This window comes from Stieleria magnilauensis (genome assembly GCA_007753675.1).
Classification (GTDB): domain Bacteria; phylum Planctomycetota; class Planctomycetia; order Pirellulales; family Pirellulaceae; genus Stieleria; species Stieleria magnilauensis.
Window position 1 is genome coordinate 9,683,738 of record CP036432.1, and the last position, 461,373, is coordinate 10,145,110.

Here is a 461,373-nt window from a genome sequence, read left to right on the forward strand (position 1 = left end):
AAAGATTTTTTCCAGTACCAGCGACCCCGTCAGCACCCGAGCGACGGCCGGGCCGAGATACGACACGACAGGCAACAAGGCACCGGGCAAAACGTGTCGCAGGATCACCGTGCGGTGCGGCAAGCCCTTGGCGATCGCCGTTCGAACGTGGTCCTTCGTCAGCATCTCCAACATCCCCGTGCGACTGAGCCGAGCGATGTAGGCCGCGACCGGCAAGCCCAAACAGAACGCCGGCAACGCGATCTGCTGCAGCGTTCCCCAACCGCCGGCGGGGAAAATCTGGATCATGAACACGAACAACAGAATCGCCAGACTGGCCAACACGAAATTCGGAATCGCGATCCCCAAGACCGCGGCAAACATCAACGCCACGTCCGCTTTGGTGCGGCGATAGACCGCCGAGATGACGCCGGCGGTGACGCCCAGGATGATCGCAAACGCGAGCGCGAAGATCGCCAGGGTTGCCGACACCGGAAACCCTTCGGCCAACACCTGATTGACGCTGTAATCTTCCAGCCCCATGCACCATCCCAAATCAAATCGCGTGACGATGCCGACCAGGTAATCCCAATACTGCTCCAGCGGCGGCGCGTCCAAGTTGTAGCGCGCTTTCAACTGGCGTTCGATCGCCGGTGGGATGCTCCGCTCGCCGCTGAACGGATTGCCGGGCACGCTGCGCATCAAGATGAATGAAACCGTGTAGACGGCCCACAGCGTCAGTAGCATCCAGACCGCTCGCTTGAGCAGATAGCCAATCAGATTTCGCATGCTGGAAAGTCAGTCCTTCGAGGGCGCCGTTGCGGGGTCGTCGGATCGATAGCGCAGAATCGACAGTGGGTGCAAATCCTGGGCGGACGGCGCGAACCCTACGATGTTCGTTTTGGCCATCTCGGCAGACGTGTAAAAGAAGATCGGAATGATCGGAAGGTCGGTCGCAAGGATCGTTTCCGCTTCTCGCAGTAATTCCATCCTGCGCTTCGGGTCCAACTCGCTGCTGGCGGCTTTGATCAAACGATCGTATTCCGGATTGCTCCAATTGGTGTTGCTCTGAGGATTGCCGGTGACCCAGAGGTCCAGAAACGTATTGGGGTCGGGATAGTCACCGACCCAACCATAGCGAGCGATCTCGTACTTCTCCTGTTGGATCGTCTCAATGAAACTGCCCCATTCCATGTTCTTCAGTTCCAACTTGATGTTCAAGTTGTTCTGCAGTTGTTGTTGGATCACTTCGGCGATCGGCCGATGACGTTCGCTGGTGTTGTACATCAGCGACATCTTGGGGAAACCACGTCCGCCAGGAAAACCGGCTTCGGCGAGCAATGCTTGAGCCTTTGCGACGTTCTCTTTCAGCCCTTCGGGTCCCTTGTAGCCGGCGATCCCCGGAGGCACGACGGTGTAGGCCGGTTGCTCACCCGCCTTGGTCACCTGCTCGACAATCTGACGCCGATCAATCGCCATGCTGATCGCTTGTCTGACACGGACGTCATCCAACGGCGGGACGTCGTTGTTGAGTTTGTAGAAATAGATCGACAGCTTGGGCGCACTGTGGAAATCATCGCGGTCCCTCAGTTCTTCCAAAACCGAGGCGGGCAGATCATAGACCCATTGCAGTTGCCCGGTCTCGTACATGTTCATCGCCGTGTTCTGGCTCTCCAGCGACACGAAGTCGATGGTTTCGAAAGAGACTTCATCGGCACGCCAATAGTCCGAGAATTTTTCCGCCCGGATGCGGTCACGCAATCGACGAAATTTCAATTTGTACGGACCATTGGTGACGATGTTCTCCGCCTTCGTCCAGAGCGGACTGCCGTGTGTTTCCACACAATTCCGGTTGACGGGAAACAACGGGTACCAAGCGACGAGGTTCAGGAAATAGGGCACCGAATGGTTCAAGTGAACGACAAAGGTCTGGTCATCGATGGCTTGGGCGCCGCCAAAGTGCTTGAAGTCGACCAGCACCGCGTGCATCCGCTGGATGGTTTCATCACCTGCGGCCACCTCCGCCGAGACGGCGAAACGCTGTAACGTCGTCTCGCCCTCGTCATCGCCAGCTGTGCCCGGATCGGTCACTTCGACTTCGTAAATCCAGCGGTCTTCCCAATCGAGCTGTGCCTGTTCGCGCTGTTCTTCCGTCGCGTTGTCACCCAACTCCGGGGCGTCGGGTTTGACGATGCCGCGCAGTGTTCCGTACTTCATCGTCCCGCGTGGAAAATGCTGGACGTTGGCTTCGCTGGTCGGCGTCTCACCGGGGCGATCCCAAAGTTCAACTTCGACGCGGTCACCGATCTCGACGACCGAGCTGTTGTACTCCGTCGCCAAGCGGACTTCGCTGATCAGATAGGCGTATTCGCAAGCCGTCGCCGGGTGCAACATCCGCTGCCAAGACCAGGCGAAATCATGAGCGGTGATCGGAGTGCCGTCGGTCCAACGGATCCCGTCGCGAAGCGTGAACGTGTAGGTCTTGCCGTCTTCGGAAACCTCATAACGCTCCGCCATCGCCGGCTGGGGGGTCAGCGACTGCAATCCCGTCTCCGGGTCAGGGTCGCCCTCGGGCAGCATCCGCAACAAACCTTCAAACAGCTCGAAAATAATTCGGCCTTCCGGCTGACCGGTCGCACGGTGGGGGTCCAGCGTACTCGGATCGGTGCCGTTTTGAAATGCGAAGTCGGCCGGCGGAATATGGTCCATTCGCGCGGCCCAGATCACTGCGGCGATAGCGAACAGGCCCGCAACGATCACGAATCCGCGGCGAACTTCCGGGGGCACGAGCGTGTCTCTTGTAGGTAAAGGACTGGCGAGTGAAGTGGACCTCGGCAGTTTAGCGGGTTTGGTAAGTTTGATGCGAGGGCGAAACTCCTGGTGTTCAAACTCGCCGCGCACGAGGCGACCTAGCGACGCGATGAGCGCCCCTGTGAAGCGTCTACTCCCTGCGTTTACGAGGTGTTAGCGGCAGGGCGCAAGCCCTCCGGTCCCTCATCGTTCCCGAAACACCGGAGGGCTCACGCCCTGCCGCTAAAGAATGCTTCACAGCGTTGCCCTGTGGGGCAACGCCTCTTGATGGATGTCTTCAGTGGGAGTGCACTGGCAAGCTGGAAGCTTGGAGATTCGCAAGCTGGAAGCTTACGCCACTTCAGCTGGATGACATCAGGAGCTGCAGGACAGCATCGAGCATCCCGCTCGGTGCCGCGCCCACTCGGGACGTTTTTCGGCGTAGGCTTCTCGACCGGGCTGTTCGTCGTAGGGGTGACGAAGCACCTCCAGCAATTCGGCGATCCCGGAATGGTCTCCCTGCTCGCTGCGATCGATGGCCAATTGAGCCAAATAGTTGCGGAGCACATACAGCGGGTTGATGCGATTCATTCGCTCGCGACGTTTTTCATCCGACACGCCGGCGGCGGCGAGCCGGGCTTGGTAACGGGCGAACCAGTCCGCCGTCGCGGTGCGGACGTCGGCGTTGATTTCTTCAGGCTTGTAGTACGCTTCGTGCAACAGGTCGCACACCGATTCGGCATCCACGTCGTTCGGCACGTCGGCCAGCCGTCGGTAGAACAACGTCATGTCGGTCTCGGCCAGTTGCAGGACGTCAAACAGTTCCGAGAACAGACGCTGATCTTGTTCGCCGCGAAACTTGTCCAGGCCAAGCTTGGCCGACATCATCGAATTCCATCCGTCGTCAAACGTTTCGACATATAGATGCAATCCTTTCTGCAGCACGTCGACATCCTGATCGACCAGCGGCAACAACGATCCGGCGAACTGTGCCAAGTTCCATTGGGCGACCTGGGGTTGATGCCCATAGCGATAACGTCGCCCCTGGGCATCGGTCGTGTTCGGCGTCCATCCCGGGTCGTAATCTTCCAGCCAACCGTAGGGGCCATAGTCGATCGTCAGCCCTAGGATCGAAAGGTTGTCGGTATTCATGACGCCGTGGACAAAACCGACACGCATCCAGTGCACCATCAACTCGGCCGTCCGCTGACAGACTTCGGCGAAGAATTCCGCGTAAACCTCCGGTGAAGGCTTGCCCAGGTGGGGGAAGTCGTGCCGGATCGTGAAGTCAGCCAGTTGGCGCAACGTGTCGACGTCGTCGTGGCTGGCGAAGATCTGAAAACTGCCCAGTCGCACGAACGACGGCGCGACGCGACAAACGATCGCCCCGGGCTCCTGCTTGGGATTGCCGTCGTAAAACATATCGCGGGTCACCGCGTCACCGGTCAGCACCAAACTGAGCGCTCGCGTCGTCGGCACGCCCAAGTGGTGCATCGCTTCGCTGCAAAGAAACTCGCGGACACTGCTGCGCAAGACCGCCAGACCATCGGCGAATCGGGAATACGGCGTCGGCCCGGCACCCTTGAGCTGCAGCGTTTGGTGTCGCCCGTGCACGTCGACGACTTCGCCAAGATTGATCGCACGACCGTCCCCGAGTTGACCGGCCCAATTTCCGAATTGATGACCGCCGTAACACATCGCAAACGGGTCCATCGCCGGATGAACCGCATTGCCACTCATGACATCGGCGAACTGCTGTGACTGCAACAGCTCGGGCGTGATCCCCAACTGCTCGGCGACCTCGCGTGAATGCGCGATCAATCGCGGCGCCGCCACGGTTTTCGGGACGACCCGGGAATAACATGCCCCGCGGACCTGCCGGATCTGATTGGTCTCATCCGGATCGGCCGGCAAGTGCCGCGTGAAGCGGTTGTCGAACGTGAGCGTTTCCCAGGCATCGATCCATTCTTGTTGTGACATACCCGTATTTTAGGGACACGGGCAAGTTTCGGGAGTGGAGGGGTGGGAGGGCAGAAAAATGATGGGCAAAAAAGGGCGCCGGACAGGCAGCTCAAAATCCGAGGATTTTTTCGAGCCCCGAATTGATTTGCTCCATTCCCGAACCGAGTTGTTTCTGGAGCAAGCTATCGAGTCGGTTTTGAATCACTTCGGCGCCGGCCTTGGTGCCCAATTCGGCCATCACGTTGCGAACGGCAGAATCGTCCAGCTTGGGGCGATCAAGCGTTCCGGTGATGGGAAAGGTCAACGTTTGACCGGCCAGGCCCTTGAGATCGCTGCCGAGCCAACGGGCGTCCAGCGGGACTTGGGCCACCAGGTTGATGCTGGAATCGGTAGCGACCCGTCCGCTGGTCATCAGATTCGCGCGATCGATCTTGAAATACATTCGCTGGTGGGTGGCGACCCCATGTTCGAAACTGAACTCGACGCTTTGGGGCGGCATCTCGATCAGCGTCTTGGCACTGGCCGGTTCGACTTGTCCGCCGGCCATCCGCGCGAGTGATTTGATTTGCTCGACGCCTTGGATCAATTGGTTCGCCAGCGGCCCGGATGACAGTCGCATGTCTTGCACGTCGAGCCGGCCGCGAACCACGCTGGCGTAGGGGTCATCGACGTTCAACGCCACTTCGTCGAACTCGGCCGCGATGTTACCATCAATCGTTGTCGCATTGGCCGCCAGCGGAGCGAGGTATTTGAGCCAACCGGCGGCCGTCGACGGCGTGATCTTCAACGTCTTGATTTTGGCCCCTGGCGACAATCGCACCATCATCGGGCTGGCCATGTAATCGACCTGTGCCGCCAGATCGACTTGACCAACCTCTGCCGCAGTCGCGCCCGAGGTCGGACCGAGCGATAGAACCGGGAACGAAGTGCGAGCGATCTTGAGGGATTGATCGGTCATCTGGAATGGCAACTTGGTTCGTCCGATGCGAAGGTTGGCGACCTCGCACTGGTCCCATCCGAGTTCTCCCTTGACGACCAGCGTCACATGGTTGCCGGTCGACGATTGCCCCGTTGCCGAGGTCCACTTGAATTCAAACGGTGCTTCGTGGATCCCGCTCGCTTGGATCGGCGTCCCCAACAGATTGGAGAGCCGCGCGGCGACGACATCCATTTTCCATCGCGAAGGGCCGGACAACCGTACCGCCAACGATTCGCCCGCGGTTTGCACTTCGCCGACCATGGTGCCGGCGAACCCGTCGCTGGCCAGTTGCAATCCGGGCAGAGTGACGATGCCGCTGTCGGTGTTGTATTGCATCCGCCCCTCGACCTTCACGCGTGGTTCCTGCCAAATCAGGTCGCCCGTCGTAGTCTGTTGGGCATTTCCGAAACCTTGCCCGAACGTCGGTCGTGGGCTTGGGCCATACGCTCCCGCGGGAGTCCCCGGCGGATAGTTGCGTTGATCCGACGGAGCGTGAAGGGCGACATTGGATGCCGAGGCCGACGCGTCGATGTTCCACTTCACCGGTCCGCCGGTGATGTTCAGTTTGCCGCTGGACAGTCCGCTGATCTGATAGGCATGCTCTTGCACCGGCCGGTAACTGATCGGTCGAACGACATTGGTCGACGCCGCGCGTGCAATCGTCGAACCGACGCTCTCTTGCAACCGTTTTAAGTCTGCGTTCCAAGCGACGTCCAAGTTCGTTTTCTCACGACTGGCAACACCGCGGACCGCCAGCGACAGCGCTTCGCCACGGACCGTCAACTCTTGCGACGAAAAGTTCCCACTGGGCCAATCGAGCACGCCGTCGAAATTGACCGTCACACTTTGCTGGACGTACCATTGGCTGTCGTAATTGATGCGTGGCTGGCTGACGACAAATTCGGCTTTTGAAAGCGAGCCACCCGATCGACTGACGTTGGCGATCGCCGATCCGGTCAACCGACCTTCGGCGCTGCGGAGCGACTCGGGCAACCAAGGTCGCAACGATTCACTGAGGTTCTCCAACCGGCCATCGCACTCCAACCGAACCGGATAGATCGAATCCGGCGTCGGTCGCGACACGGGTTTCATCAGTTCGGCTCGTAAGGAAACACCGCCGCTGCGAATCCCCACGTCGGCGGACATCAGTTGCTGGAGCGTTCGCCCGTCCCATTGGCCCTTGGCCGCGACGTCACCCTGCACGATGGCGCGTTTGAAACGGTGCCCGCTGGGCAAGGTGACCAGTAAGTTTTTCGCCTCGCCGTTGCCCAACAGATCCCACTGATCGGTTCGACCACCTTCAGATCGATTGACTGTCCATCGCACCTGGCCTCCGGCGGTCCCGCCCAGCGAAAGGTCCGACAGATCGATCACCGGTCGCAGCATAGTGTAAAGACGGCCGAAATCGATCTGCAATTCTGCGGTACCGTCTTGAAGCGTGCCGGCACCGGATGCTTCGGCAAACGAACTCTTCACGTCGAATCGTTCGGCGCGCAGCACGCCTTCATCATCGGTCACCGTGGCCGTTAATTCGATCGGGTCGATCATGACAATCCGTCCATCGGCCCGGGCCCGCAAGGATTCGCTCGAAAGCGTCAAATGGCTGCGTTGACTCGCCGATTGTCCCGGCGCTGACGAACTGGCGGGCCGGTTTTCGATGATGCCGTGCGCCCGCCCCGACACCAACGTGACGTTGTCGCGTAACGGGATTAGCCCCGGTAACGCTCGATCGAGAGACGCCAGATCCACGTCGACGCGTGCCTTGCCATCCAACGCCTGCAGCCAACTGAGCGGATTGTCGTCCGAGCCGACCAATGAGATCGTGGTCGGGAACGAACCGTTCAGTGTGGCCGATGCGAAATCAGTCGTCAGCTCAAGCCCGCGGCCCCGCAGCCAGCCGCCGGCGAGCGCGACGTTTCCGTCCAGGGTCGCGAGTTCATTGTTCCATTGTCGGACTTGGCCGGTTTGTGTTCGAACCGCCTGGGGCTGACCATCAGATGCTTGCCCACCGCCGGACGACACGATGGTCTGCAGATTGCGAATCCGCACGTCACCCAAGCTGGCCTGGATCGCCCCGTCGGCAGCACCGACCAGTTGCAACCGGCCGGTCGTGTCGCCGGAAAATTTTTGCGGCAATCCGTCGATCGCCCCCGCAAAGCGAAGCGCAACGAGGTTGGCGACCGACAGCGGAAACGACTCGGTCTCAAACGACACCTTCCACAACTCGGCCGACTCGGCTTGCCAGACAAACTGGCTTTGGATCGCTCCGCCGCTGCCGCCGGGTTCGTTGACCACCCCGGCGATCTCACCGGTGATCCGCACTCCCTCAATGCTTACACTGACATTCGATTGGCTCAGCGACCAAGACTCGCCCGACGTCGAATCGGTGGCGGTCGCGCCAAAATCTTGGATCTGGATCGATGCAGAGACCAGGGATTCCGGCTGGTCGCTCGGTTCCAACAAGGGGGCCAAATCCGATTCGATCGACGAACCGCCTTCGGCCACGCTACACGCCAACCCCACGCCTCGCAGCGACACTTCACCGACCGCCGCCGGATCCAATCCCAGCAGTTCCATCACCGTCAACGCGGTGTCGGCGCGGTCGATTTGGATCACCGTTTCGCCCGATGGGCCGACCAGCTTGAGCCCACGGATCGATAGCGGAGTGATCCAGCCGACGTCGATCGAGTCGGCCGAGGCGGTCCAGCCGTAGGCCTGTGCCTTCGAGGCAAGCATGGACCGGGCGACGCCGGTGTGGCTGACCAAACTGGGAGCCGCGAGCGCCAACAGGGCGAGAAATCCGAGTGCCAGCAGCAGCATTCGGTAGTAGCGTCGGGAGCGATTGGAACGTCGTCGCCGCGTGGCATCGAGCTGAGAACGCTCGAGATCATCTAGCAAATAGTCGTCTCTCACCACGATCACATCCTTGTGCCTGCGCACAGAAATCCCTTCACCTGAAAAGCGCTGCGGACGAGAGTACGCCAAAACGCCCCCGCGGCGCAAGATCAATCTGGACCGCCCGGCGAATCAGCGACAGGAGAACTGGAGCATTGGGTCAAAACATTGGGTGGTCAAAAAATGAAAACCCGAGCCGGCGCCATCCCTTTGACCACCCCATTTTTTGACCACCCCATTTTTTGACCAATCAATTTTTTGACCACGTCCTTTCTAGGCTGCATCCCTTGCCGCTAGTTTTGCTCCGACTTGGGGTTCTCGGCCTGCGGCTTTTCATCCTTAGAAGGCGTCGCGTCCGCTGCCTCCTTCACCTCCGGCTTCGCTGCCTCCTTTACCTCCGGTTTCGCTGCCTCCTTCACCTCCGGTTTTGCCGAAGGCTTCGCGTCGGCCTTTTCCGCTGGCTTTGGACCCGGCTTGGCGGCGTCTTTTTTCTCAGCCTTCTCAGCGGGCGCCGCCTCCTCAGCCGGTTCAGCGGCCGGTTCCTCAGGCTTCGGCTTTTCGTTCCACTCCAGCTTGGCCGCTTCTTGACGTTCCTTTTTGGAGGCGATGACGGGGAAATCGACCGTGGTGATGCCGCGGTCGACGATCCAAATGTTCCGGAAACGGACGGGGTCGCCGTGATCTTGGATGTTGATCGGTGACAACGTCGGTTCTTCGGGTTTGCCGGCACCGGTCTTAGTAGCCAGTTCGACGTCATCTTGCACCTTGACGCCGTTGACCCAACTGGTCACGCGTGCGTTGCGGATCTTGCTGCCGTCGGCGGCCCAGCGTGGTGCGGTGAAATGGACGTCATAGGTTTGCCAGACCAACGGCGGCAGTGCCATGTTCACGTCGGGGGCTTTCATGCGGTACAGAGCCCCGAGGCCGTTGTACATCTTTTCGGTTCCGAACGAATCGAGTACCTGGCACTCGTAGCGGCTCTGCAGGTACAGGCCACTATTGCCGCGCTGTTGGCCTTCGGCTTGTGGCATGTAGGGCAAACGAAATTCGACGTGCAGGTCAAAATCTTGGAACATCGGCGAGATCATCGCGCCTTGCTTGAGCAATCCGTCGTCGGTCATCTCGGCTTTGACGAAGTGGTCGACGCTGGTGCCATCGAACAAGACAGTGGCACCCTCGGGAGCTTTGGCACCGAGCGTGGGGCTGACACGGTGAACGCGTTTGAGTCGTCCGAGCAACTTGCCGCTGGAACTGACCAGATTGCAGCCCTTGGGGTCGACGAAGATTGCCCAGGGTCCACCGGAAAGCACCAGGCTGTCGTTACCCCGAAGCCCGATCAGCCGCATCTCTTCGCTTTGGTGGTTAGGCTCACCGGGCAGCCCGCCGTAAAACGCGATCGCATGGAATTGGTCTCCCGCGACCGGGCGGATTTGCAACGCCACGCTTTGTTTCTTTTTCTTTTCGCCTTTGACCCCGATCTGGCCGACGAACTCACCCATCAACGGATAATTCGGTTCCTTTTCCGGCGGCACTGTGTAGGCCGGCCCTTTGCCAGGGATGACGGTCGGTTTCTGGGCGAAACTGGCGGCGGGAATCAGCAACATCGCAGCGGCGAGCAACGCCGCTGCGGAATGGAATCCGAACTTGTTCAGGTGCAGTGACATGGGGGGCAATAGGCCAAAAGCGTGGAACCGAGGCGGGGAGATCTGCAGCGAGTCGCGTGAGCCATCCGAATCCGATTCGATCTCGAACGGCCGGCTCGCAGCACAAGAGTCTAATTCGCGCGGTACGCAGGCACCACGTTGAGCCCAAAAATTCGTCGCAGGGGGGGCACGCCGAGCGGGTGAACGCGTGTGCCGGGCGTCGCACCGCAGGGTAAATGGAGATGGAGACGGATTCGATGTGATCCGGCAATACACGGCCCCGCCCGGCTCATGTTAAACTGTCGCGTGTCACGTTCGTTTCCTAACCGCCCAGTTGTCCCTCGAGTTGTGACGGATGAGTGAAGCTGCCCGATATCTCCCGCACTACACCGTCTTGGATTACCGTCTTTGGGAGGGCGACTGGGAATTATGGCACGGAACCGCCGTCGCGATGACGCCCAGCCCGTTCGGCCGGCACGGTGGACTGCTCGTCAAACTTTGTACGGCGCTGACGATCGCAATCGATCAAGCCCAGTGCAATGCCTGCGTGCTCGCTGAGATCGACTGGATCATCTCGGACGATACGATTGTCCGCCCCGATGCGAGCGTCCTTTGCGGAGAACCTCCCGACGGACACATTGAATCGACGCCGGCGATGATCGTTGAAGTGTTGTCCGACTCCACGCGAGACCGCGACACCAATCAGAAGCGATCGCTGTATCAACAGAATGACGTTCCCTGGTATCTGATCGCCGACCCAAACGATTCCTCGGTCCAACTGCTTCGGCTCAGCGACCGGGGCGAATACGAATCCGTTCCCGTCGCTCAACACGTCCAACTCTCGATCTGCGACCACTGTCAACTGGTCGTGGACTTCGGCTGGCTGTCGCGCTGAGAACGGTGTTCGGTTCAAATCAGGGACCCAACACTCTTTTTCACGCAGATTTGTCTGCGATGATCTGAGCGGCTACCATCAGGGACATCCTCGTACGATTTCCCCTGCCTTCGCACCTCTCCGGATCCGCCGATGCTCGCGTCCCCACCGAATCGATTTCCTCGCTGGCGTTCCTCTCTGGCATTGATTTTGTCGCTCTGCGCTGTCATCGGCGTGACCGCCGTCGCCTCCGCGGCCGAGTCTCAGCGGCCCAACATCGTGTTCATCTTTACCGATGACCACTGCACCCAAGCCCTCAGCGCCTACGACCCGACGCGGATCACGACACCCAACATGGATCGTATCGCCCGCGAGGGCATGCGGTTTGACCGCTGCTATGTGACCAACGGAATCTGTGGCCCCAGCCGAGCCGTCATTCAGACCGGCAAGTACAGCCACTTGAACGGCTTCATCCGCAACGGAAATAAATTCAACGGCGACCAGCAAACGTTCCCCAAACTGCTGCGGGAGGCGGGCTACCAGACCGCCGTGATCGGCAAGTGGCACCTGGCGACCACGCCCCAAGGGTATGACTACTACGACGTCTTGAAAGGCCAAGGCCCGTACTACAACCCGCCGATGATCACCGAAGGTCCCGACGGACAACCGGTCACGCGACCGCATACCGGATACACCACCGAAATCATCACCGACAAAACGCTCGCCTGGCTGAAGCAGGATCGCGATCCCGACAAGCCGTTCATGGTGATGTACCAACACAAGGCGCCTCACCGAAATTGGAGACCGGCGCCCAAGTACTTGACCTGGCTGGACGACGTGACGATTCCCGAACCGGAAACCTTGTGGGACGACTACCAGGGCCGCACCCAATCGGCCAGCCGTCAGACGATGACGATCAAGACCCACTTGAACGCCAACGACCTGAAGTTGTCCGGATACGGCAACATGAACGACCAACAGAAGATCGCATGGGACGCCGCCTACGGCCCCAAGAACAAGGCGTTCGAAGCCGCCAAAGACTCGATGACCGAAGAAGAGATCATCAAGTGGAAGTACCAGCGTTACGTGAAAGATTACCTGCGCTGCGTCAAAAGCGTCGACGACGGCATCGGCCAAGTGCTCGATTACCTGGACGAAAGCGGACTGGCCGAAAACACCGTCGTGATCTATTCCTCCGACCAAGGCTGGTATCTGGGAGAACACGGTTGGTTTGACAAACGTTGGATGTACGAAGAATCGCTTCGCACACCACTCTTGGCACGCTGGCCCGGCAAGATCGCGCCGGGATCGACCAACAACGACATCACTTCGAATTTGGACTTCGCCGAAACATTCTTGGACCTGGCCGGTGTGGACGTGCCCAGCGACATGCAAGGCCGATCACTCGTGCCGCTGTTCCAAGGCAACACGCCGGATGATTGGCGCAAGGTTTTCTACTATCACTATTACGAGAACCCCGGAGCCCACAACGTCGCGCGTCATTACGGCGTCACGGACGGACGGCACAAATTGATTCACTACTATGCACTCGAAGGCAAGAAGATCGACGATTGGGAATTGTTCGATCTGAAAGCCGATCCGAACGAACTGCAAAGCGTGTACGGAAGCACCGACTACGCCGATGTCCAAAAGCGGCTGATGAAACAGCTGGCCGCGGCCAGGGAACAGTTCGGCGTTCCCGAAGATTCGGATCCAGGCACAGCCCGCAACCGCCAACCGAGGAACCAGGCGAAAAAGAAGAAGTAGTGATCTGCGCCGGTTCGCTCTGTCGGCAAAGTCTTTGAGCAAAAAAGCCTATCATCGTCGCGACGACGGCGATGATTTGGCGCCGCAGCGAGTCCCTAAGTGTGACAACAAACGTCACCGCTTCTTAACGCCGAGAATCCAATCCACGATCTCAGCAAAAAAGATGAATGGAGACAGCAGCAAGAACAGGAGTGCAGTCGAGCCGAGATGACCCCATGATCTCCAGACGATGTAGATCAATACCGCAGAGTAGCTGGTGAATTTCAAAAGCCCGCGGATCGAGAACTGCGGCTTGGATGACGATGGATGCTCCGTCGGTGATTCTTCGCTCATACACATTGAACCCATCGCCCCCGGACGGCGTCGTAGCGAGTGAACATCCACTTCATCAACCACGCCCCATCGACTCGTTGTCCATCCTCAAATCACTCGCGGTGTGATTGCGTACGACCCAATCCAAACACGCTGTTGCGACCGATGACGAGAAAAGCATCGAGTTGTGTGTATCAAACGTAACCAGCGATTCTTCAAGATCGCCGTGACGGGTGCAAGACAGTGGCACTGAAAAGTCGAAACGCCCAGCGACAGTCATCATAGGGCACGCAGTCAGGTTTGGTAGTTGAAATCCCGACGCAGCAGTGAGCGCCCGATGATCTAGCAAGGGGGCGAATGGCCAACGCAGGAATCGAGGAAGGAGACGCGTAGAGGGGATCGTGGAGAAGGGCGGAGCCAGCATGACGATTGGCCCGTTCCATTTGGCCTCGTGGACCGCGAGCCAGGTCGCAACACATCCGAGGCTATGAGCGACGATCGCATCAGGTGGTTGTTCTCGCAGATTTAACGACAGTTTCGCAACGATGTCCTCGAGCGACAGCCCAACACTTGGATAGCGAAACAACGTTGCGTGAGATGAATCACTGGAAAGACGACTGATAAGCGGTCGAAAAAAAAACGACGCCACGGCAAAACCATGGACAACTCGAAGCGATATTTTGGACAAGGTTTCTGATCGGCGAACATCCACCGCTCAACGCAGCTCAGCGAACGAAATTGTGTATTCGATGGACGCCGACCCCGTGCCTGCGAGTGCAACGGATGGTCCGCACGTCCGGCCGCGACGACAGCCCGTGCCATCGCCGCTGATGGTCAATGTAACCGATCGACAGGCGTCAGTCTGTCTTCGCAGGCCGAATCCACCACGCACCGACCCCACTCTACGACCCCGGACGGGCAACGCTGTGAATCATTTACTTCCTGCGTTTGACGAGGTGTTAGCGGCAGGGCGCAAGCCTGGGCTGCTAAAAGTTCGGGGTTGACGACCTTATTCCTTTGCGCGGATTTCATTCCTGAAATGCCTGGCACCCGTTTCCCCGTTGTAGGACACGGAGCAAGAGATTGAAAATTGAAAAATGAAAACTTCCAATTGCAAATTTGCATTTTTCAATTTTCAATTTTCAATTTGCAATCTTCCGTCCGTCCAGGTTCCTCACGCCCCATCCTGCCTCAGCTGAAGCGAGGCCGAGCGGTGACGAAATCAAAAGGAAGCCGTCTGTTGAACCCCGCTGGGGTTCCCCTGTCCTCTGCGCCCTCACCCCGGGGTGCGCTTCGCGACCCCGGGCTTTGTTGTGGCACCGCTCTGCGATGTGCACCACAGTGCGGTGCTTAGCCCAAAAGGCGCTCCGTAATACAATCGACGTCCCCCGGGCATCACCCATCCTCCGCGCCCGCTGCACTCGCTCGCCACCGCCCCACCGTGACCGCACTTCAAACGTCGACACGGTCAACAATTCGATGAAGCCCAACGACAGACACAACCGAGTGCCGGCGAAAGACTCGCCACTTCAAAATCCTGAATCCGTCACTTCGGTTCATTTCATGGTTCGTCATCGCCTCGCCTTGCAACCATGAAGGCAAGTGGCTGATTGCTCGGGATCAACACGAGCGTATCCCGTTTGGTTTTCGCTGCGATGTACGGCTTCCCTGAAACCACCACCGACCCAGCTGCAACAAAGTACCACACCGACGTCGTTTTGTTCGCATCCTCCGGTGCAGGGACCTCGACAGTATCGGCATCAATGAAGTTCCATTGTGAGGATTCAACCGATCCGTCTGAAAGATTCCGTTGAACGTCCCAAATACCGAGAAGATCAAAGTCAGCGTCAATGGGCACCAAGTCTTCCCCCAGCTTCTCCGATACCGGCTGCAACATACTGTTGACCCACTCCTCTTGTCGGCGTCGCATGTCTCGCCGTTCGGCTTGCGCTTCGGCAACCGCAAGTCTCACCGATGATAGATCATCGAGGAAGGTCCCGATTCCGTCGTGAACACCAGAAGTCGCGTTGACGTAGATCGCTTCAAGCTGGGGAAACACACCGATGCAACAGTCGCCGCCAAGGGCTTCCCATTCGCCGGGGAACACCGATGTCTCAATGGCCGCCATCAAGGAATCGTATTCGAGCTGATCTGTGGTGGCGTCGGCATCTTTGCCAGTGGATCGAAGGAGATCACCAACTTCGTAAACCTTTGGATAGGGATCCTCTGCTTGACGTTTCGCCTGACCAGACGCATAGCCTTCTCGGAAACCGACTCGGTTGCCGGCAAGGAAGCCCGCGACGCAAAGGCAAGCGAACAGCATGAAAGCGATCGAGAAACGAAGGTTGCTGCGGTTCAAGATGACACTGGCGTGGTTAACGAGATTGTGTTTTCGATGGACTCCGACCCCGTGCCTGCGAGTGCAACGGATGGTCCGCACGTCCGGCCGCGACGACAGCACGAGCCATCGCCGCTGATGGTCAATGTAACCGATCGACAGACGCCAGTCCGTCTTCGCAGACCGAATCCACCGCCCACTGCCCCGTCACGATCAAGGCGTCCCTTCTGCGCCGAAGACGCGTTCTTATCCCGGAGGGCCGTCGATTTAATTCCTGACGGATATGGCACCCTTCTCCCCCACAAATCGTTAACAAGCTTGCTTGTCGAATTGTGGGGGAGAAGGGGTGGGGATGAGGGGGCTGGCGATCGATGTGGCAGCCATCTCACTGGTCGCAGAGCACGCGGTTGGGCGGTTATCCTCGATGCCATTGCGGGCCAGATGCGTTGCCCCTCACCCCCTGCCCCTCTCCCCAAAAAACGCTGGACGCTTCGCGTCTTTGGCGTTTTTTGGGGAGAGGGGAGCCAGTGTATTTATTTGAGATCCGGCAGTCATACAATTGACGTCCCAACGAGGGCGCAGCCAGATCCGAAAGCCCGGCGGGCTGACAGAGTGCTTGCCGGTCCCGTCAGGGCCCGGACGTCAACCGCACCTTCCGCGCAGGCCTGGAAGGCCGACACAGGACGTACTGTGTCGCCGCCGCATGGACGGTGTCGCCCTTCCTGGGCTGCTGCGAGAAAACGATCTCCCAACCGGCGGCTCACACCGCCGGCATTCACTCTGCCTGCCCTCCGGGCGTGAAAAGTATTGCTGATGCATTTTGCTCCCCACGTCGCCATGGGAACACTCACCGACGCCAATCACGTCGCGGTTTCACGCCAGCGGCGTGCCCCATCAAAGCTTGGGGTCGCGTCAGCGCACCCCAAGGTCCGGTCACCATCAGGCCGCCAACCCCAACGGGGTTGAACAGAGCAACACGGTTCGCCCAATTCACGCCGCCGTTTGCGCACCCCGGATTGTGCCGCGCCGTTTGTTGAACCCCGCTGGGGTTCCCCTGTCCTCTGCGCCCCCACCCCGGGGTGCGCTTCGCGACCCCGGGCTTTGTTGTGGCACCGCTCTGCGGTGTGCACCACAGAGCGGTGCTTAGCCCAAATGTCGCTCAGTAATACAATCGACGTCTCCCGGGCATCACCTGTCCTCCGCGCCCGCTGCACTCGTTTGCCACGATCATCGCTGCCGTCTCCAGACCGTCTGCTTCCCGAATCTCTTGGCCGCAGGTCATCAACGCTGTGCTGCCAACGGCGTGTTGATCTCATGGGTGCACTTCCAATGTCCGAAGTCGCTCGACTCCCAAGCAGCGGCGCGACCTGCGTTCGCTCGGATTCGTCTTCGAGTCGAAGAAAAACACCCTCGGACCACACGACGCGAGTGACGGGGGAGCCATGCGTCTGCGGATCACTCAACGGGCCACAAGAGATCAAGACGCCGACCGCAACAAAACGCTGATGACCTGCGGCCGGAGGATTCAAGAAGCTGGCGTCAGCCTGCCGCCCCGGACCACCTGTCCTCCGTTGCAGCCAATGGTGATGCCACATCGGACTCGGTGACCGCATCATGGAACGCGTCGGTACCGGGACCAATGCCGCGCCCCGAACACTTGGCAGCGGAGGATTAGCGAACGATTCGCCAGCAGCGGTGGATGCGGCGGTTGCGGAAATCTTCCGGCACGGTCTGTTTGGAAATCTCGTGACACTCGGACACATCCAAATCCGCCGGATCGAACTTGAAGCGGCGAAAGTTGGTCGAAAAGAAAATCACGCCGCCCTTGCGCACCAACGGCAACAGCGTTTGCAACATCGGCACCGCATCGGTCTGCACGTTCCAATCACGCTCGGTCTTCTTGCTGCGTGAATATGTCGGCGGATCGAAGACGACCAAGTCGTAGCGTTCACCGGGAGGATGCTCGGCAATGAACTGGGCGACATCGCTGGCGATGAATGTATGTCCGTCTTGGCGTTTTTCGTCGATCAGTCCGTTGATCCGCAGATTCTCTTTCGTCCAGGAAAGGTACGTGTTGGAGAGATCAACACTGGTCGTTTTGCGGGCGCCACCGGCCGCCGCGTAGACGGTGAAGGATCCGGTGTAAGAGAACAGATTGAGCAACCATTTTCCTTCGGCGAGGTCGCGGACCATCGAACGCGCGATGCGGTGATCGAGAAACAACCCGGTGTCGACATAGTCGTCCAAGTTGACGAGAAACTTCAATCCGCCTTCCTGAACGACGATCCGGTTCCCGGTGTGGTCGACTTTCTCGTGTTGCGTGTTGTCTTTTTGCCGGCCACGGCGTTTGAAGTGAACGTTGGCCGGCGGCACGTCCAGCGTCTCGGCGGCGGTCCGCGCCATCAGATCCAACCAGTTGGCGTGCTGGGCGGGATCGCGATCATGGGGGCGTTCGTACTCGGTGATGTGCAAGTGGTCTTCGTAACGATCGACGATCAAGGGGATCTCGGGAATGTCGCGTTCGTACAACCGAAAACAAGTGATGTTGCGTTTGGTCGGCCAGCGCCGCAAATGTTTTGCGCGTTTGCGCAGCCGCGTCGCAAACAGGTCAGCCTGATGAATGGCCTTGTCATCCAGGTGACCAAACGCGGCCGGCCCGGCGGCGTGCGTGTACGGCTTGGCAGGCGCTTTGGTGGCAGGCGTTTTGGTGGCGGCGCTGCCAGTGGATTTCTCCGAACTCGGTTCCAGTTCGGGTGCGGCCGCCGTGTCCGTTGCCGTGTCCGCTGCCGCCGGGTCGGATTCCGCAACCTGCTGGCCGACGACGCGTTTGGGGCCATGGAACTGATAGTAAGTGCATTCGATCCGGCCGTTGTAGAGTTTCCTGCGCCGGTCGGCCTGTCGCCCCACCGCGGCCTCGAAATTCGGATAGGCGGTCAGAAAGTAGTGCGACCACGTTGGCAACCCACGCAGCACTTCGGGAAGCGATCGGTACAGCGTGTCGAGTTCTCGGTCTTCGCCAAGACGTTGGCCATAGGGCGGGTTGGTGATCAGGCAGCCGAAGCGACGTCGGTTGGTCAGTTTCAGTGCATCGCCGGGTTGAAAGTGAATCGAATCGGCGACGCCGGCGCGGGCGGCGTTGTCACGGGCCGCGCGGAGGACGCGTCCGTCGATGTCGCTGCCCAGAATCCGTTCCTCGATCGAATCGACTTGTGCGGCCCGCGCTTCGCTGCGCAGATCCGGCAACAGCGTCGGCGGGACGGTGGGCCAGGATTCGAAGATGAATTCGCGATCGATGCCGGGCGCGATGTTGTGCCCGATGCGTGCCGCTTCGATCGGAATGGTGCCGCTGCCACAAAACGGGTCCAACAACGGACGGTCAGGTTTCCAAAAGCTGAGCAGCACCATTGCCGCGGCCAGCGTTTCTTTCAGGGGGGCCTGTGAGATATCGGTGCGATACCCCCGACGATGCAGACTGCGGCCGGTCGTGTCGATGGTCACCGTCGCGACGTCTTTCAGCAGCGCGATGTCGATTTTGAACGGGGGGCCCGTTTCATCCAACGTCGTGGTCGCATGATCGCGCATCATGGCATCGACGACGGCGCGCTTGACGGTCCGCTGACACGCCGGGACGCTGGAAAGTTGTGATTTGATGGACCGCCCGGTAACGGGAAATGCGGCGTCGATCGGCAGCAGATCCCCCCACGGGATCGCGCGAACGGTTTCGAATAGGGCGTCGAAATCCGCGGCAGGAAACTCGGCGACGCGAAGCAACACGCGGTCGGCGCAGCGCAACTGCAGGTTCGCCCGGGCGACGGTTTCCAGGTCGCCGCGAAAGTGCACCCGCCCAGATTCGCCGATCGAAGCCTCCATGCCGAGGGTTTCCAACTCTCGGCGGACGATCGCTTCGAGTCCGAAGGCGCAGGTGGCGATGAGATCGTGGGTCGATTGCACGGAGTCGTTCGTGGGGTACAGGGTCTGTCGTGGGGTGTTGTTCGTTCGGTTGCAGGATTATCCGAGAATAACAGACCTGTCCCGGCGGGATAGGTGCGGGGATTGGCGGAGCGGCCGACTGGAAGCCTATCCCACTGGTGGATGGATGACAGGCTAGAAGCCTCTCTCGCGGGTGGCTGCGGGCCGGATGCAGGCCGAATCGGCGATTTCGCCCCGACTACCAGCGACCCTGGCAGACGGAGTACACTCTTGGGCTCGCCCACCCCGTTTCCCGCCTCAGAAAACGACTTTCGATCGGATATTCAATGACGAGTTCCACGACTCAGAAATCCAACGGCATGTGGATCATTGCCGCGTTGGTGGTGTTGTTGCTGATACTGCACCAGGACAACTGGTTTTGGACCGATGACACGCTGGTGTTCGGTTTCATGCCGATCGGCTTGTTTTGGCACGCCTGTATCTCGATCGGAGCCAGTTTGACCTGGGCGTTGGCGACGGTGATCGCTTGGCCGCTTCCCGACGAAGTGGATGAAAACGGCGACGTCTCTTCAACCGAGGAGGCGGCATCGTGAACCATCCAGGACTCCCCCAATTAATCATCATCCTGATCTACCTGGGTTTGTTGCTGCTGCTCGGGCTGTCGTCGAGTCGACTGTTCAAGGGCACCAAAGAAGACTACCAGGTCGCCAGCCATTCGATCGGCCCGTTCCTGTTGTTGATGAGTCTGTTCGGGACGACGATGACGGCGTTCGCGTTGGTCGGCAGCAGCGGTGAAGCTTTCAAGGAAGGCATCGGCGTCTACGGGATGCTGGCCAGTAGCAGCGGCATCATCCACTCGCTGTGTTTTTTCTTGATCGGCGTCAAGGTTTGGAAATTCGCACGGCGACACAAATACACGACGCAAATCGAATTCTTTCGCGATCGGCTCGAAAGCGACTTCATCGGTTTGCTGCTGTTTCCGATCCTGGTCGGACTGGTGGTGCCCTACCTGTTGATCGGTGTGATCAGCAGCGGAACGGTGATCCAATCGTTGACCGCAGGCCTGGCACCGAACCTGGAGATGTTTCAGGCCTACACGCCGGACGGCAATCCGATCATCGCACTCAACGGTGGAGTTCCGCCGTGGCTGGGATCGCTGGTGATTTGCGTGGTGGTGCTGGTCTACGTGTTCTTTGGCGGCATGCGTGGGACCACCTGGGCCAACACGCTGCAGACGATCGTGTTCATGATCCTGGGCGTGGTCACGTTTTATGTCATCGCGACACGTTTGGGCGGGCAAGACGGTTTGATGGCGAACCTGAACGCGTTGGCCGAATCGGTCCCGGAAGAAAAGATCACGCGGATGGAGATGAGCAAGACGAAGTTTTTCACGTACCTGCTGATTCCGCTCTCGGTGGGCATGTTCCCCCACCTGTTCCAACACTGGATGACCGCCAAGAGCGCCAACACGTTTAAGGTTCCGGTGATCTGTCACCCGATCTTTATCATGATCGTTTGGGTGCCCTGCGTGCTGGTCGGCATTTGGGCGACGGGCGATTTGATTCCGGCGAAACCACCGCTACCGAGCAATCCGAACACGATTTTGCCGTTCCTGGTCAAGACGCAAACGGGCAAAGTGCTCGGCGGCTTGTTGGCCGCGGGGATCTTGGCGGCGATCATGAGCAGCCTGGACAGCCAGTTCCTCTGCATCGGCACGATCTTCACCAACGACGTACTGACGCATTACAAGGGCAAAGAAAACGTCACCGATGCTCAACAGGTGCTCTACACCCGATTGTTCATCATCGGAATCGTCGCGATCACCTATCTGCTCAGCCTGGGCAACGTGAAGAGCGTGTTTGCGATGGGAGTCTGGTGCTTTAGCGGATTCAGTGCACTGTTCCCGATCGTCTTTGCCGCGCTCTATTGGCGTGGCCTGTCGGCAGCCGGTGCGATCAGCGGAATCTGTGCGGCGATCGTCAGCTGGAGCGTATTGTTCTATCAAGCACTGGAGCAAGACGCGCTGCGAACGTTCGTGTTGAAGTTGCCGCTGGGTGGTGAAGAGTACGAGATCATGCCGGTCGTCGTGATGTTGGCCAGTTCGCTGGTGACGATGATCGTGGTGTCTTTGGTCACCCCGAAACCGAGCGAAAAGACGCTGGCGCGGTTCTTTTGATCGCCGGCTCACTGTCGCTGCTCTTTATCGCAGCTCTCATCCAACGGAGTCGCTTCACCGACTTGATCGACGGGGTGCGTGTAGAGATAACGCCAGACGGCTTCGTGCATGAACGAACCGTCGGCCGGGTTCTTGTAGGCCCGGCTGCCCGGCTGGACGCTGCTGTGAGCACGGCCCGCGTCGCCGCCGACATCGAAATCCGTGATCAACCGACGGGTGTTGGAATACGGTGGAGACGCCTGATCGACGTTCACGATAGGGCCGAACTTGTGCATCCCCAACAATTCCCAACTGCGGCAGTAGTGGTCGCCGGTCCAACCCCCGTCCAAGACGTGCGAAAACCCGAAGTAGCGGTTTTCGGGTGTCGCTGAGGGCAGGGCTTGCCAAACCTGATGCTGATCCCGCGGACCACACAACGCCACGACTCGACTGACCTTCACATGCTTTGCGAAGCGGGCCGCGGTGGTCGATCCGTGTGAGCTGCCCGACATGATCACGTTTTCCCACCGAAGCTGCGAACGGTCCTCCGTCAAGAACTGATCCCAGTTGCCCTCGGGATGTTTCTCGCTGAGCCAGCGGACGAACTGAAGCGAACGTTCCATCATGCCATCGGGCTTCGGGATGTCGACTTCGTCGCTAAAGTCTTCGCCCGTCGCTGCTTCCAAGCGTATGTTGCCACGACAATGTTCCCCGACCGGCGTTTCGCGACAACAGAGGGAGAACCAGCGGTTGGCGTAGTGCGGCCGGATCACGTGTAACCCGTAGCTGTTGAGACGATCAAACAGCGCGGTGTTATTGCCCATCAACCAGATCACCAATTTGCCCTTGGCAGGGACGTTCGTGTCGACCGACGCATGTTGCACGTCAGCCGGTCGGCCCTTGGCGTCTTCGATCAAGAATCCGATTTCAGGATGGGCTTGGCAGCGGGGATCGATTTCACTGGCCCTGGCTTCGAGGCGGGTGGGTGAACCAGCGGGTTCGGCGGCATGAGTGAAAGTCGCAAGTGCGAACGCGACGAATGCAATTGCAGTAAGTGGAAACGCAACGGCAATCGTGCTCGCGAATCGGTGGTGTGTCATCAAGTTGTCAGTCGGATACTGGGAAAGTTCAGGGAAAAAGGTTGCCGCAATCCAGGGTCAGCTCACAGTCCTCGCAAATCTCATGTGCAACAAATCCACTCGCCGTCGAGCTCGCGGTGTTGGATTCGCAAGCTGGAAGCTTACGCCACTTTTTAAGACCATCGGCATGCACAGCATGCACTACGGCTCGTTCGACATCAGGGACTGATGGGCTTGCCCAACGACGTCGTTCCAGTGGCCCATTTCACGTTGTCGCACCAACCGCATGTTGGGGTACCATTCGGTGCGGTCTCCGTCGCACAACCAACGCCAATCGGGGACCCGCCCCAACATCACCGTGGTCGGGACACCCAGGGCGCCGGCCAAGTGCGCGACCGAGGTGTCGGTGGTGATGACATGATCCAGGTTTTTCATGACGGCTGCGGTGTCGGTAAAGGCGCCGCCACTGGTGTCGGTGTCAGCGGGCAATCGGTCGATGGCGTCGCCGAAATCAACTTGATCGAGTTGCTCGCTGCCGAAACCAAATTGCAAACTGATCAGGTTCAGATTCTTATCTTCGGCGAGCGGTCGAAATGTTTCCAGCGGGATGCTTCGGTAGACATCGGCATGGTGTTTCGGGTTGCCTTGCCAAGCGATCCCAATGCGTTTTCGATGGTCCTTGCCCATCGCGGTTTTTTCCATCCAGCGATCCCAGTAGCTGACCAACGGGTCGGAGACATTCAGGTAACCGCTGAGGTCGTCCCGTTCGGCAAACTTTTTGGCGGCATACGGCAAGCTGCCTGTCGCCTGGTACCAGCCATCGACGGCATCAATAAACGACGCCTGAAAATCCACCGGCGGCAATTGGCTTCCCACCGGCAGCAGCGTCTGCACGCCTCGGACGGACGTAAACAGTGGGATCATTTGCGGATCGGTCTGCACGACGACGCGAGCCCCGTCGGCCGCCAACACGCTGGCCATCCGAATGAAATGCATCTCGTCCCCGCGACCTTGTTCGGGATACAGCAAGATCGAACGCCCTGAGATCGGCTCCCCTTTCCACAGCGGGGCGCGCGATTGGGGACGGCGCAATCCGCCCATCTTCCATCGCCAACGGTATTCCGGCCAGCCACGATCGAAGTCGCCCAACAACAGATAGATCACGCCCAGGTTGCGATGCAACTCGGGATCATCGGGTGCGATTTGCAGCCCCTTTTCATACCACCGCAGCCCGCGTTCGATTTCGCCGGACCAGATCCAAAGCGTGCCGCGATTCTTGTACACCGACAGGTACTTGGGATCCTGCGACAACGCCTTTTCGAAACAGGCATCACTCTCCTGGACGTCGCCGGTCATGCGAAGGGAGTTGCCAAGGTTGTTCCATGCGATCGGGAATTCGTCTTTGAGTGCCAGCGCGGTGCGATAGGCGCGGATCGATTTTCCGTACTGCCGCTGGTCAAACAGCGCGATACCGAGATAGACATGCGCTTCGGGGTTGCGGGGGGCCTGCTTGATGACGTGCTGATACAAACGCAGCGCATCATCGATCTTGCCGGCTTGATGAACTTTCCAGCCCTGCGAGAGGACCTCGGCGACGGTCGGCATTGAAATCAGCTGTCGGAGAGAGAAGAGCGTGAGAGGCAGGAGGAGTCTAATCCAAACCTGGGCACGAGCGAACGCGGCGGGGCAGCCATTTGCGTGGTGACGACCGAATGTCGTTCCCCTGTGCCGTTGAACTGCCGCGTGTGGCGAAAAAAAAGGGCGGCGATTTTTCAATCGTCGCCCTGATTTTCGGGATGGCTAAGTGGCGTACGCTTCCAGCTTGCTCAACGGGTAACGCGATGAAGCTTTTATTTTCTGCGTCTGACGAGGTTTTAGCGGAAGGGCGCGAGCCCTCCGGTTCGTCATCGTTACCGGAACACCGGAGGGCTCGCGCCCTACCGCTAAAAAATGCTTCACAGCGTTGTTCCACGGCGTACGCCGGATGCGGCTAATCGAGGAACCCGACCAGGTCTTGGCTGCGACTGGGTTGCTGCAGCTTGCGAACCGCCTTGGCTTCGATCTGACGAATCCGCTCGCGGGTCACCTTGAAAATGTGCCCGACCTCTTCCAGCGTGTAGCTGTATCCGTCACCGAGCCCATAGCGGAGCTTGATGATTTCGCGTTCGCGGTAGGAGAGCGATTTGAGCACGTTGGTGATTCGGTCGCGGAGCATTTCCTGCGTGGCGCCGATCTGGGGGCTTTCCGCGGTTCCGTCGGGCAGCAGGTCGCCGAACTGGCTGTCTTCGCTGTTGCCGACCGGACGGTCCAGCGAAATCGGGAAGCGGCTCATGGTGAGCACTCGGCGTGCTTCTTCGACGGTCACATCGGCCCGGCGTGCGGTTTCTTCGATCGTGGGTTCACGACCGAGTTCTTGCAGCAATTGCCGAGCGACGTTGCGAACGCGGCTCATCGTTTCGACCATGTGAACCGGAATCCGGATGGTTCGGCTCTGGTCGGCGACGGCACGGGTGATCGCTTGTCGAATCCACCAAGTCGCGTAGGTACAGAACTTGAACCCACGGCGGTATTCGAATTTGTCGACCGCTCGCATCAAGCCGGCGTTGCCTTCTTGGATCAGATCCAAAAACGACAGACCGCGGTTGCGATACTTCTTGGCGATCGAGACGACCAGCCGCAGGTTTCCTTCGCTCAACTCCCGCTTGGCCTGCTGGTACTCGGCGTAGACCATTTTCAGCATGCGAACTCGATTGCGAAGCGAGGTCGGCGTTTCCTGACACGCGGTCAGGATTTGGCGACGTTCGTGCAGCAATGCATCGCGGGTTTCGCGGCCGTGCTTGGTCCGCCGTTGATCGCGGATCAGCGAATCGATTTCGGAAATCCGGCGACTAAATTTGTCGAGCAAGTCGATCCGAGTCTCGATCCGCTGGGTTCGCAGCCCCAGTTCTTCGATCAACCGGACGGCTCGACGTCGACGACGTGCCAGGGCACGCCACGCTTCGGCGCGACGGCGCTTGGAAGCACTCTTGCTGAGCGCGACTTTCCAGTCGTGCTTGTTCCGTTTGAGCAACGTTTGCAGCGTCAGCAGGTTGTGCGGCAGCCGTCCGATGATCTGCTCCTTCTCGAGCCGATCGGTCACCGAAACCTGGACGGTTCGGTCGAAGGGCAATTGGCCGCGATACACCTTCTTGAGCGTCTTGTAGGCTTCGACCAGCACGTAGTGGTTTTCGAGCAACTTGGTGCGGAAGCGGCGCCGGGTCTCTTCGATCCGCTTGGCCAACTCAATTTCTTGACGGCGGGTCAGCAAGGGAATTTCACCCATCTGGGTCAAGTACATCCGCACCGGGTCGTCGGACCAGGTTTCCGCCTCTTCAACGGCTAACAACTCATCGGGACTGTCCAATTGGACTTCGCCTTCGGCCACTTGCGAAGGCGAGCCCACGCCACCATCCTCCTCGTTCTCATCAACAGGAAGTTTGCGAAAGCCACCGGTGACCGCCTCGGCGGAATGTGCGGCGACGTCTTCAAATTCGTCCAAAAGGGTGTCGAACAAAACTAAAACTCCAAGAGGAACAGTGCAGGATATCTGTAATGAATAATGATCGGTGTGTCGGTTCGGCGTAGGGGGTTTTGGTGAAAATCACCAAACCATTTACTCCAGTTCAGCTGGCGGGTTGATCGTGACCAACCCACATCGCCGGGAACCATGGCGAGCTATCCAACGGTGTCTGATTCAAATTCGCTGGTGAAACTCTACCACCCCCCTTACGTTTCCCTGGTGGCCTCGGCTAATTGGAAAAACTTTCCAGTTGTCCCAGTTGGCCGTGATTGGTTGACTTTGCCGGGAGCGAGAAGGCGCGCTCGCGCTGCTCCCATTTCTCCTCTTCCCGTGCAAATTTTCCCCAAGTATGCCCCCTGTCTTTACTCCGCGACGGTTAACGACGCTTCCCAGCGTCCCGAAATCGAACCATCAGATTTGTGCTCACGTACAGTTACTGACTTGTACCGATACTTTAGTTACTTGTACCGATACCTACTTGTACCGACTGATGGAGATTCGTTTCTGGAATGCGTCAACCGTTGCTCGTAATGGACTTCGACCCTCGCCTTCCTGGCCGTTCCCGACGTGTTCACGCCACAAAGGTGAATCGCAAATCCGAATCCATCGGATTGCTGGTACGAACAAAGTAGTTCGTTATTAAACCGCGGGTCATCGGGGATGTCCGACAGGCGTCGTGATTGCAATCTTGGGCGAGTGACGAATCATTTCGCACTGCGACGTGCAACCAGTTCGGTGTGGGAGCGGCGTGTAATGTGGTGTGATCGAGGACGTCTAAGATTTTAGTCTGGTCGCCAGTCGGGTCCACCCGCAACAACTTCAAAACTTCTTCATATTTTCGCCGATGCACTTGCTATCTTGCCCAAATTGCCACGCTGAACTGACGGTCACCCCTGCACAGGCGGGGGACAGCATGCAATGCCCCCACTGTCACGCCGATGTGGCGATTCCAAAACTGGGTGAGTTGCGGGAATTGCCGCAAGTCGAGGACGCCCCAGACCGGTCGACCGCGACAGCACCCTCGGGCGGCAGCACTATCGCGTTTCTGCTGCTCGGCCTGATTGCCGTCGCGCTGCTATTGGGGGCGGGATACAACGCGGTTCGCTGGGCAATGATCGAGACGACCACCACCACGGAATCGCATCTGGCCGAGATCGAAGAAAGCTACGCCCGCGTCGAACCCGCTTCGGTGGTCCTGGATTTCGAAGACATGGAAGTCCGCTCACTCGATATGGTGTCACCGTATACCTACCACGCGGTTGTCACCGAAAAGTCCAGATGGGGGTGGAACGCGGTGATCACGGCCGGCCTGGCCGTCGTTTGCGGGATCGGCGCGTTCGGCGCTGCGTCGCGTGGTCGCAAGGGCTGATTCCGTCCGTCCGCTCCATGCGGACACTTGGGCGAGTCCTCTGTATTCGGCATCTTGGCAAGGACTCGTCGCCTCGTCCACTACCGCCTACCCGAAAACCAAGGTGCGGCGGATCCCTAACTGCAGAGCTTGATCAATTCGCGGCAGAAATCCGGCAGATCATCCGGTCGGCGGCTGGTCACGTGGTTTTGATCGACCACCACCGCGGTGTCTTGGTAGTTTGCGCCGGCGTTGATCAGGTCGTCTTTGATCCCAGGGGATCCGGTCACGTTGATGCCACGGTAGACACCGGCCGAAATCGGAATCCAGCCGCCGTGACAGATCGCGGCGATCGGTTTCTTGGCGTCGTTGAAGGCCCGGACCAAATCGAGCACGACGCAATCACGCCGCAATTTGTCGGGCATGAATCCGCCAGGCACGACCAGCGCGTCGAAGGTCGCTTCGTCCATCTCGTCGATCCGGGCGTCGGAGACACAGGGGTAGCCATTCTTGCCGGCGTAACAACGCCCCGCCTCCGGGCCGGCGACGGTGACCGACGCACCGGCTTCGATCAACCGCAGTTTGGGATACCACAGTTCCAGATCCTCGTAGATGTCTCCGACCAGGATCAGCACGGTCTTGTCCGTCAACGGAGTGTCGCTCATCAGAAGCACCTACTTTTTGACCAGATAGCGTTGATACGCGGCGACGGCCAACTGGTCACAGCGTTCGTTTTCCAGATGGCCGGAATGGCCTTTGACGTGTTCGAACTTGATCTGATGTTTTTGCATCAACCGATCCAGTTCCTGCCACTGCTCGACGTTCTTGACGGGGACGAGTTTCGAGCCGTCTTTTCGTTTCCAGCCGCGACTCTTCCAGCCCTTCATCCAGCTTTGCATCCCCTGCAGCACGTAACTGCTGTCGGCATACAAGGTGACTTCGCACGGTTCCTTCAAGGCCTTGAGCCCTTCGATCACCGCCTGCAGTTCCATCTTGTTGTTGGTCGTCTGGGGATCGCCGGCGGCGCGTTCGAGTTCCTTGTCGGTTTTGCCGCACCGCAAGATAAACGCCCAGCCACCCGGTCCGGGGTTTCCGCTGCACGCGCCGTCGGTAAAGAGTTGAACTGGTTTCATCGCGAGAGAGTCTTTCGGTGATCGCCGGTGCTGTCAACGGGGAACGCAGTCGCCGCGACCGGTCGGATGCATCGGGCGATTGCCGATCTTCGCCTGGGAAAGAAAGGGCCAAGATCGCTTAAAGGCTACACGTCAACGGTTGCGGAATGAATGGGAGGCATGGGTTGCAGGTCGATCGGACGCGCGGGTAATTCATCTTTGCCAACGGCGTTGCTACTTGGCAACCAGCTACTTGGCAACCATGTCGCCGGTCACGTCACCGACGGTGCCCTTGGTCGGTGCGGGCAATCCGCGTGGCTGCGAGAGTTCAGCGGCCAGTTGAATCGTCTCGTCGCTCAATCGCCACGGCAACTCGACCCAAAAGGTGCTGCCGCGTCCGAGTTCACTTTCAAAACCGACTTCGCCGCCGAGCAGTTTTGCCAGTTCTTTGACGATCGAGAGCCCCAAGCCGGTGCCGGCGAATTCGCGGGTCAGCCCTTCGCCGTCGAGCACTTTCCGGCTCTGTCGGAACTTCTGGAAAATCACCGATTGATCCTCTTCGGCGATCCCCACGCCGGTGTCGATGATCAACAGACGGAACCGTCCGGTCGAGATGCCGCCGGACAGATCGACCACGCGGACGGTCACCATTCCGCCTTCGGGCGTGAACTTGATCGCATTGGAAAGCAGGTTGTTGACGATTTGACCGAGCTTGTTGGGATCCTGAAACGCGGTCGGCAGATCGTCGGGGACGTCGACGGTCAACGAGATGTCTTTTTCCTCCGACAGCGATCCGATCATGTCGCACTGGGCGGTGACCAGGCGGCCGAGGTCGAATTCGTTCCGCCGGACCTCCATTTTCCCCGCTTCGACCTTGGCCAGATCCAGAATGTCGTTGATCATTTCCAGCAGCAGGCGTCCGCTCTTTTGAATGTTCTGCGCGTAACGCCGCTGTTTGTCGGTCAGCGAGTCGATCCCTTGTAAGACATCGGAGAAACCGATGATGCTGTTGAGCGGTGTGCGCAGCTCGTGACTCATGTTCGCCATGAAGTCGCTTTTGACGCGATTGGCTTCATAGAGTTGCCAGTTCAGCTGGGCGAGCTGATCGACGCGGCCATCGAGTTCCGCGTTGATGATCCTTTCTTTTTCCTGGCTTTCCAACATCCCCCGCAGCATTCGATTGAAGGCGTCCGCGAGCTCGCGAAACTCATCCTCCGATTCGATCACCGCACGCTGCGTCACATCACCATGGGTGATCGAATCGCTGACGTCGCGCAAGTGGTACAGCGGTTCAAGAACCAGGTAGCGGATCAGCGCATGCAGCATGTACAGCGTCGCCGCGACGATGAACAAGGCCAAGGCGACGACGATCGAGCTGATCCAGGTGGTTTGGTTTTCGGTGTCCTTGTAAGGCATGCTGACGCGGATCACCCGAAACGGCGCCAAACTGGCTTGTTCGGTGGGAGTGCCCGACGTGGCCAACGCCGCCTTTTCGCCTTCGGGGGCATGGCAGGTGATGCAGGTCAGTTTCGGAAAGACGGGGCGATAGTAAATGTAGCGGCCGTCGACCGGTCCGAGCTGCTGGTGCACCGGCAACGTGCCGAGCCCGATCATGCTCATCGATTCGTTTTCGCCCAAGTCGATCGACTCGGAGATGTCGGGTTGCTGCTGGGCGATGCGACGGGCCAGCTGGCTACGAAATTGAGGCTCCAGCGTCCGCAGGCGTTTCAGTTCGGCGGGGTCCTCCGGCGGCGAGATCGGGGGCAGGTTGGTGTACGCCACCTGGTCTTCGAGCCCCAGAATTTCGAATTCGATGTCTTTGGCGAGCATCTCTGCCCGCAGACCGGCGAGAATCGGTTGGTTGGCCGCGATCGCTTCGGGGCTGCTGGTCTGGGCCCATTTGGCGTCGCTGTGCAGCAGCATCAGCTCGGCATCGGCCAAGTCTTGGGCCCGCTGCTGTGTCGTCCGCTGGACCAAGCGGTTACCGAGCGTCTGGACGACCAAGAACGCGCCGCACATCAGCAACGTGAAGGCCGACCCGAAGAAGAGCAGGCACTTTCGCTCCAGGCTCATCGACGAAAACAGTCCTTGAACCAGGCGAAACATGATACAGTTGGAATCGTTTGGAGAGGGCGAATCGGGTGAGATTGGAAAGACACGTCGCTGGAAGTATTACAGCACGCGCCCCGACCTTTGTTCTACAGAGCTTGGTTTTATCGCCTATGCTGAGGCTGCCGACAGACTGATTGCGACGTTCTCGTGGATGGAGAACAAGAGCAATTTGCCCAGTTTATCTGCTTGTGACGCGATTTTGGGCGAATTAGCATGGTCGGTTCTCACATTCGCCGTTTTCGGCGACGCTTTGACCGCTTTCCGAATCTTCCCACAACATCCGCGTGTCTCGTGCGGCACACCGGCCGCTCAGGAGCCCAAAACCATGAATCGAAAGGTCCGAAACGTATTTCAGTGGACCCTGGTCGTCTGCTTGACCGTGATGCTCGGCGTCGGCCCTGCATCGGCCGGCGGCTTACTCAAACGCCTCCGCGGAAACTCGTCTGATTCATGTGCAGAGGTTTGCTGCCCGGAACCGGCTTGTGTTTCCCAGCCGATCTGCCCCGCTCCCGTGGTCACCTGCTGCGATCCCGCTCCGGTGATCTGCTGCGATCCGGCTCCGGTCGTTTGCTGCGATCCCGTCCCGGCATGCGAAACGATTCCCTGCTCGCCAGTCGTGTCCGCCGATTGCTGTGGAAGTGCCGCGCCCGCGGCCCACGAAACCGCACCGATGAGCACCACCCCCGGCGACTCAGCCACCTTCGAGGCTCCGCCGACTCCCCAGCCGCCCGCAGAACCCGAGCCGGAACCGGCTGCTGAACCCGAGCCCGAACCAGAACCGGCGACCCAACCCGAGCCCGAGCCCGCGACGGAACCCGAGCCCGAACCAGAACCGGCGACGGAACCCGAGCCCGAGCCGGCTGCCACTGAGCCAGAACCGCCGGCCGCCGAAGCGGAAACCAGCGAAGCGGCAACCATGCCCGCCGAAAGCGAACCCTCCGTCGCCGAACCCAATCCGTTTGATCAAGCCCCGGCAACCGAGCCTGAGTCACCGGCAACCGAGCCCGAGTCACCGGCAACCGAGCCCGAGCCACCGGCAACCGAGCCCGAGCCACCGGCGACCGAGCCTGAGCCACCGGCGACCGAGCCGGCAGCCGAAGAACCCGCGCCGGCCGACGGCGGACTCGATGATCTGTTCGGTGACGCGCCCGCGACGGAAGCGCCCGCCGACGCCGCACCGCCAGCCGAAGAACCGATGGACGACCTGTTCGGCGATCCTGCACCGGCCGATGCTGCACCGGCAACCGAAGATCCGGCACCGGCAGACGGCGGACTCGATGACCTGTTCGGTGACGCGCCCGCGACGGAAGCGCCCGCCGACGCCGCACCGCCAGCCGAAGAACCGATGGACGACCTGTTCGGCGATCCTGCCCCGGCCGATCCTGCACCGGCAACCGAAGATCCGGCACCGGCAGACGGCGGACTCGATGACCTGTTCGGCGACGCACCCGCTGCGGAAGCGCCCGCCGACGCCGCACCACCAGCCGAAGAACCGATGGACGACCTGTTCGGTGATCCCGCACCGGCTGACGCTGCACCGGCAACCGAAGAACCGGCACCGGCCGACGGCGGACTCGATGACCTGTTCGGCGACGCGCCCGCTGCGGAAGCTCCCGCCGACGCTGCACCAGCCGCCGAAGACGCGATGGACGACCTGTTCGGCGACCCTGCACCACCGGCCGACGCTGCCCCGGCAGCCGAAGAGCCCGCACCGGCCGACGGCGGACTGGACGACCTGTTCGGCGACACGCCCGAACCAGCAGCCGACGCTTCCGACGCGTCGTCGGCGACCGAGTCCCTGGATGACCTGTTCGGCGATCCGGACGCCGCCGAGGACGCACCGGCAAGTGAAGCGAAGCCCGCCGACGATGCAGCGGACAATCTGGACGACCTGTTCGGAAAAGCGCCCGCGGCCGAGGGTTCACTGAGCGTTCAAGTCGTCTCCGTCGCTCCCGCCGTCGCGATCAGCCCGCTGGACGAGACCCATGTGCGAACGTGGATCGACAACACGGGCAAGTATCAGGTCGAAGGCCGCTTGATCGAAATCAACACCGACAACGTGCGATTGCTCAAGTCCAACGGCCGGACCTGCACGGTCCCCGCCGGACGACTGTGCCCGGCCGATGAGTCGTACGTCGATTCGATCCGCGATGAGATCAAGCAGTCGCGATTGCCTTTGCTGAGCAGCAAATAGCGTCCAAACTTGACATCGGCAAACGATACAGCGAGCCTATCGCATCCGCGATGGGCTCGCTTTTTTTGTTGACCGCCGTTTCGGCCTGTTGTTTGAAGCCGCCATGACTGACACCGTCCGATTGATGCATTACGACCCGCGTTGGCGGCAGGAGTTCGAGCAAACGCGGAGCGGGATTTTGCACAGTTGTCTCGGTTGGGTGATCGACGTTCAACACATCGGCAGCACCGCGATCGGCGGTATGATCGCCCGCCCGGTCCTGGATGTGATCGCGGCGGTCCGCGATGACGATGATTCCCAGCAAGCGATCGCCGAGTCATCGGACATGATCGAGGGGCTGAATTTTCGACGCGTCACCACACCGATGTGGGCCGCCGAAGCGATCGTGTTCTGCAAACCGCGTAGCGGAGAAGAAACCCATCGCGTGTTCTTGACCTATTTAGACAGCCCGTTTTATCGCAGTTCGATCGCCGTCCGTGATGCGCTGCGTTCCGATCGCGAACTCTCGCTGCGGTTCGAGGAAACCAAAGTCACCCGCTGGCGACAGGGGGCCGGCGAGCCGCAGAAATACGCCGATGACAAGTCGGTTTTCTTTGCGCATTTGATCGAGCACCACGGGGGCTGAGGTTCGTCCGCACTACCCCCGCAAAAACACCGGTGCCGCGTCGGTCGACGATTCGGCGTCGTAGCGATATCCGTCTTCGGCAAACTTCACCAGCTTGGCCGGCGTTTTGACTTTGTTTCGAATCACCCACGACGCCATCGTCCCGCGCGCCTTTTTGGCAAAGTAGCTGATCACACGATACTTGCCGTTGCTCTGATCTTTGAACACCGGCGCAATGATCTCGGCCTGGACGCTCTTCTTTTGAATGCTGCGAAAGTATTCGTTCGATGCCAGATTCAACAGGTACCGCGAGTCGGTCGCGTCGAGTTGCTCGTTGATCGATTGCGTGATTCGCGTTCCCCAAAACGCATACAGGTCCTTGCCACGACGGGTTTTCAGTGCCGTGCCCATCTCCAACCGATACGCCAGCATCGAATCGAGTGGCCGCAACACGCCGTAGAGTCCGGAAAGAATTCGCAGATGATCCTGCGCGTAGAGCAATTGTTTTTCCGTCATCTGGTCGGCCTGAAGCCCCAGATAGACGTCGCCCCTGAACGCCAAAACGGCCGGCCGAGACGCCTCGTCGGGCATCGGCAGCTGCCAGTCTTGATAGCGCCCGTGATTCAGTTCTGCCAGATTCTCGCTCACGCCCATCAGCGTCTGGATCTGCTTGGGGGTCTTTTTTTTCAGCAAGTCGACCAGCTTTTCGCTCTCGGCGAGCCATTCGGGAGTGGTCCGTGCCGGGACCTTCGGTCGGGATTCATAGTCCAGTGTTTTGGCCGGCGAGAGAACGATCAGCATGATATCGATGGGAAGCGGAGTGGACGGGGGGATTGCAATGGGGTGTGAAACGGTGCGATCGACTGCAGTGGTCGACTGCAGTGGTCGACTGCAGTGGTCGACTGCAGTGGTCGACCGCACTGGTAGACAGCACTGGTAGACGGGGGATTGTAGAACGAGTAAAAGCCTTGCCAATCACCGAAGCGTTTTCGTCCTCCTCCGTCAAGTGACACGCCGTGCAAGAACTGAACGAATCCATCTACGACCACCCGAAGTATTACGATCTGGTCTTCGGGGCCGATTGTGCCGCGGAGACCAAATTCATTCTGGGTTGTGCGGAGCAGTATTCGAGCCGACCGGCGAAACGATTTTTCGAACCGGCGTGCGGGACCGGGCGGTTGCTGTACTCCCTCGCCCGCCGCGGTCACGACGTCGATGGACTGGACTTGAACCCCAAAGCGATCGAGTTCTGCAACGCCAGGTTTGAGCGTCACGAGATGCCCCATCGCGCCTTCGTGGCGGACATGTCGGACTTTCGGCTGCGAAAAAAGACGGACGTGGCGTTCAACACCATCAACAGCTTTCGCCACCTGCCTACCGAAGCGGCAGCGCGCGGGCACTTCGAGTCGATGGCCGATGCCGTCCGCGTCGGAGGACTCTACCTCTTGGGCGTGCACCTGACGCCGACCAAAGCGATCCCCAGTGAAGGAGAATCCTGGTCGGCTCGGCGAGGTCACCTGACGGTCAACACACACATGTGGACCAATTCACGCGACCCCAAACGACGCGTCGAACGGTTCGGCATCCGGTTTGATATCCATCGTCCCTCGGGCTCGGTGCGGATCGTCGATGAACTGGTGCTGCGCAGTTACACGATGCGCCAGATGAAGGCGTTGATCGATCACAGCGGTTTGTGGGAGATCGTCGAAACGTTTGACTTTGGGTACGACCTGTCAGATCCGATCACCGTCGATGCGGCGAGCGAAGATGTCGTCTATGTGCTCCGCCGCCGGCGTTGAGCGACCCGCAGATGACAGCGACGAGTCCTATGGCGATAGGGAACCGACGTCGAAGACGACTTTGAACGAATTCGGATTGACGGCCGCCGCGAACGCGGGTTTGACCTGATCCAGCGAGTATCGATCGGTGATCAAACCGTCCACGTCGACTTCGCCGCTCGCCAGCGCATCGAGCGCCTTGGCGAACGGACCGCAGCGTGATCCGACGACGCAAATTTCATCGATCACGATCGAGGCAAGTGAGAGTTGATGCGGATCGGCGACGGTCGTCTTGAGCACCACCGTCCCGCGTGGCCGTACCAGATGAATGGCCATCGGCAATCCGGTCGTCGATCCGCTGCAATCGACCACCACGTCGAATTTGTGCCGGGGAAGCTCCGCGGGATCGGTCGACGGGATCTGAACCACTTCGTATCCGCGATGCCCGAAACGCAGCAGTTTGACGCCGTGTTTGCCGAACACGGTGATTCGGTCGGCAACGGATGAAAGCACCTGGGCCGCCAGATAGCCCAATCGACCGTCGCCCAAGATCGCGATCTGGTCGGCGGACGTGATCGCAACCTGTTCCAAGATTTCAAAGGCGGCGGCGAGCGGTTCGGTAAAGAGCGCCTGGTCGTCGGTCACGTTTTCAGGAACCGCATGTAAATTGTGCTCCGGAATCGCAACGGTTTGGGCGAACACCCCGTCGTGACGATCGATTCCGATCACCGTCCGCCGGGGACAGTGCGTCGGTCGACCGGCCCGGCAAGTCGGGCAGACCCGACAATTGCAATTGATCTCGCCGACCACACGGCGCCCCGCATGGGTTCCCGTTTGCGCAATGCCGACAAACTCATGCCCCAAAACTCCGCGAAACCCCATGTAACCCTGAGCGAGTTGCAGATCGGTTTCGCAAATCCCCGCCTGCAGAACCCGCACCAGCACTTCTCCCTCGGCCGGCGTCGGTTCGGGGTGCGAACTCTGGTAGTGAAGACCGCCGGGGTCCAGGAGGATCGCTTCCATGGGGCTCTTTCCGAATCTCAGCTTTGGATATCGAATTCAATCGGCGCACGACATGCCCCCAAGTTTACCCGCGACCACCTTCGCAACAGGTTTCACAGATCGAATGGCAGCGGGAACACTGCAATTTACCGCGAATTTCAATCAACGTCTTGCCGCGGCAGACCGGGCAGACGCCGTGTCCACCGGCGCCGCAGGTGGCGTCGGCTGAACTTGTCGACGGCGCGTTCCTCGCGGCCAACGGAGTGGTGTTCTGTGAATCCATCAATCCAACATCCATTACGCGTTTGATCAGTCGAACGAAACCAAAACCGCAGTCTATCCGCAAGGCTGGAAAAGGTTCAACGGTGACAGCCGCGATGTGGTGCTTTAGCCAAGCATCGAGTCCAAACCTTCGTCGACGCCCGTTCGCGAACTGCGATAAGCCGAAAGCATCGCAATCGGGTCGATAAACCGCCACGCAGGTAAACTGGAGGCGAACACCGTCATCAACGCCCCACCGCGCAATGCCCAGAACACGTATCCGATCGAAAACACACTCATCCCCGCACCCGCGGCCCCGACCATGACCATCATCGGTGAGTCGTCTTCGTTCTGCTCGGGGTCGTCCCACTGCGTCCAAACGATCGCTTGTTGCAGGTCTTGACGCAGCAAACGTTCGAGTTGCTGCAGTTCGGGGGAGTGGCTGAGAGTCACACTGGAAGCATCGCTTGAAACCGCATAGACGCCGTAAAGCTGTCGTTCGGCTCGTATCACTTCCTCCGGCAACCCGTCGTTGCCCGGCAGGTCACCCCCATCGGACGGTCCCCCGACGCCACCGTCCGACTTGGCACCTGGACCATGCAGGACCGAAGCCAAGGCGATGCCGGAGTCTTCGCCGGACGTTACGGTCGCCTCGGAGGTGTCCGTTGATTCGTCGGATTCCGATTCGACCTCCGATGAAGTGTCGGCATCCGATTCGGTCGCGTTCTCGATCTCGGGTTCTTCGAAATCTGGATCGCTCGGTGGTGTCGGTCCCGATCCACTGACCACCGGCGCGACAACCGGAACTTCAAGGACCACCTCGGCAACATTGCTCGACAGCGTCCCGTCGGTGACTCGGTAAAAGAACGAGTCTTGGCCGAAGAAGCCCGCGTTCGGCGTGTAGGTAAAATTGCCGCCCGGATCCAAACTGAAGGTGCCGTTGGTCGGCGCGGCGACCAACACGATCGCGAGCGCATCACCGTCGATGTCGGTGTCATTGAAAATCACGCCCGCCACTCCGACGGACAATGTTTCACCGATCGTCACCGTGAACGCTTCCCCGGTCGCCGCGGGAGCTTCATTGACATCCGTGACGGCGATCGAGTTCGTCAGCGTTGTCGTCGAACCGTCACTGCTCGTCGCGCGAACCGTAATCGTTTCACTCGCCGATGTTTCGTGATCGAGCGCTCCGGCAACTCGGACGATCCCCGTCGCGGTATCGATCGAGAATCGACCGCCGGCATCGTCGTCGAGTGAATACGTGACAGTGGCGCCGGCGTCCGCATCGCTGGCCAGTGCGGTGATGCCGACGGTGGTTCCGATCACCGCGTCCTCGGCAACTGAATTGGCCGACGAATCAACATCCGCAATCGCGCTGATCGCATTGTCGTTGACGGGCGTCACCGTGATGGTGAAGGTCCCGGCGATCGCCGACGCGCCGTCTTCTCCGCCATCGGCGAGCGTAAACCCAAAGCCATCGCCGATTGTCTCGCTGTCGTCGTGACTGTACGTGACGTCTCCATTGTCCAGATCCGCCTGCGTGAACGTATCACCCAGCGTGAGGGTCCCGAATCCTGCCAACGTCAACGTCCCGTTGTCGACGGCGTCCGTGACGGTGTACGTCAAACCCGTCGAAGCGTCGTCGACATCACTGCCGCTGAGCATGCCCGGCGTGATCGCGGTTCCCGTCGCCCCTTCGGCAACCGTCATCCCCAAGTTGGTTGCCAGGTTCGGTGAATCATTGACCGCCGTGATATCAACGTTGACGGCGCCGATCGTTTGATCCGTTCCGCCCCCGCTGCCGGTGTTGCCGCCGTCGTTGACGACGACTTGGATCGTGTCGGCGTCGTTACCGAAGGTGTGTGGCGTTCCGTGCAGGTACTGGATGTTGGCCGGAGTGTCCAAGAACGTGTTCAAGTCGGCCAGTGAACCGGTCAACGTCAATGTCCCCGTTCCCGATCCGCCCACGGTGACTCCGCCGCCGGTCGATGCCGAGAGATCCCCACCGGTCGAGGTCGAAAGCGTGACCGTCAGGTTGCCGCCGTTGTCATCCAGGTCACTCAGGTTGATCGCCGACAGGTCGACGTTGCTGCTGACGTCTTCGGTCACCGTGATGTCGCTCGGCAGGCCGGCGCCGGTCGGGTCATCGTTGATCGAGGCGACCGAGATGTCACGCGTTTGCGTGTTCGAATCCACATCGCCATCGTTGACAGTAAACGAGACCGTGCGGGTCGCGGTCGAGGGGTTGTCGCTGCTGTTGGTGTAGGTGATGCTCCGCAGCGCCGCTTCGTACTGGGCGACCGTTGCGGTGCCGGTCAGGGTCATCGTTCCGCTGCCCGCGTTCCAAACCCCGCTGATCCCGTTCTGGTCGACGAAGATCAATACGTCTTCGCCGTTGGTGTAGTTCGCGGTGATCTGGACGACGGCTGATTCCAGATTCGTGTCGTCGCTGTCACTCAAGGCCAGCGTGGACGTGATCGCCACGGCACCGTCATTTTCGGTGTAGGCCAGCGTGCTGCCTTCAATCGACGCTTCCACCGGAGCGTCGTTGCCGGCGGTCACCGTCCAGTTAAACGTACTGCTGGTCGTCGTCCCGGCGCCGTCGTCGACGGTGAAGTCGAACGAATCGCTCGTCGTTTCCGAGCCGTCGTGATCGTAAGTGATCAGACCCGCATCGATGTCCGCTTGGGTGAACGTGTCACTGACGTTCAACGCAACGCCGAGACGGTACAGCGTTCCATTGGTCGGCACCGCATCGACGGTGTAAACCAATTGACTGTCCGTGTTGTCCACGTCGGTCGTTTCCAGCATCGCCGTGGTCACGGTGTTACCGACGGAGCCTTCCGGGACCGTGTCGCCGGTATTGGTCGCCAGCACCTGTTCGTCGTTGACCGCGGTGATATCAACGTTGACGGTGCCGATCGTTTGATCCGTTCCACCGCCGGATCCGGTGTTGCCGCCATCGTTGACGACGACTTGAATCGTGTCGGCGTCGTTGCCGAAGGTGTGGGGCGTGCCGTGCAGATACTGGATGTTCGCCGGAGTGTCCAAGAACGTGTTCAAGTCGGCCAGTGAACCGGTCAGGGTCAATGTGCCGGTGCCGCTACCGCCCACGGTGACTCCGCCACCGGTCGACGCCGAAAGATCCCCACCGGTCGAGGTCGAAAGCGTGACCGTCAGGTTGCCGCCATTGTCATCCAGGTCCGCCAAGTTCAGCGCCGACAGATCGACGTTGCTGCTGACGTCTTCGGTCACCGTGATGTCGCTCGGCAGGCCGGCACCGGTCGGATCATCGTTGATCGAGGCGACCGAGATGTCACGCGTTTGCGTGTTCGAATCCACATCGCCATCGTTGACGGTGAACGAGACCGTGCGGGTCGCGGTCGAGGGGTTTTCGCTGCCGTTGGTGTAGGTGATGCTCCGCAGGGCCGCTTCGTACTGGGCGACCGTTGCGGTGCCGGTCAGGGTCATCGTTCCGCTGCCGGCGTTCCAGACGCCGCTGATCCCGTTCTGGTCGACGAAGGTCAATACGTCTTCGCCGTTGGTGTAGTTCGCGGTGATCTGGACGACGGCTGATTCCAGATTCGTGTCGTCGCTGTCACTCAAGGCCAGCGTGGACGTGATCGCCACGGCGCCGTCGTTTTCAGTGTAGGCCAGCGTGCTGCCTTCAATCGACGCTTCCACCGGAGCGTCGTTGCCGGCGGTCACCGTCCAGTTAAACGTACTGCTGGTCGTCGTCCCGGCGCCGTCGTCGACGGTGAAGTCGAACGAATCGCTCGTCGTTTCCGAGCCGTCGTGATCGTAAGTGATCAGGCCTGCATCGATATCCGCTTGAGTAAACGTGTCGCTGACGCTCAAGACGACCGCGCTGCGGTACAGCGTTCCATTGGTCGGCACCGCATCGACGGTGTAAACCAATTGACTGTCGGTGTTGTCCACGTCGGTCGTTTCCAGCATCGCCGTCGTCACGGTGTTACCGACGGAGCCTTCCGGGACCGTGTCACCGGTGTTGGTCGCCAGCACCTGTTCGTCGTTGACCGCCGTGATGTCAACATTGACGGTGCCGATGGTTTGATCGGTTCCGCCGCCGGATCCGGTGTTGCCGTTGTCGTTGACGACGACTTGGATCGTGTCGGCGTCGTTACCGAAGGTGTGGGGCGTGCCGTGCAGATACTGGATGTTCGCCGGAGTGTCCAAGAACGTGTTCAAGTCGGCCAGTGAACCGGTCAACGTCAATGTGCCGGTGCCGCTACCGCCCACGGTGACTCCGCCGCCGGTCGATGCCGAAAGATCCCCACCGGTCGAGGTCGAAAGCGTGACCGTCAGGCTGCCGCCGTTGTCATCCAGGTCCGCCAAGTTCAGCGCCGACAGGTCGACGTTGCTGCTGACGTCTTCGGTCACCGTGATGTCACTCGGCAGGCCGCCTGCATTCGTCGGATCATCGTTGATCGAGGCGACCGAGATGTCACGCGTTTGCGTGTTCGAATCCACGTCGCCATCGTTGACAATGAACGAGACCGTGCGGGTCGCGGTCGAGGGGTTTTCGCTGCCGTTGGTGTAGGTGATGCTCCGCAGGGCCGCTTCGTACTGGGCGACCGTTGCGGTGCCGGTCAGGGTCATCGTTCCGCTGCCGGCGTTCCAGACGCCGCTGATCCCGTTCTGGTCGACGAAGGTCAATACGTCTTCGCCGTTGGTGTAGTTCGCGGTGATCTGGACGACGGCTGATTCCAGATTCGTGTCGTCGCTGTCACTCAAGGCCAGCGTGGACGTGATCGCCACGGCGCCATCATTTTCGGTGTAGGCCAGCGTGCTGCCTTCGATCGACGCTTCCACCGGAGCGTCGTTACCGGCAGTGACCGTCCAGTTGAACGTACTGCTGGTCGTCGTCCCGGCGCCGTCATCGACGGTGAAGTCGAACGAATCGCTGGTCGTTTCCGATCCGTCATGATCGTACGTGATCAGGCCCGCATCGATATCCGCTTGAGTGAACGTGTCGCTGACGCTCAAGGCGACGCCGAGACGGTACAGCGTTCCATTGGTCGGAACTGCGTCGACCGTATAAACCAATTGGCTGTCGGTGTTATCGACGTCGGTCGTTTCCAGCATCGCCGTGGTCACGGTGTTACCGACGGAGCCTTCCGGGACCGTGTCGCCGGTGTTGGTCGCCAGCACCTGTTCGTCGTTGACCGCGGTGATGTCAACGTTGACGGCGCCGATCGTTTGATCCGTTCCGCCCCCGCTGCCGGTGTTGCCGCCGTCGTTGACGACGACTTGAATCGTGTCGGCGTCGTTGCCGAAGGTGTGGGGCGTGCCGTGCAGATACTGGATGTTCGCCGGAGTGTCCAAGAACGTGTTCAAGTCGGCCAGTGAACCGGTCAGGGTCAATGTGCCGGTGCCGCTACCGCCCACGGTGACTCCGCCGCCGGTCGATGCCGAAAGATCCCCACCGGTCGAGGTCGAAAGCGTGACCGTCAGGCTGCCGCCGTTGTCATCCAGGTCCGCCAAGTTCAGCGCCGACAGGTCGACGTTGCTGCTGACGTCTTCGGTCACCGTGATGTCGCTCGGCAGGCCGGCGCCGGTCGGGTCATCGTTGATCGAGGCGACCGAGATGTCACGCGTTTGCGTGTTCGAATCCACATCGCCATCGTTGACGGTGAACGAGACCGTGCGGGTCGCGGTCGAGGGGTTTTCGCTGCCGTTGGTGTAGGTGATGCTGCGCAGTGCGGCTTCGTACTGGGCAACCGTGGCGGTGCCGGTCAGTGTTAGCGTTCCGCTGCCCGCGTTCCAGACGCCGCTGATCCCATTCTGATCGACGAAGGTCAACACGTCTTCGCCGTTGGTGTAGTTCGCGGTGATCTGAACCACCGCCGATTCCAGATTCGTGTCGTCGCTGTCACTCAGCGCCAGCGTGGACGTGATCGCCACGGCGCCGTCGTTTTCGGTGTAGGCCAGCGTGCTGCCTTCAATCGACGCTTCCACCGGAGCGTCATTGACGGTCGTGACGGTGAAGTTAAACGTTCCCGTTGCCGGTGTCGCGCCGTCTTCCCCACCGTCGGCCAGCGAGAAACTGAACGCATCGCTGGTCGTTTCGCTGCCGTCGTGGTCGTAGGTCACGTCTCCGGCATCAATGTCGGCTTGGGTGAAGGTGTCATTGAGTCCCAAGGCGCCGAATCCGGCCAGGTACAGCGTGCCGTTGTCGGTCACGTCGGTGACGGTGTAGGTCAGCCCGGCGCCGCTATCATCGACGTCACCTTCGTTGAGCATCGCTGTCGTGATCGCGGTTCCGGTGGAACCTTCCAAAACCGTCGTGCCGGTGTTGGTCGCGACCGTCGGCGCATCGTTCAGGTCATTGACGTTGACGGTCAGCGTTTCGTCGTAGTAGTTCGATGCGGAGTCCGTCACGCGCACGATCACGCTGTAGGACGACTTGGTCTCGTAGTCCAGGATTCCATCGGTCAGCACCAGTTCGTCACTGGAAACGCCGCCGATGGAGAAGTTCGCTGCATCGGCCCCGCCGAGGATCGAATAGGTGAATGTCTCGCCCGCATCGACATCCGTAGTGGTCAGGGTGGCGACGCTGACGCCGCCGGTGGTATCGGTGAATTCGTTGACCGAAGGGGTGTCGGGGGCGATGTCGGTCGGCGTTTGATTGTTGGGGAACGCCGCGATGGCGGTCAGTTTCTCCGATCCGGACGTCAATCCGATGTCCGAACCGTCCATCAGCAGCGATGCCGTGGCGGCACCATTGCCTGCGCCGGCAACCAACGTCGTCTGCGTGACCGACAACGCGATGATGTCGTGCTTTTTGACCGCCAACGCGTTGCTGCCGACGCCCGAATCGCGATCGACCGAGAGTACGATGGTCCCGGCCAGGATGGTGTGGCCGCCGATGACGGCGTCGGTTTCATAGAGTTCGACGCCGTTGATCTTTTCGGAGAAACCGAGGTTGGTATCGGAGCCATCCAGCAGCGTCTGCAGCGTGCCGCTGGTCGTTCCCGCACCCACATCGGTCGTTTCAAACAACAACAAGGAGGTATCCAGTCCAGTCGCATCGGTGGTCAGCAAGAAATCGCCGGCCTGAAGCACGGTGTCCCCAACGGTCGTGTTTTGTTCGACCAGCGAGATCCCGCGCACATCGGCGCCGACCGGATCGTCCAGCAGCAGATAGAAACTGCCCGACGAATAGTCGCCAGGTGTATCAGCACGGAACACGATCACATCGTTCTTCGAAATCGCCAGCGTGTTGGTGCTAACCAGCGTTTCATTGTCGGCGGTCGAAAACAGCACGTCGCCTTCGAGCAGATTGAAGTTGGAGCTGCCGACCTGGAGATCGGCCGTGACATAGTGCAGGGCGTCGATCTTGGTGTCACCGCCGAAGGTGTCCAGATTGAACACCGACGTCGCGGTGCCGGACGTCGTCCCGCTGACCGGTTCCAGCAAAAGGTCCGGATCACCCAGGCGGAGTACTTCTCCGGCGGTCCAGGAATTGAGCCCGGCGGCGCCTTTGGAATTCACATCACCGTCGGTACTGAACCAAAACGCGGTGTCATTGGCGGCGGCCACGAATTCAGGCGGGTTTTGGTCCCACAGGAACAAGAATGGCTGGACGGTCGTTTCGCCGGTGTTGTTTTCGACTTCATTGCGTTCGCTCCAACTCGATCCGTCCCACAGCGGATTGTTCAGGTCTCCACCCGCATCGAGCGCGGTCAGCATGATCTGATTCGTTTCGGGACGACTGGTCAGCGTGATCGTGCGTACCTGGTCCTTGAGATCGACGCCTTGCGTCTCGGCCGACCAGCCGCCGCCGCTGTCCCAGGTGCGATAACTAAAACGGTTGTCGTTCTCCGAATACACGGCCAGCAGATCACCCGACTGGGATTCAAACGCGACGGCCACACTCAGGAAGGTGTTGTTGGTCTCCGACGTGGAGGCCAGCAGTTTGTCACCCCAGCTGTTTCCGTCCCAGACGGCCAGCCAAGTCTCGTTGTTGGAGGTGTGGGCGGCAAAGGCGATGCGGTCGGTGTTCGGGTCCGAGGCAACGCTGGTCCAGGTCACTTGTCCGGTCACACCACCGGGCGGAGTGATCGATTGCTGGGCCGACCAGGAGCCGCCGTCCCAAACGCGATACAACGCGCTGGCGGTGTTGTCGCCGTAGACCACCATGGCGTCACCGCTTTGCGATTCGTAGCTCACGAAGACCTCGGTGTTGCCCGCGCCGGCGGTGGTGGTCAGGGTTTGGGCATTCCCCCAGGCGTTCCCGTCCCAGACCAGCGCGTAATCCTGGTGGGCGGCGTTGCTGACGACCAGCACCATTTCGTCCGAGGCCGGGTCGGAAGCGAAACGCATCTGCTCGGCTTCGCCGGCGATCGGGGTGGTGATCGTGTTGGTCGCCGACCACGCCGTTCCGTTCCAAACCCGATAGGACAGTCCGTCGGTTCCCGTCGCTGCGTTGTTCCAGACCAGCACGGCGTCACCGCTGACCGATTCGTATTCGATCGCAAATCCCCACTTGGTGGAATCCGTAACGGTGGCGAAATCGTTGAACGTAAAGGCCGTCCAGGCCGACCCGTCCCACATCTGGCCGCTCAGATTGCCGGCCGCGTCGACGCCAATGACGATCTTTTCGTCTCGGTCGGGCGACTCCGCTCCGTCGATGACGCGCCATGGACCGCCGATGTCGGCGGTGTTGACTTCGATACTGAAGTCGTTGCCGTTGAAATCGGCCGCCTGCGGGGTGGACAGGCCGTTTTGAGACCAAATCACGGTAGAGGGGCCGTCGAAAGAGGTATCGGTCACGTTCAGGACGGTGACGCTGATCGCCTGCACGGCGCTGCCGGTCGTTCCGTCACTGGCGGTGACTTGGACTTCGTAGACGTTGTCGCCTTCGACATCCAACGGATTTTCGTAGTCGGGCGGGCTGATGAACGTCAAGACGCCGGAGTTGGTGTCGATCGAGAAGAACGCCTGGTCGGCGCCGCCGGTGATCGAATACGTCGGCGTGGCGGCTTCGGCGTCCGTGGACGTGACCGTCAACACCGCGGTCTGGTTCTCGTCCACCGCGACGGTGTTGGACGACGTGAAGACCGGATCATCGTTGACCGCAGTGATCGTCAGGTTGAACGTTCCGGTGGCCGGCGTCGATCCGTTTTCTCCGCCATCAGCCAGCGAGAAATTGAAGGCGTCGCTGGTCGTTTCGCTGCCGTCGTGGTCGTAGGTGACGTCACCGGCGTCGATGTCAGCCTGGGTGAAGGTGTCGTTCAATCCCAAGGCGCCGAACCCGGCCAGATACAGCGTGCCGTTGTCGGTGACGTCGGTGATCGTGTAGGTCAATCCGGCGCCGCTATCGTCGACGTCGCCTTCGTTGAGCATCGCGGTCGTGATCGCGTTCCCGGTGGAGCCTTCCAGCACGGTTGCACCGGTGTTGGTTGCAACGGTGGGGGATTCATTGACATCCGTGACCGTCACGGCGATGGCTTGGGTGTCGGTTGAAATTCCGTCAGAGACCTGCACCGTGACGTCGTACACGTTGTTGCCACCGTTGTCGGTCGGCGATTCGAAGTTGGGTGCCGACACGAACGTCAGCACACCGGAATTGGAATCGATCGCGAACTTGGTCGAATCAAGTCCGCCGATGATGCTATAGGTCAGTGTTTGTGCGGGCACGTCGCCGTCGACGGCCGTCACGGTGGTCACCGCTGTTCCATTCTCTGCTGCATTGAGGGCGGCAGTCGCGCCGGCGCCGTTGCTGGTGATCGTCGGTGCCGAGTTGGGGGTGTAGCTGACTTGAATGTTGTCAAATTGCACATTGCCGCCCGGGCCCCCGCCGCCGATCGCAGAGACATAGAAACGAATGCGAGTGTCTGCTGCGGTGTAACCGCTGATGTCAAACGAAAGCGTTCCTATGCCGGTATTTGTGGTCGCGTCGATTGTCGCCAGAGTGCTATAGCTGGAACCGCCATTGCCGGAGACTTCGACCAGGACCGTCCGGTCACCGGTCAAGGTATTGTTGTAGGTGAAATCAAAGGTTGCTGCTGAGGCTGAACTCAGATCGACGGTGCGATAAACGTTGGTGCCGACGTTCGTGGCGTCAACCCGAAGTCCTCCGTCCTTTGCTTTGATGGTTCCACTCAACGGATCGCCATCCTCGGAATCCACCCAACTGGTACTCCAGACTTCGGTGCCGTTGCTGTTGCTGTACGCATCGGCGTTGAACAGATCGAGAAACTGTCCGTCATCGGCGACGTCGGATACCGTCACTGCAATGGCTTGGGTATCGACGAGTGTGCCGTCGCTGACCTGGACGATGACGTCATAGACGTTGTTGCCGCCGTTGTCGGTCGGCGATTCGAAATCGGGTGCGGAGACAAACGTCAACACCCCGGTGCTGCCGTCGATCGCAAATTTCGCCGAATCCAATCCTCCGCTGATCGAATAGGTCAGCGTTGCGGCGGGCAAATCGGCATCGGTGGCGGTCACCGTTGAAACATACAGTCCGTTTTCGAACGTGTTGACTGCGGCGGTCGCGCCGCCACCGTCGGAGGTGATGACCGGATTATTGTCGTTCACCGGGGTGACGGTGAAGTTGAAGGTTCCCGTCGCGGGGGTGGCTCCGTCTTCACCGCCGTCGGCCAGCGAGAAACTGAACGCGTCGCTGGTCGTTTCGCTGCCGTCGTGGTCGTAGGTCACGTCGCCGGCATCGATGTCGGCTTGGGTGAAGGTGTCATTGAGTCCCAAGGCGCCGAACCCGGCCAGGTACATCGTCCCGTTGTCGGTGACGTCGGTGATGGTGTACGTCAACCCGGCGCCGCTGTCGTCGACGTCGCCTTCGTTGAGCATTGCCGTGGTAATCGCCGTCCCGGTCGAGCCTTCCAGGACCGTCGTACCGGTGTTGGTCGCGATCGTGGGAGATTCATTCACGTCATTGACATTGATCGTGAACACTTCACTGTACGTATTACTCGCGGAGTCGGTGACTTCGACGGTGATGTTGTGCGAGGTCGACGACTCGAAATCGATCAAGGAGGCATTGGCCACGGAAATTTCACCAGCGGCGCTGATGGCAAATCGACCGCCGGCACTATCGGTCAGAGCGTAAGTGAACGTGTCACCGGCGTCAGGGTCCACGGCAGAGACGCTTCCGACGACCGTCGTGTTTGTCGCGTCTTCACGCACGGACATCGAGAGTGCTGGAGTGCTGGCGGTGAATCCGCCACCGGAAATGTGCTGTTCGGTGAGGTTGTTACCGCTCACCGAATCGGTGACGATGCCGCCGGTGGAAAGATCATTGAAGGTCCAATTGGCGATCATCCCTGATTCGGTATTGGGTAACGTTTGGTCGTAGTTCGTGGAAATCTCGCCGACGGTGCGGACGTCGTTGAAGATGCGGACGTCGTACAGCGTGCCGGAAAAGACGTCGATCGTATTGAAGCCACCCAGCACCGAATCTTGGTCCTGCCCGAAGACAAGCTCACCCGTGCCGGTTATCGTTTGACCGGTTTGATACCCCGTAAACGATTCGACCAAGGCGCCATCGACATAGAAATCCACGGCTCCGTTGGTTGCATCCCAGCTAACGGCCACATGATGTTTGTTGCCGTCAAACAGCTGGGTGTAGGTTCCCGTGGTGCTTTGCAAGGGCGACCCGTTGGAGTTTGCCGCAAACCAGATGCGGCCGTCGCTCTTGAGCAGTAAGGCGAGTTCTTCGTCATTGGCCCCATCGGCATACGACAGCAGCGGAGACAGATCTGCGCCGGGAGTGTCGATCGCGAACGAGGATTCGATGGTTAGTGTCGTCAGTCCACCGAGCAGTCCACCGCCATCGTCGGCGACGAAATAGGTGTCATTGCCCCCGTCATTGTTCAGCCCAAGGCCACCGGTTGCCGTACTTGTTGTCGTCAGATCGGTGGGGGCATCGTTGACGTCGGTCTCAAAGGCACCCAGATCCGGTGCAGCATCGTAGTAGAGCCCCGGATCACTGCCGTTCATGTCCGGCTGGCTGCCGCCCAGATCGACCCCCGCATCAATCGCCGGACTGGTCGGGTTGGTGAGCGAAAAATCGCCAGCTGCCGAGTTGACGTACAGCGGATCCGCATTGACGTCGGATGCGTCAGCGGTGAATCCAAAGGTTTGCCCCGCCAAGTTTGCCGGTCCGGTCACCGCGTCGGTGACCAGGTTGTAAGACTCGGTTGTGATCGATCCGCCGTTAAGGTGAATGCCGTATCCGGCGCTTCCCGTGACGATATTGTTTTGCAAGATCGCGCCGGCGCCTTCAACCGAAATGCCGTCGGCAGTCGATCCGTGAATGGTGTTGTGGTACAATGTGTGGTTGACACCGATGGCGACCTCGTCATTGGCACCGCGTGTTCCGCTCGTGTAAACCGTGTTGCCAATCACGTCCATGCCGCCAGTCCGCAGGCTCAGAATGCCATGATAGCCGTTCTGGGTGATCGTATTGCCGACGATGCTGTCTCCGCCACCGGCACCCGAAGTGGAGATTCCGTTCTCGAAGTTGTAGGCGATGAAGTTGCCTTGACCTGCGGCAAGACCGCCGACGGTGATGTTGGAAGTGACCTGAGTGCTGGCGATGTTGATGCCGCTGAGCTCGTTGCGTAATCCGCCCGATTTGGCGGTGTTGGCTCCAATCGTGTTGGCGTGGATCGTTACATTGGATCCGTCCAACAGGTTGATGCCGTAGCCGTCGTTGCCGGAGATCAGGTTTCCGAATCCGGCGGCGCCGATCACGGTGTTGGTCGCCGCCGATGCGATGGTGATGCCGTCGCCGGTGTTGCCCTTGTCGAGCGTGCCGAGATTGTTTGTCCCGATCAAGTTGCCTTTGATGGTGGTTCCGTCGGCGACGTCCAAGTAGACTCCCGATCCGGTGTTACCGGAAACGACATTCGCTTCGGCCGCATCGTTTGTCCCGTTGCCATCGGTTCCGATCAGGGTGTTGGTCGCCGTTTCGGCAACGCGAATTCCGTGTCCGGAATTGGCGACAATGGTCGACCCGTCGTCGAGCAGACCGACAAAGTTGCCTTGGATGATGTTGGCGTCGACACTCGCGCCGCGAACCTCGATCCCAACGCCTGTGTTGCCGGCGACCACATTGTTACGAACGATGTTTCCCGAGGCTCCGTTGACGACCAGGATACCGACGTCAGCGTTCGCAGCCGCGGTACCGGTCGAATCGATCCCAACCCAGTTGTTCTCGATGATGTTATTGTCAGCCGCGCCATGACCGCTGCTACCGGCGATCTCGATGCCCTCGTCGGTCGAGCCGTTGACGATGAAACCGCGGACCGTGCTGTCGCTGGTCCAGACCGTGATCGCGGCCGTCGCGAAGTTGGCCGTAGCGCTCGCGTCGATCTCGATCAGCGGATTACCGCTATAAGCAACTCCACCCTGACTCATCGCATCGAGAACCACCGAGTCGGTCAGCGCCGGCAGGGCTTCGGCCAAGACGATCGTTTGTTGGCTGCCGACCGCACCGATGGCGAAGTTGATCACGTCGGGTGTGGAAGCATCAAGATTGGTGGTATTGTTGGTCGCCCAAATGGCTTCACGCAACGAAATCAATCCGTCGGCACCCTTGTTGGCCAACAGGGCATCGATCGACGTGGTGTCCCCGTCAGAGACGTCGTTTGCCGTGTCGACGGTCAGGGTGTGCACCGCGGATGCTTGTGATCCGGGATCGATGTAGGTCACCGAAAGCGTCGGAGCGGTGACGCCTTCGGACGAGTTGAAGTCCCAACCGTCGGTGGAATTGATCAGAATCCCCCAGCCATAGTTCGCATAGCCGTCGACCCAGCGTTGGACCGTGGCTTCCAATCCGGTGAAGGTTTGTGAGCCTGCGGTACCGGCGATACTCGCGTCCGGCGTCAACGCCAATTCGCCTCCCACGGTTAGCCCGGCAAAATCATTCCAGTTCGAAGTCTCGTCCCAGTTGTTGAGCATCTCATAGAGACTGACGGTGCCTGCGGATGATCCGCTGACCTCAACGGTTAGCGACGCCGACGTGATTTGGACTCCCTTGGGAATGTCACCAACATCAGTGCCGACGATCCCGTCAAAGCGGATCAGCCCTTGTTCTTCACCACCACCGTTTTCCAGGTCGACCGCGATCGACGTCGCCGCGCCGTGATCAGCATTCGGACTGGATTCTTCAAGCTCGGTATCTAATGTCCCGCTGTAGCCGTTGACATCACCCTGCTGGAAGGTCACGGTCGCGAGGATCTGAACCCAGTCACGCTGGGCTTGCGCGTTGACGAAAATTTGTGTCTCGATCGTGCCCGTCGCGTACTCCAGATCCCAATCGCCACCGAGCGATTCGTGTCCCGTGGCGTCATCGCTGGCGGCGACGTCGGCATCGCTCAGCGTCGCGATCGACTCGATCAAGGCACGTCCTTGGTCGGTACTGGCGAGGTCGCAACCATAAATCAACACGTCGGCATCGGAGTCGAGCGAGTTGGCCCAGGCGGCGATGTCACCGGCGTATCCTTCGGCTGTATCCACGTCCAGACGGACACCGCCGAGTTGGATGCCTTCGCCATCGCCGTGACTGACAATGTGGATCGCATCGACTCCGGATAACTCAGCCAGCGTTTGTGTGATTTGTGTGATCCCGTCTCCATCGGACGATAACCGAACGATTGACCACTGCGTGCCGTCCGCCGAACCGTCGCGCAGTCCCGCCAACAGCGTCTCAGAGTCTTCGACACCGGCGTCAACGAAGACGACCTCCAGACGTCGCGTGGGATCGAATGAAGGCGTCTCGGCCAAATCACTCGATTGGGCTTGATCCGGTTCTGAGTCGGCAGAATCGACGTGAGGGGTGCCGAACAATTGGTCGGTCGTACCGGCGGGTCCCGATTGGAGCATCTCGGCCATCAACGCGTCGAGAATTTCGACGTCGGCGTTGGGAACCGATTCGCCGGCATCAAATCCGTCCGCGCTCAACAGAATCCTGTCTTCCAGCGGGTAGAAGTCAAAAACGCGTTGGCAGTTCTGAGCGGACAAGGTGGTGGATCCAATTTGGTGGGGTGTGCCCGGTGAATTCGACATTCCTCACCCCCGCGGCCGCCGTCTTTCACCGTCCAACTCTAAGTCAGAATCAAACCAAAGGGCGTGAGAGCGGAGGTGGCAGAGCCCATTGCGGGACAACCGCCGTGAGCGATGGTAGGGCGCATGACGGTCAACCCGATCATACGGGTGGTACGACGTCGCGTGCGTCTTCGCCGCCCGTTGTCTGGGCACGCACTCACTGGCCACGTTTCAGCAACGACTCCAGTCCCTCGTCGGCCGTCCCCAGGGAACTGCGATAGGCTGAGAGCATCGCGATCGGGTCGATGAACCGCCAGGCGGGCAAACTGGAGGCAAACACTGTCATCAACGCCCCGCCGCGGAGTGCCCAGAACACGTATCCGATCGAAAACACGCTCATCCCGGCGCCCGCAGCCCCGACGTAGACCAGCATCGGAGATTCTTCGTGCTGCTCGAGATCATCCCACTGAGTCCAGAGGATGGCTTGTCGAATGTCCTGCTGAAGCAAACGTTCCAGTTGCGTCGATTCAGACGAGGCTGAACGTGCGGCAGATACTTGGTTCTCAGAGACGCCGTAAACACTGAACAGCCGCCCCGACGAATCGCCGCTGAAGTCGCCTAGTGTCCCGGAATTTCCATCCGCCTCGGGTCCATTCTTGGCATTTGCCAACCGCTCGGCTTGTGCGGCTGCGTCCAGCGCCGCTTGAACCGCGCCGGCGGCATTGCTGGCGGATTCGTCCCGTTGTGACTCATCGGCCGAATCGCTTTGCGTCAAAGGATCCTCGCCACTTCCCGGTTCATCTCCGCTGTCCGTCGTCAATTCTGCTGGAGCGTTCGAAGAAGAACTCGAGGACGTGTTTGAAAACGATGTTGGCGCCGGTGCAAGCAGAACCTCAATCGTCACCTCGACCGCACCGCTGACCAGCGAACCGTCGGTCACTGAATAGAAAAAAGAATCTCGTCCAAAGAAACCGATGTTGGGCGTGTAAGTGAACGCGCCGCCGGGCTGTAGCGAAAACGTCCCATGGTTCGGTCCGGTCACAAGAATCGTCGACATCGTGTGCCCATCGACATCCGTGTCATTGAAAATCACACCCGGGTCGGCGACCGACAACGTCGCTTGGGGGTTGACCGTGTAGGCATCGGCGGTGGCAACCGGAGCATCGTTGACGGCGGTGATGTTCAATTGAATCGACTGGACGAGGGTGTCGGTTCCGCCACCGTCATCGATCACCTGGTAAGAAAAGAACGACGGTCCGCCGTTGGCATCGTCGGTGGGTCGGAACTGCATGCCTTGGAGCTCTGCCAACGTGTAGGTCGACGTCGTCACGGTTGTGACGCCATCGGCCAAGTAGATTGCTCCGAGTGATCCCGATGGCACAACAGTGACTTGGTAGGAGAGGGTTTGGGATAACTCATCGCCTCCGCCGCCCGGGCCGTAGTGGACCGCCCCCAGACCCAGCGAGGTGAATCCGGAATCCTCCAGCACCGTCAGGTCATTCACCGAGCCGGCCGACAGCACGGGTGCGTCGTTGATGGGCGTGGCGGTCATCGTTTTGATCCCCGTCACCGGTGCTGCCAATCCATCGTCGACGCTGGTCGCGATCGTGAAGTCGTTCGCGTAATCCGCAGTCGGCGAGAACGTCACACCGGCCAGCAACGCATTGACATCCGCCACCGCACCGCTGGCGGTCCAAACACCGGCGGCAAAAGACGACGTCACCGCACCCGACGTGCCGGTGCTTAACGAACCCGCGGCAACATCCGACAGCGTTAATGTCACCGTCAGATTGGCGTCATCGATATCGCTGACCACAATGTCCGTCAGATCCAGCGAAGCGTCCTCGGTGTAGGTTTCGGCCGCGCTCAGGTTTGTGCCCAAGGGAGCGTCGTTGATCGCGGTGATGGTTACCTTCACCGTCGCCGTGTCGGTTCCGCCGTTGCCATCATCGACTTGATAGGTGAACGAATCGATCGCCGTCTGCCCGGGCGCGAGATAATCAAACATGCCGTTGGGATCATACTGGTAGTCCCCTCCCGCGGCGGCGGTCAACAGCGCTCCCGATGGCAAGGTGAACGTCGAACCGACATTCGCCCCGCTGCCGTTGACCTGCGTGACGGTCAGCGGGTCTCCCTCGCCATCGAGGTCATTGCCGAGAACTCCGTCGGCCAGATTAATGGTCAGCGGTGTGTCCTGGTTGGTCGAATAGCCGGTCCACTGCGGCCCGACCGTTCCCGAACCGCCGTCGACGAGTGATCCCGTGTTGGCATTGGCCGTCAAGTCAGCGGTGCTCGTCCCCGTCCCTTCATCAAAGCTCCAGTAACCGATCAGGCCCGTTTCGGTTCCGGTCAGGGATTGGTCGAGGCTGGTGCGGATTTCGTTCTGAGTCCGGGAGACGTTCCACAGTCGAACTTCGTCGATCTCTCCGGAAAAATACTGACCGACCGGGTTGTTTTGTCGCCCGCCGACGATGAAGTCATCCTTCGTTGCGTGCGCATCCCCGATGCTGCCCGATCCATAGTACGTTTCGACCAGATTGCCGTTGACGTACGTGCTCATCGTGCCGTTGTCATAGACCACCGAAACGTGAGTCCATTCATTGAGCGGGACGATAGCCCCGGTGTCATGCCAGGCCCAACCGGGCGTGGTGTTCGCGACGGCCCACCGCAGGTTGCCCGTCGACGTGATGCCGATTTCGTACTCGCCTTCCTTGTTCAGAATGATGCTGGATGAGGTGGGATAAGCATCGGGGCGAATGCGGGCCTCCATCGTCAGCTGGTTGCTGACTTCCAGAACCGCGCTAACGCCCATGTTCACCCGATCGTCGATGCCGTCAAATTTCAGCCCATGGTGGTCGTCGACGGCAATCGGGTCATCATCGACGGCTGTCACAGACAACGACCTTTGTGAGGTGTTGCTCGTGCCGCCGTCGCCATCGGTCACCACAAAGTCGATCGTGCGCAACGATGACGAGGGATCGTCCGAGACGTTGAAATAGCTGACCTGTCGTCCGATTTCCTGAGCGATCGCGGGTGTGCCGTTGCCATTGAACGTGATCACCAGCGGTGCTGTCCCCGTGCCACCGGTCAGCGTCCCGACTTGTGTCCCGCTGTGATACACCCCCGTCCCCAGCAACGTGATCGCACCGCCGGGCGAGATCATCAATCGATCGTCTGCGGTGGCGTTGGCGGAAATCGTGACCGTCAACTGGCCGCCGTTGAGATCAACGGGATCCACATCCGCGATCGTCAGCAGTGAATCCACGACCGTCGCGACGGCATTTTCCGAATAGGCCGCGACGCCTGCGGAGGTGCCGGTGACCGGCGCATCGTTCACGTCGGTCACGGTCACGTTGGCGGTTTCTGCCGCACTGCTGAATGCCGTGACGCCGCCGCGAACCGACGCGTCGACTTGGGTTCCTGCCGTCCCGCTGGTTTGATCCCAGCCATAGAAATCAAAACTCGCCGTCGTGCCTGATTCGCCGTTGGGAACAAAACGAACCAGGTCGACCGCTCGCAACAACAACGCGGACGTGCTGGAAACACTGCCGACTGCGGTCCACGACGATCCGCCGTCGGTGGAATACTCCCACGTTCCGTTGCCGCTTGACAGTGAGGTGATCGCGACGCCTTCGCTGGCCCCGCTGTCAACGTCGGTGATCCGGTCACCGCCGGCGCTGGCAATGATCGCACTGATCGTGTCGCCGGCGTTGCTGGTTTGGTCTTCATTGATCGACGTCAGTGTCATGCTGCCGGTGTTGTCGACCACGGGAGCATCGTTCACGCTGGTGACAACAATGTCGGCCGATTCGATCGCTGTAGAGAACGCAGACGTGCCACCGTTGGTTGCGGTGCTGACTTTCGTACCGGCGGTCCCCGCCGTTTGGTCCCAACCGCGATAGTTAAAGCTGGCGGTAGTTCCGTTTTCCGCGTCGGGTATGAATCGAACCAGATCGCTGTCCCTCAACAGCAGAGCGGAAGCGTTGGAAACCGAGCCGATGTCGGCCCAACTCGCGCCGGCGTCGACGGAGTACTGCCAGGTGCCGCCGCCGCTGACGAGCGACGTGATCGCGATCCCTTCCAATGCCCCGCCGTCCACGTCGGTCATCCGGTCACCACCGGCACTGGCGATGATCGATGCGACGGTGTCTCCGCCGTTTGCCGTTTCGTCTTCGGTAAGAGTCGAAAGCGTCGTCGCGCCCGCGGGATCATAGACCGGGGCATCATTGACATCCGTGACCGTGATCGCAGCCGTTTCGGTGGCCGAGCTGAACTCGGTGATTCCGCCGTTGGAGGACGTGTCGACTTTGGTTCCGAACGCCCCGACGGATTGGTCCCAGGCGCGGAAGGTCACATCGGCCGACGTGCCGCCGACGCCGTTCGGCACCAGTCGAATCAGATCGTTCGAACGCAGCAACAGCGCCGATGTGTTCGATACCGCTCCGATGTCAGTCCAGGTTCCTCCGGCATCGGTCGAATATTGCCAGGTGCCGTTGCCGTTGTTCCAGGATGTAATCGCAATCCCTTCGACCGCCCCGATGTCAACGTCGGTGACGCGGTCGCCGCCGGCGCTCAGCAGGACGCTGGCGACCGTATTGCCCGAGTTGGTCAGATCATCTTCGGTGATGGATGTCAGCGTCATCGTGCCGCTATTGTCCAGCACCGGTGCGTCATTGACATCCGTTACCGTGATCGCGGCGACTTCGGTGGCGACACTGTAGGGCGTCGTCGCACCGTTGACGGAAGTGTCAGCGGTGGTGCCTGCCGTTCCGGTCGCCTGATCCCAGGCCCGGAACGTGACCGTGGGCGGAGTTCCGTTCTTGGCGTCGGGAACAAAACGCAGTAGATCGTTTTCGCGCAACAACAGCGCCGAGGTGTCCGACACGGTTCCGACATTCGACCACGACGAGCCGCCGTCGATCGAGTACTGCCAAGCACCGTTTCCGTTGTCGGTTGCGGTGACCGCAATGCCTTCGACCGGTCCAAAGTTGACGTCGGTGATGCGATCCCCACCGGCGCTGGCGATGATCGCAGCCACCGTATCACCGGCGTTGGTGACCTGGTCTTCGGTGATGGTCGTCAGGGTCATCGCCCCCGAATTGTCCAGGATCGGAGCATCGTTGACCAACAGCGACGCCGTGTCGCTGGCGACGGAAAACGCGGTCGTCGTTCCGTTGACCGAAGCATCGGCAAGCGTTCCGTTAGCGCCGGACGTTTGATCCCAACCTCGGAAGGTGATGGCCGAGGCGATCTGGCCGTTGTAGTCGGGGTCCGGCTGGAAATAGAGTCGTGTGTTCGCGTCGGCGGCGAGCAGTCGTGCCGAGCTATCGCTGACCGCTCCGAGCGGATTCCAGTTGGCCCCATTGTCGACCGAATAGAACCACGAGCCGTCGGTCGTGTCGGCAGCCGTCACGGCAATCCCCAGCAACGCCCCGATGTCAACGTCAGTGATGTTGTCGACTTGACCGGAGGGAGAAGCGAAATCAACGAGCGAGGTAATCAACGTACCGACTGCCCCGACCGGCGCCGGGGCGTCTTCGTATTGGCCGTCCAGGATCGGGCTTTCACTTGCATCCAGAACCGGTGCGTCGTTGACATCGGTCACCGTGATGGATGCGACTTCGGTTGCGGTACTGAACGGCGTCGCTGCGCCATTGCTGGAAGCATCGACGACGGTCCCGGCCACTCCGGACGCCTGATCCCAAGCCCGAAACGTCACCGTCGGCGCGGTACCGTTCTCCGCGTCGGGCACAAAACGCAGGAAATCACTGTCGCGCAGCAGCAGTGCCGCAGTATCGGAAACGCTCGGGACACTCGACCAGTTGGTGCCCCCGTCGAGCGAATATTGCCAGCTTCCGTTGCCGTTGTTGGTCGCGACCAAGGCGATCCCTTCGACCGCACCGGGATTCACATCGGTGATCCGGTCCCCGCCCGCGCTGGCGATGATCGACGCCACACTGTCACCTGCGTTGGTGACCTCGTCTTCGTTGATCGTTGTCAGTGTCATCGACCCGGTGTTGTCCAACACCGGAGCGTCGTTGACCAACTGAGATGCCGTATCGGTCGCAGCGGAAAACGCAGACGTCGTCCCGTTGATCGACGCATCGGCCAGAGAACCGTTGCCGCCCGTTGTTTGATCCCAGGCGCGGAACGTCAGCGCACTGGCGACCTCGCCGGTGTACCCGGGATTGGGCTGAAAATAGACACGTGTGTTTGCATCGGCCGCCAGCAATCGGGCCGAGCTGTCGCTGACCGCTCCCATCGCGATCCAATTTGATCCGTCGTCGATCGAATAGAACCAGGTTCCGTTACTCGCATCGACACCGGTCACCGCGATTCCCAGCATCGAACCGCCATCCACATCGGTGACGTTATCGAGTTCCCCAGACGGCGTCGCGTCGTCGACCAACGCGGTGATCAACGTGCCCACCGCACCGACCGGCGCAGGTGCATTCTCCGCCACGCCTTCCAATTCCGGGCTGGCGGCGGAATTCAGGACGGGAGAGTCATTGACGCTCGTGACGCTGATGTCGGCGGTTTCAATCGACGTGCTGAATGCCGTACTGCCGCCATTGCTGGACGCATCCTCCTTCGTGCCGAACGTACCGCTGGTCTGGTCCCAAGCCCGAAAATCAAAACTCGCCGACGTGGCGTTGCGGCCGTTGGGGACAAACCGAACCAGATCCGTGTCGCGCAGCAGCAACGCAGAGTTGTCCGAGACGGGGCCGACGGCCAGCCAGGTGCTACTGCCGTCGGTCGAATATTCCCAGTCACCGTTGCCATCGGCGGTCGCCGTGATCGCGATCCCTTCGGGTGATCCCGAGTCGATGTCGGTCACCCGATCACCGCCGGCGCTGGCGATGATCCAAGCCACGGAGTGTCCGGCGTTGGACGATTCGTCTTCGTTGATCGTGCTCAACGTCATCGTGCCGGTGTTGTCCAGCACCGGAGCGTTATTGTTGCTCGCGGTCAGGTTCGACGAAAACTCGGACGTCGCGTTGGTGGTCAAGTCGGTCGCCGTTGCCGAGATGACTTCACCGACTGCAACCGCGGATCCCAGCGTCGGACTGAACGATGCATCGCCCGTTCCATCGGCCGTGACGTTTACAAAGCCCAGAAAACGCTGGCCTTCGCCGTAGCCGCTGGCGTCACCGGTCGCATTGGCAAAAAACTCGATCCGGAACGAGCGACCGGGCGTCGAAGCCAGCGTGCCGACGATCGTCGTCGAAGGTCCCGATGCGACCGCCGTGAGCACGGGGAAGTTTTGCAGATCGTTGGCACCCGAATCCAGGTCCGGGGTGGGAGTCAATTCGCCGTCATTGGCCGTGACACCGTCGCCACCCAAATCGATCGCCAAACCGCCGTTGGAATGAATCGAATTGCCGAGAATGGAATTTCCGGTTCCCGACGATTCGACCTGAACACCGTCGCCGACGTTGTAGCCGATCACGTTGGCTTGACCAGCTGTCGTGCCGCCGATCGTGTTGCCGGATCCGGCGATCACGATCCCTTCGCCTTGGTTGGCCAAGGCACTCAAGCCGGTCGCATCTGTGCCGACATAATTGCCCTCCACCACGATACCACTGACCCCCGCGCCGATTGCGATCCCGGCGCCATCGTTTCCGCCGATCAGGTTGCGATCTGCGACGGCCGCGCTGCCGATCGTATTGTTGTTGGCAACGATCGTGATCCCGTCCTGCAGATTACCCAGATCGGAACCACCACTGCTGTCGGTGCCGATGAAGTTGCCGAGAATCGAGTTGCCGGTACTGCCGATTTGGATTCCGCCGAGATCAAATCGGTTGATCACCAGTCCCCTGATCGTGCTTCCGTCGCTCCCTGCGCCAAGGTCCAGGCCAAATGTCGTTCCGGCGGCCGATCCGTCGAGCTGGATATTGAGTACCGCATCGTCACCGATCGACAACGTGTTCACCGATGAACCGGATTGGGTGTAGCCGTCGATCAAAACCGCGTCCGTGATCGTCGGAAGCGCAGTCGACAGATTTATCGAATGCAGCCCTGGCCCGCTGATATTGAATTCAATGGTGTCCAACCCCGACAATGCGTTGGCATCCAAGATGGCTTGGTGCAGCGATCCGGCACCCGTGTCGTTTACATTCGTGACCGTAAACGTCGCCAACGCGCCGCTCCAGGTCTGCTGCGCCTGGACATCAAACGCGACAGACGTCTCGATCGAACCAAACGTGTACTCCAAGTCCCAATCGCCGCCGAGTGCCTGGTGCCCCGTCACATCCTCGCTGGCCGCGACATCGCAGTCACACAGTGCCGCGATCGAATCCACCAAGGCACGTCCGTCGTCGGATCCGGCCAAGTCACATCCATACAACAACAAGTCGGCATCGGGATCCATCGCGCCGCCCCACGAAGCGATGTCGCCGGAATACGCCGAAATCGTCTCGGCGTCCAGACGCGCGTTGCCAAGTTGCAGCCCCTGCCGATCGCCATGGCTGACCAGATGGACCGCATCGACACCGGAGAGTTCGCCGAGCGTTTGCGTGATCTGGCGGATCCCATCTTCATCCGATGACAGACGGACGACCCACCACTGCGTTCCACCGACGGACTGGTCGCGAAGTCCGTCCAACAGCACGTCGGCGTCCTCCACCGATTCATCAATGAAAACGACTTCGAGCGGACGTGACGGATCAAAGCGAGAAGGCGCAGCTGACTGGCCATTGAAAAATTGCTCGGATTCGGCGACAGCAATCTCGCCGAACGCAGCGTCGCCCCACTCGCTCGCTTCGCCTGACGGACCCGAATCGAGCATCTGAACCAACATCGAATCGAGGAGCTCGACGTCCGCCGGAGTGTCCGACACACCCTCTACAGAACCCTCTGCGCTAAGCAGTATTCGGTCTTCCAGCAAGTAGAAGTCGAAGACGCGTCTGGTTTTTTTTACAGGCAAGGATTCGTTCCGGACGTTCACAGAAGGGTCGACAAATGCACATCGACTCCACATCTATCGGCGGGTCTGTTCCAAAGGTAGGACGCGAACCAGCAGAATCGGGAGAGATCTATGCCGAGTCTCGCCAAAGCGGGGCAACCTCAACGAAGGATCGTGCCGATCGCAGTGATCAGCCGGAAGTGAACGATTACAACCGGAGTGCTCCGTCAACTTTTCCACTGGGCCCTTCCTTATTCGCGTCTGCTCAACAGCGATTCCAACCCCTCGTCGGATGTCAATTGTGAACTGCGATAGGCCGACAGCATCGCGATCGGGTCGATGAATCGCCATGCCGGAAGGCTCGATGCGAACACCGACATCAAGGCGCCGCCACGCAATGCCCAGAACACATAGCCGATCGAAAACACACTCATCCCTGCTCCGGCGGCGCCCACCACCACCGTCACGGGAGACTGCTCCTGCTCCTGGTAATCGTCCCACTGGGTCCAAACGATCGCTTGCTGCAAGTCTTGTTGAAGCAAGCGTTCGAGCTGCTCGAGTTCCGGCGAATAAGAGAGAACAAAATTTGCCGAGTTCCGAACCGTTGTGTAGGAGGCCAAGAACCGCTGCTCTGACTCCGCCAACTCGTCTGCGGTGCGTTCCGCCGCAGCACGCTCGGCCGCTTCGTTTGACGGTCGTTCGCCCACACCCGCTTGCATCGGTGAAGCGAGCGGAACCGCAACGGCGGATGAACTGCCCCCGTCGTCGGTCGACTCACTCGTTTCGCTCTCATCGGCCGCGTTCTCGGTTTCCGTTTCGTATTCCGACTCCGATTCAGACTCCGTCAGCGTTTCCGAATCCGGTGTGTCGTCCTCCACGACTTCGTTGCTCGGGAGCGGATTGGACGGGCCGGTCGCGGGGGCGGCGACGGGCACTTCAAGCACGACTTGAGCGATGTTGCTCGATAACGCGCCATCGGTGACTCGATAGAAAAAGGAATCTTGACCGAAGAAGCCCGCGTTCGGCGTGTAGGTGAAACTGCCGCCAGGGGCCAGACTGAAGGTGCCGTTGGTCGGCGCGGTGACCAACACGATCGCGAGCGCATCACCGTCGATGTCGGTGTCATTGAAAATCACGCCCGCCACTCCCACGGAAAGCGTTTCACCGATCGTCACCGTGAACGCTTCCCCGGTCGCCGCGGGAGCTTCATTGACATCCGTCACGGCGATCGAGTTCGTCAGCGTTGTCGTCGAACCGTCACTGCTCGTTGCGCGAATGGTAATCGTTTCGCTCGCCGACGTTTCGTGATCGAGCGCTCCGGCAACCCGAACAATCCCCGTCGTCGTATCGATCGAGAATCGACCGCCGGCATCGTCGTCGAGTGAATACGTGACGCTGGCCCCGGCGTCCGCATCGCTTGCCAGTGCGGTGATGCCGACGGTGGTTCCGATCACCGCGTCCTCGGCAACTGAATTGGCCGACGAATCAACATCCGCAATCGCGCTGATCGCATTGTCGTTGACGGGCGTCACCGTGATGGTGAAGGTCCCGGCGATCGCCGACGCGCCGTCTTCTCCGCCATCGGCGAGCGTAAACCCAAAGCTATCGCCGATTGTCTCGCTGTCGTCGTGACTGTATGTGACGTCTCCATTGTCCAGATCCGCCTGCGTGAACGTATCACCCAGCGTGAGGGTCCCGAATCCTGCCAACGTCAACGTCCCGTTGTCGACGGCGTCCGTGACGGTGTACGTCAAACCCGTCGAAGCGTCGTCGACATCACTGCCGCTGAGCATGCCCGGCGTGATCGCGGTTCCCGTCGCCCCTTCGGCAACCGTCATCCCCAAGTTGGTTGCCAGGTTCGGTGAATCATTGACCGCGGTGATATCGACGTTGACGGTGCCAATGGTTTGATCCGTTCCGCCGCCGCTGCCGGTGTTGCCGCCGTCGTTGACCACCACTTGGATCGTGTCGGCGTCGTTACCGAAGGTATGGGGCGTGCCGTGCAAGTACTGGATGTTGGCCGGGGTGTCCAAGAACGTGTTCAAATCGGCTAGTGGTGCGTCAGCTTCAAGAATTAGGGTTGGTCTAATCGCGTAAAAGCTTCATGCTTTGGGGAACACGGAGGGTTTTCCAATGCAGAAAAAGTACATCGTTCGGTTGAACGATCAGGAGCGTCGGACGCTCGATGCAATCGTCAAGAAGTTTAGCGGTTCTAGCCAGAAGGTGCGTCGTGCCCAAATCTTGCTTGCTGCGGATGCAGACGATTTGGCATGGACCGATGCGGCGATTGCTGAAGCTTATCGTTGCCGCACCAAGACGGTCGAAAATATACGACAGCGGTTTGTCGAGTTTGGCTTTGAGCAAACACTGCAGGGAAAGAAACGTGCGGAGCCTGCCAGACCTAAATGCCTCAGCGGTCAAGAAGAGGCGAAAATCATCGCCACTCGTCTAGGCAAACCGCCAGCAGGCTATGCCAACTGGTCGCTGAGATTGCTCGCCGAGAAAGTCGTCGAACTGGGGATCTGCGATTCGGTCTCGCATGAAACCGTTCGCCAGACGCTAAAAAAAATCGCATGAATAATCGCAACATCGAGTACTGGGTGATCCCGCCACAGTGCGATGCGGAGTTCGCCGCGAGCATGGAAGATGTGCTAGAAACTTACGAAAAACCGTACGATTCGAGTCATCCGGTGATCTGCATGGATGAACAACCGGTCCAACTGATCAAGGACGTCAACGTTCCGATCGAAGCGACCACCGAACATCCCCGCCGGGTGGACTATGAATACGAACGTGCCGGAGTAGCGAACATTTTCATGTACACCGAGCCGCTGGCAGGATGGCGAGAAGCCTACGCCAGAGAGACCAAGACCAAAGCGGACTGGGCCTTGCTAATGGCTGAGCTGCTTGAGGGACGTTACGCCGATTGCGAGACGGTGACGTTGGTTTGCGACAATCTCAACACGCACACTCGCGGGGCTTTCTACGAAGTGTTTGAGCCGTCTCGAGCACGGGCGTTGGTGAAGCGAATCAACTGGTGCTATACGCCCAAGCACGGTAGCTGGCTCAATATCGCAGAGAACGAGTTAAGCAGCATCACCCGTCAATGTGTTGGCGGGCGACGCATTGGAAGTATTGAGGAGTTGGCCAGAGAGATTGCAGCATGGTCATCGGACATCAATGCAAGACAACGAGGCGTTGACTGGCAGATGAAAATTGACGACGCCCGGGTTAAACTCAAATCCGTCTACCCTAAAATTAGACTTTGACGCACCACTAGCGTTCCCGTCAACGTCAATGTGCCGGTACCGCTACCACCCACGGTGACTCCGCCGCCGGGCGACGCCGATAAATCCCCGCCGGTCGACGTCGAAAGCGTGACCGTCAGATTGCCGCCGTTGTCATCCAGGTCACTCAAGTTCAGCGCCGACAGATCGACGTTGCTGCTGACGTCTTCGGTCACCGTGATGTCGCTCGGCAGGCCGGCGCCGGTCGGGTCATCGTTGATCGAGGCGACCGAGATGTCACGCGTTTGGGTATTGGAATCCACGTCGCCATCGTTGACAGTGAACGAGACCGTGCGGGTCGCGGTCGAGGGGTTTTCGCTGCTGTTGGTGTAGGTGATGCTCCGCAGGGCTGCTTCGTACTGGGCGACCGTTGCGGTGCCGGTCAGAGTCAGCGTTCCGCTGCCGGCGTTCCAAACGCCGCTGATCCCGTTCTGGTCGACGAAGGTTAATACGTCTTCGCCGTTGGTGTAACTACCGGTGATCTGGACGACGGCTGATTCCAGATTCGTGTCATCACTGTCACTCAGCGTCAATGTGGACGTGATCGCCACGGCGCCGACGTTTTCGGTGTAGGCCAGCGTGCTGCCTTCGATGGACGCTTCCACCGGAGCGTCGTTGATCGAGGCGACCGAGATGTCACGGGTCTGCGTGTTCGAATCCACATCGCCATCGTTGACGGTGAACGAGACCGTGCGGGTCGTGGTCGAGGGGTTGTCGCTGCTGTTGGTGTACGTGATGCTCCGCAGCGCCGCTTCGTACTGGGCGACCGTTGCGGTGCCAGAGAGCGTCATCGTTCCGCTGCCGGCGTTCCAGACGCCGCTGATCCCGTTCTGATCGACGAAGGTCAACACGTCTTCGCCGTTGGTGTAGTTCGCGGTGATCTGGACGACAGCCGATTCCAGATTCGTGTCGTCGCTGTCGCTCAGCGCCAATGTCGACGTGATCGCCACGGCGCCATCATTTTCGGTGTAGGCCAGCGTGCTGCCTTCGATCGACGCTTCCACCGGAGCGTCGTTGCCGGCGGTCACCGTCCAGTTAAACGTACTGCTAGTCGTCGTCCCTGCACCGTCGTCGACGGTGAAGTCGAACGAATCGCTCGTCGTTTCCGAGCCGTCGTGGTCGTAAGTGATCAGACCCGCATCGATGTCCGCTTGGGTGAACGTGTCGCTGACGCTCAACGCAACGCCGAGACGGTACAGCGTTCCGTTGGTCGGCAGCGCATCGACGGTGTAAACCAATTGGCTGTCGGTGTTGTCCACGTCGGTCGTTTCCAGCATCGCCGTGGTCACGGTGTTGCCGACGGAGCCTTCCGGGACCGTGTCGCCGGTGTTGGTCGCCAGCACCTGTTCGTCGTTGACTGCGGTGATATCGACGTTGACGGTGCCGATCGTTTGATCGGTTCCGCCGCCGGACCCGGTGTTGCCGCCGTCGTTGACGACCACTTGGATCGTATCGGCGTCGTTACCGAAGGTGTGGGGCGTTCCGTGCAGGTACTGGATGTTGGCCGGGGTGTCCAAGAACGTGTTCAAATCGGCCAGCGAACCCGTCAACGTCAATGTGCCGGTGCCGCTACCGCCCACGGTGACTCCGCCGCCGGTCGATGCCGATAAATCACCGCCGGTCGACGTCGAAAGCGTGACCGTCAGGCTGCCGCCGTTGTCATCCAGGTCCGCCAAGTTCAGCGCCGACAGGTCGACGTTGCTGCTGACGTCTTCGGTCACCGTGATGTCACTCGGCAGGCCGGCGCCGGTGGGATCATCGTTGATCGAGGCGACCGAGATGTCACGCGTTTGCGTGTTCGAATCCACATCGCCATCGTTGACGGTGAACGAGACCGTGCGGGTCGCGGTCGAGGGGTTTTCGCTGCCGTTGGTGTAGGTGATGCTCCGCAGGGCCGCTTCGTACTGGGCGACCGTTGCGGTGCCGGTCAGAGTCAGCGTTCCGCTGCCGGCGTTCCAAACGCCGCTGATCCCGTTCTGGTCGACGAAGGTCAAGACGTCTTCGCCGTTGGTGTAGTTCGCGGTGATCTGGACGACGGCTGATTCCAGATTCGTGTCGTCGCTGTCACTCAAGGCCAGCGTGGACGTGATCGCCACGGCGCCGTCGTTTTCAGTGTAGGCCAGCGTGCTGCCTTCAATCGACGCTTCCACCGGAGCGTCGTTGCCGGCGGTCACCGTCCAGTTAAACGTACTGCTGGTCGTCGTCCCGGCGCCGTCGTCGACGGTGAAGTCGAACGAATCGCTCGTCGTTTCCGATCCGTCATGATCGTACGTGATCAGGCCCGCATCGATATCCGCTTGGGTGAACGTGTCACTGACGCTCAAGACGACCGCGCTGCGGTACAGCGTTCCATTGGTCGGCACCGCATCGACGGTGTAAACCAATTGACTGTCCGTGTTGTCCACGTCGGTCGTTTCCAGCATCGCCGTGGTCACGGTGTTACCGACGGAGCCTTCCGGGACCGTGTCGCCGGTGTTGGTCGCCAGCACCTGTTCGTCGTTGACTGCGGTGATGTCAACATTGACGGTGCCGATCGTTTGATCCGTTCCATCGCCGCTGCCGGTGTTGCCGCCGTCGTTGACGACCACTTGAATCGTATCGGCATCGTTACCGAACGTGTGGGGCGTGCCGTGTAGGTACTGGATGTTGGCCGGAGTGTCCAAGAACGTGTTCAGGTCGGCCAGTGATCCGGTCAATGTCAGCGTTCCCGTCCCCGATCCGCCCACGGTGACTCCGCCGCCGGTCGACGCCGAAAGATACCCACCGGTCGAGGTCGAAAGCGTGACCGTCAGGTTGCCGCCGTTGTCATCCAGGTCCGCCAAGTTCAGCGCCGACAGGTCGACGTTGCTGCTGACGTCTTCGGTCACCGTGATGTCACTCGGCAGGCCGCCTGCATTCGTCGGATCATCGTTGATCGAGGCGACCGAGATGTCACGCGTTTGCGTGTTCGAATCCACATCGCCATCGTTGACGGTGAACGAGACCGTGCGGGTCGCGGTCGAGGGGTTTTCGCTGCCGTTGGTGTAGGTGATGCTCCGCAGGGCCGCTTCGTACTGGGCGACCGTTGCGGTGCCGGTCAGGGTCATCGTTCCGCTGCCGGCGTTCCAAACCCCGCTGATCCCGTTCTGATCGACGAAGGTCAACACGTCTTCGCCGTTGGTGTAGTTCGCGGTGATCTGGACGACGGCCGATTCCAGATTCGTGTCGTCGCTGTCACTCAGCGCCAGCGTGGACGTGATCGCCACGGCGCCGTCGTTTTCAGTGTAGGCCAGCGTGCTGCCTTCAATCGACGCTTCCACCGGAGCGTCATTGACGGTCGTGACGGTGAAGTTAAACGTTCCCGTTGCCGGTGTCGCGCCGTCTTCCCCACCGTCGGCCAGCGAGAAACTGAACGCATCGCTGGTCGTTTCGCTGCCGTCGTGGTCGTAGGTCACGTCTCCGGCATCAATGTCGGCTTGGGTGAAGGTGTCATTGAGTCCCAAGGCGCCGAATCCGGCCAGGTACAGCGTGCCGTTGTCGGTCACGTCGGTGACGGTGTAGGTCAGCCCGGCGCCGCTATCATCGACGTCACCTTCGTTGAGCATCGCTGTCGTGATCGCGGTTCCGGTGGAACCTTCCAAAACCGTCGTGCCGGTGTTGGTCGCGACCGTCGGCGCATCGTTCAGGTCATTGACGTTGACGGTCAGCGTTTCGTCGTAGTAGTTCGATGCGGAGTCCGTCACGCGCACGATCACGCTGTAGGACGACTTGGTCTCGTAGTCCAGGATTCCATCGGTCAGCACCAGTTCGTCACTGGAAACGCCGCCGATGGAGAAGTTCGCTGCATCGGCCCCGCCGAGGATCGAATAGGTGAATGTCTCGCCCGCATCGACATCCGTAGTGGTCAGGGTGGCGACGCTGACGCCGCCGGTGGTATCGGTGAATTCGTTGACCGAAGGGGTGTCGGGCGCGATGTCGGTCGGGGTTTGATTGTTGGGGAACGCCGCGATGGCAGACAGTTTTTCGGCTCCCGCGGTTAATCCGATGTCCGAACCGTCCATCAGCAGCGATGCCGTGGCGGCACCATTGCCTGCGCCGGCAACCAACGTCGTCTGCGTGACCGACAACGCGATGATGTCGTGCTTTTTGACCGCCAACGCGTTGCTGCCGACGCCCGAATCGCGATCGACCGAGAGTACGATGGTCCCGGCCAGGATGGTGTGGCCGCCGATGACGGCGTCGGTTTCATAGAGTTCGACGCCGTTGATCTTTTCGGAGAAACCGAGGTTGGTATCGGAGCCATCCAGCAGCGTCTGCAGCGTGCCGCTGGTCGTTCCCGCACCCACATCGGTCGTTTCAAACAACAACAAGGAGGTATCCAGTCCAGTCGCATCGGTGGTCAGCAAGAAATCGCCGGCCTGAAGCACGGTGTCCCCAACGGTCGTGTTTTGTTCGACCAGCGAGATCCCGCGCACATCGGCGCCGACCGGATCGTCCAGCAACAGATAGAAACTGCCCGACGAATAGTCGCCAGGTGTATCCGCGCGGAACACGATCACATCGTTCTTCGAAATCGCCAGCGTGTTGGTGCTAACCAGCGTTTCATTGTCGGCGGTCGAAAACAGCACGTCGCCTTCGAGCAGATTGAAGTTGGAGCTGCCGACCTGGAGATCGGCCGTGACATAGTGCAGGGCGTCGATCTTGGTGTCACTGCCGAAGGTGTCCAGATTGAACACCGACGTCGCGGTGCCGGACGTCGTCCCGCTGACCGGTTCCAGCAACAGGTCCGGATCACCCAGGCGGAGCACTTCTCCGGCGGTCCAGGAATTGAGGCCGGCGGCGCCTTTGGAATTCACATCACCGTCGGTGCTGAACCAAAACGCGGTGTCATTGGCGGCGGCCATGAATTCAGGCGGGTTTTGGTCCCACAGGAATAAGAATGGCTGGACAGTCGTTTCGCCGGTGTTGTTTTCGACTTCATTCCGTTCGCTCCAACTCGATCCGTCCCACAGCGGATTGTTCAGGTCTCCCCCCGCATCGAGCGCGGTCAGCATGATCTGATTCGTTTCGGGACGACTGGTCAGCGTGACCGTGCGTACCTGGTCCTTGAGATCGACGCCTTGCGTCTCGGCCGACCAGCCGCCGCCGCTGTCCCAGGTGCGATAACTAAAACGGTTGTCGTTCTCCGAATAGACGGCCAGCAGATCACCCGACTGGGATTCAAACGCGACGGCCACACTCAGGAAGGTGTTGTTGGTCTCCGACGTGGACGCCAGCAGTTTGTCGCCCCAGCTGTTTCCGTCCCAGACGGCTAGCCAAGTCTCGCTGTTGGAGGTGTGGGCGGCGAAGGCGATGCGGTCGGTGTTCGGGTCCGAGGCAACGCTGGTCCAGGTCACTTGTCCGGTCACACCACCGGGCGGAGTGATCGATTGCTGGGCCGACCAGGAGCCGCCGTCCCAAACGCGATACAACGCGCTGGCGGTGTTGTCGCCATAGACCACCATGGCGTCACCGCTTTGGGATTCGTAGGTCACGAAGACCTCGGTGTTGCCCGCTCCGGCGGTGGTGGTAAGGGTTTGGGCATTCCCCCAGGCGTTCCCGTCCCAGACCAGCGCGTAATCCTGGTGGGCGGCGTTGCTGACGACCAGCACCATTTCGTCCGAGGCCGGGTCGGAAGCGAAACGCATCTGTTCGGCTTCGCCGGCGATCGGGGTGGTGATCGTGTTGGTCGCCGACCACGCCGTTCCGTTCCAAACCCGATAGGACAGTCCGTCGGTTCCCGTCGCCGCGTTGTTCCAGACCAGCACGGCGTCACCGCTGACCGATTCGTATTCGATCGCAAATCCCCACTTGGTGGAATCCGTAACGGTGGCGAAATCGTTGAACGTAAAGGCCGTCCAGGACGAACCGTCCCACATCTGGCCGCTCAGATTGCCGGCCGCGTCGACGCCGATGACGATCTTTTCGTCTCGGTCGGGCGACTCCGCTCCGTCGATGACGCGCCATGGACCGCCGATGTCGGCGGTGTTGACTTCGATACTGAAGTCGTTGCCGTTGAAATCGGCCGCCTGCGGGGTGGACAGGCCGTTTTGAGACCAGATCACGGTGGAGGGGCCGTCGAAGGAGGTATCGGTCACATTCAGGACGGTAACGCTGATCGCCTGCACGGCGCTGCCGGTCGTTCCGTCACTGGCGGTGACTTGGACTTCGTAGACGTTGTCGCCTTCGACATCCAAGGGATTTTCGTAGTCGGGCGGGCTGATGAACGTCAAGACGCCGGAGTTGGTGTCGATCGAGAAGAACGCCTGGTCGGCGCCGCCGGTGATCGAATACGTCGGCGTGGCGGCTTCGGCGTCTGTGGCGGTGACCGTCAACACGGCAGTCTGGTTCTCGTCGACCGCGACGGTGTTGGACGACGTGAAGACCGGATCGTCGTTGACCGCCGTGACGGTAAAGTTGAACGTACTGCTAGTCGTCGTTCCCGCGCCGTCATCGACGGTGAAGTCAAACGCATCACTGGTCGTTTCGCTGCCGTCGTGGTCGTACCTAATCAGCCCCGCATCGATGTCCGCTTGGGTAAACGTGTCATTGACGTTCAAAGCGACCGCGCTGCGATACAATGTTCCGTTGATGGGCACCGTATCAACCGTGTAAACCAATTGGTTGTCGGTGTTGTCCACGTCCGTCGTTTCCAGCATCGCGGTGGTGATGATGTTGCCGACGGAACCTTCGGCGATCGTATCGCCAGCGTTGGTTGCCAACACCTGTTCGTCATTGATCGCGGCGATCGAGATGTCGCGCGTCTGGGTATTGGAATCCAAGTCGCCGTCGTTGACGGTGAAGGACACCGTCCGAGTCGCGGTCGAGGGATTCTCGCTGCTGTTGGTGTAGGTGATGCTCCGCAGCGCAGCTTCGTACTGGGCGACCGTCGCGGTGCCGGTCAGCGTCAGCGTCCCGCTGCCCGCATTCCAAATCCCGCTGATCCCGTTCTGATCGACGAATGTCAGGACATCTTCGCCGCTGGCGTAGTTGCCAGTGATCTGGACAACGGCAGATTCCAGATTCGTGTCATCAACATCGCTCAGGGCCAAGGTGGACGTAATCACCACCGCCCCGTCATTTTCGGTGTAGGCGAGGACACTGCCTTCGATCGATGTTTCGACCGCTGCATCATTGACGGCGGTGACGTTGACCGTTCTCTGCGCGGTATTACTCGTCCCGGTGTCGCCGTCGGTCAGCACAAAATCGATGGTGCGTGCCGCCGTCGAGGGATTATCCGACGTGTTGTGATAGCCGATCTGCCGCCCGATGGCCTGAGCGATCGCCGGTGTGCTGTTGGCGTTGAACGTGATCACCAGGTCCGAGCCGCCAGTGCCCCCGGTGAAGGTGGCGACGTCGATTCCGCCGTGCCGGATCGTGCTTCCGACCACCGTGACCGATCCCCCGTCGACGACGGTCAACTGATCGTTGCTGGTGCCGCCGGCAGAGAAGGAAACGGTTAGCGTTCCGGTGTCGAGGTCGGTGGAATAGGGATCCGACGCGGTGAATCCGCTGTCGATCAAAGTTGGCGCCGCGTTTTCGGTGTAGGCGGCCGAACCACCGGTCGTGGTGAGGACCGGATCATCGTTGACGGTGATGGTGACGGTGGCCACGTTGGAGTCGAGGCTGCCATCGGTGGTTTGATAGGTGAATGTGTCGACGCCGTTGAAGTTTGCATTGGGCGTGTAGGAGAATGAACCGTCGGCGTTGATACTGAGTGTTCCGTTGCTCGGTCCTGACACGACCGCCGTGTTGACGTGGATCGCACGGTGATCGAAATCACTGTCGTTCTGAAGCACGCCGGAGCGTGCGATGTTTTCCACCTCGGTGGCGGAAAGTGCCGTGTCGTAGATCCGTACGTCGTCGATCTGACCACTAAAGAGTCGAGTGTTCGCACCGGGCTTGCCAATTTGAAGGGCACCCCAGGCGGATCGGTCATTCTGTACCCCTGTGTCCGTGCCTTCCAATACACCGTCGACATACAACGACGCGCTGAAGACACCGCCGCCCAGATCGGTCACGGTCACCGCGGCATGATGAAACTCGGTCGTGTCGGTGAAGTCTGAATTCGAAACGATGTAGATCGGGTCCGCACCATTGACGGGGACTTCATATCCCAAGAAAAAGACGATCTTGTTAGCCTGGTCGTAGGTTCCGATCGTCAGCCCCATTTCCGACTCCGCCGCCGTTCCCGGTGCCGAACCATATCCGTTGCCGCCGCTGTAGCCTTCCCACAGGATGTGTTGTTGTCCGGATGTGGTGGTCGCTTGGAACCACGCCGACATCGTAAAACTGCTGGCCGTCTTCATCACCGTGCTGGTGGTTGAAACGTAATCCGCGGTGCCATCAAACGTCAGCGCGTCGGAGCCCACATAGCCGGTCGACCAGGTCGGATCATCGGTATCAACGGCCGCCGTCGCGCCCAACGTCGCGTCATTCCCCAAGGCTCCGGAATCGACGGTGGTTTGGCCGGTTCCCTCGTCAAACTGCCACCAGTTGGCCAAGTTGGTTGTCGTCGGCCCGACGTTCAGCGTGGTGTTGACACTGGTGGAATACGCATCGTCGCCGGCGACCGGAGCGGTGTTGGTGACCGAGACGTTTTGAGCAAATTCAGACGTGTCGGTGAATGCATTGAAACTGACGTTACTCTTCGTCGCCGTTGCGCTGACGATCTCTCCGGCCAGCACGTTGGCCGTCAACGTCGCATTGATCGTGGCGTTTCCGGATCCGTCCGTGGTGACGTTGGCAAAGCCGAGATAACGCTGTCCCTCGCCGTACCCTGAGCCATCACCCGACGCGCTGGCGAAAAACTCGATGCGGTAGTAACTGTTGGCGACGCCGTTGAGCGTGCCGATGATATTCACGTCGGTCGATGATATCATTTGCGCCGAGGTAAGTACCGGATAGTTTTGCCGGTTGTTTGCGCCACTGTCACCATCGCCGACGTCGTTGGCTGTGACACCATTTCCACCGAGGTCAATTCCCAGACCAGTGTTCGAATGAATCACATTGGAGAGAATCGCATTGCTGATGATCCCCGCATTTGAATAGAGGCGTATTCCGTCGCGAAGGTTTCCTGCGATCAGATTACCTTCCCCGGCATTAATCCCACCGATGCGATTACCAGACGGGTCGCCCGCCGTCGCGTCGGCAAATCGGCTGATGAAGACACCGTCAAAATCGTTGCCCAAGGTGGCATCGCCATCGACGTCAGCGCCGATGTAGTTGTTGATGATCGTATTGCCCGTCGCACCGACCCCGCCGATGCGGATGCCCAACCCGTTACCGGAGATGAGGTTTCGTTCATAGACGTTTGTTCCACCGATCGTGTTGTTGGCGCTGTCAACAATGATGATCCCGTCATTGGCATTGCCAAGGTCCGCATAGCCGGATGCATCGGTTCCGATGAAGTTCCCGGTGATGGTGGTGGCCGAAGCGCCCGCATTGATCTGAATTCCGGAATCTGAGTTCGCCGAAATGACGTTTCCGGCCCCGGCTATCGAACCTCCGATCAAGTTACCGGTGCCGCCATTGATTTCGATACCGTCACCGATGCGGTTGCCGCGATCCAATGAGCCGGTGGCATCGGTGCCGATGAAGTTGCCTTGAATCACATTGTTCGACGTATTGACCTCGATACCTTCCCAATTCATCGAGATCACATTTCGCTCTGCCGCCGTCGTTCCGCCGATCGTGTTTCCCGTACCAGAAATGATTGCGATTCCGACGTCGCTATTGCCGCCGCCGGTTGCACCGTCGGGATCCAGGCCTACAGTGTTGCCTTGGATGACATGGCCTGTGACACCAGATCCAACGATAGTGATTCCCTCATCGCCATTATTTGTGATGACATTACGAAGAATCATTGCGTTCGAGCCGGCGATATCAATTCCGTCATCGCTGTTCCCTACCCCGCTGTTTCCGATCCCGGTGGTCCCGGTCCCCGCGGTGCCGATCCAGTTGTCGGCGATCGTCACATTGTCCGCGCCCGCTGCGATGTTGATTCCATCAGCAGTGAACCCGGTGACCATGATGCCTTGAATGGTGCTGCCCGCTCCTCCGGCACTGATGCTGATGCCACTGAATCCAGAGGCATTGCCATCGATCCGGACGACCGGGGTGTTTACGTAATCTGGTTCACTCATGCCATCGATGGTGACCGTGTCCGTGATCGTCAGTGCTGAGCCGATGTTGATCGTATGGACGCCGGTGCCCGCGATGGCGAAGTCGATCGTGTCGTCGACGGTTGTCGACGCGTTGGACTGTGCGATCGCCCAACGCAGACTTCCCACGCTGCCGTCATCGAGCGTGTTGGTCACTGTGTAGACATTCAGGACGTGATTCCATTGGGAGAGTGCCTGCGTGTCGAAGGCAATCCCGGCGTCCACGGACCCGACCGTGTATTCCAGATCCCAGTCACCGCCGAGTTGCTCGGCTCCCGTCAAGTCATCGCTGGCCGCAACGTCACAGTCACACAGTGTGGCGATCGAATCGATCAGCGTACGGCCCTCGGCGGTGCTGGCCAGATCGCAGCCATAGATCAAGAGATCGGCGTCCGTGTCGAGTGAGCCGGCCCACGAGGAAATGTCGCCGGCGTATCCGTTCGCCGAGTACAGGTCCAACCGCGTGTTGCCGAGTTGCAGTCCCTGTCCGTCACCGTGGGCGAGAATGTGAATCGCGTCGACGCCCGACAGCCCGCCGAGGGTCTCGGTGATCCGGGTGATGCCGTCTTCTTCCGACGAGAGTCGAACGATCAACCATTGTGTTCCGTCATCGGAATGGTCCCGCAGTCCGGCCAACAGCGTCTCGGCGTCTTCGACACCGTCGTCGACGAAGACCACTTCGAGAGGACGCGACGGATCAGTTGTGGAAGAATCAAATAGAGTCTTCGAGTCAGGCTGATCGGATTGTGAATCAACCAAATCGACCGGATGGGCACCGAACAACTCGTCAGACGCGCCCGGCGCAGCGGACTGGAGCATCTGCGTCATCGCCGCGTCGAGAAGTTCGACGTCTGCGTCAACGGGCAAATCTGCCGTGTCGGGACCGTCTGCGCTGAGCAGAATGCGGTCCTCCAGCAGGAAGAAGTCGAAAACGCGTGAGGGGTGATTCGCCGACAAGGTTGAAGATCCAGTAAAGCGCGAGCGGGGCTGGCGAAAGACGACGCCACTGCCCCCGTGTCCGTCGTTTTCACCTCCCAATACCTAAGCCACAAAAGGATGGCGGAGATACGCCTCATCCGCGGGACGTGCCTATGCGGGGCAACGGCCACGCAAACTCGTGCAGACTGAACAGACCAAAGCGCCTGTGACGGTTATGACCGCTGCCGAGGGGAATCGATTTGGCCGCCCCACCGCGAAAGGCAGATCAGCGGGTGCGCCGCTTCCTCGCCACAAAGAACGGTCAAGCAGACGGCATTTGAGCCGGTTATGATGCGTGGCACCAACCCGACAACGCCGTGGAACGACTTCGAAAACGCCGCGTTGCGTTGCACCCATTCGATTGACCAGCAGGCCCCCACGACCTCCCGCTCCATGAAATACGTTCTCTGTTTTTGCTCACTGATCCTTGCGATCACCGTCCAGGCCGCCGATCGGCCGAATATTGTGTTTATCCTCGCCGATGACATGGGCTATGGCGACGTCCAAGCTCTCAACCCAGATTCCAAGATCGCCACACCGAATCTGAATCGACTGGCCGCCGAGGGCATGACGTTTTCTGACGCACACTCCCCCTCCGCGGTTTGCACGCCGACTCGCTACGCCACGTTGACCGGACGTTATTGTTGGCGGAGCAAATTAAAACGAGGGGTGCTCAACGGATACGGAACGCCCTTGATCGAAACGGACCGACCGACGGTTGCGTCGCACCTCAAACAGCACGGGTACCATACGGCGGTCATCGGCAAATGGCACCTCGGCCTCGGGTTTCAAAAAGACGCCGAAGGCCAATGGGATTGGACCAAACCGCTCAGCTATTCACCAGTCGATGCCGGCTTCGATCGTTCACTGGTCATCCCCGCCTCGCTCGATTTCCCTCCCTATGTTTACGTCGACGGCCATCGGATCACCGGCAAACCCGATCGGATCCAACCGGCCAAAGGATTTCCAGCGTATCTGCGAAAAGGCGAACTGGGTTCAGATTTTTCGATTCCAGATTGTTTGGATGAATTGACCGCGCAGGCTTCCCAGCACATTCGCTCGCGGGCCGACCAAGACCAACCGTTCTTCCTGTATTTTCCGCTCACCGCCCCGCACAAACCCGTTTGGCCACACGGCCGTTTTGCCGGGACGACCAAGCTCGGCCCGTATGGGGATTTCGTGTCGCAGGTCGATTGGACGGTCGGTCAAGTCTTGCAGGCGATCGACGAATCCGGTCTCGCCGAAAACACGTTGGTGATCTACACCAGTGACAACGGCTCGTTCATGCGACGCCAGAGCGACGCCGACCAGCCGGGACATGTCAGCGATGAGACGATCCAGGCGTACTACGAAGGCAACCACAAAGCCAATGGCCCCTGGCGCGGCACCAAAGCAGACATCTGGGAAGGTGGTCACCGCGTCCCGTTTTTTGCCCGCTGGACGGGCACGATCCAACCGGGGTCCCGCAGCGATCAACCGATCTGTCACGTGGACTTGTTTGCGACCGCGGCGGAGTTGGCCGGGACCAAGCTGCCGCCGGCTGAACAGGCCGCGCCGGACAGCTTCAGCATCGTACCGTTGCTACGAGGAAACGACGAGCAGTTTCGACGCGCGCCCGTCGTGAATCATTCCGCAAATGGAACGTTTGCGATTCGCGACGGGAACTTGAAGCTGGTTTTCAGTGACGGTTCAGGCGGACGTGAAAGGCCCTTGGGTCGCCCCTTCGGCACGCCTTGGCAGCTGTACGATCTGGACAACGATCCGACCGAGTCGATGGATCTGGCGGAGACGAATCGAGAGGTGGTTGAAAAGCTCGGGGCGGAGTTGTTTCGGTTCTTAGCCAACGAGAAGAGCCGCTGAGGCAAGCGAGCCACGCTTCCAACACATTTCAGAGTCACCCTCCCTCTGGGCATCGGTATCTACACAAGTCACTTATTGCCCAAAGGGCATGCATATCCCTAGCCTGGGGCAAGCAAACCGAGCATTTGCGAGGGTTGCGCCGCCCCAGGGACCTTATGGCCACGAGGTTCAATTTGGCCAACGGCCATGCACAACCTTCGCAGTTGCCGAGGCAAGTGTGTATGGCCGTTGGCCAATCCCTCTCGTTCTCGTTTGCGGACCTTGGGCGGTGCCCAAGGCTATGGATGTAAACGGCCGTTGGCCGAAACCATCCACTTAAAACCGATCTGATACACGAAATCTGACATGCAAAAGATGTGTAGATACCAATGCCCTCCGGGAGGGTTTCTCAAGCTGTCTAAACGCTGACGCCCTCTGCCAGGCCGAACGCCCGATTTCTTCCACACCCTCCACACCCTCCAAGACGTCCGCCATGGAAACGATCGCACCGCTGCTGGCTTTCACACCGATTCTGGTTGTTGCCGTTCTGCTGGTCGCGTTGCGAATGCCGGCGTCCCGGGCGATGCCGATCGCGTACGTCAGCGTGGTGGTGTTGGCGTACTTTGTATGGCAACTGGACACGGCAACGATCGCCGCGGCGTCGGTCAATGGATTGGTCGTCACGGCTCAGTTGTTGTTCATCATTTTCGGTGCCATCCTGCTGCTCAACACGCTCAGCGAAAGCGGGGCGCTGGCGGTGATTCGGCGGGGATTCACGGACATCACCCCGGATCGCCGTGTTCAGGTCATCTTGATTGCCTGGTTGTTCGGATCGTTCATCGAAGGCAGCGCGGGATTTGGAACTCCCGCGGCCGTTTGTGTACCGCTGTTGGTGGGACTGGGGTTCCCGGCCAAGTCGGCGGTGGTCAGCGGCATGTTGATCCAGTGCACACCGGTGTCGTTTGGTGCGGTGGGTACTCCGATCTTGATCGGCGTCAAAAACGGACTCAGCGGCAGCGAGACGGTCGTCGCCTATGCCCGGAACCGGCTCGGTGCGGGCGAGGACATCTGGTCCACCTTGTTGCCGTTGGTCGGTGGCCGCGTTGCCTTTGTTCATATGCTTTGCGGGCTGCTGATTCCGTTATTCGTCGTCGCGGTGATGACACGTTTTTTTGGGGTCAACCGCTCCTGGCGCGAAGGGTTGCGGATCTGGCCCTTCGCGTTGTTTGCGTCGTTGTCGATGACCATTCCCTCGACGATCATTGCCAACACGCTGGGTCCCGAGTTTCCATCGTTGATCGGCGCTCTGGTCGGGTTGGCGTTGACGGTGCCGCTGGCGCGACGGGGTTGCTTGTTGCCTTCCGAACCGGCCTGGGACTTTGCCGACGCCTCGCACTGGCCGGCCGATTGGAACGGCAACGTCGACATCCGCCTGAAGGACGCCGATCACCGCCTGTCCATCGTGCGATCGTGGGCGCCGTACTGGATGATTGCCGTGTTGTTGGTGTTGACGCGGTTGCCCTCGCTTGAGATCGGCCAGTGGCTCAAGTCGATCACGATTCCGACTGACGCCGCGTTGACAGAAAATTTGTTCGGGTCCGCCATCAGTGTCAAACCGGTTGCGCCGCTGTATCTGCCAGGCGCACTGTTCGTGTTGGTTTGTTTGCTGACGATTCCGTTGCACCGCATGTCCAAGCGGGCGGTCATCGAAGCGACAACGCGTTCGATGCGGATGGTCGTGTCGGCATCGCTGGCGCTGCTGTTTGCGGTGCCGATGGTTCAGCTGTTTATCAACAGCACGGGCGGTGAAGCGGGGTTTGATTCGATGCCCAAGGTCCTCGCCGGAGGAGTCTCTTCGTTGGTCGGCGGTGCCTGGCCGTTGCTGTCACCGTTGGTAGGAGGACTCGGCGCGTTCGTCGCCGGCAGCAACACGATCAGCAACATGATGTTTTCTCTGTTTCAGTTTCAAGTCGGCCAGAACATCGGTGCCGATCCGATTTGGATCGTCGCCTTGCAAGCGGTCGGCGGAGCGGCGGGCAACACGATTTGTGTGCACAACGTCGTCGCGGCCTGTGCCGTCGTGGGACTGGTCGGCCGTGAAGGCGACATCATTCGAATCACCGCGATGGTGTTTCTGTACTACGTGGTCGTCGCGGGAATCATCGGCATCGTCGTCGCGTAAGCCGCGTTGCACCACGCTGGCAGCGAAGCTTACGCCTCGACGGCGCGTACAAATTCTCGATAGCGACCGCCGGTGAAGGCGGCATCTTTGGGAATGAACAGATACAGGTCGCGATCGACCACGACGATCAACCCCTTGCGCGTTCGGATCGGTCGAGTTTGGGGCAACGGTGTGGTGAAATTTCCGTTCGGTCCGGCCCACTGAAGCAATCCATCGCTGACGCGGACCGAAAGTCCGGCACCCTCGACGATGCCGTGTGTGGCGAGTTGTTGTCTCGACGTCTTGCGTACACCGACAATCAATCCCAGATAGACGATCGTCGCAAGCCCCATGACGGCAAGCTGACGCAACACCATGGGGACCTGAAATCCGCCGGTCGCGGCTGACGGGCCCAGTGGAAGTAAACCATCAAACGCGACCAAGAATGATAGGGCGATCATCACGAAGGATGCCAATGTCAAACGACCACCGCATCGGTACAACAGAAACTTGGACTCGGCAAACCGAAGCTGCGGCCTGGTGACGAGAAACTCTGCCGAAGGATTGTCCGCAAGTTCCGCGGAATCCTCCGCATCGATCGGCGCTCGATAGGGATTGATCATTGCGATTCGAACCACGCGACCGCGGCGTCAAGCTCGGTTCGAATTCCAAGTATCTGTCCCCAACGATACAAATACTCTCGGTGGATTTCGGTGTTGTGCAATGCAAACAGTTCTTGCACATCTGCTTGGTCGATCAATCGGTTTGCGAATAACTTATGAATGATCAGATCCTCGCGTGAAATGACGCGGACCGGTGCATCGACACCCTCGACCGTTGCGTCCGTCGCATTTTCCAACACGTTTTCATAGTACTCGCTGTCGCCGACGAGCAAGTCGATCTCAACGGTCACGAAAAAGTCTGCCGGCTGGTATTCCCACTGCGTCAACTCGAATAGCCCCAATCGCTTGCCCGAAGGACGTTGCTGTTGAAATCCGAGTCGAGACAGAAGCGGTGAGATCTGATCGAGATCCGACTGCAGCATCGAAATGTCAATGTCCTGAGTGCTACGGACACTTCCCCAGAACGACAGCGCAAGTCCGCCAGCAATCGCGGCAGGGATTTCGGACTTGGCGATTTCCGGCCAGAGGATCGCGAGGGTGTCAATCACCGCTGTCGGTGGCATCGTGTTTCTCCTCCTCGAGATTCATGGTTTTGATCCGTTGAAAATATCGCTCTGCGGCGCGTTCGTAAGCGGCGAGTTTGCGTTGTCTGCGTTCGGCGTTCCATTGATGATACGCAGATCGGAGGTCGCCCTCGGGACCGATTTTATGTCTCAGACCCGCCATCAGCATCGCGTGCGAGAGTTCCATCGCTTCACGCCAGCGGGCGAAGTTGTACGCCGTACGGCGGGGGTGCTGTGCGGGTAACCCGTCGATTTGGTTTTTTAGCGGCAGCTTCTCGTTCATCAGCTTTGAGTCTCAATCGTCCGGCCATCGGCCAGTGGTTATTTCGCGTCGGCCGACACGTCCACGAAGCGTAACCTAACCTTGCAGCAGCCTGTATGCCCACGCCCCCTAAATCAACTGCAAATCCCGATGCTCCGCTGCCACGAGCTCCGCAAACTGTACGAAGACCACTTGGCCGTCGACGGGGTCTCCTTTTCGCTCCAGCCCGGAAACATAGGCGGTTTGGTGGGGCCCAACGGGGCTGGAAAGACCACCACGATGCGTTGCTTAGCCGGTTTAATCCCTGCGACCGATGGCAGTTTGTGCGTTGCGGGGTGCGATTTGTCGCACGGCGGCGCGACGACGCTGATGGAACTCAAGCGGCGTCTGGCATACGTCCCCGACGACCCGCCGTTGTTCGATGACCTGACCGTTGCCCAGCATCTGGAATTCATCGGCCGAATCTACGAGGTGCCCCATCATCGCGAAAAATCCGCCGAGTTGCTCGATTATTTTCAGCTCACCGACAAGACCAACGCCGGGGCGACGACGCTTTCTCGCGGCATGCGTCAGAAACTCGCGATCTGTTGTGCGTACCTGTACGACCCGGCCGTGTTGCTGCTGGACGAACCGATGACGGGCCTCGATCCGCCCGGCATTCGACGCCTGCTTGAATCGATCAAACAACGCGCCGCAGCCGGCGCGACGATCATCATTTCCAGTCACTTGTTGGCGATGATCCAGGACGTGTGCACGCATTTGATTGTCATGCAGCATGGCAAACTGCAGTACTACGGTGACGTCGATCAACTGCGAGCGGAGTTCCCCGGTGCACAATCGCTCGAGGAAGCTTATTTCGAAGCGACCGCGGCGCTGACGGTTTGATGATCACGTGCTGGGCTTCCAGACTGCATCAGCTGCCTTACCTGGCTGGAAGCCTTTTCCACTTTTCTTTTCAGCTTGACCACAACCTCGTCCCATGTCGTCCCCCCACAAACATCTGATCTGGCTGACGTTGCGACGCAGTCTGTTTCGGCTTCAACGCGCGGCAAATCGCATGCGGTCGCCGCGCCGTATCGTGGCCTCGGCGATCGCCGTGATTTTTCTGTGTGCCTACGTGTTGAACGGGTTCTTGATCCTGGCGGCGCGGCGGACCGCGGATCCGGAGTCGTTGCGGTTGTGGCTATCCGGCGGCATGGTGCTGTACCTGATTTACCACGCCGTGCGGTGCGTCTGGACCGACAAACAGGTCGACATGGAATACACCGCCGCGGAAAACCTCTGGCTCGGCGGTGCGCCGCTGAAGCGATCGACGGTGGCGGCCTACAAAGTCAACACGGTCTTCTTTTCGGCGTTGTTGAAGACGTTCTTCCTGGTCGTCGCGCTGGCGCCGGATGTCCGGCACGCCGGTCTGTTAGCGACCGGAGTCTTCGCCGCGCTGGTGTTGCTTGAAACGGTGCGGATGATCTGGCAGCGTTTTGTGAGCGGGCTTTCGCGTCGTCATCTCGTGGGGGCGAGGATTGCGTTGTCCGCGATTGCGTTGGCAACCATCATTCAGTTCTTCGGCCAACTGGCCGCGATCACACCCGCCGGTTCACTGCCCGGGGTTTATGTGCTGAACAGTTTTCGCGCGATCGGACAAATTGCATCCTGTGATGCCGTTCAGTGGCTGGCGATCGGTTGGCGTCCCGCCGCGTTACTGGCAACAACGGTCGACATCACCACGCACACCGCGGTTCAAATGTTGGCATCGGTCATGCTGGTGCCGTTCGCCATCCTGGCCCTGGTTCGTGTCGATGGCTGGGCCAGGAGATCGACACTGGCTCGCGAACAAGCACGCTTGCGTGCGGGTGATTTTCATTCACCGGCAAGCAGCCGCGCCAACCCAACAGGTACGCATTGCGACGAGACGTTGGCCGATCGCATCGAAGCGATCTTGCCGCGGCGGATGGGCGAATCGGTGGCGTTGGTTTGGCGACAAGCACTCTCGATCCGGCGTTATTATGGAACCATCTTGTTTAGTTTTCTGGTCCCCACGCTGCTCTGTCTTTCGCCGCTGTTGACCGGACGTGTTGGGAACCAATGGGCGTTTGTCGTTGCCGGGATCGCGCTGAGCACGATGCTGTTGGCACCACCGGCACTGCGGTTGGACTTTCGACGCGACTTGAAGCGGATGTTGTTGTTGCGATCACTACCGCTGCGGCCGATCCACGCCGTGCTCGGCCAGTTGACGCTGCCGATCCTGATCACGGTCGGATTTCAATGGACGACCTTGGGAATTGCAGCAGCGGTCGCCGGTCCGGGTTGGCCCCAGATCATCGGATGGGGCGGCATGCTTTCGGCGTTGGCCGTGTTCACCTTCGCGACCGAAAATGCATTGTTTCTGGCGTACCCGCACCACGAGAACGCACAAGGGTTCGGGATGGTCGTCAGGGCGAACGTGATGTTCCTCGGCAAGGCGACGTTGATCGCCGCCGCCGTCGGGGCGCTGCTGGTTTGGGTGTCGATTTGCAAATCGATCTTCAGCGATCCGCTGTCGGTCCCCGTCTACGTCTTTGGCGCCGTCGCAGGGACCTGGCTAATGGCCGTCAGCGCCATCCTGGTGACCGCGTGGTGCTGGAATCGCTTCGACATCTCCGCCGATCTGCCGCCGGAGTAGGGAGTGGGAGTTTCAGGTTCCAAGTTTCAGGTTCCAAGTTCCAAGTTTCAAGTTTCAAGTTTCAGGTTTGAGGTTTCAGGTTGAACGAACTTGAAACTTGGAACTTGAAACTGCTTAAAACGTTTCCGGATAGATCACCAACTCGATGCGTCGGTTCGCCGCTCGACCTGCCGCCGAAGCGTTGGGTTGTACGGGGCGGTTGGCACCTTGGGCGACGATAAAGAATTGCCCCAGTGGCATGCCGGCGCGTCGTGTCAGCATGTCCAAGACCGCGGAGGCTTGTGCGGAAGCGAGCTGGTGGCTGGCAGCCGAGCCACCGGCTGTTGCCGGAACGTTGTCGGTGTAGCCTTCGATCCCGATGCGTTGCCGCGGGAACAGGCTTCGCAGTTGTGCGGCGACGGGGTCGAGCACTTGGGCCGATTGCTGGATCAGCTGTGCCGTGCCGGGAGCGAACAGTTGGTCGCTGGGAATCGCGATTCGAATCCGGTCGCCGTCTTGCTGAACGGGCAGCCCGCCGAGGTTGAGCTGTGAGGCGAGTCGGCTGAGGTTGGTGTTGGGCTGGATCGACGCCCCGCCCCGCATTTGCGTCGAAGCTTGGAATCCACGGACCTTGTTCTGAGCCTCGCGGGCGGCGATCGACGCGGTCTCGAGTTGTTGGTTGGTGTCGGCCAGCTGTTTGCGGACGAGGTTCAGTTCCTCGCGATACACCTGAGCCTGCTGTTCGCTTTGGGCCAGTTGCGTGTGCAGTTGGCGATTGTTGTCATCGAGCAATTGCACCCGCCGGTTCAGTTCGGCCATCCGCGAGTCGTTCGGGTTGACGCCTTGCTGCGAGACTGCCGGTCCGAATGAACTGGTCGGCTGCGGATAGGTCGCCGGCCCCGCCAGGTACGGGTTCTGGTTGCACCCAGCGATCCCGAGTACCGCTGCTGCGATACACAAGCCACTGAGAAGACGTCCTTTCATCCGATCCAGCACCGCTCGAATCATCCTGATTTGGGTTTTGGGGCAGCATCCGCGCCACCCATGGTGCCCTACAGATAGGGGCCTGCTCGAGCTGCGGCAAGATCAATCGGGTTCATGAGTCAAATTCTCGATTTTTTTAGAACTTCGACTTACTCGACAGACCGGAAAAGCGACGGCGGACGAGTCGTGCCAGGAGGGCCAATTCTTGGGGCTGGTGCAGCACGGCCGACACGCCGAGCTCCCTGATCCGCAGGGCCAGGCGGTCGGAGGGGTGCCGGGAGACGTCGTCGATCGCGGCCCATTGCATCACATCCGGTCGCGAGGCGCCGATCTGTGCGACATGCAAGGCGACCGCGGACGTGTTTTCGGCAGACAGCTCCCAGAGGACCACGAGGTCCGATTGGCCCGCGATCAACGCTCGAATTTTGGCGGCGTCCAACACTTGAACGTGGAACGTCGGCTGGCCCGATCCCAGGTCCTGGCCGGACGCATCCACGCCCGCGTCGTGCTGGAACGGCCCGACGAATCGCTTGGCCGCGTCGCTCCACCGGCGGCCCGATTCGCAGACCCAAAACGGGATCACCCTGCTGGCCTTTGAAACGGTAGCGAAATGGTTCATGGCGAGTCTCCATCGCCGATCGATTCCAGCTTGCGGAGCAACCGGGCACGTGAAATGTTCAATTTCCGCGCCGCTTCGGCCCGATTGCCCGCGCTGGATTCCAAGGCCTCGCGAATCAAATCCGATTCGAACTGGGCGACGACCTGATCCAGGTCGATGGTTTGCTGTTGTTTCGGCACCGACTCGTTGGGACGATACGACCGGATCGCCAACGGCAAGTGTTCCAGCCCGATGACTTGGCCGGGACAGCTTCGCATCGCATGTCGAATGGCCTGGTCGAGTTCGCGAAAATTATCCGGCCAAGGGTAAATCACCATCGCATCGAGCGCGGCGCGGGTAAAGCGATCCGCCAAACCATCTCCACCGGCCCGCCGTCGATCCAGCATAGCGGTCGCGATCATCGGCAGATCGGCGATACGATCGGCGAGCGGATGGAGTCGAATGGTCAGCCCACACAGATGGTCGGCAAGGGGCGGCGTGATCCCTACCGGCAGTGACGCTTCCAGGAAAACGTCGAGTTCCGGATTCGGTTCGGTGTCGGCGCCGCTTGAGACAACGGCGCTGTCGCTGGCGATGGCGATCAACCGCAATCGATGCGTCGACTCACGCAGGTGTTCGACCAGGCGGAGTTGGGCTTCCAGCGGCGTCTGGTCGATTCCCTTGAGGATCGCGGTCGCCGTTGAGGTTTCCGAATCCGCCAGGTGGGCGATCACCGCGGCCAAGCTGGCGTCCAACAGTTCGGCGTCCATCAACGGCCCGTCGATCGTGGCGATCGGTTCGCCCGCGGCCGAACATTGGTGCACCGACGCTGCGATGGATTCGGCGAAGCAACCTGGCGGGGAAACAATCAGCACGTCGCTACGGACCGAACCGGCTAATCGGATTTGTTTGCCGAGCCGTTGGGCGAGGCGAGAATTGCCAACCGAAACGCCCTGGGCGATCGTTTCATGGCGACGGCGCCAGCTGTCCAGCTGTCGTCGCAACACGACCGCGGCATCGATGACCGGGTCGGCGAGATGGTCTTGAAAGCTGCCCGCGACGGCCAGGGTGATGGATTCATCGCCTTGGCCGAGTCGAACGAAACGCGTGTCCAGCGCCGCAATGCGGCGTAATTTGGCACCGGGAAAGGTGGGTTGGATCAGCAGCGATGCCGTTCCGGATTTCAAGATTCCCGGGGGCGGCGCGAGTGAGGCGGCCAGAAAATCGAGCGGATCGTCGGTGATGCTGGTGCCGGCAAGGCAACGGCGTCCGATCAACGATTCCGGTTCGACGGTCAGCCAATCGCCGACCGCCGCGGAAAGAAACACCAGCCGCCCATCGGGGCCGATCACCCAGAAAGGCGAGTTCGCTTTGTCGATCAGCCGACCGAGCGGACGAATCTTGGTGCTGTTGGCCATGACACTCATGGTAGCGGAAACCGCCACATTTGTCGGTGACGCGATTCGTGCGTCTTCCAACCGACGTTTGTGGGTTCGAGTTTCGGCGTCGGTCAGGCTGTGCCTGACGGCTCATTGGCATGCACAGCGTGCCCTACGCACGCACGACTCCCAGCCTAGAACACGTCCAAGATGAAGTGGTGACCGCTGTGATAGCGGCGGTTGCTGGGGTAGTAGTTGTGCCACTTTTTGTTGTACACGGGGATTCGCATCTCCGGCGGATAGCGGTGGTACAAGCTATCCGCACTACGATAGTATTCCTGGCCCCAGAAATTCTGGGGGTAATACACGTAGGGATAGTGGTAGAATCGGTTCCAGTCGCGTGTGCTCGCACTGCCGCCCCAGGCTTGGCCGAACGCGCGCTGGTCGGCCGACGCGTCGCCGGCCAAAGTGAAGGCCGATGCCACCAGAACGGCGGCGATGATCAACTGACGAAGCATTCCTGCTCTCCCCCTTGTCGGCCGGTCTGGGACGCGATGAAAGCTGCGTCGCGAATCGGCTCGGTTCATTGGTCGTTTCAAAAGTGTCCGCCGACGCCGAAACTTACGGGTGTTTTGGATCATCGGCTCCTGGGCGGATAGCCCGGATCTTCGGTCGTATCGGCAAAAATGGCTGGATGGGTTGAGTCGATCGTGCCGGGATTTCCAGGAGAAACGATTTGTGCCTTCTCACCGAGGGCATTTAGCACCTATTATTGAACTCCATGCATTGAACTTTGCTGCCACGCCGCATTGCTCCACTCCAACCCCACCAGACCCGAATGCGTCCCTCCCCACGACTGGCCCACCCGCCGCAGCCTATTCCCACTCGGCGACGGTTCCGGGCGAATCTCCTGCCCGGGCGTCAAACTTTGAGGATTTCCGAGACCTTTCCGATTGTGGGGCGGACGGGCATCGGCCTGTTTCTGCTCGGCTTGATGGCTGTGTTGCCGTGGTCCTCCGCAGCGGCCTGCCCGTTTTGCGAGTCCGTCCAGCAAACCATCCGCCAGCAATCGCTGACCATGGACGCCGTCGTGATCGCGTCGAGTCTCGATGGCGAGCTGACGCGGAACCTGACCACCGGCGTGGTGAAGATGCGGATCGAGAAGGTGCTCAAGGGATCCGAACACGTCAAAGTCGGCCAGGAGGTGGACGCGATTTATTACGGCAAAGTCGAGGTCGGACGCCGATTCCTGCTTTCCGGCGTCGACCCGCCCCACTTGCAGTGGTCCTGTCTGCCGGTCAGCGAACGGGCCGAAGAATACATCGTCAAAGCCAGTCAGGTGAAAGATGACCCCGTCGCGCGGCTGCGTTTTTTCCGCGACTACCTGGAAGACGAAGAGGCGTTGATTTCACGCGATGCCTATGACGAGTTCGCCTCGGCACCCTACGACGTGATCCAACAGATCGGTCCCGACATGGATCGAGGCCAATTGATCGAGTGGGTCCAACAGCCCGAAATCGGCGCCGACCGAAAACGTCTGTACTTCACCATGCTGGGTGTCTGCGGCAGCAAAGACGATCTGCCGATGCTCGAAGCGATGCTCCGCAACCCCGCCAAAAGTGTCACCGGCGGCCTGGACGCGCTGATCGCCTGCTACCTGACCTTGGCCGGCGAATCCGGATTGCCGCTGATCGATGAGTTGTTCATCGCGAACCACAAGGCGCCGTTCCCGCAAAGCTACGCCGCAATCATGGCGATCCGCTTTCACGGTACCGAAGGCGACGTGATTCCGCGCAGCGCGCTGGTTGAATCGCTACACAAGATCCTCGATCGGGGCGAACTGGCCGACATGGTGATTCCGGATTTGGCGAAATGGAAGGACTGGAGTCAGATCGAGCGGCTCAAGACGTTGTTCAAGGAAGCGGAAAAAGACAAAAACTGGCTTCGCGTGCCCGTCATCAATTACATGCGGGCCTGCCCCCTGCCCGAAGCCGAAGCGGCGATTGAGGAACTCGAAAAAATTGACCCCGAAGCGGTCCGCCGGGCCAAGACGTTTTTCCCGATACCGGTCCCGGTTCGCGCCAAGCCGGCCGACGAGGCGACTTCGCAATCCGTTCCGCCCCTTAAGACGCTGCGACGCGGAACACGCTACGCCGCCGTCGTCCCGCTCGCTGCTGCCCCAGCCGGCACCGCGCCGGTCTCCCTGGCCGGCACCGACGTCACCGCAACCGAGATTGGCAATCGATCGCTGTTGGCACAAAAAACGAACCCTTGGGACCTTGGCTACGTAATCACGGTCGCCTTGGCGTCCATCGTCTTGGCACTGTTTCTGGTGTTGACCGGCGGCCCCGCGACTGGGGTGAAAGTCGCGTAAGCATTCCAGCTTGCGTGATCGCCGTCGACGATCCCCCACCACTCTGCCACAAACCATCGATGGCTACTGAACTTCAAATGTCGTCGTCCGCCGATGAGGTGGACTTTCCCTATCGGGCGCTCAGCCGCAGCGCGATCGCATCGATCTTGTTGTTCGTCGTCGCGTTGCTGGGGCTGATTCCTCCGTTCGAGGCCTTGCTCGCCTTGGCGATCCTCGGTGTCGTGTTTGCACTGCTGGCGCTTCGGTCGATTCGACGCTATCCGAATGAATTCAGCGGGCTGGGGTTGGCAAAATTTGCCTTCGCCACCAACGCCTTGCTGTTGGTCGGCGGCATCGGCTTGCACACCTACGTGTACCTGACCGAAGTCCCACCGGGGCACGTTCGCGTACCATTTTACAAGTTGAAATTCGACGCCGAACCCGATCGACCGACGCAAACCGCGTTCGAACTCGACGGCAAAGACGTCTTCCTCAAAGGCTACATTCATCCGTCCAGCGGCGGCGGCATGTTGCGGCAATTCGTCCTGGTCGGTGACCTGGGGACCTGCTGTTTCGGCGGTCAGCCCAAGAGCAGCGAGATGGTCGAAGTCACGCTGACCGGTGGCCAAACGATCGAAGGCGGCATGACGCGGCGTAAACTGGCCGGCAAGTTCACGCTCAACCAAGTGCCCCGAAAACAAACCGATTTTGACAACGCGGTGTTCTACCGGTTAAAAGGGACGAAAGTGAATTAGGCCAGCCGACAAACAACCGAGCGAGCGAGATGCACCACCTTCCACGATTCCGATGTTCATTACAGATGGTGATCGTTTGCGCGCTGCTGGTCGGCGTTCTGCCGCTGGGTCTGAACCGAGCCTCCGCCGAAGACCCTGCCGAAGATCCCCAGACGCGGCCCAAGGTCGAAATCCGCCTCAGCTCCGCCGCCCAGCTGGCCAAAGGCGAAATCAATTTCGATGATCTGAAGTTCGACATCGAAAAAGATGGTGCCTTCGACGAATCGATGTGGACCGAACGTTTGAAAACGATCAACGGCAAAAACGTCAAGCTGCGCGGTTACATCCTTCCCAGCAGCACGTATCAAAATGAAGGCTTCAAGCAGTTCGTACTCGTTCGCGACAACAAAGAATGCTGCTTCGGCCCCGGAGCGGCGCTCTACGACTGTGTCTTCGTCACCATGGTCGGTGATCATACCGCCGACTTTTCAACCCGCCCCGTGACGGTCGAAGGCAAATTCGTGCTCGACCCGGAAACCTACAAGTACCCCGGCGGCAAAGGCCCCCGCGGCGCGACCCACATGGCCGTTTTCCGAATCGAAGGCGTGAAGGTCAAATAGGTCTCCCCACCATTTCCGCTGGAATGTTCAGCAACCGGCGAAACGGCTTGTTGATTTAATCAGCCGTTTGGCGCGAGCCTACGGGCGCCGGTGAGTGATCGACATGATGAATGCCCGTACGCTTGCGCGAAACGGCTAATCCCACGTGTGATCGGATTAATTCAACAAGCGGGAAAAGGTCGCGTTTTCTGCGTGCGATTTCTGGTTTGGTCTGGCCAAGCACCCTGGGACACCTCGTCCTCAGCGTTCAGGGTCCCCAATGTCAGGGTCCTCAATGATGGTGCGGCGACGACCGCGGGACATCGAAATGTCTTCGAGCGTCCACTGGCTGATTAATCTGAGGTGTTCGAACGCGTTTCGTTTCCTCTGATCGATCACCACACCATGCAAAACACGATTCGTCCGTCCACCAAACACCGACGGCTTAGGCGCCGTCCCATGCGCGTCGAGCCACTTGAGGGGCGACGATTGCTGGCGGCACAAACTTTCACCGAAACCGATCAGCCCGCCGGCGAAGTGGCGGCGACGATTCAGTCCTCAAGTGATCAACTCGCTCCGTACAACCTGGTGCAGTTCGCCAAGGATCTCAAGGCGGCGGGGGTCGTCTTGTACGGAGCTGCCTGGTGTCCGACGTGTACTCAGCAGGCCGAACTCTTTGAAGACGGCGCGAAGGAATTGCCCTTCGTCGAAGTCACCCGTCCCGATCGATCGATTTCACCGTTGGCGATCGAGAAGAACATCACCGTCTTTCCGACCTGGGAGTTTCCCGACGGATCACGGGTCATTGGGATTCGGTCACTCGACGAAATCAGTTCACGTAGTGGAGTCCCCATTCCCAGGGGCGGATCTCCGCAGTTTGAGTTCATCGGTGACCAGACCGTATCAATCGGATCACCGCTTCACGTCCCCATCGATGCCTACGATCCCTACGGAGGGCCGCTGACAGTGACGGTTTCGGTCGACGACCCCGATCTGCTCGAGGCGCAAGTCGTCGCCGGCAATCGTTCGATCCGAATCGATCTGGAAACGTATGGCGATCTGGTTTTTGAGTTGTTTGAACAGCGGGCACCGGTGGCGTCGGGTCGGATGATCGAACTGGCACAATCAGGCTTTTACGACGGGATCGATTTTCACCGGGTGATCGACAACTTTGTGATTCAAGGCGGTGACCCGACGGGAACCGGAACCGGCGGCTCCACCTTGGACGACTTCGATGACGATTACCACGCGGAACTTCAGTACAACCGCTCGGGAGTGCTCGGGTTTGCGAAGTCGGGCGACGACACCAACAATAGCCAGTTCTTTATCACGGAGACGCCGACGCGATTCCTGGACTTCAACTACAGCATCTTTGGTCAACTGGTCGAAGGCGAGGCGGTGCGAGAGGCGATCAGCGGGCACGCCGTCAATCACTCCAATCGTCCGACCAGTGACATCACGATTGAGACGATCGAAGTGTTCAATGACCTGGAAAACTCGATCGTGATGCTGAAGCCGACCGGCGACGCGACCGGTCGGACCCATGTCACAGTGACGGTGGCCAATTCATTTGGAGCCACGTCGAGCGAAACGTTTGCGGTGGAGGTTCAGCAAGACAACCACAATAGCCAGCCGTTTTTGAACGCCATCGCCGTCGCTGAATCTTACCCCAACGACCAAGCCGCGACGATTCAGATCACCAGCACCGATATCGAAGGCGATGCGGTAGCGTATTCGGCGGAAATAATCGGGGGCCTCGACAACGCCATCGCCACGATCGACGAAGCGGGGCAATTGGTCGTGATGCCGCGTCATGGTTTCAGCGGAACGGTTGACGTCGTGGTGACGGTTCGACCGGGATCATCCGTTCACGAAAATTCGCTCAACGACCGCGATCGTCAACGCATCACGTTGAATTTTGCCGAGGCATTCGAACCCTCGACCCCGATCAACTACATCACGGTCGATTCGATCCATCGTTTGCACACGATTCCGACAAGCAACCAATACACCGCGATCATCTTCCGTGCCGTCGAGGACACGACACTCTCCATTCATCCGGTCGGCACGGTGTCGGTCGATGAGACCATTGTGGTGCTCGACGGCGAACAGCTTGTGATCAGCCGCCAGGACGAGGGCGTGACCAGTGCAGCGCTGCGTGCCGGCGGACTGTACGCAATTCTCTTTGATCCACAACCCGTCGACCGCCTGTTCTCGTTTCAATCCTCCCGCGGTTCCCAGTCCGTCTCGACTGAAATGCTGACCAACCTCTTTGAGCCGACCGATGCGAATGCCGATGGCCAGACCACTCCGCGTGACGTGCTGGCGATCATCAATGGAATTGCGTTGCGTCAATCCGCCGAAGGCGAGCCGATCCCGACCAGTACGCAGTTTTTGGATGCCAACGGCGACGGCAGAATCACTCCGCTGGATGCACTGTACGTCGTGAACTATCTGGCGCGTCAGCAACCCGGAGAGGGCGAAGGGATGACAATCGACCAGCCTCTTCCCGCGTCGTTGACACCAGCGAGTCTCTTGCCCCAGCCGTCGACCGTGACGCAGTCGCCGTGGACGATTCGTGACGAACACCCCGTCGTGTTTGGATCGGTCAGCCAGTTCCCTGTTCGGAATGATTCAGCGGAGATGATCGATCGCGTTCTCTCCGATCGTCTCGACGAGGATGATGATGACATCCATAAATCGTCAGCTGCTTCGTTCTCCACGCCGCCGCGCCGGCAGACCGTAGATACCCAGGGCGAACTCGAGCACGATCAGCGGGATCACCCAACTGATCCAAGCGGCGAGTTGATAAGTCAGCTCCGGCGTTAAACCGAGCATCTGAAGCGCAAAATGCCCCAGCCGCAAGAACACGGCCGAGAGCAACAGCACGTAACTGCGCAGCATCCAAATCCGGTGCTGCTGAAGATCGTACCCGCGGCCCGCTCGCCAACCGATGAAGGTCGACCCCCAGGTCGCCGCGGCGAGCACTGCGAAACAGAGCGTGGTCGACCATCCGCCGAATGCTTTCATTGCCATGACGAAGCCTCCCGGAGCGGCCGCGCACAAAACGGCAGTGACGTAAACTCGGCCTACGATTCGATGAACCCGTGGATACTGCATTCGCAGGGTTCGGCTCATCTGCAGCCCGCCCAAAAACAATCCGATCGGGGCGCCCGCGATGTGGAGATAGAAACCGATGAAATAGCCGGAGCGATAAAAATAGTCCGCCTTATTGCTCAGAAACCCGTAGTCAAAATCCGGCGGCAGATAGTGCGGAAACGGGCTCAGGATCAACAAGCCGATCCAAAACACGAATCCGATCGCCACCCACTTGACCCATCGCAGGGGCGTGATCGATGCGGGCGAAATGTAAAAAGATTTCATCACGCGCCACAATCGTGAAAGAATCGGGAGACGGCACCCTATAATCGAAGCTTGGTTTCGATCGTCCGCTGGTTCAGGTTCAAGATGAGAGGACAATGAAATGTCAAACCACAATCAGCCATCAACGGGCTCGCCGCTGGGGACCGATTCTGGCGAGCCATCATTGTCGCAGGCTCAACCCTACCGAACTCCAGCCAACGTGAGCGATGGGATCACCGCCGGCGGCGCATTGCGGTCACCACTGCTTTGGATCACCGTGGCATCCACCACGGGCTTCGTCATCGTCGGTTGGTTCATCTTGTTCACACCCGTCCAGGATTTTAACAAGAACCGTGGACCGGTGAAGCCAATCCCTCAGTATGTCGAAGACTTTGGGATGAGCCGCGTTCCGGTGGAAGATTTCGAAGACGCCGAGGACATCACGGTGATGCAACCATTGGAGGGCCCCGCGGTTGGCCCACAAGCGGACTCGAGCGTGATGGTGGTCCCGTAACAAGCAGCCCTGGCCCGCACACCGCGTCGCACTTCGGTCAGCGACGATGTTCGTGCGAATCGGTCTTGATTAAGAAAGATCGTTAATTTTTGAGATCGAGAGCCTAGCCGGACGGCCTCTCAGACCTACCCTTTGGAGCGGTGACCCTTGGTTCTTGCCGGTGACGGTTGGAGGCATTGATCAGAATCCGCGGACTGTGACTCCTTTCAAATGACTCCATCGATTCATGAGCAATTCGAATCCACGCGGCCCTGACTGGTCGGACCTCGAGCGGTTGCAGCCCTATGCGGCTTGGCTGATCCCCGCGATCCTACTCCTTGCGCTGCTGTTCACGAGCGTCTACACGGTCCAAGCGGAATCGCAGGGTGTCGTCTTGCGGTTCGGCCGCTACGTCAAAACCGTCGATCCGGGCCTGAGATTCAAATTCCCGTTCGGCATCGACGATGTTTCGATCGTTCCGGTCAAGCGTCAATTGAAACAGGAATTCGGTTTCGGCACGCCCGGCGCTACCAATGACACGCAAGTCTCGAACGAACAAACCGAGGAACGCGTGATGGTCACCGGCGATCTCAACATCGCCACGGTCGAATGGGTGATCCAGTACCGCGTCCGCGATCCGAAGCTGTTCTTGTTCAAGGTTCGCAATCCGGGCCAAACGCTACGCGACATCTCCGAATCGGTGATGCGGACCGTCGTCGGCGACCGCACCGTCGATGAAGTCATCACGATCGGCCGACAAGAGATCGAGGTCGAGGCGCTGTTGCAACTCCAGGAACAGGTCGACAAATACGAGCTGGGTCTAAGCATCGACCAGGTTCAACTGAAAAACGTCAACCCACCGCAACCGGTCCAACCGTCGTTCAACGAGGTCAACCAAGCTCAGCAGGAACGTGAGCAGATGATCAACGTTGCCAACGGTGAATACAACAAAGAAGTCCCACGTGCACGCGGTGAAGCGGAACAGAAGACACAAGCCGCCGAGGGTTACGCGCTCAAACGCGTCAACGAAGCTCAAGGCGATGTCTCGCGATTCAACGCCGTGTTTGCCGAATACGCCAAAGCACCCGAAGTGACCAAGCAGCGAATCTACATCGAAACCATGCGGCAAGTCATCCCGACGCTCGGGCAAAAAATCATCATGGATGATCAAGCCAACCAGATTTTGCCACTGTTGAATCTGGCCCCGCAAGCCGACCGGAGATCCCCATGAACCGTCTGACATTCCCCGCGGTCGCCGCCATCGTGATTCTGGGCGGATTGGTCGCCTACAGCGCAGCCTACACGGTGAGCGAGACCGAACAGGTCATCATCACCCAGTTCGGAAAACCGGTCGGCGATCCGATCACCGACGCCGGCTTGCATTTCAAACTTCCGCTCATCCAGGAAGTCACTCGCGTTGAGAAACGCATCCTGGAATGGGACGGCCGTCCCAACGAAATGCCGACCAAAGACAAAACCTATATCGTCGTCGACACCTTCGGTCGTTGGCGGATCAATGATGCCAAACAGTTCTTCCTGCGGCTCAGAGATGAACGCAGCGCCCAATCGCGTCTCGATGACATCCTCGGCAGCGAAACCCGCAACGCGATCGCCAAACACGAATTGATCGAATTGGTCCGGACCACCAAAGACCGCCAACCCGTCCGCGATGAAACCATCGCCGACGCGCCCGGCAACATCGGAATCCTGTACCCGATCAACAAGGGGCGTGCCAAAATCGAAGAAGAGATCTTTCAACAAGCGGCCAGTAAAGTCACCGACCTGGGAATCGAATTGCTGGATGTCCGCTTCAAACGCATCAATTACAACGAGAGCGTCAGGGATCGGATCTATTCTCGGATGATCAGCGAACGGCAACAAATCGCCGAACGTTTCCGCAGCGAGGGCGCCGGCGAGGCGGCCAAAATCATCGGTCGCAAGGAAAAGGATTTGCTGGAAATCGAATCCCAGGCTTACAAACAAGTCCAGGAGATCCAAGGTGCTGCCGACGCCGAAGCCACCGAGATTTACGCCCAGGCCTACAACCAAAGCGCTGATTCGATCGCGTTCTACGCCTTCATTAAAACGATGGAGACGTATCAGGAAATGTTGGATCCGAACACGACGCTGATTCTGAGCACCGACAGCGACATCTTCAAATTCCTGAAACGCATCGACGTTCAAGAGTAACCCCGGCGGAAAAAGGGGCTGGTCAAAAAATGAAGTGGTCAAAAAATGGAGTGACCTGGAAATGGAGTGGTCTGGTAAGAAAATAGGAGTGGATTCAAATAAAAGAGCTCTTGGTTTCCCTGTCTTCATTTTTTGACCAACCCATTTTTTGACCCTCTTCTCGTTACAACCGACCTGAACAATCACCGTAAACGGCTTTGAGCTTCTCCAGCGCCCGGATCCACAGCATCCGTGTCGCGGCGTTCGACCGTCCGATCCGCTGAGCGATCTGCTCGTGAGACAGGCCGTCGATGTGCCGCAGTGTCAGAACTTCGCGATAGTCGTTGGGCAGTCGGTCAAGGGCCGCGGCCAATTGCAGGGTTTGTTCCGCCCGGTCGGCGTGCGAGCGTGGATCGGGCTGCCGGTCGATCGCCAGTTGTTCGATCCGAATGCTGTCGCGATCCAAAGCCGCTTGTAATTGTTGTTCGCGTCCCTGCCCGCGTTTGAGCGTTCGCAGCTGATCGCGGTCGTACCGCAACAACGTGCGTTTCAGGATCGTGCGCAACCAGGCCAAGCGTTCGGCTTGCGTGTTTCCCCGAAAGTTTTCGTGGCCACGCCAAGCATCCACCAAGGTTTGCTGCACAACATCCGACGGATCGATGCGACCGCGGAGCGCCGGAGACAACTGGCGTTCTGCGAGCATTTTCAGCCACGGTCGCAGCGGACCGATCGACCAGGTGGCTCGTAGTGAGTCTTCACTCTTCGAAGCGTCTTCATCTCCGCCATTCACGTCGTCGCTTGCCTCCCCATCCAACCCCTGATCCGACGCAATGCCGAAGCCAGAATTCGTAGAATCCAATAGACTTGCACCACCACGATAAGGCTCAACAGCGCGACGCGCAGCAGTCCCGTTGCATCGATGCGGTGACGAAGGATTTCCGGGTCGGGACGTTGCAGGTACGCAAATGCGACCAGGGCCAAAAAGACGACGGGCGTACCGATCGAAAGCATCAATCGGATCGAGTCTCCCTGGCCGTCTTTCTGATCGCGGACGGCGATTAGCAAAGCGACGATGCACATCCAGGCGGTGACACCGTTGAAAAGATGGATGACCAGGCCGGGATCACGCAACCATGGACTTTGCCAGATCACCATCCAAACTCCGACCAGCAGCGGTGCCAGTAGCAGCCAAGCCAGACTCCAGCGTCGCGTTTTCAGCGTCCGCTTTACATACCAAAGCGGCAACAGAATCAAAACGCACAGCGCGAGACCGCCGCGAACCAGATCAAGCCCCCATTGGGCGAGTGTGGTGTCCCCGCCGATCGAACGGAACAGCGGTCGCATTCGACGTGGATCCATTTCCCGATGCGTCGTCACAGCGTTGGATTCTAGCGGTGCTTTGGAACGCAGATCCTGAAACTGAATTCCATCAAGCGTCGGAGACGCGATCCGAGTGTGCGTGTCGTCACGCCGGCAGATGACCGGTACGTTCGAGGCAGATTCTGGATCGCTATCTGTTCCGGTCAGAATCTCCTGCCGCGACCAATCGATTGCCACGAGACGATCCTGGTCGATGTGCAGCCAACTGATCGGGACGTGGTGATCCTCTTTCCAGTGGACACTCTGGATTCCGTTGACGTCGGGAATCGAGATTTGGAATTTCGGAGCAGGCTGCAGCATCGGATAGCACCGAATGACAAGTGATGATCGGCCATCGTCGTTGGGTGCCGATCCGCCCTCCGCCGCAGTGACGCGGTCCATCACAATGCGTTCTTTGACTCCGTCACCGTCGATGTCCCAGAACCACATGCCGACCACATAGAAATTTTCCGCTGATTCATTGAACTGCCGAATCCTTTGGAATTGCTTTTCGCGAAGGTCGAAAATCTCACAACGCGTTTTCCCGTTCGCGTTCCGACTCAACGCCAGCATCGGAATGCCGTCCGAACCGGTCGCGTTGTCGATTGCCACGTATCGGCTCGCGTATGCACCGTCCACGAGAGGAAGAGACGCAGCGTTGTCGGGCTCGGTCGAGTCAACGAGTTCACCATCCGGCCCACAGAGGACCAGCTGTCGTAGCGGATTGTCTTTCGAAGTGTGACCCAAGTAGACGACGTGCGTTTGGCCATCGATGACAACCAACGAAAACGGAATCCAATAGTCGCTTCGAGTCGGCCGCTGGAAGACCGATCGTTCCCATATCAGTTCGCCGTTGGCACCATCCCAGGCGGCGAGAAACAGCTTCTCGTCGTGCGAGTGGGGTCCGACAACGTCCTGGATACCGTCGCCGTTGAGGTCCGCGAACTTTAGATGGTCATAATCAACTGGCGTGTTGACGCGGGATGCTCCGAACAGGAATCGATTCGACCATCGGATCTGGCCTGTCGCTCGACTGACCAAGGACATTTGGAACGCATTGATCGGTTGCCCCGTCATTAAAGAAGACGCTCGGGGGGCAAGTCGTCCATCGCCGACGAGCAAGATTGATATCCCATCGTCAAGTGACTGAGCCAGGATGACTCGGCCTCCCACATTGCCCCGCAAGCGACAAAGTTCAGTCCCCGTTTCTCCGTCGAAGATCCGGGATGGCGTTTCGTATCCCGTTTGATTCTGAACAAGAAAGTCGACCGATCCATCGTCATGTTCAATAGGAATCCATTGGCCGCCATCGGTTCGATCGCTGTTCCAAACCGTCCGTTCAGAGACGGCATCGATGACGCTGATGCGGGTCGGCTGAAAACCTGACGCGGCAATCAGATGTCGGCCCGATTCACCAACCCAGGATGCCAGCAACGTGTTTTCGCCCAATCGAATCGTCGGCGAACGCTGGGATTGCAACAGGACCAGGTGATCTTCACCGACGCCGAAGGGACCACCGCGGCGGCGGTAAGCACGTATCGATGATGTTGAATCAGTGGGGCTGGGACAGACATCCAGCCCCGCGGCGATGGCGACGGGGCTGGGTTGGCTGGGGTGGAAACGAATCACCGAGGACGCGAGCATGACGTCCAAGGTGCGGTCGCCGGCGACAAAATCAATTTCGATCGTTCCCGGTGGGTTGTCAGGAAGTCCACTGCGAATCGCGTCGATCTGGGCGACGCGGATTTGGTCGCCGAACTGGGGAATCCGATGTCTTGCCCAGGCCAGGACGTTGCCTGTTTTTCCCGAAATCCAATCCACGTAAATGTAAGCTTGGTGATCGGCGTCCTTTTCCGCTGCTTCGGTTGGTCCTCGTCCCGCGATGATGGCCGTGGCGATGTCTTTCCAGCCGTCTTGATTGATGTCATCGGTCACCGTGATGCGAGACACGCAATCGTCAGCGGATTGAAACGCCGAGTAGGGCGTCTGGTCGGTCCAAACCGGCGTCCCCGTGGCTGCGTCGAGCAACTGCACGCCCACATCGACGCCGTTGCGATATCGGATGCGGGGCACAATGATTTCGTCCGCACCGTCACCGTTGATGTCCGTGACGTAGGGCCAATCGGCGTGATTGCGGTCGACCGAATAGCGCCACTGGACATGCTCCATTTGTCGGCTCCATCGTTGCCGGCCTTCCAGGTCGTAGGCGGCGATCTGCGTGCCGCTGAATGGAGCCGTGTTCAATCGCGATTCTTCGTGATCGTAAAAGATCAGTCTTGCTTCGCCGCGCGCGTTGGCAATCCGGGGAGCGTGGGGCGGCGTGAAGGGCAACTTGATCGTCACGACAGACGCGGGGTCTTGATCCCAATCGATGACCTGACATTGGTCCCCGATCAACAGGACCACTCGTAGCGAGTCTCCACGCAGCAACTGGGGCGGGCTTGGGACGGGAATCCGTATCGGGGAGCTATAACGCTGGTGTCGCACAAAAAAGTCGCCGAAGTTGCGATGGCCCGAGCGAAACGCCGAGTTCGCATCAAATGATAGACCGCTGAACGATCGATACTGGTGTTTGGCGGGATGATAAATCGCGTCGGCCGGCCAGAACGTGTTGGTGGGTGTGTTGAGCACTTGATGATGCCGATCGATCACATCGCCGGTTTTTCCGCTCAGGACGGCCAAACAGACGTCCGTCTGAATCGCCATCTGATAGTGCACGAACATGGCAAACAGGTCGCTGATTCCGTCGTGGTCTCGATCGCCGACGTCCTGCAGTTCAAAGACCCCCGGGAATCGCAGTGTTGCCCGTCGGTTGAAAGGATCCGGCAAGGTCGACTTGGTGGGCAAGTTGGCGAAGGCGTAGGACCGCGACCACAGCATGTGTCCGCGATCATCGACGGCCAGCAACGCTTGTTGATCGGTCGCGGCGACCAGCGTGTCGGCTCGTTGATCGCCGTTCAAATCGATCGGCGTGCGCAGCGCGGCAACGCCTTGGGTGAGTAGCGGGTGATCGTCGATGTGATGATGCCCGGCATCGAAGTTCGCGGCGCGTTGCGTGTCGGCAAAATTGACGGGGAGGGTGGTTGTTTCGTCTGCGTTGGTTCCATCGAGACTCGTCAACGTCGCGTCGATGGAACTCGCGTCGAGTTCCCACTGGTTGTCAGTGTGCCATGCCACGCGTTTCAGTCGGCCGTCACGTCGCCACAGAATCGCTGGCGTCGATGCATCGGAAACGGTCACGACCGCCGCATCGCTGATCGAAATTTCCTTGGACGGTGCCGGTTGGTTCGTGATCCGGTACTCACTGGGTATGCCTCGGGTGACCGGCAACCGCAGCGTCTGACTCCATCGGCCCGTCGGTGCAACCATCATGTCATAGTCGCCGGCGGTCCGCTCGAGATGGTTCTGCATCGGAAGCGTCAGTTCCATCGTTGAATCCGACAACGCCGATTCGCCGACCGGAACGATGGTCGCTTGGTACGGTCCGCCGCCGGCCCGAACGCGAAACGCGCCCAACTGACTTTGACGCCACTGATCGAGACCAGACAACAGGGCGGCGATCAACACCGCCGTGACTGCCATCGCCGCGGCGGCGACGCGGACACCCGACTGATGCTTGCGAGCCCAACGCGCCGATTTTTCCAAGACCGAAAGTGGGCGGGCTTGAATCGGATGGTCATCGCGCACGGCGCGCAAGTCGTCGGCCAGATCACCGGCGGACTGATAGCGACGCCGTGCGTCTTTCTCCATCGCCTTGTGCAAGACGACCTCGAAATCACGCGGCAGATCGGACCGCAGGCTTCGCAGGGGGGGCGGATCTTCGTGACGAATCTTGTTGATCAGCGTCAACGGGTCATCGCCCCCAAACGGTGGTCGTCCGGTCGCCATCTCATACAGTGTCGCGCCGAGCGAATAGATGTCGCTGCGATGGTCCACATCGGTGGCGCGCAGGTCCGCTTGCTCGGGACTCATGTAGCGCGGTGTGCCCAAGATCGCACCGGTGATTGTCGCGCCAGCATCGACCAGTCGCCGGGCCAAACCGAAATCCGTCAACCAAACGCGGTCTTCATGATCCAAGATCAAGTTGGCCGGTTTGACATCGCGATGGACCACGTCACGGTCATGTGCGTGGGAGAGGGCATCGGCGGCTTGGATTCCGACGTCTAGGATCGCATCGAGTGGCGGCGGAGTCTGCTCTCGGCGGGTCCGTCCGATGCGCGCGGCCAGACTTTCCCCTTCGATGCGTTGCATCGCGTACCAACTCGTGTCGCCTTCGCGTCCGGTTGCGTAAACCGGAACGATATTGGTGTGATGGAGCGCACCCGCCGTTTCGGCTTCGCGACGGAACCGGTCGAGCGCCTGGGGGTCGACGATCCCGAACCGCATCACCTTCAGGGCGACGATTCGATCGAGCGATTTTTCGCGGGCTTCGTAGACCACGCCCATGCCGCCGCGCCCGAGTTCCGAAAGGATCTCGAAATCGCCGATCGAATCGGGAAGCGCGGATTCGGGCGGCAGATCAAATCCGCCGGTTTCCGCACCGCCGAACAACTCCGCCGCGTCCAGGCACTCGGCCAAACGCTCGGCGTATTCGGGGTGCTCGCGGAGCCATTGATCGCGATCGACGGCCCGCCCCTGCTCGCGCTGGCACAGGTATTGATCCAGTAGATCGGCGATTTCGGCGTCGACCGTCGATCCCGGGTCATTGTTCGTCTGGCGTGGCGTGTCAGTCATCTTGATCTTCGATCGTACTTGAAATCACAGGTCCTGGTACCGAAGAGACGACTCAGGAGGTGGCGCAACGGGCTATTTTGCAGACGGACGTTCGCAGAAAGACGGGGGGCAGAAAAATCGACAGGAAAATGGGTGACAGGAAAATGTGCGGGCCCGTTTCAGGCACGACCGCCAATTTCTTGTCAACGATAGTCTTGTCTGCCTTCGTTCGAGCGCCTTGGCACTGTTTACTAGTCCGTTTGCTAGTCTGCCGCTTGTAGTGCGTCGAGTTGTTTTTGGGCGGCCAGGGCGTACCTGTGTTTGGCGCCTCGCTCGCTGCTGATCAATTCGATCGTGGCTTGGAGGTAGTGTTCGGCGTCATCGCGGCGTCCCAGACCGATCAAGGCCTTGGCCATCAGGGATCGCGCCTCGCAGATTGGTCCCGCCGCCGGCGGGTACTCTTTGGCGTGTCGATCGAGACTGTCGTCGAGCCATTTCAGCAGCTCATCGTATCGCTCCGATTCGTCCATCACGCGGGACATTTTGCGCATCGCCGACAACGTCAGCGGATGCCGTGCACCGTAATAGTTTTCGCGGACTTCGAACGACTGGCGCAGATAGCGAAGCGACGAAGCGTATCGCTCGGCCGAATGCAACATCTGTCCCAGCTGAATCATCGCATTGTCTTTCTCGAAGGTTGAGGCTTCCGGGGCGCCGAGCACTTCCAGATAGATGGCTTCGGCTGAGTCCCACTGGCCATTCATTCGATCGACGTCCGCCAGATTCACCAACACCGCCGGTCGGGAGTATTGTTCCGGATGGGAGGAGGCATCGATTCGGCGCAGGGCGCTGCGGAACAAATCGGCGGCGGCGTCGAGTTCGTTCATCTCGATCAACACCGTGCCCAAGTTGTTCATCGCGGCGATCGTTCGTTCGTGAGAATCACCGAGCAGCTCTTGCGTCCGCTCGAGCACTTCAGCTCTTAATCGTTTCGATTCTTCGAAGTCGCCTTCGTCTCCGCGCGATCGCAACACGCCGGCAAGCCGGTCCTTGGTCTCCAGAATCTCCAGTTCGTCAACGGGGCGTACCTGTTCAAACGCCGCCAAGGAAAGACGATACTGTTGCTCGGCGATCTCAGGTTCACCGAGCCAGCGATAGGACTCGCCCAACGTTCTGCGGATCGCACCTTCGACGCCCGGTCGCTCGGTGAATTTGCCATCCAATTCGGGCAATGCTTGATCGACGACTTCGCGAAGCGTCACGTCGTGGCCGCGTCGTTCGGGCAGACTGGCCCCGAGCACTCGATTCAAGAACTCGTTGACTTCCTTGGTCGCTTGCGACGCTTGTTCGGCATTGTCTCTGGCAATCGATTCCGCCGTAGCCGCCTCGATCGCTTTGCCCCATTGATGACTGACAATGATCGCAGCTGCGATCGCAACGGCGGTCAATGCACTGGTCAGGCCGATGATCCATCGCTGTCGTTTACGCGACTCAATCATCCTGACTTCCGAACGCGACCTCTGAATTTCCGCGTGTCTCATTCGACGCTGCAGACTGGCATCGTAGGCCTGAACGATCCGTGCCACCTCGGCGGCGTCGGCGGGACGCTCGGCCGGATCGGTGGCGAGGCAGCGGTGACACAGGGCGACCAGTTCGGAGTCGGCGGGATGATTTCGCAGTGGTTCGAGGGCGGCGTCCAGATCGCCTCGCCTGGTCTTGTCGATCGCCTCGATGCGGGAGGCGTTTGGGAACAAGGTCCGGCCGGTCAGCATTTGAAACAGGATGGCGCCTAAACCAAACACATCCACACGGGCGTCCAACGAATCGATGTCGCCACGGGCTTGCTCGGGGGCCATGTACCCGGGGGTGCCCACGACATCTCCGGCCGTGGTCAATTCGCTTCCTTGTGGTGTCTCGTCACCTCCGGACGTTTCGTCACCTCGGGACGGCGCAGGATCCGGCACACGATTGGCTTGGAGCAGCGTTTGCTCCGACTTTGTCGCTGCGTCAGGATCCGACCGAGGTTGCATGCCTAGCCGTTTGGCCAATCCCCAGTCCATGACTTGGACTTCGCCAAACTTTCCAACCATGATGTTTTGCGGTTTCAAATCCCGATGGATGACCTGTTGAGCGTGGGCATAGGCGATCGTCTGCGCGACACTCTCAAAAATGCCGATCAATTCTCCGAGGCTGTCGTCCGATGCTTGTCTCGCTTCGATCAGCTGTTGCAACGTCTGCCCCTCGACCAACTTCATCGAGAAAAATGGCGTGCCGTCTTCGAGCGTCCCGTGGTCATAGACGGGTGGAATCCCCGGGTGCTGGAGCGTTCCGGTCAACAAACCTTCACGATGAAAGCGATCAATTGCCGCTCCGTTTCGGTGAAACTTGCGCTGAAGTGTCTTCAGTGCCAGATGGCGTTGCCCCATGCGGTCGTAGACGCGATAGACATCCCCGATGCCTCCGCTGCCGATCGACTCGCCGATCTGATAGCGGGGCGAAGACGGGAGCCCCGTATCAGAGAGCAGGCTCGGAAAACTGGTGTTTAAGAACTGGGAGGGAACCGCGTCCAAGACGGATTGGTTCGGTTCGCTGATTGGACCGTCGCCGGACCGGCGCGGTGGTCGGGTGTCGTCATTGGAAGACCTGGACATCTTGCGCTGAAGGGGGTGACGAGGGGTTCCCGGCGGGGCATGACAGTGCCACTGTTCTACGACAACCGCCCGCCGAGAAACTTCGCTCATGAACGGTCCACGCAACCAAGATACCCGATTCTTCCGATCCGCTGCGGCTGTATCGGCAGACCGACTATGGGTAGACCCAACCCCCACTGTCAATCCAGAAATCCCTTGCGGAATAGCAAAAAATCACATTTTGTCCAGTACTGCTCTGGCAGCGATTTTTAGGTGTCCCTAACATCCACAAGGAGTAAAGAAAAAGGCCTCAGCCAAACGATCACTTGGGGCAAAAGTGATCAGAAATGGCTGAGACCTACTACTCAATGCCGGATGCCCAAGGGGCAAGTTTGGAAATCCAGCACCGCACGGCGCCTTCGGGCGTCGTGCGTTTTTTTTTGGTATCGAGAGCAACCCTATCGCGTCGCTGAGTTTCGGCTCGCGACGTTGTCGAGATCCTACGGCGTGTTGACGCCAGGGTCAATGCTGATCTGGCGAATAGACGCCAGGGGTCCGCGAGGCGATTCGCACTTCAGCCTCGTATTCCGCCGCACCTTGGTTTTCGGGTAAGCGGTAGTGGACGAGGCCTCGTCCACGACCTGTAAATTGAGCGGCGATAGGCGACTAGTGGTGCGTCAAAGTCTAATTTTAGGGTAGACGGATTTGAGTTTAACCCGGGCGTCGTCAATTTTCATCTGCCAGTCAACGCCTCGTTGTCTTGCATTGATGTCCGATGACCATGCTGCAATCTCTCTGGCCAACTCCTCAATACTTCCAATGCGTCGCCCGCCAACACATTGACGGGTGATGCTGCTTAACTCGTTCTCTGCGATATTGAGCCAGCTACCGTGCTTGGGCGTATAGCACCAGTTGATTCGCTTCACCAACGCCCGTGCTCGAGACGGCTCAAACACTTCGTAGAAAGCCCCGCGAGTGTGCGTGTTGAGATTGTCGCAAACCAACGTCACCGTCTCGCAATCGGCGTAACGTCCCTCAAGCAGCTCAGCCATTAGCAAGGCCCAGTCCGCTTTGGTCTTGGTCTCTCTGGCGTAGGCTTCTCGCCATCCTGCCAGCGGCTCGGTGTACATGAAAATGTTCGCTACTCCGGCACGTTCGTATTCATAGTCCACCCGGCGGGGATGTTCGGTGGTCGCTTCGATCGGAACGTTGACGTCCTTGATCAGTTGGACCGGTTGTTCATCCATGCAGATCACCGGATGACTCGAATCGTACGGTTTTTCGTAAGTTTCTAGCACATCTTCCATGCTCGCGGCGAACTCCGCATCGCACTGTGGCGGGATCACCCAGTACTCGATGTTGCGATTATTCATGCGATTTTTTTTAGCGTCTGGCGAACGGTTTCATGCGAGACCGAATCGCAGATCCCCAGTTCGACGACTTTCTCGGCGAGCAATCTCAGCGACCAGTTGGCATAGCCTGCTGGCGGTTTGCCTAGACGAGTGGCGATGATTTTCGCCTCTTCTTGACCGCTGAGGCATTTAGGTCTGGCAGGCTCCGCACGTTTCTTTCCCTGCAGTGTTTGCTCAAAGCCAAACTCGACAAACCGCTGTCGTATATTTTCGACCGTCTTGGTGCGGCAACGATAAGCTTCAGCAATCGCCGCATCGGTCCATGCCAAATCGTCTGCATCCGCAGCAAGCAAGATTTGGGCACGACGCACCTTCTGGCTAGAACCGCTAAACTTCTTGACGATTGCATCGAGCGTCCGACGCTCCTGATCGTTCAACCGAACGATGTACTTTTTCTGCATTGGAAAACCCTCCGTGTTCCCCAAAGCATGAAGCTTTTACGCGATTAGACCAACCCTAATTCTTGAAGCTGACGCACCACTAGTGCTTGGGCCGGCGATCGACCAGCCGTTTGGCTTTGGCTTCGAAACGCGGCAGCGATCCTGCGGCCACGGGGGTGACGACCACGCGCATCGCCAACCGCTTTTGAAACCGCTCGGCAAGTTGCTTGCAATCGGCGTCACTCAGTTCCGCTTCGACGGCGAGCGTGTCCATTTCGCCCTGCTTGGTCACGATCATTCGAAACTCGGCGGTCGGATCCACTTGCCGGACGATCGATTCGACACTACTGGGAAACACGTTGACTCCGCGGATGACCATCATGTCGTCGCTGCGGCCGAGGACGCCGCCGTCGAGATACAAGAATTGGCAGGGGTGATCGTGTTGCTGGTAGCCCCGCACGATATCGCCAGTTCGATAGCGGATGGCCGGACCGCCGTATCGTCCCAGTCCGGTCAGCACGAGTTCCGCCTCCTCGCCTTCGCCGGCAGGGCGTCCGTTGGGATGTGCATCGCCGAAACACAGTCGCTGGGCAATGAATTCGGTTTCGATCACGTGCAGTCCGGTGCCGTCGTGGCTTCCGAATCCCCAGGCACCGATTTCGCTCGCCCCGCTGTGGTCGATCACCGTTGCATTCCAGCCTGCCTGGATCCGCGAGCGAATCGCCGGGGCGCTGCCGCCCGGTTCTCCGGCAACGATCAATCGTGAAACGGACGACTGCGTCAAATCGATGGACAGTTTTTCGGCAACGGCGATCAGATGCAACGCATAGGTCGGGGTGCAGCAGACGACCGTGCAACGTTGTTCGAGAATCATCTGAAGACGCGTTTCGCTGGACATGCCGCCGCCGGGAATCACCAACGCTCCGGCGCGGACCAATGCGTCGCTGGCGGTCCAAAACCCGATGAACGGTCCGAAGGAAAACGCCATCATGGCGACGTCGCTGCCGCGAACGTCGGCGGCATGCAAAACGTGTTGCCAACAATCCAGCCACCATTGCCAATCCTGCTGTGTATCGAGCACCGGCATCGGGTGGCCGCTGGTACCACTGGTTTGATGAAACCGCGAATAGGACTCGCGCGGCAAGCAAAACACTCGACCGGGATCGCCAGGCGACGGTGCGACCAGGTCGGACTTGTTCAACAACGGCAGCTCGGACAGTTGGTCAAGCGATCGCAGCGGGAGCTCGAGCGAGCCAAAGCGTTCGCGATAGAAGGGGGTTTCAATGGCGACGCGCAACAACGCGTTGAGCCGGCTGAGCTGAATGGATTCGAGCTGGGCGCGACTGAGACGCCACTGAGCCGCAATCTCGTTTTTGTTCTCGATTTGTGTCATGACGCAAGCAGTCTAGCAGTTTCATTCGCCGAGTTTGATGGTCTTGAAATTGGCGTTGGAAAGACAGATCGAATCAGTCTTCGTCAGTGGAAGGTGGGTCAACAAATTTGTTGGTCAAAAAATGGAAGTTGGAGCGTCGGAAGCACGTGGGGAACCATTGTTTTCTTGCTTGATTTTTTGACCAACCCATTTTTTCACCCCATTTGCCAGAACAGCGCCGCACGTCCGTTTCGCCGTCGGCCTGCAGTGGTGCCGAGAAGTTCAAGAGAGGGAAGCGTGAAGGAGCTGTGAAGAAGCCATGAGAGAACCGTTTTGGCATTGTCGTGACTGAATCGAGCATCCACTTTCTCCGATAGGTTTTACTCTGTCAGAACACATTGAATTAAAAGGCGGGATCCATGAGAGCCCAACAGGTGGGACGTTCAACGTCGCGAGTTGGTTTCACCCTGATCGAACTGCTGGTCGTGATCGCCATCATCGGGCTGTTGGCGTCGATGGCGATGCCTGCGCTCAGCAAAGCGCGTGAGGCGGCGCGCTCGGCCGCGTGCCAATCCAATTTGCGTCAATTCGGGATCGGGCTGATTTCCCGCAGCACGCAAACGCCCAGCGGCGCGTTCTGCTCGGGGAGCTTCGACTTCAAACGTGACGGCGTGCCGACGGAGGTGGGCTGGGTTTCCGACTTGGTGACGCGGGGCATTCTGCCCGGTGAGATGCTGTGCCCGAGCAATTCGGCGCGGAGCAGCAAAGCCGTCGAGGAGATGGTCGCGTTGCCGTTGTCGAATTTCGTCGCCAACGCTTGTTTCCAGGATTCCGAGCGTCTGGGCAGCGAACCGTACACCGATTCGTCCGGGGTGGTGGTTTCTAACATCGCGCGAAAAATCGCGAACGAGGCGATTCCACCCAAGACGCCCGAACGCACCGCGCTGGTCAAGAAAAAGATGATCGACGAGGGCTACAACACCAACTACGCCGCGTCCTGGTTCATGTTGCGGACGGAATTCAATCTGGGCCCCGACGGGAACCTTGCGCGGGTCAATCCCGCGTGCCCCGACATGGACCCGCGTGGCAGAAACGTGACCGAAGGGCCATTGGAAACGCAATACCTGGACGGTTCTCGGGCTCCCCTGTCGACGGTTCCCCTGCTCTGCGATGCCACGCCCTCGGGTTACCTGAGCGCATCGATCGGCGACCGACTGCCGGCGGGAAGCCTGTACACCACACCGATTGTGGGAGGCCCGATCGGCAGCACCTTGCAAATGGATTTGGACGGCGACGGCGTCCCCGAGACGCCGAATCCGAACTATCTGAAGACGCCCGCCTTTTCGGCAGGTGAATCCCGCATCGGGACCGCCGGATGGTACAAGCAGCTGAACTTTTACACCCGCCAGGACTATCGCGGGATCATGCCGTTGCACAACGGCATCGCCAACTGCTTGATGGCCGACGGGTCGGTGCAAGCGTTGTACGATGCCAACGGCGATCAATACGTCAACAATGATTTCGACGTGCCCAGCGGCGGCGGCAGCGTGATTTGGACCAGCGGTAAAACCGAGGCGGACAAGCTGACGATCGCCAGCTACCATTCGTTGAAATCGGATGGGCCGATCGAGTAGCTACTCGCCGGCCGGTCGGAGCGTTAGACTCTCGGGCGTCCCCTGGAACTGCTCGCCGACAAACGCTTCATGAACCAACCACGGAAAAAACGCTACGGGTCACTGGACAGCTACGTGATCGACGCCGGTCAGGCCCAAACGCCTGCGGCACTGGTCATCCTTTGCCACGGCTACGGCGCCCCCGGCAGCGACCTGGTCGGAATCGCCGGCGAGTGGGCCGAGACGCTCGGTGAATCCGCCGACCAATTTCGCTTCATTTTCCCGATCGCCCCGCACAGCCTGGACGAACTGGGGCTGCCATCGGGACGCGCCTGGTGGATGCTGAACATGGCTCGCATGATGGATGCGATCCAAGCGCAGCAATTTGATGAGCTGCACCACGAAACCCCACCGGGTTTAGAGGAGTCTCGCAGGGCACTGTCGCAGTTGGTCAACGCTGCCCGCGAAGAACTGGCCGAGCAACGGGGCTGTGATGTCGACGCGATCCGGTTCGCACTGGGAGGATTTTCGCAAGGTGCCATGTTGGCGATGGACACGGCCCTTCGCGGCCCGATTCCGGCGCCCGAATTGTTGATCCAGTTTTCGGGATCGGTGATCTGTCAGAGTGGTTGGACCGAATCGTTGTCGCGTCTGCAGAAGACCCGTGTCTACCAGTCGCACGGAACCCAGGACCCGATCCTGCCGTTCCCGTCCGCCGAGCGACTGCGCGATCTGCTTGTCGCGGCCGACGTCGACCTCGAGTTCCACCCCTTCTTTGGGCCGCATACGATCGACGGAGAGGCGATTGCGTCGACCGCGATTGCCCTGCAACAATTGCTCGACCCTCCCTCGCACGGAAACACCGCCCCATGATTCGTCTTGCAAGTCGCCGTCCGGAATCCGAGGAGTTTGACAGTGAGTATCACGGTCAATTGATTGCCCGCGTCGAAGGGGACTGCGCGATCAAGATTCTGCGACACCAACTGCATTGGATCTGCGACTTGGCCAGCAGCATCAGCACCGAACAGGTCGACCGGATCCACGCCCCTTACCAGTGGACGATCCGGCAAGTGTTTGAGCATTGCGCCAACGCGGAGCGAATGTTCGGCTATCGGATGATGTGTTTGGCCGACGGCAGTGGGCCCACGTTACCCAATTGGGACGAAAATGTTTCCGCCGCCAGCCGATTCGGATTAGGCAATTTCTCTTGCCTGGCCGCCGAGTTGGGCGATCTGAGAAAAGCGAACCTGGGGCTGCTGCAGCGGCTTTCCCCCCGCGCTTGGGACGGCTCGGGAATGGTCGCCGGCCACCGGGTGAGCGTTCGTGCCGTCGCTTGGCTCACCGCCGGACATCTGCTGCACCACTTTGAAATCGTCGAAAACCGCTGTGGGGTCACTGCGACGCGCGGCCCCGCCATGTTAGAGTGATGGATTCTATTTCCCACTCTCGCTAATCACAACGATGTTCGTCGACCGCGTCCAAATTGAACTTCACGCCGGAAAGGGCGGGGACGGATGCTCCAGCATGCGCCGCGAAAAATACATTCCGCGCGGGGGCCCCGACGGTGGCAACGGCGGGCACGGCGCCAGCCTGATTCTGGAAGCCAGGTTGGGGGTCAATTCGCTGGCCGCGTTTGCCAATCGAAAGTTCATTCGGGCGGGTAACGGACGGCAAGGCCAGGGGGCGATGTGCCATGGGCGAAAGGCCGAGGACCAGACGCTGTACGTTCCGCCGGGGACCCTGGTGATCGACGCCGAGCAGGGTTTTGTCATCAAAGACCTGAAACACCACGGCGATTCGTTCGTCGTCGCACGCGGCGGCAAGGGCGGCAAGGGGAACGCCCATTTCAAAAGCAGCACCAATCAGGCGCCGCGAGAATTTCAGCGTGGCGAGGAGGGTGAAGTCCGCAGCGTCATCCTGGAACTGCGTTCGATCGCCGATGTCGGCCTGATCGGCAAACCCAATGCGGGGAAAAGCACGCTGCTGAGCCGGATCACGAGTGCCCGCCCAGAAATCGCCGACTACCCCTTCACCACCAAACATCCCAACTTGGGCATCGTCGAACTCGATGAAGCACGTTCCTTTGTCTTGGCCGACATCCCGGGACTGATCGAAGGGGCCAGCGATGGCCTGGGCCTGGGACATGAATTCCTCAAGCACATCGAACGCGCCGGCTTGCTGGTCCATCTGGTCGAACCCGAACCGTCCGACCAGTCGGATCCGCTGGACAACTACCGAGCCATCCGAAGCGAGTTGTCGCAGTACGACCAGGCACTTGCCGATCGCGACGAAATCTTGGTCATCACCAAGAGTGAGATGCCGCAGGCGGCCGAGGTCGCCGAGCGGCTGCGCGAAGAAACCGACCGGCCCGTGCTGCTGATCAGCGCCATGACCGGAGCCGGTTTGAACGAGTTTACCGAAGCGGTGATGACGCGGGTCCAACAGCGTCGCAAGGCGCAGTTGGAAGCCGGCGAGGACGTTCCGGTGTTGCGGGAATCCCAGCTCGCGACCGAAAAACGAAAAGTGCCGCCGCACCTGCGGGGTGCGACCGCACAGCTTTCCAATGAGCATCAAGCCAAAGACTTTGATACCGTCGTCGACACCTCGGATGAGGATGCGCCGTGACGCCGGCTGAGACGATTGCTGCGATCGATGTCGGCAACTCAGCGATCAAAGTCGCGCTGGCCAACACCTCCGAGCTGCTCGCCGGCGAAGTGAATTCCAATGCCCCCGACGACGCGTTGCGTTACCAGACGTTTCCATTGGACCAGCCGCAATGGGACAAACAGGTCTGTCGCTGGGTGCAGCAGCAGACCGGCCGGTCGGAAGTTTCGTGGCGGGTTTCGACGGTCAACCACGCCGCCAGCCGTCCGTTGCATGATGCCGTCTGCGCCTGTTGGGAATCCGCACCGTCAACCGCCGGTGGTCCGCGGCAAGTGGATTGGCGTCACTTGTCCAGCCACGATGTCCCGCTGCAAATTCGAGTCGACGCGCCGGAGAAAGTCGGAATCGATCGTCTGCTGAGTGCCTATGCCGCATCCAACCGTTTCGATCCGCCGCTGGTCGTCGTCGACGCCGGTTCGGCCGTGACGGTCGACTGCGTCCGCCCATCTCCCGATGCTCCGCCGGTGTTTGTCGGTGGGGCGATCCTGCCGGGGATTCGGCTTCAACATGCCGCACTGGTGACGGGAACCGAAGGACTCCAGCAAGCGACGCTGGAAACCGCTCCCGACGGGACCGGGGCGATGGCTCCGGCGACCAACACCCGGCAAGCGATTCGTTTGGGCGTGCTGGCGGCCGTCGTCGGAGGCGTCGAACGACTGGCACGGGAGTACGCGGGATTCTCCCCATCCTGCCATGCACACGAAAACGGTGATGCGGACGGTGCCTTTCGGATCGTACTGAGCGGCGGGGACGCAGCAACGATCTCGCCCTACATGCGAGCCCAGCACGAACTCGTTCCCAATTTAGTCTGTCTGGGGATATTGGATCTGGCAATTCGACAATGCCAGTTTGCCCCGAGCGGGCTAGAATGATCTGACGACACGCCCGATCCCCGCTTGCCCTCGAAGAAATGTCCGCATCGAAACTTTCCGACCTGTTGCCGATTCGCACGTCGGCCGACAAACCCAACGCCTATCAAGTGTTCGGTTTGAAAAGCGGAGAATCGGACCCGGCGAAGATCACCGCGGCGATGCAACGCGTTTACGAGGGATTGAAGCAATCCAAGCCGACCGCCGATCCGCTGGTCTGGAAACAGGCGGCAAAGCTCGCCGAAGCGGCGCGAAAACAGTTGGAAGATCCACAGCAACGTCGCGCACTGGACGCCAGTCTAGGCGTGGCGGTCGACACCGCACGCGAATCCGGGCCGAGCACTGACTCCGGCACCGCGTCTGCTACTGCGGCCGAGCCGGACGATCCCTTGGCGTCACTGTTGCCCCGTTCCAAACCGCTGCCCACCTCCGCTGCCGGATCTTCGACCGACGGCGCGCCCGCCACTCGCGCCGCCGCGGTGCTGGGGGTGCCACCCGGATTGGCGACTCCGGCGACCGATCGCAGCGGCAACGCGCCCACGGCAGCCGTGCCGGCGCTGGGCACACCACCGCTGGGAACACCGGCAACGTCTGCGGATCCCACCACCGCCAGTCAACCGGGCGGTCAACCGGCCAGTGGAAACGCGCCGATCCCGTGGTCGCCGCCGAAACCGAAAAAGAAACGCCGCCGCAAGAAGACCGGACTGTTTCTGTTCGGCGTGTTTGTGTTGGTGATGTTGGGGGCAATCATCGGCCTGCTGCAATTCCTGACCCAGGGTGGGCAGATCGCGTTGCGTCCGGACGGTCTGCCCGCAGACAACGGCGTCGTGGTCGCCGAGCCGAGACCCGATTCGGATCGACCGCTTCCCACCGCAGCCGACCGTGATGGCGTGCTCGGCGAGGTGGCCGCCAGCGGGATCGCAGATTCGCTGCGCAAACCCAACAGCGCGGCGACGACGAATCCCGGTCGCGAGTCAAGCAACGTCGATCCACCAACCAGTCCGACACCAACGCCGACGAATCCGACACCAACGCCGACGAATCCGACACCAACGCCGACCAGTCCGACGCCGACCAGTCCAACGCCGGCGAGCATGATGCCGCCGGTCGGGATGTCGATTCCCGAGACGCCGATGACCCCCGAACCGCCGGCGACCGGCTCGACGCCTTCCACTCCGACTCCAACGGCGCCCCCGACTCCTGCGCCCGCCATGACGGCGGAGCGTGTCGCCGCCAATCAGGCCAAGATCGAAGCGGTCCAGCAGCTGATTCGAACGGCCGATTGGGATCAGATGAAACCCGCCGCCGAGGCGTTGACGAAACTTGATCTCGATGCGGAGCAATCCAAGCGTGCCAGCGCACTCTATGACATCGCCGACCTGGCGACCTTTTATCGCGGCGCGATCGGTCGTGGGTTGGCGACACTCAACACGGGAAGCACCTTTGATTATGTCGAAGGCCTACCGGTCATCGTCGTCGAAGTCTCACCCGAGATGTTGGCGATCCAGTTCAACAAGCGAACACGATCGTTCACCGTCGACGACATGCCGCCACGGCTGACGGAAAAGATCACGTCTTTTGCGCTTTCCCCTGAACGTCCCGACGCGGTCGCCGGTCAAGCATTGTATCGTCTGATTCACCCCAAGTGGCGCGTCGAGTATCGTGACGACACGTTTGCACAGCTCGCGGCCATCGACGGCCAACTCGAACAAGTTGACACGGCGATGCTGCAACAAGTCGCCAAAGAACTCTTTTCAGAATAGATGCCACATTCGATCGAAGCTTCACCTCCCGATGGTACGATCGCTTCGGCCATCGCGACGCTGGAGAAATTGATTTCCTTTCCTTCGGTCAGCGCGAAAAGCAACGTCGACATCAACGACTGGTGCGCGGCCACACTCGCCCAAATGGGGTTCACGATTTGGCGCAGCGGATACCGCGATGAGCGTAGCGTGCGCAAGGCAAACCTGGTCGCGGTCCGCAACCCTGTCGGGACGGAGCAGCACGAGACCTCTGCCGATCACCGCGCCGCGGCGGCGTCTCATCAAGGGCTCGCGTATTTTTGTCACACCGATGTCGTGCCGGCCAAGAAGTGGGTGGGCGCCCCGACTCTATCGAGTCCTTCCACCGACGATGCCGCGAAGGGACCGTTTGATGCGGCGGGACCGTTTGATGCGGTGGTGAGCGACGATCGAGTGTATGGACGCGGTGCGTGTGACATGAAGGGTTCGTTGGCGGCGATGCTGTCCGCAGTGGCTCGCGTCGATGCCCGTCAACAAACCGCACCGATCTGGATGGTGTGCACCGCCGACGAAGAAGTCGGATTCAACGGCGCTAAACACCTCGTCGATCACTGCGACGGTTATCGCGAACTGGTCCGCGCCGATCCCGTCTCGGTGATCGGCGAGCCGACGGAGATGAATGTCGTTTACGCGCACAAGGGGATCCAGGGGTTCACCGTCCACAGTCGAGGTCGCGCCGGTCATAGTGCGACCAACTTTGGAATCAATGCGAACGAGGCGATGGTGCCGATGCTGGTCAAGCTGTTGGAGCTTTGCCGGCGGACACGTGACGACGCGGGATTGCAAGACGATCGTTTCGACCCGCCGGTGTTGTCTTGGAACTTTGGCGTCAGTGACCACAGCAACGTCGTCAACATCACGCCCGAGCGCAGTGACGCCTGGGTCAGTTTCCGCACGATGCCGGAGGTGGATGCGACGGAGTTGGTGGCCGAAGCGAACGCGACCGCGCGTCGGCTCGGCTTGACCGTGACGCCGATCGCCGGCTGCGACCCGCTGTGGACCGATCCCGACAGCGAGATCGTGTCGCAATTTCAAGCGATCGCCGGCACGCGATCCCAGACCGTTTGCTACGCGACCGACGGCGGCGTGCTGGGGGAATTGTCGCGGCGCATCGTGATCGGCCCCGGCAGCATCGCCCAAGCACACACCGTCGACGAATGGATCGCCATCGATCAACTGAGCCGCGGCATCGACTGCTACGAAAAAGCCCTCCGCCACTGGTGCACCGACGTGGCCTAAGCTTCCAGCTTGCGATCACCTGCCTAAGCTTCCAGCTTGCGATCTCCACGTGGCGTAAGCTTCCAGCTTGCGACCCCCCGCGACGTTTCGTCGCGCGGCATGCGTCGCATGCCGAGCGTCACGCGAAGCGTAACCAGGGGTGGCAAGCAAGATGCTTACCCCACCCCGCATGCTGCGCGTCACGCGAAGCGTACCCAGTGGGCGGCAAGCAAGATGCTTACCCCACCCCAAGCAAGAGGCTTACCCCACGGTCCCCGGGTCCAACTCGATCGCGGCGTCGGCGATCAGGGTGGGGATCCCGCCCCGGACGGGATACAGGCGCGCACCATCTGCGGTGGTAAGCCCTTGGTCCAATGCACTTTCGACCAGTTGGTCGGAGGCATCGCGGACCAATCCCTGGGCAATTTTTTCGTTCAAGTCGACGATCACCGCAGGGGACGAAATCTGCAACGTTTGCCCCGAAATCGGGCACTGAACCAAGTGGAGAAGTTTTTCATCGAGCATCTTTTTTTGTTCCGACGTGGGTATTGTTTCGAGTTGGCACGGTTCCATACCGATTCTGGGAAGGTGGCGATCGTGCGGAACTGACACGCCTGCATCGCCAGCCTTTCTTTTCAGTTGGAACCATTCACGCCGGGCATGAAATGGCTTGGGCGGGGAGTTTAACGAGCATGAACGTTCGCAAAACGGAATTGTTACGCAAGACAGCGGCCACGTTGTTCGTCGCAGCGGGCTCGATGGCCCTTTCCGGCGGGGCTGGTGCACAGGCCCCCTCCGGCGATCTGCACAAGGACCCGGTGACCGGCGATATCTATCGTACCGTGACGCAGCGGATCACGCGTCCGGTGGTCGAGGACCGCGTCGAACGCCAAGAAACCGTCGTGCATCGTCCGGAAACCGTCACGGAGATCCGACCGGAAGTCCGCACCAGCTACTCCCCCGTCACTCAGATGAAATGGATGCCCTATGTGGAAGGACGCTGGAACCCGTTCCGGCAGCCCACGGTCGCCTATCGTCAAGTCCCCGAAACCCGTTGGGAAGCCCGCAGCGAGGTCGTCAACCGCGCGACCACTCAAACGCGTTGGGTCGCTGAAAAACGGACGGTGGAAGTGCCGAAACGGACCGTCCGCTACGAAACCACCGAACAAAAGGGGCTGGAACTGGTCGCCCGTGCGATGCCGCAACCGAGCATCGGATCCAACGTCGCCCCGGAAGTCGCCGCACGGCTGCGGCCGATTTCGACGACCACCGACGGGACCTATGCCACCCAGCCCGTCACGGCGATCGCGTCCAACACCGTCGGTCGATCGACCAGCGAACCGCCGATGCGTAGTTCCATGCAATCCGGAATGCGAACCAACGTGCTGCAACCGGCCAACGGGCTCGGTGCGCCGGTCCCGACCAACGCCGGGACGGTGATCGCGACGGTGCCTTCGTTCTCGGTCTATCGATAGCATCGGGCCCATTGGCATGCACAGCATGCCCTACGTGTCTGTGAAGCATTTATTCCCTGGGTTTTGCGAGGTGTTAGCGGCAGGGCGCAAGCCCTCCGGTCCCTCATCGTTCTCGAAACACCGGAGGGCTCGCGCCCTACCGCTAAAAAATGCTTCACAGCGACACCCTCCGGGGTCGCGTCGAGCGGGGAACCGGGTGTCCGGAGGTATCGCTCCGCTCACCTCCGGCTACTGGCTTGAACCCCGTTCGGGGTCATGCCACCTACGCCGGCACGGAACGCGTTGCTTACCCTTGCGGTACATGGCTGGGGACGACCAGCACCGGATGCGGACTGCGGCGAATTCGGTCTTGGGCGAATCCTTGGCCGAACCGGTCATCGACTTCCAAGGGCAAGACCAACAGCGTCTGGTCTCGGTTTTGCAAGGGATTGGGCGGCGCGACCTCGCCAGCCAGTGGCCGCAAATGGTAGCTGCGTCCGAGCTCGGTCGCAGTCTTGGCCATCGCACCGTGGATCGAGTGGTGCGTCTTGGTCAACGCATCGGAGAACGATTCGGGGTCCAGCGTCGCGCCGTCGGAAAGGGCTTCGACGATCGATTTAATATTCTCGTACTGCTCTTTCTCGACGACCAAATCCAACGTCACGGTCGCGTCATCGGCCGACAGCCCGAAGGCCCATGCGGCGGCTTTCAATTCGACGTCACACTCGGCGCCGACGACGACAGAAACCTTGCCGACGCATTCCGCCAGCGTCTGGTCCTCGCGGCGGATGACCAACATCGGACAGGGGCAGCGCGACAGCAACACATCGATGACGGTGCCGGCGCTATCGGTGCCGACCTTGTCAAAATCGCGACCGAAAGGACACGGGACAACCAGCAGATCGACCGCGTGCGTTTGCAGCGCCGCCAGAATCATCTCGTACGATTCGCCTTCGCCCCGCTGAATCGGCCGCGCCCCCGAAACGGCGTCGACCACCGCGGTGGTGATGTCCCCATCCGGTGATGGGCGGGCATCCAAGACCAACGTTTCCACGTTGAAGGTCTCGCGCAAGAAACCGGCCGCCGCGATTCCCGACTTGTCTTGGGAGGATCCATCGAGAACCAACAGGACACGCGCGGGCTTGATCGGCTGCAGCGCGGGCTCATCGCCGACTTTCGATTTTTCGAACATCCGCATGGACTCGTCGACTCCGCGGTCGACTTCGTTCGGCTCCGAATCAGACATGAATGGTGGGTCGCGTTGTGGGAAGTATCGAACGGGTGGAAAACAGGTGGCAGCGGCTGGCAGGCTCGTCGACAGCCCGGCAGCCACTGCCACGTCGGTGCACGCCCCAGATTCTATCGCGATTCCCCGTTCGATGTAGCACGACACCGCGCCGTCAGGACCCTTCCTGACCAAGTTCCAACAATTCGCGCGCCGCATCGCTGTATCCGAGCACGGCGACGCGGACCTGCATCGGCAACGAGCGAATCTGATGATCGGTGTAGGGGTCAAGCAGGTTGCTGGTGACACCGTGATACCACTGCGACGGCGTCGTCGGTTCATTGGAGGACGGGACGACGCGGCGCCAGAATTGCGTGATCGCATTGGAACCGGACTTCGGGTGCTGTCGCGCGAACGCGGCGAGTTTACGATCCAGATTGGCAAGCCGCAGCGCGATCGTGGCCGCCTCGGCATCGCCCTGCTGATGAACGGCAACGACAAAGTCTTGCTTGGCCACGGCGCGAAGCTTGGCCGACCCGAACAAGGATCGATCGACCCCGTGTGCGGTGATGTTCAGATCCAGCAGCCCGCCGCGCCAGGCGTCCGGAACCGCGAACGAAATTCGAAATCGCTTCTCCCCTTCGAGCACCTGTTGGCTGGTCCAGCGGAATTTAAAGTACACGCCGCGACCGCGATCGGTGGTGCCCGATGCGATCACCGCTTGCACCGGTGCTTGACGCTGGAACTGGGTCTGATCGGATCGTTTGCGCGAATCGTCGGCCCCGAGACGCCCGGCGCCGACGTGCGGCACGACGCCGTCGACGCTCAGCCCTAACGAATCGGACAGTTCGTCTTTGGTGGTCACCGAAATCGGGCCGGCGAAATCCGATTGCAGCTCCGTTTTGGGCGAGAAATCGATCACCGGCAAGCGGTCACGCAAGCCGCAATGAACCAGCAGATGGTCGATCGGTGGCGCGTCGTCCGAGGAAACATCGGTCCGCCCCGCAATCAATGACGACAACACCAACTCGACCGAAACCTCACGCGGTTGGCCGGGCAGGGACGTGTCCAGCGCCGTCGCCACCGCCGGCATGTCGAACTGAATTTTGGGGGCCTCGGCCGAAGCATCGACGGCAACCAGGCTGTGCGTGGTGATCAGAAAACCTGCAGTGACAACGCATCGTTTGATGAAAGCATCCATTTGAGAAATCTCCCGTGATCGTCTTGTGCGTCATCGGAATCATTCCGTCGTGTCCAAAAACCGGTTCCACCGATTCGAAAGCAACGATATCGCCTGGTCCCGGACCGGCAACGCTTACACAATCGACGCAATCGGCGTCTGAGCAAGACACGGCGCGCATGCTGGTTGTCGTGAAACATCCACTCGATCGTCATCCACCACAGCGCCGCGGCGTGAAACAATTCGATCAGCTGTGCATCCGCGCCAGGGGGCTGCCCTTGGCAAGGATCGCCGTTTCCTGCTCGGACAGTTGGTCGAGTCGTTCCAAGACGTCGCGCCGTGGTGCGAATTGTTCGGCCAGCTTGACGTAGGTGGTGTGATGGCGGGCTTCGGATTCGAACAGACTGGCATAAAAATCCGCCAGCTCGTTGTCGCGCGAACGAACGTGATCGGCAAGCAAGCGGAACCGTTCACAGCTACGAGCTTCGATCAGCGAGGCGATCAGCAATCGGTCCACGCCGCGTTGAGGTTCGCGCTGACGCGTCAGCGCATTGAGCTCGCGTCCGTAGTGACCGCTGGCGAGTCGCTTGAAGGTGATGCCGCGACGATCGAGGACGTCCATCACCATGTGAAAGTGCTCCAGTTCCTCCTGAATGATCCGCGTCATCTCGACACACAGCGGCCGATTGTCGGTATAGGAATTCATCAGATTCATCGCCGTCGACGCCGCCTTGCGCTCACAGTGGGCGTGATCGATCAAGATCTCGGGCAGGTTTTCGTCAACCTGCCCGAGCCAACGCTGGGTCGATTCGGATTGGAGGTGAAGCATGTCAGTCCGGCGGCGGGTCAATCGGCGAAAAGGGCGGTGGCAAAGCTGTCGGCATCAAACTCCGCGATGTCTTCGATGCTTTCGCCGAGTCCGACGAATTTGACGGGAAGTTCAAATTGGCGACGGATCGGCAAGATCACTCCGCCGCGGGCGGAGCCATCGAGTTTGGCCAAGATGATGCCCGTGCAACCGGCCGCGTCGCTGAACCCCTTGGCTTGGCTGATCGCGTTTTGACCGGCGGTCGCGTCCAGGACCAACAGGACTTCGTGCGGGGCATCTTCGACCTTCTTACCGACGACGCGGCGGATCTTGTCCAGCTCCTGCATCAGGTTGGACTGTGTCTGCAATCGTCCGGCGGTATCGATGATGGCGACATCGGCACCGATTTCGATTGCCTTGTCGACCGTTTGAAACGCCACGCTGGCCGGGTCGGCACCCTGTTTTCCCGTCACGATGTCGCAGCCGATCCGCTCGGACCAGATCGTCAACTGTTCGACCGCGGCGGCGCGGAACGTGTCCCCGGCGCCCAAGACGATCTTCTTGCCCTGGGACGTCAGGTGGTGGGAGAGTTTTCCGATCGAGGTCGTTTTGCCGCTGCCGTTGACGCCGACGACCAGGATCACGCTGGGTTTTCCGGGCAGATTCAGCGGGGCGGCGTCCTGTTGGAGCATCGCCTGGGTTTGGGCGGTGATCGATTCGAGGACCTCGTCCAGCCCGACTTTGCGGCCGCGGTAGCGTTTGGCGACGTCGTCACGGAGTTCTTCGGCGGGGCCGGCGCCCATGTCGGTGCGGATCAGTTTGGCGAACAGTTCGCCCAAGAATTCGTCATCGACCAGCCGCCCTTCGTCTTTGAACAGGTCGCGGATGTCGGTGTTGAGTGCCCGCCGTGTTTTTTCCAGCCCGTTGCGAAATCGCCCGAACAAGCCCGCCGACGACTCGGCCGCCGCTGCCGGTGGAGAGGCTGCCGGTGCTGAGGCTGCCGGTGGCGAGGCTTTGGGGGTGGCTGCGGCTTGCCCGTGATCGGCTGCGGTGGAGGGTTCCTGCTGGGCCGGACCGGACGGCTGGGCGGGGGGTGAATCGTCTGATTTTTTCTTCGAACGCCAAAAAACCATCGGTCTTGTTCTCGGTCGGACTATCGAGTGGGTGGGGAAAGGCAAAGTGTGCCGGAAAGGTCGCCATTGCGGTACCGCCCGGTGGTTTGGATTCCGTTTGCCGACAGTTTACCGTCGGATGACCCGCGGATCAGGGAGCCTCTTCCCAGTCGGCAAAGTTTCTCTGATAGCGCTGTGCGGCACAGTTGGACCACGTGGACCGCTGCTGGGGGGACCGACGCAAAACATTCCAATTCGACCCCAAATCATGAACAAACCATCCCGATAACGCAGGTGACGACAGAGGCGACGCGTCAGACGGTCAAATCGTAGCGTCCGACACTCGACTCCCGTTTTGACCACGGTCGGCTCTGCTGATCGGAGACGAACACGGGATGGCAAGCAGTCAGACATGCCTTGACCCGACCAATTAGGGTCTCAGCGGCCCGCGTATCTTTGGTCGCGGGCGTAATTCGTTGTTGCCCTGCCCTTTTTTAGAACCCAGAAAATGGAATTCGGGAGAATTTAAAGCGATGAAGCTTAGCAAGATTGCCATGCTGGCTGCGATTGCCTGCGCGTCCTACACGAGCAGCATGACCGCGAGCGGAAATGACTCAATTGAACTGGTCTCGCACTGCGCGGCCGCTTGCGATTGCGGCGAGCCGGTCTGTGGATGCGAAACAGTAGTTGGCTGCGATCCATGCGGTGACGCATGTGATAGCGGCTTTGGCGACGCAGGATGCTGCGACGCCGGATGCGACGGCGGATGCGACTCGGCGTGTGGATGCGGTTTGGGAGGCGGCCTCGGCAGTCTTCTCGGCGACTGCTGCTTGGGCGAACAATGGTCACTCTTCGGTGAGCATTGTGGCTGGAGTGCAGGCGGTTGGGTCCAAATGGGCTACCACGACCGCGCTCTGCCCATCTTCAATGACCGCCCCGATGAATACAACCTGCACCAAGCCTGGTTGTACGCTGAAAAGGCGATCGATACGTCCTGTGGCTTCGATATCGGTGGCCGAATCGACTACGTTTACGGTATCGATGCGCAGAACACCCAAGCGTTCGGCACGGGAAACCGCGGCTGGGATAACGATTGGGACAACGGCGGTGCGAACGGCTACGGTCACGCCCTGCCCCAACTGTACTTCGAAGCCGGCTACGGCGATTTGTCCGTCAAAATGGGACACTTCTACACCATCATCGGATATGAAGTCGTGGCTGCACCCGGCAACTTCTTCTACAGCCACGCGTACACGATGAACTATAGCGAGCCCTTCACCCACACCGGTGTTTTGGCAACCTACAACGTGAACGACAACGTCACCGCCTACGGTGGATACACCTTGGGCTGGGACAGCGGCTTCGACGACAACGGTGACAGCTTCTTGGGCGGATTGTCGGTCGCAATGAGCGACGATCTCACCCTGACCTACGCGACCACCTTCGGTCGCATCGGTGCGGCTCCCCTGGGAACCCCCGAGCAAGGTTACATGCACTCGATCGTCGCCGATGTGACCTTGAGCGACAACCTGCAGTACATCTTCCAGTCCGATTACCTGGATACCGAAACCTCGGCCGGTGCGACCGTCCGCGAAACCTTCGGCATCAACCAGTACCTGATCTACACCCTCAGCGATTGCTGGGCAGCGGGTGGACGATTCGAGTACTACAACAACGAAGGCATCTTCGGCGCTCCCGGTAACGACTCGGACATCTACGCCTTGACGATGGGCTTGAACTACAAGCCACATTCCAACGTCGTCGTGCGTCCGGAAATCCGCTGGGATTGGGATGACGATCAAGTCGCCGGATTGGAAAGCGGCGACGACCAAACGACCTTCGGAATCGACACGATCTTCTTGTTCTAAGACGCATCGAATCGAAGACCGCTTCGGTCCACTGTACCGGCCGGCGGCCGCTCGAACCCCTCGAGCGGCCGCCGGCTTTTTTTGTGGCACCGCCACGGCAAACGCCACCTGACCGGTACGAATTAACACCCAGTGTCAAGATCGGCAATCCTGGCAGAATGCGAAAAGCCAGAAGAGTCGATTTCTCGGCAATTTTCTCCCGATACATCTCTTGGAAGATGGTCAAGCGGTTCTCGATCGGCGCCCTCGCAAGGCGGGCGTATCCGTCCTTCAGATACCGCCGGACACGTCGAACTTCAGCCTGCATAAGGCTGCGGTTCGATGTGTCTACCGATCACACGCTACGCAATACCAAGAAAGGAACGTCCTTTGACGGGACGACGAGGGAGACCCATGAAACGTAAATTGTTATTCAGCACGCTCGCGTTGTTGTGCTTCGGCGGCAACGCCTTGGCTGGTGGACCGTCTGCCGATGGAAACTACCACGCTCTGTACCAAGCCGCCCCAGGGGCCAGCGGGCAGATCGCACAGGTCGGATGCACCGATGACGTCGGTTGCGGTTGCGAAACGCCCTGTGACTGTGATGCCGGAGCCTGCGATACCGGAGTCTGCGAACCCGATTGCGGTGCAGACACGATCGAGTATTGTGACTCCGGTTGCGACGGTGGCTGCGATGCCGGTTGCGGATGCGGCGGCGGACTCGGCGCCGGACTGTTCGACAAATTAGGCCAGTGCGATCTGGGCGAGCCCTTCGCCCTGTTCGGCCAGTGCGGCAACCTTTCCGCCGGCGGTTGGGTCCAAATGGGATACCACACCGACGCCACGCCGCTGTTCAACAGCCGCCCCGATGAATACCAGCTTCAGCAAGCTTGGTTGTGGGCGGAAAAAGCGATCGACACGTCCTGCGGATTCGATATCGGTGGTCGCATCGACTACGTCTACGGTACCGATGCCCAGGACACCCAAGCGTTCGGGATCGCCAACAACCACTGGGACAACGATTGGGACAACGGCGGAGCGAATGGCTACGGTCACGCGATGCCACAGCTTTACCTGGAAGCCGGTTACGGAGACCTGTCGGTCAAAGTCGGAAACTTCTACACCATCATCGGATGGGAAGTCGTGACCGCCCCGGACAACTTCTTCTACAGCCACGCGTACACGATGTACAACAGCGAGCCGTTCACCCACACCGGTGCTCTGGCGACCTTGGCCGTCAGCGACGATGTCGAAGTCTACGGCGGTTACACGCTCGGTTGGGACAGCGGCTTCGAGGACAACGGCGACTCGTTCCTGGGCGGTGTTTCGTTGGCCCTCAACGAAGACATCAGCCTGATCTACGCCGCCATCGGTGGTCGGTTCGCCGACAAGGGCGGCAACACCGAGAAGGGCTACATGCACTCGATCGTTGCCGATGTCGCGCTGACCGACAATGTCCAGTACATCTTCCAAAGCGATTACCTGGACACCGAAAACCAAAACAACATGGGCGTTCGGAATACCTTCGGCATCAACCAGTACCTGATCTACACGCTGACCGATTGCCTGGCCGCAGGGGCACGCTTCGAGTGGTACAACCAGGAAGGCGTGTTCAGCAACTACGGCACCGAGACCGACATCTACGCTCTGACGATGGGTGTCAACTACAAGCCGCATGCCAACGTGGTCGTGCGTCCCGAAATCCGCTTCGACTGGGACGACGATCAAGTCGCCGGCCTGGACGAAGGCGAAGAGCAAACGACCTTCGGAATCGACACGATCTTCTTGTTCTAAGCAACAAGGCGTCCGAAACGAAATCGCAAACGCGATTCCCGCAAGAGGCCGCGTCCGCCAAACGGTGGACGCGGTCTTTTTTCATTCCGGCGCTGCCTCAAAGCGGCCTCAAACGACGATCAGCCGTTTGGTACGAGCCTACGGGCCCTCACCTTAGCAACCGACGCTTCACTTAGCGGTGTTGGCCTCATCCGTGCCCAATCCATTAGCATCGACCTGCCTATCAACTGGGCAGCAATACGAGATCAGGCCCTTCGAATCGACCGACCGCGACTCGCCGCGAACCCACGATTTTTTTTAAGTCGTTTGGGGACAGTCACTTGAGACCCATTCTCGACTACCGATCGCGTCTTTGGCCCAGTGGATGCTCTCTCTGGCAAACGTCCTGGCCAGCGATCAGCTGCACCGCTGTGATCCACACCACAGCCAGCGGTCAACAACATGGCCAGCGATTACCAACACACGTGGTTCTACCTACCGCTGCCCTGACGCCAGTCGAGACTTGTCTCGGCTGGTGGCAGGGCATCCGAACAACGCTGTCGGCCACGCCGCTCTCTCGGTGATGGTTGCGACTTGTGAACTCTCGGTCCCGTCCCGGACCGGAAGCTGCCCGGCTCGGAGGAGTGTCCGCCTCGCTCCTCCGAGCCCGGGCTTTTCCTGGGACGCTGCGTTGCAGCGTTGTTGCCTGGGGCTTTTTCTGGTCGCCGCCGTTCGGTTATAGTCGCCCTTCGCCAGACGCGATCACTTGTTGGTGGATGCGTTGACGGAAACCATCAAAGGACGCAGCACCTGTGAAATTGATCATCGCCATCATCCAACCGACCAAGCTCGATGCGGTCAAAGAAGCCTTGACGCAAGTCGACGTGCACCGCTTGACCGTGCTCGATTGCCAAGGTTTTGGCCGCCAAAAAGGACAAACCGGCAATTACCGCGGCACCGAATTCAGCGTCAACCTGCTCCGCAAGGTGCAATTGCAGATCGCGGTCAACGAAGAGTTCGTCAAACCGACGATCGAAGCGATCCTGTCGGGAGGACGCAGCGGTGACGCCGGCGAAATCGGGGACGGGAAAATCTTCGTCCTGCCGATGGACGACTGCATCCGCATCCGCACTGGCGAGACCGGCAGCGAAGCGATCTAACGCCGAACCGGCTGCCAGCCTCTCGATCAGCCTCTTTGACAGGCTGGAAGCCTATCCCACTTCCACCGCACGCCGATCAGAACGGGGCGTCTTCTTCACTGGCCTCGTCAAACGCCGCGTTGGGGTCGGTCACCCGCTCGCTCATCGCGTCGGCCGGGTTGGCGTTGCCGGTGATTTTGAAGGACGTCGCTTCGACATTGACGAAGAACTTGACTTCGCTGTTGGCGTCCTTTTGCCAGCGTCGGCCGTTGAGCCGATAGGTGATCTCGACCTCGTCGCCTTCGTTCATCTCGTCGACCGAGTCACAGGAATCGCGGGTGAATTCGACCGGCACAAAATTGGTGAAGCTGCCTTTGTCCTGCTCCAACACCACCAATCGCTTGCGAAAACCCTTGCTGCCGTACGTCTTGGTTTCCTCGATCAAATGGACAACGCCGGTTACGGATGGGTCGCTCATCGCTTCTCTCAAAATCGCTCGGAATTAGTGTTTTTCGGGGTCGCGAATTGTAGCCTGTCCGGCTGGAGAGTGAGAGGGGGAGCAGGGTCGGCGGTGGAGAGATGGCAAAAAATGGCGGGCCGCAGAGCGACGCTGGGGATCCGGGAGGAGTCGACAAGAAAATGGATGACAGGAAAATCTTGAGTGTCCGACCGAAAAAATCCTGAAACCTGAAACCTGAAACCCGAAACCTGAAACCCTGGCACCCCCCGGCGTCTGCGGTCATAATGCCGGGCTTGAATCCGCTTCACTGCCAAACATTCCCCTCTCACGAGAACTCCCATGCTCCGCCCCGTCCTGTTCGGCACCCTTTGTCTGTTCGTTTCCGCCTGCCTTGCCGAGTCGCCCGCGGTCACGGCGCCGCCTGAACCGGACGGCATGACCCAACTGTTCAACGGCGAAGACTTGACCGGTTGGGACGGAGACTCGCGGCTGTGGAGTGTTCGCGACGGCGTGATTCACGGCGAGACGACGAAGGAGGTTTCGACCAAGGGAAATACGTTTCTGATTTGGAAAGACGAAGTCGCTGATTTTGAGCTGCGATTGTCGTTCCGTTGCACCGCGTCGAACAACTCGGGCATTCAGTATCGATCGCAACGCGTCAAGACGGACGAGCAAGCGGTCAACCAATGGGTGCTGCGTGGCTATCAACATGAGATCCGCAACGAAGAAGACTTGCCGAACGTGCCGGGTTTCATCTACGACGAGAAAGGCTCGCGCGGACGCATCTGTCTGGTCGGTGAAAAAGCGGTCTGGAACAAAGACGGCAAGAAGGTCATCGGCGAACCGCTGATCAGCAAAGAGGAGTTCAAAGAGTTGATGAAAGTCGACCAGTGGAACGACGTGGTGATCATCGCCAAGGGCAACCATCTGCAACACTTCCTCAACGGCCGGTTGATCCTGGACTTCACCGACAACCATCCCGAAAAGTCGTTTTCCAAAGGCTTCCTCGGACTGCAGTTGCACGCCGGAGCACCGATGTGGGCCGAATTCAAAAACGTCCGCCTGCAAAACCTCTAGTGGCGTAAGCCTCCAAGTGGCGTAAGCCTCCAAGTGGCGTGAGCCTCCAAGTGGCGTGAGCTTCCAAGTGGCGTAAGCTTCCAGCTTGCGTCCCCCCAAAAGCGCAGCGCCCGGCCACCCTCTCTTCCCCACCACCGCGAAACTCATCAACGGCTGATTGGATTGAATCATCCGTTGGACGCGAGCCTAAAGGCGTCTACGGGCGCCGGCGCGTTTCGTGGTGGTTCAGGCCCGGACGCTGGCGCGAACCGGCTGATATCAAACGAATGATCAGCCGTTTGGCGCGAGCCTACGGGCCCCAGCACAAAGAAGCGATGCTTACTTAGCGGTATTCGCCCATAGGCCGCGCACCAACCGCCTGTCCCGATTCAATCGGGCAATCCGCCGCCCCTCTCTCGTGCAGCCATCTCGCACGCCACCGCCTTCACCCACTGTGAAGGATTCGTGAAGCCAGTGTTTGGGTTGCGCCTCGAATTCCGCCTCGCGTGACGGCTGCGCCGAGTGATGTGAAGGAGTCGCGGACGCAATGCGAAGGAACGATGAAGTCTGACGCAATTCAATCGGTTTGAGATTGCAGCAGATCCAGCTCCCGCTTGAATACGCCTGTCAAAGCAACCGGGTTCACGGGCCAGGCACTGCGGAATCGAAGACACGGCAAGAGTTTGATCGATTGCTCATCTTCACTCCATCAAGGCTTCACCGGAATCAGGTTCACTGCTTCTGTTCCTAAGTCAGTCGCATCGCGTGCGTTGCACCGATCGACAAATCCACAGAAATCCAAACAAGGAATTCGAAATGTCGCGTATGCGAAAATCAGGTTTCACCCTGATCGAACTGTTGGTGGTGATCGCCATCATCTCCCTGCTGGCCGCGTTGGCGTTGCCGGCCCTGACCAAGGCTCGTGAAGCCGCTCGCCGCACCCAGTGCTCGAGCAACCTGCGTCAGTTCGGAATCGGAATGTACACGTTCTCCGACCGTGACCCGCTGGGCCGTTTGTGCACCGGTGCCTCCGACTTCGAGCGTGACGGTGACATGGACACCTACGGCTGGGTCGCCGACATGGTCAACACGGGATCAGCCATCCCCGGTGACATGTTGTGCCCCAGCAACCCCGCCAAGGCACTTGAAAAGTTGAACGACCTGATCGGCATCTCGACGTCGGGCAACGGCGTGACGGTTGGCCCGTCAGCGGGTAACAGCTGGACCCGCATGCGTGCCGGCGCAGCTGATCGCATGTTCGATTCGTCCAACGCAGCGGTCGACTTTGCGGCCAACCCCGTGACCGTCGGTGCGACCCAATACAACAGTGCAGCCGAGTACGTCGGTGGCCTGTACGTGGACCAGGGTTACATGACCAACTACGCGGCCGGCTACTTCCTCGTTCGCGTCGCCCCGATCATGGAATACGACAGCACGGCGGGCGAGATCATCTCGTCGACCGGTGGGAAATTCAAAGAGCGTCAAGACACCAGCGGACCGCTGTTGGCTTCGGTCTTGGATCGCAGCCGCATCGCGACGAGCAACATTCCGTTGCTCGGCGACGCCGGCCCGGGTGACGTTGACGAAGCGATTCTCGGGACCGACGTTCCGAACACCAAAGAAGAACTGCCCCGCGGGATGTTGCTCGCAGAAGCCTTCAACGATGGCCCCGCTTACTTGGCGACGACCAACAATCGCTTGATCCTGCTCAACGCCGCCGTCTCGATGGTCGAGCAAATCAACTGCGAGCGCGGCGCACCGTCGACCGTCAATTGCCAAGCCCCCTTGGGATCGGATGCTTCGAGCCCCTCGGGTTTCTACCTGCAAGACACGCGTGACTGGTTCGCCATCCACAGCGGCGGAGCGAACATCTTGATGGGTGACGGTTCGGTCCAACTGTTCCAAGACGAGAACGGCGACGGCTACCTGAACCCCGGCTTTCCCGTCCCGGACAACTTGACCGATTACTCGGGTGTCGGATACGCCGGCAGCACGGTCGAACTGCAGCCGGCTGAAATGTTCAGCGGCCTGTTCCTGGACGAAAGCTCCTTCAAGGGCCAGTTCGAAGAGAACTGATCACGAACACTTTCTGTCCAACGAGACGGCAGAAATGTCACTTTTGAGGACCTCCATGGCACACGATGTCATGGGGGTCTCTCGTGTTGAATCGACGCGGCAATGTGAAAGACTGGAATGAATCAATTTACAAAACGACTGCTCGTCTTCGGCGGCCTGGTATTCGGGTTTGCCTCGTTCGCCCTGGCCCTCACCCAGGTCGTCAGCTACAAGCCGTGGGGCGTCCCCGACAGCCGACGCGATGACTACGATCAGCGTGTCGCGGAACTGGACAGGCAAGCCATTGAGCGAGAAACGTATCAAAACAAGCCCCGCCCTTCGGCGAGAGCGTGGCCCGCGGTGCACGACTTCGGTTGGGTCCGGCCGGGAGAAACCGTGCGGCACACCGTCGAGATCGAAAACGTCGGCAATGCCGAGTTGAATCTGCGAATCCGCGAGACCAATTCGGATCGCTTGACGGCCCAATTGGAAGGGCAGCAACTGGCACCGGGCGAATCCACTCGATGCACGATCGAATTGGTTGCCAGCCGTCAACCGTCAGCCGAGCCTTTCGAAGGCAGGGTGACGATTTCGACCAACGATCCGTTGAACAAGACGGTCGTCTTGTCTGTGTTCAGTCAACAACGAAAAGAGCTGGTCCTTCCCGGCGCGATCGACTTCGGCAGCCATGACATGGGACAGGCATCGACGGTCGACTTTCTGATCTACAGTCAGCTGGCGCAACGTTTGAACGTCGTCGATGTTTCCAATGCGGCATTTGATCTTCAGTGGGTCGCCGTTCCCGAACCGATCGACAATCAGACTGTCGGTGACCAGACTCTCGGCGACCTGTCGGTAACGGCGGCCAGTCGCATCACCGTTGAAATGGAAGCCAAGGACTATGGCCACTACAGCGACCAACTGGAATTGACGGTCGAGATCGACGGCCAAGAACAGCAATGCAAGCTGGACTTCGGGGGTCGAGTTCGTCCGCCCATCGGCTTTTACGGGCCCAACGTCGATCGTCGCACCGGAGTCGATTTCGGCACCGTGGAAAACAACGAGCAACACGATCTATTTGTCGTCGTCCGCTCCCGTGCGGATCGCTCCCGAAAAATCGCGGTGCTTGACATCGAGCCGAAAGAGCTGCAAGCCGAACTCCAGCCACTCGAGACTGACGGCAGTTATCGGCTACGGATTTCGATTCCCAAAGGCTGCCCGTATCGACGCTTCAATCTCGCCGAGCAACATGGCTACATTCAAATCGGTGATCCCGAGATGAAGTCGTATTCCAACTGGCTGCCGGTGTACGGCGTTGTCGGTGATTTTGATGCCGATTGACCAGGATGCTTCACCCGCTTTAGTTCTTCGTCACGTAGTTCGAGATGTCTAGTTCTTCACCTGTTGATCAGATCACCCCGTCGGCAAGCCCGACACAGCCGTCCGGCAAGATGACTTGCGGTGCGTGCGACGCGACCAATCCGTCGGGCGGTCAATTCTGCGCCGGCTGCGGGCATGCACTACTCGAGCCCTGCGCCCAATGCAGCAAGCCCGTGTTGTTGACGCAGTCGTTTTGCGGCAATTGCGGATCGGATCTCGTGGCCTCGCTATCCAAACGCAAACGAGATCTGGAAGCCAAGATCGCCGATGCGATCGACGCCGCGAAAGAACGCGATTTTGAAAGATCAAAAGGGCTGCTGGCCGTCGTCACGCGTGAAAAGGATTACCGATTCAAGGACGTGATCACCCAAGCGACAACGGCACAACAAAAGATTGACCGGATCGCTGAGCAAGAATGCGGCTCGGCGTCGGAGCGGATCGCAGCGGCACAACAGGCCTACGACTCAGGCGACCCGGCACGCGTCGTCGAATTGCTCTCTGCATTGTCGCCGAAATTAATAACGCCCGAGGCGGAACGTCAGCTGCAGCAATCCCGGCAGTTGCTCCAACAGCTTGACGATGCCGAGCAATCACTGCAGGAAGCGTTTCAGAAACGGGACTGGACCACATCAGGAGCCATTCTGGACCGCTTGTTGGAACTCAAGCCCGATGACGAGACCGTCGCCAACCTGGCCCGCAAGGTGGGCAAGAAGCTGGTCGCAAAAGCGACCACGCTGCACCAAAATCACAAGTCCACGGCGGCCGCGGAGATCCTGCAATGTGTCCCCGCAATCGCACGCAACCAAGCCTATGACGACCTGAATCAGACGGTCGAACGAATCGGATGGCTGGCCGACCAATTCAACGGTGAACCCTTTGCTACACCGACGTTGGGGCGGATTTCAAAACACTGGAGCGAGCGATCCGGTGGTGACCCCCGAGCGGTCAAGATGCTCCAACGGCTGAGCCAACAGGTCAAAGCGGCCCGGCCGACACCTCGCGACCTGTTCGCACCATTGGAGGTCAAACCGCGTAGCTGGGTCGGCGGTTCGCTGGGAATCCTGGCGTTTCCGACCAGCATCGACCTGGAGGACAACGCCGCACTCCGCGCCGCACCTGGTCAATTCAACGCCGCCATCGGCCTGGCACTGCAAGGACTCGGGCTGGGGCGTTTCCAAGACGATTTCTCTCCCAAGAAAGGCCTGTTGAAACGACTCGGCCGCAAGAAAGCAGAACGATGCTGGGGGCTCGATATCGGCGCGTCAGGTATCAAAGCGGTTTGCCTGGAACTGACCAGCGAACAACGGCCCCGTTTAGCGGAATGCCACATATTCTCCTTCGACGCCCCGCTGACGCGAGGCACAGCCGAATCCACACTGGACGAATCGATTCGGACGGCGATCGCAACGTTCATGGACCAGCACGATGTCGAATCGACGCCCGTCTGGGTCAGTTTCCCTGCCCGCGAGCTGGTTTCACGCTTCGTCAAATTGCCTCCGATCGCCGACAAGCAAGTGAAAGGATTGTTCGAAAAGGAGGTGGAGTCGCGGATTCCGCTGCCGCTGGACGAAGTGGCTTGCGTGCGATGGATTGCCCCCCTTCCCGAAGACGAATTGACTGCGATCGGACGCCCGGCGTTTGTGTCAGCGGCAAAGAAGCAGTTCGTTGATCGCTATCTCGAGAATCTCAGCCTGGCCGGTTTGCCCGTCAGTGGCTTGCAAGCGACACCAATCGCCCTGATGAATTTTGCCGCATTTGAGTTCGCCGATCAGTTGGAACTGAATCAAACCGCGGACCGTGCGGACGCGAAGTTGCCGACCGTGGCTCTGTTTGACTGTGGCGCGGAAATGACCATCGCGATCATCGTCAGCAGCGTGTCATGCTGGTTCTGGTCCTTCGAATCGGGTGGTAATGAATTCACTCGATTGATCAGCCGATCCACCAAGACGACACACTCCGAGGCAGAAAAACTGAAACGCAACCCCGCGTCTCTGGAGCATCCGGAGACTCAATTCGAAGGAGTCGAACATCGCATCGATGAGATGCGTGGAAGGCTGTCCAAACTGGTCAATGACCAATGCGAACAACACGACGAATTCGACATCCAGCAAACTTGGTGCTGTGGCGGTGGAGCCCTGACACACGGTTGGGTCAAGCGAATTCTATGCGACATTTAGACGTTCAAAGAGAGAGTACCGTGCCTGGTTCAACGCAACGCAGCACCGACGACATGCCGAAATCGTTCCGCTATGCAGCCTTCATTTGTCTGCTGGGCCTGATTCAGGGATGTGGCGAAAGTCAGCAAGACCTGTTCCTCAAACATGCGCAACGGGATCGCGGTGGCGGAACCGCCAACCAGGAGGTTGCCAGTCAAAACGCCGCCGAGAAGCCGGCAACGGCCGCCGATCCCGTCGCAGATCCGGTGGCTGCCAAGCCGCGCCCGCAAATCGTGAACACCAGTGTCGCGTCGTCGCTGCCGAAGGACAGACCGACCCAAGAAATCGCCGAAAGCGAATCCGATGAATCCGATGACCGAACGAGTTTGACAGACACGATCGGCATCCGACCGATCTCGCAACGCCAACCCGATACCGAGTTGACCGTTGCCGAGCGCCGACGAAGAGCGTTTGAGAATCTGCAACGGATCAACGAAGCGCTAACCCTGTACCTGGATGATAAGGGGCATTACCCCAAGTCTTACACGACCAATTCAGGTGGAGTCCCGACGCTTTCGTGGCGAGTCGAATTGTTGCCCTACCTGGGTCACGAGGAATTGTACAAGCAGTTTGACTTCAGTCGCGCTTGGAACATGCCACCCAACAAAGACCTGCTGCAGCACATCCCCGATGCCTTCGTCTCGCCCGAGCGTTTTGACGTCAAAACCAACTATCAGCTGCCGGTCGATTCCGCCTTCATCTTTGGCGAAAACAGGGCGCTCACGCCGGCGATGATCGATGACGGCCCCGAGAACACCATCATGTTGGTCGAGGTCAATGACGCGCACGCCGTCCACTGGACCGAACCGAAGGACTTCGATCCCAAGTCGCCGATGAAGATGAGCCCCTACCTGGGCAAACTGCGCGTCGATGGGACCTTCGCCCTCTGGGCCAACGGCTTCCCTGTGCTACTTGAGCAGGGACTCAGCGACGCGAAGCTTTTTCAGGCGATGACCTACGACAAAAGTGACGCGCTTCGCGCCGGAGACATCCATCGTGCGATCACGGTCGAACAAGCCGAAGACGACCCCGAACCCGAAGCGTCCCTCACACCCGATCAAGTCGCCGAAACGGCCGACGACATCATCAGACCGCAAGTCGACATGGGCATCGATCTGCCGCTGATGGTCGACGATCCGGCGATGACGCGAGAACCCGTTCCCTCGGCGATCGAACTCACCGCTGCCCAAAACAAGCTGCGAGAAATCTTCCGCGACAAGATCCAACACGCCAAGAGCGCCGACGAGAAACGAAAGCTGGCTTCGGAATTTGTCGCCCTTGCCGAGGACATGGAAGCCGATCCGTCCGGCGCGTTTGCGCTACAACAGGCCGCGCTCCGGCTGGCAATCGAATCCAATGACGGAACCCTGTTGATCAAAGCCATCGATCAACGCGTGGCCCGATTCGAAGTCGACTCGTTTCGCGAGAACTTGAAATGGATTCAAGCCTTTGGCGAAGAAACCGCCAGCCGCGACGCGAGCATCGTCAAGGGTGACGGCATTCTCAAACGGGCGATTCCCGTGATCTATGCGGGCATTCGCGAAAACGAATACATGCTGGCCAGCTCCGTCGCCCGCATCGCGAACCGATTCACCTCAAGCAATCGCGAAGACAAGGTCTCGCGTTTGTTGACGCGTCTGCGAACACAGCTCGGCACGGCGAAACGCGAGTACGACCAATCCGTCGATGATCTGGAGCGGTTTCGCACCAACCCCGAGGACGTCGCCGCAGGGGCCGCCTTCGGTAGCTTCCTGTGCTTCATCAAAGGGGATTGGCAAACCGGGCTGCCCCTGATTGCCGAGGGCACCGGCGGAGATCTGGTCGAAGTCGTCAAAATGGACCTCCGCGGGGCATCGCGTGCGATCGATCAAGTCGCACTCGGTGACGCCTGGTGGGAACTCAGCCGGCGCGGATCCGGCGCCTACCGCCAAGGCGCCGAAGATCGTGCGGTGATGTGGTACTCCCAATCGATCGTGCGACTACCCGAGTCGCTCGATCGAATTCACGTCGAAAACCGTTTGAAAGAAGCCGACCAATCGGATGCCCGCAGCCCCATCGCGTTGTGCATTCAACTGGCTGATGAAATCGGCGTCGATCTCACCAGAAGCCTCACCTCGATCGCCGCCAAAGGCGGACGCGTGGCGCGCCGAAACCACGATGACGACGACTGATGCCGACTCAATAACTGTTCGAATCCAGTTGCACCTTGCCGCGAAAGATCCAGTAAATCGTGATCGTGTAACTGGCCACGCAGGGCATGCCGATCAACGCGATCCACAGCATCGTGATCAGCGTCTGGTGGCTGCTGCGGGCGTTCTCCAGCGTCACACTGTACGCCGGATCGATCGTCGAAAGCACGAAATTGGGGAAGATCGCGACGCTGAACAATGACGCCAACGCGGCGATGACCATCGACGAAGTAAAAAACGCGTAGCCGGGTTTGCCCAAATGCATCGCCCGCGGAATGTTCAACACCGCCAACGCGTTGAGCACCGGAACGATCCACAACCATGGATGCCGGGTCAGCGTTTCGGTCGCGTGCGGGACATGCAACCAGGTGGCGATGGTGACCACCGCGTACAGTCCCGCAAAACAATAAAACAGTGGAAGGATCCGGCTGCGCACTCGCTGCTGCAGCTCGTCTTCTGTTTTGAGAAACAGATAGATCGACCCGTGCAGCGCGAACAACGACACGGTGAGCGCCCCGACCAGCAACGGATACCAGTACAACTGGTCCAGCAACCCGCCCTCGTATCGGAACATCGGGCCGACTTGCATGCCGGCCATCACGTTACCGCCGGCGATTCCTAACAGAGCCGCCGCGGTGATCGACGAGAGAAAAAATCCGGTGTCCCAAAAACGTCGCCAAGCGGTCGAATGCACCTTGGAACGGAATTCCAAACTGACCGCCCGGCCGATCAGACACGTCAACAGCAAATGGAACGCGGCGTAAAAACTGCTGAACACCGTGGCGTAGGCGTTGGGGAACGCAGCGAACAACGCCCCGCCGAAGGTCACCAACCAGACTTCATTGCCGTCCCAGAGTGGTCCGATGGAGTTCATCACCAACCGCCGCTCGCGATCATCTTTGGCGATGAATGGATGCAGGATTCCGACCCCCAGGTCGAATCCGTCCAGGATCGCGTACCCGGTCAGCAACACACCGAGCAGGAAAAACCAGACCAACGTGATCGTGTCGTAGCTCATCACAACTCCTCGTCCATGAGTCCGCCGCCACGGCCTGTGCCTCCGTGACGGATCTGATCCGACAGTTTCGATGCGCTGCGAGTCCGCTTATGCGATTCAAGTTCCTCGATGCTTTCGGGTCCATGTTGGATCTTGTGGTTGAGCACAAAGATCCAAACCGCGAACAACAGCGAATAGATGACGGCGAACAAGACGATCGAACTGAGCACTTGCTCGGCCGTCACCGATTCGCTCAGCCCATCTTTCGTTCTTAACCCCATCATCTCCACACCGTTTTGAACGGACGGGTGCACGATCCAGGGTTGCCGTCCGACTTCGGCGGTGATCCAGCCGGCCTGGTTGGCCGTCATCGCCGCCAGCGGCATCAACACGATCGACCACATCAACCAGCGATGATTTTGATACGTTTGTTTAAACCAAAACCAACACGCCAACGCCGCCAGCACGATCATCATCGTGCCCAAGCCGACCATCAGGTGGAACGTTTGAAACGGCAGCCAAACCGGCGGGCGGTCGGATTCGGGAATCTGATCCATGCCCGGAACCGGTTTGCCGGGATCGTTGTAGACCATCAAGCTGAGCAACCAAGGCACGCGAACACCGAAGTGAACCGTTTCGTTTTCCGCATCCGGCCAGCCGAATAAATATAGCCCGGTGGGCTGGTCGGTCGTTTCAAAATGCGCCTCCATCGCAGCCAGCTTGGCCGGTTGCGTATCGACCAATTTCTGGGCCGAGTCGTGACCGGTCAGTGCGGCAAGCAGTGTGAACACCAACGCACTCGGTAGGGCAATCGAAAGACAACGCCGCGCGACGTCTTCATGTCGCTGCTTGAGCAAATAGAATGAGCACACCGACGCGACGAAGAAGGCGCCCAGCACCAACGCCCCGATCAGGGTGTGTGTCAAACGATCCACCGACGATGGATTAAACACCATCGCCCAAAAATCCGTCACTTCGGCGCGGGGAATGCTTTGGCCCTGAATCTCTTGCCAAACGATGTGATAGCCCGCCGGAGTCTGTTGCCAACTGTTGGCGATCACGATCCAAACGGCGCTAAAGACCGATCCGAGAAACACCATCAAGGTGCTGAAAAGATGCATCTTTGGACCGACGCGGTCCCAGCCGAACACCAGAATCGCCAGAAATCCGCTCTCCAAGAAGAACGCAAAAATGCCTTCGGCGGCAAGCGCGGACCCAAACACATCGCCGACGAATCGCGAGTACGCCGCCCAGTTGGTTCCGAATTCGAACTCCATCACGATCCCGGTCGCCACACCCATCGCGAAATTGACCGCAAAGACGCGCGTCCAAAATCGAGCCGCAGCTTCCCACGCCGGATGCCCCGTGCGGACATACGCCAACTCGCACAAGAACAACTGCAGCCCCAGACCGATCGATAGCGGCGGAAACAAGTAGTGGAACATGATCGTTCCGGCAAACTGCAGTCGACTGAGAAGTTCGACGTCCATCATGATGGTTTTCTCAAACATGAGAAGGATTGCGATGCTGAATTCTAGGCCTGGGCACCCACCGCGTGCAGCCGGTCAATTGTCGCACGCCGCCACCGGACGGCTCGCGCCGTTCCGCTCACACCTTCCGTTATCTGTTAGCGGCAGGGCGCAAGCCCTCCGGTCCGTCAACGCGTTTCCAAGCGCCGCCACCGGACGGCTCGCCCTGTTCCGCTCACACCATCTGTTATTTGTTAGCGGCAGGGCGCAAGCCCTCCGGTCCGTCAACGCGTCTCCCAGCGCCGCCACCGGACGGCTCGCGCCGTTCCGCTCACACCATCCGTTATTTGTTAGCGGCAGGGCGCAAGCGGCCTGTCGGTTTAGTGTATCCACAAAACGAGGGGAGGTGGCTTAGTAGGCATCGTCACGATGTTTGCTATTCTTGGCGGATCGTCGTCGCGATTCACTTCTCACGCAGGGAGGCTTGCCCAGTGAGCCAGAGACAACCCAAGACCAGCTATTGGCAGGAAGCTCCTACACCACGCGGGCAACTGGTCCTCATTCCCACCGCCCTGGAGGAACTCATCCCTCAGGATCATCCCGTTCGCTTGGTCGACGAGATTCTCGATCAGATGGACTGGACTGATTGGGAGGCGGCCTACAACGGCGGATTCGGTCAGCCGCCGATCCATCCCAGCGTAATGGCAAAGATCCTGCTGTTTGCCATGATTCGGCGAATCCGATCCAGCCGGAACATTGAATACGAACTCAAGCATTCGATCGATTTTATCTGGCTTAGCAGCGGTCGCCGCATCGATCACAGCACGATCAGCGACTTCCGCCGAAACAATAGTGATGCAGTCAAAGGCATCTTCAAACAAATGGTCAAGCTGGCGATCAACCTGGGGATCGCCAATCTCTCGGAACTGTGCATCGACGGCACACGCATCCTGGCTGACGCCAACAAATACAAGACTTGGACGGCCAAACGATTAGCCAAAGCACTCGAAGAACTTGACGCGCAAATTGATGAGGCCCTGGAAACCTTCGAAGTCAACGACGCATGCGACGAAGATCTCATCGGCCAGGACGTTTCGGCGGACCGCCTCCCCGCCGCCGTCGCCAACTTGAAGTCACGCCGCTCACAACTGGCCGCTCATCTGGAGACGGTCAATGCGATGGACGAAGTCCGCAGGAAAAATGGGACGAAGGGCCCCGCCCAGTTACCCAAGACTGACACGGACAGTCGCATTCTTCCCAATAAGGAGGGTGGTTACGCAGCCAACTTTACTCCGATGGCGACGACCGAAACGCAGAGCGGCCTGATCGTTGCGGCGGACGTCTTGATCGGCAACGTCGAACACCACGAATTTGCCACCATCGTCGACTGTGTGGCCAACGACTTTGGAATTGACATTAAGCGAGTCATGGCTGACTCGGCTTACACGACGGGCAAAAACCTCACTGCGGCTGAGGAAAAACAGATCGAACTGATTGGCCCGCTTGCCGAAACCAATCGCGAGAACAACCCTGCCGAGCGTTCGGATTTGACTGAGCCCGTTGCCGCCGATCAGATTGATCAGTTGCCGGTTAATCCACAAACCAAACGATTTGACAAAGCAGCGTTTGTGTACGACGAAGCGAACGACTGCTATTACTGCCCGGCAGGCAAAGTGCTTTCACATCGGACGACCGAGAACACGACGCATGGCGACGGCTCTCCGGTGCAGCGAAAGGTTTACACCTGTTTTGAATGCGAGGGCTGCACGCTGGCTGGGCGTTGTCGCAAGAACGTGAAGCCAAAAGACGAGGCAAGCAGCAGCGAGGCATCGTCCCAGGAGTCCAGCGAAGCGACCTCGTCGGACAAGCGAGCGGGCAAGCGACGTGGTCGCAAGCCTGGCCCGCCACGTGGTCGCGAGACGATGCATGATGAGCATGAAGGAGCGCGACGTCGGCAGCGTGCGCGAATGGAAACGCCTGCAGCCAAAGAGGCTTACTCTCGTCGTCAGCATTTCGGTGAAACGCCTTTCGCCGTGATCAAGAGCACGCTTGATATGCGGCGATTCCTGCTTCGAGGTATCGCAGGTGTGAATCAAGAATGGCGCTGGGCGGCGACCGGATTCAATCTGAAGAAAATCATGAGTTACTTGGCGAAGCTGCGCGCCGCCGCGGCGACACAATCGCTCGGAACAGCAAACTAGGGGAGATAGGGGGCATTTCGAACGAAATCCGCCACAAGCGAACGCCACGATCCCGTCAACACGCTTACCAACGACTCTGGATGCCCCGCATAGCACCATAAAAGCCTCGTCCGGAACCAAAATCGAATCAACCGTCCCCAGGAACTAAATCGACAGGCCGCAAGCCCTCCGGTCCGTCAACGCGTTTCCAAGCGCCGTCACCGGACGGCTCGCGCCGTTCCGCTCACACCTTCCGTTATCTGTTAGCGGCAGGGCGCAAGCCCTCCGGTCCGTCAACGCGTCTCCCAGCGCCGCCACCGGACGGCTCGCGCCGTTCCGCTAACACCATCCGTTATCTGTTAGCGGCAGGGCGCAAGCCCTCCGGTCCGTCAACGCGTTTTCAAGCACCGTCACCGGACGGCTCGCGCCGTTCCGCTAACACCATCCGTTATCTGTTAGCGGCAGGGCGCAAGCCCTCCGGTCCGTCAACGCGTTTCCAAGCGCCGCCACCGGACGGCTCGCGCCGTTCCGCTCACACCATCCGTTATTTGTTAGCGGCAGGGCGCAAGCCCTCCAGTCCGTCAACGCGTTTCCAAGCGCCGCGACCGGACGGCCATCGCGCGCCGCATGACCTCCAGTCACTCTTGCCCCGGCAGTCCCGTGATCGGCATGACCGTCGGAATCGGATCGCCCAGATCGTGCAGCGCCTGCTCGACCGCTTCGTGCTGGACGAGCGATTTGATCAAGCGTTCTCGTGTCGTCGCCTTGGTCATCGTGCCCAGCAATTCGATGTCCCACTGGACGGTCATGGCGTCGTCGGTCTGCGTCACGTGCACCTTGGATTCCATGCCTTCGTTTTGCAGAATCGCTTTCCGAATGGCCGTGGCCAAAGCGTCCAGCCTCTCTTGCCGCGAAGCACTGACGACGAACTGCCCCGTGCTGACCGGTTGTCGCGTCGTGTCGGCGACTTCGTCGATCGCATCGAGACGCTTGAACGTCATCACGCCGTTGTCAAACACGATGCCGAACAGCTCCGATGGGACCGAACCGCAAACCAACTGCTGCCCGCCGCACATCTCGGTCGGACAAGGACTGAACGGCAGGAAACCGACGTATCGCCAACCGTACAAACGTTTCTTGCCACACGCGTCTTTGCTGATCACCGATTCGTAGTAGCCGATCGGGACGTTGGTCGCCGCGACGACAAACTTCTGCGAGCTTCCCGGCACGCCGCCGCCGGAGTCCTCGGCCGTGGGAAGAAAACCGGTTCCCGCCTTAGCCAAGTCGGCGATCGCTTTGACGTTTTCGTCGAATTGCGAATCAAGCTCTTGGTTCAGCGATGTCAGATTCCAACCATCAGTCAAGCCGACCGAGACGTGGGCCGATCCCAGCCCGGGACGCACGTCGATCGAATACTCTTCAGAGAAATCCGGCAGGTATTCCAGCGAGATGGCCACGAACTCATCGCTCGGCCTTGTGGTCGAAACCTTGCCCTCGGTCACCACGCTGCCGCCCGGTTCAATCCGCAGATACGGCTTTGGGCGATAGTACCGAATGCCGGTGTCGTCAGGGCCGGGCGCCGCACGAATCCGGACACGCGGCGTGCAGCCCAGACTTCCAACCATCGCCAGCAGACCGACCGCCAACAGCACGGCGGGCAGAGATTTGTGACGCATTTCTGTCTCCCATCCTTGGTACGACAAAGTAAGTTCCCACGGGGGGTGTATCGGGAGTGGGGGCCCCGCGGTTCACCCGCAGCCTGTGGTCACCCTGTCAGAACGGTTGATGGGATTGAACGAATGATGCCAGCGGTAACGATCAAGCGATACGACGAACTCACACCTGATCAGTGGCGGCGAGTGGTCGCGACCGCCAAACGCCACGTCAAAGCGATCACGGGACAGTCCAGCGAAATCGGAATCGGACGAAAGTACAGCGGTGGCAAACCCTTCGGATGGCAGCTCGCCCTGCGCGTCTATCTGCCCCGCAAACGTCAACGCGTGGCCCCTGCCAAACGGGTTCCGCCGCACTTTCAAATCAGACTCAAACGCAGCGACGGCAAGTTCGACTTGTTGGTGATTCGATCGGATGTCGAGTCGCTCGGCGATTATGTTCCCACCGCGGCGAGCCTCAAACTCGGGACACGCGACGCAGCCAGCGGATTGTTACTGCGTTGGAATGGAAACGATGGCGAAATCAAATGGGGATTCGCCACGGTCGGCCACTTGTATGACGACACGCCCTTGCGAACCTGCTCGGTCCGCGTCCATGCGACGACCGCGTTTCAATGCCGACGCTTCAAAGCAGCCGCCCGAGGCGAACACCTCGACGTGGCCGTGATGGTGATTGTCGGCAAGCCGGCTGAGATCGAAGAGAAACTGAAATGTTGCGAGCTGATCAAGAACAACGACCCGCCGCCGATCGATCTGATGAGTGTTCGCCAAGTTCACCGCGCTGCGATGCGGCATCGTCGCGGCCGCACGTTCCCACCGGGTGACGAGCAGGCGTTTACCGGTGAAGAAGTTTTTCCGGACGGCTTTCGACTGGGATCGCGAATTCTGGATGATTGCATTCGTGTCGGACGCTCAGCCGAAGACACGTTCCGACGAGGCACCTCGGGATCCGCGTGGCGGTTCGGCGACCAGGCGGCGTGCATGCAAGTCGGCGGAAAAGTGACGGAGTTCCGCGAAGGCATCGGTCAGCCCTTGGATCGTTTCCTGGACTGGATTCAATCGGCGATCGGAGAGTCGGCGAAAGTCGTCGCCGTATGGTGAGGGTGATTGGGGAGAAGAGCCCAACCAATCCCACAAGGACGGCGGGTCAGCGCAACCAAGCCTTCAGGTTTCGCGAAACGAATTCGTCGTCGATCAGATGTGGATAGGCGTCGCACACACGATCGATTTCGTCGCGTTGCCCCGGCGAGAGACGTTCCTCGGGATCCAAGCACCGAGGGCTGGACAACAGCCCCTGGCGATACAACACCTCTTGGATGCCGGCGATACAGCCTGCGAATCCGTTGGCGGCGTCGAACAGTGCGGCGTTGCAATCGGTGACCTGCGTCGCCAGTGTCAACAGCCCGCGTTGCATCTGATCGGCCCCTCGGGCGCTCTTGCACGTCTGCAGCAATTCGACCGCCTTTTGGGTCCAGCACGCCCAGTGCCCGAGCAGGCCGCCGACGATCTGGATTCGTTTCACATAGTCGTTGACCCGGATTTCATAGTCGGTCAGCAGGTCCAGGACGATCGCGTCGTCATTGCCGGTGTACAACGTGACGTCGTTTCCGCGTCCGGACTCGACAACCGCGCGAACCACATCCAGCGTCTTGTATCGATCGAAGGGCGAAATCTTGATCCCGACCAAGTTGCTGATGCCCGCCAATCGCCTCCAAAAATCGACCGACAGCACTCGCCCGCCGACCGCGGGTTGCAGATAAAACCCAAAGATCGGAATCCGCTCGGCGACCGCCCGGCAATGCTCGATCAACTGATCGTCGCTGGCATCCGGCAAGGCGGCCAGCGACAACAACCCGATGTGATAGCCGAGATCTCGAGCTAGCCGGGCTTCATCGATCGCCTGGTCCGTCTGGCCGCAGATCCCGGCGATCAGGACGGTCTGTCTGCCGCCGGCGGCATCCAGATCACGAGCCGTCTCTGCGGCAAGCTCGAGCACCGGTCGAAGCAGATTGTGTTGGGGCTCGCGAATTTGGAATTGGGTCGTGTGGACACCGACCGCCAGACCTCCGGCACCAGCCGCGTGATAGTAGCGAGTCAGGGCGCGTTGGCGGCGACGGTCGAAGTTACCCTCGGCATCGAGCGCCAAAGGATGCGCCGGGATCACGATGCCGCTGCGAATCGATTGTATCGCCCATTCAGGCGGCATCGGCGCGTTTTGTTGCATCCCCTTAGAAGGCGCCATCGCGAACCTCAAAATGCGTCGGCTTGCCCAACAACGGAGCGTCCTGGCGGACCCAGTGGGCGGTCCATTGAATCACCCGCTCCATCGGCGTCGCCGGTGCGCCCAACCGCTCGGCACACTGGGAGGCATTGCTCAGCAGTGCGGTCTCAGATTCCTGACCGCTGAACCGGACGTCGCGGTTCATCAATCGACCAAACCTCTGGGCGACTTCGCGGACAGAAAAGGTCTCCAGGCTGGTCAAGTTAATCGGTCGCGGCGGCGATTGGGCCAGCGGGACGGCGCGTAGGATCAAGTCATTTGCATCGCCTTGCCAGATGCAATTGAAGTAGCCTTGCGTTACGTCGATCGTCTCTCCGCGGAAAACCTTCAGTGCCAAATCGGTCAGCACGCCGTAGCGTAGATCGGTCGCATAGTTCAATCGGATCATGGCGACCGGCGTGCCATGGACGCGCGAGAAATGATCGAAGATGCGTTCGCGTCCGACCGCCGCATACGCATACTCGCCGACCGGCTCCAAAGGATCGGATTCACGCGATCCGCCTTGGTCCGTGGGCGTAAACGGATAGACGTTTCCGGTCGAGAGCGCGACAAAGGTGGACTTGGGATAACGCCGCATCGCACAGGCCGGCGCGATCGTGTTGACGGCCCAGGTGTGCGACGGATTTTGCCGGGTTCCGAATTTCGAGCCGACCAGATAGATGACCGTGTCGGTGTCGGGCAATTCGTCCAATGCGTCTTGCGAAAGCAGGTCCGCAGCCACGGTCTTGACGCCCCGCTGGTCGAGCCAGTCGCGGGCAACCGGATCGGAGAATCGGCTGACCGCAACGACCTGGGCAGCGGCCCCGGCCTGATCGATCGCGCGCTGGGCACGTGCGGCCAGAGTCGGCCCCATCTTGCCACCGGCTCCCAGGATCACGAGGCTGCCCGAAAGCGTTGCGGCCCACTCGATCAATTCCGCCGACGGCGTGATCAAGAGTTCCTCGAGTTGGGATTCGTCTTCGATGACTTCGGGAAGGCCGTGGGTCGGATTCATGAGCGGTGAAACGTTGCAGTGGGCGGGGGCTCGCAAACGTGACCAGCTGACACTGCTCAAAGTGCACCGAGGCCACGCTCATCCGATGATCAGTGTAACGGATCGGGATCGGCCGTTTCGTGCGCGCGGCTAACCCTGTCGCGGAAGCCGTCAGTGGAACCGGGCTGTGTCACAGCACTACGAACCGGACTGCGAAACCACGACCAGACCGATGATGATCGCTGCGATCACAGCGATCGCGAGTCCCAACCGCAACCCACTGACGGTGTTGGACATCGGGTCCAGCCGCGCTCGAATCCGTCGCACCAGCTCGTTATACCCGGCCTCGAAAACGGGGTTGTCCGGATCCCCGGCCTTTTCGCCCGAATTAAAATTGCGGGCCGCTTCCATCATCATCGCCTGGACCTGACGGGCGTTGAACGGGCGATCGTCGGGCGACTTGGCCAGCAACTGCCCGATCACCTTGTCGATCGCTTCGGGGCAATCGACAAAGTCACGCACCGAGGGCGGTTTGCTTTTGAGATGCTGGTCGAACAGTTTGGCGTAGTCGTCGCTGAGAAAGACTTTCCGACCGGTCAGCATCTCGAACATGCAGCAGCCGAGTGCATACAGATCGGCCTTTCCCGAAACCGATTGCTCGCCCCTGATTTGTTCGGGCGCCATGTAGGCATGCGTCCCGACCGTGATGCCGGCCGATGTCAAATCGCCGGCGGTGAGATCCCGTGCGATCCCGAAGTCTCCCAGCTTGACGCCGCCTTCGGGGGTCAGGAACAGATTGCTCGGCTTCAAGTCGCGATGGACGATGCCGATGTTGTGGGCGCACTGCAGCGCACTGCAGACTTGGCGGGTGATCTCGACCACCACTGTCCAGGGAAGCGGCCCGCCAAACGTGAGCAGGTCCGAAACCGTCCCGCCCGAGACCACTTCCATGGCATAAAACAGCCCTTGGTCGTCGTCGACACGGCCTCCGCCGAAGTACTGGACGATGCTGGGGTGCCGCAGCTTCTCCAGAATCATCATCTCGCGCTTGAAGCGAGCGCGAATCAGAGTGTTTTGGCTGACTTTGGGATGGAGTATCTTGAGCGCAACGCTGCGCCCGGTCTCCTTTTCCGTCGCACGGTAGATCGTGCCGACGGTTCCAACACCCAGGATATCCCCCAGCTCGTAATCGGAGAGCCGGCTGGAAGGCATCAGACGCCCGCGATGTCCGTGATCTTGACTCGCGTGAACAGCTGACGGTGGCCGATACGGCTCTTGCTGTGCTTACGCCGTCGGAACTTCTGCACGTAGATCTTTTTGCCCTGTTTCGGCCCCATCACCGAAGCGGTCACGGTGGCGCCGTCGACGGTCGGAGATCCGAGCTTCAACCCCGAGTCACCTTGGACCGCGAGCACTTTTTCAAAGGTCAAACTTTCACCAGCCGGCGTTTCACGGTAGTCCAGATCGACTTCCATTCCGGGCTCAACACGGTACTGACGTCCACCGTCAACAATAATGGCGTACATTTCTTGGTCTAACTTCGTCAAAATTCAATGGGTTATGCGAATTCGGGCCCCAGAGTGTATCGACCGGCATCGGCAGCGTATAGGGCTAAAAACGCCAGCCTGACCAGTCTGTTCGCTCGGCCCCGTCGGGTCGTTCCGATCATGCCAGAACCCCCTCCAAAACACGGGCCCTTTCCACCCCCGTCAGTTTCATGTCCAACCCCTGAAACGGATAACTGAAACGCTGGTGACGAATTCCCAGCAGATGCAGCATCGTGGCGTGTAAATCTCGCACGTGGACGACATTTTCGGTCGCGTTGTACCCCAACTCGTCGGTCGCCCCGTAACTGATTCCCGGCTTGACGCCCCCGCCGGCCATCCACATCGAAAACCCCTTGATGTGGTGATCCCGCCCGGGACCGCCCTTGCCCTGGTACATCGGCGTGCGACCGAATTCGCCACCCCAAATCACCAGCGTCTCGTCCAGCATTCCGCGTTGCTTCAAATCCTGAATCAACGCCCACGTCGGCTGGTCGGTCAACTTGCAGCACACGTTCATGTACCGCTCCAGATCGCCGTGGTGGTCCCAGCCGCGGTGGTAAAGCTGAATGAAACGCACGCCGCGTTCGGCCAACCGCCGCGCCAGCAGACAATTGCTGGCGAACGATCCGTCGCCCGGTGTCGCGCCGTACATGTCCAATATCCGCTGCGGCTCGTCGGACATGTCGACCAGATCCGGCACCGACGTTTGCATCTGAAACGCGATCTCGTAGGTCGAAAGACGCGTTTGAATCTCCGGGTCCCCGTGGCGGGCGAACCGATGTTGGTTGATCGCTGCGATGGCGTCGACGACCGCCCGCTGGCCGACCTTGCCGACCCCCGCAGGCGGGTCGACATAGTGGACCGGAACGCCGGTGCTATTGAATTCGACTCCCTGGTAGCGGCTGGGCAGAAACCCGGACGACCACTGGCGCGACGCGATCGGTTGCGGATTGCGGCCGCCGATGCTGGTCATGACGACAAACCCAGGCAAGTCATCGCACTCGCTGCCCAACCCGTAGGTGACCCACGACCCCATCGACGGACGCCCACTGATCGCGGTGCCCGTGTTCATGAAGGTGTGCGCGGGGTCATGGTTGATCTGCTCGGTGACCATTGACTTGAGGATGCACAGATCGTCCGCCATCTTTTGATGGTAGGGCAGGAAGTCGCTGATCGTTTGACCGCTCTGGCCACAGCGCCGAAACGTGGTCATCGGGCCTTGGACTTTCAACTGCTTTCCGGCCAGTTGAGCGATCGGTTGCCCGTCGGTGAACGACGCGGGCATCGGCTGGTCGTGCAGCCGCGCCAATTCCGGTTTCTCGTCAAAGGTCTCCAAGTGTGACGGACCGCCGGCCATGCACAGAAAAATCACGCGTTTGATTCGCGGCGGAAAGTGCGGCAATCCGTCGACGCCCGGCGGCAAGCCCGTCGCAAGATCAGCCAACCCATCGCGAGCCAACAAGTTCGCAAACGACGCCGCACCGAGGGACAGGCCGCTCTTGGCGAGAAAGGTTCTGCGTTGGAGTTCGTTCATTAGGGACGGTACAAGGTTTCGTGCAAATTGAGGACTGCCCGCGCGACGCTGGACCAGCCCGCGCGCTCCGCACCGGGCGTCTCGGCCGGCCACGCTATCGTGACTTCACGGGGCGTTTCCAAAAACGCATCGCAGGCGGCCGGGTCGTTTTCAAAGCGTTGAATTTCACTCTCCAGCAATCGCGTCAGCGCATCACGTTCGGTTTGATTGGCGTCGCGGCCGATCGCGATCCGTAGCGCCGTGTTGATTCTTGTCTCGGTGGCGGACGTCGGCGACGCCGCCGTGTCACTCTCACGCAGCACCCTGGCCGCAAAGGCCTTCGCGGCGATGACGAAGGTCGGATCGTTCAACAACGCCAATGCTTCCAGCGGTGTGTTGCTGCGTGGCCGCTCGGCCGTGCATTCCTCGCGACTGGGTGCATCGAGTGCCTTGAGCGTTGGATGCAAGAATTGACGCTGCCAATGGGTGTAGACGCCACGCCGCCACAGCATCCGCCCCTGGTCAGGCGTGTAGATTCGCCCGGGAAAGTTCAAATGCCGATAGTAACCACTGGGTTGATACGGCCGCACGCTTCGTCCGCCGACCTGATGATCCAGCAACCCGGCCATTTCCAACACCGCATCGCGCACGGTTTCGGCGGGTAAGCGATGCCCCGATTGTGACGCGGCCAGATCGTTGTACGGATCCAGCTTGCGACGCGTTTCCTGCATCACGACCGCCTGGCGATACGTTTCGCTGGTGACGATTTGACGAACCGTGGCCTTGAGGTCCCAACCGGATTCCAACAAGACGCCGGCCAGATGATCCAGCAACTCTGGATTCGTCGGTGGCCTGCCCTGACCGCCAAAATCGCCGAGCGTCGGGCTGATGCCGCGTCCGCTGTACAGGTACCACAACCGATTGGCAAACACGCGTGCGGTCAATCCGCCGACGCCCCGCTCGACGTCAAACAACCAATTTGCCAAGTCCAGTCGCGTCGCCCGCGTCCCGCGGGGCAATCCGGCAAACTCGCCGACGTCCCCCAAAAATTCCGGGATCGCGGGCTGCATCACATCGCCGCTTTCATCCAACCAGTTCCCGCGTGGCAGGAACCGCACCGTCCGCGGCTCAATCGACTTGGTGACCATCGTCCGCTGCTTGCGTGCGGCGATCGCATCACGTTCCTGTTGCAGTGTTGTCAGTTGCTCGGAATTCCCCTCCGCTGCGGCGGATCGAATCGCGGCATCCAATTCAGCCAGCCGTAGCCGATCGGTCCGCCCCAACACATCGATCTCCGGTTCCCGGCGGGTCGGCAGCGCGTTGGTCCCATTTTTGAAATGTTTCTCTTCGTCGACATCGGCAAAGAAAGCGGCCAGCGAATAAAAGTCCTTGGATGTGTACGGGTCGTACTTGTGGTCATGACATTGTGCGCAGCCCATCGTCGCGGCCATCCAAACGGCAGAAACATTGCGCACGCGATCGGCGGCGTAAATCGCCAAATACTCTTTCGGCTGCAGGCCACCCTCGTGTGTCGTTTGCAGCAAGCGGTTGTATCCGCTGGCGATCTGTTGTTCGATGGTCGGGTTTTCCAATAAGTCACCGGCCAGTTGTTCACGGCTGAAACGATCCAGCGGCAGGTTGTCGTTGATCGAATCGATCACGTAGTCACGGTACGGCGCGATGTTGTGGACTTGATCGCCGTGGTAGCCGACCGTGTCGGCAAAGCGGACCAGATCCAACCAGTACTCGGCAAAGTGTTCTCCGAACGCAAGCGACGCAAGCAACGCGTCGACGCGTCGTTCATACGCGTCGGGACGACCGTCGGCGACGAAGGCTGCGATCTGATCGTAGCTCGGCGGAAGCCCGGTCAGGTCCAGGGAGAGCCGACGAAGTTGATCGCGACGCGTCGCGCGCGGTGCGGGTTGCAGCGGACCACGCGACAGTTCCGCCCGCACCAACCGATCGATGAGGCCGGCATCCGGCTCGACGCCTTCCGTCCGCACGCCGGCATCCGGACCGGTGTGCTGCGGTACCGGTACGGGCCCAGGTCTGACGTAGGCCCAATAGGCTTCGTACTCCGCGCCCTCGTCGATCCAACGCCGTAAGACAGCCAACTCCGCTTCGGTCACGCGTTTGCCGGTCTCCGGCGGCGGCATCTGAACCTCGGGATCGGGATCCAAGATCCGCGCGATTAATTCACTGTCGTCGGCGCTGCCCGGTTCGATCGCCACCCCGTAAGCCGCATCGGACCGGTCGAGCCGCAGATCGGCCGCACGATGTTTGTCCTCCGGGCCGTGACAAAAGAAACACTTGTCGCTCAAGATCGGCCGCACGTCGCGATTGAACGACAAGGGCCGCTCGGCCGCCGCGTTCGCTCCCAAGGGCACGACGGCGAGCAGAACGGTGAGCGAGCCGATCGAAAATGAAAACGTCGTCAGGTTCACGAGAAAATTCGCGGGGTATTCGCGGGGTATTGGTGGGGCAAACCGGGGTACCCACAGTCTACTCGACCATGCTGGGGCCGACACAATGCCGCGATCCCTTGGTCGACCCGCGGTTCAGGAAACCGATTGTATCGCGCGTATTGCCAAAAGCTGGGGAATTGTGTCGGCCCGCTGGGCCTCAGAGACTCCTTGAAATCATCTCCGGTGGCTCACGCCACCGGCATCCACTCTGCCGGCCCTCCGGGCCTGAAGGACGTCGCTTATCCGGCAAATTTCGGTACATAGAAAACGCTGGAGTCAGGAAACCTGAAACCTGCCTAAATCCGGCTTTGGCCCGTGCTCGAAAAATGCCCGTGAACCGCTAAACTGCCCTGCTGACGTCTTCACCCCCAACCCCTCGATCCGATGACCACCACCATGCCCCAGAGTCTGACCGCACAGGACGCTTGGAAAAACTTGAACGCCCACTACGAGCAAATCAAGTCAAAGCATCTGCGAGAGCTGTTTGCCGCCGATCCGCAGCGTGGCAAAACCTTCTCGCTCGAAGCGGTCGGGCTGTACTTGGATTACTCCAAGAACCGCATCGACGCCGAAACCGTTTCGTTGTTGATCAAGCTCGCCGAAGCGGCGGGGCTGAAGGAGCGAATCGAGGCGATGATGACGGGCGAAAAGATCAACACGACCGAAGACCGGGCGGTGTTGCACACGGCGCTGCGGGCACCGCGAGATGCAACGATCGAGTTCGAAGGGAAAAACGTCGTTCCCGAGGTTCACGCGGTGTTGGACAAGATGTCCGCGTTTTGCGATTCGGTCACCAGCGGTCAGTGGATCGGACACACCGGTGCGCGGATTCGCAACATCGTCAACGTCGGCATCGGCGGCTCGGACCTCGGGCCGGTGATGGCCTACGAAGCACTGCGTCACTACAGCAATCGTGGTCTGACCTTGCGGTTTGTGTCCAACGTCGACGGGACCGATTTTGCCGAAGCGACGCGCGATCTGAATCCGGCCGAAACCCTGTTCATCATCGCGTCAAAAACCTTTACCACCCAGGAAACGATGACCAACGCGCACACCGCGCGGACCTGGCTGCTGGAAAAGCTCGACGCCGATGATTCGGCCGTCGCCAAACACTTCGTCGCCTTGTCGACCAACGCAGAGCAAGTCGCCGAGTTCGGCATCGACACCGACAACATGTTCGGATTTTGGGATTGGGTCGGCGGACGCTACTCGATGGACTCCGCGATCGGGCTGTCCACGATGCTGGCCATCGGTCCGGACCACTTCCGCGAAATGCTGGCCGGGTTCCATGAGATGGACCAACACTACCGGACCGCACCGCTTGAAGAGAACCTGCCGGTGATCCTCGGTTTGCTGACCGTCTGGTACACCGACTTCTTCGGCGCCCAAACCACCGCCGTGTTGCCCTACGATCAATACCTCAACCGCTTCCCCGCGTACTTGCAACAACTGACGATGGAAAGCAACGGGAAATCGGTCACGCTGGCGGGCGACCGCGTCGATTATGACACCAGTCCGATTTACTGGGGCGAACCGGGGACCAACGGTCAGCACTCGTTCTATCAGTTGATCCATCAAGGGACGCACTTGATCCCCTGCGACTTCATCGCGTTCGCCAAGTCGCTCAATCCGATCGGTGATCACCACGACAAATTGAGTGCCAACGTGTTCGCCCAAGGCGAAGCGTTGGCGATGGGCAAGACGCGTGAGGAAGTGTTGGCCGAAGGCACGTCGGAGGAACTCGCCCCGCACCGTGTCTTCGAAGGCAACCGCCCCTCGAATACGCTGCTGATCGAAACGCTGACGCCGGCGGTGCTCGGCAAACTGGTCGCGTTGTATGAACACAGCGTGTTCACTCAAGGCGTGATCTGGCAAGTCAACCCGTTCGACCAGTGGGGCGTCGAGTTGGGCAAAGTCCTGGCCAAAAAGATCGTCCCCGAACTCGAGTCCGCCGACGCCCCGCTGGACCACGACAGTTCCACCAACACCCTGATCCAGCGTTACCGATCGCTAAAGTAGGGCATACTGTGCATGCCAATCGTCACGCACAGCGTGACCGACACCGTCTGCGTCGCAGTAAGATCGGGACGGCGAACAGACTGAGCAGGACGGCGGTGCCCGGTTCGGGAATGGCCGTGATTTGAAAGGCGTCAATGGCCGTCGCGCCGCCGGTCGCTGTCACAACGAGTCGGTAGCTGTCTGCGGTGGAGGCGGTGAAGTCGAGTGACTGCTCTGTAAACCCACTTCCCGTTGGGACGTTGAAGCCAGTTGGCCCGCCAAGGACCGAGGAACCGCTTTGCAGGATATCGACCGTCAGGGCGGCATCGGAGACGGTCTCGCCGGCGGCCAACTGAAAGGACAGCCGGTAGCTGGCCGCATCGAGTGCGACGTCCTGGCGGATCGTTGCAAAGTCCGGTGCCAATCCGATCACCGCGTACTGGTCACCATCGAGCACCGTGGGATGAACTCCCGCCGCCTCTGGCAGCACCAAGATAGCGGAGGCCGAAGCCGCGTCGACAACCCATCCGGAACCAATGGGTTCGCCCGGATTAAAGGACGCAAAGAAAGAGCCACCCGGGATATCCGGTGATTCAAAGGAACCATTGGTGATCACCGCGGCATGCGCCGCCGACGACGCCATGATCAGGGCGATCAAGGAAGCATAAGCCAAACCCGAGAAACGTCTCATAGGTGCAACCTCACGAGTCAACGTAGTGGGTGCGAGTCAGGGGCCAACCGACTTATCATACTTGAAACTCATGCCGCCTGATGGTTTTTTCAACCTAAATCCGCTTCAAGAACCGCAGGCCCAATCGACTATAATCTTGGCCGCACCCATGCCGTTCGTCACGCACAGCGTGACCGACTCTCCACTCATCACAGGTCCATCATGAATCCAATTAATTGCCGAGCGTCAGATCGGAACACCTCTGTTCTCCGTTGGCTGATCGGAGCCGCACTGATCGCCTGGCTGACGCCGGCGTGGTGCCAGAATCCGGCATCCACCAACGTCATCTGGTCGCAAGAGTTCGACGGGGAATCGCTCGATCGGAACGTCTGGAGCTACGACGTCGGTGGGCATGGGTTCGGCAATGGACAACTCGAGTTCAACACCGATCGGCCTGAGAATGCTTACCTCCGCGACGGCAACCTGGTGATCGAAGCCCGACGGGAAGCGTACGGAGGCAATGCGTTTACCTCGGCACGGATTCACACCCGCGGCCGATTCGCATTCCAGTACGGAGACCTGGAGGCGCGGATCAAGGTGCCCGACACGTCCGACGGAATCTGGCCCGCGTTCTGGATGCTCGGCAACAATTTCCCTGGTACGGTTTGGCCCAAGTGCGGCGAAGCCGACATCCTGGAAATCGGCGGCAAAGACGGGATCGCCAAAGGACTACAAAACCGACAAATCAATTGCGCGTTGCACTTCGCCGGCGTCGGCGAGCAAAAAACGAGTCTGGTCGAGTGGTTCGACGCGCCGGTGGACCTGCATCTGGACTACCACCTCTACAAGATCTCATGGACACCGACGCACATGAAGTTTTTCTTGGACGGCAAAGAGTTTGGGTCCTGGGACATCACCGCATCGGAGATGAAAGAGTACCACCAGCCGTTTTATCCGATCCTGAACGTCGCCGTCGGCAGTTGGACTCACTCCTACACGGGACTCGACACGCCAGAAAAAATCACGGCGACGTTACCGGCCAGAATGTACGTCGATTGGATCCGGCTGTACGGTCATCCCGAAACCAAGCTCGTTCAAAACAAGTAGGCGACGCGCGGCCATCGGTGGGTATTCTTCTTGAAGCCTCGCCCGTCCCTGGTCGTTTCGACATCAGCCCGGTCGATCTTCGCGCGGAGCAGACACCCGAAAGATGCTCCGACTCGACGTTTATGGACATGGCCACTGCTACGGCACGGTCTTTGCGTCATGGATCGATTGAAACGCACGGCGACGTCGTGCCCTCTTTAACGAACCATTTTCTTTCGGGAACACAAACGATGGCACTTGAAACCAAAACCGATTTGAACCAATCGACGATCAATAAGCTCCAGAAACTGATCCGAGCCAACATCGACTCCTACAACGGCTTTCACGAATCGGCCGAAGAGCTGAACGATCCAAAGCTGAAGACGTTGTTCAAGCAACTCGGCGATGAGCGTTCGGCGATGGCCAGCGAACTGCAACGACTCGTTGAGTTCAACGGCGAAGAAGCGGAGGACGACGGTAGCGTCGCCGCAAAGACCCATCGCATCTGGATCAATATCCGCGGCAAGCTTAACGGCGGCGACCCCCATGTAATTCTGATCGAGGCTGAACGTGGCGAAGACCACATCAAAGAAGCCTACGAGGAAGTGCTGAAGGAAACCGCTGGGAGCGCGATGAATGATGTCCTCACCGCACAATACAAGAAGGTCAAGGCGGGTCATGATCGAGTCCGCGACCTTCGAGACGCGTACAAGAACAAGTAAATCTTGCTCGCATCATTCCCGCTCGGACGTGCAAAACGTCCGCAATGGCGAATACTTCCAGCTTGCGGTATCAGTCGATCGTAGGCTGGAAGTTTGCACCCCGAATTGATAAATGTGCATCCATTCCGAAATCGAGCGTTCCCGCCTGACTGTTCCCGCCGCACGTTGACCGCTTATCGCTCAACGCTGGTCGATCCAACCCTCTTCAACAAGTGGTCTTCTAGCAGACGGGCGTTCCGCAAATTAGATTTCCAAAAGACGTCGAAGACGTCACCCGCGATCGGGACGGCGCCGACGGTCAGGTCGATGACGATGTTCGCCGCCATCCGTGCAAGACGTCGTTTGGGCATGCCAGAGCGACGTGCCTGCAGAAGGATCCAACCGCTTACCGCTGCGGTGCCGATGTCTCCGACACCGGGAATCAGCCCCAGTGCGCTGTCCAGGCCGAATCGGATCGATGTCCCCGGAATCGACATCGAGGAGTCCATCAGTTTCGCGATCCGCTGCACGCGACGAAGTGTGACCAGGTCATTCGCAGATGCGTTCTGGACCTGCGGTTTGTTCGTCGAAGGCTGCAGATCCTCTGCGTCGAGCGGTCGTAGGCCAGACAAGTCCTGGGCAGACATTGCGAGTCTCGTTGAGGCAACGGGAGAGGGTGATCGGTTGGGTGACGGTCCACCGGACAGAATTTAAACCCGCCTCGCCAAGTAAACGATCAAGAGAACGACTAAGACAGTGCCGAGGATACCACCACCGATATACATAACGATCTTCCATTAAGGGGTAAGTGCGACCCACGTGAAGGATGTGAGTGCTGTTGAAACGTCCACCGCACTTGTTGTGCCAAAGCGACACAGTCGTCGGCAGCAAACCCGGGAATCGGTTCACGATGTCCCGAAAAATTCCCCTACTCGGCCCGCGGACGCTACACTGAAGTGGTTGGAAGTGATTCGATCACAGGACCAGTGGCGGTGATCGATCAAACACTCGATGACGCGCAACATGTGAGGATCGGTTCGTTCGCCATGAAGTAGGAAAGTCTGCGCCGACGTCTGTTCGGCGATCGTCTGTTCGGCGATTTCATTCTTCTCATTCAGGCAACGACCCGATGACAACGATTGCGCCCCCCAAACCCTCTCTGACGCTTTCCGACCGCCTACTCAAGATGGTGGGTCATGCGGTCATGGCCCCCTCGGGCCACAACACCCAGCCATGGCTGTTCCGTTTGAAGCCGGGCCAAGTGGAGTTGTTGGCTGATGTAAGTCGGGCGTGCCCCGTGGTCGATCCTTGCAATCGCGAGCTGACGATCAGTTGCGGAGCAGCGTTATTCCACTTGAAGCTGGCGATCCACTGCGATTCCCTCGCCACCATGGTACGAATCCTTCCGCCCGGCAATGAAGAAAACGTCATCGCTCGTGTGATGGTCGCCGGACCCTATGCGCCAAGTGATGACGAACAGCAACTCTTCGAAGCGATCCCCGATCGACGCACCAACCGGTTCCCCTTTACCAAGCAAGACGTCGATCCACAGTTGCAAACCGAATGGATCAATGACGCGAAGAGCGAAGGTGCATGGATCCACTTGATTCACTCCGATCGGGAAAAGCACGCACTTGCCGATTTGATCAGCGAGGGTGATCGCGAGCAGGCGAGCGACAAGCGTTTTCGACACGAGCTTGCCAAATGGATCCATTCCAACACCAGCTCGCGACGCGACGGCATCCCTGGCTATTCGCAAGGCATCGGTGATTTCGCGTCACACTTCGGATGGCTGGCCGTCCGCACGTTCGACTGGGGCGACGGCCAAGCCGCCAAAGACCGACAACTCGCCGAAGGATCACCGCTGTTGGCCGTCATCGGGACCAACGGAGACACGCCGGCGGATTGGATTGCGTGCGGCCAGGCACTTGCCAAGATCTTACTGCGGGGTGCGGCCTGGTCGGTCGACGCTTCGTACCTGAATCAACCGATCGAGATCCCCAGGTTGCGCACCAAGCTGTCCAAATTGATCGGCGCCAACGGCTACCCTCAGATCCTGCTTCGCCTGGGTCACGGCAGGGAAGTCAAACCGACACCGAGGCGGAATGTTGATGAGGTGATCATCTGACCGGCAACACCGCACGCTTCACCCTCCTGGACGATTTGTCGATCGAGCCAACGCGTTGTTGGCCACTTGGCACGGGCCGACGTGTTGGTGCCGCGGCTTCAGCCCAAGACCGCTAAGTGAACCGTCGTTTCCTCGCGTTTGGGCCCGTAGGCTCGCGCCAAACGGCTGATATTCGTTTGATATCAGCCGGTTCGCGCCAGCGCCCGGGCACCTCAGCTTGTCTTCACTCCGTGGTATCGGCCGAAAGGCGTACACCAACGCTTTCTGAATCCCGTGTTACCCGATGCCCGAGCGGCAGGATTTGGGGGCCAATTGCCGGGCCAGCCAACCAGCCGGGATTTGACTTTGCGATCCCGACGAAAGACACTACCGACTCCGAGGGTGCCTCACCGGACCGATCCACCTGCCCAATGCTCATCGCCCGACCCGTTCACTCAAGCGTATTCAACATGCCTCTGTCTCTTGCCCCGATGTCAACCAGCTATCGCCGGTCAACGCCGAGTCCCATGCGATCCAGGATCGCAACACTGGTACTGGCAGTGGTCGCGTCATTGACCGCGTTTCCCAATGCCAGATCACTCCGAGCCGCCTCGAGCGACCGCCCCAACATCATCTTCATTCTTGCCGATGACCAGGGTTTCGGTGACGTCGGTGCGCTCAATCCGGAGTCCAAGATCCCGACGCCGAACATCGATCGGATTGCCGCCGAAGGCATGATCTTTGGTGACGCCCACACCTCGTCGTCGGTCTGCACGCCGACGCGATACAGCGTCCTGACGGGCCGGTATCACTGGCGAACCCATTTGCAAAAAGGCGTCCTGGGCGGGTTTTCGCCGCCGCTGATTTCGCCGGGCCGATTGACGATCGCGTCGATGCTGAAAAGCCAAGGCTACAAGACAGCCGGCATCGGGAAATGGCACCTCGGCTGGGACTGGCCGCTCAAGGGTGACGGTACGGCCGATGACGGTGGCGACTTTTCCAAACCCTACGCCAAGGGCTGGGACGTCGACTACGAAGGCGAAATCAAAAACGGCCCCAACGACCTCGGCTTTGATTATTTCTACGGCATCAGCGCCTCACTCGACATGCCCCCGTATGTCTTTGTCCGCAATCGCGTCCCGACCGAAAAGGCGACCGTCGAAAAAGCGTTCAACCGCAAAGGCCCCGCCGGTGCCAACTTCGAAGCCGTCGACGTGCTGCCGACGTTCACCGAAGAAACGGTTCGCTTCATTGACGAGAACGCGGACTCGGAACAACCGTTCTTCATCTACCTTCCGCTCAACGCACCGCACACGCCGATCGTGCCAACCGACCAGTGGCGCGGCAAGAGCGGCATCAACGTCTATGGCGACTTCACGATGCAAGTCGACGCCACGGTCGGACAAGTCCTCGAGGCGCTCGACAGAAACAACATCGCCGACGAAACCCTGATCGTCTTCACGACCGACAACGGGTGTTCGCCGGCGGCAAAAATCAACGAGCTCGAAGCGGCCGGACACGACCAGAATTACATCTATCGCGGACACAAAGCCGACATCTATGAAGGCGGCCATCGCGTTCCGTTCGTCGTCCGCTGGCCCGGCAAAGTCGAACCGGGGTCGCGCACCGAACACCTGATCGGACAGATCGATTTCCTGGCCACCGCGGCGGACATCACCGGCGCGACGATTCCCTCCGACGGCGCCGAAGACAGCGTGTCGTTCCTGCCCACCCTGCTCGGCCAGGCCCAGCAACCGCCGCGACAATCGATCATCTCACAATCCATCGGCGGCCAGTTCGCCATCCGCGACGGCGATTGGAAACTTTGCCTGTGCCCCGGCTCGGGCGGTTGGAGCAGCCCGCGACCGGGCCGCCATGACATGTCCGACATGCCGCCGATGCAACTCTACGACCTGGCCAGTGACCCCGGCGAAGAAAACAACCTGATCGCCGAACATCCCGATCGGGTGAAAAAGATGAAGGCGATGCTGCGCAAGGCGATCGACGACGGCCGCACCACACCCGGCAAAAAGCTGAGCAATGACGCCGAGATCGTGATGGTCAAACCGCTACCCAAGTCGAAGCGATAGCGGGGTCGGCTCGTGGGTGACGCAAGCTGGAAGCGCACGCCACTTTTGCAAGCTGGAAGCTTACGCCACTTGGGGTCGAAACCGGACGATCACGTCGTTGTCTTCCTGCACATCGATTTCGATCGGCAGGAAGACTTTCAGGACGGCGAGGTGCGTTTGGCTGTGCATCGAAAGCGGTCCGCTGCGGAAGGCGCTGGTGTGACCTTGCGCCGCGGCCAGTCCCATCGGCATCATCAACTGATCGGCCAGGTATTCGCCGACCGGAACACGTCTGCCGAGATGCGCGCGAACCTGCTTGAGCAACGAACGGGCGACCCGCTCCGCCTTGACACCCACCTTGCCGTGCGCGATGAACAATTCCGTCACGGATGCTCTCTCGATTTCGATCATCACGACATTGCCCGGTCCGATCGGCTCGTCGACTTCCATGACTTCGTAGCGGGCGTTTTCCCAATTCGACTTGCGACGGATCGTGTCACACTGACGCTCGGCGATACCACGCGGCAACTTGCTGACGATCGCAGTCACCTTGGACGTAAAGGTCGGTTCGCAATCGAGTAATTCGAAACCGGACCATGACGCCTGCGGTTGGACCTGGAGTCGAATCTCGCCGCCGCCGGCCGGGTAGAAGCCATGCCGAGTGAGCGAGACGTCGACACGTGGTCCCGCTTTGGCTAACTGTGGCAGGAAACAACGTTGCAGAAAATCGGTCGGCGGAGCCCACGGATTGTGGGTTCCCCCGGTCAATGTGACGGTGGACGGCTCGCCGGCGGAGGCGAGCGCCGGCAAGAGGGTTTGCGCGACCAACGACGTGCTGCCGGCCGTACCGACTGCGAACCGAAAGTCACCGCCACGGAGGGTTCCGGGCGTGAATTCCAAGACGGAGGACCGGAGTTGGTCACCGCTGACCGCCGCGCCGCTGACTTCGGCCGCGGCGCGGACCGCGGTCAGGTGTTGGCGCAGCAGCCCCGGCTGTTTGCGGCCGGCGCGGATGTTTTCCAATCGGATCGGCGTCCCGGTGACGGCCGACAGCGCCAGCGACGAACGGATGATCTGGCCGCCGCCCTCGCCTTGGGCGCCGTCGATGGTGATGCGAGATTGGGTAGGTGATGGAGTCATGTTTTCTATTTCGGGGACGTGACGTCAACCAGCAACGTGTCATGTTCGGTGGTTCATCACGCGCCGCTCGCTAACGCGTCCCGCTGGCACTACCAGCACGTGGCGTCAGCCAGTGGCGCGTCATGACCGTTCTTTGTCAGTCATCCGCCTTACTAGCGTCCTTGATCACAAAGCGAGCCTTCAATCGCGCGACCTCGCTGGCCAAGCCCGCTTGCTTGACGCTGCTAAGCACTTCGTTGAAATCCTTGTACGCCGCCGGCGCTTCATCCTTGGGATAGAAGCGGCAGTTGCTCAGGATATCGTGATCCTCCAACTCCGAATCGATCGTCGATTGATCCAGCGTTCGCTTGGCTTGCTTACGTCCCAAGATCCGTCCGGCTCCGTGGTTGACGCTGTAACACGACTTCTCGGCTCCCTCGTCAGCCACCATCACCGCCGATCCGTCGCGGGGATTTCCCGGCAGCAAGATCGGATGCCCCGACTCGGCAAACGGAGTTCCCGCCAACGCATGATGCCCACCGGGAAACGCCCGTGTGGCTCCCTTGCGGTGAACCCACGATGGAACGTTGTCGATGATCTCCTTTCGCGCGATGTTGTGGCTGATGAAGTACACCAGGTCACCGGTCGTTCCCGGAATCACTTCCTGGAACGCTTCCAGTACGAGGGCATTGATCAACAAATGGTTCACGGTGGCGAAGTTCGCTCCGAGCGCCATGTCGTCCAAGTAGCCGTCAGCTTCGTCGCTTCCCAGCGGAGCGTAAACCAACTGTCGGTCACCGGCAGGCAACGGAATGCTCCAGCGACTGAACTTCTCTTGCAGCGTCTTGAACTGACCCGAAGCCAGGTTGTGACCGAATCCCCGAGACCCGCAATGCGACAGGAATGCAACCTTTCCGTCCCGCAGCCCGAAGGTTTCGGCAACTTGCTTCGACCGATCGTCCGCACCGACTTCAACGACTTCGCATTCCCCGAAATGGTTTCCGCCACCATAAGAACCGAGCTGAGTCATCTTTTCGGCAAAGTTCGTCATGTGCCGCTGGGTCAGCAACCAATCCAATCGCGACGCCAACGCCTCTTGCGTGTCATCGTGGCCGACGTGAAACGAATCTTCGCAGCGGTCGGCCCATCGGATTGGGATGCCCAGTTGCTCACAAACGGCTTCGCTGGCGCCTTCGATCACCGCCTTCATGCCCAGCGATCGATTCACGCGTCGTCCATTGGAAACACTGCGCTGCCCCTTTCCGGCACCGGTAGGCGTCCGCTTGCAGATCGCCGCGATCAGCGCTCGACGGACCGTTCGATCTTCGATTGCCTCGGCCGGAACATCCAACTGCAGCAAACTCATCGAGCACTTGATGTCGACGCCGACGGGTCCGGGATAAATGTGCGACGGCGAAACCATCACGCAGCCGACCGGGGCACCATAACCGCAGTGTGCATCGGGATTGAGGACCAGGTCCGTCACTCCCGGCGCGGTGCGGGAATTGATCGCTTGCTGAATGCACAACTCGTCAAAGGTCTCGCGGATCGATGCGGTTCCGATCACCCGGATCGGCGACGTCGTTTCGGTCGGCAGGATCGCGGTCGCTTCGCCGGTTGCGATCATGGGCACGGTCGATCGGGGGTGGGACATGGTCGTCATGATGATTCCTTGCGTGGGTGAATTCGTTTCGTGGCTGCCAAAAACGAAAAGCGAATGCCGTGCCGAAACCTGCAGAAAACACGCAAGTCATTCCCACTAAACGCTTTACGTGAAATCCTAAAATCTAACCACGCACGACCGCTGGCTGAATAACGATCTTTCTATCGCGTGTTCTATAATTTTGTCTATGAACAAGAAACTCGTCGTCATCGGATTGCTGGGAACCAAGCTGGACCACGTCTCCAAGCGGAAAGACCGCTGGCAGCAGTGGCGGCCGACCGTTGCCGCCTGCCAACAGCCCGATCTACTGGTCGATCGGCTCGACCTGCTGTTTGACCGGCACAACACGTCGCTGGCGAGCCGGGTCGCCGCCGACATTGAATCGGTTTCGCCCGAGACGACTGTTCAGCTCCATTCACTGGTGATGAATGATCCCTGGGATTTCGAAGACGTCTACGCGACGCTTTATTCGTTCGCCCGCGACTATCCCTTCGATACCGAGCGAGAGGATTACCTGATCCATATCACCACCGGCAGCCACGTCTCACAAATCTGTCTGTTCCTACTGACCGAATCGCGGCACCTTCCCGGGGCGTTGCTGCAAACGTCTCCGTCGGGCCGCCGCAACGGTCCCGGCGATCCAGCCGGGATGCACCGAATCATCGATCTGGATCTGTCGCGCTATGATCAACTGGCCAAGCGTTTTCAACAGGAACACCGCGAAAGCCAATCCTTCTTGAAAGCCGGCATCGAAACCCGCGACGAGCGTTTCAACGCCCTGATCGAGAGAATCGAACACGTCACGACCGCAACCACGGCGCCGATCCTGCTGACCGGCCCCACGGGCGCCGGAAAGACGCAACTCGCCAAGCGCATCTTTCAACTGAAACGAAATCGCGATCTGGTGGCGGGCGAGCTGGTCGAAGTCAATTGCGCGACGATTCGAGGTGACCAGGCCATGTCGACGCTGTTCGGCCACAAAAAAGGTGCCTTCACCGGCGCCGCGACCGATCGCCCGGGCCTGCTGAAGGCGGCCGACGGCGGCGTCTTGTTCCTGGACGAGATCGGCGAACTTGGCTTGGACGAGCAGGCGATGCTGCTGCGGGCGATCGAAGAAAAACAGTTCATGCCCGTCGGATCAGATGATTCGACGTCCAGCGACTTTCAACTGATCGCCGGCACCAATCGCGACCTCACGGCCGATGTCGCCGCCGGCAGGTTCCGGGAGGATTTGCTAGCACGAATCAATCTCTGGACGTTCCATCTGCCGGGACTTGCCGAGCGCCGCGACGACATCGACCCCAACCTGGATTTTGAACTGGCGCGGTTCGCCGAGTCGGCCGGCCGCAAGGTTTCGATGAACAAGGAGTCGCGAGCGCGGTTCCTGGCTTTCGCCGCCGATCCGGCGACCACCTGGCGAGGCAATTTCCGCGATTTGAATGCCGCCGTCACGCGAATGGCGACCCTCGCAATCGGCGGGCGAATCGGCATTGAACAGGTCGATGAAGAAATCGCCCGACTGCGCGACAACTGGCGTGCCGGCCGCACCGAGCCCGGCGACAACGATCACCAAACCGTGCTGGCGAGCCTGCTGCGACCCGAGCAAATCGATGACATCGACCACTTCGACCGCGTCCAACTGGCCGAAGTGATTCGGGTTTGCCGACGATCGAAATCGCTGTCGGCCGCCGGCCGAGAGCTGTTTCAAGTCTCCAGGCTCGCCAAGCTACGCCCCAACGACGCCGATCGGCTACGCAAGTACCTCAGCAAATTCGATCTCCGCTGGGAACACATCCAATCCAATTGCTAGCACCAAGTGGCGTAAGCTTCCAGCTTGCGACCCCCACAAGCGCCAGCTTGCCCGTGGAGTAAGCTTCCAGCTTGCGAGCAGTGGAGTTGACGCTCGCGAAGATCGCGAGCAAAGGCAAGCTAGAAGCTTACCCCACTGTTCGCAAGCTAGAAGCTTACCCCACTGGGTGGCTGAATTGGCAGGTTGTGCTTGTGACGAATCGCTGGGACTTCGTAGGATCGCGGCATCGACCACCGGTGAACGTACGCGCCGGTGGCAAAACCCCTCGTTGCACCCGATCCCGACACGCAATTTGGCCGGCACGGAAGCCACTGCCGATTCGCACCGACCGACCGCCCGGAAACCGACCGAGCGGCACGGCCCTCGGCCTGCGCCCCTGCGGCACCGCCGGATTGGCTTGCTTTGCTCCGCGATCACCCTGCTCTGGGCATGCTGGGCTACGATCGACTCGGTCGCCGCTCCCCCGGAGTCTGAATCGATCCGCGCCAGCGGCCACACGATTTACCGCTGGCAGATCGATGGCGCCGAGGCATCGCTCTTGGAAGGCGACTGCGTCTTGCGTCACAACGGACAAGAGATCCAGGCCGATCGCATCTTGATCGTCAGCGATGGTCCACGCGGCCGCGTTCGCAATCGGCTGGTGATCGAAGGCCGTGTGCGTCCCGACGGCAGCGTCGATCCGACGCCACGAACGGCGACCTGGACCACGCCCCGCGACCCTTCGGTCCAGGCCCCCAACTATCGCGGCAAGCCTGCACAGCGTCCGTTCCTGCTGGAATTCCTGCCGCTTGATTCCATCGAGGCGGTGGGAGCCACGCCGCAGCGAGCGGAGTCACCGGTCGGCCAGGTTCAATTCACCCAACCGGTTCCAGATCCCGGCGTGACCGGTGGAACCTCGACGATCCCGTCTCCGTCGCTGGCCCCCACCCTGGCTCCGCCGACCAACACGCTCGCGCCGCTGCAACCGCTGCCGCCGTCGGGCGGACTTCCGCTGGCCGTCGACTCGCCGCCGCCGATCGTGTTTGAAGACGGCGCGACCACCGGCGGGACGCAGTTCTTTTTCGGCGGAGGCAGCAAGAGCGTCGAGATCGATGCCCGCGGCGCCTCGCACCCACCGATCATTGATAGCGTCCTGCGTCCAGAAACGAACGAACAAATCATTCTCGCGCGCGGCGGCGTGACGATCCGTGTCCGCGACGTCTCGGCCCAGTTCGACGACGGCCGCTTCATGAATTTTGGCACCGTCACCATCTCCGCCGACCGCGTCGTCGGCTGGCTGCCGAACTTGTCAAACGTGTTCGACGGCTCGACGGACCTGTCGGCCGCCGAAGGCGAACTGTATCTCGAAGGCGACATTGTGTTCCGTCAAGGCGACAATGTGATCTACGCTGATTCGATGTTCTACAACGTCACCCGCGAAACCGGGATGGTGCTGGACGCCGAAGCGATCACCACGGTTCCGGAATACCAGGGCGTGGTGCGATTAAAAGCCGAAGTGCTGCAGCAAGTCGCCCGCGGCAACTATCGCGCGTTTGATGCCGCCGTGACCAGCAGCCGGATGGGTGTGCCACGGTACTGGCTGCAGAGCGAACAACTGGAATTCTTTGAACGGACACGGACGCTGATCGATCCGCGCACCGGATTGCTGGTCGCCGACAAAGATCCGTTTGTTCGCAGCAACAACAGCTTTGTGTTTTTGGGCGGGATCCCGATCTTTTACTGGCCACAGTTTTCCACCAGTTTAGAGCGCCCCGTCTTTTATGTGACAGACATCAAGATCAACAACGACAGCAACTTCGGCACCCAGGTGATGCTCGACTGGGACGTCTTTCAATTGTTCGGCATCGACAACGTGTCCAAGGGCGTCGACTGGGAAATCTCCACCGACTACTTGAGCGATCGCGGGCCGGCGTTCGGCACGCACTTGGAATACAACCTGCCGGGACTGTTCAGCATTCCAGGCCGCACGCGCGGCGTGCTGGACGTGTGGGGCATCCGTGACAGCGGGCGCGATCGGCTGGGACTCGATCGGCTTTCCTTGGAACCGGAAACCAAAAACCGCGGCCGGGCGTTGCTGCGTCACCGACAACAACTGGCCAACGATTACGAGTTCATCGCCCAAACTGGCTGGCTGAGCGATCGTAATTTTCTGGAACAGTATTTGGAAAACGAATGGGACAACGACCCCGACCACGTCACCGGGCTCCGGCTTCGCAAATACCACCACAACCAGCTCTTTGATCTGGCGGCGAACGCTCAGGTCAATGATTTCTTTCAGGAAACGGAGCGGTTGCCGGCGCTGAACCATTACCTGTTCGGCGGCTCGTTTTTGCAAGAACGATTGACGTGGCAGATGCACAACCATGCGTCGTACTCCAAACTGAACGTCGCCGATGCCCCGGACGACCCGGTCCAGGCGGCGAACCATTTCCCGTTGCCGGGCGAGGTTGCCAGCGGCGGAGTGATCGCATCGACACGCCAGGAGCTTTCAATCGGGCTGCCGGTAGGCCCCTTTAATTTCCGGCCCGTCGCTTCGTTGGAAGCTGCCCATTACGGCGAGGCCGCCGACGGCCAATCGCTGACGCGGCTGCTCGGTCAGGCCGGACTGCAGTTGAACCTGCCGATGGTCCGCATCGACCCGACGATCCAAAGCAGTTTGCTGAACATGCGCGGGCTGGCCCACAAGCTGGACTGGACGGCGGAATACTGGTACGCCGACAGTGACACGGACCTGGACGAATTGCCGCTCTACGATCGACTCGACGACAACGCGCAGGAACAATTTCGCAGACGGTTTATCGGCACCACCTTCGGCGGCACATTGCCCAGCGAGTTCGACCCGAGAACGTATGCGTTGCGTCAGGGGATCCAGCGCGGGGTGAGCAGCCCCAGTGACGTGATCGCCGATGATCTGCAGCAATTGCGACTGGGGCTGCATCAGCGATTCCAGACCAAGCGTGGCCTGCCGGGCCGCGAACGGATCGTCGACATCATCCAATTGGACTTTGACACCATCCTGTTCCCGAAATCCGATCGCGATAATTTCGGTGAAACGGTGGGACCGACGACCTACGATTTTCGCTATCACCTCGGGGACCGCTATTCGATCTTAAGCGACGGCTACATCGACTTCTTCGACGGCGGCTTGCGTTCGATCAGCGCGGGGTTGCGGACCAGTCGGCCCGGTGTCAGCGACACGTACATCGGACTGCTTTCACTCGAAGGCCCGATCAGCAGCACCGTGCTTCGCACGACGTACGACTACCGCATGAACGAAAAATGGATCTTCTCCGGCGGCATGACCTATGACTTCGGCAACACCGGATCGGTCGGACAGTCGTATGGTTTGACACGCATCGGCGAGTCCCTGTTGTTGCGGGTGAACCTGAACGTCGACACCGGGCGAGACAACGTCGGAGTCGGATTCCTGATCGAGCCGCGGTTCTTTGCCCGCAACCTGGGCAACATCGGCGGCGGCCTGATCCCACCCCCAGGCATCGAAGGCCTCGAATAAAGTGGCCTAAGCCGCCAAGTGGCGTAAGTTTCCAGCTTGCGACCCCAGGTGGCGTAAGCTTCCAGCTTGCGACCCCAGGTGGCGTAAGCTTCCAGCTTGCGACCCCCACAAGCGCCAGCTTGCCCGCCCCTTCCCCTCCCTCACCCCGCCCCTCTCTCACCCCGTCTGCTCGTCCACCCACCGCGCGTAGTCACGATCCACGTCCACACTCCGCACGGTCACGATTTGCGGAACCTCGTACGGATGCAACTCCCGCAACACGTCTTTCAAACGAGTCTGTTGCCCGGCTGACGTCTTGATCACCAAGCGATACTCCGTTTCGCAGCACACGCGTCCGTCCCAGCAATAGTGACTTTCGATCGGGCCATCGATCTGGACACAAGCCGCCACGCGCCGCTCCAGCAAGGCTTGGGCAATCGTCCGAGCTTGTTCCTGTTGGGAAACGGTGGTCCAGCAGACCAGAACGGTGGGTGCGTCGGTCATCGTTTCGTCGCTCGTGAAAGGCGGGTCCTTACTTGAGACGCAATTTCAACAAAACGCTCCCATCCTGGCAAGTTGTCTCGAACGATTCTCAACAAGACGCGTGCCGACCAGCTGATTTAAAAATTTTGCGACGCGTTGCATTAAATATCAGTTGCCGGAAACCACCTTCGAGCGCTATGGTGAATGATTCAACGGACATCCACCCCCAACTGGAGAAATACAAATGAGTCACGAAGCCGTCATCGCGCAATTGAACGAATGCCTGAAACACGAATGGACGGGTGTCGCACAGTACTCCCAAGCGAGCTTTATCGTCGAAGGCGTATGGCGTGAAGTTTACGCCAAGACCTTCATGGAAAACGCCGAAGAATCATTCGGCCACGCGAAGCTGGTCGGCGACAAGATCGTCGCCCTTGGTGGTGTTCCCGCCGCGACGCGGAACGAGATCAAGCAGACCCGCGACTTGCAAGAGATCTTGCAGAACAGTCTCGAATTCGAGTCCAAGGCGGTGGAGATGTACACCAAAGCGTTGGAGTTGGCCGAAGGCAATCGCCCGCTGGTGATCTTCCTGGAAAACATCTTGGAAGAGGAACAAGAAGGAGTCGACGAGTTCACCAAGCTGCTGCGCAACAGCGAGACCAGTGTGGCTGCCAGCGTCGACAGCAAGACGGCGTAGCATCGGGCAGACCGGTACGGCATGCGTTGCGTGTTGTTCCCAGGCTCCGTCTGGGAACGCATGGCAGCGCCGATTCGATCCAGCGATCGACCATCGGCGAGCCATCCGGTTGAGCCAATCTTCCTACCGCCAAAATCTTCCTACCTCTGCCCCCAGCCACCATTCCCCGTTCAGTCGTTGGGAGCCTGGGGACAAGGCCCGAAAGGCCCGGTTTGCAGCCATTTGTCACGCACAGCGTGACCTCCATCCGATTCAAAAGTCCCGGCGGGCATCCTGGCGAGCGACACGAGCGTCTCACAGCGTCGATTTCGCCGAAAATTCTTCGTTTCTCCTAAGAAATCGGCACGACCTTCGTCGTTCTCAGCGGCTACGTTAAACCGTCAGGCGTCCCCGTCGCCGCTCGTCTGCTTCTTGGTGTTCCGAATCGAGCTATCGGTCCCTCTCCATCACTTCCGGGTGATCTGTCATGCTGCCGCAAGATCCAAACCAACTTCCACGTCGCTCCGCCATCCTGCAAGGGCTCACCCTCTGTGTGGCCACCTGCCTGGTCTTGGCCGGACTAATCCCCACAAATGTTATGGCTGCACCGATCGGATTGATGGAACGATTTGCGCTGGCAGACGACCGCGAGGCGATTCTGGCGGAGTTGATCCCCGGCAGTGACGACTATTTCTTCTACCACTGCTTGCATTACCAAAACACGTCCCAGCTGGATCGTGCCGAGGCGATGTTGAAAGACTGGTCGGCCAGCCGCAAGGGATCGTTGACGGCATTGATGCATTCGATGACCGATCGTCAACGGCTGTTGACCTACGATCGATCGCCCAAACAGACGATCGATTACTTTGTCAATCGACTGGGCATTCAACTCAACCACGCGCCGCCGGCCAAAAAAGGCACCCGTCGTTACCCCAGCGAACTGGGCGGCAACTTCATCAATTCACAGCAACTGGTCAAAGACTCGTTGCGTGACAACGTGCCGCTGTCCCCGATCGGAATGCAGATCGCCGCGGATTGGTACCTGAACGGGAATGCGAACCAGACCCAAGTCTCGTTGCACGATTTTCTGAAGCGGGTCGACGGTTCGTACCTGAAGGGTCTGGACCAGCTTGTCATCGCAGAATTGAAATCACGCCCGGCACGGGACCAACGTTTCGGTGATTTATCGGCTCACCAGTTTCTGACCCTAGGCGAATTGGACAACGTCGGCCGCAGCGTCGCGGCGGTTACCGACGACAACGCCTTCGTCAACGCAAAACTGCGGATGCTGCGACCGAGTGCCGATGTCGACATCAGCCAACAACCCGATCAACGTCGCGACTATCTGGTGCGTTTGGAAGCCTACGTGCGAACGCTTCCCGCCTCGTACAACTCACTCAAGGCGTCGGCCACCTATCGCTTGCTGGAGGCCAACTTGGCGGCCGGGATCTGGGACGTCGATCTGTTTCTGCGTTATCTGCAACTGCCGCGTCAAAGTCCACTGATCAGCCCCGTGCTCGCCCGCGCCGGATCGCGAGCCAACTTGAACGAGGACTTTTCCCAGATCGCGATCCTGCCGCCGATCGGCAACGAACAGATGCTGGTGGAAACCTATCTCGAACATTTCCTCCGCGACGCGCAGGATACCAATGCGTTCGAGCGTTACCTGCAGCCTGATTTCCTGCGGCGCGTGTTTGCACGGACGAAATTGATGGCCGGCGTTGCCAACCCGCAACCGTTCTACGACATGTTGTCGGCCAGCGAACGTCGCGAACTGCGCGACAAAGTCCAACTCAGTTTCGCGCCGAACAACCCCATCCGCTACGACGATCGGCAACCCACCGAATTGCTCGTCGATGTCAAGAACATCGACAAACTGGTCGTCCGCATATACGAGATGAATTCGTTGGCGTTCCATCGCACCAACGACGGCCGCTTGGACACCGACGTCGAACTCGATGGCCTGATCGCGACGCACGAGAAGACGATCGAATACGACCGACCGGCGATTGAGCGGCATCGTGAAACGATCGCCATCCCCGAGGCGAGCGACCGTGGGGTCTGGATCATCGACTTGGTCGGTAAAGGGCTTCGCGCCCGCACGCTGATCCGCCGCGGTGACCTGCAAACGGTTCGCTCGAACAATGCCAACGGGATGCAGATCACGGTCTTGGATGAGAATCGCAACCCGTTGCCGACGGCAAAGATTTATGTGGGCAACCAGGAGTTTGCCGCCGACGAAAGCGGGCGTGTCAGCTTGCCGATGGTCAATCAGGCGGTCGACCGTAAGGTGATCGTCAGCGATGGCAAGATCGCCAAGTCGATCAAGATTCGACAGCCCGACGAAAACTACACGCTCAAAGCCGGTTTCTTTGTCGACCAAACGCTGCTTCAATCCGGGCGTACCGCGACCCTGCTGGTCCGTCCGCAATTGCGAGTGGGAACGACACCCGTCGACCCGGCGATCCTGAAAGAAGCGACGGTTCGGATCGTCGCCACGGATCTCGACGGCATCGAAACCAGCAAGCAATTCAGCGGGCTGGAACTGGATCAGTCAAAAGAAATGCAGCTCGATTTCCGCGTTCCCTCTCGGGTCGCCCGGATCGACTTTTACTTGTCCGGTCACGTGGTCGGCCTCTCGGACCGCCGACATCGAGAACTAAACGCCAGCCACTCCATCGAAATCGCCGGGATCCGCCGCACCACCCACACCGTCGATGCCTTCCTGACCCGCGACGGCGACAACTACGTGATCGAAACGCGCGGACGCAGCGGCGAAGCGATTGCCGGTGCGACGGTGCAACTTGAATTCGCCGTCGACATCGGCCAGGTCCGTCCCAGCGGATACCTGCAAAGCGATGACCGCGGACGGGTGCACCTGGGACAACTGGCTGGTGTGCGCCGCTTGTATTACGGGATCGCCAATCAGACCCAGCATCAGTTTGACCTGAAACTCAATCAACAAATCTGGCCCTCCGCGTTGCACCTGTCGACGGACGACGATTTGCGTCTGCCCTTGGTCGATGGCGCAACGGTCGACCAATTTCGCTTGCTGGCGACGCGTGACGGCCAGAACCACGTCGACCACTCGGACCACCTGCGACTGGAAAACGGTTTTCTGGTTGCCTCCGATCTGCCCGCGGGGGACCTTCGCCTGGTCGACCGTCGCAGCGGTGATCAAACTGAAATTGCCGTCGTCCAAGGTCCCGCCATCGATCAGATCCTGGTCGGACAGATCCGGCACCGCGAGCAGAGTGTTGCCGTCCCGATCTCGATCCGCGACATCGATCGCAACCCGGACGGCAGCGTAACGGTGCAGCTGGCCGGCAACACGAATTCGGCCCGGGTCCACGTCGTCGCATCACGCTACTTTGATCGCCATTCACCGCTGGATGTTTTCCATCTGGGGATGCCGTCGCTGCGCGGTCGACAATTGTCACTGGGGCGTTGCGGATACGTCAGCGATCTACGTTTGGGTGACGAATACGAGTACGTGTTGCGTCGGCAATACGCCGCCAAATACCCCGGCGTGATGCTGCCCCAACCGAGTATCCTACTGAACCCGTGGGAAACCGAAACGACGTCCAACGAGAGCCAAAGAGCGCGCGACGGAGAAGTCCCCCCGCCATCAGCTGCGGCGCCGCGGGAGAGCGGGGCCCTGGCAGCCGACAGCGCGTTCGAGCACGACGGTGGTGCGGCTGCCAGCCCTGATTTCGACTTTTTGTCCGACGCCGGCGTGCTGGCGGCTAACTTGATCGCGGATGCCGACGGCCGCGTCACCATCCCCGCGGACTTGATCGATGGCATGCCGATCGTTCAGGTGATCGTGGCCGATCCGGCGACCGTGTTGCGACGAACGCTGACGGCGCCATTGACCGATGCCGAAACGGAAGACCTGCGACTGGCCAACTCCCTGCCCCTGGACCAATCCCTGTCCTTCGAGCGGGCCGTTTCGATCGTCTCGGCCGCTGATCCGCTCGACCTCGCCCAGCTCGGTTCTGCCCAGGTTCAGGTCTACGGAAACGTCGATTCTTTGATGACAATTTATCGGACACTGATCGACGACGCGCGGCTGGACGAATTCCAAGTGCTCGGTCGTTGGCACACCCTGAGCACCGCCGAAAAACTCAAGCACTACTCTGAGCTTGCCTGCCACGAATTGCATCTGTTTCTGCGGATGCACGATCGCGAATTCTTCGATGCGGTGATCAAACCTTATTTGAGCAACAAGAAAGAAAAGCAATTCATTGACCATTGGTTGCTCGGCAACGATCTGTCCGAGTACGCGACGCTTTGGAAATACCAACGTCTCTCGGCCGCAGAACGCGCCCTGTTGGCCATCCGCGCCCCGGCGCTGCGTGCCTCCATCCGCCGCGATCTGTTTGAGACCACTGCGCTGTTGAAAGAGGACTACAGCGCCAGCCGAAAACTGATCGAAAGCGCCTTGCGATCCAGCCGCATGTCGGTCTCCGGCGAGATGGTCGAAATGGAAGCCATGTACGAATCGATGGACATGGCCGATGGGCTCTACATGGACATGGACATGTCGATGGGCATGTCGGGAGGCATGGGTGGTGGCGAGGCCAAAATGAAACTTGAACAGGAGGGACGTGCCAGCGTCGCCCGTCGGCTCGGCCGCATGCAGAAAGCCGTGCCGGGCACCGCAATGATGTTCGGGGGCCGCAGCCTGGGGCTCGAAGCTCAACGCGCGTTCTACCAAGAACTCGACAGCACCAAACAATGGGCCGAAAGCCACTTTGATCGAGTCCGTGTCGTCGGTGGTCCGTCACCGATCGAACTGATTCCGATCAACGCCTTCTGGAACGAGCTTGCCAACAACGAGTGGACCGACGAGGCCTCTGTCCCGAACGTCTCGAAACACTTGCTCGAATGTACCAACAATCGACACTCCGCGCTGATCGCCTTGGCGATGTGCGGGTTGCCACTGAAGTCCGGTGAAATCTCGTTGCCTTCCAAGCCAGAAACCGTCTATCGGCCGGAACATCCCGTCGCCCTGGTGACCAAACGCCTGCGAACGCTGAAGCCTGCCGACGCGGAGCCCGGCGTGCTGATCGGGCAACTGTTTCAGCAAGTCGACCAAAATCGCCGCGACGACGAAGAATTGCGAGAACCCGACCAGTTCGTCACCGGCGAAGCCTATCAGGGGCAAGTCGTGGTTTCCAACCCGACGGCGACCGAGAAGATCGTGGAGCTGTTTTGGCAGATCCCCGCCGGCAGCATCCCGCTGGCCGGCAGCCAAGTCACCGACAGCAAGACGATCAAGCTGGCACCGTTTGCCGTCTCGGCCATCGACTACAAGTTTTACTTCCCCGCCGCCGGCAAATTCGTCCACTATCCCGCGACCGTTTCCCAAGGCGAAACGCTGTTGGCCAGTGGCAAAGAAAAGACGTTCAACGTCGCCGAAGAATGGAACGATGACACGGTGACCTGGCAATCGATCGCCCGAGACGGCTCGGCAGCTGAAATTAAATCGTTCCTCGACCAAGCCAATCTGCATGAACTCGATTGGACACATGTGCTGCATCGGATGCGTGATCGCGATATCTACGAAACCGTCGTCGATGTGATGAAGCAAGCCCGATTGCCCGAGGCCGCGGTCTGGGCGTACGGTTTTCATCACGATGACGTGGATTCCATGCGTCGCTTTCTTTCGCTTCGCAACGACTTGATCGCACGCGTCGGCCCCTCGTTGGAGTCGACCCTGTTGACGATCGATTCGATCGAACAAGCCGCCTACGAACACTTGGAGTACGCGCCGCTGGTTCGCGCCCGAATCCATCGTTTGGGTGAAGTCGATGAGATTTTGAACCCGACCTTCCTAAACCACTACCAACAGTTCGTCCGTCGACTCGGTTTCCAAGCCGAAATCGCGGCCACCGAAAAGTTACCGTTGACGTACTACCTGTTGCTGCAGAACCGGATCGAAGAAGCGACGCAGTTCTTCGGCACGCTCAATCGCGAACAAGTCCCCAGTCAATTGCAACACGATTATTTGGCGGGCTACCTGGCACTTCATCAAGGCAACTATGAAGCGGCCTTGGAAATCGCTGGACGCTACGAATCCCATCCCGTTCCGCGTTGGAACGACCGCTTTGCCCAGATGGGACTGCACGTTCGCCAGCGTTTCGAACTGATGGACGCCGGGCAACTCGTTTCGGTCGGTGACCCGAAAGCGATCGATGATGCCGGAGTTTCACCCAAGGCTGCTGATCTGGCGATCGCCGACCGAGACCGGGCCAACAGCCAAGCGTCTGCGTCGGTCCCCGAAGTGATCGTCCGCGTCGAAGACGACACGGTGCGGATCGACCACCGTAATACCGACCAAGTCGACATCAACTTGTACGGCGTCGATTTGGAGCTGCTGTTCAGCAACGCCCCGTTCGCACGCGATGACCTGCAACGGATCGCGATGGTTCGGCCGACACGGGCCGACACCGTGACGATGAAATCCAAGACCGGCACGGCACGCTACCCGATCCCGGCCGATCTACGAAGCAAAACGCTGTTGGTCGAAGCCAACGTCGGGGCCTCGCGAAACACGTCGTTGTATTACGGGGGTGAGCTGACGACCTATGTCAGTGAAGGCTTCGGACAGCTGCAAACCACCGATGCCACCTCGCATCGCCCCGTCGCCGGTGCCTATGTGAAGGTCTACGCTCGCTATCCCGATGGCAGCGTCCGATTCTTCAAAGACGGCTACACCGACGGTCGCGGACGGTTTGACTACACCAGCATCAGTGCCGCCGATGCCAAAGGCGCCCAGCGGTACGCGATCCTGGTGCTCAGCGACGACAAAGGCGCCACCCTGCACGACGTCGCCGCACCGTAAGTGGTGGCGGCTCGCTGGTGTCCAGCCTTCAGGCGCATCCCACTCGCTGCGAGGGACGTCGATTGTATTACTGAGCGACTTTTGGGGCAGGCACCGCTCTGCGGTGCACACCGCAGAGCGGTGCCACAACGAAGCCCGGAGTCGCGAAGCGCACTCCGGGTGGGGGCGCAGAGGATAGGGGAACCCCAGCGGGGTTCAACAAACGGCGCGGCACAATCCGGGGTGCGCAAACGGCGGCGTGAATCAGGCGAACCGTGTTGCTCTGTTCAACCCCGTTGGGGTTGGCGGCCTGTAGGCGACAGGAACTTGGGGTGCGCGGTCGCGACCCCAAGCTTTGATGTGGCACGCCGCTGGCGTGCAGGCCGCAGGAGCGGTTGCCGCTCGCGAGTCGTTCCCACAACGCGGTACGCCGAGTCATTCGTCAGTAATACAATCGACGTCCCAAGCAGCGAAACGAGCGGCGAAAGCCTGCACACCAGCACTCGTTGGTGTTTAGCCTTTAGGCGATTCCTCACGCGCTGCGAAGCAGCAAGACGGGCGGCTAAAGCCTGCACACCAGCGCATGTTGGTGTCCAGCCTTCAGGCGCATCCCGCTCGCTGCGAAGCAGCGAAACGAGCGGCTAAAGCCTGCACACCAGCGCATGTTGGTGTCCAGCCTTCAGGCGCATCCCGCTCGCTGCGAAGCAGCGAAACGAGCGGCTAAAGCCTGCACACCAGCACTCGTTGGTGTCCAGCCTTTAGGCGCATCCCACTCGCTGCGAAGCAGCGAAACGGGCGGCTAAAGCCTGCACACCAGCGTTCTCTGGTACCCGGCCTTCAGACGCATCCCGCACAATGCTCACTCGCCGATCAAAAACGCGATCAAATCGCGGAGTTCGCCGAGGCTCATCGTGCCCTCCAATCCGGTCGGCATGATCGATTGATCGACCGGTTCTTGCTGCTGAACCTCGGCCAGGGGCACTTCAAAAACCTCTCCGTCGGCACCTTGAAACCGCATGCTATTGCCGGCTCCGGCACGATCCAATTTCAACCCTGTCAACACGTTCCCATCGGTCGTCAAGATCTTCCAGGGCACATACAGCGGCCCGACTTCTTTGCTGGGATGCAGGATGGAATCCAACACGCGTTTTTTCGTCAAGTTGCCCGATAACGTGGTCAAGTCGGGCCCGGTCTGGGCACCGCGCCCACTGTGCCGATGACAGTTCACGCACGTGGTGCGAAAAAAGACGCGACGTCCCGCATCGACATCGCCTGGGTCGGCGATCAACGTCATCCACGCCTCCACGTCATCTTTGTCCGGACGTGATTCGTCGGCCCCCCAATTCCGCTTCTGCATGCGCCGTGCCTCCACCCGCAACGTGTCGGGCTGTTTGGGCAGCGAAGCACGATTGATCAGCGTGGCGTACGCATCGGCGTTGCGTGACAACCCCGCCAACGCGTCGGCTCTGGTTTGCAAGTCGAATCGTTCGTCAGCGGCAATCGCGGCGAGTTGATCCAATGCTGCCTTGCCACCGCGGGCGGCTAACAGGCCGACGACTTCCTTGGCAAAATCACGGTCGGGCTGATCGTCGAGCCATTGGCGAAGCTGTTGGTCGGTCGGCGTCTCGGAGAGTTCGGGGATGCGCCGGATCGCCATCGCGCGTAACTTGGGCGACGCGGCTGAATTGCCGGCAAATTCGATCAACAGTTTTTCGATCGCCGGATCACGACTTCGTCCCGACGCCGAACCGGTTTCCAAATACGCAATTGATGCGATCACGGCTGAAAACAGACGCGGCGAGATCTCGGGGCGTTGCAGCAAACCTTTGATCGCCGCAAGTTGATCCTTGCAGTCGCGTTCGGTTGCCCAGCGAATCGCCGCCAACCGCACGGCTTCGGACTGATCCCCCAATCCCCACTCAATCAGAACGCGACGTTCATCAGCGGACAGACAGCTCGGGTCGACCATTTCCTTCCAGCGCCACGCGGTCAGCAACCCGACACGCTGGTCGGCGGTCGTCGCCTGCTCACGTCCCAGCGACATCAATTGGTCCGTTTGCACCAGCCCGAACGTGGCAGCCTGACGGACAAACGGATCGGTGCTGTCGAGCCCCTGCAATCTGCGATCGATTGCGAGCGAGCCGTCTTCACGTAATACGTTGGCGTGTTTCTCGGGGGCGGTCAGTGCAGGCACGTCGTCGTCGGTCGCGCTTGCTTCGGCCGTTTTCTGGACCACCCGCCACAAACGTCCTTTTCGGTGAACCGGATAACTTCGATCCACCCAGTCGGTCACGTAGACTGCGCCGTCAGCGGCGACCGCCATCGCGACCGGACGAAAATTGGCATCCCCTTGGACGACCGTCTCGACGGTGGTCCCCCACGTCGCACCGCGTTGGACCAGGCTGTGGCGTTCGATGCGATTGTCGCCCCAACTGGTCACCCACAGGTGTTGCCCGTGCACGGCGACGGCACACGCGGCCTCACCGGTCCCGGCCGTCATCGGCAAGGTGCCTGGAAATTCACCGTCCCAGGCCTGCAGCGGATGAACGCCGGCTCGGCCAAATCGAAACTGAAATCCATAATCACCGCCGGGGACGATGTGCATCAAACGATTCGGCGGCATCGCGTCGGGATCGTTTCCGACGCCCCAAAGTCGCCGTGCGGAATCGAAGCACAAACCGAAGGGATTCCAGAATCCGGTAGCCACACGCTGAACATCGCTGCCGTCCGTCTTGCAACGGAACACGTTACCGCCTTCCCCGCCGCCGATCTGTTTGGATCCGTCCGTTCCGACCAACTCATAGGGCTCGCCAAAATTTTCACCTTGCCCGACGTACAGCCAACCGTCCGGCCCCAGCGTCAATCCGGCCAGTCCGTTGTGGGGATACACCGCGGCGGTGTTGTGGGACAACAAGACGGTGCGTTCATCGGCCACCTTGTCCCCATCGGTATCCCGCAGCCGCACGACGTCGCTCCGCGTCGCAACGGCAAACGATCCGTCGCCCAGGTTGACGATGTTCATCGTCGCGATCCCACCTTCGTAGAACAGCGATTGTCGATCCAGCACCCCATCGCCATCACTGTCATCAAACCGGTAGATGCGATCGGTTTTGGGACCGACGTAATCGTCCGGCGGAAAGTGCGTGTGACACTCGATCACCAGCAGCGAGCCGTCGTCATCGAAGCAACAACCGGTCGGAGTCACCAGATCCGGTTCGGACGCGATCAGTTCAATCTGCAGATCGGGATCCAGCAACCGCGGCGGCTCGACGGCAGCGGCAACGGAAACGGTGAAGCAGGCGAGAAGCAGTGCAAAGCAGCGGTACATAAGATTGCGAGGGCTGGACGAATGCGGCGGGATCAACGACCGCCCTATTCTATCAGCCGGTTCTCGCCGGAGCGCATCCGGCTGGAGACTCGCTTCACCGGGAGGGCCTGCATCTCCATAGCCCGGGGCTAGCGAACCGAGCCTTTGCGATGGTTCCGCCGCCCCAGGATCCTCTTGGCTGCTAATATCCCGAGTTGTCCGACGCGGTGGCTTCGATCTCGGGCAAGCCCAATCGCTTGCGGGCTTCACCGAGGATTTCGGCGGTTCGGCTGGCACCACAACGCGTCACCCCGATTGCGCGGACGGCCAGCAGGGTATCCAGATCACGGACGCCACCGGCCGCTTTGACTTGCACCTGGTCGCCGGAATGCTCGCGCATCAGTTTCAAGTCCTCTTGCGTCGCGCCGCCGCTGCCGTAACCGGTGGATGTCTTGACCCAGTCGGCGTTCACCTCGGTGCAAATTTCACACAGGCGGATTTTTTGCTCGTCGTTGAGATAAGAGTTTTCGAAGATCACCTTCACCTTCTGTCCGGCGGCGTGCGCGATCTCCACGATCTCGGCAATCTCGTTTCGCACGTAGTCCCAATCACCGCTGAGGACCTTGGAAATATTGACCACCATGTCCAATTCTTCGCAGCCATCGGCGATGGCTTGTTCCGCTTCGGCACGCTTGATCGGCGTCGTGTGTCCGCCGTGGGGAAACCCGATTGTCGTCGACGCCTTGACCGTGCTGCAGGCCAGCCGTTCGGCACAGGTCTTCATGTAGTACGGCATGATACAGACACTTGCGACATCATAGGCGAGCGCCAGCCGGATGCCGGCTTCCAAGTCATCGGTGGTGAGCGTGGGATTGAGCAACGAATGGTCAATCATTTTGGCAACGTCTTGGTATTCAAATTCTGCCATCTGCAATTCTCCGCGGAGTGAGAGTGGTTTGAGTGGATTTCGATGAACATAATGAATTTACGTTCCGCCACGTAGGGCATGCTGTGCATGCCGACGGCTGACCGACAGCACCCAGCCCATCCGGCGACATCCGGCCTACGACTTCGACTCGCCGTACAACACTCCGGGCAAATAGATCACCAGCCCGACCGCCGCGGCCACCATCCATGCGGGCGCCGGACCGACACCCGGCAGCCCCAGTTTGGCACCGAACAAAATCACAATCGTCGCGGCAACCGCAAACGGCGTCATCCTCCATCCGGACACAAACGCCGACAGGCACAGCAACATCCCCGCGATGCCGACCGACCACAGGCTGACGGTGATTCCCAGTGCGTCGGTCGTCGCATCGAGCGGAAGGGTTTCCCCATCCAATTGTCCGCGTCCCACGGTTTGGGCCACTTCCGAAGCTAAGCCTTCTTCGCTCTGCGCGGCGAAGGCAAACACCGCCAGCAATAAACATCCGACCAGTAAACGCGAGACACCGGAGAACGCGAACTTCAGTGCCGCGAATCGATCACGCGGGCGTTTGTACCGGCCGCTGCGGGCGTCGGCCAACATCGCTTTGATCCGTTTCCGTTTGGCTTCGGCGATCACCTTTTCATCCTTGCCAAACGACTCCGCCGCTTGCCGCGCCGATTCCATGATCGCCGACGCCATTTCCCAACCCTGCTCACGAGCTTCGGCGGCACTGACGCCTTGGCTGATCAGTGACCGCTGTTCCAGCTCGGCCAGTTTACGGCGGTCGACCGCCTCACGCCTGGCATCGATCTTGCGATCCAGGGCGGCACACAACCGGTCGCGTAGCGATCCTTCGCCGACCGGTCCGGTGAACGAGACGTCGGGTGACAACCGTCGACGTTTCTCCACCAACGCGTCGTAACCGAACAGCGCCTCATAGATGGCTTGCCAGCCCTTGCCCGCATACCGTGCCAGGAAATCGCGTAAGCCTTCTTCATCGGCGCCTTCGATTCGCAAGTCGCGGACAAACCGCCGGGCATCGTCGAGTGGTGGCTGGCCTGATTTTGCCGCCGTCACGGTCACGGCAAAGTGATAGCCGGTTCCTACCGCCGCCCCGAGCACGACTCCCAACAAGGCACCAATCCACAAACCGCTCACCAGCACGACCGCGAGCGCGACGAGTGACGCCAACGAAGCGGCGCCGATCTCGATCCACGAAAGCGATCCGACCCAACGCCGCACGTGATTCGCAATCGCAACCTGCCCCATCGTCGTCGCCAACACGATCGCCACGATGCAAGCGGTCGCCAGCAACATCGGCCCCAACAGAATCGCCCGCCAGTACCAGAACGGCAAAACGATGGTCAGCAAGATCGAGACCGCTGCCAGGGCGACGAACAGCTTTCCAGAAAGCTGTTTGACGACCTGCGTTTTTGCGTAGGCCGCGGCGATCGACTCCCAACGATCGGCCTGGTCGCTCGAGGGCGAAAACCCCATCAACGACTCGATGCCCAAGAACGATTGCAACGCATCGATCATCTCCGCCAGTGATCCGTATCGATCGCTCGGTCGCTTGGCCATTGCTTTGGCAACGATCTGACAGAGCGGTTCGGGAACGCGGCTGTTGATTTCGGCCAGATCCGGTAACGGGGATCGCGCATGCTGCTCGATCACTTCAGAGACCTGTGTTCCCGAGTAAGGCGAACGGCCGGCCAAGAGATAAAACAGGCTGCACCCGAGCGAGTAGATGTCGGCGCGATGATCGACCGCCGTCGCATCGGCACCTTGTTCAGGCGCCATGTAAGCCGGCGTTCCGATCGCGGTGCCTTGCATTGTTACTTGCGTGCCACTTTGCAGACCGCTGTAGGAGAGGCCTTCATCAGACGATTCAGGTTCGATCTGGTCGGGGACTTTGACCAGTCCTAGATCGGCAACCTTGACGACGCCGTCGTCGCTGAGCAATAGATTGGCCGGTTTGACATCGCGATGCACCATCCCGCTTCGATGGGCGAACTGCAATCCCCGCGCGGCCTGCAAGATGTAGGTCGCCGCCCGTTTCGGTTCCAAGCTTCCCTTGTCGCGAACCAGATCGCCGAGCGATCCGCCACGAATCCATTCCATCGAAAAAAACAGCTGCCCGTCGTCTTCACCGAAATCATAGATCTGGACGACGTTGTGATGCGACAGCTGAGCCGCCGCGTAGGCTTCGCGGGTGAAGCGTGCCAGCGACGCCGGGTTCTCGGCCAGCCGGGTGCGAATGGTTTTCAGTGCGACGTCACGATCGAGCGACACCTGTTTGGCTTGATAGACCGCGCCCATCGCCCCGCGGCCGAGCAGGCGAACGATTCGATAGCCGCCCAGTCGCGATGGCCCTGCGTTGACTGCCTCGTCGCTGCCGTCATCGGAACGGTCCTCGACGGCGTCACCATCCGGGTCGGAAGTCGCGGCGGGGCGATTTCCCGACCCGGCGGAAACGTTCGGCGGCGGAGAAGACTTCCGTGACGACGCCGCGGGACTGCTGTCCTGGTCCAAGGTCTGATCCACGGTTTGCTCGACCGCAGCCTTGGTCCGCGTGGCCGCGCCGGAGGGCGGCCGGGTCGCCTGTTTCGCTTTGCCGACCCGCACCCGAGGCGGATCATCGTCACTGACCTGGATCAGAAAGGTCGCCGCGCACTTCTTGCACGTCGGCTGGTAGCGGCCCGGCTTGGGATCTCCCAGCTGCAGCCTTGCAGAACAGTGTGGGCATTCGATCTGGATCAAGGACAAACGACGACGTTGGAGTGGTTCGGGAAAAACAGCTCCCAACCATCATAGCTGATCCCAACGCGAAAGCCGGGATCACTGCCCCGCCGAAGTCACTGCCCCGCCCGCAGACGCTGCACCGTCAATTCGATGGCCGTGATCAGCGCCCGCGCCTTGTTGATCGTTTCCTCGTACTCGGCATCGGGATCGCTGTCGGCAACGACGCCGCACCCGGCTTGCACGTACACCGTCTCGTCTTTGACGACCATGGTTCGCAGGGCGATACAGGTATCCATGTTGCCTCGATAGTCGATCCAGCCGACGGCGCCGCCGTAGGGGCCGCGGCGATGCGGTTCGATCGAATCGATGACTTCCATCGCGCGGACCTTGGGGGCACCCGAGACCGTGCCGGCCGGCAGTGCGGCCTTGAGTGCGTCAAAGGCGTCCAACCCTTCACGCAGCTTTCCTTGAACCTCGCTGCTGATGTGCATCACGTGGCTGTAGCGTTCGACGACCATCACTTCGGTCAATTCAATGCTGCCGAACTGGGCCACGCGGCCGACGTCGTTGCGTCCCAGGTCGACCAACATCACATGTTCGGCGCGTTCCTTGGGATCGGCCAGCAATTCCTGCTCGAGCGCCTTGTCCTCTTTTTCGGTCTGTCCCCGTTTGCGGGTACCCGCCAACGGCCGGACGGTGACGATCGAATCTTCGACACGGCACATGATTTCCGGCGAACACCCCACCAGAACGGTCTCGGGGGTCCGCAGGTAAAACATGAACGGGCTGGGATTGACGACCCGCAACGAACGATAGATCTCCAGCGGATCGACGTCGGTTTTCACGGCCATCCGCTGGCTGGGGACGACTTGAAAGATATCGCCGGCACGAATGTATTCGACGCACTCGCGGACCGCCTGACCGAACGATTCACGGGTGAAGTTGGACGAGATTTCCAACGGCTCATTTTGAGCCGCTTCGCGCCAAACCGTCTCGTCCCAGGCGGCGGTCCGAATCTCCCGCCCCCCCGTGGTCTCGGACAGTTTTTCGATCGTGTCGTCGACGTCCGAGGCCGCTTTGGCGAAGGCTCCCGCGGCGTCGTCACAGTTTTTGACCTCACGACAATCGGCCAAGGAAACGACCGTGACCGTTTTGTCGACGTGATCAAAGACGCACAGCGTGTGGTAGAACGCGAAATCCAAATCGGGCAAGCCGCGATCATCCGTGGGCGCGTTGGGCAGGTGTTCCACGTAACGCACCACGTCATACCCCGCATAGCCGATCGCGCCACCGACAAAAGGTGGCAGTTCGTCGATCTCGGCAACCGATTTTTGAAAGTGCACTCGGAAGGCGTTCAGCGGGTCGGGATCGGTGAAGGTTTCCGTCTCCCGCTGACCGGTCAAATCGGTCACGGTGACCTGGTTTCGCGTGGCCGAGAAACGCAGCGAGGGCTCGGCGGCCAAAAAGCTGTAGCGGCCCACTTTTTCGCCGCCGATAACGCTTTCGAACAAACAGGCGCCGCCGGCCGCCACGGACGTGCCGTCGGCGGATCGATCCAGCCGCCCGAAGGCTGTCACCGGCGTCAACGCATCACTCAATAAGCGGCGATACACCGGGACAAAGTCGTGCTCGATGGCCAGGGCTGCAAATTCGTCGGGGGTGGGGTGGTGCATGGACGGAGCGAATTTCATGAATGGACGAGAGCGGTTGCCGTTAGTGTCGTCACCGAAACGCCAGTCGTGTAGGGGACCGGGTTGGTTTTGCCTCTCACGAGCGATAGAATCGATCAAGCAGCCCGCCGTCGCTACCCGTGTCGGCTCGCCGTCACACCCTGCATGTCTTCTTTTTTCCGGCCCGGTCCTCCCATCACAACTCGGATTGATCATGAAGTGCCAATTCTGTGAAAAACCGGCCACCTTCCACATCACCGAATTGACCGAACCGGTTGGCCCGCAGGTCATGCACTTGTGCGAAGAGCATGCCAAGGGGTTCCTCAACAAGGAAGCCAGCCCGCCGATGACCGCGATCGCGTCGGCCCTGGCCAAACAACTCGGTCAATCCGGCGACGTGCTCGAAGAGCTGGATCAGAAGGAGTGTCCCGTTTGTGGCATCAGCTTTTTCGAATTTCGCAACAGCGGCCGACTCGGTTGCCCCTACGATTACACCCACTTCGAATCCGATTTGCGCCCGCTGCTGGTCAATGTCCACGACAAGACCGAACATGTGGGCAAAAAACCCACCCGCTCGGCGGGAACGGCCGACTCGTTGGCAAAAATGATCGGACTGCGGCGCGAAATGGAAGAAGCCATTGAACGCGAAGACTATGAGCGGGCATCGGAAATCCGCGACGAAATCAAAGCGATGGAAGACCCGATCGCCCCACCATCGACCCCCTCGGATACCCAATCGTGAAACGTGACGCGGACTTTGACGAACTGGCCCGGTACAGCGGCGAATGGATGCGTGGTGAAGGGCCAGAATCGGATATCGTGATCAGCACCCGGATTCGATTGGCTCGCAACCTGGCCGATTTTCCATTCATCCGTCGTTGTAGCGACGAAGATCGATTGAGCATCGAACGGACCGTCCGTGCCCGCATGGAAAGTCTGACCGACAGCCATTGGAAATCCGCCCACTACGTCGACCTGGAACCGCTCTCGGAAATCGATCGTCAACTGCTGGTCGAACGGCAACTGATCAGCCGCGAAATCGCCGAGTCCGACGGGTCGCGGGCCGTCGCCTTTGATGCGACCGAAGGCTACAGCGTGATGGTCAACGAAGAAGACCACTTGCGTATCCAAGTCATGAAAAGTGGCTTGGACATCAAAAACACCTGGGAGCAGGTCAACCGCATCGATGACATGCTCGAAGAAGTCATCTTGTACGCGTTCCATCCACGCTACGGTTACCTGACCGCCTGCCCGACCAACGTCGGCACGGGATTGCGAGTCAGCGTGATGTTGCACCTGCCGGCACTGGTCATCACCGAACAGATGGACCGTGTCTTCCGCAGCATGCAACGGATCAACGTCACCGTCCGCGGTCTCTACGGGGAAGGATCCCAGTACACCGGTGACTTCTACCAAGTCAGCAACCAAGTCACGCTCGGCCACAGCGAAGCCGACTTGCTGGCCTTGGTCGGAGACGAGGTCGCACCGCGGATCATCGAATATGAACGCAAGGCGCGTCAGGCGTTGCTGAAGAACAACCGCGATGACTTGCACGACGAAGTCAGCCGGGCGATGGGCATCCTGAGCACGGCGCGCAAGATCAGCAGTGAAGAAACGATGCATCACCTGTCCAAGATCCGACTCGGGATCAGCATGGGGCTGATCGAACAGCCGGACGTCAAGGTCATCAATCAGCTGTTTTTGCAAACTCAATCGGCGCACCTGCAAAAATTGCAAGGCCGCGCCCTCGGCACCGCCGAACGTCACGCCCGCCGCGCCAGTTTCCTGCAACACCACCTGGCCGGCAAAGACGACGCCACCTGGAATTAGCCGCGGGTGGACCAGTAGGGCATGCTGTGCATGCCGTCTGGCTATCGCTCATGCATGCCCCCGAACAGCAACGCTGTGAAGCGCTTTTTAGCGGTAGGGCGCGAGCCCTCCGATCCGTCAGCGCGTATTCTAGCGCCGACACCGGACGGCTCGCGGCCTGTCGGTTTAGTGTATCCACAAAACGAGGGGAGGTGGCTTAGTAGGCATCGTCACGATGTTTGCTATTCTTGGCGGATCGTCGTCGCGATTCACTTCTCACGCAGGGAGGCTTGCCCAGTGAGCCAGAGACAACCCAAGACCAGCTATTGGCAGGAAGCTCCTACACCACGCGGGCAACTGGTCCTCATTCCCACCGCCCTGGAGGAACTCATCCCTCAGGATCATCCCGTTCGCTTGGTCGACGAGATTCTCGATCAGATGGACTGGACTGATTGGGAGGCGGCCTACAACGGCGGATTCGGTCAGCCGCCGATCCATCCCAGCGTAATGGCAAAGATCCTGCTGTTTGCCATGATTCGGCGAATCCGATCCAGCCGGAACATTGAATACGAACTCAAGCATTCGATCGATTTTATCTGGCTTAGCAGCGGTCGCCGCATCGATCACAGCACGATCAGCGACTTCCGCCGAAACAATAGTGATGCAGTCAAAGGCATCTTCAAACAAATGGTCAAGCTGGCGATCAACCTGGGGATCGCCAATCTCTCGGAACTGTGCATCGACGGCACACGCATCCTGGCTGACGCCAACAAATACAAGACTTGGACGGCCAAACGATTAGCCAAAGCACTCGAAGAACTTGACGCGCAAATTGATGAGGCCCTGGAAACCTTCGAAGTCAACGACGCATGCGACGAAGATCTCATCGGCCAGGACGTTTCGGCGGACCGCCTCCCCGCCGCCGTCGCCAACTTGAAGTCACGCCGCTCACAACTGGCCGCTCATCTGGAGACGGTCAATGCGATGGACGAAGTCCGCAGGAAAAATGGGACGAAGGGCCCCGCCCAGTTACCCAAGACTGACACGGACAGTCGCATTCTTCCCAATAAGGAGGGTGGTTACGCAGCCAACTTTACTCCGATGGCGACGACCGAAACGCAGAGCGGCCTGATCGTTGCGGCGGACGTCTTGATCGGCAACGTCGAACACCACGAATTTGCCACCATCGTCGACTGTGTGGCCAACGACTTTGGAATTGACATTAAGCGAGTCATGGCTGACTCGGCTTACACGACGGGCAAAAACCTCACTGCGGCTGAGGAAAAACAGATCGAACTGATTGGCCCGCTTGCCGAAACCAATCGCGAGAACAACCCTGCCGAGCGTTCGGATTTGACTGAGCCCGTTGCCGCCGATCAGATTGATCAGTTGCCGGTTAATCCACAAACCAAACGATTTGACAAAGCAGCGTTTGTGTACGACGAAGCGAACGACTGCTATTACTGCCCGGCAGGCAAAGTGCTTTCACATCGGACGACCGAGAACACGACGCATGGCGACGGCTCTCCGGTGCAGCGAAAGGTTTACACCTGTTTTGAATGCGAGGGCTGCACGCTGGCTGGGCGTTGTCGCAAGAACGTGAAGCCAAAAGACGAGGCAAGCAGCAGCGAGGCATCGTCCCAGGAGTCCAGCGAAGCGACCTCGTCGGACAAGCGAGCGGGCAAGCGACGTGGTCGCAAGCCTGGCCCGCCACGTGGTCGCGAGACGATGCATGATGAGCATGAAGGAGCGCGACGTCGGCAGCGTGCGCGAATGGAAACGCCTGCAGCCAAAGAGGCTTACTCTCGTCGTCAGCATTTCGGTGAAACGCCTTTCGCCGTGATCAAGAGCACGCTTGATATGCGGCGATTCCTGCTTCGAGGTATCGCAGGTGTGAATCAAGAATGGCGCTGGGCGGCGACCGGATTCAATCTGAAGAAAATCATGAGTTACTTGGCGAAGCTGCGCGCCGCCGCGGCGACACAATCGCTCGGAACAGCAAACTAGGGGAGATAGGGGGCATTTCGAACGAAATCCGCCACAAGCGAACGCCACGATCCCGTCAACACGCTTACCAACGACTCTGGATGCCCCGCATAGCACCATAAAAGCCTCGTCCGGAACCAAAATCGAATCAACCGTCCCCAGGAACTAAATCGACAGGCCGCTCGCGCCGTTCCGCTAACACGTTCGGTTCTTTGTTTGCGGCACATCGCGAGCGTTTATGATGGGGGCTCACCCTGTTCCCTCCATCGATGCCCTGATCTGATGAATCCATCTTCTCCCCACGCCGCTGCCCGACACGACGCCGCATCCAGGCTTCGACGCCGCCTGCTCGGCCAACTACGCCTCATCACGCTCTGCGCGTTTGCCTTGGCCACCATCAGTGTCGCCCAGGCTGATGACGCCGCGACGCGAAAAGCGAAAAAGCCGCCCCGCAAGCCTGCCGTCAAAGACGCCAAAAACACCGACACCGGACTGCCGGATCCGCCCCAGGATCCCGCCCTGGCCCAGTTCGGCATCTACGAAAAAACGGCACCCCGCGCGGAATCGACCGATCCGATCGTGACCACGTTGCCCCTGACGCTGCGACCGAATGATCGCATCGCACTGATCGGCAACGCCTTGCTGGAACGGTCCGGCGAATTCGGGCATCTGGAAGCGATGATCCAACAATCGTTCCCCGATCACCAATTGACCGTGCGCCATCTGGCCTGGACGGCCGACGAGATCGACCTTCAACCCCGACCCGATAACTTTGCCGATACGCTGCAACACCTGCACCACGAACGAGTGGATGTCATCTTCGCCGCTTATGGGTTCAACGAGTCGTTTGCCGGGGACGCCGGATTGGACCGGTTCCGTGATGCACTCGGTCGCTACCTCACCGAACTAAAAACCAAAGCCTTCAATGGCCACTCCGCACCGCGGCTGGTCCTGGTTTCCCCCATCGCCAATGAAAACCTGCCAAACATTCCGGCCGCGGATCTCAACAACGACACCATTGGGAAATACGTCAAGGTGATGCGAGACGTCGCGGCCGAGCAAGGTGTGGGGTTCGCCGACGTCTTTGACGAGACACGCCGGCAATTCGAGAGCCTGGGGTCGGACCACACGATCAACGGCATCCATCTCAATCAAGACGGCGACCGGTTCTTTTCAAAGACCTTGTTTGAAAAACTGTTTCGCCGCGACGCTCCCGACGTCAAACCCGAGTTGCTCCAAGTCATCGCGGACAAGAACCGGCAATTCTTCCGACGGTTTCGACCGCTCAACACGTTCTACTACACCGGCGGACGCAGCAAGGCGTACGGCTATCTGGACTTTCTGCCGGCGATGCGAAATTTTGATTTGATGACCGCCAATCGTGACGCGAAGATCTGGGAACTCGCCGCCGGAAAGACACGGTCAACCGAAATCGACGACAGCAATTTGCCCCCGATGCCGGAAACCAAGCAAAGTCGCGGGGCGAATGTTTGGATGACTGCCGCCGACGAACAACAGGCGTTTCAGATGGACCCGCGATTTGAAGTCAACTTGTTCGCCGGTGAAGAACAATTCCCTGAGATCGCCAACCCGATCCAAATGCGTTGGGATTCCCGCGGTCGCCTATGGGTCAGTTGTTCGACGACGTACCCGCACGTCTATCCCGGCAAGGAACCCAACGACAAACTGGTCATCTTGGAAGACAGCGACGGGGACGGCCGGGCCGACAAGTCAACCGTTTTCGCCGATGACCTGCACGTGCCGCTGTCGTTCGAGTTCGGTGACGGCGGCGTCTATGTGTCCGAGCAACCCAACCTGAGTTTCTTGAAAGATACCGACGGCGATGACCGAGCCGACGTGCACGAAGTCGTGTTGACGGGTTTTGGAACCGAAGACTCACACCATTCGTTGCACGATTTCACCTGGACGCCTGACGGAGACCTGATCTTTCGCGAATCGATCTTTCATCATTCGCAAGTCGAGACGCCATACGGACCGGTCCGACAACAGAACAGCGGCTGGTTTCGATTTCAGCCCCGGACGCAGCGGCTGGTCGGATTCGGAAGCTACCACAGCACCAACCCCTGGGGCGTGACCTTCGACGACTGGGGGCAACACATGGCCAGTCACCCCGTCTACGCCGAAGCCTTTCATTCACTCGACCCGCCCTACCCCGCGCAACACCCCAAACCGACGGGGCTGCAAGCCTACTCGGGCGTGTGCGGTCACCACATGATCGACTTCCCGACGTTCCCTGCCGAATTGCAAGGCGGGTTCATTAAGGTCCGCTACAAACCGACCAACCGCGTCGAGATTCACAAATGGGTCGAAGGCGAATTCGGGTACAACGAGGAGTACGTCGGAGACCTGTTGTTCAGCAAGAACCTGAGCTTCATCCCCGTCGACTTGCAATGGGGACCACGTGGCGCGCTGTATGTCTGCGACTGGTACAACCCGATCAAAGGCCACGCGCAGTATTCGCTCCGCGATCCACGCCGCGACCGAGATTCCGGACGGATCTGGAGGATCACCGCCAAGGGGATCCCGCTACAAGAACCTGCAAAAATCGCGGACGCATCGGTCGGCGAGCTGCTGCAATTGCTCAAACGACCCGAGTACCGCGTCCGCGATTGGGCCAAACGTGAGCTGCGTGAACGTGACCGCGACGAAGTGCTGCGCAAGCTCGACGACTTTCTCGTGAACCTTGATTCATCCGACCCACGCTTTCGGCACCACCAGATCGAAGCGATTTGGACCTACCGAACGATCGGCTTGGTCGACTTGCCCGACAGCATCAACCCGCCGATCGGAAACGTTGCATCCCCACGTCCGTCACAGGTTCCAACAGGTGCGGGTGAACGGACCGATCACCTGCCCAGCCTTGCCCTCGCGACCGCCACACTGCGGCAATTGCTGTCCTGCGACGATTCGCATGCCCGCGCCGCGGCCACTAAACAGCTGCGTTATTGGCATCCCTACATGGACGACGCCATCGAACGGCTCAACCGCAGCGCCAACGACGCCAACGGCATCGTCCGCATGCAAGCCGTGATCGCGGCAACCTATGTCGGCACACAAGCGGCATTGGAAGCGGTCCTGGATGTGTTCAACCACCCCCGCGACGGACACCTGCAATACGCGATCACCTGCGCCCTGGGTTCCAGAACACTGCGCCCGCACTGGGAAAACGACGATCGCTGGGGCATCGCGCTGCGCCTCCGGCAAGCTGCCAAGGACAGCACGATCAAAGAGCCCACACCGGGAGCCACCGACGCACAGTTCGATTCCCAAAAGAACGTCAACGTCGTCCAAATTTCCGCCATCCCGGAAAAGATGTTGTTCTCCGTGACCCGCATCACGGCCACACCGGGACAACCGGTCAAGATCGTGTTCACCAACCCCGATGCGACCGACCACAACTTGGTGATCGTTAAACCGGGGGCGCTGGCGGAAGTCGGGATGGCGGCCAACGAAATGGCCAAAGACCCGCGCAACGCCAAATCGGATTTCATCCCGCGCGAAAAGAGCGATCTGATTCTGCACGCCACGCCGATGATCGGACCGACCCGTTCGTCGTTGGTCGATGTGTTGCGATTTCGCGCGCCGACCGAGCCGGGAATCTATCCCTATGTTTGCACGTTCCCGGGGCACTGGGTGGTGATGAACGGGGTGCTGGTCGTCGCCGAGGACGCCGCCAGTGCAGAGCGACTGTTGGCCGGCAGCAAGCCCAAGATCATCAAGCAATGGACGATGGATGACTTTGCCGACTTCGACAACGCGGCTCGCCAGGACGATCCCCAAGCTCGCTCGCGCGGGATGATGGCGTTCGTCAAAGCCAACTGCAATCAATGCCATGTCGTCGCCGGTCACGGTGTGGACCTGGGCCCCAAACTGGAAGAGTCCGTGAAGAAACTCAAGGGCGTCGAGTTGCTGCGGCAAATGATCGAGCCCTCGTCCAAGATCCACGAAGACTATCAAACGTCGCGGTTTCTGCTAACGGACGGACGCATCGTCACCGGTGTCGTCGCCAGCGAGGACGAGACGACGTTCCAGGTGGCCACCAATCTGCTCACGCCCAACTCGTTGACCGAAGTCCGCAAACGCGACATCGAAATCCGCTCGGCGTCCAAGGTGTCACCGATGCCCGCAGGATTGCTGGACGTGTTGACCAAAGACGAAATCCTCGATCTGCACGCCTACGTCCAGTCCGGCGGCTACCGGTTGCCCGACCACATCGATCACCACCATCACCACGGTTCGGCGGATTCGACGAAGTGAGCCGATCCCGCTCTTATGATCCTGCGTCAAACTCATTCGGGATGTTCCAAACACATGGAATTCCCGGCCATTGGCGTTCCGGACTGGTCTAACATGGAACGTCGATGATCCTGTCCTGGATGGCATTCGCGGCCCCTGGGAGTTATTGGATCTGACGTCGGATCACACCGAGCAAACCGATCTGGCCGCGGAGTCCCCCGCGGAAGTCAACGCACTGGCCACACCGTAACGCAGGTGCGTCAACGAGGTCGGACCGATACCCAAGAAGAGAAAGACAAATCGAACGACGACGCCCTCTAGAGTTCACCTCACAGAATACGAGAAATTGGATCAATCCCAGCACGTGGCGTCAGCCAGTGGCGCGTGTTGAGCGCGTGTTGAGCACACGTTGATCCCCCGACGCTCGCTGACACTTCCCGCTGGCATAGCTGAAAACCTTTCCCCCGGAGATTCCCCCGTGTTTTGCTGTTTGAAATCGGTGTCGTCGGCACTCACCGCAGTCGCGATGATGCTCGTTTATTCCTCGTCCTTGACGGCTCAATCCGACCCTGCGTCGCCCGATTGGTCGCCCGTCAAAGACGCGATGAGCAGTCGCTGGGCGAAACAGATCACACCGGACAACGTTTGGGCCCAGTACCCGCGTCCGCAAATGACGCGTTCTCAGTGGACCAATCTAAACGGGTTGTGGGACTACGCCGTCAGCAACAGCGACGCCGAACAACCGAACCAGTGGACGGGAAAGATCCTCGTCCCATTCGCCATCGAATCGCCCTTGTCCGGTGTCGGCCGACGACTCAAGGCCGACGAAACACTCTGGTACCGAACCACCTTTGACCGGTCCGATGTCCTTCCCGGCGACCAGACCACTCCGTTTCGGATTCACTTCGAAGCCGTCGACTATCGTTGCAACGTCTCGCTGAACGGTCGATCGTTGGGCGAGCACATCGGCGGGAACCTGCCGTTTTCATTCCTGGTGGAAGACGGCCTGCAAGACACACAAAATGAACTCATCGTCAAAGTCGTCGACGCTACCGATGCGACGGGCAAGTATCAGTTGCGTGGCAAGCAAAAGGTCGAGAACCGCGGCATCTTCTACACGCCGGTTTCCGGCATCTGGCAAACCGTTTGGATCGAACCGGTCGCCGCGTCGCACATCGTCGACTTGAAAGTCACCGGCGACGCCGGTGGGAACGTGGTCGTGCAAGCCAACACGCGGGGCGATTCAAAATCGATTCGCGTTGTCGCAAAAGACAAGAAGAAACAGGTTGCGCAATCAACATCGGACAACGGCGAAGTTCAGCTCTCGATCGACGACGCCAAGCTCTGGTCGCCCGAATCGCCGTTTCTGTACGACTTGCAGATCGATCTGCTCGACGACGCGGGACGAGTGATCGACTCGGTCGGATCCTACGTCGGTCTGCGAACGGTGGGGAAACAACGTGACGCCAACGGCGACCTGCGTCTGACGCTCAACGGCAAAGAGATCTTCCATTGGGGTCCCCTCGATCAAGGCTGGTGGCCGGGCGGATTGCTGACGCCTGCGTCCGACGAAGCCATTCGATTCGAAATCGACTTCTTGCAACGGGCCGGTTTCAACATGATCCGCAAGCACATCAAGGTCGAGCCGCGGCGGTACTACTACCACTGCGATCGGGCCGGCATGCTCGTCTGGCAGGACCAGGTCGAAGGCGGTGCGGGATTCGAATCGGGTGAATGGCCGAAGTGGCAACGTTTGGATCGGAATCACGAAAAAGCGAACTTGCCCCGATCGTGGAAATCCGGCGACCCGCTCGACGCGACCTGGCCCGACTGGGCTCACCAGCAATTCATGACCGAACTGAAGGGGATGGTCGATCACCTTTACAATCATCCGTCCATCGTGACTTGGGTGCCCTTCAACGAGCGATGGGGCCAACATCGAACGATGGAAGTCGGCCAATGGATCGTCGACTACGATCCGACGCGACACATCAACATCGCCAGCGGAGGCAATTTCTTCGCCGTCGGTGACATGGCCGACGAGCACGTTTATCCGCACCCGAACTTCCCCGTCGACGACGACCGCTATGACGACTTCGTGAAAATCGTGGGCGAATTCGGCGGCCACGGTTGGCCTGTTGCCGGTCATTTGTGGCGCAAGAGCGATCGCAATTGGGGCTACGGCGGGCTGCCGAAAACCAAACAGGAATACATCGAACGCTACAAAGAATCGATCCGCCGTCTGGCCGACCTCAAACAGCGCGGCGTCGCCGGTGCCGTCTACACCCAAACGACCGACGTCGAAGGCGAGATCAACGGATTGATGACCTACGACCGCGAAGTCGTCAAGATCGCCGCGGGACACTTGAAACAAATCGCCGTCGACGCCGGATTGATCTCCGGCGGAAACCGGCTGACCAAGACGCGGCCGAACATCATCATCGTCCTCGTCGACGACATGGGATACTCCGACCTCGGCTGCTACGGCGGCGAAATCGACACCCCCAACATCGACGCACTGGCCGACGGCGGATTGCGGTTCACCCAGTTCTACAACCAAGGCCGATGCTGTCCGACGCGGGCGAGCTTGATCACGGGGCTGCAACCACACCAGGTCGGCATCGGGCACATGACCGCACCTCCCGGACAACCGCTCGGCTTTGAAGGACCCTACCAAGGCTATCTCAACGACAACTGCACGACACTGGCCGAAGTGCTGAAATCGGCCGACTACACCACGCTGATGACCGGCAAGTGGCATCTGGGGGCCGATCGCAAAGAATGCTGGCCGCTGCAACGAGGTTTCGACAAGTATTACGGATGCATCAGCGGTGCGATCAACTACTTCAAACCCGGCGGCGATCGTGGATTGACCGAAGGCAACGAAGCGATCGAGGTTCCCGAAGGTTTCTACGCCACCGATACCTTTACCGACAAAGCCATCGAATACATCGACGGCGCCACCGAGTCCGGCGACGCACCGTTTTTTCTGTACCTGGCCTACAACGCACCCCACTGGCCGCTGAACGCCAAATGTGAAGACTACCAAAAGTACCGCGGCAAATACAAAGACGGTTGGCGTGCGATGATGAAGGCGCGAAACGAGCGTCAACGCGAACTCGGCCTGCTTCGACAAGACACCACGCCCGCCGAACATCCCGGCCCGGCGTGGGACAGCCTGGATGAAAAACAACGCGACCGCTTGGATGCCGTCATGGCGGCCTACGCCGGCTGCGTCGATTCGATTGATCAAAACATCGGCAAACTGGTCGGACACCTCAAAGCGATCGACCAACTGGACAACACCGTGATCTTCTTGCTCAGCGACAATGGCGCCTGTCAAGAAGGCGGCAACTTTGGCGTCGGCGACGAAGCCATGGTCAAGAATCCGCCGCTGGAAACGACCGCGGGTGTTCGCATCGGATTGCACTGGGCCGGGGCCTGCAATTCGCCCTATCGAAAGTACAAACACTACGTGCACGAAGGCGGTGCCTGCACACCAATGATCGCCCATTGGCCAGCTGGAATCGCGGAGAAGGACCGCGGAACGCTGATGCACCGACGAGCCTACTTGCAAGACTTCATGACCACGGTGATCGATCTGGCCGGCGGCTCCTATCCCCAGGAGATCCCGCAGTGCGAAGGTCAGTCGCTGGCGCCACTGCTGGCCGGCACACGTCAAGACATCCACTTCGACCCGATGTTCTGGGAACACGAAGGCAACGCGGCGGTCCGCATGGGCAAATGGAAACTCGTCCGCGAATACGAAAAACCGTGGGAGCTGTATGACTTCTCCAAAGACCGCAATGAACTCAATGACCTGTCAATGCAAAAGCCGGTCCTGCGCAAGGACATGATCCAAATGTGGGAATCCTGGGCCACGGAAACTGGGGTGGCATTCCCCAAACGCTTCAACATGTACCAGTTTCTCAATCAGCAGAAAAAGACGCAGGAGTAGCCCCGTTTTGCCTCTGGGGCCTGCCCATCGTAAAACGGAGGAATTAATTTCTTCACAGCGTCACCGATGAGACCACCGATAGCAGCGCAGCCCCACGGATTACTGGCACCCTTTCATCCGTGGGTTCGCCCTGCCATCGGTGGGCATTTTTTTCGATGGTCAGCCCGAAAAATTGCAGCCGCATCAAAGAAGTGGGATAGGCTTCCAGCCTGTCGATCCCGACGCGCTCGCCGTCCACGTTCAACCGCCCACCACGTCGCGCAGCACATGCCCGTGGACATCGGTCAGCCGTCGATCGATTCCGTTGTGCCGGACCGTCAGCTGTTTGTGATCAATGCCCAGCAAGTGCAACATCGTGGCGTTGATGTCGTAAACCGTCGTCGCGTCCTCACGGTCTCGGGGACGAAAGCCCCACTGGTCACTTTCCCCAAACGTCCCCGGCACGACGCCGCCGCCGCACATCCAATTGGTGAACACGAAGGGATTGTGGTCCCGGCCTTCGCTGCCTTGAGAACACGGCATCCGCCCGAACTCGGTGGTCCACAAAATCAACGTGTCGTCCAACATCCCCCGCTGCGCCAGGTCTTTGATCAACGCCGCTGCTCCCCGCGACATCCCCAATGCCAACGGGCCATGATCGCGCGCGACGTTCTCGTGGCTGTCCCAGTTTCGGCGTGGAAACCCGTTGTCGTTGCCGCTCCAAATCTGCACGAATCGCACTCCGCGTTCAAGCAATCGCCGTGCGACGAGACACTTGCGGCCAAAGAACTCGGTTTCGGCTTTCGCGTTGATCTCCGTGTCATCGACGTGGGAACCTTCGTCGACGATTCCGTACAGATCGCGGATGTGCTGCGGCTCGGACGCCAGGTCGAGCGCGTCGGTGGCCGAAAGCTGCATCGCAGCGGCCAATTCGTAGGAACGGACGCGGGCGTCCAATCGGTCGTCACTCGGTCGTCGCGCCGCATAGGCGGCGTTGAGTTGTTTCAGTGCCTGCAACCCCGCGCGGTCGCTCTCGGGTGTGATAAAGTCGCTGTCCGGTGGAAACAAATCCGTAATCGGTGTCTTGCCGCTGGGCCGCAGCACCGTGCCTTGATGGCTGGCCGACAGGAACGCGTTGCCCCAGTTTTTGGCGCCGTTGGACGCGAACCCGCGATGATCGGGCAACACGACGAAGGTCGGTAGATTCTCGTTTTCGCTGCCCAAGCCATAGGACACCCACGAGCCCGCGCTGGGGAATCCCGGCAAGTTAAATCCCGTGGTCTGCAGCAGCGTGCCCTGGCTGTGCACGCCGGTTTTGCCGACCAGATTGTGAATGAACGCGATCTCGTCGACGACGTCACCGAGCGGCGCGACGATTTCGCTGAGCTGCTTGCCGCTTTGGCCGTACGGTTTGAATTTCCAAGGACTGGCAAAGCAATCACCGGGCTGGCTTTGAAACAGCTCGACGGTTTCACCGGGATCCCATGGCTCGCCGTTGCGTTTTTCCAAGACCGGTTTGTAGTCAAACGTGTCCACGTGGCTGGCCGCACCCGCCATGAACAACTGCACGACCCGTTTGGCCTTGGGTGGATGATGCAGCACCACATCGGCCGTCGCGTCCTCGCGATGCAGCATGTCCGCCAGTGCGATCCCGGCCAGCCCACCCAGCCCCTGACGGAGGAGGGATCGGCGATGCATGGTCGCAGCGTTCATGGTCGGTCCGTTTTTGTGGTGGTGCATGGGGAAACCATCAATCCAGATACATCATCGCACTCGCGTTGAGAACGACTCGGCAAAGTGTCTCTGGTCCATGTTCGGCAATTAGTGTCGCCAGTGGTTCACGTTCGATTTCATTTGCGTCCCGGCCCCAGGCCAGCCGACATGCCAGTCGGACGGCTTCGTCGTCCGTCGCCGTTTCGGCGGACAACCGATCGGCAAAACGCTTCGCCATCGCTTCGATCAGCCGATTGTTCCACTGGGCGAGTGCCTGCAGCGCGGTGGTCGATTCATCGCGGCGGGCGATGCTAATCGACGGATCGGCGCAATCGAGGGTCGTCAACATCGGCTGCGGTTGGGATCGCACCACGAACCGATAGATCGTGCGACGATGGGATGCGGGGTCATTCGGATCGTGGAGATCGTATTCATAGTGGGGCGAGTGCTGTGGTCGCTCGATGACAAAATCTTGAAAGCTCGGCCCACCCCGATCTCCCGTGCGAAGCGTTCCGCCGACCGCCAGCACCGAATCGCGAAACTCTTCGGCCGTCAGACGACGCCGATTGAACCGCCACAACCCATCGTTGCTCGCATCGATCGTCAAATTCGTTCGCGTGATGTCCTCAAAACCGTCAGCAAACGAGGCGCGACGGTAGGCGTTCGTGCAGACCAACTCGCGAACGATTGACTTGATCGATTGGTCGCGGTCATCACGCAGTCGAGCGGCCAACAGATCCAATAGCTCTGGATGCGTCGGTAACATTCCCATCCGACCGAAATCATTTGGTGTGCCGACCAATGGTTTGCCAAACGTCCACTGCCAGATCCGATTTGCGATCGAACGCCAGATCAAAGGATTGTCACGTCGTGTGACATAGCGTGCCAGCGCGACCCGTGCCTCCGCTTCATCGTAATCCTCGTGATCGACAAACCGTGACGGACCATCGGGCCATAATTCCGGAGCCCCCGGAAGCATTCGAGCCCCGGGTGCTTGTAAATCACCCCGATTGAGAAAGTGGATCGCCCGCACCGATCCGTTGGTCGGCAGAAACTTGCCCTGTTTCGGAAACTCCGTCGCCACGGCGTACACAAACTGCCCCGCGGGAATCGCTTTTAGTTCTTGTTCGATCTCCGCCAGACGTTTGGTCCATTGCTCGATTTGGCGTTGGTATTCGGGCGTGGTTGCCGCGGCAACGATCGCGCGGCGTTGCTCACGTAGTTGTTTCCACTGCTTGGCCTCGGCTTCATCGAGTGAAAGTCGATGGTACCGTTGATCGACCAAAAACCGGGGTGACCAGCGCGCGTTGGGCGGAATCGAGTCCGACGCATGGACTTCGGCTCCGACCGCGACGTTGGTGCCGTCGCCGGGTGAAAGCACGCGTAATTCTCCCAGAGCCAAAATAAAATCGTTGCGTCGCTCGGCGAGCTTGGTCGCCGTCACACGGACGATTCGTACCGCCCGGCCCCCGACGTCGATGTTGACCGGAGTCGCTTCAGGGTTCGTAAAGTCGTCGGCAGTCTGGTCAAAGATCGTGGTGGCGTTTTGATCGGTCAGTGTCGCTTCCGAGGTCACGTCGACTTTGAATCGAACCGGAAATCCGAACCCGGCGCCGATGTTGTTGAAATCATCGAAGCAAGCGATCAGCTCGATTCGATCGATCGGCTTGGCCGTTCCCAAATCCACTTCGACCCATTTGACGACGTCGGCGCGTGCGGCGATTTGGCTGTGAAACCCGTGTTGCGGCGGAGGCGTGAATTGATTCGCCTTTTGCGTCAACGCATCCAGTTGAGGGTCGATCGCGGCGGCTTGTTTTGCGACCTTCTGCTCGAACGTCTTTTTCGCCTCGTCACGCTGGCGAGTGGTGTCGTCGCGTTCTTGTTGCAACGCACGCTTGTGTCGCTGCTGCTCGGCCGTCAGCCCCGCATAGACTCGATTCGCGCGGTCGATCCCGGCGAACACGGCATGGACGCGGTAGTAGTCTTCGCTTTCGATCGGATCAAACTTGTGATTGTGACATTGCGCGCACTGGATCGTCGTGCTTTGAAACACGTTGAACACGGCCGCGGCCATCTCGTCACGGTCAAGATGCTTGGCGATTCGGCCATCCAACTTGCCTTCGCCGACTTCCACGTGGGCAATCAAATCCCAAGGGCCTGCAGACAAAAATCCGGTGGCCACGATCCCTTCGGACGTGTCATCGGCCAACACGTCGCCGGCGATCTGCTCTCGAGCAAACTGTCCAAACGGCTTGTCCGAATTAAAACTGTTGATGACGTAATCACGGTAGGGCCACGCGTTGTTTCGCGGTTGGTCTTTGTCATAACCATGCGTTTCGGCGTAGCGTGCGATGTCCAGCCAATGTTGCCCCCACTTTTCCCCAAACTCGGGCGCCGCCAGCAAGCGGTCGACCAGATCCCGCCAGGCTTTCGCCGGATCGTCGCGAGACTGCGCGACAAATGCATCGACCTGCTGGGGCGTCGGAGGCAACCCGCTTAGGTCATAGGTGACCCTTCGGATCAGAGTAACAGGATCCGCCGGTGGCAAGGGAGTCAGTTTTTGTTGGGCCAGTTTCGCGTCGAGCCGTTCATCGACGATCGTGCGCAGCTCTCCCTCGGCGTCGGAACCAATCGGCTCGAGCGACCACCATTGTCGGTCGGCGATTTTCGGGGCTTGGATCTGAACGTTTGCGGGCAACACCGCCCCGGCATCGATCCAGCTTCGAATCGCAGAGATCTCTTCGGCCGACAGGGGATCGGAATCCTTCGGCATCTCCGCCCGCCCGTTGCTCGGCGAGATCAACTCGACGATGTGGCTGGATCCCGCGTCGGCAACCTCGATGTAGCCGTCGTCGATCAACCGTTGCGGATCGACCATCGACAGTCCGCCACCGGTCTTTTGATCGTTGTGACAACTCAGACAACGGCGAGCCAACACGGGGGCGACCAAGTCGAGAAATGCCTCGTCTGCTGCGACCAGTGGACCCGCGGGAATCGCGAAAAGACACGCCAGCAGAGGCATCAATATGGGGCGCATGGCATCAACGTGGGCGGGAAGCGATCGGAGCGCGGCCTTTCATTGTAACAGCAACCGGAGGTCACGCTGTAAAGGATTCTTTCGCGGTAGGCCGCGAGCCCAAGGTCGCAAAGTCAAGCGTCGTTTCTTGGGGGTGGGGCCCGTAGGCTCGCGCCAAACGGCTGATCTGCGTTTGAGATCGGTGACTATCGGCATGCACAGCATGCCCTACGCAGCTGCTAACCGCTAACTCTCCGGTTGCGTCATGATCTGATCGCGGTACTGCAGCGGTGCGGAATCGATGTGTCGGCCCGACAGATGGGCGACGATCTTGTCGACGTGGTCGTGGCAGTTTTCTAGAAACGTCTTGTACTTGCTGCTCTGTGTGCCGGCGGTTGCGGTCCCCGCTATGTAGATGCCGGGGACATTGGTCTGCATCGTGTTTTCATCGTAGGTCGGTCGCTGCATCGAGTCGGACAACTCAATGCCGGCCATTCGCATCAACGTCTTGTCCTGCTCGTACCCGATCAACGTCAACACATCGTCCGCCTTGACTTCCACGATGGAACCATCATCGATCGACTGCAGGTGGACGCACTCGCTGGTGATCCGGACGGGTAGGGTGCCGGTAAAATCGCCGATCCGTCCGGCCGCCAACAGCCCTTTGATCTCGGGCAGCAACCAATACTTGATGTGGTCTTCGGGCACTTCCGAACCGCGATAGCTGAGTGACACGTTGGCACCGGCATGATGCAACCGCAATGCCGCTTCGATCGCACTGTTTCGCCCGCCGACGATCAGCACGTCTCGGCCGAAATAGCGATGGGTCTCGCGCAGGTAGCCATCGACATGGGGCAGATCCTCACCCGGAATCCCCAGCCTTTTTGGAAAGTCGGTTCCGCCGATGGCCAGGACCACCGCCTCGGCCGACCAAACGCTCGGCTGTCCGCCCGGTTTGGTCGTCACGGCGAAGCGATCGCTATCGTCACGGGCAATGTTCACCACCGGGCACTGGGTGTGAACCCGAATCTCGAATTGGGTCGCCACGCCACGCAGGTACGTCAGGTACTGCTCGCGAGTCGCCTTAGACTGGTCGCTGGTCAGCAGCGGAACGCCGGCGATCGCGATCCGCTCATTGCTGCTGAACCAGCGAGTTTGGGGAGCCCACCAGGAGATCGTGTGTCCGATCGAACCGGCATCAAACAGTTCGAACTCGATGCCGCAACGGCGCAGCGCGACGGCGAGTTCCAATCCGATCGGCCCGGCCCCCACGATCACCACTCGGGTCGAACGGGCCTCGTCGGGGGATGCGGTGGGTTGCGGATTGGACATTTTTAATTCTTGGTCTGTGGTGGGACAAACGCTCGGCGGGTCAATCCAAACGCAATCCGCCGGCTGCGTCTTGATCCAAAACGACGGTCACGTGGTCGTGGTTGCGCAGCAGCGATGCGGGGTGCGATTCGTCGACCGGCCCCTCGAGCATCTTTGCGACGGCATCGGCCTTTCCGGCCCCGGTGGCCAGCAACACGATCTGACGGGCATCGAGAATGGTGGCGATACCCATTGTGATCGCGTGGCAAGGCACCTCGTCGATGGAATCAAAAAAGCGGGCGTTCTTTTCGATCGTCTCGGGCGTCAGGTCGACTTGACGGGTGCGGCTGTCGCGCGGCGAGCCGGGTTCGTTGAAGGCGATGTGCCCGTTGTGACCGAGCCCCAGCAATTGCAGATCGATTCCGCCGGCCGACTCGATCATCGATTCGTACTTGGCACAGTGCGCCGGGACATCGGCGGCACATCCGTCGGGGACAAACGTCCGAGCGGGATCGATGTTGATGTGATCAAACAGCTGCTCGTTCATGAAGGCCCGAAAGCTTTGCGGATGATCGCCGCCGAGTCCGATGTATTCATCCAAGTTGAAGGACGTCACACCGCTAAAGTCGACTTCGCCGCCGCGGTTCATTTCGATCAACCGGCGATACGTCTGCACCGGTGTGCCGCCGGTCGCCAATCCGAGCACGCTGTCCGCTTTGCGATGGACCTGCGCCGCGATCAGATCGGCAACCGCGTGTGACGCTTGCTCCCCATCGGCCTTGACGATCGTTTCGATCCCATTGATTTGCACGGTTTGAATCATACCCCTTCACTTTCGGTTTGGCTGACGCACTGGATCAGCAACTCGGACCAATGTTCTAACGTCGGATAGTGCGTACGCAACGCTTCACGCAGATCGGGTCGCACGAACACGCGGACCCGTTTGACGACATTATCAAACTGCTGGCGGGCGAGCACCGCCGCGACCGGTGAAACGTCACCCAGGGTGGCCGTCCGGCCATCGGCAAACAGCACCGCCGTGTTGATGTCGACTTCTAATTTTACCGGCGGTGCATCGATCAGCACATCCGCCGCCGCCACCGCGACGCCGGTTTGACGACTCAATTGTTCCGCCACACGCTCGCACAGCGCGACCAGCCACCAATGATGGCGGCGGGCCAAACGCTGATGAATCGCTTCGCCCGACAGCACGCTGAACTCGGCGACTCGCTTGAACAATTGACGGCGGGCACCAAAAAGTCCCTCGATCAACGGCTCGGCCAAGCTGCCCTGGCCGGCCCGACGCAACAACGCAATCCATTCGGCGTCGGCCAGCTTGAACGTCGCGTTCAGGTCCATGCGGTTGTGAAGCAGAAACACGCTCCGCTGGAGCATGGCGGTCGCCGAGCGCACGGCGTGATGCCAGTACACTTCGCTGAACATGATGTACCGCGCAAAGACCATCATCTCGGCAGCCGTGCGGCCTTTTTCGCCAACCGCCAATCGCCGAGTCGACGGATCGACCACCAGCGACGAAATCAGCCGACCGGCGTCGAAGTTGCGTCCGTAGTCCACCCCGCAGTGCAGACTGTCACGTTGCAAGTAATCTAGCTTGTCGATGTCGATCGGACCGCTCAAACAACTGGCCAAGAATTGGAACCCGTCGTCGTCTCGCTCGGATGCCGGGTCATTCCGGGGGCCGATCAACAACCGTTCCACATCCGCCGCGTCACAGTTCCAATCCTCGTCAATACATCCGGCCAATTCGCCTTCGCGGATCAATTGCCCCACCCGATGCTCGTGTCTGGCCACCGAGTCCAGCTGCATGTCTTCGATCGGATGGCAAAACGGCCAGTGGCCAAGATCGTGCACCAGCGCCGCGACGAGAAACGCGTCACAGTGCCGATCGTCCAGCCAACGCGATGCCAGTCGATCGCCGCGAAATCGGGCCAGCAATCGCAACGCGTTTTGATAGACACCCAACGTGTGTTCCAACCGCGTGTGCATCGCGCCCGGATAGACCAGTGAAACCATTCCCAGTTGGCTGATCCCGGCCAACCGACGCAGCGCCGCGGTGTCCAGAATCCGCCGGACGCGACGAGACAACGGGACGGAATCCGCAGGCGGGATTCGAACCAGGGACCCGGAATCGGCGCCGGCCCGATGCAGGAGATCAAGTTCGGGTAGATCGTTCACGACAGGCTTGCCAAGGGCGAGCGTGAAACGGTGGCGTCGGTGACCGTCACCGATGACGATTCGATCGTGGACTGCGAAACATCGGGTTCCATATATCGATCGACTTCGCCGGGCTCGCCGGCGAGCGTCACGCCGCTGGTGAACGCCAGCAAGACGATCACGATGAAATACAGCCCCGCGTGAATGACGCCGTTGAAAAATTCCAATTCAAACGTCCCCGCTGACGCCAGTGCGCCCAGGGCGATCATCACGCACAGGGTGATGCCGAACACCGTCCACGACATTTCAGACGGCGCGTTCAATTCAAAGACATACGAAGGAACAAACGCATACACCACCCAGATCACCGCAAAGATCGCCGAACAAATCAGCACCCGGTTCCGCAGCTCCGGACCGACGTACGGTTCGCGTTCCTGGTCATACAAAAACGTGTAGCCGGACCAGACCAAGGGCGGCGCCAACAGGATCAGCCCCGCCAACTGGGCCCAAAACGGTGCCGTGCCATTTTCTCCGGTGAATCGAAACACCAACGCAAAGCCGAACACCGCGACGATCGATCCGATGGAAATCAACAGACCACTTTTGGTCACGTCGGTTTCTTTGCGTTTGATCGGCTTCAGGACGCTGACGCCCTTGCTGTCCTTCGGCGCCCCATCGGTCGGCGCGTGGATGACGACTTGCTCGTCCGCCTTGGGGATCTCGATCGGCTTCTTGCAATTCGGACACGGCCCAGTTTTCCCGGCGAATTTGTCGCTCACCTGGAATCGTTTCAGACAGTGGCGACAGGTAACTTGGATCGGCATGAATGCAATTCTCTGCCAGCGGCTGCACTGGCACGGACGAACCGAACGGAGACAGGATAAAAAAACGTGACACCCGGCTGAAAAACGCGGGTGATCTGTCATGATGTAGGGGACAGTTTGTCACGCCAACAAGGCCCTTTGCAACCCTTCCGCCCCGATCGGGCATCAAATGTCGCACCGCCGCCCCGCACGCGGACGCCGCCGGTGCCGCGTCGGTCGCCTTGGGACATGGCCCATCGTCACCACATCTCCTTGACGGGCGCTGGAGCCCCAATGTCCGAGCAGACTCCCCCTCCCCACCCCGCCGACCCGGTCGCCCACGTCGTGCTGTATCAACCGGAGATCCCTCAAAATACCGGTAACATCGGGCGGACTTGCGTGGCCGTCGGTGCGAAACTGTGGATCGTCCGCCCGGCCAGTTTCGATTTCAGTGACAAACGCGTCCGTCGCGCCGGGCTGGACTACTGGAAACACCTCGACCTCCAGGCGGTCGACCAATGGAGCGATCTGGTCGACGCATTACCGCCCCGGCGGATGTTTTTCTTTTCTCGATTCGCCACGCGATCGATCTGGGACGAGCATTTTCAGCACGGGGATAGCTTTGTGTTCGGTCGCGAAACGAGCGGACTGCCGCGTGAAATCGTCGGCCCCGACCACCCCCATGCCCTGCGTGTGCCGACCACCGGCAACGTCCGCAGTCTGAACTTGGCGACCACCGTCGGGATCGTGCTGATGGAACAACAACGTCAATTGACCGCCCGATCGTCATCGACTCGTTGATGGGGGAATCTCGCTGGAACGGGCACGTTGAACCGGCACGCGGTCATCGCGAAGGTGAAAAGCGACGGATCAACCCGCGAATCCAGCTGGACTTGGGACGCGGTGTCGATTCCGGACGCGTCGACGGACCGCGGCCTTCCAATTCCGCCAACGTCCTCGGCCGCGGCAAACGCCCCTCCAACACGGCCGTGATCTTGTCCATCACGAACTGATTGGTCGTATCGTCGCAGCAAATCGTCAAGGCGTGCTCCAACGTCTTGCGGGCGATCTCCACCCGACCGTCCAGCAAGTAGGCGATCGAGAGATTGCCCAACAATTCAACGTCATCGGGAGCCAATGCGACCGCTTTTTCACCCGTCTGACAGGCCCGCTCGGTGTCGCCGTCGGCCAACAGCACACCGGCAAGCTCCTTGTAAATGATCGTCTGGGGCTCATCGACCACCTCCAGGGCACGTTCCAAGGCCTGTATTGCACGGGGGATTCGGTCCACCGCGTGCCAAGCCTTGCCGAGCAGAAACCAGACGCGCCAGGCATCGTCTCGCTGGCTGACCAATCGTTGCAGCCGGCCGATCGCCTCGCGGATCGCCTGCTGCACGTCCTCCGATGGAGGCGGCTGCCCCGGATGCCGCATGTTGCCCAACACGACGTCGGCCGATTTTCGGAACAGTTCCTCCGGTGTCTCATGCAACCGGGCGCTATACAGCAGTTGCCCGGTTTCCTTGTCGCGATAAACGTCGACTCGCTCTTCACGCCGGACAAACTCCAGCCGGTTGCGAACCTCGTCAGCGGACATGTGTTGCAGCGTCGGTCCCGCATCGGGATCCCAGGTCTCCGGTGCGACCACCACACCGGACTCATTGCCGACGAGACTGGCGATCAAATTGCCCTTGTATTCAATCAACTGCAGCCAGTCGCAGAGAGGATGCATCGTGCGGTTGTGTGCATCGACCAAGACCACATCTGGCGCACCTTCGTCACCGCACAACCCCATCAACAGCAACTTGTCCCGAAACAGTTCGGCATCGCGCGGCGACATGAAACTGGCCTGCGTCAACTCACCGTCGCCGAAAGACATCGCGTTGGGGGCGATCGTGTGGAAATCCGACGCGCCGCCTTCAAGACAACGATCCAGCGCGTCGTTGCGAATCACCACTGCCGTGCCTTCAAGTAACACCGGCATGGTTTCCCTCAAGATAAAAACCGATGAATCGCCTCGTCCATGACCAAACGTCCATGATAGCGATTCGGATACGAGGGAACAAATCCATCCCCCACTTCAACCTCATCATCGGCACAACCGCCATCGCTGTCGTCACGCACACACGCAGAGATTTACGCCCATCAAATAGTCAATCTGGCGGCGATTCAGCGAAGACAGGGTGATCGCCCGAAAACGAAACATCCGATGAAAACAGTGACGAATCGTCAACTGCAGAGACGAATTCCGGTTAATCGAACAACGGTACACCACCGCTCGGTGGAGGGCCGACACCTACCAATTCGATTCCAATGGTAGTTTCTTCGATCGGTGAAGACGCCTCGATGAAACAGAATCATGAATCACGATGCCGAAATTCGACGCACGTATCCCCATCCGAACTCGCCTGACGCTGACACTGGTCTGTCTTCTGACAGCCACGGTGCTGTTGGCTGATTGGATCGGGCTGGTTCCCGACAGCCGGACGCAACTCGCCCAGGGACGCGTTTCGGTTTGTGAATCCTTGGCCGCTACTGGGACCGCCATGGTCGCCGCTGGAAATTCGAAAGGCTTCGAATCGGCCGTCACTGCCCTGGTCGAGCGAAATCGCAGTCTCCGCTCGGCCCGATTGATCGACGCCGACGGCAACACTGCGTTTCAAACCGCAGGGCACGCGCAATACTGGTCCCCGCTGCCACAACACCGTGATTCAAACTTCACCCTGCCGATCTTTCGTTTCGGAAAGCCTTGGGGAAATTTGCAGCTCGCGTTCACGGCTCCCGCAACCGAACTCGCCGGGTCACGCTTCGGGATCTGGGGACTGCTCGCGTTTTTGATCCCGATCAGTCTGCTTCAATACTCGTGGCTGCTGGAAACGATGCTACCGTCACCAGCCGCCACAGCCGATCCAACCACGGCCGATCGCGAACCGTTGCCAGCCCACTCCGACAACGCGGTCGCCCCCCAATCGCCGCCAGCCGCCGTGGCGGTCGTCCCCGGAGTGCTTGCCCCCAACGACGACACACTCAGCGACGACACGCTGAAAGACTATCGATCTGCCGACGACACCCTCCGAGACGTCGCACCCGCGGCCCACAGCCCCGAAGCGTCCCCCAGTGCACCGAGCGCCCCGAGTGGACCGCCGATCCACACCACGCTGCCGATCGATGACGAAGAAATGCGTTGCATCGTCGTCAACTTTGTCGATCGCCTCGATGCCCGGCTCAACGGCATGCAAGACGCACTCCATCACGCCGACTTCCAAACCCTCCGCAGCGAAGCCCATTGGCTGAAAGGTTCCGGGGGCACGGTCGGATTCGGCGATTTCACGATCCCCGCCAAAGAACTCGAATACGCCGCCAAAGACCAGGACAGTCAATTGGCGTTGGAACTCCTGCAACAGATCCACTCCATCCGATCACGCATCGTCCCGCCCGCCCCACCCAGTCTTCCGCAAGCCAGTGGTCTGGAAGCCAGTGCTTTGGAAGCCAGTGCCTTGGAAGCGAGTGCTCGGCAGTCCGCCCCGCAGCCGTCCAGCCCCGACAACGCGCCCATCGAGTGCACGCTACCGCTGGACGACGAAGACTACTTGGACATCGTGGTCGACTTCCTTCAACAGCTCGATGTGCGGTTGATGGGCATGTTGTCGATGGTGCAAACCAAGTCCTTTGACGAGCTGTATGACGAAGCCCATTGGCTCAAAGGTTCCGGCGGCACCGTCGGATTCCCGGCCTTTACCGATCCGGCACTCGCGCTGATGAACGCGTCGGAGCGTCGAGATGTCCGGCAATGCCAGGAATCGCTGCGCGACGTTTTGGCGATTCGCCAACGGCTGGTCGTGCCGCACACCTCTGCCCCGGCGCCAGCTGAATAGATCGGCGCCCGCTGAATCGATCGACGCCCGCTGAATCGATCGACGCGCGGTCACGTTCCGCCCGCGGCATCGACGTCGCCGATCCCATAGTGCCGCAGCTTCTCTCGCAGCGTTCCGCGGTGAATGCCCAGCCGGTCGGCCGCTGCGGCACGGCTACCCGCGGTCGACTGCAGCGTCAAACGAAGCAGCGTGGGTTCGACCGCGGCAATCAAGTCGGCGTGCAACGTCGTCAACGAATCCGCTTCGCCGGCCCCGTCGAGACGTTCCTTGCACCACGCCACGACGGCATCGGCCAGCGCTGCATCGGGCCGCGGCGACTCGTTCGGCTCGCGACCGAGTTGTGGGTCGGGAAAGTCGTCGATCGTCAATGAACGGCCGCGTGCCAGGACGGCGGCGTGCTCCACCGCGTTGCTCAATTCGCGAACATTGCCATGCCAAGGTCGCCCGCACAATTCCTTGATCAATTCCTCGGACAAGGATTCCGCCGCCGATTCGTTGCCCAATCGCGACAAAAAATAACGACACAACACCGCGACGTCTTCCAAACGTTCACGCAGCGGAGGCAGATGGATGTGCAGCCCGCTCAGGCGATAATAAAGATCCTCGCGAAACTGCCCCAATCGCATGGCTTCGTGAAGGTCTCGGTTGGTCGCGGCCAGAATCCGCACGTTGCACCGTCGCGGATGCACGTCGCCCACCCTCAGGTATTCACCTTGATCCAACACCCGCAACAACTTGACTTGCACCCCCATCGGCAGATCACCGATTTCATCCAAGAACACCGTGCCACCTTCGGCACGATCAAACAGACCCGATCGATCGGTGTCGGCGCCGGTGAAGGCGCCTTTGACATGACCGAATAACTCACTCTCGACCAGGTCTTCGTTCAACGTCACCGGCGCGATCGGCAGGTACACTTCTTTGCCGCGATGGCTGTGTCGATGAATGGCCGCGCCGACCAGCTCTTTTCCGGTTCCGGTTTCTCCCGTGATCAACACCGACAGATCGCTGGCGGCCACCAACGCGATCTGCCGAAACGCCTGCTGCATCGCCGGCGAGCTGCCGACCAGACGCTGCTCTCGCTGGTCTTTGCGCACGACCGGCACCGGAGCCGAAGGGGACCTGGACGTGGAAAGCGCGACCTGACAGACGCGACGTGCATCGTCCAGTCGAAACGGTTTGACCAGGTAATCACTCGCGCCCCGCTGGACGGCCGCAACCGCCGTTTCCAGGTCGCCGAACGCCGTCATCACGATCACCGGACTGCCGCCGCTGGCCTCGATAAACTTGGGCAGCGCAGAAATCCCGTCCTCCTTTGGCAACCGCACATCCAACAGGACAAGATCCGGGCCCTCGGCCGCGGCAAGCTGCAGCCCTTCTTCGGCCGAGGACGCCGTCTTGACCACGTGTCCCAGGTCGGACAACAGACGCTCAAACGCCCAGCAAATCGAAGGTTCGTCATCGACGACCAGTACGGTTGCTTGATCCCTCGCCGACACGTCGCCAGCGGCACGCTGCGGTTGATCACGACCACTCATTCGGTTGACTCTCTCGTGTTACGTTCACTGCTGACGTTCACCGCCAGCTCGAACGTCGTTTTCTCTGAACCACGCCGCCACCGGATCGAACCACCCAACGATTCGGCCGTCCGTTTCACCAGCGGCAACCCCAGCCCCAGCCCTTCGGGCTTGGACGTGACAAAGGGGTCAAACAGTGTTTGGGAAACCGATGCGTCAACGCCAGGCCCATCATCGCTGACCGAGACGAGACATCGATCGGGTTGATCCACGTCGGCGGTGACTTCGATCGTGGTCCCGGCCTGCATGGCATTGAGCACCAGATTCGACACCGCGGCCGAAAACGACGCCCCGTTCTTGACCAGCACCGTCTGCGTCGAAGCATCGATCGACCAATTCAAATCCACACGGAGATGATCGGCAATCGGTTGATGCGTCGAACGCACATCGTCCAAACACGCGCTGACCCGCTGGGGCTGGTCTGTCGAGTCTTGACCACGACCGAGTGCAAGCAGTCGGCCGACGTACTCTTCGGCGATCTCCAATTGTCGAAGCGCCACACGGACTTCATCGTCCGGCGTTTGCTTCAGTTTCCCTTGATGCAACTCCATCGCCATCTTGGCACCGGTCAGGGTGTTGCGAAGCTGGTGAGCCATCCCGCCGGAAATCTGGTGCAAGAGCTTGGCGCCCTGTTGGCGGTTGATCTGGTCCCACAACGCGCTGAGCTGATCCGCCATCGTGCTGATCGCTTTGGCCAAACGCCCAATCTCATCGGGCCCCGCGTCGGAGAGTTCCGATTCAAAGTCACCGGCGGCGATGCGATCGACTTGGCTTTCCAGTCGTTTGAGTCTGCCGATCAGACGCGAGGTCAACAAGAACATCAACACACTGACCACCGCGATCGTTGACAAGCCCGTCAACAGCGGCAACACGGCCGCCCGCTTGGCGACCGCATCGACGTTTTGTTTGGCGAACAAAACAACAATGGTCGAAACCCGGTCGCTGCCACCGCCCGCCCCGCGGCGATCAAACGCAAACGCAAAAAACTCGGTCGAGCCGAGCACCAGGTCCACCGGAGCCTGCACGGGACCACGGCCGGGATCAACGCGCGGATCAACCCCGGGGAGACCAGCGCCGGGGACATCCGCCGCGGCGGTCGTTTCCAGCGGCAACGTCGATGACAACACCTCTCCCGATTCATCGACGGTGATCCATTGCGTTCCCGTCAATTGCGAAAGCGACTGGAGCACCGGCGGCGTCAGCGGAAACGTGGACGTCCCGATCGCCGATTCGATCCAAAGGTAACGATCGGTCATTTCCTCCATCGCCCAGCGACGGCCCAACGTCCAGGACGTCCAGGCAACCCCGATCGCGGCGAGCGTGGCGGCAACCACCAGCGGCGTCAGAATACGGGTGGTCAGTGAATGATGCGTCAGCACGTTGAATGAACGGTCGCGGGTGGAAGCGTTGTCACGACCGCCATCATAGACGCCAGGGTCTGGTCGCTGTTACCCACCGTCCAGGCGGCTCGTCACGCAACCGGTCACGCCGCGGCCCCGTCAAAGCCCAATACCGCTACGTGAAGACAAATGGAGAGCCCGCTCGCGCTGGCGCGAACCGGCTGATGCCAAACGATTATCAGCCGTTTGGCGCGAGCCTACGGGCCCGGCATCAGGAAGCGACGCTTAACTTAGCGGTATTGCGTCAAAGCCCCCACTGCAAGTTCCACTTCTCGCGAATCTGCCGAGCGTTTCCCCACGCCGCTTCGGCCGCATCCGCCTCGTGCATGGCCATCGATGCCTCGGCAACTTGGTCGTGAAGCCTGGCGAGCATGTTCCAGGCCATCCGATTGCCGGAGCGGAGCCGGGTATAAGCTTCAAGGTCCTCGACCGCTTGCTCGGCACTCGCCTTCGATTCGCCGAATCGCTCGATCCGGAACAGGGTTTGGGCGTGTTCGCGGAGTGCCATCGCGCAGAGAAAGTGATACGCGGGGACGTCGGGAAAGTTGCTTGTCAGCGAACGATAGATCGCGACGGCCTCGTTCAGATGCGAAATCGCGGCGTCTGAATCCGAACGGTCGACCAAGTCTCCCATCGTCTTGAGGGCATCGGCCAAGGTTACTTTGTAGCGTGGAATCGCGGGATACGCGTCACTTAGGTCGCGGGCGATCTTGATCCCACGTTGAAGTTGGGCGATCTGTTCCTGGGCATCATCCGACCGGCGTGAGCGTCGAATCGTCGCGGTCAACATTTCCGCCAGCTCGCACTGATAGTCGGGGACCTGTGGATGCTCCAACACCAACGCGTCCAGAATCGCGATTCCGGCAGACTTGACATGGGTTCGCTCATCACTGTTACGATCCGAGGCAAACGGGTAATACGCCCGGTAGGCTCGCGCCAGCGCCAACTGGTAACTCAGATGATTGGGTTCACGATCGACCAGCGTCTCCAGGATCGAGACGGCTTTGCGATGGCTGCGTTTCGCGTCCTCATGGTGAAACATCAACCATTGCGATTGGCCCAGGTTACTGAACGTCCGCGCCAACTCGGCTTGACAGGACGATTGGTCCGGGTGGACCTGTGCAATCAGGACGTCGCGTGCCTTGAGGAACTGCTGCTCCGCTTCGACGAAACGGCTGGTCGCATGCTTGACCAGCCCCAATTGATTGAGCACCTTGGCTTTGATCAACACCAACGAAGTGTCATCGCCGGAATCTTGTTGATCCAAAATCTGCAAACAGCGAACGTAGGCGCGCTCGGCTTTTCCGTACTTGCCCAACCGCTGATAAATGTCGCCCGCCCGTTTGTGGACTCGGGCGGTATCGCGTTGCAGCCGAGGACTGGGAGCGTTGTCGACGGCGAATCGATCGTAGAACCGAATCGCGTCTTCCATCAGCGACGCGTTGTGATCAGAAACCAACAACTGCAGCTCGCCCGGTGCGGGGTCGTCGGGGCCGGGCTCGAGATCTGTCGGACGAGCCATCCAACTGGACGTGAAACGACCCAGGATCTGATCCATCGATTCCAGCGCGACGATCAGATTGTTTTCGGCGCGATGTCGCTCTTCAACCGCTTCGCGCCACTTCGAACTGACCAGAACGAACGACGTGCCGATCACGATCGCCAACGTGCCGACCAACGAAGCGGCCAAGGGATCCCGACGGGCCCATCGCACCATCCGCCCGAGCCCTCCGATCCGCCTGGCACGCACCGGCCGCCCCTTGATGAATCGCGTCAAATCGTCGGCCAGTTCGCGTCCGTTGGCGTAGCGTTGCTCTGGCTGCAACGCCATCGCTTTGAGCACGATCGCTTCCAGATCTCTGGGAATGCGTGGCCGCACGTCTCGCGGCTTCTGAAACTCCCCACGCAGAATCCGGTCCACCACCGCGGCCTTGCTGCCGGCGACAAAGGCCGGTTGCAAGGTGATCAGCTCGTAGAGTGTCACCCCCAGGCTATAGAGATCGCTACGCGTGTCGTGTTTGCCGCCGAGTTGCTCGGGCGCCATGAACCGCAGCGTCCCGGCGATGTCGTTCCGGTCCACCGACGGGTCTTGTTGCAATGCCGTCGCGAGCCCGAAATCCGTCACCCAAACCGTTCCGTTCGGGTCGATCATCAAATTGCTCGGCTTGATGTCTCGATGCAGGACGCCTTGGCTGTGAGCGTAATGAATCGCGTCGGCGACCTGCACCCCGATATTCGCCGCGCGTCGAAAACTGGATGTGATCTCCAAACCCAACCCCGGGTCCACCGCCTTCGACTCCGGCTCTGCGGCAACATCGGGCAGATGACCCTCGCGGTGGCTGAACCAACGGGCGCGGCGGACCGAACGATTACTGCCGGAATCCGCTGTGCTGCCGGACCCGAGACGCCAGGCGTGCGTGTCATCGGCTGAAACGTCGCGCTGCGGCTGGGCCTTGGCCTGCTCGATGATTTCGTCCAATCCGATCCCATCGATTCGCTGCATCACAAAGTAATGGAGTCCGGCATGATGCCCGACACCGAACACGGGCACGATGTTGTTGTGGTGCAACCGCGCCGCCGTCTTGGATTCTCGCGAGAATCGCTCCAGCTTGCGGGCTTCCCGGAGCGTTTGACGAGGAAAGACCTTGACCGCCACGCGTCGCTGAAGACTCTGTTGCTCGGCTTCATAGACCACGCCCATCGCTCCGCGACCGATCTCGCGAATGATGTGATAATCGCCCAGTTCCTGCGGCGTATCGATTTCAATGTCGTAGGGATCGGCCGTCGCCGACAACGTGTTCTCTTTGAACTTTTCCAGCGCGATCATGACCGGAAACTGCAGACGGATCTGATCGGCAAGTTCCGGATGCGCTCGCGCGTACTCGTCCGTCGTCACCTGTTCCCCGCGGCGTCGGCGTTCCAGCAATTCTTCGCCGAGTGCCTCGACCGGGTCACGAAACTCCGCCTCATCATCTTCGCGGACGTGCGTTGGGTCATGATTCATCGAGGAACCCGGGGATTTCTTGAAGCACTTCTCGGAGCCGGGAGAGCGCCCGCATGTAACGATTGCTGGCGGCCGCGTCCTTCAGCCCCAACACCTCGGCCACTTCGCTGTTGCGAAGCTCTTCGAAGTGCCGCAGGGCGATCACCTCGCGGTCGATCTCGTCCATCCCTTCCAACGCCCTCTCGATCTGCAGGACCAACTCGGCATGCATCGCCAACTGACTCGGCGAGGCCAAGGCGGACGCCAGTTGTAACGCCATCGACGCCGACGTCGCCGCCAACAACTGACGGTTGATCCCGACCTCTTGCTTGATATCTCGCATCTCCGCCTTCAAATGACGGCGATGGACGTCGATCAGCCGCTGGGTCGTCAATTGGCGGAGCCAGACATAAAAGGACAACTGGGGACGCTGCAGATAATGCCGCATCCGCTGGTGGGCATCGATGTAAACCTCTTGCAAGATGTCCGATGCATCTTCGCGGCCTCGCAATCGGCGGTCCATTCTAAATTCAAGCATCCGTTTTAAACGCTCTCGGTGAATCGAAAAGAGCTCCACAAAGGCGTGCTCTTCGCCGGACCGCAAACGCTCGACGAGTTCTTCGTTGAAGCCGCTGCCCGGCATCTCGGTCCCCTTGAAACGGATTGAATTCGAATTTTACACCATGCCACCGCCGACCCCGGCGGACGCCTCAGCCGTCGCCGGGGTGCCCCGGCACACGCTCGCAGCCACCCCCAAAACTTTCCGGAACAATCCGAGCAGAATTCTGGTCGGTTTGGGTGTAACCAGAGGCGATCGTTGCGTTTCAAATCGAACCGAAAATCGAATACGGTGCGTTTGCCGGACAAGGTCGTCCACTGACTCTCATGCCCCCACCCTTATTGTAACCCTGGAACACTGATCATGGCACGTTTCGCGCGTCTGGCACTCTGGACGGTCCTTCTTTTCCCCGTCTTGGTCGGATGCCAACGACACACCGGACTGAGCGGAAACAGCAGTGAGATCGCTGACTTTCTCGCCGAACACCCGGGATCGGATCTCGGCACCGAAGTCGAAGGCGGCGACCGCTAACACGCTTCATCCGACCGGCCGCACAGCACGCACGGCATGCCTCGCCGCCCAACCTTTCTCCAACATTCACCCATTTCAAACCTTAGGAAAACTTGCATGAAACACTCCTCTAGACGCGCCTTCACGCTCGTCGAACTGCTCGTCGTGATTGCCATCATCGGCATCCTCGTCGGACTCCTCCTCCCAGCCGTTCAAGCGGCCCGCGAAGCCGCTCGGCGAATGAGCTGCAGCAATAACTTCAAACAGATCGGCTTGGCCGTCCACAATTATCACTCCGCCTACAAGCAGCTGCCGACCCACGGAACCGGGACTTACCACCGCCGAGACGCGGGCAATAACGATCCCGTCACCGGAAACAACGGGATGAACCTGAGCTTTCTGGTCGGCATCACACCGTTCATCGAACAACAAGCCGCTTGGGATCAGATTTCCCACCCGTTCCAGCCGAAATCGGGCACGGCCATCAACGGCGTCAGTGCCTTCCCGCCCATGGGCCCCAACCCCCACAAAGGACTCGCCAGCCACGCGCTGCACCAGTACGACCCCTGGCTGATGGAGGTCCCCGGATTCCGCTGCCCCAGTGACCCCGGCGTCGGACTGCCCGCCCACGGCCGCACCAACTACGCGGCCAACCTCGGCGACGCGATGCACCACACCTGGGTCGGTGATCGCTACTGGTCCGCGACGGTCAACGGCAGCCCGGGCTGGTGGAACGTCACGTCGCCCAACACCGGTTTGGCCCAACGCAAACAAGAATCCAGTCGCGGCATGTTTGTGGCCCGTAACCAGTCCCGTTTCCGCGACGTGCTCGATGGACTGTCCAACACCGTCCTGGCCGGCGAAATCCCTACCGACCTCGGGGATTCGGATGTCCGCACCCGCGCCTACATCAACGCCGGACGCAACGGCGGCGTCTATGACGATCCTGCCATCGCGGAAACCAACGGCTGGAAAGACCCCGACGATCCCACCTCCTGGCTCCCCACCCTGACCAGCCTGCAAGGCAACGGCGAAGGCATGCGTGGCTTTCGCTGGGCTGCCCACGCCGGTGTGTATTCGTCGATCTGCACGATCTTGCCGCCCAACCGCGAACTGGTCATGAGCAACGGCATCACCTCCGGCGGAACCCTGGCCCCGGGAAGCCGACACCAAGGGGGAGCCCATATCTTGATGGGAGACGGATCGGTCATCTTCATCACCGATTCGATCGAAGCCGGTAACAGCCACTCGCCGACCGTCTACACCAACGTCGGTGGCACCAGCAGCGCCGCGATCAACCCCAAAGTTGTCCCCGGTTGCCAAAGTCCGTTCGGACTCTGGGGCTCCCTCGGCACGCGAGACGGCAAAGAAGTGATCCAAGAACAGCTGAACCAGTAATCAGTTGATTCAGTCATCCTAACGCCCTTGGATCCATCCCGATTGGATCCAAGCGATGCGACGAACCCGTCTCGGTCGCCGGTGAGTATTCGCCACGACCGAGACATTCGTCATCTTCCCACCAAGATTTCCGCATCTGTCGCTAGTCGGGGTTTCTCCCCACCTTGCGGAAGCGATCGATTTGGTAGACGCTTAGATCCTGCGAGTTCGTGAAGAACTCGTGAAAATCAATGTTCGCTCGGTGCCAAGTTGTCTCCGATCCTGACGAACACTGAACGTTCAAACCACCAAAAATCCCACAGGGTGCCCAGATGCTACGCAAGTTCACCACCGCCGCTTTCGCTTGTGCATTGACCGTTTCCATGATCGGTTGCGAAAAACCCGCCGACACCACCGACACGTCTGCCGAAGAAGCTGTCGAAGTCGTCGTCGAAGAGACCGAAGAAGCGGCAGTCGAAACCGAAGAAGCTGCAGAAGCCGCCGAAGAATCGGTTGAAGAGTCGGTCGAAGAAGCCGCCGAAGCAGTGGAAGAAGAAGCCGCTGCCGAGTGATCGCGTCCGTTCTCCGACGACAACGTTCCGCGGTGCTCCAGGCTCCCGCCGAGCACCCGCGGACGCCCCACTTCTCGCATCCCAGATCGGATCGCAAACGAGCAGCCGGCGGTCAAGCGTAGCGACAACCGCCGGCGACTCGACGGGCTGTCGATTTCAGCCCGTCGAACGATCACCGCCTCTCAGCGAAACGGCTCCTCCCGCGGCGGCCAGGCGTCGTAGTGCTCCGCCGTGTTGCCGGACCAGTACGGCGAAGACCCCCACAGCGGAACGGTCGGCAGCGCCGACTCCCATTTCCCCAGCAGCCCAAACAGCTGCATCAGTCGCTCGGTTTCTCGATGCGACAAATCGTCCGACTCCCCGACATCGCTCGCCACACGAAACAGTTCCGCGGGGCGATGTGAGGGCCGGACGAGCTTGTCGGCACCATCCAGCACGGCCGCTTGGCCCTGCAACCGCCAGTACAATCGTCGTGGCGGTCCGGCACCACCGATCAACTGCGGTAAAACGTCGATCCCGTCGTGCGGCCCCGCCAGATCGATCATCCGTTTTCGATTTCGTGCGTCTTCATGCGACATCGGTTTGGCCAGCGGCAATGCCTGCGCCCCCGCCGCGGCCATGAACGTGGGCAACAGATCCAACGCACTGACCACCGCATCGCAACGCTGGCCGGCGGCGATCTTGGCCGGCCAACTCCAGATCATCGGCACGCGGATGCCGCCTTCGCGCAGACAACCCTTCACACCCCGCAGCGGCCCGTTCCAGCTGCCGTTGGTGGTCGCACCGCCGTTGTCGGAAAAAAACACCAACAGCGTGTTGTCCCACTGATCGGTCCGTTCCAGATGCTCACGAATCCGGCCGACACCGCGATCGAGTGCAAACATCATCGCAGCGTAGGTTTGCCGCTTCTTGTCCGGCAGATCCTTGAAACGCTCCAGATCCTCCGGCGTCGCCTGCATCGGGGTGTGAGGCGCGTTGTACGAGAAAAACACGAACCACGGTTGTGCCGGCTCGCTGCGGTCTTGCTGCTGGATAAACCGCAGTCCCTCGTCGGTAAAAAAATCAGTCAGGTAGTCGCTGGAAAATGATTCAACCCGGGTCCCGTTGCGTTCGATCACATGGTTCATCGTCCCTGGAAAATAGTGGTGACTTCCCGTCAGCATGCCACAAAAGTGATCGAAGCCTCGCACGTTGGGATGGAACTCACCGCCCATACCGAGATGCCACTTGCCGATCAATGCGGTCGCATAGCCGGCGGCGCGCAAGTGATCCCCCAGCGTCTTTTCGCTCGGCGGCAGCCCCAGCAACTCCGGCCGAGTCGCGTAGTTGGACGCCGCCGCGTTCAAATTGCCTTCGTAGCCGAACCGTCGCGGATCACGGCCGGTCATCAATCCCGCACGCGACGGCGAACACACCGCGCTGGCGACATACGCCTGAGTGCACAGCACCCCCGAGTCCGCCAGACGATCCAAGTTCGGCGTGCGAAGCGTTTCGCTGCCCATACACCCCATGTCTCCGTACCCCATGTCGTCGGCAAGGATCACGACGATATTCGGCCGCGCCGAGTCCTCCGCCACCGCCGGCACACCCAAAGCCCCACACGCACACCAGACAATCGCGAAAACCAACCGAAACGCAATCAAGCGAATGAACAACAGCGAACACGTGCCAACCCATGATCCGCGCTGCGTTAATTCCGTCTGTGTTTCACCCATGAAGGCCACCTTGGTTGATGGAAAAACGGAATGTGCAGATCATTGCTTCCCGACACGCTTAGCTGCATTGAAGCTGCCAAGGAGCACGCGCCCGGACAGTCGCTTCCCCCGATTGTTCGTGCCTGAAAATTGCTTGCCTGCTTCATCAAGCGTATTCGCATCGACCACGACTCCGTTTCGCGACCGCCACGTCAGCTTCAACGATCGACCCTGCAAGGTCCACGAAGCGTTCAAGTCCGGCGTGGAGGTTAAGATGGTGCCATCAGCTTGGAGGACGATCTGGGTGCTGTTCTTGGTATTACCATCGACCGTTTGCTCTATCACGATAACAGGGCGGAAGTTTTCGAACCTCTCCATTTCAGCTCGCAATTGTGCATTCTCCTTCCGCAACCCAGGCAGCACCTTGCCGTCTTCTGATCGGCTATTGTCGACAGGTGTTGATGCGTCTGTTTGAAGGAACTTCGAGATTCGCTCAGTTTCCTTCAGATCTCCGTCCTTCGCAGCTTGTTCCAGCGCAGCTTTCAGCGACTCGCGGAGCGTTTCTGTAGCCGTTTCGAGATGCTCCTGCATGCTTTGCTGCAGAAAGTCGATTCGATCGGTGTACGTCTTGACCGCTTTTCGGGCCAGCGGTGATTTGAAATCGTCCAGTCGAATCGTCGAATCATCGGCGGCAACAGCTGACGCAAACACGCAGAGCACAAGGCAACGGTAGACACTGTTCATCCATTTTCCTCCATTGTGAGTTTCAGCAGGCATGAACTGCTTTGCGTCTCCACCAGTGTAGCAGCTCCCATCCCGAAGGGACGGGAAAGGAATTGCTGACTTGAAAAGCAGCGCGGAGCTCGCGTCTATTCGGTCGATGTCAATCGATTACCCTCGCCGGGAGATACACTGCGCGCCAACGGCGCCACACCGCAGAGCGGTGCCACAACAAAGCCCGGGGTCGCGAAGCGCACCCCGGGTGGTGGCTCCCTCGACCCGGCGTCGCCGAAAAAATCAATAATTTTGGTAAGCGCGGGCGGGCGGGATGTCACTAACGGGGCACCGAAGCCGAACGTGTCGGCTTTCTGCTTTTCGTTTCCGGTTCGTTAGGGACGCTGCTGTGACTTCTCGAAATTCTTCAACTCGTCGTTCTACCCCATCCCGTCGTCTGCAACCGCGTCGTTTGCGGGGCGAAACCCTTGAAACCCGCCGCGTGATGGCCGCCGCCGTCGATCTGACGCCCGATGGTTTGCTGGTCATCGAAGGCGACGCCGATAACAACCGCATCTGGGTCGCGCAAAGTCGCAGCGGCGAACGATTGCGGGTCTCGATCGACGGCCGCACCAAAGATTTCCCGGCGGCCAACATCAGCCTGATGAAAATCTTTGCCGGCCCAGGCAACGACGCCGTCCGTGTTTCACGTCGCGTCGAAATCCCGACCCAGATTTTCGGCGGTGCAGGCCATGACCGGCTGGCCGCCGGCAGCGGACCAACCTTGATCGAAGGCGGCGACGGCCGCGACCGCATCCGCGGCGGCAAGGGCGTCAACGTGCTGTTCGGGGGTGCCGGCAATGATCGCATCGTCGGCGGCGCTTCGACCGATTACATCATCGGCGGTGCGGGCAATGACATTCTGCGGGGCGGCGCGGGCGACGATTGGATCTTCGGGGACGCCACCAATTCGTTGCCCGAAGGCGAGACCGATCCGCTGGAATACGCCAGACGGACGATGGATGTGAATCGTGGTGACGACATCATCCATGGGGGCCGCGGCAACGACATGGTGTTTGCCGGGCACGGCAATGACCGGATCCGCGGAGGCGTCGGCAACGACTTCTTGCACGGCGGCGGCGGGAATGATCGCATCCGCGGGGAGCGTGGTGACGACGAACTGATCGGGGGAGCGGGCAACGATGACCTTCGCGGCGGCTTGGGTGCGGACGTGATCCGTGCCCGTGACGGAGAAGTGGACGTCATCTTTGCCGATCGGCTCGATGAGTTGTTCGTCGACGACATCGACCGCATTGTCCGCCGCGGTCACGGAGATTCCGAGGATGCGGGTGATGCACTGGCAGCGAGCGTCTAGAATGGCGGGCTAGCGACGGGCGGGAAATGCGGGGGTCAGGCGTCCAGGATGGTGTTGCCGAGACGACCGGCTGGAAGCCGATCCCACATGTAACGACCGACGTCACTCCTTTCCCCGGGACACCCGAGACGATCGAGCAACAACGCCTCCCAACGCGCACCGGCATCGGCTCCGGCGACCGCAAGTCGTCGGAGCTTTCGGTCGTTGATGCGGAATTGATCGACGACCTGTTGAGCGGCAGCAGCGAGGCGTGGGAAAAACTGATCGATCGCTATGGGGCGTTGGTGCGAAGTCGTGTGGCGGACGTCGCGGCCGTGTTTCAAAGGGGCCGTGATTGGTCGACGATCGACGATGTGACCGCGGAGGTGTTTGCGACCTTGTTGGCTCGCGATGCCGCCGCCCTGCGAGCCTTTCGCAACCAAAGTAGTCTGGCGACCTACTTGGCCGTGATCGCCACCCGCGTGGCACGCCGCGTGATGGCAAAACTGGTGCGTCACGCGCATGGACAACGTGATTCGCTGGACGATCTGGACGATCGGCCCTCGGCAGTCGATCCGGAATCGCTGCTGATCGACAGGGAAGAACGAGATCGACTGCTGACGCTGGTCGATCGCCTGCCGCAACGGCAAAAAGACTTGGTGGTTGCGTTTTACCGGGAGCAACAAACGTACGCAGAAATCAGTCACCGATTCGACATTCCGATCGGTTCCATCGGCACGACGCTTCGACGCGCCGAAGAAAGACTCCGGCAATGGATCGACGATGAAACCGAATAATTCCTTCAACCGCAAAACGCTATTGCAGCTTGTCCAGCGAAGACTCGACGGAGTCTCCGCGTCCGGGGCCGGCTCCGACGTCCGCGCTGACGATCACGGCGACGTCCTCGGTCGCGTCGTGCGTCAAGTGATGCACGAAGTGACCGACGGCACGACACACTCGCGCGACGAATCCGACAGCGCCGTCCCCGTCCCCTTGCACGACGTTGCGGCCTACGTCGACGGCACGATAGACGATCCGGAAAAATTGACGGCGATCACGGAAGCGGCAACATCCGATCCGGGATTGATGATGGAGATCGTTGCGGCGGTGCGCAGCCGCGGCGAAGCGAAAACAGTGGGGCTGGCGCCAGAGTTGCGTTCGCGTCTGCTCGCGTTGCAACACGCCAACGCGTCTCCCACGGTCGTGGAGACCGCCAGTGATGAATCAACGTCAGCGGATCGCCCCGCGGCGCTGCCGTTGGTGCGGACGGACACGCCCGTCGCATCGGACACGCCGCGTTTCAGCCCCGTAGCGATGGGATGGTTCACCACCGCCGCCGTCGTCCTGCTGGCGATCGGTTGGTGGGTTCGTTCGGGAATGCGTCCGACGAACGATCCGATCGCCGAAGACGGCCGACGAATCGAGGTCCCCGAACCGATCGTTCCCGACGAGAACGTCGACGCAGATCCATCGACCGGACAACCCGACAGGCAAGCTCCCCTGCTGGTCGAGCGTCCACAATCAACGTCATCCGATCAGCATGGCGTTGCCGCGACGCCGGCCATCGAGCCGCCTTCGGATCTCGACCCCGCTGCCCTGCCGGACGGTGCTGCCCCGTCGGATGTCGCCGTCGCTTCTGATGGCCAAGCCGACGCACCGATGGCCGACACACCGCGTGTGGCGGTGGAACCCAAACCGGCCGCGGCGCTGACGCCCGGCACCGACACTGGAACACCCACCCGCGACCGGCGTCCCAACGTCGGCCGGACGCCGCAAACGCTGGTCGCCCAGTGGAGCCAGATTGACGGCTTGTTGCTTCGCAGCGAATCGTCGGTGGGGGCGGCCGGTTCGTCCTCGAGCGAGTCCACGCCGGCAAGTGTGACGGTCGGCAGCGCGTTCGACTTGGCCGCCGAGGGTCCCGGTCGGGTGATGAAGTTACAAACGCTACCGCTGTGTCGAGCCACGGCCGCGTTGGCCGGCGGCGGCGAACTGGTTATCGCCGCGGACACCGAAGTGGAATTGACGCCCGGCGGGACGATCCACCTGCTGCACGGTTCGATCGCGCTGTTGGGACTGCGTGAAAACATGGTCGTCCGGCTTGGCAGGAGCATCGCCAACAGCGTCTCGCTGGAGGGCGTCGCGTTGGACGGTCAAGATGGCGGCGATGTCGTCGTGCGAAAGACGGTCACCGGGATGGAGGTCGATGTGACGGGAACGCCGGTGAAGGTGAACGACCAAGCGGTCGCCGATTCACGTTTGAAGCTGGAAGGCCCCTTGCTTGCCGTGGAACCGGCGGAAGAAGCACCCGAGCGGCTGCCGCGTTGGACACGAGAACGCGTGGACCGCATCGAAGTCGGGCGGAACGTTCTGGCACAATTGAGCGAGAGCACGGATGTCCGAGTCACGCTGATGCAAGCCCTCGCCTCGGGCGAGGTACGCGGCGACGCCGCCACGACGGTGCGTGCCTGGCTGGTGGCGGCCAGCGGCGACCAACTGCTGCGGCTGATCGGCGCCCCCGATCCGTTGCTACGCGAAGCCGCTTTGCGACACCTACGTACCGTCAGTCCGAAGGACCCCCGACACCAGCGGCTATGGCGTCGTTTGCAAGCCAATGGCAACAACGCCCGAACGTTCGCGACCGTCCGATCGTTCTTCGTCGACCTGTGGTCCGGCCGTCGACCCAACGCGACCAAACGCGAACAGTTGCTGCGGATGCTGCAAGCATCCGATCCCGCGGCGCGGGCGACGGCGAACTATTTACTTCGTTCGTTCTACGGTCCCGGTCCGCGATTCGACTTGAATGCCTCGGCCGCGGCGCGGACGCGTGCCGTGGCCGCTTGGCGGGCGGTGATCCATCGCGTGGATCAGCGGTGACCACTAGTTGACGTCGGTCAGTTGGACTTCGGTGCGATAGCGTTTGCCGTCGCGGTAGATGATCATCGGGACCACCGAACCGATCGGGGTCAGTCCGACTTGGGCGACCAAATGGTCATCGTTGTCGACCTGGCTGCCGTTGAATTCGACGATGATGTCGCCGCGTTGCAAGTTGGCCTTGGCCGCCGGCGAACCATGCCGAACCCCTTTGACCTTGGCACCGCCGGAGGCGACGGCTTGCAAGGGTCCCAGGTCGGAAACGGTGAAATCGGGTTCCAGGGTCACACCCAGATAACCGCGACGCAACCGTCCATGGCGGATCAGCTCGTCGGCCACTTGGACGGCCATGTTGATCGGGATGGCGAAACCGATGCCTTCGCTGCCGCCGCTGCTGCTGGCGATCGCGGTGTTCAACCCGATCACTTCGCCGCGAAGATTTAGCAACGGGCCGCCGCTGTTGCCGGGATTGATCGCGGCGTCGGTTTGAAAGAAATCTTGCAGATCGATCTTTTGGTCGCCCAACGACAGGTCACGCCGTCCCTTGGCACTGAGGATGCCGAACGTGACCGAATGACTGAGCCCAAAGGGGCTGCCGATCGCGATCGTGAAGTCTCCGATGTTGACCAGATTACTGTCGCCGGTTCGGGCCGGTGGAAGCCGCAAATCGGGGACCTTCATGACGGCCACGTCGGTGCTTTCATCGGAGAGAATGCGTGACGGATGGTACTGGCGACCGTCGGCGCTGCGGAGCAAGATTTCTGCGGGCTGCGATCCCAGAATCACGTGCCGATTGGTCAACACCCACACCCCGTCGGCCGTGTCGATGACGACTCCGCTGCCGGCTTCATCGTAGGACTCGTACTGCCCGCCCTTGGTCTCGGTCTTGTGGGCTTCGATGTGAATGACACTCGGTTTGACGAGCTGAGACACTTTTCGAACGAGATTGCCCAGCCGATCGAACGCATTGAATTCGTCGGCCAATTCCCGAAACAACGCTTCACGTCGCGCCTGAATGGATTGGGCGGTGGGGACCGCGTCGCCGAGTTCGGATGCCGAGTCGATCGTCGGTGAATGTTGAGGCGACGCCCCGGGGGACGGAGCGAGCGAGGGACGCAGGGAACGAATCGACGCCGACCCCGATGCGCGAGGATTGCCATTGCTTTCGATCGACGCGCTCGCCGGCGTGCGCTGCGGTGTCGCGTTGGACTGTGCGGCTCGTGTCGGAGCATAGCGACCGCCGCCGCCATAAACGTCTTGGGCGGACGCCGTCGTGGACATGAAATGCGTTGAACACATCCAGGCGAGTGCCGCACCGGAGAGTGTGATCGCAAGTCGTCGAGGATTGCGCACACGACATCGTGTGCGTCCGCTGGGTTGGGAGAGGTCGACCATCGGAAAAGCTTCAACAGAGAGAGGGAGGTTCGACGGGGAGGCGTCGCATTGTACGCATCGTCGTTTTGCGGCAAGGAACTTTTCGTCAGTCCGGTTCGCTATCCCTCGTCCGGCGAGAAGTCAGAATCGTCATCGCCCGCGCATCAAAAAACGGCCGAATGATTCGACTTTCATCGAAGCATCTCGGCCGTCACAGCAGGCCGCAATGGTCACAACCGATACGGTCAAGCCGTGTCGGCCTGGTAGGAATCAAACATCCGGCTCATCATCGCCGCCGGGTGGGACTTGCGTTTCTCGGCAAGTCGGTGACAACCGATACATTCTCGCGCGTACGGCACCGCACGAAGCCGCGTCAGTGGGATCGGCTTTTTACAACTCTCGCAGTCTCCGTACTTGCCTTCGTCCAACCGCTGGATCGCGGCATCGATCGCCTCCAACTCGCGCCCCTCGACCTCCAACAGCTGGCTGTTCAATTCGGCTTGCACCGTGTCGGCGACCGCATCGAGGACGTCGCCGGTCTTGGACGGTTTGCCCTGCAAGAGACTGAGGTCGCCGATGGCGGACCGAATCAATGCGTCGCGTCGTTTCAGGAGAGTCGCTCGCAATTTCTTAATTGAGTCTTTTCTTGCCATCGGATCACCTAAATCTCTATGTATGCCTGTCGGTCTTACGAGCCCTGCCAGCCTTTAGTTCCGCAATTCGCCTACCAATTGAACTGAAACTTGGCAACCACCGCTGTGAAATAGTAGAGGCGCCGCTCGTAAAGTCACCCTTGAAAGACAACGAATTTTCCCTTATGCCCCAGCAAGGGCGCCAGAGCAACCATTTTTGCGATATTCCGCAAATTTCGCTCGCTCCAAATCCGCTTTTGCGACGAGACAGTTTGCGTTGGGGTCCGCCCACCACCCTCAAGAGCCGCTTGGACGACCGTTGAGAACTGAAACCGCACAGATCAGGTGATTTTGGTTCACCCCAGCGACCGGTCTGTCCGAAACTCTGAAAACGGTCTTGTCTGTCGGCAACGACCCCATCCAGGCAATTTTGCAAGCAAAGACGCAAGGAACGTGTCGTGATGAACGACCAAAACGACGGCCCCTCGAGCCCCACCGATCTGCATCAGTCCAACCACGACATCAAGTTCGTGGCCTCGGCGGGACACCTGCGCGACGACGACTCCTCGCGGATCGGGATCATCCCTGACGCGTTGACCCAGACGCTGCCGCGGCTCGGCGGCCTGACCGCTGGCGGAGCGTCGCTGGAGGGATCGCGGTCGATTCCGGCGACGGGCCAGACGGCTTTGGAGTTCCGTGTGATTCGCCCCGGCGCTCCGGTCCGCAGGCTGCGACTGACCGGCAACCGCTACACCTTCGGCAGCGGCGAAGGGTGCTCGATCCGGCTGGATGATGAATCGCTTCGCCCCATGCACGCCGTCCTGCTGCGTGACGCACACCGAATTTTGATGCGCGCCTATTCGGTGCCGCTGGAATGCAACGGCAACCGGGTCACCGAATCGGTGCTTCGGCTGGGTGACATCATCCGCATGGGCCAGTATCGATTCGAGTTGCTTGCCGCACCGGAGGCGTCCGCACCGCGACACGCCGCGTTGGAAACCCGCGAATCGGTGTTGCACGAGCGGCTGACTCAGTTGAGCCAGCAGTGGCATGCGCGGCACGCCGAATGCGAAGTGCGCGAGAGCCGGTGCGATCAACGCGAGTCCGAATTACACGGCCGCGAAACGGAACTGTGGAGTCGCGCCGAATCCTTGCAGCACCGCGAAAGCCATCTGCTGGCCCAGGAAGCAGCCGTCCGCGAGATCCAAGAGACCTACGCGGCGACCCAGGAAGAACTGAAATCGCTGCGGATGCGAGAGATCGAGACCAGCGAGGCGCTGCAAGAAAAGGAAGCCGAGTTGCAGCACAAGAGTGACTTGTTGCGTGAGCGGCAAGCGGAACTCGAACGACGCCAGGCCGAATGGCAACAGCGTGAAGAGCAGTATGCCGAGCATGCCGCCGAGGCGCAGCGAAAGCTGGAACAAACTCAGCAACAGGCTCAATCGGCCAGCGATGCCGTCGGTCGGATGCGCGATGAGTTTTCGACGCTCAGCGAACAACTGACGGAACTGAGGGAACGACACAGCGAGTTGCAGGCCCGCGAGAAGCGTGAACAACAAGAGCACGAGCGGCTGCGGAGTGAACTGGAAGCGGCGCGTGACCAAGCGATCGACAGCGTTGCCGAAAGCGAAGCCAAACGCCAGGCGACCGAGAGCGAACTGGAGCGAGTGTCGGCGGATCTACAATCCACACGCGAAGAACTGGCCCGCATCCGTGAGGAGAGCAAACAGTGCCAGCATGAGTTGAGCGAGAAGCTGCGCGCGACCGGTCAGGAGCTTCAGGCGACGCGCGAAGACGCAGAACAATCGCGTCGGGCTGCCGAAGAAGAACAAGCGTACAACGAAAAACGGATCGCCGAACTCGAAGAACGACTCGCCAAGATTCAAGAGAATCGTGAAGAGAGCGAGCGGTCGACGGACGAGGAAATCGCCGCACTGCATCGCAAGCATGCGTCCGCCGAAGAGGCCCGGGCCGAGGCAGACGAAGCCCGTGCCCAAGCCGAGGCCGCTCGCCAAACCGCCGAAGCGGCCCGCACCGATGCCGAAGCCGTCGCCGAAGAACTGCGCGAGAACATTCGCCAGTTGCAAGAAAACGTCACCGAAGCGACGCAAGAAGCGTCCCAGTTGCGGATCGACCAAGAAGGCGCCAACGCGTCGATCCGACAGCTCGAATTGCTGGTCGACCAAACCAAAAACAATCAATCGGCGCAGCAAGAATCCTGGACGCAAGAATGCGACCAGCTGCGGCAGACGATCGAAGACCTGTCGATCCAACTGGCCGCGGCAAACGTCGAACTCGGCCAGCTTCAATCCGCCAACGAAGCGCTCTCCTACGAGCTGGCGCAATCCTCCTCCGGCGACGACGATCACGAAACGTCCAACCAGGCGGTGATCGATTCGGAACAGTTCCGGATCCTGGAACAGGAACTCGATTCGGCCCGCCAGGAAATCGAGCGGTTGCGAGAAACACACGCCGAAACCGTTTCGCGTTTGGAAACCGAGCGACAAGAAAGCGAGTCGGCGCTGCGTCACGAGATCGAACAACTGCGTGATGAAATCGCCTCGGCACAGCAAACCGCCGAAGCACATCTCCAGGGATTCGCTCAGGCAACCGACTTGGAACCGGCCAACAGCCCCAGTCCAGCAACGGAACAATTTGTCGAGTCGGGTGAAAATCGCTGGCGGTTGGAGTCCGAACAATCGGTCGAACAAAGCAGCCATCTGTACGAGGAACGGGGATACGAGGAAGGGTACGACGACGGCTCTCTCGAAGGCGGCGAATCAGAGCCGGTGAATTGGTCGCAAACCGAATCGCTTTCCGATGCGGCTGATCCCACGACCGACGACCCACAAGCCTCCGACCCCACCGCGGAAACACCGTCCGAAGGTCAAGCGGCAACCGATCAAAGCGTTTCCTGGCACGATGAATTGCCCGAGCAGGCGATCGATGGCGCGATCGATGAGATCGAACACAACGTCGAACAAGCCATCTCGGACTACGAAGCACCGCAGTCAGAATCGGCCTGGGCAGACCATCAAGACCATGGCCCCCAAGACCATGGCGATCAAGACCATGGCGACACCGATCCTTCGGCCGGCGACATGGCGGACGTCGACATCGCACACGACTTCTCGATTGAATCGACGACCGAACAAGAGTCGCCACTGGATTGGTCCGCCTTCATGCCCGGCGGCGATGTCCAGTCGTCTAGCGATGACGACACACAGTCACCCGAGCAGGTGCTCGATCAAGAACCCGAGCAGGTGCTCGATCAAGAACCCGAACAGGCCGAACCTGAACAGGCGGGCCTGGAAGCGAATGCATGGGACCAGTCATCGTGGCAGACCGATGCGGAGCAATCCGGTGAAGCCAACGACTATGAGGCGACGCAGCAGTGGGACGGTGTCACCGACGACGGGAACGACACCGCGTCATCCGGGCTGGATTCACTGCTTCACGGCGAAGAAGACGAAGCGGTCGCGGAAGACCAAACCGTCGAGGACGCTGAACCACCCGCCGGAAGCCTGGCGGCGATGCTGATCCGTGACTTGGCCGGCGACGACGAAGCACCGCAAGAACACAGCGATGCGAACGCAGACGAAGAAAACGCATACGATGAAAGCTCGTCTGACGATCACTCCTATCAGGACAACTCCTACGCCGACGATGTCTCCGCTGAATCAGCGGAATCCGAGGACTCCGTCGAGGAGGGCCATCATGCGACCTTTGTGATGGACAGCGAGATTGAGTTCTCCGCCGATGAATCCGATGGCGAATCCGACGCCTGGAGCCTGGAGTCTCCCCACCAGGACGAACCACTGGCAAACGACGCGACCGGTCTGGCGGAATCTTTCGATCAGCCGCAAGACGACCTCGACCGCGACGCCGCCGCAGAGGAATTCACGTCGCAGACCGCTCTGGTGTCCGAACACGACACCGTCGTGGCCGCCGACGACGGGCCGGAAGACGATTCGATCGAAGCCTACATGAGCCGTTTGTTGCAACGCGTTCAAGGCGAAGATCAACCGAAGCAGCCTGCTCCGCCAGCGCCGGCCAGCGTTCCCGTCGCCGAAACCGAACAAGACGATTCCGCGATCGAGTTGGACGAATCGGACGAAGCGGAGTTGGAACAGTCACATCCGGTCGAACCGTCGATCAAGGACAGCGTGCCGTTGGTTCCGCGTTCGCAAGCGCCGGAGTTATCGCGCAACCTTTCGGCGATGCGTGAATTGGCCAACCAGTCGGCCCGCAATGCCGTCTCGCGCAGCATTCGAATCCAGGCGCGTGACACCCAGATGAAAGCCGCACTCAAAGGCGGTTTGGCTCTCGGGTTCGCCACCATGGGGATCGCCGCCTTTATTTTCGTCACGTGGTCGGGGACAATCAAATTCGGATTGGTCGGCGCGTTCCTGGTGCTCGCCGGTGTGTTTGGGCAAGAAGGCTACGTGCTGGCGAGAGATGCCCGACGTCGTTTGGCGCTGGCGGACCAGCAAACCGCCGAAGAGGCCGACGACGACTTGGCTGACGAATAGTTCCCGACGGATCGCTTTTCCAATCGCTAAGATCTTTTCGGACCGAGCACGGCCGGGAGCATTCGTACGATGTCACTGTTGATCCAAAACGGCACGATCATCACCCCCGATCAGCGTTATGTCGCTGACATCTTGATCCAAGGCGAATCGATCTACCGGATCGCCCCCGTGATCGACACCTCGGACGTCGGCGATGTGGAGATCATCGACGCGGAGGGCAAGTATGTGTTTCCGGGTTTCATCGACCCACACGTCCACATCTACTTGCCGTTCATGGGGACCTACGCCAAGGACACGTACGACTCCGGCAGTCGTGCCGCACTGGTCGGCGGCACGACCACGCTGATCGAAATGTGCTGTCCGGCACGCGAAGACGACCCCTGGGATGCCTATCAGTTGTGGAAAGGTAAAGCGGAAGGCCTCTCGGCGTGCGACTACTCGTTTCACATGGGCGTCACTCGGTTTGACGAGACGACCGAGCCACTGCTGCGGCGCATCGTTGCCGATGGCGTCACGTCGTTCAAAGTTTTCCTGGCCTACAAAGGCGCGTTCGGTGTGAGTGACGAGGAACTCTATCGCACCTGTCGCTTGGCGAAGGATTTGGGCGTGGTGGTCACGGCACACTGCGAGAACGCCGACCTGGTCGCCCAGCTGCAAACGTCACTGGTGGCCGCGGGCAAGACCGGCCCGGAATTTCACGAACCCTCGCGTCCGGTCGCCGTGGAAGCCGAAGGGGTGCACCATTTCTGTACGTTCCTGAAGATGACCGGTGCGGCCGGCTACATCGTCCACACGTCCTGCCGGGACGCCGTCGAAGCGGCGCTGAAGTTTCAAGTCCAGGGCGTCGACGTGAACCTCGAAACCGTGATCCCGTACCTGGTACTCGACAAGACGTACGCCGAACGTCCGAACTTCGAAGGCGCCAAGTACGTGATGAGTCCCCCGATCCGCGATCTCTCACATCAAGATTACCTTTGGAATGCACTCCGGTCCGGCGTGATCTCCACCGTCGCCACCGATCATGCGCCGTTCGACTTTGTCGGCCAAAAGGAGATGGGCAAACCGCCCGAATCCGATTTCACCAAGATCCCCAACGGCATCCCATCGGTCGAGCATCGTCCCACGCTGCTGTATACCCACGGCGTTGCGACCGGCCGCATCGACTTGCACCGCTTCGTCGAATTGCTGTCGACGTCGGCGGCAAAGCAGTTCGGCATGTTCCCCCGCAAAGGAAGCATCCAACCGGGCTGCGACGCCGACTTGGTGATTTGGGATCCGGACTACCGAGGCACGATCTCGGCGGCCACACACACGATGAACACCGACTACGACGGATTCGAAGGCTTTCCGATCATCGGCCGCCCCGCCGTCGTCACCTGCCGCGGAAAAGTCTCCGTTCGCGACGGCCAGTTCACCGGCACCCTCGGTCACGGACGACAAGTCGCCCGGTCGACGAAAGGCAGCGACGTCGATTCAATGGCTACACCGTGACGCATCAGCGGCTGCAGCACTGAAGGTGATAGCGGAACGGCGCGAGCCGTCCGGTGTCAGCGTTGAAAACCGGAGGGCTCGCGCCCTGCCGCTAACAGATAACGGAAGACTCAAACCGTTCGCGTCGGCCCCTACAACCGCTCGTAGAACCCGCGCGGCTGATGATCCGGATGGGCGCGAAGAAATCGCACCAACTGGCCTGCGACCGTTTCGGTGTGCACCCGGTCACGTGAGCTGCCCACCAGCAGAATCACCCGTTCTCCGGCGACGTCCAATCGAATGAAATAGGTGGTTCGCACAGGACCATCGGGACTGCCATTGCGTGTGTTCTGCCAATCGACACTGTCGATGCGAATCGCCCGCACGTCCGCGACCGGGATTCGAGAAACCTCGGGGGCCAACCAGTGGAACACCGATCGATCGCTGCGGACCACGTCGGCTGCATCGAACCGTCCGACAAGCGTTTGCCGCTCGTACGACATCGCCACCACGATCGCAACACAAATCGTCGGAACCCCGAATTCAATCGCGATCTTCTGCCACTGAGATCGGGACCATTGGCCTCGACGCGTCCGATGCGCCGCCATCACGACGTACAACACGAGCAATCCGCCAACAAACAGCAGACTGAACGGCGCGTTGGAATAGTCGAAGACAATCCCTTCGGCGGACTGCGCGTATTGCTCGATCTTAAAAAAGCTCACGGGACGTCACATTCGACTCGGTTTGCGGGGGAACGCCGGCAGCCCCTTACCCAGGGCGGCGGCTTGAACTTCCGTGCGCAAGCTTATAGGCCGATCGCAACCCGGCGTCAAATCCGCCCCCATCATTCCGCCCCCATCATTCCGCCCCATCATTCCGCCCCCATCATTCCGCCCCCATCATTCCACCCCCATCATTCCGCCCCCATCATTCTGCCCCCATCATTCTGCCCCTATCATTCTGCCCCTATCATTCTGCCCCTATCATTCTGCCCCTATCGTTTTGCCCCCATCATTCTGCCCCGTATTATTCTGCCCCTATTATCCCTGTCCCCATCATTCTGCCATCCCTCCCGCATTCTTCTCACGACAACCAATCATTCCAAGCCTGCCGATGGTAGTCGGCACGAAACACGTTTTGATAACGATCGGTAGCGGCCAACAGGTGGCACAAGCCGGGCAGATCGTCTGCGCCCCCAGAGTCTGAAACTCTCGATTCGGTCGCCGCCGACGCCACGGCATCGGCAAGCCTTGCGGCGGTCGGCAACAATTGACGCTTCAACATTCGGATCATTCGACGATGCCCGCCGGAGGCCGGTGACGCGACGCTGCCGCGACCACCGAGGACCAGCGTCCGTTGCTGGCGCGCGAGTCCCGCCACGCCATCGACGCTGGGTTCCGCCTGTCCACGCGAATCGACGGTGGCAGCGAGCGCAGGACTGCCTGGCTCTGGATCGGTCCGCGAAAAGAAGTGCCGTTCCAATCGATCCAGCCCCAACTGGCAGACGTTCTGCCATGATTCAGGTAGCTCCAGTCTCGGATCGTCATCGGAACCCGCGCGGCACGCTTCAACGCGTATCGCAAGCGCATCAATCGATCCGGCCTGGTGGCGTCGGACACGCCCGATGACGAAAACGTTCAGTCCTGGGCTGCGGGCGACGAGTTCCAGGTTTTCACGATACGGCACCTGGTCGGTGTCCAACGCGATCCGCAGCCTCAACGGACGCGAAACACCATCCGCCTTGACCAACACGGCGTCTTCGTGCCGCCCGAGGACCTGACAGCGAAACGCGACGAAGTCTGGTTCCGCCGGAGCCGTCGGTCCGACCGATTCGTCCGTCGCAAAGAGCTGTTCGACCTGGTCGGCCAAGGATCGCCCGAAACGCGACGTCCACGCCGCTGATTCATCGATCGGCCGGTCGGTCTGTTTCCGCACGGCCCAGCGAGTCTTTGATCCTCGTCCCAGTCGCCGATCCGGCGATGCCGTCATGTTTTGAACGTCCACACTCGACCGGCAAAGCTGAAACGCAGAAATCGTCGTACCGCCCAATTCGATTCCTCCGCGATACGCTTGCGACGCCAAGTCGGCTTCTCCGGGGCGCACTTCGCTGACCTGATAAATCTTTCCGTCGTCCGCCATCATCGAAACACACACTCCCGCGTAGCCGGACCGCGTCACGATCGGTTCGGCCACCAGACTGACCAGCCGCGAAACGTCCACCGGTTCAAACGATCGACGGACCTGGCCGATCGTTTCAAGGTCGGCCACAGGTTGCCGGAGCACACGCCGTGCGATGACGACCGCGCGGGCGAGATCGCTTTGTAACTGCGAGACATCCGTGTTGCCCGATTGTGCCCGCAACCGCACCACGCCCTCGACAACACTCAGGACGGCCGACGATAAATGAACCAGTCCCGCGGCGCGGCATTGATGCGCCGCCCGCAACAGCGCCGATTGCAACACGACGCCACAGCGCCGAGCGCCGCTGCACAACATCAATTCGATCGCATCGAGACAGCGGCTGGCGGCGTCACGCATCGCAGCGTTGATTTCAATCACCGATGATTCGTCGCCAGGCTGCGATCCAGGCTGCGATCTAGGCTGCGATTCAGATGCTTGATTCGGAGCAGCTTCGTGATCCGAACGTGCCGCATCGGTCTCGATCGGCAAACAGCTGACACAAGCCAGCAGATGAAAACACTTCGGCGACAGCAAGCACGAACAAGAAACCTGTTGGAGTTGCGTCACGCGTTTCGACTCGCCATCCCATTCCAATCGCACGGTTTCGTCACCAGTGCTGATCGTCACGCAAGTCGCTTCGGCAGTCCAAGTCCAAGCGTGTGCGATCGCCGGATCTTTGTCCAAGCGTTTTCGCACGCGCGAAGGCGCCGAGTCGATCAAGTTGGCGAGCACGTCGGCGCGAACACTCAGTTGGCCGCAGATGCTGGGGCGATCCGACTCATCCATCGATCGAACCTCCGGCGACGTTGCCACGGATTTGATCGCCCACCCACTGTGCCAGTTTTTCGGGACTGACCGCGGCGACCGCCATCCCTGCCGACGCCATCATTTGTGCCAGCCCCTGGTGGAACCGGGCTTGGCCGGAATCATCCAGGGAAGCCAGCCCGATACAACGGACGCCCGAGTCGACCAGCGCCCGCACTTCGGCCAGCATCCCGGGAATCGAAACGCCTTCTTCAAAGTCGGTGACCAACACGACGATCGAACGCGACGGCACCTTGATGCCCGCGCGAGCTCCACGCAGACCGAGTCCGATATCGGTTCCGCCGCCGACATCGACTTCCAACAACAGTGCCAGCGGATCGTCGACTTGATCGCTCAAGTCGATCAGTTCGGTGCTGAAAGCAAGAAACCGCACGGACAACGCAGGCAAAGCGTCAAAGATCGCAGCAACCAGCGCGCTATACACCACCGACGCGGACATCGATGCCGAAACGTCGACGACGAACGTCACGTGCCAGTCCAATTCCCGTCGTGCCGGGGCGTTGAAGATCAATTGATCGGCGACGATCGTGGGACGGCCATCGGATCGACGCCGCCCGTTGGCCAAGTTGGCTCGAATCGTGCGTGATAGATTCAGCCGCCGCGATCGACGGCGAGTCGGTCTCGGCGTGGAAAGACCACTCAGCGCGGTCTGCAGACGGACCGCCAACTGCCGGGCAAGGTCATCGGTGATCTTTTGGGCAAGCTGTCGAAGCTTGGCCATGCGTGATTCCGGCATCGCGCCGGCCAACGAAAGAACTTGCTGCAGTAAATCAATCGACGGCGTGATGGAGTCGACGTCCAAGTGCCCGACCGCGGACGCGTTGCCTGACGCCGCGGCTTGTCCGAGCACCTCCTGGCAGACGTCGCCGCCGAACAACGCCTCTAAGTCGTCGGCCCACTGCGCGGTCGTCGGTTGCGGTGCCTCTTGTCCGCCGCTGCCACGCCGTTGCTGAAAATCACCGCGTGACCCCTCGCCGCGTCCTTTTCCGAACAATTGGTCCAACGACTGGGCGGCGATCGATGCGTTTCGCGAAGGGTTTTCCGGCGGCAAGCCGAAGATCAATCGCCAGCGATCGGCCATCTTGATTTCGTTGTCCGCGATCGATTCGGAACGCAATGGTTCGGCAGCCATGTCGACATCGGAGTCGTTTTGATCTGTCACGCCCTGGTCCGCTTCGCGAATGAAACGATCGACGCTGGGAAACGCTTCCGCGACGGACGCTGCCGCAACCAAGTCGGCGTGTCGCAAACGGGCGACGTGCAATGTGATCGCGTCGGCATCGCCGTCATTGGCCCAGTGCTGGTGATCGATGGCCGATCCGCGTTGGTCCAGTCCCTGCAATCGCAACTCCAGCAACCGTTGTCGGTCGGCCGGCGAAAACGGATCAAAGGCCCCCCGAAGTGCCGGCAATCGTGACAGAAACTCCGCGTCGGACAATTGACTCAAACCGGACTGGAACGGGTCCAGCCACAACGGATCGTTCTGCATGCGAGACAGCAAGATCTGCACGGCACCGGACAGTCCGTCGCGCAAGCGTGTCCGGCCGTCGCGATCGCCGGCACCATCCAACCAGCCGATCATCAACTGGCCCAACTCAGTCGCGTCCATCGCATCGAGCGCGCACAAACTGGCCGCCGCGGCGCCGCGCATGCGGTCGCTGCCGTGACGAATCGTTTGACGGCACCACGTCACCAGTTGCCGTCGCTGCCCCGCTGTCTCTGCTTGCCGCGATTGAGTCGTCTGAATCAACGCATGCAGATCCCCGCTGAACCACTGGATCAAGTCCGCCAGACAGACCACGTCTTCGATCGACGAACTGCCACGCAGCCCCTGCAGACGCTCCAAGCAGGCGCGCAACAATTCATCCGCTGAAACCCTCGCATCGGGCATCCGGTAAACCGGTACGATCGGGGGCGCCGCATCGGCCGGGTCGAGCGGCAACCCGGGCAGGTGCGACGCAGCGATCCGCACCATCAACGTGACGGCTTCGACCAGTTCCGAGATTGCGGCGGTTTGGCAAAACGTCTCGTCCAGCCGACACAACGCCTGCGTCGTCAACGTCTGCAGCCCGCATTCGCTGGCGATCCCCAATTGATCCAAGATCATTCTTGGCGACGTTTCGTTCGCCTCATCGGGACCGACTCGGCGACCGGCCCTGCGAACGATTTCTTCGGCAACCTGAGTCAGGGTGACACCGAATCGGGCGACACTTTCGATCGTCGCCGCCGTCGTCTGTTGCCACTCGACCCGCCAACGCTCGGTCAAGTTTTCACGGTTTCCCTGCGTCACCGTGTCGACTCGCTGGGCATACGGGATCCCAGCCGCCACCATCCGCCGTAGCACCACCGCGCGGGCCCGATCTTTGGGGCTGCGTAAGACGTCCAAGCGAAGCTCTTTTTCAGTTTCCGATCGCGTCGATTGAAATCGTCCGCGCTGCCGTTGCGGTTTCGCTTTGGCGGCTGCCTCTCGTCCCGGCAACCCCAGTTGCTCAAGCAGTTGATCGATCGAAACGGAAAGTCCGCAGCGTGGTGCGGACGGCGTGACCACTCCTGTCCGGTCCCCGATCAGCACATCACCGGCGGCTGCCGAGACGGCTCGACCACGCCCCATCACGTCGCCGTGGACCAAACAGGTTTGCAAGGATTCAACGAACTCGCCACGACCGGGAACCGCCAGTCCGCGCAGCCGCGCCAGGTCACGCATCATCCGCAGCGTTTCAGCGGCGTCCGGCGTTCCGGCGACATGGCCGAACTGACGCAAACGACGACAGACACCGGTGGCCAGCTCCACGGCGGCGTCTTCCATTTCCGCGTTCGATTTCGCTTGCACCATGTGTTGATGCCAGACGGGATCCAAGACGCCGGCCGGATAGCCGCTGCGTTCGTCGAGTTGTTCAAAAGAATACGGGATCAGAGAAACGCCGACCGATGACGTGTCGGATTCGATCGCGGCAAGTTCGGCTTGATCACGGTCGTGTGACGCGTCAACGACGGCGGGCAGCAAGACCGGCGCGTGAAAGGCGCCGACGATGGCCACCGTTTTCCCATTGCTCTCGCGGATCGCCTGACGCATCGCGGCTTCGCGAAGCAAATCGCGCGGCGAGGGTTCCTGATCATCCTGACGGACCGCCCAGCCGAACGTCAGCGCCGCGCGGCGGATGATTTCCGGGTCTGCATCACAACCGGGCGATTCCACCAACCGTTGCCACAGATCACCGACATCGCTGGCACCGACGCGTCGTTTTAATTGCGACAAAACGTCGACCGACTCGGTCGCCTGGCTCGATGGTGTCGGGTTGAGTTCCGATGCGGCAGACTTGGATTTGACCGACACCGAAAGATCGCAGGCACGGACGGGAACACCGTTGGCCGACGCCCAGCGGATCGCGGCAAACTCGGGTGAAAAATCGGCCAGCGGATAGAACATCATGCCGCCGTCGGGATCGACCGCGGAGATCGCGATCGGGGCCTGCGTTTGTGGATCGGCGATGTACTTTATCCAATCGGATAGATCCGACGGCAGCTCGATCAGGATCGCATCGGGCGCGAACCGATCCAACAGCACCGGCATCGCACGGGCCAGCATCGCCGAATGATGACGCACCCCGATCAACAACGGTTTGGTGCATTGATGCAACGCGGTGCAGCAGGCGATGGGGTCCATGGACTGTCTTTCAAGATTGGGGAATCAAGGGCCCGTAGGCTCGCGCCCAAAGCCACCTGTGTTGGCACCAAGCTGGGTGTTCTATGTTAGCGGTAGGGCGCGAGCCCTCCGGTCTTTCGAGGTGTTTGAACGCTGGGACCGGACGGCTCGCGCCGTTCCGCAAACTCCTTCAGGGTTTCGGCACGGCTACCGGACGGCTCGCGCCGTTCCGCAAACTCCTTCGGTCGCGTTGTTTCACATCGTTTCATCCAGCACGCCGCGCATTTCGCTCAGCTTTGTCCACAGCGGTTCACCGTTTTTTGCGCGGCGTTGGACGGGACCGTCCCAGTATCCGAGCAATCGTTCACGGTCTTTCGCGTCGTCTTTGAGCACGACACCCAGCAGGTGTCCGGGCATCCGCGAGACGGGATCGAATCCGGAAGGGAAGAAGGCGTTTTCGCGCATGATGGCGGTGGCCACCGCGACCGCTTCGGCGGTACTCATCACCGTGCTCGGCCGATTGACCTGCCAGCCTTCGTCGGTACGTCCGCTGCGAAGGTCGCGAAACACCGTGACCAGTAGCTCGATCAACGACTCATCAATCGGTTTGTCGCTGCCCGATTCATGCAGCAGCGCGGCGGCGCGGGAGGACACCAATTGGCATTCGCGTAGGGCATCGGAAATCGGCGCAATGGTTTCGAAATTGAATCGCCGTTTTAAGGCCGCCGACATTTCGGACACGCCGCGGTCGCGTAGATTGGCCGTCGCGATCAGCGAGAATCCGGGCGCGGCGAAGACACTGGAATCTTCGTCACCGAGTTCGGGCACCATCATGCGTCGTTCGCTCAAGATCGAGATCAACGCGTCTTGGACTTCGGGCAAACAACGTGTGACTTCTTCGAAGCGGACAATCTTTCCTTGCCGCATCGCTTGCATGACCGGCGACGGCACCAGTGCTTCGGGCGTCGGGCCGCGATCGAGCAACATGGCATAGTTCCAGCCGTAACGGATCTGGTCTTCGGTCGTGCCGGCGGTGCCTTGAACGGCCAGCGCACCGGTGCCGCTGATCGCGACGGCCAGCAATTCGCCGAGCATCGACTTGGCAGTGCCGGGTTCACCGACCAACATCAGCCCACGCTCGCCGGCCAGCGTGACGACGCAGCGTTGGATGATGTCGCGGGGTCCGACAAATTTTTCGCTGATCGCCAATGCGGTCGACTTTTTGGTGCCGACCTTTTGGCCGTCGGTGCCACAGATGAAATCGACGATCGAAGCCGGCGAGAGCAGCCAACCGTCGGGGCGAGGATTGGAATCCGCATCACGCATCACCGCCAGCTCCTCCGCATAGCGAATCTCCGCCGGCGGTGCTTGGATCTTTCGCGTCGGTGATGAAGCGGAGGCTGAAGTTTTCTTTTTTGCCATCGGCAGTTGAGGAGCAAATAGATGAAGTGAGAAATCAATCGCGTCGAGTGTACCAAATCGATTCCGGCCTTTGCTCCGCAGGGCGACGCCCTGAAAGCCAGTGCCTTGGGGCCCCGCAACCGCCACTGATGCTCGCTGGGAAGCTCCGGAACCTCGATCATGCGAGTATTTGAATCGGCCGCTGGATTAAAGTAAGAAGATTTCGGAGGTAAGAAAATGAATTCCGGCTGCAATCCATGGTTGTCCGCAATTTTCTTACCTCCAAAATCTTCCTACCCGCGATTCTTCAACATCCGAAGCAACAAAACAACTATCTCTATCTCGCCAAGGATTCGACCAGCCGAACGCAGTAGCGAGATTGGCAAACTGCAGACCGTGTTGGACACCGACGCGTATTTTGGATCTCCCTTTGCGGCACCCGGCGGCCGACACCGGTCATCCTGGGGCGCGCGTTTGCTACACACAACACTCAGCTGTGTGCACGACGGTAGCATCACCCTCCCAACGTCTCTTCATAACGCGGCGCGTCTCCCTCGGTGACGCGGTTGTATGCGAATTGAAACTGTGACGGGACGGGGCGTTTGCAAACCAACAACGCCGCATTGCCTCCCCGCAGTCGATCGGTTCCGTCGTGGCCGTACATCGAGAGCTTCCACGTTTCCACCGGTAGATTGGGAAGTTTGAGCGGTTCCCATCCGCCTGGCAAAAAGATGTCACGTCCCGCGCGGCTGCGTTTGGCGCTCACCACCAATTCCTTGTCGACCAATTCGGCCGCAGCCTTTTTGTATTCCGCAGGCTTCCAACCGTTCCATCCTTGAATGTTTTTGGACGTCGGATCCGGCAACGCCAAAATTTGCAGATACAACGTTGCGGCATGGTCACTGACGTCCTGGTCCTTTGCGACTTGGGCAACCAGCTCCGGCACAGAAACTCGTGGGTCCTGTTCCCAGGAACCGTCGGGAAGATCGCTGCCAAGGTTGGCGGCCATCAATTCGTCGGCAACGTCGGAGCGGAGTTCCAACACAAATCTGGCGAATTCCAACATCCCCGATCCATCGCCTTCGTAGTGAAACGTGATCTTCCCTGCCGCGGCGAGCATCGCGATGTCATCCGTCGTGTGTAGTTTTGACGTGCGGAAATGCAGCCGACAAACGGGCGGATAGAGGGCACCTACGATCAATCCGCCGTCAAACTCATAATGCCCGTCCTTCTTTCGTTGGCAGGGTGCAATCAGTTTGGAAAACTGGTCGACGGTCGCTTCAACATCCACTTGATTGTCGCCGTACCAATTCTTTGCCGTGTAGGTCGCCCCGAACGGCAGCGTGGTCGAAGGATCATCCAACCAGGCTCGCGTCGCTTGGATCAATTCGGGAATCTTGCGTCGTGCGGGATCGCCAAATGGCGTCGCATAATTGATCCAGCCCACGGCATCCAACAACTGGGGCAAGACCTTCTGCAAGTCGAGTGGAGGTTCGGGGGTGTACGTGGCATCGAGGATGTGTTGCTGATGCCGCTTGGATTGCGACGAATACTGAAACGTCGTCTTGCGACGCTCCAAAACTTTCGACCCTTGGGGATCGGAAAGCAAACCCAAGAACGCTTTTCGGTCCAATCTTGGATAGCCGAATCCGACGTGCTCCAACGGCGCCGCCGCTTCAGGGGGAAGCGTCACCGATGATTCGCGACGCTTTTTCCAAGCGGCAACCATCCGGGCAAATGCTTCGTTCTTGCCATCGCCGATCGCACCCGCGGGATCGTCCAACAGGCCGGTGGACATCAACGACATCGGCAACGCCTCCCCGTCGAGCCCCGAGATAGCCGCTTTGATTTCGTTGAGCTTCCAACCGTAGTGCGACCGTAGTTCCTTGGTCAACTTCTCTTGGCCGTAGCGGTTGGTCCGCAGATCCGCCATCCACGCCAATCCAACTTGGACGGGTGACGCGCCCAGCTGTCCGGCGGCATCGGCGAGCAACTCGGCATCCACCAGCGGCAGCGTTTCCAGCTTGCGGACCGCCTCGACAAATTGGTTGACTTGCTTCGATCCCCAGGTGCGTTTGACCTCGATGGTCTCCAGAATCGAATAGGGCTCGGGCGGCTTCGGCGTGCCGGATTCGATGTATTCCAGCACGTGAATCTCCTCGGTTCCGTAACCTCCGTACGAATACGCGAGGTAGCGATGTTTTCCATCGGTAAATGCGACGGCTTTGTCACGGGCCGGCGCGTAAGGTTTGTTCTTGTCCAGCTTGGCGTCGGCTTCGGAAAACCCCTTGGCGATGTAGTAGACGAATTTGCCTTTCCAATCCAGGATGCCGCGTTTGGCCAAGTACGCGAGTCCCTGGAGGCCCAAACTGTCTTCGAAGCGAGACTTGGCCGGGGCATTCTCAGTCGCTTCGGTATCGGCCCCCACCGTGGACTGTGTCCAAAACCATTTCCAGGCCGCCGAGCAGGGATCGTCGATCGCGGAAACCCAGTCGGGATTGCCGCCGGGAATCTTTTGTTGGTTGCCGGTTTCCAGAAAGTTCGTGGCAACCTCGATGTGAGCTTTGGACGCGTTTGATGCCCCATAACGATAGATCCCCGGACGGTCTGAGCCGGGCCAAGTGTAGATCAGATCCGCGACGCCGGCTGCCGAGGGCGCGAACTCCGGCTTTTCGTTTGCCTCCGTCGGCGTTTCCTTTTCTTTAGGTGGTTCCGTGATCCGATCCAAAAAGCCACCCAGCGAGGCTTGTTCAGCCGCCATGATGCTGATGATTTTCCCCAGTCCTTTCTGCAACCGCGGCGGGGCGTCGGGCAACCATTTCGCGACCGCTTCGGCAACGGCATTGCGGTCGGGATCCGTCTCGGCTTCTTCCTTTTTCTTTCGCAACGCTTGATGCTGAGCCTTTCCGGCGTCGAGAAACAACTTGCATTGCTTGACCGAGATTTTGCGCAGCTTGGCCGACGCCTGCTTTGAACGAACGGTGTAGTGGTGAAAGAACCGATACGACAGATGCATCGGCTGGCCCAAGTGATAACGGTTCGATCTCTCTTGCATCAGCGCGATGCCGATTCCCGTTTCGCTGTCGATGACGAGTCCGTCAGCGGTGATGATCCAGTGATGTTTCGATTCGGGTTTGTCCATGATCGCAAGGGGGATCCTGGCGTCTTCGAACCCGTGCGGGTCTTTCTCCAGCGTGCATGTGCGGCCGTCGATACCGCGCCCGATCGCGCTGCCGTCACGCGTGGTCAGAACACTCCAACCGAGCATGCCGTCGGCGATCCCCAACGGCGACGCGTCCATGCCGTCGGGCGCCGGCATCAGGAAACAATGCTGCCAGTGAACGGTGTTGCTTGAGGAGAGATCTTTTTCAAACCAGTCCGGCACGCTCTCGCGGATCTTTTTTCCGCTGACCGGATCCAGTTCGACCAGCGACGTCGTGCCGATCATTTCCCCAGAGTCTGCGTGATAGTGGTACTGTGTGGGATCGGTTTTTTGGATCCAGCAACGCCCACCGTCGCTCAACCAGTGCGCCCACGTCGGCAATTTCGTATCGCCCGGCTTGAGCATTCGGCTGCCAAAGAACACCCCGTCTTGAAACGGCATCCAGAATCCTGGAGGCGAATACCAGTAACCGCCGTCGAGTTTTTTGACGTCACCGGGGTCGCTGAGCCAACAGATCTTGCCTTCGTAGTTGGAAGTATCCCGGAAGACCACTGCGGTGTCGTTTCCGACCGGCAGAACCGCCTGGGGCTCGGTGGACTTGGTGAACGTAAACTCCGCGCGGACCCGGTGACCGGCGGGGCCGAATTCATCGATCTTTCCATCGCGGGCGAAAATCAACGTGGGAAACGATTCATAAAACGAATCGTTTCGTCGCCGGCTCTTGATCACCGGCAACCGACTCTCGTCGTCGGCCTCATCGAGCGGTTGCCAACCGTATTCATCCAAAATGCCGCCGACCAACGTGCGTCGAAGCGTGCCGACCAGATCCAGTTTCCTCAGTCGCTTCAGAACGACGGGAAACCGCTCGAGCGTGCTGCGTCCGATGGCCGAACGAATTTGATTCAACGTGACTTCGAAATCCGCCAGCCCGCCGCTTTCCAAAATCGACAGCTTGTGATCCAAAAATTCCCACCAGATGTCTTTGAGCGCATCGTGCCCGGCGGCGGCTTGATCGAATCGACGCCCGCCGTGTCCGTACTGGTCACCATACCGCCGCGAGGATTGGTCGCGGCAGATCAGGTTTGGAATCATGTTGCGCACCCGCGATGCGAAACGTTCATCGTCCAAAACATGAACGAGTGATGAGTTGCGGCGGGGATGGTCGACATCGGACTGCATCCAACCGCCGAACCCGATCCCGGTCCCTTGGGGAATGTCGGCCAACGGGATTTCCAAATCCAAACAGGCTTCGATGACATCGACGTCGGCCGGCACGGACGCCCAGCCTTGTGACTTGCCTAACTGCAACGGGATCGCGTCTTGACGGAGCGCCGCGGCGGCCGATTCAAGCAAGTCGAAAAAGCGTTTCGGCGGAGGGGTGCTTGCCAACGAAAGTCGGCCGAACCAGCCCGCTCGTCCGCCGGGGATTTCGACGTCGGCAGGAAACTTGTCCGCTGGCAACGCGAGCAACCGCAGCACGTTCCACTTTTCAAGTTGATCGATCCATTTCCAAGCCGTGGACTCGGAGTAGTAGTTGGATTCGCAATTGGTATGAACCAGTAACCAAACGCCGAAGGAATCGGATTGCTTGACCAGCTGTGCGATCCGCTTGCTGACCGAGGACCAAAATTGCTGGGGGGCCCGCGACATCGACGGCGCGGAAATGATCTCCTTCAACAACCGATCGATTTCCGCATCGGGATCCTTGCCCGCCAGCTTTGCCAGCCGAATCAAATCTTTGGCCGCACCGGCCATCGGCGGCATGCCACCGAGCGTCCGCCGCACGAGCAAGTCGCGAAACGTTTCAAAAGCTTCCTCCGGTTCGAATTGATTCTCCAAGTCTTTGGTGTATTCGCCGAGTGCTTTCCCGGACAAGCAACCGCTGAGGGCGAATTCCAATACGGCATCACGTCGTCGTTCGCGATCGACGTCGAGCGCGTGGACACGTTCGGCTTCGAGTGCTTTGCCGAGTCCGCGTCCGGCGTACGTCTGGTTGCCGAGTTCTTTGAAGATTCTGGCGGCCTCTTCCCAGAACGGCGGCAGAAAATGTCGGACCGATCGATTCAATTCCTCGGCCATTTCGGAGAACGCGTCCCAGGCGTGGCCGGGTTTCGACTTCGCCTTGCGGGCCGCGGCTTTGATCCGTTTGACCAACACCAACGCGTCCTTGGCGTTTTCCGGATGCGTGATCAAAGCCCAGCTGGCGAACCCCAGCGCCCGTCGACCTTGAATCGCCAGCGGTTTGCTTTCGCCAGCCGATTGAAGCCCCAGAAACTCCATCGCCAAGTCTTCGGCCGGTCCCAGACGTTCGGCGCCCAGACGCACGATTTTTCGGTCACCGAGCACCTGGCCGGTGTAGGTTCGCGCGACGACTTTTTCGGAGCTTTTGGGGTCGACCTTGGACTTGATCGGCAACATGCCGCCGGCGACCAACTGAGCCTCCAGAGCTTTCTTTGATTTGCCGGGTTTCTTCGTCGCAACACTCATTGGTCTTCCTCCGTGGCATCGACTTTGCGTTTGGCGTAGATCTCCGAGGCCATGCGAACGCCTTCGCTGAACGTGACCGGACCGATCGAATTGATTTTCTGCGGCTGCTGACTCTCGTCGACGAACACCAATCCGCCTGTCCATGTTGGTGATTCGGGGTATTCGTCCCCGATGAAATACCGAGCCTCGATCAGGGCGTTGCTTTCCCAGATCCGGCACGTCGCGTAGCCTCCGCGAACGGGATAGCCCAAGCGGCGACAGTGGGACGTGGCGAAATTCAATTGTTCGAAGTGGCCACCGGAAAAATCATTGATGGACGTCAGATCCAGCTGCTCTTGAGTCGGTTGATGAATCGGGCGATAGAGCTGGTCGATCGCTTGTCGGATGCCCAGGTCCCCGGCCAACTCACGCAATTCTTCCAAGTCACCGATCAGGATCGGGTGCGGCACGCCGAACGAATCGGTTTTGATCCACTGGGTTTCGCCGTCCAGATCGATGACGCCCAGTCCGCGTTTCGCGTCGACGTCTTTCAGCAGCCCGGCGTTTTCGAGATCGAAGGCTCCACCGGCAGCGACGGGCACGACCACCATGTTTTCGATGCAGTCTCGCCAAGCCGAATCCGCCCAGATTTCCGTCACCACGGCGCGTGGGATCGACAGCGATCGCAACATCCAGCGCTCGACGGTGTGCAGACATTCCAGCTCGTGTTCGGCCAGCCAATCGGCCAGAGCGAGCAACGACTCGGCCGTTTCCGTTTCTTTGAGCCACTTGGGGACCGACGCGAGTGATTTGCCTTTGGGATTTTGACAAACCAGTTTTCCCGCCCGAAGCCCCAACTTGTAATCTCGCTCGGCATCCACCCAAGCGTCTTCCTGTTGGACCGTTGACACCATCTCTTCCCTCCGCTGCATCCAAACCCCGCCCCATTTGTCTGACGTCACGCCGCCGGGGGATATTGTGCCACATCGGCGACAGGATTTGTTGCGTGGTCGCGCATCGCGTCAGCAGAAGTTGATAGCGGAACGGCGCGAGCCGTCCGGTGTCAGCATTGAAAGACCGGAGGGCTCGCGCCCTACCGCTAACAAAAGACACTCCGTTTGTCATAGCTGCGGTCACACGGACGCTGACTTAAAACCGAGAATCGGTCACGACTTCGCAAACAGCGGCAGGGTTTCATAGTGACCGCGGAGGACTTGGTCGGGGTCGGTCCCGAGCCAGTCCTTCAACACTGATGCGTAGACGCTGCGGAAGTCGACGCTGTGTTTCAAGTCGCCTTGTTCCAGATCGTCCAGACGCGGCGGATCGCCGATCAACCCCGCGTTCAGCCCGCCGCCGCATAGAAACATCGGCCCGGCCGCGCCGTGATCGGTTCCCGCGCTGGCATTCTCAGCCACCCGTCGACCGAATTCGCTGAACGTCATCACACAGACGCGATCGCTGTGATCCCGAGCCTTCATGTCACCCAGAAACGCCGAAACCGCATCACTCCACTGACGCAGCAAAATGGCATGCGTGTCGCCTTGCTGGGCGTGCGTGTCGAAGCCGTCCAGTTGCAAGTAATAAACCCGTGTCCTCATCCCGGCGCTGATCAGTTGAGCCACCAACCGCAATTGCTCTCCCAGTTGCGACTGGGGATAGTCGATGTCGCTCTGATAGTCCTGGGCCGCCGCGGTGACGCGTTGGCTGGCGGAGATCGCGCCTTGGGTGCTGGACTGCAAAAAGCCCAGCAAGTCGTCATCAGACTGCTCGATTGCAGGTGTCAGCGGCGTATTGAGCAGCCGACGCAACGCCGCCGAATCCGAACCGCGCAGCTGAAATGCTTCGAGTTGTTTCACCGTCGGCACACGGATCGTTTCCGAGGCGAGCGCGAAGGGTTGTTGCTGCTGACCAAGATGCAAGGCGGGCACATCACCGCCGTCGGCGCCGGTGAATTGTTCCAGGGCGCGTCCGATCCAGCCATCGGTGCGAGGCTGACCCTTGCGGACACAGCTGTGCCAAATATCCATCGATTCGAAATGGGACCGATTGGGGTTCTCATAGCCGACGCCTTGGACCACGGCGACCTGTCCGTCTTCGAGCAAGTCCTTCATCCCACGCAGCGACGGATGAAAACCGACATGGTCATCGATCGCCAGTACCTCGGATCGGGGCACGGCCAACGTCGTTCGAGCGGCACGGTAGGCGTCGTCGGCGTAAGGGATCACCGTGTTCAGCCCGTCGTTGCCGCCGGTGAGCTGGACGACGACCAGAATCCGATCTTCGTCGGAGCTCGCCGACTCCGCCGCTTGCAAAAAGCAGTTCGGCAGCGACGACCCGATCCCGATCGCCAGCGCACCGCCCCCGGAAGCGTGAAGGAAACGACGTCGATTGGTGGGCTGATGAAACATCGAAATGACCGTTTTCAGGCGAGTTGAAATTCGGGGAGTGAGCAGACGGCGTGAAGCAGTCGGCGATACGTCTTTTCGTGATCCTTGCCGAGCGAATCAAATTGCGACGTCAGCTGTCGACGGGTCGCCGGGTTGATCGGCACCGCCATCAGACAGCGTTCAAAATGGTCGATCGCATGATCGACGTCGTGGATGCCATGGTCGGCCAAAGACTGCGTCAGCGACTGCCCCTCAAATTTTGTGTCTTCATTGGACAGAATCGCTTCGAACAAGTTGGCCCGCCCGAGCACGGTCGACGAATTGATCCAGGCCCGGCCTCCGTCCCAGCCTTTGACATTGGGCGGATAGAACAAGCCTTGGCCGATATCGCGTAACCCACGTGCGACCAGCTGGCTGTTGGTCGTTCCATTCAAACCGCGCAACATCCCGACCACCAGTTCGACCGGCGACTTGATTTTCCTGGCACGGGCGTGTGACGAATAGAACAAATTGCTCGAGAGCATCTGCTTGAGCACCGGAGCGATCTGCAGGTTGTTCTCGCGCATCGTCGTCGCCGGGATCTCAATCAGATCGTCGGTCAGCTCCAGTTCATCGGCGAGGAAGTACCGCGCGAGTTTCCGGCAGATGAAACGCGGCATGTCGTCACGTCCGACGACGATTGCGACGGCCTGCTCGCCGTCAAACGCGCCGCGTTGCCCCAGAATCGACTTCTCGCCGGCATCGTGTTGATAACGGTTCTTGCGAAATCGATCGCGACGGATTTCCCAACCGGTGAAACAACGTGCCAGTTCGACGACGTCGGTTTCGCTGTAATGCCCTTCCCCGAGACAAAACAATTCCATCAGCTCGCGGGCGAAGTTTTCGTTGGGATGCGACTTTCGATTCGACGTTGAATCCAAATAGATCAACATCGCCGGGTCCTTGGCGATCGCTTGGGTCAACGCTTGAAAGTCACCGAGGGCGTGTCGACGCAGCAGCTGATTTTGCCGCCACATCATCGCCGCATCCTTGACCTTGTCGGCGCCGGTGGCGAAATGGCCATGCCAGAACAGTGTTGTTTTTTCCAGCAACTGAGCCGGCGTGAACAGCAACCGATAAACCCAAGCGGCCGACAACTTCATCGGATCGCCGCCCGCCAACAGGGTTTGGGCGAGCGAATCCGCGACGGCGCGAAAGTCGGACGTTTCCAGATTAATCGCGATCAATTCGTCCACCACGTCATGGGGACTTTTGGCAACCGCTTCGTCCAACAGTTGCAGGTCGGCACCAAAGCCGGCGCGACGATACAGGTGCGCCGCCAGCGAGCGATCCCAGGGCTGGGTGTCGCTCGGCGTAAAGGGTTGCCAGGCCCAGCCGGGATCGATTTTTGTGTCGACAGCCATGCTATGTCGGTGGTGATTGAGGGGGTAAGAAAATTTTGGAGGTAAGAAAATTAGGTTGGTGATCGTTCATTGAAGCGTCCCTTCTTCCATTTCCCTACCTCCAAAATCTTCCTACCCAAACTCCTGCTTCGGCTACTTCGATTGCAGTTGCACTTCTGTCGTCAATTTCAATTGGCCGTCGTCCACGTCCAACTCCACCGTCACATCCTTGAACAGCGCAAGGATGTCGAACAGGACATCGATTTCGGCGTTGGCCTGATCCGGACCGTGCCCTTTCTCCAACATGTTTTGCGCGACGAGCTGCTGCTTGTTGTCACGAAGGGTATCGGCCAACGCGTCGGCATTGAGAACCGCAACGGTATTGGGCTGCTTCACCTTCGATTCCGATGGCGCGGATAACCCAATGAGTGTGCGTGCCAGCTGGGTGCTGCTGGAGACGATCATCCGTTCGCCGGCAAAGGCGAGGGTGGGCGAAAAGTTGTAGTTGATCGGCACGGCAGCCAATGGGTCTTCCTCGCGCGGCGGGACGTAGGTGGCGGTGAGCAGGGTTGCCGAATCGGTTTGCTCGAAGTCCTGATCCAATTGGGGCTGCCCTTGCATCGCGCCGACCACGTTGATGAACCCGACGAGGTTCTGGAACACTCGGCGAAATTCCCGTGTGGTTTCTTCCGGGGTCCGCATCGTGAACTGCATCGCAAAGGCGGGCAACTTGATCGCCGGTTGTGGTGACGCGGCATCAAAGGATTGTCGCTGGACGACCAACTGGATCCCGGGCCGCAACGACCCCAAAATGTCTTCACCGAAATCGCGGTTGGAGAAGAACGTGGTCAGGTTCGTGTCCGCCTGGGCAAGATCTTCGTTCGCCTTGTCCGTCATCAGGTCCGGTGCGCGCAACCACATTTGCGAGAGGTCGCGGTGGGTGCTGATCGCCAAAAGCTGATGGGGAACTTGGAGCAGCGGTGGTGCCGACGCGGCCGAGTCTTCGCCAAAAAAGTACTCGCGGCCGGTCTCCCATTCGCTCTGGTGGGGAGTCGCCAGGGTCAGCCGGACGCCGGAAGGATCGATATCCAACGTCGCGACGGCCGAAGGCGTGTGGGCCAGGTTGGCGACGATCCCGCCGAACAGCGCTTCGGCGGCGACGTTCTCGGTCTTGCCGGCGTACAGTTTTGGCGCGACCCCGGCGTCGCGAATGGTTTCCACATCGACATAGGCTTTCATCGACGCGTCGCCGGCACCGGCCATCGCCGCCGTAAACGAATCGGACGCGGCGAGTGAATGCTTGTCGCCATCAAGATAACGATCGATGATCGATTTCCCCAACTCGGGTTTGTTGGTCATCAGGAACCAGTGGTCGACCAGCGCCAGCTTGATGTTGTCGTTGAGCGCGTAGGCGGTGAAGCCTCGATAATCGGCTTGACGGGCGATGCCAAAGTTCCCTTGGCCGAGTTGCGACAGGGCCAGGACGACGCCGCGAAAACGTTCCAGCTGTTCGCGGCTGGAGGACTGGATGAGCAGCGCGGCACCTTGAGTCGGGGCGTCGAACGCCAGGTGAATCCCGCCGTCGGTCAACACAGTGAGGGCTTCATCCCAAGGACGCCCCATGCCGCCCTCGAACGCCGCGATTCCGTCACGCAGCGGTCGCACTTGATCCGAACTGCCGATCGCTCGGACGGCGGGCATGTCTTGGATCGACTGACGGAGCGGGTGATCGGCGACCAGCTCGATGACGTCGCCCAGACGTGGCACTTCGACGTATGCGACGACGCTGGCGGGCAACAATTCGGCCGCGGTTCGCCGATCGCCCTGTTTCGCATCTTCCGCCAAGGTGGGACTGGCCAAGAAGACCGACAACGCAAACACGGCGAGAGACCGATTCGAACACCGAAAGGGCGACAATGCTTGGACGGTCATCGGACGATTCCTGGATGGCAAAAGAAAGAGGTGATCGATCAGCATATTCGGTGATTCGAGCGGCCAGAGAGAATCTTGCGTAACCGATTGTACCATTGCGACCGGGGCGCACTCCAACAGAGCAAACATGCCTGGTAACGCTGTGGAGTGTTTTTTAGCGGCATTGGGCCGTGAAGGTGTTAGCGGAACGGCGCGAGCGGCCTGTTTGACCTTGAAAGACCGGAGGGCTCGCGCCCTACCGCTAACAAAAGGCCCCCGTTTGCCGCCAAAGTAAGTGGCATTGGACCGCGTTTGTTTGACCCACCCGACAATTGATCAACCACCACTTAGAATGATCGTCGCCGCAGCACCGTTCCGCACCGCCAGCTTCAAGATGAATCCGGAGACAATGACCATTCCATGAAAGTTGCCAAGAACGTCAGAAGCCTGTTTTCGAAGAAAACAGAACCCGCCGAAAAGTTCCTCCGCTCGCTGTCGATCACCGCCGACCAGCCCGGCCCCATCCTCTCGGACGCCAACGCGTTGCTCGATTTCCTGGACGGGCCACCGACCCCGACCGGCAATCAGAACTTTGTGCTGCCGATGAAACTTCTCAAGTCGAATAGCCACCGTCCAGCGGCTCGCTCGCGACCTCGAATGCCGCACCTTTTTTCAAGGGATCACGCGACTTCCAAACTTGGCCGTCGGGAAACCGGTGCCGCTGGAGAAAGCTCGGCAGAAACTCGAGTCCCCAACCCGCTGCGGTCGGCGTGACGTAACAGCCGTCGCGCGTCGTGACGGGATGCTCGACGGCTTCCTGCAGAAAGTCGATGTATTCGACCAGCTGCGTGTCGGAGTGTCCGGCCACGGCGATCTGGTCCCACAGCCCGTAATGCTGAATCATGTTGCACAGCGCGATGCCGCCGCCGTGGGGGCACACCGGCACGCCAAACTTCGCCGCCATCAAGATGATCGCCATCACGTCGTTGACCCCCGCGACGCGGACGGCGTCGATCTGGCAATACTCGATCGCGCCGCTTTTGAGCAACTGTTTGAAAATGACGGGCGAAGCGGCTTGTTCACCACAGGCGAATCCAAAATCCGCATCGGCAAACGTCTCGGCAAGTTCGACGTAGCCGAGCACATCATCGCGGGCGATCGGCTCTTCGATCCACTTCAACCCGTACGGGCGATAGCGTTCGATATGACGCTTCGCCTCGTCGAGCCCCCAATACTGATTCGCGTCTACCATCAGGTTACAGTCCGGACCGATCGCGTCGCGCATGAAACGAATCCGTGCCACGTCCTGATCCGAATCCTGCCCGACCTTCAGCTTGAACGAATCAAAACCTTGCATTTGCAGCTTGCGAATCGTCGCCAGAATCTGTTCGTCGCTCAGCCCCAGCCAGCCGGCGGTGCAGTAGGCCTTGGGGCCGCGCGGATTCATTTCGGCTTCGCGCTGTTTGACCGTCGAGCGCCGCTCTTGCAGCAGTGCCACCGCCTCGTCGCGGCTAAGCGCGTCACGAATGTTTCGCCAATCGATGCAGTCGGCGACGAATTCCGGTTCCAGATCGACCAACAATTTCCAAAGGGGTTTGTCGAGCGACTTGGCCCACAGGTCCCACATCGCATTCAAGACCGCGCCGGCTGCCATCCGAAACACGCCGTCGTGCAGCCAACGCAATTGATGGTGGTCGATCAACCGTCGATACAAATCGATCGGGGCTGCGGCAAAGTCTTGCAGGTCGGATCCGATCACCAGTTGGCACAAATCCTTGATCCCGTGACAGACCCAATCCGTTCCCGCGCCGACGGTGAACACCACCGACACGCCTCGCAAGCCGGCATCGGTTTCCAGGTGCAACAGCGCCGACGAATAGTCCGGTTGTTTGTGAAACGGGTCGGACCCGAGCAACTGATCGGAGGTGGGAACACGGAGGTCGATGACGTCCGCTGAAGTGATCATGATTTTTGGATTGGACATACTGGCAGCGAGTTTAGAGCAACAAGGGGCGTTCATCCCAACCATTGATAGACACTGGTGACGATCAGTTTCAGGCCCGTCGCGATCATCACCACGATCAGGAATCCGAAGATCAGACGGTTGCCCTTTTTGATCGCCAGCTTCGCACCGACGACACCGCCGATCACGTTACCGACCGCCATCACCAAGCCGGGCAACCAGTCGATCAAGCCATAAATCGCGAACATCACCGTCGCCGCCAGCGTGACCAAAAAACCGATCCAATTCTTGACCGCGTTGGACGCCACCAAATCGCCGCTGTTGGTCAAACTCATCGCCAACAGTATCAGGATCCCCATCCCGGCTTGGATAAAGCCGACGTAGATGCCGATGGCGAAAAAGACCGGTTTGATCCACCGCCTGGAACTGACCGAACCCACGTTCGCCGCCGCAATTCGCTTGGGATTGAGCATCAGTACCACCGCCATCACCAAGAAGATCGCGCCGAACACGGGCTCAAAGGCGTCCGGCGGTAAATAGACCGCCAACCAAGCCCCGACGGGGACCCCCAACATCGTCGGAAACGTCAGACGGTTGGCAAGTTCGCGATCCAGGTGCCCGTGTCTGTGAAAGGTCACGACGGCGGCACCGCTGGAAAACAGCACGGCGACGCGGTTGGTGCCGTTGGCAATTTTCGGATCCAATCCGAACAGCATCAATGCCGGCAACGTCATGAACGAGCCCCCGCCGGCGATCGTGTTCACCACGCCGGCCAGAAACCCCGCAACGATCAAAAGCAGATACCAGACGACTTCATTCACCCTTTGTGATGCAATACAGAGGCTCGTCGCCGCGCAGAAAAAGCTCGCTGCCGACAATCGCTGCCGACGCACTGACCTTCTCACCGATTCGGTTGACGGCGATCATTTGTGGAATCTGCGAATGTTCGATCACCAGCGTCACGCCGTCAAGGTCGGTCACAGATTCAGTCGTCAACACTGATGACGCTATTCGGGCAGACTTCGCAAGAAATGCAGGCCGAAATGCCCGTAGTCCTGGCCGTCAACGTCACCGTCGCCATCGAAATCCAGATCGGCGTCAAAACCTTGCATGCCTTCCTGCTTCAGAAAGGAGAGTCCGAAGCGGCCGTAGTCTTGACCGTCAACGTCGCGGTCACCGTCGCTATCACCGAAGAACCGGAAAAAGCTGTCGACAAAGTCGACCGCCAAGCCAGAAGTATTCGACCCGCTGACCGCATCGCGTTTGACTCGTATTCGATAATTTCCATCCGCGAGTGAACCGCCGACGAAAGTTTGGGGATCAAACTGAATGGTCGCAATCGTCCGTCCGGCCACTTCGCTCGTCGTAAACGCGGGCGCAAACGCAACACCACCGACAGGCTCAATCTCGATTGCGTTCGACTGCAGCGTCACAACGGAATCGAACCGAACTTGGATTGTACGGATCGACGAACGCTGCGCGGTTCCGTCGTCATAGACGACGTCTTCTACTTCTGGGCGAAACACGATCTCGAAGGATGCGTTGGCTGTGCCGGACAACGGGCCGTTGGCGGCGTTTGTGCCATTGGAATCGGTGACCGTGACTTCAATGTGACGTGTGTCCGTGGTCGGTTGGTCGCTGGTGTTCTGGTATTCGAGCAACGAGAGTGCGATCTTGTAATCCGCCAGAGACGCATTGCCGGTCAGAGTGATCGTGCCGGTGGTCGTGTCAAAACTTCCTGCCGAGATCGAAGCGGGCAGCCCCGCGGCAATGCTTAGCAGATCCGCGTTCGATTGGTAGCCGTTAACGATTCTGGCCGTTGCACGGGTCCAATTTGCATCGTCAACATCTGAGACGCCCAGGTCCGCCGCGGAAAACACCCGCTGCGGGGGTTCGCCGGCCAGATAGTCTGGAGGGTCGGGCAATGAAACGCTGGGGGCATCGTTGACCGGTTCGACCGTGACGGTCGCCTTACGCGTCAGCACGCCGTTGTCCGAAGGCGTGCTGAAATCACCGTCAGCACCGGGGTCGATGATCTGTACTTCAATCACAGCTTGTCCAAACGCGTGTTCGATCGGTGAAAACACAACCGATCCAACGTCGCTCGGGTAAAGGTAGGTCACCGTCGGCGCGGCAAGTAAGTTTGTATCCGAGCTGGTCGCATCGATCTCAAGTATCCGGCCGAGCGAATTGTAGGACAACAGATTGTTCAGCTGCAACGTGCTTGTGTTGCTGTCTTCCAGAACAATCTGGTTGGTTGTCGGCGCGATATGCGACAAGTCTTTGACGGTCACCGAGAGCGGCAGACTTTCGGCACCGTCATAGTTGCTTCCGGCCACGGCAGTGGGTGCAAGCGAGAGTGCAATCAACTGATCGCCGTCGCTCTCGTGATCCATCACACCGACAATCTCGACGGTTTGGGGGAGAAACCAATTGTCCGTCGTGAACATCAGCTGTGTTGTGATCGGTATCGCTTCGTTCTCGTCGGCACTGGTGATGGTGACGGTCACATCCGTTGTCGGAGCAATGTTGAGGGCAACTTCAAAGCTGTCCCGCGTGCTCTCCATGATGCCCTCTTCGAACACCACGGTTTCGTTGTTGGATTCGATGACCGAGACGCCCGGTGCGGAGGATGAGCCCGGCAAGACGGTAAAGAAGGACGTGAATGGATTTGCCAGCGGATTTCCAGCTGCATCGCGGATCGCGTCATAGAGGGTCAACTGGTACTCGCCCGGCGGCAACGTTTGCAAGACATCAACCTGCACAAACGGGTTGCCTAGCAAGTATCGTGGTTGCAGCACGTAGAGAACGTCGTCCGTATTGCCGAACTGTGCGTCATCGCCACTGTCGCGCAGTTCGTAGGACGTTGCGGCAGTTGCCGTGACTGCATTGAGTTCTTCGTCAAACGTGACTCGGATCGTAGGGACATCAAAGAGGACATCGTTCTGATCCGGAAGAATCGAAAGAACGTTTGGCGGATCGATGTCCGAACTGTCTCCACGGAACTCATAGGCTCCGATGTCTGCAAAACCAGGTCTGAGGACAAACCGTTGTGAATCAAATTGATTCAAATCTGCGACGCGGTTGGAATCCGCATAGACAAACAGCTGTCCAGAACCGCTCGAGATTCCGGCGATCGGAGAGAGTCCCGTTGGAACATCGCCGTAGTGGAAGATGATTTCGCCGGACTTTTTCAGTGTTGCCGAAAACTGAACCTCCTGCGTGCGGTCGCTTGATAACGAGACATCCCATCGAATCGTCACCTGTTCTGCAATCGAAGTGTCCACGTAGACGTTGTCGCCCGCTCCCCAGTTGTCGATCGCACCCCAAAGCGGCGCGATTCTGGCTTGGTTCTTGAAGTTCGCCTCCGTCGGTTCTCGAAACCAGGTGATATTGCCTAGGTCAATGAATCCGTTCGTCGATACACCGACCGAGGAGTACGAGTTTCCATAGAATGGAAACGAGAAGGGCAAGTTGATCGGGAAGGTTCCGTCAGAAGTCCAATTCAAGGCGGACCCAACGGCAGCGAACTGGTTATTCTCGAGCGATTCGGCGACATAGTCAGGCGATCCGAGGTTGATTGTCGACGGGTCATCGAGTCGCGAAGAACCGAGTCGATCGCTCACCGGAGCAGACCATGAATGTGCCCGGTCGATTGCGGGTGATTGGGCATTCAGAATCAAATTGTCATCTTGGCTGCCATCAACACCGGCGATCGTGTCGTAACCAAAAATGTTGTCGCTTCCATCGAAGTCGACGAAGTTTGGGTTCGCGGTAAGGCTCGCGGCATCTTGAGAACTGACGTTCTGCCAGTCCGCCAGCGTCGTGGCGTCCACGCCCGCCCAGGAACCTGTTTTTGCCGCTCCGGTCGCGAGGTGCACCAGGTTGTAATCGCTGTCGACACCCGTTTGGCTGGCGGCGTTGACGAACAAGGCGTAGCCTCCTTCGACCGCGACGATATTATTGTGAAGTAACACGTCCGGTGATCCGGCAGTAATCCGAATGCCGTCGCCGACTTCCTGATAGATGGTGTTGTTGACCACCTCGAACTTGGGGCTGAAATTGTCGAAGAAAATCCCCTGGTTCGTGTTGCCGTAGATCAGATTGTTGATCGCCTTGCTCCGGACCGAAGCGCCTAAATAGGCGTGAATCAGTATGCCGACGGAATTGTCGAACGATGTGTTCGCTTCGATGTGCGTTTGGTTGTCGGCCACGATCCCCGCGGCGGAGTTGTTGTAGACTCGGTTGTTGCGGACGATCGGATTCCATGAGTTTTGCACCTCGATCCCGTTCAGATTTCCGTAAGCGACGTTTCCATCGGCAATGGCTCCATCGTTTAGGAGGATCCCGCTGCCGGAGTTATCATAAGCGTCGTTCTTGAACAGCTGCACATTGCCGCTAACTTTGATCCCTGTTGTGTTGGAATCGGCTTCGTTGTTTCGCAGAACGACTTCTCCGGTGGCGGACATTCCGGTCACGTTGCCGTAGGCACGATTGTCCGTGACCGTCGACGCGCTTCCGATCGCACCGTTGATGTCCAATCCGGTCCCGGTGTTGTTGTAGAACTCGTTGTCGAACACCTGCATGCCCAGTCCGATCAACTTGGCGCCGACGTAGTGCCCGTGAATCAAGTTGCGCGTCAGCGCTGCTCCGTTAGCGTTAATTGAAATGCCAGATTCGAAAACGGTTCCGCCGCTGGGATCGAAGAAATCGCTGTCTGATAGTGTCGCTCCGTCGTTGGTCTGACCGAGAATCAGTTCTTCGCGAGCGTTCTGGTAAATTCGCGAATGCAGTACTTGCAAGTTGTCACTGTCGGAACCAGTTCCGGCATGAACTCCATAGTGGCCTCCAGTAATCGAGAGGTATTCGAGCGTGAGGTCATCTCCGTTGACGAGTTCGATCACATTGTTTCCCGAGATCTGGTTCCCCCGATCGAGCACGCTATGGTGATCGAGCTGCGAGGCGCCGACGATTCGGACACCGGAATCTTCCGCCGTCAGGTTGATGGTCTGCAACACCGGATAGATTCCGGTGTCAATATAAATGACATCATTCGGATCAAGGTCAAATGCTTCAATGAGCGCGCGTGGGCTTGCCATCGGGCTGTCCGGGCTTTTTCCCGATTTCCGATTGTCGCCGACAGACGACGTGAATTCGTTGTCGCTTAGATCCGAGTCTCCCACGTAATACACGTTGCCATCGTTGACGATGTAGAACGGCGCATCGCTGACACTCTGGAGGCCGCCGGAACTCACCCCAACCATCAACCGATACTCCATATCGACAGGCACACCGGAGATCGTCCAGGAGTATTCGCCACTATTCACCACGCATGCGATTGGGTATTGCTGACCGGAAAGGTCGTCAATGATCGTCAGGTCAATGAAATCGGAAGACGGGACTCCGGAGGTGTTCCAACGCAGATCGATCGTCTGGCCCGACTCGAACTTTTGGAATCCGATCGGATCGATGACTTGAATGATCTGAGCGGCACTGATTGCGGCCTCGTCGGTGTTCCCATACGCACCGAGATTGATTCGCGATCCGTTGGGCGATGGTTCCAGCGCGTAAGGCCCGGTCGGATCGCCGCGGTCAATTGCCGGTGAGCTACCGATCAGGTGGAAGTCATCATCGATCGACCTGTCTCCTACAATCTCCACCATGTGAATCGCGTCGGCTACGACGACGCCGCCCCCGACGAAATCGCGCAGCACGATGGTGACGGTGTCACTCGAGGGACTGACAATCGCAATGTTCTCCCACGTGCTGCCGGCATCCGTGAAGTCGTTTGGTGAAGTTTGTTGATTCACTCGTTTCCAGCCGACCGGCATGTCCGTTTCCGAAGCACCATCGTGGATCTGATAGGGAACGGTTCCGGCGTCAAAACGCGGTTTCCAAGTTGCGGCAACCTGATAGGTGAATCCTGGCGTCAGTCCCGTAACGGTCCACCGAGCGATGTTTCCGCCCGTTCCAGGAACGCTCGAACTCTGGTAGTCACCGCCGTGGGCGCTGCCATCGGTCACAGAACTCCAAGCGGTTCCAAACGTGGCAAAACCGGCTTCGCCGTCGTCGATAATTTGCGCCACTCCGTTGACCGTTGTTTGGAAGCCCTGCAGATTATCCGCACCATCGTGATCCACGAATTTCGGGTCGAAGGCCACACCACTTCCCGCCATCCCGTGCTCGTCAAATCCAAATTCGTAATACCAATCAGACCGGTCGAGGATTTCGGTTCCCGCCCAATCGGCCAGCTTTGCCGTTCCCAATACGTTGTACAGGTTGTAATCCAGGCGAGGATCAAGTTGGCTATCGGCCGCAAACGAAATCGCGTAGGCACCGTCGCTTTGAAGGATGTTATTGCGGAAATCGAAGTCTTTCGAACCGCCCTGAATGCGAACGCTGTTACCGAACCGATGATCAATGGTGTTGTTGATGATCAGGGCATCGCCGCTGAGACCTTCCAGCAACATCGCTTGCTCGGTGTTCGCATAAACCAAGTTGCCTTGAATCTGACCGGTAAACAGCGGGCCGTTGGCACGAGAGGTGTGAACGCCGACAGGGTTGGAAAAAATCGTGTTCGCAAGCACCGTGGAACGTGCTTCGGCGCGAATTCCCGCTTCGCGGTTGCCGAATGCGCGATTTCCGCTGACGATGACATCATCGGTTGCGTGGATGCCCAGATTGTTGCGAAAGACGGTGTTTTCGGCGACAACGACGTTCGACTTCGCGTCGATGCCCAGAAGGTTGTCGTAGACCGTGTTACGTTCCACGCGAATCGTTGACCGCAACGATCCGACGTCGATTCCTTTGAAGGAGTTGGCAAAGACGATGTTGTCAGAGATGACCCCGACGAACGCAGAGTCCGATAGGTTGGCGGAAATCCCGGTGCTGTTTCCAAAGATCCGGTTGTGCGTGATCGTGGTTCCCGTATCGCTGCCCAGGTTGTATTGGATCCCATAAACGGTGTTGCTGTAGACCCAGTTGCGGGCGACCTGATTTCCATGACCAGCGAGGACAATGCCAAAGTAGTGTCCATGAATCTTGCTGTCGTGCAACACGGCGGCGCCACCGCGCAGTTGCATCCCAATGAAATCGGACCAACTGGGATCGAAAACTTCGCTTCTCAGCAAAGTAAATCGCTCGTTGCCCGCGCCGATCCAAATCTCTTCATGACGGTTAGAAAAGATTCTTGAGTCCTGGATCGTCAGATCGTCGCTGTCGGCGTTGTCGGCCGCGAAGATTCCGCGCGAGCCGCCGCTCAATGACAGGAACTCGAACGTAATGTCATCGGCATCCCGTAATTCGAAAACATAACTCCCGACACTCAGGTTGGAGCGATCAAGATGGGATTGATGGCCGGATTGAGACGCCCCCACAATGGTCACACCGGAATCGGCAGAGGTCAAAATGATGTTGCCGAGCAGCGAATAGGTGCCCGTATCGATCGAGATGACATCGCCAGCATCCAGATCGTAAGCCTCGACCAAGGCTCGCAAGCTAGACATCGGGCTGTCGGGAGACTTTCCAAAGTTGCGATTGTTGCCTGCGACCGTCGTGAATTCGTTATCGCTCAAGTCCTGGTCATCTGGGATGTTCACATAGTAGCTGTTGCCATCGTTGGCAATCTGAATGGGCTCATTTGAAATTCCAGTTGGCAAGCTGCCCTGATTGACCGTGATCGCGAACCGATATTCGCGATCGGCGGGCACACCGGTAATCGTCCAATCGAAAGTACCGGCGGCATCAACGTTCGAAGCGATCGGATAGGGCTGGCCGGTGAGTTCGTCGACGAGCGTAAGTGTCACATTCGCCCACGGTGTGTTGATCCGTTGGCGACGGATCTCGTTGGGCGTCAATGCCCGATCGTAAACCGCCACTTCGTCGAGCCGGCCGTCCAACGGAGTGAAGTAACCGACGCCCGAGCCGGTCCACCATCCGAGACGCAAAGGCTGGGTGCTGGGATCAAGATCATTGGTGCCGGTCGATCGTTGGGCAACCAGTTCGCCTTCCACATAGATTTTCATGCTGCCGGCGTCGCGATCGATCACTCCCGCCACGTGTTGCCATTTGCCCGACTGAAATTTCCCAGGGGGCGACTCAAGAATCTCGGCTCCTCCCTTTGTCTCCAATCGCAGCAATCCGGTCTGGCTGATCATCAACAAATAGCCGGGACTGCCGTTGGTGTTTGGTTTGTGAATCAACGGCGTCCAATAGCCAGGTGAGCGGTCCTGGTTCACCCAGAATGAGAAACTCAACTGTCTCGACGGACTGAGCGAGCCGTCGTCGGCGATTTCGATGTAATCGATGTCCGTGTTGTCGAACCTAACCGCCGTGTCGAAACCGGATTCGAACACACCGTCGGCAGCGAGCGTCGGAGACCCGAGATACGAACCGTGCCGCAGATTGCCCGAAGCGTCTTGCGCTTGCGTCCCCGATGTCTCTCCCAGGCGATAGTATGCGATTGGATTGCCTTGAAGAATGGTACGCTGATACGAATCGTCAATCGGATCACCGATCCCGGCGACGTGCCACTGAATCTCAATGGGTTGTCCTACCTCATATTTCTGCAGGCCGCCCGGCTCAATGATCTGAACGATCTGCGCCGAACTTACCGCGGCATCCGCGGAATTGCCGTAAGCGCCCAGATTGATCCGTCGACCATTCGGCAAAGGTTCGAGGTCAAACAAGTCAAAACGATCACCCTGGTCGATAGCCGGTGAATTGCTCGCTAGATGGAAATCGTCGTCGCCACCACCGTCGCCCACGATCGGAACCAGATGAACCGCATCGGCCGAGACCGGTTGGCCAAAATCGCTCATCACGATCGCGATGGTATTGCCGGTGGGCGTGAAGAATCCCAGGCGATTCCACGTGCTGCCCGCATCCGTGAACCCGACCGGGGGAATGCTTTGGTTGATCGCCTTCCATCCGATCGGCGGCTTGGATTCGTCGAACGGTCCATCGTAGATTCGGTATTTGGCCGATCGCGTGTAGGCGAAATCGGCGACCCAGGTCGTCGATATTTGATAGGTTTGACCTGCCGTTAACCCACCGAACGTCCACTGCGCAAGATTATTTCCCGTGCCCGGTTCGTTGGTTGTTTGGAAGTCACCGTCATATGCATTTGAATCCACTTCGGGAATCCAGCCGATGCCGCTGGTACTGAATCCGGCGTCGCCGTCATCAATGATCACGGCAGCACCCGTCGCAGTCGCATTAAAACCCAGCACGTCATCCACGCCGTTGTCATCGACAAATTGTGGATCGAATGATGAAGCGGTTCCGGCGAGACTATGTGTGCCGAGGCCCAAGTCGTAAAACCAATCGACGCGACTAAGAATGTCGGAGTTGCCCAAGTCGGCCAACTTGGTCGTTCCGCCCAAGTGGTAGAGGTTGTAGTCGAAGCTCAGATTCTGTTGGCTGTCCGCCGCGAACGACAACGCATAGTCACCGTCGATATTGAGAATGTTGTTTCGGAAACTGAAATTCGAGGAAGAAATCTGGAATCGCACGGCACTTCCGGCACCATGGTCGATCGTGTTATTGACGATCTGAGAGCCCGCAACAAGACGCTCCAGCAGCATCGCGTGCGTCGCGTTGTCATACACAATATTGCCACTCACCAGACCCGAATAGCCGGAACCAAGGGTCTGGATGCCGATTTGGTTGGAGTACACCTGGTTGCCGAGTACACGTGCGAGTGTCTCCGCCTGGATCCCGACTTGGGTGTTGCCATAGACGCGATTTCCAGTGACGACACTATCGTCCGTCGAATGGATTCCGATACTATTTCGAAACACGTCGTTGTCCGCGAAACGTACGTTGTACCTGGTGTCGATACCACGGGCATTGTCATAGATCGCATTGCGTTCGACTCGAATCAGCGCTCGCAATGCTCCCACATCGATTCCTCTGAACGAATTGGCAAAAACAGCATTGTCGGAAATCGTTCCGGCGACCGACGAGTCCGATAGATTGGCCTGGATTCCAGTGCTGTTGGCAAAAACGTGGTTGTGAGTGATCGAGGTCCCCGTGTCATTGCCCAAGTTGTAAAGGATGCCGAAAGCGTCATTGTTGTAGACCCAGCTCTTCGTGATTTCGTTTCCTCGGCCTTCGAGTTGGATGCCAAAGTAGTGGCCGTGGATTTTGCTTTCCGTCACAACCGTCGTATCACCGCGCGATCGGATCCCGATCACGTCTGACCAATTGGGGTCATAGACGTCGCTGCCTCGCAGGGTGAAACGCTCGTTGCCGATGCCGATCCAAATTTCCTCATAGCGATTGCCAAACACTTTTGAATCTTTCAACTGCAGTCCGTCGCTGTCGGCATTGTCAAGTGCAACAACGCCGTTCGAACCACCGGTGATGCTTAAGCTCTCCAATGTCACATCGTCCGCACCTTGCAGGTCAAACACGTAATTGCCCGCAGCCGTATTAGCGCGATCGAGCAGCGTTTCGTGTCCCGGTTGGGTTGCGCCGACGATACGGACTCCGGAATCCTCCGCAGTGATCACAACATTGACGTCGAGTGTGTAGTGCCCGGTGTCGACGAAAATGACATCACCCGGTCCAAGGTCGTACGCTTCCAGTACGCCGCGAATCGTTGCTTTCGGTGCGGCCGGGCTGGTTCCTGCGTTGACCGCATCGTCGCCGGGGAACGTCGTGTATTCATTATCCGTGAAGTCGGTGTCGCCGGCCAAGTTGACGTAATAAAAATGGATCGGCTCGGTGATCGCAAAGACTCCATTGCTGGTATCAACGAGCGCATGGTTATCATTTCGTGTCACGCGGATTCGATAGTCCGATTGCGGCGTGATCCTCGTCGGAATGGTCCAATCGAAACCGCCCGTGTTCGGAGCGTTGGCGGCGATCAATTCCACGAAAGCTCCGTCACCCTCACGTAAAAGCTCGATTCGGACGTCTCCACTGGCAAGTAAATCCGAACGCCAACCAATCGCGAATGTCTGTTCGGCGGGCCAAACCTCTCCACCATCGGGTACCGTCACCAAGACGTATTCCAACGGGCTCTTGGATGCTTGCAGCGTATTGCCGAACGCCCCTAAATTCACGAATCCGCCATTCGGTGACGACTCGTTCAAGAATGGGTACGTCTCGTCGCCACGGTCGATTGCCGGCGACTGATTGGCATCCACCTGTTCGGTAATACTCAGGAAAACAGGGAGACCCGTGACAAGATCATGAACCGGTGTGATCGATCCGGTGAAGCGGCCTTCGGTGCTTTGCAGATGGAAGTCGTCGTCGCGTCCGTCATTCGCCAAATCAACGAATCCGAGCACCCCATCAGATCCATGCGGGTCCAAGAAGAGCGGGTCTTGCTCCAGACTGTTGCGATCGGTGAACGCGGCGTTTCGCCATTCGTTCAAGCTCGCCCGTTTGATGCCCTGCCAGGAAGCAACCACACCGCCGCCGTCCGCCCAATAGAGGTTGTAGTCCGAGTCAAAGCCGGACTGACTGTTGCTCGCCACCGAAAGTCCCACTCCGTCAAGGACTCGGAAGATGTTGTTGCGAACATCAACGTTGACCGAAGTGTTCTCCACCGACAGCCCGATTCCAGCGTTGGTATAGAACGTATTGCCATCGATCTCAGCACCATTCGCGTCGTCAACCCGGACGCCATTTTGGGTCGCTGCATAGACCAGGTTTCCCGAGATGCTTCCTCCCAGAGCATTTTGCATGCGAGCGTCGACCCCGATGGGTGAGGAATAAATCACATTGCCTTCGATCACACTGCTACCGTAGGCGAGAATGCCGATTTCGTCGTGATCGTAAACGCGGTTGTTCCTGGCGGTTGCGCCCCCGTAGCCAACCAATTCGATCCCCGTCTTGCTGCCGAAGACGACGTTTTCAACTGCCCTGGCCTCGTCGCGAACTTGAATTCCTAAGTTCTGGTTGTTGAAAACCGAGTTCCGTGAAACATCGCCATTGCCCCAAATTTCAATGCCCTGCGTCGGATGATCGTGTACGGAATTACCAACGACGGTGACGGCAGAACGCCCCAAGCCGAAGGAGGCATAGATTCCGCGATTATTGCCGTAGACCGCGTTCCCGGAGATCGACGAACTCGCTCCCGGAACTCGTGTCAGGTGAATGCCATCGAGCCCGTTCTCGTAAATCTGATTCTGATCGACGACCAAACTCTCTTGATTGGAGAGCGCTAATCCATGTTCCGCGTTGCCAAAGAACCGGCTGTTGGTGATCTCCCCGATCGCACTGGTCGCGTAAACACCGTGCCGCGCGTTATTGGATGCAGTGATCTGGTCCAATCGCGTTGCTTCGGCATCGTCTTGGATCAAGATGCCGTCTTCGGATTGCGACGATAGCGTTAGAGACTCACCGGTGAATCGAGTGCTTCCCCCGTGTAGCCAAATGCCACGGCGGCCGCCTGAGAAGTCAAAGTATCGAATGGTCACTTGATCGGCATCAAACAGTTCGACGACCGAATCGGGTTGGTTCGAGTAGGCATACTCGAACGAGACTTTTTTGCCCGCGTCGGACGGCCCCGTCCACAAAAAGCCTTCGTCGTCACCCACACCCGTGGAACTGGAAATCACGATCGGATCAAAAGCGAAGTAGTCGCCGGTGTCGTTAAAAATCGTATCGCCGGCCCCGAGGTCGTAGACGCGCAGGATGCTGTTGATGTGCGGCTTGGGACGATTCTGCAATAGCCCCGTATTGCGATGGTCTCCCGGCGCCGTGCTGTACTGATCGTTTACCGCATTGGCGTCGTTGACATAGAACGCGTTGGCCGCCGGATCCTCGGGGACCGTGAACGGTTCAACGCTGCGGTCGAACACCAGCGGTTGGTTGACCAGCGAAACATGGATCCTCAATCCATACGTGCCAAAACCAATTCCGTCATCGCTGGGCGTCCACGAATACTCCCCGTCATCGGCCGTCGACGCGGCAATCGTTGTCAACCAAACCGGTCCATCAACCGCATCTTGGTACAAATCAATTTTCACCGGAGTTCCCGCGTCGTTGCCGGCCGATTGCCAACGGATTAAATCCGGCACATCCTTGCGCCAATCGACGTACAGGTCCGGTGACAGGAGGCGAATTTGCGTGCGACCGGCAAACACATCACTTGTCGTTCCTCCATACGCCCCCTGATCGGGATAGATATTTTTCGAAACGACCTGCAATGACGCGGCATCAAAATAGCCGTCGTTGTAGACTCCGCTCATTCGATCAGACTCGAACCGGAAGACGGCTTTGCGCGCCCCGAGTGGGATTGCAACGCGATCGCCCAGCAGTTCCCATCGATCGATCGCCGATTCTGCCGTCAGCTCAATCGTCTCGAGTACAACATCCGCACCGTCGAGAAACTGCAACGAAATCTTAGCCTGCTCAGGCAGTGTCTCGTTTGCCGCGCGAACACGGCCATTAAATACGGCAACCAATTCCGCTCCATCAATTTCCTCGATCGCGTAACCCGCAGCGAGTAGGTCGATGGTCTGTTGTGCGAACGCCGTCGCGTGGTTGTTTCCGAAAAAGTATTGATTTCCTTCGAATGCGATTGGGGCGACGGATCGAACCTGTGCCCCTTGATGAGTCTGCCAGCCGGTGGTTCCATTTTCAAATCCCGCGTTAACGAGCAGATTCTGATACCCCGTTGGTGATACGAAATCGATTCGCGGATCGCCGGCGTCCAGTGTCGGGCTGGTGCGGCGCAGCCCGGCAACGGTTTCGAAAACATCGAGTTCGCCTGTTCCGCGGTTGACGTACGTCGGCTTGCTCCACCAGGGGTTCACCCGCGTCGAACCGAGTGAATGCAAATCATAGCGATGAACATCGCGTTGCCAGTCGAGCAGGTCGTCGAAGTCAATCACAAAGTGGGCGATCTTGCCACCCGGATCGGCATGCAGCGTGTTGTAGTCGCTGAAGAAACCTTTCAAACTATTGTCGTCGAGGAACAGGTCGTATCCGTTCTGCGTTGACAAAATATTGTTGCGTACTTCGATCTCACTGGAAGTGCCGTCAATCCGGATGTTGGCACCTGTTTCGCCGAAAATCGTGTTGTGGGCGATCCTGACATCAAAGCTTCCATGGGCGTGAATGCCGGCAACGCTGTTGCGCGACAGGATGTTGTGAACGATCACGTTGCGGCTACCAGCCGAAACGCCCGTCACGTTTTCGAAAACACGGTTGAACTGTACCAAGCCATCGAAATCTATGCCGACTTCGTTGGACTGGATCAGGTTCATGAAACCAAAGTCGTCACCGCCAAGAATCCCCGCCCCGATCACACCGATCTGGTTTTCAAAGACGTGTTGATTCTGCATCCGTCCATTCAGCTCGACACCCGTCTGGTTGCCAAAGATCTTGTTGGGAAGTGCGGTCCCGACGAATCCGAATCCAGAACTGACGGAGTCGACGGTCGATCGAACGCCGAGTGTATTGTCAAAGATTTGATTGTCGCTGAGCGATGCCGACGCGGTGTACGCCACGCCGACCAGAGCATCGTGGATGTTGTTTTCGGAAATCTCGCCCGTGAATGGCGCCGCGATCTTGATCCCCGTTTCGGAGACTCCAATCTCGTTGCCCTGAATGGTTCCGCCGGCCGAGGCGTCGAGCGAGATCCCCGTACCCGAACCGAGAAAATCGTTTTCGCGAACGACCATGCCGGTTGCACCTGTTCCCGTTACCTTGAACCCCACGGCACTGCCGTTGGGACTGGTGAACTGATTGAACTCGACACGTGTCTGGGTGACCGATCCGGTCAGCGTGAGTCCGATGTCTGCGGCAATCGAATTGTTTGCCAGAACAGTGTTGGTAGAGGCTTGATCAATGGTGACACCACCGCCGGAGATCTTGTTTTCGCGCAGCGTGACGTTGTCGGAACCGTTGATCGTGATTCCGCCGTTGATCGACAATCGTTGCACAGTGATTCCGTCGGCATCGTTGATCACGATCGAACCTTGAATGACCGAATCCGGTCCGCCGATGATTGAAACACCGGCGTCGCCCGATGTCACGATCGCGCCATCGGTGTGCGTTCCCTGGACGAGAATCACATCGCCAACGCCAAGGTCTTGAGCATCCAGAACGTCCTGAAGAGAGTTTCCCACTGTCCCATCGACTTGGGTCAACGAACCGCTGAGATCAAACGTGTTGCCGCGGAAATAGACCTCTCCGCCGGCGTCGACCGGTTCGAACCACGCCACGAACGGACTGCCGTCTGAATCCAGTGCCAAGGCGTTGTCAAGCCGGGCCCCGCCGGTGATTCCGATGCCACGACCGCTGGCGTCTCCCCTGACGGGCTCAGCAAACGCTGTGCCCGACCATTCTTTGACGTAAATCGCTGGATCGGAATTGACGTCGGTCGCGACCAGATTGTCACGATAGGCGAGGAACAGTTTTCCGCCGCGGGAGACCAGACCGGGGCGACTGGCACGACCGCCGAACGCATTGACGCCACTGTGTTCTCGCGATCCGACTCCGGCATCAACCCACTCGCTGCCGTCAAATCGCGAGGCATAGACGCGGGGGAACCCACTTGTTTCGTCGATCCAGGCGGTAAACAGTTCTCCGTCGTGGTACGCCAACGTCGCCGAATGACTCGCGCGGCGAGAATCAGAAACACCGCCACCGCTGGCCGATCCATCCATTTGCCCCCAAGTCGAACCGCTCAGTTGACGCAGATAGATTTCGCTTTGATCGCCGGTCGTTTGGGTCCAGGCGATGGCGACGGTCTCACCGTCCACGGCGATCGCAAGACCCTCAATGTCGCTGTCGGATTCGGACACACCGGCCGTTGCCACGTTACTGCCCAAGGTGACCCAATCACCCGCGGCGAAACGACGGGCATATGCATTTTTGGCGCCCGAGGATTGATCCAGCCATGCGATCACGGGACCCGATGGCGTGATCGCGATCGACGATTCGTCGGCGCGGTCGGACGGGTTTCCGCCTGTGATTCCACCCGGCAAAAGCGAATCACCGATGGGCACCCAAGCACCGCTGCCGGCGCCCGCCGTTGGATCCCATTTGGCGGCGCGGAGGTCGCTGCCGGCGGCATCGATTTCGGTCCAAACCACGATCGGGTTGTTGTCCGCATCGATCGCGATCGAGGGACGACGCGATGAAGTCGGCGTGGCGACCACTCCGCCCGCTGCGACGCTGCCGGCCAGTTGACGCCAGCCGACACCCGATTCGTGGACCGCAACGTAAACTTCAAAGTTGCCATGCCGCGCATCGGCCCAGGTCACATAGCGTTTGCCCGACGCATCGATCGCGACGGCGGGCTCGATAGAAACCGGACCACCACCGCTGATTCCCCAGCCCGATGCCGATCCGGCAAACTCGGTCCAACGCCCCGTATAGGTCGGCCCGGTGGGAAGGGTTGCGACGGCCAGAATCATCGGATCGGCCGTCGTCAGAACCGGATCGGCCGTCGGCGTTGGCGTCACGAAATCACTCGGCGTCGCAGCTTCACCGGAACCGTAGTCGTAGGTCTGAACCGTTTCCGTCACGACATCGATGAAGTCGTCACCGGCTTCACCAAACATCAGATCGGTTCCACCGCCGCCGAACAGTTGGTCCTGTCCCGAACCTGTTTCGTCGGCACCGGTTCCGAAGTCACCAAAGATGCGATCGGCCGCGCCGTCATCGGCCGTTCCGTCACCCACCCCTGTCGTGTTGTGGCCATACAGAATGTCGTGATCATCGTCACCGAGCAGGACATCGATGCCGCCATCGCCGGCGATTTTGTCGTCGCCCTTGCCGCCGCGGATGACATCGTCGCCGGGTCCCCCGGAAATGACATCGTTTCCGCCCAAGCCGATGATCCATTCGTTGCCTGGACCGCCGAAGATCAGATCCGCTCCGTCATCGGAGCCTCGAATGACGTCGTCGCCTTCCTGTCCCAAGAGTTGATCCAGGGTGCCGCCACCGCCGAGAAGTTCATCGTCGCCGAGTCCTCCACGAACCAGATCGACGCCGATTCCGCCGTCCAGGAAATCATCTCCGGCGTCTCCGTCGAGCGTGTCATTGCCGCCCTGTCCAAACAGACGGTCTTGGCCTGTTCCGCCGGCGAGTGTGTCGTCACCGAAATGCGAACCATACAGTTCGTCGTCGTCAGATCCGCCCAGCAAGCGATCGCCCAAACCGTGACCGGCAAACATCCAATCGTTGCCCGATCCGCCGTCGGCGTCGTCGCTACCGAGCCCGGTATCGATGCGGTCGTTTCCATCGCCTCCCAGTACGTGATCGGCACCGGCGAGAGCCCAGATTTGGTCGTCGCCGGGTCCTCCAATGATCAAATCGCCGAAGTAGATTGCGTCGGTGAAATCAGGATCTGTATCGCCACCCTCGTCGGCACCGGTGATTCGATCATCGCCTTCGTCGCCATTGAGAACGTTGCCGATTCCAGTCCCCGCGAATAAGACGTCGTTGCCGATTCCTCCCGAGAGGCTGTCGGTCCCTTCGCCGCCGTCGAGGTAATCTGTTCCGTCACCGCCGCTGATTGAGTCTTGACCGGTCTGACCGAAAAGGATGTCGTCACCGGCATCCCCTTGAAGCTGATCGTTGCCGGGGCCGCCGTAGGCTTGATCATTTCCTTCGCCCCCTAGGATCGAGTCGGCGCCCGCGCCGCCAAAGAGGTCATCATTCGAATCGCCGCCCGAGACGGTATCGTCACCGTCTTGTCCATGAACCTCATCGCGACCGTCATCTCCGAACAGTTGGTCCGCGGCGGCATCGTCGTTGCTGCCTTGGATGCCGTGACCAAAGATTCGGTCCTGGCCGTCGTTGCCGTGGATGATGTCGGCGCCAAAGTTCCCCAGTAGAACGTCGTTGCCGGAGGAACCGTTGATCGAATCATTGCCGCCATCGGTGGTCGGTATCGTGAGTTTCAGCTCGGCTTCTCGAACAACGCCGTCGGTTTGGTCTTCCGAAAGAGCATAAATTCGGTAGGTACTGCTGCCGTCGGGGATCACGTCCCAGGCTTCACTGAGCACCAAGGAGATTGATGTATTGCTGACGATTCGACGGCGTTGCAATGCGCCCGTTCCGATCGTGATCCGCACAAACAATCCGGCCAAACTTTCATCGCCGATCGGAAACGCGGCCGACGTATCGGTCAGTGTTGTGCCGGTCGCCGAAGTCGGACTGGAGAAAAATTGCACGTCACGACGTGACGTCCGCGTGTCGAGATCCGGGTGCGTTCCCAGTCGTGTGACGATCGCCCCATCGGAATCGAAGTAATCGACTCGCCCCAAATCGCCGAAGATCAGGTCGTCACCAAGACCACCCGTCAGAGTATCCGCCCCCTCCTCACCGAAGATCAAAAGCGAGCGATCCGTGGTTGTAGCGTCAACCGTATCATCGCCTCGCCCGGTACTCAGCGAGATTGATCCATCGGCCTGATCGAGAATCTCGTAAACGCTGGTCGCATCCGGGATGGTTTCCCAGGCCAAGGCGATCGTAATCGTGTCATGGGTGTTGGAGAGGATTTGTCGTGTCTGTCCGATTCCCGTACCGGCAGTGATGCGCACACGATGTCCTTGTATTCCCAGTCCGGTCACGGGATAGTTCGCCGAAGCGTCGACCAGCGTTGCGGTCGCTCCGGATGTGGCGGTTCCGGAGGCGACGATTTGATCGACGGCGTTCAGTTTCAGCACAACGTTGTCGTCGCCTGGACCGGTGTTGACCGTCGTCCACGTTTGGAATCCGTCTTCGCGAATTTGCGCACCGACGATTTGCAAATCGTCGTGACCCGCACCCAATTTGACGTCGACGACTTCCAAATCATTGTATCGGATCCCGCCGGGTTGGCTCCTGCCACCGATCGTAACGTCCGGTCCCATTCCGAGACCCGCGACGCGCGAGGCGCTTAATGTGCCGGTGCTGTCCGCCAGCGAGTCGTCGTGCCATAACGTCATCACGTCGATTTGCTCTTCTTCCTTGGCGAAGAAGTTCAAACTCATCGTCGTGACGGCGTATTTTTTGACGTCGCCCAGTTGCGTTGCAGTCAGCCCCCAACTCTCGTTCAGCGTCAATTTCGCTTGGCCGCCACCGAGATCAGCCGCCGCGAGGATCAAACGAAACAGTCCGACACCAGGTCCTTCGGTGATTTCGATGGTCTTGTTCAGCAGGTCAGCGAGCGTCGTCACACCACTGACCGCGAGCAGATCCGACGTGTTTGCCGTCAGCGATTTGTCTTCCATCAAGATCACGTTGCCGGTGGCCGGTCGAACATTCAGTTCGCCCGGTAGAAGCACGGCGCCGCCGAGCAACGCCGAACCGTTGCCGCCGGCACCTTCGACCACGAGTGGACCTTGAATGCCAGCGAGCGAATGTATGGAAGGTGCGAAAACTTTGGTGTCCCCTCCGTCCACGATCAAATCATCGACCGCCCGGACAAGAATTTCTTTGGGCTGGTTCCAATCCGACGGAGTAAATGTCAACTCGAGCGTTCCGTCGGCTTGACTCACGGCGCCCGCGGCAGAACTTGTGACACCGACTTGGACGAGATCGTTGCGGATCACGCTCCGTGTCGATTTCGTCATCTGTGGCACCACGACCACTTTCACATTCGCGCTCGGTTGCCGAGTCAGTACGACCGTGTAAGTGTCCGCGATCGGCGGCTGCGCAGAGGCCGACGAACTCTCAATCACGTCGGTCGAGCCGAAGGTCTCGCGGATCAGCACCTGAGACACATCGTTGTCGGCGATACTCACCGGCAGGGGCGATACGCTGGACTGATGGAAGCCCGGCTTGCGATACGAGTAGGTGACTTGGATTTGGCCTTTTACACGATCGGGTTTGCCGGAATCGTCTTGGAAAACGATCTTGTTGGAAACCACGCGATAGCGATTGCTCGGTCGCGTTTGCCCGTCAACGGTCACCGTGATCGTTGCCCCAGAGTCAGGCTTTCGCTCAAGCGGAACAAACGAAACACGCTTGGACGCAACGATGGTTTCGCTGGCCGGAATCACTTGATCCACGTCGGTCGCACTCGTGATCGCGAACTCGATCGATCCGAAATGGAAACCTTCACGAATCGAATCATCCGCGGCGTTGACGGTGACCGTTTGAGCGGTGTTCCAATTGGTGCTGTCGAAGACAAGTTGCGATGGTGAGAGTGTGACTTCGCTGCCGCCGGCCAGGTCGACCGTGACGGTACCGGTGGGTTGGCGAGACAGTTTTAATTCAAGTCGATCACCCGTTCCGCCTTCGATCACCTCGGTTGCCCCATCGGCGTCACCTGGGGCCGGAGTCGACGCATCGGCCTGGACGACAATCAATTCCGCCGCATCGTTGTCATAGACGGTGACGGATACTGAAGGCGCTTTGAGTTCATGGTAGTGCTGGACGACGTACCGACTGGCGGTCGTGGGCGTGACGGTCCACTCGCCGCTGCGTAGCGTCAGCGTGTTAGCGGTGTTGGACAGAATCAGTCGCTGCTCGCCGAGTCCTGGCCCCTCGATCATCGTGACGTAACGTCCCCGCAGACCTTCGGCGGCGGTCGGAAAGCTGGCGCTCGTGTCGACGATTGTGTTGTCGGTCACCTGCGTGGGAGAACCCGAGAAAGCATCGTCGGGGACTCGCGGGTCACCGACGACCGTGACGGTGTGCGTGATCACGCCCGTGTGCGTGCCTTCGATCGCGTCGTCGTCATAGTCGTGTAATTCGCTCGCATCGTTGTTCGGGGCGTCGACATGAATCGTCTGAGGGAGCATCCAGTTGGCCGGAGTGAACTTGAGCACGACCGAGTGGGTTTCAAAATTGTTCGAAGAACCGGTGGCGTTGGAATAGATACGGAATTTTTTTGCTTTCAGTTCCTTGTCGCGGCCGATCGGCACCGGCGCGTTGACAGTGACCAACACGTCCGCCAACGGTGCATGGGCGAGAGTGATGTCATAGCTGTCGCTGAACCCGTCTTCGCCGACGATCGTCTCTCCTTCGCTTTGCGTGATGATGATCGACGGTTCGTCATTGTCGGCGACGTTGGCCGAGATGCCGATTACTTTTGCACCGTGGTAATTGCTGTCAACGCTTTCGACCGAGTGTGCGATGATCCCGCTGTGCCCGAGCAAGTCGTTGCTGACGACCGGCGGCGTCGCACCGGACATGTTGAACGTGTCGCTTCCCAGTCCGCCGGCGATCTCGGTGACGAATTCGGCACCGGTGCTTTGCACGTAGAACCGATCGTCGCCTTCGGCACCGTCAACTTTTAATGATTCAATGTTGACGAACCGCGGTTGAACGCCAGCTCCAAAGATGCCGTCTTTGGTGACCACGAAATCGTCGCCGAATTCAGTCCCGATCACGATGACGGTGTCAAAGCCGTCGCCACCATCGATATTGACCGGTGCGTTGACGACGTACTCGATCAAGTCCGCTCCGGCGCCGCCGGAGATATCGGTGCGATCTCGAACGGGTTCCTGCGAACCGGCCAGCGCAAAGGCGCGGATCGCAAAACTGTCGTCGCCCTCGTCTCCGTTCAGACTGAGCACCGCCATGTTATGGAACACAACGAACGTGTCATTGCCGACACCGCCTTGAATGGTCATCGGATAACGGGTGCCGTTGCTGAGGAACCCGCGTGTGGTCTCGATCGTCGCAAAGGCGTCCTCGTCGCGGATGCCATTGAGCGGATTGGTGTCATCCGCCGTGCTCGGTGTCGAAGGACCGAGACGACGCGATCGGTACAGTTGACCGACTTGAAAGAAGTCATCGCCCAAGCTGCCGTCGATCGTCAATTCGGCACCGACGTCATCAACGGCAAACCGATCGTCGCCCAACGAACCGCTGACCAAGATCCGTTCAACGCTCTTATAATTGACGCGTTCAACATCCTTCTTTGCATTGATCATGGCGACGAAGGCGATTCCGTCTTGCACCAGATGATTCGCCCGGAGCAGGAACTGATCGTCCAAATCGGTGCCGATCACTTCCAGCAAATCCGTATCGGTTTGGACACCGCTGTCGGAAACATTGACCAGCGAACTGGTCGTGCCGCCCAGGAAGGTGATTTCATACGTGTCGTTTCCTTCTTCGCCGTCCAGCAAGTCGGTGCCGATCGCTCCGAGCAGCAGGTCGTGGTCGTCGCCGCCGAGCAGCGTGTCGACTCCTGCACCGCCGTCGAGCGTGTCGTTTCCGGCGCCCCCTTCCAGCCGATCGGCATCGCCGCCGCCGAGCAGTTCGTCGTCACCGCCGTCACCAAACAGCGTGTCGGCACCCGCGCCGCCGTCCAACTTGTCTCCGTCGTCGCCGCCTTCGAGTCGGTCGACGCCGGCATTGCCCAGCAACGTGTCGTTGCCGGCGTCTCCCTTGAGCAGATCAGACTCATCGCCTCCGTTTAAAATGTCATTTCCCGGACCACCTTCGAGGGTGTTTTTCCCCCGCTCTCCATAGAGCGTGTCATGGTCTCCGCCGCCGAAGAGCAGGTCGGCGCCCAGACCGGCGTAGATCGTGTCGTTGCCGGCATCGCCACGTAAGGTGTCAGCGAATCCGGCGAATCCGCGTTTGGTATCCAGGACGGATTTGATCGATCCATTTGTGTTGAGTTGAACTCGCCCTCCGTCACCAATGATCGTATCCCGATCGCTGCCGCCGTTGACCGTGTCGGATCCCCCGGCACCCAAGATTAAATCGTTGCCTGTGCCACCATCAATGCTGTCGTTGCCGTCTCCGAATTTGACCTTCGAACGGTAATACGAATTGCCGATTTCACCGGAATCGCCGAAGACGACGTCGCCTCCACCGCCCGCGTTGATCGTGTCGTTTCCGAGGCCACCATAGATCACGTCATCGCCACCGCCGCCGGTGATGACATCATCGCCAGGTCCCCCGAGAATGATCGCGTTGCCCGAGTTGGGACCCAAGATGATGGTGTCGTTCCCCGGACCTCCGTCGATCTCGTACGTGATCGATGCATTGGTAATGCCGCTCAAGTCGATCGTGTCATCGCCCTGGCCGCCTTGAATGATCAGCTTGACCGGGTTGTCATAATCGGTATTGAATCGATAGATGCCTTGGGAAGGATCAAAGATCTCGACACGAATCTCCGACGCATCACCGGGATTCTGAGTCACGCGAAAGTTTTCGCCGTCATCCTTGACATTGCCGTTTAATCGCTTGTCCGACAGAGGCCCCATGTTGAGTTGCAGAACGTTATCGGACACTTCCGTCGCAAGTTTTGGCACCCGCGTGAAGTCAACGTCGAAATCGAGGATCTTGCCTTCCGGACCAAACGCCCATGTTTTATCAATTGAGAACAGGAACAGATCGATTTTGAGAAAGGCCTCCATCCGCGCGACCATATCACCGGAGAGGTCAAAAATCGCCAGTGGGGACAGCAGCGGGTCTCCATGTTTGAATTCGCCGGCGATATTGTCGGCGAGTTCGCCAAGCCTGACCTTGCCGTCGCGATTCGGATCGTACAGATCGAACAGCACTTGGGCGAACACGCCGCCGCCAACGCCCGCTTCGGCAATTCCAAGATTGAGTTCCGCCGCCGCGCGGAGCCCGGCATCAAACACCAACTCGGGAACATCTTTGCCGCTGCCGTCGGCGTTTTCTGTGTCACTGATGTAAAGCCCGTCGAAAATCAACAGCGGGTTTTGGAAATCGGCCTCGGCGAATCGGCGGATTCCATACGTGTCGTATCCGAACGCGATTCCCTTGCCGGTTTTTGGATTGCCGAGGCTGGCATCCACGTTACCGGTAATCGAAACCCCTAACGGTCCGAGAATCGGGAAGAAGGCTTTGTAGTCAAAATCGACGAAGAGTCGTTGCAGCGTCAGTGTGACAAGCGTCACATCGCGTCCCAACAGCAGACCTAACAAGCTGGTCGGATTGTCTAACACTGGGATGTCGACGGTCGGACTTGCATTGACGTTCTTCAGAAACGTCGACGATGTCTTTTCGCCCTTGCCATTGAGGACGTTCAGGTCGAACCCAGTGACACCGGGAATGGTGAAGTTTTGAACCTTGCTAAGATCCGTGAGGGAACTACTTAAATCGGGCGTGATGCTGCTCGCGGGATCGTAGAGAACAAAGGGACTGGTGGAGATCGGCAACTGCGCGTTCTCGGTATCCGTCAATTCGCCAAAGGCGTTGACGAACGTGATGATCTCCGCGACCGTTTCGATGTAGGCCGGATCAAAATTGCCGTAGTAGGCCGCGATATCCAACAAGGTGATCTCGGGTCCGAGATCGGAAATCACCGGAATCGGTGTGGTTAGCGTGTCGATCACCGGCTGAATCGGTTTGGTGAACTTGGCAATTTCGGTGAAGACCGGGCCGAGCAAGTTGGTCGCAAAGGATCCGATATCGATGCTGAGGTTATCGAATTGAACCTTTTGCAAACCATCGAGAATCAAGTTGCCATTGAGGATCGATGCCAGCGGCTTGATGTCCAGTTGCGTCGTTCCCGGATTCGCATCGATTCGCCAGTCGAGCCAGAAGTCTGCCTTGATGTTGGGAAATGCGTTCGAGTTTTGCGAGTTGATTCCCAGCGTGAGGGCGAGATCAGCGACAGCCTTCGCCGCGATTCCGAATTCCAGATCGAGCGAACCGAACTCCGAGAGTTCCACCTTGTGATCGCCGGTCGCCGTGACGTCGATTTGAAACGTTGCCTCAAGTTCCGTTTGTCCCTTGTCGGTCGCGGTGGCTTCCAGGAATCCAAGTTCGAGCGAAATCTCACTACCGGCCTCCGGCTCGGCTTTAATCGTGAAGTCGATTTCGGCATCGGATTGGTCTTGGTTGAGCAGCAGATAAAATCCGTCTTGGGCGCTCAATCCGAACCCGACATCCATCGTCCATCCGATCTGCGTTGCCAACGCGCCCGACGAGGAAAGGCCGAGTCCGGGAATGCCAAAATCAAAGCCGATGTCAGTGTCGGCATTCGTCAAATCCTGTCCCAGCTGAAACACCCATTCGAAGTAAACGGCATCGGGCTCGACACCGACATCATTCACGTTGGTCTTCAGTCGGATGAAATTATCGTTGGGATCATTTGGATCGTCGGGAAATAGTGGGTCGGTGGGTAATTCGCGAAGAATATCCAGTCCGCCAGTGCCGAGCAGTCCGACCAGCTGCTGTACGACGAAATTCTCGTCCGGATCGGCCGATGTTTCGACCGCTTTTCGCAAACCGGCAACAAACGTTTCCCGAAAGTCTTCGACGAATTGTGCGCCGTCTTCGAGCGAATCACCGATCAGCGGAATCGTGAAGCTGCCGATCTGGCCGTCCATCAACGTCTGGACCAGTTCCAAGAAGGCATCGACACCATCAATCGCCAGCAACAGGTTGTCCAGTGGACTGAAATTGTCCAAATCGATATTGAACAAGTTGGCAATCGGAATCGGATTGTTGTTCGGATCCACGGCCGTCAACGTGTCCGTGACGTCAATCCCGTTGGACAGACTCGCAGCCAAGGTGGCGTCGTACTGGATCGTGCCCTTGAACTTCGATTCGGGAACGTAGACGGGAAGGTCGACGTCCAGTGTTCCGCCGATCGAGGCCGTGAAGTACGTACCCAAGTTATTCGTCGTTGTTGAGAAGACTTCGCTGAGCAACTTGGGTGTCGCAACCGCAGGATCGTTGTCGAAATCGAGTCCGGCGTGAAAGAGCTTGCCATTGGGAACGGGTCCGCCAGGAGTCGGCCCCACAGTCGCCTGGCCCTTACGAACCGCCACCGAAATCGGTTTGATGCCGGCTTTGAAATTAAGATCGGTCGCGGCGGCGGCGAGCGTTCCGGTCAAGCCCGCCGAATCGAACACGTAAACATTGGTCGGTGACGTCAGGTCGATTCCGAAATCGAGTGTGAAATCCAAATCTCCGGTCGCCCGCAATCCCGCCGACCCGGTCAAGATGCCGGCACCGCCGAGATCAAAATTGATTCCCAGGTTTTTGTCAAAATCAGCACCAAGGTCGACCGTGATTCGAAGTAAATCCAGATCATCGGTGGTATCACTCGGCGTCCCTTTGTTGTCCGTGTACAGCGCCAGCGTGAGCGGATCGGCCGCCGACGCCACGCCGAGCGCTTCCTCAATCTTGTCTTCCAGGAACTGCAGCGTGGCAGCCGGATTGGCGCGGGCCTGGTCAACGACCGCTTTGAACTTCTTGGTCAGTGAAATCAGATCGTGAAGGCTGACGTCAAGGACGGGCAGATCCTCGTCCAGGAATCCGAATTTTTCGAACGCGCCCAGGAAATCGACGAGTTGGCTGAGAGCGTCGAGGATGGAATCGAACGTCAAATCCGGCGTGTCAAATTTGATCAATTCGCCCAGGTCCGTCATGTTGACGATGATCGCACCGCTGGCGGACAAGTCGGCGAAGATGTTGGGGACTTGAATATTGAGCTTGGGATTGTTGATTTGAACGAAGGGCAGGTCGGGTGTGACTTTGAGTGCCAGGTCAAGCTGCGCCGTCCCCGTCGCCGTCGGATTCGGGCCGCTGATACTGGGCAGTGCGATCACACTCGTCACGTCCGTTTGGATCCCCGTGATCAATTCGCTCAGCGTGACACGCCCGCCGAGTTGGCCTGTCGTGGGATTCTTGAAGCCCGCCGACAGGCTGCCGCTCAAACTTCCGCCGCCGTCGAGCGCAATCCCAACAAATCCGCCGAACCGTGCGGACGCTTGAATGCCATCGTCCAGCTTCGAGTCACCATCGACATCATTCGGGTCGGGTGTCGACAAGGCGACGTTGCCGCTGAGCACCGCATTTTGAAGGAACAGCCGGTCGAGCAGTTTGACGCCGCCGGCCTGCTGTCCCTCGATCACGTTGCTCGATCCGGTGCTTTGCCCGGACGCACTGACGTCCGCAGCCGCGGTGGCCATGATGCCCAACCGCGCCGCCGCCGCAGAGTTGTTGATAGGCTGGACGCGGAACGTCGAATTTCCGCTGGTGTTGTCGGTCAGCTGCAATGCCGTCTTGGCGGCATTCAATCCCGCTGTGACTTTTCCAGCCCCGGCGGTATTGATCGCATTGATCACATTGTCCAGCGTCGTTGCCCCATCCAGACTCACTGCGAAACTGCTACCGTCTCGGGTAAAGACACTCAGGTCGTTGGTATTCCCCAACAACGCGGTGGCTAATCCGAGTTCGTCGATGGCAGGATCACCGGCAGTGGACGTGATTCTCAAAGGGGTAGCGCCATTGAGCGCGGTGATGATCAGTTTGCGGCCAAACGATTCCGCCTTCACCAACGTGTCAATCGATTGTTTCTTGAACGCTTGATTGAGATCGAACACAAGGTCGAGAAGATTGCCATTGCCCTGGGTGTCCGCGGCTTTGACAACGATGTTGTGCGTGTTGCCGGCGACCTCCACCGCGAAATTTGCATCCGCGGAAAGCGGCGGCAACGTCGGCCGCAACGATTTCGTCGCCCGCAAACTCACTTCATCGCCAATCTTGGTCGCCGCGCCATTGGTTGCGAAACCAAGTTCTTTTTCAAGTGCCGGCGATGCTTGGACGACATCGATTGAAAACGTCGTGACCGGCGAGTTCGTTTTGGCGCGAAACAGCAGCAAGTTGCCAAGATTGCCAGCTTCGATCTTTCCGCCCAGGCCAGCAGTCGCCAGTGCATCGTTCAGCTTTTGAACCACACCGGTCGATCCACCGATGACATCACGCGCGGTGATGTTGGCGGCGGGCACCGTTACCAGCACCGGTGTTTGAGATTGTCCCTGTTCGGTGGTCGTGACGTTGAACTTGGCTTCGGCAAACTGGAATCGTTCGATGACTTCAAACGGCGATGTGATCGCCAGGTCCGTTTTGATCACACCGGTTCCGTAAACGCTTTCGATGGTGTCATTGACACTCAGAAGTTGATTCGGATCGGCATCGCCGAGATAGAGCCCCAGCGTGAACTTGAACCCCGCATTCCCGCTCAGACGCACGTTGCTCTTGCTGTCCAAATTCAGCAGCGGCTGCAGATTCAAATCAAAGTCCAACGGCACATCCAAGATGCCCATCGCGATGTTCGAGAAATCAATTTCGTAAAGCAGCGAGTCGTTCGGCGCGTCGTAACGCGCATTGATTACCGCTGGGGTCAAGCCGAGCAGCCCGGCCAGCTTGCGCGCGAGGTCTTTGTGGGTTTTGAACGTCGCTTTGTTGCCGGCGTCGAGCAATCGCTCGCGATCATCGCCGACGCCCGTATTGTTGTCGGTGTCGGTTTTTTTGATCGTGACATCGAAGGGCGTCGTTCCCGCCGCGGTGGTGATGCTGAATTCGACCACCGCATCACCGGCGAGTTTGACTGCGTTGGGATCGCTGGAAAACGCGGTGCTTGTGACTTTTAGAAAACCGTTGTCGGAGACCGCGGTTTGCGGGTCGGTGAAATTCAGCTTCGTGTAGCCACCGGCATCACTCGCGTCCTTTTTGATGCTAAATGCCGTGATCTGGGGGTCGTCGGCGATCAGTGTGATCTTGGAACCATCACCCTCGGCACGAATTCGCGATCCCAGTCCGGCGTTTGACAGGGCCTTGTTCAAATCGAAGACCAGTTTGTTGTTGCCATCGACCTTGTCATCGTCGCCTTCGTCGAACAGCAATGCATCGGAGAACATTTCGGCGAACTTGAGGATGTCGCCGACGTTCGAATCGGTAAACGGAATGTCAAAGTTGGCAAACGCCGAACTCTTTCGTAAACCGTCAAGGAAGTTTGCGAGCTGGCCGAGCTGACTGACCAAACTCGCCGCGTCCGTCCGAGTGAAATTGAGCAGTTCACTCATGTCCGGCGTATTGGGGAGTTGGACTTGGACCGTACTCGGATCGGTGAAGTCTGGCATGCTGACGGTAAGCGTTGAGTCAGCGGAGGCAGTTGTGATCCCCAAGATTGGGATCGTCAGTGGAAAGCTGAACTGCGCAGAACCGGAGAAGTTTGGATCGACCAATGACTTGGGGTCATTGGTGACCGCCGCGATTAACTCACGAACATCGATCCGCCCGTCGTCCGCATTCGTCTTGGGGTCGACCAGGGAAACATCCAGTTGCATATTGGCCGATCCGCTACCATCGACAACGTCAACGGAGATAAAGCCAAATCGCGCCGAAGCGTTGATCGCACTTGCAACGAGCGAGAGATTGCCGCTGACCTTTGCGTCGCGAATGAAAATGTAGTCACTTGGATCGTCTCCGGCGATAACGCCGTCCAAGTCGATGCCGAACCTCATCCCGAGATTCACGTTGGCGTCAACGTTTGCTTGTGTGGAGAAGCTAAGGTCGGCGAGTCCCTTGGCGAGATCGAAGCCAAAGTCAATGTCCTTGCTTTCATCGAATAATTCGATCGGCACATCGATTCGATAGGTCAGCTCTTTTGTGGCACTGTCATACTTCAGGTCGATCGTATCCGGTTCGAGACCGAGCGCGGTGGCGACTGTGGTGGCCAACTGCTGGACGGTAGGGAAATTGGCTTTTCCGGTAACCGGTTCGGACAGCGGCTGAACAATGCTTTGATCAAAGGCGTTGACAACATCCGTCAATGTATTCAGCGAGTCACCGAGGAACGGTACATCGACTTGAAACGCCGTGAGATGGTCCTTGACCATTTTGAGCTGATCGAGCACCTCGTCGGTGTTGACTTTCAGAAAATCCAAGAGTTGTTGACCGGGTCCCCCAGTCGCCGCCACGGAAAAGGACGTGATGTCATTCACGTCCGCCCAGGTGACGTTGACGTTGGCCGAACCGAGTTCAAAGGGCGCATCGAGACCGGGCAGGATCGCGCCGACACTGAAAGTCCCCGCCAGCACCACGTCGTTGACCGCTGGATTTCCGGTAAAGGCCAGATCGACGATGCCGATCGTGTCTGCAGTCAGTTCGCTCGTTCGAATCTTGTTGTCGATCGTGCTGCCGGAGGGTTCCTTCAGATTGACCGAAAACGCGACGGTCGGATCGATATTCAAACTCGCGTTGTCGAGCTTGACCTCTAAGAACCCAAACCGTCCCGCACCGCGGACTTCGCCGGTTGTTTGAATCTTGCTTACGACAAGTTCCGGATGCGTGTTTCCGACGTCAAAGAAGACGCCTTGGGAATCGATCCCGAATACGAAGTGGAGATTCAACTCTGCGCTGATTTGTTGGCTGCCGTCCAGTCGGATCTTTCCACCGGCAAAGTCAAGGTTGACATCAATCGGAACGAAGCCGTCGAGAGTGTTGATGATCCGGACGTCAAACGTGGTCACTCCGGCACTTTGGGTGTAACTCACATTTCCTGGCGAACTGTCCAACGCGTCGAGTTTGTTCTTGAAGTCGTCCAGCGTGGTGATGCTATCGCCAAGATCGCCCAAGTTGAAGCCATTGGTGCCCTCCTCGATCAACCGCAGCAGGAACGAGGTGTCCCCCAAGAGGGACTCGACCGTGCCAAACGGTGCCGCTTCCAGCGTGCCGGCGCGTCCAACCGAAGCGTCCTTCTTTCCGCTGATCGCGTCGGCCAAGAAAGTCGGGGAGGCGCCACCTAATAGTGCGGAATTCGTCGTCCCACCGGTTACCGCCGGGTCTTTGCTTCCCGATGCCATGACGGTTCGAACGGTTGCCCCAAAGAATTTCAAGCCATCTGCGGATGATTTGAGGATTTCAGACGCCGTCGTGGGAGTGCCGATCAGGTTCGACAGCGTCGCATTTGAATAGGAAATGGATTGCCGTCCCGCAACGCCCACCGTCGTGTCGATGAGCTTCACCACGGATCCGGTTGACGGTTCCGGCGTTCCTTTTCCCTTAATGACCAGTTCGTTCGTGCCCGTCCCCCCATTGACGACAATTCCGTCTGGAACGGTGATCAAACCGTTAGAACTATCGACGATGATTTTGTCATTCCCGCCCAGTCCCTGAATCTGAATTCGTTGATATTGAGCGATCTGTACGCGGTGCACTGGCGTCGTACCGGATTCGTCAAAGAAGACATCCAGCAACGTCGGGTTCGCCGCACTGCGGACGATTCGAAACGTATCTTGGGCTGCCGAACCATTGAGCGCCAAAACGTGAGGTTGGGCGATGTTTGCACTCACGTTCTCGATCGTTCGTATACCGGCACCCATGGTCGCCACATAGAATATGCCGGTTCCATTGGCAGACTCTCCGTCGGGGTCCACGTTGGCAAAACGAACGTCGTTGACGAGAACATTGGGGAACTGACTGCCGAACTCGGTCCAGACGAATTTGCCCGCTGTGCTGGACGGCAACCGCCGGAAAATTCCGCCGAGCCCTCCTACGACGACAATCGAATCGCCCGCCGTTGTCGGCGTGGCGTCGTACATCGTGATCGACTGCAACTTGCTAGTCAGTGCCCCAGGGGCACCGACCAAATTGTCGGTGATCTTTTGGAATTGATTGGCGGCGACGGAAAGCGCGGTGACGTTATTGGACATCCAGACTTCGTTGTCACGCAGCACGTATACGCGACGCCAATCTTGCGGATCGACAACGATGTCCCGAATCGTTCCACCAGCAAGTAGATGCCCGGTCTTGCCGTCGGTGATCTTCGTGAATTTTTTTTCGGTAATCTTGGCGAGGCCGTCCAGGGACGGACTGCGGTAATACAGCTGGCCACCCGTCGTGCCGACATAAGCGACGTTTGCCTTCCCAATCGCCCCCTCGTAGCCTCCATAAACGAGTGCCGAAACCTTGTCGTTCTCACCACCGAACGGCGTTGCAAGTTTTTTGGTGATGTCAATGATCACGTCGCCCGCCATTCCGTTTACCGAGGACGTATCGGCGTCTTCATACAGCCCGTTGCGACCGAGCAGCATTCGTTGTGGATCGACCGCATTGAGCACAAAGGGGAACTCCACGAATCCAGTTTCGTTTCTGTCAGCGGGATTAAGCCCGGTTAGATCAATGTCTCCCGCTCGCCTTTTCAGTAAGACTCGATTGGAGCGAACCCACAGTGCAGTGGTCTGCGTGTTACCGACGAAACGGGTGCCAATCAATTTGAATTGGTCGTTGTCAATCCGACTGACAATGAAGTGGTTGCCGTTTAACGCGTTGAGTCCACCCTGCAAGCCATGAATCGTGATTTGATCGCCGGTTCTTAGCCCGTGATTGTTCGATCGAATCGTAACCGGATCTCCAACTGCGCCGGAGATTTGACTCGCGAAATTTTGCTTATGCCAAACTCCACCACCCGTGTACGCCCCATTCCCCTCAACATCCCCGGTAAGTGTCTTGATTTTGAAGGTGTCGGCCGTCACGTTGTCGACTTGAAAACTCCCGTTGGAGGCGTTGTTTCCGTGGACACCGGTAATGATCACAGCATCGTCATTTGCAAGACCGTGTGCCGTTGATGTCACTACGACGGGGGTGGCGTTTGTTGCATCTGTAATGGATCCACGAGTGGTGTTGATCGGGTTGCCATTCCCGTCGACGTGATTGCGATAAAACCATTTGAGATTGTTGGCGAGCGAATAACGCAGGGCGCCAGGTTGCCCGGTTGACGTCTTGGAATCGGCTGACGTTGAATCGACTTGCTGGGTCTGGCCGTCGCCTCCCAGTGATAGAGTCGCATTGGCACCCGGCACCGCTTGCCAATTCAGATTGCCACTAACTGTCTGCACCGCAGAACCATTGTCCTGAAATCCAGACAGAAAGACTTTGTTTACAGAATCATACGCGACGGAATACGATTCGAACGCTCCAAGATTTCCGGTAAGCGATTGCCAGGCATTGTTTACCGCATCCGCGGGATTCGCAAGGAAATAGATCCCTCCGTCATCGGCTTCCAGCAGAGTCGTGCTGTTCAAGAAAACAAGGTCACGAGAATCGGGATGAGGCGATGTGTTGCCTTTCGTTAAACCAGCGGAATTTTTCGAACCGACGATCTGTACCCACGAACCTGCTCCTGTCGGGCTGTAGCGAAAAACGTTGTCGCGGCCCTGACCACTGACGTAAACAATGTTGTCGTTCGCCCGGTCAGCAACCATATTGAATCGATCGTGAAAAGTCGCTCCTGCGTTCAATCCAATTTGAGCGAGCGCGGTCCACTGGGATCCATTATCGGCTGATCGAAAGAATCTGGTATGCGTCCAGGTTCCGCCTCTGACATAGGCTTTGTTACCGATAACGGCTGTGCCGGTGAGAGTTTCAAGCTGGAATGTGTTTGTGGTGACACCAGCGACTTGAAACGTACCATTCGCGTTGGTATTGCCTTCAACACCGCTGATGATGATCACATCGCCATTGGACAAACCATGTCCCGCCGACGTGATGACGAGGGGCGATGCCATTGTCGCTCCGGTGATTTCTCCGTTGCTGCTGATTCCCGCAAAAAGCACGTTGCCGATCGGAGGTGCAGAAATTTCAATCTGACTCGAAAGGGGAATCCCAGCCAGTCCGTTGTTGATCGCCACCCACTGCGAACCGCCCGAACCCTGCACGCTGCGATAGACACCTTTGCCGGGAACTGCTGCGTAAAACCGAGCGCTATCCGTGGGGTCAACGATCAACTGCGTCACCGCACCGAATGGCAAACCTCCGTTGACCAGCACGAACGTCTGGCCGCCATCAATGCTGCGGAAGAGCCCGCCACCACGGGCCCTTGGATTGCGAGGGTCATTCCCGCCGTCAGAGTCCCAGCCTTTGCCAGAAATCGTCGCAGCCAGAATGACTTGTGTACTGCCCGAGCCGATGGCGGTTGGCACAAGTTCCTTGATCCGTTGACCGGCCAAGCCTACCGTTCCCAGCAATTCCCAGTTCTTTCCGGCGTCGTTTGACTTTAGAATGCCAATCGGATCGCCGCCCGTGAATCCGTTGCTGAATTGTCCCGTGCCGGCGTACACCGTGTTTGCGTTGAGTGGGTCGATCGCGACCGAGCCGATGGATAGGGAAGCGAATTGTTGGGTGAGCGGCTCCCATTGGGTGGTCGTCGGCGTGGAATAACTGGCGTTCGTCGTTCGCCAAACTCCGCCATTGACCGTTCCGACGAAAACAATGCTCGGGTCTGTAGGATGCACGGCAATGGATTGGACCGCGCCCGCAACCGGATTGTTCGGTGCGACATTCGACGCCGTGCTATTGGTCACGGCATGCGGTCCCTGTTCGATCCACCGATCGGGGCCCAATGTGAACAACACCTCGCCAGTGAAGGTCGTGTGAACCGCACCCGTGCCTACCAAGACTGCACGCTCGGGCGCATCATTGAAATAGACCAAAGCCTCGCCATTGACGAGCGTGCTGGCGTCCGCAAGCGAAACGCTAGTGATCTTCAGCGATGCGTTCGAAAGATCGAACTGCGCACCGCGAATCTCCGGGACAACGACCACATCGTTTCCGGCACCACCGGAAAGATGCAGCTCGAAAGCGCCCAGACTATTTTGGTGTGGCGATGGATCAAATGATCTGATTGTGATCTTGTCATTGCCGACACCAGCATTGATCGTCACTTTCGTCGTGCTAACAAGTGGTGGAAGATTGAACGAGTGACGTTCGAACATTCCGTTTTCACTTTCGATCGTAAACTCGCCAGAGGACGAACCTTTCTTGAGTAGAATCTGATCGTCACCAATCGTCGTGGATGTCCAAATGATGTCCGTTGCCGTCCCCGATTGTGTGATCGGTTCCATCCCCACGTACGCGATTGCCCTGCCGTCCGGGTTGATCGTGCCCGAATCGGGGCCGCTGGCCGTGTAGGCCACGCTGTTATAATCCCCGTCGATGACGACCGAGTCGAAGCCACCGTCGCCGCCGCGAACCGATCCGCTAACGAACGCGTCTTGGGCGAAAACAAAGGTGTCTTCATTGTTCGCAGCGCCGAGCAAGGTTTCCACACCGAAAAATTCAAACTGCCCACCAACGTTCCCGGTATTCCCACCGGTGACGCTCCACGTCGTGTCTGCGACCGGTCCCCGCAGCAGGTCAGAACCGACGATGCCTTGAAAGACGATGCGGTTGGGCAAATGCGTTTCAAGGTACGACGCATCGATTTCCAACTGCAAAACATCATCGAAGGGCGATCCGGTAATCAGCAGTGGATCACCGATGCTCGCGACCGTTCGCCAGGCGAGGAGTTGCTGCGTCGCCGATTCAATCAGCTCGATGACATCCGCGCCGTTCGCATCGGCGATTCGCAAGGTCCAGTCCACCGGCATCGATGATGTCGCGGCGGAGTAAAACAAGTCCGCAGGCGGAGGTGGTTGTGTTGGTAACCGCTCGGCGATCGAAACACTAAATCGAAGTTCTCGATTCCCCAAATCGTCGACGTACAACTCGCCCGATGCCGGCCGCGATGGCAACTGCATTTGATCAGGCCCCGACGGGCCGGCGAAACCACTGAGTGCTTCACGACGGCCGACATCGGCCGAGCAACTCAGTCCCGGGTGGCTTCCTGACGCCTCGTCATCGTTCAGGGGGAGGTCAAGCGGCACCGCCGATAGCACGAGCCGGTTTTCAAGCATTTCCAGAAGGATTTGGCGACGTCGCTGCGGATCCGCCGTTCGTCTTTTCCGATTCATCTGAAGCAATCCCGCCTGCTGCCGCCAACGGTTCGCGAACCCGAAAGGGTGCGAATCCGCCCGTTTGGAATGCCACGTGCGTCATTGCGCGCGCGAATCGGACACCCGCATTGATGATGTATCGATTCGGAACCCGATCTTGGGTTGCAGGTGATGTCTGCAGAGAAGCTGCAATAAAGAAACCGTTCAGCGCAGAAACGGCTGCGTTTTTGAGAATACCTTGACCGCAATCAACGCCTGTTGAACACCAGCGTCCGGGCGCCACCATTAAGGTTGATTTAGCAGTCCAGGCTAAACCCCGAAGCCAAAGTGAAGATTCGCTGTTGCCGTTGGAAGTCTGCCAAGAGTGGCAATGATGAGAAGGGAGCCGCCGTCAGGCGAAGGTCGCGACGTCAAACAAGCCGTGACGGGAACGCGAATCCCAGCCACGGCTTGAACGATGTGGACGTCAACTTGGTCGAAGTCTGAAGAGCGATGAGCTACTGGTTGAGCTGCTCCTGGATCGTCTCGTTGTTGGCCCGGGTGCCGAGTGCCCCCCAGAGACCGTAGGGACTTTGCACTCCCGGTGCCCGCGGGCCGGTTCCGTTCCAGATCACCATCGGGCTCTCCTTGCCACCGGCTTCGATCGAATCGGTGATGAAGATGACCGCACCGTCACCCATCAAGACATGCGCACCGCCTTGGTGCCGGCTGCTGGTTCCGTAGATGCCGGGCCGCCAGGTTCCGCTGCCGCTGCTGCAAATCGGGCTGTTGGGCGGATGGATCGTGACCACGCCGGTGTGAACGCAATAGCCACTGGACCACTTGAACCCACGCTGTCCTTGGGTGCCGCCGGTTAGGTTAGCGCCCGGATCCCAGAACTTCGGTCGGTCCGGATCGACGAACGCCTGACACAGTGACGGGTCGGTCATCAGGCCGCCGAGATTGTTGTTACCGCCGGATGGCTTCGCAGCCTGTGAGATGACGGCTCGGTCCCCGAGGTTGGTGGCCATTTCGCCGGCCATGATGGTGTTGGAAAGCCCATCAAGCGTGTCGCGGAACCGCATGTTCACGCGTGGGAAAAACATGCCACGACACGTCGCCTTGGCACGCGGCGCCGCGTTGCGGTTCGGCTGACCGTTCTGGTTGATGCCCCCCGTATTTTGAAACTGCAGTGCATCGCCGACACAGACGCCATAGTTCGTACGGCCTTGGGCAGGCAAGCCGTTGCCGGGATCACTGGGGCAGCGCAACATCGGAACCGTCGTCAGCCAGGGATCGTACTGATAGCGACCGTGCTGGGCCAAGCTGATGTCCGCGTTGGGCCCCATCGCGCTGAACTCGTATTGCCCTGCGGCCGATGCGGGTTCCTTGACGCGGAACGGGTTGCTGATCTGATCCCAGAGACCTTGTTGTTCGACGAAGGGTGCCAACTGAACCAGGGAACTGAGGTTGTTCAAATTGTTTCCGCCGTAGCTGCCTCCGATCAATCGGGGTTCGCGTGACTGCGGATTGTTGCTCCCGAACACCCGCGAGGTGCCGCCACGAATCGTGGGCAGCCGTTTGTAGGCGGAATGATAATTGTGAATCCCCAAGCCGATTTGCTTGAAGTTGTTACTGCAGCTCATTCGACGTGCTGCTTCGCGAGCCGCTTGGACGGCGGGCAAAAGCAGCCCGACCAAGATGCCGATGATCGCGATCACGACCAGCAACTCCACCAACGTGAAGCCACCGCGTCTGGAACGGATGTTCATAGAAAATGCCTCAGAATACGAATCAAAAAAAACAAAACGAATCAAAAGCCCCGTCGGCGCAGGCAGCGGCGGCGGAGGGAAAGGAGCTCAATCAAGATCAATGAATCGATGCAGTGAACGGTCGCCCGTACCGGTGTTTCAGCTCGCAGCTGCGTTTTCGTCTTCTTCGGACTCCACGTCTTCCGGATTTTCTTCACGCTCTTCGGGATGCTCTTGAAGGTAAGCTTCAACAGCCCCCAGCTCCGGCCCCTCGGATTCCGTCATGTCCTTGCCACAACCAGACAGCGGCACTGCGAATGAAATGGACACCAGTAGCAGCAGAATTCGAGAAAACGAAGAAAAGCGCATGTCGCCGGCAACCCTGTGGATGATGCGATGAAAAAGATCCTGCTCGGCGACTGAACCACTTGACCTGTGCCGCGGCTCAACCTCCAGTTCGGATTGGTTGGCACCGATTATAGAGCACTGGCACCCCCTCCCGCCCAGCGAATTATTCAACCACAGGACTGCAAACCGAAGACCTGAGTGGCGAACACTCGCCACCCCCGTCGCGAAAGAAGGCCCAAAAGCTGTGCTAGAGTAAAGCGCATCGCGTGACGGTAGACGACTTTTCCTGAATTTGAAGCGATGCCCAAGCGAAACCTTGGTAGCCTGTGATTTTGGAGAAATGTTGAATGCGTCAGCGACGGCAAGCGATTCGAGTCGATCTGGACGACCCCATGATCAATGCCCGCGAGGGTGTGTTGTTCTTTTGGCAGGCTATTGATCAGCTGTCACCGCTTTCGCTGTCCACCGGTGCCTGGACCGACAACAAATGGACGAAACGTTCCGCTATGGCCAATGCGATGGGCGGCGCGAGCGACCCCGGGCAAACGCGTGAACAGCGCGGCGAGGCCCTCAAGACGTATGCGACGTGGCTTGCCCAAAAGCTCTGCAATGCGGTGGGCTGGAACGAGAACGCCGGTTGGCTCCACTGGATTATCGACAACATCATCAAGGAGCTTGGACCGTTTGTCGGAAGCATCATTGGAGGCATCAAAGGGCTGTACAAAATCGGCAGCGCGATTGCCCAGAAGGTCAAGATATGGTGGGCCGCTCGAAAGGTCACCTTGGCGGCGGGTCATCCGCAAGCGATTGCGTCGGGCATCAAGAAGCTGATCAACAGCGCTCTGCTTGAAGGTTTGTACGACGTCGCCAAATCGGCGCTCACCGCGGGCGTGTTGGTCGCGTCGGCGGGTGCGTCATCGATCGTCAGCGCCGTTGCCAGCGTTATCGAACTGATCGTGAAGATGGTTCATGCGGCGATGGAAGCCTCTCGCATCAACAAGCTGATCGAAGATTGTGCGGCACTCTGGCAGTTGCCACGCGGCGCTCGGGCGTGGGCGCTTTCGGGTGCTGCCACGGACTTCAACACCATGTTCCGCACCGCGACCGAGAAGACACCGGTGATTGCACCGATCACGCTCTGCTCGTGCTTGAGCGGCGACAAAATGCGGCTGCTGAAAATGTACGGCGATGACGGGACGCCGATCACGCAAAGCAGTTTTGATGCCGGCTGCGTCTATCTGGACTCCTTGAAGAACGTCGGACGCGAGTATTGCAAACGCTGGGGCGACACGCTTCAATCGGATGATCCCCTGGTCAAGCTAGGCCTGAAACTGGTCCGCGATGGATACGCAGGCGAGAATCTGAAACGCCCCTGGTACAAGCGGCTGCCAGGCTTCCGCAATTAGGCCCCGAACGATTCCTGCCAGTGCGATCGTGAAGCGAAGGCGGCTGGGGATTTCAAGCGAGTCGCTACGAATCGCTGGCGCGTCGTTGATCGTGGCGACGGTTGCCTCGTTGAGGCCTACATCATTCACGTCAGGATCAGAGGCGACAGACGCTTTCGGGCGATCACCACATCGTCGGATTGGCTGCGGTCCATCACGAAACCACGGTTGGTAAACATGGTGATCATCCGCGAGTTTCTGGGCGCCATTTCGGCGACGACGGATCGAATTCCCCAATCGGCGCAGATCCCCAGGCAGTAGTCCATCAACACCGAGCCGAGCCCGATGCCTTGCCAGGGATCGCCGACCAGAATCGCAAACTCCGCTTCGTGGTGATCGGCATCGGCGACCAGGTGGCAGACCCCGAGTAGCTTCCGCTCACCGTCTTCCTCGGCTTCGGCGACGATCGCGATTTCTCGGTCGTAGTCGATATAACAAAACCGCGTGGCCATCTCGTGGGTCGACGCTTTGAACATGTAACGGTAACGCATGTGAAGCGATTGGGGTGAGCAACTGGCCAACAGGCGGTGCCACATCGGTTCGTCTTCGGGCTTGATCGGACGCAGCAGGATCGAGGTCGAATCCTTCAACAACATCCGCTTGGTGTATTCGTCCGGGTAGGGCCGAATCGCGAGATGTGAATAGGGCCGAACGGGATGCAGCACGGTGTGATGATCCACCACGATCCGGGCGTCCAGGGCGATGACGTCGTGGCTGGTCACCAACAGCGGGTTGACATCCAGCTCCGTGATTTCGGGATAGTCCGCGACGAGATAGGAGAGCCGCATCAAGACCTCGACCAGTCGGTTCAGATTGATGCCGGGACGCCCGGGTTCACCCTCCAGCAAAGGCCATGACTTCAGCGATTGGACCATCCGTCTGGCAAGACGCTCGTTCAGCGGCGGCAACTCGAGTGCCAGGTCTCGCAACACTTCGGTGGTCGTCCCACCGGCACCGACCATCAACACGGATCCGAAGACCGGGTCGCGTTTGGCGCCAACGATCAGCTCGCGACTATTCGGTTCGACCAACATGCGTTGGACCGTGACCCCGTCGATTCTGGCGTCGGGGCAGAGTTCCTTGGCCCGCTTCAGAATCTGATCATACGCCCGAGCGACGTCGGCGCGGTTGGCCAGATTCAGCTCGACGCCGCCGACGTGTGTCTTGTGCGTGATGTCGGGCGAGAACACTTTGAGAGCGACGGGGTACCCGACCCGCGCGGCGCACTCGGTCGCATACGCCAACGAACAGGCGACATGGGTGGGGATGACCGGAATGTCGTGCGCCTGCAGAAACGCCTTGGACGTGGTCTCGGTCAGCACGTCGTGACCCTCGCTCAAATACGTCTTGACGAGGGAACGCTGTTTCGCACGATGAAGCGGAAACTCGATCGGAACTTCACGCGGTGTTTCGTACAACGTTTCGCGGTTCCGCCCATAGGACACGAGGTTCATGAACGCTCGAACGCCTTTTTCCGGTGATGAATACGTCGGGATGCCCGCCGCATTGAGCCGTTCGGTGCCTTCGCGAACCTTGCCGCCTCCCATCCACGCTGCCAGGATCGGTTTCGACGCATGTTTGGCGGCCTGCACCACCGCCGCGGCGGTGCCGGTCGGGTCGGTCGTCGCGTAGGGCGACAGCACCACCAACACGCCATCGACGCCCCGGTCGGCCAGCACGAGTTCCACCGAGGACTGAAACCGTTCTGGCGTGGCGTCCCTGAGCACATCGACCGGATTGCCATGCGACCAGGCCGGCGGCAGTCGTTGGCTCAACTTTTCGATCGTGTCATCGGACAACTTCGCCAGCGAACCCTGCTGATCGAGTAGCTCATCGGTCGCCATCACGCCTGGCCCGCCGGCATTGGTGATGATCGCCAACCGAGGTCCGGAAGGCGTCTTCTGTTGCGACAGAAGTTTCGCGCAGTCGAACAACTGCTCCACGCTGTAGACCCGAAACACGCCGGCCCGTTTCATCGCAGCTTCATAGACACTGTCGACGCCGGCCATCGTTCCCGTGTGCGTGGCCGCAGCCTCGGCGGACCCCGAGAACCGGCCCGCCTTGTAAGCGATGATCGGCTTGGTTCGGGTGAATGCCCGGGCTGCCGACATGAACTTGCGGGGCTCGGTGATCGACCCGACGTACAAGATGATCGACCGCGTCCATCGGTCGATCGCGAAATAGTCAATCAGATCAGCGATGCCGACGTCCAACATGTTGCCGACGGAGACGAAATGCGAAAAACCGACGTTCTCTTGGATCGACCAATCGAGCACGGCGGTGCAGAGCGCCGCGGACTGGGAAATGAACGCGATGTTCCCCTTGGGTGGTAAATCACTGACGAAACTGGCGTTAAGTGAAAGGTGCGGCGCCATGATGCCCAGACTGTTCGGCCCCACGATCCGCAAGCCCTCGTACGCCGCAGCGGATTGTAGCACCGCCTGTTTGAGGACTTTTCCGCCGGGTGCCGCCTCGCGAAATCCAGAGGTCAGTATGACCAATCCCCGAATGCCCGCCTCGCCACACGCGCCGACGTATCGCGGCACCGTCTCGGCCGGACTGCAGATCACCGCCAAGTCCACGGCCTCGGGCAAGTCGGCGATCGCGCCATAACACGGCATGCCACCGACATGGGTGTACCTGGGGTTGACCCGGTACACCGGCCCGGTGAAACCGCCCGAAACCAGATTGTCGAGCACGATCCTGCCCGCGCTGGATCGACGTTCGCTCCCACCAATCACGGCCACGCTACGGGGCGCGAAGATCATATCTAGATTGCGGATCGGCATGGCGAACTGCTCGCAGGTCTTGAGCGTGGCATCGGCCTGCATCTTGCGAACCATCAAATCGTCGGCTGCATCACGACCTCGATTGTCTCACATTGCACATGCAATGCAAATCGCAAGACGTCGACCGGGAAAACACTGGGGGGGCGATCCCCGTCCGATCCCGTCAATGTTTTCGATGCGGCTAGCAATGCAACCGTTCAGCCTGTTCGTTCTCCTGCGTTTGATGTTCTTCAAAGACTTCCCGCTGCGTCAGCGGAGGCGAGGGATCGGATGTCGTGGACTTGAAGGCGCCGCCCCTAACCAACTACTCGCCTCCGCTGACGCGGCGTGATGTCAACATTCCGGCCGTTGCCGTGCAAGGTCACCCGAAGCGAACGACTGAGACGATCTTTCGGCTACAATCCTTGGCGTTGTGGGTCGCGACAGCCATGGCAATCGCTCCCGCTTGTTGACTCGCCCCGGCGATTGCAGTGTCGCCACGGTCCGGTTCTGCGCCGGTGATCGGGGCGACCGGGTGCGTGTGGGGGGATTCATCACGGCTTCCCTGCCCTTTCGATTCGACTTGGAGAGTTCAACGTTTTGAACAAGACATCGCTTCTCGTTTGGTCTGCCGGATGGCTCATCGCGTTGGCGTCGGTCCACGCCGCTCGGGCCGCCGACGTCCTTCCCAACGTCGTCGTGATCTATGCAGACGATCTCGGCTTCGGTGATCTGTCGTGCTACAACGACGAGGCGCCTTACAAGACGCCTCGCTTGGATCAGATGGCGGCCGAAGGCATTCGTTTCACCGATGCGCACAGTCCCTCCACGATTTGTTCGCCATCGCGATACGGACTGTTTTCCGGACAGCAGATTTATCGTTCGACCGGCCGGGGCGGTGGAGCGTTCGAAGGACCAAGCGGCCCCAGCTATCTCAAGCCCGGCACGCAGACGATTGCCGACATGCTGAAACAGAAGGGCTATCGCACCGGTGTCTTTGGCAAGTGGCACGTGGGACTCAGCTGGTTCGACAAAGACGGACAGCGTCTCGCTGGCGGCTTCGAGAATTCGCTGCTGATCGATTACGAGAAGAGTACGCCGCTGATCGATGGCCCCAACGCCAGAGGCTTTGACGAATCGTTCATCACACCCAATTGCCCCAATACCGACCCGCTGTACATCTACATCGAAAACGGCATGGTCCCGACGCCGGCCAGTGAGCGACACAAACGCGACACGCTGCCCAACCCCGGTGGCAAATGGCGGTGGGACAACGACGAAGGCTGGAAGTCACCGGGCTATGACTTTATCAATGCCGACCTGCTGTTCTACGAAAAGACGAAAGCGTTCATCACCGATCACGTCCGACAAACGCCCGACAAACCTTTCTTCGCCGTGCTGTCGACTCAGATCGCTCACGCACCGGTGTTGCCGGCCGACGAATTCAACGGAGTCACCGACGCCGGGGCGCGAGCCGATTTCGTCTGGCAGCTGGACGCGATCGTGGGACGCGTGATTGATTTGTTGAAGGAGCTGGAGATCGATGACAACACCTTGGTGATGTTCAATTCTGACAACGGGGCCGAGACGCTGCACGTTCACTGGATGCGGCAAGATCACCAGCACGATCCGTCAGGCGGCTGGCGAGGCATGAAGCGCGACGGCTGGGAGGGCGGTCACCGCGTCCCCTTCATCGCGCGATGGCCGGGACACATCCCGCCCGGCCAGGTGACCGCTCAAATGACCAACACCACCGACATCTTCGCCACCGTTGCTTCGGTTGTCGGCGTTGCACTGCCCGACGACGTGGCAACGGACAGCTTTGACATGCTGCCGGTGATGCTGGGACAACAGCCAGAAACCGATTCGATTCGCCCCCATCTGTTGACGCAGAGTTTTCGTGGCGAGTTTCAGATTCGCCAGGGACACTGGAAGTATCTCGATCACAAAGGTTCCGGCGGCAATGGGTACGAACAAGGCAACATGGCACTGTATGCGCTGCCCGAACTCGCACCGGATGCACCCGGACAGCTGTACAACTTGAAAACCGATCCCGGCGAGACGACCAATCTGTACTTCAAGGAAGAAGCCAAACGCAAAGAACTGCAAGCCCTGCTGACAAGATTGAAGGCATCCGGCCGCAGTGCTCCCACAGGCCGCACGCCGTTCCGCAAGTAAATCCATCAAATAAAACGGGTCGACGATCATGTCACGACTTTCGTTCCTGCTCGCATTCGTGATGGCGATCACTTGCACCGCCACGTCGGCGCAACAAGCCACATCGCTTCAAAACACCGCCGCTGCCAAATCCACAGACAACGCTCTGACCGTGGCGGGCCTGTTCAAGGACCACATGGTTCTTCAGCGTGAATGCGACGCCGCGATCTGGGGAACGGTAGAAGCTGGGCGCACCGTTGTGGTCGCCCCTTCCTGGACGCACGACACGTTTACGGCCACCGCGAACGAGCACGGCCATTGGCGCACGTCGATCAAGACGCCGGCAGCGGGAGGCCCCTTCCGGATCGACGTAAACAGCGGTTCGGAAACGAAGCAACTGTCCGACGTGCTGATCGGCGAAGTCTGGATCTGCTCCGGCCAATCGAACATGCAGTGGAAGCTGCGAGGCTTTGGAGTGGACCACTTCAAAGAGGATGTCCAGAAGGCAACGATTTCGACGATTCGGTTCTGCGATGTGCCACAGGTTTTGGCTTTGAATGGCCAGGACGATGTGAATGCTCGATGGACAGTCTGCAGCCCCGAGACGGCGTTGAACTTCAGCGCGGTGGCGTACTTCTTTGGTTCTCGATTGCACCAAGAACTCGATGTGCCGATCGGATTGATCTCCACCAACTGGGGCGGATCTTCGGCAGAGGCATGGACCAGCCCCGAAGTTCTCCAACGCGACTTCCCCGAATTCAATGAGCAGTCTGCGACCTACGGCGCGATCGCGGAGCAATCCGGGACCTTGTTCAGCCGCGGTCAGAAACCGCCGAAAGGCTTGAACCAGCGCAGCCCCAGCGTGTTGTTCAACGCCATGATCCGGCCGCTGGTTCCGTTCGCTTTCCGTGGCGTCATCTGGTACCAGGGGGAGTCCAACGTGACGCATCCGGAACAGTATCGCCGGTTGTTCCCCGCGATGATCCGAGATTGGCGGACTCGCTGGGGGCGTGGCAATTTCCCGTTCTACTTTGTCCAGATTGCTCCCTTCGCCTACAAACAAGAACCTGTCAGCGCGGCGTTTTTGCGTGAAGCCCAGATGATGTCGCTGTCCGAACCGAACACCGCAATGGTGGTGACGATGGACGTTGGAAATCCAACCAACATTCACCCCAAACCGAAGAAACCCGTCGGCCAGCGTCTCGCGTTGCTTGCCCTCAAGCACGACTACGGACGAACCGATCTTGTCGCGTCCGGACCGATCTATTCCGGGTACTCCGTCGAGCAAGACGCCATCCGGATTCACTTTGGAGAATTGGAAAGTGGTCTGGCCAGTCGCGACGGAAAACCGCTGACCCACTTCACCATCGCCGGCGCTGACAGAACGTTCGTCGATGCCAGCGCGGTCATCGACGGCGACACGATCGTTGTTCGTAGCGATCAGATCACCAAGCCTGTCGCCGTACGATTTGGCTGGGGTAGTGGCGACATGACCAATCTATCCAATCAGGCCGGACTGCCCGCATCATCGTTCCGGACCGATGACTGGCCGATTCGTTGACGAGTGCCGTCGATGATTGGGGCCGTCGATGATTGGGCGACAGGGGCCGTCGCCACACACTGAATCACTCACCCCTACCCGAAAATCTATCTCAAATGAAACGAAACGCTGTACTGACGCTTGTTGCCGCGACGATCGTTTTCGTCGGCCTGGCCGGGGAAGATTCGCGATCCACGGCCCATGCCGCCGAGCCCCAACGGCCCAACATCATCTACATCATGCTCGACGAGTGGGGCTACTTCGAATCGGGGCACATGGGAAACACCGATCTGTTGACCCCGAACATCGACCGTTTCGCACAAGAGGGCATGCGGTTGACCAATGCCTACGCAGGTGCTCCCGTCTGCGGCCCGACCCGCTGTTCGCTGCTGACCGGTCTCCATGCCGGACACATGTCGATGCGAAAGAACGACGGGTTTTCACCGATTCGCGCAGAAGAACCCACTCTGGGCAGCATGCTCAAGCAACAGGGGTACGCCACGGGTGGATTCGGCAAGTGGGGCATCGGCGGACGCGGCACTTCCGGTGTCCCCGAACAGCACGGCTTCGATTTGTTCTTCGGCTACTACGACCAAGTCCACGCCCACACGTTTTATCCGCGCTACCTGATTCGAAACAGCGTCGAGGTGCCACTGCCAGGCAATCCCGGACTGAGCTTCTACGAAGGCGAGACCCATGCCCATCTCGCAATCTTCGATGAGTCGTTGAAGTTCATCCGCAAGAACAAAGACCAAAGCTTCTTCTGCTATCTTCCCTGGACGCCGCCCCATGGTCTGTGGGGCATTGATGAAGACGATCCCTCCTGGCAACTCTTCAAAGACAAACCGTGGACTGCGGGCCAGCAGACAGAAAATGATGCCAAGGTCTATGCCGCGTTCTTGCATCTGATCGACCGCCAGCTCGGGCAGATCATCAGCCTGTTGAAAGAGTTAAAGATTGACGACAACACCGTGATCTTTCTCTGCGGCGACAACGGTGGACAGGACTATTTTGCGACCCCGGAACGGCCACACGGATTCTTCGGTCCTAATCTGAACCCCGAGACCGGCGAACGTTTTCGCGCCGGGAAAGGATCGCTGTATGAAGGCGGCCTCAAGGTGCCCTATCTGGTGCGTTGGCCGGGCAAAATCGAGCCGGCTTCGGTCTCGGATCACTTGCTCTACTATCCGGACATCATGCCGACACTCGCGGCCATCGCCGGCGCGGCGTGCCCGGCCACCGATGGCCTGTCGTTCGCCCCCACCCTGTTCGGGCAACCCGATCAGCCCACGCACCCCTTTCTGTACTGGGAATACCAAGGCCAGACGGCGGTACGGATGAATCAGTGGAAAGCCTATCGAGGCAGAAGCGGAAGCTGGGAACTGTACGACCTCTCCCAAGACGTCGAAGAAAAACAGAACGTCGCAAACGAACATCCGGACGTCCTGAAGCAGCTCATCGCACAGGCCGACGAGGCACACGACCCGGTTCGACCCGGCGAAATTTACGACCGTCAGTTGACCGACAAGGACCATCGCCAAGCTCCACACAAAGGAAACCTGGAATTCTTGAAGCGTAGCAGTGGGGCCAACTGACGCGGCGAAACGTCCCGCGATCGATAGGGCCATTAGGACTTGTGGGGCCTATCCGTTTTAGATGTCCTATGGGCCCGATTGCCACCATCGCTGCCCCGGCAACCTGGATGAGCCGAACAAGAAAGCGAGATATCCAACTTCGCCCATGCTGAAGCCTCACCCCTCCACGTCGGCGCTAGCGATGCGAGGGTCCAGGCTTATTGCGATTCGGTCTCCTGGTGTTTGAAGCGATACAAGGAGTACGGCTCTCGTCCTCTCATAGCGACAGGATAGGGCATCTTCTCGACATGCCATATTTCCCGGCCCCTCAATTTGGCCGTAAATTCAAGGGCAGCCATCCGCATCATCGCAAGATGCCACTGAAGAGTGCCCGAATCGTTCTTTCTTGATTCGATTAAAACGATCACTTCCGGATCGGTCCCTTGCACGAATGAAAATAGTGCGCCATCAAGGACGTTCGATTTGTCGTTGCCATACCGAAAGAGCGGCTGAGAAAGTAATCGCAAGTTATACTTCTCTCCTTCCTTATTAATACTCGTGACTTCCAACTGCCGCGTGATCGATCGCATTTGTCGAAGCCGCACGAAGGGGGATTCATCGACGATGGGTGCTTGAGTGATTGGCTTCAATTGGACGCCTGGCTTCGTGGTTTTCCATACCAATTTACCGTCGTGTGACCCCTCGACAGGCCTGGCTGATAGCGAATGAAATTCGTGGGTCGCGTGCTTGTGAGGCTCGTACCATTGCAAAATAGACCCAATGACTTCTGGCCGACCGTCTTCGGTCCAAACGAAGACATTGCCATAAATGACGCCAATCACCGGGTTGGACCAATGCAGAAGCGAATTGGGATGGAACGTCAGGCTTTCCGACGGATCGTCTGCGAGCCGAAACTCGTAATGCGATGCCGCCTCCGTTGTGGTTTTAAGCGCCTCGGCAATACGAGGATCCGGTTCTTCAGTCGCGCTCGTACCAGCCAAGGAAACTGAGAACAGAGCGAACGCAAAAATTCTTCGCATCAGGACCTCCGGTCGATCTGGCACACGAGTACATAAAGTTTTGAGATTGATGCCAAAATCCTACCAGACCGAACCAATACAGACAACATGTCTACTTCCGCTTTAGGTGAATGAAAACGGCACTTGTTCACCCAAGGCACCAATCCACCGTACGGTGCACCCACAAATTCAGTGGCCCCGACCGCAGCTCTGCCTGGGTCTACATTGCCCATCGTCGTGCTCCATTTCACTTGGACGGCACCACGCGGAAGTCTTGATTAGCGGTAAGGCGCGCCGCTCAATCGAACCGCAGCGTTCGCAGGAACCGCTGGCCGAAGCGTCCGTAGTCTTGGCCGTCGACGTCGCCGTCTCCGTCGCTGTCCAGGGCATCGTTGAACCCGGTTTGACCTTCGTTTTTCAAGAACGTCAATCCGAATCGTCCGTAGTCCTGGCCGTCGACGTCGCGGTCACCGTCGCTATCACCGAACAAGCGAAAGAACCCGTCGGCGGCTTCTTCGCCGAGTTGATACAGGCCTCCGTCGACGCCATCGCCGTCGGCATCAAAGTTCAGACCGCCGACCGTCGACCGAACCTTGTCGCCGTCGATCGTCAATTGATAATTCCCGTCGATCAGGGATCCGCCGGCCTCGGTGTAGATGCCGGCAAACGTCAACGTCGCGGTCGTCTTTCCACCGCTGTGGTCGAGCGTGATGGTGAAATCCACGTCGCCACCGAGATCCCGATGACGGACCGCAAACGCCCCCGGATCGACGTCGACCTGCGTGTCAAACGCGATCGAAAGCGACGAAAGCAGCGAACGCTGTTGCGAACCGCCGGCCAGATCGATCGGTGCCATTTCAAGCCGATCGACGACGTCCAGACGAACCGCTTTCTCCAGTGTCAATCCCGTCGTGTCGGTCACGCTTAACCGGATCCGATACTCCGCTTGTGCCTCATAATCGACGACCTGACCTTGCTTGAGAAACAGTTGATTTCCGACCACGTTGAATTTGGAATTGTCTGCGTCATCGATTCCTGAGACCAAGGCATAGGAATGTCCGGTCGGCGTGTCGCTGTCGACCGTCGACAGCTGTGCGATGAGCGTGTCAGACGCGGTGGTATCCAGATTTTCAACGATGCCGGCAGCCGAAAGCGTGAGGTCGCCCGGCGCGATCGGATCGTAAACGCTGCCGAAGTTAATTCCGTCAAGGGTCTGTCCGGAGGCGACGGTGACCGACTGGAAGACGGTTGCGTCGGTGAGTTGATCGATGCTGACCGAGTAGAGATTCCCGCCCGCCGTCGTGGGCGAGGTCAGGTTGTTCGCGGCGGAATTGAAGGTCACGGTGGAACCGTCGTTGGAGATTCGGACCCAATCGGTGCGACCGTTGCCGGCTCCCCCGGAGATCGATCGACTGAGCAACGTCACCCTGTCGTTGGCAACGTCGTACAAAAACGCATCGCTGCCTCCATCGGTATCATCGTCGGTCAGGTTGCTGGCCCAAGAGTTGAACACCACCCACCGCCCGTCGCCGCTGATTGTCGGCAGGACGGCAGATTGATTGGGTCCGAATCCGTCTCGGTCGCGTCCGATCATCCGTAGTTCGCCTGTCGTTCGGTCTTTCAGATAGACTTGCGTGCCGACGGCGCCGGGGACATTGTCCAGCGTTGTTGCATTGGAGTGGAAGACAACGTACCGACCGTCATCGGAAATGCTGACGTTGTGAACATTGGCGTCACTTTGAACGCCGCTGGCCGTGACGCTGACGCGTTCGGTGATGCCCGTGTCTCGGTCCAGCACAAACGCGTCGGAAACGCCGTTGGTATCCCCGGCGACCAGATTGTCGGCCCAACTCCAATAGGCGACAAAACGGCCGTCGGCGCTGAGGTGGCTGTTGTGCGTGTTCCCGCCGCTGGCCTGACTGCCGTCGGGGGCCAGATTGATCCGCTCGGTCGTTCCCTGCTGAAGATCGCGGAGGAACAGATCAAACACGCCATTGGTATCGCCGGGTACGAGATCAGTTGCATTGGACCAAAACGTGACATAGCGCCCATCGTCACTGAATCCCGGGCTGTAGCTATAACTGTTTGCCGTCGAACTTCCGGTCGAAAGGCTCGGATCGACGGCGCTGATCAAGGTTGTCGTGCCGAGCTGTCGGTCACGGACAAAGATGTCCAGCGTGTCGTTGTTGTCGTTGGCCACGAAGTTTGTCGAATAGGACCAGAACACGACGTATCGTCCGTCGGCACTCACGACCGGATGCAAGCTCCGTCCGTTGCTGGCCGCTTCGTCACTGGAGACCGTGATCAGTTCTAACTGACCGGCTGCCGTGTCCAGAACGTAGATGTCCGCTCCGGTATAGGTGTCTTCGGCCAGCAGCGTGTTGTACGTCGAAAATGCGATGAACGCTCCGCCGTCGCTGATCGACGAATCATAAAAGGGATTCGTTCCGGTGTTCTCGCCCGCGACATACCCGTTGGCAACCACATGTTGAACATCAAACGTTTCTGCGAACGGATATGTCGGTCGCCAGCCGATCGGCAAGACTTGGACCACATCGTGGATTCCCGGAGTCACATCATCGAACCGATAGCGACCGGTTTCGTCGATTCCATTGGTCGCCGGATCGTCAGAGGCTGTCACGACGAATGGCTCGCCTGAGTCAAGCTGGCCGTTGCGGTTGTCATCTAAAAACACGGTCCGACCGGCTAGCCGGCTCTCACCGCTGTCCATCGCGCCGTCGGCATTCGAATCATCCCACAACACGCCTCCGATGGACGCCGGCCCGTCGACTTGTTGAAAGAAATTTAGCTCGGAATGATCGACACCGGGTGCCGCGCGGACGACGTGCTCGCTCGACGCGACCGATGCGGCGCCGATTCCATACGGAGCTTGGACTGTCGCCACGTTGCGGATGAATCCCTCCAGTAACGATTCCACACGAATCTGCCCTCCATAGGCTCGGTAGATTTCGCCCTCCGCTCCGGAGAGCCCCGTGGTCCCGAGGTTGGTCGCAATTCGCGGTTCATAGAGACCTGTCGCGGGATCAAGAATGATTGTGCCGCCGCCGGAATGCAAACGCGTCATCAAACGTGTGACGTCGGACGTCTCGCCTAAATTGTCTTGGAAATTGACTCCCAATGGAACGGACGGATTGACGGCGTTCACGTCGATCGTCTCGACCACCTGCATCGTGTCGACGTCGATTTTGTACAGCAAATTGCTCGATGCATCGATCGCGTACACTCGGTCGTCGATCGCCGCCAGCCCGCCGTACTCACCCGTGGGAAGCGGGATCGAGTTGAGTGTCTGTCCGTCATCGGGATCAAGTTTCCAGAGCGTCGAATTTGCCGAATAGAACAGCCCCGAATCGTCGAGCGCCAAACCGGCTAGCGTCGTGCTCGTGCCGGGAGCTGGGAATTCACGAAGCAGTTGGCCGGTGATCGGATCGTATTTTCGAATCGTCGAAACACCTTGATCGACATCCAGCGAATAGAGCGAGACGGCGTCCCTATCGGTCAGTACTTCTAAACTGACCGGTTGATCCACTCGCACGGTGTAGTCACCTGGCGTGAGCCCTTGGAACGAATAGGATCCATCAGCTGCGGAGAGCGTTTCGGGTTCGCCGCTGTCGAATCGACCGTTACGATTGGAATCGATATAAACACGGACTCCGATCGCAGCTGTTTCGCCACCATCGGCCGCGCGATTCTTGTTGAAATCATCCAGCACCGTTCCAGAGATCGTCGACGTCGTGGAACGGTGCCCCAAATCAATTCCCGCCGCGCCGGCGGCGGAGGTGACGGTCGCGACGATCCCCGAGTCGACGAATGCTCCACCGCCCAACCCCGATGTCGCGGGATTACCGAGGGTGCGGAGCAGATTGTACTGGCTATCATAGACATCCAAGTTGCCTTGGCTGCCCGAAGACCGCACGAACAACTCGCCCCCCACGGCCGCCGCACTCCAATCGCCGTCATCGGTCCGCGGCAAATCGATCACGGACGTCATCCGCGCCGTCAAGGGATCGATCACAAAGACACGAGAATCGACGTTGGAAAAGGCCAAAATCGACTGACCGTCCGGCGATTCGCTCAGCGAGAGCGACAATTGTGGCAATCCGTTGAGTTCATTGGCCGGGTCGATGTAGCGAGAGATCGGCATCGCCCCGTAGTATTCGTTCGTGTCCGCGTCGAAACGCAGCAACTGCATCGGCATCCCACCGCCGTTGGTCAACAGATAGATCGTGCCATCGATGACAACGGGACCTTGCGAGAACACCGACGTGGACCCATTGCCCGGCAGCGGCGTTTGATCGAGCAGACGGCCATCGAGAGCAACTTCGAACAGCAGGTCCAGGTTGTTATCCACGACGATCAACCGCTTCCCATCGAACGCGGCGGTGTACGGCAAGTCAACGGGGATCGTCGTGTCGATCGAACTCAATCGGTCTCCCGTCAGGGGATTGAGTTCACGGATTTGCAGAAAGTAGCCCGTCGGACTTCCTGCATTGCTGACTCGTGCGACGCCGAACAGACGATCGGTGACACTGCTGATCGTGGTCGGCCGAAAATGATCGGGTGACTCGGCACGAACCAGGTGCCGTCCCAGGGGGACGCCGGCAAACAGGTACGTCCCGTCGGCGGCGCTGACGGTTTGGGGCTCCCCAGGATCGGCAAACCCGTTGGCGTTTTCATCGAGAAAGACGGTGATGCCGGCCAACGGTGCTTCACCCGCGTCTCGTATCCCATTGCCATTGTCGTCAACGAACTGAACGCCGCTGATCGTGCCGGCCGCGGGTTGGTTTCCGAAATCGACGTCGGTGACGGAATCGTTTTGCGCCACCCAGACGGTGTGCTCGGCGGGCAGGTCGACGTCGGCGCCATAATCACTGACCGTGCCTGAGATCGCCGAATAAAGATTGCGATAGGTGACAGCCCCCGGAACGTTGTAGGGCTCGGTGGACGTCGTCGCGATCGTGCGCAGCGAGGTGCCATAGGTTGCGTAGGTGAACGATTCGCCTCCGGCAGCAGCCAGGTAGGCGGTCCAAGGAAAACCATGCGTCGGCGTGTGCGGGATGATCAGCCCCGTACGGAAGTCGACGTTGTACGTTCCCGAACGCATCTCGAGGAGAAAACTCTCACGATCGACCGCGGCTCCCTGCGTCGAAATCACGTACCCCAGTCCGGTGATGTTGTTGATCGCATGAATGTCCAGTTGTGTGATCACCCGGCGCCGCTGAAGGTCAAATTGCTCGATGCCAACGCCGCCCTGCTGGGTCATGTAGGCGACGCCGTCACGGATTTCGATCGCGTCTTTCAACCCCGGCGTGGTCGGAATTGTCTCCAAAACTTCACCGCTGTCCGGATCGATTCGGAACAATTGATTTGACTTGGCCAAATACAGATCGCCTTCATAGATCGTCATTCCGGCGTGGGTTTCGACGGATCCGGGTGAAGGGAATTGGTTCAACACCGCTCCCGATTCGGTGTCGATTTCATAGATCGTTGAAACACCGGCGTCGGTCGCCTGAGTGAACAGCCTGGTGATCGATTCCGCGACGGCAAATCCGTCGTGGTCGGCCGGTGACACCTGCCGAACGGTGTAGCGATCGGGGACCAAGCCCACGATCGTGTAGTCGCCGTTTTGATCACTGACCGCCGAGGGTTCGCCGGAATCGAATTGCCGGTTGCCGTCCAGGTCGACATACACCGTCACATCAGCCAGCGCGGGTTCACCCGCATCAATGGACCCGCTGACGTCCAAATCCTTGGCAACATTGCCGCTGATCGATGCCAGTTCGGCGTGGTGAAAATGATTGACATCGGCGACTGATTCACGCTCGGCAAGCGTGACAACAACCCCATTGTCGCGATACAGCCCAGCCGCGAGCCCCTGCTGTGCCGGGAATCCGTTCAACGATCGATTGACGCCGCCGGAGTTACTGTAAACGATGATCTGACCGTCCGTGTTGGTAAACGGCACCGGGTAGGCCACGAACACTTCGTCGCCGATCCGCGCCATCCCGCGTTCCGTATCCTGGGTATTGAAATCGTTGACCAATTCGGCGGTCTGCGAGAACGGATCGATCTGCAGCCAATGGTTCAGGAACGGCGCCGAGGCGCTCACGCCGACGATGAGGTTCCGACCGTCGGCTGAAGTCGTGCTGGCACGCTGCAGGGAAAGCGTGACACCCGGCGTCGCCGGTGGATTGGTCAACGTGATCAGGCCAATCCGTTCCCAGTCGCCGGTCGAAGCGTAATTGGCGCCCAAACCATCGGGATACAGATCCGACCGCCACAATTCCATGTTGTCGGTCGTCGAGCCGGCAACGACAAACAAGAATCCGCCGATCATCACGGGAGACGACACATCGAAGATCGCGTAGGGTGCCCCGGTCAACGCCCTAGGCAACGAGAACTCCTGGACCTGCGTTCCATCGAACGCCAGCTGAACCAGCCGATGAGAATCATTGTTGACCAAGACCAGATTCTGCCCATCAAACGTCAACGACGTCTCCGTCGTGACCGGTTGATTGACGGTGAATTCGCCCAACACGTTGCCGCTGGCCGGATCGAATTCACTCAGCACCAGTTGTGTGGGGCTTGGCAATTGGGAATGTAAATTCGATATGCCGAACAATCGATCTCGCGATGGATACGAATCGCTGGGGCGATAATGCTCCGGCGAAAGCGCGCGAACGGTGAACGTTCCCGGTTGCGTCCCAGCGAGCACGTACTCGCCGCCCGATCCTGAAGTCGTCTGCGGCTCTCCGGGATCGGGAAAACCGTTGTTGTTGAAATCGGCAAACACCGTGACGCCGCTCAACGGGGGTTCGCCCGCGTCGCGCACTCCATTGTCATTGAAGTCATCGAACTGCGTGCCGGTGATCTGGTAACCGAGATAGCGTGCGCCGAAATCCAGATCCGTGATCAGCTGATTCAATGCCACCGCGACTTCATGTGCCGGGCTCGTCGCTTCGTGCAAAGGCGGCAAATCCGCGCGCACGACGTGGTTTCCTGGAACGACATGCAGAAATTCGTAACGTCCGTCCGCGGCGGTGAACCGAGACGGTTCATCCACATCACGGCTGCCGTTGTCGTTGAGGTCCAGATAGACCGTCGCTCCAGACACCCCGGCTTCTCCGGCGTCCCGGATACCGTCGCGATCGACGTCGTCAAAGACGATGCCGGAAAGCGTGGTGTCATTGGTTGCCAGTGCGAAGCTGACGTCCGCGGCATCGGTGCTGGCGGTGAAGGAGACGGACACGGGGTTCGGGCTGGTGCTCAGGTATCCCACGGGCTCCGACGCGTAGACCACATGCGTTCCCAGGTTGAGCGTTGTGAACTCAAACATTCCGGCTTCATCGATCGACGTCGTTGCGGGATCGTCGGCCAAGGTTTGCATCGTCGGTTCGCCCGTATCCCACTGACCGTTTTGGTTCTCATCCAGGAACACCGTCCAGTCGGCCAACCCCGATTCACCGGCCGAACGAATGCCGTCTCCATCAGTGTCGCCGAAAACCGCCCCGCTGATTCGAGTCAGGTTCTCCGTGGTTCCGAAATTGGCGATCTCCACCGATGCCCCACCGGCGATCGTGCGGTCGAGGAATGTGGGCGAGGTCGAAAAGAACTCCGGACGGCCGACCAGCTGCACCCGGTGCGATTGAAACTCGAGCGGCGAAAACGAATACCGTCCGGTCTCGTCTTCGGCGGTTAGTGGATCATCGGCCGACGTCACGGTCGTGCGTTCGCCCGCATCGAGTTGGTCGTTGCCGTTGTCATCGATGTACAGCGTCCATCCGGCCAAACCAGGCTCGCCCGCGTCCAACACCCCGTCTCGGTTCAAATCGTCGTAAACCAGCCCGTTGATGGCCGCCAAGTTTGGAATGACTCCCAAATCGGCAACCGCCTCGGTCGTCGATAATTCCAGCGTGACCGCGGTGAAATTATTGATGTCGTCGATCCAACGCAAGTCGGGTCGGACACGCAAGATATATTGCCCCAGTTCCAGGCTGCCGAAGCGATAGAACCCCGCCTCGTCGACGCCCAGGGTCTGCGGGTCATCGTTGGCGGCGGTGCCGACCGGTTCGTTGGCATCACGTTGCCCGTCGTTATCTAAATCCAAATAGACTCCCGCGGCGGGCACACCCGTTTCACCCGGATCGCGGACGCCGTCCCCATCGGTATCGAAAAAGATGTGTCCCGACAGACTGCGTCGGGGGAATCGCTCGACCAAGACGACGTCGCCATCGACAAAACTGCCGTTCCCAGCGCCGGTGCCTCCGAGCAGATGACCGGCCGAGTCGACAATCGTGTCGTCGTCGATCAATTCCAACTCAATCGTGCCGTCTCCGACGCCCGAGTCCAACACCACCTCGTAGATCGCGTTCCCGGATTGCGGGGTCACCGAAAGAATCGAAGTGCCGCTAACTCCCGACAAAGCCACCGCGAAATCAGCCGCGTCGACGCCGCTAACTGGCTCGCTGAACGTCACCTGAAAAACAAGATCCGCGAGATCAAGCAGAGGGGCGTTGACCGCAACGATGGAGAGCACGGTCGGTGGCTGGAAATCCACAAACAGCGGCAACGAACGTGCCACGTTTGTTCCAGTGCCGACGCCTCCGAGTGGGGCGTTCAATAAATCTCGAATCGAATCATCATCGTTCAGCTGCAACGCGATGTCACCTTGGCCGCTGGCCGCCGCAAAGTCGACCGTCACATCGTAACTCGACGGCCCACCACTGACGGAACTGATCGTCATCCCCGCAACCTCTACCGATCCGACAACAAAATCGGAGGTGTCGACGCCGACGACGTCTTGGTCAAAGACGATTTGGTAAGTCATTTTGTCGTTGGCATCCGGCTCGGTTTGCGACGTGGTGATCGAAAGCACTTCGGGAACTTGATTGGAAAGGGCAAAGTCGGCCTGTGCAGGGCCGTCTTTGACCATCAAGTCAACTGCAACACCGCTGCCGAGGCTCGGCACGGATTGCACCCACCCTGCGCCGCCCAGCCAACGAACCAGATAAGAACTCTGGACGAGATCCTCGAAACGATACCGTCCCGTTTCGTCAATCGTCGTCGTTGCCGGATCATCGGCCGTCGTCACCGCCGTCGGTTCCCCAGAATCCAAGTCGCCATCGCCGTTCAGATCGATGTACAGAGTCTGACCGCTCAGACCGGCGTCCGTCGACTCGATTGTTCCCGATCGATCGTGATCGAAGTAGACTGCACCGGTGATTGCCCCGGTTTCAATGCTATACGTCGGTCCCGACAAGACGGCATTGCCCGCGCCACCGACCGGATTGCCCAACGCATCCAGAACAGAATCATCGTCGACGAAATCGATTCCGATCGTCCCGACGTCTCCGTTGTGTGAAATCGAGACGACGTAAGACGCATCCGTGCCTGTCAGATTCGAAATCTGGCCGCCAGTAACGCCGACTGCGTTGATTAAAAAATCAGTCGTCTGGAGTCCAACGACGGGTTCATCAAAGGTGACGGCGAACCGCAACGAAGTGTCACCCGTGGGGTCGGGATCCAGCTTCGTGATCGAGACCAGGGTCGGGGCCTGGTTGTCTACAATGACGGGCATCGATTCTGCGCCGCCGTTGCTGCCCGTCCTTCCCAGTGGCAAGCCTTCCGCATCAATGATCGAATCATCATCGATCAGTCGCAGGACAAGCGTGCCTTGTCCGGTCCCGAGTGAGAGTGAGACCGTGTACGTGTCGTCGGCGCCGGTGATTGAAGCGAGGGTCGCGGACGCAGTGCCGGTGACATCAATCGCAAAGTCCGTCGCGTCGAGCCCAGTAACGGGTTCGGTCAATGTCACGGTGAAGTCGATGGCGGCAAGTCGAGTCGACGTGACCGCCGGATCGATCGAAACGATACTCGGTGGCTGATTTGAAAACGCGAGATCTATATTTTCCAAAGTTGAAAGGACACTGGTCGTGACACGGTGTACGCCGACCGGTGGCAACGGGAGGGACGTGTCGACCGAAAAAAGATCCTCAAGTCCATTCGTGTCACCCGTGACCAGGTTGCTCGCCACCGACGCAAAGACGACTCGCGAACCGTCGGCAGAGACCGATGGCGCGTACGAATCACCCTGGCCGGGGATCGCCGAGGAATCCGCCGACACCAGTTCGACATACTGGCCGCTGCGGTGGAAATTAAACACGTCTTCAAAACTGCCGTCGACCCAAGGGACAAGCCCCGTCGCGTTGGACACGAACGCGACCAGTTCACCGTTCTCGTCGATCGACGTGATGCCCGTCGCGCCTCCCGCCGCGGTACCGTCGGGGCGACGCGAGATGACAGTGTTTTCGCGGCTGATAAAGTCATAGATGAACGCATCGCCCTGGCCGTTGGAATCACCAGCGACCAAATTACTTGCGTCGGAAACATAGGCCACGATCATTGCATCATTGCTGATCGACGGCCGGTAGGATGTCCCGTTGCCGCCGGAATCGTCGGGCGCCTTGGAGACGTACGTGGTGCTGCCGAAATTCTTGGGCGCCCGCACGACCACTTGTTCGCCGATGACGGAGGGCAGTCCCGTCAAATTGGGCGCCGACGTCAGAAACGCCACGCGTCCACCGTTGGTGGACACCGAAGGTGAGTGCGAGGGGCCATCGGATTGACGTCTGTTTGATGTTAAAGACGCCAGGGTCAACTGGTTTTCAACACGATCAAACAAAAAGATATCTTCGAATCCGTTGACATCACCCGAATGCAGATTCTGCGCGTGGGAGCTGAACGCGACGTAGCGTCCCAAGGAATCGATATCCGAAACCATGCCGACCGGGCCATCCCCCTGATCGCCGTTCCATGCCACCGAGATCCGCTCGGTTTTTCCCTGAACCAAGTCCCTCAAGAAAATGTCGGCGAATCCGTTCGTATCATTCTCAACCAGATTGGTTGCGGTCGAATAGAAGACGACAAATTGACCATCGTCGGACACGACCGCGTGCGAGGAATCACCGTCGGCCGCCAAGCCGTTGTGTGCGACCGAGACGAGTTGGATTTGTCCGGATTGCAGATTCCGGACAAACACATCACGCCCGGGCCCGTCACCGGCGACAAGATTGTCGGCAAGCGAATCGAAGGCGACTCGCGTGCCCGTCCGATCGGTTGATGGATTGCTGGCCGCCACGTCGATTTGGCGTCCGGTTGAATCCAGACTGGCGCGAACAATCGGTCGACCGCCAAGCGCGGGTGCGGTCAAGACATCATCCACGGGGACGACTAACGTGACGTCATACAAGCCGGAGAAAAGTGGCCCCAGCGTGTAAGTGCCGTCGACCTCGGTCAGCGTCGACGACTCGCCCGTATCCAACACGCCATTATGGTTTGCGTCGACGAACACGGTTTGACCGACCGCGACCGATTCAGCGCCATCGAGAATGCCATTCCCGTTGGCATCGTCGAACACCTTTCCCGTGATGTATCCGGTCGGATCTCGCTCGATGATGTAACGGGTCTGCAGGACAGACGCATCACCAAAGCCACCGGCAGAGAGCGGATTGCCGGCCAGGTCCTGGATATCGACACCGGGAGCTAATTGAAGTTCAATCGTTCCGCTCCCCAGACCGGTGGCCACATTGATGGTGTATTGGTTGCCCGATCGGGTAATGTCCTGAATCGTCGCGTCCGGCAGGCCGGTCGCGATCAGTTGAAAATCGGCGGCATCGACCGTATCGAAGACATTTTCATCAAACGCGATTCGATAGCGAACCAGAGAACCAGTCGTGTTTTCGTCGTTCAGGCGAGCGACCGAGTCGATTTGCGGCGGCTTTTGATCCAGAACCAGCGGAATGCTCCTGACCGAATCGGTTCCCAACGTTGTGGGGCCGCTCAGTGAATTGCCGTTGTTGTCGATGATCGTTTCGTCGTCGACCACACGCAATGTCAGCGTCCGGTCGGCGTCGGGAAAATCGGGCGTGCCGGTGACGATCGTCACGAAGTATTCCGCTCCTGATCCGCTGACCGATTGCACCGACGATCCGGTGATTTGATCTGCTTCGAGAATAAAATCTGTGACGTCGACTCCCGTGACGGGTTCCGAGAATGTGACCGTCATCTGCGCGGTCGCGTTCCCCTCACGCGGCCGAGTCGTCGGCGCGATGATGACGACATTCGGTTCCAGATCAACCAAACCGAAATCTGCACCGTCATAATCACCGCCGGCCGCACCAAGCACGATGTGTGGCTCGGCAACACGCAGACCCTCGGTTTTGCGGTAATAGCTGATAAAGCGATCTGAAGTGGCATACAAGAACGGATTCGCATCGGTCAGCGCCATGTCCTCGCCCCAGGGCGCGCCGCTGTTTTGTCCGAATGTTTCCAACAACGTCAATCGTCCCGTCGCCTGGTCCACATCCAGGATCGCCAACCGCATGTTGTAGGTGCCAACCACATACAGCAGGTTCCCGTCCGATGAAAGCGCGATGGCCTCGGGACCTTTGATCGCGGTCGCCAACCCCGGGGCCCCACCGACCACTTGAATCCGCTGCAACAGGCCGTCCGACGCTCCCCGCGAGTAGACGGTCAACGCGTCGTCATCCTGAGCGCCGGCGTACAGAAATTGTCCGTCGCTCGAAATCGCCAGGGAGTGAACGCCATCCAGCGAGTCGTCTCCCGTCAAGCTTTCACTCAAAACTTGAAGACGTGTCAATTCGCCCGTCACGGCGGAGATCGAGAACACTTCGATTAAATCGGGCTGGATGGAACCGAACGAGGGTACCGCATCCACCGCGGTGTATAAAAATCCGCTGCTCGGATCGATGGCCAGGTCCCTGCGGTCGCGAACAAACCCCTCGAAAAACTGGTTCGCATAAGTCAACTCGCCGGTGACCGCATCTCGCGTGAAGGTCTTGATCGCGGAGGATCCGGTGTAGACAAATCGACCATCGGGGCTGACTTCGACCAAGTAGCCGCCACCGGTGATCGTTTGACGATGCGAGATCACGCCGGTCTCTGCGTCGCGATCAAACACGCCCAAGTTGTCACCGTCATAGCCGGTCACATAAAGATGTTTTTGATCAGGAGACAACGTGATCTCGCGAAATCCCTTGTTTGTGTCGTTTCCGTGATCGATCGTCATGATGCGTTCGATCCCGGTCCCATCGTCAGCGATACGATAGACAAGGATGTCATCGGTGCCCTCGTCGGCGACGTACAGAAACTTCCCGTCGTCGCTGGCAACGATGCTCTTGTCGTCGTTACTGAGCGGCTGGCCCAAAGACGATTGGCCGGCAGGAAAGACGCGACCGCTCGACGGATGGCTCTGCTGGACGTTGGGATCGGCCGAGACAAGACGCACCGTGCGAAAACCGGCCGCCAGACCATCGAACGTGTACTGTCCGGTCTCATCAATCGTCGTCGTGGCGGGGTCATCGCTCGCAGAGACTTGACTGGGTTCGGTCCCCGCGTCGAACTGCCCGTTGTCGTCCAAGTCGACGTACACGGTGACGTTTGCAATCCCGGGTTCACCCACGTCACGAATCGAGTCGCGATTGACATCATCCCAAATCACACCCGATATCGAGACGTCGCGATCGACCACGATCAACGCACTGTCGAAATCACCGTTTCCGATCCCCGGTCCACCGACGGGTTTCCCGACAGCATCAACGACCGCGTCGTCGTCGTTAAAACGAAGCCCGACTTCGGAGTTGAGTGAACTTCCGACATAGACTTCAATGTAGTAGCGTCCCGGAATGGTCGAAGACGCTTGAAAACTCGTGATGCTCGCATCCGCGCTGGTCCCGACGATTGAAAATTGCGACTCGAGCACGCCCGTGACCGGTTCGTTGAAATCGATCGTAAAATCGATTCGGTTTTCCGCAGTCGGACTCGACTGTCCGGCCGTGATCGACACCACCGAGGGGTCCAGCAGATCAACCTCAAGCGGAGCCATCGAAAACTGGCCATTGCCTGCCCCGGGCCCTCCCAGAGGAACACTTTGAACGTCGACGATCGAGTCGTTATCCAGGATCGTTAGTTCCAACGTGCCCTGGTCTTCACCCACCGTGATCGTGACCACGTAATCAGCGCCGCTTCCCGACAGATCGACAACGTTGGCCGACACAACATTGCCCCCGAGCGAGATGTCGGACAGATCGAACCCGGTGACGGGCTCGCTGAACGTCACATCGATCGTGATCGGGGATTGATTTGCCGGAGTCGTGCCCGAGTATTGAACCGAATCGACAGCCGGGATCAGATTGACCGCCGCGAACGGAGCGAGCACGGACGTTTCGCCGAGCACGACTTCGACGGCCACGTTCGTTGCGACCCAGGGTCCGGCATCACGGTCAAACGCAACCACCGCATCATCATAGGCACCGACGACATACAGATACTCATCGTCATTGGAAAACTCGGCATCCCAAGCGCCGTTGAGTCCGTCGACGCCGCCGAACCCGTCACGCACCACTTGTCGAGTCGTCAATTTTCCCGTTGCGGAGTCTCGATTGTAGATCACAATCGCGTCATAAATTTCATACATCGCGACGACATGGTGGCCGTCCCTACTGACCAAGACCGAGATCGGACGCGTCGTTGCAGTGCTGCTCGGGTCGGGTACAAATTCATTAAACGAAAGCTCACCGGTCACGAGATCGCGATCGAGCACCGCAAGCCCTTCGTTGAAGTATCCAGCGACGTACAGATTTTTCCCGTCAGGGCTCATCGAGATCCCAGATGCCCCCGACAATCCGTTGACGCCGGAATCGGTCTGGCGGACCGTTTGCTTCAGCGTCAGCAATCCGGTTGTTGAATCACGGTCATAAACGGTGACGCCCGATTGCACCTGGCCCGAAACATAAACGTGTCGTTGGTCGGGGCTGATTTCGACCGCGAAAGCGCCCGCGGTGTTGGCCGTCAATTTCTGAGCAAACGTCAGCAAGCCGGTCGAGGCATCGCGGGTGAACACGGCGACCGACGAATCATCGATCGCCGCGACATAGACGTGCCGGCCGTCTTTGCTGATCTGCACGCTCACTGCGTTGTTCAACCCATCAGCACCGCTGAATCCATCACGAAGCCTGCCGAGATAAGCGATCGTCCCGTCGCTGGGATCGCGATCGAACATCACCAACGAGTCGCCGATTGACGATGCCACGTACAGGCTTTCACCGTCTTCGCTGATCGCGATCGACTGTGCACCCAACAGTCCCGTGACGCCACCGATGTTTTCGACGACCTGCTGAACGACAGTCAATTGTCCGGTCGCGGCGTTCCGCGCGAAGACCGTGACTGAATCGTCGTTATAGGAGGCGACGTACAGATAGTTGCCGTCTGGACTGGTCGTCACGCCGGCGGCTTCATCTAAGTAGTTGGCTCCCGATGTCCCATCCTTGATCGACTGGACGAGGGTGACGACGCCCGATCCTGCCGAACGCGTTGCCGGATTGGTCAACGCGAATCCGGCCGGTGGAATCACCATAACCGAGTGGCTACCGGGACCGACGCCGCTGATTCGATACGCCCCCGATTCATCCACCGTCGTGGTCACTGGATCATCAACCGCGGTCATCGCAACGGGTTCGCCGGAATCGAACTGGCCATTGGTATTGATGTCGACGAAAACGGTCGCTCCGGCGAGCCCTGGCTCACCCAGGTCCCCGAAACCGTCTTCGTCGGTGTCGACGACCAAGCGGCCACTGATCGATCCTGAATTCACAATCGAAATCGGATCGGAGAGCAATCCTCCGTTGTCGAACCCCGTTCCTCCGAGCGGATAGGCTGCGGCATTGAGGATGGAATCATCATCGATCAGACGCAAACGCAGCGTTCCGTCGCCGCTGCCCGTGTGGACCAAGACGTCGTACAGCATCGGACCTCCGGTCACACTCAGCACCGACGCCCCGCTGATGCCCGTCGACTCGATCACGAAATCGCTCGGCTGCACGCCGGTCACTGGTTCGTCAAACGTCGCAGTGAAGGATACCGTCGGATCCGAGACGGGGCCGACCACTGCGGAACGGAGGCTGGTCGCCGAGGGATACAGGATTCGAATCCCAAAGTCGGCAGCCATCGTGTCGCGCCGTGCCGTCGTGATGACATGCGGTTCCGAAGTGACATCGCCGCCCAGACGGGTGAACCGTGTAAGACTATGGTCGCTTGCCGCTGCGGCGAATAACTCACGACCGTCGGGCGATAGTTTGACAAATTCCACACCATTGAGGGCATCGTGTGGAGCAACATCATTCACGACTTGAAGGGAAGTCAGCTCACCGGTCTGTGTATCACGGGAAAGCGTCACGACCGCGTCCAGCGTTTTGTCCGCGACGTAGACAAACCGACCGTCCGCACTGATCTCCAAATCGTGTGGCGCGTTCAGGCCGAAAGCTCCACCAGCCTGTTGCACCCACTGCCCGGCGATCAGCCGGAAGACCCTGATTTTATCTGATCCGCTGGAAGTCGTTGCGGAGTACGCGAATTGCCCATCGGGAGAAAAGGCTATATCGGAGGATGAAGAGAGTCCGCTGAAAAACTGCGACTCGACCAGACGGCCACTTCCGGGCGTGATGTTGTAGACCGTCAACCTTGACGAAAAAAACGCACTGACAAACAACTGAGAACCATCCGGCGACACCTGAACTTTGTTGGGATTGTCCAGGCCGTCGACGCCATCGATTTCGTGACGCAACTCTTGAATCGGTTGCAACAGTCTCGTTGCGACATCAATCCGATAGGCTGACAGGGTGTCGCTGTAGATTCCTGCGGTATAGAGGAACTCGCCGTCGGGGCTGACCGCCGCGGAACTGATTCGTTCAAACGAATTGCCTTCACCGACCGTCCCCTGAACCGTGTCCACGACACTCAGTTCGCCGGTCGCCCTGTCACGACCGACGACAAAGATCGTATTGTCCGCGATCAAGTACCCCGAACCCTCGTCAGGCCCGAAAATCAAGTGCCTGGGTGCGCCCAGCTCGGAAAAGCCGGGACTGGTGTCGGACCAAGATCTGTCGAACACAAACGGATCACTGACCGACGCGCGATTGAAAAGGGAGACCTTGTTGCCGTTGGGCGATAACGCGTACAGTTGCTTTCCGTCCCGGGTCAGCGTGATTCCGTACGTCAAAAACAGCGTGTCCGAGCTGTTCACGCCACCGAAGACCGAATCCGTAAAGCTCAATAAGCCGTCATCCTGCGCATGGGAGACCGGAGCGGTCTGACGATACTGAGTCGCATCAACCCTTAACTCATACGTCGTCACAGCCGCCAAGCCGGTCAGCGTATACATTCCCGTTTCATCGATCTCGGTCGTCGCAGGATCATCGTCTTGCGTGACCACGGAGGGTTCGCCGGCGTCTCGTGATCCGTTTGCATTGCGATCGGCGTAGACCGTGATTCCAAATTGCCCGGATTCATTGAGATCCGAAAGCCCGTCCGCATTTGCGTCGACCCAAACGCGCCCACTGATGGTTGCGTCATCGATCATGACGACGGGGGATTGAACGGATCCGTCACCGGCCCCGCTACCCGCCGTGCCGACATCGCCGAGCGGATTGGCCGCCACATCCACAATTGTGTCATCGTCGACCAACGCGAGCGCAATGCTACCGGCCGTACCGGTGACGCTGACGTCGACGCGATAAACACTGGCGTCGTTGGTTGCGACGACGGCGTCCACGTTGCCAACGGCCCCCGCGCCGTCGACAGATTGAAAATCAGTCACATCCACGCCGCTGACCGGCTCGTCAAACGTCACGAAGAAAGAAAGCTGACGAGCCAATGGAGCAACGCCCGGCGCAGCGGCAATGGCGGCGACCTGGGGAGGGAGCGAATCCACGTGCAAGGCTGCGGTGCGACGGACCACCGCGCCGGTTCCGATACCGCCCAAGGGAATCGCATTTGCATCAACGATGGTATCGTCGTCGATCAATTGCAATTGCAGATTCCCCGCATAGCCTGGTGTCGTCACGGTGATCGTGTAATCGGTCGGCCCGCCGCTGACCGATGTGATCGCGGAGTCGGCCAGGCCGCTGTTAAACAGTTGAAAATCGCCTACGTCCACGCCGGAAACGGCTTCGTCAAAGACAAGCGTGAAATCGACTTGATCTGCGGGCTCGGGACTGACCGACGTGGTTGAAAACCCAGTGACTTGTGGTGACGCGTCGCTGACCGCAAAATGAATGTTTGTGACCGATTGACCATCCACCGTGGTGACCAGCGATGCGATTGCAGATCGCCCGGTGGGATTGGTCCAGAAGGTCTGAAGACGATTGCTCGCCTGGGAGGCCAAGTAGAGATGCTGGCCGTCGGGGCTGATCGCAACGCCCTCGGCGTCTTCCATGCCCCGGACGTCGCTTGAATCGAGCGTTTGGTTCAATGTCACCGCACCGCTGGTCGGATCACGATCAAAGGCCAACAGCGAATCGGTATAACTGGAGGTCGCATAGATCGCGGATTGATCGGGACGCATCACCAACTTGTCCAGACGTTTGGAGCCCAAGTCGAGCGACCCTTGAACTTGGACATCACCTGTCACTTCATCACGCGTCAGCGTCCAAAGTCGGCCGTTAAAATCGGCGACATACAAGAAACGACCATCGTCGGAAAAGATGACGTCTCGGTTGGACCCCAGCTGAAGACTCGTCCCGCTGAGCGCTACGACGCCTGTCGCGGGATCACGATCGAGTAACGTCAGTGGTCCGCCGCTTGCCTGAGTCGCGACGGCGACAAGCGTTCCGTCCGGCGAAACTCGCGGCTGTTGGGGGAAGTTCATCCCGACCACACCGTCAACGCCTTCGGTAAACGTTTGGGCTAACGAAAGCGTTCCGGCTGATGCATCAACGTTGTAGACCAACATTGATTGGGTCGTTGAAGAGGTCGCGAACAATTGTGAGCCGTCGGGCGCGAGTGCGAGGGCGTAGACGCGATCGAGGTTGGCATCGTCATTGATCGTGATCGACTGCACCATGGACAACGCGCCCGAAGAATCCATCTGCAAAACGTTGATGGCATCTGAATACCCGGCAGGGACATAGAGGAAGCGCCCTTCGGGTGAAAACACGCTGCGACGAATCCCATAAAGCGTGGTGCCATAGAAATCGGCTTGATAGGTCAGCTGGCCATCTTGAGCACGCCGTGCGTACGTGGTGACACGTTGCCCTTGGTCCCAGCCCACGACCACGAATCGGCCGTCCGGTGAAACTTGAACATCTGTTGGTCCGGAGACGAAGTTTTGCAACGGCCGCGGGGCGTCTTCAAACAGGGTCAACGTTAACGCGGTTGCCGGCGAAAGCGGCGCCGTCTGCCGCGTGTTGGCCGAAAGCTCGATCGTCACGTGATGGGTCTGTTCGCTCAGGTTGTCGAGCACATAGCGGCCAAGCTCGTCAACGCCCGGTGTCCCCGGGTCGTCCGCGGTGGTTTGCGTGAACGGTTCACCCGCGTCCCGCGCTCCGTTGGTATTCAGGTCGGCATAGACCGTGACTCCGGCGATTCCCGCTTCGGCATTGTTTTCAAGACCGTCTTGATTTGAATCCGCAAACACCAAGCCTTCGATCGACGCGGTCAGTAAATGACGTGCCTCCAACGACTCATAGAGCATCCGGCGTCGGGACTGTCGCGGCTGTCGTTGCGGTCCCCGATCAGAACGATTCGGCTCGGAGACAGGGCGGTTGCGTCGCGCAGACTTCATGTTGCGAACCTCGAGCCAAGCGACTGGGGAAAGCAGCCCGGCGATCCGGTGATGAGGAGGGGAATGAGTGTGGGCAGGGGGAGAGAGGATCACTAGCTTAGCGGTTAACAACGCGCGCCGCAAAATCCGGCGGCTGGCCGCCAAACCCCACCCTGACCATTGAAGCTCAGCCGTCGATCGCTCCCCACATCAGCGATGTTGACACCACCCGGCGCGTTGATGGTTAGCGGCAGGGGCGAGCCCTCCGGTCTTTCACTGTGTGTTCACGCTGAAACCGGACGGCTCGCGCCGTTCCGCTAATCCCTTCCATGCCAACGTTGGTGGCATTGGACGCGCGGCTCTAGGACGCGAGTCTGTTACGGATTCAACTGCCGACCAACGACCGGATATAGTTCGCAAATCCGCGCATGTCCGAGGGCAGCGGATGATCGTGGGACGGTCCGATGACGATCGGGCCGTCGATCGGATCGGGATGCAAGCCGTGGCTGCCGCGGACGAGGTTGGCATCGAGCGGAATGACATCCATCTTGTAGCGCATGCCGAGCTTCTTTTGCAACAACCGCGCCGCCATCCGCACCTTGCCGGTCATGAACAACTCGCAAGGGTCATAGCCCGGTTTGCGATGGATATCCACCGTGCGGGCAAAGTCTGGCGCGAGCGCGTCGTCGTTCCAGTAGTAATACGTGAACCAGGCATCAGCCTGTGCCAATGCGATCAGCTCACCGCTGCGTGGATGATCGAGTTCCAGATCACCGGGATCAAAGACGCCGCCGATCCCCGGGACCGCTTCAAGCTCCTTTCGCACCGAGGGGACCAGACCGGGATCGTTGACGTAGACGTGCGCCAATTGATGATCGGCGACCGCAAACGCCTTCGATTCCCCCGGCATCAAGACTTCGCCGAACGGTCCGTTCCGCACCGACAGCCAGCCGGCCTGACGGAGCACACGGTTGATGTGAATCGGCCGATCAACCGGAACCAAGCCGTATTCTGAAACGATCACCACCTGTGCCCCGATCTCGTCGGCGGCGGCCAGGATGGTTTGCACACACTGGTCGACCTCGGCCACCCGCGCCGGGTCGTGATCGGGGAATCGTTGAAAGTCGTAATCCAGATGCGGCAGGTAGGCGAGTGTGACCTGGGGCTGCTTTTCACGCAGCACCGTCGCGGTGGCCTCCGCGATCCAGCGACTGCACGGCAACCCGGCACCGGGACCCCAGAACGTGAAAAACGGAAAGGCGCCATGGCGTTCGGTGAGATTGCACTCGGTGTGGTCGAGCACGTCAAAGACTTTGCTGCCGTCACAGCCGTAGTGCGGCTTGGGCGTGCAACTGTAACGCGCGGTCGACGATTGATTGAACCACCAAAACATTTTGGCGGTTTCGAATTCGTCATAGAAGGCCGGCCCCTGGACCAACGAGCGGGCTTGCTGCCAGAACCGAATCTCCTGGGTCTCGCGGTAGTACCAGCCGTTGCCGACGACGCCGTGATCGCGCGGGGCCAGCCCGGTCAGCATCGTTGCCTGGGACGTGCAGGTGACCGCCGGCAGTGGGCTGGTCCACGGCATGAATTGTTTACCGCCCGCGGCCAGCTCGTCCGTGGACGGATTCCCCGCCAGCGACCGAATCGCCGGTGCGTCAGCGAGCAATCGAGCCGTCAGCCCGACGACATTGATAATGCAAACCCGATGCGTCATTCGGGATCGTCATCCGGTACCGGCGGCAGGGTCATCACCCGGTACAGACAATACGTCAACAACGTGACCACCGACCCGACCGAGCAGGCCATCACGATCCAACCGTAGATGTTCATTTAAGTTTCAGGTTACAAGTTTCAGGTTTCAGGTTTCAAGTCTCAGGTTGCAACTTCACTCCATCTGGTCGAACCGGCCCTGCTGACGCCAACGGATTCCCGCCACGTGAACCATCACGGTCAGGAACGCGATGGTGCCTCCGATGAACAACAACGACATCAAAATCACTTCGTCGCCGGCGATCTTGGACAGATAACCCTGCGTCACCGCGCCGGTTTCCGGATCGGTTTTATCCAACACGTTTTCCCAGGCGAACGCGATGAAGATCACGCCCAGGTAAACGGGCACGACGTACTTCAACATGTACTGCACCACGGTCGGAATTCTCATGTGTGACCCCTGACTGGATTCTTTTGCACCCTGTTCGATCCCAAACACCCAGCCGTAGATCACCGCTTGGACCATCGCGAGCACGAAGATCAAGAACGTGCCGACCCAGAAATCGAACGTGTCGAGTGCTTTCAGTCCCGCGGAAAAGTACATCACAAATCCGCTGCCCGACAGCGAGATGATGCCCAACAGCGACACCGACGCACCACGCTGCATCCCGAAACCTTCTTCGAAGAACGCGATCACCGGCTGCAGCATCGACAAACTGCTGGTGATCGCGGCCAGGAACAACATGAAGAACCACAAGAACCCGAAGAACTGTCCGGCCGGCATCTGCGCGAACACATTGGGCAGCGCGGTGAACCCCAGGCCGAACGTCCCCTGATCCCCCGCCGCCGCGCCGAGAAAGATGAACGCGGCCGGCAGCGTGATCAGGCCGCCCAAGCAGACTTCGAAAAACTCGTTCATGCCGCAAGCGGTCAATCCGCTGAGCACCACGTCGTCTTTTTTCTTCAGGTAGCTGGCGTAGTTGACGATCACCCCGAATCCGACCGACAGCGAGAAAAAGATCTGGCCGGAGGCGGCGAGCCACGTCTTGGAATCCAACAAGGCCGAGAAATCAGGGTTCCACATGAATCCCAATCCTGCATTCACTTTGTCGGCCGGCAAGGTCAGCACCCTGACCAGCACGCACAGGGCACACACGACCATCAACGGAATCGCATAGCGACAGAACGTCTCGATCCCCTTGGCGACGCCTCGGTAAATAAAAATGAAGTTGATCACAAAGGTGATCATCACGAAGTACAGCAGCGACGACTCGCCCCGGAACGCGGCGCCGTTTTGCCCCTCGCCGCTGCCGACAAAGCTGCCGAAAAACGAACCGTACGCCTCGGCGTCTTCGCCGAGCATCAGGGATCCGTTCAAGTACGAGAACGCATACGCCAGACACCAAGCCTCGATCACGACGTAATACATGTAGATCACCAGCGGAATCAGCAGTGCCGGAACCGCCAGGTAGCGTGCCTTGGCGTTGCGGCATACGACGCTAAAGATCCCTGGTGACGAATTGAAACCATGATGCCCGCCATATCGCCCCATCGTCCATTCGGCCCAACACAGCGGGATGCCCAGGACCAACAACGAGATAAAGTAGGGCAGCAAGAACGCGCCGCCACCGTTTTGAGCGGCTTGGCCGGGGAACCTCAAGAAGTTGCCCAGCCCCACCGCCGAACCGGCGACGGCCAAGATCACGCCGATCCGAGTCCCCCACTGTTCATTGCTGCCGTGTTGCGAAGCCGTCTGGTTTTCGGATGAATTTTCCACGTCTTTCCAGTCTTTGGATCGGGACATGCGGACAGGCGAGACGTCAGTTTAGCCAGCAAAGCGTATTTTTGGGCAGGCGGATGTGTGAAAAGCTGTCTCGACGTGGCAATGGACAATCAACCTCCCTTGCCGGCGATCCCAAGCCACCCAGCTCGGCGGTAGTCTCGCCCTCCCGTCAAACGCACCGGCACCTGCGTCACCACCTGCGTCACCACCTGCGTCACCACCTGCGTCACCACCTGCGGTTCTGCCTTGAAATCCGATCTGGACGAAGCACTCCAGCATCTAACCGGCTCACCAGCGAGTGTCTCCGCAGACGATTCCGGCGCAGCCGGCGGCGAATCAATCGAAAATCTGCTGACTCTAACGCTAGAGTCAGGAAATCCGAAAAAGATCTGTTCGCCCGACCGCTCGGCCGTCGTCAACCTCTGAGGACGACCAGTCGGTCAATCACGTGGACGCTCCGGACATCGGTGGCAAGGAGACTGCGGCTGAGAGATTCCGGCAGAGCGCTTTGCCAATGCCGAGCAGAATCCTCGCGCCACAGGACACACCCCAGTGTGGTGATCGCCAGTGTGGTGATCGCCAGTGTGGTGATCGCCAGTGGGATCATCGCTTTTTCCAGGGTGGGGCCGTCGATGGATTGGGGCGGCAACCTGCACGAAGGCCTGGCGAAACCAGAGAGGGTCGAGGCCTTCACAGCGAGTGAAAGAGAGTGGTCAGGGCCGGGCTCGAACCGGCGACACCGGCCTTTTCAGGGCCGTGCTCTACCAACTGAGCTACCTGACCAGCTGGAAGATTCATTCGATCTGCGGGGATCCTAGGGTATGATGCGTGGGTTCGTCAATTGGTTCACTGCGAGACAAATTTCAATTGAGACAACACCGATTGCGGCGGCGACTTTTTGCAGATGCGTCCGACAGCTTATGATAGCTCGAAAAATCTCTCCAAACGGCGATTTCCTTACCGACGTGACGACCTCGTCAACTTTTCAGACCAATTCCCTGCCTGCACTCGCGGCCAATGGGTTTTCCGATCACACTAACGCCCCCGGCAGCCCATCGTCTGGCAGGCCGTCGTCCCGTTCGGGTCGAGACACGCATCACGAATTCCGGCCGCACGAGCAGGGACGGAGGTAGCTAAAAAAAGATGTCAACCATCGTCGAGCAGGAAGAAAAATCGGACCAAATGGAAGCGGCCCGGCTGGAGCGGGAGCTCGAGCGCGAAAAACTCAAGCTCAGCCGCTTCGACTCGGTGACCTCGCTGTTCCTGGCCTTGATCCTGTTTCTCGGCGCGTTCGTGTTCATGATGTTCGTCGTCTGGCTGCTCAGCGGGGAACCCAAACCGATCGCGTTGGCACCGATCATCGAAAACCCGCCCGGCCGCGGTGAAAACCCGGAGGGTTTCGAGCGTGATTTCGAACCACCGGGGGCCGAAGAGGTGGAGGATTTGATGGAACCGACGCTGGCCGACACGATCGAGGCGGTCACCGACGCGGTCAGCAGCGTGGCCGCTTCGCTGACGACCGCCGACACCAACGCCACCGCCTCGACGCAGGGCACCGGCCAGGGGGACAGCCGACCGCCGGGACCGATGGGTGAGGGGGACGACATCATCGGCCGCTGGGAGCGCTGGGAGCTGACGTTCAACGCCAAAGGCAAGAATGACTACGCCAAACAATTGGATTTTTACAAAATCGAACTGGCCGCCTTCGGGGGCGGTGGCCCCAACGTCATTGAGATGGCCAACAACTTATCCACCTCGCCGACCAAGCGAGTCAACACGCAGCCCAAAACCGAAGAACGGCTGTACTTTTCATGGAAACTCTCCAACCCGCTGCTGCAGTTTGACCGCCAGCTGCTCACCGCCGCCGGCATCCAGGTCAACGGCCGAAATGTGATCCGCTTTGTCCCCAAGGATCTGGAAAACCAGTTGGCCAACATGGAAAAGCAGTACGCCGAAGAAAAAGGAAAAAAATTCCCCCACTCGATCGCCAAAACCGTCTTCGAAAGCACCGTCGACGGTGGCGGCTACTCCTTCAGCATCGTCAGTCAACGTTACCGAAAGGGTTACTGAGCTGATCGACGGGGGGAAACCGATCGTCCGGGAGATTCCCTGGCAGAATCGACCGTACGAACGACCGTGTAGAACCAAGGTTCGGCTGAAATGGTCCAGCCCGACCGATCGCCCTGCCACCCAAACGAAACCTCTCAACTCATCAATCAACGGGAAAGACACGAATGTCAATGATCCTTGCGTATTCGCTTTTCAACATGATCGCCGATGCGACCTACCTCGCACTCGCGGCGGTGGCACTTTGGGGGTTGTACTGCATCGTCGTCGTCTGGAATCGCGTCGGACAAAAACGGTTCAAGTCCGAAGACGAACAAGACCAGTTCCTCGACGACGTGGAACAGATGATTCAAGCCGGCGATTTCGAAGGCACCATCGATTACTGCGAAGGCGACGCGCGGGCGTTGCCCCAGATCATCGAATTGGCCGTCAGCCATCGCAACCTGGGGTACAACCGAGCCCGCAAGTTCATGATGGACCGGTTCCAGCGTGACGTCATGAGCGATCTGGATTATCGACTCAGCTGGGTCGGCACCGTGATCAAAGCCGCTCCGATGATCGGGTTGTTCGGAACCGTCTTCGGCATGATGGGCGCGTTCCAAACCCTGGCCACCGCCGAGTCGGTCGAGCCGAGCAAGCTGGCCGGCGATATCCGTGTCGCACTGGTGACGACCGCCAGCGGATTGGCGATCGCCATCCCGCTGATGATCCTGGTCGCCAACGTCAACATTCGAATCGCCAAGATGGAAGACCTGGTCGGATCCGGGCTCAGCCGTTTCATGGACGCCTTCAAAGCCGGACTCGCTCGCAGCGGGGGACGCTAACGCATCATGAGTAGCGTGATCGAGGAACCTGACATCGAGGAAGATGATGATTTCCAAATGCCTCGCAAAAAGCGAGACGAAGACGAAATGGACATCACCCCGATGATCGACATCACCTTCTTGTTGCTGATCTTTTTTGTCGTCTGTTCCAAAATGGATCCGACCCAGATGGGGAAGATCCCCGAAGCACAAAACGGTATCGCCATCAGCGCCAAAGAGTCGGCGGTCGTGTTCATCGAACCGGCCGGCAAAGACAAGGTCATCCTGAAACGAATCGACGGAACCGAATTCAGCAGCGACGAAGAAACCCAAACGACCGAATTGATCGAATACATCACCGAAGAACTCAAGACCACCCGCGGGGAAGAAAAAAACCACGTGATGATCATGGGCGACGGCGAAGTCACGGTCGGCGAGGTGACGCGTGTGCAGAAAATCATCGGCGACGCGTTTGAAGACATTTCGTCCACCTACATCGCGGTCAAAGAACTATGACGCGCCGCAACGAATCCGAACTCGACCTGACGCCGATGATCGACGTCACGTTTTTGATCCTGATTTTTTTCATGGTCACCGCATCGTTTTCGATGCAGCGTGCGATCGAGACGCCGAACCCGGAAAACGACCAGGCCAGCCGGGAGGCCGTCGTCCGCGACCACAATCCGTTGCGTTTGCACGTCGACCGACATGGCAGTTTCTTGTTGATGGCAACCGACTGGCAAAAGGAACTGGTCGGCAAACAGGAATTGGTGAGCGAACTGGCGGCCGCAAAACGCGCCACGCCGATGACATCCGACCTGCGGATCGAAGTCGAATCGGCGGCCCGGTTACAGGCCCTGGTGGATGCGATGGATGCCGCAACGATCGCCGGATTCCAACAGTTTCAGCTGACCGAAATCGCGTCCGAATTGATTTAGACACACAGCTCCTCTTCTCGTCCCAACGCATGTCGATTCCAGTTACCTGTCCCCAGTGCGGTGCCACGAACAAAGTCAACGATTCGTTGGCCGGTCGTCGTGTGCGCTGCCCGCAGTGCGACACGGCGGTTCACGTCCCCGAAGCCGACCTGGGCACCGCTCCGCCGCCCCTGCCTGGCCCATCCGATGCGTCTGGCCCATCCGATGCGGCAGAGGCCGACCCCGTGGTGGTCGCCGCGACGCCCGTCGAAGCGGTTGCGCCCCCCGCGGCAGCCCCATCGCCGCCGACTGACAGGCCGCCGAGGGACAGGCCGGCAACACCGGTCGGGCCCGCGCCCGCCGCCCCCTTGGCGGGACTGGACGACGATGACGATGACGAACCGATCTTCCAAAAAACCAAACGGGAAGAAGAAGAGCTGGACATGACCCCGATGGTCGACGTCACGTTCCTGCTGCTGATCTTCTTCATGGTGACCGCGGCGTTCAGTCTGCAAAAATCGATCGAAATGCCGCGGCAACAAACCGACGCCCCGAGCACCACGGTCGTCGAAGAGGAAGAGGAAGACTTGGAAATGGTCGAAGTCCAAGTCGACGAATTCGGATCCTTCCTGGTCCTGGCAACGGACTGGCAAGAGGAAACGCCCGGCAAACAAAACCTGATCACGACGCTCAAGCGCGCCAACGAAAGCGGCAATCCGGCAAGGTTGGTCATCAAAGTTCACGAACTGTGCAAGCTGCAGTACCTGGTCGACGCGATGGACGCCGGAACGATCGCCGGATTCACCGAAACCCAGGTCACCCAAGTCGAGGAATTCGACTAGTGCCGCTTTCGATTTGTTTCGGTCACCATGGACACAACACGTGGCGGTACGGCGGATCGCTCGTCAACCACTTCTCGTAACCACTCTTTTTATCACGATGCTTGCTAACGAACTGATCGATCAACTGGAACGACGTGGTCTGCTGGACCAGGAGATCATCGAAGCGCTGCGCGAACAACTGGACCAGGGCGGCGCACGGGTGACCCCCGAAGCGGTCGCAAAATTGCTGGTCGACAACGGGCAACTGACCCGTTTCCAAGCGACCAAGTTGATCGGCGAAATCCGCAGCGGCGAGTACGCCGACGACGCGACGATCGCCGCGGCGGAAGTCGTGGAAGACGACTTGGTCGCGATCGACGACGACGACGATGCGGACGAAGTCCAAGCCGTCGAGGCGATCCCGGTCGAAACGACCGCCGAGCCGTTCGCCGAATTCGAACCCGTCGAAGCCGAAGCGGTCCCCGTCCAAGCCGTTCCCGTCGCCGACAACGACTTGCTCTCCGAAGCCCCCCAGCGCGAACGCCCCCGCGCCCGACGCACCAAACCCGCCCCCCAAGAAAACCAGTGGGACTCCTTCAAGATCTACGGGTTCTTGGGGATCATCGGATTCCTGCTCCTGTCCGGCGGCGGCCTCTATTGGATCCTCTCCCGCGGCAACGCAGACGAACGCATCCAGATCGCCAACGAGCTTTACGACAATCAAAACTACACGCCGGCTCAAGAGAAATACCTGGAGTTTCTCGATTCGTTCGGCAACGCCAATGAACACAGTTCCCTGGCGCGGACCCGCGTGATCATGACCGAACTGTATCGCGCCGAAGGCATGACCGATCCGACCTACGCGACGGAATTGGCGCGAGAAAAGCTGCCCGAGATCGAAGACGAAGAGGGGCTCAACGAAGAGCGTGGCAACTTGGCCGCGCTGTTGGTCAAGATCGCCGAAAACATCGTCAACGAAGCCAACGAAAAATCGGAAACCACCGCCAAACGAGAGCTCTTGAACAAGCTGGAAGAGCAGATCGAGTTGACCAACAACCCGCAATACATGACCGGCGCGATGCGGACGACGCTCTCCGGACGACTCAAAGAAATCGACGAAGCACGGGGCCGCGTCGAACGCGAAATCAACCGCAACGAACAACTCGATGCCGCGGTCGATCAAATGACCGCCTTGCTCGCCGAAAAGAAAACCAAGGAAGCGTACGATGTTCGCTACGAACTGCTCCGCTCCTTTCCCGAACTCGGCGACAACGAACGGCTGGCCACGCTGATCGCCAAGGCCAGCGAGATTCAACAGCAACTGGTCGAAACCACTGCGGCGTTGCCCCAGCGGATCGAAGCCGAAACGCAAACCGACTTGAACCCGATCGTGTTGAACGCACGCTCGGGTGATCGCGTCCCCGACTTGCGTGACGAAGTGATCTTCATTCGAACCAAAGGCAGTGTGTTGGCCTTCAACGGCGAAGACGGCACGCTGCTGTGGCGGCGCTACGTCGGGAACTCCCTGGCCCACAGCCCGATCCGCCTGGACGGCGGCACCGCGGTGTTGCTGACCGGATCGAGCGACCTGTCGGTGGAACGCTGCGACGGACGCAGCGGTGAGGTCGATTGGCGTGTCAAGATCGGCGAAGCGTTCAACCAACCGGTTGTCAGCGACAACGACATTTTTATCTCGACCAAGTCCGGACGATTGATCGAGCTGGACGCGACGACCGGTGACGCCAAATGGGCACAGCAGATCCCCCAATCGCTGGAGGTCGGACCGGGTGTCGACGACCGCGCCGCAATCGCCTACATCCCCGGCGACCACAGCAACCTGTACGTGCTGGACAGCAACAACGGCGACAGCATCCAAAGCTATTACGTCGGGCACAAAGCGGGCACCATCGCGGTGCCGCCCACGCCGCTGCTGGAACACCTGTTTGTGATCGAAAACAAAGGCCCCGAGTATTGCCTGGTTCACATCCTGGGCGTGGACGAAAACGGCGCGAACGTGACCAAGGTCCAGGACCCGGTGCGGATGAGCGGGAACGTGGTCGTGCCGCCGATCGTGGCCCAGCAACGCCGCCTGGTCGTGCTGACCGACCTGGGCGAAATCTCCGTGTTCGACATCGAAGTCACCAGTGAAACGGACAAGGTCTCCGTCGTCGCCAAACAACTTGCGTCTTACGGAACGCCGACGCTGACACAGATGGCCGTCGGCCGCAGTCAAATGTGGACCACCGGATCGCGGATCGGACGCTACGAGCTGCAAGTCAACCGCGCCCGAGTCGTCCCGGACTGGTTCAAACACGAAGGCGACATGTTTGTCGGACAACCGCTGGCGATCGGCGATGCACTGGTGCACGCACGACAGCTGCGGGGCACCTCGGGCATCCGGGTCTCGGCGGTCGATCCCAAAACGGGCGAGGAACTGTGGCGCAATGACATCGGTGCCCCCGTCGCCATGCTTCGCCGTGCCGACGCGGGCGTGCACGCCTTGACCACCCAAGCGGCCCTGTTTGAATTGGACCGATCGGCGATCGCAACCGGTGCCACGCGGGCACCGATCGAGAACCGCGGCGGCGTTGGTGTGATCATGCGTTTCGAAGATCCGCTGAAGATCGACGACAACCGCGCGGTACTGTTGAACAAAGCGGGCGGCGAAGGCGGCCAGCAAGTCGCCGTCTACGATCCGACACGCACGACCGAAAAACTGCGGCTGGTCAGCTTGAACGTGCTTTCTGGAAAACCCTCCGGACGCGGACTGGTCGCCGGCGGAGGCTTGTTCCTGACACTCGACAACGGTCGTGCGGTCGTGATGGATTACCAGACGGGATCGCAACTGGGCAACCCCTTCCAGCCGATCGCCAACCCCGTCGAAAAGATCTCGTGGTCCAACGCCGTGCGGCTTCCCGATGATCCGGGACAAGTCGTCGTCGCCGATAGCCGAGCCGGTCTGTACCGGTTGCGGGTCGGCCCCCGAACGACACCGTTGGCCGAAACCAAACTGCCCGCGGCAACGCTGGGAACCATCGCCGGCGTCGACACCACGCTGTTGGCGGCGATCAGTGGACCGGCGGCGGATTTGATCATCGGTCGAGATCTGGTGACGCTGAAAGAGAAATTCCAAACCCAAATGGACGGCCGAGTGATCTGGGGACCGGCGACGGCGGGCGACCAGGCGGTCGTGTTGACCGATGACCAAGTCCTGCGAGGGATCACAACCGACGGCCAAACCACGTTTGCGGTCCCCGTCCCACGCGGCTTGCCCGTCGGAGACGCCGTGATCCACGAGGGCAACATCATCCTCGTTTCTGACTCCGGCTGGATCGTCGTGATCGATCCGGCCTCCAATGATCCGGTCGGCTTGACCGAGATCGGCGAACCGTTCTCGGCAACTCCCCTGGTGCTGCAAGATCGATTGCTGGTGCCCGGCGAAGAGGGTGTCGTCTACGTCGTCAAGATTCCCAGTGGGGTGAGTGGCCAATGAAATTCCAAGCAACCTCTCGCGCTCTCCTGCGAACCCTGGGCATCCTCGCACTGGGGCTGGTCGTGATCGGACTAAACCGACCGGCTCAGGCACAAATGCTGACCTATGCCGAATCTGGCAAACCGGAAGATTCCGGGCTGGGTTTGTTGCAAGAAGAACCGCACGACATCATTTACTTCACCGAGAAATCCGGTGGCGGATGGGTGAAATCTCACCTGTTGCCGGTCCGGGACATGCCGACGACGCCGCGCGGAACGTTGCAATTTTCGATTCTTGGCATCGAAGTCGAGCAATTTGTCGCCAAGTGGTCGGACATCGAACGCATCGATTTCTGGGAAAAACGACTCGAGCGTGAAACCGCATCGCGAATCGCCAACGAAGATTTCGTCGGCGCGTACCCGTTCCTGTCGATCTTGATCCGCGACTACCCGCGACGCCCCGGATTGAAAGCCCTGCGTTCGGAGTTTCTATGGCGGAACGCGATTCAACGCGCCTCGGGCAGCCAGCGCGCCGAGTCCCTGGCGATGCTGGAAGAACTGTTTCATTATGACCCCCAATACAATCAAGCCCAAGTGCTCAAGGCGATCAGCTTGACCACCGGCGGGCTGATGCAGGCGATGGTCGACGAAGGGGATCTGGACAACGCCCAGCAGTTACTGGCGCGATTGAAAGAAGACTACGGACGATTTGATCTGCCGGCGATTTCCAAGTGGGACGGCGAGTTCTTGCGGATGGCCACGGAGAAACGCAACGAGGCGATCGAAGCGGTCAAACAAAAGGACTTCCGCTCGGCTCGGACATTGGCGCGGGAAAGTTTGTACCTCAAACCCGACATCGAGGGCGGGCGAGAATTGGTCAAAAAGATCGACGAGGCCTATCCGCTGGTCTCGGTCGGTGTGCTGCAAGCGGCGCGGGTTTTCGATCCCGTTCGTCTGGACAATTGGTCCGCACGACGCGCCGGCCGATTGCTCTACCGGACGATGTTCGAAATCCAAGGCGCCGCACCCGAAGGCGGTGAATACGATTTCATTTTCGGATCCGCGGAAACAACGCCCGACCGCCAAGTGCTGGAACTGTCCATCGACACGGCCAAGCTCCCCAACCCGCTCAACCGCATCGAAGTCGACTTCCTGGCCGACCAGCTGGCCCGGCGTGCGATGCCCGAATCGGAAACCTATTTTTCTCCCTGGGCTGCCAGCGTCACCGGGATCGGCATCGACGGCCCCCAACGCATCGAATGCGTCCTTCGCCGCCCCCATGTGCTGCCCACCTGCCTGCTTCAAATCAACGTCGACGCCAGCTGGTTCGGTGGTGAAAAGGGCGGACCGACGGGAGACTATTTCGTCGACGTGATCGAAGACGGCCAAACCCGGTTCAAGTTGACTGAAGACGCGCGTCGGGCCAGCGGTGACAACGCCAAACCACGCGAAATCGTCGAGATCCGATGCGACACCGGCAGCGACTCGGTGTCCAAATTGCTCAGCGGTGAAATCGATGTGCTGGATCAATTGTTCCCCGCCGACGCGATCAAGCTGAAAGAACGCCGCGACGTGAAAGTCGTGGAGTACCCGCTGCCCACGATCCACATGCTGGTCCCTTGCTCGGACCACGAGTTTGTCGCCGACAAGAACTTTCGCCGCGCGCTGCTGTACGGCATCAACCGCGAAGACATTTTGAAAGGCGAATTGTTGGAGAACCATGAATCGCTGGGATGCCGTGTCCTCTCGGGCCCTTTCCCGGCCGGACTCAGCCAAGACGATCCGCTCGGTTATGGTTATGACACCTCGATCTTGCCGCGACGGTTCGAGCCCAGCTTGGCGCAGTTGTTGGTCTCGCTGAGCCAGAACTTGAAAGCGGCCGAGGCGGAACGCAAGGGCGAACCGGAACCGAAACTGCGCACCGTGCGATTGGCGTTCCCCGCCGACAACCTGTCGCGCGTCGCCTGTGAAGCGATTCGCAGCCAATGGGAATTGATCGGGCTGGACGTCGAATTGGTCGAACTTCCCGTCGGACGCACCTACCCCGACCCCGACACCGCGGACTTGGTTTACGTTTCCTGCGCGATCTGGGAACCGATCATCGATGCGCGTCGCTTGCTCGGCCCGCGTGGACTGGCCAAGAGCGAGGACCAGCTGATCGGTCTCGGCCTGCGGCGTCTCGAAGAAGCTCGCAATTGGAAAGAAGTTCGAGACCGTTTGCTGGTGCTGCACTCGATTTCGCATCACGAATTGCCGGTGTTGCCGCTGTGGCAAATGGTCGATTCCTTTGCGTACCGGAACAACCTGGTCGGCATGGGCAACAACATCGTTTCGCTCTATCAGAACGCCGGGAATTGGAGATTGGAATTTTGAAGCGTTTCACCACCGACCCGACCCGACTCCTATTCATCACCGTCTGTCTCGCACTGCTGTCGTTGTTGATGGCACCCTCGCTGTCGGCACAGTCCGCCGACGAAGCGGACAAGACCACGCCAAGCGCCCCCGAAGAGGAAACGTCGACCGCCCAGCCGGACCCGCGTGACGAAGAACCGTGGGACTACTCTCCCTATCGGGTGCTGATCTGGGTCGTCTCACGCGATCCCCGCTTCACCGCCGACACACTTCGCGAACCGGTCTTGGAGTACTTGGATCGCGATTTCAATGCGCTGTGGCGGACGACGATCGCCGACGCCCCGCCGCCGGTCGCCACCGCGTCGTTTCGTTCCATGGAAGACCTGACGTATGATCAAATCGCCGCGTCGGATCCGGTCATCGCGGTCAAACGCGATCACGAGGACGCGATTCGAATCCAGTCGGTCCGCAGCCTGCCTCAATACGTCGGCTCGGTTGCAGTCACCAAAGGCATGCAAGCCAACGTGCTGCGTCGCGCCGGCGAATTCGGCGATCCAACGATGGCCGGAACCGCCGCAAAGCTGCAACCGTTTGACGGCGACGCGATCGCGCTATCGCAAACTTGGAACAACCCGTCCACCGAAGCCCTGCTGGTCACCCGCGGTCAAGCCACGACGTTCGCCAAACCCGGTGCCAAGATCATTCCCTTGCCCGTGACCGGCCTGGTCGCATCGACCGTCGAAGCGTACGACAAAGTGTTCGTCGTTCGAATCCGGCAACACGCCAACGGATCCACCGTCGCGGTATCGGAGATGGAAACCTTGATGCGGCTGTTCGGCGCCGTCGTTGAATCGCCGTTCCTGTCAGCCTATGACCTGCCCAACGTCGTCGGCCACACCATCACCCGGGCATTTTCGCCGATGGTGCGAATCGATGATGCCGGCCAAAAGACCGCCACCGGCATGATACGCGCCGGAAATTTGATCCTGGATCCCGAGTCCCCGGCGAACGTGCCGGTGGGCAGCGCCCTGCAGCCGATGATTCGAAAGAACGACCGAAACGGGAAACCCATCGCGGTCGGCCGGATCGAGTGGGCTTACTTGATCGCCACCGAGCGCGACGGTCCCAACGTCAACATGGACTACTACTCCGGAATGGCTGGCGGGCTGCAAGGCCGAAAGAACCAGCGCACGTTCAAAATGGCGATGCTGCTTAAACCGCAGCGTGACGAAACGCTGTTGCGGTTGCATGTCAAAGGCCGCGAAGACCTGCCCTTGATCGGCTACGAACTGTACGAACGCGAATTAAAAAGTAAGTCCATGAGCTTCGTCGGGCGGACGGACTGGAACGGCCGCTTGGCGATCAAAAAGTCCGACCACCCGCTGCGTTTGCTGTACGTCAAAAACGGCGGCGCCGTGCTGGCCCGTTTGCCGATGGTGCCGGGGCTGACGCCCAAAGAAGTCGCCGACCTGACCGGCGATGACATGCGACTGCAAGCCGAGGCCTACATTCGCGGTGTGCAAAACGCAATCATCGACCTCGTCGCGATTCGTAAACTGCTCGCCGCACGGATCCGCTTGCGACTAAAAAAAGGGCAGATGAGCGAGGCCGAAGAACTGCTCAACGCACTGCGTGATCAACCCACCAACGAACAGTTGGCCGATGACATGGGCAGGAAACAAGGGATGTTCTTGAAAGAGATCGGGACCCGCAATCCCAACCAGCGTCGCAAGGTCGACATCATGTTCAAAGAGACGCGTGAGATGCTGGGTAAACAGATCAACCCGACTGTGATTCGCGATCTGGAAGTCGACGTTCAACGCGCCAAAGACAACGGCGGCAAATTACCCGACGATCCGAAAGAAGACGACGAGGCCGCGGCTTAGACGGGTCGGTCACCGCTGTGCGTGACAACACGTAGGTCACCGCTGTGCGTGACAGACACGTAGGTCACCGCTGTGCGTGACAGACAGGTAGGTCACGCTGTGCGTGACTGCTGGCATGCACAGCATGCCCTACAACAATCTGGCATGCACGGCATGCCGTACAACGATCGATTCAGCCCCGCCAATCGGGGCGTTTGCGCCGCGCCTTGGGGTGATGCGTGACGATCTTGAACGTCGCATCGCGGCCGGTCAATTTCTTTCCCATCGGACGCCGCGTCAGCCGGACCACCTTGGCCCGAAGCCGCTGCTCGGCTCCAAACATCTCATCGTCGATCTCAAACTCGACGAACTTCGTGACCAACTCTTCGGGATCTAATTTCCGCGGTTGATCGGAGTTGTTTTGCTGCAATTGAAGCGGCCCACCGGACGACGCGCCACCGAACTGCCAAACGGTGTGATGAAAGAAAACGTCATCGCGAAAGTCTTCGGCATCGATGAAACCATAGTCACCGTTGGGGTCGATGAAACGGATCGTGCCGAGCCGCTTGCGGGTGATGCGAAACTTCTTCGGGCGATCGTCTTCGGGCGGTTGGGGCTTATCTTGGGACACAGCAAGCGGACGCGAACAGGGCGGGACAAAGCGGAACAATGATCAAAAGGTACCAAGAAAGTCGATCCGCGATAGATGAAATCCGGCAACTGGGATTCACCCGCCCGGACTAATTGACCTCGGCGGCAGACGGGGTGTCCTTGATCCCCAGCCAATCGGCGACCGAACGCGTCGTCGCCCGGCGAATGACCATCGGCCAAAGCTCGTGGTCCCCGGCAAAGACGTCCTCATCGGTCGCGTCAATCATGTGCCAAAACCCAGCCTCCCGTTCGGCACGCAGCTGGTCGATCGACCAACCCAGATGCCCGACGATCAATCGAAATGGCCCCGGCTTTTGCCGGACCAAGGTCTCCAACATGTCCCGCTGGGCGGCGACGTAGATGCCCTTGCCCGCCTGGGCCTCGGCATGCTCGCTGGAATTGTGGACCGCCACGACGGGCCCCGAGAGCGGACCGCCGAAATGAATCATGCCGAGTGATTTGGAAGCCTCGGCGGCCGCCTGGGCTGCCAGCGCGTGCTTGTTTCCGGCCGATTGCAGTTTGTCCGCGGCAGCCTCCATGGCACTCGGTGTCGTTTCCGACCCCGGCAGATTCGTCGGAAACGATCCCGCCCCCGACAGGCCGGCCCCAGACAGACTGGACCCTGCACCACCCTTGCCGACCAACCGATGGCATGGGCCGTGTCCCGCCTGTGCTGCTTCTCCCGACGCCGATCCGAGCAACTGCATCAGCCCGGGCGGAGGGGTCATCGGTCGGTTCAGCAGCACGGCAAAGACGTTGTCGCTATCTTGATGCACGACAAGAGAAACGGATCGGCTCAACACCGGGTCTTGCACAGACGTCGATGCGACGAGCAGCTTTCCAATCATGGTTTCCGATGGTTGGGGAGGATTCATTTCCTGCATGACTTCACCTAAAAACAAGATAAACAAACTGCCATTTTGGCAGCTCGCCATTTGGCCGACCTATAGAATGCACCGGGCGTGCCAACCGAACACCGAGGGAGAATCCCGCTATGAGCCTTTACGAAATGCGTCAAAGCTACAAGCTTGGCAGCCTACTGGAGAAAGACATCGCCGACGATCCGATGGTTCAGTTTCGCACCTGGCTGAACGAAGCGATGGAGGGGGAGTTGCCGGACTGGGTGGAAGCCAACGCGATGACGCTGTCGACCAGCGATGGCCACGGCAGTGTGTCCAGCCGCGTCGTGCTACTGAAGGGGCTCGACGACGGCAAGTTCTGGTTCTACACCAATTACCGATCGCAAAAGGCACGGCAGATCGAATCGAACCCGAACGTTTCTCTGTGCTTTCTGTGGCCACATGTTCAACGACAGGTTCGCATCGAAGGAACCGCGACCCGGACCCCACGGGATCAATCGGTCAGCTACTTTCGAAAACGGCCACACGACAGCCAGCTGGGCGCCGTCGTAAGCCAACAATCGAGCGTGATCGAGTCGCGCGAAGTGTTAGAAAAGCGCTTGGCCGAGTTGAAGAAACAATATGCCGACAAAGAAATCCCTTGTCCGGACGACTGGGGTGGCTACTGTGTCAGCCCCAACCGCATCGAATTCTGGCAAGGCCGTGAGAGCCGGCTGCACGATCGACTCTGCTATCGCCAACAAGCGTCCTCGTGGATCGTCGAAAGGCTTTCACCCTAAACATGACTCGCAAACGACTCGCTATCGGGATCTCACTCGCCGTTCACGCCCTCCTGCTGGTCGTGTTGCTGGTGTGGTATGTGCCCAGACCGCAAGTCGCAACCGGTCCCCAAGCCACAAGCGCGGGCGCTGCCGGCGGTGGTGCATCGGAGACCGAATCCGACACCTCCTCGTCCAGCCAACCGAACGCCAACCCGTCCGCCGACGAATCGACGCGAGCGGTCCCGGCGGAACTCGACGACGTTGCCCAAGCGCCGGCGGAGGTCTCACCCCAAGAAATCGAACAATCGATCGAATCGCAAATCCGATCGGCCGATACACTTTCCGACGAGCGAAAGCTGACGGAACTGGAAAAGAACCTCAAACGGCTTGAGTCGGTCGCCAACGAGCAATCGGTCCAGCAAGTTTCTTCCACGATCGCCGAGTCACTCGGGCTGGACGTCGATCAATACGCCGACAAAACACCGCCCGCCGAAGGAGCCTTCGATACCCACACCGCACAGCTCTCCGATGTGGTTCGAACCCGAGACGAATCGGGAGACTGGCGTTATGAAACAGTGATGGTGGACGCCGAAGGCCGCCAGATGCGTGTCCCGACCGACGCGGCCGGCGGACAACAATTGTACGACACCTTTGAATTGATGAAGCGTTATCCGATGGCCCGCGGCGTCTATCAATCGGTCGTCATGCCAATGCTGCAAAAAATGCTCGAAGAGGAAACACCGCCCCGCCCCGGCGAACCGGCTGATGCCAAATGAGGATCGGCGGTTCGCGGCGAGCACGTTGCTAGTGGTCGATCGCAGCTCTATTTCCGGGTAGTGGACGAGGCGACGAGTCCTCTGTCGTCGGCATCTTGGCAAGGACTCGTCGCCTCGTCCACTACCGCCTACCCGAAAACCAAGATGTCCGGAGGTGTCGCGACGCTCACGCCCGCTTCATCATCGCGGCCTCAGCCAGCCCAATTCACTCGTAGTCGCTCATTGGCACGCAGGCGCAGACCAGGTTGCGATCGCCATAGGTGTTGTCGATCCGACCGACGGTCGGCCAGAACTTTGCATCGCGCAACCACGCTGTCGGCCAAGCCGCTTGATCACGAGTGTAGGGATGCGACCAGTCGTCGCCGCCGATTTCCTGCATCGTGTGGGGCGAGTTGCGGAGCGGGTTGTCTTCGCGATCCATCTCCCCATTTTCGATCGCTTCGATCTCTTTGCGAATCGCGATCAGCGCGTCACAGAAACGATCCAGTTCGTCCTTGGATTCGCTCTCGGTCGGCTCGATCATCAGCGTTCCGGCAACCGGCCAGGACATCGTCGGCGCGTGGAATCCGTAGTCCATCAATCGCTTGGCGATGTCGTCGGTCTTGATGCCGGCGGATTTCTCAAAGCTGCGGCAATCGATGATGAATTCATGGGCGACGAATCCATTTGCATCGGTGTAGAGCACGTCGAAGTGCTCGCTGAGTCGTTTTGCCATGTAGTTGGCATTCAGGATCGCGACTTGCGTGGCTTTCTTCAGCCCCGCCGCTCCCATCAAGGCGATGTAGACGTAGCTGATTGTCAGAATGCTGGGGCTGCCGTAGGGTGCACCGGCGACCGGCCCGATCGCAAACTCGCCGGCGGAGTCGGGGCGTTCGACCGGGTGGCCGGGCAAGAACGGCACCAACTGTTTGGCGACGCCGATCGGTCCCATGCCTGGGCCGCCGCCGCCGTGCGGGATGCAGAACGTTTTGTGCAGATTCAAGTGGCAGACATCGGCGCCGCAGATTCCCGGGCTGGTCAAACCGACCTGGGCGTTCATGTTCGCACCATCCATGTAGACCTGACCGCCGTGCCGGTGAATCACGTCACACACTTCGCGGATCGTCGGTTCAAAGACGCCGTGCGTCGACGGATAGGTGATCATTAGTGCGGACAGGTGATCGGAGTGTTTCTCCGCCTTGGCCCGCAAGTCGTCCATGTCGATGTCGCCGCGATCGTCACACTTGATCGCGACCACCTTCATCCCCGCCATCACCGCAGACGCCGGGTTGGTCCCGTGGGCGGAGGTCGGGATCAGGCAAACATCGCGGACGTTTTCGCGACCTTCCGCTTTGGCCATCTGTTCGTGGTAGGCTCGAATCACAAGCAATCCGGCGTATTCGCCTTGCGATCCGGCGTTGGGCTGCAAGCTGACCGCGGCAAACCCGGTGACTTCGCATAGCCAGCGTTCCAGTTCGCGGAACATGTGCGTGTAGCCGCGCCATTGCACATCCGGGGCGAAGGGGTGGATGTTGGCAAACTCCGGCCACGTGACCGGAATCATCTCGCTGGTCCCGTTCAACTTCATCGTGCACGACCCCAGCGGAATCATGCTATTGGCCAGCGAGAGGTCGCGGCCCATCAGTTTAAAGATGTAGCGCAGCAATTCCGTTTCACTGCGATAGTTGTGAAAGACTTCGTGGTTCATGAAGGGCGTCGTGCGGGTGAACGATCCCAGGTCCAGCGTTCCATCCTCGGCGGCTTCGTTGACCAATGCATCGACGTCGAACCCGGTGTAATGGCCAAAGTTAAATGCGGCCAACAGGTCGGCGACCAAGCCGCGATCGGCGGTTTCATCGAGCGTCACGCCCAGGGTTCCGTCGTCGTATTCACGCAGATTGATCAGACGTTCGCGAGCGGCATCGGCAACCTGACGCGCCGCGTGGGTGCGGCCCTTGCCCAGTCGGATGCGGATGGTGTCAAAGATCGGTCCGTCGCCGAGCGTCTCGTGTCCCAGTCGTGCCAGCCCCTTGGCCAGGGCGGCGGTGTAGGCTTGGGTGCGGCGGCCGATCGCAGCGAGTCCTTCGGGGCCGTGGTAAACGCCGTAGAACGAACTGATGATCGCCAACAAGGCCTGCGCGGTGCAGATGTTGCTGGTCGCCTTGTCGCGCCGAATGTGTTGCTCGCGTGTTTGGATGGCCATCCGCAGCGCCCGATTGCCATGAACGTCTTTGGAGATCCCGATGATGCGTCCGGGCAGCTTGCGGGCGTGTTTTTCGTGCGTCGAGATGTAAGCCGCATGCGGGCCGCCCAAACCCATCGGCACGCCGAAACGCTGCGCGCTGCCGACGCAGATGTCGGCGCCCCACTCGCCCGGCGGCGTTAGCAGGGTCAAGCCCAGGATGTCGGCCGCCGCGACAGTCATGCAGCCGGACTGTTTGGCTTTCTCGGCCACCTCGCGATAGTCCTCGATCCGGCCTTCGGTTGTCGGATACTGGACCAACAATCCGCAAAGCCCCCCCTCGCCGTACTCGAAGTCGATCTCGTCGATAGGGCCGACCTTCAGATCGATCCCCAAACCCTCCGCACGCGTCGCCAGCAGCGCCAGGGTTTGCGGATGGCACGCGTCGCTGGCCCAGAACCCGGTCTTCTTGTGTGAGGCGATGGAGTAGCACATCGTCATCGCTTCGGCCGCCGCGGTCGCTTCGTCCAGCAGACTCGCCCCGGCCAAGGGCAAACCGGTCAGATCGGCGATCATCGTTTGAAAATTCAACAACGCCTCCAACCGCCCCTGTGCGATCTCCGCCTGGTAAGGGGTGTACTGGGTGTACCAGCCCGGATTCTCCAGCACGTTGCGAAGAATCACCGGCGGGGTCACGGTGTCGGTGTAGCCCATGCCGATGCACGATCGATGAACTTTATTTTTTCCGGCGATCGTTTTCAGGGCCGAAAGAAACTCCCGCTCACCACGCGCTTCGGGGATATCCAGCTCTCTGCCGAGCCGAATGTCGGCCGGAACCGTCGCATCGGAGAGCCCGTCGAGTGACTCAAACCCGACCGTCGCGAGCATCATTTCCAGGTCCGCTTCGGATGGCCCGATGTGTCGTTTGGAAAACCCATCCGCAAAGTTCAGGATACGGGTGGCGGCGGAGCCATTGGCTTGCATTTCGCTCAAAGAGGGCTTGGTGGACGCGATGCTCATCGGAGAGTGGTTCTTCGTTGCGCGGGAAGAATTTGAAGAGTCCTATCGTAGAACAGCGAGAAGATTGTGTCAGTGGGCTAAATGGCCGAAAGGCTGGGGATCGGTGGCGAGAGGTCGCGGGTGAAGGGGCCTTCACTTGTCGTCAATTTTGGCGATGCCGTGCACTAATGCACCGTTTACGAATGAGCTACCGTTTTAGCGGAACGGCGCGAGCGGGCTGTCGGTTTAAGCCCGCATGCGTTAGCAAGGGGCCACGCGGCGCCCCTCGCTCACGCGTCGGGCTAACGTCATCGCGTTGATTTCGGCACATCGACTAAACCGACAGCCCGCGAGCCGTCCGGTACCTCAAGACCGGAGGGCTTGCGTCCTACCGCTACCCGTCAATCAGTCCGATCCGAATCGGCAATCACCGCTTGGCCCGGCCCCCTTTTTTTAAATTCGCCTGTCACAGAAGCTCGCTTCGTCCGCTTGTTAGACTGAAGCCTCGGTCGCCTTGGTTCGCCGAGCGCCGTGCACAGAACTCTCTCCGTCAGAAATCGAGGAAGTCGATGAATCGATACCGCATGTGGTTCTTTGCCGCTGTCGTCGTGGTGGGCACAATCAATCTGGGTGACGCGGGGACAGCCACCGCTGGTCGCGGGTTCCGCCTCTTTCGCGGCCGCGCACTGAATGCCCCACGCACCTATTCGCCCAGGCAATCCGGTTCGACGTGGCGAAAGAACTCCGGGTGGTCTCGGCAGTCGCAGCCGAGTGCGAACGGCCCACGTATCAAGGGCTCGCACGACTGGCCCGGCGCCATCGGTGCTCCGCCGCCGAACTACAAGTTCTTCCAGGACGTCAACGGTTACTGGAGGTGACCATCGGGCCGATGTACCGCCTCGCAATCACCACGTTGTCAATGAACACGTGTTGGTCGTGGGGCGAGGCGAGTTTGCCGCCGTGATAAACGTTCATCCAAACCTGTTCGATTTTTAGTTCGTCGGTGAGACGAAATCGGATGTCGGTTTTCTCAAACGCCATGCGGCCATCGACCCAAGCCTTCAAGACACCATCTTTTTCGCCGGGCGTATTGAGGCGACAGTATTGCTCGATCGCATACCAGCGATTCCGCTGCAAGTAGCCTCGGTAGTCCTTGTTCCAGATCCAGTTGGTGCCGTAGGAACCTTCCATGTCGGCATGGTAACAATAGAAACCGACCGGTGTGGTTGCACCGAGCGGGTTGCCGTCCGGAACGGTCATGCGAAACAGCCCCCGCGCCGACCATCCGTTGATGCCGTCGCTCTTTCGCCCGCCCCAGCCCCCGCGGTTGTAGGTGCCACTGATCCCTGGCATCTTGCCGCCTTGAAGGGTTTGGTTCCAATCGTCACCCAACCGCAGGTAGTAACGAAAGTAAATTGCTTCGGGCTCGGCGCCGGTTTCCTGGCCGAACTTGTAGGTCGTGTTGAGCGCGGTCAGCGCCCCCTTGGCGATGCGTGATCGCAACGCGCGGCCTTGCAGGGCATCGAAGTATTGAAATGTCGTGTCGGCAGCGATCGTATCGATTTTGTCCTTCGGCTCCGCGACAGTCCATTCGTCGTGCCAGTCTTCGCGTTCAAACCCCGTTGCGAAGACGACGTCGGGATCGGCTTGGATGCCCCGATCGTCCTGGTACTTGGCCGCAAGTCCCAACACCGGTGGCGTCGGCGGTTCGTCGTGTCCCTGCCCGCAACGAAACACACTAATGGTTGCCGATCCATATTGCTCGGTCGCATGCAGGACCAACGTTGCCGCGGAGATCGCACCCAAAGCGGCGAGTTGGTCCGAATCAAATCGGACCAACAGATGCTCCGGTGCGACGGAAACTCGCAGTTGATCCGCCTGGCCTTGGCAACGATACGTCGACGCGGTCAGGTAGGTATCGGCGGTAGCAGCGAGCGTGATGATTCCGCCCTCGCCGTTGACCTCAAGCACCGGACGCAGCGGCGCGTCGGGGCTTTCGCGACTGGCGAAGACGATCCGCCCCCGACCGTCAGTGACGCGCAAGAACAGTCCCTTGTTTGGAAACCTGTTGGCCGTCCAGTCTTTCACCAACGTCGTGACGTCCCAGCGCACCGATTTGCGTGTGTCGTCATCGATCACTTCGCTCACCGCGTACGCCACATCGCCTTGTTCGGTATCGTTCGCATCGCGCCAATCACCCATGAAATGGTGCCAAGGCAAAAGCGCCGCTCGGTTATAGTGCTCGCGATTGGCCCCGTCGTTCTGCACTGATGAGCCTTCCACCCAGTCCGCACGCTCGGCAAGTGCTGGGACTGCAATGGCGATGGCAACGAGCAGGAGAACATGTCTGGCGAAGTGCATGAGCTGGATCAATGAATCAAGGCAGTGAGTAGGGAAATTTTTTTGGTAGGAAGATTTTCGCGGTAGGAAGATTTTTGGGAACGCGTTTGGCATTTCGACCGTTTCGTAGCGCAGCGCGTTCAGGATCAAGCTGTCGTTCAATTCGCCTGGAACGACCGCATCTCCGGTGTCGCCTCCACAGCGAATGCCCTCGCGAGTATCCAGCAACAAGCCGCCTTCGGGTTCCTTGGACGTCGCCGAATGGCACTGGTAACAATGTTCGACCAGCACCGGGCGAATCTTCGTTTCGAAGAACGCCTCCTGTTCGGGACTGTCGGCTGCCGGCAACAAGGGAGCCAAGAAGCAACATGCCGCGAGAGCAACGATGGGGCGGGTACGCATGGCGTCGTGGAGGTAGGATGGCAGGCAACCGATCGCCGTGCCGCGTGACGCTTCGATCCTCGTGATCCAACCCGTCCAGTATACCCATGTCGACGTCGGCTCCGTGCACGACGCGGAGAAAACCTCAGATTCGCCTGCAGATCGACTGCGGATCACTTTTCTGAAGGTGTGGTCGGTCGCAGAGTATCATGGGGTGGCGGATCGAGAATCCGCACTTTTTTTGAGAACGCCACAACCGCGAGCGATTGACCATGCCACTTGACATCACCAGCTTGATCGTGGGCGGACTGTTCGGGGCGTTGGTCGGCGTCGCCTTGGCGGTTCCCCGGGTGGGACGCATCTTGGCGTGCGTCGTCTCGGTCGTCCTGTTTACCACTGGCGCCGGATTCTTGATCTGGGCGGGCTCGGCCCTGATCAGCGGCGAAGAACTGCGGCCGATCGATTGGAACCCGCTCTACGTCGCCTCTGCCGCGGAAGCCCTGGGTGTCGGCGGCGGGCTGTTGATCGGCGGCATCCTGGTCTTGGTGCTGGCGTTGTCGCTTGGCGGCAAGGGCGTGCCGCGACGACTTTAGGAATGCTTCGCGAGCGATTGACCGGACGCGGGTCGAAAAAAATGTGTTCGCGTTCATTTTTTTTGGTCGCAAAAGCGTCCGTCGCCGCCTCTCGTTTTTCGGAAACGAGATCTGACGCGTTGAGGTTCGGGTGTGCAAAGCAATTCTGACTTGATTCAGGCGGTGACGGACCGCAACGACCAGCAGGCGTTCGCACAGATTGTCTCGCGGTACGAGCGGCTGGTGTGGACCGTGGCCTGGGGAGAACTCCAGGATTACCACGCCACGCAAGATGTCACTCAGGAGACCTTCTTGATCGCCCACCGGCGAATGTCGGAGTTGCGCGATCCGGATGCGGTCGGCTTTTGGCTATCCAAGATCGCACGTCGCGAGGCGCAGCGGACACGAAAACGCACGCCGATCACCCGTCCGATCGAAGCGCTGAATCCGGTCGACGATCAGCCTGCCAAAGCAGTTGATCTGGCCGACAAGTCGCTGCTCGATGCGGTCGCGGCGTTGCCCGAGCACGAGCGTGTGGTCACGGTCCTTCGTTTCTTTGACGGTCATCCGGTTGTCGAGATCGCGAGACTCACCGGCCGCCCATCACTTTGCGACCGACCAGATTCGGACATTGCCGCCGACGTCGCCGGTGACCATCCAGCGGGCGTCGTCGCTGATCGCCAGATCACGAATGCTCATCGGATGACTGTTTTCCACCATCGCGCCGGTTCGGCCGGTGATCAGATTAGAAAACGCGATCTGCTCGTCGTTGCCGACGGTGATGATCCGTTGGTCGGAGGGTGAAAACGTGACCGCCGTGATCGGTCCGGTGTGCACCTCGATTTCTCTGGCGACGTTCGACAAGTCACTCCGATACAGATGAACGGTGCCCCGGGCGTCGCCGATCGCGATCTGGGATGAATCGCTGGACCAGGCGACGCAGTGCAACGATTTGCCGAGTTCGGTCCGCGCAAGCTCCGTCTGCTCGGCCACGTCGATCAGCACGGCAAGGCCGTTGGCCGAAACGGCGACGGCCCGCTGCCGGTCGCTTGATAATCGCAACCCGCGAACCACGCCGCCCAGAGCGACGACCCCAGTGCTGGAATCGGCTTTGGTCAAATCCCAAAGTCGCACGCCGCCGTCGAATCCGCCGGTCCAGGCACTCAAGCCGTCATCGGCCAGTTCGATCTGAGAAATCGACTTGTCGGTCGCCATGCCGCACATGCGGATCTTTCCCGTTTCGGAATTCCAAATCAGGATGCGACCGTCGGTGGTGCCGAAGGCGATCCGATTACGATCGCCGGACGCGGAGGCACAGGTCAGGGTCTCCGGCAAGGTGTGATTACCGGGCGGAGCGTCCGTTTCGCCGGGGATCGTCCGCAACAATCGGCCCGACCCCCGATCCAAGACACTCGCCGGCCCCGTCGCATGACAGACGACGATGGATTGATCGACGAGTGTTAGATCGGTGATCACCCCGCGTGACATTTGAACCATATCCGGCCGGACGTCGTCGACATGCAGTGAGATGACGCCGCCGTCACCGCCGCCGAGCAAGATGCGGTCGGAACCGGTGTCGATGGTGAAATGTCCGATGCCTTGAAAGTAGTGATGGCACTCTCGGACGGTCAAATTCGGTAGCCGCCAGATACCTAGTTGGCCGTAAAGGTTCGTCGTGACGAGGGCGTTTTTTGCGTCCCAGAATTCAAGATCCACGACGGGACCATGGTTGGTCGTGATTCGCCGGATGGATTCAGGGTCGTCGATGCGTCCGACCAAAAACCGGTTGTCTTGAGTCCCCGCGGCGAACAGCGTGGCGTCGGCATTGGTGTCCAGTGAGAGGATCGGAAACGCGTTTTTGGCGATCTCATCGCAACGCCCCGACGTGAGGTCGCAGCGGATGATTCGTCCCGTTTCGTCGCCTGTCACGATTCCCTCGCGGCCCAGGAAATCGGCGGCACGGATCGTCGATGTCGAGACCGTGTGGGATGCATCCATCGCTCCGGTGTCGGATGTCCAAACGATGACGTTTCCGTTGTCACCGGCCGACAACAGTTTCGCGCCGTCGGCGGAAAAACGAATCACTTCGATGGCAGATCCATGGTCCAATGGTCGCATCGGTGCGGCCGCCGCGCCGATCGTTTTTAAATAGACTTTGCCGTGTTCCCCGCCCCACGCCAGGCGATGGCTGGAGTTCGCGAAATCGACGCAACGAAGTTGCTTTCCCTTTTCACGAAACCGATAGACGATCCGCTTGGTTTCGGTGTCCCACACCAACAGCGTCCGAAGTCCTGTCGCGGCGATCAGCCGTCGGTCGTCGGAGATCGCGACGTCGGTGATCATTTCGACGTGACGAAGAATCTCTTGATACCGGTCCTCGATATTGCGCAGTAGACGAAACTCGACGTCACCGAATGGTCGCAGCTGGTTGATCGAACGCTGGGCCAGACGATGATTGCCGGCAGCCATCGATTTGAATGCCAATTTGGATTCGGCATCGTGAAGCATCTGCTTGGAGTACGCGATTTCTTCTTGGAGTTGCTCACGCGACCGTTCGACCTGTTTCCTGGCGATCACTTCCTGTTGTCGATTGTGCTCGGCCCGACGCCATTGCCATGTTACGCCGGCCAATCCGATCGCGATCGCGGCGATCAATCCGGCCACGCTGGCCGTCGTTGCCGGATAGCGGCGGCACCGTCGAAAGAAATGTTCGATCCCCGACACCGGTCGTGCAAGGATAGGATCTCCGTTGAGAATCCGTTGCAAGTCATCGGCCAACTCCGCCGCCGTTTGGTAGCGCCGTTCGGGGTCTTTCTCCAAGCACTTCAGGCAAACGGTATCCAAGTCGGCGGGGACGCTTTGATTGAGCATCCGCGGCGGTTGCGGATCGGTGTGGATCACGTGGTGGATCAGCATCCGCGAACTGCCGCGAAACGGCTTTTCGCCCGTCGCCAGTTCGTACAGGATCACGCCCAGAGAATAGATGTCGCTGCGGCGGTCCGCGTCGCGTGAATGCCCGGCCGCTTGTTCGGGCGACATGTAGGCCGGCGTTCCGATGATCGAGCTTTCGTTGGAAATCGTCTCGTCGCTGTCGGAGTGTTTGGCGATGCCGAAATCATTGACATGCGGATTTTCATCGTGGTCCAACAGGATGTTGCCGGGTTTCAGATCGCGATGAATGATGCCCTTGCCGTGGGCATAGTCGACCGCGCGTGCGACCCGCAGCATGATCTCGGCGGTCCACTTGTGATTGGTCGGCCCCGAGGTGATGCACTCCTTCAGCGTCACGCCATCGATCAACTGTGAAATGATGTACGGCTTGCCGTCCAGGTCGGCGACATCGTAGATCGAGACGATGTTGGGATGTTCGAGTGCCGCCGCCGCGCGGCCTTCGTGAATGACGCGTTTGTATTGGTCATCCCCTCGGTCGGACGAACGCGGCAGCGCGGCTTTGATCGCAACGAATCGCTCCAACCGCAAGTCTTCCGCTTTGTAGACCGTTCCGAAACCGCCCGAGCCGAGCTTGCTGAGGATGCGGAAGTTGCCCAAGACATGGTCACCGTCGGCATTGAGCGTGATCGTCTCGCCCAACAGCGAATCACTGTTTTCGCTGATCGTCTCTTGCTGTTCGCCGCCGTTGCGACGGGTCCGTTTGGCGAGACCCAAAAAATCGTCGCTGCTGGACGGCAGATCGCTATCGTGCAAGAACGTCGATGGACGTTCCTCGTCCGGCTCGCCCTGGTCGTCGTCGTGGCTTGGTTCGGCTGGCATGGCAGGTTGCGGCAGCGTGGGAGGACTCAGAGCGGGGGCGATTCAGTGTACCCGAATCGGCCCCTTAAATCGCCCAAAATGCGTTCGGCGGTTTCCCGCACTGGAGGCGTAAAATGCGGCGAATCACGCCAGACGCCCGGCCGACCGTGACGGCGAAACGCCCCCGGCCCGGTGTCTTTGTGGCGGTCAAACCGAAACCGATCCACCACCTGTTCGATTTCATCTGGTTTCGGTTGCGAACCCAAGAACGAACAGATCCGGGTCAGTTCACCTGCCGTGCCATCGATCATCGACTCGTACCGGATCTGCAACTTTTGTGACGCTTCGAACGCGTCAAAGGCGTCGGCCGCGCGACCAAACGCACTGGCAATGTGCTTGGCCAGATGCCGCGGATCACGGGACGATCGATCGTTCGAAGCTCGATTCCAACTGCCGGGCTGACGCATGTCGATGTAGGAATCAAGCACGTCGAATGGATCGCGGACCAGAAATAACATTCGGCTGAGCGGAAACAGTTCCTCAATCATCGCGAACAATTCCGGCGTATTGACCTCTTTGACGACCAACGCTTCGCCGCCAAACCCCGGATACTTTGTTCGGGCGACTTCGTAGAACGCTTCGCGAATGGCTCGCAATCCGGCTTTGCCGTTGCCGTCAAAGAAGAACGCACTGGGGCGTTTCCGTTCGTCGGGTCGGTCCGCCAGGTGTTGCACCAAGCGGCCGAAATACGGCTCGTGCCAGCCTCGCATTTCCGGCAGCGCGTCGAGCATCTCGCACAGCCAGGTCGATCCGGTCCGGCCGCAACCGATCAACCACGCTAACCGTTCCTCGGCAACTCCGTCGCGTTTGTCCGTGACACCCGATTCCGCGTGGGCGTCGGCTGCATCGAAGTGGCCGGTGGTCACGCGGACGGTCGTGTTCTGCGCACGCTGGCGGGCCAGCAATTTCAGCAGGGTCTCGCTGCGGTGCCGGTACCGGTGCGCCTGGTCGGTGATCGATTTGGCTTGTGCGACACGCTTGCGACGATCGGCATCGTCGGCGATCGCCCGATCCACTTGATCGCACAACTCGTCGGGATCATCAAAATGATAAACCGAATCGCCGAAGATTCGGGTCACCTCTTCGCGTCGCACTCCGGTCAACAGCGCCGGGCCGCCCAGCGCGGTGACTTCAAAAACACGCGGGCTGGGGGAGACCGCTTGGTCGGCCGCACGGAACAGGTTCAGCACCAACTTGCTGGCCGCATACATCCGCCACTTTGCCTCCGGACGTACCGTCCCGGATGAAAAAGCCACCGCCGGGATGCGTTTGAACTTCGACGCGTCGCTGGGAAAATTGCCGGCCATGCGGAACCGCAGCCCACGGCGGTTGCAGTGTTCGGCGAGTCGTAGCATCGTCGCCACGCGATCTTCGAACAGCGTGCCGACAAAGACGATGTCGCTTTCGGGTTCTTTCCCGATCAACGTTGAAACGTCGGGCGGCGGCAACGTCGCGGTGGGCAGGTAGGCCTCACTGTCGGGTTTCTGTTTCAGTTCGTTGGTGCAAACCAAATGGTACAGCCGCTGTGTGTCCGCGATCGGGCAATACGGATCATCGGTCTTGATGACCGCGGTCAGAATGTTCGAATCGCGCAGGGTGGCCGGAACCCAGGCACGCTCGGCGCTGAAATGCATGCCGTCGATAAACACCACCGCGTCGACGCCGTTGCGCACGTCGTGGGCCTTGCCGATGATGTCATTCCCGACGGCTTCGTGGCTGAGGACGCGGAGCATCGAGAACGTCGCATAGGGAATCACCTGCACGCCGCATTGGGTCAATCCTTCGCGGTAGCCCTCCCACACATCGCGGGTCGAAAACCCGGCCGAACCGGCGACCAGCAAAACGGTCTTGGGCGTCATCTAGATGCCGTACCCATATTCCGCTCCCGGCGGCGGGCTGCCGAAGCTCTGCTGGGCGGTTGCGTTGACCGCTTGTGCATCGACAGTCCCGTCGATCGTCTGGGAGATGCCGTCCATTGAATCGGAGGGCTGCTCGCCTGTGTCGTGAACGACTTCTTCAGACGGTTCTTCAGACTGACTCATGATGTATTTCCGGCTCCAGCGGTGAAAAACAAACTCACGTTCACGTGCCAACAGCGATCCGGTGGGAGGTCCTAATCTTCGATAACCGTTCCGGGCGTCCAGAGCGAACGAAGGGGAGGATCAATGCCAGGGCCCGCTACGTCGACGTCCTCTCGTTTGGCCGTCGGGTTTTCGGCGACCCACAAACCGGGCGCGCGACACGCCATCACGACGGAGGTTCGGTTTTTGTCGTCATTGGTTTGTGTCGCCTCGATGTACTCCACCCGCTTGGCGACAACGTCACCCACGATACCGTTGGTCGGTCGCCCCGAGATGACCTGCTTCGGGCTGACCGACTGGGATTGGCGGATCTGGATCGCGTCGCGACCCTCGCACAAAATCTTCAACTTCCCGCCGGCAAGGGTTGGATTGATGGCAAAAAAATACTCGATCCCGACCATCGCACGGTTGGCACGAGGCAAGGTCAGTTCGACCTCGGCGTCGGCATTGATAAAGCACTCGAACGCTTCGGATCGCTGCAGAGACCCTGTCGATTTCGCTGTCGTTGCCAGCGTCTGCAGCGTCGTCGCCACTTGAATCCTGGATCGCACATCGCCGCGGGAGAGTGCGGCAAACTCAATGTGGTCACTGCCCAGACCGGCGCGGCCCACTTGGAAACGCCGCATCCGCGTGTTGAAGTTGCACAAATTCTGAGTCGGAGTCGCAACCACGCTCGAAATGAACGTCGCCGAGTTCGCCCTGACACCGATCAATTGCGGGCTCCACGGGACGATTCGCACGATCGACTTCGTCAAAAATTCTCCAACACCGATGACGGTTTGCTGACGCGTTTGGCCGCCCAGGTAGTCCGATGAAACCAATAGATCGCAAGTCGTCGTCGCCGTGCCCTTGACTGGAATGCTCATGCTGCGAATTACCTCTGCCGTAGTAGTGCTGCACCCTCCAGGAAACAACAGCCTACTGGGCGGAAACCCGCCATTCAAGGGGGCGACCCCGCCGCCCGAGATTCAATTCCCCAGCGGCAGATAGGCGTAGCCGTCCGACTGCAGATTGACGACGGCGGTCAGGGCGGAAACGGCGGTCTGGACGAAGCCCGCCACATCCTCGGGATCCGATCCTTTGGAAATCAACGACTGGCCGCACACGTACAGCTCGACCCCCGATTCGTGCAGCCGATGCAGCAAGTCCAGATTGGGATTCGCTTTCACCTTGAACTCGGTTGCGTAGGCGTCGGAGTCGAGCACAGCGAGCGTCGCGTCGCCATGAAACACGACGGCGATTTGAACCTCCGCCGGTTCCGCGCCCGCTCCGGCGTAGATGTTGACGTACTTGGCGACCTTTTCGATCGCAGCGTTTAATTTGCTCGGATCACTGCCACGGGTCAGGTCGACGAGTAACTTGGTCCCCGGGCGCGGCTGGTGCGCGGCATGGGGCAATCGAACGACCGAGCCGTGGCCTTGGATCGCCGGATAACTCGGTGTCGCTTTGGCGACTCCACTCTGGCCGGGGACGTCTTGGGCAAACGAGGGTGCGACAATCATCAACGAAAGGGCCGCAGTGAAATTCAAAAGTGCAGATCGTTTCATGATGGTCTCTTGGGGAAAGGGAGGGAACGGAAAACGGATCAGTTGTTCTCAGTCGTGGTAGCGACACCACAGCGTGTATCCGCCGCTGAGGTTGGCAACGTCGAAGTGATGTTGCATCAAAACGCGGGTCGCCAAATAGCCGCGCTGGCCGACCTTGCAGTAGGCGGTGATTGTTTGATCGCGAGGGACTTCGCCGAGACGCTCCCGCAACTGTTCGATCGGAATGTTGGTCGCACCGGGCAGATGCCCCGCGGCGAATTCGGCCTCGCTGCGAACATCCAACAGGAACGAAGGATCGTGAGACTTGTCGTTGAGTGTGTCCACGTGAACGATCGGCTGGTCACCGCGGAGCACACCGGCGGCGACAAACCCGGCCATGTTGATCGGGTCTTTGGCGTGTCCGAATTGGGGCGCGTAACAAAGCTCTGATTCCTCCAAGTCATACACCGTCATCCCGGCTTGGATCGCCATCGCGATGACGTCGATGCGTTTGTCCACGCCGTTGCCACCGACACATTGGGCGCCGAGGATCGCGCCGTCGTCGGGATCAAACAATAACTTCAGCGTCATCGCTTCGGCGCCAGGATAGTACCCGGCATGATCGGTCGGGTGAATGTAAATTTTTTCGTATCGCAATCCCTCACGCCGCAGTGTCTTTTCACTTTGCCCGGTCATCGCGGCGACTTTCCCAAACACACCGACGACCGCGGTGCCTTGTGTCCCCCGGTACGTCGATGGACGGCCGAAGAGATGATCGGCGGCGATTCTGCCCTGTCGATTCGCCGGCCCGGCGAGCGGGATCTGAGCGGATTTCTTGGTGACAAAATCCGTCACTTCCGTGACATCACCGACGGCGTACACATCCGCAACGTTGGTTTGCATGTGATCGTTGACCACAATGCCGCCACGCGATCCACACGCGATTCCGGCGTCGGCGGCGAGTCGGCTCTCCGGGCGAACCCCGATGCAGATCGCCGCGAAATCCGCGTCCACCGATGCTCCCGATTGCAATTCAATCTTCAGCCCCTGGGGCGAATCGATGAAACGCTGCGCCAATTCGTTGAGCCTCAACTCGACGCCCTGATCTCGCAAGTGGTCCTCCAGCGGAGCCATCATCTCCCGGTCCCAAGGCGGCAGAATCTGGTCACCGAGTTCCACGATGGTGGTTCGGATGCCGCGGCGGACCAGATTCTCAGCGACTTCGATCCCGATGAAGCCCGCGCCGACGACGACGGCATGCGACGCCCCCGAGGTGGCACTGTGGTGCATCCGATCGGCGTCGGCCAAGTCCCGCAGCGTCAGGACGCGGGGGCCATCAATGCCTTCGATCGGCGGCCGAAACGGGGACGCGCCGGTCGCAATGATCAACTTGTCGTAGCTCTCGGTGTACTCATGGCCCGATTCCAGATCACGCACCCGCACGCGCTTCTCGGCCACCTCCAACGCAACGACTTCCGATCGTGTGCGAACATCCAAGCGATGACGCTGCCGCAGCATGTCGATCGGCGCGACCAACAACTTGTCACGCGATTTGATTTCACCGCCGACGTAGTAGGGCATGCCGCTAATTGGCGAACGAGGGATGACGCCCGCGCTCGAGCACGATGATCTCGGCCTGGTCGCAGAGCCGCCGGGCGCGCGCCGCCGCCGAGGCGCCTCCGGCGACTCCGCCGATGATGACAATCTTCATGACTGGGAATCCTTCGTCGTTGACAACCGAAAACATGCCACATCGCGAGATGACGAGATGTGCGCAAAAAAAGGAACCGGTGGCCGCTACCGTCGCTTGGCGGGCGATTGCAGGAACCGCCCTTCGACGCACGCCATCAGCTGTTCGAGATGGGGTTCGGCGATTTGGTAAAACACCCGCCGCCCTTCCCGCTCGCTGGACAAAAACCCACAGCGTTGCAACAGCCGCAGGTGTTCAGAGGCCACGTTATCAGGGATCTCGCAATCTTCGGCCAATTCGCCGACGTTGTAGCGGCCGTGCAGCAAGAGCTGGACGATTCGCAAGCGGACCGGATGGGCGAGCGTCTTGAGACATTCGGCGGCGTCGCCGAAGGCTTTGACACTGCCGACGGGTTTCGAGGGGTTTTTCGCGGTTGCTTTGTTGCTCATGAAGTCTCCTGGGACGGACAGCTCCATAATACATCGCAAGCTCGCGAGATGTCAAACACAAACCTTGGCTCGCCGCAGCAGCACACGCGTTGTGTCGCGCCGTGGCCGAGCGCCGGCCACGGGGGACGACGCGGACGCTCAGCCGGCGGCTGTTTGGTGCAGCAGCGGACCGGCGGCGCGAACCGCGGCGCTGACGCCATCGGCGTAGGTCACAAAGTTCTTGTGGAACAGTTCGGCCAACCTTGCCGCCGTGGCGTCGTACGCGGCCGGATCGCCCCAGGTGTTGCGTGGCAGCAGCATTTCATCGGGCACGTCGGGGACCTGCGTCACGACCTCCAATCCGAAGCACGGCTCTTTTTCTGTCGGTGCGGTCTTGAGGGCGCCGGAGTGAATCGCGTCCAGGATCGCCCGGGTGTACGACAGCTTCATTCGGCTGCCTTCGCCGTACGCGCCGCCGCTCCAACCGGTATTGATCAGCCACACGTTGGTCTTGTGCTGCGTGATTCGCTTGGACAGCAACTCCGCGTACTTGCCCGGGTGCCAGACCAGGAACGGGCCACCGAAACACGGCGAGAACGTCGCTTCGGGTTCGGTGACGCCGACTTCAGTCCCGGCAACCTTGGCGGTGTAACCACTGATGAAATGGTACTCGGCCTGTTCCGGCGTCAACTTGCTGACCGGCGGCAGGACACCGAAGGCGTCGCAGGTCAGGAAAATCACATCGGTCGGATGCTCCGCGATGCACGGGATCTTGGCATTGGGGATGTATTCGATCGGATAGGCACCGCGCGTGTTTTCGGTGATGCTGGCGTTGGCGAAATCGACATGGTGATCGGCCTGATCGTAGACCACGTTTTCCAGCACGGCACCGTACCGCAGTGCGTCAAAGATCTGGGGTTCGGCGTCGCGGGTCAAATAGATCGCCTTGGCATAACAACCGCCTTCGATGTTGAACACGCCGTCATCGGTCCAGCAGTGTTCGTCATCGCCGATCAGCTCCCGCTTGGGGTCTGCCGACAACGTCGTCTTTCCGGTGCCCGAGAGCCCGAACAGGACCGAGGATTGACCGGTCTCGGTATCGGACGTGGCCGAGCAGTGCATCGGCAGCACGTTGCTGCGCGGCATCAAGTAATTCATCAACGTGAACACGGCTTTCTTCATCTCGCCGGCGTACTGGGTGCCGAGGATCACTACCTCGCGTCGCTCCAGACTCAGGTCCACGCTGGTCTTGGAGGTCATCCCGGTGGTGTAGCGGTTGGCGGGGAAGGCACCGGCATTGATGATCACGCAATCGGGTTCGCCGAAATCGGCGAGCTCTTCACGTGTCGGCCGGATCAGCATGTTGTGCATGAACAACGCATGGTACGGCCGCGCACAGATCACACGGACTTTGATGCGATACTTGGGATCCCAGCCGGCAAACGCGTCCAGCACGTACAGTCGCTCGCGGGTGTTGAGGTAATCGATCGCCCGTTCACGGTTGACGCAAAACGCGTTCTCGTGCAGCCCGATGTTGACGCTGCCCCACCACACGTCATCGCTCGACTCGGGGTGTTCGACGATCCGTTTGTCCTTGGGCGAGCGGCCGGTCTTGTCACCCGAATAGGCGATCAATGCGCCGGTGTCGGCGAGCGTTGCTTGTTTCTCATACCGCAAGGCCTCCTCGTAAAGCGTCGCGGGCGAAGCGTTTCGGAACACGTTTTTGACATCGATTTGATATTCAGATAGATCAAGCATTTTTCTGATACTGCACTTGGTTCCTGGGAAGGACCGTTCCTGAAAAACATGGGTGGGGAAACGAGATCGTTCCGGAGGCCGCTCGCACAACCCTCCGCGCTGTTCCCGTTGTTTACGGCACACCGCGCGCCAAATTCGATTTGCGATCCGATCTAACGCTGTAACGCTGCTGCAGCGGAAAGTCCGTGGACCGTCAACGGTTTATCAATCCTATCGAGCGCCAACGGCGCGCGATAGTGCACAGCAAAAGGGCACCAACGTGCGATTTCAGCACGCACCTCAGTGTGTCCGGACGGCGTATCGACCGCCCCCGAGATAGTCGCCCAGCCGATCCCCTTGACTCAGGATCAGACACACTTCGGCGTCGGTTGCCGAAACGACCGGAGGATTGTCCGACGTGAGTGTCAATTTGAAATCGATCTTCAAGCCGACGTCGTCGATGCGACCGTACCGAGTCCACTCGGCCAGTCGCAGCGGGGACGGAATGAAGGCGCGGCCCGCTGCATCGCCGAGCACCTTGAAATTGACCTGATTGGGAAACACGGCGCGGCGATAGGTGCTCCAAGAACCGCCGTCGGCTCGCAAGGGCGGCAGCGGAAGCATTTCGGTTCGGGCGGGAAACGCAGACTCGTCATTGCACGAAAGTTTCCAGCCGATCGGTTGGACATCGTTCCAAGAACCGACCCGGTCGAACAGGTAGCTGCGCTCGGCGACCAAGGGAATGGACCACGTTGATTCCCCCACAAGCGGTTCAGCCGTTGCCGTGTCGGTCTCCGGCGAAGTCGCCGAGTTGGTTTTGACGGCGGTTGGTTTCCAGACGCAACGAACGCCCAGCTGATGACTACCTTCGGGAACATAAAACGCGACCGATTCGCCGTTGTCGGCGTTGGAGATGATCCGGTGGCCGCCCAACCGCGGAAGATCATCGGCCGTGCGACACTGATCGAAGACACTAGCGATCAACTCGACGTCTTTGCCGAATTGAGTGCGCAGCGCCTTGTCCAGTCGCGTCGACTTGTGCAGCGATTCCAATTCCTGCCGAAGCTGGACGATGTCACGTGCGATCGAGCGCCGGGTCATCCCGACCCAGCCAAGTCCGGCGATCATGACCGCCAGCGTGCAAAAGAAAAGAACCGTCGCGAACTTCGGCATCATGGATCGACCATCGTGTGGGGAAAGGGATCGTAACCGCTGGAACGGTCACTCAACCAAAGACAACCGTCGAAAGGCGCATCGCGACGAGAGTTGTCGTCGTCTCGAAGATCGACTTTGATGTTCAGCAACCAAGGCAAGCGACGCTGTGGCGGAAAATCAAGTTGTTTCGTCCCAGTGATGTGATACGCCCCCGTACTCGGAATGCCGTCGCCGGAGAACTCGGTTTCCAGCAAGGGCTTGTCACCTAATCGAACGCTGGCCGGCAGCACCTTGCCACGGACCGGACCGGTTTCCACCCCCAGAAGATGCTCGCCGGGTTCGAGCTTCACTTCATAGTGACCGGGGTGCGCGAACCCGGATCCGACCGGAGGATCTTGACGTTCGTCGAGTTGATCGGCTGAGCGGCTGACGCCCTCGGCGGGAATCACCGCGTACTTCAGCCAGACTTCGCGGTCGGTCGGGACGTGGATGCGGAACACGACCGGCGGCGGCATCTTTTCGCGTCGCAATTGGGGAACGGTTCGCAGCGAAAGCACGTCGGGGCCGCGAACTTCAATCCCGCCGTACTTCTGCTGGATCGTCTCGAACTGCCGTTGAGCTTGCTCTCGCACGGCCCGAATCGATGTCAGTTCGTCGTGTTGGTGCTGCTTGACACGCTGTCGCTGCGGATCATCCAACGCCATCCTCTCGCGAAGCGTTTCGATCTCCACACGCAACTGCATCCGCATCTCCTCGTCGCGTCGCAGGTCGGCGATCCCGCTCACCAACGGAAACGAGATCGCGCACAGCAGCAGGATCGCGAGCAGGGATCGGATGGAGAATCGCATGTCAGGGTCCGGTCGGAATTCGTCTCATCCAGGTGCACGACGAGAGAGCAGTGTTGTACCGTGAATCGCCGACGCCGCAGGCGCAGAATAGGCGACAAGAAAATGGATGACAAGAAAATAAAGCCGTTGCAGCGGTCATTCACGGCGTCGGCTTCGTTCACCGGGACCGAATTGGTTGGCAACGCAGGATTGTCACAAGACGGTGTGGGCCGTAAACGCTGTAAAGCATCTTTTAGCGGCAGGGCGCGAGGCCGATACCGCTCAATCGAGAAGCGAAAATGAAACACCATGGCTCCCCTCTCCCCCGATTCCTGACGAGCCTAAGCGAGTCAGGAATTGGGGGAGAGGGGCTGGGGGTGAGGGGGATTTATTCTGTGCGCCGTTGCTGGATAACGGCAACGATACGTTCTCGAACCCCGGTTGGATCTGGCGATATGTCGTGCGCTGGAATGCGAACTACATCAAATCGACTCAGCAGAAATCAACTGTGTATCGCACATCGGATACTCATTTCGAAACTTTCCTCGGGCGCAACCACGATTGCGCGGCATCAGCTAAACCGAGTTTTCAAATTCATTCGATCGGCCGCGCTGATCACGAGCAAACTCGGTGGCCTTGTGATTGCATCGTCCTGTCGTCATGCGGATTCCCCCTCACCCCCAGCCCCTCTCCCCCAAACAAGCCTCTACTCGTCGCAACGTTTTCGCCTGCCAAAATCAGTTGGCGTGCATGATCAATCCGAATCGATCAAGAGGCTTGTTCGGGGGAGAGGGGAGCCATTTTGGGGTAATTCGCTTCTCGATTTAGCGGTATTGGGCGCGAGCCCTCCGGTGTTTCGGTAACGATGGGGAACCGAAGGGCTTGCGCCCGATACCGCGAACAGCTCGGCAAATGAACTTGCTTGCAATGCGGCAGCGGTTGGCCGACAATGGTCTTCCCTCCCCCGCCCCGCCCCCGCCTTTGCAACGCCGCTGCAGTGACCCCACACCGAATCACCGCTGCCGTTTTCTTTCTGTCTTGGGCCATCGTTCTCGGCAGCCCCGCGCCGGCAGACAACCAACTGGAGTTCTTCGAAAAGAAGATCCGTCCGGTGCTGGTCAAGCACTGTTACGAGTGCCACTCCGCGGACTCGGATGAACTCGGTGGAAAGCTTCGCGTCGACAATCGCCAGTCGATGCTGGCCGGCGGCGAATCCGGTCCGGTGTTGTTGGCCGGCAGCCCGGACGAAAGTCTGATCATCCAAGCGCTGCGTTACGACGGATTGGAGATGCCGCCGGAGGAACCGCTGCCGGCAACGATCATCAAGGATTTCGAAACATGGGTTTCCCTCGGCGCGGTCGATCCCCGGGATCAGCCTCTCGCCGACGCTTCGTCTCGCGCCGAGCCCAACGCCGCCGACGATGAGTCTTTGTGGTCCTTTGTCCCCCGACAAGATCCGCCCGTGCCGTCGGTCAACGATTCCGATTGGGCTCGCGATTCGATCGACCGCTTCGTGTTGTCGTCGATGCGGCAGATCGGACTGCACCCGACCGATGACGCCGACCCACGCAAACTCGTTCGTCGACTGTACCACGACTTGATCGGTCTGCGGCCGACACAAGCGGATATCGAAGCGTTCCTGGTCGACTTCGATCGCCACGGTGTCGAGGCGACGGCGCGTCTGGTGGACCGCCTGTTGAACAGTCCCCAGTACGGAGTCCGCTGGGGCCGGCACTGGTTGGACGTGGCCCGCTACGGGGAATCCAACGGCGACGACGGGCTGGGACGCAATGCGACGTTCCCCAATGCCTGGCGGTACCGCGACTATGTGATCGAATCGTTTAATCAAGATGTACCTTATGACCGGTTCCTGACCGAACAAATCGCCGGGGACCTGTTGCCCGCGGCGACGGCCCAACAGCGGAACCGGCAACTGATCGCAACCGGTTTCTTGGCGATCGGGTCCAAACCGGCCGTCGCGATGAACAAGAACTTTGCGATGGATGTCGTCGACGACCAAATCAACGTCGTCTGCACCGGTGTGCTCGGGCTGAGCGTCGCTTGCGCCCGATGCCATGACCACAAACACGATCCGATTCCGACCAAAGACTACTACGCCCTGGCGGGAATCTTTCGGAGCACCGAGACGCTCTACGGCGCCGCTGGCAATGAGAAACTGACGGCGCCGCCGACGCCGCTGCACGAGTTGCACGCCGATCTGCAAGCAACCCGCAAACAGCCCGACCGCACGTCACCGCCGAAACTGCCGGCCGCCTACTCGGAATTCATCAACGCCCTCGAACCGAAACTTCACGCGACGCTGGAATCGAAACCTGACGAGCTGGTGCTCCAGGGCGAAGCGGATTTCTCGGCGGCAACCTTTGCCGAAGTGAACGACACGCGTTTCACCGGCCGATTCGATCAACCCACTGAATCGTACTCCGTTTCGTTTTGGTTCCGAAACGCAGTCAACAATGACGCGCGACCGATCACGGCGTACTTGTTCTCCCGCGCGGCCTTGGATGACAAAACGTTGCCCGGTGATCATCTGGGGATCGGCGGAAAGCACGACAAGTCACGCTCAGGAAAACTGTTCGTGTTCAATGGCAACGTCAAGAAAACATCGATCGTCGGATCCACGGTGATCCCCCGCAACAGCTGGAACCATGTCGCACTGGTGCGGGCCGGCAATCAAGTAAAAGTGTTCCTCAACGGTCGACTCGAAATCGCCAGCGAAATCGAGGCGACCTTTGCAACGTCACTCGACTATTGCTTGGCCGCCCGCAGTGACAAGTTTGCGCCGCTGACGGGAAACATCGGCCAGTTCACGCTGTTGTCTCGCGCGCTGAGTGACGATGAGGTCATTGATCTGCACCGGTCGTCGGGCCAACCGCGGGGCGTGCGTCCGTCTTCGCCACTGGGGTTTGCGATGGGCGTTCGTGAAAAGGCGAAACCGACCGATTGCAAGATCCACATCAACGGCGAGGGCACCAAACTCGGACCCTCGGTGACGCGCGGTGTTTTGACGGCCTATCGAAACGTCAGCGAAGACGGCTTCAACGACATCTCGATCACGATCGGCAGCGACCGTAGCGGCCGAGCGGAACTGGCCGAGTGGCTGACGCACCCCGACCACCCGCAAACCGCCCGCGTCATCGTCAACCGAATCTGGATGCATCTGTTCGGCCGCGGCATCGTCACCACGCCCGATGACTTTGGTGTGTACGGTGCCCGCCCGTCGCACCCCGAATTGTTGGACCACTTGGCCAACCGATTCGTCCGCGAAGGTTGGTCGATCAAGCGGATGATCCGGGCGATTGTGTTGTCGCGAACGTACGGTCTGAGCAGCCTGGCCGACTCGGGGATGACCGAACAGGATCCGGAAAACATTTGGTTGTCGCGACACGCTCGCAAACGGCTGGATGCGGAATCGCTGCGAGACAGCATGTTGCAAGCCAGTGGCCGGCTGGATTACGCCCCGGCAAAAGGTTCCGCGATCGAAACGTTGGACACGTTGATCAACTGGCCGCCGGGTGCCTCGACCGACCTGCACCGCCAGTCCCATCACCGCAGTGTTTACCTTTGCATGCTGCGTCACGCGTCTCCACAAGAACTGGCCGCGTTTGATCTTCCCGATGGTGTCAGCGTGCGGGGCAAACGCGATGTCACGACCTTGCCGACGCAATCGTTGTTCTTGATCAACAGCGTGTTTGCGGTGGAACAATCGCGTGAATTGGCCCGCCGGGTGCTCGATGATGACGTTCGCGATGACGGAGATCGGCTGCGGGCCATTTTTTCCGCCGTGCTGGGGCGAGATCCCAGCGAATCAGAGCGGGACAGATCGTTCGCCTATCTGCGCACGACCGAAGCCACACTCGCGGGCGGCGACGAAGACCGGGACCGATGCCGATTGCATGCCTGGGCAAGTCTCGCCCAGGCCTTGATGACGACCAACGAATTCCGTTACGTGGATTGAAAGAGAGCCGCCATGATTTCACGTCGATCCATGCTGCAAACCGCTTCCTGTGGCTTTGGCTTTCTGTCCCTGCAAGCGCTGTTGCAGCAGTCGGCCGGCGCGTCCACCGAGGGGACAACGCCCCAGCTCGCGCGTGCCAAACGTGTCATCTTCCTCTGCATGAGCGGCGGTCCGGCGCAAATGGACACGTTCGATTACAAACCACAAACGGGAAACAAAAAACATCCGGGATCGGTTTTTGAGTTCCAACAGCGCGGCGAAAGCGGGTTGTGGGTGTCCGAGTTGATGCCCGAAACGGCCAGACACGCCGACCGATTGTGCGTCATCAACGGGATGTATTGTGACACCGGAAACCACGCCCAATCGTTCCTGCAACTCCACACCGGTGAGAAACTGCGAAAGCGTCCGAGCATGGGCTCGTGGATCTCGTACGGACTGGGCAGCGAGAACGCGGACCTGCCCAGCTTCGTCAGTTTGAATGCAGCCAAGCCGTCGGTCTACTCCAGCGAGTTCCTGCCCACGGAGTTCGCCGGCACACCGATCGGCACCAATGGCGAAGACATGTCGTTGGCGACCATCCGCGACATCTCGGGGAACCATTTGCCGGCCGAAGTCAAACGCAGCCAACTCGACTTCGTGCAATCGATGAACCGAGACCACTTGTCCGACCGAAACGGCGATGCGGCGCTCGAAGGCGTGATCGAATCGATGGAGCTTGCCTTTCGAATGCAAGCCGCGGCGCCGGAACTGCTCGATCTGAGCAACGAGACCGAAGCGACGTTGCGTCGCTACCGCGTGGGCAAAAAGTTGTCGGTCGGAACCTGCCGACCGACCGACTTCGGCCGCCAATGTTTGTTGGCGCGGCGTTTGGCCGAATCCGGGGTGCGTTTCATCGAAGTCAACCATGGCGGTTGGGACCAGCACAAGAATCACCGACGTGACTTGAAGGCGAATTGCGAAACCGTGGACGCACCGATCGCCGCTCTGTTGGAAGACCTGGCCGCACGAGGGTTGCTCGACGACACGTTGCTGGTCTGGGGCGGTGAATTCGGTCGGCCGGGATTGGTTCCCGATGACGGCAAAGACGAAACCGGTCACAACTCAAAAGGGTTCACGTTCTGGCTGGCCGGCGGCGGCGTCAAAGGAGGACACGTGCACGGCCGAACCAGCGAAACCGGTGATCGGGCGGTCGAAGGCAAAGTTCACTTTCGAGACCTGCATGCCACCATCCTGCATCTGATGGGATTGCGGCACGATCAGCTGACCTATCACCACGGCGGACGAACGCATCGGCTGACCGGTCCCGACGACGCCAAGGTCGTCCACGAGTTGTTCGCATGAGACGATCGGCGTTTCAATTCGCAACGGGCGTCGGAACGCTCAAAGCCAGCGGCATGACGCTGAAAATTGCACCACGTCCACGAACGGGTTGCCAACGAGTTGTCGTTGCCATTGCCGCCGCCTGCACCCTGGTGCTGTTCGCGATGGCGTCCGACGTCACGGCCGCTCCGCCGATGTTCGAAGACGCCGTCGAAGCGGTGTTGGCAACTAAATGCGGCAAGTGCCATAGCGGCGAAGTTCAAAAAGGCGAACTCGATCTTTCGTCGATGACCGGCGTGCGTCGGGGCGGTGAGTCCGGTGATCCATTGCTCGCCGAATCGATCGACGACAGCCGACTGTGGTCGGTGATTGCCGACGGGGAAATGCCGCCCGACGGCGAACCGCCACTCGACGCCGACGAACGAAAATCCATTCACACCTGGATCGAAGCCGGCGGCCATTCAAAAGTCGCGGCCGAATCGAAATCCGAAACCGTCGACCAGCACGACGTGCTGCCGATCCTCCTGCTCCGTTGCAACACCTGTCATGGACCGCGCATCCGACAAGCCGGCGTCGACCTTCGCAGCCGCGCCGCCATGATCGCCGGTGGTAAAAACGGACCGGCCATGATCCCCGGCGACGCCGATGCGAGCCCGATGATCCGGCGCATCGAAAGCCATGCCTGTCCGCCCAGTGAGTCTCTGTTGAAATTCTTTGTGCGGCGTCCAACCCAGGCCGAAACGCAGACATTGCGTCAGTGGATCGACGCCGGGGCGCCACTGGCCGGTGCAACACTGGCCGGTGCAACGCAAGCTTCTGATCCCGAGCCGTCCAGTCGTGCGGTCGCCGACGAAGACCGACAACACTGGGCGTTCCAGCCGCCGGTCGCAACAAGCCGTTTCCAATCGATTGACGCATTCATCCTCGACCGGCTTGCCGAGAACGATCTCACACTCGCCCCGACCGCCGATCGCGACACGTTGATTCGACGTGCCCACGTCGATCTGATCGGTCTGCCGCCCAGCCCGGACGAGTACCTGTTCTGGCGCGATTCAGACGACCCGAATTGGTATGCCCAGATGATCGATCGGTTGCTCGCGTCGAACCACTATGGGGAGCGATGGGGCCGCTATTGGTTGGATCTGGCCGGCTACGCGGATTCCGAAGGCGGCATCTCCGCCGACCCGATTCGCAAGGTTGCATGGAAATACCGCGACTACGTCATCCGGGCGTTCAACGACGACAAGCCCTACGACCAATTCCTACTGGAGCAACTCGCCGGTGACGAACTGGTCGACTATCAAAACGCCGACACCGTCACCGATGCCATCGTCGACCAGCTGATCGCCACCGGATTCCTGCGGATGGGAATCGACGAGACCGGGTCGCGCACGATGAACTTCGTCCCCGAGCGGCTGAAAGTCATCAGCGACGCAATCACCGTCGTCAGCGAAGGGCTGATGGGTTTGACGATGGAATGCGCACGTTGCCATTCGCACAAGTACGACCCGATTCCCCATCGCGACTACTACCGGCTTAAGGCGGTGTTCCAAGGCGCGCTGGACGAACATGACTGGGACAGCTTCAAGACACGAACATTGAACGTCGCCACACCCGAGCACCGGCGCAAGGTCGCCGAGAAAAATCCGCCGCTGGAAAAACAGATCAAACAACTGCAAGGCCAACAAAAACAATGGACGGCCGACTTGCAGTTGCAGCTGTTGCGCGATCACTATCCCGATCAATCCGAAGACGACAACCGGGCGACGTTGAACGCGTTGAAGAAAGCCGACAACAATCGCACGCTGAAGCAAAAGATCTTGGTCGAACGACTTGTCAAAGCCGAACTGCGTCCCGATTCCCACCAATCCGAGCGCGTCCTTTCGCTGCGGCAACAGATCGAAGACGCCGATCGCCAAATTGATCGTGTGCGGCGCAAGATGGCTCCACCGCTCGCGATTCGGGCGCTCTGGGACCTCGGACGTCCCTCACCGACCTACGTGTTGAGACGCGGTGAACACGACAAGCCCGGCGATCCGGTGGCTGCCGGCGTGCCCGCGGTGCTGACCGACCAACGCAATCCGTTCGTCGTCACGCCCCCGTTCCCCGACGGCACCGCCAAGACCGGCCGCCGACTCGCGCTGGCACGCTGGTTGACCAACCCCAATCACCCGCTGACCGCGCGCGTGATGGTCAACCGAATCTGGCACCACCATTTCGGAACCGGATTGGTCAAGGACCTGGAAAACTTTGGCGTCCAGGGTGAGCGTCCTTCGCACCCCGAGTTGCTCGACTGGTTGGCGATCGAATTCATCCGACGTGGCTGGAGCATCAAGGAGATGCATCGGCTGATCATGAATTCGCGCGTCTACCAACAATCCAGTCAGGTTACCGAACGAGCGCACCAAGTCGATCCGCAAAACCGACTCCTCTCGCACATGAACCTGCGTCGCATGGATGCCGAAGCGCTGCGTGATTCGCTGCTTGCGATCGCCGGCCGACTGGACACCACGCCGGGCGGACTCCCCGACACCGTCTCCATCGATCGCGACGGCTTGGTCAGCGCCAATGCGACCGACGGTGGCGGCTGGCGGCGAAGCGTTTACCTGCAATACCGGCGGACCGAAATCCCGACGATGATGGACACGTTTGATTATCCTCAAATGGGTCCCAACTGTTTGTCGCGAAACGTGTCCACGGTCTCTCCCCAGGCGCTCATGCTGATGAACAACGGCCGCGTCCGAGAGCTAGCCGCCGCGATGGCCCGCCGCGTCGAAACCATCGTTGGTGACAAGAACAGCGATGACGACGACAGCAACGACGAAGCAACAGTCGAGACAGTTTACCAGTTGGCCTTGTCCAGATCTCCCAGCGATCGCGAACGGACACTGGGCACCGAGTCGTTGCAACAGCTGCGGTCGGCTTGGGGAGACAATTCGGCCAAAGCACTGGAAACGTATTGCCACACGATCTTGAATTCCGCTTCGTTCCTCTATGTGGATTAAGGAATGAATCAGCCGACACAAAGCCGCCGTGATTTTTTTGCCCGAACCAGTGACGGCCTGCTCGGCGCCGCGCTGGCCCAGATGCTCGGTGCGGATTTCTTTGGCCAGAGCGCCACAGCGTCTGACGATGCCCTCCCACCCCATGGCAGCGGAATCTATGACCTGACCCCCAAACCCGTTCACCATCCCGCCACCGCCAAGTCGGTCATCCAGCTGTTCATGAACGGCGGGCCGAGTCAAATGGATCTGTTTGATCCCAAGCCATTGCTGGGCAAGATGGACGGCCAACCCTACCCGGGAAATGTCGAAGAGATCGGCAACACGGGTACGTCTGACGTCGGCGTCATGCTGGGAGGCAAATACAAGTTCGATCGGCACGGCGAGTCCGGGATGTGGATGGCGGACGTCTTGCCCCACACCGCACAGATGGCCGACGACCTTTGCATGATCCATTCGATGTGGACCGACCACCCCAACCACGACAACGCACTCTACAAGATCCACAGCGGTCGTCTATTCATGGGCTATCCGACGCTGGGTGCCTGGACGGTTTATGGACTCGGTTCAGAGAATCAAAACCTTCCCGCCTACGTCGTGCTTTCCGATCCGCTGGGGCTACCGAAAAACGGCACCCGCAACTGGACCGCGGGATTTCTGCCGCCGGTGTACCAGGGAACGCCGTTCCGGCCCACCGGATCCCCGATCCTGAACTTGAAACCACAATTCGATCAACCCGACGCGGTGACCGAAACGGCGCGGGACCTGCTGAAACAACTCGACCAGCATCATCGAAACGATCGCCAATACGACGCACAACTGGATGCCCGGATCCAATCGTATGGACTGGCCGCACGGATGCAACTTTCCGCCAGCGAGGCGCTGGACCTGTCCGGCGAAACGGCAGAAACGCTGTCAATGTATGGCGTGGGCGCCGCACCGACGGACTCCTTTGCCCGACGTTGTCTGTTGGCCCGGCGATTGGTCGAGCGCGGTGTCCGCTACGTACAGATTTTCCTGGAAGAACAACCCTGGGACAGCCACGTCGACTTGGAAGACAACCACCGCGCCGCATGTGAACGCACGGACCGACCGGTCGCGGCGCTGCTCAAGGATCTCAAACGCAGCGGGATGCTCGATTCAACCCTGGTGATCTGGGGCGGCGAATTCGGTCGCACGCCCACGTCGCAGCGTAGCGGCGACCTTTACACCGGCCGCGATCACAACATGCAAGCCTTCACGTCCTGGATGGCCGGTGGCGGGATCAAGGGAGGAACCAGCTATGGAAAGACCGACGAATTCGGGCACAAGGTGATCGAAGATCCCGTCAGCGTCCACGATTTCCACGCCACCATCTTGCACGCCCTGGGGCTGCACCATCAAAAGCTGTTCTTCAACAGAAGCGGCCTGGAAGAACGTCTGACCGGCGTTCAACCGCCGAGAGTCGTGCATGAAATCCTGGCGTGACTCGAGGAAGGCGTGACAGCGAATCATGTCGGCGCCCCGATCTTCCCGAAGGTGTCGCTGCGTTTCCTTCCGGCTACTCGCTTTCGTCCCTTCGGATACTGGCTTCCCTCCCCGCGGGATCCGTTTCACTCCGCCGCGTACAGGTTCGCAAAGTCAACCGGCCCCGATGGCGACAGCACCAGTTTGCCGCTCGCACCGTCGGCGGCGGTGACTGAAACGACCGGTTGTCCGTTCAGATTCACGATTCGCTTGCCGTCTTTGGCGACCACTTCGATGCGGTTCCAACGACCCGGTTTTTCCAAGAGTTTCGCGTACGCCGAATCCGCCAGATCGATTTGCACGTCTTCGCCCGCCTGGATCACGACGTTGCTGTCGGTTTCTTTCAAACGCACATCCACGACGAAGCTTGCGTGATCAAAGGAACGCGTCGTCGTCAGTGTTCCCGTGGTCCCTTCGGCGGCTTCAAACGCGAGCACCCAATCCTTGACGTTCCAGCGAGACACATCGTCCGCCTCCCAGCCGTTCAAGTTCAATCCGGTGTACAGCGAATGGTAGCCGCGGTCGGCGATCGCAATCTGGTCAGCCGGCACATCACCGCCGGGCAGTTCCTTGATTCGGACGTTGCGGTATTCAACCACGCCGCCCTCGGATTCCAAACAAATGTATCCCTTTCGCGGGACACAGTCCTTTCCGCGCGTGACGACCGTGCCGTTGACGGCCAGCGAGATCTCGCCGTCACGGCATTCGATCCGGTAGTGGTTCCACTGCGGACTCGGCTTGGAGAGATTCTCGGTCGGGAAGGCGCGGCTGCCACCACGTCCATTGATCGGTGTCATCGTCGCCCCGTGAATCGGAAAGATGTCACCGTGCGTGGTGTGGCTTCTGGTGTTGCCGTAGGCGTTCTCGAGCACCTGCACTTCGATCCCGCGATGGAACGGCACGCCACGCGCCGTGATGTCATCGGCCCAGACGAACACGCCGGCGTTTCCCCGTGGCACCAGATGCCGCCACTCCAGTTCCATCACAAAATCCTGGTACATCTTCGCCGTTCGAATCTCGCCGATCGGTTTGCCGGTACAGTACAACACGCCGTCGTCGAACCGCCATGTTTCTTCCGGCGTGTTGGTTCGCACCCAGCCGCTCAATTCGGCGTCGGTGAACATCGGTTGGAATCCATCTTGTCCGAGCGCCGCTGAGTGCGACATCAGGCCGTGCGAAAGAAAACCGAGCAGGAGGAGGCACGAGGGTGCAACCGAACGGTGCAGCTGATTCATGGTGTTGAACGTCGTTTCAGGTGAGGATGGTGGCGTGCGGTGCGCGCCCGCCGGGTAGGGACGATCATTCTAGCGGAAATCGGGCGTCCCGCTGTGGTGACCGGACGGCGTGACCGGACGGCGAGATCGGTTTTCAGCCTGTCGATTTTGATGCCACGGCAGGCAACGTTGTGAAGCATTCGTTTCCTGCGTTTGACGAGGTGTTAGCGGCAGGGCGCAAGCCCTCCGGTCCCTCATCGTTCCCGAAACACCGGAGGGCTCGCGCCCTACCGCTAAAAAATGCTTCACAGCGTTGCACGGCAGGTATGATGGACCTGCGGACGTTGCATCCTACGATCAGCGTTCGAGCCTGCCCCGAAACACCACCCTCCATCGCCACTGCTTCCATGCCATTTCATGTCACGACGCGTCAACTGGTTTGCGTCACTGCCGTCCTCTCAGGATGCGTCTTCTGCTGCGGCACCGGGGCAACCGAACCCGAATCGGTCGACGCGCTGCCCAAGCTGAAATACCAGCGTTGGAGCGGATCGATCAACGTACCGGACCCCGTTGCGATCAGCGTGGCGGACAACGGCGACGTCTACGTGACCCAAACCCAGCGTCGCAAGATCCAGGACCTGGACATCCGGGCGAATAGTGAGTGGATCCCCGATGACGTCGGTTTCAAAACGGTGGAGGAGAAACGCGCATTCTATCATCGCGTCCTGGCGATCGGTGGCGATCAAGTCGAAGCGGCCAAGCACGTCGAAGACGTCAACGAAGACGGCCAACACGATTGGCGGGATCTGACCGTGATCAGCGAAATGATTCACCGCCTGGTCGACACCGACGACGATGGGACGGCCGACACCATCAATCTGTTCGCCGACGATTTTAAAACCGAAGTGACCGGGATCGCCGCCGGCGTGTTGCACTGGGACGATTCGGTCTGGGCGACGATCGCGCCGGACGTTTGGAAACTGACCGACACGACCGGCGACGGACGCGCCGACGATCGCCAAGTCATGGCAACCGGATTCGGACTGCACATCGCCTACGCCGGCCACGACATGCACGGCTTGGCGATCGGACCGGACGGAAAGATCTATTGGTCGATCGGTGACAAAGGGATCGCCGTGACCACCGACGATGGCAGACAAATCAGCTATCCCAATCAGGGCGGCGTCATGCGTTGCAACCCGGACGGCAGCGATTTCGAAGTGTTCGCCCACGGGCTGCGCAACGTTCAAGAATTCGCCTTCGACCAGTACGGCAATCTGTTCGGTGTCGACAACGACGCCGATAAACCCGGCGAGAAAGAACGCTTCGTTTGGATCGTCGACCAGATGGATGCCGGATGGCGATGCAATTACCAGTACCGTGGCGACGCGTACAACCCTTGGACGGACGAAAACCTGTGGCAGGTTGCCGGCCAGGACCATGCCGCCTACCTGGTCCCGCCGATTCAGAACTATGTCGATGGTCCGGCCGGTTTTAAATTCAATCCCGGTGCCGCGCTGTCAGCGGCCTACAAAGACTTCTTCTTTGTCACCAGCGCGCCCAATGGATTCCAATACGCGTTTCGCACCCAGCGCACCGGTGACTCGTTCCGAATGATCGATTCCCACACCATCGGCAGCGGTGATCCGATCGTCGGAATCGCATTCGCCCCCGATGGCGGACTCTACGGTGTCGACTGGGGCGGCGGCTATCCGTTAACGCAAACCGGCTCGGTGATCCGGATCGACGTACCCGATGAAACCCTCAACGACCAAGACCGCGACAACCGCGAGTCCGTCAGGCACTGGTTGTCTCAAGATTTCAGCGAGCAATCTGACGAAGTCCTCGCCGGATTGCTTTCGCACGTCGATCAACGCGTTCGACTTCGCGCCCAGTTCGCCTTGGCCGCCAAGCAGCAGTCCGACACGTTGTTGACGATCCTGTCCAACCAGCAATCGGATCAACTTGCCCGCGTGCACTGCGTTTGGGGGCTGGGACAAATCCTTCGCACAGGCAGCGTCTCCGCCGGTGTCTTGGATCGTTTCCTGTCCGATCACGACCCGATCATCCGCGCGGTCACGGCCAAGACGCTGGGCGAGATCGATGCCGGTGATGCGGCGCTGTTGATACCGCTGTTGGACGATCCCGACCTGCACGTCCGCATCCACGCGGCGCTGGCCCTGGGACGCCGACCGACCGGCGCGGCGACGAAAACACTGCTCAACCTGGCCGCAACGCTGCCACGTGATCAGCACTACCTGCGGCACGCGATCGTCACCGCACTGGCCGCCTGCGCGACACCGCAGCAATTGGCAGAACTCGCGGATTCGCCTTCGGAAAACGCTCGGATCATTGCCGTTGTGGCGCTCCGTCGGCAAGGCCATCGTTCGGTCGCCGGCTTTTTGGATGATGCATCCGATTGGGTCGCCACCGAAGCCGCCCGCGCCATCCACGACGACCTCTCCCTGCCCGATGCCATGGAAGACTTGGCGGCCGCCTTGGACCAGGATCGCAACCGGACCACCGCGATGACCCTGCGCGCGATCAATACCAACTTTCGGCTCGGCACCGAATCCAGTTTCCGCCGACTGTTGCGATTCATCCAAGACGAAACCCGCCCCGCATCGGCGCGACTGGCCGCCTGTGAAGCCCTCGGCGACTGGCTCGATCCGCCGCTGTTGGATCGCGTCGATGGTCGCCGCCGAGACCCCGTGGCCGATCGAGCACTCGATCGTTCGGCGGCGTCCGATTTGTTGACGCGGTTGGTCGAAAGAAGCGACACGGCGATCCGGGTCGCGGCCGTGAAAGCCTCACGCCGACTAAAAATCCCGCTGTCGCCGGACGCGTTGATGGCACTCGTCCGTGACCGCCGATCACCCGAGCCATTGAGACTCGAAGCACTCGACACGCTCGCGACCGCCGATTCCGAGATCACCCCCGCTGACCGCGTCGATCTGCTGGTCGAACTGTCCGCCGCCCCCTCCCCTGCCGTCGCGGCGCGTGCGATCGAAGGACTCGCCGGATTGCACCCCGACAAGGCGATCGAGGTCATCGAGCAACAACTGGGAAACCGATCGGTTCCGGTGCGACAAGCCTGCATCCGGTCGCTCGCCACGCTCGGCACCGCGCAAGCCGACACCATGCTGGTGCGACTGGGCGAACAATTTGCGGATGGAGCTTTGGCCGACTCGGTTCAGCTGGACGTTTGGCAGGCACTCAACTCGCGCATCGACCACTCCCAAGCCGCTCGTGAAACGCTGGAACGCATTGCGACGATACCTCAACTGGCAGAGATCACGTCGCCGAAGTTCCGGGAATTCACCATGTGCCTTTCCGGCGGTGATCCGGCACGCGGCGAAACGATCTTCCGAACCGATCTACGCGCCCAATGCAGTCGCTGTCATCGAATCGGAAAGCAAGGCAGCGACATCGGTCCGGAATTGACAAACATCGCCAAGCAACGTGATGCCAATCACCTGCTTCGCGCGATCGTCTATCCCAGCGCCGACATCGAACCCAAGTACAACGCCCAGACTCTGTTGTTGGCCGACGGCAATGTGATTCAAGGTGTCATCCAAAGCGAGGATGACACCACGACCGTGCTGATCAATTCGGAAGGCAAGGAGATCAAGATCCCGACCGACGAGATCGAAGACGTCGCCAAGACGAAGGTCTCCTTGATGCCCGACATGACCGCGGTCCTCAGCCCCGCGGAAGTCCGCGATTTGGTTGCGTATCTAAAAACGCGACGTTAAGTGCTTCACCGCATCGACCGGCCGGGCTCGAATCAGTGGTGCCCGTGACCTCGGTAACCACCGTGACCACGATGATGAAAATCGTAGTGGCCGGGAACGTAATCCAAGTGATTCCCGTGCGGCACCAGGGACGGCGGATGATAGTCGTAGTGCGGCCGTGCGGGATGGTATCCACCGTATGATCGCTGGTAGTTGTAGGTCGGTCGGTACGAACGCCCATAGTAAATCGACGGCCCGTACGACGGCCGATAGCTACGGTACGCACCGTAATTGCCGTAACCATAGTTGCCGATGCGGATGCTAAACCCGCCGGCCTCGGCTTCGTTTCCCGTTGGCATCAACACAAAACCGATTGCAAGCACCGGAATGCTTGCCCATTTCAATAAACGTGACATACGCTGCATCTCCATGAATGAGCGAAAGAGGGTCTGACGCCTGTTTCACGACGCATCCGGCGTGCCAATCGGACGACAATCAGACGCCGCGCGGTCCAAACCCCGTGAAACACGCTGCGAAACCGTCCGCCCCGGGTCGCAGATCAGCTGGCGAACGGAACTCAAAACGACATCAAAACGAACACACCTGACGTCAATTTGAGTCAACGTCCTGAGACGGCCGCACGGGAGGAAAGAACAGAAGCGGGTGGGTCAAAAGATGGGTTGGTCAAAAGATGGGTTGGTCAAAAGATGGGTGGGTCAAAAAATGCGGTGGTTGAAAGAGGCTTCGGCCTATGGCCCCCAGGCCGATCTGCTTCACCACCATTTTTTGACCACTCCATGTTTTGACCCCCATCTCGCCGCGGCACAGCGTCTCATTCTCCCTCGACGCTGCTCGCGAGGATCGACGACCAGGGAACGACGATTCGAGGGGCGACTTCATCATCCAAGCGATCGTACGATGAAATCATTCGAACGACCAGATTCCGTCCCCTGACGACCGCACCTGCATCCGGCAGACTAGCCAGGAATTCACCGAGCACCCGGATTGCTTCCTCGGTGTTGCGACGCACCAGTTGATCGGTGGCCGGCCGGCCTGTCGATTCAAGCCCGTACGCGTTAGCGAGGGGCCACGCGGCGTCCCTCGCTGACGCGTCGGGCTGGCGTGATCGCGTTGTTGAATTCAGAACATCAACGGAATCGACAGGCCGCAACGCCAGCGGAAGCGCCGCATGAATCGCCGTGTCGTCTTCGGGATCGAGAAAAAACACCACGCCGTAATGAATGAAGGGGTAACCGGCCATGAACTGTTCGGTCAGTTGATGCAGTGTCGTCTCCGGAGTCGACCACGCCTGGACCTGATCCGCGAGGGATGCCGCCGCTAAATCCGATGGCGGCGCGTAGGGGTTCACGTCTTGATTCGACGCACGCGTCTGGCGGCTCGCCTCGAGGGTCGCCGCGCCGCAACTCATCGGTTCCACCATCAGAAATCGTTCGTTGACCTGCCTCACCCCGCCATCACTGCGCCACTCCAACGGTGATTTCCATTGCGCGGTCAACGCCGAGTACAGAAATTGCACGCCGAGCAGCGCCATGACGATTGCAAATGCAAAGTCGATCCAATTCTCAGCACGCTCGAGTACTTGAAAAAACGCAACGGCAATGAAGATCACGCCGAGTAACGCGGCGGCCACACGAAAGGGCAGGCGTGTTTTCGCAACACGTCCCTCGATGAAATGTCCCTGCTCGGTCGTCATCGGCGTTGGTGTAACCCCACGACGTTCTCGTCGAACTCAAGGATCATCGATCGAACCGGCGGGAGAGAGGTTGAGAAGCGGGCGTGTGATTGGGCGAGATCAGGCGGACCAGATCGGGCCCGCCGTATTCTCGCCGGCCCCGCCGCGCCGGTCAACGATCGCCGGAGCGGCAATTCTGGTTGGCGCAGCGAAAAAACTTGACTTCTGCGACGGAGACTGCGACATTAGACAATTCATCTACTTTCGATCAGCCGACGCCTGTTAGGAGAGCCCCTTTTGATGGTCCGCCGCCTAAAGCCGTTCCACGCCGTTGTCGTCACGCTGTTTTTGCTGGTGAGCATCTCCAGCTCCACTGCACAGCAACCCGCCCAGCAACCCGCCCAGCCGAAACCCGAGGTGATCCGAGACCGCTTTGCGGAGTTGGCCGACCGGATCTCGATCGCACCATCGGGGCGTTCTCGGGAACCGTTCACGCGTCACCCGCAACCCGCGCTCAGCTGGAGCAACCCCGAACGCCAGACCCCGGCGGGCGCCATGTACCTGTGGACCGCGTCAGGCCGCCCACAGGTCGCGCTGTGCCTGTACCCGGTCGGCGAAGATGTCATCGACCTGGAATTTCAATCACTCAGCGAGCAGGCTCTCAACGCCGACAGCAACGACCGACTGATGTGGCAGCCCGCCGGACCAGGCATCCAGTGGACACCGATCGAATCAGCTCCGCGTCCGGCCCAATCCGCGTTCCTGCGGCTGCGACAGATGCGAGTCCTGGCACGCAAGTTTTCTTCCCAGCTGGTCCCTCCGGACAAAAACCCGGTCGAACTCCGTTTACTCGACACCCCCGTTTACCGCTACGAACTCGATGAAGCGGCGTCCAAATCCAGCGCGTCCAAATCCAATCGAGCCAACGCCGACCTGATCGACGGTGCGGTGTTCACGTTCGTCCAAGGAACCGATCCGGAAGTCCTCCTGCTGATCGAAGCCTACCACGATGGTGACCGGCAAGCCTGGCGATACGCCCTGGCACGAATGAGCATCGTGCCGACGCAGGTACGGCACGCCGACTCGCTCGTCTGGGAAACCGACTGGGCGATCCAACGGCCCCATACACCGTATTTCGTCTACAAATCATTTTAATCCAAAATCCGCTTGACCAATATAGACCTAGTGTCTATATTGCTCATCAGCAAGCCAGTCGCGACGCCGCCGCGACTGCACACCACGGGTGAAAAGGCACTTCGATGAACAAGCCAGCCGTTCTCTTGATGCTATTGACGGTCGCCGTCGTCTGGCGACCCGGGACTACGTTCGCGGACTCCCAGGGCGACACGCTTTCACAGTGGATTGACCAGCGGGGAGAACAGATTTGGGGCAAGCCGCCGGCTCCGTGCAGCGACCTGACGTTTGTCCGACGTGTTTATCTGGATCTGGTCGGCCGCGTGCCGAGCGTTTCAGAGATCCGCGACTTCCAGACACTCGGCGAGGACCGCCGCGAGCTGTTGGTGAACGAACTGGTGTTCGGCGAGGGGCCGCGACGGGACACCTACACGCGGCTCTCGGCGTCGAGTCTTGCGCGGCATTGGCGTCGCGTGTTGATTCCGCCGGGCGCGGTCGTCACCGGTTCAGCGCAAGGTTTAGAGACCTGGCTGGCCGACGCGTTTCGCGAAGGAAAGCCGTACGACGAAATGATGCGAGAGATCACTCAGATCCAGTCGCCCGATGCCGCCGGCGGGTATTACCGATTGGTCGGGGGCACTCCGGAAACCTATGCCGGCAATCTGTCGCGGGTGATGCTGGGCGTTCGTCTTGATTGCGCGCAATGCCATGACCATCCCTTCACCGATTGGAAGCAACACGACTTTTGGGGATTGGCGGCGTTTTACAGCGACATCAACGGTTCGATCGATAACCCCGACGGATCGCGGCCGACGGGCAAGAGCGGCGAAATCCGATTCGAAGGCGAGACGTACCGGGCGAAGGTGTTGTGGGAAGACACGCCGCTCGACGACGTCACACGTGCGCCGCGCGTCCGCCTGGCTCGCTGGATGACGTCCCCGAAGAACCCGAATTTTGCGGCGACGGCGGTCAATCGGTTTTGGCAATTGCTGGTCGGTCGTGGGCTGTACGCCGATATCGAAAACCTGGATTTGGCGAATGAAGACGAGCGCGCGTTCCTGGATGATTTGGGGCAAAAATTTTCCGAGGACGGGTTTCATGTGCAGCGTTTGATTGCGGCCATCTGTAAAACGAACTGGTATGCCGCACGTGCGATGTCGGAAACGGATTCGGACGAGACGTTCCGCCGGGAATTAAAAGTCATCAGTCCCGAACAGGTTTTTGATTCACTCGAACAGTCTCTTCATTTACCGATCAGCCGGATCGATCCTGCGGCGCCGCGTTGGACCGGCGCCCGCGCCCAGATGGTCAACCGACTGGGCGAAGCGATCGGAGAAACACCGGAAGATTATGCGTCGGGCATCCCGCAAGCGTTGATGATGATGAACGGTCCGGTCACCTCCGACGCGATTGATTTGGACCGCAGCCGATTGCTGCGTGCGGTGGTCGAGTCGCCGTTTTTCGACGAGGACAAACGGATTGAAACGCTCTATCTGGCCGTGCTCACGCGCGAGCCCTCCGAGGCCGAAAAGCAATCACTGACCGAGTACTTGGACAACAAGCCGGACGAAACGACGCGCCGCAAAGCGTTCGGCGAAATCTTGTGGGCGCTCCTGAACAGCCCGGAGTTTGTGCTATGTCGATGACACGATCCTTCGAAACGTTTTCGCGACGTGATTTGTTTCGCATCGCCGCCGCTTCCCTGGGCGGGATCAGCTGTTCACCATGGCTGCCCAAACTGGCCAGGGCGGCTGGAACCAAACGCCCACCGAAGGCCTGCATCTTGTTGTGGATGGCCGGCGGACCGAGTCAAATGGAGACGTTGGATCCGAAACCCGGGCACCGCAACGGCGGTCCGACGCAAGCGATTTCCACCGCCGTGCCGGGGATTGAATTGAGCCAAAACTTGCCCGGATTGGCGACCCAGATGAAGGACGTCGCATTGGTGCGTTCGATGAAGACCCGCGAAGGCGATCACGGCCGGGCGACACAATTGATGATGACCGGTTATCGGCCGATGGGCGGCATGACCGACTATCCGGTGTTGGGGTCCTTGATCTCGCATCGACTCAAACCGGCCGATTCGCCGCTGCCCGGCTTCGTCTCGATCGCACCCTTTCGATTCGGCAACCTGGGATCCGGTTTCTTGGGTCCGGACCATTCTCCGTTGGTCGTCTCGGGTGCCAGCAACGATCCCAATACCCGAGCCAATTTGACGGTGGAAAACTTGGAGGTTGCCGGCGGCAACCCCGACGCCCTGCTGGAGCGTCAAGGCTTACTGAACATGTTGCGCCAGGGTGCCCCCTCGTCGTCACCGGCCGCCCTCAAGCACGCTTCGGTCTATGACCAAGCGATGCGGATGGTGGAAACGCGTGGCGAGGGGGCTTTTGAATTGGATGAAGAACCGACCGAGTTGCGGGACGCATACGGCCGCAATCGGTTCGGCCAGGGTTGCTTGCTGGCACGTCGCTTGGTCGAGCGCGGCGTTCCGTTCGTCGAAGTCTCGTTGGACGCCGCCGCACAAGGATCCTGGGATTCACATGTCGACAACTTCAGCGCGGTCAGTTCGATGTGCGAGGTCCTCGACCCGGCCTGGTCGACGCTGCTGAAGGACCTGCGAGACCGCGGCCTGCTCGATTCGACTCTCGTCGTCTGGATGGGTGAATTCGGACGAACGCCGCAGATCAATCCCAACCGCGGCCGAGACCATTTCCCCGACGCCTGGAGCGTGGCGTTGGCCGGCGGGTCGATCGCCGGCGGCCAGGTTTACGGCAAAACCTCCGCCGACGGGATGGAGGTCAGCGACAATCCGGTCACCGCCAGCGATCTGTACGCCACCCTGTTGGAAGGGCTGGGCATCGATTCCGGCGGCGACAACGCGATGGGCAACCGACCGATCCCATTGGTCGACGAAGGTGGAACGCCGATTCGGGAGTTGCTCGGATGAAAGGTTTTTGTTCCAGTCGGCGAGCGGACCCTCGCGTCAAGCTGATGAACACCGCATGGCTCACGATCGCACTGGCCTCGGTCGCATTGGCCTCGATCGCACTGGCCCCGATCATCCCGGCCGCCGCAAAGGGTGCCGACGCCGAACGGCCCTCCGGCATGCACGACATGTTGCTGTTGCTGCCCAACGGTCCGCTGCACGTGCGTGTCCAGATCACCAACCAGGGAAAATCATTGGAGCAAACGCGGCAAGACTACCTCGATCGACTGGTCGCGACACTGGACACGGACATGGACGGCAAAGTCAGTCGCGAGGAAACGAGCAACCATCCGCTGTTCACCACCTCGCGACGGTTCGAAGGCAACAAGTTTCTCAGTTCGCTCCGCAGTCGCCGTCCCTTCACCGAGCGCGAGTTGGCCCTGGCGGTCGATCGAGCGGCCGGCCAATTGGTCACCTACCGTCAAAACAATGCGTTGGCGGAACAGGACTTGAGTGTTTTTAATGTGCTGGATCAAGATCAATCGGGATTGATCGACCGACGCGAGATGCGTCTGGCCGCGGCCGGAATCGCCGAGCGTGACAGTGACTTTGACCAGTGCATCACCTTCGACGAGTTCCTGTCCGAATCGGTGGACATGATGAACGGCGTGGTCGTCAATGCGATCGACCAAGAGCCACCCGGATCGGTGCATGCCGAATTGCTTCGCAATGCCGCCGAGCCGATTTTGCCGGCCCGCCTGGTCCGTCGCTATGATCGTGACCGCGACGCGCACCTGACCGCCGACGAACTCGGCTGGAGCGGTCCGCGAATCGCAGCGCTGGACGCCGACGGCAACCAACGCTTGAGCATGCAAGAGCTGTCAACGATCACATCGGCAAAGCCCGATCTGAGCTTAAGCGTCGACTTGAGTGACACCGGCGGCCAGGCGATGAAGGTGCTCGGTCACCTCGACGATGACTCGATCTCGGTTCGAGACGACCTGGTTCGCATCAAACGCGATTCGGTCAGTTTGGGGGTCAGCTATCGCTATCGCGACCCGATGGCCGAAGCGATCAGCAACGCGTCGGATGCCTTCAACGCGATCGATGTCGACGCCAACGGTTATTTGGATCGAGACGAAATCGTCGAACACCAGCGTTTCGAACGCTACCTGTTTGACGCGATGGACAAAGACGGTGACGACCGAGTGTTCGCCGACGAAATGATGAGTTACGTCAAAGAGTACACCGAACCGGCATCGACGTCGTGCCAAGTCACGTTGCTGGACACCGGCAACGGTTTCTTTCAATTGCTGGACGTTAACGCCGACGGCAGAATTTCGATTCGCGAGTTGCGTCGCTGTGAACAGACATTGATGGCGGTCGCGGGCGATCAGCCCCAGATCAATCCATCCCAAATGACCGCCTCGTACCGCATCGAAATCAAACGCGGCGGGGTCAGTTTGTTCGGCCGCGTCGATCGGCCGTCGGCCGAGACACCGGCCGCACTGTTGGCACCTCCAAGCGGGCCGATCTGGTTCCAGAGAATGGATCGCAACGGGGACGGCGACCTGACCTGGGACGAATTCTTAGGACCACGTGATGTCTTTCACCAACTGGATCAAGATCAGGATCACCTGATCGATAAAACCGAAGCCTCCAACGCAGACAAGCTAGCCGGATGAGTCGCACAACCGAAAACCTTTCTTCGCCCCAGTCCACCCAGACGCCGGCGTCCCAGACACAACCCTCCAAGAATGGCCAACTGCTTGACCAGGTGGACAAGCTGCGTGAATCCCGGAGGCGGCTTCGTGAAGAAGTCGGCAAAGTCATCGTGGGGCAACAGGACGTCGTCGATCTGTTGCTGCTGGGGTTGCTCTGCCGCGGCCACGTGCTGCTGCACGGGGTGCCGGGACTGGGCAAGACGCTGATGGCACGGACCCTGTCGTCGACCCTGGATCTGAAATTCAAACGCGTTCAGTTCACGCCCGACTTGATGCCATCGGACATCACCGGCACCGACGTGATTGAAGAACAGGAGGGCGGCGGCGGACACCAATTGAAATTCGTCCCCGGTCCGATCTTTACGAATTTTCTGTTGGCCGATGAAGTCAACCGGACGCCGCCGAAGACGCAAGCGGCGTTGCTGCAGGCGATGCAGGAACACGAGGTTTCGGTCGGCAACACCACCTACGAATTGGACCCTCCGTTTTTCGTCGTCGCGACGCAAAACCCGATCGAAATGGAAGGCACTTACCCGCTGCCGGAGGCCCAAGTCGATCGATTCATGTTCAACATCCGCGTCCGCTATCCGACGATCCAAGAGGAAGCAGACATCATCCGCGGCACGACCGGGACGGACACGTTTGAACCCTCGGCGGTTCTCTCAGCGGCCGACTTGTTGCAATTGCAGGAGATCGTCCGCAGCGTGCCGGTCTCCGACGACGTCATCATGTACGCGGCCCGATTGGTCGCGGCGACACGACCACGGCTGAGCGATCGCGGCGCGACCATGGTCGGCAGTGAAGTCGAGATGGTGCGAAAGTATGTCACCTACGGCGCCAGCCCTCGCGCCGGCCAGGCATTGGTGTTGGCCGGCAAAGCACGCGCGGTCCTGGAAGGCCGCTATCACGTCGATTTCGCGGACATCGCGGCGCTGGCCCATCCGGTGCTGCGACACCGGTTGGTGCTGAACTTCCATGGCCGCGCCGACAACGTCGATTCCGATGATGTGATCGATGCGTTGCTCAAAGCGGTCAAGGAGGATGTCTCTTGATCGCCAGTCCCCAACCCAAGAAAGCCTCCAAGTCGCAATCGGCCGGTCAACCCAGCCAACCCGATTGGCTCAAACTGGACGAACTGGCGCGACTCAGTTCGATCGAACTCCGCGCCCGCGGCGTGGTGGAAGGCTTCTTGCAGGGTTTGCACCGCAGCCCGTTCATCGGCTACAGCGTCGAGTTTTCCTCGCACCGCCGCTATGGCCCCGGCGATGATCTGCGGCACGTCAATTGGAAACTGTTTGCCCGCCAGCGAAAACTCTACGTCAAAGAGTTTGACGCCGAGACCAACCTGAACCTGTACCTGTTCGTCGACGCCAGCCGATCGATGCAGTGCAAGGTCGAAGGGGCGATGACCAAACATGAGTACGCCGCGACCTTGGCCGCCGCGTTCGCCGCGTTGGCGCTCAAACAGCGTGACGCGGTCGGGCTGGGGTTGTTCGATGACGGCGTCCGCCACTACATGGATCCCTCGGCGAAACCGGGACGCTGGGAAGATTGCCTGAGCCTGTTGGCGACCCGTCCCGAATCCAACGTCACCGCATTGTCCAAGTCGCTCGAACAGGCCGCCGCATTGGCCCGCCACCGCGGCGTCGTCGTGATCCTCAGCGACCTCGTCGATGACGACGTCGAAGGCATCAAGAAAGGGCTGCAGCAATTGCGCCACCGCGGACACGAGGTCATCGTGTTTCACTTGCTGGATCCCTTTGAACGCTATTTGGCCGAAAGTGGACGCTTTCGGGTGTTGGACATGGAAGGCCCCGCCGAACTGACGACCAACATGGAAAGCATTCGCGCAGATTACTTAAAGAAAATCGAACACTGGTGTGATCAGCTGGATGAAGCCTGTTTGCACCAGGGCGTTGACCGTATCGAGTTGACGACCGACCAGCCGCCGACCGCGGCGTTGGTCGATTATTTAGTGAAACGATCCACCTGATGTTTTGTCGCTCGTTGGTCCTGCCACGAGCATCCGTAGAACGACACACGAGCGACACACCCCCGTTTATCGATGAACTTCATTCAAACCGGATTCCTGATTGGCGGCCTGGCCGTCGCGATCCCAGTGCTGGTGCATTTGCTCAGCCGCTGGCAGGTTCGTCGTGTGGAATTGGGGACGATGCGTTTCCTGCAAGAGGTGATGCAGGACGGCGCCCAACGTCGCAAAATCCGTCGCTGGTTGTTGCTGCTGACACGCATGGCCACGGTCGCCGTGTTGGTGCTGCTGTTCGCACGCCCCTACTTGCCCGAAACCATCCGCCGCGACGGAGATCGTTTGCGCGTGATGTTGATCGACCGCTCGGCCAGCATGAGCATGCCGGGCCAAGGCGGACGGTTGATCGACGATGCGGTGGCCAAAGCGAAAGACGTGGCCGCCGAACTGGGGACCGACGCCACGATCCTCTGGGCTTGGTTTGATTCCAGTGTGGAACCCTTCGACGGCAACCTGGCCCGCGTGTCGGCGCCACGCAGTGTCGTCGGCGACACGAACTACCTGGCCGCTCTCCGCTGGGCCCGCGATCGCGTCGCCGCGGATTCCGACGCGATTGCCGATGTCGTGCTCCTGTCGGACCTGCAACAGTCCGGCCTGGCCTCCGACGCGTTGGAGACCGCGACGCTACAGATGCCCAAGCACCTGCCTGTCCGGGTGATCGATGTGGGCCGACCGGCGGCGAACAACTTGGCCATCCAAACGGTCACGACCACGTCGAAACGACTCTCACCCGAGCGTGACACGCTGATCAACGCCACGTTGTTCAACTTCGGCACCTTGCCGATGGAAGAGATTCCGATGACGGCGACGGCGACCAACGGCCGACGCAGCGTGCGACTGAAAAAGTCGATCAATCTGCCCGACGGACAGGCCCAAGAACTGTCGTTCGACTTCGGAAAACTGGAACCGGGCACCTGGCAGGTCACGGTGCAATTGGACGTCGAAGACGATTTGGCCGTCGACAATCGACGGATGACGGCATTCGAGATCGCTCAGCCGGCCCCGGTCTTGGTCGTCGACGGCGGCTCGCGTGACGGGGCACAGTTGGCCGAAAGTTTTTATCTGGCCGCGGCGCTGCGACAGACCAGTCGCAAGCCGGAACAGAGCGTCGATGCCGAGCAAGCCGACGACGACGGCCGACAAACAACACCCCGGTCGGGATTGTTTGACCCCCAAGTCGTCTTTCTGTACGACGACGCCCTGCCCGAAATCCATCCGGGCCGCACCGAGTTGGTCGTCGTGACCGATTGCAGATCGCTGCCGGAGCGTTGGATCCAGCGACTGGAAACCTATGTCTCCGCCGGCGGCAAGCTGTTGGTGTTTGCCGGCGACGGCAGCAACGACGGCAGTGGCGGCGCATCGGCAGCATCTCACGCGGCCTGGCAACAGTCGGGCTTGGCCCCGGGAACGATCCAAACGCCGATGCGCAGCGGTGCGATGCCGTTTCGCATCACCTCGGTCGATTCGGCCAATCCGATGTTGTCTCCGTTTGCCGACCCGCAATCCGGCGACCTCGGTCGCCTGTCGTTCGATCAAATCCTGCCGGTCCGACCCGACGAACGGACCGCCGTCTTGGCGCGTTTTGAAGAGGACCGACCGGCGCTGACGCGACACCGATTGGGACAGGGTGATGTGGTCTGGTTTCTCTCCAGTGCCGATGCCAGTTGGGGCAACTGGACGACCAGCCCGTTGTACCTGCCGTTGGTTCATCAGATGGCCGGCGATCTGCTGGACCTGACCGGCGAAGGCAAGATCCGTTACCGCTCGGTCGGCGACCGACGCGACCTTTCGACCCTGCCAATGGCACAGCGAGCGTCCTCGGATCCTGCCGCACTGCGAACCGTTTCGGCGAGCACCGTCGACACAGAATCGCTCACGTTCGGTCGAATCGGATTCGAACAATCCGGCGGCGCGTTGTACGTCATCAATTCAACGGCCAAGGAATCCGATCCGACACGCATTCCGGTCGAACAATTCACCGAACACTTTCAGATCACCCCGGCTGATTCGGGGACCAGCGAAGTGGCCGAAACCGTCCAAGGCGAGCACAAGCACGAATTGTGGCCCTGGTTTGCCGCCGTGGCCGTGGTGTTGTTGACCGCCGAGTTTTCACTTGCCAATCGGACATCCGCATGAACGCTCCCGACGTCGCCTATCAAGTCGCTCGCCAATTCACGGCCCTGCGTCGCAGGTACCTGACCGTTCGCCTGGCCACCACGGCCAGCGTCGCGGCAGTGTTTTTGCTGGCCGTGTGGGTGTTGCTGGGAATGATTGACTATCGCTGGGAATGGCCGCACACCTGGCGGACGACCGCGATGATGACCGCGATCGGTATCGCCGCCGCGCTGCTGGTCTGGCAAGCGGTTTGGCTGTTTCGCCTGACCCGACAACGATCGTTCGCGGGGATCGTCGAGCGGTCCTTCGAGGATTTCGGCCAGCGGATTCGAACGGTCCTCGACACGGTCGCCGGACGCGTGCAAGGCCCCGACGAAATGTTGACCGCACTGGGCAATCAAACACTCGGGCGGTGGGAATCCGTCACTCCTGCACGCCTGGTGCCCGTTCGTTCGCTGTGGTTGGCGCTGGTCGCTACCGCCGCCACCGCTGCCGTGTTGCTCGGGTTGTTCACTGCCGGCGGCGATTGGCGTCTGGCGCTCCTGCGAGCGATCGGAATCGACCGCCCCTATACCACGCTGATGGTCACACCGGGCGACATCAAGCTGCTGGAAGGAACGCCCGTGGACGTTTCCCTGGAACTTGTCGGACGGACCAATCGCGACGTCTTGCTTCGCTACCGTGAACTCAGGCCAATCAACACCGACGCGATCGAAGATGCCGCGGCAGCCGAGCCCGAGTGGATCGAAAGCGAAGTCCTGGCCGATGCGCCGGAGACCGACAATCGGCGAAAGACCTTCCGCACCAACCTGGGCAAAGCGGCTTGGCCGATCGAATATCAATTCGTCTCCAGCGGGCAAACCACCTCCATCCATCGGATCGATGTCCAGCCGTTGATCGAAACCGAGCGGATCGAAATCACCGTCCAACCGCCCGAGTACACCGGATTGCAATCACGCGTGTTTTCCAAGCCCGACCTGACCGTCTTGGAACGCTCCCAGGTCACCGTCACCATCGAACTGAACCATCCACTGCAACAGGCGGTGCTGGAAACGGGGCCGCGGACGTCACAGCTATCACCGACACCCTTGGATTCACCCCTGGACCGGACGCGTTGGACGTTTTCATTGCCCGCGGACCATACCATCCGTTGGCGATTCTCTGGCTCGGGTACCGACGGGACTCCGATGGAACCGGTCGCCGGCCGGTTGGGCATCCGTCGTGACGCCGCCCCCTCAATCAGCTGGCGGGAACCGAACGACGAGATCAGGGTTCACACGTTGGCCGAAGTTCCGCTGGGCGTCCAGGTCTCCGACGACTATGGAATCATCGAATCCGGAATCGCATTCCAACTCGGTGGCGACGATGAATACATCCTGACCGACTGGACGACGGAATCCGACGCCGAGGCTTCGACGACGTCTCCGGCTGAAAAAACCCGGTTGCTGCTTGCGGAGCTGTTGCCACTGGAATCGTTCGACCTCTCCGAACGTGACTACATCGCGTACTACGCCTATGCCGTCGACAACCGCCCCTGGGGAAACCATCGCAGCGAATCAGAGGTGCGGTACATCGACATCCGGCCGCTGCGACAGTTCTATCAAGAGATCGATCCGCCCGGCGGAAACGACGGCGCCGGCTCACGAGTCTTGGTGCGTTTGGACGAGATCATTCGACGCGAACGGTTTGTGATCAATCGAACGCGAAAACTAGTTCGTGGCGGAACCGACATGGCCGCTCAACTGGGAACGATCGATCGCCTGGTCGAAAACCAAAGTGAACTCGCGGACTTGACGCGTTTCCTGGCAGAGTTCTTCATCTCGCGAGGAAACGACGACGTCGAAGCGCTCAACCAGGCCGAAGCCGCGATGCTGCAAGCGGCCGATTCGCTGGCCGCCGGCTCGTTGGATCTGGCCCTGGTTCAAGAAGAAGAAGCCCTGCGTTCATTGGCCGAAGCCCGCCGCACGCTGGAAATCATTCTGACCAAACGCATGAGCCTGTCCCAACAACAGGCACTGCGTCGACTGGCGCGTCAGTTACAACAGAAACTGCGTCGTGACCCGCCCGAGACCGAACGCCAATTGGCCGACTCGCTGATCCAAATCGCATCCCAGCAACGTCGTCTGGCGGTCAACGCCCAGTCGGCCGCGTCGGGACAACGATCTCCCCTTGCAACGCAGTCAAACACGTCCATGCCGTCGGCGACATCGACCGGTCAAGGTCAAACCGAGACGAACCAAGGCGAAGGCGAAAACGATCCAGAGGGCGCAGAGGAAAACGCTGGAGAGAACTCTGAGGAGACCGCTGAGGAAAACGAAATCGACGCCGAGTCCTCCGCAGCCACCTCGGAATCGATCGACCAAGACCAAGACGCGATGAACGATGACGACTCGCCCACGCCCCAAGAAACACTCTACGAACAACAAATCGAATTGTTGGAGCGACTCGACGCGATCCGCGAACCGTTGGCGGAACGATTGACCCAGTCCGAGTTGATGACCCGCCGGATGGATGACGCCCAGTCCGGGATGGACGATCTGGCCACGCTGGCACGCGAGGGCGAACTCGAATCGATGGCCGCCAGGGGCCAGAGTGTCAGCGATCTGATCGAAGAACTGGGCCTGCAACTCGAAGCGGTCTCCGCCGCCGAACCGGTGACGCGGGTTTCGTCTCTGCGGGATTTGACCAGCGGCCTGGCCGGCATGGAACATCAGCTCGGCACCCTCGACCCACTCTCCCCCGGCGGTGGCCGTGATCCCGACTCCGTAAATCCCGACGCCGTAAATCCCGATGGTACCGGTCCGCCCGAGCGTGAAACCGAGGCCGAACGACTGGCGCGACGGATGGCAGCCCGCAGCGAAACGCTGGAAGAAGTGATCTCGTCGCAAGCGGACATCGGCGACATCGAAATGAGCGAAGTCAACGATCAGCTGCGAAACTTTGCCGAGGAAACTCGTTTTCTGGAACAACTCGAATCGACCCGATCCGCCGCTGACCGGGTTCGGGACGCCGACGGCAAAACGGACGAAACGGAAGCTTCCGAGGCGATCGAACGGGCGGTCGAATACGCCCAAGCCGCCAATCGTCTCGAACGACTTTACCAACAACTCGTCACCCCACGCCTTGCCCGTTTGCGACGCATGGAACAAAAAGCCAGCCAATTGGCCAACCAGATGGGAAGCAACGGGACAAGCGGCGAAAACACCAAGCCGGAAACCGAACGAGCCCTGCGAGATCTCAAGCAAGAGTTACGGGCCGAGTCGTTGCGGGAGTTGGCCGAGTTGCTCGAGGGCGGACAAAACGAGGATGCAACGGAAACGCAGGACCAGGGATCCCGTGACGGCGAAATGACCGGCCCGTTGGCTGGCCGAGGAGGATTGACGTTCCGCGACGGCGATTCGGTCTCCAACCGCGTCCGTCTGGTCGCCGACGAACTCCGCAAGCGAATCCAACACGTGATGCTGCTGGAGATCGCGGTGGACCGCCAAACTCCGATTCCGACGGAATATCGTCGCGCCGTCGACGGGTACTTTGAAACACTGGCCCGCGAGAATTCTGTCGAGCTGGAATCGGCCGTCACGGGAGAGTCACAATGAGCGGCATCGAGTTACTGGCCAACACGTATTTTTCTTGGACGTCACCGCTGTCTCCCCGAGGCTGGATCGGACTGGTCGCCGCGTGCGCCCTGTTGTGGTTCGTGTTGCGAATCTTCTGGGGACGTTCGTTGGTCAACGGTCGTACCGGGTTGATCGTGATTCGCGCCGCAACGATTGCGATCCTGGTCGCGATCCTGTTGGGGCCGACCAAGATCGACGAACAGGCCGGCGAAACGACCCGGCCCTCGATGATCTATCTGTTCGATGGTTCGCAAAGCATGCAACTCGGCGGCGAACTGAGTCGTTGGGATCAAGCGTTACGATTTGTCGGCGAAGCACAGCAGAGTGCCGGGCCGGGGTATTCCGGTGACGTCCAGGCCTTTCGATTTGGTCACCGGTTGTCGCCCCTGGTCCAGCCCAGCGGTGCGTCGCCGCAATCCGCCGGCGCGTCGCTACCGGGTGCAGCGACGCTGGTGGGAAACCGGCCTGCCGGCGACCCCGTGGACATCACCTTGGTTTCCGATTCCGCATCGCGCGGTACGTCGCGCGGTACGTCGCGTGATACGTTGGGTGGTACGTCGGAAACGATCGAAGGCCCCGACGCCTCGGACTCACGTCTGGCCGACGCACTGCGCCAGTTGATGCCCCAAGTCAGCGCCCAATCGTCTGCCGGTGTGGTGCTGTTGTCCGACGGGCGGGTGCGGGCTTCGGAATCGGTGGAACGTTTGTCGGAGATCTTTGGCAAGTCCCAGGTGCCGATTCATGTCGTACCGATCGGGCAATCCGGGGGATCGGGCGACATCGCGATTGTTTCACTCGTCGTGCCGTCGCGGGTGCGAAAATACACCGAGAACGAACTGCAAGTTTTCATGCGCAGCTTCGGCTATGCCGGTCAACAAACCACGGTCCGGATCCGACGTAAGGGCGGCCAGGGCGGCGATTTGGCGACCTTGCCGATCACGCTCTCCGGCGGTGCCCAATCCGCTTCGTTGATGTTTCGCGTCGACGAACGCCCCGAGGACTTGATCGTGCTGGTGGATCCGGTCGAAGGTGAATTGACGCGGCGAAACAACAGCGTCGAGACGCGGGTGGAGATCGATCGGACCAAGGTTCGCGTGCTGTGTCTTCAAAGCGGCCAAGCGTCCGGGACGCAGTCGTTGCTGAGTCAGTTTTTGCCGATCGCGCCCGGCCCCACGCGAGCGTCGACCTCGGGCGTTTCGATTCAATCGGCGTTGGTGGCCGACGAAGACGTCGAATGCACGACGTTGGTCAGCATGGGCGGTCAATCCTTGCGACGACTTTCCCCGGACGGATTCACCCAAGCCTCGTCGGGCTTTCCACGCACCCGCGCCGAACTGTTTGCCTATGACTGTGTGATCTTCAGCGACGTCACGCCGGCGGTGCTGGAAGATGAACAACAACAATGGCTGACGCAGTGGATCGATGGCCGCGGCGGCGGGCTGATCGTGACCGGTGCGCCATCGCTTTCGGCCGACGGCTGGCAAGACTCGCCGATCGCGCCGCTGCTGCCGGTGACCTTGGAAACGGCATCCACCGGGTTCCCGATTCCCACCGCCGTCGACGTCACGGTTCCCAATCACCCGATTTGGCGGCTGAGGATCGAAAAACAACTCAACGAGCTGCTGATTCAGGCGTTGCCGGACCTGTCGATCGGACAAGCCGATTTCAAAGCGAAACCCAACGCGATGGTACTGGCCCAGCGGCGTGACGATCAAACCCCCGTCATGATCGCTCAACGTGCCGGACGAGGCCGCGTGTTGGTCTCCGGCGCCACGCTCTCGGGGACCGCACTGGAACAACTCTCACAGACCTGGGGCGACCAACCGGAACGGGTGGCCGGAAAATTTTGGCGCAATCTGGTCTACTGGGCGACCGAAGAATCCTCCACCGGCCGACGCCGACTGGTCGTTCAATCCAACCAACGTTTCTATCGTCCCGGCCAGCGGCTTTCGATCCGTGCGACGGCCTATGACGAAGCCGCCCGGCGATCACAGCACTATCGAATCTGGGCGATGTTCGAACCCGAATCGCTCGACGACATGTCACTCTATTCCCCTGTCCTCTGGCCCGACAATCTTGTGCGTCAAAGCGGAGAAGTCGGACCGCGGATCGCGTGGGGGGAAGAACTACCGCTGAAATCCAATCTGGAAGAAGGCGTTTATCAACTGGATTTGATGCTCAGCGAAACGGCGGCCAGTGGCGACAGCGGAATGCGGATTGAGCTGACCGCGTACGAGGGCACCGAACCCGAATCCTCGTTCAGTCACGGTACGCAAGTCGACAGCACGTCGCTGGCCATCCAGATCCTGAGCGATCCGTTCGAACAACAAAACCCACTTCCCAATCAGGAATTGATGGCTCGCGTGGCGGCGGTTTCTGGCGGCCAGGTACTGGACCAACCGGAACAATTGGGCGAGCTTCTGCGTGGACGCAAAGAATTTCGAGGTCCGCCGACCATTGATTCGACTCCGGCATGGAATCGTGCGTGGCTTTGGCTAGGCTTAATCGGTCTGTTATCGACCGAATGGGTTTGGCGGCGAGTTTCGGGATTGGCATGACGAATCTCCTTTAGACGTACAAAGAGACAATGGCAAAACCTTCCAAAGATGTAACCGCTGCCGAACTGGCCATATTGGAGAAGCTGTGGGAGCACGAGCGTGCGACCCTGAAACAGCTTTCCAAATGGCTGTACGGTGCCGAAACGCCGTCGGATATTGCGACGGTCCAGAAACTGATTTCCCGGCTGGAAGCCAAGGGCTGTGTCGCCCGAGACCGCGACTGCTGGCCGCATCAATTCCAAGCCGCCATCGATCGCGATCACTTGATTTCACACCGGCTGCAAGCAACCGCCGACGAACTCTGTGACGGAACGATGTCCACCTTGCTGACGCACCTGGTCAAGTCGGCCAAGTTCAACTCGCGTCAACGAAAACGTCTCCGCAAGATTCTTGATGACTTGGATGCCGAATGATGGCCGTTGCCGCAGTGATCATCGGTAACCTTTGCCTGGCGTCGTTGATCGGCGTGTTGGCATGGACCGTCGGTCGCCATGGCCGACGCGCGGCGCTCGCCCATGCGCTGTGGGTCATGTTCTTCGTCAAACTGATCACCCCGCCGATCGTCTCGGTCCCACTGCCCATCCCCACATTCTTTCCCCGTCCCGTCGTTCAGGACGTCACCCCGCCGATCGCGTCCGCCACCACTCCCTTTCCCGACGACGCCGATGCGCAACCAGCGACCGACGACCACTTGGCCCCACACACCCTGGCCGGCGGCGGCGCTTCAGCCACCGCCGCCGGCTCAGCCACTCCAGTCGCACCTCACTCGGCTCTGTCGCGTTTCAACTGTCTGGTGTGCGCCTTGGGTGCGATTTGGTCGGGCGGATTTCTTGCGTTGGTCGCACACGGAATCATCCGGCTGGTTCGTTTCCGCAATCTGATCGGCGAGTGCGGCGTCGATGATGAGGAAGCGACCGCGACGGTCCGCGGGTTCGTGCAACGCGAGCGCCGATGGCTCTTGGGCCGACGCACTCCACGCGTTGTGCGGGTGTCCGTCCACGTCTCGCCGATGCTGTTCGGTTTCGCGACGCGGCCGATCATCGTTTGCCCCGAAGCGTTGTGGCAATCGCTCTCACCGTCGGATCGCCGATCATTCTTGGCGCACGAGACTGCACACTTTTTGCGACGGGATCATTGGGTGCGTTGGTTGGAATGGTCGGTCTCGGCGGTCTACTGGTGGTTCCCCGGAGTGTACTTCGCGCAAAAACAACTCGAACGACACGAGGAAGCATGTTGCGACGCTTGGGCCGTCAAGATCCTGGACACGAAGCCGCGTCATTACGCCGAGGCCCTGCTGCGCGTGGTGGACTTCATCAGCGATCACGAAGTCGGATTGCCGGGTTTTGCCAGTGGGATGCAACCGACCGCGACCTTGGAAGAAAGGCTGCGGTTGTTGATGCGGAACGAGCTTGATCATGCCGGCTCACGACTGCACACCTGGGGCAGCGGACTGGCCTGCGCCGCAATTTGGATGGTCCACCCTGAAGTCTATTCGTTGGAACTTTCACGCCAGTGGGTTCGGGTGACCGAGTCGGCCTCCGACCCGGAGAGGATGGCATCACCGTCAGCGATCACGTCCGACCTGCCAAATCAGGATTGGGATGAACAACGATTGCCGGCGGCGCCGAGTGGGTTCTGGAACGCGGCACCGATCAGCGACTGGGGACGGTTTTCGTTTGACGTTTCGGGCTATCGCTTCTCCGCGATCACCGGCGAGGGGTTTGTCATCGAGGGACCATCAGCCGATCCACTTGCCTTTGACCGTCAAAGCTTGACGGCCATCGCCGAGATCCCGACCAGCGGACGGGTCATCATTGGTGATGCCCTGGGGAACGTTCGCTTGTGGGATTTGGCGGCCGGCATGCCGGTGTCCTTGCTCGGCCGGCATGCTGCCGATGTCACCAGCCTGGCCGTCACTCCCGACGGCGGCGTCTTTTCTGCCGATTCCTCCGGGACCGTGATCCGTTGGGAATTGCAATCCGGACGAACCCTCGCCCGCTGGACCAACAAACATCTCGGACAAGACACGCCAAGCGGGTCTGTCGCCATCCAGTCCATCCGCTCGTCGGTCGACGGGCGATTCATCGCGGTGCTGTGTGGTGATTGGCGTCAGGCTTCGACCCCCAAGACACTGTATTTGCTGGACAGCCAGACATTGACCGAGAACGCCCGACAGGAAATGCCCCCGATGACTGCAGTCGTCTTACCGGATCGCAGCGGGCGATGGTACATCGTCAACTGGAATGGCCGGGTACAGTCATTTGATGGTTCGCAATCGGACATGCAAATTGAAAAACATCGCGTTTCGGCGCTCCTGCTGTCACAACATGCGGTGCTCGTCGACGCGACCCCGGACCGCTAGTGTTCCGTTATTCCCACCCCCGAGATGTTGCGATGAAAGTTCGAAGTTTGCCGTTGCAGGTTCTGTTGCTCGGTTGCTTCGCTGCGACGAGCATGATCGCCGCTGTCGGCGCCGCTGCCGCGGAAAGCGATGCAGAGGCTGCCGCCGCCGCATCGGTCGCCAACCGTCGCATGCTGATCTGTTGTGGGCTGCCCGGTGATGATCGACATCGCGAGCAAATGACCGCAGCGATCGAGAGCCTGATCACGACCTCCCAAACCGTGCTCGGCGTGCCGCCGGAACAACTGACGATTTTGGCCGGTGATGAAGTGATGCAATCCGCACTCCAACCGCTGCATTCAGAAACGGGAATCTGCACGCGAGACACGCTCGAGACCGCTTTGGCCGACGCAGCCAAGACGTTGAAACCGAGCGATGCGTATTGGGTGTTGATGATCGGTCATTCGCACCCCTACGGCGCGGAAAGCCAATTCAATGTGTCCGGACGCGACATCAACCAAAGTCAATTCGCACAGGCGGCCGCCGCGATCGAGTGCCACGAACAAGTGTTCTGGTTGACTCAACCGTTGAGCGGGTTTTGGATCAAACCGCTGGCGCGCCCGGGACGCATCATCCTGACCGCGACCGAAGCGGATCTGGAATTCACGGCAACGGAGATGCCGTATGCGTTGGCCGCAGTGCTCGACGGCAGCGCCGACACCCAAACACTGCACGACATCGACGGTGACGGAACGCTTTCCCTGCTGGACCTGTACTTGGCGACCAGCATCGAAGTCACCGCACGTTTTCGCGCCATCGATCGACTGCAAACCGAACACGCCCAACTCGATGACAACGGAGACGGTCGCGGCAGCGAAGTCCAACAGCCCTACCTGCCGGTCGAACCGGAAGAAGAAGAAGAAGAAGAAGAAGAAGACGGGGAAGAGGAAGACGAGTCCGACGCGGACGACGCCCCAACGGCCGAACCCGCCCCGGCCCCCAAGCCCGCGCTCATTCAGAGTCACAATTTGGACGGATTCCGAAGCCGCTACGTCCTACTGCAAAAACCGGCCTCTTGATGACAATCGTCCTGACGTCGATCGACTTGCGAATCACTCTCACCGCGTGATTGTCTTGGCAACGCGTAAACCGTAAAAGCCGTTGATTGACAGCGGCAGATCGGCGGGCAACTTGTTCACCGGCACGTCCAGCTGCGTGGACGCCCTGTCTTTGTTGTTGCTGCTGGATTGCCCCATCACATAGCGGCGGTGATCTTTCAGATTATGGCACCACTCACGCACGCCGTCGTACATCGCAAACATGCCAAAATCGTTCGGCATTTTCGTTCCGGCCGGATGGTACCGGTTCTCCCCATCCTCGGTCAGTGAAGTCTCGTAGTACCAATAGTAGTCGTCGGCGAGCGAATCAGAGGAGCCGAAATAGCAACGTGAAGTGGTCAGTGCCGCACACGCGAATCGCCATTCATAGCAAGTCGGCAATCGATAGGAACCACTTTCCAGCACGACGTCGCAGGCCACTTCCGGGTTGTCTTCGGAAAGCTCGGCCGGATAACAGTTCTCCGGATTTGCGCCGAGCCGATCACTCAACCAGCGACAATACGACACGCAATCGAACCAATCGGTCAGTCCGACGGGACAATCATCGGTTGGCGACCGGTATTCGTAATACGTGTGTTCGGGATCGAATTGCTTAAATTGTCCGACCGTCACCTCTCCCGTGGAAATCGCAAACACCCGACCGATGTTGGGGTCATCCCGTGCGTCGAGAATGGCCATCGTTTGGCCCGCGGCGTTGACGAACCAATTCTTGCGCGAATCGACAGACAATGCCGATTGGCGCAGGATTTCGGCGCGCAACCAATCCGTTTGGCCCCACCGCATCAATAACCATTGGGCTGCCGAATGAATCCCCACATCGGGGTCGTTGATGAACGAATCCTTTGCGACCATCATTGCCTGTGACCGTGTCGGCGGGGAGACGTCCCGCCACGGAAAGCCTCCCATCGCGAGCAACAAGGCGCGGCGGACGGTAGGATCTGGGTCGCGTGAAAATCGGCTCAGCAAACGTTCAAACTCTCCACCAAGTGGCCCGATCCGGTTGATCATGTAACCCCGCGTGTGCGGCCACGTTGTCTGCCGCAACAGGGGCCACGTCGATTCGGACTGGCCCAGACGGTGCAACAGTGCGGCTGCCACACCGCGACGTCGTGCCAAATGATCGTAATCGGGTTCTGGAAGATCTGGGTCCAGGTCCGTGAACACGGTTCTTCGGATTTGATCCGCGGTCTGTGGCAACTGGTCTGCCAAGGTCGCAAGGATCGTCGAGTGCTGCTCAAAGGACGCGTCGAGAAAGAAATCGAGCAGTTCAGTTGGTCGATCGCGTAGGAACTGAATCACAAACGCCGTGGACAGCGATCGAATCGGCGAGTCGACCGGTTGCAGGGCGCGATCCAAAAGCGCAGGAACGATCGATTCACGAATCGGCGACAGGCCGTCAATCAGGTAGAGGTTGTCCTGTGGTGTGATGGATGCGTGTCGCAGCAGTTCCGCGACGATCGCTTCAGATTCCTCATCCGACAGACGCACTGTTTCGTGGCCCTGATCCGCAGACTGGTTTGCGATCATGATTGCCGCGCGAAGCCGTTGATCGGACGGTCGCTCTGCATCACGGACATTGATGATTGCTGGTTGCAATTCCTCCGTCGAAAGTGGACCGAGTTGTTCCAGCGAGACCATCAAAAGCGGCAGATCAAGACGCAGCAACTGATCGATCAGTTCGGCGCGTTGTGACCGATCGGTCTGCAACAGGCCGAGTTGATTGAGGATCCGTTCGCGACGATTGGGCTTCGTATCGGACAATGACCTCCGCAGCGCGGCGGATGCGAAGTCACCGTGGTCGCGAATCTGATCCAGCACTTCACTGAGTTCGGCCGTGCGGACGGTCTGGAGTTGCAGCACGGTCGCCTGGGCACTGGACCGTCTCCAGACGCCCCAGCCGACGGTGGTGACGATCATCACCACCGCCAAAATCAGCGTGCTTCGCAGCAGATGGTTGCGTGTCGCGGACCGCATCATCCGTTTTTCAGTCGCGTTCCAACGATCCGGTGACGACAAGATCCGGATCGAAACCCAGTCGATCCACGAGGGCGCAAATTTCGGGGCCGGTTTGACAGACCACATCGAAGCATATTCGGCCAACCGAAGTTCGGCGCGTCCCCGCCGCGTTTGATGTTGTCGCCGCGTGATCCATCGTTCGACCGCCGGGACCAAGTAATCATGCGTCAATTGATAAAAGGCGACACCATCGCTGGACTGGCTGATGCTTTCGTCACCACTGGTTGACCCCGCCGGGTCGGTGGGTGTGATCAGACGCAGTTCCTTGTCCAAGATTCGAATCATTTCCTTGAACAAGGCCGGTTGCCCTTGGTAGCCGGATGCCTCCAACAACACCGTCTCGGACTGCATTTTTCCTTTGATGTCGACGTTCGGCTCGGGCAACAACAATCTCAACACCTTTCGCACCGCGGGTTCATGAGTGCGTTGTGCCGCGGGTGCCAAATCGCTGCTGAAGGATTCCTCCAAGAACTGCAACCCAATCCCTTCGATGCCGCCCATTCGATCGATCGTTTGTTCGTCCCAGGGCTGAGTTTTCACCATTTCGACGAACAACGCCAGTCGTACCGGAAACACCTTTCCGCCCCGGGTGAGCCCTTCGATCGATCGATCTAAAAAGCGGTTCTGCGGAATCGATCGGGCGGAGACCTCGGCGGGGATTCGGTCGTACGCGACGCCGAATTCCGCCAGGACTCGGCGGGCATGTGCGGGGCTGAATAGATCCACCAACGATGCGTTGTGGTTCTGCCGAACAGGCACTTCCAACGCGGCCATGAACCGCGACAGTGCCAACCAGAAATCATCACGCACCAGCAGTAAACACTGAACGGATTGACCATCGCATTGGCGCAGCGCGGCGGCCAGTTCCGATGACTGTTCGTCACCGCGACCGTGCAGCCATTGTTCAAATTGATCGATCACCAGTAGCAACTTCGATCCGCGGGGCGACTCGCCACCGTGCCGCAACGTCGCGAGGGCCTCGGTCAACGTCGCGTTCAATTCAAGATCGGGATGGCGTTTCCGAATGCCGCGCAGCAATCGCATCTCGGTTTCATCGCGTGTCGCTTCGACGAACACCGTGGTGACCGAATCTCCCAGCAGCGGCAACAACCCCGCTTTGACAAACGATGACTTTCCACACCCCGAGGGTCCATACAACACGCCCACGCGCGGCCATTCGCCGTCGTCGCTGGGAACGATTCGGCGCTGCCAAAACCGTAAGCTTTCGGGCACCCAATCGCGGTCTCGCGGCCCGGGGATCAGCCGATGAAAAAAGTCTGCGTCGTGACGTCCATACGAACGAAGCCCACGCGGAACGATGCCCGGGGCGCCCCGCGATGTGACCGCCGAATCGGCACTCTCTCGCGAATCGACTTCGACCGATCGATCCTGACACGATGACAAGAAAAACTCGATGTCGTCGACAAAATCTGACGCGGTTCCGTATCGATCTGACGCCCGCTTGGCGAGCGCCTTCATGCAGATCCGTTCCAAGTCACGCGGGATTGAACTGATCAACTGCCTGGGCGGTCGGGGTTCCTTTCGCAGCAAACTTTCGACGATCGAATCATGGTCGCTTCCAGCGAACGGTCGATGCCCGGTCAACATCTGATACAAGATCACGCCGAGAGAGAAGATATCACTGCGTCCATCCACCAGATGGCTTTCCCCACGTGCTTGCTCGGGACTCATGTAGGCCGGCGTCCCGACGCGTCCTCGGGATGACAAAGCCGATTCATCGCGAAGGGCCAGCCCGAAATCGGCCAAGAACGGTTTCTCCGCCTGAGAGAGTAGGATGTTACCGGGCTTGATGTCGCGATGCACAATCCCCTGCGAGTGGACGTAACTGAGCGCCTTGGCGATCTCCGCAAGCACCTCCAGCGCATCGCGAAGCGTCAAGGGTTGGGCGCGAATGCGATCGGCCAAATTGGAACCGTCGATGTAGGCCGAAACGATACAGGGCAGATCGTCGCTGCTTCGCAGGACATCATAGATGCCAACGATGGCGGGGTGCTCCAGTTTGGCGAGCGTGCGAGCCTCTTCTAGATAGCGATCCAACTGAGCCGGTGACGTGATTCGATGCCGGTGCGGAATCTTGATGGCAACGTGGCGTTGGAGTTGCTCGTCGTAGGCTTTAAAAACACGTCCATAGCCACCCTCACCCAGCAATTCTGAAATCTGATAACGCTCCGAAACACGGGGCACAGATTGCCGATCGAGCGATTCGATCGAAATGGAACGTGTCTGACCAACTGCTCCTTCATCCCCATTGTCGTCTCGGGACGCCGGTAGTAATTCACCAAGGTCGAGTTCAATCAAGGATTGCTTCGGCGGGTCGCCATGCGCATGCGGCATAAGAGATTGATCTGCAGAACGTTCGATAGGAGTAGCCCCCGCAACCGCACATTGTAGTCGTATTAGCCGCAAACCGGTTACACTGATCGGAAACCCCGCCCCGGCCCCCAATTCCCCTCCCCCGTCATGAATCCGCTAGCTCTGTTCCCATCGATCGTTCTGACGTTTGGATTCTCCCTGATGATGTCCGCTTTGCCGCCCGCGTCCGCCCAGTCGTTGAATTTGCAACTGCGCTACCAACCGCCCACCGCCGAAGGGTCACCTCGATTCCATCGTTTGACCCGCGACGAACAATGGGATCCGGACCGCACGGCCGTGATCGTTTGCGACATGTGGGATTCCCATCACTGCGTCAACGCGGTCCGACGTGTGGCGCAGCTTGCCCCCCGAATCGATCGTTTTTGCGACACGTTGCGAGAACAAGGCGTGACGATCATTCACGCCCCCAGCAGTTGCATGCCGGCCTATCAAAACCACCCGGCGCGCGCCCGGGTCACGGCGATCCCGGCGGCCGCCGCAATGCCCGCTGACATCGCCAGCTGGTGTGATCAAATCCCTAGTGAAGAGGCCGCTGCGTATCCGATTGACCAATCCGAGGGCGGTGAAGACGACGATGCCGACGACCACCGTCAATGGGCCGAACGACTGGCTGCCATCGGACGCAACCCGCGCGCGCCGTGGCAACGCCAAGTCGACGTGATCGGCATCGATGACCAGCGTGACTTCATCAGCGATAGCGGCACGGAGATCTGGAGCATCTTGACCAGTCGGGGAATCGACAACGTCATCTTGGTCGGCGTGCACACCAACATGTGTGTGCTGGGACGCCCCTTCGGATTGCGCCGGCTCGCCTCGGCGGGCAAGAACGTCGTGTTGGCGCGCGACCTGACCGACACCATGTACGACGACCGAGCCTGGCCCTATGCCAGCCACTTCACCGGCACCGATTTGATCGTTGCACACGTCGAACGCTACGTGTGCCCGACGATTTCAAGCGATCAAGTTCTCGGCGACCAGGCGTTTCGCTTCGCCGGCGATCACCGCATCAATCTGTTGATGCTGGTCGCCGAAAACGAGTACCAGACCAACGAAACGCTTCCGGCGTTCGCGGCAAAACATCTGTCGACACATTTCAGCGTCCAGTTTGCCTGGGGCAGTGACACCGAACGTCACGAGATCGTAGGGATCGAGCAATTGGCCGACGCCGATGCGTTGCTAGTGAGTGTCCGTCGGCGTGCTCTGCCGAAGCGCGATCTTGATTTGATCCGCGAGTTTGTCCGGCAAGGCAAACCCGTGATCGGCATCCGCACCGCCAGCCACGCCTTTTCGCTACGGGACCAACCCGCACCGGACGGCAAAGGCGTTTGGGACAGCTTCGATGCCGATGTGTTCGGCGGCAACTACACCGGCCACTTCGGAAACTCACTGAAAACCACGCTCCGCCGGCCCACCGATGCGATCCATGATCCGATCGTTTCGAGCACCGGCGCGATGAACATTCAGCCCGGCGGATCGCTCTACAAAACGGCGCCGCTGGCGAAAGGCGCTCGAGTCTTACTGGAAGGCCTGGTCGAAGGTGAAACGGCCCAGCCGGTCGCATGGACCTTCATCCGCAACGACGGCGGACGCTCGTTCTACACCTCGCTGGGACACGTCCAGGATTTCGAGCAAGCCGAGTTCGAAGCGTTTCTCTCGGCGGGGATCCACTGGGCCTGTGGACTGGAACCCCACACGCTGGCCGAAGTCGAAGCGCAGAACAAACGTTACGCCGCCGGCGGTGGGAAGCAACGGAAGTGAGCGAAAGCCTGCACACCAGCGCACGTTGGTGTCTAGCCTTCAGGCGATTCCCACTCGCTGCGAAGCAGCGAAACCGGGCGGCTGAAGCCCGCACACCAGCGCACGTTGGTGTCTAGCCTTTAGGCGATTCCCACTCGCTGCGGAGCAGCGAACCGAGCGGCTGAAGCCTGCTCACCAGCGCACGTTGGTGTCTAGCCTTTAGGCGATTTCCACTCGCTGCGAAGCAGCGAACCGAGCGGCTGAAGCCTGCACACCAGCGCACGTTGGTGTCTAGCCTTTAGGCGATTCCCACTCGCTGCGAAGCAGGGAAACCGGGCGGCTGAAGCCTGCACACCAGCGCACGTTGGTGTCTAGCCTTCAGGCGATTCCACTCGCTGCGAAGCAGCGAGACGATGCGGCTAAAGCCTGCACATCAGCGCACGTTGGTGTCTAGCCTTCAGGCGATTCCCGGTCGCTGCGGAGCAGCGAGACCGAGCGGCTGAAGCCTGCACACCAGCGCACGTTGGTGTCTAGCCTTCAGGCGATTCCCGGTCGCTGCGGAGCAGCGAGACCGAGCGGCTGAAGCCTGCACACCAGCGCACGTTGGTGTCTAGCCTTCAGGCGATTCCCGGTCGCTGCGGAGCAGCGAGACCGAGCGGCTGAAGCCTGCACACCAGCGCACGTTGGTGTCTAGCCTTTAGGCGATTCCCACTCGCTGCGAAGCAGGGAAACCGGGCGGCGAAAGCCTGCACACCAGCGCATGTTGGTGTCTAGCCTTTAGGCGATTCCCACTCGCTGCAACCTCGCAAAACAAACAAACGAACTGCTTCACAGCAGCCCCATCCACTCTCACGCCCCTGCCGGTTGCAACGCCGGCGATTCGACATCCTCGTACTGGTGCATCGACTCGGGTGCCAACTTGAGCGATGTCCTAAGATCCATGAACAGGACAAAGACGACCGGAACGAGCACCAGCGTGAAGCAGGTCGAAACAATCATTCCGCCCAAAAAGACGACGCCCAGCCCACGATACAACTCGCTGCCCGCACCCGGAAACACCACCAACGGCAACAACCCCAACACGGTCGTCAGCGTGGTGATACAGATCGGACGAATCCGTGTGCGGACACTCATCGGAACCGCTTGGATCGGCGCGAGATGTTCTTCGCGCATGTGAACCAATGATTGGTGCACGATCAAAATTGCGTTGTTGACCACCGTGCCGATCAAGATAATGAACCCGAGCATCGTCAGCACGTCCAACGACTGGGGGACAAACAGGTTCAATACCCATAGTCCGACGATGCCGCCGACCGCACCCAGCGGCACACTGAAGATGACCACAAAGGGATAGAGCCAAGACTCGAACAGCGCGGCCATCAACAGATACGTGATCAGCACCGCCATCAGAATATTGAAACGGAGCGCGTCCCAGGCTTGCCGCAACTTATCCGCGGTACCCGACAAAGCCACAAAGTACTCATTGCCGATCGTCCCCTCGTCGACCAACGGCGCGATGATTTGGCCATTGACCAGTTCCATGGCCGCTTCCAGCGGCATGTCGTCCGGCGGGCTGACTTCGACGGTGATCGAACGCAATCGTTCACGGCGTTGGATTTGTTCCGGCCCGCTGCCGTATTGCATCTCCGCGACCGCCATCAAGGGAACGACTTCTCCGTCACCAGTCGCCAACGGCAGCGACATCAACGCCTGCGGGTCCGCATTGCGACCGGTCGGTCCCTTGATCGTCATGTCGATCTTGTCACCACCGACGTAATAGTCGCCGGCATAGGCCCCATCAACCATGGCATCGGCGACGTAACCGAGGTCGGTCGTGTCGATCCCCATCTCGGATGCCGCCAACAACTTGGGTTTGAGATGAATTTCCGGACTGGACAGCTCCAGACTCGGCTGGGCCGACGCTTGGCCCTCGGGCATCAACCGTTCCACGTCGTCAAGCACGCGACCGGCGATGACGACCAACCGTTCCAGATCGGGACCGGAGATCTCGATGTCGATTGCCCGTCCGCCCGACATGCCCCGACCGAACAAGCTGGATTGGGACGCCATCACGCGGATCCCCGGCAACCCGGCGCCGGCCTGGCGAATCAACGGAACCAACTCCGACGCCCGCTCGGGGTCTCGGGCGCGAAACCCCATGAACAGACTTCGCTCGCGGATCGAGCAAAAGTAGTAATCCAAAACCGGAGCGTCCGAGCCGTCGGTGGCCGCACTGCCTTCGTTGACGTCCCAAACCGGCCGCAATCGCTGCTCGACGATCGCGCCGATGTCGGACAGTTCGTCCAGGTTGTAACCGGCCGGAAGCGAAAACCGTGCGAACACGAAGTTGCGGTTCCCCGTCGGCAGGTATTCGACCTTCGGCCACAACAGATAGCTGAGTCCGACCGAGAGTCCCGTCATCACCAACACGACCGCGATCGAACGCAATCGGGAACGGAGCACCCAGGAGTTGAAACCGACGACCGAACCGACCAGCGCCGAGGCGGCACCGCGCGTCGCCCGTTCGAACCAACCGTCCGACTGGGCGTCCGATCGGCCGCCCAGTTGATCGTCGGACAGACCGTCAGACGTTTCGGCAACCGCGTCGTGACGAGAACGCCGGCGGGCAAACAAACGCGACGCTGCGGTCGGAATCACGGTGAACGAGACGAGCATCGAAAATGCGATGCCACAACTGATCGCCAGGGCGATGTCGCGAAACAATTGCCCCGCCGTGGCTTGCACGAAAATCACCGGTAAAAACACGGCGATCGTCGTGAGCGTCGATGCCACGATCGCGCCGCCGACTTCGCCGACGCCCCGTGACGCTGCGACAAAAGCGGTTTCGCCGAGCTGTTTTCGCCGGGTGATGTTTTCCAATACCACGACCGCGTTGTCGACCAACATGCCGACCGCAAAGGCCATCCCGGCCAGCGAGATCACGTTCAACGAACGCCCCAATAGCGTCATGCACAAAAACGCGCCGGCGATGCTGATCGGAATCGCCACCGCCGCAACCAGTGCACCGCGCGCGATGCGATAACCCAACACGAAAATCAGCACGACGGTACCGACGTAGAACCAGGGCGAGACATACACCGACGCGACGGCGGTCGCCGCGATCGCCACGCTGGCCAACACGGTGGCGCGGCCGAAATGCAGAAACAACATCAAGATGATGATTGTCGCAGCGCTGCCGATCAGCATGTTTTGCACCACCAACGCGATCGCCGATTCGATGTATTCGGTCTCGTCGTAGTACTGAAACAGTTCCAACCCTTCGCGTTTGAGAATCCCTTCATTCAGTTCACGATTGGCAACCCGCAACCCCTTCATCACTTCCATCACGTTCGCGCCGCTCACCCGTCCGACACTCAGACTGATGCTTTCGGTTCCATAGCGCCGCGCGATGCTCTCGCGGTCTTTGTATCCCAGTTTGACTTCCGCGACATCACCGACGTAGACGCGTGTGTTGCCATCGGAGACGAGCAATTGTTGCTTGACTTGCTCGGGGTCGCGGAACTGGCCCAGTGTCCGAATCACCCAAGTCCGTTTGCCTTGAAAAAAGTCACCGGCAGTCGTGTCACTGTTCTGACGATTGAGCGCCTCGCGGACTTGTCGAATCGTGATTTGCCGCGTCGCCAACTTGGCAGGATCGACGATCACCTGCAGCTCTTGTTCGCGGCCGCCCCGGGTCTCGGCGTTCGACACCCCCGGCACGCGTTCCAATCTCGCCTCGACAAAATCCTCCGACAACTTGCGGAGCTTTTCCAAATCGACCGGGGGCGGTCGCAACGCTTCCAGTTCCGGGTGCGTGGCGAGATGCTCGTCCAAACAATTTTGCAGACGAAACACACGCAGGGCTGAATTGCTTGCCCGCCTTGCCGGTTCGAGAATCTCTGCGATCTGGGGATGGACCGACTGGAATTCGGCGATCGCCTGACTGGTCGGCGGTCGCGGCGTCAACGCAAATCGTGCGATCGGCTGGGCGCTCAGATCCGACGCTTCGATGACCGGCTCACTGGCGTCCAACGGATACTCACGGACCTGCTGCAAACGCGTGTTGACCCGCGCCAGGGCATCGTCGATGTTCGTTCCGATCTCAAACTCCAGCGTGACCTCCGCCGAAGAAACGCTGCAATTGGAAGACAGCTTGACCAAGCCCTCGACACCTTGCAGTTGTTCTTCCTGCTCGAGCACAATCTCGCGCTCGATTTCCTGGGGGCTGGCCCCGGGCCAACGGGTTTCGATGGTCAGCACCGGGTTTTGAACTTCGGGGACCAATTGTTTGGGGATCAAGCCCAACGACAATGTCCCGAACAGCGCCGCCAAGATGGCGCCGACATAAACTTTGACGGGGTTACGAATCAGGATTTCAAACACGTCACTCAACCGTCTCCGACGGTGACCTCCACGGATTGCCCGGCCGCCAAACGCTCGTTGCCACGCGTCACGACGATCGCGTCGGCGTCCACCTCGCCGGTGATCGCAATCCAATCGCCCTGGGCGACCCCGAGTTTGACCGGCACTTTGCGGACGACCGCTGCCTGTGATTGGCCGCCAGCCGATGAGGCGCGGCCGACGTCGACGACAAACACCGATTGCCGTACCCCATCCAACACGATCGCATCGGTAGGCACAAACGTCTGTTTCGCTTCGGGCCCGATGGGCAAATCCATTCGCACCACCATCCCGGACATCAACATCGGGATGCCGTCGTCGATCCGGTTTTTGATCCGCACCAACACCGGAAACGTTCTCGAACGGGTGTCGGCCGCGGGCACGATCCGTTCCAGCTGCCCCAACAACAGTTCACCCGGCCGAGCGTCAAATTCGACATGGATCGTCTGGCCCGGACGCAAGAACACCACCTGAGCGGCCGGAACCGCCACCTCGACCCTGACGGTATCCAATTCGATCAAGTCGACGACCGGATCGCCCGCGGTGATCCAAGCCCCCGCTTCGGTGTATTCGGCCGTCACATAACCGTCGAAGGGCGCGATCAGGGTGTGCTTCTTGAGGCGGTCTTCGAGCAAACGGACTTGTTCTCGCTGCAGATCCACGCGTGCCTGGGCCTGGGCGACCTGCTCGACACGCGGACCACTGACAAGTCGTGCATGTGCGATGGTCGCCGCTTGCAGTAACTGTCGCGAGGAATCGGCTTCCGCGGTCGCCACATCGAGTTCTTCCACCGAGGCGGCTTTGGACTGGACCAGTTTGGACATCCGCGAGAGCTGGCTGGCCGAACGCCGGGCGATCGCCCCTGCGGCCTCCATCCGCGCCTCAGCTTCGGCGATGTCTTCGTCGCGTGATCCGGCTTGAAGCTCCGCCAATTGATGTTCCACCAAACGCAATTCCGCTTTCGCCGCGGCTATCTCGATCTGGATCACGTCGGTCTGCAAATCGGCCACCGCGTCGCCGGCGGCAAGCCGATCGCCACGCTTGGCGTGTAAGGTTTTCAATCGACCGGGCAACGAATAGCCGATCGTCGTGGTTCGACTGGGTGTCACCGTCCCCAACAATTGATACGCCGATTTCGACTCGCCCGTGCGGACGCGGCAGGCCATCACCGGCTGCAGGATTTCTTGATCGGACTTGCCGGGCGGTTGGGCCGGCGCCACATCGGCGATGAAAAAAATACCGAACAGCGTGCCGCACCGGATGGCCCGAATGACGCGTGACGAAGTGGACATGGGATGCATCCCAATCGAACCGTGGAAACACGGCTCGATTGATCGTGGGGGTGGGAAAGGGGCGGGGGTCGGAATCCGGTAGGAAACACATCCTAATTGACCGCGCAACAACTCACCACACTGCACCTCAAGAAATCGTGGTTTGGTGATCGTACGATCGTCCCCCCTTACGACCTCCTCTCATCCATTTCTTGACCAGCCCATTTCTTGACCAATCCATTTTTTGACCAGCCGGTTCACCACGTTCCAGCCACATCGACGTTGCGGCGATCCTGCCGCAAGCCGCGTTGATCATCGAGGATTTCGCGGACCGACGACAACAGATGTTCAGCAGTAAACGGTTTGTGGACCACCGGGTAGCCGGCCGGCACTTCTCCATTTTGGGCGACTTCGGGGTCATGCCCGGTACAGAACAGCAGCGGCAACTCGGGGTTGCTTTCGGCGATGTGACCGCACGCTTCACGCCCGGTCATGTTGGGCATCATCACATCCAAAATGGCCAAATCAATCTGATCGGCCAATTCATTGACCCGCTGCACCGCTTCCTGTCCATCGGAGGCCAGCACGACATTGTATCCGGCACGCTGCAAGATCCGGCTGCTGACCTGTCGCAACAGTTCTTCGTCGTCGGCGATCAAGATGGTGCCGATGCTGCCACCGGCGTCTTGTACCCGATCGGTCACGGGCTGGCTGATCGGCTGCGTCGTCTCGCATGCCTTGACGGCGGGTAGATAGATACGGAACGTCGTGCCAACGCCGACTTCCGATTGGACTTCGATATGGCCCTGATGCTGTTTCACCAAACCGTACACCATCGCCATCCCCAAGCCTGTCCCAGAACCGACTTCTTTGGTGGTGAAGAAAGGCTCAAACACTCGTTCCACCACCTCGGGCGGCATTCCGCTGCCGGTGTCGGTGATCGAAATGCGGACGAACGGGCCGGGCCGCAGCACGTCGTCACGGCGGCAATACGCTTCGTTGAGTTCCACCAGTTCAGTCGACAACGTGAGCTGACCAGTACCATCCATGGCGTCGCGTGAATTGATACAGCAATTCAGTAGTGCCTGTTGCAGCTCGACCGAATCGGCGTGCACCATCGCGGAGGTGGGATGCAGTTCTTGACGTAGCGTGATGCGTGATCCCAGCAGCGGCTTTGCCAGTCCGACCAACTCGGCGACAACATCATTGACATCAAGATCGACGCAACAGAGCGGTTTGCGACGGCTAAACCCGAGCAACTGACGTGTCAAAGAGGTCGCCCGCTCACCGGCTTTGAAAATGCACTTCATGTCTTCGTGCAGCGGCTCACCCGGCCGCGTCGCGTCGAGCCCGAACTGGGTGTAGGACAGAATGATCTGTAGCAGATTATTGAACTCGTGCGCGATCCCACCGGCCAGCATTCCGACCGCTTCCAGTTTTTGGGATTCGCGCAACTGTTTTTCTTTTTCCAGCAGCTGTTGTTGCGCCAGTTCACGTTGTTGCATCTCACGACGAATCTCGTTCGTCTTGGCCGCAACGGTCTTTTCCAAATCCGCGACGGTGTTGCGCGAGGCTTCGGTCAGCTTTCGCTTTTTGGTCATGGCCGCAGCGATCTGCGCCACCTCGGCGGCATCGAAGGGCTTGCGCAGAATCAGCAGTTGATCGCTGTTGCCGAGTTGTTCGACGATTTCAGACCAGGAATAATCTGAGAACGCGGTGCAGATCAAAACTTGCAGATCGGGATCGGCCTTCCACAACTGACGGATCGTCTCCACACCGTCCCAGCCCGGTGGCATCCGCATGTCGACAAAAGCGGTACTGAAGGGGCGCCCTTCCTCGATCGCCTGGCACACCATCCGGTACCCTTCTTCGCCCTGGTAGGCGGACGACAGATCGTAGCGGCGAGCGGCTTTCGTTTGTCGCGACGAAGAACCGAACAAGGACACTTCGAGTGAGTCCAATTCCGTGTCGGCTTGCGAATCGTCACACAGGATCTTGCGAAAATCATCATGGATCGCCGTGTTGTCATCGATGATGATGATCCGCGGGTTCTCGGTACCATCGGCGACTCGCGCGCCCGCATTCATCGCGTCGGCCCTGTGTGCTTCGTCCATCGTTTCTGGATCGCCCTTCGTTGAGTGTCACTGTTGTCTGCAACCTTCGCTTGTGATCAGCCGGACGACCTTGATCGCGGGAAAGAACTGATTGAATTGGTTCGATTTGAGGGACAACCGACACTCCTGGTCCGCATTCTTTCACTGCCTGAGAGGTTGTACCGCTTTCGGCGACTCTCCGCCCGACAAGTCACCGCAACGCTACCAGCCGGCGCTGCGGTTTCCCGTAAAGATCTGCGAATCGGTGAAATCGGCCCGTCGTACATTCGACAACACCAGAAGGTGGTCACATCGACACCGGCGTGCTGGATAAACACGTCAACGAACCGAAAGTCGATCCTGGGGCAGGATGGTGAAGACAGAATCTCAAGGCGGGGCGTCCGGCGATGACGTCGCAAAACGGCGTCCTCTCGATGGCGATCGTCCGTTGAGTCGTCGGCCATTGGATCGTCGCTCCGCCCGGATCCACCTCGTCGCGGCGATGCTCGCGGCGGTCCTGCTGACAGCCGGCCCCGCGGTCGGCCAGACCGCTGAATCACTGGCGCCTGCTGACCAAGCTCCGCCAAGCGGCCAGCGGCTCGAGCACCCTGACACGTTTGACGAGGACACCGCCGAAGGAGCCGATGACGAAGGGCTCGACAGCGAGTTGGATTCCCTGTTGGACCAGGACCTCGGTTCGCTGCGGCGGACCTCGGTCGCGCCTGCACTGGAGGTCGAAGTTTCCTCGGTCTCGCGTCAGAAAAGCACGATCGGCAGATCCCCGGCGGCCGTGTTCGTGATCACCGACGAAATGATTCGTCGCAGCGGCTACCAATCGATCCCCGAAGTGCTCCGGCTGGCACCAGGGCTTCAGGTGGCGCGGATCGATGGGAACAAGTGGAGCGTCAGTAGCCGTGGCGAGTCGGGCCGATTCAGCGACAAGTTGTTGGTGCAAATTGATGGCCGAACGGTTTACAACCCGCTGTTCGCCGGCGTGCTGTGGGATGTCCAAGACGTGCTGCTGGAAGACGTCTTGCGGATCGAAGTCATTCGCGGTCCCGGCGCGACGGTGTGGGGCGCCAATGCGGTCAACGGAGTGATCAATATCTTGACCAAGTCCAGTTCGCAAACCCACGGCAGCTACGCCATCGCAGGTGCCGGCACGCTGGAACAGGGGTTCGTCGGCGGGCGCCTGGGGGGACGCACCGAGCGAGGCGTCGACTACCGGGTCTGGGGCAAATGGTTTCAGCGGGACGAAATGGACCTGGTCGGCGGCTCACCCTACGATGCAACCAACCAAGCCCGCTTGGGATTCCGGACCGATTGGGAGTCCCCTGCCGATGACAAGCTCACCTTTCAAGGCCAGTACTACAACGGCGAATCGGACAGCCTGGCCGACAAGGATCTGGCAGGTCGCATCGAGTTCGACCAACCGGTTTCGGGGGGCAACCTGCTGACGCGTTGGACGAGGACGCATTCGGCAGACCACGAATCCTCGCTGCAACTGTATTACGACCGCTTCGATCGCAAAGCCTACGGATTCGGTCAACAAACCAACATCTTTGACTTGGATTTCCAAAGCCGGTTCCGCTACCGCTGTGATCACCGGATCATTTGGGGAGCCGGCTACCGAGCGATCTTTGACAAATTGACCAACAACGATCCGCTGCCGTACATCGCCGCGGACCCCAAGCGACGCACGGTCCAACGGTTCAGCGCGTTCATTCAAGACGAAATGACGTTATTGGAAGACGCCTGGTACTTCACGCTCGGTTCAAAGTTCTCGCACAATACCTACAGCAATTTCGAACTGCAGCCCAGCGCCCGGTTGCTTTGGCTGCCCAATGAATCCGCGGCAGCGTGGTGCGCGGTCTCGCGGGCCGTCCGCACGCCTTCGCGGCTGTCAGCCGACGGGCGGTTGATTGTCAATCAGCCGGTGCCGTTAGGAAATTTTCCGCTCGAACTTCGCGGCGTCGGCGACCTGGGTGCAGAGAACTTGGTGTCTTACGAGGTGGGCTACCGACAGCAAACCAACGAGTTCTTCGCCTGGGATGCGACGGCCTATTTCCATGACTATGACAAACTGCAGGTGCTGCGGCTGAACTTCCCTCCCGCAGCCCTTCCGTTTCTCGACATCTCCGACGCGGCCGCTGCCGACGGCTATGGGTTCGAAATTTCGGCAACCGCACAGCTGACCGCGTGTTGGAGCATGCGCGGCTGGTACGCGTTTCAACGGATTGAATTCGACGAACCGCCGCCATCGGTGGCCGGCTCGGCAGGCAAGTCCGGCGCGTTGCCCCGCAACCAGGTTTCACTGACCCACTCCTTCGACCTCAGCCGCGGACGGCAACTGGACGTCATCACCCGCTATGTCGACAACCTGCCCGCCGAATCGACGCCGTCGTATGTCGCCGTCGACACACGATTTGCCTGGAACGTTGGCCGCAACCTGACCGCTTCGGTCGTCGGCCGCAACCTGTTTGACCGACGGCACCCCGAATTCGGCCCCAACTACTTCACCGGCGACGTGCCGACCGAAGTGCCGCGTAGCGTGCATGCGTACGTGGAGTGGCGCCGATGAAGCCTGATCCTGCACGCACCATCGTTCCCCGCCGCCGAACCGGTGTCGTGATGACGCTGTTGATTCTGACCGGCATTCTGGTCGATCAACCCGCCGACGCACAAACCAGCCTGGCTTCGGAACGGAACGTCAAAGTCGCCTACTTGTACAATTTCCTCCGCTACGTCCGTTGGCCGGAGACGGCTTACGCCGACGAATCTTCGCCCACCGTGATCGGGATCCTGACCGGCGATCCGCACAGCCGTCTGCTGAACCAAGTCGCTGCGAAGAAGCAAGCCCGGGGTCGTCGAATCGTCGTCCGGGAGTTTGATTCGGTCCGCGAAATCCAAGCCTGTCATCTGGTCTTCCTGCATGCGGGAACCGCCCCGGCGGACGAGGCCGAAGCGATCGCGCGGACCGAACGACAAAACACGCTGTTGATCTGTGAGTCAGTGGTGGCGGCACAACGCGGCGTCCCGATCCGCTTTTTTGCCGACCACGATGGAACGATCGGATTAAAAATCAACGTCGACGCGATGACCCGACGCGGTCTTCAGGCGGACGCCAAACTGCTCAACATCGCGAGCATCGAACGAGATTAGACTCAATGGGCAGAACAACCAAACGATTCCGTGACTTTTCCGTTCAAACCAAGCTAACGGTTTTGGCTGCCACGGCGATCACGTTGGCGGTCTCGGTCGCCTGCGCCATCTTTGTGGTATTGGACGTCCGGCGCATCTCCGCGTCCAAAGCCACACAATTGACCGCGATCGCCGAGACACTCAGCACCAACAGCACCGCCGCGGTGGCGTTCGGACAACAGGACGCCGCCGAAGAACTGCTGGCCGCGATCAAGGGCCGACACACGATCGACATCGCATGCATCTTGGATGCCGATGGGTCCGTGTTCGCGATCTACCGACGTTTCGGCGATCAAGCGGACTTTCATCCCCAGTCGGTCACGCTCGGTGCGCACTATGGCGACGACGGCTTTCTGGACGTGGCGGTGCCGATCATCGACGACGGCGACCGCCTGGGCACGTTGATCCTGCGGGAAACGACCGCAGATCTCGGCCAAGCCCGCACGACCCACATCCTGGCCGCCGCCGTCGTGCTGGCGATTTCCATCATCATCGGCGTGTTCGCCTCTTCACACCTCCAAGACTCCGTCACCGCGCCGATCTTGCGACTGGCGTCAACGGCCCAAAAGATCTCACAGAGCGAAGACTGCGCCATCCGTGTCCATCACGACAGTGACGACGAGATCGGAATCCTCTACCGCCAATTCAACGGCATGCTGGATCGTGTGCAGTCGCGCGAAAAAGCCGTCATCCAGGCAAGCCAGCGTTTGCAAGAGCTCAACCAGGCATTGGAGCAACGCGTCGCCGAACGGACCAGCGAACTGGAACAATCCAACGCCGCCTTGCAAAACCAAATCGAAGCCAAGGATCTGGCGACGAAACAGCTGCAAAACACCCACGCGCAGCTGCTGGAAGTGTCACGCCGTGCGGGCATGGCGGATATCGCCAACGGTGTGTTGCACAACATCGGAAACGTGCTGAACAGTTTGAATATCAGCGCCAACCTGATCGACGAACGGCTGCGCAACGTCAAACTCGCCAACCTCGAAAAGGCAGTCGAACTGTTACTGCAAAACGAAGACGACCTCGCCGAGTTCCTACTCCGCAGCGACCAAGGAAAAATCTTGCCACGGTACCTGGGCAAACTCTCCGACAGCATGCGTGACGATCAACGTTCCATCTTGAACGAAATCGAATCCTTGGCGTCCAACGTCGAGCACATCAAAGACATCGTCCGCGCCCAACAATCCCACGCCGGCGCGTTCGGCGTGATGGAACAATTGCAACCGGCAGCCCTGTTCGAAGATGCGATCCATTTCGTGCACGATTCCTTTTCAAAACACAACGTCGAAATTGTCAGAGACTATGGCCAAGTCCCCGCGATCGAAATTGAGAAATCGAAGGCCATCCAGATCATCGTCAATCTGATCAAGAACGCCAAGGAATCCGTGCTCGAACACGATTCGGACGTCAAACGCGTGACGCTACGTCTGGAACAATCCGGTGACGACGTTTGTTTCCAGGTCAGTGACAGCGGGACCGGGATCGCCGCGGACCGAATCACCACAATTTTCTCCAACGGCTTCACCACCAAAAAAGACGGGCACGGCTTCGGACTCCATGCCTCCGCGACCGCGGCGGTCGAACTGGGCGGCAGATTGTCGGTCCACAGCGAGGGGATCGGTCAGGGAGCCACGTTCACGTTGCTGCTGCCCGTTTCGATCCGCACCCGGCACAAAGCACTCGCCGGGTAATCCAACGCCCTCACAGTGAGGCGGCACAGTGAAGCGGCACAGTGAAGCAGCACAGTGAGGCGGCACGACTCGCGCCGATACGCTAAAACAACACGGTAGTCGAGGCGACACCCATGACACCGGCCGCGAGCAACCGATCCGATGCAACCATCCAGTTCCCACCACCGTGACGAAACCGTTTCCCCCAAACCCTCCCGAATCGACCGCCGGCAATTGATCGCCGGTGCGTTGACCGCCCCACTGACTGTCCCACTGGCCGTCGCAGCGATGGCACCGGCGGCGGGGGCGGCAGAGGATTCCGCCCCCCCACGACGCGGCAACCGCATCGCCGTTTCCACGTACTCCTATTGGCGTTACCGCGACGACAGCAAGCTGACGATCGAGCAGTGCATCGACTTGGCCGCCGAAACGGGCTTCGATGGCGTCGAAATCTTGCACGTCCAGATGGAGGACGAATCCAACGCCGCGTTGCAACGGATCAAACAACGGGCCTTTCGGTCGGGATTGGATTTATGCGGATTTTCCACGCACCAATCGTTCGTCTATCCCGACGCCGCGAAGCGTGACGAAAACGTCCGTCACACCATCCACTGTATCGAACTGGCCTACGCACTGGGCATTCCGACCATCCGCGTCAACACCGGACGCTGGGGAACGTCGAAAGATTTCGACACGCTGATGGCCAACAAGGGGATCGAGCCCAGGCTGGAAGGCTACAGCGACGACGACGGATTCGCCTGGGTTCGCGAAGGTCTCGAAAAGTGCTTGCCGGCCGCCGAAAAATGCGGCGTCGTGCTGGGACTGGAAAACCACTGGGGACTCGGACGCACCGCCGACGGCGTGCTCCGGTTGATCCGCGAGATCGATTCCCCCTGGCTGCGAGCCACATTGGACACGGGCAACTTCTTGGAAAACCAGTACGAACAATATCAACAACTCGCGCCCGAAGCCGTCTTTGTTCAAGCCAAGACCTACTTCGGCGGAGGCACCTGGTACACGCTGGAGATCGACTACGACCGGGTCGCAGCGATCTTGGCGGGGGTCAACTACCAGGGATACATTTCGCTGGAGTTTGAAGGCCAGGAGTCGCACGAAACGGCGATCCCCAAAAGTCTGGAAACCTTGCGCAAAGCGTTTGCCTGATTCCGCAAATGAAGTGAGAGAAGTCTGATGGGAACTCGGGTCACAGAAGAATCATGGTTCGGCCGGCTCGGCAAGGCGTTTGCCGGCATCCTGTTCGGCGTTCTGCTGACCGTCGTCTCGGTCCCCGTCTTGTTCTGGAACGAAGGCCGCGCCGTCCGCACCGCCAAAGGATTGAAGGAAGGCGCCAAGGTGGTCGTCGAGATCCAACCGGATGCGGTCGACCCGGCGAACGATGGAAAGTTTGTCCACGTCTCCGGTGATGTCCAGACCAACGACGTGCTCCGTGACGACGACTTCGCCATCGAATACAACGGGATTCGATTGGAGCGGCACGTCGAGATGTACCAGTGGAACGAAAACAAACAGACCACGAAAGAAAAAAAGCTGGGCGGGGGAACCAGGACGACCACCACCTACACCTACGAGAAAGATTGGTTCCCCGAACGGATCGATTCGAGCGGATTTGACGAAGCACCCTCGCACCAGAATCCGGCCGAGTTTGTGTTCGCCGATCGGACCTACCAGGCCAAGAATGTCTCCCTGGGACAGTTCCGTCTTCCCGACTCGCTGATCGCCATGATCAGCGGCGAAGACGCCTTGGAACTGGACCCGGCCAACGTGCCCGACGCGTTCAAGGATCGCTCGATCATTCGCCGCGACGGCCCCGACGGCGCATCACGGATTTACCTTTTCGCACACCCGCTGCCGGTCTCAGCAACGGCCCAAGACCCTGTCCCCACCGACGCGGTGAAAGCAACAGTGGACGAGTCCGCGGAATTGGCGCTCACACCGCCGGCCCAATCGTTACCTGACGAAGAGGCACAACCTGCCGAGCCGGCGTTGCCGACCGAGCCGGATCGTCCCGAAACGGATGCGACCGCCAGCTCGCCCCCGATCGAGACGCCGCAGATCGGCGATGTCCGACTGTGGTTCACCGCAACGCCGGTGCAGACGGTCAGCCTGCTCAGCCAACAAACCGGCGAGTCGTTCCAACCGTTTGAAACGCACTACGACACCACCATCAACGTCTTGAAAGTCGGCGTCTTTAGCGCCGCCGAAATGATCGCCCAGGAAGAGGCGGCCAATCGGATCCTGACCTGGCTCTTGCGGGCCGGCGGATCGATGATGATGTTTTTCGGATTGATGTTGTTGCTGCGCCCCCTGGTGGTGCTGTCCGACGTCCTCCCGTTGGCCGGTTCACTTGTCGGATTTGGCACCGCCATCGTCGCCGGCTTGCTGACCATCGCCGGGGCGATGACCGTGATCGGAATCGCATGGGTCTTCTATCGGCCCGTGCTGGGGATCAGTTTGCTGGTCGTCGCCATCGCGGCGGTCTATTTGATTTTCCGCCGCGGTCGGTCCAAGCGAGCACAACAGCGCGATACACTCACCCACGCTGATCTGGCGTGACCGGACCCCAATCTGGACCTCAACCCCACGACCCTATGAAACTCTCACCGATCGCCGCGATTTCGTTCGGCTTCTTGATTTTGAACCTGGGCTTGCTGCAGGCCCAGGAGGACACGAACACCACCAAGACGGAGCAAAAAGGAATGACTGATTCGGTACTGCTGAAACCATGGACGGGACCTTATGGAGGCGTACCGCCCTGGGATCTGGTACGAAGTGAAGAGTTTATCGATGCGTTTGACGCGGCCATCGCGCAAGCGTCTGCGGAAATCGACGCGATCGCCAACAACCCCGAACCGGCCAGCTTTGAAAACACCGTCGTGGCGATGGAGAAATCCGGAGAGTCACTCGATCGCCTGGACGCGATCTTCGGTGTCCATTCCTCCAACCTGAACCTCGGGCCGATCCCCGACATCGAACGCGTCGTCGCGCCAAAACTTTCCGCCCACTCCGATAGCATCTTCCAGAACAGCACGCTATTCGAGCGACTCAAAGCGATCTACGAGAGCGACGAGAAAAAGTCGATGACCGTCGCCCAAGTCCGCTTGATCGACGATCTCTACAAAACGTTCGTTCGTCGCGGTGCCCAACTCAATGCCAGTGACAAGGCTCGGCTGACACGAATCAACGCGGACCTTTCGCGGTTGTTCACCGATTTCAGCCAAAACGTCCTCGAAGACGAAAAGCGATTCGTGACGTGGGTCGAAAAGGAATCGGATCTGGACGGGTTGCCCACAAGCGTGGTGGCGTCCATGAAACGGGCCGCCGAAGAACGCGGCAAACCCGATCAGTGGGCGGTGACCAACACTCGATCGTCCATGGATCCGTTCTTGACGTACAGCAAGAACCGACCGCTTCGCGAACAGGTCTGGCGGACGTATTACAACCGCTGTGACAACGGCGACGAGCACGACAACAACGGGATCATCACCGAAATCCTGGCACTCCGCCGTGAACGGGCCAAACTGCTCGGCTATCCCACCCACGCCCACTGGCGTTTGGAACCGACGATGGCGAAGAAGCCCGAACCGACTTTCGCGCTGATGAACCAGGTTTGGCCCAAGGCGGTCGCCCGCGTCGCCGAAGAGGTCGCCGACATGCAAAAGATCGCCGACGCCGAAGCCTCCACTTCCGCAGAAAAAATCACTATCCAGCCCTGGGACTACCGCTTCTACGCCGAGAAAGTCCGCAAGGCGAAATACGACTTGGACCTCGGTGAAGTCAAACCCTACCTGCAACTGGAGAAGCTCCGCGAAGGCATGTTCTGGGTCGCCGGCGAACTGTTCGGTTTCCAGTTCACGCCCGCCAATGACGTCCCGGTTTTCCATCCCGATGTTCGCGTCTGGGAAGTCACCGGCCGCGACGGACAACACGTTGGACTGTGGTACTTTGACCCCTACGCACGCGCCGGAAAACGAAGCGGTGCCTGGATGACCGCCTACCGCGTTCAACAGAACATGGGCGACGCAAAGACACCGATCGTCTCCAACAACTCCAACTTCATCCCGGGCGGCAAAGACGAAACGGTACTGATTTCGTGGGACGATGCCGTCACGCTGTTCCACGAATTCGGCCACGCGCTGCACGGGCTCTGCTCCGATGTCAACTATCCCTCGCAAGCCGGCACGTCGGTCGCCCGAGACTACGTCGAGTTCCCCTCCCAGCTGCTGGAACATTGGCTCGACACGCCGGAAGTGCTGCAGAAGTATTGCGTGCACTATGAAACGGGCGAGCCGCTGCCGCAATCGCTGATCGACAAGATCAAGAAGGCGTCCACGTTCAATCAAGGATTCGCGACGGTCGAATACCTGGCCAGTGCGATCGTCGACATGAAACTTCACACCAGCGACCAGGAACGCATCGACCCGGACGCCTTTGAAAAGGAAACGCTCAAAGAAATCGGGATGCCCGACGAACTGCCGATGCGACACCGCACACCCCACTTTGCCCACATCTTCAGCAGCGACAGTTATTCGGCCGGCTATTACAGTTACCTGTGGGCCGACGCGTTGACCGCCGACGCGGCGGAGGCCTTTGAAAAGGCCGGTTCGTTCTACGACCCTGAACTGTGCGAAAGCTTGTACGAGAACGTGTTCTCCGTCGGTGACACGATTGACCCGGCCGAGGGATTCAGACGCTTCAGGGGCCGCGACGTCGACACCTCCGCCCTGATGCGCAAACGGGGATTTTGACCGCTTAGGGCCGTCAAGAAAAAGTGGCGTAAGCTTCCAGCTTGCGATCCCGACAGCGTAAGCTACCAGCTTGCGATCCTGTCGACACAGGCTAAACACCTAAACAAAGATCCATGATGACTCCCAGACACTACATGTCGGTTGCCTTGGTGACGGCCTCGATCGTCGCCTCGATTTCCCCCGCCGAAGACTGGACAGAATTCCGCGGACCGGGAGGGCAAGGCCACTCCAACGTCGCCGCCCTGCCGCTGACCTGGAGTGAAACCGAGCACATCGCTTGGAAGGTTCCGATCGACGGAGACGGATGGTCTTCGCCGGTCGTCGCTGATGGCAAGATCTATTTGACCACCGCGACACCGCTCGATGGCGACTCCGACAAGGCGCGATCGTTACGCGCGGTGTGCCTCCATGCCGACGATGGCCGAATCCTGTGGAACCAGGAAATCTTTCGTCAGTCGGGCGACGGCGTCCAGCTTCACAAGAAGAACAGCCACGCCAGCGCCACCCCGGTGCTGGACAACGGTCGGCTGTACGTGCACTTCGGCCCTTCCGGCACCGCCTGCCTGACGACCGACGGCGAAGTGATTTGGAAGACCGAAGAACTCAACTTCAAGCCGGTCCACGGCAACGGCGGTTCACCGGCCTTGCACGATGACACCTTGATCGTCACCTGCGACGGCGGTGACCAACAATTCGTCGCCGGCATCGACACCGCCAGCGGCGACGTGAAATGGAAGACCGAGCGGCAAGCGGACGTCAAAAAAGGATTTTCGTTTTCCACGCCGACGTTGATCGAAGTCGACGGTCGCACGCAAGCGATCTGCGCCGGTAGCGGCGCTGTGGTGGCCTATGATCCCGAAACGGGCGAGGAGATTTGGAGTGTGGACTATGACGAAGGTTATTCCGTGGTCCCACGTCCGGTCTACGCTTGCGGACTCGTGTTCGTCAGCAGCGGCTATGATTCCGCATCACTCTACGCGATCGATCCGAGCGGACGCGGTGACGTGACACAATCCCATGTCCGCTGGACGATCGACCGGGGCGTTCCCAAAACCCCTTCGATGTTGGCCGTCGGCGAGGAAATGTATTTCGTCGATGACGGAGGCGTCGCGTCGTGCGTGGATGCGCGAACGGGCAAACAGCATTGGAAAGAGAGACTTGGCGGAAAGTACTCCGCATCGCCGTTTTATGGAGCGGGCCGCATTTATTTCCAAAGCGAGACAGGCGAAACGACGGTGATCAAGCCGGGAAAGACGTTTACGGAGTTGGCGACCAACGAACTCGGCAACGGCGACCGCACCTTCGCGTCCTTCGCCGTCGTCGACAACGCGCTGCTGCTGCGCAGCGAAACGCATCTGTATCGGATTGAAGAGTGATTCGAGCAACCGCCAACCACAGCGGGCAACGCTGTGAAGCATTCATCCCCTGCATTTTACGAGGTGTTAGCGGCAGGGCGCAAGCCCTCCGGTCCCTCGTCGTTCCCGAAACACCGGAGGGCTCGCGCCCTGCCGCTAACAAATGCTTCACAGCGTTGCCCAACGGGGTTGAACAGAACAACACGATTCGCCCGAATCGCGCCGCCGTTTGTGCCGTCCGATCGCGCGGCGTCGTTTGTTGAACCCCGCTGGGGTTCCTATCCCTCTTTGCCTCCACCCGGGGTGCGCTTCGCGACCCCGGGCTGTGTTGTGGCACCGCTCTACGGTGTGACGCCGATCGGCGTGAAGTGTCTGTCCCGGCGAGACCGTAGGTCACACTGTGCGTGACAACTGGCATGCACAGCATGCCCGACTCGACCAACCCATCACACCAGATCCAACACCCGGTCCATCTGATCGGCGATGTCGACTAAGCGATCGCGGTCACCGCCTTTGACTTCCGCCGTCGCCCATCCGTGGTAATCGATCTTGGCCAGCTCCGCACGGACCTTGTCCCATTCGATGCTGCCTTCACCGAGCGGCTTGCGAAATCCTTCGCGCATGCCTTCGTTCATCGCGACGGTCAAGTCATATTCTTTGATGTCGAGTTTCTTCGCGCGCCGACCGATGACTTCCAACCAGTGCTCCGGCCAACCCCAGCGGACGACGTTGCCGACATCAAAATAAATTCCCACCATCGGACTGTCGAACGAATCAATGAAGCGAGCCATCCCCATCGGTTCAATCAGATACGACGCCCAGACGTTCTCGCACAGGATCATCACCCCCTGTTTCTCGGCATGTCCGATCGCTTGACGAATGATCTGCTTCGTTTCCTCGTAATTCTGCAAGTAGCTGATCTTGCGATCGTATCGAACAACGTGCAGAACCGAGTTGGCACCGAGCATTTTGGCCTGATCGATCGCGCCGACCAAATCGGGATTGCTGGAATGGACCACGCCATGAATCGGCAATCCGGTCGCTTCACTCGCCTCGGCGTAGGACCGAACGAGCGCTTCGTTTTCTTTGCCGAGTTTGACGCGGGGTTCCACACCATCGAAACCGATGTCGCGGATCATGCGAAACTTCTCCAGCACCGATTCGTTGCCGGTGGCCATGTGAAGCTTGATGGCCTTCTTGATCTTGCCGGTGAACTGGCCGGCGGCGGCCTTGTTGGGCAGTGACTGCGCTGCCAGCGCGACCGATGCGGCGGCAGCAGATTTCAAAACGGTACGTCGATGCATGATGTGAATCCGGAAGTGGAGGCATTGGGAGGCGTAGGTCACGCTGTGCGTGACGGTTGGCGTAGGTCACGCTGTGCGTGACGGTTGGCGTAGGTCACGCTGTGCGTGACGACTGGCATGCACAGCATGCCCTACAGGCGTAGGTCGGCATGCACGGCATGCTTTACAGTGTCTGCCGCATCGGCAGACGTGATCGCAAGCTGGAAGCTTACGCCACTGGCGACTCGGTCACGTCAATGACCAACCAGCGCGTGGCTCACGTCGAATGAATGGATCGGCCTCGGGGCATCCGATGCACTTCATGTGGACCGGATCCCAGGTGATCTTTTTGCCGACGCGATAGGCGACGTTGCCCAAGTGATTCGCTTCGGTCAACGGGCCGGCGTAGCTGAAGGGGCTGCCGGTTTCGCCACCCTTTAAACAGGCCGCCACCCACTCTTCATGGTGCCCCGGCGAGTCCGGGATGAACGGCTCGGGAGGGACAAAGTCGGTGAAGTCGTCTTCGGGCAAGAGCACGTGTTTTCGGTAGTCCGAAAGCAACATGCCTTTGGAACCGATGAACAACACGCCGCTATTCCATTGCGGAATTTCGCCGCGTTTCCAGATTTCCGGTTTATGTGTTCCTTGATGCCACGTCAATTTGACGGGGACTCGATCGCCGCGCCGCCCGTAATGGTATTCCGCCGACATCGACGCCGGTGCGATTTCGGGATGGGCGGGCGGTCCAAACGCTTCGACCGTCTGGGGTGCGTCCAGCTGGAGCGCCCAGTACGGCAGGTCGTTCCAGTGGCTGCCCAGATCCGACATCGTACCGTTGCCAAAATCCCACCAACGATACCAATTGGGACCGGGGAAATAAACTTGGTGGAACGGACGCTTTGGCGCCGGCCCCAGCCACAGGTCCCAGTCCAGGTAACTCGGCGGCGTCATCCCCGTTTCGGGTCTCGCATCGACGAACAGCCGGTCGTTCTTCTTGGCGTCTGCTTCGGACTGCAACCCCCAAGCACGACCGACCCACACGTGTGCTTCATGAACGTCACCGATCGCGCCGGACTGAATCAGTTCGACCACGCGGTGATAGTTCTCGCTGGCGTGAATCTGCGTTCCCATTTGCGTCACCACGCCGGCCCGCGCGGCGGCTTCGGTCACCGCCCGCGTCTCGGCGATGTTGTAGGCCAGCGGTTTTTCGCAGTAGACGTGCTTGCCCAGTTGCAGCGCCGGCATGGTGGCATAAGCGTGGGTGTGTTCGGTCGTGCTGACCACTGCCGCATCAATTTCTTTTCCGACGGCGTCATAGAGTTTGCGAAAGTCTTGAAACTTGCGAGCCGCGGGAAATTGTTTGGATGTGTTTTCGACGAAGCGTGAGTCGACGTCGCAGAGGGCCACCACGTCAACTTTTCCGGTCGCCGTGATCGCCTTCAAATTACTTCCGCCCCGTCCACCGACACCGATGAATGCGACCTTCATCCGGTCGTTTGCGGCGGCGTGGGCACGTCGCGGGACGAGGGACAGGGACGTGGCGGCCGCCGCGGCGACGGCAGTATTTTGGGCAAGAAACCGACGACGATCGATAGCATGCATGGCGATTGACCCGGCAGATGGGGGGAGGGGTGGCGGGAAGCAGAAACGGGGGCTGGTTAAGGAAAAGTGTAACAACACGGCACACGGAGCGTCGAAATCCGACCAAAATTGATCGTTCCAGGCTCTTCGTCACACCGATTCGTCTTTTTTTCTAAGGCCGTGGCGGTTCGATCGTCTTTCACTATGCATGGACGAGCATCCTTCTGCTTGCGCGGGCAATGAACCACTTGAATCACCAATGCGATCCAGCGTCCGATGAGGCCGCCCCCGAGCGGTTGAGCGACCAAGCATGGCTGACTCAGGTCTTTCGGGAAAATGAACTCGCAATGATGGGCTATGCGACACACCTGCTGGGCGATCGAGACCGCGCAAGCGACGTCGTTCAAGACACGTTTGTTCGACTATGCAAACAGCCTCGTCAACAGGTCCAAGATCGCGTTCGACAATGGCTGTTTCGAGTCTGCCGAAATCGAGCCTTGGACATCCTGAAGAAGGAGAGCCGGATGAAAACACTCGACGATGCAAACGCCTCGCGGCAAATCAGCCGAGACTCTGATCCCGTGGCCATCGCCGAGATGACCGAACGCTACGAAAACGCGCAAGGCCTATTGGCCTCGCTGCCGCCGCGACAGCAAGAAGTCATTCGCCTAAAGATCCATGGAGATTTGAGCTACCGAGAAATCAGCGAATTGACCGGGCTGAGCGTCGGCAACGTCGGGTACCTGCTGAGCACGGGTTTGAAAATTATACGCAACCGATTAGCGACCGCTGAATGACCAGCCACCACCGAATGACCAAGCACCTTTGAATCACCCAACCGCAACGTCACGCGTAGGCGCCGCGTGCACACCCTCCCGAGAATCAGAACCATGACATCCGAACCAACCGACCAACAAGAAGGGATCGAAGAACGCGCGACCGCGTTTGTGTTCGGTGAACTGGAACGCGAGGAAGCGACCGAGTTCATGAAGTTGATGGACGCCTCGCCGGAAGTCCGCACGATCGTCGCATCGGTTCGTGATGCCGTCGGGGCCGTCAAAGCCGAACTCGCCGCGGACAGCACGGGCGTCAATCTGATCGACCGGCAACGCATCGAAAATGCCATCCGTGATCCCCTGCCCCAGCCGCCGCCGGTGGTGGCGACCGCGCCGGATGCGGCGACGCGAACCTGGGTGCTGGGGCTGGCCATCGCCGCCACCCTGCTGCTGGTTTCCGGGCTGACCCTGCCGGCGCTCAATCGCGTCATCACGGCGAACACCGACACCCGACAGCTGCGTGATCAGATCAGCCAAATGGAATCCGAGCGGCATCGGCTGGTCGCTGAAAAACGCTCGGTGGAAACGGAACTGGCATCCGTCCGAGCCATGCTTGCCGACAGCGACGCTTTGCCCGCCCAACCGAATCAGGACGCCTCTGCGACAATCGTCGTCGAAACAACCGAGTCCCCCGGCCCGACCCTGGCAGGCTCCGACACCGAAGCACCAGACATCGGTGCGACCGAAATGGACGCCGCGGCGGGACAGTCGGGGCTTGCCAGCGATTCGCAACCCGAAACAGCGGCGGGACGAGAGAACGAAACGCCCGATCCGACCGGGGCGCCAAACGAAAGCCCGATGCTCGCCCAATCCGAGCAAGCGAACGACGACGGCTCGCCAGGCCCACCCGACGGTCCCGCCACGGCGATCCCGATGAATCCGCTGCTGGCCCAACCGGTGCCGCGTTCGGGTCGCCCGCGTCGCCCGCCCCAAGGTCCGCAGTTTCGGATCGGCGCTGTCGATGACATGGCGATGGGAATGGACGGCATGGCGGACGACGACATGATGATGATGATGGGTGGCGCCGGCATCGGCGCTGCGCAACCGCGACCACGCCTGGTCGATGAGATCACCGGGATTCCCTCGATGATGGAACACATGGAAGTCGGCGGTGGCAATCAATTCGCGCCGATCATCGAGAATCCCTTCCTGCCGGTCGGCATCGCGCCGCTTTCGACATTTGCGATCGACGTGGACACCGCCGCCTATGCCAAGGTGCGGATGAATCTGACCCAGTACAACCAATGGCCCAACCCGGACGCGGTGCGGATCGAAGAATTGGTCAATTACTTCGACTACAACTACGCTCCGCCACAGGACGACCGCCCCTTTGCCGCGGCGATGGAGATCGCCGAGTGCCCTTGGAACCCGAAACACCGATTGGCACGAATCGGCATCAAGGCCAAGGTCGCCGACGTTGATCGCCCGCCGAGCAATCTGGTGTTCTTGTTGGACGTGTCGGGATCGATGAATCGCCCCAACAAATTACCGCTGGTGGTCAACGGCCTGAAAATGTTGGTCAACCAACTCGGCGAAAACGATTCGGTCGCGATTGTGGTTTACGCCGGGGCGGCCGGTTTGGTGCTCGATGCGACCACCGGCGACCGCAAGAAACTCATCGTCGATTCGCTCGATCGCCTGCGTGCCGGCGGATCGACCAACGGCGGCCACGGCATTGAACTGGCCTACAGCATCGCCCGCGACCACTTCGTTGACGGTGGAACCAATCGCGTCATCCTGTGCAGCGATGGTGATTTCAACGTCGGCGTCTCCGACACCGACGAACTGATCCGTTTGGTCGAAAACAACGCGAAAAGCAACATCTTCTTGACCGTGCTGGGGTTCGGCAACGACAACCACAACGACGCGATGATGGAACAGATCAGCAACAAGGGCAACGGCAACTATGCGTTCATCGATAGCCAAGACGAAGCCCGCAAGGTCTTGGTCGAACAAATGCAGGGCAGCCTGATGACCGTCGCCAAAGACGTCAAAATCCAAGTCGAGTTCAACCCGATGGAAGTCGAATCGTATCGATTGATCGGTTACGAAAACCGCATCCTGAATGCGAAGGATTTCGACGCGGACGACAAAGACGGCGGTGAAATCGGAGCCGGACACGCGGTCACGGCGTTGTATGAGATCGTTCCCAAGAGCAAGCTCAAGCCCGAGGATCCGGCGCCAGCCCCCGCACCGCTTGAGGAATTGAAATACCAACGTCCGATTCGTTACAGCGAACAAGCCGCCAGCGGGGAGATCTTGACGCTGAAGCTTCGCTACAAACCGCCGACCGAAGAGCAAAGCGAGCTGATCGAATTTGCGGTCAAAGACAGCGGAAAGGCATTCAACCGCACCGACCGCGACTTCCAATTCGCCGCTTCCGTCGCCGCCTTCGCCATGCTGCTGCGAAACTCCCCGCACAAGGGAGACTGCAACTTTGACATGGTCGAAGAAATCGCCGCCGCCGGTGCCCTCGACGATCGCTCGGGTTACCGCGACGAATTTCTCTCGTTGGTCCGACGAGCCAAACAACTCGGCGGGGAATGAAAATTTCCGCCCCGCAATCGCCTCCTCCGAGCCTGCTACACTGACGGTTTTCCACCGAAGCATGCGGGAGTTACATGGCGACTGACCTTGCCAATTCGACATCGGATCAGCTGGAGATTTCGTGCCAATCGTGCGGCGCGAGGCTCGTCTTGGAGGCGCATCTGCGTTCAACGCTTTGCCCGTATTGTGCATCGCCATCGATCGTCAGCCGTCCACCCTCGCCCAATCGGCCCTCGCCCACGTTTCTGGTCGGGTTTGTCGTCGATCACGAGCACGCGACCAAGACGGTCAAAAACTGGGTCGCCGGCAGCCATATTTTTGCGCGATCGGATTTCAAGGCCGCCGTTCCGGAGCTGACCCGAGGCGTCTACTTGCCGGCCTACTTGTATGTCGCGGTCGCCAACACTCGGTACTCGGCAAGCATCGGCGAGAATTATACGGAGACCGAAACCTACACGACCACCGATTCGAAGGGAAAGACGGTCACGCGAACACGCACAGTGACGAAAACCGAGTGGCGTCCCTTGTCCGGCAATCACTGCTGCTACGTTCTGGACGTGCTCGTCAGCGCCTCTCAAGGCGTCACCAATGCGGCCCTGGAGGCTGTCGAACCGTTTGATCTGCGTGCCCTGCGGCGATACGCCGACTCGTTTATCTCCGGCTGGCTTGCCGAAGAACCCTCACGCACCCAAGACGATTGTTTCCGTTTGGCACACGACGAAACGATTGCGAAAGTCGGGGCGATGCTCAAGAACTTCATGCCCGGAGACTCCCACAGTAACTTGGAATACCAAACCGATCTGTCACACGAGGTGATTGATTTGGTGTTGCTGCCGATCTGGACCTACGCGGTGCGATACGCCGAAGACCGACCGCCGATCCAAATCCTGGTCAACGGCCAAACCGGTCGTGTCGCAGGCAAGGTCCCCGTCTCGGCCGCCAAAGTCACCTTCGCGGTCGTCGGCGTGCTATTGCTGATCGGAATCCTCTTCCTCCTGTTCCTGGCGGCGCAAGGATGAGCGAAACGATGAATGAAACACAGATCGCTGAATTCAATTGCACCCGTTGCGAGTCGCCGCTGGAGTCCGGCGATCTGCGCTGTGCGATCTGTGGCCAAGCGGCCTTGAATGACCAGACCGTCCAGCGGAAGAAACTGGCGATACAGATTCTGCGTTGCACCGGTTGCGGGGCAGCGATCACCTACGACCCGAAACACCAAGCCCCCGCGTGTTCGTTTTGCGGCGACGTGGTCAAAGTCGAATCGATCGATGACCCGATGGAACAAACCGAACATTACTTGCCATTCACCGTGACGGCCGACGAAGCCCGCGCGGCGCTGCGGGGCTGGCTCGATTCACGGGGATGGTTCCGCCCCTCGGACTTGTCCGCGTCGGCTCAATTGACCCAGCTGAAACCGCTGTGGTGGGTCGCTTGGGTGTTCGACGCGGAGGCCTTTGTCAGTTGGGCGGCCGATTCGAACGAAGGCTCCGGGCGATCCGACTGGGCGCCGCATTCGGGCCAGAACAACATCCAGTTTGATGACATCCTCGTTTCCGCGTCACGCGGATTGAGCCTCAACGAAGCGGCCGCGATCAGTCCGGGAATGAACTTGGCGACCAAGCGGAAGACGCCCGAAGGGGCCGATCGCGATGCCACGCTGGAGCGATTTGATGTCCAACGATCGCAGGCGCGGCAAGAGGTTTCGGCGGCGATTCACCGGATCGCCACCCAGCGGGCGCAGCAACACTTCATCCCCGGGACACGTTTTCGCAACGTCAAAGTCGCGATCGTTCTGCGCCGCCTCGTCACGCGGCGAATGTCGCTGCCCGCCTACGTCCTGGCCTATCGCTACAAAGACCAGTTGTACCGCGTGGTGATCTGCGGCCAGGACATCCGTCTGATGGTCGGCACCTCACCCAAATCGTTGATCAAAATGATCGCCGTCGCCTTGGTCGTCGCCGCCATCGGCATGCTGTTCTTGCTGATCCTCGCCGCGGGAAGCTAGTGCTCCGAGTCACCTTGCGTTTCGAGAAGGCGGTAGTGGACGAGGCGACGAGTCCTCTTGCGGTGGGCAACTCACCTTGCGTTTCGGTAGGCGGTAGTGGACGAGGCGACGAGTCCACTGCAGTGGGCAGATTGGCAGAGGACTCGTCGCCTCGTCCACTACCCGAAAATTGAGCTGAGCCGGAGTGCTACTGCTCCCTCAAGTTTCGGATTGAGTGAGCCGACGGCGCTAGCGGCCTGTCGATTAAATCGATAGGCCGCGAGCCCAATACCGCTACCTCCCTCAGTGCCGAGTACGTGGCATTGCATGACATGTCAGCATCGGTTGCATGGTTTGTAAGCGAACGATGCGTCAACAACGAAATTTCGACCACGGCGAAACGCGTCATTTTCACCGACTGACCCGCCGAACGCCTGCAGTTTGCTGCGTTTTCTTGAACATCCTGCCTGTGCGGGTTTGCACGCATCGTCGAATCCGACTTTCGATGGCGTAACGGCACGTCAGATGCTTCTTGGTGCGTGATTGAGCCGCTCATCGATCCTCTTGCCTCCCATCAACCTTCCCATGGCCACCGAAACCACCGAATTGAACGAGACCACTGAAATCAATCTCGGCGACAAACGAGTCGAATTGCCGATCGTCGTCGGGACCGAAAAGGAATGTGCAATCGACATCTCAAACCTCCGCAGCCAAACCGGCTTCATCACCCTGGATGAGGGTTATCGCAACACCGGTTCGGTTCGCTCCGGAATCACCTTTATCAACGGGGAAGAAGGGGTACTTCGCTATCGCGGCATTCCGATCGAACAACTCGCGGAGTCGTCCAATTTTATTGAAACCGCGCTGCTGCTGATCTATGGCGAACTCCCCTCGGCGGAACACTTGTCCCATTTTCGGCGGCTGCTGACCGAGCACGAGATGATTCACGAAGGGATGCGGAACTCGTTTCTGGGTTACCCGACCCATGGCCATCCGATGGCGATCTTGTCGTCGATGATCAACACGTTGTCGTGCTACAACGGCGACGTGATGGAGATGGAAGACGAGGCTTCGTTTGAAAATGCCGCCGCCAGATTGATCTCCAAAATCCGCACTGTCGCCGCCTACGCGTACAGAACCTCGGCCGGCCAGCCGCTCGTCTACCCGCATCCGGAATTGAGCTACTGCCGAAACTTTCTGCACCTGATGTTCTCCACGCCCAATCGCACGTACGAACCCGATCCGGATGTCGTTCGCGCGTTGACATTGTTCCTGATCTTGCATGCCGACCACGAGCAGAATTGTTCCACTTCGACCGTTCGGATGGTGGGATCATCGGGGGCCAATTTGTTTGCGTCGTGTTCCGCCGGCGTTTGCGCCCTATGGGGACCGTTGCACGGCGGGGCCAACGTCGCCGTGATGGACCAACTGCAACGGATCAAGAGCTCCGGCATGAGCGTCAAGGAGCTGATCGAACGCGTCAAACAAAAGAAAGAAAAACTATATGGTTTCGGCCACGGCGTCTATCGAAGTTATGACCCCCGCGCCGAGATTCTTCGCCGCCACGTCCCCAAGGTGTTGGGCAAACTGGGACGCAACGATCCGCTGTTGCAAATCGCCAAAGAGCTGGAAGAGATCGCCCTGAGCGACGATTATTTCGTCAGCCGCAATTTGTATCCCAATGTCGACTTCTATTCGGGAATTCTGCTGCGAGCGATCGGTATTCCGGTGAACATGTACACGGTGATGTTTGCGATCGGCCGGATGCCGGGTTGGATCGCGCACTGGAAAGAAGTCCGAGACAGCAACAGTCGAATTTATCGACCGCGGCAGATCTACAACGGTCCGACATCTCGCGATTACACCGCGATGGAGTGGCGATAGTCCGCCGGACAGTGCCGAGCGATCACGACGGGTCATCGCCCGAATTCAATGGGCGACGCGTTCGCCGTTGACGACCCGGCGTGCGTCCGCGATCGCGGCATCGAGTTGTTGGCGAAGCTGCGAGAGGGTGGAATCGGTTTCGGCGAGCGAATCGTCCGTCGCTCGCTGTTCGATCTGAAACGCAAGATCCCCCATCGCCGCCAGACCGAGCGCCTTCAATGCGCCTTTCAGCGTGTGAGCCAAGCGTTTCGCGGCTTGGCCGTCAGCGTCTGCCAACGCCTGCTCCAACTCATTCATCAAGCGCGGCGTCTCTTCCAAGAACGCTTCCAAGATATCGATCAACAACGTCTGGTCTCCGGCACACAACTCCAACGCCTTCGACCAGTCCGTGGGTTCGGACGCGGCCGCTGGATCGACGTCAGCGTGATTGGTCTCCGGGGGCAAATCACCGTGCGGATCACCGGGCGAATCGTCGTCGAAAAAGGATGAAATCGCTTCACGCAATTCGTGAATTCGAAGCGGCTTGGAAACGTAGCCATCCATGCCGGCCTCCAAACACTTTTCGTGATCACCCGCCAGAGCGTGGGCGGTCAACGCGATGATCGGCACGTGACCGCCTCGTTGCTGTTCGACCTCGCGGATTCTGCGCGTCGCCTCCATGCCGTCCATCTCCGGCATTTGCACATCCATCAACACCAGCTCGTACGAACCGGAAACGCATTTCTCCAAGGCCTCCTTGCCGTCGCTGGCCAGGGTGACGGTGTGTCCCCACTTCTTCAACAACGCAATCGCCAACGTTTGATTGACCTGATTGTCTTCCGCCAGCAGGATGTTCAGCGGGCGAATGACCGGCTCCGTATCCGCCGTGGTCGACTCACCGGGTTTCGTGACCGCCGTCTCTCCTAGCACGCCCAGGACGGCGTCGAACAATTCCGTTTCCTTGACCGGCTTCATCAGATAACGGTGAATGGTCAGTTCGTTCCAGCGCTGATGATCGCCGGGCTGATCGTAGGCGGTGCATGCGATCACCGGCAGATCCTTCAGGGTGGGATCGCTGCGAATCTCGCTGACAAGATCAAAGCCACTGCGATTAGGCATGTGGACGTCGGTCAGCAGCAACTGAAAGGATTCGTCTCGGGCCCGGGCCTCTTTCAAGGCCGCGATGGCCCGGTCGGCATTGGAGACCGAGGTCGGACGCATCCCCCAACCACGGACCATTTCTTCCAAGATCATCAAGCTGGTGGCAAGGTCATCGACGATCAAAACCCGCGCGTCTTGCAAGCCCGCGATGTCGTGTTGGTCGACGGCGTCCGAATCCTTCTCGACGCCAAACACGCCGGTGAAATGAAAGGTGCTGCCACTGCCCAGTTCGCTCTCCACCCAAATCCGGCCTCCCATCAGCTCGACCAACCGCGAACAGATGGCCAAGCCCAATCCGGTGCCGCCGAAGCGGCGGGCCGTGCCACCCTCGGCTTGTTCAAAGGCTCCAAAGATATGTAACAGCTTGTCAGCGGGGATCCCGATGCCGGTGTCACGCACCTGAAAGTGAACCTCACACTTGTCGTTCGTGGATGAATCAAGCGAAACACCGACCGCGATTTCCCCCTGTTCGGTGAACTTCAGCGCGTTACCGACCAGGTTCACCAAAATCTGCCGCAAGCGATGCGCATCACCTTCAATGACCGCAGGAACGTCGGCGGCGACATGCAACGTCAGTTCCACCTGCTTGGCGCCGGCGCGCAACCCCATCGGCTTCATCATGTCGCCCAAACGCTCGCGAATCTCGAACGGCGTGGAAACCAAATCGAGCTTGCCGGCTTCGATCTTGGAAAAGTCGAGGATGTCGTTGATGACCGACAGCAACGACTCGCCCGATTCGCGAACCAAATCCAGATAATTGCGTTGCTCTCGTTCAAGCGACGTATCGAGCAACAGTTCCGTGATCCCGATGACGGCACTCAGCGGGGTTCGAATTTCGTGACTCATATTGGCCAGAAACTGACTCTTGGCGCGATTCGCCTCCTCGGCGGCAAACTTCGCCAGCGTCATTTCTTTGGCACTTTGCTGCAATGCCACGTGGGCGTGTTCCAGCTGTAGCGCGTACTCGCGATAACGCTGATTGGATCTCACCACCAAGTACACCAGGCTGCCGGCCAACAGAGCCAACAGGACTCCCAAAACGCGCAACTGCGCCGCAGCGGGCGGGGCCGTTGGCCAACCCGCGGCCGGCAAACCGTAAAGCGTCCAGCTTCCCGTCGGAAGCGAAATCTCGGAATCGATCGGCTCGGCATTCAACAACGATGGATCTCCGTGAATGATTTCCCCCGGACCTCCCTGGTCGTTGCGGCCTCGAATGGCAATCGACAAATCGTCCGGGACACTCGCCGAAATCTCTTCAAACAACACTTGCTCGTCGATCAGAATAGAGACCATTCCCCAGTAGTCTCCGCCGCCGGCCGATTGCCCCGGAACCGTCTCAAAAACGGGAGCCCGATAGACAAACGCTTGACCACCCTGAATCAACTCGATGGGCCCGTACAACCAGGGCTCTCCGGTTTTGATCGCATGCTTGGCCGCCGCACGCTGTTTCGGATCTTTAAGTAATTTGAATCCGAGGGCGCCCTCGTTGCCTTCCCGAGGGTACACGTCGTTGATCTCGTTGCCTTTGATTGACGTGACACTGCGGATCCCGTCGGCTTCCTGCATCAACAACTCGGAGATGTCTGCAAACTCCCGCGGCGTCATCTCGGGATGCACCGACACATGTGCCTTCAGCCCCGAGGTCAAATAGACGCGTTTGTTGATCGCCTTTTCCGCCGCACCACGCACGGTCGCCAAGTCCCGGACGGTGTTAGCCCGGACTTCTTGGAGGTACCGTTCGGTCGAGTTCTTGTTCAGAACCCACACACAAATCAGCACGACCATGCCGGTTGCGGCGGCTGCCAGCAGCGGCACCGCCATCGCAAACGACCAACGACTTGTCACAGACGTCGCATCGCGGACTTGCGGCCCGTCGCGTGTTTCAGTGGTGGCGTTCGTGTCGACCATGGTTGATTTACCGGAGGGCCTTGCGGCGCAGGCGTCCTCTTGCCAGTCACCCCACAGCTTTCGTACGGCGACCGTCGATTCTCCTCCTCCATGACGTGAGTGCCCCAGTCTTTACTGCAAGGGCCAGTCTTCACTGCAAGGGAACGAAGTATTCGATTCCGAATCCCCAGCCGCTTCGAACTCTCGCTGGCAAGAAGCTATTGTACCGATATTCGGCGACGGCATAGAGATTTCCGCCCAGCTTCACTCCCCATTGCGATTCCGCAACCCAATCAGAATCGCCAAACCCATCGTTCACATTGTGGTCGGCGAACCCAGCGACATACATTAAGCCCTTAAAAAAATCCTTTCGGAAAACGTGTTCCATCTGCCATCCCGAACCATCATCTTCAAGCACATGGAACGTCAGGGAATAGTGCAGCTTCAAGGTGTCGGTCACAAAGTCGCCGATCGGCCCGGCCGTATCATGCAGTCGCCAACGAATGCCAAATCGCCCCACTTCGTCGGTGAATCCGCCGTCGGCCCACATCAGGTTCCAGTCCAGGTGAGCGAGGAGACGATGCTCGGAAGCAATCGGCCGACGGAGATGAATCTCCGTGAAGAAGTCATTCCAGTCTTCTAACCGGGACGGGGCACCGAACGGGCTGGTGTAATTGACGAACTGGAAATACTCGAATTGACAAGGCAACTTGGCCCCGGCATTGATCGTCAACACGTTGAAATCACGGTTGTCCCAGTAGTAATTGAAATCCAGGAATCCGGTGTTTCGATGATCCGTTTTGGGAATCCATTCGCTCAGCAATCCGTCCCGCAGATCGATGCCCAGGAATGAAGCAGTGCTGTCGCCGGAGTGGAAACACGCCGACTCACCAGGTATTTCCTCGGGTTCCCCCGACTCGGTCCGTTCGATCGCGCAGGCCGGCTGGCAGGCGAATAATTCGCCAAACATCAGCAGCAAACACGAAATCGCGACTGCGTACGTTTGCTGCATGTGTGTGTCCTGCCATCGCTTTCCATCGGCGCGTATTGATTCTTTCATCGGCCGCTGCCCCGAACCGGCATGAGGAATCGTGATGGGTGAAAGTCAAAAAACATCCATCGGTCTGTGAACCGTCTTTGCGGTGTCCTCGTAGAACCCCTTCACGTTGACGGTTGGTTCCCTTGCTTTGCAGGCGGACCAGACGAATCTGTTTCCCTGTGTCCATGGCACATCGGCACGGGACTTCTCTTGAAGCAGGGGTCGGTGTGATGGATGGTGAACAGGAACCTGTGGCCGCGTCTGATCTCGCCTCCCCGGTCGATGTCGCTGTACCGCGGCAGACCTCGTTTGCCCGGTTTTTGTACAACCAGAATCCGTTCTATCTGATCAGTTGCTTGCTGGTCATCTACGGCTGCCAAAGTCTCGCGATCTCCGGCGGCAGCTTGCTCGACAAGTCGATCTCGATGGCCGGAGGGATCGCCGCGTACACGCTGTTGATGGCGGTGGTTTGCGTCGGCGTTGTCCGGGTCGCGAAGGTCTGGGATGACGCGCGGTCCATCTTTCTTGTGGTGGTGATCAGCCTGGTCGCTGTCACGACCGGGTTTGACGAGCTTTGTATCGGCGATCAATCGACGGCAAGTGTGTTTGCCTGCGCCGCTGCGGCGTTGGTCCTGATGGTGACCGAAGGCATCCTTTGGCTGTGCCGAATTCGACTGAGCCTTTGGTATCGCACGGCGTTCTACGCGCACTATGCCGTGCTGATCGGATTCCCCCTGCTTCTTGGCCGCGCCGTCGCAACACGCAACGATCCGCTCGCGAATTGGGGATCGGTGCTGTTTTCGGTCGCCATCGGTGCGAGCATCTTGTTGCTGATTCCCGCGATTCGTCGTGGCCCAGACTCGGCCCGCGACAACGGAACGCCTTGGTCGTGGCCGCTGTATCCGATCTCCGCCTTCGTCATCCTGGTCGTCTTGGCAGGCATCCGATCCCATGCGATTTGGATGTCGTTCGGCTTTTACGGGATTGCCGGAAAATTTGAGCCGTTCTTGCTGTTGCCGATTCTGGCCGCGGTGATCGTGTTGATCGCCGAAGCCGGACTCGGACTGCGCAACCAAGCCCTACAAGGCCTGGCGATCATCAGCGCCTCGGGACTGCTGCTCTGTGCTTCGACGCGAAACGGTGCAACCTGGCTACCGATTCAAAGCGACCTGGGCTACCTGTTCGGGTCCTCGCTGACGGTCGCCTTGGGTGTCATCTTTTTGGTTTACGCTTGGATGACGATGCGTGGCGTGCGGTATGCCGTGTTCGGAATGCCGACAACGTTATTGGTGACGGGGCTGGCCGCACCGCTCCCGGAAATCGGACAGAGTGCCGGATTGGCGTCGTGGATGTTCCCGGCCGCGGCCTGCGTGATCCTGTTGATCATGACCTTGCGGATGGTCAACGCCGACTGGCTTTGGGCAGCTTTGGCGGGCGTCGCGTCGACAACGATCGCCATGGTCGGCGATGCCTACGGTCACCAGATCGACGGCCTGATCGCCGCGACCGCGTTTGCGACCCTCGCCATGCTGATCATCGGAGCCGTCTTCACAACCCAACTCGCGGTGTTTCTGCGCTATCTCGCCGCCGGCGTGATGTCGTTTGCGGCCGTCGTGATCGTGTTCCGATCGTTGCAAAATCCGCAGGACATGGTTTTGTATGCGGGAGGTGCAATTGCGGTCGTCTCACTCGCTTACGGCATGTTCATTCGTCGCCGCGGCTGGCTGGCCGTCGCGGCATTGCAAGCGGTGTTGTTCTGCGGAACGTTCAGTTATCAAGGCCACCGGTCCGGCAAACTGCGACGACTCAATTGGCCGATCGCATCCGGGCTGATGTGTCTGTGTGTCGGCGTCGCGATCACCACGGGAAAAACCGGACTGTACCGCCGAATCGCTGAACGCAAGGGCGACAGAAAACCCAGCGGTTTCCAAAGCGGGTTGTAAGAACACAAAAAACACCAGCACGCGGCGTCAGCCAGTGGCGCGTGTGCACCCTACAAACCCCACACGCGCCGCTCGCTCACGCTTCCCGCTGAAGTGCATCCTCCTCTTCGTCGTTGATTCCCAGTGAGTAGGCGAAACGACCCAGCATCGCGGCGTACAGGAACGCGATCACGACGCACAGTGTCGCGCCGATCCCCGCATACAACGGTTCCGGTGGTGCAAACCAGAAATACACCAGTGGCGCGGCGAGCGTCGCGCCGGCGGCAACATAAAACACCCGGCATTCCGTGCGAGACCGTTTGAAGCCACGGAACACATCCAGCGAGATCGGTGCCATGACCGTTTGGTTGTCCAGGATCGAGAGCACGACATAGGGGAACACCAGATGTGCCCCGAACAGCATCAACCCGACCGTGACCAACGCGCGGGAGGAAAACAGCGTCGCCAGAAACAGCGCCGGAGTCACCGAGCAGACCAGCGCGGCGCCGACGATCAGGCAGGATTCCAACCAGGCGTACAGATCGATCGTCGGCCAATCTTCCACGGTCCGGCTGCCGTTGGCCACCGCATGCACGATCGCCAGCCCACAGGTCATCGCCAACGAAAAGGCGATCGCCATGAAGGGAAAGGTGGCAAATCCGAGCCGGGGCCGCGCGACCGTTCCCGCGACCGGCAGGGCCAACAACAGGGCGACTGCGACGAGATGAATCACGACTCCCGGATCGATGAAGACGCCGAGGATCGATTTCGTCCAGCTACTCATCGCGTTTTCTTCGCGGCTGAGCTTCTGGTCCTCCGCTTCGACGTCCACTTCCGCCGACTTCATCACCGATTCGATGACCAGTCCGGCATTCTCCGTCCGCCGTTCAAAGGGATGGGCTTCGCTGCTGGGGAAGGAGTCGTGGAATGGATCGGATGCCAGGGGCGAAGTTGGTGTCGGCGATGAAGACGACACCAACTTCTTGGGAGGTCGCGGTACTTTGACCCGGCTGTGGCAATCGTTGCACCGCACCGTGCTGCCGACCTGACTGACGCTGACGTATTTGATGCTCTCGCATTTCGGACAGCGGAGGCGGAATTGCTCACTGTCCTGGGGCGTTTGCGGCGTATCTTGCGCATCCCGCGGTGCAAAGCTCGAATCGGACGGCAGATCCTTCAGTCCCAGCCAATCTTCGTCTTGATCCGTCGCGGCGACGCTTTGAGTGACTGGATCGGCCACCGGAGCGGTCAAAAACGGCTGCGAGCAACCCGGGCACCGCACGCGTCGACCGGCCTGACTCTCACTGACCGCAACACGGGCATTGCATTTCGGGCAGAGAACGATTTGTTTCATGACCGCCGGAGTGAAACGGTTTGAAGGTAGCGGGAGCCATCCCAATTCACTTTCGCAGACGCTCATCATACAGCATGATCGACCGCACGATGCTCCGCAGGAATGTTGTGCATGGCCGTTGGCCCAGGCGGACTTTCTTGATCGGCACGCCAGTTGCGTCCAGGCGGATTGGAACACCGAATCCACGCGTGCGTGGCACAAATTCATCCACCGCGTCTCGATTCGATCGAAAGCCAATCACTCTCAACGAACCACCTGATCGAGAATCGACCAATGTTAATGAAACCAACCACACACCATTCCGGTGCGAATCCGCCGACGGCTTTACCGAAAAAATCTTGGTGGGCCAGTTCGGCCCTCGTCTTTACCGTGATTTTCGCTTTCATCAGTAGCGAGGATCTCCATGCGCAAGACATCGTCCTTTCGAATGACCGTGCGCCGCGGTCGATTGACGCGTTGATCATCGAACTGGACCAATTCCAAACGGATTCCATTGCGGATCCGGTCGACGCGGTGGCGATTGATGGAAAACCGGTGTTGGGCGTGGTGCTGGAAGACTCGCCGCTGGGCGTCGAGGTGGTTCGCGTGACCGATGGGCTTGCCGGAGATCGCGCCGGATTGATCAAGGGTGACAAGATCGTGAAAATCGATGAAGCGGACATCGAAACGCCGGCTGATGCGCAAATGGCCCTCCGTAATCATCCGTTGGGCTCACCCCTGCAACTGGTCTACATCCGCAACAACCGACGTTATGAACGCGAGATCCGGTTTACCGCAGCCACGGACGCGGATGGTCAGGTCGGTGACGCAACCTCGCATCGCGTCGCCGGTCTGGAACGCGAAGTCGCGGTCTTGCGTCGACAAGTTGTTTTGTTGCGGGATGCGATTCGAATTCTCGCGGCCGATCATCATCATGACGCGGTGGAGTGAGACGAACGGGGGCGGAGTGCATCACGCGCCACTGGCTGACGCCATGTGCTGATGTGCGTTTGACGGGACGCGTGAGCGAGCGGCGCGTGTGGGGTTTATGGGGACACGCGCCACTGGCTGACGCCATGTGCTGGTTTGCGTTTCAGCGGGACGCGTGAGCGAGCGGCGCGTGTGGGGTTTGTAGGGTGCACACGCGCCACTGGCTGACGCCACGTGCTGGTGTGCCACGCGCCGGGTTCACGCCTTCTCGATCAACGGTCGGAGTTGATCACAGAACAGTTCCAGCAACGCTTTGGTGTCGCTTTCAGCGAACAGGCTGGGATCACAGCGAAGCGAGAAGCTCAGCTTGCGGCCGTAGATGCTCGACGACAGCGTGCTGCGGGTGTGTTTGCGAAGCGGTGGCACTCCGGTGATCGCTTCCAGTGTGAATTCATCACAAGCGATCTTGCCACGTTGCTTGGGCAACCGTCCGGTGAACCGACGCGAAGGGTCACCGGCATTGGAAAAGACGCCGGTCGCCAGGCAGCCGCCGTACTTGAGCAGCTTTTGCATCGTGGTCCCTTCCATCGCCGATGTGAGCGCGTTGACGAAGGCGGATTGGGGGCCGCCGTTCTTGAGTGCGAGCGTGTCTTGGATGACCAGATCCATCAGTCGTTTTTCGTCTTGGATCTCGGCGACGGTTTTGGTGACGAACGTGCAGGCGGTCATGTTGCACGCCGGGATTTCGAAATCCTGGCCGTCGCGCATGTCGGCCGGGACCAGCAAACGGATCTTGCGCGATCCGGTCGTCGGCCCGTTCCACTTCAGTGCCGCCTGAAACATCTTGCACAGGAACAAGTCATTCAGCGTGCCGCCCTGTGACGTCGCGGCGGTTCGCAGGGTCGCCAAGTCGCCGGAGGAGAATTCTTGCTTGACCATTCCGGGCAGCACAAAGTTGCCGGGCGGATTGGCCGGTGGCCGCAGCGGGGCGGTTCGGGTGCTCAGGTGATTCCAGCCTTCGGCGATCGCGATTTTTAATTTTTTGAATCCGCTGTCGTGAATGCGGATGCTGCGCATTTTCGAGCGGCGCACCTTCAACAACGCGGTGTCGAAATTCCCCAGTTCGACCTTGCCCTCGCAGCTGGGCAGACGTTTCATGTAGCAGCCGAGCAGGTCGCCGACGAAGCGATAGCCGCCGGTGCCGTCACAGGCCGAATGGTGAAACTGCATCGTCACCCGCGCCGAATCGGCGGACTGCCGGACCCAGATGCGGAGGCCGGTTTCGGTTCGAATGTCGATGTAGCCGTTGTTCTTGAATTCCATCGGCACGTCACCGTCGGCCCAATCGACCGGCGGGACCTTGTCGGGAGCCGGCACCCAGCAAAGCCGATTTTTCTTGGCCAGTTCGATAACGCAGAACAACAGCGGATGACGAACCAACGCCTCCTCGAGCGCGGCTTGAAAGATGTCTTGATCCAGGCGGCCCGAAAAATCGAGGTCCAGGAAAAACGACATCGTGTACTCGGGACTATCGTCGATCAGAAAAAACCAATCGATCGGCGGCACGTAGAGCGGAAAGGTACGCCCGTAGTCGGGAAGATTCGTTTGGATGGACATCGACATTACGATTCGTGAATCGAGCGATCCGGCGGTCTGCCTCATTGCAGAACGCTTTCACCGAACGCGCCATCGCACAAGATTAATAGTCACAGCGGTATTCTGACAGCGGGGTGCGATTTCAATGGCAGAAGATTTGGGAACTGCTGGCGGATCGACGGGATCAGAGAGGTGTGACGCTGCGTCACGTCACAAGGGTGTCCCGGGGAAAATCAGCCCACCGATGGCCGAAGCGAACCCACGGATGTCAAGCAGCCTGGATTCCGTGGGTTCTACGCGTTGCGAGATTCCGGCGATCGGCAAAAGGGGTTGAGGCGGTCGACGGACGCACGTCGCACGCAAGGAGCCTCGCTAAGGCTATCGGCAGCTTCGGAAACGTCTCCCGCGTCTTTCACTCCTCACGTTTGAGTAATGGCGTAAACCAGCGGTTCACCATCCTTAGTGCCGAACAAGTAAATCGAATTACCCAAAAACAACTGGTAGTACTCGAGCGGCGAAGGAGATGGCATTCCGAAGATATCCAGTTCTACCTGAGGCGACGCACCGTCAACGACACTGAATTGGAGACCGGGTACAAGCTCCATCAGAAACTCCATTGGTGTTGAGGAGTCGTAGGTTGCTGGCGTCTCATCTTCTAAGAGCCAACTTGGTTTCCCTCCAATCTTTCCAAAATCAAACCGGTCGCTGTTGTCGGAGAATTGGAGCGAATAGAACTCAGTCTCTTCGACGTAGTCGTCTACTTTCTGCGCTTGGAGTGTCGGGAATACAATGAACCTAAAGTTCCTTTGGTACAATGACAAGAACCCGCCAGGGATGTCTGCCCCCCGTTGATGCTCTCGAAGCATTTCTGGAATTAGAAATCGTTCATCAGCACACCGCATGCATACAAAACAGGCTAGTGTCATTCGTTCCCATACACAGACATCGGGAAACGCGACTTGAAACATAAAAGTCAGCCTTTTGCTACAGAGCGTGCAGCGCGGCAGCGCAGTGTTTCTTGGTAGCGATGGTTTTCCGCCAACGTATGACAGTTGATGAGATTGTTTTTCCTTTTTTCTACTTAGATACCACATCATGGATTCGCAAACGTTCTGCTTATTGTTCTTCCGTTAATGCGAGCCTGGTAGAGAACTTCGAAGGGTCGAGTATCTCCGATGTGATACTTGGGCACAACTCGAACGAATACGTTATCTCCGGCATTTACGCGTCTGACGATCTGCTGTTCAAATTGGTTGAACACTCCGCGATTGACATTGGGCGCCTGCGGAAACACATTCCGACCGCGGACGCCCCCCAGACCACCAAGATTCTGGCCAACCGCATGACCTGCGTCGTCCGTTGCGTTTCCAAGGCGTCGAACAAATGCCCGCGATGAAGCATTTGTCACTGTTCCCTGTCCAATGTTGCCGGGTTCAATCTTGGCGAATGCCGAACGCAGCTCGCCCATGGGCCCCGTACGTATCCTAACGTTTGCAGGACCATCAGAGCCATCCGCCCCACCCGTTCCCCGCGAGTACGCGTTGTGGACCAGCAGTCCTTGCTGGCCGACGAAGTAGACGTGTTCTCCGTAGACTTCCAGGTTGTAGACCAGCTGCGGTCCCGGGCGGGGCAGTCGGCTCTCGATCCGCTTGGTGTCGCCATGAAATGTGACGACGCGTTCCCCTGATTCCATCTGCCCGATCGCCACAAATGCCTGACGGTCTTCGGACCAGAACAGGTGATTGTCGGTCACGCCGATCGCATCCGACTCGCCTTCGAAGACGACATCCAACACCTGACGCGTCGGCGGATGGGCGAACGTCGCGGTGACGACCTGCCCCGCCGAAGATTTGACAGGAGGACACGGCTGGATCGCGCTGACCATGGCCGTTCCGACCGCGCCCATCTCGGGAAGATCGATGTCGACCGTCAGTCCCAGCACTTCCGCATTGGCAACCTCTGCAATCGCGTACATCTCGGCGACGTAGCGATAGGTCGGGCGGAGCGGCGAATAGGGAACCAGCGCGGTTTCTGAATCGGCGAATTCGAACGATTCGTCCTCGCCCACGACAGCGACATCGTCACGCTGGGCGACGATCACTCCCAGTTGATCGAGGACCCATTGTTCGGGACGCAGAATCTCGATATCCAGGATCGGCGGGTCGGCGTCCTCTTGATCGGTCGGAAGCAGCATCTGCAGCGTCAGGTGCAGCCAATCTTGCCAGTCCGGTTCCTGCCAACGGGCACGCTCCTCCGGAGCGATTTCGGGGTTCTCCGCCAGCACGCGCTCCCCGACGCGAATCGATTCGATGCGACGGGTCGACGCGGCGGCATGTGTCGACCGAGTCGATTCAAGCGACGCCAACATCGTCGATTGATCGGCCCGTTCAACGGACACCGGAGACGATTGGGGGAACAACGCTCCGCCAAAGATCAGTCGCGCCGAAAGGGTAAGCCCGATCACCAGGATCGAGTACGCGACGACGACGCGTCCGGATGACTTGGCGGGTGTTTTTAAAGCGGACATTGGAATGACCGAGGTTTGAATGACGTGATTGACTTGTGATGAACGGAACCGACTGTCATGGAATGGAGGAATGTCAACTGAATCTGAATGTCGGCTTGCGCCGATGCGGCAATAGCGGATCGCCCCAGAGCACGTCCGCCAGATCCTTCCAGTCCTCATCGGCCGACCCGAACACCGAATCGACGCTTGATCGACGTCGCTCCTGCTCGTCCTGTTCCTCGTTGCGTCCCGGGCTGGATCGCATCAGGGCGGCGAAGGACATCGATGCGAGGATGGCAAGCGACACGCCGGCACCGATTTGTGTGATCCTGCCGTCAAACGCTCCTGGGCCGACCGTTGTCGGTTGTTCGGCATAGAAGCTTTCGGTGAGGCCATCGGCCGGCACCCAGACGGGCGTTTCGGCGACGAAGCACTTGATGAACAACCCGCCGACAAAATCGGCCGCAAACGAGGCTGTCGCGGCGATCTCCATCGTCCGGGCAAGGTCTTGGCCGGTCAGATGCCCATAGGCCATTCCGCCCACCGCCCCCAGAACACCCGGTGACATCGCCTTCATCGCGTAGGTGATACTGCCGCTACGCATGAACGCCGCATGGCCGGTCACCGCAAGCCCTCCAAAGATGCTGCCGATCGCGGTGCCGATGCGATTGTTGTAGTCGTATTCGGCCAGCAATTCCGCACGCGAGCCTGCGTTACTGTTGGCGACCGCGTTGGATCCCATCACGTAGCCGAACGCCGCCCCAAACGGATTGGAGATGCCGTTGATCGCGCCCCGAAACGCCTCATTGAACTGAACCGATTTCCCGCTCAGGTCGGCACGCGTGGTCACATCCAGCACGCCATAAACGGCGCCGGCCGACACGATGATCACGCCGACCGAACCAAAGGTGGCGACGGTCGCGACGGCGGACAGTCCGGCCATGGCCACCGTGGTCGATTTCACACCGAACAACGTGTTGTCACGCATCCCCTCGCGACCGGCGTCCATGATCGCCTTGCCGGTCTCCGCGTCAAACACACTGACGATCGCGCCGACCTGGATCACCCGCACGTTGATCGCATCGGTCAACGCGTTGGACAGCCCCACCAGTACTTCATCGATCAGGGTGTTGTCCTTCACCCATTGAATCATCTGCTGGGTGCGGTTTGCGACATCCGCCGCCCAATCATTGAGTTCTTCGATCAAAACCGGGATCAGCGCGTTGCCATAGGTGTACAACCCGAACGAGTCGTTGTGCACCAGGACAAAGTGATCAGTGCCGGGCAGTCGAACGTGATAGTTGTGGTGCTCGGCGACGCAGAAGTTGTACACCGGCTGGGCGGGAGATTCGTTCGGCGTGATGGCGGTGATCGTCAATGCGATTCCGTCGGCCGTCACCAGCGGATCACCGGGCATCAGGTCGCGGGCGAGTTTCCAAGTGCCGCGATGGGCGAGAGAGATCGCGGGCGGCGTGGCATGGTGATCGTATTCGACTTCGGCATTCAAGACGAAGAACGGGTGTCCCGCCGTTGTCGTAATCTTGGAATCGCCGAGATGGATGTCGATCAATTGCTGCGGGGAATTGTGGTACGTCTGGCTCACAGTGCCGCCGGTCGTCTGCTTTGTGGGACGGAGCAACCGCTGATCCAGCGCGGCGGTCGCTGCGTGTGTCGCGTGCATCCATTGCCCGGCTCTCTGTTCAAGTGCGACCACATCCTCGTCGAAGGTCGCCGATGCGACACGATCCCCGGCAGCGATCTGTTCGATCCGCTTTGCCGTCCCGTCGGCCAACAAGACTTCGGTGCCGGCGGGGAAGCAGTACTGCTCGATCGCATCGGCGCCGGCCAACGTGTATTGCTGCATCACCGCGCTGCCGGACAAACTGCTTCCCGCGGGAATCGACTCCATCGCAGCCGCCTGCACGCCACGGAAAGCGGCTCCGGCAAGTGAGCCGGTCGTGGCGACGGTCCAGGAGGAGACGGCGGCGGCCGCGACGGCGGTCAAGGCTTCGGCTCCGCCGGCGGTCGGAAGCGCTGGCGGGGCGCCCATGAACATCGGCACGCCGGTCGGCGAATGGTCCAGCATGCCTGGCGTGCCGGCGGCGGCGTTGGACGTTTCGACGAAATCGACCAGCGAATCATACCGTCCGTTGCCGGCGAAGCTGATGTCGATGTCGCCGTCAATGTAATTGCCGTTTTGCGTGACGACCTGGTCGATGGCTTCGGTAAACGCAGTGGTAACCGAGCCGATCGTACGTGACCCCGTCACGGACCCTGCCACGTCGGATTGCCGATTGAAAACGCCTGTCTGCGAGTTCGACGTTTCCGTTTCAGTAAAGGCATCCTCGCCATCGAGTTCAACGGAGAAGACCCCGGAGGAGTTTGTCCCGGATTGATTCAACGTGTAGGTGTCGGTCCCCGTCGTCGTGCTGGTGGCATCACCGGTCAGGGCGTCCGCGTCGACAGAGCGGCTGTAGGACTTCACGCCGCTGCCGTTGAGGGTTGATTCGCCGTTTGCGCCGCGGTCCACCAATTGTGTAAAGGAGTAGGTGTCGGTGGCTGTCGTAACGTGCTGGAAGGCACCGGTGATGCGATTTCCGGTCGTATCGGTTTGCGCCACCTCGGTCGAAGTGGAATCAAAATCGATCGTGACCCCGCCCACAAGACCGTCCTGGGAAAGGGTGGTGATGGTTGTCGAGTCGACTTGACCGGCGACCTCGCCCGTGACTGAATTGCCGCTGCCGGTCGATGATGTGTCGCTGGAAACGCTGTTGACCACGGTGTGATCGTGCAACCCGTCGACGGTCACGACGGACTGTGTGGTGACCAGGCTCGACTGCGACGCTCCGGTGCTGCTCCAAAGCCCCGTGATTTCGTTTCCGGTTTGAATGTCGGTGGATTCTTCCGAGGACGTTTCGTCGATCGAGAGCACCGTTCCAGCGGCATCCGTCAGTTTCCGCGTGACCGCACTGGAAAAGTCAGCATCGGTTGAACGATCGAATGATCCGACGATCGAATTGCCAGAGTCCGTCGTCGTTGACGTGGATTCGGAGGTCGACGTTGCGGAATACGATTCGGTTCGCGTGCCGGATTCGTTCAACGACGTTGACTGGGATGCCGTTGACGTTAGCGAGTAGATTCCGGTGATCGCATTGCTTGTCGAAGAAGCCTCGTTGGAGCCGCTGCGAATGGCCGTTTTCGTGTCGCTACCGTCCGCATACGTCGTGTTTTTGGTGTAATCATATTCGTCCGTCGACGAAGAGACGACCGTGACTTCCGAACTGATTCGGTTACCGGTCGACGTGGAGGTTCCCGTCATCGACGTCGTTTCGGTCAGTGTGAACGAGCGGTCGCCGATCGTGCCCGATTGGTTGGTCGAGGACGTATCGATGGTGGTCGTCGTTTCGGCAAAGGCTCCGGTTACACTGTTGCCCGTGGTTTCGCGTGTGACCGACGCGTTGTAACTGGCGGCGCCGATGACCGAGCGGTCCGTATTGCTTTCGGCCAGATCCTGCGTGGCCGCGGAAGTGGTCGTCGACGTGGACGTGAACAAACCGGTGATGTCATTGCCGATCTGGCTGATAACCTCCTGCGACGTCTCCCCCGTTTCGCTGGTGCTGGATTCCGTCTGATTCGTCGCACTGCCGGTTCCGTTTGTCGTGACATCCTTGGTCACATCGTCGGTGTACTCGCCGCTGGTTCGATTTCCGCTTCGGCTGCCGCTCGATTCTGTCGTGCTGGTTGTGGCGGCAGTTTCCGTCAGCGTTTGATTCGTTTTGGATTGGTTTGTGGTGACAGTGCTGGTTGAAGTAAACGTTGTCTCGTAGGTGTCGAATCTCGAATTGCCGGTTTCGGTGCTGGTCGAAGCGTCCGACTCGACTTGTGTGGTCATGACCGTGAAGGTCTGATTCGTGGTCGTGGCAGAAACGGTCGCCGACGATTCCATGATCGACTGGGTCGTGTAGTCACCGACGATGCGATTGCCAGACGCGGTGTCGGTGATCGTGGTCGTGGCTTCACGATGCATCGTTCCCGCCAGCGTCTGGTTGGACTGTGTTTCATCGCTGGTCGTTGATTGACTCGATTCACCCGCCGAGGTGAACGCCCCGGTGATCGCGTTCTCACTTCCCGACCCGGTGCTGGTCGAGGTGGTGGTTTCGGCTAGCTCGATCGTCTGCGTTTGATTCGTGTCGGTCTGCGCCTTCGTTGTCAAACTGCTGCCCGATGAAGTGAACGCCGAATTCCCCGAATAATCGTTCCCGGTGGTCGTTGATTGCGACGTGCTGCTGGACGTGACCTCGATGACACTGGTCAGCGTTTGATTGGTGGTCGTTTCGGTGCCCGATCGACTGGCACTGGAATCGACAACTTCGGCAAACGCCCCGACCACGCTGTTACCCGAACGGGTCGTCGTTACATTGGAATTCCCTGAGTCGGTGACAGCCAAACTGAGTGATTGATTGGAACTGGTTTCGCTACTGGAGTAACTGGACACGTCCGTCGTGAGGCTGGAATATTGCCCCGTTAGCCTGTTCGATCCGCTTTCGGTGTTGCTAACCAGTGAATTCGTGAATGTTGTGTCGACCGTGACAATCCCTTGATTGGTTTCCGTCGAGGTTCCCGCGGTTGAAGACTCGGTGCGTGCCGTCGTGTCATCGCTGCCCATCAAAACGTTCCCATCGGACGTCGACATGGTGTGTGAACTCGTGCTGGATGTACGAGTCCCGCTGAGATCCAGGTACGCATAGGTCTCATTGAACGTCGTCGCGGAATCCTTGATCGTGGTCGACGAATACGCACCGGTCACGTGGTCACCAGATCTCGTCACGGTCGATGTCGAGTTGTCGGTCGACGCACTGGTCGAATTCGGGTTGACGAGATTCGATTCTGAATGGGAACTGGTTTCGGCCGTGGTCACGGTCGCCGCGTAGGTTCCGTCGATTCGGTTGCCGGTTTCCAAGGTTTGAGACTCGGAGTCGTTACTGAAAACCGCATTGATGACCCAGACTTGATTTACATCACGCTGCGTGCCTGAACCTGCGGAGATCGTCGTCACGTTGGAACTGTAGTCCCCCGTGATCGAATTGCCGGACTCCGAGGACGTCGTCGCGGACGTGGTCGTCGAGGTGCTGTCGGCATCAAGCGTCTGATTGTCGACCGTGGCGATCACGATCGTTTCGGAATCGCTCTGCGAGTCGCTGGCGAATTGGCCCGTGATCACGTTGGAGGTCGATTCGCTGCTGAACGACGCATTCACGGTGATCGTCTCACCTGCAGTCTCCGTTTGCACCGTGCTTTGGGAGATCGTTTCATCCAATGACGTCCCGGAACTGGTCGATACCATCGCTCCGGTGATATCATTTCCCGTGGTGCTGGACATCGACTGAGACGAATACTTCGTCACGACGGTCGAACCGTAGCCCTGGTTGCTGGCCACCTCGGTGCGAACGCCACTCGACTGAGATGTTGTTTCATCGGTGACCAAGCCACTGAACTCGTTGCGGGTCGAATCGACTTCGACACGTGAATTGCTCGTCGCGTCAATGTTGACGGTCAGCGACTGATTGGTGTCGGTTTGATCGATCGTGACATCCGTCATCGTCACCACGTTGGTGGCCGAACTGCCCGCCACGGAATCTCCACTTCCAGACTCAATGATGTTGGTGACCGTTGTCGTGACCGCATCGATCGTCAGCGGCCCGTTGGTATCGGTCGAGGTACGAACCTCGGTGGACTCGCTGGTGGATGCCTTGGTGTAGGCCCCGGTCACGGCATTCCCGCCGCTGTCGGATTGAAATGTGGTATCGACGGTCGTGACGTAGGAAACCGAGAGAGATTTGTTGGTGTCGCTGCCATCCATACGCGAGGACTGTTCGCCGGAATTCGTGTCCGTAAAATCGCCGGTGATGGTGTTGTTCGTCCGCGTCGCAGTAGACGAGAACGTTGACGATTCTGAAACGGAGGCATTGAGCGTGCCGTTGACGACTGTCTCGACGCGTGTGCGGGTGCCGGAGTTTTCGGTCGTTGAACTGGATTCTCCACTGATGGAGTTGGACATAAAGTCTTGAATGCGGGTGGACGACTCGTCGACAGTCGCGGCGACCGACAGTGATTGGTTGGAGATCGCGTGCACCACCGTGCTTTCATCTTCAATTTGGTTGCGACCGCTGGAGGTACCCAAGATCGAGTTGCCCATCGCAGTCACGTGCGTGGTTTGTGACCCGGTCGCGGTGAAGGACTCCGAGCGGCCTCGATTCGTTTCGGTTTCGGTCGCAGCGGATTCGGTTTCGGTTTGTTCCTCACGCGTGAAGATGCCGGTGATCGAATTGCCGCCGTACTCGATCAAACGTTCGCTCTCGGAACCCGTTTCATTGACGCTTCGGAGGCCGTTATTGGTCATTTCGGTCGATCGGTCCGATTGAACAATCGATCGGGAGACGTAACGGGTGTCGCCAAGAACACGCTGCTCGTGACGCATCGTTTCATTGGTCGAGTGGTCGGTGACGGACACCTCAGTGGTCTGTGTCCCGTTCGTCGATACTTCGGTATGAGTCACCGTTTCGTCAGACATTGACTCCGTGTCGACAACTCCGATGATCAGGTTACCAGCCGAATTGCTCTGCGAGGTCGCGACGTTGACCGACGTCGTGGCCGATGTCAGCGATCCGTTGGTGACCGTCTCCACACGAGTCACCTCGGATGCACCGCCCTCCGAACGCACCACCTCGCCGGACAAATTGTTCCCCGAGGAGGTCCCGGATGAGGTTCCGGTTGTCTGAACGGTTACCAGATTAGTGAGGGATTGATTGGTGATCGTTTGGCTGGAATCGGAACCGCCGATGGTCGTCCACGAGTCCATGTAGTGCCCGGTTACGCTGTTGCCGCTGCGCTCGGTTTCGGTTCGACGTGTCGAGGTCGACGTACCTTCCTCTCGATAGGTTTGATGGGTCACCAGCGTGGTGCCGCTGACCGTGTGCTGGATCACCTCATTGCCTTCGAAGTAGCCGGTGACACGGTTTCCGTTGCTTAGGCTGGACGAGGTCGCGTCGGTCGTTTCATTGGTCTGGACCGTACGTGAACCGTTGACAGAGGTTTGTGCGACGATGATTTCGGATTCGCCCGACCGCAACTCTGAGTAATCTTGGGTGAATCGATTGCTGGTCCGATTGATCTGCGTGGTGCTATCGGAGGTCGTCAGGGAGGTATTGGTTTGATCCTGATTGGTGGCACTGACTTCGATCCTGGCTCCGACCCAGGTGTTTTCTTGGCTGGTGGAATCGCCGGTCACACGGTTGACGAATTCCGTTCCGCGACCGTCGGCGGTGGTCCCGGTCCGACGTGTCTCGGTCAGTGTTTGATTGGTCCGTGTGACGAGCGTGGCGCCGTCCGAATAGAAATTGCTAAGCACGGTGAAGTCGCCGGTGAAGCGATTCCCGTCTTCGGTCGACCGTCGAGTCGTCTCGGAAGTGCCGAATTCCTGGTCGGTGAGCGTTTGGTTGGAATGGTTGGAACCGTGGTCTGATTCGGTTTCCTCAAGTGTCGTGATGACCACATCTCCGGTGATCTGATTGCCATCGGATTCCGAGTGCGTCACCTCTGTCGAACGACTTGCCGTCTCGGTGTAGCTGGAGATGTTTTCGCGGCGCGAGTTGGAGTTCCGCGTGACAGTTGAATCCGAGACCGAGTTGAAGATGCCGGTAATGGAATTGGACGTGGCATTCACGACGGAATCCACTTGGATGGTCGAATCGCCGTTGATTCGTTCGGGGCGGATCGGGTTTTCGGTCGCAAACGGAGCTCTGGGAATCATCAATGGGCCGTTGGACGAACCGGAGATCGTTTCGGTCGTGCTGAAGGACGTGTCCGAAGAGACCGATGCGCCGCTGATCAAATTCCCCGTGGAGTCGAGTTCTTGGTGGGACGTCGTTTCTGACGTGACCAGTTTTGTCGACGTCTGGTTGTGCTGGGTGTGACGCGATTGTGAGTCGACGTCAATGACCTGAAGACTGCTAAAATTCCCGACGATGCTGTTAGAAGATTCGTTGGCGACAGCCACGGTCGAGGATTCTGAATGCGTGAAATCAGTCTGGCTCAACAGCGTGGGGGTCACAATGGAATCGCGGACGTCACGGGTTTCGCTGGACGTTGACCGTGAACTGGTCGATTTATCCGTTGAAATGGCGTTGCCCTGTGTCGTCGAACGATCGGATGAATCTGTTCGGACCGTGGTGACGATACTTTGGTCTTGATTGTCGGATGTCGTTCGTTGAGTCCCCTGTGTGGTCCCTTCCACGGTGCGTGTGTAGTCGCCCGTGACGGTATTGGAATCGGTGCCCACCCTGTCGGTCCGTTTCGACTTGGTATCGGTCGTGCTGAACTGGGTTTGGTTGACCAATCGTCGTTGCGACTCCGTCTCGGTCATGGCGTTTTCGGTTTTGCGAACGTTTCCCGACCGCGAACTACCGGAGCCCTCATAGCGAGTTTCTGATTCGACGGTTTCATCGGTCTCGGTGCGAAGCGGCCCGTTGGTCGTCGCTTTGACGGTGACCACGTTGGCATAGCTGAATCCGTCGAATTCGAAATCACCCGCCTTGGCATTTCCAGCCTTATTGGACTCGCCGCTCGTTTCGGTGGTCGATTCAGACGTCTTGGTCTCGGATTGATTCGTTTGGGTCGTTTCGGTCGTGTCCGAGGAAGTGCTGCGTTCGCGGATGGAGAAGTCGCCGCTCTTTTTGTTGCCCGTCGCGTACGCGGTCAGATCTTGCCTGCCGGTCGACTCGGACGTGACGACGGAGGTCTGGTTTTCGGTGCGACTGTTGGAAGAGTAATCGGTGTGTCGCGTTTCCTGGTTGGTGTAATCGCCTTCGTAGAAATTGCCACGCTGGCTGACGTTCACGCGTGTGGCGGATTGCTGGGTGGACTGCGAACTTTGCTGCTGGTTGTCCGTATTTGAATCGACCATCGACTCGGACAGGCTGGACGTGTAAAAGCTGAAATTGCCGGCCTCGGCGTTCCCGCTCCCTTCCATGAGGGACGAAGAATTTGCAGTTGCAGTTGAATTCTTGGTCAGGGTTTGGTTGGTTTCCGTGGTCGTCGTGTCGGAGGAAGAGGTGGAGGTGGTCTCGATGAAAAAGCTCCCCACAACGCTGCCTGACTTGAACGTCGTCGAGTTGAATTGACTGGTGCCGGTGGTATTGATGTCCCTCGGCCCGGTCCGTTGGCGTTGTTCAAGGATTGTGGTTTGGGAATCCCGCGTGATCGTGATGTCATAGTCTTCACGCGAAACCATCCCGACTGAACGGAAGGAAGACATCGTGTCGGTGCGGTGAACGAAGCTGAACGTTTGACGTCCGCCGCGGTGATCCACCGACGACTCGGTGTCGATCGTGTACTCGCGTGTGATCGAATGAACAGGTCCAGATTCGCGCAGCACTTCGTGACTGTTGTCCGTGCCACGGACGGTAAACTCACCGACCAGTGCTGAACCGCTGCCACCGATTAGACTGTCGATTTGGGACTGCAAATCACCATCGACGAAGCGTTCACCGCGGGTAAAGGATTCGCTGGTCTTGTCGGTGGTCAGCACCCAATCAATCACGCCGTCGTCGAAGGTTTTTTCGTCCACAAACTGGCTGGTGGAACGGACTTCCGTTTCCGATCGTTCGGAGATCGTACTGGTATTGAAACAACTGACGCCTTCGCTAGAACCGTCGAAAGCCGTTTCGTAGCGATCGACAAGGAAGGAACTTGCGGCAAAGGAAATCGGGTCGAGTCTGCCGCTGGCGAGCACCTTGCGGATATTGATCGACGACCCGCCGCCGGATTGGCTGGCGTTGGGCTCGCCTTGGCCGTCGCTGCCGGCGGTGGCCAATCCGTAGGAGTAAACGAATCCGCCGTAACCGACGGACACGACGTCAAACGTTCCCGACGACCGATCGAAGGTGGCACGGGTCGACAGACCTGCCGATCGAATCTCTTCGTCGCTCGGGGGTTCCACGCGACAAGACTGCCCACCACCCTGGTCCCCTTCGGGTCTCAGCGGCGAGGCAAAACTTTGGATGGTGGGCGTGGTATCGTTGCCGTCGTCGTCGACCAACACCAGCTTTTCGATGTCTTCTTCGTTGACTGTGTTGACGATGTTGGCCAGCGAGACCGCGACGCCGCCGGTTCGGTTCTTGTTGTCCGTGATCTGAACGGTGATCGCGTAGGGGCCTTCACGGTCATATTCATGTTCGGCAACGACTTCAAACGCCAACGGCAGATCGTCCATCGGGACGATCGTGCCTTCGCCCGTCGTTCCGTCACCGAAATCGATCGTCGCGGTGAATTGGCTGGCGGTGGCTGTCGGGTCGCCGGCGATGAACCGCGCGACCGCGGCCCCCGCATCGCGTTGAAAGACCTCGTTTTCGCTGATCGGCCGGCGTTCGAAGGCGTAGATCAAATCGCCGGTCGCGTTGATCGGCGGATTGGCACGGACTACCTTTTTGCCGTCTGTAAAAACGATCTGGCCCGAGTTGTTGATGATGTCAAAGCCGCGAACTTCATCAATTCGACCGATTCCCGGCAACGATTCGCCGAGCGTGACGACACGATTGAGCCCGATGAACAGCGGACGAAACAGCGTGTCGTTTTCCAACTCGCCGGGGAAGAAATTGACGGCGTGCAGGCTTTCTTTTCCATCGGCCATCGCCATGAACGAAATGGTGAAGAACGGGGTACCGGGTTCCTCGCCGACTTTGGGGCCGTTGATTCCGACCGGGCCGCCGAGGATCGCCTGAATCGATCCCACGTCCTCGCCATCGATCTCGACCTCGTTGGCGTCCAGGGTTCCGTCGCCCGAGATGCCGACAACCTTTGCCCACTTGCCGTCGCGGGCGTTGATGACGTAGACGCCTTCTCCCATCGGTCCGTCACCGGCGACGGCGGCGTACCCGCTATCGCTGATCGCGGCCCGATCGCCATACGCCGTGAACTCATTGCTGCTCGTTTCGTTCAGATCGAAATCGACGATCGTCACGTCACCGCCCTGGGTCGTGTAAACACTGTGGCCGGTGTCGGCCATCATGGCGTAGCTGATCGGCCGATCGATCCCGACCGACTTGTACGGCTGGCGTCCCTGATGTCCGTACGTCACCAGATTCAACCCCGGATCTCCCGCGCTGCTGTTCGTACTGGCCACAAAGATCGACTGCCCGGCGTTGTTGACCGATGCCGAATGCGGATAGATCGCGACGAACGGCGTGACGTACAACTGCGGCACCCAGATCGGCGCCAGCGAGGTTGCCAACGAGACCGCGTTGAGAACGTCAAAATTAAAGTTGTCCGGGTCTTGGAAGACGTTCCAGACCGGATTGACCGGGGTGTAATACGTGCTGGACCAGACCGGATTGAGCGTCCAAATTCGCGGAACGAGCTGGAACGAGGCGCTGATCGCAAATCCCACGACGCCCGGCAAAAGACCACCCAGAATGGTCACCAGCTGCAAATCGATCATCATCGGGTTGCCCCAACGAAGCCCGGCGTTGGCGATGCCGAGATCGCCCACCCCGATTTGCGTTGGCGTCCCATACCGATCACCGCCGAGCACACGCTCGCCGTTCCACAATTCCGCATACGTCAACAAGACATCGGTGAATGTCAGGATCGGGATCCCCATGATGGGCATACCCAACATCGCCGCCGCGTTCATCTGTCGCTGGGCAAAAATGCGATCCTGGTCGTTGATTTGAACGATATGACTGAACAGGGCAGTCGGCACGCCGCCGGTCCCGTTGTTGGGCGGCTGTGACACTTGGTTGCCGCCGCCGACAAAGCTTTCCGGCACCAGCGACAACGCGCCGGTATCTTCGCTCCAGATGTACAGGAAATCGCTTCCGCCATTGGTGGTCTGGAACGCCACGTTGCCCTTGTTGTTGATCGACACGCCACTGCCGATCTCGCCAAGGTTGTCGACGACCAGGTCAAAGCTGTAGTTGGACGGCCTTGCCCGCAGGATGACCTCAACGACGCCTTCGCTGCTGGCTTGCGGCGGTGGACCGGCGAGTGCATTGCCGGGGCCGTCGCCGGGATCTTCACCATCGGCAGCCGGAACCGCGGGCGGCGGCGGATCGCCCGAGGCCGCCGGCGGTGCGACTTCTCGCACCGTGTACGTGAAGGTATCAACGACATCGATCCCGTCGGCCTGCAATTGCGCGATCGTCGCACTGACCGTCGGGTCGTAACTGAAGCTGCCGTCGGGATACACGATCACACGCGCGCCGTATTGGCTGAATCCGTCGAAGGAAGCTTCCAGGATCGTTCCGTTGCTGGCCGCGTCGGGATCGGTGTCGTTGGCCAAGACTCCGTTACTGGCGGGCACCTCGATCTTCTGCGTCGCAACGGTCCAGAATCCGCGTTCGACTCCGTCGGTACCGGCGATCGGTGCATCGTCCACTCCGATCACTTCGATCCGTACCGTCGCGATCGATTCGGCGCCTCGTTCGTCGAGCACCACGTACTGGAACGTATCGATTGCCGTTTCGCCTTCGGCCAGTTCCGCGAACGCTCCGGATGGATCGTAGTCGAACGTTCCGTCCGGCCGCAGCGTCACGAGTGCACCGCCGGCGCTGAACAGATCTGTCTGACTGGGGTCGATCAGCAACGGCGGCGGCGAATCGATGTCGCTATCGTTGGCCAACAGACCATTGGCGGTCGTGGTCGTCAGCAAGCCGTCGGCCGAGACGCCGGCGTAAAAGTCGTCGACGGCGGTTGGGGCGTCATTGATCCCCGTCACCAGCAACGTCACCCACTCGGTCGCCGAGTCGTCGAAACCATCGGTGACGCGAATCAAAAAGCTGTCGCTGGTGGTCTCACCGGGGCCCAAGGATTGAATCCCGGGCGATCCGGATGCATCGTAGACGAACGTGCCGTCGGCGGCGATGATCACGGTGGCGCCCATTGAACTGGTCACCGTTTCTTGCACCATGCTCAAAGCCGCATCGGCGGGCAAGCGGTCGACGTCGGTCGCCCCGACCAGCAACGATTCGAACGTCCCCCCGTCGATCTCGCCGTCTTCACTGATCGTGATCGACGTCGGTGCCGCCGTGGGAGCAAGATTGATGCGACTTTGCACCCAGATCTGTGCGACAGCGGTGTCGCTCAGCCCCGAAGGATCCGAGACCGTGTAAGTGATTTCGTCAAAGAGATGCTCACCGGCCGCAAGGTTGTCGAAAGCGGCCACCCCGGTCGGATCGTAAACGAAATCACCGTCAACCAGACCAATCGACGCACCGCGCAGACTGGTGGGCGCGATCAATGTCACGGTCAATCGATCATTGACGTCGGGGTCGAAGTCGTTGACGATCAAGTCGGCCGGATTGATTGCGACGGGAACGCCGGCGCGGGTGTACAGCGTCGGCGTCAGCTCGGTCGCCAGATCGTCCACCGCGGTCGGACCAGCGTTCTCTCCGCTGATGGTCAGATAGACGGTGGCTGTTGCGGGTTGATTGCCGCTATCGCGCAGCGAGTACGTAAAACTGTCCGTGATCGTTTCGCCACTGGCAAGCGAATCAAACACGCTGCCGGGAGTGAACGTGAAGCTACCGTCCGGCGCCACGCTGACCACGCCGCCCCATCGTGTTTGTGGATCGAATGATTCGATCGCCGACACACCGGCCGCGTCGTTGGCACGCAAGCCGTTTGCCGTGTCAACCGTTAGCACCGCCGATGCCGACGACGAATAGTAGTCGGTGACGGCAACCGCAGCGGCCGAAGAGGGAATCTGCATGGCAAGTTGCAATTCGCCCGTCGTCGCTCCTTGGGACAAGTCCGCGACCGTGGCGGTCGCAAATCCGGCGGTCGGTGCGGTGGTTGCCGTGTAACCGAACGTCAGCTGATCCCCGGCACCCAAACCGTCGACAGCCGGATCGATCGCCGCCAACGTGATGGAATCCAATCCGGGAACAACCGAGACGCTCCACGTCGGGGGAACGACCAGGTCGCTGACAGTGACGTCCGTCGGGATCGGAACCGAAATCGAATCGAGTCGTCGCGAGAGTTCCGCAGCACCGGTCGCCGTGATCACGTAGCGGTACTCGTTACCGATGGGCGTGACGCCGACTTGCAGCTCGGGCGCCACCGAGGAGTCGCACGTCCATGACACTTCGGTCGGTTGACTCTGGCGTCCGAGTGCGTCGATCGCGGAGAAGTACAGCGTGTGATCGCCGTCCGGGAACGGAGCTCCATTGATCGACTCGATGTCGGTCGGCGTCAGCGTGAACTCGCCCGCATTCAGATAATCGTTCAGGTCGAACACGCGTCGGGTGAACGTGGGATCGGTGCTGACGATTGCGTTGGTGATCGCGTTTTCGGCGCGCAATTGGCCATGGACGATCGGCGGCGTCAGCGTGCCCTGGTCGATCACGTCGAAGGTAAACGTCGGGGGCAGCAATTCGCCGCGCGTGAACACGAACGTTTGCTCGGTGATGTTCCCCGCCGGGTCTTCGCTCGTCACCAGGAACTCGTTCGCGCCGACTTCCAAATCGACGACGAAGAAGAACAACCCCGACGCATCGATCGTGGGCGTCTCGTTTTGCCCGCTCATCGTGACACGGCTTCCCGGTTCCGCCGTCCCGATCATGTTGACTTGGTTGTCGGTGGTGTGATTCGCTCGGACGCTGCTTCGATGGAATTCGAGCATCTCCAGCGTGACCGCCTGCGGGGGTGTCGCATCGATGGTCAACACGAGCGGATCGGACGGTCCGGCACGATTGCCCGCGGCGTCTTCGATGGTCGCCGTCAGGCTGTAGGTTCCCGAATCGAGTGTCGGCAACGTGTACTGGGCGACTCCGGTCGACAGGACTTCGCCGACGAAACTCCCGTCGGCAAAGAACTTGACCAGGGCGCCTCGCTCGGCGAACAAACGGACGGTCGGTTCGGTCTGGGCGGTCAGATTGTCAAACTGGTCGTGCCCCAGATCGTCGGACGTGACCAAATCTGGCGGGGCTTCGATCGGTGGCCCCGTGCGGTCGAGATCAAACTGAAGCTCGGCGCTGGATTCATTGCCCGCCGCGTCGGTCGCGACCATTGACAACAGATGGCGTCCGTCGGGCAACGTGTCACCGAACAGCAATTCCAGTCGTGCCAAGTCGATCGAAAGCAGGTCTTCGTTGAGCGCCGAGGTGATGTCGATCGGCGCTCGACCGTCCAGCGATCCGACCAGTGACACCACATCGGAAGCGTCTCGGACCAGACCGCCGATCGTCGGATCTTGGGTGCGGGTGTCGGTGTCACTGCGTCCGGTGTCGTTGATCAGATCGATTTCGAAAATCGGTCCGTCTTGATCGACGAACACGACGTTCAGGTTGACCGTTGCAGTGTTGCCGGCCGGATCGGTCGCCAGAACCTGCAACGCATTAGTGCCGGGCGTCAGCTGGACGCCTGCGATTTGAAACCGGTCAAACTCACCGGCCACGGTGAAGTTTGGTCGTCCGACCAGTTCCAGACGGGTGCCTCTTTCGGCCGTGCCGACGAGGGTGACCGACGAAGTCGTGGTATGGAACGGGCTGCCCAAATCGGCTCGTTGCTGCGCCGCGAGCAACCCGACGGTCGGTTTGATGAACGTGTCATCGAACGTGATGAATCGCGGCGCGGTAAAGAAACTGACGTTGCCGGCTGCGTCGATCGCTTGGGCGACAAATCGATGCCGCCCGCGTTCGCTATCGGCCGACAGTGTGACGATTCCGCCTGCATCGGCCCGGTCGACTTCGTCACCGTCGGCAAACAGAATGACCTGGGCGTCCGCGGCATCGACACTGGTGACAAACGTCAGCGTCGGGCTGTTGGTGATCCCGTCGCCTGGAGTCCCCGAATCGCTTGCCGCGTCGAGTCGAAGCGGCGCGGGCGTGTCCGGTCGGGTCGTATCAAGGGTGAAAACAAGTTCGGCGAGTTCGGAGACATGACCGACCTGATCTGCGGCACGCATGCGGACGCTGACTGAACCGTCATCGAGCCGATCACCGGCGATCGTTTCGAGCACGCTGCGATCGAGTGTGAATGCGTTGTCGCGCAACGATCCCAGCGTATTGACGAACGCACCGGCGTTGACGCTGACTTGGAAACTGGTGATGCGGCTCGCGTCGTCGACCCTGCCCGTCACGGTCGGATCCTTTGTCAAACGATCGCTCGCCGAAACCCCGCTATCGTTGGCCAGTTGCAATTCGATTTCCGGAGCCGACAGGTCGGGAGCGTCGTAGGTCGTCGACGCGTCCACCTCGATCGGATTGCCCGCCAAGTCCTCGGCGACCACACGAAATCGATTCAATCCGTCACGAAGTCGGACTCCGTCAAAGCGATAGCTGCCATCGGCTGCGGCGATGGTTTCGCCGATCGCCGTTTGCGAGTCCAAGCCTCGATACAGGAACACGGTTGCATCGGCTTCGGTCAACCCGCTGATCGATCCGGCGTCCGACCCCGCGCCCGGCAACGTGATCTCCGACGTCAACGAATCGGGCGCTGTGGTGTCGAGGACCACCGTCAATGGGTCACTCTGTGTGCTGACGTTTCCCGCGACATCGGTGATCGTCGCGGTGATCTGGTGCGTACCCTCGCTGAGCCCCGTGAGCGTGACCTCGCCGGGCCCGTCGGGCAACATGAATTGCGCATGCGGGTTTCCATCGACCAACACATCGACGGTCGATTGTTCGCTGACGTGCAGTCCAAAACTCAGCTTCGTCGTGCTGGTGATCGCGTCTTGATCCTCGCGTCCCAGATCAGAATCAGGCGACAGCGCCAGACGGGCTGGTGCGGCCGGCGCCGTCGTGTCCAGGACCAGACTGACCGATCGTCTTGCCGAGGCGTTGTCGTACAGGTCAACGGCCTGCAGCGTGAACGTGACATCTCCATCGTCGAGCGGTTGGCCGATCGCGTTTTCAATGTCCGCCGTTGACAACGTAAACGTCGCCCCGGTCAATGAAGCGGTCACGTCTGCCGGACCGTAGGAGGCGGTTGTGGAATTCGCCGCCGAAACCACATTGACCGAGAGGAACAAACCGGCGATGGCCGACGCATCGTTGATCGCACCGGACAGCGTCGGTTGCGAAGTGACGGCGTCGTTGAAATACAGCCCGGTGTCGTCCGACAGCGTGACGGCGATTTCGGGCGCGTCGGATTCCAATCGCGGCCGGAACAGGTTGATGCTGCGCTGGCGAGTGTTGCCGAGTGAATCGGCCGACGAAACGGTCAGCACGTTAGGTCCGAACCGCAATGGAACCGCCGAAAGCGAGAACGCACCGCCGGCATCCGCGGTCGTCTCGATCGCCGTTCCGGTCAACCGGACCACCGCTCCGGGTTCGGTCGTGCCGATCAGAGTGACCGAATCGAGATCCGTGGTTTGATCGCCGATCACGCCGGTATCGCTGGCCGGGTCGAGATCCAGCGAATCGATCTGCGGCGCCGTCGTGTCGACGGTGAGGGTCAGCGTACCGGTGACCGGGCTGCGATTGCCGGTCGGATCTTCGGCGGTGGCGGAAAACGTAAAGGTTCCGTCGCCGAGACCTGTCAAATTGAGCGGGAAATCGACGGGGCTTGCGGCCACACCGAGTGCGATTTCTTGATCGCCACGGTACAGACGAACGATGCTGCCGGTTTCCCCCTCGCTACGAATCATCACGTTGGGATCGCCGACCGTCACGCCCGACACCTCGCTGCCGTCGGCCTGCACCAGCACCGGCGTCGTCGGAACGGGAGGCGCCGTGTCGTCGATCGTCAATTCCACATCCTCCGGATCCGAAACGTTCCCGAATCGGTCGGTCGCGACGAG

Annotated in this window: 239 protein-coding genes, 1 tRNA gene and 3 pseudogenes (2 of these 243 only partly in view); 113 read left to right on the forward strand and 130 right to left on the reverse strand. The window is 59.5% G+C overall.

Going from position 1 to position 461,373, the window contains the following annotated elements:
• The 5 genes from TBK1r_RS34730 to TBK1r_RS34750 all read right to left on the reverse strand — a co-directional run.
• A protein-coding gene (locus TBK1r_RS34730; RefSeq protein WP_145220423.1) for an ABC transporter permease crosses the window boundary here: on the reverse strand, positions 1 to 768 show its 5' portion. Its footprint begins 162 nt before the window's first position; 768 of the gene's 930 nt are visible here — the first part of the coding sequence; the start codon lies at positions 766 to 768; its stop codon lies off the left edge, out of view.
• 9 nt (positions 769 to 777) lie between these two features.
• On the reverse strand, positions 778 to 2,766 hold the full coding sequence (locus TBK1r_RS34735; protein WP_419580691.1) for a peptide ABC transporter substrate-binding protein: 1,989 nt from the start codon (positions 2,764 to 2,766) through the stop codon (positions 778 to 780).
• A 378-nt stretch (positions 2,767 to 3,144) separates the two neighbouring features.
• Positions 3,145 to 4,749: a protein adenylyltransferase SelO gene (locus TBK1r_RS34740; RefSeq protein WP_145220425.1), complete on the reverse strand. Its 1,605-nt coding sequence runs from the start codon at positions 4,747 to 4,749 to the stop codon at positions 3,145 to 3,147.
• A gap of 91 nt (positions 4,750 to 4,840) precedes the next feature.
• A complete protein-coding gene (locus TBK1r_RS34745) occupies positions 4,841 to 8,623 on the reverse strand; it encodes a translocation/assembly module TamB domain-containing protein (protein WP_145220427.1) in 3,783 nt (1,260 codons plus the stop codon).
• A 275-nt stretch (positions 8,624 to 8,898) separates the two neighbouring features.
• A complete protein-coding gene (locus TBK1r_RS34750) occupies positions 8,899 to 10,269 on the reverse strand; it encodes a 3-keto-disaccharide hydrolase (protein ID WP_419580692.1) in 1,371 nt (456 codons plus the stop codon).
• A gap of 334 nt (positions 10,270 to 10,603) precedes the next feature.
• Between TBK1r_RS34750 and TBK1r_RS34755 the strand changes: the two genes are divergently transcribed.
• Positions 10,604 to 11,143 (forward strand): Uma2 family endonuclease, encoded by a 540-nt coding sequence (locus TBK1r_RS34755; RefSeq protein WP_145220429.1) that lies wholly within the window; start codon positions 10,604 to 10,606, stop codon positions 11,141 to 11,143.
• A gap of 132 nt (positions 11,144 to 11,275) precedes the next feature.
• Positions 11,276 to 12,889: a sulfatase family protein gene (locus TBK1r_RS34760; protein ID WP_145220432.1), complete on the forward strand. Its 1,614-nt coding sequence runs from the start codon at positions 11,276 to 11,278 to the stop codon at positions 12,887 to 12,889.
• Between the two features lie 114 nt (positions 12,890 to 13,003).
• Here the strand turns inward: TBK1r_RS34760 and TBK1r_RS34765 are convergent, their stop codons facing one another.
• The 4 genes from TBK1r_RS34765 to rlmKL all read right to left on the reverse strand — a co-directional run bounded on the left by TBK1r_RS34765 (position 13,004) and on the right by rlmKL (position 19,490).
• Positions 13,004 to 13,222 (reverse strand): hypothetical protein, encoded by a 219-nt coding sequence (locus tag TBK1r_RS34765; protein ID WP_145220433.1) that lies wholly within the window; start codon positions 13,220 to 13,222, stop codon positions 13,004 to 13,006.
• A 55-nt stretch (positions 13,223 to 13,277) separates the two neighbouring features.
• Positions 13,278 to 13,913, reverse strand: coding sequence for an alpha/beta fold hydrolase (locus TBK1r_RS34770; protein ID WP_145220435.1), 636 nt, complete (start codon positions 13,911 to 13,913; stop codon positions 13,278 to 13,280).
• Between the two features lie 849 nt (positions 13,914 to 14,762).
• On the reverse strand, positions 14,763 to 15,560 hold the full coding sequence (locus tag TBK1r_RS34775; protein WP_145220437.1) for a hypothetical protein: 798 nt from the start codon (positions 15,558 to 15,560) through the stop codon (positions 14,763 to 14,765).
• Positions 15,561 to 17,210: 1,650 nt separating this feature from the next.
• Positions 17,211 to 19,490 carry a bifunctional 23S rRNA (guanine(2069)-N(7))-methyltransferase RlmK/23S rRNA (guanine(2445)-N(2))-methyltransferase RlmL gene (gene rlmKL, locus TBK1r_RS34780; RefSeq protein ID WP_145220439.1) on the reverse strand — a complete coding sequence of 760 codons (2,280 nt, stop codon included), beginning with the start codon at positions 19,488 to 19,490 and terminating at the stop codon, positions 17,211 to 17,213.
• 305 nt (positions 19,491 to 19,795) lie between these two features.
• On the opposite strand from rlmKL, the gene TBK1r_RS34785 reads away from it, so the two are divergent.
• A complete protein-coding gene (locus TBK1r_RS34785) occupies positions 19,796 to 20,062 on the forward strand; it encodes a DUF3311 domain-containing protein (RefSeq protein WP_145220441.1) in 267 nt (88 codons plus the stop codon).
• The gene (locus tag TBK1r_RS34790; protein WP_145220443.1) at positions 20,056 to 21,645 is read left to right on the forward strand and encodes a sodium:solute symporter family protein; all 1,590 of its coding nucleotides are present in this window, start codon (positions 20,056 to 20,058) and stop codon (positions 21,643 to 21,645) included. Before TBK1r_RS34785 ends, TBK1r_RS34790 begins: the two co-directional genes overlap by 7 nt.
• 8 nt (positions 21,646 to 21,653) lie before the next feature.
• On the opposite strand, the gene TBK1r_RS34795 is transcribed toward TBK1r_RS34790, so the two are convergent.
• From TBK1r_RS34795 to TBK1r_RS34805, 3 genes are all read right to left on the reverse strand, one after another.
• Positions 21,654 to 22,724 carry a BPSS1187 family protein gene (locus tag TBK1r_RS34795; RefSeq protein ID WP_419580693.1) on the reverse strand — a complete coding sequence of 357 codons (1,071 nt, stop codon included), beginning with the start codon at positions 22,722 to 22,724 and terminating at the stop codon, positions 21,654 to 21,656.
• Between the two features lie 180 nt (positions 22,725 to 22,904).
• Positions 22,905 to 24,308: a tetratricopeptide repeat protein gene (locus TBK1r_RS34800; protein ID WP_145220445.1), complete on the reverse strand. Its 1,404-nt coding sequence runs from the start codon at positions 24,306 to 24,308 to the stop codon at positions 22,905 to 22,907.
• A 385-nt stretch (positions 24,309 to 24,693) separates the two neighbouring features.
• Positions 24,694 to 26,256 carry a sigma-70 family RNA polymerase sigma factor gene (locus TBK1r_RS34805; protein WP_145220447.1) on the reverse strand — a complete coding sequence of 521 codons (1,563 nt, stop codon included), beginning with the start codon at positions 26,254 to 26,256 and terminating at the stop codon, positions 24,694 to 24,696.
• An 850-nt stretch (positions 26,257 to 27,106) separates the two neighbouring features.
• On the opposite strand from TBK1r_RS34805, the gene TBK1r_RS34810 reads away from it, so the two are divergent.
• Positions 27,107 to 27,631 (forward strand): zf-TFIIB domain-containing protein, encoded by a 525-nt coding sequence (locus tag TBK1r_RS34810; protein WP_145220449.1) that lies wholly within the window; start codon positions 27,107 to 27,109, stop codon positions 27,629 to 27,631.
• Positions 27,632 to 27,747: 116 nt separating this feature from the next.
• On the opposite strand, the gene TBK1r_RS34815 is transcribed toward TBK1r_RS34810, so the two are convergent.
• From TBK1r_RS34815 to TBK1r_RS34825, 3 genes are all read right to left on the reverse strand, one after another.
• Complete coding sequence (locus TBK1r_RS34815) at positions 27,748 to 28,275, reverse strand: type 1 glutamine amidotransferase domain-containing protein (RefSeq protein WP_145220452.1); 528 nt, start codon at positions 28,273 to 28,275, stop codon at positions 27,748 to 27,750.
• A 9-nt stretch (positions 28,276 to 28,284) separates the two neighbouring features.
• Positions 28,285 to 28,743, reverse strand: coding sequence for a ribonuclease HI (gene rnhA / locus TBK1r_RS34820; protein WP_095742236.1), 459 nt, complete (start codon positions 28,741 to 28,743; stop codon positions 28,285 to 28,287).
• A gap of 228 nt (positions 28,744 to 28,971) precedes the next feature.
• Complete coding sequence (locus TBK1r_RS34825; protein WP_145220454.1) at positions 28,972 to 30,828, reverse strand: sensor histidine kinase; 1,857 nt, start codon at positions 30,826 to 30,828, stop codon at positions 28,972 to 28,974.
• A 331-nt stretch (positions 30,829 to 31,159) separates the two neighbouring features.
• Between TBK1r_RS34825 and TBK1r_RS34830 the strand changes: the two genes are divergently transcribed.
• Together TBK1r_RS34830 and TBK1r_RS34835 are read left to right on the forward strand one after the other, a co-directional pair.
• Positions 31,160 to 33,028: an SHD1 domain-containing protein gene (locus tag TBK1r_RS34830; protein WP_145220457.1), complete on the forward strand. Its 1,869-nt coding sequence runs from the start codon at positions 31,160 to 31,162 to the stop codon at positions 33,026 to 33,028.
• A gap of 103 nt (positions 33,029 to 33,131) precedes the next feature.
• Complete coding sequence (locus tag TBK1r_RS34835; protein ID WP_145220459.1) at positions 33,132 to 33,653, forward strand: GrpB family protein; 522 nt, start codon at positions 33,132 to 33,134, stop codon at positions 33,651 to 33,653.
• 12 nt (positions 33,654 to 33,665) lie between these two features.
• Here the strand turns inward: TBK1r_RS34835 and yaaA are convergent, their stop codons facing one another.
• Positions 33,666 to 34,433, reverse strand: coding sequence for a peroxide stress protein YaaA (gene yaaA, locus TBK1r_RS34840; RefSeq protein ID WP_145220461.1), 768 nt, complete (start codon positions 34,431 to 34,433; stop codon positions 33,666 to 33,668).
• Between the two features lie 215 nt (positions 34,434 to 34,648).
• Between yaaA and TBK1r_RS34845 the strand changes: the two genes are divergently transcribed.
• On the forward strand, positions 34,649 to 35,431 hold the full coding sequence (locus TBK1r_RS34845; RefSeq protein ID WP_145220463.1) for a class I SAM-dependent methyltransferase: 783 nt from the start codon (positions 34,649 to 34,651) through the stop codon (positions 35,429 to 35,431).
• A gap of 27 nt (positions 35,432 to 35,458) precedes the next feature.
• Here the strand turns inward: TBK1r_RS34845 and TBK1r_RS34850 are convergent, their stop codons facing one another.
• The 4 genes from TBK1r_RS34850 to TBK1r_RS34870 form a co-directional block, all read right to left on the reverse strand.
• On the reverse strand, positions 35,459 to 36,433 hold the full coding sequence (locus tag TBK1r_RS34850) for an MDR/zinc-dependent alcohol dehydrogenase-like family protein (protein WP_145220465.1): 975 nt from the start codon (positions 36,431 to 36,433) through the stop codon (positions 35,459 to 35,461).
• Between the two features lie 366 nt (positions 36,434 to 36,799).
• On the reverse strand, positions 36,800 to 51,685 hold the full coding sequence (locus TBK1r_RS34860) for a cadherin-like domain-containing protein (protein ID WP_419580694.1): 14,886 nt from the start codon (positions 51,683 to 51,685) through the stop codon (positions 36,800 to 36,802).
• A 241-nt stretch (positions 51,686 to 51,926) separates the two neighbouring features.
• Positions 51,927 to 60,635 carry a DUF4347 domain-containing protein gene (locus TBK1r_RS34865; protein ID WP_419580695.1) on the reverse strand — a complete coding sequence of 2,903 codons (8,709 nt, stop codon included), beginning with the start codon at positions 60,633 to 60,635 and terminating at the stop codon, positions 51,927 to 51,929.
• 230 nt (positions 60,636 to 60,865) lie between these two features.
• Positions 60,866 to 62,659, reverse strand: coding sequence for a cadherin-like domain-containing protein (locus tag TBK1r_RS34870; RefSeq protein WP_145220473.1), 1,794 nt, complete (start codon positions 62,657 to 62,659; stop codon positions 60,866 to 60,868).
• An 88-nt stretch (positions 62,660 to 62,747) separates the two neighbouring features.
• Between TBK1r_RS34870 and TBK1r_RS34875 the strand changes: the two genes are divergently transcribed.
• Both TBK1r_RS34875 and TBK1r_RS34880 read left to right on the forward strand, forming a co-directional pair.
• The gene (locus tag TBK1r_RS34875) at positions 62,748 to 63,191 is read left to right on the forward strand and encodes a helix-turn-helix domain-containing protein (RefSeq protein ID WP_145209012.1); all 444 of its coding nucleotides are present in this window, start codon (positions 62,748 to 62,750) and stop codon (positions 63,189 to 63,191) included.
• Positions 63,188 to 63,883, forward strand: coding sequence for an IS630 family transposase (locus TBK1r_RS34880; RefSeq protein ID WP_145209010.1), 696 nt, complete (start codon positions 63,188 to 63,190; stop codon positions 63,881 to 63,883). Before TBK1r_RS34875 ends, TBK1r_RS34880 begins: the two co-directional genes overlap by 4 nt.
• Here TBK1r_RS34880 and TBK1r_RS34885 read toward each other — a convergent pair.
• A complete protein-coding gene (locus tag TBK1r_RS34885; RefSeq protein ID WP_145220475.1) occupies positions 63,862 to 75,039 on the reverse strand; it encodes a cadherin-like domain-containing protein in 11,178 nt (3,725 codons plus the stop codon). The two genes, TBK1r_RS34880 and TBK1r_RS34885, sit on opposite strands and share 22 nt — an antisense overlap.
• A gap of 414 nt (positions 75,040 to 75,453) precedes the next feature.
• On the opposite strand from TBK1r_RS34885, the gene TBK1r_RS34890 reads away from it, so the two are divergent.
• Together TBK1r_RS34890 and TBK1r_RS34895 are read left to right on the forward strand one after the other, a co-directional pair.
• Positions 75,454 to 76,920 carry a sulfatase family protein gene (locus TBK1r_RS34890; RefSeq protein WP_145220477.1) on the forward strand — a complete coding sequence of 489 codons (1,467 nt, stop codon included), beginning with the start codon at positions 75,454 to 75,456 and terminating at the stop codon, positions 76,918 to 76,920.
• Between the two features lie 472 nt (positions 76,921 to 77,392).
• Positions 77,393 to 79,081, forward strand: coding sequence for an L-lactate permease (locus tag TBK1r_RS34895; RefSeq protein ID WP_145220479.1), 1,689 nt, complete (start codon positions 77,393 to 77,395; stop codon positions 79,079 to 79,081).
• A gap of 29 nt (positions 79,082 to 79,110) precedes the next feature.
• Here the strand turns inward: TBK1r_RS34895 and TBK1r_RS34900 are convergent, their stop codons facing one another.
• The 3 genes from TBK1r_RS34900 to TBK1r_RS34910 are packed head-to-tail and all read right to left on the reverse strand — an operon-like array spanning position 79,111 to position 80,529.
• Positions 79,111 to 79,683, reverse strand: coding sequence for a hypothetical protein (locus TBK1r_RS34900; protein WP_145220481.1), 573 nt, complete (start codon positions 79,681 to 79,683; stop codon positions 79,111 to 79,113).
• A complete protein-coding gene (locus TBK1r_RS34905) occupies positions 79,680 to 80,246 on the reverse strand; it encodes a nucleotidyl transferase AbiEii/AbiGii toxin family protein (RefSeq protein ID WP_145220483.1) in 567 nt (188 codons plus the stop codon). The genes TBK1r_RS34900 and TBK1r_RS34905 overlap by 4 nt, the downstream gene beginning before the upstream one ends.
• The gene (locus TBK1r_RS34910; RefSeq protein WP_145220485.1) at positions 80,224 to 80,529 is read right to left on the reverse strand and encodes a hypothetical protein; all 306 of its coding nucleotides are present in this window, start codon (positions 80,527 to 80,529) and stop codon (positions 80,224 to 80,226) included. The genes TBK1r_RS34905 and TBK1r_RS34910 overlap by 23 nt, the downstream gene beginning before the upstream one ends.
• Positions 80,530 to 80,658: 129 nt before the next feature.
• Between TBK1r_RS34910 and TBK1r_RS34915 the strand changes: the two genes are divergently transcribed.
• Both TBK1r_RS34915 and TBK1r_RS34920 read left to right on the forward strand, forming a co-directional pair.
• A complete protein-coding gene (locus TBK1r_RS34915) occupies positions 80,659 to 81,393 on the forward strand; it encodes an ABC transporter ATP-binding protein (RefSeq protein ID WP_145220487.1) in 735 nt (244 codons plus the stop codon).
• Between the two features lie 94 nt (positions 81,394 to 81,487).
• Positions 81,488 to 83,167, forward strand: a complete 1,680-nt coding sequence (locus TBK1r_RS34920) for a hypothetical protein (RefSeq protein WP_145220489.1) — start codon at positions 81,488 to 81,490, stop codon at positions 83,165 to 83,167.
• Between the two features lie 114 nt (positions 83,168 to 83,281).
• Here TBK1r_RS34920 and TBK1r_RS34925 read toward each other — a convergent pair whose 3' ends face one another.
• From TBK1r_RS34925 to TBK1r_RS34940, 4 genes are all read right to left on the reverse strand, one after another.
• Positions 83,282 to 84,130, reverse strand: a complete 849-nt coding sequence (locus tag TBK1r_RS34925) for an OmpA/MotB family protein (protein WP_145223309.1) — start codon at positions 84,128 to 84,130, stop codon at positions 83,282 to 83,284.
• A gap of 136 nt (positions 84,131 to 84,266) precedes the next feature.
• Positions 84,267 to 84,749, reverse strand: a complete 483-nt coding sequence (locus TBK1r_RS34930) for a hypothetical protein (RefSeq protein ID WP_145220490.1) — start codon at positions 84,747 to 84,749, stop codon at positions 84,267 to 84,269.
• Positions 84,746 to 86,146, reverse strand: a complete 1,401-nt coding sequence (locus TBK1r_RS34935; protein ID WP_419580696.1) for an AAA-type ATPase lid domain-containing protein — start codon at positions 86,144 to 86,146, stop codon at positions 84,746 to 84,748. Before TBK1r_RS34935 ends, TBK1r_RS34930 begins: the two co-directional genes overlap by 4 nt.
• 155 nt (positions 86,147 to 86,301) lie before the next feature.
• Positions 86,302 to 86,625, reverse strand: a complete 324-nt coding sequence (locus TBK1r_RS34940) for a calmodulin-binding protein (protein ID WP_145220494.1) — start codon at positions 86,623 to 86,625, stop codon at positions 86,302 to 86,304.
• A gap of 410 nt (positions 86,626 to 87,035) precedes the next feature.
• Here TBK1r_RS34940 and TBK1r_RS34945 point away from each other — a divergent pair, with 410 nt between their 5' ends.
• The 4 genes and pseudogenes from TBK1r_RS34945 to TBK1r_RS34960 all read left to right on the forward strand — a co-directional run.
• Positions 87,036 to 88,481 (forward strand): hypothetical protein, encoded by a 1,446-nt coding sequence (locus tag TBK1r_RS34945; RefSeq protein ID WP_419580697.1) that lies wholly within the window; start codon positions 87,036 to 87,038, stop codon positions 88,479 to 88,481.
• A 59-nt stretch (positions 88,482 to 88,540) separates the two neighbouring features.
• Complete coding sequence (locus tag TBK1r_RS34950) at positions 88,541 to 89,215, forward strand: DUF4190 domain-containing protein (protein WP_145220496.1); 675 nt, start codon at positions 88,541 to 88,543, stop codon at positions 89,213 to 89,215.
• Positions 89,216 to 89,244: 29 nt separating this feature from the next.
• Complete coding sequence (locus TBK1r_RS34955) at positions 89,245 to 89,814, forward strand: DUF3299 domain-containing protein (RefSeq protein ID WP_145220499.1); 570 nt, start codon at positions 89,245 to 89,247, stop codon at positions 89,812 to 89,814.
• 438 nt (positions 89,815 to 90,252) lie between these two features.
• Positions 90,253 to 92,238 (forward strand): annotated as a pseudogene (locus TBK1r_RS34960) (peptidylprolyl isomerase); the annotation flags it as partial.
• Positions 92,239 to 92,496: 258 nt separating this feature from the next.
• On the opposite strand, the gene TBK1r_RS34965 reads toward TBK1r_RS34960, so the two are convergent.
• A complete protein-coding gene (locus TBK1r_RS34965) occupies positions 92,497 to 93,177 on the reverse strand; it encodes a DUF2306 domain-containing protein (RefSeq protein ID WP_145220502.1) in 681 nt (226 codons plus the stop codon).
• Between the two features lie 100 nt (positions 93,178 to 93,277).
• Between TBK1r_RS34965 and TBK1r_RS34970 the strand changes: the two genes are divergently transcribed.
• The 3 genes from TBK1r_RS34970 (at position 93,278) to hflC (ending at position 95,839) form a co-directional block, all read left to right on the forward strand.
• Positions 93,278 to 93,670, forward strand: coding sequence for a hypothetical protein (locus TBK1r_RS34970; RefSeq protein ID WP_145220504.1), 393 nt, complete (start codon positions 93,278 to 93,280; stop codon positions 93,668 to 93,670).
• Positions 93,671 to 93,896: 226 nt separating this feature from the next.
• Positions 93,897 to 94,880 (forward strand): FtsH protease activity modulator HflK, encoded by a 984-nt coding sequence (gene hflK / locus TBK1r_RS34975; protein ID WP_145220506.1) that lies wholly within the window; start codon positions 93,897 to 93,899, stop codon positions 94,878 to 94,880.
• Positions 94,877 to 95,839, forward strand: a complete 963-nt coding sequence (gene hflC / locus TBK1r_RS34980) for a protease modulator HflC (protein ID WP_145220509.1) — start codon at positions 94,877 to 94,879, stop codon at positions 95,837 to 95,839. Before hflK ends, hflC begins: the two co-directional genes overlap by 4 nt.
• A gap of 163 nt (positions 95,840 to 96,002) precedes the next feature.
• Here hflC and TBK1r_RS34985 read toward each other — a convergent pair whose 3' ends face one another.
• From TBK1r_RS34985 to TBK1r_RS35015, 7 genes are all read right to left on the reverse strand, one after another.
• Entirely contained in the window at positions 96,003 to 96,608 is a 606-nt protein-coding gene (locus TBK1r_RS34985) for a sigma-70 family RNA polymerase sigma factor (RefSeq protein WP_145220511.1), read from the reverse strand.
• The gene (locus TBK1r_RS34990; protein ID WP_145220513.1) at positions 96,605 to 101,911 is read right to left on the reverse strand and encodes a serine/threonine protein kinase; all 5,307 of its coding nucleotides are present in this window, start codon (positions 101,909 to 101,911) and stop codon (positions 96,605 to 96,607) included. The genes TBK1r_RS34985 and TBK1r_RS34990 overlap by 4 nt, the downstream gene beginning before the upstream one ends.
• Positions 101,912 to 102,153: 242 nt before the next feature.
• Entirely contained in the window at positions 102,154 to 104,541 is a 2,388-nt protein-coding gene (locus tag TBK1r_RS34995) for a serine/threonine-protein kinase (protein ID WP_419580698.1), read from the reverse strand.
• Between the two features lie 656 nt (positions 104,542 to 105,197).
• Positions 105,198 to 105,893: an IS630 family transposase gene (locus TBK1r_RS35000; protein ID WP_145209010.1), complete on the reverse strand. Its 696-nt coding sequence runs from the start codon at positions 105,891 to 105,893 to the stop codon at positions 105,198 to 105,200.
• Positions 105,890 to 106,333: a helix-turn-helix domain-containing protein gene (locus TBK1r_RS35005; RefSeq protein ID WP_145209012.1), complete on the reverse strand. Its 444-nt coding sequence runs from the start codon at positions 106,331 to 106,333 to the stop codon at positions 105,890 to 105,892. The genes TBK1r_RS35000 and TBK1r_RS35005 overlap by 4 nt, the downstream gene beginning before the upstream one ends.
• A gap of 79 nt (positions 106,334 to 106,412) precedes the next feature.
• Positions 106,413 to 107,705: a phenylacetate--CoA ligase family protein gene (locus tag TBK1r_RS35010; RefSeq protein ID WP_145220517.1), complete on the reverse strand. Its 1,293-nt coding sequence runs from the start codon at positions 107,703 to 107,705 to the stop codon at positions 106,413 to 106,415.
• A 73-nt stretch (positions 107,706 to 107,778) separates the two neighbouring features.
• Complete coding sequence (locus tag TBK1r_RS35015; protein WP_145220520.1) at positions 107,779 to 108,045, reverse strand: hypothetical protein; 267 nt, start codon at positions 108,043 to 108,045, stop codon at positions 107,779 to 107,781.
• A gap of 58 nt (positions 108,046 to 108,103) precedes the next feature.
• Between TBK1r_RS35015 and TBK1r_RS35020 the strand changes: the two genes are divergently transcribed.
• The 7 genes from TBK1r_RS35020 (at position 108,104) to TBK1r_RS35050 (ending at position 115,871) form a co-directional block, all read left to right on the forward strand.
• Positions 108,104 to 109,318 carry a DUF1559 family PulG-like putative transporter gene (locus TBK1r_RS35020; protein ID WP_145220522.1) on the forward strand — a complete coding sequence of 405 codons (1,215 nt, stop codon included), beginning with the start codon at positions 108,104 to 108,106 and terminating at the stop codon, positions 109,316 to 109,318.
• Between the two features lie 69 nt (positions 109,319 to 109,387).
• Positions 109,388 to 110,170, forward strand: a complete 783-nt coding sequence (locus TBK1r_RS35025) for an alpha/beta hydrolase (protein ID WP_145220524.1) — start codon at positions 109,388 to 109,390, stop codon at positions 110,168 to 110,170.
• Positions 110,167 to 110,724 carry a DinB family protein gene (locus tag TBK1r_RS35030; protein WP_145220526.1) on the forward strand — a complete coding sequence of 186 codons (558 nt, stop codon included), beginning with the start codon at positions 110,167 to 110,169 and terminating at the stop codon, positions 110,722 to 110,724. Before TBK1r_RS35025 ends, TBK1r_RS35030 begins: the two co-directional genes overlap by 4 nt.
• A 34-nt stretch (positions 110,725 to 110,758) precedes the next feature.
• Positions 110,759 to 111,922: a GTPase ObgE gene (gene obgE, locus TBK1r_RS35035; protein WP_145220528.1), complete on the forward strand. Its 1,164-nt coding sequence runs from the start codon at positions 110,759 to 110,761 to the stop codon at positions 111,920 to 111,922.
• A complete protein-coding gene (locus TBK1r_RS35040; RefSeq protein WP_145220530.1) occupies positions 111,919 to 112,833 on the forward strand; it encodes a type III pantothenate kinase in 915 nt (304 codons plus the stop codon). The genes obgE and TBK1r_RS35040 overlap by 4 nt, the downstream gene beginning before the upstream one ends.
• A 38-nt stretch (positions 112,834 to 112,871) precedes the next feature.
• Positions 112,872 to 114,593 (forward strand): hypothetical protein, encoded by a 1,722-nt coding sequence (locus TBK1r_RS39320; RefSeq protein ID WP_419580699.1) that lies wholly within the window; start codon positions 112,872 to 112,874, stop codon positions 114,591 to 114,593.
• Positions 114,594 to 115,871, forward strand: a complete 1,278-nt coding sequence (locus tag TBK1r_RS35050; protein WP_145220533.1) for a M20 family metallopeptidase — start codon at positions 114,594 to 114,596, stop codon at positions 115,869 to 115,871. It abuts the gene before it with no gap.
• A 240-nt stretch (positions 115,872 to 116,111) separates the two neighbouring features.
• Here the strand turns inward: TBK1r_RS35050 and TBK1r_RS35055 are convergent, their stop codons facing one another.
• Positions 116,112 to 116,375, reverse strand: a complete 264-nt coding sequence (locus tag TBK1r_RS35055; protein ID WP_145220535.1) for a hypothetical protein — start codon at positions 116,373 to 116,375, stop codon at positions 116,112 to 116,114.
• Between the two features lie 167 nt (positions 116,376 to 116,542).
• On the opposite strand from TBK1r_RS35055, the gene TBK1r_RS35060 reads away from it, so the two are divergent.
• On the forward strand, positions 116,543 to 117,325 hold the full coding sequence (locus TBK1r_RS35060) for a hypothetical protein (RefSeq protein ID WP_145220537.1): 783 nt from the start codon (positions 116,543 to 116,545) through the stop codon (positions 117,323 to 117,325).
• Between the two features lie 286 nt (positions 117,326 to 117,611).
• Here TBK1r_RS35060 and TBK1r_RS35065 read toward each other — a convergent pair whose 3' ends face one another.
• The 4 genes from TBK1r_RS35065 to ftsY form a co-directional block, all read right to left on the reverse strand.
• On the reverse strand, positions 117,612 to 118,550 hold the full coding sequence (locus TBK1r_RS35065; RefSeq protein WP_145220539.1) for a universal stress protein: 939 nt from the start codon (positions 118,548 to 118,550) through the stop codon (positions 117,612 to 117,614).
• A gap of 154 nt (positions 118,551 to 118,704) precedes the next feature.
• On the reverse strand, positions 118,705 to 119,730 hold the full coding sequence (locus TBK1r_RS35070; protein WP_145220541.1) for a hypothetical protein: 1,026 nt from the start codon (positions 119,728 to 119,730) through the stop codon (positions 118,705 to 118,707).
• 226 nt (positions 119,731 to 119,956) lie between these two features.
• On the reverse strand, positions 119,957 to 120,538 hold the full coding sequence (locus TBK1r_RS35075) for a MiaE family protein (RefSeq protein ID WP_145220543.1): 582 nt from the start codon (positions 120,536 to 120,538) through the stop codon (positions 119,957 to 119,959).
• 17 nt (positions 120,539 to 120,555) lie between these two features.
• Entirely contained in the window at positions 120,556 to 121,650 is a 1,095-nt protein-coding gene (ftsY, locus tag TBK1r_RS35080; protein WP_145220546.1) for a signal recognition particle-docking protein FtsY, read from the reverse strand.
• A 512-nt stretch (positions 121,651 to 122,162) separates the two neighbouring features.
• On the opposite strand from ftsY, the gene TBK1r_RS35085 reads away from it, so the two are divergent.
• The 3 genes from TBK1r_RS35085 (at position 122,163) to TBK1r_RS35095 (ending at position 126,409) form a co-directional block, all read left to right on the forward strand.
• Positions 122,163 to 123,497 carry a porin gene (locus TBK1r_RS35085; protein ID WP_145220548.1) on the forward strand — a complete coding sequence of 445 codons (1,335 nt, stop codon included), beginning with the start codon at positions 122,163 to 122,165 and terminating at the stop codon, positions 123,495 to 123,497.
• Positions 123,498 to 123,890: 393 nt separating this feature from the next.
• The gene (locus TBK1r_RS35090; protein WP_145220550.1) at positions 123,891 to 125,270 is read left to right on the forward strand and encodes a porin; all 1,380 of its coding nucleotides are present in this window, start codon (positions 123,891 to 123,893) and stop codon (positions 125,268 to 125,270) included.
• A 791-nt stretch (positions 125,271 to 126,061) separates the two neighbouring features.
• Positions 126,062 to 126,409, forward strand: coding sequence for a P-II family nitrogen regulator (locus tag TBK1r_RS35095; protein ID WP_145220552.1), 348 nt, complete (start codon positions 126,062 to 126,064; stop codon positions 126,407 to 126,409).
• Positions 126,410 to 126,485: 76 nt separating this feature from the next.
• On the opposite strand, the gene TBK1r_RS35100 is transcribed toward TBK1r_RS35095, so the two are convergent.
• The gene (locus TBK1r_RS35100; RefSeq protein WP_095739865.1) at positions 126,486 to 126,866 is read right to left on the reverse strand and encodes a DUF3127 domain-containing protein; all 381 of its coding nucleotides are present in this window, start codon (positions 126,864 to 126,866) and stop codon (positions 126,486 to 126,488) included.
• 321 nt (positions 126,867 to 127,187) lie between these two features.
• Between TBK1r_RS35100 and TBK1r_RS35105 the strand changes: the two genes are divergently transcribed.
• The 5 genes from TBK1r_RS35105 to TBK1r_RS35125 all read left to right on the forward strand — a co-directional run bounded on the left by TBK1r_RS35105 (position 127,188) and on the right by TBK1r_RS35125 (position 135,726).
• Positions 127,188 to 127,925 carry a 3-keto-disaccharide hydrolase gene (locus TBK1r_RS35105; RefSeq protein ID WP_145220555.1) on the forward strand — a complete coding sequence of 246 codons (738 nt, stop codon included), beginning with the start codon at positions 127,188 to 127,190 and terminating at the stop codon, positions 127,923 to 127,925.
• Between the two features lie 795 nt (positions 127,926 to 128,720).
• Positions 128,721 to 129,980 carry a DUF1559 family PulG-like putative transporter gene (locus TBK1r_RS35110; protein ID WP_145220557.1) on the forward strand — a complete coding sequence of 420 codons (1,260 nt, stop codon included), beginning with the start codon at positions 128,721 to 128,723 and terminating at the stop codon, positions 129,978 to 129,980.
• A 117-nt stretch (positions 129,981 to 130,097) separates the two neighbouring features.
• The gene (locus TBK1r_RS35115; RefSeq protein WP_145220559.1) at positions 130,098 to 131,300 is read left to right on the forward strand and encodes an Ig-like domain-containing protein; all 1,203 of its coding nucleotides are present in this window, start codon (positions 130,098 to 130,100) and stop codon (positions 131,298 to 131,300) included.
• 44 nt (positions 131,301 to 131,344) lie between these two features.
• The gene (pilM, locus tag TBK1r_RS35120) at positions 131,345 to 133,516 is read left to right on the forward strand and encodes a pilus assembly protein PilM (RefSeq protein ID WP_145220562.1); all 2,172 of its coding nucleotides are present in this window, start codon (positions 131,345 to 131,347) and stop codon (positions 133,514 to 133,516) included.
• A 20-nt stretch (positions 133,517 to 133,536) separates the two neighbouring features.
• Positions 133,537 to 135,726 (forward strand): DUF1559 family PulG-like putative transporter, encoded by a 2,190-nt coding sequence (locus TBK1r_RS35125; RefSeq protein WP_419580700.1) that lies wholly within the window; start codon positions 133,537 to 133,539, stop codon positions 135,724 to 135,726.
• Between the two features lie 7 nt (positions 135,727 to 135,733).
• Here TBK1r_RS35125 and cydB read toward each other — a convergent pair whose 3' ends face one another.
• Entirely contained in the window at positions 135,734 to 136,762 is a 1,029-nt protein-coding gene (gene cydB, locus TBK1r_RS35130; RefSeq protein WP_145220566.1) for a cytochrome d ubiquinol oxidase subunit II, read from the reverse strand.
• Complete coding sequence (locus TBK1r_RS35135) at positions 136,762 to 138,234, reverse strand: cytochrome ubiquinol oxidase subunit I (RefSeq protein ID WP_145223310.1); 1,473 nt, start codon at positions 138,232 to 138,234, stop codon at positions 136,762 to 136,764. Before TBK1r_RS35135 ends, cydB begins: the two co-directional genes overlap by 1 nt.
• Before the next feature lie 467 nt (positions 138,235 to 138,701).
• On the opposite strand from TBK1r_RS35135, the gene TBK1r_RS35140 reads away from it, so the two are divergent.
• Entirely contained in the window at positions 138,702 to 140,411 is a 1,710-nt protein-coding gene (locus tag TBK1r_RS35140) for an IS1182 family transposase (RefSeq protein ID WP_419580133.1), read from the forward strand.
• 617 nt (positions 140,412 to 141,028) lie between these two features.
• On the opposite strand, the gene TBK1r_RS35145 is transcribed toward TBK1r_RS35140, so the two are convergent.
• Complete coding sequence (locus TBK1r_RS35145; protein WP_145220570.1) at positions 141,029 to 142,066, reverse strand: hypothetical protein; 1,038 nt, start codon at positions 142,064 to 142,066, stop codon at positions 141,029 to 141,031.
• A gap of 123 nt (positions 142,067 to 142,189) precedes the next feature.
• On the opposite strand from TBK1r_RS35145, the gene TBK1r_RS35150 reads away from it, so the two are divergent.
• Positions 142,190 to 143,164 (forward strand): hypothetical protein, encoded by a 975-nt coding sequence (locus TBK1r_RS35150; RefSeq protein WP_145220572.1) that lies wholly within the window; start codon positions 142,190 to 142,192, stop codon positions 143,162 to 143,164.
• 46 nt (positions 143,165 to 143,210) lie between these two features.
• On the opposite strand, the gene TBK1r_RS35155 is transcribed toward TBK1r_RS35150, so the two are convergent.
• The 6 genes from TBK1r_RS35155 to TBK1r_RS35180 form a co-directional block, all read right to left on the reverse strand.
• Positions 143,211 to 144,305 carry a dihydrodipicolinate synthase family protein gene (locus TBK1r_RS35155; protein ID WP_419580701.1) on the reverse strand — a complete coding sequence of 365 codons (1,095 nt, stop codon included), beginning with the start codon at positions 144,303 to 144,305 and terminating at the stop codon, positions 143,211 to 143,213.
• Positions 144,292 to 145,338, reverse strand: coding sequence for an NAD-dependent epimerase/dehydratase family protein (locus tag TBK1r_RS35160; RefSeq protein WP_145220573.1), 1,047 nt, complete (start codon positions 145,336 to 145,338; stop codon positions 144,292 to 144,294). Before TBK1r_RS35160 ends, TBK1r_RS35155 begins: the two co-directional genes overlap by 14 nt.
• 177 nt (positions 145,339 to 145,515) lie before the next feature.
• Positions 145,516 to 146,529: a serine/threonine protein kinase gene (locus TBK1r_RS35165; protein WP_145220575.1), complete on the reverse strand. Its 1,014-nt coding sequence runs from the start codon at positions 146,527 to 146,529 to the stop codon at positions 145,516 to 145,518.
• The gene (gene rplU / locus TBK1r_RS35170; protein ID WP_145220577.1) at positions 146,529 to 146,843 is read right to left on the reverse strand and encodes a 50S ribosomal protein L21; all 315 of its coding nucleotides are present in this window, start codon (positions 146,841 to 146,843) and stop codon (positions 146,529 to 146,531) included. The genes TBK1r_RS35165 and rplU overlap by 1 nt, the downstream gene beginning before the upstream one ends.
• Positions 146,844 to 146,982: 139 nt before the next feature.
• Entirely contained in the window at positions 146,983 to 148,398 is a 1,416-nt protein-coding gene (locus tag TBK1r_RS35175; protein ID WP_145220579.1) for a DUF1501 domain-containing protein, read from the reverse strand.
• Positions 148,398 to 150,821 carry a PSD1 and planctomycete cytochrome C domain-containing protein gene (locus TBK1r_RS35180; protein WP_419580702.1) on the reverse strand — a complete coding sequence of 808 codons (2,424 nt, stop codon included), beginning with the start codon at positions 150,819 to 150,821 and terminating at the stop codon, positions 148,398 to 148,400. Before TBK1r_RS35180 ends, TBK1r_RS35175 begins: the two co-directional genes overlap by 1 nt.
• Positions 150,822 to 151,226: 405 nt before the next feature.
• Between TBK1r_RS35180 and pgi the strand changes: the two genes are divergently transcribed.
• Complete coding sequence (pgi, locus tag TBK1r_RS35185) at positions 151,227 to 152,861, forward strand: glucose-6-phosphate isomerase (RefSeq protein WP_419580703.1); 1,635 nt, start codon at positions 151,227 to 151,229, stop codon at positions 152,859 to 152,861.
• A gap of 22 nt (positions 152,862 to 152,883) precedes the next feature.
• Here pgi and TBK1r_RS35190 read toward each other — a convergent pair whose 3' ends face one another.
• Positions 152,884 to 153,531, reverse strand: coding sequence for a carbohydrate binding domain-containing protein (locus TBK1r_RS35190; RefSeq protein ID WP_145220581.1), 648 nt, complete (start codon positions 153,529 to 153,531; stop codon positions 152,884 to 152,886).
• Positions 153,532 to 153,732: 201 nt separating this feature from the next.
• On the opposite strand from TBK1r_RS35190, the gene TBK1r_RS35195 reads away from it, so the two are divergent.
• Positions 153,733 to 154,617, forward strand: coding sequence for a glycoside hydrolase family 16 protein (locus TBK1r_RS35195; protein ID WP_145220583.1), 885 nt, complete (start codon positions 153,733 to 153,735; stop codon positions 154,615 to 154,617).
• Positions 154,618 to 154,847: 230 nt separating this feature from the next.
• Positions 154,848 to 155,318, forward strand: a complete 471-nt coding sequence (locus TBK1r_RS35200; protein ID WP_145220585.1) for a PA2169 family four-helix-bundle protein — start codon at positions 154,848 to 154,850, stop codon at positions 155,316 to 155,318.
• Positions 155,319 to 155,491: 173 nt separating this feature from the next.
• On the opposite strand, the gene TBK1r_RS35205 is transcribed toward TBK1r_RS35200, so the two are convergent.
• On the reverse strand, positions 155,492 to 155,944 hold the full coding sequence (locus TBK1r_RS35205) for a DUF4112 domain-containing protein (protein WP_145220587.1): 453 nt from the start codon (positions 155,942 to 155,944) through the stop codon (positions 155,492 to 155,494).
• Positions 155,945 to 156,426: 482 nt separating this feature from the next.
• On the opposite strand from TBK1r_RS35205, the gene TBK1r_RS35210 reads away from it, so the two are divergent.
• Positions 156,427 to 157,425, forward strand: coding sequence for an Acg family FMN-binding oxidoreductase (locus tag TBK1r_RS35210; RefSeq protein ID WP_145220589.1), 999 nt, complete (start codon positions 156,427 to 156,429; stop codon positions 157,423 to 157,425).
• A 506-nt stretch (positions 157,426 to 157,931) separates the two neighbouring features.
• The gene (locus TBK1r_RS35215; protein WP_145220591.1) at positions 157,932 to 159,494 is read left to right on the forward strand and encodes a sulfatase family protein; all 1,563 of its coding nucleotides are present in this window, start codon (positions 157,932 to 157,934) and stop codon (positions 159,492 to 159,494) included.
• Positions 159,495 to 159,554: 60 nt separating this feature from the next.
• On the opposite strand, the gene rtcA is transcribed toward TBK1r_RS35215, so the two are convergent.
• Together rtcA and TBK1r_RS35225 are read right to left on the reverse strand one after the other, a co-directional pair.
• The gene (rtcA, locus tag TBK1r_RS35220; RefSeq protein ID WP_145220593.1) at positions 159,555 to 160,613 is read right to left on the reverse strand and encodes an RNA 3'-terminal phosphate cyclase; all 1,059 of its coding nucleotides are present in this window, start codon (positions 160,611 to 160,613) and stop codon (positions 159,555 to 159,557) included.
• Positions 160,614 to 160,749: 136 nt separating this feature from the next.
• On the reverse strand, positions 160,750 to 162,255 hold the full coding sequence (locus TBK1r_RS35225) for an RtcB family protein (protein WP_473772475.1): 1,506 nt from the start codon (positions 162,253 to 162,255) through the stop codon (positions 160,750 to 160,752).
• Between the two features lie 187 nt (positions 162,256 to 162,442).
• Here TBK1r_RS35225 and rtcR point away from each other — a divergent pair, with 187 nt between their 5' ends.
• Both rtcR and TBK1r_RS35235 read left to right on the forward strand, forming a co-directional pair.
• Entirely contained in the window at positions 162,443 to 164,065 is a 1,623-nt protein-coding gene (rtcR, locus tag TBK1r_RS35230) for an RNA repair transcriptional activator RtcR (RefSeq protein WP_145220595.1), read from the forward strand.
• Between the two features lie 397 nt (positions 164,066 to 164,462).
• Positions 164,463 to 167,579 carry an LPS-assembly protein LptD gene (locus TBK1r_RS35235; RefSeq protein ID WP_145220597.1) on the forward strand — a complete coding sequence of 1,039 codons (3,117 nt, stop codon included), beginning with the start codon at positions 164,463 to 164,465 and terminating at the stop codon, positions 167,577 to 167,579.
• 156 nt (positions 167,580 to 167,735) lie between these two features.
• Here TBK1r_RS35235 and cutA read toward each other — a convergent pair whose 3' ends face one another.
• Entirely contained in the window at positions 167,736 to 168,062 is a 327-nt protein-coding gene (gene cutA, locus TBK1r_RS35240) for a divalent-cation tolerance protein CutA (protein WP_145220599.1), read from the reverse strand.
• A gap of 223 nt (positions 168,063 to 168,285) precedes the next feature.
• On the opposite strand from cutA, the gene TBK1r_RS35245 reads away from it, so the two are divergent.
• Together TBK1r_RS35245 and TBK1r_RS35250 are read left to right on the forward strand one after the other, a co-directional pair.
• The gene (locus tag TBK1r_RS35245; protein WP_145220602.1) at positions 168,286 to 168,738 is read left to right on the forward strand and encodes a ferritin-like domain-containing protein; all 453 of its coding nucleotides are present in this window, start codon (positions 168,286 to 168,288) and stop codon (positions 168,736 to 168,738) included.
• A gap of 577 nt (positions 168,739 to 169,315) precedes the next feature.
• On the forward strand, positions 169,316 to 175,567 hold the full coding sequence (locus TBK1r_RS35250; RefSeq protein ID WP_145220604.1) for a hypothetical protein: 6,252 nt from the start codon (positions 169,316 to 169,318) through the stop codon (positions 175,565 to 175,567).
• 838 nt (positions 175,568 to 176,405) lie between these two features.
• Here the strand turns inward: TBK1r_RS35250 and TBK1r_RS35255 are convergent.
• The 4 genes from TBK1r_RS35255 to trpE all read right to left on the reverse strand — a co-directional run bounded on the left by TBK1r_RS35255 (position 176,406) and on the right by trpE (position 184,196).
• On the reverse strand, positions 176,406 to 178,874 hold the full coding sequence (locus tag TBK1r_RS35255; protein ID WP_145220606.1) for a PVC-type heme-binding CxxCH protein: 2,469 nt from the start codon (positions 178,872 to 178,874) through the stop codon (positions 176,406 to 176,408).
• Between the two features lie 181 nt (positions 178,875 to 179,055).
• On the reverse strand, positions 179,056 to 179,781 hold the full coding sequence (gene deoC, locus TBK1r_RS35260; RefSeq protein WP_145220608.1) for a deoxyribose-phosphate aldolase: 726 nt from the start codon (positions 179,779 to 179,781) through the stop codon (positions 179,056 to 179,058).
• A 135-nt stretch (positions 179,782 to 179,916) separates the two neighbouring features.
• Positions 179,917 to 182,541 carry a serine/threonine-protein kinase gene (locus TBK1r_RS35265; RefSeq protein ID WP_145220610.1) on the reverse strand — a complete coding sequence of 875 codons (2,625 nt, stop codon included), beginning with the start codon at positions 182,539 to 182,541 and terminating at the stop codon, positions 179,917 to 179,919.
• A gap of 95 nt (positions 182,542 to 182,636) precedes the next feature.
• A complete protein-coding gene (trpE, locus tag TBK1r_RS35270; protein WP_145220612.1) occupies positions 182,637 to 184,196 on the reverse strand; it encodes an anthranilate synthase component I in 1,560 nt (519 codons plus the stop codon).
• A gap of 211 nt (positions 184,197 to 184,407) precedes the next feature.
• Between trpE and TBK1r_RS35275 the strand changes: the two genes are divergently transcribed.
• The 6 genes from TBK1r_RS35275 to TBK1r_RS39330 all read left to right on the forward strand — a co-directional run bounded on the left by TBK1r_RS35275 (position 184,408) and on the right by TBK1r_RS39330 (position 196,203).
• On the forward strand, positions 184,408 to 184,935 hold the full coding sequence (locus TBK1r_RS35275; RefSeq protein ID WP_095738256.1) for a UvrB/UvrC motif-containing protein: 528 nt from the start codon (positions 184,408 to 184,410) through the stop codon (positions 184,933 to 184,935).
• The gene (locus tag TBK1r_RS35280) at positions 184,932 to 186,023 is read left to right on the forward strand and encodes a protein arginine kinase (protein WP_372896529.1); all 1,092 of its coding nucleotides are present in this window, start codon (positions 184,932 to 184,934) and stop codon (positions 186,021 to 186,023) included. The genes TBK1r_RS35275 and TBK1r_RS35280 overlap by 4 nt, the downstream gene beginning before the upstream one ends.
• Before the next feature lie 276 nt (positions 186,024 to 186,299).
• Positions 186,300 to 188,009: an IS1182 family transposase gene (locus tag TBK1r_RS35285; RefSeq protein ID WP_419580133.1), complete on the forward strand. Its 1,710-nt coding sequence runs from the start codon at positions 186,300 to 186,302 to the stop codon at positions 188,007 to 188,009.
• Between the two features lie 261 nt (positions 188,010 to 188,270).
• Entirely contained in the window at positions 188,271 to 192,266 is a 3,996-nt protein-coding gene (locus tag TBK1r_RS35290; RefSeq protein ID WP_145220616.1) for a PVC-type heme-binding CxxCH protein, read from the forward strand.
• 70 nt (positions 192,267 to 192,336) lie between these two features.
• Positions 192,337 to 192,495, forward strand: a complete 159-nt coding sequence (locus tag TBK1r_RS39325) for a hypothetical protein (protein WP_419580704.1) — start codon at positions 192,337 to 192,339, stop codon at positions 192,493 to 192,495.
• 228 nt (positions 192,496 to 192,723) lie between these two features.
• Positions 192,724 to 196,203, forward strand: coding sequence for a sulfatase-like hydrolase/transferase (locus tag TBK1r_RS39330; RefSeq protein WP_419580705.1), 3,480 nt, complete (start codon positions 192,724 to 192,726; stop codon positions 196,201 to 196,203).
• A gap of 240 nt (positions 196,204 to 196,443) precedes the next feature.
• Here TBK1r_RS39330 and TBK1r_RS35300 read toward each other — a convergent pair whose 3' ends face one another.
• The 6 genes from TBK1r_RS35300 to TBK1r_RS35325 form a co-directional block, all read right to left on the reverse strand.
• Entirely contained in the window at positions 196,444 to 197,895 is a 1,452-nt protein-coding gene (locus tag TBK1r_RS35300; protein ID WP_145220618.1) for a DUF1501 domain-containing protein, read from the reverse strand.
• A 37-nt stretch (positions 197,896 to 197,932) separates the two neighbouring features.
• Positions 197,933 to 200,932 carry a DUF1549 and DUF1553 domain-containing protein gene (locus TBK1r_RS35305; RefSeq protein WP_145220620.1) on the reverse strand — a complete coding sequence of 1,000 codons (3,000 nt, stop codon included), beginning with the start codon at positions 200,930 to 200,932 and terminating at the stop codon, positions 197,933 to 197,935.
• 225 nt (positions 200,933 to 201,157) lie between these two features.
• Positions 201,158 to 202,243, reverse strand: a complete 1,086-nt coding sequence (locus TBK1r_RS35310; protein WP_145220622.1) for an NAD(P)-binding domain-containing protein — start codon at positions 202,241 to 202,243, stop codon at positions 201,158 to 201,160.
• A 40-nt stretch (positions 202,244 to 202,283) separates the two neighbouring features.
• Positions 202,284 to 203,045: a glucosamine-6-phosphate deaminase gene (nagB, locus tag TBK1r_RS35315; protein WP_145220624.1), complete on the reverse strand. Its 762-nt coding sequence runs from the start codon at positions 203,043 to 203,045 to the stop codon at positions 202,284 to 202,286.
• Positions 203,042 to 204,418 (reverse strand): HD domain-containing protein, encoded by a 1,377-nt coding sequence (locus TBK1r_RS35320; protein ID WP_419580706.1) that lies wholly within the window; start codon positions 204,416 to 204,418, stop codon positions 203,042 to 203,044. The genes nagB and TBK1r_RS35320 overlap by 4 nt, the downstream gene beginning before the upstream one ends.
• Positions 204,415 to 205,221 carry a hypothetical protein gene (locus TBK1r_RS35325; RefSeq protein ID WP_419580707.1) on the reverse strand — a complete coding sequence of 269 codons (807 nt, stop codon included), beginning with the start codon at positions 205,219 to 205,221 and terminating at the stop codon, positions 204,415 to 204,417. Before TBK1r_RS35325 ends, TBK1r_RS35320 begins: the two co-directional genes overlap by 4 nt.
• A gap of 273 nt (positions 205,222 to 205,494) precedes the next feature.
• On the opposite strand from TBK1r_RS35325, the gene TBK1r_RS35330 reads away from it, so the two are divergent.
• Positions 205,495 to 206,001: a tRNA (cytidine(34)-2'-O)-methyltransferase gene (locus TBK1r_RS35330; protein WP_145220627.1), complete on the forward strand. Its 507-nt coding sequence runs from the start codon at positions 205,495 to 205,497 to the stop codon at positions 205,999 to 206,001.
• Between the two features lie 43 nt (positions 206,002 to 206,044).
• Here TBK1r_RS35330 and TBK1r_RS35335 read toward each other — a convergent pair whose 3' ends face one another.
• Entirely contained in the window at positions 206,045 to 207,181 is a 1,137-nt protein-coding gene (locus TBK1r_RS35335) for a tetratricopeptide repeat protein (RefSeq protein WP_145220629.1), read from the reverse strand.
• Positions 207,182 to 207,566: 385 nt separating this feature from the next.
• On the opposite strand from TBK1r_RS35335, the gene TBK1r_RS35340 reads away from it, so the two are divergent.
• Entirely contained in the window at positions 207,567 to 209,072 is a 1,506-nt protein-coding gene (locus TBK1r_RS35340) for an Hpt domain-containing protein (RefSeq protein WP_145220631.1), read from the forward strand.
• Between the two features lie 50 nt (positions 209,073 to 209,122).
• On the opposite strand, the gene TBK1r_RS35345 is transcribed toward TBK1r_RS35340, so the two are convergent.
• From TBK1r_RS35345 to TBK1r_RS35360, 4 genes are all read right to left on the reverse strand, one after another.
• Entirely contained in the window at positions 209,123 to 210,610 is a 1,488-nt protein-coding gene (locus tag TBK1r_RS35345) for a sigma-54-dependent transcriptional regulator (RefSeq protein WP_145220633.1), read from the reverse strand.
• A complete protein-coding gene (locus TBK1r_RS35350; protein ID WP_419580708.1) occupies positions 210,607 to 212,028 on the reverse strand; it encodes a sensor histidine kinase in 1,422 nt (473 codons plus the stop codon). The genes TBK1r_RS35345 and TBK1r_RS35350 overlap by 4 nt, the downstream gene beginning before the upstream one ends.
• Before the next feature lie 265 nt (positions 212,029 to 212,293).
• The gene (locus tag TBK1r_RS35355; protein ID WP_145220635.1) at positions 212,294 to 215,053 is read right to left on the reverse strand and encodes a serine/threonine-protein kinase; all 2,760 of its coding nucleotides are present in this window, start codon (positions 215,051 to 215,053) and stop codon (positions 212,294 to 212,296) included.
• Positions 215,043 to 215,675, reverse strand: a complete 633-nt coding sequence (locus TBK1r_RS35360) for a sigma-70 family RNA polymerase sigma factor (protein WP_145220637.1) — start codon at positions 215,673 to 215,675, stop codon at positions 215,043 to 215,045. Before TBK1r_RS35360 ends, TBK1r_RS35355 begins: the two co-directional genes overlap by 11 nt.
• A gap of 279 nt (positions 215,676 to 215,954) precedes the next feature.
• Between TBK1r_RS35360 and TBK1r_RS39335 the strand changes: the two genes are divergently transcribed.
• From TBK1r_RS39335 to TBK1r_RS35370, 3 genes are all read left to right on the forward strand, one after another.
• Positions 215,955 to 216,122, forward strand: a complete 168-nt coding sequence (locus TBK1r_RS39335; RefSeq protein ID WP_372897284.1) for a hypothetical protein — start codon at positions 215,955 to 215,957, stop codon at positions 216,120 to 216,122.
• A gap of 96 nt (positions 216,123 to 216,218) precedes the next feature.
• Complete coding sequence (locus TBK1r_RS35365; protein ID WP_145220639.1) at positions 216,219 to 217,499, forward strand: DUF1559 domain-containing protein; 1,281 nt, start codon at positions 216,219 to 216,221, stop codon at positions 217,497 to 217,499.
• A gap of 311 nt (positions 217,500 to 217,810) precedes the next feature.
• Complete coding sequence (locus TBK1r_RS35370; RefSeq protein ID WP_145220641.1) at positions 217,811 to 218,050, forward strand: hypothetical protein; 240 nt, start codon at positions 217,811 to 217,813, stop codon at positions 218,048 to 218,050.
• 182 nt (positions 218,051 to 218,232) lie between these two features.
• On the opposite strand, the gene TBK1r_RS35375 is transcribed toward TBK1r_RS35370, so the two are convergent.
• Positions 218,233 to 219,765, reverse strand: coding sequence for a sulfatase-like hydrolase/transferase (locus TBK1r_RS35375; protein WP_145220643.1), 1,533 nt, complete (start codon positions 219,763 to 219,765; stop codon positions 218,233 to 218,235).
• A gap of 39 nt (positions 219,766 to 219,804) precedes the next feature.
• Positions 219,805 to 220,521: a hypothetical protein gene (locus TBK1r_RS35380; protein WP_145220645.1), complete on the reverse strand. Its 717-nt coding sequence runs from the start codon at positions 220,519 to 220,521 to the stop codon at positions 219,805 to 219,807.
• Between the two features lie 346 nt (positions 220,522 to 220,867).
• On the opposite strand from TBK1r_RS35380, the gene TBK1r_RS35385 reads away from it, so the two are divergent.
• The 3 genes from TBK1r_RS35385 to TBK1r_RS35395 are packed head-to-tail and all read left to right on the forward strand — an operon-like array spanning position 220,868 to position 224,686.
• Positions 220,868 to 221,833: a calcium-binding protein gene (locus TBK1r_RS35385; protein WP_419580709.1), complete on the forward strand. Its 966-nt coding sequence runs from the start codon at positions 220,868 to 220,870 to the stop codon at positions 221,831 to 221,833.
• Between the two features lie 26 nt (positions 221,834 to 221,859).
• The gene (locus tag TBK1r_RS35390) at positions 221,860 to 222,609 is read left to right on the forward strand and encodes an RNA polymerase sigma factor (RefSeq protein ID WP_145220649.1); all 750 of its coding nucleotides are present in this window, start codon (positions 221,860 to 221,862) and stop codon (positions 222,607 to 222,609) included.
• Positions 222,596 to 224,686 carry a hypothetical protein gene (locus tag TBK1r_RS35395; RefSeq protein WP_145220651.1) on the forward strand — a complete coding sequence of 697 codons (2,091 nt, stop codon included), beginning with the start codon at positions 222,596 to 222,598 and terminating at the stop codon, positions 224,684 to 224,686. The genes TBK1r_RS35390 and TBK1r_RS35395 overlap by 14 nt, the downstream gene beginning before the upstream one ends.
• A 3-nt stretch (positions 224,687 to 224,689) precedes the next feature.
• Here TBK1r_RS35395 and TBK1r_RS35400 read toward each other — a convergent pair whose 3' ends face one another.
• Both TBK1r_RS35400 and TBK1r_RS35405 read right to left on the reverse strand, forming a co-directional pair.
• On the reverse strand, positions 224,690 to 226,078 hold the full coding sequence (locus TBK1r_RS35400) for a S1C family serine protease (protein WP_419580710.1): 1,389 nt from the start codon (positions 226,076 to 226,078) through the stop codon (positions 224,690 to 224,692).
• Between the two features lie 224 nt (positions 226,079 to 226,302).
• Positions 226,303 to 226,710: a TraR/DksA family transcriptional regulator gene (locus TBK1r_RS35405; RefSeq protein ID WP_145220653.1), complete on the reverse strand. Its 408-nt coding sequence runs from the start codon at positions 226,708 to 226,710 to the stop codon at positions 226,303 to 226,305.
• 440 nt (positions 226,711 to 227,150) lie between these two features.
• On the opposite strand from TBK1r_RS35405, the gene TBK1r_RS35410 reads away from it, so the two are divergent.
• Together TBK1r_RS35410 and hydA are read left to right on the forward strand one after the other, a co-directional pair.
• Positions 227,151 to 231,221, forward strand: a complete 4,071-nt coding sequence (locus tag TBK1r_RS35410) for an FHA domain-containing protein (RefSeq protein WP_145220655.1) — start codon at positions 227,151 to 227,153, stop codon at positions 231,219 to 231,221.
• 69 nt (positions 231,222 to 231,290) lie between these two features.
• Positions 231,291 to 232,712 carry a dihydropyrimidinase gene (gene hydA, locus TBK1r_RS35415; protein ID WP_145220657.1) on the forward strand — a complete coding sequence of 474 codons (1,422 nt, stop codon included), beginning with the start codon at positions 231,291 to 231,293 and terminating at the stop codon, positions 232,710 to 232,712.
• A gap of 131 nt (positions 232,713 to 232,843) precedes the next feature.
• Here hydA and TBK1r_RS35420 read toward each other — a convergent pair whose 3' ends face one another.
• The 16 genes from TBK1r_RS35420 to TBK1r_RS35500 form a co-directional block, all read right to left on the reverse strand.
• Positions 232,844 to 233,416 (reverse strand): hypothetical protein, encoded by a 573-nt coding sequence (locus tag TBK1r_RS35420; RefSeq protein ID WP_145220659.1) that lies wholly within the window; start codon positions 233,414 to 233,416, stop codon positions 232,844 to 232,846.
• Positions 233,417 to 233,777: 361 nt separating this feature from the next.
• Positions 233,778 to 235,661, reverse strand: coding sequence for a hypothetical protein (locus tag TBK1r_RS35425; protein WP_145220661.1), 1,884 nt, complete (start codon positions 235,659 to 235,661; stop codon positions 233,778 to 233,780).
• Positions 235,654 to 239,364: a DUF5682 family protein gene (locus TBK1r_RS35430; protein ID WP_145220662.1), complete on the reverse strand. Its 3,711-nt coding sequence runs from the start codon at positions 239,362 to 239,364 to the stop codon at positions 235,654 to 235,656. Before TBK1r_RS35430 ends, TBK1r_RS35425 begins: the two co-directional genes overlap by 8 nt.
• A gap of 234 nt (positions 239,365 to 239,598) precedes the next feature.
• Positions 239,599 to 240,765 (reverse strand): ATP-binding protein, encoded by a 1,167-nt coding sequence (locus tag TBK1r_RS35435; RefSeq protein ID WP_145220664.1) that lies wholly within the window; start codon positions 240,763 to 240,765, stop codon positions 239,599 to 239,601.
• 493 nt (positions 240,766 to 241,258) lie between these two features.
• Entirely contained in the window at positions 241,259 to 246,394 is a 5,136-nt protein-coding gene (locus TBK1r_RS35440; protein WP_145220667.1) for a DNA-binding protein, read from the reverse strand.
• Positions 246,391 to 247,335 (reverse strand): DUF4132 domain-containing protein, encoded by a 945-nt coding sequence (locus TBK1r_RS35445; protein WP_419580711.1) that lies wholly within the window; start codon positions 247,333 to 247,335, stop codon positions 246,391 to 246,393. Before TBK1r_RS35445 ends, TBK1r_RS35440 begins: the two co-directional genes overlap by 4 nt.
• A gap of 204 nt (positions 247,336 to 247,539) precedes the next feature.
• Positions 247,540 to 248,781: a DUF1501 domain-containing protein gene (locus tag TBK1r_RS35455; RefSeq protein ID WP_145220668.1), complete on the reverse strand. Its 1,242-nt coding sequence runs from the start codon at positions 248,779 to 248,781 to the stop codon at positions 247,540 to 247,542.
• A gap of 14 nt (positions 248,782 to 248,795) precedes the next feature.
• On the reverse strand, positions 248,796 to 250,163 hold the full coding sequence (locus TBK1r_RS35460; protein WP_145220670.1) for a DUF1800 domain-containing protein: 1,368 nt from the start codon (positions 250,161 to 250,163) through the stop codon (positions 248,796 to 248,798).
• A gap of 132 nt (positions 250,164 to 250,295) precedes the next feature.
• Positions 250,296 to 252,074 carry a hypothetical protein gene (locus TBK1r_RS35465; protein ID WP_145220673.1) on the reverse strand — a complete coding sequence of 593 codons (1,779 nt, stop codon included), beginning with the start codon at positions 252,072 to 252,074 and terminating at the stop codon, positions 250,296 to 250,298.
• Positions 252,075 to 252,389: 315 nt separating this feature from the next.
• Positions 252,390 to 252,683 (reverse strand): hypothetical protein, encoded by a 294-nt coding sequence (locus TBK1r_RS35470; protein ID WP_145220675.1) that lies wholly within the window; start codon positions 252,681 to 252,683, stop codon positions 252,390 to 252,392.
• Complete coding sequence (locus TBK1r_RS35475) at positions 252,667 to 254,037, reverse strand: enolase C-terminal domain-like protein (RefSeq protein WP_145220677.1); 1,371 nt, start codon at positions 254,035 to 254,037, stop codon at positions 252,667 to 252,669. The genes TBK1r_RS35470 and TBK1r_RS35475 overlap by 17 nt, the downstream gene beginning before the upstream one ends.
• 32 nt (positions 254,038 to 254,069) lie before the next feature.
• Positions 254,070 to 254,837: a sulfite exporter TauE/SafE family protein gene (locus tag TBK1r_RS35480; protein WP_145220679.1), complete on the reverse strand. Its 768-nt coding sequence runs from the start codon at positions 254,835 to 254,837 to the stop codon at positions 254,070 to 254,072.
• The gene (locus TBK1r_RS35485) at positions 254,830 to 255,012 is read right to left on the reverse strand and encodes a hypothetical protein (RefSeq protein ID WP_145220682.1); all 183 of its coding nucleotides are present in this window, start codon (positions 255,010 to 255,012) and stop codon (positions 254,830 to 254,832) included. The genes TBK1r_RS35480 and TBK1r_RS35485 overlap by 8 nt, the downstream gene beginning before the upstream one ends.
• 11 nt (positions 255,013 to 255,023) lie before the next feature.
• Positions 255,024 to 289,433 (reverse strand): right-handed parallel beta-helix repeat-containing protein, encoded by a 34,410-nt coding sequence (locus TBK1r_RS35490; RefSeq protein ID WP_145220684.1) that lies wholly within the window; start codon positions 289,431 to 289,433, stop codon positions 255,024 to 255,026.
• 479 nt (positions 289,434 to 289,912) lie between these two features.
• On the reverse strand, positions 289,913 to 291,166 hold the full coding sequence (locus tag TBK1r_RS35495; RefSeq protein ID WP_145220686.1) for a DUF1559 domain-containing protein: 1,254 nt from the start codon (positions 291,164 to 291,166) through the stop codon (positions 289,913 to 289,915).
• Positions 291,167 to 291,304: 138 nt separating this feature from the next.
• Positions 291,305 to 291,664: an EexN family lipoprotein gene (locus tag TBK1r_RS35500; RefSeq protein WP_145220688.1), complete on the reverse strand. Its 360-nt coding sequence runs from the start codon at positions 291,662 to 291,664 to the stop codon at positions 291,305 to 291,307.
• Between the two features lie 176 nt (positions 291,665 to 291,840).
• Here TBK1r_RS35500 and TBK1r_RS35505 point away from each other — a divergent pair, with 176 nt between their 5' ends.
• Positions 291,841 to 292,899, forward strand: a complete 1,059-nt coding sequence (locus TBK1r_RS35505) for a hypothetical protein (RefSeq protein ID WP_145220690.1) — start codon at positions 291,841 to 291,843, stop codon at positions 292,897 to 292,899.
• A 125-nt stretch (positions 292,900 to 293,024) separates the two neighbouring features.
• Here the strand turns inward: TBK1r_RS35505 and TBK1r_RS35510 are convergent, their stop codons facing one another.
• A complete protein-coding gene (locus TBK1r_RS35510; protein ID WP_419580712.1) occupies positions 293,025 to 295,781 on the reverse strand; it encodes a bifunctional acetate--CoA ligase family protein/GNAT family N-acetyltransferase in 2,757 nt (918 codons plus the stop codon).
• Positions 295,782 to 296,306: 525 nt separating this feature from the next.
• Here TBK1r_RS35510 and TBK1r_RS35515 point away from each other — a divergent pair.
• The 3 genes from TBK1r_RS35515 to TBK1r_RS35525 all read left to right on the forward strand — a co-directional run bounded on the left by TBK1r_RS35515 (position 296,307) and on the right by TBK1r_RS35525 (position 300,998).
• Positions 296,307 to 297,884 (forward strand): sulfatase family protein, encoded by a 1,578-nt coding sequence (locus TBK1r_RS35515; RefSeq protein WP_419580713.1) that lies wholly within the window; start codon positions 296,307 to 296,309, stop codon positions 297,882 to 297,884.
• Between the two features lie 28 nt (positions 297,885 to 297,912).
• Positions 297,913 to 299,424 (forward strand): sialate O-acetylesterase, encoded by a 1,512-nt coding sequence (locus tag TBK1r_RS35520; protein ID WP_419580714.1) that lies wholly within the window; start codon positions 297,913 to 297,915, stop codon positions 299,422 to 299,424.
• A gap of 95 nt (positions 299,425 to 299,519) precedes the next feature.
• Positions 299,520 to 300,998 carry an arylsulfatase gene (locus TBK1r_RS35525; RefSeq protein ID WP_145220694.1) on the forward strand — a complete coding sequence of 493 codons (1,479 nt, stop codon included), beginning with the start codon at positions 299,520 to 299,522 and terminating at the stop codon, positions 300,996 to 300,998.
• 197 nt (positions 300,999 to 301,195) lie between these two features.
• On the opposite strand, the gene TBK1r_RS35530 is transcribed toward TBK1r_RS35525, so the two are convergent.
• The 6 genes from TBK1r_RS35530 to TBK1r_RS35560 all read right to left on the reverse strand — a co-directional run bounded on the left by TBK1r_RS35530 (position 301,196) and on the right by TBK1r_RS35560 (position 325,908).
• The gene (locus TBK1r_RS35530; RefSeq protein ID WP_145220696.1) at positions 301,196 to 302,017 is read right to left on the reverse strand and encodes a hypothetical protein; all 822 of its coding nucleotides are present in this window, start codon (positions 302,015 to 302,017) and stop codon (positions 301,196 to 301,198) included.
• A 277-nt stretch (positions 302,018 to 302,294) separates the two neighbouring features.
• The gene (locus TBK1r_RS35535) at positions 302,295 to 321,650 is read right to left on the reverse strand and encodes a beta-propeller fold lactonase family protein (protein ID WP_145220698.1); all 19,356 of its coding nucleotides are present in this window, start codon (positions 321,648 to 321,650) and stop codon (positions 302,295 to 302,297) included.
• Between the two features lie 364 nt (positions 321,651 to 322,014).
• Positions 322,015 to 323,346, reverse strand: a complete 1,332-nt coding sequence (locus TBK1r_RS35540) for an alkaline phosphatase family protein (protein WP_145220700.1) — start codon at positions 323,344 to 323,346, stop codon at positions 322,015 to 322,017.
• A gap of 171 nt (positions 323,347 to 323,517) precedes the next feature.
• On the reverse strand, positions 323,518 to 325,146 hold the full coding sequence (locus tag TBK1r_RS35545; protein WP_145220702.1) for a sodium-dependent transporter: 1,629 nt from the start codon (positions 325,144 to 325,146) through the stop codon (positions 323,518 to 323,520).
• Between the two features lie 394 nt (positions 325,147 to 325,540).
• Positions 325,541 to 325,732: a hypothetical protein gene (locus tag TBK1r_RS35555; RefSeq protein ID WP_145220704.1), complete on the reverse strand. Its 192-nt coding sequence runs from the start codon at positions 325,730 to 325,732 to the stop codon at positions 325,541 to 325,543.
• A gap of 103 nt (positions 325,733 to 325,835) precedes the next feature.
• Positions 325,836 to 325,908 (reverse strand) — tRNA-Phe (locus TBK1r_RS35560).
• 360 nt (positions 325,909 to 326,268) lie between these two features.
• Between TBK1r_RS35560 and TBK1r_RS35565 the strand changes: the two genes are divergently transcribed.
• The 8 genes from TBK1r_RS35565 (at position 326,269) to TBK1r_RS35600 (ending at position 337,442) form a co-directional block, all read left to right on the forward strand.
• A complete protein-coding gene (locus tag TBK1r_RS35565; protein ID WP_145220706.1) occupies positions 326,269 to 327,195 on the forward strand; it encodes a hypothetical protein in 927 nt (308 codons plus the stop codon).
• A gap of 170 nt (positions 327,196 to 327,365) precedes the next feature.
• A complete protein-coding gene (locus tag TBK1r_RS35570; protein ID WP_095738917.1) occupies positions 327,366 to 328,016 on the forward strand; it encodes a MotA/TolQ/ExbB proton channel family protein in 651 nt (216 codons plus the stop codon).
• Positions 328,017 to 328,022: 6 nt separating this feature from the next.
• On the forward strand, positions 328,023 to 328,511 hold the full coding sequence (locus TBK1r_RS35575) for an ExbD/TolR family protein (protein ID WP_145220708.1): 489 nt from the start codon (positions 328,023 to 328,025) through the stop codon (positions 328,509 to 328,511).
• Positions 328,508 to 328,933 (forward strand): ExbD/TolR family protein, encoded by a 426-nt coding sequence (locus TBK1r_RS35580; protein WP_145220710.1) that lies wholly within the window; start codon positions 328,508 to 328,510, stop codon positions 328,931 to 328,933. Before TBK1r_RS35575 ends, TBK1r_RS35580 begins: the two co-directional genes overlap by 4 nt.
• A gap of 29 nt (positions 328,934 to 328,962) precedes the next feature.
• Positions 328,963 to 329,754 (forward strand): biopolymer transporter ExbD, encoded by a 792-nt coding sequence (locus TBK1r_RS35585; RefSeq protein WP_145220712.1) that lies wholly within the window; start codon positions 328,963 to 328,965, stop codon positions 329,752 to 329,754.
• A gap of 97 nt (positions 329,755 to 329,851) precedes the next feature.
• Entirely contained in the window at positions 329,852 to 333,226 is a 3,375-nt protein-coding gene (locus TBK1r_RS35590; protein WP_145220714.1) for an outer membrane protein assembly factor BamB family protein, read from the forward strand.
• The gene (locus TBK1r_RS35595) at positions 333,223 to 335,577 is read left to right on the forward strand and encodes an ABC transporter substrate-binding protein (protein ID WP_145220716.1); all 2,355 of its coding nucleotides are present in this window, start codon (positions 333,223 to 333,225) and stop codon (positions 335,575 to 335,577) included. The genes TBK1r_RS35590 and TBK1r_RS35595 overlap by 4 nt, the downstream gene beginning before the upstream one ends.
• Positions 335,574 to 337,442, forward strand: a complete 1,869-nt coding sequence (locus TBK1r_RS35600; protein WP_145220718.1) for a hypothetical protein — start codon at positions 335,574 to 335,576, stop codon at positions 337,440 to 337,442. The genes TBK1r_RS35595 and TBK1r_RS35600 overlap by 4 nt, the downstream gene beginning before the upstream one ends.
• 172 nt (positions 337,443 to 337,614) lie before the next feature.
• Here TBK1r_RS35600 and TBK1r_RS35605 read toward each other — a convergent pair whose 3' ends face one another.
• Positions 337,615 to 338,052, reverse strand: a complete 438-nt coding sequence (locus TBK1r_RS35605; RefSeq protein WP_145220720.1) for a cold-shock protein — start codon at positions 338,050 to 338,052, stop codon at positions 337,615 to 337,617.
• Positions 338,053 to 338,161: 109 nt separating this feature from the next.
• Positions 338,162 to 339,007 (reverse strand): YqgE/AlgH family protein, encoded by an 846-nt coding sequence (locus TBK1r_RS35610; RefSeq protein ID WP_145220722.1) that lies wholly within the window; start codon positions 339,005 to 339,007, stop codon positions 338,162 to 338,164.
• Positions 339,008 to 339,066: 59 nt separating this feature from the next.
• Between TBK1r_RS35610 and pdxH the strand changes: the two genes are divergently transcribed.
• Together pdxH and TBK1r_RS35620 are read left to right on the forward strand one after the other, a co-directional pair.
• On the forward strand, positions 339,067 to 339,711 hold the full coding sequence (pdxH, locus tag TBK1r_RS35615; RefSeq protein WP_145220723.1) for a pyridoxamine 5'-phosphate oxidase: 645 nt from the start codon (positions 339,067 to 339,069) through the stop codon (positions 339,709 to 339,711).
• Between the two features lie 2 nt (positions 339,712 to 339,713).
• Entirely contained in the window at positions 339,714 to 340,469 is a 756-nt protein-coding gene (locus tag TBK1r_RS35620; RefSeq protein ID WP_145220725.1) for a hypothetical protein, read from the forward strand.
• 205 nt (positions 340,470 to 340,674) lie between these two features.
• Here TBK1r_RS35620 and gcvP read toward each other — a convergent pair whose 3' ends face one another.
• Positions 340,675 to 343,650 carry an aminomethyl-transferring glycine dehydrogenase gene (gcvP, locus tag TBK1r_RS35625; RefSeq protein ID WP_145220727.1) on the reverse strand — a complete coding sequence of 992 codons (2,976 nt, stop codon included), beginning with the start codon at positions 343,648 to 343,650 and terminating at the stop codon, positions 340,675 to 340,677.
• 548 nt (positions 343,651 to 344,198) lie between these two features.
• Between gcvP and TBK1r_RS35630 the strand changes: the two genes are divergently transcribed.
• Positions 344,199 to 344,507, forward strand: coding sequence for a hypothetical protein (locus TBK1r_RS35630; RefSeq protein WP_145220729.1), 309 nt, complete (start codon positions 344,199 to 344,201; stop codon positions 344,505 to 344,507).
• Here TBK1r_RS35630 and TBK1r_RS35635 read toward each other — a convergent pair.
• On the reverse strand, positions 344,488 to 346,371 hold the full coding sequence (locus TBK1r_RS35635) for a polysaccharide lyase (protein WP_419580715.1): 1,884 nt from the start codon (positions 346,369 to 346,371) through the stop codon (positions 344,488 to 344,490). The genes TBK1r_RS35630 and TBK1r_RS35635 overlap by 20 nt on opposite strands.
• 251 nt (positions 346,372 to 346,622) lie before the next feature.
• Between TBK1r_RS35635 and TBK1r_RS35645 the strand changes: the two genes are divergently transcribed.
• Both TBK1r_RS35645 and TBK1r_RS39340 read left to right on the forward strand, forming a co-directional pair.
• A complete protein-coding gene (locus TBK1r_RS35645) occupies positions 346,623 to 346,943 on the forward strand; it encodes a hypothetical protein (protein ID WP_145220731.1) in 321 nt (106 codons plus the stop codon).
• Between the two features lie 231 nt (positions 346,944 to 347,174).
• Positions 347,175 to 347,459 (forward strand): annotated as a pseudogene (locus TBK1r_RS39340) (RNA polymerase sigma factor); the annotation flags it as partial.
• A gap of 66 nt (positions 347,460 to 347,525) precedes the next feature.
• Here the strand turns inward: TBK1r_RS39340 and TBK1r_RS35655 are convergent.
• From TBK1r_RS35655 to TBK1r_RS35700, 11 genes are all read right to left on the reverse strand, one after another.
• Positions 347,526 to 350,693 carry a WD40 repeat domain-containing serine/threonine-protein kinase gene (locus TBK1r_RS35655; RefSeq protein ID WP_145223335.1) on the reverse strand — a complete coding sequence of 1,056 codons (3,168 nt, stop codon included), beginning with the start codon at positions 350,691 to 350,693 and terminating at the stop codon, positions 347,526 to 347,528.
• Positions 350,694 to 350,719: 26 nt separating this feature from the next.
• Positions 350,720 to 352,591 carry a glycosyltransferase family protein gene (locus TBK1r_RS35660; RefSeq protein WP_145220735.1) on the reverse strand — a complete coding sequence of 624 codons (1,872 nt, stop codon included), beginning with the start codon at positions 352,589 to 352,591 and terminating at the stop codon, positions 350,720 to 350,722.
• On the reverse strand, positions 352,592 to 352,774 hold the full coding sequence (locus TBK1r_RS35665) for a hypothetical protein (RefSeq protein ID WP_145220738.1): 183 nt from the start codon (positions 352,772 to 352,774) through the stop codon (positions 352,592 to 352,594).
• Positions 352,775 to 352,845: 71 nt separating this feature from the next.
• A complete protein-coding gene (locus TBK1r_RS35670; protein WP_145220740.1) occupies positions 352,846 to 353,679 on the reverse strand; it encodes a hypothetical protein in 834 nt (277 codons plus the stop codon).
• Positions 353,680 to 353,781: 102 nt separating this feature from the next.
• The gene (locus TBK1r_RS35675; RefSeq protein WP_145220742.1) at positions 353,782 to 354,360 is read right to left on the reverse strand and encodes a DsrE family protein; all 579 of its coding nucleotides are present in this window, start codon (positions 354,358 to 354,360) and stop codon (positions 353,782 to 353,784) included.
• A gap of 48 nt (positions 354,361 to 354,408) precedes the next feature.
• Entirely contained in the window at positions 354,409 to 355,920 is a 1,512-nt protein-coding gene (locus TBK1r_RS35680) for an FAD-dependent oxidoreductase (protein WP_419580716.1), read from the reverse strand.
• A gap of 4 nt (positions 355,921 to 355,924) precedes the next feature.
• Complete coding sequence (locus TBK1r_RS39345; RefSeq protein ID WP_419580717.1) at positions 355,925 to 356,050, reverse strand: hypothetical protein; 126 nt, start codon at positions 356,048 to 356,050, stop codon at positions 355,925 to 355,927.
• An 86-nt stretch (positions 356,051 to 356,136) separates the two neighbouring features.
• Positions 356,137 to 356,478, reverse strand: coding sequence for an ArsR/SmtB family transcription factor (locus TBK1r_RS35685; RefSeq protein ID WP_145220744.1), 342 nt, complete (start codon positions 356,476 to 356,478; stop codon positions 356,137 to 356,139).
• 138 nt (positions 356,479 to 356,616) lie between these two features.
• Positions 356,617 to 358,215 (reverse strand): phosphoenolpyruvate carboxykinase (ATP), encoded by a 1,599-nt coding sequence (gene pckA / locus TBK1r_RS35690; RefSeq protein WP_145220746.1) that lies wholly within the window; start codon positions 358,213 to 358,215, stop codon positions 356,617 to 356,619.
• 279 nt (positions 358,216 to 358,494) lie between these two features.
• Positions 358,495 to 359,370: a hypothetical protein gene (locus tag TBK1r_RS35695; protein ID WP_145220748.1), complete on the reverse strand. Its 876-nt coding sequence runs from the start codon at positions 359,368 to 359,370 to the stop codon at positions 358,495 to 358,497.
• Positions 359,367 to 360,197 (reverse strand): hypothetical protein, encoded by an 831-nt coding sequence (locus TBK1r_RS35700; RefSeq protein WP_145220750.1) that lies wholly within the window; start codon positions 360,195 to 360,197, stop codon positions 359,367 to 359,369. Before TBK1r_RS35700 ends, TBK1r_RS35695 begins: the two co-directional genes overlap by 4 nt.
• A 976-nt stretch (positions 360,198 to 361,173) precedes the next feature.
• On the opposite strand from TBK1r_RS35700, the gene TBK1r_RS35705 reads away from it, so the two are divergent.
• From TBK1r_RS35705 to TBK1r_RS35720, 4 genes are read left to right on the forward strand one after another with little or no spacing between them, the layout of a single operon-like run.
• Positions 361,174 to 364,152, forward strand: coding sequence for a DUF1553 domain-containing protein (locus TBK1r_RS35705; RefSeq protein WP_419580718.1), 2,979 nt, complete (start codon positions 361,174 to 361,176; stop codon positions 364,150 to 364,152).
• Positions 364,153 to 364,164: 12 nt separating this feature from the next.
• A complete protein-coding gene (locus tag TBK1r_RS35710) occupies positions 364,165 to 365,493 on the forward strand; it encodes a DUF1501 domain-containing protein (protein ID WP_145220754.1) in 1,329 nt (442 codons plus the stop codon).
• On the forward strand, positions 365,490 to 368,477 hold the full coding sequence (locus TBK1r_RS35715; protein WP_145220756.1) for a PSD1 and planctomycete cytochrome C domain-containing protein: 2,988 nt from the start codon (positions 365,490 to 365,492) through the stop codon (positions 368,475 to 368,477). The genes TBK1r_RS35710 and TBK1r_RS35715 overlap by 4 nt, the downstream gene beginning before the upstream one ends.
• A 3-nt stretch (positions 368,478 to 368,480) precedes the next feature.
• Positions 368,481 to 369,941: a DUF1501 domain-containing protein gene (locus TBK1r_RS35720; RefSeq protein ID WP_145220758.1), complete on the forward strand. Its 1,461-nt coding sequence runs from the start codon at positions 368,481 to 368,483 to the stop codon at positions 369,939 to 369,941.
• Positions 369,942 to 370,066: 125 nt separating this feature from the next.
• Here the strand turns inward: TBK1r_RS35720 and TBK1r_RS35725 are convergent, their stop codons facing one another.
• A complete protein-coding gene (locus TBK1r_RS35725) occupies positions 370,067 to 371,215 on the reverse strand; it encodes a 3-keto-alpha-glucoside-1,2-lyase-like domain-containing protein (protein WP_145220760.1) in 1,149 nt (382 codons plus the stop codon).
• Between the two features lie 386 nt (positions 371,216 to 371,601).
• Here TBK1r_RS35725 and TBK1r_RS35730 point away from each other — a divergent pair, with 386 nt between their 5' ends.
• On the forward strand, positions 371,602 to 374,949 hold the full coding sequence (locus TBK1r_RS35730; RefSeq protein WP_419580719.1) for a DUF7133 domain-containing protein: 3,348 nt from the start codon (positions 371,602 to 371,604) through the stop codon (positions 374,947 to 374,949).
• Positions 374,950 to 374,981: 32 nt separating this feature from the next.
• Here the strand turns inward: TBK1r_RS35730 and TBK1r_RS35735 are convergent, their stop codons facing one another.
• On the reverse strand, positions 374,982 to 375,344 hold the full coding sequence (locus tag TBK1r_RS35735) for a hypothetical protein (RefSeq protein WP_145220764.1): 363 nt from the start codon (positions 375,342 to 375,344) through the stop codon (positions 374,982 to 374,984).
• Positions 375,345 to 375,760: 416 nt separating this feature from the next.
• Positions 375,761 to 376,642 (reverse strand): hypothetical protein, encoded by an 882-nt coding sequence (locus TBK1r_RS35740; RefSeq protein ID WP_145220766.1) that lies wholly within the window; start codon positions 376,640 to 376,642, stop codon positions 375,761 to 375,763.
• 279 nt (positions 376,643 to 376,921) lie between these two features.
• Here TBK1r_RS35740 and TBK1r_RS35745 point away from each other — a divergent pair, with 279 nt between their 5' ends.
• The 12 genes from TBK1r_RS35745 to TBK1r_RS35800 all read left to right on the forward strand — a co-directional run bounded on the left by TBK1r_RS35745 (position 376,922) and on the right by TBK1r_RS35800 (position 396,162).
• Positions 376,922 to 377,776 carry a hypothetical protein gene (locus TBK1r_RS35745; RefSeq protein WP_145220768.1) on the forward strand — a complete coding sequence of 285 codons (855 nt, stop codon included), beginning with the start codon at positions 376,922 to 376,924 and terminating at the stop codon, positions 377,774 to 377,776.
• A gap of 104 nt (positions 377,777 to 377,880) precedes the next feature.
• Positions 377,881 to 379,401, forward strand: a complete 1,521-nt coding sequence (locus TBK1r_RS35750; protein WP_145220770.1) for a DUF1549 domain-containing protein — start codon at positions 377,881 to 377,883, stop codon at positions 379,399 to 379,401.
• Positions 379,392 to 380,702, forward strand: coding sequence for a DUF1501 domain-containing protein (locus TBK1r_RS35755; RefSeq protein WP_095736273.1), 1,311 nt, complete (start codon positions 379,392 to 379,394; stop codon positions 380,700 to 380,702). Before TBK1r_RS35750 ends, TBK1r_RS35755 begins: the two co-directional genes overlap by 10 nt.
• Positions 380,699 to 382,366 carry an EF-hand domain-containing protein gene (locus TBK1r_RS35760; RefSeq protein ID WP_145220772.1) on the forward strand — a complete coding sequence of 556 codons (1,668 nt, stop codon included), beginning with the start codon at positions 380,699 to 380,701 and terminating at the stop codon, positions 382,364 to 382,366. The genes TBK1r_RS35755 and TBK1r_RS35760 overlap by 4 nt, the downstream gene beginning before the upstream one ends.
• On the forward strand, positions 382,363 to 383,457 hold the full coding sequence (locus TBK1r_RS35765; protein ID WP_145220774.1) for an AAA family ATPase: 1,095 nt from the start codon (positions 382,363 to 382,365) through the stop codon (positions 383,455 to 383,457). Before TBK1r_RS35760 ends, TBK1r_RS35765 begins: the two co-directional genes overlap by 4 nt.
• On the forward strand, positions 383,454 to 384,398 hold the full coding sequence (locus TBK1r_RS35770; protein WP_145220776.1) for a DUF58 domain-containing protein: 945 nt from the start codon (positions 383,454 to 383,456) through the stop codon (positions 384,396 to 384,398). The genes TBK1r_RS35765 and TBK1r_RS35770 overlap by 4 nt, the downstream gene beginning before the upstream one ends.
• Before the next feature lie 72 nt (positions 384,399 to 384,470).
• Positions 384,471 to 386,588, forward strand: a complete 2,118-nt coding sequence (locus tag TBK1r_RS35775; protein WP_145220778.1) for a BatA domain-containing protein — start codon at positions 384,471 to 384,473, stop codon at positions 386,586 to 386,588.
• Positions 386,585 to 390,163, forward strand: coding sequence for a coiled-coil domain-containing protein (locus tag TBK1r_RS35780; protein ID WP_145220780.1), 3,579 nt, complete (start codon positions 386,585 to 386,587; stop codon positions 390,161 to 390,163). The genes TBK1r_RS35775 and TBK1r_RS35780 overlap by 4 nt, the downstream gene beginning before the upstream one ends.
• On the forward strand, positions 390,160 to 392,742 hold the full coding sequence (locus TBK1r_RS35785; protein ID WP_145220782.1) for a glutamine amidotransferase: 2,583 nt from the start codon (positions 390,160 to 390,162) through the stop codon (positions 392,740 to 392,742). Before TBK1r_RS35780 ends, TBK1r_RS35785 begins: the two co-directional genes overlap by 4 nt.
• Before the next feature lie 29 nt (positions 392,743 to 392,771).
• On the forward strand, positions 392,772 to 393,155 hold the full coding sequence (locus TBK1r_RS35790; RefSeq protein WP_095736280.1) for a BlaI/MecI/CopY family transcriptional regulator: 384 nt from the start codon (positions 392,772 to 392,774) through the stop codon (positions 393,153 to 393,155).
• Positions 393,152 to 395,104, forward strand: a complete 1,953-nt coding sequence (locus TBK1r_RS35795; protein ID WP_145220784.1) for a M56 family metallopeptidase — start codon at positions 393,152 to 393,154, stop codon at positions 395,102 to 395,104. Before TBK1r_RS35790 ends, TBK1r_RS35795 begins: the two co-directional genes overlap by 4 nt.
• Before the next feature lie 32 nt (positions 395,105 to 395,136).
• A complete protein-coding gene (locus TBK1r_RS35800; protein WP_145220787.1) occupies positions 395,137 to 396,162 on the forward strand; it encodes a hypothetical protein in 1,026 nt (341 codons plus the stop codon).
• Between the two features lie 39 nt (positions 396,163 to 396,201).
• Here TBK1r_RS35800 and TBK1r_RS35805 read toward each other — a convergent pair whose 3' ends face one another.
• Positions 396,202 to 400,572: a bifunctional serine/threonine-protein kinase/formylglycine-generating enzyme family protein gene (locus TBK1r_RS35805; protein ID WP_145220789.1), complete on the reverse strand. Its 4,371-nt coding sequence runs from the start codon at positions 400,570 to 400,572 to the stop codon at positions 396,202 to 396,204.
• A gap of 126 nt (positions 400,573 to 400,698) precedes the next feature.
• Between TBK1r_RS35805 and TBK1r_RS35810 the strand changes: the two genes are divergently transcribed.
• Positions 400,699 to 402,369: an isochorismatase family protein gene (locus TBK1r_RS35810; protein WP_145220791.1), complete on the forward strand. Its 1,671-nt coding sequence runs from the start codon at positions 400,699 to 400,701 to the stop codon at positions 402,367 to 402,369.
• Positions 402,370 to 403,197: 828 nt separating this feature from the next.
• Here the strand turns inward: TBK1r_RS35810 and TBK1r_RS35815 are convergent.
• From TBK1r_RS35815 to TBK1r_RS35825, 3 genes are all read right to left on the reverse strand, one after another.
• Complete coding sequence (locus tag TBK1r_RS35815; RefSeq protein ID WP_419581617.1) at positions 403,198 to 406,731, reverse strand: efflux RND transporter permease subunit; 3,534 nt, start codon at positions 406,729 to 406,731, stop codon at positions 403,198 to 403,200.
• 5 nt (positions 406,732 to 406,736) lie between these two features.
• Complete coding sequence (locus TBK1r_RS35820) at positions 406,737 to 408,041, reverse strand: efflux RND transporter periplasmic adaptor subunit (RefSeq protein ID WP_419580720.1); 1,305 nt, start codon at positions 408,039 to 408,041, stop codon at positions 406,737 to 406,739.
• 236 nt (positions 408,042 to 408,277) lie between these two features.
• Positions 408,278 to 410,134, reverse strand: a complete 1,857-nt coding sequence (locus TBK1r_RS35825) for a response regulator (protein ID WP_145220797.1) — start codon at positions 410,132 to 410,134, stop codon at positions 408,278 to 408,280.
• A gap of 349 nt (positions 410,135 to 410,483) precedes the next feature.
• On the opposite strand from TBK1r_RS35825, the gene TBK1r_RS35830 reads away from it, so the two are divergent.
• The 7 genes from TBK1r_RS35830 (at position 410,484) to TBK1r_RS35860 (ending at position 421,129) form a co-directional block, all read left to right on the forward strand.
• Positions 410,484 to 412,694 (forward strand): TonB-dependent receptor plug domain-containing protein, encoded by a 2,211-nt coding sequence (locus TBK1r_RS35830; RefSeq protein ID WP_145220799.1) that lies wholly within the window; start codon positions 410,484 to 410,486, stop codon positions 412,692 to 412,694.
• Positions 412,691 to 413,275 (forward strand): YfiR family protein, encoded by a 585-nt coding sequence (locus TBK1r_RS35835; RefSeq protein ID WP_145220801.1) that lies wholly within the window; start codon positions 412,691 to 412,693, stop codon positions 413,273 to 413,275. Before TBK1r_RS35830 ends, TBK1r_RS35835 begins: the two co-directional genes overlap by 4 nt.
• A gap of 5 nt (positions 413,276 to 413,280) precedes the next feature.
• Complete coding sequence (locus tag TBK1r_RS35840) at positions 413,281 to 415,008, forward strand: ATP-binding protein (RefSeq protein WP_145220803.1); 1,728 nt, start codon at positions 413,281 to 413,283, stop codon at positions 415,006 to 415,008.
• Positions 415,009 to 415,149: 141 nt separating this feature from the next.
• Positions 415,150 to 416,151 carry a sugar phosphate isomerase/epimerase family protein gene (locus TBK1r_RS35845; RefSeq protein WP_145220805.1) on the forward strand — a complete coding sequence of 334 codons (1,002 nt, stop codon included), beginning with the start codon at positions 415,150 to 415,152 and terminating at the stop codon, positions 416,149 to 416,151.
• Between the two features lie 27 nt (positions 416,152 to 416,178).
• Positions 416,179 to 417,561, forward strand: coding sequence for a TMEM43 family protein (locus tag TBK1r_RS35850; RefSeq protein ID WP_145220807.1), 1,383 nt, complete (start codon positions 416,179 to 416,181; stop codon positions 417,559 to 417,561).
• 35 nt (positions 417,562 to 417,596) lie between these two features.
• Positions 417,597 to 419,753 carry a M3 family metallopeptidase gene (locus TBK1r_RS35855; RefSeq protein ID WP_145220809.1) on the forward strand — a complete coding sequence of 719 codons (2,157 nt, stop codon included), beginning with the start codon at positions 417,597 to 417,599 and terminating at the stop codon, positions 419,751 to 419,753.
• 113 nt (positions 419,754 to 419,866) lie between these two features.
• Positions 419,867 to 421,129: an outer membrane protein assembly factor BamB family protein gene (locus TBK1r_RS35860; RefSeq protein WP_419580721.1), complete on the forward strand. Its 1,263-nt coding sequence runs from the start codon at positions 419,867 to 419,869 to the stop codon at positions 421,127 to 421,129.
• A 425-nt stretch (positions 421,130 to 421,554) separates the two neighbouring features.
• Here TBK1r_RS35860 and TBK1r_RS35865 read toward each other — a convergent pair whose 3' ends face one another.
• Positions 421,555 to 422,412, reverse strand: a complete 858-nt coding sequence (locus TBK1r_RS35865) for a sugar phosphate isomerase/epimerase family protein (RefSeq protein ID WP_145220811.1) — start codon at positions 422,410 to 422,412, stop codon at positions 421,555 to 421,557.
• 228 nt (positions 422,413 to 422,640) lie between these two features.
• On the reverse strand, positions 422,641 to 423,993 hold the full coding sequence (locus tag TBK1r_RS35870) for a Gfo/Idh/MocA family protein (RefSeq protein WP_145220813.1): 1,353 nt from the start codon (positions 423,991 to 423,993) through the stop codon (positions 422,641 to 422,643).
• A gap of 218 nt (positions 423,994 to 424,211) precedes the next feature.
• On the opposite strand from TBK1r_RS35870, the gene TBK1r_RS35875 reads away from it, so the two are divergent.
• The 5 genes from TBK1r_RS35875 (at position 424,212) to TBK1r_RS35895 (ending at position 431,223) form a co-directional block, all read left to right on the forward strand.
• Positions 424,212 to 424,769 (forward strand): RNA polymerase sigma factor, encoded by a 558-nt coding sequence (locus TBK1r_RS35875; RefSeq protein WP_145220815.1) that lies wholly within the window; start codon positions 424,212 to 424,214, stop codon positions 424,767 to 424,769.
• 93 nt (positions 424,770 to 424,862) lie between these two features.
• Positions 424,863 to 427,355 (forward strand): YfbK domain-containing protein, encoded by a 2,493-nt coding sequence (locus TBK1r_RS35880; RefSeq protein WP_145220817.1) that lies wholly within the window; start codon positions 424,863 to 424,865, stop codon positions 427,353 to 427,355.
• A gap of 74 nt (positions 427,356 to 427,429) precedes the next feature.
• Positions 427,430 to 428,374, forward strand: a complete 945-nt coding sequence (locus TBK1r_RS35885) for a TFIIB-type zinc ribbon-containing protein (protein WP_145220818.1) — start codon at positions 427,430 to 427,432, stop codon at positions 428,372 to 428,374.
• Between the two features lie 8 nt (positions 428,375 to 428,382).
• On the forward strand, positions 428,383 to 429,360 hold the full coding sequence (locus tag TBK1r_RS35890; protein WP_145220820.1) for a hypothetical protein: 978 nt from the start codon (positions 428,383 to 428,385) through the stop codon (positions 429,358 to 429,360).
• Positions 429,361 to 429,924: 564 nt separating this feature from the next.
• Positions 429,925 to 431,223, forward strand: a complete 1,299-nt coding sequence (locus TBK1r_RS35895; RefSeq protein ID WP_145220822.1) for a citrate synthase — start codon at positions 429,925 to 429,927, stop codon at positions 431,221 to 431,223.
• 45 nt (positions 431,224 to 431,268) lie between these two features.
• Here TBK1r_RS35895 and TBK1r_RS35900 read toward each other — a convergent pair whose 3' ends face one another.
• Both TBK1r_RS35900 and TBK1r_RS35905 read right to left on the reverse strand, forming a co-directional pair.
• On the reverse strand, positions 431,269 to 434,271 hold the full coding sequence (locus TBK1r_RS35900) for a response regulator (RefSeq protein ID WP_145220824.1): 3,003 nt from the start codon (positions 434,269 to 434,271) through the stop codon (positions 431,269 to 431,271).
• Positions 434,272 to 434,401: 130 nt separating this feature from the next.
• Positions 434,402 to 435,310, reverse strand: a complete 909-nt coding sequence (locus tag TBK1r_RS35905; RefSeq protein WP_145220826.1) for a hypothetical protein — start codon at positions 435,308 to 435,310, stop codon at positions 434,402 to 434,404.
• Positions 435,311 to 435,519: 209 nt separating this feature from the next.
• On the opposite strand from TBK1r_RS35905, the gene TBK1r_RS35910 reads away from it, so the two are divergent.
• Positions 435,520 to 437,232, forward strand: a complete 1,713-nt coding sequence (locus TBK1r_RS35910; RefSeq protein WP_145220828.1) for a hypothetical protein — start codon at positions 435,520 to 435,522, stop codon at positions 437,230 to 437,232.
• Positions 437,233 to 437,308: 76 nt separating this feature from the next.
• On the opposite strand, the gene TBK1r_RS35915 is transcribed toward TBK1r_RS35910, so the two are convergent.
• Positions 437,309 to 438,451: a hypothetical protein gene (locus tag TBK1r_RS35915; protein ID WP_419581629.1), complete on the reverse strand. Its 1,143-nt coding sequence runs from the start codon at positions 438,449 to 438,451 to the stop codon at positions 437,309 to 437,311.
• A 24-nt stretch (positions 438,452 to 438,475) separates the two neighbouring features.
• Positions 438,476 to 438,772 (reverse strand): annotated as a pseudogene (locus TBK1r_RS39350) (hypothetical protein); the annotation flags it as partial.
• A 66-nt stretch (positions 438,773 to 438,838) separates the two neighbouring features.
• Between TBK1r_RS39350 and TBK1r_RS35920 the strand changes: the two are divergent.
• A complete protein-coding gene (locus TBK1r_RS35920) occupies positions 438,839 to 439,495 on the forward strand; it encodes a PDZ domain-containing protein (RefSeq protein WP_145220832.1) in 657 nt (218 codons plus the stop codon).
• 237 nt (positions 439,496 to 439,732) lie between these two features.
• On the opposite strand, the gene TBK1r_RS35925 is transcribed toward TBK1r_RS35920, so the two are convergent.
• The 4 genes from TBK1r_RS35925 to TBK1r_RS35940 all read right to left on the reverse strand — a co-directional run.
• Positions 439,733 to 441,091, reverse strand: a complete 1,359-nt coding sequence (locus tag TBK1r_RS35925) for a hypothetical protein (RefSeq protein WP_145220834.1) — start codon at positions 441,089 to 441,091, stop codon at positions 439,733 to 439,735.
• A 398-nt stretch (positions 441,092 to 441,489) separates the two neighbouring features.
• Positions 441,490 to 442,167 carry a hypothetical protein gene (locus TBK1r_RS35930; protein ID WP_145220836.1) on the reverse strand — a complete coding sequence of 226 codons (678 nt, stop codon included), beginning with the start codon at positions 442,165 to 442,167 and terminating at the stop codon, positions 441,490 to 441,492.
• Positions 442,164 to 443,597, reverse strand: a complete 1,434-nt coding sequence (locus TBK1r_RS35935; protein WP_419580722.1) for a polymorphic toxin-type HINT domain-containing protein — start codon at positions 443,595 to 443,597, stop codon at positions 442,164 to 442,166. The genes TBK1r_RS35930 and TBK1r_RS35935 overlap by 4 nt, the downstream gene beginning before the upstream one ends.
• A 73-nt stretch (positions 443,598 to 443,670) precedes the next feature.
• On the reverse strand, positions 443,671 to 461,373 hold the final stretch of the coding sequence (locus tag TBK1r_RS35940; RefSeq protein ID WP_145220840.1) for a CARDB domain-containing protein. It continues 24,240 nt past the right edge of the window; only the last 17,703 of its 41,943 coding nucleotides appear in the window; the start codon falls outside the window, past its right edge; it ends in the stop codon at positions 443,671 to 443,673.

Excerpts from the sequence above, each read along its gene's own strand:
- TBK1r_RS34740 (WP_145220425.1), bottom strand. The coding sequence starts at position 4,749 with ATGTCACAACAAGAATGGATCGATGCCTGGGAAACGCTCACGTTCGAC.
- TBK1r_RS34750 (WP_419580692.1), bottom strand. The coding sequence starts at position 10,269 with ATGTCACTGCACCTGAACAAGTTCGGATTCCATTCCGCAGCGGCGTTG.
- TBK1r_RS34755 (WP_145220429.1), top strand. The coding sequence starts at position 10,604 with ATGAGTGAAGCTGCCCGATATCTCCCGCACTACACCGTCTTGGATTAC.
- TBK1r_RS34760 (WP_145220432.1), top strand. The coding sequence starts at position 11,276 with ATGCTCGCGTCCCCACCGAATCGATTTCCTCGCTGGCGTTCCTCTCTG.
- TBK1r_RS34765 (WP_145220433.1), bottom strand. The coding sequence starts at position 13,222 with ATGAGCGAAGAATCACCGACGGAGCATCCATCGTCATCCAAGCCGCAG.
- TBK1r_RS34785 (WP_145220441.1), top strand. The coding sequence starts at position 19,796 with ATGACGAGTTCCACGACTCAGAAATCCAACGGCATGTGGATCATTGCC.
- TBK1r_RS34795 (WP_419580693.1), bottom strand. The coding sequence starts at position 22,724 with ATGACACACCACCGATTCGCGAGCACGATTGCCGTTGCGTTTCCACTT.
- TBK1r_RS34800 (WP_145220445.1), bottom strand. The coding sequence starts at position 24,308 with ATGCCGACCGTCGCCGAGGTCCTCTCGCAGGGCTGGAAAGTTCATCAA.
- TBK1r_RS34810 (WP_145220449.1), top strand. The coding sequence starts at position 27,107 with ATGCACTTGCTATCTTGCCCAAATTGCCACGCTGAACTGACGGTCACC.
- TBK1r_RS34815 (WP_145220452.1), bottom strand. The coding sequence starts at position 28,275 with ATGAGCGACACTCCGTTGACGGACAAGACCGTGCTGATCCTGGTCGGA.
- rnhA (WP_095742236.1), bottom strand. The coding sequence starts at position 28,743 with ATGAAACCAGTTCAACTCTTTACCGACGGCGCGTGCAGCGGAAACCCC.
- TBK1r_RS34825 (WP_145220454.1), bottom strand. The coding sequence starts at position 30,828 with ATGTTTCGCCTGGTTCAAGGACTGTTTTCGTCGATGAGCCTGGAGCGA.
- TBK1r_RS34830 (WP_145220457.1), top strand. The coding sequence starts at position 31,160 with ATGAATCGAAAGGTCCGAAACGTATTTCAGTGGACCCTGGTCGTCTGC.
- TBK1r_RS34835 (WP_145220459.1), top strand. The coding sequence starts at position 33,132 with ATGACTGACACCGTCCGATTGATGCATTACGACCCGCGTTGGCGGCAG.
- yaaA (WP_145220461.1), bottom strand. The coding sequence starts at position 34,433 with ATGCTGATCGTTCTCTCGCCGGCCAAAACACTGGACTATGAATCCCGA.
- TBK1r_RS34850 (WP_145220465.1), bottom strand. The coding sequence starts at position 36,433 with ATGGAAGCGATCCTCCTGGACCCCGGCGGTCTTCACTACCAGAGTTCG.
- TBK1r_RS34875 (WP_145209012.1), top strand. The coding sequence starts at position 62,748 with ATGCAGAAAAAGTACATCGTTCGGTTGAACGATCAGGAGCGTCGGACG.
- TBK1r_RS34880 (WP_145209010.1), top strand. The coding sequence starts at position 63,188 with ATGAATAATCGCAACATCGAGTACTGGGTGATCCCGCCACAGTGCGAT.
- TBK1r_RS34890 (WP_145220477.1), top strand. The coding sequence starts at position 75,454 with ATGAAATACGTTCTCTGTTTTTGCTCACTGATCCTTGCGATCACCGTC.
- TBK1r_RS34895 (WP_145220479.1), top strand. The coding sequence starts at position 77,393 with ATGGAAACGATCGCACCGCTGCTGGCTTTCACACCGATTCTGGTTGTT.
- TBK1r_RS34900 (WP_145220481.1), bottom strand. The coding sequence starts at position 79,683 with ATGATCAATCCCTATCGAGCGCCGATCGATGCGGAGGATTCCGCGGAA.
- TBK1r_RS34905 (WP_145220483.1), bottom strand. The coding sequence starts at position 80,246 with ATGCCACCGACAGCGGTGATTGACACCCTCGCGATCCTCTGGCCGGAA.
- TBK1r_RS34910 (WP_145220485.1), bottom strand. The coding sequence starts at position 80,529 with ATGAACGAGAAGCTGCCGCTAAAAAACCAAATCGACGGGTTACCCGCA.
- TBK1r_RS34915 (WP_145220487.1), top strand. The coding sequence starts at position 80,659 with ATGCTCCGCTGCCACGAGCTCCGCAAACTGTACGAAGACCACTTGGCC.
- TBK1r_RS34920 (WP_145220489.1), top strand. The coding sequence starts at position 81,488 with ATGTCGTCCCCCCACAAACATCTGATCTGGCTGACGTTGCGACGCAGT.
- TBK1r_RS34925 (WP_145223309.1), bottom strand. The coding sequence starts at position 84,130 with ATGAAAGGACGTCTTCTCAGTGGCTTGTGTATCGCAGCAGCGGTACTC.
- TBK1r_RS34930 (WP_145220490.1), bottom strand. The coding sequence starts at position 84,749 with ATGAACCATTTCGCTACCGTTTCAAAGGCCAGCAGGGTGATCCCGTTT.
- TBK1r_RS34935 (WP_419580696.1), bottom strand. The coding sequence starts at position 86,146 with ATGGCCAACAGCACCAAGATTCGTCCGCTCGGTCGGCTGATCGACAAA.
- TBK1r_RS34940 (WP_145220494.1), bottom strand. The coding sequence starts at position 86,625 with ATGCTTCGTCAGTTGATCATCGCCGCCGTTCTGGTGGCATCGGCCTTC.
- TBK1r_RS34950 (WP_145220496.1), top strand. The coding sequence starts at position 88,541 with ATGGCTACTGAACTTCAAATGTCGTCGTCCGCCGATGAGGTGGACTTT.
- TBK1r_RS34955 (WP_145220499.1), top strand. The coding sequence starts at position 89,245 with ATGCACCACCTTCCACGATTCCGATGTTCATTACAGATGGTGATCGTT.
- TBK1r_RS34965 (WP_145220502.1), bottom strand. The coding sequence starts at position 93,177 with ATGAAATCTTTTTACATTTCGCCCGCATCGATCACGCCCCTGCGATGG.
- TBK1r_RS34970 (WP_145220504.1), top strand. The coding sequence starts at position 93,278 with ATGTCAAACCACAATCAGCCATCAACGGGCTCGCCGCTGGGGACCGAT.
- hflK (WP_145220506.1), top strand. The coding sequence starts at position 93,897 with ATGAGCAATTCGAATCCACGCGGCCCTGACTGGTCGGACCTCGAGCGG.
- hflC (WP_145220509.1), top strand. The coding sequence starts at position 94,877 with ATGAACCGTCTGACATTCCCCGCGGTCGCCGCCATCGTGATTCTGGGC.
- TBK1r_RS34990 (WP_145220513.1), bottom strand. The coding sequence starts at position 101,911 with ATGACTGACACGCCACGCCAGACGAACAATGACCCGGGATCGACGGTC.
- TBK1r_RS34995 (WP_419580698.1), bottom strand. The coding sequence starts at position 104,541 with ATGTCCAGGTCTTCCAATGACGACACCCGACCACCGCGCCGGTCCGGC.
- TBK1r_RS35000 (WP_145209010.1), bottom strand. The coding sequence starts at position 105,893 with ATGAATAATCGCAACATCGAGTACTGGGTGATCCCGCCACAGTGCGAT.
- TBK1r_RS35005 (WP_145209012.1), bottom strand. The coding sequence starts at position 106,333 with ATGCAGAAAAAGTACATCGTTCGGTTGAACGATCAGGAGCGTCGGACG.
- TBK1r_RS35010 (WP_145220517.1), bottom strand. The coding sequence starts at position 107,705 with ATGACACAAATCGAGAACAAAAACGAGATTGCGGCTCAGTGGCGTCTC.
- TBK1r_RS35015 (WP_145220520.1), bottom strand. The coding sequence starts at position 108,045 with ATGCTCGATTCAGTCACGACAATGCCAAAACGGTTCTCTCATGGCTTC.
- TBK1r_RS35020 (WP_145220522.1), top strand. The coding sequence starts at position 108,104 with ATGAGAGCCCAACAGGTGGGACGTTCAACGTCGCGAGTTGGTTTCACC.
- TBK1r_RS35025 (WP_145220524.1), top strand. The coding sequence starts at position 109,388 with ATGAACCAACCACGGAAAAAACGCTACGGGTCACTGGACAGCTACGTG.
- TBK1r_RS35030 (WP_145220526.1), top strand. The coding sequence starts at position 110,167 with ATGATTCGTCTTGCAAGTCGCCGTCCGGAATCCGAGGAGTTTGACAGT.
- obgE (WP_145220528.1), top strand. The coding sequence starts at position 110,759 with ATGTTCGTCGACCGCGTCCAAATTGAACTTCACGCCGGAAAGGGCGGG.
- TBK1r_RS39320 (WP_419580699.1), top strand. The coding sequence starts at position 112,872 with ATGTCCGCATCGAAACTTTCCGACCTGTTGCCGATTCGCACGTCGGCC.
- TBK1r_RS35050 (WP_145220533.1), top strand. The coding sequence starts at position 114,594 with ATGCCACATTCGATCGAAGCTTCACCTCCCGATGGTACGATCGCTTCG.
- TBK1r_RS35055 (WP_145220535.1), bottom strand. The coding sequence starts at position 116,375 with ATGCTCGATGAAAAACTTCTCCACTTGGTTCAGTGCCCGATTTCGGGG.
- TBK1r_RS35060 (WP_145220537.1), top strand. The coding sequence starts at position 116,543 with ATGAACGTTCGCAAAACGGAATTGTTACGCAAGACAGCGGCCACGTTG.
- TBK1r_RS35065 (WP_145220539.1), bottom strand. The coding sequence starts at position 118,550 with ATGTCTGATTCGGAGCCGAACGAAGTCGACCGCGGAGTCGACGAGTCC.
- TBK1r_RS35070 (WP_145220541.1), bottom strand. The coding sequence starts at position 119,730 with ATGGATGCTTTCATCAAACGATGCGTTGTCACTGCAGGTTTTCTGATC.
- TBK1r_RS35075 (WP_145220543.1), bottom strand. The coding sequence starts at position 120,538 with ATGCTTCACCTCCAATCCGAATCGACCCAGCGTTGGCTCGGGCAGGTT.
- ftsY (WP_145220546.1), bottom strand. The coding sequence starts at position 121,650 with ATGGTTTTTTGGCGTTCGAAGAAAAAATCAGACGATTCACCCCCCGCC.
- TBK1r_RS35085 (WP_145220548.1), top strand. The coding sequence starts at position 122,163 with ATGAAGCTTAGCAAGATTGCCATGCTGGCTGCGATTGCCTGCGCGTCC.
- TBK1r_RS35090 (WP_145220550.1), top strand. The coding sequence starts at position 123,891 with ATGAAACGTAAATTGTTATTCAGCACGCTCGCGTTGTTGTGCTTCGGC.
- TBK1r_RS35100 (WP_095739865.1), bottom strand. The coding sequence starts at position 126,866 with ATGAGCGACCCATCCGTAACCGGCGTTGTCCATTTGATCGAGGAAACC.
- TBK1r_RS35105 (WP_145220555.1), top strand. The coding sequence starts at position 127,188 with ATGCTCCGCCCCGTCCTGTTCGGCACCCTTTGTCTGTTCGTTTCCGCC.
- TBK1r_RS35110 (WP_145220557.1), top strand. The coding sequence starts at position 128,721 with ATGTCGCGTATGCGAAAATCAGGTTTCACCCTGATCGAACTGTTGGTG.
- TBK1r_RS35115 (WP_145220559.1), top strand. The coding sequence starts at position 130,098 with ATGAATCAATTTACAAAACGACTGCTCGTCTTCGGCGGCCTGGTATTC.
- pilM (WP_145220562.1), top strand. The coding sequence starts at position 131,345 with ATGTCTAGTTCTTCACCTGTTGATCAGATCACCCCGTCGGCAAGCCCG.
- cydB (WP_145220566.1), bottom strand. The coding sequence starts at position 136,762 with ATGAGCTACGACACGATCACGTTGGTCTGGTTTTTCCTGCTCGGTGTG.
- TBK1r_RS35135 (WP_145223310.1), bottom strand. The coding sequence starts at position 138,234 with ATGATGGACGTCGAACTTCTCAGTCGACTGCAGTTTGCCGGAACGATC.
- TBK1r_RS35145 (WP_145220570.1), bottom strand. The coding sequence starts at position 142,066 with ATGCGTCACAAATCTCTGCCCGCCGTGCTGTTGGCGGTCGGTCTGCTG.
- TBK1r_RS35150 (WP_145220572.1), top strand. The coding sequence starts at position 142,190 with ATGATGCCAGCGGTAACGATCAAGCGATACGACGAACTCACACCTGAT.
- TBK1r_RS35155 (WP_419580701.1), bottom strand. The coding sequence starts at position 144,305 with ATGGCGCCTTCTAAGGGGATGCAACAAAACGCGCCGATGCCGCCTGAA.
- TBK1r_RS35160 (WP_145220573.1), bottom strand. The coding sequence starts at position 145,338 with ATGAATCCGACCCACGGCCTTCCCGAAGTCATCGAAGACGAATCCCAA.
- TBK1r_RS35165 (WP_145220575.1), bottom strand. The coding sequence starts at position 146,529 with ATGCCTTCCAGCCGGCTCTCCGATTACGAGCTGGGGGATATCCTGGGT.
- rplU (WP_145220577.1), bottom strand. The coding sequence starts at position 146,843 with ATGTACGCCATTATTGTTGACGGTGGACGTCAGTACCGTGTTGAGCCC.
- TBK1r_RS35175 (WP_145220579.1), bottom strand. The coding sequence starts at position 148,398 with ATGAACGAACTCCAACGCAGAACCTTTCTCGCCAAGAGCGGCCTGTCC.
- pgi (WP_419580703.1), top strand. The coding sequence starts at position 151,227 with ATGACCACCACCATGCCCCAGAGTCTGACCGCACAGGACGCTTGGAAA.
- TBK1r_RS35190 (WP_145220581.1), bottom strand. The coding sequence starts at position 153,531 with ATGAGACGTTTCTCGGGTTTGGCTTATGCTTCCTTGATCGCCCTGATC.
- TBK1r_RS35195 (WP_145220583.1), top strand. The coding sequence starts at position 153,733 with ATGAATCCAATTAATTGCCGAGCGTCAGATCGGAACACCTCTGTTCTC.
- TBK1r_RS35200 (WP_145220585.1), top strand. The coding sequence starts at position 154,848 with ATGGCACTTGAAACCAAAACCGATTTGAACCAATCGACGATCAATAAG.
- TBK1r_RS35205 (WP_145220587.1), bottom strand. The coding sequence starts at position 155,944 with ATGTCTGCCCAGGACTTGTCTGGCCTACGACCGCTCGACGCAGAGGAT.
- TBK1r_RS35210 (WP_145220589.1), top strand. The coding sequence starts at position 156,427 with ATGACAACGATTGCGCCCCCCAAACCCTCTCTGACGCTTTCCGACCGC.
- TBK1r_RS35215 (WP_145220591.1), top strand. The coding sequence starts at position 157,932 with ATGCGATCCAGGATCGCAACACTGGTACTGGCAGTGGTCGCGTCATTG.
- rtcA (WP_145220593.1), bottom strand. The coding sequence starts at position 160,613 with ATGACTCCATCACCTACCCAATCTCGCATCACCATCGACGGCGCCCAA.
- TBK1r_RS35225 (WP_473772475.1), bottom strand. The coding sequence starts at position 162,255 with ATGACGACCATGTCCCACCCCCGATCGACCGTGCCCATGATCGCAACC.
- rtcR (WP_145220595.1), top strand. The coding sequence starts at position 162,443 with ATGAACAAGAAACTCGTCGTCATCGGATTGCTGGGAACCAAGCTGGAC.
- cutA (WP_145220599.1), bottom strand. The coding sequence starts at position 168,062 with ATGACCGACGCACCCACCGTTCTGGTCTGCTGGACCACCGTTTCCCAA.
- TBK1r_RS35245 (WP_145220602.1), top strand. The coding sequence starts at position 168,286 with ATGAGTCACGAAGCCGTCATCGCGCAATTGAACGAATGCCTGAAACAC.
- TBK1r_RS35250 (WP_145220604.1), top strand. The coding sequence starts at position 169,316 with ATGGCTGCACCGATCGGATTGATGGAACGATTTGCGCTGGCAGACGAC.
- TBK1r_RS35255 (WP_145220606.1), bottom strand. The coding sequence starts at position 178,874 with ATGTACCGCTGCTTTGCACTGCTTCTCGCCTGCTTCACCGTTTCCGTT.
- deoC (WP_145220608.1), bottom strand. The coding sequence starts at position 179,781 with ATGGCAGAATTTGAATACCAAGACGTTGCCAAAATGATTGACCATTCG.
- trpE (WP_145220612.1), bottom strand. The coding sequence starts at position 184,196 with ATGCACCACCCCACCCCCGACGAATTTGCAGCCCTGGCCATCGAGCAC.
- TBK1r_RS35275 (WP_095738256.1), top strand. The coding sequence starts at position 184,408 with ATGAAGTGCCAATTCTGTGAAAAACCGGCCACCTTCCACATCACCGAA.
- TBK1r_RS35290 (WP_145220616.1), top strand. The coding sequence starts at position 188,271 with ATGAATCCATCTTCTCCCCACGCCGCTGCCCGACACGACGCCGCATCC.
- TBK1r_RS35300 (WP_145220618.1), bottom strand. The coding sequence starts at position 197,895 with ATGAACGCTGCGACCATGCATCGCCGATCCCTCCTCCGTCAGGGGCTG.
- TBK1r_RS35305 (WP_145220620.1), bottom strand. The coding sequence starts at position 200,932 with ATGCGCCCCATATTGATGCCTCTGCTGGCGTGTCTTTTCGCGATTCCC.
- TBK1r_RS35310 (WP_145220622.1), bottom strand. The coding sequence starts at position 202,243 with ATGTCCAATCCGCAACCCACCGCATCCCCCGACGAGGCCCGTTCGACC.
- nagB (WP_145220624.1), bottom strand. The coding sequence starts at position 203,045 with ATGATTCAAACCGTGCAAATCAATGGGATCGAAACGATCGTCAAGGCC.
- TBK1r_RS35325 (WP_419580707.1), bottom strand. The coding sequence starts at position 205,221 with ATGCCGATCCAAGTTACCTGTCGCCACTGTCTGAAACGATTCCAGGTG.
- TBK1r_RS35330 (WP_145220627.1), top strand. The coding sequence starts at position 205,495 with ATGTCCGAGCAGACTCCCCCTCCCCACCCCGCCGACCCGGTCGCCCAC.
- TBK1r_RS35335 (WP_145220629.1), bottom strand. The coding sequence starts at position 207,181 with ATGCCGGTGTTACTTGAAGGCACGGCAGTGGTGATTCGCAACGACGCG.
- TBK1r_RS35340 (WP_145220631.1), top strand. The coding sequence starts at position 207,567 with ATGCCGAAATTCGACGCACGTATCCCCATCCGAACTCGCCTGACGCTG.
- TBK1r_RS35345 (WP_145220633.1), bottom strand. The coding sequence starts at position 210,610 with ATGAGTGGTCGTGATCAACCGCAGCGTGCCGCTGGCGACGTGTCGGCG.
- TBK1r_RS35355 (WP_145220635.1), bottom strand. The coding sequence starts at position 215,053 with ATGAATCATGACCCAACGCACGTCCGCGAAGATGATGAGGCGGAGTTT.
- TBK1r_RS35360 (WP_145220637.1), bottom strand. The coding sequence starts at position 215,675 with ATGCCGGGCAGCGGCTTCAACGAAGAACTCGTCGAGCGTTTGCGGTCC.
- TBK1r_RS39335 (WP_372897284.1), top strand. The coding sequence starts at position 215,955 with ATGGCACGTTTCGCGCGTCTGGCACTCTGGACGGTCCTTCTTTTCCCC.
- TBK1r_RS35365 (WP_145220639.1), top strand. The coding sequence starts at position 216,219 with ATGAAACACTCCTCTAGACGCGCCTTCACGCTCGTCGAACTGCTCGTC.
- TBK1r_RS35370 (WP_145220641.1), top strand. The coding sequence starts at position 217,811 with ATGCTACGCAAGTTCACCACCGCCGCTTTCGCTTGTGCATTGACCGTT.
- TBK1r_RS35375 (WP_145220643.1), bottom strand. The coding sequence starts at position 219,765 with ATGGGTGAAACACAGACGGAATTAACGCAGCGCGGATCATGGGTTGGC.
- TBK1r_RS35380 (WP_145220645.1), bottom strand. The coding sequence starts at position 220,521 with ATGCCTGCTGAAACTCACAATGGAGGAAAATGGATGAACAGTGTCTAC.
- TBK1r_RS35390 (WP_145220649.1), top strand. The coding sequence starts at position 221,860 with ATGCGGGGGTCAGGCGTCCAGGATGGTGTTGCCGAGACGACCGGCTGG.
- TBK1r_RS35395 (WP_145220651.1), top strand. The coding sequence starts at position 222,596 with ATGAAACCGAATAATTCCTTCAACCGCAAAACGCTATTGCAGCTTGTC.
- TBK1r_RS35400 (WP_419580710.1), bottom strand. The coding sequence starts at position 226,078 with ATGGTCGACCTCTCCCAACCCAGCGGACGCACACGATGTCGTGTGCGC.
- TBK1r_RS35405 (WP_145220653.1), bottom strand. The coding sequence starts at position 226,710 with ATGGCAAGAAAAGACTCAATTAAGAAATTGCGAGCGACTCTCCTGAAA.
- TBK1r_RS35410 (WP_145220655.1), top strand. The coding sequence starts at position 227,151 with ATGAACGACCAAAACGACGGCCCCTCGAGCCCCACCGATCTGCATCAG.
- hydA (WP_145220657.1), top strand. The coding sequence starts at position 231,291 with ATGTCACTGTTGATCCAAAACGGCACGATCATCACCCCCGATCAGCGT.
- TBK1r_RS35425 (WP_145220661.1), bottom strand. The coding sequence starts at position 235,661 with ATGGATGAGTCGGATCGCCCCAGCATCTGCGGCCAACTGAGTGTTCGC.
- TBK1r_RS35430 (WP_145220662.1), bottom strand. The coding sequence starts at position 239,364 with ATGGACCCCATCGCCTGCTGCACCGCGTTGCATCAATGCACCAAACCG.
- TBK1r_RS35435 (WP_145220664.1), bottom strand. The coding sequence starts at position 240,765 with ATGGCAAAAAAGAAAACTTCAGCCTCCGCTTCATCACCGACGCGAAAG.
- TBK1r_RS35440 (WP_145220667.1), bottom strand. The coding sequence starts at position 246,394 with ATGAGTGTTGCGACGAAGAAACCCGGCAAATCAAAGAAAGCTCTGGAG.
- TBK1r_RS35455 (WP_145220668.1), bottom strand. The coding sequence starts at position 248,781 with ATGTTTCATCAGCCCACCAATCGACGTCGTTTCCTTCACGCTTCCGGG.
- TBK1r_RS35460 (WP_145220670.1), bottom strand. The coding sequence starts at position 250,163 with ATGGCTGTCGACACAAAAATCGATCCCGGCTGGGCCTGGCAACCCTTT.
- TBK1r_RS35465 (WP_145220673.1), bottom strand. The coding sequence starts at position 252,074 with ATGACCGTCCAAGCATTGTCGCCCTTTCGGTGTTCGAATCGGTCTCTC.
- TBK1r_RS35475 (WP_145220677.1), bottom strand. The coding sequence starts at position 254,037 with ATGTCCAATCCAAAAATCATGATCACTTCAGCGGACGTCATCGACCTC.
- TBK1r_RS35490 (WP_145220684.1), bottom strand. The coding sequence starts at position 289,433 with ATGAATCGGAAAAGACGAACGGCGGATCCGCAGCGACGTCGCCAAATC.
- TBK1r_RS35495 (WP_145220686.1), bottom strand. The coding sequence starts at position 291,166 with ATGAACATCCGTTCCAGACGCGGTGGCTTCACGTTGGTGGAGTTGCTG.
- TBK1r_RS35505 (WP_145220690.1), top strand. The coding sequence starts at position 291,841 with ATGCGTCAGCGACGGCAAGCGATTCGAGTCGATCTGGACGACCCCATG.
- TBK1r_RS35510 (WP_419580712.1), bottom strand. The coding sequence starts at position 295,781 with ATGGTTCGCAAGATGCAGGCCGATGCCACGCTCAAGACCTGCGAGCAG.
- TBK1r_RS35520 (WP_419580714.1), top strand. The coding sequence starts at position 297,913 with ATGTCACGACTTTCGTTCCTGCTCGCATTCGTGATGGCGATCACTTGC.
- TBK1r_RS35525 (WP_145220694.1), top strand. The coding sequence starts at position 299,520 with ATGAAACGAAACGCTGTACTGACGCTTGTTGCCGCGACGATCGTTTTC.
- TBK1r_RS35530 (WP_145220696.1), bottom strand. The coding sequence starts at position 302,017 with ATGCGAAGAATTTTTGCGTTCGCTCTGTTCTCAGTTTCCTTGGCTGGT.
- TBK1r_RS35535 (WP_145220698.1), bottom strand. The coding sequence starts at position 321,650 with ATGAAGTCTGCGCGACGCAACCGCCCTGTCTCCGAGCCGAATCGTTCT.
- TBK1r_RS35540 (WP_145220700.1), bottom strand. The coding sequence starts at position 323,346 with ATGACGCATCGGGTTTGCATTATCAATGTCGTCGGGCTGACGGCTCGA.
- TBK1r_RS35545 (WP_145220702.1), bottom strand. The coding sequence starts at position 325,146 with ATGTCCCGATCCAAAGACTGGAAAGACGTGGAAAATTCATCCGAAAAC.
- TBK1r_RS35555 (WP_145220704.1), bottom strand. The coding sequence starts at position 325,732 with ATGATCCCACTGGCGATCACCACACTGGCGATCACCACACTGGCGATC.
- TBK1r_RS35565 (WP_145220706.1), top strand. The coding sequence starts at position 326,269 with ATGTCAACCATCGTCGAGCAGGAAGAAAAATCGGACCAAATGGAAGCG.
- TBK1r_RS35570 (WP_095738917.1), top strand. The coding sequence starts at position 327,366 with ATGATCCTTGCGTATTCGCTTTTCAACATGATCGCCGATGCGACCTAC.
- TBK1r_RS35575 (WP_145220708.1), top strand. The coding sequence starts at position 328,023 with ATGAGTAGCGTGATCGAGGAACCTGACATCGAGGAAGATGATGATTTC.
- TBK1r_RS35580 (WP_145220710.1), top strand. The coding sequence starts at position 328,508 with ATGACGCGCCGCAACGAATCCGAACTCGACCTGACGCCGATGATCGAC.
- TBK1r_RS35585 (WP_145220712.1), top strand. The coding sequence starts at position 328,963 with ATGTCGATTCCAGTTACCTGTCCCCAGTGCGGTGCCACGAACAAAGTC.
- TBK1r_RS35590 (WP_145220714.1), top strand. The coding sequence starts at position 329,852 with ATGCTTGCTAACGAACTGATCGATCAACTGGAACGACGTGGTCTGCTG.
- TBK1r_RS35595 (WP_145220716.1), top strand. The coding sequence starts at position 333,223 with ATGAAATTCCAAGCAACCTCTCGCGCTCTCCTGCGAACCCTGGGCATC.
- TBK1r_RS35610 (WP_145220722.1), bottom strand. The coding sequence starts at position 339,007 with ATGGCGAGCTGCCAAAATGGCAGTTTGTTTATCTTGTTTTTAGGTGAA.
- pdxH (WP_145220723.1), top strand. The coding sequence starts at position 339,067 with ATGAGCCTTTACGAAATGCGTCAAAGCTACAAGCTTGGCAGCCTACTG.
- TBK1r_RS35620 (WP_145220725.1), top strand. The coding sequence starts at position 339,714 with ATGACTCGCAAACGACTCGCTATCGGGATCTCACTCGCCGTTCACGCC.
- gcvP (WP_145220727.1), bottom strand. The coding sequence starts at position 343,650 with ATGAGCATCGCGTCCACCAAGCCCTCTTTGAGCGAAATGCAAGCCAAT.
- TBK1r_RS35630 (WP_145220729.1), top strand. The coding sequence starts at position 344,199 with ATGAATCGATACCGCATGTGGTTCTTTGCCGCTGTCGTCGTGGTGGGC.
- TBK1r_RS35635 (WP_419580715.1), bottom strand. The coding sequence starts at position 346,371 with ATGCGTACCCGCCCCATCGTTGCTCTCGCGGCATGTTGCTTCTTGGCT.
- TBK1r_RS35645 (WP_145220731.1), top strand. The coding sequence starts at position 346,623 with ATGCCACTTGACATCACCAGCTTGATCGTGGGCGGACTGTTCGGGGCG.
- TBK1r_RS35655 (WP_145223335.1), bottom strand. The coding sequence starts at position 350,693 with ATGCCAGCCGAACCAAGCCACGACGACGACCAGGGCGAGCCGGACGAG.
- TBK1r_RS35660 (WP_145220735.1), bottom strand. The coding sequence starts at position 352,591 with ATGACGCCCAAGACCGTTTTGCTGGTCGCCGGTTCGGCCGGGTTTTCG.
- TBK1r_RS35665 (WP_145220738.1), bottom strand. The coding sequence starts at position 352,774 with ATGAGTCAGTCTGAAGAACCGTCTGAAGAAGTCGTTCACGACACAGGC.
- TBK1r_RS35670 (WP_145220740.1), bottom strand. The coding sequence starts at position 353,679 with ATGAGCATTCCAGTCAAGGGCACGGCGACGACGACTTGCGATCTATTG.
- TBK1r_RS35675 (WP_145220742.1), bottom strand. The coding sequence starts at position 354,360 with ATGAAACGATCTGCACTTTTGAATTTCACTGCGGCCCTTTCGTTGATG.
- TBK1r_RS35680 (WP_419580716.1), bottom strand. The coding sequence starts at position 355,920 with ATGCCCTACTACGTCGGCGGTGAAATCAAATCGCGTGACAAGTTGTTG.
- TBK1r_RS39345 (WP_419580717.1), bottom strand. The coding sequence starts at position 356,050 with ATGAAGATTGTCATCATCGGCGGAGTCGCCGGAGGCGCCTCGGCGGCG.
- TBK1r_RS35685 (WP_145220744.1), bottom strand. The coding sequence starts at position 356,478 with ATGAGCAACAAAGCAACCGCGAAAAACCCCTCGAAACCCGTCGGCAGT.
- pckA (WP_145220746.1), bottom strand. The coding sequence starts at position 358,215 with ATGCTTGATCTATCTGAATATCAAATCGATGTCAAAAACGTGTTCCGA.
- TBK1r_RS35695 (WP_145220748.1), bottom strand. The coding sequence starts at position 359,370 with ATGATGCCGAAGTTCGCGACGGTTCTTTTCTTTTGCACGCTGGCGGTC.
- TBK1r_RS35700 (WP_145220750.1), bottom strand. The coding sequence starts at position 360,197 with ATGCGATTCTCCATCCGATCCCTGCTCGCGATCCTGCTGCTGTGCGCG.
- TBK1r_RS35710 (WP_145220754.1), top strand. The coding sequence starts at position 364,165 with ATGATTTCACGTCGATCCATGCTGCAAACCGCTTCCTGTGGCTTTGGC.
- TBK1r_RS35715 (WP_145220756.1), top strand. The coding sequence starts at position 365,490 with ATGAGACGATCGGCGTTTCAATTCGCAACGGGCGTCGGAACGCTCAAA.
- TBK1r_RS35720 (WP_145220758.1), top strand. The coding sequence starts at position 368,481 with ATGAATCAGCCGACACAAAGCCGCCGTGATTTTTTTGCCCGAACCAGT.
- TBK1r_RS35725 (WP_145220760.1), bottom strand. The coding sequence starts at position 371,215 with ATGAATCAGCTGCACCGTTCGGTTGCACCCTCGTGCCTCCTCCTGCTC.
- TBK1r_RS35730 (WP_419580719.1), top strand. The coding sequence starts at position 371,602 with ATGCCATTTCATGTCACGACGCGTCAACTGGTTTGCGTCACTGCCGTC.
- TBK1r_RS35735 (WP_145220764.1), bottom strand. The coding sequence starts at position 375,344 with ATGTCACGTTTATTGAAATGGGCAAGCATTCCGGTGCTTGCAATCGGT.
- TBK1r_RS35740 (WP_145220766.1), bottom strand. The coding sequence starts at position 376,642 with ATGACGACCGAGCAGGGACATTTCATCGAGGGACGTGTTGCGAAAACA.
- TBK1r_RS35745 (WP_145220768.1), top strand. The coding sequence starts at position 376,922 with ATGGTCCGCCGCCTAAAGCCGTTCCACGCCGTTGTCGTCACGCTGTTT.
- TBK1r_RS35750 (WP_145220770.1), top strand. The coding sequence starts at position 377,881 with ATGAACAAGCCAGCCGTTCTCTTGATGCTATTGACGGTCGCCGTCGTC.
- TBK1r_RS35755 (WP_095736273.1), top strand. The coding sequence starts at position 379,392 with ATGTCGATGACACGATCCTTCGAAACGTTTTCGCGACGTGATTTGTTT.
- TBK1r_RS35760 (WP_145220772.1), top strand. The coding sequence starts at position 380,699 with ATGAAAGGTTTTTGTTCCAGTCGGCGAGCGGACCCTCGCGTCAAGCTG.
- TBK1r_RS35765 (WP_145220774.1), top strand. The coding sequence starts at position 382,363 with ATGAGTCGCACAACCGAAAACCTTTCTTCGCCCCAGTCCACCCAGACG.
- TBK1r_RS35775 (WP_145220778.1), top strand. The coding sequence starts at position 384,471 with ATGAACTTCATTCAAACCGGATTCCTGATTGGCGGCCTGGCCGTCGCG.
- TBK1r_RS35780 (WP_145220780.1), top strand. The coding sequence starts at position 386,585 with ATGAACGCTCCCGACGTCGCCTATCAAGTCGCTCGCCAATTCACGGCC.
- TBK1r_RS35785 (WP_145220782.1), top strand. The coding sequence starts at position 390,160 with ATGAGCGGCATCGAGTTACTGGCCAACACGTATTTTTCTTGGACGTCA.
- TBK1r_RS35790 (WP_095736280.1), top strand. The coding sequence starts at position 392,772 with ATGGCAAAACCTTCCAAAGATGTAACCGCTGCCGAACTGGCCATATTG.
- TBK1r_RS35795 (WP_145220784.1), top strand. The coding sequence starts at position 393,152 with ATGATGGCCGTTGCCGCAGTGATCATCGGTAACCTTTGCCTGGCGTCG.
- TBK1r_RS35800 (WP_145220787.1), top strand. The coding sequence starts at position 395,137 with ATGAAAGTTCGAAGTTTGCCGTTGCAGGTTCTGTTGCTCGGTTGCTTC.
- TBK1r_RS35805 (WP_145220789.1), bottom strand. The coding sequence starts at position 400,572 with ATGCCGCATGCGCATGGCGACCCGCCGAAGCAATCCTTGATTGAACTC.
- TBK1r_RS35810 (WP_145220791.1), top strand. The coding sequence starts at position 400,699 with ATGAATCCGCTAGCTCTGTTCCCATCGATCGTTCTGACGTTTGGATTC.
- TBK1r_RS35820 (WP_419580720.1), bottom strand. The coding sequence starts at position 408,041 with ATGTCCACTTCGTCACGCGTCATTCGGGCCATCCGGTGCGGCACGCTG.
- TBK1r_RS35825 (WP_145220797.1), bottom strand. The coding sequence starts at position 410,134 with ATGGACGAAGCACACAGGGCCGACGCGATGAATGCGGGCGCGCGAGTC.
- TBK1r_RS35830 (WP_145220799.1), top strand. The coding sequence starts at position 410,484 with ATGGTGAAGACAGAATCTCAAGGCGGGGCGTCCGGCGATGACGTCGCA.
- TBK1r_RS35835 (WP_145220801.1), top strand. The coding sequence starts at position 412,691 with ATGAAGCCTGATCCTGCACGCACCATCGTTCCCCGCCGCCGAACCGGT.
- TBK1r_RS35840 (WP_145220803.1), top strand. The coding sequence starts at position 413,281 with ATGGGCAGAACAACCAAACGATTCCGTGACTTTTCCGTTCAAACCAAG.
- TBK1r_RS35845 (WP_145220805.1), top strand. The coding sequence starts at position 415,150 with ATGCAACCATCCAGTTCCCACCACCGTGACGAAACCGTTTCCCCCAAA.
- TBK1r_RS35850 (WP_145220807.1), top strand. The coding sequence starts at position 416,179 with ATGGGAACTCGGGTCACAGAAGAATCATGGTTCGGCCGGCTCGGCAAG.
- TBK1r_RS35855 (WP_145220809.1), top strand. The coding sequence starts at position 417,597 with ATGAAACTCTCACCGATCGCCGCGATTTCGTTCGGCTTCTTGATTTTG.
- TBK1r_RS35860 (WP_419580721.1), top strand. The coding sequence starts at position 419,867 with ATGATGACTCCCAGACACTACATGTCGGTTGCCTTGGTGACGGCCTCG.
- TBK1r_RS35865 (WP_145220811.1), bottom strand. The coding sequence starts at position 422,412 with ATGCATCGACGTACCGTTTTGAAATCTGCTGCCGCCGCATCGGTCGCG.
- TBK1r_RS35870 (WP_145220813.1), bottom strand. The coding sequence starts at position 423,993 with ATGCATGCTATCGATCGTCGTCGGTTTCTTGCCCAAAATACTGCCGTC.
- TBK1r_RS35875 (WP_145220815.1), top strand. The coding sequence starts at position 424,212 with ATGAACCACTTGAATCACCAATGCGATCCAGCGTCCGATGAGGCCGCC.
- TBK1r_RS35880 (WP_145220817.1), top strand. The coding sequence starts at position 424,863 with ATGACATCCGAACCAACCGACCAACAAGAAGGGATCGAAGAACGCGCG.
- TBK1r_RS35885 (WP_145220818.1), top strand. The coding sequence starts at position 427,430 with ATGGCGACTGACCTTGCCAATTCGACATCGGATCAGCTGGAGATTTCG.
- TBK1r_RS35890 (WP_145220820.1), top strand. The coding sequence starts at position 428,383 with ATGAATGAAACACAGATCGCTGAATTCAATTGCACCCGTTGCGAGTCG.
- TBK1r_RS35895 (WP_145220822.1), top strand. The coding sequence starts at position 429,925 with ATGGCCACCGAAACCACCGAATTGAACGAGACCACTGAAATCAATCTC.
- TBK1r_RS35900 (WP_145220824.1), bottom strand. The coding sequence starts at position 434,271 with ATGGTCGACACGAACGCCACCACTGAAACACGCGACGGGCCGCAAGTC.
- TBK1r_RS35905 (WP_145220826.1), bottom strand. The coding sequence starts at position 435,310 with ATGAAAGAATCAATACGCGCCGATGGAAAGCGATGGCAGGACACACAC.
- TBK1r_RS35910 (WP_145220828.1), top strand. The coding sequence starts at position 435,520 with ATGGATGGTGAACAGGAACCTGTGGCCGCGTCTGATCTCGCCTCCCCG.
- TBK1r_RS35920 (WP_145220832.1), top strand. The coding sequence starts at position 438,839 with ATGTTAATGAAACCAACCACACACCATTCCGGTGCGAATCCGCCGACG.
- TBK1r_RS35925 (WP_145220834.1), bottom strand. The coding sequence starts at position 441,091 with ATGTCCATCCAAACGAATCTTCCCGACTACGGGCGTACCTTTCCGCTC.
- TBK1r_RS35930 (WP_145220836.1), bottom strand. The coding sequence starts at position 442,167 with ATGATGTGGTATCTAAGTAGAAAAAAGGAAAAACAATCTCATCAACTG.
- TBK1r_RS35935 (WP_419580722.1), bottom strand. The coding sequence starts at position 443,597 with ATGTCCGCTTTAAAAACACCCGCCAAGTCATCCGGACGCGTCGTCGTC.